The following is a 461,373-nucleotide window of genomic DNA, read 5'->3' on the forward strand; positions in this document are numbered from 1 at the left end:
TAGCCTGCTTGCCCAGTCGTTGGGCAAAGGGTTACTGGTGGTTGCCCCCTGGCTTATGAAAACACTTTCTGTGGTCGGCACACTGGCGATGTTTTTGGTGGGAGGCGGCATTGTGGTACACGGAATATCGCCGCTGCATCATGCGATTGAACATTTTGCTCAGCAGCAAAGTACATTGATTTCGCTAATGCTTCCGACCCTGCTTAACCTGGTGCTCGGCTTTATCATCGGTGGGATTGTCGTTTTGCTGGTGAAAGCGGTCGCCAGAGTGCGCGGAGTTTCGCACTAATTGTTACAGGACTGATTACGCAAAACGCCTCCTTGTCATCTAAGGTGTAAAGGTTTCTCTTGATACAGGAGGCAGGTATGGTCTTTTCTGTCAGTGAGGAAGTCACCTCTAAAGAAGGTGGCCCACGTATGATCGTTACCGGGTATGCCAGCGGAATGGTGGAGTGTCGCTGGTACGACGGCTTTGGCGTTAAACGGGAAGCATTCCGTGAAGATGAACTGGTGGTGCCTGGAGAGCGAAGACTGCTCTCCCAGGATGCCTGAACATTTGGCTCGACCGTAACCTGGTGATCTCTCACCCATTAGTTATATTTATCATTCCGGTGAGAATTATTTACTTGTCAGGCAAAAAAATTGCAGATAAGGTTTGGTTCACATCAGATTTTCTGGTGTAACGAATTTACAAGTGCTTCTTGCATAAGCAAGCTTGATCCCGACCCGATAAGGGCCGGGATTTTTTTCGCCCTCAGTCAGCGATTGATCTCCGACACGCTAAAGTCATGGATATCAAGCTCGAACGCATCGGCCAGTTCATGCCATGTATGGTAATCACGCCCGTCAACGCTGACGCGCTCTGGGTCATCCTGGCTGCGATGAATTTCACTCTCGCAAATTTCGTTGATTGCCTTTAGCAGCGCGTCGACATCGACGCTGACTTCACGTTTGGCCGTATCGCTGTACTCTTTCGCGGTTTTCATCCTCATACCTCTCAACCGTTAAGGATACCGGGGGAGCGTACCCAAACATCAGATACGCACAACTTAAGTATAGACCGTCGATAAAACCCGCAATCGCGCGTGCACAGCGCTGCCAGAAAAAGGAATTTGTTCTACACTGGCACAAAGCCACAGGAGGAAAACTATGAAGGTGAATGATCGGGTTACAGTCAAAACGGACGGCGGTCCTCGTCGACCGGGCGTGGTACTGGCAATCGAAGAGTTTAGTGAAGGCACCATGTACCTGGTTTCGCTGGAAGACTACCCGCTCGGTATCTGGTTCTTTAATGAATCAGGTCATCAGGATGGTATCTTTGTGGAAAAAGTGGAGTGAGATGAGTTTCGCTGTTTGATTCTGACTGGTGGAGTCGCCACCAGTCAGAACGTTTTAGCGCATATTCACAAAGATACCATTGGTGACGTTATCCGTAAGCCTTACAACGTGATAGATAACTTGCTTATTATGCGTTTTAATCTTTCGTTTTATATTCCCCTTATGGGATGACACCGTCTTGGCTTTGATATTCATTTGATCTGATATCTGTATTGTTCCCTGACCCTCCATCCACATACGCAGCATGCTGGATTCGGTTCGACTTAATGATAATGTCGGCAGATTCACATCAATAGCAATATCTACTTCCTTTTTCAGAATATCGCCAAGTAGTTTATCCAGTGAGTCAGGTTTAATCGATTTAGAACTAATCAATAAATTTTTTCTGACGAGTAGATATTCATCAAAATGCACGTTGGCAATTGCCATAAACACAATAAATAATGTGCTGGGATGCTGATTAATGATTTGCTTTATTTGCTGGCTATTAGCAGGATCGTGGATAAAGCAGTCCTCATTAATAAACACCACAGCGGGTTGTTGAGAGACACAGGCGAGACTGAGTTCATCAACGTTGGAAATGTTGTTGATTTCCCTTTTTTTCACTCCCCGACTTACCAGATATCCGGTTAACCCTAGTCGGGTGTAACTGCATAAATCCATAATAATCGTTGACATGGCATACCCTCACTCAATGCGTAACGATAATTCCCCTTACCTGATTATTTCATCACAACTAAACGGAATAATAACGACCCAAGATGACGCTTTCGCTGTTTTTCAGGCGAATTTACTATCCCGTAAAGTTGCGTATAATTTGCCAGGAAACATCTTAAAGTAAAGTGAATGTTGCGTTATGTGAGTGAGGCAAAAACAAATAAGCCGCGACAGAGATATCCTGGTGGATGTTGTCACTTTTTAAATTTAGGACAATCCTTAGTAAAACAGGATAAAAAATAAGGGTTATTATTTTCCAGGCATTTCGCTGACGATATCGGCCAGTAAATTAAAAATTTCACTGAATAATCGTTCGCAGAATGGCGCAATTAATGGCATTAGCGCCGCCATTAGTGAAATACCTACGGTCAGAGTGAGAGGAAAGCCGATGACGAAAACCGACAGCTGTGGTGCCATGCGATTTAACAAACCAAGTGCAAGGTTCAGCGTGAGCAGCAGCGTCATTACCGGCAGGGCCAGCATTAGCCCGTTGAGGAAAATCAGGCTGCCCGCCCGTGCCAGCGCGAGAAACGCATTGCTGTTCACCGGATTGCCGCCGATGGGCAGAGTATGAAAAGTATCTACCAGCAGCGAAATCAGCCATAAATGGCCGTTAAAGGTGAGGAACAGCAGCATGGCGAGCATGTCGATCAGTCGTGCCAGAACCGGCATATTCAGACGGCTACCGGGATCGAAGAACGTCGCGAAGGAAAGGCCCATTTGCAGGCCAATTAATTCCCCGGCGGTACGTACTGCGGCAAACGCAAACTGCATGGTGAAGCCTAATGCGATACCGATCAGGATTTGTTGCATTGCCTGCCAAAGCGCGCCAACAGAAAAGATGGGGACGTCAACGGCGGGAATCGATGGGGCGATAACGACGGTAATCATCAACCCCAGCCCCAGCTTTACCCGTTTGGGGATGGCTCGTTCACTGAGGATGGGGGCCGTTGAGATGAGCGCCAGTATGCGCAACAAAGGCCAGAAGTATAAATTCAGCCAGTGGAGCCACTCAACGCTGGACACCTGCAACATAACGTTGTCTACCCGATGATATAGGGGATATTGCTGAACAGCGTACGCACGTAGTCGAGCAGCAGGTTAAGCATCCACGGGCCAGCAACAATGATGGCAATAAACACCGCGACAATTTTGGGGATGAAGGACAGCGTCATTTCGTTAATCTGGGTCGCCGCCTGCAGAATACTGATGATAAGACCCGTGATGAGAGCGACCAACAGCAAAGGCGCGGCAAGGGCCAGGGCGACTTTCATCGCCTCTGTGCCCATCATCATGACCGATTCAGGAGTCATTTCGTGCCCCTAACTGTAAAAGCTTTGTGCCAGCGAGCCGACAAGTAGCTGCCAACCGTCTACCAACACAAACAGCATCAGCTTGAACGGCAACGCGATTGTGGCGGGCGGGACCATCATCATCCCGAGCGCCATCAACACGCTGGCGATCACCAGGTCGATAATCAGAAACGGAATAAAAATGGTAAAGCCTATCTGGAATGCTGTTTTCAGCTCACTGGTGACATAAGCGGGCAGCAAAATTCGCATCGGCACGGCTTCTGGTCCCTGTAACGGACCGCTGTTTGCTAAGCGCGCGAAGAGTGCCAGATCGGCTTCACGGGTCTGGCGCAACATAAACTCACGCAGCGGCTGGGCGCCTTTCTCCATGGCTTCCTGCATGGAGATCTTCTCTTCGCTGAACGGTTGGTATGCGTCAACGTAGATTTTATCGATCACCGGCGACATGATGAAAAAGGTCAAAAAGAGCGCCAGGCCCAGGAGCACCTGGTTAGGTGGTGCTGAGGGGGTACCCAGCGCATTTCGCAGTAGACCAAAAACGATGATGATGCGGGTGAAGCTGGTCATCATCAGCAAAATTGCAGGCAGGAACGTCAGCGAGGTGATGAACACCAGCGTCTGCACGGGTAACGTCCAGTTTTGTCCGCCGCCCGGCAAAGGCTGACTGACCAGACCCGGGAGTTGGGCGAGGGCAACGGGGCTGAAAAGCCACAAGCCTGCCAGCGTAAGGGATAACAAACGGCGCATCAGGATCTCCCAGGACGCTTCAGCAAACTCTTCATCATGGCCTGGAAATCCGCAGGGGAGGCCGTTTTTTCTTCTGCATCGGCAGGTGCCGGGGGCAGGGTGTGCAGGACGTTAATCTGCGAGGCTGTGACGCCTAGTACCAGACGGGCATCTTCGACCTCGACAATCACCACGCGCTCACGTGGACCCAGTGAGGTGCTGGCCGTAACTTTTAGCCCGCGCGTACCGGCACTTTTAGGGGCAAACCCCAGACGTTTAATGACCCAGGCCGCCGCCAGGATCAAGACGATGATCCCGAGCAGCGCGCCGCTTACCTGCACCAGCGGTGAGCCGGGAACGGCGGCGGGTTGAGAAACGGTAGCCTGGGTATTCATGATTAACGGCTCAGACGGCGCATACGTTCAGACGGGGTGATAATGTCAGTGATACGCACACCGTATTTGTCCGCAACTACGACGACTTCGCCCTGGGCAATCAGATAACCGTTGATCAGAATATCCAGCGGTTCGCCTGCCAGACCATCCAGTGCGACAACCGAACCCTGCGTCAGACGCAGCAGCTCTTTGATGGTCATGCGGGTACGGCCCAGTTCGACGGTCAGCTTGACCGGAATGTCCATGATCAGGTCGATGTCCTGCAAAGCACCGCTGACGTCGCCGCCACCTAACTGCTGGAATACCGCATCGGCCGCACTTTTGGTGGGCGTGGTTTTTTGCTCGTTTAACGCGTCAGCCCACAGATCGTCCAATGCGCCAGTGTTCTCATCGGACGGATTATTCATATCACTCATTTGGGCTGTTCCTCATTCAGCGAATTCAAAATCGGGTTTATCAGATGTTCTACGCGTAACGCATACTGACCGTTTACGGTGCCATACTGGCTGGTCAGCACAGGCACGCCGTCCACATGAGCAATAATGCGGTCGGGTTTTTCAATCGGCAGTACATCGCCGGGTTTCAGTTTTAAAATCTGGGATAGCCGCAGCGGGATATCGGCAAAGTTTGCCACCAGCTCCAGCTCAGAATGCTGAACCTGACGCACCAGATTATTGCGCCAGTTCTGATCTTCATTACGTGAGTTTTCCAGCGGCGGATTCACCAGCAGCTCACGCAACGGTTCAATCATGCTGAATGGCAGACAGATGTTAAATTCACCGGTCAGGTTGCCAATTTCAACGTGGAACGGGGTATTCACCACGATGTCGTTCGGAGAGGTAGTGATATTGGTAAATTTCACCTGCATCTCAGAACGGACGTATTCCACTTCCAGCGGGTTGATGGCCTTCCATGCGTCGCTGTAGCTTTCCAGCGCCAACTTCAACATGCGGTTGATAACGCGCTGTTCCGTGTGCGTAAATTCGCGACCTTCGACTTTCGTCGGGAAACGACCGTCACCGCCAAACAGGTTGTCTACGGCGATAAATACCAGACTCGGTGAGAACACCACCAGACCCGTACCGCGCAGCGGCTTCAGGTGGATTAAGTTCAGGTTGGTCGGAACCGGTAAGTTGCGCGCAAATTCATGGTATGGCTGGATACGGATCGCACCCACGGTAATATCCGGGCTACGGCGCAACAGGTTAAATAACCCCATACGGAACTGGCGCGCAAAGCGTTCGTTAATGATCTCCAGCGCCTGTAAACGCTCACGTACCACGCGACGCTGAGTGTTGGGATCATAAGGACGAATATCGCTTTCTTTTGCGATACCTGAAATGGGTTCGTCTTTGGTTTCGCTATCGCCGTTGAGCAATGCGTCGATTTCAGCCTGAGAAAGAATACTGTCGCCCATGTCTTTACCGCAGAATAAAAGCTGTATAAAGAACGTCGGTGACAACCTGTTTCGGCTGCCCAACAACGAGCGGAGTCGCCAGCGTCTCTTTGATGGCGGTAATCAGCTGTTGCTTACCTTCCTCGGTGGCGAGTGTGGCTGCATTCTGACGAGAGAACAGCAGTAGCAAGCGGCTGCGCACTTCCGGCAGATATTCGTTAAGACGTGAACGTGTCGCCTCATCTTTCATGCGCAGCGTGATACCGATATACAGCACACGATCTGCATCACCCAGATTGACGGTAAAGGTATCCAACGCAAAGAATACCGGGGCTGGCGGTGGAGGCGGTTCCGCTTTGACGCTGGCGGACGGCTGCTGCTGCATGCGCCAGTAGCTATAACCCGCAGTTGCGCAGGCGGCGAGGGTAATTAATACCAGCAGAGGGATCCAAATAGCGCGTTTACTTTTTTTGTTAATCGCGGAGTCAGTCATCAGATACGGGCTTCCTGTTTCGGTACAGCTTATGGGCTGATTATCCCGTGTCCTGTCCACGACAAAGCGTGGAAAAGACGCGGATAATCATGCTACCTCTGGCGTTAGGCGAAGATGTCTACTGCGCCATCGCCGCGGGCAGCGGCTTGCAGCGAGGCTGGGGTTGCCAGTATTGCGTCATCTTCAGCGGCAAAAATGTCTTGTCCTTGAGCGCGACCAGCCTGCTGTTGCTGCCCGGAAGACTGCTGATGGCCAGCGAAGCTTTCACTGCTGATGTTGCTTTGCCCCAGTTGAATGCCGCTTTCAGCCAACTGCGTACGCAGCATCGGTAATGCGGCTTCCAGTGCGGCGCGCACGTGACTGTGCGGTGAAACCATTTGTAACTGTGCGAGGTTGTCGTCCAGCTTGAGGGAAATATGTACCTGACCCAGGTCCTGCGGATGCAGACGCAGCTCTGCGCTTTGCTGGCCCTGACGCGTGAATAATGTGACGTGCTGGCTCAGTGATTGCTGCCATTCATGGCTACCTAACGGAGCGCTTAACACTGGCGCGGCCGTCGGTAACGGTTGTGCGTGTGTTTGTGGACCACTTAGCGGGGCCGCAGTCATGCCAATGCTGGTCGGTGACGGGGTGCTGTCGATTTCAGCTCTGGCGTTCGCCGCCGCCGTCAGCGGGGTTAGTGCTGTATTGTTTGCCTGATTAGCACCACCGCCAGCAAGTGTGACATCCGCTTTGCCTTTTTTGGCATCACCCGGCAGCAATTCGTCTGCATTATCAGTCGTCGCGCCGTGTGCAGCGCCACGTGACAACGCCGAAAGCGTGGCATCAACCGGGGCTGGTGCGCTGTCGACGGCAGGCGTAGCCAGCGGTTGTCCTGGTAGCATGGCGAACAATGCGCTCAGGTTGGCGAGATCGTCATCACTCAGCGTGGTGTTTTTTTCGTCCTGTTGAGCAACTTTGCCCAGCGTCGTCAGGGCATTAGCTTTCAGTGAAGGTGTGAGAGCAGACAATAGTTGCTGAGCGTCTGTCATGTCGGCAAGAGAAGACTCGGTTTGTAGCTCTTGTTGCGCCAACAGATCGGTTAATTTGACCGACTGTGCGGCATCGCCATTTTTTTGCAGTAATCCTTTCTGCAGCTTACTGCTGGCCGCCTGTAAGTCGGCAAGCGACAGCGGAGCGTCTTTACCCTGCGCGTCGCCCGCACCTAATGCGCCAGCCAGCAGCGCTAAAAAATCCTCGGGTGAATCTACCGCTTTGCCTGACTGAAGACCTGCGGCTACGTCGGTGTCGGTGGTAATCAGTTGGGGTAAAGTAATCATTCGGGTTTCCTCATAGCTGCGCGCTGAGCAAATTCATCCATTTTTTTCTGGTCCAGACGGTTTTCGGCCAGTAACGCCGCCGAGGTTTGTCTGTCCTGCAACGTCTGCCACGCCTGTAATCGTTGTTTTTTGTCGCGCCAACTGTTCAAAGCCATGTCCACTTTTTGCGTCCACTGATTGAGCTGTTGGCGGTGTTGCTCAATCGCTTTTTCCAGCGTCTGAATAAATTGCTGGTAGTTAATCCAGCGATTGCTGGTAATACCCTGGCCCATATCGGTATTCAGATTGTTGCGATACTCATGCTGATAATCGATCAGCATTTTTAACTGTTCTTCTGCCTGCTGACAGCCACGACGCATCTCTCCTAATAAGACAGCGGCGTCATCTACCTCTTTTTCAGCCAGGTCTTTCAGTGTTGCTAACGCACCATGTTGTGCCATGACCTATGCTCTCCTGCTTAATCACACACCAGGGAAAATCAGTTCTAAAGCTTGTAGAGAATCTTCCCAGTCAGCCCGTTCAAAGATGCCTTGCTGTAAAAACGCTTCCAGCTGTGGCCATAAGGCGATGGCTTTATCCAGCATTGGATCGCTGCCTTTGGCATACGCCCCCACGCTAACCAGATCGCGGTTACGCTGGAAGCTGGACAGCAACTGTTTAAAGTTGCGCACCCGTGCGTAATGTTTTTCACTAATGAGCGCGGTCATGGCGCGGCTGATCGAGGCTTCAATATCGATGGCCGGATAGTGACCCGCCTCGGCCAGATGACGTGACAGCACAATGTGGCCGTCCAGAATTGCGCGCGCGGAATCGGCAATCGGGTCCTGCTGGTCGTCACCCTCGGTCAGTACCGTATAAAAAGCGGTGACTGAACCGCCGCCGTGAATACCGTTCCCGGCACGTTCAACCAGCGCCGGTAATTTGGCGAATACTGACGGCGGATAACCTTTAGTCGCCGGCGGCTCGCCGATCGCCAGGGCTATCTCACGTTGCGCCATCGCATAGCGGGTGAGGGAATCCATAATCAGCAATACGTGCTGTCCGCGATCGCGGAAATCTTCGGCGATGCGCGTGGCGTAGGCCGCGCCTTGCATACGTAACAGCGGCGAGACGTCCGCCGGAGCGGCAATCACTACCGAGCGTGCGCGACCGTCAGCGCCGAGAATATTTTCAATAAAATCTTTAACTTCGCGGCCACGCTCGCCAATCAGGCCCACGACGATGACGTCGGCCTGGGTATAACGCGCCATCATGCCGAGCAGGACGCTTTTACCGACGCCGGAACCTGCGAAAAGCCCCATACGCTGGCCGCGACCTACGGTTAACAACGCGTTGATGGGGCGTACACCGGTATCCAGGACGTGTTCAATTGCGGTACGTTGCAGCGGGTTAAACGGCGGTGTAATCAGCGCGCCGGTTTCGGTGGTATCCGGGGCGGGCAGTCCGTCGAGCGGTTTGCCGCTGCCGTCCAGCACACGCCCCAGCAGAGCAGGGCCAAGCGGTAATTGCTTCCCGCTTTGCAGACCTTCTCCGGCAATGTTCTTCGCGTACACGCGCGCGCCGGGCAGAACGCCTTCGACCTCTTCGAGCGGCATCAGAAACAGACGTTGACCGTTAAAGCCTACGACTTCGCTTTCAACTTCCTGGGTTTCGTTGCCATCCTGGCGTTCAATGACGCAGGTGGCACCCAGCGGTAGCTGTAACCCCGTGGCTTCCAGCACCAGCCCGGTTGCGCGGGTCAGGCGACCGTAACGACGCACCGCAGGCAACAGAGACATTTTCTCTTCGAAGTTGTCCAGCGTATTGAGCCAGCGAGTCAGGCGAGTGGTCATTACACGACTCCCGGCGCTGCCAGACGGCAGAGTTCTTGCCAGCGTGTGGCGACGCTGGCATCCAGATCGCCTTCGTCGGCTGAAACTTTACATCCGCCGTGATGCAGCGTGGGATCGCCGCGCAGCCGCCAGCCGTGCAGGCTGAGAGTGGCACCGAGCATCTCCTCAACACGCTGGAGATCGTCCGGATGTACGCGCAACTGTGGCTTACCGCTAAACAGCGGTTCCTGTTGCAATAACTGTTGGATCTGCTTAATCAGCGCAGCGTTATCCACGATAGGCGTCTGACCAATCACCTGACGCGCAGCTTCCAGCGCCATTTGCATCAGGCGCGAGGCAATGACGCTGTCCAGTGCGTCCAGCGTATTCTGAAACTCGCTCACCAGCTGCTGCATACGGGCATGAATCGGCGCATGCTGCGCACGCGCCTGGTTCTGGCCTTGCTCCAGCCCCTGGCTCAGACCTTCCTGATAGCCTTGTTCATGACCCTTTTGTCGACCTTCCGCCAGCCCCGCGTTATACCCTTGCTCATGGGCCTGCATTTGCAGCTGTGCGAGCTGTTGTTCAAGCTGTTGCTCTGCTGAAAGCTCGGGTTCTTCCGTCTCTTCGGACAGCGGCGTTTCGCTGTGGTCAGCCAGCACGAACTCTGCCATCGGTGGGGCGAGATCGTCCGGAGTCCAGACTTTCCACGGCAGTTCGTTAGACATAGGTATCCTCGCCGCTGCCGATCACCATCTCGCCGGTTTCCGCCAGACGACGCACAATAAGCAGAATCGCTTTCTGTTCGTTTTCCACCTGCGACAAGCGCACCGGACCGCGGTTGGCAAGGTCGTCGCGCAGAATATCGGCAGCACGTTGCGACATGTTGCGCAGGAACTTCTCGCGTAGCGGCTGTTCGGCACCTTTCAGCGCAATCAGCAGCGATTCGGAATCCACTTCCTGCAGCAGGCGCTGGATACTGCGATCGTCGACGTCCACCAGGTTTTCGAACAGGAACATCTCGTCGATAATTTTCTGCGCCAGTTCGCCGTCGAATTCGCGCACGGCGGTGATAACCGCTTCTTCCTGCTGGGTTTTCATCAGGTTGATAATTTCTGCCGCCGTTCTCACGCCGCCCATTTTGCTGCGCTTGAGGTTCTGGCCATCGAGCAGACCGTTCAGTACCTCGGTCAGTTCTGCCAGCGCGGCAGGCTGTACGCCGCCGAAGGTGGCGATACGCAGCATCACGTCGTGACGTAAACGCTCGTCGAACAGCGCCAGAATATCGGCGGCCTGGCCCCGTTTGAGGTGCACCAGAATGGTGGCGATAATCTGCGGATGCTCGTCGCGGATAAGGTCGGCGGCGCTTTGCGGCTCCATAAAGTTGAGCGTTTCAATGCCGCTGGTGGTATCGCGGGTTTCCAGAATATCTTCCAGCAGGCTGGAGGCGCGTTCCTCGCCCAGCGCTTTCACCAGCACAGAGCGCAGATATTCGTTGGCATTGATATTCAGCGCGGCAAACTGTTCTGCTTCTTGCTCAAATTCGGCCAGCACTTCAGTCAACTGTTTGTTGGAGATCTGGCGTACGTTCGCCATCGCTGTACTCAGCGCCTGAACTTCGCGCGTGGAAAGGTGTTTAAACACCTCTGCCGCGCGATCTTCGCCAATGGTCATCAGCAGGATGACGCTTTTATCGGTACCGGTAAGGGCATTACTCATGATCGTTACTCATCCACTGGCGAATGACCAGCGCCACGACGCGCGGATCGTTATCTGACATTTCACGAATACGCTGGCTCATCACTTCTGCACCCAGACGCTGATTCGTACGACGCTGCTGGGTCTGTTCGTCTTTGCTGAGGCGAACTTCTACCGCTTCTTCGGTTTCCTGACGGATCCGCGTTTGTTCTTGAACCGCTTTTGCTTCTTCGCTGCGGCGAACCAACTGCGGGCGAACAGCTTTGCGCCACAGGATCCAGGCAACTAGCAGAACCAGTAACCAACGGCCTGCGGTCATCAACTGATCAATAAAGAACGGCTGTTTCCAGAACGGCAGCTCGCCAATGGAATCGTCGGTCGCCGTGAACGGAGAGTTCACCACGTTCAGGGTATCGCCACGTTTATCGGAGAAGCCCATCGCTTCGCGGGTCAGGTCCTCAATCTGTTTCATCTGATCGGCGGTTAACGGCAGTGGTTTGCCGTCCGGCAACGTTTTATAGTTGACCACCACAGCCACCGATAGACGCTGCACATCGCCGACGTTCATTTTGGTGTGGCGAATGGTACGGTCGACTTCATAGTTGCTGGTTTCATTGCGCTGCGTACTGCGTGGACCGGCATTATTGCTGTTATTTGCCGTCTGCGTGGTTTGCGCATTTTGCTGATTAGCCGGTGGGTTGGCGATTGGCGCGGTATTCGCCGGTGCTGGTTGATTGGACAACGCGCCCGGTACGCCGCCTGGCGCTCCGCTTCCGATCTGCTCGCTGACGTTTAACTGACGTGAACGTAGCACGGCCTGGGAATCATCACCGTTTGGACGGTACTGTTCTTCGGTTTGCTCTTTATTAGCAAAATCCAGCTGCGCGGTGACCTGCGCATGTACGTTACCGTTGCCGACAATCGGCGACAGGATCGACTCGATACGACGTTGAACGCGGCCTTCGACATCGCTGGCGTATTTCAACTGCGCATCGTTAAGATCGCGGCTGCTGGTGTTTGACTGAGTTAACAGATGACCCGCCTGGTCGACCAGCGTAACGTTGCCCGGCGGTAACCCGGCGACAGCGCTGGAAACCAGATGCGTAACTGCACTGATCTGACCTTCATCCAGTGCGCGCCCCGGCTCAAGGTTAACGGTCACGGAGGCCGAAGGCGCTTTTTGCTCACGCACAAACAGCGACGGTTTCGGCATTGCCAGATGCACGCGGGCGCGTTTTACCGGTCCCAGCGTTTCAATGGTACGGGCTAATTCACCTTCCAGCGCACGCTGGTAGTTGACCTGCTCGCTAAACTGGCTGATACCAAACTTTTCCTGATCCAACAGTTCAAAACCAACGGCGCCGCCTTTCGGCAGGCCTTGCTGCGCCAGACGTAAGCGCAGTTCGTGGACTTTATCGGCAGGAACTTCGATAGCACCGCTTCCCTCAGTAAAACGATAGGGAACGTTCATCTGCGTCAGTTGGGTGACAATCGCGCCACCATCCTGATCGGAAAGATTGCTGAACAGCGTGCGATAGTCAGGCGCTTTGGCCCACAGGACCATCGCCACGATGATAGCGATGGCAGCGGCTCCCGCCACAATCAAAGGGATTCTGGGATTCGCGCGCAGGCGGTTTAACCACTCGAGAGGTTTAAGCTGGGTTGCAGTCGATGCTGTCGCACTCATCTCGCACCTCGTGGCTTATCGTGGACGGCGTTTTTTGCAAAGTGGAACAAGACTCACTCCCGGGTCAGCAAACTCGAAAAATTGACGGTCTCATTATTTGCGGTTTCGAATTTTTCTATGCGTTAAAAACCGTGGTTTTTTATCGTTATTTAACGCCTTTATCTTATTGACTAACTGGTAATCTCAGCTACGTAAAAAATCATCCAGGGGATCAGAATGTCGGCAATACAGGGGATTGAAGGGGTCATCAGCCAGTTACAGGCCACGGCGATGTCAGCAAAAATGCAGGATATGCAGCCACAACCGACCGTGAGTTTTGCCGGACAACTGCATGCGGCGTTAGACAGAATCAGCGATGTGCAAACCGCGTCCCGTACGCAGGCTGAGAAATTTACCCTGGGTGAGCCGGGTATTGCGTTAAATGATGTGATGACCGATATGCAAAAAGCGTCGGTATCGATGCAGATGGGTATTCAGGTGCGTAACAAACTGGTGTCGGCGTATCAGGAAGTCATGTCGATGCAAGTGTAGGGACAACGTGCAGAGAATGTTTGCCGGATAAGCGCAGTGCCATCCGGCAACCAGTTACTTCTGAATCAAATAGCGGATCGTTGGACCATCCTGCTGAATATCCAGCACCGTATAGCCGTGATTACGCGCATCCAGTGGAATATTGTTGATTGACTGCGGGCAATCGCTCACCACTTCCAGAATTTCACCTTTCTTCAATTGCGGCATCGCTTCCAGCGTGGCTACAGCCGGGTACGGACACGGTTCGCCGACCATATCGAGGCGATAATCAGGCACGATATTTTTCATACAGACTCCTTGGCAGGCGTCAGCCCTGCGCGACGGAAGAAACGTTTTTCCCAGCCGATAATCAGCATCAGCGCGGCAAACAACAGCAGATAGGTCACCAGCAGACCGCCGAGCGGACCGAAGGTGTTGAGCAGATTCACTTTGTCCCAGCTGGTGGCAAGCGCGGGAGCAAAATCATCCCAGTAGTAGGCCAGAATGGTCGAGCCAATAACGTTGCCCAGACCAACCCACCAGTAATGCACCTGGCCTTCAACGGCGCGGTACATCCAGCCGGTTTCACATCCGCCCGCTAAAACGATGCCAAAGCCGAACAGCAAGCCACCAATCACCGCATTCGGACCCGCCCACATGATTTTAGGCTCGACGCCCAGTTGCACGTAGCTAAAAATACCGATGGCGCTGACCGCCATCCCGAAGATGATCGCTTTTGCCATGTGGGTGCGACCGGAAATCCACAGGTCGCGGAAGGCGGATGTGAAGCAGATTTGCGCCCGTTCAATCAGCAGACCGAACCCAACGCCGAACAGCATCGCCAGACCGAGCTTGGGTTTATCCATCGCCGTGAGTAGCGCCCAGCCGATCATGCCGATAAACACCAGCATGCCCAGGCGGAAACGGCGACGGGCCTGATCCGGCTTTTGCGTTAACGGCGAAGCGGCGGAGACTTTTTGCATTTTGACCGGAATACGGAACATTGGCAGCAATGTAAAGCGTGCGCCAAACCAGGAGCCAATAGCCGTGGCTAGCGCAAAAAACCAGGCGTGTAGTGAGAACTGCGGAATGCCGGTGAAGAATGCGGCCAGGTTACAGCCCATTGCCAGCCGTGCGCCGAATCCGGCGATTGCCCCGCCGACTATCGCCTGCATAATGCGCACCCGACTGCGCGGCATGCGTAACTTGACGTTGTTGGCCCACAGTGCGGCAGCAAAGCAGCCGCCGAACATACCGAGGATCATCATGCCGTCGATGCGGGTCAGGGGTGAGCCTTCGAGATGGATCAGCTTGTAGTATCCCCACTCTTCGGCGTGCACGCCAAACAGTTGCAGGATTTGACCACCCCAGCGGGTGAATTCACCGGTAACGGCCCAGAAGGTTCCCGTAATGCCGAAATAGTAAGTGGAGAGAATACCCGCTGCGATGACCGCAGGGGCGGGGGCCCAAAATTTAATTAACCAGGCCTGTTTGAAGTGTTGCCATGACATGCGTTGTGCCTCTGAACTCAGAAGGTATGTAACAAGAAGTGTGGATACTACACCGTTCAGAATTTTTGACTATGAGTAATAAGAGGTAATACCGTCTGGATCAATCTTTCTCAACGCTGCCGAAAGGCTGGCGAGATCAGGCCTTTAATGCCACAATCCCATTTTCTTCGCATGCAGGATGAATGATGAAAAAATTAGCAATCGTTGGTGTATTTCTGGCGCTTACCGGATGCGCCGAAGTAGAAAATTATAACGACGTGGTGAAAACGCCAGCGCCAGCCGGTCTGGAAGGATACTGGCAGTCAAAAGGTCCGCAACGCAGCCTGGTGAGTCCGGAAGCGATTGCCAGCCTGGTGATAACGAAAGAGGGCGATACGCTGGATTGTCGCCAGTGGCAGCGGGTGATCGCGCTGCCGGGGAAACTGACGATGCTCTCTGGCGATCTCACCAACGTGACGGTGAAACGCGAGCTGTACGAGATCGAGCGCGAAGGCAATACGCTGGAATATGACGGTATGACGCTGCAGCGGGTGGATCGCCCGACGCAGGAATGTGCTGACGTGTTAAAGAAAACGCCGCTGGCGACACCGCTGCCATAAGCCGTACGCCCCGGTAACCATCGGTCACCGGGGTTGAGCTTTACAAAACGTCTTCAATCACCCACACGCTGACGCTCCCGCCGTTACAGAAAAACGTCGCTTCGCCGTTTTCATCGGTGACCACGCTTTCTTCACGATTTCCCAGATAGTCGCGCCAGGTTTTATTGCCATAATTGGCGCCGAGATTGATGGTCTTTTTCCCGTCATCGCCGTTTGACAACACCACCACACAGCCGGGATCCTCGTCCGTGCCGCTGCGGCTAAAAGCGATACAGTTAGGATGATCGAAAAAGAGCGTCTGTACCCCATGCGCGAAGCGCTGGCGTGCGAGGATCAGTTCATCGAGCTGTTCAATGATCGGCATGTCGATAGGATAGGTTTCGCCATCGCCACCGGTGTCTTCGTAATGCGCTCCGTAGAGGTCAGGGTAAAACACCGACGGTACGCCGTTTTCGCGTAACAGGATTAGCGCATAGGCCAGCGGCTTAAACCACGGTTCGACGGGGGCTTCGAGTGCCTGCAAGGGTTGGGTGTCGTGATTGGCCACCAGCGTGACGGCATGAAACGGATCGGCCTCCACCAGAGTGTCGGTGAAAATCTGGCTCATGTCGTAATCGCGGCCCTGACGGGAGGCCTCGTGGAATTTCATCTGCAAAGGGGCGTCGAACAGCATGGTTTTCCCCTCCACCTGATTAATGTAGGTTTGCAGTTTATCGACTTCATGGGACCAGTATTCCGCCACAATAAACAGCGGCTTGGGCGCAACCTCTTGCACGTGCTCAATCCACTCTTTATAAAACCATGCCGGAATATGTTTCACGGCATCTAAACGAAAGCCGTCGCACTGGGTTTGCTCCATTACCCAACGCGCCCAGTATTTGAGCTCCTCAGTCACCGCGTGATTGCGAAAATCGATGTTTTCGCCCATCAGATAATCAAAATTACCCAACTCATCATCAACCTGATCGTTCCAGCCTTCGCCCGTGTAATCGTTAACGATTTTGAAAATGCCGTCTTCGGTAGGATTCTCGATATGGTCAATGCCGCTGAAGCATTTAAAGTCCCAAATGAATTGCGAATACTGGCCAGCGCGGGCAGGGAAGGTATAGCGCGTCCAGCCTTCGCACTCGACAATCTCATCATCTATTTGCGTGCGATCTTCGGCGTTAACGCGCTGGACGCGGATCTTTTCTTTCTCATCTGCGCCCATTTTGTGGTTAACCACCACGTCGAGCAGCACGGCAATATCATTGTGCTTAAGCGCGTCTATCGCCGCCAGCAGCTGGTTTTTATCGCCGTATTTGGTGGCGACGGTTCCCTTTTGGTCGAATTCGCCCAGATCAAACAGATCGTAGGAGTCATAGCCAACGGAATAGCCGCCGGACGCGCCTTTATAGGCGGGGGGCAGCCATACCATATTGATGCCGATATCATTGAGTCCACCTGCGCGTTCGGCAAGTTCGGGCCAGAGTTGACCGCCATCAGGGTAATACCAGTGGAAGTACTGCAATAACGTGGGATTTTTCATCTTCCGTGCTCCAGAAGTCGTTTGGCCGACCTCTGGAGTATGGAAGATAATTCAGACGAGACGGGAAATTATTGTGGCGAGGTGGGGGCGTCGGGTACCAGCAGCATGCCGGAAAGACGACCATAAGCGTTATTCAGCGTCTTTTGGCGTGTCGACTGGCCGATGAGGTTGCTGAGCTCATCCAGGCGCTGCTGCAACAACGTTTTGAGCAGTTGTTCGTTATCCAGCGTTTGCTTAATATACCCGGCCACTAAGTCCTGAATACTTCGCGTAATGCCCGGTGGAGTTTGCTCTTCCATGACCACTTCAATACTTTGCAGATAGGTAACTTCCTGTTCCAGTAAAAGGTCCCATTCACCGCGCTGCGCCAGTTCCAGCAGCGAGTGACTGAGTAGCGCGATGCGCTGCCAACGGTTGATAAACTCCACGGCTGAGGTCATTAACGAGACTCCTGGGACGACGCTTTCGGTGAGATCTGTTTCCAGGCATCTGCAATGTTGCCGAGTAACCCTTCGACTTCTTCAATGGCCTGACAATCATTACGCAAGTTAGCTTGCAGTAAACGGCGAATCATATAGTCATACAGCGCAGACAGGTTGGTGGCGATTTCACCGCCATTTTCCTGATCCAGGCCTGCTTTCAGACCATTGTCGATAATGTTAATGGCTTTGCTTAAGGCCTCACCTTTGGCGACGATATCACCCTGCTGCATAAACAGGCGAGCGCGCACCAGGGCGCTGTTCGCGCCATCAAACAACATTTCAATCAGCTGATGCGGACTGGCGCTCATCACGGCGCTTTCCACACTGACCTGTGCATAGGCTTTGGTACCGCTCGCGGTATACATGCTTACCTCGTGTTATCAGGATTTATTCATCGCTGTAAATTGTTGGCCCAGATAGGTACTGGTGTTATTCAGCTTGCTCATCATGCTATCGAGCTGGGTAAACTGCGCCGTATAGCGCGCAACCATGTCATCAATGCTGGCGCTAACTGACAGATACTGTTTGGTCAGTTTTTTCAGCGTGGCGTTAATGCTGTCTTGCGCATTGTCGATAATGCCGTCATCAGCGAGATAGCTTTTTACTTCAGCGGCAATTTTGGTGGTGATGCCGGTTTCTTTGCCGTCGCCTGCCAGCAGTTCGCGAACAGAGGCGGTGTTTTCGTCCAGCGCTTTTTTCAGTTTGGTATCATCGATGGACATCTTGCCGGTTTTGCCATCTTGTTTGATGCCAATTTCATTCAGGGTCTTAAAGGCACCTTCGCTACCGGAGTTAGCAAACTGCGCGCGAATACCGGTCTGAATGGTTCTTACCACGCTATCCCCGACCAGCGCGCCGTTATCTTTATCCTGACCTTCAGCCCCGGCATCAACCGCTTTATACTTGGTCAGCGTATTGAAGGTATCAATTAGCGAGTTATAAGCATCCACCCAGCCTTTAATTGCTTCTGTCGCTTTGTCATTGCTTTTGGTCACGGTCACGCGCGCATCAGTGACTTTCTTGGTCAATTCCAGCGTGACGCCCTGCGGCGCATCGGTGACTTTGTTGCTTTGACGTTCAATATCGATACCGTTCATCGTGAGCTTGGAGTTTTGGGCCTGAACCAGCTCGGTCATTTTTCCAGTACCGGTCTTACTGTCGTAGGCCAGCAGATCGTTCAGCTTACTGTCGCCGTCAACGGAGATAGTCATCTTACTGTCCATACCTTCTGCTGCAGTCAGCACCAGTTTGAACTCGCCATCTTTCACCTTGACGATACTGGCGGAGATACCGCTGTCGGTATCGTTAATTGCCTTGCTGATATCATCCAGCGTGGTCTTATCTTGCGAGAGTTTAATCTCCAGCGGCTCTTTCCGACCCGGCTGTTCAATTATAATAGTACGAGTACCAGAACCATCACCCAGAGCTTCTTTACTTGAGCCAACCGTTGCAGTACTTAAAGATTGTGCCTGCGCCAGTTGCGTGACGCTGATGGTATAAATACCCGGTGCTGCACCAGCTTCAGTAGTGACTTTCAGGTCTTCGGTGCTGCTGGTGACATTACTGCTTCTGAACAGCTCCGGTTTATTTAACGCGGTATTGGCCGTCTGGAATTTTTCCAGCGCACTCTTAAGCGTACCGTAGGCCGTCAGGCGGGCGGTATTATCGGTCTGTTGCTGAGTAATTGGATTTAAACGTTTTTTCTCAGCAATAGTCAGGTTGTTTAGCAACGTGTCCAGTGGTAAGCCTGAGCCTACGCCTAATGATGTAAATGAAGCCATGCCCGATTCCTTGTGATTGCAAACAATTGTTATGCGGGTTATCGGCAATTTGCGCGCAAAGTTTAATGATAGTTTTGTGAAAATAATGCGTGGAATAGTGGTGCATATAGAGGGTATTTCGCGGGCTAAGAAAAAAAACGACGGAAACTAAAAATTTTCTAAAGTTCGAATTTAAGGTGCCGATACATGGGTTACGGTCAGAAACCGTGGGCAACAGCCCAATAACATCGAGTTGTAATTGATAAGGAAAAGATCATGGCACAAGTCATCAATACAAACAGCCTGTCGCTGTTGACCCAAAACAACCTGAACAAATCTCAGTCCGCTCTGGGCTCCGCTATCGAGCGTCTGTCCTCTGGTCTGCGTATCAACAGCGCGAAAGACGATGCTGCTGGTCAGGCGATTGCAAACCGTTTCACCGCTAACATCAAAGGTCTGACTCAGGCTTCCCGTAACGCCAACGACGGTATCTCTGTTGCCCAGACCACGGAAGGCGCGCTGTCTGAAATCAACAACAACCTGCAGCGTGTGCGTGAACTGTCCGTTCAGGCCGCTAACGGTTCTAACTCTAGTTCTGACCTGACTTCAATCCAGGATGAAATTAATCAGCGCCTGGCAGAAATCAACCGTGTATCCGAGCAGACCGACTTCAACGGTAAAAAAGTTCTGAACCAGGACGGTCAGTTGACTATTCAGGTCGGTGCAAAAGATGGTGAAACCATCACTATCGATCTGAAAAAAATCAACAGCACCACTTTAGGCTTGGATGGTCTTGATGTTTCCAATGTGGCGACATCTATTAAAGATGGCGCTACTGTTCAGGGTAAAGTAACAATTACTGGTAAGATTCAGGATACTGTAGGTGGTGCTGCTGTTACAGGTGCTACGCTGGAGAAAAAAGGTAGCGATTACTTTGTTAAGGATGGTGCTGACTACTATAAAGCTACAGTTGATGAGAAGGCAGGTACAGTTTCATATGCTAAAGATGCCGCACACAAACTTGGTGCCGCACCAACTGGCACAACTGCTGTAACTGAAATCGGTAAAGACTATAAGGCCAATGCTGGCACCGGTAACTCATTAATCTCCTTCAAAGATGCAGCAGGTGACACTCAATATGCAGTAAGAGATGCTAATGGTGCCTTTAAAGCAGCAAAATTTGATGCTACTTCTGGCGAAGTGACAGCTGACACTGCAGCAGCAACAAATATCCCTGCGAATCTTTCGGTTGATCCGCTGAAGAAAATTGACGATGCGCTGTCTGATGTTGATAAGTTCCGTAGCTCCCTGGGTGCGGTGCAGAACCGTTTTGAATCTGCAGTGACCAACCTGGGTAACACCGTTAACAACCTGTCTTCTGCCCGTAGCCGTATCGAAGACTCCGACTACGCGACCGAAGTGTCTAACATGTCTCGTGCACAGATCCTGCAGCAGGCGGGTACTTCTGTACTGGCGCAGGCTAACCAGACCACGCAAAACGTCCTCTCTTTACTGCGTTAATCCATCGATTGGGTTACTTAGTAGTCAGAGAAAATAAAGGCAGCGAAAGCTGCCTTTTTTCTATACTGGAGTCTGAATAATGCAAGAAATTACCGTTACCGAACCGGCTTTTGTTAAAGCCTTCCAATGCTCTGGAACGCAATGTCGCGATCATTGCTGTAAAAGTTGGAATATACATCTGGATAAATCAACGGTGAATAAATATCTCTCCAGTAAAGATGACTACATTAAGAAAATTGCTAAAGAAAATATTATTATTCTTAAAAAGGATATTACGAACTGGGGGACGATTAAACTTGCGGATGACACAGGAAACTGTCCTTATCTGACTGAAGACAGTCTGTGTCAGGTACAGAAAACGATGGGTGCTAAGGCATTAAGTACGACATGTAAAACATTCCCGCGTAGTGAGCGTATCTACAAAAACGATGTCAGAAAAGCATTAAATCTGTCGTGTCCGGAAGTCGCCAGTTTAGTACTGACCGACCCCAATGCGATGGTTCTGAATGAGAGCAGTAAAATTGTGCCTAATGCTTTTACTGCACCGGTCTTTTCGCAACAGCAAAAGCTACTTAATCTTTTCTGTCTGAGCCTGGTGGAGCAGGCAGGACGTGATGTGGATATGGGTCTATATGCGTTGATTAAACTTACTTTATGCGTTAAGAAGTTTAATCAGATTGATAATGTGGCGCTGGCTGAAGTTGAGCAAATTTATCACGCGATTATGACTCAGATGCAGTCAGGTGAAATGCGAGAGGGGCTGTCGAAATTTTCTGCTGACAACAATGTTAAAGTCAATTTAGTGCTCTTGCTTCAGGATTATTTCCGCAGTCTTCCGGTAAGCCGCGCCAATGGTGTACTTAACTATTATATCCAGTGTCTTTTGAGAACATTGACCCTTGAAGAAAATCACTCTGTGGGTGAGGGAGTTGCTAAACTTGAGGCTACATGGCAGAAGGTTTACGAACAACGGGATGAGGCTGGATTCGATCTTAAAAATTTCATTTTGTATAAAATTTGGGAAAACAACTTTCCCAATCAAAAGAACGTAGACCCGCTTCGTACGTTATATATGATAAGTGTCGAATACTATTTCATCAAAATGCTGATTGCTGCAAGTGCCTTCGAAAGAACATACCTAGAGAAGGAGGACGCCATCAATATCGTCTACAGCTTCCATTCGTTAAGTCAGCATAACCCTACCGTACATGAGAATTTTCAAAAGCATATCGAGACCGTGCGCACAGGGGATGACCTGTCGATGATTCATCTCTTGACATAATTTTAACGGGGATGCGTGAAAACGCATCCCTCGCAAGCTAACCATTTGATTTATGTTTGATTATTTCTGATGCGAAATAACGCCATCAGCTACATAAGTGAAATAACCCTTCTTTTATAGCCTTATTCCTCCGATAGAACCCCCTGCAGAAACGGATAATCATGCCGATAACTCATTTAACGCAGGGCTGTTTATCGTGAATTCACTGTATACCGCTGAAGGTGTAATGGATAAACACTCGCTGTGGCAGCGTTATGTACCGTTGGTGCGTCACGAAGCATTGCGCCTTCAGGTGCGTTTGCCGGCGAGCGTAGAACTGGATGACCTGCTACAAGCGGGCGGCATCGGGTTATTGAATGCCGTTGACCGATATGACGCTTTGCAAGGAACGGCATTTACCACTTACGCAGTGCAGCGTATTCGTGGAGCAATGCTGGACGAACTACGTAGCCGGGATTGGGTGCCGCGTAGCGTTCGGCGCAATGCTCGCGAAGTGGCACAGGCGATGGGACAACTGGAGCAGGAATTAGGGCGCAACGCGACGGAAACCGAAGTGGCGGAGCGTCTGGCTATTCCTGTGCAAGAGTATCGTCAGATGTTGCTCGATACCAATAACAGCCAACTCTTCTCTTATGACGAGTGGCGGGAAGAGCATGGCGATAGTATCGAGCTGGTGACGGAAGAACATCAGCAGGAAAACCCGTTACAACAGCTACTTGAGGGTAACCTCCGCCAGCGCGTGATGGATGCGATCGAGGCGTTGCCGGAGCGCGAAAAGCTGGTGTTAACGCTGTACTACCAGGAAGAGCTGAATCTGAAAGAGATTGGCGCGGTACTGGAGGTCGGGGAGTCACGGGTTAGCCAGTTGCACAGTCAGGCCATCAAACGTCTACGCACTAAGCTGGGTAAGCTATAGGGGTACATCATTACCCCTGAACAATGCCGCATTACGAATTGACTACCAGGAGTTCTCATGACGGTGCAGCAATCAAAAAGACGGCCTCTAAGCCGCTACCTCAAAGATTTCAAACACAGCCAGACGCATTGCGCCCATTGCTTTAAGTTGCTCGACCGGATCACGCTGGTTCGTCGTGGGCAAATTGTGAATAAAATCGCCATCGCCCGCCTGGACACTTTGTTAGATGAAGCCGAGTGGGAGCAGGAGAAAAAAGAGTGGGTGGCGCTGTGTCGTTTTTGCGGTGATTTGCATTGCAAAGAGCAGAGCGACTTTTTCGACATTATTGGATTTAAACAATTTTTGTTTGAGCAAACCGAAATGAGTCACGGCACGGTACGTGAATACGTTGTCCGTCTGCGTCGCCTCGGGAATCATCTGACCGAACAAAATATCTCTCACGATCTGCTGCAGGAAGGGTTCCTCGACGAAAACCTTGCCCCGTGGCTGCCGGAAACCAGCACCAACAATTACCGCATCGCCTTGCGTAAGTATGAGCAGTTCAAAGCCCATACCCATATGGGACATATGCAGAAATCCTCCTGGACAGCCAGTTCTGATATATATTAAAAACGAATAAGGTGTAACAGAGTCGTGTTTGTGGAACACAGCAAACGCTTTACACTGTAGTCATAAATGATAGTCACTAATGACAATATTCGGGGTAACTATGAAATTAGCACTTCTGGGACGTCAGGCTCTGATGGGTGTAATGGCTGTTGCACTTGTCGCCGGAATGAGCGTAAAGACTTATGCAGATGAAGGTCTGTTAAATAAAGTTAAAGAGCGCGGCACGCTGCTGGTGGGCCTGGAAGGGACCTATCCCCCGTTTAGTTTTCAGGGCGATGACGGCAAGCTGACCGGTTTCGAAGTGGAGTTCGCTGAGGAACTGGCCAAGCACCTTGGGGTGAAAGCTAACCTGAAGCCGACCAAGTGGGACGGTATGCTGGCCTCTCTTGATTCTAAGCGCATTGATGTGGTCATCAACCAGGTGACCATTTCTGACGAACGTAAGAAAAAATACGATTTCTCTACCCCGTATACGGTTTCTGGTATTCAGGCGCTGGTGAAAAAAGGCAATGAAGGCGTTATTAAGACCGCTGCCGATCTGAAAGGTAAAAAAGTCGGCGTTGGTCTGGGCACCAACTATGAAGAGTGGCTGCGCCAGAACGTGCAGGGCGTGGATATTCGTACCTATGATGATGACCCGACCAAATACCAGGATCTGCGTGTAGGCCGTATCGACGCCATTCTGGTTGACCGTCTGGCAGCGCTGGATCTGGTCAAGAAAACCAAGGATACGCTGGCTGTAACCGGAGAAGCATTCTCCCGCCAGGAGTCCGGCGTGGCACTGCGCAAAGGCAATGAAGATCTGCTGAAAGCGGTTGATGCGGCCATTGCTGAAATGCAGAAAGACGGTACGCTGAAAGCGCTGTCTGAAAAATGGTTTGGAGCGGATGTGACGAAATAATCGGCATCCGATGAAAAAAGGCGCCTTTAACAGCGCCTTTTTTTATTTAATCGCGCCTGAGCGTGCATAATAAAAAGAACATCACAACAACGAATACCGGAGGCTGTATGCCGCTGCATAACTTAACGCGCTTTCCACGTCTGGAATTTATTGGCGCGCCAACGCCGCTCGAATATCTTCCACGCTTATCCGACTATCTCGGGCGCGATATTTTCATCAAACGCGATGACGTCACGCCGATGGCTATGGGCGGCAATAAGCTGCGTAAGCTGGAATTCCTGGCCGCAGACGCACTTCGTGAAGGTGCTGATACGCTGATAACCGCGGGTGCCATCCAGTCTAACCATGTTCGCCAGACGGCGGCGGTAGCGGCTAAGCTTGGCCTGCACTGCGTGGCGCTGTTGGAAAATCCGATTGGCACTACTGCGGAAAACTATCTCACCAACGGCAACCGTCTGCTGCTGGACCTGTTTAATACGCAAATCGAAATGTGCGATGCGCTGACCGACCCGAATGCGCAGCTTCAGGAACTGGCGACGCGCATTGAAGCACAGGGCTTCCGCCCGTATGTGATCCCCGTTGGCGGTTCTAACGTGTTGGGCGCATTGGGTTATGTGGAAAGCGCGCTGGAAATCGCCCAGCAGTGTGAAGGGGCCGTTGCGCTTTCTTCCGTAGTAGTGGCATCGGGCAGCGCGGGAACGCACGCCGGGCTGGCCGTGGGCCTGGAACAACTGATGCCAGACGTCGAGCTTATCGGCGTGACCGTCTCGCGTAGCGTCGCCGATCAAAAGCCCAAAGTAGTAACGTTACAGCAGGATATTGCCCGTGAACTGGAACTGACGGCCTCGGCGGATATCCTGTTATGGGATGATTATTATGCGCCGGGCTACGGTACGCCAAACGAAGAGGGCATGGAGGCGGTAAAACTGCTGGCGCGCCTTGAAGGCATTTTGTTGGATCCGGTGTATACCGGTAAGGCGATGGCGGGTTTGATTGACGGTATCAGCCAGAAACGCTTCAAAGACGAAGGCCCAATCCTCTTTATTCATACCGGTGGGGCACCTGCACTGTTTGCCTACCATCCTCACGTGTAACAACCAGGTCGAAAAACGCTAATGCATGAAAGTATCCAACTGGTAATTGATTCTCTGCCGTATCTGCTCAAAGGCGCGGTTTTTACGCTGCAACTGAGTATCGGCGGGATGTTTTTTGGCCTCGTGCTGGGGTTTATCCTGGCGTTGATGCGTCTGTCGCCGCTGTTGCCTGTGCGCTGGCTGGCGCGTTTTTATATCTCTATTTTTCGTGGAACACCGCTAATTGCCCAGCTGTTTATGATCTATTACGGTCTGCCGCAGTTTGGTATTGAGCTTGATCCCATCCCGGCGGCGATGATTGGCTTGTCGCTGAATACGGCGGCCTACGCTGCGGAAACCCTGCGTGCGGCAATCTCTTCCATCGATAAAGGGCAGTGGGAGGCAGGCGCCAGTATTGGTATGACGCGCTGGCAGACCATGCGCCGGGCAATCCTGCCGCAGGCTGCGCGCGTTGCGTTGCCGCCGCTGAGCAACAGCTTTATCAGTCTGGTGAAAGATACCTCTTTGGCCGCCACTATTCAGGTACCGGAACTGTTCCGTCAGGCGCAGCTGATTACCTCGCGTACGCTGGAAGTCTTTACGATGTATCTGGCGGCCTCGTTGATTTACTGGGTGATGGCGACGGTACTTTCTGCACTGCAAAACTATTTTGAAGAACAACTGAACCGCCAGGAGAGAGAGCCGAAATGAGTGCTATCGAAGTCAGAAACCTGGTCAAAAAATTTCATGGGCAAACGGTGCTGCATGGGATCGATCTTGACGTCAAACCTGGTGAAGTAGTAGCGATTATTGGGCCGAGCGGATCGGGCAAAACCACGCTGCTGCGTAGCATTAATTTGTTGGAGCAACCGGAGGCGGGCACTATTAAAGTGGGTGAGATTACCATTGATACCGCGCGTTCGTTGACTCAGCAGAAAGGGCTGATTCGTCAGTTACGTCAGCACGTCGGTTTTGTGTTCCAGAACTTTAATTTGTTCCCGCATCGGACGGTGCTGGAAAACATTATTGAAGGGCCGGTGATAGTCAAAGGTGAACCAAAAGCTGAAGCGACAGCTCGTGCGCGTGAATTGCTGGCGAAAGTCGGGTTGGCGGGCAAAGAAACCAGCTATCCGCGGCGTTTATCGGGCGGACAGCAGCAGCGCGTAGCGATTGCCCGAGCGCTGGCGATGCGACCTGAGGTTATTCTTTTTGATGAACCGACCTCCGCACTTGATCCTGAACTGGTTGGCGAGGTACTTAATACCATCCGCCAGTTGGCGCAGGAAAAACGCACCATGGTAATTGTGACGCATGAAATGAGCTTTGCTCGCGATGTTGCCGATAGAGCGATATTTATGGATCAAGGACGGATAGTGGAGCAGGGACCCGCAAAATCCTTATTCACGCATCCGCAGCAGCCGCGTACCCGCCAGTTTCTTGAGAAGTTTTTGATGCAATAAATAGTGCATATAGCACTCGTCGGAATTGTTTCTGGCGAGTGCTGTTCGCATAACTATTTATAATTATTGCTTTATTATTAATGCTTGAATCTGTTACTTCCTTCCACTGCTGAGTAATACTCAAGTAATTCTTCATTTGTCCGATAATTTGCATATATAAAATACATTTATGTGTTAGCTTGTTTCATATGTTTGGATGATTATCAATCTCAGGGGCATTACCACTTAGTATGCAGGATCATGATTTCTTCACTTGGCGACGGAGCATGCTGTTACGCTTTCAGGAAATGGCGACGGCAGAGGATGTCTATACGGAATTACAACAACAGACGCAGCACTTAGAGTTCGATTTTTACGCGCTCTGTGTTCGTCATCCGGTACCTTTTACCCGACCTAAAACGTCTCTTCATACGACCTATCCCAAAGCATGGGTGGCGCATTATCAGTCCGAAAATTATTTCGCCATTGATCCGGTGCTGAAACCTGAAAACTTCAGTCAGGGGCATTTACCCTGGAACGATACTCTGTTTCGCGATGCGCAACCTTTGTGGGACGCCGCACGCAATCACGGTTTACGCAAAGGGATGACGCAATGCTTAATGTTGCCTAATCGGGCGTTGGGTTTTTTATCGGTATCGCGTGCAAGTATCCGTAACAGTCGCCTTGCGAGCGATGAAGTGGAGCTCAGGATGCAGCTTCTGGTACGGGAAAGCCTGTCTGTACTGACGCGGCTGGAAGATGACATGGTTATGGCGCCAGAAATGCGCTTTAGCAAGCGGGAAAAGGAAATATTGAAATGGACGGCGGAGGGGAAGACCTCTTCAGAGATAGCCATCATTCTGTCGATTTCTGAAAATACCGTGAACTTCCATCAGAAGAATATGCAAAAGAAATTCAATGCACCAAACAAAACGCAGATAGCCTGTTATGCCGCGGCAACCGGGCTTATCTGAGTAAATTATCGTTCTGAGTGTCAGACGCAAAACCGGCTGAGAGCATTGCTATCAGCCGGTTTCTTTTTACTGGCGGTAAGCTTGTTTAATTTGCTTAACCGTGTTGGAAAATACCGCCGCCTGTGATTGATCTTCAATCAGCGCGAGCTGTTTTTCCATTTTAAGAATCACGCGGCCTGCATCGGCTTGACCCATTGCCTGCAGCATCAGCGTTAACATGGCTTTCAGGCAGGTGACTTCGTTGGCCAGTTCCTGGTTATTCTCAGCAGTGGAAAAGTCAGGCGTACTCATTTATTTTCCTCGTTATGTTTCAATGAAAAAGTGCGATGTCAAATCTTAAGGCGGCGGAGTATACCATAAGCGAGGCTAAAAATATCTGTGGTTGTTTTTTGCGCGGACCAATGTTGTGGACATTAAAATAAACAACATGTTGCAGTGCATATATTTTCTCCACATGTTGTTTATTTCGAGTATTTTCCTCGTTAATTATTGTTACAACTTTGACTGCCTATTTTGCATTCAGCGGGGGAATATGAATTTTTTGTCACTATTCTGAAACAGCTATGCAGATATAACCGTGGCAGAAGGCTGTCAGGACTGAAAGTTTCCACTCGTCGTACAATCTAATTTCCAAAAACGAGAGCAAAATCGAAAGTCGGGCGTTTTTTACATTTCAAAGTTGAGATAAAACCCGTTAACATAGGGCCGATTAACTATCGGTAGCGTTATCCCTATTCTGGAGATATTCCTTTGATCAACGTTTTTCTTGTTGATGACCACGAACTGGTGCGCGCAGGGATACGACGCATTCTGGAAGATATAAAAGGCATAAAAGTTGTCGGCGAAGCGTGCTGCGGTGAAGATGCGGTAAAATGGTGCCGCTCAAATTCCGTTGACGTTGTGCTGATGGATATGAATATGCCCGGTATTGGCGGTCTGGAAGCAACCCGCAAAATTGCGCGTTCCACGGCAGACATTAAAGTGATCATGCTGACGGTACACACCGAAAACCCATTACCTGCAAAAGTTATGCAGGCAGGGGCCGCAGGGTATCTCAGCAAAGGCGCCGCCCCCAGGAAGTAGTGAGTGCGATTCGTTCGGTTTTTTCCGGGCAGCGTTATATTGCCTCCGATATCGCTCAGCAAATGGCGCTCAGCCAGATTGAGCCTGAGAAAACGGAAACCCCGTTTGCCAGTTTGTCTGAACGCGAGTTGCAGATTATGCTGATGATCACCAAAGGTCAGAAGGTCAATGAGATCTCAGAACAGCTGAATCTTAGTCCTAAAACGGTGAACAGCTATCGCTATCGAATGTTCAGTAAATTAAACATTCACGGCGATGTAGAGCTGACTCACCTGGCAATTCGCCATGGCCTGTGTAATGCGGAGACATTAACAAGCCAGTGACCGAGTTTGATGCCAAAGCGTTCCTGAAAACCGTGACCAGTCAGCCCGGCGTCTATCGTATGTATGATACCGCCGGGACGGTTATCTATGTCGGGAAAGCGAAAGACCTGAAAAAAAGGCTTTCCAGCTACTTCCGTAGTAATCTTGCGTCACGCAAGACCGAAGCGCTGGTCGCGCAAATCCAGCAGATTGATGTTACGGTAACGCACACTGAAACCGAAGCGTTATTGCTTGAGCACAACTACATCAAGCTGTATCAGCCGCGCTATAACGTATTGTTGCGCGATGATAAATCCTACCCTTTTATATTCCTTAGTGGTGATACCCACCCGCGTCTGGCGATGCATCGCGGGGCAAAGCATGCCAAAGGCGAGTACTTTGGACCGTTCCCTAACGGTTATGCGGTGCGTGAAACGCTGGCGCTGTTGCAGAAAATATTCCCTATCCGCCAGTGCGAAAACAGCGTTTATCGCAACCGTTCTCGGCCTTGTCTGCAGTATCAGATTGGCCGCTGTCTCGGTCCGTGTGTCGCGGGTCTGGTGAGTGAGGAAGAGTATGCTCAGCAGGTCGAGTATGTTCGTCTGTTCTTGTCCGGAAAAGACGATCAGGTATTAACGCAGCTAATCGCCCGCATGGAAAAGGCCAGCCAAAATCTCGAATTTGAAGAGGCTGCGCGTATTCGTGACCAAATTCAGGCCGTACGCCGCGTGACAGAAAAACAGTTTGTCTCTAATACCGGAGACGATCTGGACGTCATTGGCGTGGCGTTTGACGCCGGTATGGCCTGTGTGCACGTTCTGTTTATTCGCCAGGGTAAAGTGCTGGGCAGCCGCAGCTATTTCCCGAAAGTACCCGGTGGCACGGAACTCGGCGAGGTCGTCGAAACCTTTGTCGGGCAGTTTTATCTGCAGGGGAGCCAGATGCGTACCTTACCCGGGGAGATCCTGCTCGATTTTAATCTTAGCGATAAAACCCTGCTGGCAGACTCTCTGTCTGAACTGGCCGGCAGGAAGATTAACGTGCAGACGAAACCGCGAGGGGATCGCGCACGTTATCTCAAGCTGGCGCGGACCAACGCGGCAGTGGCGCTCACCACGAAACTTTCTCAGCAGTCGACGATTACGCAACGTCTGACGGCGCTGGCATCGGTGTTGAAGTTACCTGCAGTGAAGCGTATGGAATGCTTCGACATCAGCCATACGATGGGTGAACAGACGGTAGCCTCCTGCGTGGTCTTTGATGCCAATGGCCCGCTGCGCGCAGAATATCGCCGTTACAACATTACCGGCATTACGCCGGGTGATGATTATGCGGCGATGAATCAGGTTTTGCGTCGGCGTTATGGTAAGGCGATTGAAGAAAGTAAGATTCCGGACGTCATATTGATCGACGGCGGTAAAGGTCAGTTAGGGCAGGCGAAAGCCGTTTTTGCTGAGCTGGATGTTCCCTGGGACAAACAGCACCCACTCTTGCTGGGGGTGGCAAAAGGGGCCGATCGTAAAGCAGGGCTGGAAACGCTGTTCTTTGAGCCGGAAGGTGAGGGCTTTAGCCTGCCGCCGGATTCGCCTGCATTGCACGTTATCCAGCATATCCGCGATGAATCTCACGATCATGCGATTAGCGGGCATCGTAAAAAGCGGGCGAAAGTGAAAAGCACCAGCACGCTTGAGACCATCGAAGGTGTCGGGCCAAAGCGTCGCCAGATGTTGTTGAAATATATGGGAGGTTTGCAAGGCCTTCGTAACGCAAGTATCGAAGAAATTGCAAAAGTGCCGGGTATTTCGCAAGCTCTGGCAGAAAAGATCTTCTACTCGTTGAAACATTAGGCCCTCTGTAGCAACATAGGGGTAATTTCACTGACAACAGATAGTTATCCGTCATATGCAATTTAATATCCCTACGTTGCTCACGCTGTTTCGCGTCATCCTGATCCCATTCTTTGTATTGGCTTTTTACCTGCCATTCACCTGGGCTCCCTTTGTTTGTGCGCTGATCTTCTGTATCGCAGCGGTCACTGACTGGTTTGACGGTTTTCTGGCGCGCCGCTGGAACCAAAGCACGCGTTTTGGCGCCTTCCTCGATCCGGTCGCTGATAAGGTGCTGGTGGCAATCGCGATGGTCCTGGTGACAGAGCATTACCACAGCTGGTGGGTGACGCTTCCTGCCGCAACAATGATTGCGCGTGAAATTATCATCTCTGCACTGCGTGAATGGATGGCCGAACTGGGTAAACGCAGCAGCGTAGCCGTATCCTGGATCGGTAAAGTGAAAACCACTTCGCAAATGGCTGCTCTGGCCTGGCTGCTGTGGCGTCCAAATATCTGGGTAGAGTATGCTGGGATCGCACTTTTCTTCGTCGCCGCGATACTGACTTTGTGGTCAATGTTCCAGTATTTGAGCGCTGCACGTGGAGATTTGCTTGATCAGTGATCGTTTCGACGCAAATTTCAGCAAACGATCGTCAGTGGTGAAAAATATCGTTGACTCATTGCGTCAGGTAAGTAGAATGCAACGCATCGAACGGCAGCACTGATTGCCAGACGATAACAAAATCAAGTGATTAACAAAATTACTTGGTGATGCGGGAATAGCTCAGTTGGTAGAGCACGACCTTGCCAAGGTCGGGGTCGCGAGTTCGAGTCTCGTTTCCCGCTCCAAATTTAAGACATCGGCAATAGCGGATGTCGGCTGTAAAGCCAGAAGATTTCGGCGCGTTAGCAAAGCGGTTATGTAGCGGATTGCAAATCCGTCTAGTCCGGTTCGACTCCGGAACGCGCCTCCAATTTCTTCCCGAGCCCGGATGGTGGAATCGGTAGACACAAGGGATTTAAAATCCCTCGGCGTTCGCGCTGTGTGGGTTCAAGTCCCACTCCGGGTACCATGGGAAAGAACAGAATAATCAAAGCAATAAGCAGTGTCGTGAAACCACCTACGGGTGGTTTTTTTGTGCATGTTTTTTACAAGCATAGATACCTTGCGTCAAGCAACCTGCCAGAAACGTAAACTGCTCTCTATATACTCACTATTGCTAATCAATCTATCGCCGAATCGGCGCGTTAAACATAAAGCCCCCTCGGGCAGGGTTGTTGATAAACCCATCGCGGGCGGGATTATAGTTGTGATCCTGGAAACCATTCATCAGGATGGGATCGCCAAAGCCATCCTGTATTGCCAGCTGTCTGTGGATTCGGTTTCGTGCCCTGAACGTGAAAGCGAAATCATCCGTCCCGCCAATAATGATCACGCCATTACCAGCTCGAAGTGCCGCGCTCAACTCTTGCTCTCTGACGGCCTGGTTTTGTAACGCGCTGGCTGTGGCAGATGATGACGCCAGCAGCAGTAATATGAGAACGGCGCATGAAAATACCGATGGCAGTTTCATGATTAATACCTATAAAACGAATGGCTATTAAAGTATAGCTTTATGTTGTCATCTTAACTGAAAAGGAAACCAATAATTTAAACCTGCTATCCATACTGTGTTTAAAAGTCCGGAAGAGTAGTGCTGCGCAGTTAAGAACTATAATAAAAACAGCCAACAGATGATTACTTCATTTTGCTGGCAATGCTGGTTCAGGGGGCTGCTATGAGCATTTCATCTTTTCCGATAGTTATGTTTGCAGCATTGCTTACCCTTAGTGGTGCAGCATATTCGGTGGAAAAAGAGGATATCTTTTCGCAGAATGCCAGGGCTACGGATCCCATCGCATTTTCTCAACAGTCATTTAATAACCTGACGTCTTATCAGGTTATGATGCGCTCCTCGTCGCCATCCGATGAAAGCAAAATTATTCGCTATAGCTTTCAAAAGCCTGGGTATGTGCGAATGGATTTTACCCAACCGCATTCAGGTGCGGTGCTTATCTTTAATCCTGTCAGCGGTAAAGTGACGTTATGGCCATTTGGTGCGGGTACGTTGCCCATTTTGCACCTGTCACCTACTAATTCATTGATCCAGGATGAGCGCGGTCATCGGGTGGATCGCTCTGATATCGGCGTGTTGTTGGGCAATATTCGTCATCTGCAACGCGAAGGGATAACAACCACAGTTGGTAATGAAAACCTTGCAGGACGGGCGACGACGCGCGTATCTGTGGTTGGGCCAGGAACAATGGCGGTTGATGGTGTTCACCGCTATGACGTCTGGCTGGATAATTATCACGGACTCCCTGCCAAAGTGATCAGCTATGCGCCAGATGGGCAGCGATTAGAAACCGTGCTTCTGGATGCTATGGTCATTAACATCCGTTTTCCCGCCAATTTCTTCTCGCCTTGAGGGAGTCTGTATTATGGCTAACTATCGGTTTTCCACCGTCTGGCGGGTTGAGGCTTCAATTCAGGAGGTATGGGATGTTTTTTCTCATCCCGATCAGTGGCCGGAATGGTGGGAAAGTCTGGAACGCATTGTTGAGATTAAAAAAGGTGATATACAGGGCATTGGGGCGCTGCATCGTTATACCTGGAAAGGAGCGCTTCCTTATCGCTTAACCTTTGACATCAACGTGTTGAATATTCTGCCCTGCTCGCTGCTTGAGGGGCAAGCCAGCGGGGCGGTTGAAGGGCGAGGCGTGTGGTCTTTTTCTGCAAGTGGTGCAGAAACTATCGTCAGATATGACTGGAATGTTCGCACCACGATTCGCTGGATGAATTACCTGGCTCCGCTGGCGGCACCTGTTTTTCGCTGGAATCACGATATGGTTATGCGCGAAGGGGCCAGAGGGTTAGCCCGTAAGCTGGCAACGAATGTCTATATTTTCTGAACTCGCCCTCACTGCTGTACTTTTTGCCTGCCTATGGCTTACTATCTGTCGCGCAGTTTCTTATTTCATTCACAGTTAACAGGTCTGTTATTGATGAATAACCTCCATCGGCTCACCTTTTTATGTCAGCGTCTGTCTGCTGTGATGATCGCATACGGTTTTTGCCTTCTTAGCCGTAGCCCAACTCTTACAACATGGACAGACAGCAATGCAACGTCGACAATTTCTCAAAAATAGCGTTCTCCTTTCCGCCGCCGGTTTAGTCGGTCCTGCGGTTATTAGCCAGACGGTTCACGCCGCTGAACCATCCGTTGCACCAGTCGCGCGTCGGCGCTTTGTGTTATCCCAGACGTATAAACTTAACCCTCCTAAGGGGTCGAGCGGCGTGGTAAAACTGTGGATCCCGCTTCCGGTAGATACCGCGTTTCAACAAATGACGGCGCTTGCCTTTAGCGGAAACTATAAGCAGGCGTACGTTACCACTAATAATACTTATGGCGCGAAAACGCTGTTTGCCACCTGGCCTGACTCGCAGGGCAAACTGTTGATTAACGTTGATATCGACATTGAAACCGCCGACTGGGAACCGCTGAAGCAGGACGCGCTGAAAACCTGGCAAGCGCCGGAGCAGATTATTTATCCGCTGGATGTAAAACCGTACCTGCTGCCGACGACACATACCCCAGTTGATGGGCAGGTTCTGGAAACCGCGCGTAAAATCACCGGTAATGAGCAGGATCCGCTGAAAAAAGCGCGCCTGATTTACGAATGGGTGAGTAGCCATATGGAGCGCGATAACGACGTCATTGGCTGCGGAACGGGGGATGTGGCGGAGATCTTAAAAAGCGGTAAGCTCAAAGGAAAATGCACCGACATGAGCTCCGTTTTTGTGGCTCTGGCGCGGGCCAGCGGCATTCCGGCGCGCGAACTGTTTGGCATCCGTCTGGGCAAAGCCAATAAGCTCGAACGTTACTCGAAAAGCGCTTTTGGCAAAGCAGACAGTGCAGGCGTCGCCGATGTGAGCGGCGGGCAACATTGCCGAGCCGAATTCTATCTGGCCGGTTACGGCTGGTTACCGTGCGATCCTGCTGATGTGACCAAAATGCGTCTGGCAGAGAAAAAGTCGCATCAGGATGCCGATGTCCAGGCGGTAAACACTTACCTGTTTGGTAACTGGGAAATGAACTGGGTTGGATTTAACTACGGGCGTGATTTCGAGCTGTACCCAGCAACGGAACAGGGAGCCATGAACAACTTTGGCTATCCTTACGCTGAAGTCGATGGTGACCCGATCAATTTCTATGATCCTAAAGCGTTCTCGTACAGCTATGTCGCCACAGAACAACGCTAAAGGGGCGGGACTCACCCTGTTGACGGCCGCTGCGGCTGCTGTCACCGCGGGCTTATGCTGCGTTGGACCGCTGCTCTATCTGTTGTTTGGTATTTCGGCGGCGAGCTTTGCTGTTTTCACCCAGTTTGAGTTTTTGCGAATTCCCCTGATGCTGGTGTCATTGGGCTTATTACTGCGCGTCTTCTGGCGGCTCTATTTTTCCAGGCGGCTGTGGTGCTCCGGGTGGTTAGCTCTGAAGCAAGCGCGCGTTCTCTACTGGTGCGCGTTGGCGTTGATTTTGCCGGTGCTATTTTATCCAACGCTCGTTGCCTGGTTTTATGAGGTATTTGAATGAAAATCTTCACATTAGTTGCATGTTTGTTGCTGCCGCTGTGGGCTCTGGCGGCCAATCAAAAAGTGGTGCTGGATATACAAAATATGACCTGCTCGCTGTGCGTTATTTCGGTCAATCAGGCGCTACGTGAAACCGATGGTGTGATTAAAGCAAAATCCTCCCTAAAAACCCGACAAGCAGAAGCGATTGTGCCAGAAGGTTTCCCAACCGATACGTTACTTAACGCGGTAGCGAAAACGGGCTATACCGCAACGCTCAACCGTATTGAACAACAGTAAACCACCTTCGGGTGGTTTTATTGTGTTTTCCCGGTATGATGCCCGGCGGCTTAGTGTTCTCTTTTGTGCGTTAACTTCCGGAATTCCCCTCGTTTCCTGTTAACCTGAACAGGCGGCAGCTATATGCCGCATATGCCCATTTTTATCTGTTATCCCTCCAGCCATGTAGGATGATTACAGGCAAGATTTTTTGACTAAGGAAAAGCGTTATGAAAACGGGACCATTAAACGAGAGCGAACTGGAATGGCTGGATGATGTACTGACTAAGTACAATACAGACAAGGCTATTCTGGATGTGTCAGAACTGGATGGTTTGCTGACGGCGGTGCTGAGTTCACCGTATGAAATTGAACCAGAGCAGTGGCTGGTCGCAATTTGGGGCGGCGCGCAGTATGTCCCTCGCTGGTCCTCCGAAAAAGAAATGACGCGTTTCATGAACCTGGCGTTTCAACATATGGCGGATACGGCCGATCGTCTGGATGAATATCCTGAGCAGTTTGAGCCGTTATTTGGTTTGCGTGAAATTGACGAGCATGAACTGACCATCGTTGAAGAGTGGTGCTTTGGTTATATGCGCGGCGTCGCACTGTCAGACTGGTCCGCGTTACCGGACACGTTAAAACCAGCACTTGAAGCTATTGCGCTGCACGGTACGGAAGAGAACTTTGCGGTGGTTGAGAAACTAACGCCGGAAGCGTTTGAAGAGAGCGTCGATGCTATCCGCCTGGCTGCGCTGGACCTGCACGCTTACTGGATGGCGCATCCTCAGGAAACGCCGGTCAAAGTACCGGTGAAAGTGGATGCCAAAGTAGGGCGCAATGATCCTTGCCCATGTGGCAGCGGCAAGAAATATAAGCAGTGCTGTTTGCATTAACAGAAAGGGGCGAAAGCCCCTTTGTTTTAACCCACTTCTGGTAGTAATCCTGCTGCAATAGAAAACTGTACTGCTATCACCACAATGCCGCACAAAAATACCAGCGCCAGCGCCGGAGCACCGCCTGCTACGCGGTAGTTGGCCTGCGGATTATGTTTTCTGCTCTGCCAGGCCAGCATCGAGGGAATGAGCAGCGCCAGCACCGCCAGGGCAACGCCCGCATATCCTAATGCCATGACAAAACCACGCGGATAGAACAGCGCGAATGCCAGCGGCGGCAGGAATGTCACCGCGCCGGTTTGCATTCTTCCCGCTACGGTATTGCGGCGCTGGAAGAGGTCGGCCAGGTAGTCAAATAATCCCAATGCAACGCCGAGGAAAGAGGTTGCCAGCGCGAGGTCGGCGAACAGATGCACCGCCAGTTCGACGTGCGGCGAAGCCACGACTTCACGCAATGCCTGCAATAAGCCGTTTAAGCCTGCGTGGTTGGCTAATAGCCCCATGAACGTTGTCGAGTTAATGCTACCAAGCGTCGCCAGTTGCCAGAAGATATAGGCGACCAGAGGAATAGCGCTACCCGTAATAAACACCCAACGCAGTTTACGGATGTTACCGTTCATATAGCTGACGATACTGGGAACACTGCCGTGAAAACCGAACGAGGTGAAGATGACCGGGATTGCGGAGAGCGCCAGCCCCTGTTGCAGCGGCAGCGTAAGCAGGTTCACTTTATGAATATGCGGCATTAACAGAGCCAGCATCGCCACCAGGAAGATTATCTTGGCACTGAATAGCAGACGGTTGAACAGATCGACCAGCGAGGTCCCAACACAAACCACGCCACCGGCAACAAAGGTGAACAGCAGTACGCCTGTTGTCGGGGAAATATTTGTTCCGGTCCAGTCGCTGATGCTGGAGGCCAGCAGTTCACCTGCACCACTGATGTACGCCGCCGTCAGAGCATACATTAAAAACATCATGCTAAAGCCCGTTACCCATTGTCCGTAACGACCAAGATAACGTTTTGCCAGCGTACCCAGCCCGGTGTCTGCCGGGACATGTTGATACACTTCAAGCAGCAACAGCGCGGTGTAGCACATCAACGCCCAAAGACTGACTAACAATACCAGCGTGACGCTAAACCCCACGCCTGCCGCAGCCAGCGGCATTGCCAACATACCGGCACCAATCGTGGTTCCCGCCACGATAAAAATACTACCCAGGGTTCTGTTTTTCACGCTTTCCTCTGTCCCAGAGATAATCAATGGTTATATCTGCGGCGCAGATTAAGGCAAAACGCTATTTTCGTCAAATCACCGTTACAATGACTGTACATTAATGTTTACGACGTTTTGGCCATTAAGATGTATAACAAATGACATTTATCTGCTGATAAACCTGCGTTAGCGCAAAGCGACGATGTGCGGTTCACATTAGGCTACGGACTTTATTAAGGAGGTAATATGGAATCTATTCACGGTCACGAAGTGCTTAACATGATGATTGAATCTGGTGAGCAGTATTCAAATGCCAGCCTTGAAGCGGCGATTACGGCACGTTTCGGCGAGCAGGCGCGTTTTCACACTTGTTCTGCGGCGGATATGACGGCAGGCGAGTTGGTGGCGTTTTTAGCGGCGAAGGGAAAGTTTATTGCAAAAGAAGACGGCTTCTCTACGCACGAAAGCAAGATCTGCCGTCACTGATTTCAAGGGGTAATGATGGCGGGTTGCCTTCATTACCCTAAAATATTAATTCTGTGTATCAAGCGTAGCCAGTTCTTTGTCGATGAAATAAAGACCTTCGCCGCTTTTTCCTGCCAGCGACAGCTTATCAATAACAGATTTAAATAATTTCTCTTCTTCATGCTGCTCGGCAACATACCATTGCAGGAAATTAAAGGTTGGATAATCCTGGTGGGTCATTGCCGCGTGTGCCAGCTCATTAATTTTCTGGGTGATCAGCTGCTCGTGTTCGTAAGTAACACGGAACAGTTCGTCCAGAGACGCATATTCAGCAAAGGGTGAAGAAACGGTATTAATACGCGGTAAGCTGCCGGTATCGGTCAGGTAGTCGAACAGACGCTGCATGTGCGTCATCTCTTCCTGGGCGTGACGGCGCAAAAACGCGGCGGCACCTTCGAAGCTGTGATAGCTGCACCACGCGCTCATCTGTTGGTAGAGCAGAGATGAATATAATTCAAGGTTCATTTGCTCATTCAGTTGGTCGATCATTTCTGTTTTCAGCATGGTTCTGCTCCACAAACGTTATTATATATTGACGTGGCGCCACTATAATTTGTTATTTAATTATTTGCAAAAGGTAAAATAATAAATTTATTTATTAAAAATGCGAATGGGAATAAAACGCATTAACGATATTAAACGGAGGATATAAATAATAAAGTGGTAAAAGACCAGCAAAAATGAGCTGGTCGGAAATATTAATAATTGAAAGAAGGCGATTGGGGCACCGCGACACCATGACACTGCCAGGCGAGTGTAATTTTGGTATTTAAGCACAGAGAGCCTGCATACACGCTACAGGTTGACACCGGCTGGCCAAACGCTTCTGCGCTGGCATAGCCCAGGCGCTGACACTCTTTGGTGGCTGTCCCCTGGGTAACGTAGTCATCGGTACGTGCTGTTTGTAACATGGCCTGATTATAAGTCAGGCGAACCACACCAGTGATGGCGCTGGCTTCGCTGACCTGTGCCTGTTTTGTAATTGTGCATCCTGTCAGCATGAGCGGCAAAAGCGCTAGGATAATGGTCTTCATGAGATCGCTCTGAAAGTTCGAAGATACACTATCATGGCATACAGAGACCCTCATCAATGGCTTGAATAGCCCGAAGATCACCTGCGATTAATCACAACGAGGTCATTTGTTTGAGGTAATTCTGAACTGTTCAGACAGGAATGTGAGCGTAACTTTGTTTTTTAAAACTAAATTTCATTAAATTTGAAAGTACGATTGCAAAATAGTAATGTGGCTGAATGTTATGACTTTCAGCGGGCTACCGCAGCGCATTCAGGAGAGTACAGAATGAAAATTGCATTGATGATGGAAAACAGCCAGGCAAGCAAAAACGCCATCATCCATAACGAGCTTAAGGCCGTTGCGGATGAGAAAGGTTTTCCGGTCTATAACGTTGGGATGAGCGACGAAAATGATCATCATCTGACCTACATCCATTTAGGCATTATGGCCAGCATCCTGCTTAATTCCAAAGCTGTAGACTTTGTTGTTACAGGTTGCGGTACGGGCCAGGGGGCAATGATGTCACTGAATATCCATCCGGGTGTGGTGTGTGGTTATTGCCTTGATCCTGCAGATGCGTTCTTGTTCTCTCAGATCAACAACGGCAACGCGCTTTCTCTGGCATTCGCCAAAGGTTTTGGCTGGGGTGCTGAGCTGAATGTGCGCTATATGTTTGAAAAAGCGTTCACCGGGCGTAACGGTGAAGGCTACCCACCGGAGCGTAAAGAGCCGCAGGTGCGTAACGCCGGTATTCTGAATCAGGTGAAAGCGGCTGTGGTAAAAGAAAATTATCTGGACACGCTGCGCGCGATCGATCCTGAACTGGTGAAAACCGCTGTATCAGGCCCGCGCTTCCAGCAGTGCTTCTTTGAAAACTGCCAGGACAAAGCAATCGAAGCGTTTGTACGCGAGGTGATTGGCTAAATCCTGTTGGCCCGGCGGTGTTCACCCTCCGGGCTACCTGTTCCTGTTCGATACTGCGCTTCCTGCATCACGGGTGAGCCGCAGCGTATCTACCATACCTACCAGACAAATAATGGCAATAGCGACAAAGGCCAGCCGGAAACTGATCCCCGGAATATTGCCCAATGCCAGCCTTTCGCTGACCACATCACCAATGCGGATGCCAATAGCGGCTAAAGAAATGCCCAATCCCACTGCTAATTGTGTCGCCGTACTGAACAGCGTATTAGCGTAGCTCATTTGTGCAGCGGGGACGTCCGCGAAGGCAAGCGTGCTGACGCCGGTAAACTGAATTGAGCGGAACACACCGCCCAGATACAACACCAGCAAAATAACCCACACGGGGGTCTGCGGCGTAATTAATGCACAGGCCAGCAACGCCAGAACGTTAAGCGCACCGTTAATCAACAGCAGTTTCTTAAAGCCCAGCCAGCGTATCAACGGTGTGGTGGCAGGTTTAATCGTCAGATTGCCGACAAATACCGCCAGTACCAGCGAACCCGCGTGAAAAGCGTTCATGCCAAAACCTACCTGAAACATTAACGGCAGCAGAAACGGCACGGCGCTGATAGAGGCACGAAACAGCGATCCGCCATACATGGTGACGCGAAAAGTAGGGACGTTCATGGCATCAAGGCGAATCATTGGCCAGGCGGTGCGACGAAAATGATGCAGGGCAAACAGAAAGGTCAATGTTCCTAGCGCCAAAAGTCCGGCGGTCAGCCAGCCCTGAGGCTGTTGGGTTCCCAGTAACTCCATGGCATACACCAGGCTCACCATCGCAACAGAGGTTGCGATAAATCCCGTTATATCAAATGGGCGGCGCTCGTCGTCATGAATATCCGGGATAAAACGTAGCGCCAGCGCAATCGCCAGTATTCCGAGCGGTACATTAATGAAGAAGATCCAGCGCCAGTTGGCATAGCTGGTAATGAATCCGCCAAGGGGAGGGCCAATGATGGGCGCGACTAACGCGGGCCAGGTCAGGGTCGCAATAGCGGTGATCAACTGATGTTTCGGCGTGGTTCGTAATACCGCGAGTCGGCCAACCGGAACCATTAGCGCACCACCTACACCCTGTAAGATTCGCATGGCGACAAAGCTCTCAAGGCTTTCGGACAAACCGCATAAAACCGAGGCGAAAGTAAATATCGCCAGTGCAAGGGTAAACACCTTTCGGGCGCCGAAGCGATCCGCAATCCAGCCGCTTGCGGGGATCAGTACCGCGAGGGTGATCAGATAGGCGCTGATACCTATGTTCAGGTCAACTGCCTGCACGCCAAAACTTTTCGCCATGTCGGGCAGTGCGGTGGCAATCACCGTGCCGTCAATAAACTCCATAAAGAAAGCCCCGGCAACAAGTAATGCAGCCGGGGATAGACCGCGTTTGTTCTCAACCGCTAAATGTTCACTCATGTTGTGCTTGCCATCTCAAAAGAAACTGACTGGAACTATTTTTATTTTCAGCGCATTCGGAAGGCATGCGCGGCTATCGTTTCGTTCGTTGAATGGGTACTATGACGACCTTTCTATAAGGAGCTCACTATGTCCCAAACACTGAATGCCGATCAGGAACTGCTCTCGGACGTTGTTGCCTGTCAGCTGGTTATCAAGCAGATTCTGGATGTTCTTGATGTTATTGCCCCAGTAGAAGTTCGGGAGAAAATGTCCAGCCAGCTGAAAAGCATCGACTTTTCCAGCCATCCTGCAGGTGCCGATCCGGTCACTATGCGCGCAATACAAAAAGCGGTTGCCTTGATCGAGTTGAAATTCACGCCGCAGAATGAATCTCACTAAAATAAACCGTTGTTTCAGGTTTTAGAAAGGTTTTTTTGCGCCTCGCAGAATGAGAGGCGTGGGCGTAGAGAAAATTAAGCACCAGCCGGATAAGGTGCGTCGCATCGTTATCCGGCATTAACACGATGAAAATTGAAGATTAGTGATGTTGATAGTTCACGACGTTCAGCAGGTGCTTATCGGTTTGCGCCATGCACAGTCCCGCACGTTTAGCGCTGCGGACTTCATCAAGAATCGTCTGTAACAGCACGCCATCCTGCTGCTGCTCTTTTTCCAGATCGTGAAGAAAATCAATGGTTGTTGCATCATTCAAGGCTTCTGCTTCATTGGTTAAGCGTGATAGCTTGCTGTAACGCTGTTGGTATTCATCCAGCGTTTTCTGAAACAGTTCTTCAAGGGAAGTTAGTTCATCACCTGGAACATCGATAGCCTTGACGATAGGGTTAGCCCCGGCACTTTTCATAAAATTAAACATACGCATCATTTGAGTCACGTTACCTTGCGCCTGGGTGCGTAGAAAGGTTGCGGTGCCAGTCAGGCTGTGTTCGTAGCACCATTCACTGAGATGCAGGTAAAGATTCGATGCGTAGAACTCGAGGTTCATTTGCGTGTTGAGTTTATGAACAATTCCAACTGCAGCCATATCAATATCCTTATTTCCAGAAAGGGGGATGTACGTTACTAACGTCAGTGCAACGGGCTGCCGCTACACGTCACCTCTACGTACAATTAAAACTGTTAGCAGAATAAATCCGTTCCGCCGGTCCTTTAGTGATCACGAATTATATTCGCTCCCGATCGAGATTCAGCATAACTCCAGTCCCGACATAAGAAAATCCTTAAATCTGCGTATTTATGATTTTTTACATATTGTCATAGCAATATTAGTGATTTTTCCGCTTGTGCATATAAATGCTGTGAATATAACGGATTGATATTTATAGAATTAAATTGAAATATTGATAATGAAATGATGTTTCATATCACGAAATGGAATTTCACAATCAGGTATTGTCTGTCGCCAGATGATTATCTGGTCTTCGGATGAAGAAATTTCACCATTGACCCGCGTCTGTGAACGCTATCTGCTGGCTAATTTTTTTGCGCCAGATCAGTTTTGTGGAAATTAATAAAGTTAAGCGCCTGAATGATTCGACATTTATTGTTTGGTGTATTTGGAAAAATCGAGGAGTGTGTATGAAAAAGGTTGCCGTGCTACTGGCACCTGGTTTTGAAGAGGCGGAAGCCATTGTTACCATTGATATTCTGCGCCGCCTGCAGATCGAAGTTGAAACACTGGCCTGCGCCGAGTCCCGTGCGGTGGTGAGCTACCATGACGTGCCGATGGTGATGGACAGCACGCTGGCTGCGCGTCAGACGGATCTTTATGATGCCGTTGTGTTACCCGGCGGGCCGCAGGGCAGCGTTAACCTTGCCGCCAGTGAGGCTGTCATCCAGTTTATCGCTCGCCATGACGAGGCGGGAAAACTCATTTGCCCGGTGTGTTCTGCGGCGGCGCGCGTGCTGGGCGGCAACGGCCTGCTGAAGGGGCGTCGCTACGTGTGTTCGGGAGATCTGTGGCAAAACGTCGCGGATGGAGAATATATTGATGCGCCGGTTGTTGAAGATGGCAACCTTATTAGCGGCAAAGGGTTAGGGCATATTTTCGATTTTGCTTTCACGCTTTCAGCGCGTCTGCTGGAAGATGACATTCCGGTTCGCGATCACGCTGACCACATTTATTACAGATGGTAATCATTGTGCTCCCGAATGCTTCGGTATTCGGGAACAAGGATTCGTTGGCTGATGTTATGGACTAATCTGCTACCCCTCTTTTTTCCCGTCGACAAAACCGCGTTTTTTTATGTCATTTCCCGCTGAATTTATGTACGCAATTACTGTAATTCTGTGGTGTGATGCCGCTCTCTTATGGAGAATCAATTTCCCGCTAAAAATACTCTCAGCACTGGCATTGATCTTATCAATAAAAGGTAATGCCTTGTTTTACGTCCGAATTACAAAAAATCGTCTGATTTTACCCTACATAAAAGAACGTTAAAGCTGGAGTTAACCATGCACAAATTCACTAAAGCGCTGGCTGCCATCGGTCTGGCGGCCATTATGTCACAATCCGCTATCGCTGAATCCATGAAGCTCGGTTTCTTGGTCAAACAGCCGGAAGAACCGTGGTTCCAGACTGAATGGAAATTTGCCGATAAAGCCGGTAAAGACCTTGGTTTTGAGGTGATTAAAATTGCCGTTCCGGATGGTGAGAAAACCCTTAACGCCATCGACAGCCTGGCTGCAAGTGGAGCAAAAGGGTTTGTGATTTGCACGCCAGATCCAAAACTGGGGCCAGCCATTATGGCTAAGGCACGTGGCTACGATATGAAAGTCATTGCCGTCGACGACCAGTTTGCCAACGCTAAAGGTAAGCCGATGGATACCGTGCCGCTGGTGATGATGGCGGCAACCAAAATTGGTGAGCGCCAGGGCCAGGAGCTGTACAAAGAGATGCAAAAACGCGGTTGGGATGTGAAATCCACCGCCGTAATGGCCATTACCGCCAACGAACTGGATACCGCACGTCGTCGTACTTCTGGTTCAATGGAAGCGCTTAAAGCCGCAGGCTTCCCGGAAAAACAGATTTACCAGGTCCCAACAAAATCGAATGACATCCCCGGCGCATTTGACGCCGCCAACTCCATGCTGGTTCAGCATCCTGAAGTCAAAAACTGGCTGATTGTCGGCATGAACGACAACACCGTGCTGGGTGGCGTACGTGCGACCGAGGGGCAGGGCTTCAAAGCACCAAACGTGATTGGTATCGGAATCAACGGCGTTGACGCGGTGAGCGAACTGTCAAAAGGCGAAGCGACCGGGTTCTACGGTTCACTGCTGCCAAGCCCGGACGTGCACGGCTACAAATCCAGTGAAATGCTCTACAACTGGGTAACGAAAGGTGCAGAGCCACCGGCATTCACTGAAGTGACAGATGTGGTGCTGATTACCCGCGATAACTTCAAAGAAGAGCTGGCGAAGAAAGGCTTAGGCGGTAAGTAACAGAAGTGCTGCGATGTTGTAGGCCGGATTAGGCGAAGCCGCCTTCCGGCGCAATGCCCGGTGGCGCTGTGCTTACCGGGCCTACGTCCGGCGGTTTTCCTGGCCGGTAAAATCCTGACTCACGGAGACGTTATGCAACAGTCTACCCCGTATCTCTCATTTCGCGGCATTGGCAAAACGTTCCCGGGCGTTAAGGCGCTGACGGATATCAGTTTCGACTGCTATGCCGGACAGGTGCATGCGCTGATGGGCGAAAATGGCGCCGGGAAATCAACACTCTTAAAAATTCTCAGCGGTAACTATGCGCCAACAACGGGATCTCTGACGATCCGCGGACAGGAAGTTTCGTTCGCGGATACCACTGCCGCACTCAACGCCGGTGTCGCCATTATTTATCAGGAACTGCATCTCGTCCCGGAAATGACCGTTGCCGAGAATATTTACTTAGGGCAGTTACCGCACAAAGGCGGGATTGTGAACCGCTCGCTGCTGAACTATGAAGCAGGAATCCAGTTGAAGCATCTGGGGATGGATATCGATCCCGATACCCCACTGAAATACCTCTCCATTGGCCAGTGGCAGATGGTGGAGATTGCAAAAGCGCTGGCGCGAAACGCCAAAATTATCGCCTTTGATGAACCAACCAGCTCCCTGTCGGCTCGCGAGATTGAGAATCTGTTTCGCGTCATCCGTGAGCTGCGCAACGAAGGACGCATCATTCTGTACGTTTCGCACCGTATGGAGGAGATTTTTGCTCTCAGCGATGCCATCACCGTGTTTAAAGATGGTCATTACGTCAAAACGTTCACGGACATGCAGCAGGTCGATCACGATGCGCTGGTGCAGGCGATGGTCGGGCGCGACCTCGGGGATATCTATGGCTGGAAATCCAGACCGTATGGCACAGAGCGTCTGCGGCTGCATGAAGTCAAAGCTCCAGGCGTGCGTACGCCAATCAGCTTATCCGTGCGAAGCGGTGAAATTGTCGGGCTGTTTGGCCTGGTGGGGGCCGGACGTAGCGAATTAATGAAAGGGCTGTTCGGCGGTACGCGTATCACGGCGGGCCAGGTTTTTATTGATGAACAGCCTATCGATATCCGTAAACCAAGCCATGCCATTGAAGCGGGGATGATGCTGTGCCCGGAGGATCGCAAAGCTGAAGGGATCATTCCGGTCCATTCAGTGCGCAACAACATCAACATTAGTGCACGGCGTAAGCATGTTCTGGGGGGATGCGTGATCAACAACGGCTGGGAAGAGACCAATGCCGATCACCATATTCGTTCACTCAACATCAAAACGCCGGGTGCAGAGCAACTGATCATGAACCTCTCCGGCGGTAATCAACAGAAGGCTATTCTCGGTCGTTGGTTATCGGAAGAGATGAAAGTGATTTTGTTGGATGAGCCTACACGCGGCATTGATGTGGGCGCCAAACATGAAATTTACAACGTGATTTATGCCCTCGCAGCGCGCGGTGTGGCCGTGTTGTTTGCTTCCAGTGACCTGCCAGAAGTGCTCGGTGTCGCCGACCGTATAGTGGTGATGAGAGAAGGCGAAATTGCCGGTGAGTTACTTCATGAACAGGCGGATGAGCGCCAGGCGTTGAGCCTTGCTATGCCTAAAGTCAGCCAGGCTGTAGCCTGAATAAGGAGAGTATGATGTCTTCCGTTTCTACATCGGGTTCTGGCGCAACGAAGTCGGCGCTAAATCTGGGCCGCATTTGGGACCAATACGGCATGCTGGTGGTGTTCGCCGTGCTGTTCCTGGTTTGTTCCCTCTTTGTGCCAAACTTTGCGACTTTCATCAACATGAAGGGGTTAGGGCTGGCGGTATCAATGTCGGGTATGGTTGCCTGCGGGATGCTGTTTTGCCTGGCATCCGGTGATTTCGACCTGTCTGTCGCGTCTGTAATTGCCTGTGCTGGTGTTACCACTGCCGTAGTCATTAACATGACCGAAAGTCTGTGGATTGGTGTGGCTGCCGGGCTGTTGCTCGGTATTCTGTGTGGTCTGGTGAATGGGTTCGTGATTGCGCGGTTAAAAATTAACGCCCTGATCACTACTCTTGCGACAATGCAGATTGTACGTGGTCTGGCCTATATTATCTCCGACGGTAAGGCAGTCGGGATTGAAGACGAGCGTTTCTTCACACTCGGCTATGCTAACTGGTTTGGTCTGCCGGCGCCTATTTGGATCACGGTCGTTTGTTTCATTGTCTTTGGCTTACTGCTGAACAAAACCACGTTTGGGCGTAATACGCTGGCCATTGGGGGCAATGAAGAGGCGGCGCGCCTGGCTGGGGTTCCGGTTGTTCGTACCAAGATTATTATCTTTATTCTTTCCGGTCTGGTATCCGCTATTGCCGGGATTATCCTAGCATCGCGTATGACCAGCGGCCAGCCAATGACCTCAATCGGTTATGAGTTGATCGTGATTTCAGCCTGCGTGTTAGGGGGCGTTTCGCTTAAAGGCGGCATCGGAAAAATCTCATATGTGGTGGCCGGGGTCTTGATCCTGGGGACGGTTGAGAATGCGATGAACCTGCTGAATATCTCTCCGTTCGCGCAGTATGTGGTTCGTGGCCTCATCCTGCTGGCGGCGGTGATCTTCGACCGTTATAAGCAAAAAGCGAAGCGTACCGTTTGATGATTTAAACCCCAACTTTTTAGTCTAGCTTCTGCCCGTCGCCAGCCGCTACCCGGCTGGCGATTGTTTTTTCAAATGGCGAGCATGGTCACACTGTCTATACTTATATCCGTCATACATCATCTATACGCCGCGATCCGCGTGGCGTTCTGACCATGATGAGGAGGATAACCGGGTGACAGCATCACTGACTTTACCCCCTGAACAATCTGCAAACTGTGCTTACTTTTTTGATCTCGATGGGACACTTGCTGAGATTAAACCTTTTCCCGACCAGGTCGTTGTCCCTAAGACAATCCTGCAATGTCTACATCAGTTAGCGACGCAGAATGCGGATGCGCTGGCATTGATTTCAGGGCGCTCAATGGTTGAGCTTGACGCACTCACTACTCCGTTTCGTTTTCCGCTTGCCGGAGTACATGGGGCAGAACGCCGTGACATCAATGGTCAAACGCACATAGTAAACCTGCCTGAAGGTATCGAACGTGAAGCCGGGGCGTTATTACACGCAGCGTTGGTGATGTTACCGGGGGCAACACTTGAAACCAAAGGCATGGCCTTCGCGTTGCATTATCGCCAGGCACCCGAACACGAAGCGGCGCTGGTTACCCTGGCTGAACGCATCACGCGCAAATGGCCGCAGCTTGCTCTGCAGCACGGAAAATGTGTCGTGGAAATAAAGCCTAAGGGCAGTAATAAAGGCGACGCGATAGCTGCATTTATGCAGGAAGCGCCTTTTGCTGGCCGGATCCCTGTGTTTTTCGGTGATGATCTGACAGATGAAACAGGGTTTGCTGTAGTTAACCGCGCTGGCGGTATTTCTGTAAAGGTAGGGAGCGGGCCGACGCAGGCAACATGGCGTCTGGATGGTGTCAGGGATGTCTGGCACTGGCTGGAGAAAAATAACTCTTCGCAGCAAGAACCGAAAGCAACGAATAACAGAAGAGGTGGCTATGAGTCGTTTAGTCGTAGTATCTAATCGTATCGCCTCACCAGATGACAAAGGGAGCGCGGGTGGGCTCGCGGTCGGTGTACTGGGCGCGTTAAAAGCTGCTGGTGGTTTATGGTTTGGCTGGAGTGGTGATACAGGTAATGAGGATAAACCGTTAAAAAAGGTCACCCGTGGCAATATCACCTGGGCCTCGTTTAATTTGAGTGAGCAAGATTACGAAGAGTATTACTGCCAGTTTTCAAATGCGGTTTTATGGCCCGCGTTTCACTATCGACTGGATTTAGTTCAGTTTCAGCGCTCTGCCTGGGAAGGCTACCAACGGGTTAATGCCTTACTGGTAGATAAACTTCTGCCGTTGCTTGGCGATGACGACATTATTTGGGTTCATGATTACCATCTGTTGCCGTTTGCCTGCGAGTTACGTAAGCGTGGCGTGCGTAATCGCATCGGTTTTTTCCTGCATATTCCTTTTCCGACGCCGGAAATTTTTAATGCGCTCCCGCCGCATCTGGCGCTACTTGAGCAAATGTGTGATTTTGATTTGCTTGGTTTCCAGACCGAAAACGATCGCCAGGCTTTTCTGGACTGTCTCGCAGCCCAGACTCGGGTGACCACGCATAAAGATAAGCAGCACCTGGCATGGGGAAAAGCGTTTCGTACTCAGGTTTATCCCATCGGTATTGAACCGGATGAGATTGCACGACAGGCGTCCGGTCCGCTGCCGCCAAAACTGGCACAGCTAAAAGCGGAGCTTAAAAATGTGCAGAATATTTTCTCCGTGGAGCGTCTGGATTACTCCAAAGGCTTGCCGGAGCGCTTTCAGGCCTATGAGGCCTTACTGGAACATTATCCGCAGCACCACGGTAAAATTCGCTATACGCAGATAGCACCGACCTCGCGCGAAGAGGTGCAGGCCTATCAGGATATTCGCCACCAACTGGAAACAGAGGCAGGGCGAATCAACGGCAAATATGGGCAACTGGGCTGGACGCCCCTTTACTATCTGAACCAGTATTTTGATCGTAAATTGCTGATGAAGATCTTCCGCTACTCTGATGTAGGGTTGGTGACCCCGTTGCGCGATGGTATGAACCTGGTGGCGAAAGAGTTTGTGGCCGCACAGGATCCTGCTAACCCTGGCGTGCTGGTTTTATCGCAATTTGCCGGGGCGGCGAACGAGCTAACCTCCGCGCTTATTGTTAATCCTTATGACCGGGATGAAGTGGCTGGCGCATTAAACCAGGCGCTGACGATGCCACTTACCGAACGTATCTCGCGCCACGCGGAAATGCTTGAGACTATCGTTAAAAACGATATCGACAACTGGCAGGCGACGTTCATTTGCGATCTTAAAACAGTCACGCCGCGTCGGAGTCAATGCCAACTGCCAGACAATATCTCTTCCTGTTCTAAACTCGCATGAAGTCGTGGCACTGTGGATTAATCTCCAGCTAGCGGAACCAGAAGAACGTCCACCTGGCTGGTATGAATCACGCTTTTCGCTGAACAGGAAGCGCGCGAAAAAAAACTGTGGTTATGGTTGCCGTAAATGACCAGATCAATGGCGTGTTTGCGGCACACATCCAGGATATGTTCATTCAGAGCCCCATAGGTAATAAAGGTATGCTCAATGGGGTATTCTGCTTCTTTGCTAAGTTTGTCGATAAAATCCTGAGTCTCTTCCTGCATCACTTCACGCAGGTCTTCCAGCATGGGGGCAGCAAACTGGTTATACAGTTCGGGGTCTGAGACCAGCGTAATCAGGCTAATTCGGGCGTTGACAGGGCGAGCGATAGAAACCGCCTTGTCTAACAACTGCTGACTTTCAGGGGTGGCGGCAACAGCAACAAGAATGTGCGAATAGCTCATAACTCGCTCCTTTTTTTCAAGAATTATGAGAGGGCTTTTCAGCTTTACTCAGCTTACCCCATACTGCAACGTTTCCCGCCTCGATAGTGTGAATGTCATCATGATTATTCATTAATTATTCTTATAAATAGAATAATCGATTCATATTAGTTGCAGATATGTTCAGGTTACTTAAGTGAAACCCACCGCTAATGAAAACAATGTGTTAATAAAAATTAAACATATATTAACATTTGCAAGGTCGTCACATCGCGGTATTAATTAATCACTCTAAATATTTAACTTATTGTTTCTAAAGAATTTAATTAAAAAAGTTTTTTGAGTTAAATATGTGATCCAGCTCGCTATTTCACGGCGTGATATTAACGGATGTGAACAAAATACTATTCGGTTTTATTGCAAGAATATTCGTACATCAGGAATTGAAATAGATGATTGCGGATTAAAAAATAAGCAAAGTAAAAGCTGCGCTGATGGATTTATGTTAAGTGTTTGGCTGGTTTATGTGATCTTGATCACATATTCTTTAAATTCGCAGCATACCTCCGTTGTATGTGTAACTGACGGCGGGTAGAGTTGCGTCGAATTAGGAAAAATCTTAGACATTTGTAAGAATTGATGTGAGCTTGTAAGGGACGCTGCCTTCTTAAAAGGGAATGTTTAGACAACGCGTAAGTGTCGTCACGCTGCTATGTATTTGACCTTTTGCTTTTTTTTACCGGGCCTTCCCGGCGACATCACGGGGTGCGGTTTTACCGCATGAAAACAATGTTGGTTATTATGGATGCAAATAATGCATACATCCGAGTTGCTGAAACACATCTATGACATCAATTTGTCATATTTATTGCTTGCACAGCGTTTGATCGTTCAGGACAAAGCATCTGCGATGTTTCGCCTTGGTATCAGCGAGGAAATGGCGGACACGTTGGCAACATTAACACTTCCTCAAATGGTCAAACTGGCCGAAACAAACCAACTGGTATGTCATTTCCGTTTCGACGATCACCAGACTGTTACTCGCCTGACGCAAGACTCCCGCGTTGACGATCTTCAGCAAATTCATACTGGTATCATGCTTTCAACACGCCTGTTAAGCGACATCGATGATGCAGCACGTAAGAAAAGGGCTTGATGATGAGCGAAAAAAGCATTGTTCAGGAAGCGCGTGATATCCAGTTAGCAATGGAATTAATCACATTGGGCGCCCGTTTGCAAATGCTGGAAAGCGAAACGCAATTAAGCCGTGGTCGATTAATCAAGCTGTACAAAGAATTACGCGGTAGTCCTCCGCCAAAAGGGATGCTCCCGTTTTCCACCGACTGGTTTATGACGTGGGAACAAAATATTCATGCGTCGATGTTTTGCAATGCATGGCAATTCCTGCTCAAAACGGGTCTCTGTAGCGGCGTGGATGCCGTGATCAAGGCGTATCGGTTATATCTTGAGCAGTGTCCGCAGCCTGAAGAAGGGCCATTGTTGGCGTTAACCCGCGCGTGGACGCTGGTGCGATTTGTCGACAGCGGATTGCTGGAGTTGTCCCAATGCAATTGCTGCGGTGGGAATTTTGTCACCCACGCACACCAACCCGCAGGCAGCTTTGCCTGTAGTTTATGCCAACCGCCATCACGGGCCGTAAAAAGACGTAAACTTTCCCAGAATGCTGCCGATATTATTCCACAACTGCTGGATGAACAGATCGAACAGGCTGTTTAACTGATATGGTGTGGATGAACACTCCAGCAGCGGTAAGCGATTACCGCTGCTTTTTTTTGTCCTGACCTTACGTTAATTGCCCGACTGCGCATCCTGTCATAGTCAATTGCGAAAGGATGATGTCGTGCTTATCTTATTAGGTTACCTGGTTGTTATTGGTACAGTTTTCGGCGGTTACATGATGACCGGCGGACACCTTGGGGCACTCTATCAGCCGGCTGAGCTGGTGATTATCGGTGGTGCGGGTATTGGGGCATTCATCGTCGGCAATAACGGGAAAGCCATCAAAGGGACGATGAAAGCGATCCCGTTGCTTTTCCGTCGTTCGAAATACACCAAAGCGATGTATATGGATCTGCTGGCGCTCTTGTATCGCCTGATGGCTAAGTCACGTCAACAGGGCATGTTCTCGCTTGAGCGCGACATCGAAAACCCAAAAGAAAGTGAAATCTTCGCCAGCTATCCGCGCATTCTTGCGGATGCTGTAATGCTTGATTTTATTGTCGATTATCTGCGCCTGATCATCAGCGGCAACATGAATACGTTTGAAATTGAAGCGCTGATGGACGAAGAAATTGAGACTCATGAGAGTGAGGCTGAAGTCCCGGCGAATAGTCTGGCGATGGTCGGCGACTCACTACCGGCATTCGGGATCGTCGCGGCCGTTATGGGTGTTGTGCATGCGCTGGCTTCTGCCGATCGCCCGGCAGCAGAGCTGGGTGCGTTGATTGCGCATGCGATGGTGGGAACATTCCTTGGTATTTTGCTGGCCTATGGATTTATTTCTCCGCTTGCCAGCGTTCTGCGCCAGAAAAGCGCTGAAACAACCAAAATGATGCAGTGCGTGAAGATAACGCTGCTCTCCAATCTGAATGGTTACGCGCCGCCGATTGCCGTTGAATTTGGTCGTAAGACATTGTACTCCAGCGAACGTCCTTCGTTTATCGAACTGGAAGAACATGTTCGTGCGGTGAGAAATCCAACTGCGCAACAGACGACCGAGGACGCATGAAAAATCAGGCCCATCCCATTATCGTTGTAAAGCGACGCAAACATAAGAATCACGGTGGTGGGGCGCATGGCTCGTGGAAAATCGCCTACGCCGATTTTATGACCGCGATGATGGCCTTCTTTCTGGTGATGTGGCTCATTTCTATTTCCAGCCCTAAAGAATTGATCCAGATTGCCGAATATTTCCGTACACCGCTGGCCACCGCAGTGACCGGGGGAAATCGTATTTCGAATAGCCAAAGCCCGATTCCAGGCGGCGGGGATGATTACACCCAGCAGCAGGGCGAGGTGAACAAGCAGCCGAATATTGATGACCTGAGAAAACGTATGGAACAGAGCCGCTTGAGCAAACTTCGCGGCGATCTCGATCAACTGATTGAATCCGATCCCAAACTGCGAGCGCTGCGTCCGCATTTAAAGATTGATTTGGTTCAGGAAGGGCTGCGGATACAGATTATCGACAGTCAGAATCGCCCGATGTTTAAGACCGGTAGCGCTGACGTTGAGCCGTATATGCGCGATATCCTGCGCGCGATTGCACCAGTGCTCAACGGGATCCCTAACCGGATCAGCCTTTCCGGTCACACGGATGATTACCCTTACGCGAATGGTGAGAAAGGGTACAGCAACTGGGAATTGTCTGCCGATCGCGCAAATGCATCGCGTCGCGAGCTGGTTAGCGGCGGTCTGGATGATGGAAAAGTATTACGTGTGGTAGGTATGGCCGCCACGATGCGTCTGAGCGATCGCGGTCCTGAAGACGCTATCAACCGCCGTATTAGCCTGCTGGTTCTCAATAAGCAGGCAGAAGAGGCCATTTTGCATGAAAACGCTGAAAGCCAGAATGAGCCGGTAAGTGTCTTACAACGGCCAGCGGAACTCTCGCCGGTAAGCGTTCCCACATCGCCACCAGCCAATCCGAGGTGATAGCGTGAGCATGGATATTAGCGATTTTTATCAGACATTTTTTGATGAAGCTGACGAACTGTTGGCTGATATGGAGCAACACCTGCTTGATTTGGTTCCTGAAGCCCCGGATTCCGAACAGCTGAATGCCATTTTTCGTGCAGCGCACTCGATTAAAGGCGGGGCGGGCACCTTCGGCTTTACCATTTTGCAGGAAACGACCCATCTGATGGAAAACCTGCTGGATGAAGCGCGGCGTGGCGAGATGCAGCTCAATGCCGACATTATCAACCTGTTTTTGGAAACGAAAGATATTATGCAGGAACAGCTCGACGCCTATAAAAGCTCAGTGGAGCCTGATGCCGACAGTTTTGAGTACATCTGCCAGGCGTTACGGCAGTTAGCGCTCGAAGCGAAAGGTGAAACCGCACCGGCAGTTGTTAACTCAGCAAAACTTAGCGTTGTTGACAGCGCCGCGATGCAGGAAGAGGCGGTTGCAAAGCCTGAACCCGTCAGTGAAGAGAGCAAAAAACGCATTACTCTCTCGCGTCTGAAAGCCAGCGAAGTGGATTTACTGGAAGAAGAACTGGGGAATCTGGCGACCTTAACCGATGTGGTAAAAGGAAGCGACACGTTATCAGCAACGCTTGATGGCAACCTGGCAGAAGATGACATCATCGCGGTGCTTTGCTTTGTCATTGAAGCTGACCAAATTGAATTTGAAACCGTCAGCGCAGCGCCTGTGGCAGCTGAAGCTGAAGAGGTGGCTGTTGTCACTGAGCCGCAGCCGGTTGCTGTGGCACCTGCGGTGAAGGCTACCGCCAGTGAAGCACCACATAGCCGCGCGGAACGTGAAAAACCCGCCCGCGCCAGCGAGTCGACCAGTATCCGCGTAGCGGTAGAAAAGGTTGATCAGCTTATTAACCTGGTCGGTGAGTTGGTGATCACCCAGTCGATGCTGGCCCAGCGCTCTAACGAACTGGATCCTGTCAATCATGGCGATCTCATCACCAGTATGGGTCAGTTACAACGTAACGCCCGCGATTTGCAAGAGTCGGTGATGTCGATTCGTATGATGCCAATGGAGTACGTGTTCAGCCGTTTCCCTCGTCTGGTGCGCGATCTGGCTGGTAAGCTGGGTAAACAGGTCGAGCTGACGCAGGTAGGTAGTTCAACCGAACTCGATAAGAGCCTGATTGAACGCATCATCGATCCGTTGACGCACCTGGTGCGTAACAGCCTCGACCATGGTATCGAACTGCCGGAAAAACGCCTTGAATCCGGCAAAAGCCCAATCGGCAATCTGACGCTTTCCGCGGAGCATCAGGGCGGGAATATTTGTATTGAAGTGACCGATGATGGCGCTGGCCTGAACCGCGAACGTATCCTGGCTAAAGCTATCTCTCAGGGCATGCCGATCCACGAAAACATGAGCGATGACGAAGTGGGTATGTTGATCTTCGCGCCAGGCTTTTCGACCGCCGAACAGGTGACGGATGTTTCCGGACGCGGCGTGGGTATGGATGTGGTGAAGCGAAATATCCAGGAGATGGGCGGTCATGTTGAGATCCAGTCTAAACAGGGACAGGGGACCACTATTCGCATTCTGCTGCCGCTGACGCTGGCGATCCTCGACGGGATGTCCGTGCGTGTGGCCGATGAGGTCTTCATTCTGCCACTGAATGCCGTTATGGAATCGCTGCAACCGCGCGAAGAAGATCTCCATCCGCTGGCCGGAGGAGAGCGCGTTCTGGAAGTGCGTGGCGAATATTTACCACTGGTTGAGTTGTGGAAAGTCTTTGAGGTTGAAGGCGCTAAAACTGAAGCGACTCAGGGCATAGTGGTCATTTTACAAAGTGCAGGGCGTCGCTATGCGCTGCTGGTGGATCAGTTAATTGGTCAACACCAGGTGGTGGTCAAAAACCTGGAAAGCAACTACCGCAAAGTACCAGGTATTTCTGCTGCAACGATCCTCGGCGACGGCAGCGTCGCGCTGATTGTCGATGTCTCTGCATTGCAGGGGTTAAACCGCGAACAACGTGTGGCGATCACAGCCGCCTGATTGAGTGAGAAGGGAATAATATGACCGGTATGAGTAATGTAACTAAACTGGCCGGCGAACCGTCAGGTCAGGAATTCCTCGTGTTTACGCTGGGGGATGAAGAGTACGGTATCGATATCCTGAAAGTGCAGGAAATCCGTGGTTATGATCAGGTGACGCGCATCGCTAACACGCCTGCGTTTATCAAAGGCGTCACAAACCTACGTGGTGTGATTGTGCCTATCGTCGACCTGCGCGTGAAATTTAGCCAGAGCGATGTGGATTACAATGAAAACACCGTGGTGATTGTGCTTAATCTGGGTCAGCGGGTGGTTGGAATTGTGGTAGATGGCGTCTCGGATGTGCTGTCGCTGACAACGGATCAAATCCGTCCGGCACCGGAGTTTGCGGTCACGCTGTCGACGGAATATTTGACGGGATTGGGTGCGCTGGGTGACCGGATGCTGATTCTGGTCAACATTGAGAAACTGCTGAACAGCGAAGAAATGGCGCTGCTGGATATTGCCGCTTCCCACGTCGCATAATCGCCATAACTCATCCGGCCTACAATGATTGCTGTTGCAGGCCGGATTAGCGTAACGCATCCGGCAGATTTCCCTCTTACGCTTCCCGCTCAACCAGCTCCGGTTCTTCTTCCAGTAAACCTTCATCCTGCGCCAGCATCGCCGTTGCAATCCCGTTACCTAATACGTTGATTGCTGAACGTCCCATATCCAGGAAGTGGTCAATTCCCATCAGCAACAGGATCCCGGCGACCGGAATGTTAAAGCTCGGGATGGTTGCAGCCAGCACTACCAGTGCTGAACGCGGCACACCGGCAATCCCTTTGGACGCCAGCATCAGCGTCAGCATCAGGACGGTGATTTCTGCGAAGGAGAGGTGAATATTATAGGCCTGCGCGATAAACATGGAGGCAAATGAACAATAGACCATGGAACCGACCAGGTTAAACGAATAACCGATAGGCAGCACGAATGACACGATGTTGGGTGAGCAGCCAAATTTAGTTAATTGCTCCAGCGTTTTCGGATAAGCGGCTTCGGAACTGCTGGTGGTGAAGGCGACCAGAACCGGGTCTTTCAGCATGCTTACCAGGCGAAATACCTCTTTTTTCAGCATGACATAACCCACAGCCAGCAGAACCAGGCAGGTCAGCAAAATCGCTACATAGTAGCCGCCGATAAACGACGCATAGTTAAGCAGGATCCCCAGCCCCTGGGTGGAGATGACGGAAGATATGGCGGCAAAAATAGCCAGCGGTGCAACGTACATCACGTAGCCGGTCACTTTGAGCATAATATGGGAAACCACATCCAGCGCCGCAACCAGTGGGGCGTTGAATTTCTCACCAAGCGATGCGCCACCAATACCGAAGAACATTGAGAACACCACAATTTGCAGGATCTCATTGTTAGCCATCGCTTCGGCGATGCTGGTTGGAATGGTATGCGTCAGAAAACCTTTCAGGCTCATGCCGCCTACGGCCAGGCCGGTGTCGGTGGCTTCCAGCGGGATCGCCAGGTTCAGCCCGCTGCCGGGTTGCTCAAGGGAAACCACAAACAGACCGACCAGGATAGACAATATAGAAGAGCTGATAAACCAGATCATCGCTTTGCCGCCCACGCGACCGATGGTGGACGTTTCTCCCAGGCGCATAATACCAACGGTCAGGGTGCTGAATACTAAAGGTGCGATCACCATTTTAATCAGGCGTAAAAAGATGTCGGTAAGAAGCGTAATGTTATCGGCCCAGGCGGTCACAACGCCGGGGGAGGCATAAGAGTGGATCACCGCACCCGACAGGATCCCTGCCAGCATGAAGATCACGATAAACAACGTGAGTTTGTTTGCATTTGCCACTAAAAAGCCCTCAGTAAGGATTTAACATTTATTGATTGGTTACTCATTTTTTATACTTATTAAGTGGTAACGAGGTATTCATCATATAAATTGGATTAAAGCGTAAACGGATACAACTTTTTTTAATTTTTTATCCATTTTGTTGTGGTATTTACGATGCGTATGTGTGATCTCAATCACATAAAAATGCGTATTTCGGCCATTCTGACTGTGCTCACCGATGAAAATAAATGTTATTTACATGATAATTATGGTGTTTTTATGTGAATGATTTGTGGTTGCTGCACACCCGTTTTATCTTCCCCTCGCCAGGCTTCACATCCCTTCAGGATTTCCTTTTTGCAAACGTAAAGTTATCTCAGCGAATGCCGATAACGTTGATAACTCGTTTTCAGGAAGGTGCCTTATGTTTAACCGTATCCGCGTTGTCACAATGCTGATGATGGTGCTGGGGGTTTTCGCACTGCTACAGCTTGTTTCCGGTGGTCTGTTGTTTTCTTCATTGCAGCAGAATCAGCAAAGTTTTGTTATTTCTAACGATCTTCGACAGCAGCAAAGTGAACTCACCTCAACATGGGATCTGATGCTGCAGACACGAATCAATTTAAGCCGTTCTTCTGCGCGCATGATGATGGATGCGTCTAACCAGCAAAGCAGCGCCAAAAACGATCTGCTGAAGAATGCGAAAGCATCGCTGGCGCAGGCTGAAACGCATTACGCAAAATTTAAAAACATCACACCGTTGCCGGAAATGGCAGAAGCCAGCGGCAACGTTGAGGAAAAATATCAGCAGTACCATGCGGCCCTGGCAGAACTGGTTCAGTTTCTGGAAAGCGGCAATATGGACGCCTACTTCGCGCAGCCTACGCAGGGAATGCAAAACGCGCTCGGCGAGGCGCTGGGCAAGTACGCCAGCGTTAGCGAAAAGCTTTACGTCCAGGCATTTGATCAAAGCGCGCGGGATTACCATTTCGCCCAATGGCAGCTCGGCGTGCTGGCCGTTGTGCTGGTGCTGATTCTGGTGGTGGTCTGGTATGGCATCCGTCATACCCTGCTTAATCCTCTGTCCCGTGTCATTGCCCATATCCGGGAAATCGCCAGCGGTAACCTGACCGCAACTCTCGCCGTTAGTGGCCGTAACGAAATCGGCGAGTTGGCCAGTACGGTTGATCATATGCAGCGCTCGCTGACGGAAACCGTCACTCTGGTGCGTGAAGGCTCTGATGCGATTTATTCCGGTACCAGCGAAATTGCCAGCGGAAACACTGACCTTTCATCTCGTACGGAACAGCAGGCGTCTGCACTGGAAGAGACCGCAGCCAGCATGGAACAGCTGACCGCAACCGTGAAGCAAAACGCGGACAACGCGCGTCAGGCCTCGCAACTGGCGAAAAGCGCGTCCGATACCGCGCAGCATGGTGGCAAAGTGGTTGATAGCGTGGTGAACACCATGCACGAAATCGCCGATAGCTCGAAGAAAATCGCCGACATCATCAGCGTCATCGATGGCATTGCCTTTCAGACCAACATTCTCGCACTGAACGCGGCGGTTGAAGCAGCGCGTGCCGGTGAGCAAGGCCGCGGCTTTGCCGTGGTAGCGGGTGAAGTGCGTAATCTGGCAAGCCGCAGTGCGCAGGCGGCGAAAGAGATTAAGGCATTGATTGAAGATTCCGTTTCCCGGGTTGATACCGGCTCCGTACTGGTAGAAAGCGCCGGCGAAACAATGAACGACATCGTCAATGCCGTAACGCGGGTGACCGACATTATGGGCGAGATTGCCTCGGCATCTGACGAGCAAAGCCGGGGGATTGATCAGGTTGCGCTCGCGGTCTCTGAAATGGATCGCGTTACGCAGCAGAACGCCTCTTTGGTACAGGAGTCAGCTGCCGCAGCGGCCGCTCTTGAAGAACAGGCCAGTCGCTTAACGCAGTCGGTGTCGACTTTCCGTCTTGCGTCACGTCCGGCCTCGACAAAACCACGCGATACACGATTACCTGCAGCCCCGAGCGCATCCTATCCGCGCCAGAACATTGAACAAGATACGAATTGGGAAACATTTTGACTGATAGTTAAACCGCGGCCAGTGCCGCCCGATGGGAGCGTTGATGTTTAATCGTATTCGAATTTCGACCACGCTGTTTTTGATTTTAATCCTCTGCGGTGTTTTGCAGATTGGCAGTAATGGCTTGTCCTTCTGGGCATTTCGGGACGGTTTTCAGAACCTGAATCAGGTCGAACGGAGTAATCAGCAACGCGCTGCGCTGGCCCAAACCCGCGCTGTGTTATTACAGGCCAGTACGGCCCTTAATAAGGCAGGGACGCTGACCGCTCTGAGCTATCCGCCAGAGGACATCAAAACGCTGATGACCCTCGCGCGCGATAGCCTGGCGCAGTCTGAGTTGATGTTTAAACGCTTTATGGCGACGTCGGATTCGACGGAGCAAGGGAAGGCGCTGTTTGGCGCAACGGAGAATAGTTTCAGCCAGTGGCACAGCGCTCTCGCGCATCAGGCCACCTGGCTTGAAAATAATCAGTTGTCAGATTTTCTGACCGCGCCGGTGCAGGCGGCTCAAGATGCTTTTGATGCGAATGTGAATGCGTGGCAGAGCAACATCGACAGCGTGTTGCAAACGGCGGGAGAGCAGAGTCAGCGCAATTACCATATGTCGGGGGTGATTTTCGCCACCATGGTGGTACTGGCGGCACTGCTCACCAGCGGTGCGCTGTTCTGGTCGCGCAAGATGATCGTTCAGCCGCTGGCGATTATTGGCAGCCATTTCGACAGTATTGCCGCGGGGAACCTGGCACGACCGGTAGCGGTTTATGGGCGCAATGAGATCTCGGCCATTTTTGCCAGCCTGCAGAAGATGCAAAAGGCGTTACGCGAAACGGTAAGTGACGTTCGTCAGGGCAGCTCAGCCATGCATAGCGGTATTTCAGAAATTGCGATGGGCAATAACGATTTATCTTCGCGAACCGAACAGCAAGCGGCCGCGCTGGCACAAACGGCGGCCAGCATGGAGCAACTGACCGCCACCGTCGGCCAGAACGCTGATAACGCACGCCAGGCGTCAGGAATCGCCAAAAGTGCGGCAGACACAGCGCATAAAGGTGGCGAGCAGACGTCCCGGGTCGCCAGCACTATGCATGAGATTTCTGCCAGCTCGCAGAAAATCGGCGACATCATCGGCGTGATTGACAGCATTGCCTTCCAGACCAATATCCTGGCGTTGAATGCCGCGGTAGAGGCCGCCAGGGCGGGGGAGCAAGGGCGTGGTTTTGCCGTCGTCGCTGGTGAGGTGCGCAATCTGGCAAGCCGTAGCGCACAGGCGGCGAAAGAAATTAAGGGACTGATTGAGGAATCTGTCACCCGGGTGCATCAGGGCTCGCAGCTGGTGGATATGGCGTCGCGCACTATGACGGAAATAGTCAGTTCGGTGACCCGGGTTAACGACATCATGGGCGAGATTGCCTCGGCATCCGATGAACAGCGCAGAGGCATTGAGCAGGTGGCGCAGGCCGTCAGCCAGATGGACTCCGTGACGCAGCAAAACGCCGGTCTGGTGGAAGAAGCCGCATCCGCCGCCGGACAACTTGCCACGCAGGCCGATCATCTTTCTGCTTGTGTCGCATTTTTTAAACTTGAAGAGCAAACCGTAGCAAAACAAGAGTTGGCGCAGCCTCAGGTTGCGCCCGTTGTATCCTGAATGTGATTGAGAAGGCGCTATGACATCATCTCTGCCCTCCGGGCAAACGTCATTATTGTTACAGATGACACAGCGCCTCGCGCTGTCTGACGCGCATTTTCGTCGGATATGTCAATTAATCTACCAGCGTGCGGGGATCGTACTGGCCGACCATAAGCGGGACATGGTTTATAACCGCCTGGTTCGTCGTCTGCGTACCCTGGGGCTGGATGACTTTGGTCGCTATCTCAGCATGCTGGAAGCTAACCAGAACAGTGCTGAGTGGCAGGCTTTTATTAACTCCCTGACTACCAACCTGACCGCGTTTTTTCGCGAAGGGCATCATTTTCCGGTGCTGTCAGATCACGCTCGTCGGCGCAGCGGTGAATACCGCGTCTGGAGCGCGGCGGCGTCAACCGGAGAAGAACCCTACAGCATTGCGATTACGCTTGCCGATACCTTAGGTATGGCACCGGGCCGCTGGCGCGTTTTTGCCAGCGACATTGATACCGAAGTACTGGAAAAGGCCAGAAACGGCATTTACCGCCTCGATGAGCTAAAGACGCTGTCACCCCAGCAGTTGCAGCGTTATTTCATGCGCGGCACCGGGCCGCATGAAGGACTGGTACGCGTTAGGCAGGAACTGGCAGGTCATGTTGAATTTTCCAGCGTGAACTTACTGGATAAGCAGTACAACGTGCCCGGACCGTTCGACGCCATATTTTGTCGTAACGTGATGATCTATTTCGATAAAACGACACAACAGGACATTTTGCACCGTTTTGTTCCACTTCTTAAACCTGACGGGCTGCTGTTTGCAGGTCATTCAGAAAACTTTAGCAACCTTGTGCGCGAGTTTAGCCTGCGTGGACAGACCGTGTATGCGCATGCGCCAGGTAAGGATAAAGCATGAGTAAAATCAGGGTGTTGTCGGTAGATGATTCTGCATTGATGCGTCAAATCATGACCGAAATTATTAACAGTCACAGTGATATGGAAATGGTGGCGACGGCGCCGGATCCGTTGGTCGCCCGGGATTTAATCAAAAAATACAATCCCGACGTCCTGACGCTGGACGTGGAAATGCCGCGCATGGACGGCCTCGACTTCCTGGAGAAGTTGATGCGCCTGCGTCCAATGCCTGTGGTGATGGTTTCTTCACTGACCGGTAAAGGTTCAGAGGTCACGCTGCGGGCCTTGGAACTGGGGGCGATTGATTTTGTCACCAAACCGCAACTGGGGATCCGCGAAGGGATGCTGGCGTATAGCGAGATGATTGCCGAAAAGATCCGCACCGCATCGCGCGCAAAACTGGCGGCCCATAAGCCCATGGCGGCACCGACGACCTTGAAAGCAGGGCCGTTACTCAGTTCGGAAAAGCTGCTGGTGATTGGGGCGTCAACCGGAGGAACAGAGGCAATTCGCCATGTACTCCAGCCATTGCCGCTTTCAAGCCCCGGTATTCTTATTACCCAGCATATGCCACCAGGGTTTACCCGTTCGTTCGCCGAACGTCTGAACAAACTGTGCCAGATAACCGTGAAAGAGGCAGAAGACGGAGAGCGCGTACTCCCGGGGCATGCGTATATCGCGCCGGGCGACAAGCATATGGAACTGGCGCGCAGTGGCGCGAACTATCAAATCAAAATTCATGACGGTCCGCCGGTTAATCGGCATCGGCCCTCAGTGGATGTGCTGTTCCATTCGGTGGCGAAACATGCGGGGCGCAATGCCGTCGGGGTGATCCTGACCGGTATGGGCAACGATGGCGCAGCCGGAATGTTAGCGATGAATCAGGCGGGAGCCTGGACCATTGCGCAAAACGAAGCAAGTTGTGTGGTGTTCGGCATGCCGCGCGAGGCCATCAATATGGGTGGCGTAAGCGAAGTGGTCGATCTTAGCCAGGTGAGCCAGCAAATGCTGGTGAAAATTAGTGCCGGACAGGCAATACGTATTTGAATCAGGAGTTTATTTTTATGGCGGATAAAGAGCTTAAGTTTTTGGTTGTGGATGACTTTTCCACCATGCGTCGCATCGTGCGTAACCTGCTTAAAGAGCTGGGATTCAACAATGTTGAAGAGGCTGAAGACGGCGTGGATGCGCTGAACAAGCTGCAGGCTGGGGGATTCGGTTTTGTTATTTCTGACTGGAACATGCCGAACATGGATGGACTGGAACTGCTGAAAACCATCCGTGCCGATGGCGGGATGGCTTCTCTGCCGGTGCTGATGGTCACGGCAGAAGCGAAAAAAGAGAACATCATTGCGGCAGCACAGGCAGGTGCCAGTGGCTATGTCGTGAAACCGTTCACGGCGGCGACGCTGGAAGAAAAACTGAATAAAATCTTTGAGAAACTGGGCATGTGAGGGTGTGATGATGATGCAACCACAAATTAAACCTGCTGACGAACACTCTGCAGGGGACATCATCGCGCGCATCGGCAGTTTGACCCGAATGCTGCGCGACAGCCTGCGTGAACTGGGGCTGGATCAGGCCATTGCCGAAGCGGCAGAAGCGATTCCTGATGCCCGCGATCGTCTCGATTATGTTGTACAGATGACCGCGCAGGCGGCAGAGCGCGCGCTAAACAGCGTAGAAGCTTCGCAGCCGCATCAGGACGCGATGGAAAAAGGGGCCAAAGACCTGACTAAACGCTGGGATGAATGGTTCGAAAATCCGATCGAACTGTCCGATGCTCGTGAACTGGTCACCGATACCCGTCAGTTCCTTGGTGATGTGCCTGGACATACCAGCTTTACCAATGCCCAGTTGCTGGACATCATGATGGCGCAGGATTTCCAGGATCTCACCGGTCAGGTCATCAAGCGCATGATGGATGTTATCCAGGAAATTGAACGTCAGCTGCTGATGGTTCTGTTGGAAAACATTCCGGAACAGGGCGCTCGTCCAAAACGTGAAAACGAAAGCTTGCTTAACGGCCCGCAGGTTGACGCCTCGAAAGCCGGTGTAGTGGCAAGTCAGGATCAGGTTGACGACCTGCTGGATAGCCTCGGGTTCTGATGCGTATTTGCCGGATGTGAGGCGTGGGCCTCTCATCCGGCTTACGCGCAATTCTGCTTAAAGCCATAAATCCCGTCTTTTTTACCGCTTACTCTTCCCATTGCTGGATAGCTGTTCTGGCATCATTCTCGCCTATATCTCTATCCAGGGTCTGATGCGTGGCAGAAGAAAGCGACGACGACAAAACAGAAGCCCCCACACCCCACCGACTTGAAAAAGCGCGGGAAGAAGGGCAGATCCCCCGATCCAAAGAGCTAACCTCACTGCTTATTTTGCTGGTGGGTGTGTGCATTATCTGGATTGGTGGGGAGTCGCTTGCCCGTAGGCTGGCTGGCATGCTGTCGGCCGGATTACGTTTTGACCACAGTATGGTCAACGACCCGAATCTGATCCTCAGCCAAATCATCCTGCTGATTAAAGACGCGATGATTGCGCTGTTGCCGTTGATTACCGGCGTCGTTCTGGTGGCTTTAATTTCCCCGGTGATGCTTGGTGGCTTGATTTTCAGCGGTAAATCCCTGCAACCCAAATTCTCCAAGCTGAATCCGCTGCCGGGCATTAAGCGCATGTTTTCCGCGCAAACCGGCGCAGAACTGCTCAAAGCAATACTGAAGTCCACGTTGGTGGGAAGCGTGGCCGGATTTTATCTCTGGCATAACTGGCCGGCGATGATGCGTCTGATGGCGGAGTCACCGATTACGGCGATGGGAAACGCCCTGGATTTAGTCGGTATGTGTGCACTACTGGTGGTGCTTGGCGTTATTCCGATGGTGGGGTTCGACGTCTTTTTCCAGATCTATAGCCATGTGAAAAAACTGCGTATGTCGCGTCAGGATATCCGCGATGAATTTAAGCAAAGCGAAGGTGACCCGCACGTTAAGGGCAAAATTCGTCAAATGCAGCGCGCGGCCGCTCAGCGTCGCATGATGGCGGATGTGCCGAAAGCAGACGTTATTGTCACTAACCCTACGCACTACTCAGTGGCGTTGAAGTATGACGAGAACAAAATGAGTGCGCCGAAAGTTGTTGCGAAAGGGGCCGGGCTGGTTGCGTTGCGCATTCGTGAAATTGGCGCAGAGCACCGTGTCCCGACATTAGAAGCACCACCACTGGCGCGTGCGCTCTATCGCCATGCTGAGATTGGTCAGCAAATACCGGGGCAATTATACGCCGCCGTTGCCGAAGTACTGGCATGGGTATGGCAGCTAAAACGCTGGCGTCTGGCTGGCGGCAAACGCCCACCACAACCTGAAAACCTTCCGGTGCCTGAAGCACTGGATTTCATGAACGAGAAGAATACTGATGGCTAATCTGGTCGCGATGCTGCGTCTGCCCAGCAACCTGAAATCCACGCAATGGCAAATACTTGCCGGACCGATCCTCATCCTGCTGATTCTGTCGATGATGGTGCTGCCGCTGCCGGCTTTCGTCCTCGATTTGCTGTTTACATTTAACATTGCGCTGTCGATCATGGTGCTGCTGGTGGCGATGTTCACCCAGCGTACGCTGGAGTTTGCCGCATTCCCGACGATTTTGCTGTTTACCACATTATTACGTCTGGCCCTGAACGTCGCGTCGACCCGTATCATTTTGATGGAAGGACACACCGGCGCGGCGGCGGCGGGGAAGGTGGTTGAAGCCTTCGGCCACTTCCTGGTGGGCGGTAACTTCGCGATCGGCATCGTGGTCTTCGTGATTCTCGTCATCATTAACTTTATGGTAATCACCAAAGGTGCAGGGCGTATCGCCGAGGTTGGCGCGCGCTTCGTGCTGGATGGCATGCCCGGCAAGCAGATGGCGATTGATGCGGATTTGAATGCCGGTCTGATTGGCGAAGATGAAGCTAAAAAACGACGCTCGGAAGTGACCCAGGAAGCGGATTTTTACGGCTCAATGGACGGTGCGAGTAAATTCGTCCGTGGAGATGCCATCGCTGGTATTTTGATCATGGTAATCAACGTGGTCGGCGGTCTGTTAGTTGGGGTGTTGCAGCATGGTATGAGCATGGGCAGCGCTGCGGAAAGTTATACCCTGCTGACCATCGGTGACGGGCTGGTGGCACAAATTCCTGCGCTGGTTATCTCTACCGCGGCGGGTGTTATCGTGACCCGCGTGAGTACCGACCAGGACGTAGGCGAACAGATGGTGACCCAACTGTTTAGCAACCCCAGCGTCATGTTGCTCAGTGCGGCGGTACTTGGGCTTTTGGGTCTGGTTCCGGGCATGCCTAACCTGGTGTTTCTGATGTTTACTGCCGCATTGTTGGCTCTGGCATGGTGGATGCGCGGTCGTGAGCAAAAAGCGCCAGATGAACCGCAGCCGGTGAAAATGCCGGAAAACAACTCCGTGGTGGAAGCCACATGGAACGACGTGCAGCTGGAAGATTCGCTGGGCATGGAGGTTGGTTACCGCCTGATCCCAATGGTGGATTTTCAGCAGGATGGCGAGTTACTGGGGCGAATTCGCAGTATTCGTAAGAAATTTGCCCAGGATATGGGCTTCCTGCCGCCGGTGGTACACATTCGAGACAATATGGATCTGCAGCCGGCCCGCTATAGAATTTTGATGAAAGGGGTAGAAATTGGCAGCGGTGACGCCTATCCGGGACGCTGGCTGGCCATTAACCCGGGTACTGCCGCCGGGTCGCTGCCGGGTGAGAAAACGGTCGATCCGGCGTTCGGACTGGACGCTATCTGGATTGAAAGCGCATTGAAGGAACAGGCGCAGATTCAGGGCTTTACGGTGGTTGAAGCCAGTACTGTTGTTGCTACACATCTAAACCATCTGATTGGACAGTTCGCCGCTGAGCTGTTTGGCCGTCAGGAAGCGCAGCAGTTACTGGATCGAGTGTCGCAGGAGATGCCAAAGCTGACGGAAGATCTGGTGCCGGGCGTTGTGACGCTCACTACGCTGCATAAAGTGCTGCAGAACTTACTGGACGAGAAAGTACCGATTCGCGATATGCGCACCATCCTTGAAACGCTGGCGGAACATGCGCCGCTGCAAAACGATCCGCATGAGCTTACCGCGGTAGTCCGTGTTGCGTTAGGACGCGCCATCACTCAGCAGTGGTTCCCGGGTAACGAAGAGGTTCAGGTTATCGGTCTTGATACTCCGCTCGAGCGTTTGCTGCTGCAAGCGCTGCAGGGAGGCGGCGGCCTGGAGCCTGGGCTTGCAGACCGACTGCTGGCCCAGACTCAGGAAGCGCTGTCCCGGCAGGAAATGTTGGGCGCGCCGCCGGTCTTGCTGGTTAATCACGCGTTACGTCCGTTACTGGCGCGGTTTTTACGCCGCAGCATCCCGCAGTTGGTGGTGTTATCGAATATGGAGCTTTCCGATAACCGCCATATCCGCATGACGGCGACCATTGGAGGTAAATAATGCGTAAGTTACTGTGGTTGTTGTTTTTTCCTCTGGTGGCGCAGGCCACCGGAGAAGGGGCCTGGCAGGCAAGTGGCATGGGGATCACCTTAAATCACCGTGGCCAGTCAGCCTCGTCTGATCCTTTGGTTCCCAGCCAGCCGGTCTCAGGCTTGATGACGCTGGTGGCCTGGCGCTATGAGCTGAATGGCCCCACGCCCGCAGGTTTGCGGGTGCGTTTATGTTCTCAGTCCCGTTGTGTCGAGCTGGACGGGCAAAGTGGGACCACCAACGGGTTCAATAACGTTCCGGCCATTGAACCGATGCATTTTGTCTGGGAGGTCCCCGGCGGTGGTCGCCTGATCCCCGCGTTACGCATTCAGAGCAATCAGGTGATTGTGAACTACCGTTAACCCCCTCCGTCATTCAGACCAGCAGTTGAAACTGCTGGTTGTTTCAACATTACAGCCTCTCATTCAATTAAATAGAAACGTCGTTTTATAAAATAAGTGACGTACGTTGCCGGACTCTTTGTATTGTTGCCATTTCACGAATCCTTCTGGCAGAAATAGAAAGGTTTCACTTCCTGTTAGCTTTTACTGTGACCCTATAAGGATGCCCATTGTCAAAGCGAGGATTGCGGGGCCTCCCAAATAAAGCTGCTGCGCCGTAACAGGGGCAGGTCACAGCATTGAATCCGACATTGACAGAGGTTTAGTAAATGATTGTTTACCCGGTTAAACATAGCCCGTTATTGCGCCAGCCAGAACATTTTATTGCCAGGGATGAATTAAAAACGCTGATCAAAAAGGTGACGCATAACCTGGTCAATATTCATGACGAAACCGGTGAGTTCTTACTGCGTCTGGACGATGGACGCGTAATTGATACTAAAGGCTGGGCGGGATGGGAGTGGACACACGGCGTCGGCCTGTACGGGATGTATCAGTACTATCTGCAAACCGGCGATGAAACGATGCGCGATATCATCGATAGCTGGTTTGCCGATCGCTTTGCTGAAGGTGCAACCACTAAAAACGTGAACACCATGGCGCCATTTTTAACGTTGGCGTATCGCTATGAAGAGACGCGTAATCCAGCGTATCTGCCGTGGCTCGACAGCTGGGCTGAGTGGGCAATGCATGAGATGCCGCGTACCGAATTTGGTGGTATGCAACACATCACGCTGGCGGAAGAAAACCATCAACAGATGTGGGATGACACGCTGATGATGACGGTTTTACCGCTGGCGAAGATTGGCAAGCTACTCAATCGCCCGGACTACATCGAAGAGGCAACGTATCAGTTCCTGCTGCACGTGCAAAACCTGATGGATAAAGAAACGGGGCTGTGGTTCCACGGCTGGAGCTATGAAGGAAATCATAACTTTGCTAATGCCCGCTGGGCGCGTGGCAACAGTTGGTTAACTATCGTGATCCCGGACTTCCTCGAATTACTTGATTTACCGGAAAACAATGCTGTTCACCGCTATCTGGTACAGGTCCTGAACGCGCAAATCGCGGCGCTGGCGAAATGCCAGGATGAAAGTGGGTTGTGGCATACCTTGCTGGACGACCCGCAGTCGTATCTGGAAGCATCGGCAACTGCCGGATTTGCCTATGGGATCCTCAAAGCAGTACGTAAACGCTATGTTGGGCAAGAGTATGCGCCGGTAGCCGAAAAAGCCATTCGCGGCATTGTGCAGCATATTTCACCGGAAGGTGAACTGCTGCACACCTCGTTTGGTACCGGGATGGGACACAATCTTGATTTCTACCGCAACATCCCTCGGACCTCCATGCCTTACGGACAGGCGATGGCGATGCTGTGCCTTACCGAATACTTGCGAAAGTATTTTTGATATCGGTATTCGATGGCGATACCGCTATCGGACCTGATTGTTCAGTCGTCACTGTTTGTACCGTGTTGTCCTGCGGGGCAAACAGATGATCCATGATCTGACGCATAACCGGCGCGGCGGTGACACCATCGCTGCCGCCGTTTTCCAGAATTAACGCCACCGCGACCTTCGGGTTCTTATAGGGTGCAAATGCGGTATAGAACACGTGGTCGCGCAAGCGGACAGGGATCATCTTCGCATTGTAGGTCTGATTTTCTTTCAGGCTAAAGACCTGCGAGGTGCCGCTTTTTGCCGCAATGCCGTATGGCGCGGTGTGAAAGAACTTATAACCTGTACCATTTGGTTCATTCGCCATGCCGAACATCGCCTGACGCACCAGTCCCCAGTAGGGCGATGAGGCTGAGGCGATTTGTGACGGTGCTTCTGGAGCCTGATACGGCGTGATGGTTTTGCCGCTCTCTTCATCGAGCAGCAGGTGAGGGACGATAACCTTGCCGTTGTTAATCAGTGCGACCATGGCTTTTACCATCTGGATAGGTGTGGCAATCCAGTAGCCCTGACCGATGCCAACTGAAATAGTGTCCCCCTGATACCAGGCTTTTTTGTGCACTTTTTGCTTCCATTCGCGGCTCGGGAGCAGGCCGTTATACTCCTCATCAAGATCGATGCCGGTCGGTTTACCATAACCAAACTGGCTGAGCATGCTGTTAATCCGGTCGATCCCCATCATATACGCCACCTGATAGAAGAACGTATCGGCAGACTCTTCTATCGCTTTGGTGACATCCAGCATACCGTGGCCCGTTTTTTTCCAGTCACGGTAATGTCGCTCGGTGCCGGGTAGCGTCCAGGTAGGGGCGCCGAAGAAACTGGTCTGCGGCGTGATCACACCGTTCAGTAATGCCGACATCGCCATATACGGTTTGACCGTTGAAGCGGGAGGGTACAATCCTTGCGTGACGCGATTGATTAATGGCAGGTCTTTATCCTGGAGTAACTTGTTATAGTCCTGATAGCTGATGCCTTTGACAAACGGATTAGGGTCATAGCTGGGGTTTGAGACCATCGCCAGTACGGAACCGTCGTGTGGATCTTCAACCAAAACGGCGGCACGCTGGCCAGTCAACAAGCTCTCAATGTATTGCTGTAAATGTAAATCCAGCGTCAGATGGATATCTTTTCCGGCAACGGGCGGCACATCTTTGATCAGGCGTACGATGCGTCCGTGGTTATCTACTTCCACCTCCTGATAACCGGTTTTTCCATGCAGTTCGTTTTCGTAATAGCGCTCAATACCTTGCTTACCGATGTTGTGATCGGCGGCGTAGTTCTCCGCCAGACCCTTTTGATCCAGTGCTTTCAGGTCGTTGTCATTGATTTTTGAAACATAACCCAGGACATGCGCCAGCGCCGCGCCATAGGGATACTGGCGGTCTTCGTAACTATTGATGTTGACGCCGCTAAAATGAAACTGGTTTACCGAAAAACGGGCGATTTCGACATCGGTTAGCGCATTTTTTAGCACCACAGGACGATAGCGGCTGCTGGCTTTCAGCTCATGGCGAAACTGGTCTATGTCATCAGGTGTGAGGTCAACGATCGGCGTGAGCTGCTGGAGTAACGCATTCATATCGCTGATTTTATACGGCGTAACGGAAATATCGTACCAGGTAACGTTGCGCACCAGCGGGATGCCGTTGCGATCGTAAATCATGCCACGCGTTGGGGCGACGGGCAGCATTTTGATGTCGTTTGCATTCGACCGGGTGGTGTAATACTGGTGCTGGCAGATTTGTAAGTTATACAGATTGTAAATCAGGATGCCAAAACAGATGACTACCAGGCCAAAGGCCACCAATACACGCCGCTGGAAGAGCTTTTCTTCCGCCTCAAAATCTCTGAATGTCATTGACCCGTACCCGATTAATTCGCCGCCTAATGATACGGAGGCTTAGACGGGATGACAGGCAAAAGATGTTCCATATCTCTAGGGAAATGTGTCATTCCTTGTGGGTTGTTACAAATTACAGTGAACGTAGCGCCTGATGGTGCTTTGCTGATCAGGCCTACGAGGGCGGTCATTCGGGGAAATAAAAAAGCCCGCGACATAGCGCGGGCTTTCACATTATTTGAAGTGATTACATACGTTCTACGGTTTCGATACCCAGCGTATCCAGACCCAGCTTCAGGGTTTTCGCCGTCAGCTGCGCCAGCTTCAGGCGGCTGTTACGAATCTCTTCGTTTTCAGCGCTGAGAATAGGGCAGTGCTCGTAGAAGCCGGAGAACAGACCAGCAACGTCGTACAGGTAAGCACACATCACGTGTGGCGTACCTTCACGCGCAACGACGGTCAGCGTTTCTTCAAACTGCAGCAGACGCGCCGCCAGTTGAGCCTCGCGATCTTCGCTGATAACGACCTGCGCATTTGCCAGCGCGCTTTCGTCGATATCTGCTTTACGGAACACGGACAGTACGCGGGTATAAGCGTACTGCATATATGGCGCGGTGTTACCTTCGAACGCCAGCATGTTGTCCCAGTCGAAGATGTAGTCGGTGGTACGGTTTTTGGACAGATCCGCGTATTTCACTGCGCCGATACCGACCGCATTTGCCAGTTTTTCCAGTTCGTCGGCAGGCATGTCCGGGTTCTTCTCCGCGACCAGACGACGTGCGCGCTCCAGCGCTTCATCCAGCAGATCGGCCAGTTTAACCGTGCCGCCCGCACGGGTTTTGAACGGTTTACCGTCTTTGCCCAGCATCATACCGAACATGTGGTGTTCCAGCGGCACTGAATCCGGCACATAACCAGCTTTACGTACGATGGTCCAGGCCTGCATTAAGTGCTGATGCTGGCGAGAGTCGATGTAATAAAGTACGCGATCGGCATGCAGGGTTTCGTAACGATACTTGGCGCAGGCGATGTCGGTTGTGGTGTAGAGATAGCCGCCATCTTTCTTCTGAATGATAACGCCCATCGGTTCGCCTTCCTTGTTCTTATACTCATCAAGGAATACGACGGTAGCGCCTTCGCTTTCAACAGCCAGGCCTTTCGCCTTCAGATCGGCGACGATGCCAGGCAGCATCGGGTTGTACAGGCTCTCGCCCATGACGTCGTCACGGGTCAGGGTAACGTTGAGGCGATCGTAGGTTAACTGGTTCTGCGACATGGTAATGTCGACCAGTTTGCGCCACATCTCGCGGAAGTATTCGTCACCGCCTTGCAGTTTCACGACATAACTACGGGCGCGTTCAGCGAAGGCTTCATCTTCGTCGTAATGTTTTTTCGCATCACGGTAGAAACCTTCCAGGTCAGCCAGCGCCATCTCTCCGGCATTTTCCTGCTGCTGTTTTTCCAGCCATGCGATGAGCATACCGAACTGAGTACCCCAGTCGCCGACGTGGTTAGCGCGAATAACGTTGTGACCGAGGAACTCCAGCGTACGCACCGCCGCGTCACCGATGATGGTGGAACGCAGGTGACCAACGTGCATCTCTTTCGCTACGTTAGGCGCGGAGTAGTCAACCACGACGGTTTGTTTAGCCGGTTGAGTGACGCCCAGACGATCGGAAGCCAGCGCCTGCTGAACGTGCTGCGCCAGAAATACCGGATCGAGAAAAATATTGATAAAGCCCGGGCCTGCAATTTCAACTTTGCTGGCAATCCCGTTGAGATCCAGATGAGTCAGCACCTGCTCAGCCAGTTGTCGCGGCGCCATACCCAGTTTTTTAGCGACAGCCATCATGCCGTTAGCTTGATAGTCGCCGAACTGTACTTTTGCTGACTGACGAACCTGCGGTTCGCAATCTGCAGGCGCGCCTGCAGCAATCATGGCCTGACTGACTTTTTCTGAGAGAAGAGCCTGAATATTCACCGGAATACCTTACATTTATGAAGCGGCCTAAAATTCACCGCACCAGTTTAAGAATTTAGGGCGGGAGTATACTGCAAATGCCCGTTGCCGTCAGCATTGTGTGTACCGCCAGTAGCCTGAAATATAAACAATGCAATGGCGTAAATTTATTCATGATGTGTTCGGAGAAAACAGCGGTTGGATGGCGCAGCGCAACAGAGTAAATTAGCGACTTTGAACATGGATATGAGCTTTTAATATGGCGAACTGGCAAACCGTTGCAGAACTACAGGATATTTCTGCAGATTTACCGCATTTCACGCAGGCATTAACGGAACTTTCTACCCGCCTTGGGCTGGATATCACAGGCCTGGAAGCCGATCACATTTCCTTGCGTTGCCATCAAAATACCACCGCAGAGCGCTGGCGTCGTGGGTTTGAACAGTGCGGTGAATTGTTGTCAGAAAACATTATCAACGGCAGACCTATTTGTCTTTTTAAACTGCATGAGCCGGTTTGTGTGCAACATTGGCAATTTTCCATCGTCGAACTGCCGTGGCCGGGCGAAAAACGCTACCCACATGAAGGCTGGGAACATATTGAAATTGTTCTGCCGGGAGAGGCGGAAACGCTGAATGCGCGAGCGCTGGCGCTGCTTTCCGATCACGGTCTGAGTCAACCGGGCATTTTTGTGAAAACCAGCTCGCCAAAAGGAGAGCGTGAGCGTTTACCGAATCCGACGCTGGCGGTTAGCGATGGTAGCGTGACGATAAAATTCCATCCGTGGTCGATTGAAACCATTGTGGCAAGCGAACGTCAGGAGTGAACATGGCTATTCTGGAAATCTGCTGTTACAGCATGGAGTGCGCGCGCACGGCGCAGCAAAACGGCGCGGATCGTATTGAACTATGCTCGGCACCCAAAGAAGGGGGCTTAACGCCGTCACTGGGCGTCTTGCGTTCCGTTCGCCAGCACATTTCGATTCCCGTCAATCCCCTTATTCGCCCACGTGGAGGCGACTTTTGCTACACCGAAGGTGAATTTGCTGCAATGCTGGATGATATTGCGATGGTCAGGGAACTGGGATTCTCAGGGCTGGTGACCGGCATTTTAGATGTGGATGGCAATGTCGATATGCCGCGCATGGAGAAAATAATGATTGCCGCCGGTTCGCTGCAAGTCACTTTTCATCGGGCCTTTGATATGTGTGCTAACCCACTCAATGCGCTTAAAAAATTAGCTGATTTGGGCATTACCAGAGTACTCACTTCAGGGCAAAAATCAGATGCGGCGCAAGGTTTAACAAAAATAATGGAACTTATTGCGCAGCCCGGTGCTCCAATCATTATGGCCGGAGCGGGGGTTCGCGCCTCGAATTTGTCCCTGTTCCTTGATGCTGGAGTGCAGGAAGTCCACAGTTCTGCCGGAGTATGGCTGGCTTCACCAATGCGTTATCGCAATTCGGGGTTGTCGATGTCTTCGGATGCGCAGGCGGATGAGTATTCGCGCTATGCGGTAGACGGGACGGCGGTTGCTGAAATGAAAGCAATCATTGCACACCATCAGGCCAACTGATTTTACCGTTGCATCATGTCGCCCAATATGATGCTTGCTCGTACCAGGCCCCTGCAATTTCAACAGGGGCCTTTTTTTCTCCTTCATATTTCAAGCCGCAGCAGCGTTGGCCGCCTCGCGCACCCCGGTCACGTAGTTATCTACGCTCCCGGGGATTTGCTGCGTTGCCACCTTGCTGCAACTTGAACTATTTTGGAGAAACGGTGCTATACGTAACGGTCATTCGGCAATCTATTACGGCTTACGCGCAATCAATACTGCACGTAATGGGGCGGGGTAGCCTTCCACCGTTTTGCTGTGGTCGTTCGGATCGAGGAAGTCGGCCAGCGACTCGGTTACCATCCACTCGGTGCGGCGTTGCTCTTCGGTGGTGGTGACGCAGACATCGGCGATGCGCACATCAACAAAACCGCATTTTTCCAGCCAGTTTTTTAAAGCCAACGCAGATGGAATAAAGTAGACGTTACGCATTTGCGCGTAGCGATCGCCCGGCACCAGAACGGTATTTTCATCACCTTCGACGACCAGCGTTTCCAGCACCAGCTCGCCATCTTTAACCAACTGATCCTTCAACTGCCACAGATGTTCCAGCGGCGATCGGCGGTGATAAAGCACGCCCATGGAGAACACGGTGTCAAAGGCGTTTAGCGCTGGAAGTTGCTCAATACCCAGCGGCAGCAGGTGAGCACGCTGGTCATTGCCCAGCAGTTTACGTACCGCCTCAAACTGGCACAGAAACAGTTGCGTAGGATCGATCCCAACCGCCAGATGCGCTCCAGCGCCAATCATGCGCCACATGTGATAACCACTGCCACAGCCAACATCAAGAATGGTACGGCCGGTGAGATCAGACAAGTGCGGCAGAACGCGATCCCACTTCCAGTCGGAACGCCATTCGGTATCGATGTTGACGCCGTACAGCGAGTACGGTCCTTTACGCCATGGCATCAGGTTACGCATCAGGGTGTCGATACGTTTAAGCTGGCCTTCGCTGAGCGGTTCTTTACTTTCTGCGGTAACGCTGTGTAGTAAATCCAGACGATGCGGCGTCAGCTCGGGCAGAAACTCGACGGCGTTTGACCATTGTTTAAATAAACCATGCTGATCGCGCTGCCAGGCAGCGATTTGCGCCGGAAGCGTTTCCAGCCAATGGGACAGATGATTTTTGGCAATCAACTGATAAAAGTTACCAAAATCGATCATGCGCCAACCTCAGCTTTCAACGCCACCAGAGAGCCAAAATTGAAGCACTGGAACCACAATTCGCTGTGCTCAAAGCCAGCCTGATGCAGTCGCGCTTTGTGCGTTTCTACCGAGTCGGTCAGCATCACGTTTTCCAGCATGCTGCGTTTCTGACTAATTTCCAGTTCGCTGTAGCCATTGGCCCGTTTGAAGTCGTGGTGCATGTTGAACAGCAGCTCGCCAACGTTAGCGTCTTCGAAACTGAATTTTTCAGACAGCACCAGCGCGCCGCCGGGATTCAACCCTTGATAAATCTTATCCAACAATGCCTGGCGCTCAGGTGGCTCAAGGAATTGCAGGGTAAAATTCAGCACCACCATCGAGGCGTTTTCGATAGTAATGTTGCGAATATCGCCTTCGACAACCTCAACCGGGGTCGGTGCCTTATAGGCATCAATATGACGACGGCAGCGCTCAACCATCGCCGGGGAGTTATCGACGGCAATAATTTTGCAATTCTCGTGATGAATATTGCGACGCACCGAGAGCGTCGCCGCGCCCAGAGAACAGCCCAGATCGTAGACCTGCGTGTTGGGTTGTACGAAACGTTCGGCCAACATGCCAATCATAGATATGATATTGGAATAGCCAGGAACGGAACGCTGGATCATATCCGGGAAGACTTCAGCTACCCGTTCATCAAAGGTCCAGTCACCCAGACTGGCGATAGGCGCAGAAAAAAGCGTGTCGCGGTGAGACATAACGTAAAAATCCGGGAAAAATAAAGTGGCGTATTGTGCGCTAATGCAGGGAGAAAACCAACTCCCAGGGCATATACCAAAGATTCGCCAGCACCATTAGCAACAGCGAACACCAGGTTGCGCTCATGCCTGAACGGCGCCAGCGGAAAAGCCGGTGGTGGAATCCGTAATAATGCATCAGTCGTCCGGCAATCAACATCAGCCCGCAAATATGCACCATCCACGTCTCTGCGCCGTTCATTTCCATAAATAACAGCAGCACTAACGCGACGGGAATATATTCCACCGCATTACCGTGAATACGGATAGCGCTTTGCAGTTCACTAAAACCTCCATCGCCATAGGCAACGCGATATTGCATGCGCAGGCGAACGACGTCAAAGGAGAACTTTATTAACAATAACGCACCCAATACGGCATAAAGCGCGCTTACCATACAAACTCCCTTTTAAAATGGCTGCTGGCACTGACTATGATAGGTGGCATTTTCAGAAAAGAGAAGATTGCTGTGGAATAGAGGGTGCTGATCCGATCTCTGGCAGGGCGCTGCGTAAATCTGCCCATAGCGTATCAACAAGCTCCGGGGCCTGCGCGATGTCCGGCGTATGCAAAAACAGATACGGCGTCGTGGTGCGTTGCCATAGCGACAGCTTGGTCAGCCAGACGGCAAAAAGATCGCTGTTTTGTGCCATATTATCGCTACCGATAAAGCGTACCATCGGATGGTTTGCCGTCACTACCGCATGCACCGGAACCTTCGGTTTCTTGCGCTGCGCGTCACGTATTGCTTCAGTATGCGGGATTGCGGCATGCACCGGGCGGCTGTCCAGAATCACCCGGTTTACTCCACGCTCGTGTAAACCGCGATTAAATAGCTGCTCGGCTTCGCCTTTGGCAAAAAAGTCTGGATGGCGAACTTCCACACCATAGGTAAAGGATTTCGGGAGCGTATCGAGAAACTGCCACAGGGCAGGCAGATCGCGTGGGCCAAAAGTCGCAGGTAATTGCAGCCAGTATTGTCCAATGCGCGATTCCAGCGGCGACATGCGCGTAAAAAATTCCTGTACCAGGTCATCACAATTACGCAGCGCAGCCTGATGCGAAATGGTCGCCGGAAATTTAAAACAAAATCGAAACGCATCGGTGGTCTGTGCCTGCCAGCGGGCAACAATATCGGATTTAGGCAGCGCATACAGCGTGGTATTGCCCTCCACGCAGTTAAAGTGGCGGGCATACTCTTCAAGGCTGGTGATCCCCAGACGCACCCATTTTGGATGCGACCACTGGGGTAAACCGATATAAATCATAGCGCTTGCAGAATCTCCTCCACGCTGCGAACGCGCGCAATGCGCGGGAAAATGTGGGTCATGCTGGCCTGGTGTTGCTCAGCACTGGCGGCGCTACAGGCATCCTCTGCAATGATAAGACTGAAACCCAGCTCCCACGCATTTCGCGCCGTTGACTCCACGCCAATGTTTGTGGAAATGCCGCACAGGACGATGGTATCGATGCCCCGACGACGCAGCTGTAGCTCCAGATCGGTGCCGTAGAACGCGCCCCACTGGCGCTTGGTGACTTCGAGATCGCTGGCGCATTTCCCCAGAGCTGCCGGGTAATCCCACCAGTTTTCAGGCAACGCTTTAGCCGGAGTTTGCGCATCAACCGGTTGTTTCAGCGCTTCGGCGTAATCGTCAGACCAGCCGACGCGCACCATTACCACCGGGGAACCGTGGGCACGGAATTTTTCCGCCAACTGCGCGGCGCGGGTAACCACATCATGTGCCGTATGAGGGCCGCCAGCGAAAGGCAGGATCCCTTCCTGTAAATCAATTACGACAAGGGCGGTTGTTTTAGCGTTCAATTCCAGCATGGTCACTCCAGTAATAAAAGAAATCCGTTACACCTTAATCGCGAATCAGTGTGAAAGGGGCGACAATTTTTGTTATTTTTTGTGAGATTACGCAATGCCCGTCGAGGAAACAGGCGTACAGTCAGTACCGGACTTATCGTGCGGCAGAATTTCCAGTATAATAGCCGCCTTTTTTCATTCAGTTGTGACATTCAGCTAAAGCTGCGACTTCGTCATCTGCGAGACAGGTGACAATCCGCCTGCGGCAAAGTTAAGGGATATCTCATGCGTACAGAATATTGCGGACAGCTACGTCTGTCCCACGAGGGGCAGCAGGTGACTCTGTGTGGTTGGGTCAACCGTCGTCGTGATCTTGGTAGCCTGATCTTTATCGATATGCGCGACCGCGAAGGTATCGTGCAGGTATTTTTCGATCCGGACCGTGCGGACGCGTTAAAGCTGGCCTCCGAACTGCGTAATGAGTTCTGCATCCAGGTTACGGGCACCGTGCGTGCGCGTGACGCGAAAAACGTCAACGCCGATATGGCGACGGGCGAAATTGAAGTGCTGGCCTCCGATCTGACCATCATCAACCGTTCAGACTCGCTGCCGTTGGACTCTAACCACGTCAACACCGAAGAAGCGCGACTGAAGTATCGCTATTTAGATCTGCGTCGCCCTGAAATGGCGCAGCGCCTGAAAACGCGTGCCAAAATCACCAGCCTGGTGCGTCGTTTTATGGACGACCACGGCTTCCTCGACATCGAAACACCGATGCTGACCAAAGCGACGCCGGAAGGCGCGCGCGATTACCTGGTACCTTCTCGCGTACATAAAGGTAAATTCTACGCGCTGCCGCAATCACCTCAGTTGTTTAAACAGCTGCTGATGATGTCTGGCTTTGACCGCTACTATCAGATTGTTAAATGCTTCCGTGATGAAGACTTACGTGCTGACCGTCAGCCTGAATTTACCCAGATCGACGTTGAGACTTCCTTCATGACCGCACCGCAGGTGCGTGAAGTGATGGAAGCGCTGGTGCGTAACCTGTGGCTGGAAGTGAAAGGTGTCGATCTGGGTGATTTCCCGATCATGACCTTTGCCGAAGCTGAGCGTCGTTACGGTTCCGATAAACCAGACCTGCGTAACCCGATGGAGCTGGTTGACGTTGCCGATCTGGTGAAAGACGTTGAGTTCGCAGTGTTCTCTGGTCCGGCAAACGATGCGAAAGGCCGCGTAGCTGCTCTGCGTGTACCGGGCGGTGCTGCGCTGAGCCGTAAGCAGATCGACGATTACGGTAACTTTATCAAGATTTACGGCGCGAAAGGCCTGGCTTACATCAAAGTCACCGAACGTGCGAAAGGTCTGGAAGGTATTACCAGCCCAGTTGCTAAGTTCCTGAACGCAGAAATTGTGGAAGCGATTCTGGCACGTACCGGTGCACAAGACGGCGACATGATTTTCTTCGGTGCCGACAACAAGAAAGTGGTTGCCGACGCGATGGGCGCGCTGCGTCTGAAACTGGGTAAAGACCTGAACATCACCGACGAAGCCAAATGGGCGCCGCTGTGGGTTATCGACTTCCCAATGTTTGAAGACGATGGTGAAGGCGGCCTGACCGCAATGCACCACCCGTTTACCGCGCCGAAAGATATGACGGCCGCTGAGCTGAAAGCAGCGCCGGAAGACGCGGTTGCTAACGCGTACGATATGGTCATCAACGGCTACGAAGTAGGCGGCGGTTCCGTGCGTATTCACAACGGCGACATGCAGCAAACTGTATTCGGTATTCTGGGCATTAATGAGCAAGAACAGCGTGAGAAATTCGGCTTCCTGCTGGATGCGCTAAAATATGGTACACCGCCGCATGCGGGCCTGGCGTTTGGTCTGGACCGTCTGACTATGTTGTTGACCGGTACTGACAACATTCGTGACGTTATTGCTTTCCCGAAAACCACGGCTGCAGCGTGTCTGATGACTGAAGCGCCAAGCTTTGCCAACGCAGCTGCGCTGGCGGAACTGAGCATTCAGGTTGTTAAGAAGGCCGAGAATAACTGATATGACATATAAACAGCCTGTCTCGGTGTTAGTCGTGATTTATGCAAAGGACACCGGGAGAGTGCTGATGTTACAGCGACGCGACGATCCTGATTTCTGGCAGTCGGTCACCGGCAGCCTTGAAGAAGGTGAAACCGCGTCGCAAGCCGCTATGCGCGAAGTAAAGGAAGAGGTCGCCATTGATGTTGCATCTGAGCAACTGACCTTAATTGACTGTCAGCGCACGGTGGAGTTTGAGATTTTTAGCCATTTACGTCATCGCTATGCACCGGGAATTGAACGTAATACTGAATCCTGGTTTTGCTTGGCACTTCCCTCAGAACGAGAGATCGTGTTCACCGAACATCTGACCTATCGTTGGGTTAATGCGGTTGAAGCCGCCCAATTAACCAAGTCGTGGAGTAACCGGCAGGCGATTGAAGAGTTTGTAATTAACGTCGCCTGAAAAGGCGCGCTTTTTGGAGATATTATTTATGGCAGGTCATAGTAAATGGGCCAACACCAGACACCGTAAAGCAGCGCAGGATGCTAAACGCGGTAAAATTTTCACCAAAATAATTCGTGAGCTGGTGACGGCGGCTAAACTGGGCGGCGGCGATCCGGATGCTAACCCGCGTCTGCGTGCAGCGGTTGATAAAGCGCTGGCTAACAACATGACCCGTGACACCCTGAACCGTGCAATCGCGCGCGGTGTGGGTGGTGATGAAGATTCCAACATGGAAACCATCATCTATGAAGGTTACGGTCCTGGCGGTACAGCCGTTATGATTGAATGTCTGTCTGACAACCGTAACCGTACCGTTGCGGAAGTGCGTCACGCGTTCACGAAAACGGGTGGTAACCTCGGTACCGACGGTTCCGTGGCTTATCTGTTCAGCAAAAAAGGCGTGATCTCCTTTGAACAGGGCGACGAAGACGCCATCATGGAAGCGGCGCTGGAAGCAGGTGCTGAAGACGTTGTGACCTTCGACGACGGCGCAATTGACGTTTACACCGCGTGGGAAGAGATGGGCAAAGTGCGTGACGCGCTGGAAGCGGCTGGTCTGAAAGCGGATGCAGCTGAAGTGTCTATGATCCCATCCACCAAAGCGGATATGGATGCAGAAACAGCGCCGAAGCTGATGCGTCTGATCGATATGCTGGAAGACTGCGACGACGTGCAGGAAGTTTACCACAACGGTGAAATCTCCGATGAGGTTGCTGCCACCTTAGAATGATGTGGTTAAGCCATAAAATAACAGGAGATGCGTGATGTCTATTATTCTCGGCATTGACCCGGGGTCTCGCATCACCGGTTATGGCGTTATTCGTCAGGTCGGCAGGCAACTGACCTACCTCGGCAGCGGCTGCATTCGCACCAAAGTCGACGATCTTCCGTCACGTCTGAAGTTGATTTACGCGGGCGTGACGGAAATCATCACCCAGTTTCAGCCGGACTATTTTGCCATTGAGCAGGTTTTTATGGCGAAGAACGCCGACTCGGCGCTAAAGCTGGGACAGGCTCGCGGCGTGGCAATCGTTGCGGCGACCAATCAGGATCTACCGGTCTTTGAATACGCGGCCCGCCAGGTAAAACAGACCGTGGTGGGGATCGGTAGCGCGGAAAAAAGCCAGGTCCAGCATATGGTACGCACGCTGCTAAAACTCCCGGCGAATCCGCAAGCAGATGCCGCGGATGCACTGGCGATTGCCATTACCCACTGCCATGTCAGTCAGAACGCCATGCAAATGAGCGAGTCGAGGCTGAATTTGGCGCGAGGTCGGTTACGTTAGTGACAAATGAGGCTGGATATCTATCCAGCCTTTTTTTATGATAGCGCATTACCTTTTAGCCCTTAACGCAGGAGCGTCACGTGATAGGCAGACTCAGAGGCATCATTATTGAAAAACAACCCCCGTTGGTCCTTCTGGAAACGGGCGGGGTAGGCTATGAAGTGCATATGCCGATGACCTGTTTCTACGAGTTGCCGGAAGCCGGGCAAGAAGCGATTATTTTCACCCATTTTGTGGTGCGAGAAGATGCTCAGCTATTGTATGGCTTTAACAACAAGCAAGAGCGCACGCTGTTTAAAGAGTTAATCAAAACCAATGGCGTGGGGCCGAAGCTGGCGCTGGCGATCCTCTCCGGTATGTCTGCTCAGCAGTTCGTTAATGCCGTAGAGCGCGAAGAGCTGGGCGCGCTGGTGAAATTACCGGGTATTGGTAAGAAAACCGCAGAACGCCTGATTGTAGAAATGAAAGACCGCTTTAAAGGTTTGCATGGTGATCTCTTTACACCTGCAGCGGATCTGGTCCTGACGTCTCCGGCAAGCCCGACAACTGACGACGCCGAGCAGGAAGCGGTTGCTGCGCTGGTGGCGTTGGGCTATAAACCACAGGAAGCCAGCCGCATGGTGAGCAAAATTGCCCGCCTTGATGCCAGCAGTGAAACCCTGATTCGTGAAGCGCTTCGCGCGGCATTGTGAGGTAACGGATGATTGAAGCAGATCGCCTGATTTCGGCTGTCAGCACTACCCCTGAAGATCTGGTGGATCGTGCGATTCGCCCAAAATTGCTGGAAGAGTATATTGGCCAGCCTCAGGTTCGTTCGCAAATGGAGATTTTTATCCAGGCGGCGAAGCTGCGCGGTGATGCTCTCGATCACCTGCTGATTTTCGGTCCTCCTGGTCTTGGTAAAACTACGCTTGCCAATATTGTCGCCAATGAAATGGGCGTTAATCTGCGCACCACGTCCGGTCCGGTACTGGAAAAAGCGGGTGATCTGGCGGCAATGCTTACCAACCTTGAACCCCACGATGTGCTGTTTATCGATGAAATTCATCGTCTGTCACCGGTGGTGGAAGAGGTGCTGTATCCGGCGATGGAAGATTATCAGCTGGATATCATGATTGGTGAAGGACCGGCTGCCCGTTCGATTAAGATCGATCTGCCGCCGTTTACGCTAATCGGGGCGACGACGCGCGCCGGGTCGTTAACCTCTCCGCTGCGTGACCGTTTTGGTATTGTGCAGCGCCTGGAATTCTATCAGGTGGCTGACCTGCAGCACATTGTAGGACGCAGTGCGCGTTTTATGGGCCTGGAAATGAGCGATGAAGGCGCGCTGGAAGTGGCACGCCGCGCCCGCGGTACGCCGCGTATCGCCAACCGTTTATTACGCCGGGTACGCGATTTCGCTGAAGTGAAGCATGACGGCACGATTTCGGCTGATATTGCCGCCCAGGCGCTGGATATGCTCAATGTGGATGCGGAAGGATTCGATTATATGGACCGTAAGCTGCTGCTGGCGGTTATCGATAAATTCTTTGGCGGGCCGGTAGGACTGGATAACCTGGCAGCGGCGATTGGGGAAGAGCGTGAAACCATTGAGGACGTGCTGGAGCCGTATCTGATTCAGCAAGGTTTTCTACAACGTACGCCGCGTGGACGTATGGCAACCGTGCGCGCCTGGAACCATTTTGGCATTACACCGCCACAGATGCCTTAATGCCTGATGTCGCGACGCTCATCAGGCCTGGGCGATTTTGTAGGCCCGGTAAGCGCAGCGCCACCGGGCAACGCATGCTTAGCTCGCTTGCTTTTTCATCATGCTGAAAATAAACAGCAGCGCGGCGCACAGCACCACGGAAGGACCTGCCGGGGTGTCATAGAAGGCCGAGAAGGTCAGCCCGCCTGTAACCGCTATCATTCCCACTCCAACGGCAACCCCAGCCATCTGCTCCGGCGTACGGGCAAAGCGACGGGCGGTCGCCGCAGGGATGATAAGCAGTGAGGTGATAATCAGCGCCCCGACAAACTTCATCGCCACGCCAATCGTTAACGCCGTAACCAGCATCAGCAGCAGCTTCACGCGTTGCAGCTTCACGCCATCGACAAATGCCAGATCCGGACTGATGGTCATCGACAGCAGGTTACGCCACTGCCAGAACAGAATCGCCAGAACAATAACCACGCCGATGGCGATGGAGATAAGATCTTCTGGCGTCACGGCGAGCAAATCACCAAACAGGTAAGCCATCAGATCCACACGGATGTTGGACATCAGGCTGACAACAACCAGCCCCAATGACAATGCGCTGTGCGCCATAATACCCAGCAAGGTATCGATCGCAAGGTGAGGGCGCTTCTCCAGCCATACCAGACCGCCAGCCAGCAACAGGGTGACGGCGATAACCGCATAGAAAGGGTTTACGTCCAGCAGCAGGCCAAAGGCGACCCCCAGCAGCGAAGCGTGGGCCAGCGTATCACCGAAATAAGACATTCGACGCCAGACTACAAACGAGCCGAGTGGGCCAGCGGCACAGGCCAGCATGATCCCAGCTAACCAGCCGGGTAATAACAATTCAATCATGAGTGACCATTTCCCCGGCGTAAGACGATACGACCCTGTAAATCGTGGCGGTGATTGTGATTATGACGGTAAATTCCGAGTTGTTCGGCGCCGCGTTGCCCGAACATTGAGATGAATTCCGGGTGCATAGAAACCACTTCCGGCGCACCGGAACAGCAAATATGATGGTTCAGGCACAGTACCTCATCGGTTTTGGCCATCACCAGATGCAGGTCATGGGAAACCATCAGCACGGCGCAATCCAGTTCACGTCGCAACTGGTCGATAAGGTCGTACAGTGCGACCTGCCCATTGACATCCACGCCCTGGGTTGGTTCATCGAGCACCAGTAGCTGAGGTTTATTCAATAAAGCACGGGCCAACAGGACGCGTTGTGTTTCCCCGCCAGAGAGCTTTTGCATCGGTGCATCCATCAGATGCCCGGCTTGAACGCGCTTCAGTGCCGGAAGGATATCCTCTTTTTTGGTACCGGGACGTAAGCGCATAAACCGACTTACCGTCAGTGGCAGCGTAGTATCGAGGTACAGTTTTTGCGGTACATAGCCAATCCGCAATTGACCATTACGCTTGATTACTCCCTCATCAGCCGCTACCAGCCCTAATACAACGCGCACCAGCGTAGACTTCCCGGCGCCATTTGGGCCGAGAAGCGTTAAAATTTTACCGGGTCGAAGTTCAAGCGATACGTCAGACAGGACGCGGCGTTGACCATAAGAGACCGAGACATTTTCCAGTGAAACCAAAGTCGTCATATCAATTTTAGTCTTGCAGAAGTTATAGAATGTTATAATATCACATTTCTTACATTCATTACGATGATTGGTCGCATTATGTTACATAAAAATACGCTTCTTTTCGCAGCATTATCCGCTGCTCTTTGGGGTAGTGCAACACAGGCAGCAAATGCCGCTGTGGTGGCCTCACTCAAGCCGCTGGGGTTTATTGCTTCAGCCATTGCAGACGGGGTAACAGACACTGAGGTTCTCCTGCCTGACGGGGCTTCCGAACATGACTATTCACTGCGTCCATCAGACGTAAAACGCTTACAGGGCGCGGACTTAGTTGTTTGGATTGGACCTGAGATGGAAGCGTTTATGGAAAAGTCAGTCAAGAATATTCCTAACGCGAAACAGGTAACGATTGCGCAGCTCAATGACGTGAAACCGTTACTCATGAAAGGTGCCGATGACGACGATGACGATCATGGACACAATGATGCTGGCGGTGAAAAAAGTGACGAGCATCACCATCATGGCGATTACAACATGCATCTTTGGCTTTCCCCAGAGATAGCGCGGGCCTCAGCGGTTGCAATCCATGAAAAATTAGTGGAACTTATGCCGCAAAGTCGAGCCAAACTTGACGCCAACCTGAAGGATTTTGAGGCACAATTAGCCGCAACCGATAAGCAGGTAGGTAACGAGCTCGCACCGCTCAAGGGAAAAGGTTATTTCGTTTTTCATGACGCCTATGGCTACTACGAAAAACACTACGGACTAACACCGCTTGGTCACTTTACCGTGAACCCTGAGATTCAACCTGGTGCGCAGCGTTTACATGAAATAAGAACACAGTTGGTTGAGCAAAAAGCAACCTGCGTTTTTGCTGAGCCACAGTTCAGGCCAGCGGTCGTTGAAGCCGTCGCGAGAGGGACATCCGTTCGAATGGGAACGTTGGATCCGCTCGGAACGAATATCAAACTGGGTAAAACAAGCTATTCAGCGTTTTTGAACCAATTAGCCAACCAGTATGCGAGCTGCCTGAAAGGAGATTAATGAGGAAGTGAATACGTGCAACAGATAGCCCGCTCTGTCGCTCTGGCATTTAATAATCTGCCGCGACCCCATCGCGTTATGCTGGGGTCGCTTACCGTACTGACATTGGCCGTCGCCGTCTGGCGGCCTTATGTTTACCATCCCGATTCTGCACCCATCGTTAAAACTATCGAGCTGGAAAAAAGCGAGATTCGTTCACTGTTGCCTGAGGCCAGTGAACCTATCGATCAGGCCGCGCAGGAAGACGAAGCCATTCCGCAGGATGAACTGGATGACAAAACGTCTGGTGAAGCCGGCGTGCATGAGTATGTCGTCTCCACAGGCGATACGCTGAGCAGTATTCTGAATCAGTACGGCATCGATATGGGCGACATCAGTCAGCTCGCTGCTTCCGATAAAGAACTACGCAATCTGAAAATTGGTCAGCAGTTATCCTGGACCTTAAGCGCGGAAGGTGACCTGCAGCGTCTGACCTGGGAAGTGTCCCGCCGTGAAACCCGCACTTACGATCGCACTGCGACAGGTTTCAAAATGAGCAGCGAAATGCAGCAGGGCGATTGGGTTAACAGCCGTATCAAAGGCACGGTGGGCGGAAGCTTCGTCGCCAGCGCCAAAGAGGCCGGACTGACCAGCTCTGAAATCAGCGCAGTGATTAAGGCCATGCAGTGGCAGATGGATTTCCGCAAACTGAAAAAAGGCGATGAGTTCTCAGTGCTGATGTCTCGCGAAATGCTGGACGGTAAGCGCGAGCAAAGCCAGCTGCTGGGCGTGCGTTTACGTTCTGAAGGCAAAGACTATTACGCCATCCGTGCTGAAGACGGTAAGTTCTATGACCGTAACGGTACCGGGCTGGCGAAAGGCTTCATGCGTTTCCCGACGGCGAAACAGTTCCGCATCTCCTCGAACTTTAACCCGCGTCGCCTGAATCCGGTGACTGGACGCGTAGCGCCGCACAAAGGTGTCGACTTTGCGATGCCGCAGGGGACGCCGGTACTGTCGGTAGGCGATGGTGAAGTGGTTGTAGCGAAGCGTAGCGGCGCTGCCGGATACTATGTTGCGGTTCGTCATGGTCGTACCTACACCACCCGTTATATGCACCTGCGTAAGCTATTGGTGAAACCAGGTCAAAAAGTGAAACGTGGCGATCGTATCGCGCTGTCAGGTAACACCGGGCGTTCAACAGGTCCGCATCTGCACTACGAAGTGTGGATCAACCAGCAGGCCGTGAACCCTCTGACTGCGAAACTGCCGCGTACAGAAGGTCTGACCGGCTCGGATCGCACCGATTATCTGGCGCAGGTGAAAGAAGTTATGCCTCAGCTACGTTTTGATTAATTAGCACACTGATAAAGCCGGTACGCGATGCGTGCCGGCTTTTTTATTTTGTACGGCGCACGGTGCGCCGCTACACTATCAGCAGATTTACTTTTCGCGGCACCAGACACTGGAAGAGCATGGAAACGAAAAAAAAGAATATTGAGTATATCCCTGAGTTTGATAAATCATTTCGCCATCCGCGCTACTGGGGCGCCTGGCTGGGTGTAGCGGCGATAGCTGGGATTGCGTTAACGCCAGCGTCATTTCGCGATCCTATTCTGGCAAAGCTCGGACGGATGGTTGGACGCTTGGGAAAAAGCTCACGTCGCAGAGCGCTGATCAATTTATCCCTTTGTTTTCCTGAACGCAGCGAAGCTGAGCGCGAAGCCATTGTTGATGAGATGTTCGCGACCGCCCCTCAGGCGATGGTCATGATGGCGGAACTCGCCCTGCGCGGGCCGGAGAAAATTCAGAATCGGGTTGACTGGCAGGGTCTTGAAATCATCGAAGAGATGCGTCGCAACGATGAAAAAGTGATTTTTCTTGTTCCTCATGGCTGGGGCGTAGATATCCCGGCGATGCTGATGGCTTCCCAGGGACAGAAAATGGCAGCAATGTTCCACAATCAGGGAAACCCGGTATTTGATTACGTCTGGAACACGGTACGCCGTCGTTTCGGAGGTCGATTACATGCGCGTAATGATGGCATCAAACCGTTTATTCAGTCTGTACGTCAGGGATATTGGGGATACTACCTCCCGGATCAGGACCACGGGCCTGAGCACAGCGAGTTTGTCGATTTTTTTGCTACCTATAAAGCAACGTTACCGGCAATTGGTCGCTTGATGAAGGTCTGCCACGCGCGTGTAGTGCCGCTGTTTCCGGTGTATGACGGTAAAACTCACCGCCTTACGATTAAGGTCCGTCCTCCGATGGATGACATCCTGACAGCGGATGACCACACCATTGCCAGACGAATGAACGAAGAGGTGGAGATTTTTGTCACGCCTCATGTCGAACAATACACCTGGATACTGAAACTGCTTAAGACGCGTAAACCCGGCGAGATTGAGCCCTATAAGCGCAAAGATCTCTATCCGAAGAAATAAAAAAAAGCCTCTCAAACGAGAGGCTTTTTTACATCAAACTCTGGTGTTACTCGACGGTCAGGATACGCGTGGTGTTAGTTGAGCCAATGGTGCTCATCACATCGCCCTGTGTCACGATCACCAGATCGCCGGAAACCAGATAGCCTTTATCGCGCAGCAGGTTCACTGCTTCATTGGCGGCAACGACGCCATCTGTTTCGCTGTCAAAGTGAACCGGGGTGACACCGCGATACAGAGAGGTCAGATTCAGCGTACGTTCATGACGAGACATCGCGAAAATTGGCAGACCGGAACTGATACGAGAAGTCATCAGCGCAGTACGACCAGACTCCGTCATAGCGATGATAGCGGTGACCCCTTTCAGGTGGTTAGCAGCGTACATCGCTGACATCGCAATCGCTTCTTCAACGTTATCAAACTGCACGTCAAGGCGGTGTTTAGAGACGTTGATGCTTGGGATCTTCTCTGCACCCAGGCAAACGCGCGCCATTGCCGCGACGGTTTCCGCCGGGTACTGACCTGCTGCTGTTTCGGCAGAGAGCATTACGGCATCGGTGCCGTCGAGGACGGCGTTAGCCACGTCCATCACTTCCGCACGAGTCGGCATTGGGTTGGTGATCATCGACTCCATCATCTGTGTGGCGGTGATGACCGCACGGTTCAGCTGACGCGCACGGCGAATCAACGCTTTCTGAATACCTACCAGCTCAGGGTCACCGATTTCAACACCCAGGTCGCCACGGGCTACCATCACTACGTCAGAAGCCAGGATGATGTCATCCATCGCATTCTGGTCGCAGACGGCTTCTGCACGTTCTACCTTGGCGACAATTTTCGCATCGCAACCGGCGTCGCGCGCCAGACGGCGGGCATAGTTTAGATCTTCGCCGCAGCGCGGGAAGGAGACAGCCAAATAGTCAACGCTGATTTGCGCAGCGGTAATGATGTCGGCTTTGTCTTTTTCGGTCAGGGCTTCAGCAGAGAGACCGCCGCCCAGTTTGTTGATGCCCTTGTTATTGGACAGCGGGCCACCGACAGTGACTTCGGTGAAAACTTTCATGCCCTGAACTTCCAGCACTTTAAGCTGTACGCGACCGTCGTCGAGCAGCAGGATATCGCCAGGCACGACGTCTGCAGGCAGTCCCTTATAATCAATACCGACTTTTTCTTTGTCGCCTTCGCCTTTACCGAGGTTGGCGTCTAACAGGAACTTGTCGCCAACATTAAGAAAAACTTTACCTTCTTTAAAGGTAGATACGCGGATTTTAGGTCCCTGCAGGTCACCCAAAATAGCTACATGACGTCCCAGTTTTGCGGCAATTTCACGGACCTTATCCGCCCGCAGTTTGTGATCTTCTGGAGAGCCGTGGGAAAAGTTCATACGTACGACGTTCGCACCCGCGGCGATAATCTTCTCAAGGTTGTTATCGCGGTCAGTTGCCGGGCCTAACGTGGTAACGATTTTGGTTCTGCGAAGCCTTCTGGACATGTAATACTCCGTTGACTGAAACAACTAGGTGTTGCGTGAACATTAATCCGGCCGTTCTCAAACATTAACGGTAAAATGAACGACCCGGATGATAAAAGGGTAGAACATTGTTATTGCTTTTAGCGGTCATCACTCTTGATGAGTAATTCTTTATCAAAACGCGATTCCTTGAGCGCTTCCTTGACACGCTTCAAGTTATCTCTAAATTTTGCCCCTCGGCGCAAAGTAAATCCTGTAGCCAGCACATCTATCACGGTCAGTTGAGCAAGTCGAGAGACCATGGGCATATAAATGTCAGTATCTTCCGGTACATCGAGGGTAATAGCCAGCGTGGCTTCACGCGCCAGTGGCGTGCCGGGAGAGGTGAGGGCGATAACCATAGCGTCGTTTTCCCTTGCTAACTGCGCCAGTTCAACCAGACTTTTGGTTCTTCCAGTATGAGAAATAAGCACAATGACGTCGTCGTCGCTACAATTCATACAACTCATCCGTTGCAGGACAATGTCGTCGGAATAGATTACCGGTACGTTAAAGCGGAAAAATTTGTTCATCGCGTCGTGTGCGACCGCGGCGGAAGAACCTAAACCAAAGAAGGCGATTTTCTTCGCCTGGGTTAACAAATCTACCGCCCGGTTTACCGCCGCGTTATCCAGCGACTGACGAACGTGGTCAAGGCTTGCCATCGCCGATTCGAAGATTTTCCCCGTATAAGATTCTACGCTGTCATCCTCATCCACATTGCGATTAACATAAGGGGTACCATTTGCCAGACTTTGTGCCAGATGCAGTTTAAAATCAGGGAAGCCGCGCGTATCCATGCTACGACAGAAACGGTTCACCGTCGGTTCGCTGACGTTGGCTTCTACAGCAAGCGCAGCGATGCTTGAGTGAATTGCCCGCTCGGGAGAGGCAAGAATAATGTCGGCGACTTTACGCTCTGACTTGCTCAAATGTTCCAGTTTTAACTGGATTTTTTCCAGCATATTCATGATGTAGGTAGACTCATGGGTCATGGGCAAAAACGATTTCAACGATAAGGGGAAATCGAGTGGTAACTCTGGTAGATAGTACCCCTGCTAGTGCAGCAACGGGGCAAAATGGACAAAATAGTTGTTGTTTTTTTTCATTACATGATCGGAGTCGGATTTTCATACTTCTTCATGGGTACGAAAAAGACGACTTTTTTATCCATTTTGATGGGTTATACGCCAATAAAGCGGCTGTTCGCGGTAACAGCACGGCTGGATAAGCGTTTACGGTTTCCGGATTCACGTAAAAGCAGTACAGTGCACTGTAATAAAATTACAACCAGTGTCTGGCAAAAGCACCAGGCACTTAATTGAGGAGAATGACATGGCGGTAACGCAAACAGCCCAGGCATGTGATCTGGTCATTTTCGGCGCGAAGGGCGACCTGGCGCGACGGAAATTGCTGCCTTCCCTGTATCAACTGGAAAAGGCCGGCCAGATTAACCCGGATACCCGCATCATTGGGGTTGGGCGTGCCGACTGGGACAAAGCAGCCTATACCAAGGTTGTGCGCGAAGCGCTCGAAACCTTCATGAAAGAAAAAATTGATGAAAGTTTGTGGGAAACCCTCAGCGGTCGTCTTGAGTTTTGTAACCTGGACGTCAACGACACCGCCGCGTTTAAGCGTCTGGGCAAAATGCTGGATCAAAAATCGCGTACCACCATCAACTATTTCGCAATGCCGCCGAGCACCTTTGGCGCGATCTGCAAAGGTCTGGGTGAAGCAAAGCTGAATGCTAAGCCTGCCCGCGTGGTGATGGAAAAACCGCTGGGCACGTCACTGGCTACATCCCGTGAAATCAACGATCAGGTTGGCGAGTATTTCGAAGAGTGCCAGGTTTACCGCATCGACCACTATCTCGGCAAAGAGACGGTACTGAACCTGTTGGCACTGCGTTTTGCCAACTCCCTGTTTGTGAATAACTGGGATAACCGCACTATCGACCACGTAGAAATTACCGTGGCGGAAGAAGTGGGCATTGAAGGGCGCTGGGGCTACTTTGACCAGGCCGGTCAAATGCGCGACATGATCCAGAACCACCTGCTGCAGATCCTGTGCATGATCGCGATGTCTCCGCCGTCCGATCTGAGCGCAGACAGCATCCGTGATGAAAAAGTGAAAGTACTGAAATCACTGCGTCGTATCGATCGTTCGAACGTACGTGAAAAGACAGTTCGTGGTCAGTACACCGCCGGTTTTGCCCAGGGCAAAAAAGTTCCGGGATACCTGGAAGAAGAAGGCGCGAACAAGAGCAGCAACACGGAAACGTTTGTGGCGATCCGTGTGGATATCGATAACTGGCGCTGGGCGGGCGTACCGTTCTACCTGCGTACCGGTAAGCGTTTACCGACCAAGTGCTCTGAAGTGGTGGTTTACTTCAAAACGCCTGAGCTGAATCTGTTCAGAGAGTCCTGGCAGGATCTACCGCAGAACAAGCTGACCATCCGTTTGCAGCCTGATGAAGGTGTCGATATCCAGGTACTGAACAAAGTGCCGGGTCTGGATCACAAGCATAATCTGCAAATTACCAAGCTTGATCTGAGCTATTCAGAAACCTTCAACCAGACGCACCTTGCCGACGCCTACGAGCGCCTGCTGCTTGAAACGATGCGCGGCATTCAGGCGCTGTTTGTGCGCCGTGATGAAGTTGAAGAAGCATGGAAGTGGGTCGACTCCATTACCGAAGCCTGGGCGATGGACAACGACGCGCCGAAGCCGTATCAGGCAGGCACCTGGGGACCGGTTGCTTCTGTGGCCATGATTACCCGTGATGGTCGTTCCTGGAACGAATTCGAGTAAAATATCATCTAGCCCATAGGTGTTATTTTACCGGTAACATGATCTAACACAGATTGTAGAATAATTTTTGCACTTTTAAGCTCCGCGTGGATTCACCCGCGGGGCTTTTTTTATTACACTGCCTGAAACGATTTTGCCCCTGAGCTACGGCTAACAAGCGATTCAGCTGCTTTTAACCCAACTGAAACACATTGTTGATCCAACGCTCTGACAGATAAATTTTAGGAGCCTCTATGAATCCGAATTTGTTACGCGTAACAAAACGTATTGTCGAACGTTCTCGCGACACGCGTTCCGCCTACCTTGCCCGTATTGAACAAGCGAAATCGACTACCGTTCATCGTTCACAGCTGGCGTGCGGTAACCTGGCGCATGGTTTTGCTGCCTGCCAGCCGGATGACAAGGCCTCGCTGAAAAGCATGCTGCGTAACAATATCGCGATCATTACCTCCTATAACGACATGCTTTCCGCGCATCAGCCGTACGAACATTATCCGGACATCATTCGTAAAGCGCTGCATGAAGCCAATGCGGTAGGCCAGGTCGCTGGCGGTGTTCCTGCGATGTGCGACGGTGTGACCCAGGGACAGGATGGGATGGAGCTTTCGTTGCTGAGTCGCGAAGTGATTGCGATGTCGGCTGCTGTCGGCCTCTCACACAATATGTTCGACGGCGCGTTATTCCTTGGCGTGTGCGACAAAATTGTCCCGGGTCTGGTGATGGCGGCACTGTCATTTGGTCATCTGCCTTCGATCTTTATTCCCTCCGGCCCGATGGCGAGCGGTCTGGCGAACAAAGAAAAAGTGCGTATCCGTCAGCTGTATGCTGAAGGCAAAGTCGATCGCATGGCGCTGCTTGAATCCGAAGCGGCGTCTTATCACGCACCGGGGACCTGTACGTTCTATGGCACCGCAAACACCAACCAGATGGTGGTGGAGTTTATGGGGATGCAACTGCCAGGGTCCTCATTCGTACACCCGGATGCCCCGCTGCGCGAAGCGTTGACCGCCGCGGCTGCTCGTCAGGTAACGCGTCTGACCGGCAACGGCAATGAATGGATGCCGATCGGTAAAATGATCGATGAAAAAGTAGTGGTGAACGGTATTGTCGCGCTGCTGGCGACCGGGGGGTCAACCAACCATACAATGCACCTGGTTGCGGTGGCGCGTGCAGCCGGGATTCTGATTAACTGGGACGACTTCTCCGATCTGTCCGATATCGTGCCGTTGATGGCGCGTCTGTATCCGAATGGTCCGGCAGATATTAACCACTTCCAGGCAGCGGGTGGCGTGCCGGTGTTAATGCGCGAACTGCTGAACGCGGGTCTGCTGCATGAAGATGTGAACACCGTTGCCGGGTTTGGTTTGTCTCGTTACACCATGGAACCCTGGCTCAACGATGGTGAGCTGGACTGGCGTGAAGGGGCGGCGAAGTCGCTGGACAGCAATGTGATTGCTACCATCGATCAGCCATTCTCCCACCACGGCGGTACCAAAGTGCTGAGCGGTAACCTCGGACGTGCTGTGATGAAAACGTCGGCGGTTCCGGTAGAAAATCAGGTAATTGAAGCGCCCGCGGTTGTTTTTGAAAGTCAGCATGATGTATTGCCGGCCTTCGATGCGGGACTGCTCGACCGTGATTGCGTAGTCGTTGTGCGCCATCAGGGACCAAAAGCAAACGGAATGCCAGAATTACATAAACTCATGCCGCCACTTGGTGTATTATTGGACCGTTGTTTCAAAATTGCGTTAGTTACCGATGGACGACTTTCAGGTGCTTCAGGTAAAGTGCCTTCAGCAATCCATGTAACCCCAGAAGCCTATGATGGCGGGCTACTGGCAAAAGTACGCGATGGCGACATCATTCGTGTGAATGGACAGACAGGTGAATTGACGCTGCTGGTTGATGAAGAGGAACTTGCTTCTCGTCAGCCTCACATTCCTGACCTCAGCGCATCGCGCGTGGGCACAGGCCGTGAAATGTTCAGCGCGTTGCGTGAAAAGCTGTCCGGTGCGGAACAGGGCGCAACCTGTATCACTTTTTAAGACTTATTTTGTAATCAGGCGAGAGAAAACTCTGATGAAAAACTGGAAGACAAGTGCAGAAGCAATCCTGACCACTGGCCCGGTTGTACCGGTTATCGTGGTTAATAAACTGGAACACGCAGTGCCGATGGCAAAAGCGCTGGTTGCAGGCGGCGTGCGCGTTCTGGAAGTGACCTTACGTACCGCATGTGCGATGGATGCCATTCGCGCGATCGCCAAAGAAGTTCCAGACGCTATCGTTGGCGCAGGTACTGTACTGAATCCACAACAGCTGGCTGAAGTGACCGAAGCCGGTGCACAGTTTGCTATCAGCCCGGGCCTGACCGAGCCGCTGCTGAAAGCCGCAACGGAAGGCACTATTCCGCTGATCCCTGGTATCAGCACCGTGTCTGAACTGATGCTGGGTATGGACTACGGTTTGAAAGAGTTCAAATTCTTCCCTGCTGAAGCAAATGGTGGTACCAAAGCGCTGCAGGCAATTGCGGGTCCGTTCTCTCAGGTGCGTTTCTGCCCAACCGGCGGTATCTCTCCGGCGAACTACCGTGACTACCTGGCACTGAAAAGCGTGCTGTGCATCGGTGGTTCCTGGCTGGTTCCGGCGGATGCGCTGGAAGCGGGTGATTACGATCGTATTACCAAGCTGGCTCGTGAAGCAGTAGAAGGCGCGAAGCAGTAAGCCGTTAATGCGTAAACCGTAGGTCGGATACGGCGTCAATGCTTTATCCGGCCTACGGGTCTGGTTTTTATCCTGCGACTTTCACCTGTGCGGCTGCGTCTTTTGCGCGTATCACCGCATCTTCAATGCTCTGCGCTGTGGCCAGCACAACGCCCAGACGACGGCTCCCGTCGATTTCCGGCTTGCCAAAGAAACGCACTTGCATACCCGCACCTACAGCGGCTTGCACGTTATCAAACGTGATATTCTGGCTGGTAAGTTGCGGCAGAATAACGGCGGAAGCAGAAGGTCCATACTGGCGGATTTCGCCAACGGGCAGACCGAGAAATGCACGTACGTGCAGGGCAAACTCAGACAGATCCTGCGAAATTAAGGTCACCATACCCGTGTCGTGAGGGCGAGGGGAGACTTCGCTGAAAATCACCTCATCACCGCAGACAAACAGCTCCACGCCAAACAGTCCGTGACCGCCCAGCGCCAGTACCACCTTGCGGGCAATCTCCTGCGCGCGCGCCAGCGCCAGGTCACTCATCTGCTGCGGCTGCCAGGACTCGCGATAATCGCCATCTTCCTGGCGATGACCTACCGGCGCGCAGAAATGCACACCATCAACGGCGCTGACGGTTAGCAGGGTGATTTCAAAATCAAAATTCACTACGCCTTCGACGATAACGCGTCCGGCGCCTGCCCGGCCTCCCTGTTGAGCATAGTTCCACGCCTCGGTGAGCTGATCGGCTGAACGGATAAAGCTCTGCCCCTTCCCGGAGGAACTCATTACCGGCTTCACAATGCAGGGATAGCCGATTTCGGCAACGGCCTCACGAAATCGTGTTTCGGTGTCTGCAAAACGGAAAGATGATGTGGGTAAAGACAATTCTTCGGCTGCGAGGCGACGGATTCCTTCCCGGTTCATGGTCAGTTGGGTCGCTCGTGCGCAAGGCACAACGTGTTGACCTTCCTGTTCCAGTTTGATCAGCATATCCGTGGCAATCGCCTCTATTTCCGGCACGATGTAATGTGGTTTTTCACGTTCGACAAGCTGGCGTAATGCCTCGCCATCCAGCATGTTAATTACGTAGGAGCGATGGGCAACGTGCATGGCTGGCGCGTCGGGGTAACGATCCACGGCAATGACTTCCACACCCAGGCGTTGGCATTCAATCGCCACTTCTTTACCCAGTTCACCTGAACCTAATAACATCACTCGCGTTGCTGCGGGACGCAGCGCTGTGCCTAATAACGTCATAAATTAATCCCCTGTTTTATCTGGGCGCAGTATATACGAAAACGTTTGCGTCTGTCTTTATTACCAGGTTGATTTCAGGGCTTAAAAAGAATATACTGTACATAAATACAGGTAATTTAAGAGGCTGCAAAAATGGCGGTTGAAGTTAAATACGTAGTCATTCGGGAAGGTGAGGAAAAAATGTCGTTTACCAGCAAAAAGGAAGCCGATGCGTATGACAAAATGCTGGATACAGCAGATCTGCTCGACACATGGCTGGAGCAATCGCCGGTAGCGCTCGAAGACGAGCAGCGTGAAGCTCTTTCCCTGTGGCTGGCTGAGCAAAAAGATGTGCTGAGCGCCATTCTGAAAAACGGCAAGCTGCCTTCGCCACAGGCTGTCGAAAACGATGCACACACTGAGGATGATACTCAGGCTGCCTGAAACGACTTGCGCTCCTGACGTTTTGTACCATGCTTTTCCCTGAATCATTGTGCAATCTCTGACGTTATTTCACGTTGCCGCAGGCAACCTGAAGGACGAAGGGGAGATTAAGGAGAAAAGAATGTATAAAAAAAGAGCGTTATTGAGCCTGCTGTTATTGTCTGCCAGCGTATCGGTATTTGCGGCAAATATGGAAAGCAAGAATGTTCAGTTCCCCAAGTGCGAAGGACTGGATGCTGACGGTATTGCGGCAAGCGTGAAACGTGACTATCAGCAAAATCGCATCGCGCGCTGGGCTGACGATCAAAAACTCGTCGGGCAAGCCGACCCTGTCGCCTGGGTCAACACGCCCGATATTACGGGCAAAGACGGGAAATGGTCAGTTCCCCTGACGGTTCGCGGTAAAAGCGCGGATATTCACTATCAGGTAAAAGTCGACTGCAAGGCCGGAACGGCGGAGTATAAGCCGCAATAACGAAGGTATTTGCACATCTTTTGATGACCTGAACACTTCCTGACATCCCCTCGGGTACGCTTTGATGATTATTCGTCTGTACTTGAGGGGCAAAATGGCTAACTGGCTAAATCAACTACAATCTCTTCTTGGGCAAAAAGGATCCTCCGCGTCATCTTCTGGCGAACAAGGGCTGAGTAAACTTCTGGTTCCGGGCGCGTTAGGCGGTCTGGCAGGATTACTGGTTGCCAACAAATCTTCACGTAAATTACTGAGTAAATACGGCACCAGCGCGCTTCTGGTGGGCGGCGGTGCGGTTGCCGGTACCGTGTTATGGAACAAATACAAAGATAAAGTTCGCGCTGCGCATCAGGATGAGCCGCAGTTCGGTGTACAAAGCTCACCGCTGGATGAGCGAACTGAACGTCTGATCCTGGCGCTGGTTTTTGCGGCGAAAAGCGACGGTCATATTGATGCTAAAGAACGAGCGGCCATTGAGCAGCAGCTTCGTGAAGCGGGCGTGGAAGAGCAGGGGCGCGTTCTGATTGAACGAGCCATTGAACAACCGTTAGATCCCCAGCGCCTGGCGCAAGGGATCCGCAACGAAGAAGAAGCGCTAGAAATTTACTTCCTGAGCTGTGCGGCGATTGATATCGACCACTTTATGGAGCGTAGCTATCTCAATGCGCTGGGCGATGCGTTGAAGATCCCGCAGGATGTTCGTGAAGGTATTGAACAGGATCTCAAAGAACAAAAACAGGCTTTACCGGGTTAATTACTTACCGCTAAGGTGCATGTTTCGCTTGCATCATTGCTGTCTTTTGCCACCCTTATAGGATGTTTAAGCAAAAGAACAATGACATGCTACCAAAAGCTTCTCGTATTCCCCACGCCATGACGCAGCATGGCGATACTCGTGTTGATAATTATTACTGGCTGCGAGATGACACCCGCTCGCAGCCAGAAGTGCTGGATTATCTGCAACAAGAAAATGCGTATGGCCGCCAGGTTATGGCCTCGCAGCAGGCTTTGCAGGAGCGCGTCCTGAAAGAGATTATCGACCGTATCCCGCCTCAGGATGCTTCCGCCCCCTATGTGAAGAATGGTTATCGCTACCGGCATATTTATGAACCGGGGTGCGAATATGCTATTTATCAGCGTCAGTCTGCCCTCAGTGAAGAGTGGGATGATTGGGATACTCTGTTGGATGGGAACCAGCGCGCGGCACACAGCGAGTTTTATACGCTGGGAGGACTAGCGATATCTCCGGATAACACCATCATGGCGCTGGCGGAAGATTATCTCTCTCGCCGGCAATATGGCGTGCGTTTTCGCAACCTGCAAAGCGGCAACTGGTATCCGGAAGTGCTGGAAAACGTCGAAGCGGATCTGGTCTGGGCGAATGATTCTCAGACTTTCTATTACGTGCGCAAGCACGAAACAACGTTATTGCCGTATCAGGTGTGGCGACATACGGTCGGCTCGCCATCGTCACTGGATGAGCTGGTGTATGAAGAAGCCGATGATATGTTTTATGTCAGCCTGCATAAAACCACCTCGCTACATTATGTGGTTATTCATATCGCCAGCGCGACCACCAGTGAGGTTTTACTGCTTGACGCAGAACTGGCGGATGCCGAACCGTTGGTCTTTTTAGCGAGACGCAAAGACCATGAATACAGTCTCGATCACTATCAACACAATTTTTATCTGCGCTCCAACCGTCAGGGGAAAAATTTTGGCCTGTACCGTACCCGCGTTCGTGATGAGCAAGCCTGGGAGACGCTGATCCCTGCGCGCGACAACGTGATGCTCGAGGGCTTTACGCTATTCACTGACTGGCTGGTGGTAGAAGAGCGTCAGCGGGGCTTAACCAGCCTACGACAGATTAATCGTAAAACGCGCGAAGTGGTCGGGATCGCCTTTGACGATCCGGCTTATGTGACCTGGCTTGCCTATAATCCAGAGCCGGAGACATCGCGTCTGCGCTATGGCTATTCCTCCATGACCACCCCGGACACGTTGTTTGAACTGGATATGGACACCGGGGAACGTCGTGTGCTTAAGCAGACGGAGGTCCCCGGATTTGATGCGGCGAATTACCGTAGCGAACACCTATGGATAACTGCGCGTGATGGCACCGAGGTTCCGGTTTCGCTGGTTTATCATCAAAAGTATTTTCTGAAAGGAAAAAATCCGTTACTGGTTTATGGCTATGGATCATATGGCGCCAGCATGGATGCCGATTTCAGCAGCAGCCGTTTGAGCTTACTGGATCGTGGCTTTGTTTATGCTATTGCCCATGTGCGTGGTGGTGGTGAATTAGGACAACAGTGGTACGAGGACGGTAAGTTTCTGCACAAGAAAAATACTTTTAATGATTACCTCGACGTCTGTGATGCGTTGCTAAAAATGGGCTATGGCGCGCCTGAGTTATGTTATGGCATGGGCGGAAGCGCCGGAGGCATGTTAATGGGCGTCGCCATTAATGAACGCCCGGAACGCTTCCATGGTGTTATTGCTCAGGTGCCGTTTGTCGATGTGGTAACCACAATGCTCGATGAATCAATTCCCCTGACGACCGGTGAGTTTGAAGAGTGGGGTAATCCGCAGGACGAAGAGTATTACACCTATATGAAAAGCTACAGCCCGTATGACAATGTTACAGCACAGGATTATCCGCATCTGCTGGTTACGACGGGATTACACGACTCCCAGGTGCAATACTGGGAACCGGCAAAATGGGTGGCAAAACTGCGTGAGCTGAAAACAGACGATCGTTTGCTGCTACTTTGCACGGATATGGATTCCGGACACGGCGGTAAATCCGGGCGTTTTAAATCTTACGAAGGCGTGGCCCTTGAGTACGCTTTTTTGATTGGACTGGCGCAGGGAACGCTGCCTGCTCAGGCGTGATCCAAATAGTGTTTTAGCGTTAATCGCAGTTCCGGGCTCATATTGTCAAGGTTATTAAATAACCAGCGCAGATAGCCCGGATCCCGTTCAGCTACTTCTGATACCGGTTTTCCGCGGTACTTACCAAAAGTGAAAGTAGTGAGTAACGCGGGACGGCCGGTAATATCGACCATTTGATCGGCTGTCCAGCCTGACGTCTGCATGATGTCGATCAGCAGTGCCGCAGTGATGTAGCAATCGTACAGGGCGCGGTGATGGTGGAGACCCGCTGGCGTCTGGACGCTCAGCTTGCGCGATTTATATAGCGCCATGTTGCTGTATTTGATCCCCGGCCACAACCGACGGGAAAGCTTCATGGTGCAAATCCATTCCCCGGGCATATCGGGCAATACGCGGCGGTCAAAGCTGGCATTGTGCGCAACGTACCATTCGCTGCCGTAATACTGCGGGATGACGTCTTCAATCCATGGCTTATCGGCCACCATTGCTTCAGTAATGCGATGGATAGCCATCGCCTGTGGGCTGATGGGGCGGTCGGGGCGTACCAGGTGGCTCATGGGGTTGACTATTTTTCCATCAACCACGTCGACAGAAGCAATTTCAACAATGCCTCCCTGTAGACCACAGGTTTCTGTATCTATTATGCGCAACATGCCATGCTCCTGATCCAAAACGACTAGCGTAATGGAATGATATCACCTTGCCAACCCCGTGGCGTGCGTTGGCCGGTTAACAGTAACGAACCGCTGTCTGCGCGAACAATCAATCGACCTCGTTCATCCCATAACGCACTGCTACCCCGCGCATTGGCCATTAATACCGCGATGGCGAATTTATGTGAGAAACTTTGTAGACGAGATGTAGAGGAGAGCAGTTCCGGTTCACTGACTGACTGGCAGCTGGTGAACAGCGAATAAGCCGGGTCGATATCAATGCCTTCCGGTTGGCTATCTACAACGCTGATGGCATTTCGCTGTCTGGCAATACAAGCCCCGTGGCTCTGATGGAAGGTTAATGGCGAAGTCATCCAGGGAGAGAAAAGCGCAATGCCTTTCACGAACTGGTTGTTATGTTCTACCGGTAGTCCCGCAATTATCGTCATGCGATAAGTCGCGGCGGCATGTGCGAGAGGTTCTAACAGCGCTTCATCGGGTGGGGCAGGAAGCGCGTCATTCTCATCAACACAACCCAGCAATGAGAGGGAAGGGAAGACCAGCAATTCACATTGGCATTGAGCTGCCGCATGAATGAATTGCAGGTGATGCGCGACATGTTCGGTAACTGAGGTGTGAAGAGGTTCGTATTGTGCTGCTGCGATTTTCCAGTATGACATAATGATTTCCTTTTCATAGTGTCTACAACCATCCTTAATATGTGGATTAAGAATATGCTTATACTGTAGCAGGCGTCATGTAAGGAATCGTAACGTAATATAAGTTTTATTTAACTTTAGGCTCGTATGGTAAACGTGAAAGCGAAACGGATGCCAGGCGGTGCGCGATGAGTCTTTCGCGGAACCAGTCGCGTAAATGCTCTGGCTGTTCGCGTTCAACAACTTCTGCAACAACGGGCATATTGTATCGCTCCTTAAATGCCACTCCAGCCGCAGCCAGATCGACATTGACCTTATCCATTTCCGCTTGCTCAAGTTTGGCCAGATTGATGTTCATGGGCTTCTCCTTTTCTCTGTCTTTCGGCGCGCAAAGTTACTAAGAGTGTGCGTTAATGGCAAGACAGAAATGATGATTCTCGACTCGACCATTGTAGAAGGTTATTCTCTACAGGTTAGACATAACAAAAAGGAATAGTTGAAATGGCTTCATCTGCATCTATGCTTCGCAACGCGCTCATCGTACTCGCCAGCGTTCTGGCAACACCTGCGGCATTGGCGCATGCCCACCTCACAAAACAAAGTCCGGCGGCTAACGCTGAAGTGGCGGCATCTCCTCAGGCGTTGACGCTGAATTTTTCTGAAGGCGTAGAGCCGGGATTCAGCGGTGCAACGCTGACCGGTCCTAACAAAGAACAGATCAAAACGGGCAAGGCATCGCGCAGTGAGCAGGACAAAACGCAGCTGATTGTTCCGCTTGATCAAACGCTTGAAGCAGGAAAATATACGGTCGACTGGCACGTTGTCTCCGTGGATGGTCACAAGACGAAGGGGCAATATACCTTTAGCGTGAAATAACCAATGCTGGCATTTACCTGGGTTGCACTACGGTTTATCCATTTTACCGCTTTGATGCTGGTGTTTGGCTGTGCGCTTTACGGCGCATGGCTGGCCCCCGTTTCGGTTCGTCGTTTAATGATGCGTCGTTTTTTACGTCTGCAACGGCATGCTGCAACGTGGAGCTTTATCAGCGCGACGCTGATGCTGGCGATTCAGGGTGGGTTAATGGGCTCAGGCTGGAGGGATGTTGTCTCTCCAGATGTTTGGCTCGCCGTGTTGCAAACGCAATTTGGCGGCGTCTGGTTATGGCAGATTATCCTCGCGTTGGTCACGCTGGTGGTGACCATCATGGTTCCGCGCAGTATGCCGCGACTGCTGTTAATGCTGACAATTGCGCAGTTTATTTTGCTGGCTGGCGTCGGACATGCGACGCTGCACAGCGGTATCCCTGGCGCAATCCAGCAGGTTAACCACGCCTTACATTTGGTATGCGCTGCCGCCTGGTTCGGCGGTTTGCTGCCCGTACTTTACTGTATGCGAATGGCGCAAGGTCGCTGGCGGGAACAGGCCATCAGTACCATGATGCGCTTCTCACGCTATGGGCATCTTTTCGTTATCGGTGTTTTACTAACCGGTATTATGAATGCGCTGTTTATTGTCGGTTTTTTTGTTCCCTGGCACATGGCTTACGGGCGACTGCTTTTGTTAAAAGGTGCCCTGGTCATGTTAATGGTGGCGATTGCGCTGGTGAATCGGTATGTTCTGGTACCACGCATGCGGCAGGATAACCGCGGCATGACTCTCTATTTTATTTGGATGACCAAGCTGGAATGGGGTATAGGAGCCGTTGTGCTGGCGATTGTCAGCTTGTTTGCAACCCTTGAACCTTTCTGATTGATGGACTGGCGAAACGCATGAAAAAAATCATTATCTCTTTATTACTCCTGGCAAGTACCGGAACCGCGCTGGCTGCGCCGCAGGTCATTACCGTCAGCCGTTTTGAGGTTGGCAAAGATAAGTGGGCGTTTAATCGGGAAGAGGTGATGCTGACCTGCCGTCCAGGTAACGCGCTGTATGTCATCAATCCCAGTACGCTGGTGCAATACCCGTTGAATGATGTCGCCAGACAGCAGGTGGAGAGCGGAAAAGTCACGGCAAAGCCGATCGAGATTATCCAGATCGATGATCCTGCGAAACCGGGCGAAAAAATGAGCCTGGCACCGTTTGTAGAGCGTGCAGAAAAGCTCTGCTAATTGCCAGATGTAGCGCTCTGATTTCCAATAAAAAACCGCAAGCATCTCGCAGGAGAACTTGCGGTTTTTGCGTTTGGATGCGTAACAAACGTCCTTTTTTTCCGGCCACTTTAGTCGCGGACTGGAAAACCTGGCGCTGTCATCTATTCTTAAATGGCAGGGTAACTTAGCCTGCATTAATGCCAACTTTTAGCGCACGGCTCTCTCCCAAGAGCCATTTCCCTGGACCGAATACAGGAATCGTATTCGGTCTCTTTTTATGTGGCGAATGCGATGCCATCCAGGGCAAAACACGGCGTATTGCATGCTGCATTCTCCATAAACCATACCATACTCCTGCCCACGATCGTCCAGGCTTTTTTACCAACATTGCTAAAATTATAATCAGGTACCCTTGTACTCTGGAGGCGACATGGGACGACCTGGCAATATCTATCAACGAATCGACGGTACGCAGTGGCGTCACGTCTGGGTGGTTGGGGATATCCACGGATGCTTCTCGATGCTGATGGCTAAGCTGCGCCAGTACCGTTTTGATCCCTGGCAGGATTTGCTGGTTTCAGTGGGGGATGTTATTGACCGTGGACCAGACAGTTTGCGTTGTCTGAAACTACTGCGTAAACACTGGATTGTCGCGGTCAGGGGGAATCATGAACAGATGGCGCTGGACGCGCTGGCGACGGGGGATCAATTCATGTGGTTTATGAATGGTGGCTCGTGGTTCGAGCAGGCGGAGCAACCGGCAGCGAAATTTGCTCTTGAAGCGTGTTGGCAGTTACCCTGGATACTGGAGCTGCATTGTCAGAACGGTATACACGTTATTGCTCATGCCGATTACCCGGATGATGATTATCAGTGGCTAAAAGAGATCGATTTACAGCGCGTGCTGTGGGACCGTTCGAGGCTGATGCGCAACGGTTGTGGGATTCACGGCGCGGATCACTTCTGGTTTGGCCACACGCCGTTGCGCCATCGGCTGGATCGCGAGAATCTACACTATATTGATACCGGTGCTGTATTCGGCGGCGAGTTAACGCTGGTACAACTGCAATAATCAAAAATCGCTGTATTCCTGGGCCGGATGCCAGAAACTGTCGATGTAGTCGTCCGCAGGTAAACATCCGCCGTTACGAATACGTTGATCGTCCATCGATATCAGGCACTGCTGCTCAGTTTTGTAGACATCAACCACGATATCTTCACAACCGCCATCCAGATAGCACACAAAAAGAACCAGCGTGAACATTCCATCCTCAAATGGTAAAGCCATACCTGTAGTGTAGAAGATGTTGATAGATGAGGGAAATTAACCAAGAAATAACCCGTCTGGCGACGGGTTCTTTTTGAATCAGGCAAGGCGCATGATCCAGGCATCTGACTTACGATCGTAGTGTTCGCGAAATAGTACTGAATGTTCTCCGTTCAACAGGGCCGGGACGCTGGTGTCGGCATCCCAGGCATCCAGTTGCATACATAAATCCGGATCGGATTTACACGGAATGGTTAACGTTCGGTCCCCCGGCGATTCGCCATGTAACTCGGCGTCGTCGATTTCAAAAGCGCCAATGCGCACACTGGTTTTCATCATCGTGCTCTCCGTTAATTTGCTGGTTGTGGTACGACCAGTTAGGGCGTCCATTTTTCAGCGTAGTCAACGTTAGCAAAAGCGCCAGTAAAAACGTGCGTTATCCCGTAAAGAGTTTGCCATCCCGGACAAGATCGCGCGGGTAGCTATTCTTCAGTCGCGATCCAATGCGTTTTGCCAGACCGATCGGCTGATGCTGGAACGTAACCAGTACGTCATCAGTCGTCGGTGCGGTTTGCGGGTAAACATCTCTACCGCGATACCACTCTTCCGCTTCGGCAAGGGTCAGTTCGAATGCATGGCTGTGGTTCGGGTCGGCGAGGGCGATAACGGCCTCATGCTGCCAGCGATACCCTTTATTGTGGGTTTCGGCCAGTTTGATCCCAAGTCGAGAAAAGCGAACCTTGCCAATCAGAGGTTCAATTTCAGTTGGGAACAGCCAGATCTCTTTATCGCGCTGCCACAGGCGCAAATTATCTTCCCACTGCAGTCCACAAGCGCTCGCGGCTTGCGTGACAAGCGCAGACTCGCGCCCTTTAAGCGGGCTAAACGGGAAGTTACCGACTTTGTACTTCGGCGCAGGTAGTGCAGGGATTGCAGCTATTTTGCGCAAACGCGCAACGAAGAAACCTTCGCAATCGTAAATCTGCGGGAATACATGCAGGAATCCTTCCGGCGTCAGGGCGCGTTCGGCCTGCGGAAATAAATCGCCCAGAGGTAAAAACTCGACGGCATCAGGGTAGGTCTCAATCAACCACTGCATGATATTTTCATTTTCGTCACGATTAAGCGTACAGGTCGAGTAAACCAATGTGCCACCGGGACGCAGGGCGTGGAAGGCGCTGTCGAGTAATTCGCGCTGGGTCGCGGCAATTTCCAGATTACTTTCTACAGACCAGTTTTTTAGCGCATCGGGGTCTTTACGCACCACACCTTCACCGGAACACGGTGCGTCGAGCAATATGGCATCAAATGACTCCGGCAACGCAGCGCCAAATACGCGTCCGTCAAAATGGGTCAGGGCGACGTTGGCTATCCCGCAACGGCTGATATTGGCATGCAGGACTTTGACGCGACTGGCAGAAAACTCATTCGCCAGAATGGCGCCTCGATTATTCATTTTTGCGGCAATTTGCGTGGTTTTGGAGCCGGGGGCTGCCGCAACATCCATTACGCGTTCCGGGGTATTGCCTTCGGCGAACAGTGCTGCGACTGGCAGCATTGAACTGGCTTCCTGAATATAAAACAGGCCACTTAAATGTTCTGCGGTGCTGCCGAGCGGCACTGACTCTTCATCATCGCGCTCGATCCAAAAGCCTTCAGCACACCAGGGAACCGGAGTGAGAGACCAGTTGTAAGGTGCTGTCAGCGCGAGGAAATCGGCAACGGAGATTTTCAGCGTATTGACGCGAATGCTGCGGCGCAACGGGCGCTGACAGGCAGCGAGAAATTCATCGAATGAGAGCGTGGAAGGCATTGCTTCACGCATTTGAGTCAGAAAGGCGTCGGGAAAATAAGCCACTTGGTACCACCGGCAAAAAAACAGGTGCGCAGTGTAGCATAAGTGCTCCGGCGCGAGTACGCCGGAGCAAGTGGAGAGGTTAACGTGGCAGGGCGGTTCCCCATTCACGCCACTCTTTAGGTTCACTTTCCAGCAACAGGAAGTGTTTACCTGCCTGCGCTTTCGGAGCCAACGGTGTACCCGGTGGAGTCGCGAAGGCGATGCCGCCGCGGATGAACTGATTGAAGGTACCGGTCTTCACGACACCGCCGGTCAGGCCGAAGTCGAGATTGTAGCCGGATGCCAGCCAGAACACGGAGTTGTTGCGTACCAGATGCTGATAGCGTTGGCTAATGCGCATGGCAACCATCACACGATCGGAAAGCGAGCCCAGCGTCAGCCCGGTGACGGTCCCCACTTCAATACCTCTGAACAAAACCGGGGTTCCGATATTCAGCGAACCTGCTTCTGGTGCTTCAACCACAATACTCAGACCATCGAGGTAACGAGAGTCGGTAATGGTGGCTTCCTGCAGCTCAAAATCACGGCGCGGATTACCGCGTCCTGGTTCAACGTTGATATACGGCTGCAGGATTGTATCCAGATGCTCCACGCCCGCGGCTGAGATTTGCGGGGTGATCACGGAGAAACGGGTACCGCTTCGCGCGAAGGTCTGCACGTATTCCGGGTACAGAACCGCTTTTGCCTGAACTTCGTTACGGGCGGTGATCAGCTCAAGCGTCTGGATCTGTCCGATATCGATGCCCAGGTAGCGAATCGGCATGCCTGCAGCGAGTTTACCGGCATCGAACGCATGCAGCGTTATCTGGCCGCCGACCGCACGCGCGGCGGTTTCCGAAGCATACAGAATACGCTTGTCACCTTTACGTTGGCTGGCGCTGGCACCGCTTAAATTATCGAAGCTAATCGCCCCTTTAAGCGCGCGTGAAAGGGGAGATGCCTGTACGGTTAATCCGCTGCCGTTAAGCTGAACTTTTGCTCCGCCTTCGGCCCAGAACACGCTGTTGCTGGTCAACAGGTTGCGATATTCCGGTTTGATATGCAGATCGATATCAAACGCATCGGCGCGAGGACGAACGCTAATCACTTCACCGACCTCGAATTTGCGGTAAAGCACCACCGAACCGGCCTGCACATCAGGTAGCGTTTCGGCGCTCAGGCTGACCGTAGTGGTTGGCAGATCGCTCAGGCTGTTTTCAATCGCTTTCTCCAGGTTAGCGTAAAGCGGGTAGCTTTTTTTCATTTCACCCTTAGTACCGGGCAAAATACGAATGCCGCCGCTGAGCCACTCACTGGCGCTGGCGCCAAGGAACTCCACGCCATCAAGTCCGACTTTGACATCCACGCGGCTGTTCACCACGAACTTACTGTCACCCTGCACCAGGTCACGATGCTGTGGTTCAACAGCAACGGTAAATGAGACGCCTTTGCTGGAAAGCGTACGCTCAATCACCTGACCGACCTGTACGCCGTGAAGAATTAGCGGCTGGCCAGCATCAATACCGTAACTCTCCGGCGCGGTCAGCGTAAACGTCATGACGCCTGGGTCGTGTAACAACGACTTCTCAGCGGGAATAACGACAAACTGGTTACGCGGCTCGCCTTCGCCAGGTACTAGCTCGAAAGTTTTACCTGTTAGCAGCGAACTAAGATTCACATCGCTTAACGATAATTTAGGGCTGTGTAACTCAATTCGTGTGTTGTCACGCAGCAGCGTTACGACGCTGGGATCGACCGTCATTTCGCCGGTGACTTTACCGCCTGGGTTTAAATCCAGTTTTGTGAGCTGACCGACTTCTAATCCTTGATACATCAGCGATGTTGAGCCTGCTTTGAGTCCATCTCCGCTGGGTAAATCAAGCTTGACGATTACTCCACGCTGGCTGTGCGCGAGATCCTGATATAGACCAAACGTGTCGTCTGCCGCAGCAGGTTTTGAGTCTTCGGGTGAATCAAAAGCAATGGCACCGTTGACCAGCGCCGCCAGACTCTCCAGTTTTACCTTCGCACCGCTAAGGCTGACATCCGCATTTACACCGGAGACGTTCCAGAAGCGGCTGCCTTTTTTCACCAGATTGGTGAAGCGACGTTCAATCAATACATCGATGGTTACGCCCTGATGGTTCGGGTTGATGGTGTAGTCATAGACCCTGCCCACCGGAATCTTACGGAAATAAACCAGTGAACCGCTATTAAGCGATCCGAGATCAGGGGCGCGCAGATGCAGCATTAAATCGCCATTATCCAGACGATACTTGGGCTGGGTGTCGAGGGCGACGAAATGATCCTCGGCCTCGCCAGTACCGGGCATCATGCCGATATAGTTGCCGCCAACCAACGCATCCAGACCAGAAACCCCAGCCAGCGACGCCTTCGGCGTGACCAGCCAGAACTGGGTATCTTTGCGCAGAGCATCTTTCATGCTCGATTTGATGCTGACGCGGACTTCAATTTTGCGCAGATCTTTGCTGAGGTTGATATCCTGTACCGTGCCCACTTCAACGCCCTGATAGCGAACGGGAGTACGGCCTGGCACAATGCCGTCCGCAGACATAAAGTCAATGGTCACGGTATTGCCGCGATCTTCATAGCTTCCCCAGATAAGCCATCCTGCAATCATCAGCGCGATGAACGGCAGCAGCCAGAACGGGGAGATACGGCGTTTTGTTTTAATCTGCGCTTCAGTCTGCGAAGCGGGCGTTTCCTGACTCATGTGCATCCCAAAGTAAGCGGCTGTCCAGCCATTCCACAGCAAGAATAGTCAATATTACCGCTGCGCCGAAATAAAACGCAGCCGGTCCCATAGTAAAAGCAAGTATCTGATCGCGATTTATCAGCGACATGGTTAACGCGATAACAAAGAGATCGAGCATTGACCAGCGGCCAATCCAGGTCACCATACGCAGTAGTTTTATACGGGTGCGCAACCCTTGTTCACAATTAAAGTGGATGCTGAATAGCAACGTAAACATCACAATCACTTTGGTGAATGGCACTAATATACTGGCGATAAACACGATCGCCGCTACGCCGACATTACTGTTTGCCAAAGACATTATGCCTGACAGGATTGTGTCTTCCTGTCGGCCGCCGTTGACATAAATTATCGAGATGGGCAGCAGGTTAGCGGGCAAAAGCAGGACAATCGAGGCCAGCAGTGCCGCCCAACACTTTTGGATACTTTGATTTCTGCGCCAGCGCAACGGGATATGGCAGCGAGGGCAGCGACCGCGGGCATCCGGATAACCTGTAAAATGGCAGCCGAGGCAGACGCGGAGCTTTTCATCGGGCCGACGAGCCGGTCTTTGCGGGTAGAAACGGTCCCAAAGCTGCTCAACGTTAAGATGTGACAGCGTCAAAATACTGAGGATCACCAGCGCAATAAAAGCAAACAGCCCCACGCCAGGCTGCAAAAAAGCATAGTCCTGAACCTTGATTGATGCGACGCCGATACCCACCAGGTAAATATCGAGCATCACCCACTCTTTGAGCCTTTCCAGCATCAGCAGCACCGGGCGCAGGTTCATCCCGAGAATATTACCAAACCACAGATAAGCGATTGAGGTCACGAGAATTAGTGGCGCACCAGCGACGCAAAAAAGCACGAAGGAGGCGGTGAGGGGATCACCTTGTCGGGTCATTTGCCAGATGCCTTGCATCACATTGGCATCAATGCGCACACCTAATAAATAGATGTGCAGGAGTGGCTCTCCCCAGGCAAAGGGCATCAGCAGCAACATGGTGAAAGCCATTGCCGCCAGTCGCGTTAACGACCAGTCGCGTCCGTCACGAATTTTTGCCTGGCAGCGTGGGCAAAAGGCACTTTGGTGCGAACGCATTTTAGGCAAGCTAAATATCAGGTCACATTCAGGGCAGCGATGATAATGTGCACGAGGTAGTGCCTCACCGATGGACCTGATGGCTATTTTTTTAGTTGGCGTGATGCGTGGTGTCGTTAAGGCCATGTATCGCGAATCAAATTGTTGAAGTAATGTTATCTTAACTCATGACGGGAATGATCTTGAGCATTAACGCATTTAATGTTTATTTTAGTAGGCTGCAGTTTTAAGTAAGACAACTAAGTGATTATATAATGAACAAAATAGAGCTATACACGGATCTGAACCGTGATTTTCAGGCATTGATGGCAGGTGAAACCAGTTTTCTGGCAACGCTGGCGAATACCAGCGCATTGTTGTACGAGCGTCTTGCAGAAGTGAATTGGGCCGGTTTTTACCTGCTTGAGGACGATACGCTGGTGCTTGGTCCCTTCCAGGGCAAAATTGCCTGCGTGCGGATCCCGGTAGGGCGCGGTGTGTGCGGTACCGCAGTGGCGCAGAACCAGGTTCAGCGTATTGAGGACGTACATGCTTTTGATGGGCACATCGCCTGTGATGCCGCCAGCAACGCTGAAATCGTCCTGCCGATCGCTGTCGACAATCAGATAATCGGCGTGCTGGATATTGATAGCACGGCATTTGGCCGCTTTACTGAAGAAGATGAACAAGGTCTGCGTACGCTTGTGGCACAGCTTGAAACCGTGCTTGCAACGACGGATTACAAAAAATTCTTTGCGCGCGTCGCAGGATAATCAACGGATAACGTAGCAATTACTGATGACGTCATTATAATGTCGCCTGTTCATGCCTGCGCTTGTTGGCTACGTCCGTTGTAATCAGGAAATTTCATGGAAAATCAACCTAAGTTGAATAGCAGTAAAGAAGTCATCGCGTTTCTGGCCGAACGCTTCCCGCAGTGTTTTAGTGCGGAAGGCGAAGCGCGCCCACTGAAAATTGGCATTTTTCAGGATCTGGTAGAGCGTGTTGAGGGTGAAATGAACCTCAGCAAGACGCAGCTCCGTTCTGCCTTACGTCTCTATACTTCAAGCTGGCGCTATCTGTATGGCGTTAAATTGGGTGCAACGCGTGTTGATCTCGACGGCAACCCTTGTGGTGAGCTGGATGAACAACATGTTGAACATGCTCGCAAACAGCTGGAAGAAGCTAAAGCCCGTGTTCAGGCGCAACGCGCAGAGCAACAGGCGAAAAAACGCGAAGCGGCCGCTGCCGCCGGTGAAAAAGAAGACGCCCCGCGTCGCGAGCGTAAGCCGCGTCCTGCACCGCGTCGTAAAGAAGGTGCTGAGCGTAAACCTCGCGCTGAAAAACCAGCAGCAAAAGCACCGCGTGCTCCTCGCGAAGAACAGCATACCCCGGTATCTGATATTTCAGTACTGACGGTAGGGCAGTCTCTGAAGGTGAAAGCAGGAAATAATGCGATGGATGCCACCGTATTAGAAATCACCAAAGATGGCGTCCGTGTACAGCTGAATTCGGGTATGTCTTTGATTGTACGCGCAGAACACCTGGTGTTCTGAAACGGAGGCCAGGCCTGGCATGAACACTTTTTTTAGGCTTACTGCGTTAGCTGGTCTGCTTGCATTAGCAGGCCAGGCACTTGCTGTGGAAGACATCACGCGTGCCGATCAAATCCCCGTTTTAAAGGAAGAAACCCAGCATGCGACGGTAAGCGAACGTGTGACGTCGCGTTTTACGCGATCACACTATCGCCAGTTCGATCTGGATCAGGCGTTTTCGGCAAAAATTTTTGACCGCTATTTGAATTTGCTCGACTACAGCCACAACGTGCTGCTGGCGAGCGATATCGAACAGTATGCAAAAAAGAAAACGGTCCTCGGCGATGAACTGCGCACCGGCAAGCTGGATGTCTTTTACGATCTCTATAATCTGGCGCAAAAACGCCGATTTGAACGTTATCAGTACGCATTAAGCGTACTGGCACGTCCAATGGATTTCACCGGTAACGACACCTTTAACCTCGACCGAAGTAAAGCGCCGTGGCCGAAGAGCGAAGCAGAGCTTAATGCGCTGTGGGACGGCAAGGTTAAATTTGACGAACTCAGCCTGAAGCTGACCGGTAAAACCGATGCGGAAATCCGCGAAACGCTGACGCGCCGCTACAAATTTGCGATTCGCCGTCTGGCGCAGACCAACAGCGAAGATGTGTTCTCACTGGCGATGACAGCGTTCGCCCGTGAAATCGACCCGCATACTAACTATCTCTCTCCGCGCAATACCGAGCAGTTCAATACTGAAATGAGCTTGTCTTTGGAAGGTATTGGCGCGGTTCTGCAGATGGATGATGACTACACCGTCATTAACTCCATGGTGGCAGGTGGTCCGGCAGCCAAGAGCAAAGCGATCAGTGTTGGCGATCGTATTGTCGGCGTCGGGCAGACGGGCAAGGGCATGGTCGATGTGATTGGCTGGCGTCTGGATGATGTCGTAGCACTGATCAAAGGACCTAAAGGCAGCAAGGTGCGCCTTGAAATTCTGCCTGCCGGTAAAGGTACCAAGACGCGCACCGTGACGCTAACGCGTGAACGTATCCGTCTCGAAGACCGTGCCGTTAAAATGTCCGTGAAAACCGTTGGCAAAGAAAAAGTCGGCGTACTGGATATTCCTGGTTTCTATGTTGGCCTGACTGATGATGTCAAAGTCCAGCTGCAGAAACTGGAAAAACAGAACGTCAGCAGCATCATCATCGATCTGCGTACCAACGGCGGTGGAGCACTGACTGAAGCGGTTTCGCTTTCCGGTCTGTTCATTCCATCCGGCCCGGTGGTTCAGGTTCGTGACAATAACGGTAAAGTGCGTGAAGACAGCGATACCGACGGCGTTGTGTACTACAAAGGCCCGCTGGTGGTATTGGTCGATCGCTTCAGCGCCTCAGCATCAGAGATTTTCGCTGCGGCAATGCAGGATTATGGCCGAGCGCTGATCGTTGGTGAACCAACCTTCGGTAAAGGCACTGTTCAGCAGTATCGCTCCCTGAACCGTATTTACGATCAGATGCTGCGTCCGGAATGGCCAGCGCTGGGTTCTGTTCAGTACACGATCCAGAAATTCTACCGCGTAAACGGTGGCAGCACGCAGCGTAAGGGTGTTACGCCAGATATCATCATGCCGACAGGTAATGAAGAAACTGAAACCGGCGAGAAGTTTGAAGATAACGCGCTGCCGTGGGACAGCATTGATGCGGCGACCTACACCAAGTCAGATAATCTGACGCCGTTCGGACCTGAATTGCTGAAAGAGCACAATACACGTATTGCGAACGATCCTGAGTTCCAGTACATCATGAAGGACATTGCGCGTTTCAATGCGATGAAGGATAAGCGCAACATCGCTTCTCTGAATTACGCTCAGCGTGAAAAAGAGAATAACGAAGATGACGCAATGCGCCTGGCGCGTATTAACGATCGGTTCAAGCGTGAAGGCAAACCGCTGCTGAAGAAACTGGACGATCTACCGAAGGATTACCAGGAACCGGATCCATACCTGGATGAAACGGTAAAAATCGCGCTCGACCTGGCGCATCTTGAAAAAGAAAAGCCAGCGGAACAGCCCGCAACCAGTCAATAACCTCGAACAGGCACAAGAAATTGTGCCTGTTTTTTTAACAAGTGCATGAAGACGTCAGTCTGATACGATAAAATGTAAAGTTGTGTCTTTCTGGTGACTTAGCACCTATGGATGCTTGAAAATAGTCATAAGACCCATACGATATGGGTAATCGCATAGTGCGTTTTGTTAAATTGAGGTTAAAAGAAAATTATGATGCGAATCGCGCTCTTCCTGCTGACGAACCTGGCTGTGATGGTCGTTTTCGGGCTGGTATTGAGCCTGACAGGGATTCAGTCAAGCAGCGTTCAAGGCTTGTTGATCATGGCACTGCTGTTTGGTTTTGGTGGTTCCTTCATTTCGCTGCTGATGTCCAAATGGATGGCGTTAAAGTCCGTTGGCGGGGAAGTGATCGAACAGCCTCGCAATGAAAGAGAACGCTGGCTGATGAATACAGTCGCGAATCAGGCCCGCCAGGCCGGGATCGCTATGCCGCAGGTTGCAATCTACCATGCGCCAGATATTAACGCGTTTGCTACCGGTGCGCGCCGGGATGCCTCGCTGGTGGCTGTAAGTACTGGCCTGTTGCAAAACATGAGTCCGGATGAAGCCGAAGCGGTTATCGCGCATGAGATCAGCCACATTGCTAATGGCGATATGGTTACCATGACGTTAATTCAGGGTGTGGTGAACACTTTCGTTATCTTTATCTCACGTATTCTGGCGCAGATTGCCGCTGGGTTTATGGGCGGCAACCGCGATGAGGGAGAGGGTAGCAACGGTAACCCATTAATCTACTTTGCGGTAGCGACGGTACTGGAGCTGGTATTTGGTATTCTGGCGAGCATTATTACGATGTGGTTCTCACGTCATCGTGAATTCCATGCGGATGCAGGCTCAGCGAAACTGGTGGGTCGTGAAAAAATGATCGCCGCGCTACAGCGCCTGAAAACCAGCTATGAGCCGCAGGAAGCGACCAGCATGATGGCGTTCTGCATCAACGGTAAATCCAAATCGTTGAGTGAGCTGTTTATGACTCACCCGCCGTTGGACAAACGTATTGAAGCGCTGCGCAGCGGTGAATACCTGAAATAATTGGCAGCAGACTTAAAATAAAAAGCGCGTCGACAGACGCGCTTTTTTTATGCCTGAACTCGCGGTTGTGTGATACGTAAGCCACTCACGATTGCGGCTAGCGAAGCCAGAATACCCGCTGTTATCAGCGAAACGTGTGTTCCGCTGTCGCCAAACTGATTTAGCATCAGCGCAACCAGTGCGGCCCCGGTACTCTGGCCCAGTAAACGCGCCGTTCCAAGCATACCGCTCGCGCCTCCGCTACGATCACGCGGCGCGGAGGTGATGATGGTGTGATTATTCGGTGACTGGAACAAGCCAAAACCCGCACCGCACAAAATCATTGGCCAGATGATATTAAAATCAGAAGGTGATGCGGGCAGCAACACCAGCGAAAACAGCCCACACGCCATTACTGCCATGCCCAGCGCGCCCAGCAGACCCGCATGAACACGTTCAATCAAATATCCCGCCAGTGGGGCCATCACCATGGTTGCCAGCGGCCACGGCGTCAGCAGCAGGCCCGTTTCAACCTCGCTGCGCCCGAGAACCGTTTGCATGAAAAAGGGCAGGGAAACCATCGCCAGCATCTGTGCGCTGAATGAACAGATTGAAGTACAAATAGAGAGTGAAAACAGCGGAATGCGTAGCAGATCAACCGGTAATAACGGTACTGGCAATGCGAGTTGGCGGCGGATAAAGAAAAACCCTACAACAAGAAGACCCACAAGTTCAGCACCAATCAGTTTTAGCGACTGTCCCTGTGCAAATCCGCTGAGTGCCGTGATTAACAAACCGAATGTTAAGGCGTTCATCACTGCGCTGGGCAGATCGAAGCGCGGTTTATTGCCACGTGATGAATTGGGTGGCAAAAAACGCATAGCCAGTAGCAGGGCGATGATCCCCAGTGGAACGTTAATCAGGAATAGCCATTTCCACGAGGCAATAGAAAGAATAGCCGCCGCAATAGTCGGACCCGCTGCCGAGGATACAGCCACGATAAAGGAGTTAATACCCATTCCGCGGCCAAGCTGGCGCTGAGGATAAATGAGTCGGATCAATGCCGTATTAACGCTCATCAGCGCCGCGCCGCCAAACCCCTGAGCCACGCGCGCTAACGTCAGCATATGCAGCGAGTCTGACAAGGCACAAAATAGCGACGCCAACAGAAACACGACCAGACCACACTTATAAATGCGTCGGTAGCCAAACATATCACCTAAAAAAGAGAGCGATAACAGCGAAACAACGATCGCAATTTGGTAGGCGTTCACAATCCAGATTGAGCTGGCGGGTGAGGCCTGAAGATCGGTGGCGATAGTGGGGAGGGCAACGTTCGCTATTGCGCCGTCGAGTACTGCCATAGAGATGCCAATAACAATGGTTAAAATTGCGCCGTATCGCTGAGGCAATGGCAGACCATCGGTCTGAGTTTTTTCCATAGGAAGTTAATATTGTCGGAATTTATGATGAGAATAATAATTTTAGCATTGATATTCAGGCGTTAGGTCGCAGATTTGTAACTAAGTAAGCAAAGAGCGATTGCGAGGGCTGATACGTGAAATTATAATAAAAACCGGTTCTGATTTTTATAAAACACTCGAAAGGGGTGATAAATGGCAATCGCAGATCTGGATAAACAACCTGATTCTGTATCTTCCGTGCTGAAGGTTTTTGGCATCCTGCAGGCGCTGGGTGAAGAGCGCGAAATTGGTATTACCGAGTTGTCGCAACGCGTCATGATGTCGAAAAGCACCGTTTATCGCTTTTTGCAGACCATGAAAACGCTAGGCTATGTGGCACAAGAAGGGGAGTCTGAGAAATACTCACTGACCCTGAAACTATTCGAGCTGGGTGCTCGCGCGTTACAAAACGTCGATCTTATCCGTAGCGCTGATATTCAGATGCGCGAACTTTCGCGCCTGACCAAAGAGACAGTACACCTTGGCGCACTGGATGAAGACAGCATCGTCTACATTCATAAAATCGACTCCATGTACAATCTGCGCATGTATTCTCGCGTAGGTCGCCGTAATCCACTGTACAGCACGGCTATCGGTAAAGTTCTGCTGGCATGGCGTGACCGCGATGAAGTGAAGCAAATTCTGGATGGTATTGAGTACAAACGCAGTACCGACCGTACTATTACCAATACTGATGAATTGCTGGTACTGCTGGATAAAGTCCGTGAGCAGGGCTACGGTGAAGACAACGAAGAACAGGAAGAAGGTCTGCGCTGCATCGGTGTGCCGGTGTTTGACCGTTTCGGTGTGGTGATTGCAGGCTTGAGTATTTCATTCCCGACGCTGCGTTTCTCAGAGGAACGTTTGCACGAGTATGTGGCGATGCTGCATACGGCTGCGCGTAAAATTTCAGAACAAATGGGTTATAACGACTATCCGTTCTAATCTGGCGTAATAGCGTCAACTTAAAAACCCCAGGTATTTTTGTATCTGGGGTTTTTTATGAACAGTCATAACGTTAGTTGATGCAAATAACGTAGCGTATGTATTGTTGCTATATTAACCGTTATCAATAATGACCGTACTTTTTCTTAACAAGGGACAATCCGACAGGCCAATGATACCGCTGTTTGTGTGGACGTATTGTGCGGTGCTGGTTCCGCGGGCGGTCAGATATTGGCATTGCAAGCCCAGACCCGCTGCATTCTCCTTACTTCCAATCAAAATTCCGTAGCCGCTCAGTAATAAACCGATCCAAACCAGAGCTAACAACACAATAGCGCGGATTATCAGACGCATTACAACCTCTTATCTTTTCTCGTTATTATTAGATTAGCCTGTACATGGGATGAAACAAGTGAATCATTCCTAAAAAGATTGAATGCCGATACAGTTAACGCTGGGTTTAGGTAACGCATGATAATTTATAGGCATAAGATGTAGATTCGAAGAGTGGAGCTGGAGTGAAAAAAATTCGCTGGGTAGTGCTGATAGTTGTCGTGCTGGTATGCATACTGATGTGGGCGCAAGTGTTCAACATCATGTGCGATCAGGATGTACAATTTTTCAGCGGTATTTGTGCCATCAATAAATTTATTCCCTGGTAAGCGCATTTTTGCCACAGTTGATTACCTTCTTGTGCGGCAGTGGTAAACTACGCTGTCTACATTGAGGTGGTGAAATGAACGAAGTTTTGAATTCTGGCGCGTTGGGTTTGGCGTCTTTGGCTGTATCGGTGGTGATTCTGGTTGTCGGGCTTGTACTGTGGTTTTTCGTTAATCGGGCAAGTTCGCGTACTAATGAGCAGATTGAGCTGCTTGAAGCATTGTTAGATCAGCAAAAAAGACAGAACGCATTGCTCCGTCGCCTTTGCGAAGCTAACGAACCTGAAAAAGCAGCAGAGCCTGCTGCGGTCACAGCGAAGGATGAAGATGATGACATCATCCGCCTGGTAGCTGAGCGGTAAAAACGGTATGACAGGGTGAGGATCTGTTGCTTTTGTTCTCAGATGTTTCATCCTGTCACCAACGTGCCAGATTATTTTCTTCTGTACATGTCGTGTAATTAGCACTCTGATACGCGTGTAAACTCAGTATTTTCAGATGCTCCAACCAATTAATATCTTATCCCCGGTCTGATATAAATATAATATCCCATACGATAAAAATATGATTATGTCATTTTTGTGATAGCGATCGTTTTATTAACAGCGAAACGTTTCTCTTACTTTTTTTGTGCATTGTCATCATTCTTTCATTATTTAGGTGCAAAAGCAGAAGGCGGATCTCATTTTTACGCTTGTGACATTTTATGCATTACTAAGCATAAAAAATGATATCCGGCACACCCTGTAACAGCTAATCTGGAACAACCGAAGCTATTGAGCTATGGTAGAAATGTCCCGGCTATGGTGCAAGCCAGACGGGGGATGGGGCGAGCGGCGGGAATATAACACTACTCGGTGTGGCGCATAACTGTGCAGTTGCTGTTTGATGAACGACGGGATTTGTGCGACCGATCGAGACACGTTTAAAAATGGCTTGCCATTATTAACGTTGTATGTGATAACACGTTTTGGGTTAAACGAGGTACAGTTCTGTTTATGTGTGGCATTTTCAGTAAAGAAGTCCTGAGTAAACACGTTGACGTTGAATACCGCTTCTCTGCCGAACCTTATATTAGTGCCTCAAGCAGTAATGTCTCAGTTTTATCTATGTTATGCCTGCGGGCGAAGAAAATACTCTAAGGAATTTTGCAAATGGCAAAGATTAAAGGTCAAGTTAAGTGGTTCAACGAGTCTAAAGGTTTTGGTTTCATTACTCCGGCTGATGGCAGCAAAGACGTGTTCGTACACTTCTCCGCTATCCAGGGTAACGGCTTCAAAACTCTGGCTGAAGGCCAGAACGTTGAGTTCGAAATTCAGGACGGCCAGAAAGGTCCGGCTGCTGTTAACGTAACAGCTATCTGATCGACACCACTGATTTGAAGCGCATATGCGCAACCATCTCAGATATAAAGCCTCGCCTATGCGGGGCTTTTTAATTCAAAATACGTCTAAATATTTCTAAATGCCCTTCCATTAGCGCTTTGTTGCAAAGACGTGATGTTCGTAGCATAGTTTTCCCCGCTTTCTTACGACATTTCTCGTTAAATCAGACACCTGAAAAACTATCTTGCTGGAGACCAGGTGAAAAAGAAAAACGACGGCGACGCGCGCAATTTTACTCCCGTACGTTTTGCCCTGCTTTGTGTGGCAATATTATTGAGTCTGGGATTGCTGCTGGGTCGGGTTGCGTGGCTGCAAATTGTCACGCCGACGAGTCTGGTGAAACAGGAAGACATGCGTTCGTTACGTGAGGTAACTATTGCCTCGCCGCGCGGGATGATTACCGACAGAGAAGGGCGACCGCTGGCGGTAAGTGTTCCGGTTAACGCCGTATGGGCCGATCCTAAGACCATCATCAGCAAGGGAGGCGTGGGTTACAACGAACGCTGGCAGGCTCTGGCAAGGACTCTGCATTTATCACTGAGTACGCTGGCGGAACGCGTTAACAGTAATCCTGGCGGACGTTTTATTTATCTGGCACGACAAATTTCCCCTCAGCAGGCTGAGTGGGTCGATGATCTTAATCTCCCGGGCATCAACCTGCGCGAGGAATCCCGCCGGTTCTATCCCGCAGGCCACGTAGCGGCGAATCTCATTGGTTTTACCAACATTGATGGACAAGGCATTGAAGGGCTGGAAAAGAGCTTTAATAACCAGCTGATGGGTAAACCTGGCTCCCGTCTGGTACGTAAAGACAAATTTGGCCATGTCATCGAAAATATCACCGAAGTTACGCCTGTACCTGCACACGAATTACAGCTCAGCATCGACGAGCGTCTGCAGACGGTCACCGAAGATGCGTTGGACAATGCCGTTACGTGGAATAAAGCAGAATCAGGAGCCGCAGTGCTGGTCAACATTGCTACCGGTGAAATACTGTCCATGGCGAGCTTTCCTGACTTCAACCCCAATAATCGTGATGGCGCGGTACTGGATGATTTTCGTAACCGTGCAATTAGCGATACGTTTGAACCCGGTTCAACCGTTAAACCGCTGGTGATCATGACTGCACTCCAGCAGGGGATAGTACAACCCGACAGCGTGATTGATACCCATCCTTTTTACCTTGATGGACATCGCATTCGCGATGTCGGGTTTTACCCGGAACTGTCGCTTACCGGGATTTTACAGAAATCGAGCGATACCGGCGTGTCGCACCTTTCATTGGCTATGCCTGTCCAAAAATTGCTGGATACCTATAAAAGCTTTGGTTTTGGCGATCCAACCGGACTGGGATTAACCGGTGAAAGCAGCGGTTTGATGCCTCAGCGCCGCTACTGGAGCGATTTGGATCGCGCGACCTTTGCATTTGGTTATGGGTTAATGGTAACGCCGCTGCAGTTGGCGCACGTATATGCAACCATTGGTAGTTTTGGTATCTATCGGCCCCTTTCGATTACCCGTATTGACCCGCCGGTAATCGGTACCAGAGTGATGCCGGAGGCGCTGGTTCACCAGGTTGAACATATGATGGAAAGCGTTGCGTTACCCGGTGGTGGGGGAACTAAAGCCGCGGTCAGGGATTATCGCGTGGCGGTTAAAACAGGAACGGCAAAGAAAATTGGTGATGACGGTAAGTATGTCGATAAATACGTGGCCTACACGGCAGGCGTTGCGCCAGCGAGCGACCCGAAATTTGCACTGGTGGTCGTCATCAATAATCCGCAAAACGGTGCTTATTATGGTGGGGCTGTCTCTGCGCCTGTCTTCAGCCAGATAATGGGTGATGTCCTGCGTCTGGAGAACGTTAAACCGGATGGTATGCCTGCTGACTCCGATCATCTGCTGGTGATGCACGGCAGCAACGTATCCTCGCCGTCGTTGTAAGTTATTTTCCCAGGGCGCAATTCGCGTTACACTTGCGCCCTTAAGTCACCTGCCGGAGTTGTCATGTCGTTTTCCTGTCCTCTTTGCCACCAGCCTCTTACTCAAGCGAATAACAGTTTTGTCTGCCCCGGGCGGCACCAGTTTGACGTGGCGAAAGAAGGGTATGTCAACTTACTGCCGGTTCAGCATAAACGATCGCGCGATCCGGGTGACAGCGCTGAGATGATGCAGGCGCGACGGGCATTTCTTGATGCCGGGCACTATCAACCGTTGCGTGATGCGATTGTGAATGTGCTGAAAGAGAAGTCGACTTCAGAAGATGCAGCGATCCTGGATATTGGCTGTGGGGAAGGGTATTACACCCATGCGTTTGCCGACGCCCTGACGGGTTGTACAACCTTTGGTCTTGACGTCTCCAAAGTGGCAATTAAAGCTGCAGCCAGACGCTATCCGCAGGTGACCTTTTGCGTTGCCTCCAGTCATCGTCTGCCGTTCGCAGATGAGTCAATGGATGCCATCATCAGGATCTACGCGCCCTGTAAAGCGCAAGAGCTGGCACGCGTGGTTAAACCGGGGGGATGGGTTATCACCGCCACGCCGGGACCGCGTCATTTAATGGAACTGAAAGGGCTTATTTATGATGAGGTGCGTTTGCATGCGCCGCACACAGAGCAACTGGACGGTTTTGTTCTGCAACAGAGTATTGCGCTGGGGTATCAGATGCAGCTTCAGGGCAGCGAGGCCGTTGCGTTACTGCAAATGACGCCGTTCGCCTGGCGGGCAAAGCCGGAGGTGTGGGAAACGTTAGCGGAGAAAAAGACGTTTGACTGCCAGACCGACTTTAGTATTCATGTCTGGCAGCGTCTGAATTAACCGTGGAAGTGTGCCCAGAGGATCTGGGCACCGATACCAATCAGCACCACCCCACCCAAAATTTCTGCTCGTTTGCCCAGCATCGGGCCAATGAAACGACCAATCATCATGCCGAGCGTGGACATAATCAATGTGGCGCAGCCGATGGCCAGCGCAGTGGCAATAATATTGACCTGCAGGAAAGCCAGACCCACCCCGACGGCCATTGCGTCGAGACTGGTGGCAATGGCGGTGGTAACCAGCAGCCAGAAACCATGACGGCGCTGCGGTTCTTCATCCTCATCACCGTTATCGCGAAAACCTTCGATTATCATTCGCCCGCCTAAAAAGATCAGCAGAATGAAGGCGATCCAATGATTCCACTCCAGCACGAATTTGCTGGCCAACATACCCATGCCCCAGCCAATCAGCGGCGTAAGCGTTTCAACTGCGCCGAATATCAGACCTGTGCGCAATGCTTCAGAAAATTTGGGTTTATGCAGGGTGGCACCTTTGCCAATTGATGCAGCGAAAGCATCCATCGACATGCCGAAAGCGAGAAGAACGGTAGCGGTGAGATTCATAACAGCGTCCTGACCGGGGTATCCATAAAACACATCACTGCCCCCAGTAACCATGCATACAGGCCGGAATCACTGTAAATACAGCGCCATTCAGATATGCATTGCAGTTGATGTGCCTATGGTCTCGCCTGACTGAACCTGTAAATTCAGTCCGTACGCGCCACGTTTTTCAACGAGTATGTTGACGCGTACATTTCCGGAGTCTGGAAATCGGCTACTCCCCAACGACGGGCGCAACCTTAACATATTTTGAGAATATAAAACAAGAAACGCAGAAATAATATTTGACTTCTAATTGAAAACGATTTTCATTTAGATTTATTTATAAAGAAAACGTTAAAATAAATAACATTGTGGACAGTTAAATATAGCCTTGGCTATGTTTGTTTTTATACTGATATATAAAAAACATAGTTCAGGCTATATTTGTAACCTATTGATTTGAAATTAAAAGTTTATATATCTTCTCAAGATCGTCTATATTTCGTACGCGGATCAACAATCTTCGATGTTCTAATTGCATCACTAATACACCGTCTTCAGATAAATTCATCTCTTTAATGCGGTTATATTCAATCCAGACGTTGGCGAAGAAAAAACCTTTCTGCTTGAAGATGATTTTTGGCGTACGGATCCAGAACAGATACAACCCCATCAATACCAGTGCACATAATAACCATGTGGTAAATTGCGCGCCGTGGCTGGTGATGTTGTTGTAGATAAGAATAGCTACCAAGCCAAGGAAGATAACGCTGTCAACTCTGCTGCGGGGAAGCAGGGAGACAGTAAGCAGAGTAGGGCCATTACGGCGGGGCATGATGAACTGATCGTAAATGGCATACGCCAGCAGCGAAAAGATAAATAGAACCAGCACCAGGTCCGTGATAGTCATGAATCCTCAACCCTCTAAATAGAAAAACCGGGGGCAAGCCCCCGGTGATGTACAACAGTCTTACAGGCCGAGCAGTCCGACAGCGTAGCCCGCGATACCGATGACGAAGAAGCCAACGATGATCCACAGCGGGTTCACTTTCTTACGCAGCAGCCACATACAGGCGAATGTCAGCAGCAGAGGAACCAGACCCGGCATCAGCTGGTCAAGGATAGTCTGCACGGTGGTAACACGAGTCTGACCATCCTGACCGGTGATAGTGGAAACCACCAGCGGGATGTTTACGTGCGTCCACTTGTTAACCAATGCCCCCATGACAAACAGGCCGAGGATTGACGCCCCCTCGGTCAGTTTCTGCAGGAAGCCGCCGCCCATATCTTTAACGATATCGACACCTTTACGGTAGCCATATGCCACACCGTAGTAGCGGGTTGCCAGACGAACCAGGTTAAACAGGATGAAGAACAGCAGTGGCCCCAGCAGGCTGCCGCTCATCGCGATACCTGCGCCGAGTGCGGCGAAGACCGGACGTACGGTGCCCCAGAAGATCGGGTCACCGACGCCTGCCAGCGGACCCATCAGACCAACTTTGATACCGTTGATGGCACCATCGTCAATCTCTGCGCCGTTTGCACGCTGTTCTTCCATTGCCAGCGTAACGCCCAGTACTGGAGCCGCTACGTACGGATGGGTGTTAAAGAATTCCAGGTGACGCTTAATCGCTTGCTTACGTGCATCGTTGTTTTCCGGGTACAAGCGGCGGATAGCCGGTACCATGGAGAAACAGAAACCCAGCGCCTGCATACGTTCGAAGTTCCATGAACCCTGAAACAGGTTAGAACGAATGAACACGCCACGAATGTCACTCGGAGTGAGTTTTTTCTCGGTGGTAGTTTTAGTCATATCAACCATTTCGCTCACCTGCTAGTCCAGTTCGTTATCGAGATCGTTATTGCCAGCCGCCGCAGCAGGTGCACCGGCTACGCGGTTATATTTCGGGCTCAGCTGAATGTAGAGGATGGCCATGACTGCGCCAATCACACCCAGAGCAACCAGGTTGAAGTTAGTAAATGCCGCGGTGACGAAGCCGAGGTAGAAGAATGGCATCAGATAGCCTGCGCGCATCATGTTGATGACCATCGCATAACCAACCACTACGATCATACCGCCTGCGATGTTCAGACCACCGGTTACGACTTCCGGAATGGCGTTAAGCATGCTCTGAACTTCACTGGTACCAACAGAAATCGCTACGATTACCGCCGGGATAGCGATACGCATAGCCTGCAGGAACAGCGAGGATACGTGCAGCCAGGAGAGCGCAGTCAGGTTACCGTTTTCGGCTGCCTTATCCGCTGCGTGCTGGAATGCTACGGTGATTGTACGAACGATAATGGTCAGTACCTGGCCTGCTGCTGCCAGTGGGATAGCCAGCGCGATACCGGCACCAATGCTTTGATGACCCGCGATAACCAGAACGGTAGAGATAATTGAGGCCAGTGCGGCATCTGGTGCAACCGCAGCACCGATGTTCATCCAGCCCAGGGCGATCATTTCCAGGGTACCACCGATGATAATACCGGTTTTCATATCCCCAAGAACGGCACCAATCAGCGTACAGGCCACCAACGGACGGTGGAACTGAAATTCATCGAGTACCGACTCCATACCCGCGATACATGCGACGATGAACACCAGCACAATCTGAAGAGTGGTAATCTCCATTGTACTTCTCCTATTGCTATACAGACTTAAGTGTGAAAACTAAGTAAATGCCAGGGAATTATTTCACCTTGGCAATCAAATCCATCATTTTCAGTTTCTGATCGGTAGAAACCTTACGGGCCTCAAGCTCAATACCGCGTTCGTTGAGTTTCTTGAAGGCTTCGATGTCTTTGTCATCGACAGAAATTGCGTTGTTTACCTGCGTTTTACCCTGACGGAAAGCCATACCGCCAATGTTCACGGAGGTAATTTTCACACCACCTTCAACGATACGTTCTACGTCGGTTGGGTTGGTGAACAACAGCATCACACGCTCACCTGCATATTTCGGGTTGTTGTAGACGCGGATCATTTTCGCGACATCAACCACATGCGCCGTCACACCCGGAGGTGCTACCTGAGTCAGCAGCGTTTTACGCACGGTATCGGCGGCAACTTCATCACTGACGACGATAATGCGCGTTACGTTGGTTTCTTTGGTCCAGCGAGTTGCCACCTGACCATGGATTAAGCGGTCATCAATACGCGCCAGGCCGATCTGCATATAATCGTTCGGACCCATCGGTTTCGCGGGGGTTGCTGCTTTCGGTGCCGCGACGGGGGCAGGAGCGGCTTTTTCCACCGGTTTTGCTTTCAGCGCTTTCACGCCTTCGCTACCGGTTTCAACGGCCAGTGCCACTAACTCATCAAAGCTTGGGTTGTCATCACGCGCCATGAAGGTCTCAACCAGCATGGGAATGTTCACACCGGCGATTACTTCGTAATGCTCTTTATCGACGACAATGCGGCTCGCAGCGTTAAACGGGCTGCCTCCCCATGTGTCAACGAGAAACAGCACGCCTTTACTGGTATCGAGTTTTGCCAACTGAGCGTTGTACTTTTCGATCAGCGTTTCAGCATTTTCGCCTGGAACGAAATCGATCCAGCCGACGTTTTCCTGCTCGCCTAACAGCATCTCTGCCGTCTTAAGTAACTGCTCTGCAGCCCAACCATGTGTGCCTATTACAATAGCAATGGTCACTTGCTACCTCCTTTATTATCGTTAACACATCAACGTGAAGATGTATTTGAATCGTCGTCCGCAATCGAATCGATTCAGATAAGGGTTACAAAGAAAAACCTATGATTTTCGTGAATTATTTTAGATATCGAAAAAAATATTTTATGTGATGAAGATCCGTAATTTAACTTCCGATAAAAAGAAATTTCGAAGGGTAAAATATCTCCGAAACAACTTATTGCAAAGGAAGGTAAATCTTTGCTAAAAACAGCTTCTCTCTGTTATGTTTAGCATCTGTTTAATTACTCAGGAGTATAGGGCAGTAGCCCACCATATGGATCGTCACCGACGTCATTTCACCTTCAGGCCGTATCAAGCCTGTCAGATTGGCACTTTTTGCCACAAATTTTCTCTGCATATCGCTTTAACGCCTGAGATCCTCAGCGCGCAGTTTGGTCATTCCTTAAGCAGGAGCTTGTCATGGAATTATTAATGGACCCGCAGATTTGGGTGGGTTTGCTCACGCTTGTCGTTCTCGAAATTGTTCTGGGTATTGATAACCTGGTCTTCATTGCGATCCTGGCTGATAAGCTGCCGCCGAAACAGCGTGATAAAGCGCGTTTAATCGGTTTGTCACTGGCACTGATTATGCGTCTGGGCTTGTTGTCCGTGATTTCGTGGATGGTGACGCTGACAAAGCCGCTGTTCACGGTAATGGACTATGCGTTCTCGGGGCGCGATTTGATTATGCTGCTGGGGGGTATCTTCCTCTTGTTCAAGGCTACGACAGAGCTGCATGAGCGACTGGAAAACCGTGAACATGATACCGGGCAGACGAAAGGGTATGCGAGCTTTTGGGTTGTCGTAACGCAGATTGTCATCCTCGATGCGGTGTTCTCGCTGGATGCCGTGATTACGGCGGTCGGCATGGTCAACCATCTGCCAGTGATGATGGCGGCAGTAGTGATTGCCATGGCCGTGATGCTGCTGGCCTCTAAGCCGCTGACACGATTTGTGAACCAACACCCGACGGTGGTGGTGCTGTGTCTGAGCTTCCTGTTGATGATTGGTCTGAGCCTGGTTGCCGAAGGGTTTGGCTTCCATATTCCGAAAGGTTATCTGTATGCGGCGATTGGTTTCTCGATCATCATCGAGTTGTTTAACCAGATTGCCCGTCGTAACTTTATTCGCCACCAGTCGACGCTGCCGCTGCGTGCACGTACTGCCGATGCAATCCTGCGTCTGATGGGCGGTAAACGCCAGGCCAGCGTGCAGATGGAATCCGATAACCCGGTGCCGGTTCCTGTCCCGGAAGGCGCGTTTGTGGAAGAAGAACGCTATATGATCAACGGCGTCCTCTCCCTGGCGTCGCGTTCGTTACGCGGCATTATGACGCCTCGTGGTGAAATCAGCTGGGTTGATGCCGACCTGAGCGTGGCAGAAATTCGCGAGCAGTTGCTCTCTTCACCTCACAGCCTGTTCCCGGTGTGTCGTGGCGAACTGGATGAAATCATCGGTATCGTGCGTGCTAAAGAGCTGCTGGTGGCGCTGGAAGACGGTGTGGATGTGGCGGCGATTGCCTCTGCTTCTCCGGCTATTGTTGTTCCGGAGACGCTGGACCCGATCAATCTGTTAGGCGTACTGCGTCGTGCCCGCGGTAGCTTCGTTATCGTCACTAACGAGTTTGGCGTAGTACAGGGTCTGGTCACGCCGCTGGACGTATTAGAAGCCATTGCCGGTGAATTCCCGGATGCCGATGAAACACCTGAAATTATTGCTGATGCAGGTGGTTGGTTGGTCAAAGGCGGTACCGATCTGCATGCGTTGCAACAGGCGCTGGACGTGGATACGTTAGTGAATGAAGACGAAGACATCGCCACGGTGGCAGGTTTAGTCATTGCGGCTAACGGCCATATTCCACGTGTCGGTGATGTTATCGAGGTTGCACCGCTGAGCATTACGATTGTCGAAGCGAATGACTATCGTGTGGATTTAGTTCGCATTGTTAAAGAACAACCCGCTCACGACGAAGACGAGTAATCGGGTTTAGCGAAACGGCATGACGGGCATACTGTGTCGCCCGTTATGTCGGGTGGGCGGCGGCGTGCTGCCCGCCAGCCATTTTGGGAAATCACGCAGCGGCATTGGCTTTGCGTACAAAAAACCTTGCAACAAATGTACGCCGTGTCGGCGCAAATGCTGAGCCTGCGCCTGGGTTTCAACGCCTTCCGCCACCAGTTCTATATTCAATTTTTTCCCCAAAGCGATAATGATGTCTGTGACGGTTGAGTTCACGGCGTCTGTTCCTATGGCCGAAGTAAATGATTTATCGATCTTCAGCACATCCGGGCGGAGTTTTTCCAGCCAGGAGAGCGAGCTATTGCCGGTGCCGAAATCATCAATTGCCAGTTTTACGCCGAGACGATTTAATTCGCGTACGACCCGATAATCCACATCCAGTAACGCATCGCGTTCGGTCAGTTCGATAACCAACTGCTGGATTGGGTGCTGGCTGAACCAGTACTGATTAAGATCTTTTAGCAGCGTGCCGTTACGAAAATGGCTGGCGGCGACATTAATCCCAATATGAAACTGACTGCTCATCGGGAAAACGTGTCTTTGCTGAATGGTTTCTGCGATGACATGACGGGTTAGCGGCACAATCAGGTTGTGCTCCTCAGCGATGGGAATAAACACTTCCGGAGAGATCCAACCCTGGCGTGGGTTATTCCAGCGTAGAAGAATCTCCACGCCCATGCATTGCTGGGTTTGCGCATTAAGCAGCGGCTGGCAAAACAGCTCGAATTCCCGAGCAGCAAGGGCCAGATTAATCTCCCAGGAAAAACTCATTCTGCTGGCAGTCGCCAGCCATGCCAGGTAACCCACTAATAAACTTAGGATCACCGCCAGCGGCAGCTGTGTTGGCAGATGTTTAATCGCCAGTTCACTGGGACCGGGGCCGGTGACGCTAATGGTAAACGGGAAATGTTGAGATGACAGCTGGTAGCGTTTTTCATCATTTAGCTTAGGCAGAGTATCGACCACACCTTGATCATACAGTAGATGCCGATTACCAACGGTTAAGCTGGCATCGGTGATCTGCGGCGGCTGGGGTTCAAGCAACATAGACGACAATAAATCAATATTGACGATTTCCAGCACGCCATCTTCACCATCGGCAGAGGATGGATACCATTGCGTCAGAATCGGGCTGCCTTTAATCAGCGAATGGTCAGTAGACAGCAGCAGTTGCGGTTCCCGGCTGGGTAATTCGGGCTGTAGTTGACGAATGGGGACATTGCGATACCCAAAAATGCTGGAGCAATAGAGGATCCCGCTTTGAATCAGATTAATAGAACGCACCGTTTGCAGTCTTGCGGCATGTTTGCTTAACGGTAAACGTGCCACTGAGCAGGGGAGGCCAATTAACGGCAGCAATACATCACGTCCGGTCTGCAAGGGTAAAAGTACGTCATCCAGTTCTTCTACAGCATGGTTGGCAAAGGTGACGATATTTCGGTGATTTAAATTACGCTCCGAAATAAATCGAACAGTTAATGTGAGGATGAGCGTCAGTAGTGCACATACTGTGCAAACGATTAAGCGATTCCGGCGATAATTTTTAATGATCCGTTGTGCTGTTTGCATGCGGGCCGCCCGATAAGCCGTTGGTCACAGAAGCCAACAGCAACAGAGCAAGTGTAGTGGGGAAAATTACAGTAGACGAGGGAGAGGGGGCAAATTCGCCCATCCGTCGCAGATGGGCGAAAATTAAGTATTAGTCACATTGAACTTTGATTGCCAGGCCACCGCGTGACGTTTCGCGGTATTTGGCGTTCATGTCTTTACCTGTTTCGTACATGGTCTCAATGACTTTATCCAGCGAGACGCGCGGCGCGCTGGTACGGCGCATTGCCATACGCGCAGCGTTGATCGCCTTCACTGAAGCAATGGCGTTACGCTCAATGCACGGAACCTGTACCTGACCGGCAACCGGATCGCAGGTTAAGCCGAGGTTATGTTCCATGCCGATTTCGGCAGCAACACACACCTGCTCAGGGCTCGCGCCCAACAGTTCAGCCAGACCAGCGGCAGCCATGGAGCAGGCTACGCCCACTTCACCCTGACAACCTACTTCTGCACCAGAGATTGAGGCGTTCATTTTGTACAACGCGCCAATTGCACCGGCCGCCAGGAAATAGCGGGTATAGATATCGGGGCTGACGGACTCGATGAAATGATCGTAATAGGCCAATACCGCAGGCACGATACCGCAGGCACCGTTGGTTGGCGCTGTCACCACGCGACCGCCCGCGGCGTTTTCTTCGTTAACGGCCAGCGCGAACATGTTCACCCAGTCGATCACGTTCATCGGATCGTTGGACAGCTTATCGCTGGAAACCAGCATACGACGCAGAGCTGAAGCACGACGAGGAACGCGCAGCGGACCCGGCAACACGCCTTCGGTGTTCATACCACGATCGATACAGGCCTGCATGGTTTGCCAGACGTGGCCAAAGTACTCTTCAATCTCTTTTTTGCTGTGCAGAGCAAGTTCGTTCTGCATCGCCATGCCAGAGAGAGACAGGCCGGTGCTGTTGCAGTACTCCAGCATTTCAGTCGCGGATTTGAACGGATAAGGCACGCTGACCTCGCCCGCGGCATCCTGACCAAAATGTTCTTCATCAACGATGAATCCACCGCCGATTGAGTAGTAGGTTTTGCTATAAATGACGGTTTCGCCATTGTACGCATGGATCTGCATTCCGTTTTCATGCAGCGGCAGGTTGCCGTTGTGAAAACGCATCCCGTCATTCTGCGGGAAATCCACTTCGTGCTGACCTTGCGCAAGCAGCAGGCGTCCACGCGTTTCTACGTCGCGGATAAATCCGGGGATGCTATCAATATCCACGGTAGCAGGCTCATTGCCCGCCAGACCCATAATAATGGCGATATCGGTGTGGTGACCTTTACCCGTGAGCGACAGTGAACCATACACGTCGACGGCGACACGAGTAACGCTGTCCAGTAATCCTTTTTCGACCAGGTCATCGACGAACTGTTTACCCGCCTTCATAGGCCCTACGGTATGGGAAGATGAGGGACCAATCCCCACCTTAAACATGTCGAATAGACTAATCACGATAATACTCCTACAGGGCGACTGGGCTTTCCAGTAACGATGTTATAACTGCGCATAGTGTAAGAGGGAACGCGGCGATCGGCTTAACTATTCACATGAATTAAACTAATAGATAACCGCGGTTTTACTAATGTTGTGACCTGAGTTTCAAGTTGTCTATGGCGCGCGTAAAGATAAGTATAGTCAGGGCTTGACGCCAATTTGCAGCGCCAGCTCACGAATTATTCCGGCAGTCATTCCCCAGACGAAATATTGCTCATACCAGGAAAGCCATACGCGATGTGAATCGCCACGACGGTAAATATCCAACGGGTGGTAACGACCTAAATGCAGGGCCTGGGCCAGCGGCATTTCGAACACTGCTGAAACTTCATCTTCACTGGCGCGATACGGCAGATTAGGCGGGATAATGCCTACCACTGGGGTGACCTGGAAACCGGTCACGCTGTCGACCGGCGGCAGAACGCCGATCACTTCTACGCATGAAGGTGGGATCGCCACCTCCTCCTGTGCCTCGCGAAGGGCGGCGGCAATTAACGAGGCATCACTGCTATCCACCGCCCCACCGGGGAAGGCGACCTGTCCGGCGTGCTTGCGCAGGTGAACGGAACGTTGGGTTAACAACAATCCCGGCTGTGGACGACGCACGACGGGGATCAGTACGGCGGCCTGGCGCTGGTTTAACGCGGCATGATTGACCTGCGGGCGCAGGAGTTGAAAGCGCGATAAAAAATCATCAAGCGTCAGGCTGCTGTATTCCACGTCTCAGTTCTCCAGTTGGTGCAAAATACGATTCACTTTATCAAATGTTTCCTGATACTCAGCGTCTTCCTGACTGTCCGCCACTATGCCGCCGCCAGCGGAACAATAAATTTGTCCGTTTGTGGCTGTCAGCGTGCGAATGGTGATGCTGGTATCCATATTGCCGCAGAAACTCAGATAACCGATGCTGCCACACCAGGCATTACGTCTTTGTGGCTCCAGTTCGTCAATAATTTCCATCGCCCGCACTTTCGGCGCACCGGTAATAGAGCCGCCGGGGAAGGCTGCGCGTAGCAGATCGGTGGCGTGTAATGACTCTGGCAGACGTGCGGTAATGGTGCTGACCAAATGATGAACGGCAGGGAACGGTTCGACGACAAACAGCTCCGGAACCTGTACTGACCCCGGTACGGCAACGCGGCCAATATCATTACGCATCAAATCGACGATCATCAGGTTCTCCGCACGATCCTTCGGCGAATTCGCCAGCCGCCGGGCCTGCTCACGATCGGCATCGGCATCTTCAAGCCTGGGCAACGTACCTTTAATAGGACGCGTCTGGATATGCTGGTTCTCCAGCAGAATAAAACGTTCCGGCGAAAGACTGAGGATAACGCCTTCCTCAAGACGAATAAACGCGCTGAACGGGGCGCGGTTAGCGTGATTGAGTTTGACAAATGCCTGCCACTCATCCCCCTCGTAATGCGCTTGAAAACGCTGCGCGAGGTTGACCTGGTAACAATCGCCGCTGTGCAGATAGCCCTGTACCTGGCGGAATTTTTCGCCATACCGGGCGCGGCTCATATTGGACTGCCACGCCGAGGTCAATGTAAACGGCTCACGCGTTGGCGGTTGTTGCGCGTCGAGCCATTTCAGGCGAGCCTCGACATCGGTATGGCTGAGCAGCGATACGGTCTGCAACTTGTGGTCAACAATCAGCGCCCAGTCGTAAATGCCAACGGCCATATCCGGTAGCGTAATATCGCGCTCAGCAATAGTGGGCAGAGATTCAAAGCGTCGGCCAAGGTCGTAGCCAAACAGACCTAACGCGCCGCCCTGAAACGGCAGATCCGGGTGATACTCGGGGTGAATCTTGTGTGCAGCTAGCGCGGAATGTAATACCGTCATTGGATCATCAAGCGAGCGCGTGATTGCGTGCCCGTCCTGCACTACGGTCTCTTCAGCACGTGTAACCAACGTGGTGACGGGATCCGCCACCAGAATATCAAAGCGGTTATGCGGATGGTCGGCTTGACCCGAATGCAGCAGCATCGCCCAGGGCAGATGGCTTAATGTCGAAAAATAGCGTTCAGCGGCGTCCTGACGCCAGGGTAATGTGATTACTGCGGGAGATAACGTCTTCATCAGTCCTGACTCGTTGCTACTCTACTGGCTAACTGCCCGGTAGCATGAAATAATTAGCGCAGACAATTTAGCAGGAGTTAACAATGTTTGCAGGTTTACCTTCACTCAGTCATGAGCAGCAGCAAAAAGCGGTAGAGCGTATTCAGGAGCTGATGTCGCAGGGGATGAGCAGCGGACAAGCCATTGCTCTGGTTGCTGAAGAGTTACGCGCCAGTCATACCGGCGAGCGGATCGTGGCGCGTTTTGAAGATGAAGACGAATAACGCCGCTTAAACTGCAGCGATTATCTTAATCTCAACTTTGTATTTCGTGTTCATCAATCCGGCCTGAACGGTACAACGTACCGGCGCGTGGCCAGCAACGACCCACGCGTCCCAGGCTTTGTTCATGGCGGCAAAATCGTTTTTGTCTGCCAAAAATAGGGTGGCATCAAGAATACGTGACTTGTTGCTGCCTTGTTTTTCCAGCACCGCATCAATTTGCGCCAGCGTATTTGCCGTCTGCTCAAAGGCGTCTGCATCCAGATTTTCCGGCACGCCGGTGTAATACAGCGTGTTGTTGTGGATTACCACGTCGGACCAACGCGCTTCGGCATCAATGCGCACAATCGTCATAAATCATTCCTCGTTTACGTTTTTTCATAATAGCTTTGGGTTGCGCCAAGACTGCCATAATGTTGTGCCCACGTCACCTCTTCAACTGGCGAAAGACCCGCTGGCCTGACATAATCCCTGTTCAAATGAACAGGGGGCAGTGTGACGGACGATTTTGCAGCAGACGGTCAGTTGGCTAAAGCGATACCGGGTTTTAAACCGCGAGAACCACAGCGGCAGATGGCCATCGCCGTCAGTCATGCCATCGAAAAATCACAACCGCTGGTGGTAGAAGCCGGAACCGGAACGGGTAAAACCTACGCTTATCTTGCCCCAGCGCTGCGTGCCGGAAAGAAGGTCATTGTCTCCACTGGCTCGAAGGCGTTACAGGATCAGCTATACAGCCGCGACCTCCCGACCGTCGCTAAGGCACTGAAGTTCACCGGTAAACTGGCGCTGCTGAAAGGGCGTTCAAACTATCTGTGCCTTGAGCGTCTTGAACAGCAGGCGCTGGCGGGTGGCGACTTGCCGGTACAAACGTTAAGCGACGTCATTCTGCTGCGCTCCTGGTCAAATCAAACCCTTGATGGGGACATCAGCACCTGCGTCAGCGTGGCGGAAGACTCTCAGGCCTGGCCGCTGGTGACCAGCACTAATGACAACTGTCTGGGCAGCGACTGCCCGCTGTATAAAGAGTGTTTTGTCGTTAAAGCGCGTAAAAAAGCGATGGATGCGGATGTCGTCGTGGTTAACCATCATCTGTTTCTCGCCGATATGGTGGTAAAAGAGAGCGGGTTTGGCGAACTGATCCCGGAAGCTGATGTGATGATCTTCGATGAAGCGCATCAGTTACCGGATATCGCCAGCCAGTACTTTGGTCAATCGCTCTCCAGTCGCCAGCTGTTAGACCTGGCGAAAGACATCACCATTGCCTATCGCACCGAGCTGAAAGACACTCAGCAGCTGCAAAAGTGCGCCGATCGCCTTGCACAAAGCGCTCAGGACTTCCGCTTGCAGCTTGGTGAGCCGGGCTATCGCGGAAACCTGCGGGAACTGCTGGTCGACCAGCGCGTACAGCGCGCGTTTTTGCTGCTCGATGACACGCTGGAGCTGTGTTATGACGTGGCGAAGCTGTCCCTCGGGCGTTCGGCGTTGCTGGATGCCGCGTTTGAGCGCGCCACGCTTTATCGTGCGCGTCTGAAGCGCCTGAAAGAGATCAACCAGCCAGGCTTCAGCTACTGGTATGAATGCACCTCCCGCCATTTCACCCTCGCGCTGACACCGCTTACGGTGGCGGATAAATTCAAAGAGGTGATGGAACAAAAGCCGGGCTGCTGGATTTTTACTTCCGCGACGCTGTCGGTAAACGACGATCTTCATCATTTCACCGCACGACTGGGTATTGAAGATGCCCAGTCGATGCTGCTGCCAAGCCCATTTGATTACACGCGCCAGGCGCTGCTGTGCGTGCCGCGTAATCTCCCGCAAACCAACCAGCCGGGGGCTGCGCGCCAGTTAGCATCCATGCTGCGACCTATTATCGAAGCGAACAACGGTCGCTGTTTTATGCTGTGCACTTCGCACGCGATGATGCGCGATCTGGCGGAGCAATTCCGCGCTACCATGACGCTTCCCGTACTGCTGCAGGGCGAAACCAGCAAAGGACAACTGCTACAGCAGTTTGTCAGCGCAGGTAATGCGCTACTGGTTGCCACCAGCAGCTTCTGGGAGGGCGTGGACGTGCGCGGCGATACGCTGTCGCTGGTGATAATCGATAAACTGCCATTTACCTCGCCGGACGACCCGCTGTTAAAAGCCCGAATGGAGGATTGTCGACTGCGCGGCGGCGAACCGTTTGAAGACGTCCAGTTGCCGGATGCGGTAATCACCCTGAAGCAGGGGGTAGGGCGTCTGATACGTGATGCTGACGATCGCGGCGTGCTGGTGATTTGCGACAATCGTCTGGTTATGCGGCCATACGGCGCCACCTTCCTGGCGAGTCTTCCTCCTGCGCCGCGGACGCGTGACATCGCTCGCGCGGTTCGCTTTCTTGCCATACCAACGACTGAGTAATTTGTTACGGAGTGTGGTAAGATGCGCGCCAAATTTATTGATCTGATCACAAACACCCATGCGAATTCTGGCTATCGATACCGCCACAGAGGCGTGCTCTGTTGCCCTGTGGAATGACGGTACTATCAAGGCTCACTTTGAGCTTTGCCCACGAGAACACACCCAACGAATTTTACCGATGGTTCAGGAAATCCTGGCCGCTGGCGATCTCACGTTAACCGATATCGAGGCCCTGGCGTTTGGTCGCGGTCCCGGCAGTTTCACCGGCGTGCGTATCGGTATTGGCATTGCTCAGGGGCTGGCGTTAGGCGCAAACTTACCGATGATCGGCGTCTCCACCCTGGCTACCATGGCGCAGGGCGCCTGGCGTAAGTCGGGCGCGACTCGCGTACTGGCGGCGATTGACGCGCGAATGGGCGAAGTCTACTGGGCCGAATACCAGCGTGATGACAACGGTAACTGGCACGGTGAAGAAACCGAAGCGGTGTTAACCCCCGAGCAGGTACATGAGCGTTTATTGCAGCTGTCTGGCGACTGGGTGACGGTCGGGACGGGCTGGCCGGCATGGCCTGAGCTTGGTAAAGACAGCGGGCTGACGCTCAGCGATGGTGACGTGCTGCTTCCAGCGGCTGAAGACATGCTGCCCGTCGCCACGCAAATGCTGGCTGCGGGTGAGACCGTAGCGGTCGAACACGCTGAACCGGTTTATTTACGTAACACCGTGGCGTGGAAGAAACTTCCCGGTAAAGAATGAATCTTAGTAGTAGAACCCCGGCTAAGACGTACAGTCGTCAGTGCACAGCATTGTGAACAGGCCGGGGCAGAAGCTAAGAAAAGGGAGTCACAATATGGCGGTGCAAAAGCAGTTATTGAAAGGTGTGTTGGCGGGGGCCTTAGCGTTAATGCTTAGCGGCTGCGTCACCATCCCGGATGCGATTAAAGGTTCGAGCCCGATGCCGCAGCAGGATCTGGTGCGGGTGATGAATGCGCCGCAGCTGTATGTCGGACAGGAAGCGCGTTTCGGCGGCAAAGTGGTGGATATTCAGAACCAGCAGGGAAAATCCCGTCTGGAAATTGCCACCGTTCCGCTCGATAGCGGTGCACGCCCCGTGCTGGGTGAAGCCTCTCGTGGGCGGATATATGCTGATGTAAATGGCTTCCTTGACCCGGTGGACTTTCGCGGGCAACTGGTCACCGTCGTCGGCCCGATAAGCGGTACAGTGGACGGAAAAATCGGTAATACGCCGTATAAATTCATGCTGATGCAGGTAACTGGTTATAAACGCTGGCATATTACTCAGCAGATTGTCATGCCACCTCAGCCTATCGACCCCTGGTTCTACGGTGCGCGTGGCTGGCCTTACGGTGGCTACGGCGGATGGGGCTGGTACAATCCCGGCCCGGCACAGGTTCAGACCATAGTAACAGAGTAACTCTTTGTTTTATTGGTAAAAGAAACAGCGGCTCGTCCGCTGTTTCTGCATTAACGTGGATATAAGAAAAATAAATAGTGACGTGCTTCGCAACCTTGTCGTTGTGTAATAAACAAACTGGTACGCTGAGTTAATATTATGTTAACAGTTTGTTTATTGCCTGGGGTTGTGATGACGACGAATACGCATTTTAGAGGTGATGTATTGAAAAAGGTTTGGCTTAACCGTTATCCCGCTGGTGTTCCTGCGGAGATCAATCCTGACCGTTATCAATCCCTGGTGGAACTCTTTGAACACTCAGTAAGACGCTATGCCGATCAGCCCGCGTTTGTAAACATGGGGGAGGTGATGACCTTCCGCAAGCTTGAAGAGCGTAGCCGTGCGTTTGCCGCTTATTTACAACAGGGGCTCGGGCTGAAAAAGGGCGATCGCGTCGCGCTGATGATGCCGAATCTGCTGCAATATCCGGTCGCACTGTTTGGGATTTTACGTGCCGGCATGATCGTCGTGAATGTGAACCCGTTGTATACGCCTCGCGAGCTGGAACATCAGCTCAACGATAGCGGCGCGTCGGCGATTGTCATCGTGTCCAACTTTGCCCACACGCTGGAAAAAGTGGTCGACAAAACGTCGGTGCAACACGTGATCCTGACGCGTATGGGCGATCAGCTGTCGACCGCCAAAGGAACGCTGGTTAACTTTGTCGTGAAGTACATCAAGCGCCTGGTGCCGAAGTATCACCTGCCGGATGCCATCTCGTTTCGCAGTGCGCTGCAAAACGGCTATCGCATGCAGTATGTGAAACCCGAAGTGGTGTCGGAAGATCTGGCGTTCCTGCAATATACCGGCGGGACAACCGGCGTGGCGAAAGGCGCGATGCTCACGCACCGCAACATGCTGGCTAACCTGGAGCAGGTTAACGCCACCTACGGCCCGTTGCTGCATCCGGGCAAAGAACTGGTGGTAACGGCTCTACCGCTGTATCACATTTTTGCGCTGACGATGAACTGCCTGCTGTTTATTGAGCTGGGTGGTCAAAACCTGCTGATTACTAACCCGCGTGATATCCCAGGACTGGTCAAAGAACTGGCGAAGTATCCGTTTACCGCGATGACCGGCGTCAATACGCTGTTTAACGCGCTGCTGAATAACAAAGAGTTTCAGCAACTGGACTTCTCGTCACTGCACCTTTCAGCAGGTGGCGGAATGCCGGTTCAACAGGCAGTGGCTGAGCGCTGGGTGAAGCTGACAGGGCAGTATCTTCTGGAAGGTTATGGCCTGACGGAGTGCGCGCCGCTGGTGAGTGTTAACCCTCACGATATTGACTACCACAGCGGAAGTATCGGTTTACCGGTTCCCTCCACTGAGGTCAAGCTGGTGGACGACGACGACAACGAAGTGCCGCCGGGAGAACCGGGTGAGCTGTGTGTGAAAGGTCCACAGGTGATGCTGGGCTACTGGCAGCGACCGGACGCCACTGACGAAATCATCAAAGACGGCTGGCTGCACACCGGCGATATTGCGGTGATGGATGATGAAGGCTTCCTGCGTATTGTCGATCGTAAGAAGGACATGATCCTGGTATCCGGCTTTAACGTCTATCCGAACGAAATTGAAGACGTGGTTATGCAACACCCTGGCGTGCAGGAAGTGGCTGCGGTTGGGGTTCCGTCCGGCAGCAGCGGTGAAGCGGTGAAAATTTTCGTAGTGAAGAAAGATGCCTCGTTAACCGATGAAGCGCTGGTCACTTTCTGTCGTCGTCACCTGACGGGCTATAAAGTACCAAAGCTGGTGGAGTTTCGCGATGAGTTGCCGAAATCTAACGTTGGTAAAATTTTGCGACGAGAATTACGTGACGAAGCGCGTGCCAAAGTGGACAATAAAGGCTGAGCGTTAAGTCAGCCAGTAGAAAACGCCGGGAAATCCGGCGTTTTTTTTGGCGCAAACCTAAGAGAGCACGATTTGAATTATCAAATGATCACCACGGACGACGCGTTGGCCACGCTGTGCGAAGCCGTCCGTGAATTTCCGGCGATAGCCCTGGATACAGAATTTGTTCGCACGCGTACCTATTATCCGCAGTTGGGGCTGATCCAGCTGTTTGATGGCAAACACGTTGCTCTGATTGATCCGCAGGGGATCACCGACTGGTCGCCGCTGCGCGATATTCTGCGTGATACTGCCATCACCAAATTCCTGCATGCAGGTAGCGAAGATCTGGAAGTGTTTCTCAACGCTTTTGGCGAACTGCCGCAGCCGTTGATTGATACACAAATTCTGGCTGCTTTTTGCGGTCGTCCGCTGTCGTGGGGGTTTGCCGCGATGGTGGAAGAGTTTACGGGGGTGGCGCTGGACAAAAGCGAATCCCGCACCGACTGGCTGGCCAGACCGCTGACCGAGCGTCAGTGTGAGTACGCGGCGGCTGATGTCTGGTATCTATTACCGATCACCACAAAACTGATGGTTGAAACTGAAACCAGCGGCTGGCTGCCAGCCGCACTGGACGAATGTCGCTTAATGCAGCAGCGTCGCAAGGAAGTTCTGGCGCCTGAAGACGCATGGCGCGACATCACCAACGCCTGGCAACTGCGTACCCGTCAGTTGGCCTGCCTGCAACTGCTTGCCGACTGGCGACTGCGTAAAGCGCGTGAGCGCGATCTGGCAGTGAACTTTGTGGTGCGTGAAGAACACCTGTGGTCGGTCGCTCGTTATATGCCAGGGAGTCTGGGTGAACTGGACAGCCTCGGCCTTTCCGGTAGTGAAATTCGCTTCCACGGCAAAACGCTGATTTCTCTGGTAGAAAAAGCGCAGGCTTTACCGGAAGAATCACTGCCACAGCCGCTGCTGAATTTGATGGATATGCCTGGATACCGCAAAGCGTTTAAAGCCATTAAGGCGCTGGTTGCCGAGGTGAGTACTGAGCATAATCTTAGCGTCGAACTGCTGGCTTCACGCCGTCAAATCAACCAGCTACTCAACTGGCACTGGAAATTAAAGCCGCAGCAGACCCTGCCGGAGTTGGTTTCCGGTTGGCGTGGCGAACTGATGTCCGATCGTCTCAACGCGCTGCTGCAGGAATATCCGCAGTAAGTCACCAGGCTCGCCGGGTTGCGCCATTGCTAACCCGGCCTGCGCAACGCTACAAATCAAGCACCAGGCGCTTACCTTTGGCGCGTGAGCAGCAAATAAGCATGCTTTGCTGGCTGGCTTTTTCGTCGTCGCTGAAATACTGATCGCGGTGATCCGCTTCCCCTTCAAGAATCGTCGTTTCACAGGTGCCGCAAACACCTTCCCGGCACAGGCACTCAACGCGCGCGGCTTTGTTATTTTCGATAACCTGCAAAATGGTCATCTCTTCCGGGACCACAAACTCGCGTCCGGAACGCGCCAGAACCAGGGTAAAGGCATCACCGCTTTTATCTTCCAGCGCAAATTGTTCGAAATGTAGCGTATTGCTGTCCAGTCTATGGAGGGAAGCCGCTTCTCTGACGGCATCGTTGAGCACTGCTGGCCCGCAGGTGTAAATATGTGTGCCGGGTTCGACATCGGCCAGCAGGCGAGATAAATCAAGGCGGGTTCCTGCGCTTGACAGATGCAGATGAATACGATCAACGCTGGGGTGCTGCAGGAGTTCGTCATAAAACGCGCAGTTGTCCTGACTGGGAGAGCAATAATGCAGTTGCCATTGCGCCTTAGAATGTTCCAGCTCCGGGATATGCGATAAAAACGGTGTGATGCCGATACCTCCAGCAATCAACAGATGTTGTTGTGCCTGAGGGGCGAGGGCGAACAGATTGTTTGGTGTGGAGATCGTGAGCGTGTCGCCGGGTTTCACGTTTTGATGCAGATATCGTGAGCCGCCTTTGGATGCTTCCTCCAGTCGTACGGCGATTTGCCAGGCGCTCGTATCAAAGGGGGAACTCATCAGCGAGTAAGCATTGCTGTACAGATTCTCGCCATCGCGCATCTGCACGATAATATGGCTGCCACCCTGAAACGCGGGCAACGGCTCGCCTGATGTCGCCGTTAAAGTAAAGCGTTTTACCTGCGCGGTAATCGTCTCAATCCGGCTGACCCGGACTTCTTGCATTTGATAATCAGACATTGCGGCACTCCCTAAAAAATCTGTCCGGCGCGGCTTAACGATGCGCCGGAACCTGTCGTTACAGCCTCTGGTTATTCCTGAAACACCTGCGCGACCAGATTATGGAAATGGGCAATGCCATGTTCGGAGATACCGCTGCCGCTGGTGTCGGCCATAATGCGGCCCTGACCGCGATACCCGCGCGATTTCAACCCTTTTTGGACGCTTTCAACCAGACGTAAATCTTCAGGGCGGAAGACGTTGCGATACCATTCGATCAGTTGTTTCTGCTCTTCGGTCAGTTCTTCGTTGGTGAAGTAGATGTCATAGTTTTGCAGCGTAGTTTCTGCATCCACTGGAAATTCGTAGATAACGGTCATCATGCCTTTGATTGGCGTAACGTTGAGCATGGTGCACGGCCACAGCCAGAAACCGTGGAAGGCGGCATCAACACCCTCTTCGAACTTAAATGACTGCTCTGACGGTTTGGCGAAACCGTATTGTAGCGTCCAGTTGCCGTGCATAGTATGCCAGTAACGATCAACCTGAACCGAGTCGGAAAAACCAGGGTGAGCCGGGCCGCAGTGGTAGCACTCCAGATAGTTATCGACAATATTCTTCCAGTTGGCTGGAGTTCGGGTCGTAAAGCGCGCCGCCAGCTTCAGGTCATGCACATCAGGGCAGGCTTCGATAACTTTGTCTGCAAGACCTGGGAGTTGTTCTTCTACGCTGCCCGCGTTCGGATCCATGTTGATAAACACGAATCCGGCATATTCTTCCAGCCGTACCGGGGTGAGATGTGCTTTCTCACTGTCGAAGTTGGCAACGTTTTCGCAGTTACGTGCATGCGCCAGGTTACCGTCAAGCTTGAATGCCCAGGCGTGGTAAGGGCAGGTAATCACATTTTTCGCTTTCCCTTCGCCGCTCAACAGCTGATGACCACGATGCGGGCAAACGTTGTAGAACGCGCGCAGCACGTTATCGCGACCACGTACCAGCACGATGTTCTCGCCAATCACTTCCCGGGTTACATAGTCATTGGGTTTCGCCAGTTCGCTACTGTGGGCGACGCAAATCCAGCTCTTAGCGAACACTTTCTCCTGCTCGTGCTCGAAGGCCTGATGGTCGGTATAGAACCGGGCAGGGATAGTCCAGGCGTCCTGCGGGTTGGCACAGAAATTTTGCGGCAGAATAAACTCAGGGCTCAGATTGCTCATTGGAATACCTTTAATTTGTGAGTAAGAGGATTTTTTACTGGCGCTTAATTGTCGCCTTTGAGTAATGTCCCGGCCGGTGGTGCGACGGGGACGTCCACTGGCGTTTCGGGGAGATGACCTTCAATTTGATGTGCAGGAACGTGGGCATAGTCCTGCCGTACCCAGCGAAGAAAACCGCCAACCTTCACCAACAGAATGGCGAGGAAGGGAAGTGCGGTCAGAACCACCGTGGTCTTCATGGTTTCCAGGGACGCGCCGGTGAACAAAATTGATAATGGGATCAGGGTGATGACCACGCACCAGAACAGACGTAAGCTACGCTGCGGATCTTCCCCTTCCTGCAGGTTACGCGTGCTGGTGGCCGCCATGGTGTAGGCGACGGCATCCATATGCGAGGCGAGAAAAATAATCATGATCGCCAGATACGCCACCAGGAACAGTTTCCCGGCAGGCAACGACATCAACACTTGCTGTACGGCTGTTTCGCCGCCTAACGTGGCCATAACCTGCGGTACGTCGATCACACCGTTCACAAATTGGTGAATGGAGTAGCTTTCCATCACGCCAAAGAAGAACCAGCAGCCAACGGTACTACCCAGGATTAACGCCCAGATAACCTCTTTGATTTTGCGACCACGGGATACGCGAGTGACAAACATTGCCACGCCAGGGGTGTAGGAGATCCACCACAGCCAATAGAACACCGTCCAGTTGCGGGTGAACTCACCGTTGCCGAGCGGGTCGGTGAACAGACTCATCTGCAAAAAGTTTTGTGTCGTCAGACCGATGGCGTTAATGATGTTGTTGGTGATGAACTCGGTCGGGCCGACAATCAGCACCAACAGCGGCAGTAAAAACGCCCCCCAGCCGACCATTTTGCTCAGACGTTGCAAGCCGTTGTTGATGCCAATCCAGGAGCTCAGACAGAAAATGCCGCCAGAGAACAGGATAACAAACGCCTGTACGGTGAAGTTATCCGGTAAACCTGTGAGAGCAGATAAACCACGGGTAAAGGTGGCGGCGGTGACAACCAGAGAGATGGTTAACGCGCCAACTGTGGCGATCAGGAACATCAAATCAACCAGCCGGCCCCAGACGCCCTGCGGATGCACGCCGGTGATAGCGGCGATTATTCCGGACAGGCTCAGCCCTTTGTTTTTCCGCACATGAAAGTGGTAGGCCATGGTTAATGAAGCCAGCGTATAGGTCGCCCAGGCGCTGATTCCCCAATGGAAAAAAGAGTAGGGTAAGCTGTATTCCAGCGCTTTTTGCGAGTGCGGAGCGATATTCAGACCCGGGGTCTGGTAATAATAGGCCCACTCAGCAACGCCCCAGTAGAGCGTGGAGGAACCTAGTCCGGCACAAATAAACATAAACAGCCAGGACAGCGTGCTGTATTCCGCTTTTCCTTCTCCCAGACGAATGTTGCCGTATTTGCTGGTGGCCAGCCAGACGACCAGACCCATCGCCATCAGAACGAGGATCTGCACGGCGGAACCCAGCATCCGGGTAACGCCGTTAAAAAGGGTATTTGCGACTTGTGCAGACTGCTGAGGGAAGAGACTAAGTGTGGCGGCGATGAAAAGAATAGCCACCAGACTGATGGCTATCAGCGGCATGTCTTTTTTCTTAACGTTGCTCAACATGGGATCTCCTGGGCACAGTTGCCCGCGTATGGCATTAGCCTGTCGTTGTTATCATGCTGTAGGGAATCAGTGATTTTGTATTTAACAATTTTATTATTTGTTCTTTACATGAATTAAACAATTACTCGATGCGTGAAGCAATAAAACACAGAACGGAAATAATAAAAGGTGAATTGGCGCAGGTTATTGGTGCCATAAAAAGCATAAAAAAGCCGCGTCAGTGACGCGGCTCATATTCCGTGGTTTGACCTCTAACGCAATGCCCGAGAGATGGCCTCACCAACCTGTTGCGTGGTGGCAGTGCCTTTCATATCCGGTGTTTTCGGGCCGCTGGCAATAACCTGCTCAATTGCCGCCAGAATACCGTCGTGGGCGGCTTTATAGTTAGCATCACCGTTGCCAAGGAAGTCGAGCATCATGGCGCCAGCCCAGATAGTCGCTATAGGGTTGGCGAGGTTCTTGCCGTAGATATCGGGGGCCGAACCGTGTACTGGCTCGAACAGAGACGGGAAGGTACGTTCCGGGTTTAAGTTGGCTGAAGGCGCAATGCCAATCGTTCCGGTACAGGCTGGACCGAGATCGGAGAGGATGTCGCCAAACAGGTTGGAGGCAACCACCACGTCAAAACGCTCCGGCTGCATCACAAAGCGGGCGCAGAGTATATCAATATGCTGTTTATCCCAACGGATCTCGGGATAGTTAGCCGCCATTGCTTCCACGCGCTCGTCCCAGTACGGCATGCTGATGGCCAGTCCGTTGGATTTGGTCGCCGAGGTCAGGGTTTTGCGCGGGCGATTTTGTGCCAGCTCGAAAGCGTAACGCAATATACGATCGACGCCGCGACGGGTGAAGACCGACTCCTGGATAACCACTTCGTGTTCTGTACCTTCGCTTACGCGTCCGCCGAGTGAAGAGTATTCTCCCTCGGTGTTCTCGCGCACCACATAGAAATCAATGTCTCCTGGCTGCTTGCCTGCCAGCGGGCAAGGTACGCCTGGAAACAGGCGTACCGGACGCAGGTTGACATACTGGTCAAATTCGCGGCGAAACTTAAGCAGCGAGCCCCATAATGAGATGTGGTCCGGCACGGTGTCCGGCCAGCCAACGGCACCAAAATAGATAGCATCGAAGGATTGTAACTGCTCATGCCAGTCATCCGGCATCATCTTTCCGTGATGGGCGTAGTACTCGCAGCTGGCCCATTCCATTTGCTCAAAGCTGAGTGACAACCCCCAACGCTCGGCGGCTGCCTGCAACACCTGAATGCCTTCAGGCAGGACTTCTTTACCAATGCCATCTCCGGGGATAGCGGCAATACGACAGGTTTTCTTCATAGCAGCTCTCACTTGTACGCCATCAAAATTGACTTTCCCCGTATCCTATAATTGACTGATTAATAGTTAATCCCCCTAACTGGTGAAACATAAAACACAGATCATGAATAATCTGCCGCTGCTAAATGATTTACGCGTCTTTATGCTGGTTGCCCGTCGTGCGGGATTTGCCGCCGTTGCCGAAGAGCTGGGCGTATCTCCGGCTTTTATCAGTAAGCGCGTTGCCCTGTTGGAGCAAACGCTGAACGTGGTGCTGTTGCACCGAACAACGCGGCGCGTAACCATCACGGAAGAGGGGGAGCGGATCTACGAATGGGCACAGCGGATCCTGCAGGATGTCGATCAGATGATGGACGAGCTGTCCGATGCCAGGCAGATCCCGCAGGGGATGCTACGAATTATCAGTAGCTTTGGTTTTGGCCGCCGGGTGGTCGCTCCGGCGCTGTCTGCGCTGGCAAAAGAGTACCCGCAGTTAGAACTGAGGTTCGATGTTGAAGACCGTCTGGTCGATATGGTCAATGAGGGCGTCGATCTCGATATTCGTATCGGGGATGATATCGCGCCGAACCTGATTGCCCGCAAGCTGGCGACTAACTATCGTATTCTGTGCGCCTCGCCGGAATTTGTGGCGCGGCATGGAGTGCCGAAACAACTGAACGATCTTTCTACTTTCCCCTGCCTGGTTATTAAAGAACGTGACCATCCGTTTGGTATCTGGCAAATGCGTAATAAAGAGGGCGCACACTCAATAAAGGTTACGGGGCCGCTGTCGTCTAACCATGGCGAAGTGGTACATCAATGGTGTCTGGATGGGCAGGGAATTGCTTTGCGTTCGTGGTGGGACGTTTGCGACAACATTGCCAGCGGACATCTGGTGCATATATTGCCTGAGTATTATCAACCCGCCAATATATGGGCGGTTTATGTCTCCCGGCTGGCGACGTCGGCAAAAATCCGTATTACGGTTGAGTATTTACGCCGCTATTTTGCCGAAAACTACCCAAAGTTTACTTTGGAATAAATGCTCGATAGGTTAGTCAGAGACAGAAAATAAAAAAGGCAGAATAATCTGCCTTTTTCGTAACCATGATTTAGCGACAAAAGAGCTTATTTAGACTCTTCTGCTTCAGGTAATGTCACGTTAAGTTCGAGGATCGAAATATCGCCGTCTTTTTGTTCAAGTTGTACCGTGACCATTTCGGGATCAATTTGTACATACTTACAGATAACGTCGAGAATATCCTTACGCAGCTGCGGTAAATAATGTGGCTCGGCGTCACTACGACGACGTTCCGCAACAATAATCTGCAGTCGCTCTTTAGCGATGTTCGCTGTGCTCTTTTTCCGCGAGAGAAAAAAATCCAGTAATGCCATAACTTATCCTCCGAACAGGCGTTTGAGGAAACCTTTCTTCTCTTCTTCAATGAAGCGGAAAGGACGTTCTTCTCCCAACAGACGGTCTACGGTATCAGCATAGGCTTTACCGGCATCAGCATTGATGTCGAGAATAACCGGCTCACCCTGGTTAGACGCGCGCAGGACTGACTGATCTTCAGGAATCACGCCAACCAGCTTGATTCGCAGAATTTCCAGTACGTCTTCCATGCTCAGCATGTCACCTTTATTAACGCGGCCAGGGTTGTAGCGCGTCAGCAACAAATGCTCTTTAATCGGATCTTCACCGTTTTCCGCGCGACGAGATTTCGACGCCAGAATACCCAGTATACGGTCAGAGTCACGTACAGAGGAGACTTCCGGGTTGGTGGTAATAATCGCTTCATCGGCAAAATACAGGGCCATCAGCGCACCGGTTTCAATACCCGCCGGAGAGTCGCAGACGATGAAGTCGAATTCCATCGTTTTCAGATCGTCCAGAACTTTCGCGACGCCTTCACGCGTCAGCGCGTCTTTATCGCGAGTTTGTGAGGCCGGAAGAATAAAGAGATTTTCGGTACGCTTATCTTTGATTAGCGCCTGATTTAACGACGCATCGCCCTGAATAACGTTGACGAAGTCGTAAACGACGCGGCGTTCACAACCCATAATCAGATCAAGATTACGCAGGCCGATATCAAAATCAATAACGACAGTTTTCTTTCCCTTCTGGGCCAAACCTGTAGCGATGGCCGCGCTGGAGGTGGTTTTGCCAACGCCCCCTTTACCCGAAGTAACAACAATAATGCGTGCCATAGAAATTCCTTGTTAAAAAGGGATCAATTCAACGGTTGAACTGTCAAAGCGTTCTCTGCTAATTGCAGACGTGCCGCTTTGCCATAAAATTCTGCTGGGATTTTATCACTCAGCCAATAAACACCTGCGATAGACACCAGTTCTGCCGTCAGATGGGTACAAAAAATTTGCGCTTCCCGGTCACCGCTTGCGCCTGCCAACGCACGGCCTCTCATCATTCCATAAACATGAATATTGCCATCAGCGATAAGCTCTGCGCCTGCACTGACGTGGCTTGTAACAATCAGATCACATTGTGGTGCATAAATGCGCTGACCGGAACGAACCGGCACATTTATTAATCGTGTTTTTGTGATGGGAGTAACGTTTTGTGGCGGAGCGACGGGAGCCGGGGCCTCAACGGGCGCAGGACGAATAGCTTTTTCTTTACCTTCAGTCAGTAAAGGAAGACCCATTTCGTCGATTTCAGCCTTGAGTCTGGCGTCTTTGCATCCGCTAACGCCGATAATGCGCAATCCGGTAGACGCGACAACCTTCTGCAGCGCTGACCAGTTTACCGGGCTTTCAAGACCACTCACGTTAACCACTACGGGAGCATGTTTTAAAAAAGCAGGTGCCTGCGCGATTTTGTCTTCCAACGCCTGACGAATAACCTCGGGTTCTGCTTCATGTAAATGAACCACTGATAAGGTGAAGCTACTGCCTTTAAGCTCGATTGGCGTGTTTGACATCCTGGCCTTACTCAATTTGCTATTTATCATCCCCAGCGCGGGGTGATATTCCGAAGACTATAAGGCATGTTATAGTCAGTATTATATTGAGGCAAGCCACCATTCCGTGAATTCAGAGTAAAAGATATGTTTTGTGTGATCTACCGAAGCAGTAAACGTGACCAGACCTATTTATATGTCGAAAAAAAAGACGATTTCTCGCGAGTTCCTGAAGAACTGATGAAAGGATTTGGTCAGCCGACGCTGGCAATGATGTTGCCGCTTGATGGCCGTAAAAAGCTGGTTAATGCCGATCTGGAAAAAGTAAAACAGGCACTCACCGAGCAGGGCTATTATTTACAAATACCACCGCCGCCAGAAGATTTACTTAAACAGCATCTGGCTGCGACGAAACAAAATACACCAGACGATAAACGTTAAACTGCATCCGGCAGCAGCACGCCCCATCGATGCAGTACCTGAAATTGATAACTACGTTAGGGGAAAGTAATGTATCAACATCATAACTGGCATGGTGCTCTGCTGGATTATCCGGTGAGTAAGGTGGTTTGCGTAGGGAGTAACTATGCTAATCATATTAAAGAGATGGGCGGAAGTACCCCGGAAGAACCGGTGCTGTTTATTAAACCGGAAACCGCGCTGTGCGATTTACGCCAGCCGCTGGTGATCCCATCTGATATGGGTTCGGTTCACCATGAAGTTGAGCTGGCTGTTTTGATTGGCGCGACCCTACGTCAGGCGACGGAAGAACATGTGCGCAAAGCCATCGCGGGCTATGGCGTCGCGTTGGATCTGACCCTGCGTGATATTCAGGGCAAAATGAAGAAGGCGGGGCAGCCGTGGGAAAAAGCGAAGGGCTTTGATAACTCTTGCCCGCTGTCAGGGTTTATTCCGGTGGCGGAATTTAATGGTGATCCTCAGGATACGATGCTCGGGTTAACGGTTAACGGTGAGCAGCGCCAGCACGGCACCACGGCGGATATGATCCATCACATCGTTCCTTTGATTGCCTACATGAGTCGTTTCTTTACCCTCAAAGCGGGCGATGTTGTGTTGACGGGGACGCCAGCAGGAGTTGGGCCGTTAAACAGCGGTGATGAGCTGGCTATCAGTTTTCATGGTCAAACGCTGACGACACGCGTGCTGTAATCTCTTCTTGCCGCCTTTTCGGGCGGCAAAACTTGCATCAGCGTGCCAGACTGGTTATAAGGTGCAGCTTTATTGCAATAGCGGATACCCTGATGAGCGACATACCTTTCTGGCAAAGTAAAACCCTGGATGAAATGACCGATGCCGAGTGGGAGTCATTATGTGACGGGTGTGGTCAATGCTGCCTGCATAAGCTGATGGATGAAGATACCGACGAAATCTATTTTACTAACGTCGCGTGTAAGCAGCTCAATATCAAAACCTGTCAGTGCCGTAATTACGAACGCCGATTCGAGTACGAGCCTGACTGTATCAAACTGACGCGCGATAATCTGCCCACCTTTGAATGGCTGCCGATGACCTGTGCGTATCGTCTGCTAGCGGAAGGTAAAGGGCTGCCGGAGTGGCATCCACTGCTGACGGGATCAAAAGCGGCGATGCACGGTGAACGTATTTCAGTACGTCATATTGCGGTGAAAGAATCGGAAGTGCGTGACTGGCAGGATCATATTCTGAACAAACCTTCATGGGCGGACTAAACCGCCCATCGATTAGCAGGCGTTTAGGCTTAAGACTTTTTCGCCTGATACATCTCATCGCCATGGTTGTCATCTTCAACCCAGAAATTGATGTTGAATTGGGCGTCGTCGCTTAATTCAACGCGATGCCAGTACTGCGGCGGACTGGTCGCAAACTGACCGGCATTAATCACCACTTTTACTTCAGGCTCTTTTGCGTCTTCATTGGCAAAGCCGTAATACGTTACCGTACCTTCCATCACGCAAAGCTGGCCAAAAACGCCTGCAGCAGTGTTATGGTGAGAAAGAAGTGCTGCCGGGACGTTGTCTTTCGTGAAGAAGGGAGTAGAGCGTTTAACTTTCCAGTTTGCCGGGATGCGTAAATGGGACATAAGACATCTCCTTGGTGTGGCATCTATAAGATGCATTTAATATACATCTTATAGATGCCAGCAGGCAATGAATTTAAGGCAAAAAAAACGCTCCCGAAGGAGCGTCTCTGTTAGCGACCGAAGAGGTCACGTTTTTTCGGTTTGAACGGCTGTGCTATCACTACCAGCACGGCGACCACCAGGTAGGCGGCGAAGATCCCCAACAGCCACTGCGGCATTTCCAGGGTTAAAAAAGACCACTGGCGCTCAGCACAGTCACCGGACGCTAAAAACACCTGCGGCAGCCATTTGTCCAGCGGCAGCCAGCTTGGGAAGCGTGCGGCAAAATCACAGGTCATAAACGGGGATGGGTGCAGCTGAATCATGGTGTGCTCATACGCTAACTGAAGTCCGCGCCAGGCACTGTAAATCCAGATTATCATCGCCACATAGCGCAGCGGTGTTTTTGGTGCGATAGCACCCACCAGCCCTGCACCCATCACGCCAAATAATGCGCTACGTTCGTAAATACACAACACGCAAGGTTTTAGCAGCATGACGTGCTGGAACCACAGCGCGACGAGCTCCAGCGCAAAGGCGGTTAACGCCAACAATAACCATGCTCCACGACCTCGGGAGCACTGGTTTAAAAATCGCAACATAATCATTTCCCTGCAACATGCGTAGAGACCGCAGTTTAAACCAATTCACTTTATGCGCCACTAGCGGGAATTGAAAATTTGCGTAATCGGATATTTATCATGCAAAAAGTCAAACCGGGCAGTGATTTGCCCGGTTAATTGTTATGAAAGTGTAGCTAACCAGCCCGTTTGGGTCATCCACTCGGTCACCGGAACTAGCGTGAACTCGACGCAAAGCAGGCCGACGAGCGTCAGGACGAGAGTATAAGGCAGGGCCATCCACACCATGCGACCATAAGAGAGGCGAATCAACGGCGCCAGTGCAGAGGTCAGCAGGAACAGGAATGCAGCCTGGCCGTTTGGCGTGGCCACCGAAGGCAGGTTGGTCCCGGTATTGATCGCCACCGCCAACAGCTCAAATTGGTTAAGGCTGATGGTCCCATGTTCCATCGCGGCTTTGGCTTCATTGATATAAATCGTACCAACAAAAACGTTATCAGAGATCGAAGACAGCAGGCCGTTGAAGAGATAAAACAGCGTCAGTTGTGCATGTTCAGACGACTGCAACACAAACTGAATAATCGGTGAAAAGAGTTGTTGATCGATAATCACCGCGACAATAGAGAAGAACACGGTCAGCAGCGCGGTGAAGGGTAGCGACTCGGTAAAGGCCTTACCTATCGCATGTTCGTCGGTTACGCCGGTCAACGAGGTTGCCAGAATGATGACCGACAAACCGATCAATCCGACTTCTGCCAGATGCAGGGCCAAAGCAACGACCAGCCAGACGCCAATAATCGCCTGGACAATCAGTTTGATTTTGTCCTGGCGGGTACGTTGTTGGCGGCTCTGATCGTCAAACTGTTGCAGGACATCACGGACGGTCTCCGGCAGCGTTTCGCCATAGCCAAACCAGCGCAATTTCTCGACCAGTACACAGGTTAACAGGCCGCAAATCAGTACCGGGACGGTAACTGGCGACATGCGCAGGAAGAAGTCGCCAAAATGCCAGCCAGCCGCTTTGGCGATAATAAGGTTTTGTGGTTCGCCCACCATGGTCATCACGCCGCCTAACGCCGTACCGACCCCCGCGTGCATCATCAGGCTACGCAGAAAACCGCGGAACTGCTCAAGAACGACTTTATTGTGCTGATCGATATGGCTGTCATCAAGCATGTTGTTGTCTTCCGCGCGAGAAGAAGCAACGCGATGGTAGATACCATAAAACCCGACCGCAACGCTGATTACCACGGCAACGACGGTCAACGCATCGAGGAACGCAGAGAGGAAAGCGGCTGCAACACAAAAAGACAGTGACAGCAGCGTCTTGGAGCGAATAGTGAGCAGCAGACGAGTGAAAATAAACAGTAATAGCTGCTTCATAAAGTAGATGCCTGCCACCATAAACATCAGCAGCAATAACACCTCAAGGTTTGCGGCAACCTCTTCACGCACATGCGTGGCGCTGGTCATACCAATAATGACAGCTTCAATAGCCAACAGCCCGCCTGGCAGCAGTGGGTAACATTTTAACGCCATCGCCAGCGTGAAAATGAACTCGGCCACCAGCAACCAGCCGGCGATAAAAGGGTTGATGAAAAAAATAATCGGGTTAACGACTAAGAAGACAAGCAGTGCAAGTTTGTACCAGTCTGGTGATTGACCTAAAAAATTGCGCCACATAGCGCGGCCCCATGATAGCTCCATGGTGATTTCCCTACCTTTAAAAATGAAATCATGTTTTTATGTTTGACCGCAAAGCTTAGCGGGAGGAGGGGGCACAGGCAAGCTATTCACGAGACTGGTAAGGTTGGCTGTGCTGTAGCGTTATTAGGAAAATGAAGCCTTGATCCACTTTTTCTTCATTGCGTCAGCTATCAGCTAAGATACCCATCTGGTATGATGTGTGTAACTATGTTTTGCTGTGTAATGGAATTTTTACTATGGTCATTAAGGCGCAAAGCCCGGCTGGGTTCGCGGAAGAGTACATCATTGAAAGTATCTGGAATAACCGCTTCCCACCTGGCACTATTTTGCCCGCTGAACGTGAACTCTCCGAACTTATTGGGGTGACACGTACCACGCTACGCGAAGTATTGCAGCGGTTGGCGCGAGATGGCTGGTTGACCATTCAACACGGCAAACCGACGAAGGTGAATAACTTCTGGGAAACCTCCGGGCTGAATATTCTTGAAACGCTGGCGCGTCTCGATCACGAGAGTGTCCCGCAGTTGATTGATAATCTGCTGTCCGTGCGTACCAATATTTCGACGATCTTTGTTCGCACTGCGTTTCGCCAGCATCCTGATAAAGCACAGGAGGTTCTGGCGACGGCAAATCAGGTGGCCGACCACGCTGACGCATTTGCCGATCTGGACTATAACATTTTCCGCGGCCTGGCATTTGCCTCCGGCAATCCGATTTACGGTTTGATCCTCAACGGTATGAAAGGATTATATACCCGCATTGGTCGTCATTATTTTGCCAATCCGGAAGCGCGCGCGCTGGCGCTGAGCTTCTACCGTAAACTGTCAGAACTCTGCGAGCAGGGCGCTCATGAGCAGGTGTATGAAACGGTGCGTCGCTATGGTCACGACAGTGGCGAAATTTGGCATCGCATGCAAAAGAGCCTGCCGGGCGATTTGGCGATTCAGGGCCGTTAATTGCTCAAAGCCGGATGGCGACGCCAAAGCGTCTTATCCGGCCTACAATGTGTGCACTTCGTAGGCCGGTTTAGGTGTTTACACCGCCTCCGGTAATAAGATTTACAGACCGTTCATCCTTGGCGGGCAACGCTCCAACAGCTCCACGCTGCCATCTTCATTCTGTTGCTCCAGCATCACGTCAAAACCCCAAAGCCGGTGTACGTGCTTGAGCACTTCTTTGCGTCCTTTATCCAGCGGTGCGCGGTTATGCGGAATATAGCGTAAGGTGAGCGAACGATCGCCACGCAGATCGACATTCCAGATTTGAATATTCGGCTCCAGGTTGCTGAGGTTGTATTGCGACGACAACCTGTTGCGGATCTCACGATATCCTTCCTCGTTATGAATCGCAGAAATCTCCAGATAGTTGTGACGATCGTCATCCAGCACGGTGAACAGACGGAAATCACGCATCACCTTTGGCGACAGGAACTGGCTGATAAAGCTCTCATCTTTGAAATCGCGCATCGCAAAATGCAGGGTTTCCAGCCAGTCAGAACCCGCTATGTCCGGGAACCAGTATTTGTCCTCCTCGGTCGGCGACTGACAAATACGTTTGATATCCTGGAACATGGCAAATCCCAGAGCGTACGGGTTTATCCCGCTATACCACGGGCTGTTGTAGGGCGGCTGAAATACCACATTGGTATGGCTATGCAGAAACTCCAGCATAAACCGTTCGGTGACTTTACCTTCATCATAAAGGTGGTTCAGGATGGTGTAATGCCAGAAAGTGGCCCAGCCCTCGTTCATCACCTGCGTCTGTTTCTGCGGATAAAAATACTGGCTGACCTTGCGTACAATGCGTAGGACTTCGCGTTGCCAGGACTCCAGCAGCGGGGCGTTCTTCTCCATGAAGTACAGCAGGTTCTCCTGTGGCTCAGAGGGATAACGCCGGGCTTCCGCCACGGTTTTCTCTTCCTCTTTCTTCGGCAGCGTGCGCCACAACATATTCACCTGGCTTTGCAGATACTCTTCACGGCTTTTCTGACGGGCTTTCTCTTCCTGTAGGGAGATTTTTTGCGGGCGTTTGTAACGGTCAACGCCGTAGTTCATCAGCGCATGGCAGGAGTCGAGCAGCTTTTCGACTTCATCCACGCCGTAACGCTCTTCACACTGGGTAATATAGTTTCGCGCGAAGATCAGGTAATCGACAATGGAACTGGCATCCGTCCAGCTTCGGAACAGGTAGTTGTTTTTGAAAAAGGAGTTGTGTCCGTAGCAGGCATGCGCCATCACCAGCGCCTGCATGGTGATGGTGTTCTCCTCCATCAGATACGCGATACACGGATTGGAGTTGATAACAATCTCATAGGCCAGCCCCTGCTGACCATGTTTATACAAGCGCTCGGTTTCAATAAACTTTTTACCAAACGACCAGTGAGGATAGTTGATCGGCATCCCGACGCTGGAATAAGCATCCATCATCTGTTCGGAGGTGATCACCTCGATTTGGTGCGGGTAGGTATCCAGTCTGTAGAGTTTCGCCACGCGGTCTATCTCTGCCAGATAGACATCCAGCAGATCAAACGTCCAGTCGGGTCCATCGCTTAACCGTGTGCTGTCCTTGTTCATGGAATCAATCGTAGCCATTCGCGCACCCTCATTGTTGGCGGCACTCTCTGTCTGGAGTACCTCATGTCAAGCATAGATCATGGTGTTAAAAAACGTGCTGCGGCAGAAATTTTTTCTTTGCGATTTCACGTTAGCGAGGCGTCGAAAAATGGCATGGCCGCAAAATTTTATGCTGGATAAAAATAACGCACAGCAGGAGATGCCAAAGCGGAGAGTCCCCAGCTATCACCGCTATATGTGAGGTAAGTCACCATAAAAAAGCCATATGTTGAATAATATTTTCAACTGAGTTATCAAGATGTAATTAGATGATTGTTCTTTTACTGTTAACGGAGTGGCTATGCGAGTTGTCATACTGGGAAGTGGTGTCGTTGGCGTGACCAGCGCCTGGTACTTAAGTCAGGCTGGACACGATGTCACCGTCATTGATCGTGAGCCCGGTCCGGCACTGGAAACCAGTGCGGCGAACGCGGGGCAAATCTCTCCAGGTTATGCAGCACCATGGGCGGCACCAGGCGTACCGCTAAAAGCAATTAAGTGGATGTTTCAGCGGCACGCTCCGCTGGCCGTCCGTCTTGACGGAACCCAGTTCCAGTTGAAATGGATGTGGCAGATGCTGCGCAACTGCGACACCAGCCACTACATGGAAAACAAAGGACGCATGGTGCGACTGGCGGAATACAGCCGTGATTGCCTGAAAGCGCTGCGCGCCTCTACCGGTATCGAGTACGAAGGGCGCCAGGGCGGAACCCTGCAACTTTTCCGTACCGCTCAACAGTATGAGAACGCTACCCGCGACATCGCCGTGCTAGAAGATGCGGGCGTACCATATCAACTGCTGGAAGCAAACCGTTTGGCGGAAGTCGAACCCGCACTGGCGGAAGTGGCCCATAAACTGACCGGTGGTTTGCGTTTACCGAATGATGAAACCGGCGACTGCCAGCTGTTTACCCAGCGTCTGGCGCAGATGGCGGAGCAGGCAGGCGTTAAGTTTCGCTTTAATACCCCGGTCGATAAGCTGCTGAGCGATGGTGAGCAGATTTATGGCGTCCAGTGCGGCGAAGAGATAGTTAAAGCCGATGCCTATGTGATGGCGTTTGGTTCGTACTCCACGGCAATGCTGAAAGGGATCGTTGATATCCCGGTCTATCCGCTCAAAGGCTATTCGTTGACCATTCCGGTGGCGCAAGACGACGGTGCGCCGGTTTCTACTATCCTTGATGAAACCTACAAAATCGCTATTACCCGCTTTGACAATCGTATTCGCGTTGGCGGCATGGCGGAGATTGTCGGCTTTAATACAGAACTGCTACAACCTCGTCGTGAAACGCTGGAAATGGTCGTACGCGATCTCTTCCCGCGCGGCGGTCATGTGGAGCAGGCAACCTTCTGGACTGGACTGCGTCCGATGACGCCGGACGGAACGCCGGTGGTGGGGCGCACCCGCTTTAAGAATCTGCTGCTCAATACCGGCCACGGCACGCTGGGTTGGACCATGGCCTGCGGCTCCGGTCAGCTACTGAGCGATATCCTTTCTGGCCGCACGCCAGCCATACCTTATGACGATCTGAGCGTGGCGCGTTACAGTCCGGGGTTTACCCCCTCTCGTCCACGGCACTTACATGGCGCACATAACTGATAAGGACGTGAGATGACCCGCCCGATACTGGCCAGCATTGACCTGCAGGCGTTGAAACAAAATCTGACCATTACCCGCCAGGCCGCGCCGGACGCCCGCGTCTGGTCGGTGGTGAAAGCCAATGCGTATGGACACGGTATTGAACGCGTCTGGAATGCGCTGGGCACAACCGATGGTTTTGCCATGCTCAATCTTGAAGAGGCGATAACCCTACGCGAGCGCGGATGGAAAGGTCCGATACTCATGCTGGAGGGTTTTTTCCACGCCGAAGACCTGACGGTATATGACAATTATCGACTCACCACCTGTGTACACAGTAACTGGCAGCTAAAAGCATTGCAGAATGCGCGCCTGAAGGCGCCGCTCGATGTTTACCTGAAGGTGAACAGTGGTATGAACCGCCTTGGTTTTTTACCGGAAAGAGTTCCCACGGTCTGGCAACAGCTGCGGGCGATGCCCAACGTCGGTGAAATGACGCTGATGTCCCATTTTGCCGATGCAGAGCACCCGGAAGGTATCCAGGAGGCTATGACACGTATTGCGCAGGCAACTGAAGGGCTGGAGTGCAGACGATCGCTGTCGAATTCGGCAGCCACGCTGTGGCACCCCGAAGCGCATTATGACTGGGTTCGTCCGGGCATTATTTTGTATGGTGCGTCGCCTTCAGGACAATGGCGGGACATCGCTAACACCGGCCTGAAGCCAGTGATGACGCTGAGCAGTGAGATCATCGGCATACAAACGCTGAAAGCTGGCGATCGGGTGGGCTACGGTGGACGCTACACTGCCAGCGGCGAGCAGCGCATTGGCATTGTAGCGACCGGCTATGCAGACGGTTATCCACGCCATGCGCCAAGTGGTACTCCGGTGCTGGTGGACGGTGTACGTACCGGGACGGTGGGGACAGTCTCAATGGATATGTTGGCGGTAGATCTGACACCATGCCCGCAGGCAGGGATCGGGACGCCGGTAGAGCTGTGGGGCAAAGAGATTAAAATTGACGATGTGGCCACCGCCGCAGGTACGGTAGGCTACGAGTTAATGTGTTCTCTGGCGCTGCGCGTGCCAGTTGTGACGGTGTAACTTTATATAGCATTGCCTGATGCTGCTGCGTTTATCAGGCCTCCAGAGTCAGTGCATTTTGTAGGCCGGGTAAGGCGCAGCCGCCACCCGGCAAAACATCCGCTTTACTCATCCTCATCTTCAGCAACGCGAACACCGACCTTCAGCACCGCATTATCTTCCTTCTCGGCTACGGTCCAGATCATGCCAGCGAATTCCACCTGGTCACCGACGACCGGCGCGGCACCAAGCAGATGCTGGACAATTTCACCCAACGTTTGCTGCTTATCACGATACTCGGTGCCATCTTCCAGGCCATAAATCAGCGCCACATCGGCATATTTTGCGCTGGCTTCAAGAATAAAATCACCGAAGAAGCGCTGGTCTAACGACACAGGTGGCGACTGGCTGAACAGCTTGCCAAGAGCCGGGAGATCGCGCTCGCGGCCAATAACACACAATACGTCGCCTTCGCGCAGACGTGTGCTGCCGGAGGGGTGAAACAGCACGTTGTCACGAAACAGGGCGGCTATTCGCGTTTCTTCCGGCATATGCAGGTCGCGCAATGCGGCTCCTACGCACCACTTATCGGCGCTGAGCTGATAAACAAACTGCTCCCACGGGTTATCCGGATGAATATCCAGGCCAATGCGCGACACGGGCCAGCCGACGGGAGGGACCACCACTTTGGCTTTCTTAGCGGCCCAAGAAAGTGAGGTTCCCTGAAACAGCAACGAGATCAGTACCACGAAGAACGCGACGTTAAAGAACAGGCGCGCGTTCTCCAGACCCGCCATCATTGGGAAGACGGCGAGGATGATGGGTACCGCACCGCGCAGACCCACCCAACTGATGAAAATGCGTTCGCGCAGATTGAAGCCGCGAAACGGCAGCAGTCCGGCGAAAACCGAAAGTGGGCGGGCAATGAAAATCATCCACGCAGACAAAATCAGCGCAGGAACCACGATAGGCAGCAGGTCGGACGGCGTAACCAGCAGTCCGAGCACCAGGAACATGGCGATTTGCGCCAGCCAGGCCAGACCGTCGAAGTTTTGCAGAATGCCAAACCGGTTGCGAATAGGGCGATTACCCAGCAAGAAACCACACAGATAAACTGCCAGAATACCGCTGCCTTCCAGCGCAGTGGTCAGGGCAAAAATCAGGATCCCACCGCTTAACGCCAATAGCGGATACAGTCCGGCAGGCAGAGAAATGCGGTTAATCATCTGCTGGAGCATATATCCACCGCCCAGACCGATAACGATGCCTAAGCCAAACTGCTGGATAATGTGCACCGCGAACATCCAGCTTAAACCGGTTTCGTGGTTTTGGATCATGGCGATGAGCGTGATGGTCAAAAACACGGCCATCGGGTCATTACTGCCGGATTCAATTTCCAGCGTAGAGCCAACGCGTTCGTTAAGCCCCTTACCGCCAAGCAGGGAAAAGACCGCCGCGGCGTCGGTTGAACCAACAATCGCGCCAATCAGGAGTCCTTCAATAAGATCCAGATGAAACAGCCACGCGGCCATCATGCCGGTGAGTCCGGAAGTAATCAGCACACCGACCGTCGCCAACGATAGCGCCGGGCCTAACGCAACGCGAAAAGAGCTGGCCTGGGTGCGCATCCCGCCGTCGAGCAGGATAACTGCCAGTGCCAGGTTACTCACCATGTAGGCGAATGGATAGTTATCGAAAGGTATGCCGCCTATACCATCTACGCCCGCTAACATACCGATAGCGAGAAATATCACCAGGATAGGGATACCGAGGCGTGATGAGAATGAACTGAGTAAGATACTGCAGGTGACGAGAACGGAACCCAAAATAAAAAGGCTAATAATTGCTGCGGCATCCAACGTTCGGTTACTCCTGAATTACGCTGTTTCGTATTAATAAACCCTACCATAATAACGACAGAAACAGCGTTTTGCTTAGCCCCATTAGCCGCTTTTTTTACGATTTTAGTACCGGATGCCCACTTAAGGTGAGCTGAGTGCCGTTTTTATCATTTTTCAGCACCGCATTGGCTCCCAAAGGCAGGGTGACAGTGCGTTGTTCATGGCCAAAATCGAGGCCGCAGATCAACGGTACTGACAATCTGGCGCGCAGAAAATCACAAACTGAATCAAGATTGTAACCGGCATCGTAATCATTGGGTGCGCTACCGCTAAAACTGCCGAGAATAATGGCGTTTTGCTGGGCCAGTATTCCGGCGTGGTACAGCTGCAGCAGCATGCGCTCGACACGGAATGGATGCTCGTTAATGTCTTCCAGCACCAAAATGCCGTTTTTGATGGCCGGCATCCACGGTGTACCCATCAGCGAAATGATCATCGCCAGATTTCCGCCCCACAGTGTACCTTCAGTTGCGCACTGCGGACCGTCACCCTGCCATTCGAGGGTAAATTGGGCATTACGCAAAGCCTGCCAGAAATGGTGCTCGGTGAATGCGTTCATTTCTTCGGCGCCGAAGTTCGCCGCCAGCATCGGGCCGCTGAAGCTAATCACATTCCCCTGTGTCAGCAGACCACACTGGATCGCCGTAAAATCGCTGTGTCCGCACAGCAGTAGCGGATCTTGTTGCTGGCGGGCTGCCAGCCCCTGCCAGTCAATATCTTCCAGTAAACGGCTCGCGCCATAGCCGCCGCGTACCGCCATCACAACGGTATCGGGGGTTTTCAGATTAACGAGCGAGTTCACATCAGCAAGCCTTTCTGCCTCTGTCCCCGCAAAACGCTGGCAGCGGCGCGCAATGACCGCTGAATTGTCGACCTGATGACCGGCCTCAATAAGACGCGCAAGCCCACGTAAGGCAGCCTGCTGATTGATACAGTAGCCCGATGGGGCAATTAAGTGAAACCGGGACATGGCATTTCCTTGCTACAACTAAAACCAAATGTATATCATGCCGCGTAGGTATGTCGTTGTCACCTCAGCGACAGGTTCCGGCTATAAGGATAGATGACGTGAAATTGAGATGGTTTGCTTTTTTGGTTGTATTACTTGCGGGCTGTAGTTCAAAACAGGATTACAAAAACCCGCCGTGGAATGCTGAAGTTCCGGTTAAACGCGCAATGCAATGGATGCCGATCAGTGAAAAAGCCGGTGCGGCCTGGGGTGTCAGTCCACAATTGATTACCGCTATTATCGCCATTGAATCAGGCGGAAATCCGAATGCGGTCAGTAAGTCCAATGCGATTGGTCTGATGCAGTTGAAAGCCTCAACTTCAGGACGCGATGTTTATCGCCGCATGGGCTGGAGTGGAGAGCCGTCGACCAGTGAGTTGAAAAACCCCGAGCGCAATATCTCGATGGGGGCCGCATACCTGAGTATTCTCGAAACCGGGCCGCTGGCCGGGATTGAAGATCCGCAGGTGATGCAGTACGCGCTGGTAGTCTCGTACGCCAACGGTGCGGGCGCACTGTTACGCACGTTCTCATCCGACAGGAAAAAAGCGATCAATAAAATCAACGACCTCAGCCCGGATGAATTTATTGAACATGTTGCGGACAATCATCCGGCGCCGCAGGCCCCGCGCTATATCTGGAAGCTTCAACAAGCGCTGGATGTGATGTAATTCAGGTGATGCTAATCGCGCACCTTGTTCGACTTTTCCCGGGCCTCGCGTTCAAGGGAAAAAATAATCCGCTGTAAGTTCCGCTCCACCGCCGGGCCGACGTTGAGAAAACGAAAGCTCAGGCGGGGAGTGGTAATGGTTTCGTTTTTCCCATCGATAACCTTGCGTTCGCTAATGGAAATAAGTTGGGCGTCAACGTGATACACCCCCCATTGCTCCATATTTAGTTCAACCTGCGAGAAGCGCATACCTTCTGCCAACCCCTCTGGTTTTGCCACTTCTAACAGCCCGCCCATGCCGCCGAGAGACAGATCGAATAAGCGAAAATGCAGAATGCTGTTGTCCGGCATTTTTGCCGTGCAGCGATAGGGAGGATGCAGCGGAGCGCCGATGCGGAAATATTCCCGACGCTGCACAAACCACAGAGAAGGCGGCAAGGATGAAATAAAGGCCGGCAGTTGCTGATACTCACCTTTTTTCAGCTGTGGCAGGGTGAATTCTACTTTGGCTCCCTGCGTTTCGGCGATAATTGAGATCTGGCTGGCCCGCTGTACGGCCCGGTTTTCATATTCCTGGCTGCCAAAATCCATGATCAGTTCATCGGGACTGACGGTCAGAATTTTGCTGATGAACTGGCCGCCTGACCAGGAGATACGCAGTGGAACCTGCTGCGACTTCAAGTCCCGAAGTACACCTAACACCGCTAACGGATTTTGCTTCAGGAACTGCTCATTGTAGTTACTCACACCTAATGACTCCTGGATGCCTGGTTTGTCGTTGGGTTATCGGCATTAATCTACGGAACTTAATACAAATGGATGAAATTTTTTACCAAACCCAATGAATTAAGTCTGAGTGATAAAAGCATGTCGCGATGGCTTGCCTATACTTTAAGTGCTGGCGCAGGAATGTCTTGCGCGTGCGTTCACTGGAAAGAGGGCCTGAAAATGGGAATTATTGCCTGGATTATTTTTGGTCTGATTGCGGGGGTTATCGCCAAACTGATTATGCCGGGGCGTGATGGCGGTGGGTTTATCCTGACCTGTATTCTCGGTATTGTCGGTGCTGTGGTCGGTGGATGGTTGGCAACGATGTTTGGTATTGGCGGCGATGTCAGCGGATTTAATCTCCATAGCTTCCTGGTGGCCGTGGTCGGCGCGATTGTTGTGCTGGGTGTCTTCCGGCTTGTACGGCGAGATTAATCGAACGGCCCCTGTGGGGGCCGTTTCTCTATGTCGCTAAGTCAGAACTGATACTCAATCCCCGCCCAGTAATTACGGCCTTCTTCGATAAATCCTTCGCTGTACACGTATTGTGTATCGAACAGGTTATTGACCGAAGCGTTGACGCTGAACCCGTGACCAATGGCGTAGTCGGCGCGTAAATGGGTAATGGCGAAACCTGCGGCTTTCTGCGAGCCGTCGCTATTGCTATAGCTCGATGAGCGGGCCTCTTCAGACAGCGTAATGCTCAGCGGATCCCACGGTTTCAGCGTCATCCATGCGGTGAGGGTTTGCGTCGGCAAATCGGTTATTTTGCCGATGTCGCTGCGTTTGACGTCCGCATGAATCAGGCCATAGCTCAGCCCAACATCCAGCATATCAAAGACTTTACCTTTAACGCCTGCATCCAGACCGGTGTAATCCACCCGGCCGCTGTTCTGATTCTGGATGGTATCGGCATCAATATTGTGTGAAAGAATCGCATCGCTGATGCGGTTGTAATAGACGCTGGCTTCGAATCCCCAGTCTTTACCAAGTGAACCATTCCAGGTCAGATCCACGCTGCGGGCGCGTTCCGGTTTAAGCTGCGGATTGACCAGCGCCACCTGGTTATAGGCCGGTTTCGAGGTGGTGTAGCGCTCTTTCAGTGTTGGGAAACGTGTTCTGTCAGAGTAGGACAGCGCTAATGTGTCTGAATTTTCAAAGTGATATTTGGTCATCATCTGCCAGTTGAAGGCCGACTGATTGTTGTCATCATAGTGGGTGACGCTACCATTTTTTTCGTGCTTCATGCCTTCCAGACTGTCGCGCCAGTCATAGCTTATTCCCGCCACGACATCGACGTTATCCGCTGCTGCCCACTGGTATTCGCTGGCAACGGACCAGGTGCGGTCTTCGTAACGGTCGTAAGACGCATTAGGTGCGCCTTTCTCGCGGTGAACATCATCCTTCCAGTTCACCGCGAAAGAGAGCTGGTCGTTTTCACGCATATCCGCAGCGAGCTGCAGACCAGCCCCATCGCTATAGTCTGAATAATGACTGTAGCTGCCTTTTTTGTTTTTCAGATCGGCAAGCGAGTTGTACATCATCAGCGTATTTTCAAAGGTATCGCGATACAGACGGCTTTTCAGGGTGAAACGATCGCCCAGATGGGTGGTGCCCTGATAGTAATAGCTCTCTTTATCGTACTGTGGCCATTGCCAGTAGCGTGATTTCTGACTGCTGGTTCCAGCGTACGGCGGGTTATCTTTTTCACCGTCCTGATTAATATAGGTCAGCACATATTCGTCATTACCACGTGGGGTAAAGCCCAGCTTCACGATGCCGCGTTTGTCATCGGCGGAGGAGTTAATCATCTTGCCGTTGCTGCCCGCAATAGGATTGTCCACGCCGTGCGGTAAGCCAAGGAAATCCTGCTTCAACTGACTGCCGCTGAGCTGGATGTAGCCGAGATCGTTGCTGGCGCCAAATGAAGCGTGCATATCGTGGGCATTGTCTTTGCTACGACTCCAGCCCTGGCGATAGCCAATGCTGCCTTCAATCGGTTTGGTGGGCTTTTGGGTGGTGATATTGATGGCGCCGCCCATCTGGTTCGGCCCTTGTAACAGCGACGAGTAGCCTTTGGAGACTTCAACCGAAGCGATATCGGAGGTCAGAAAACGGCCTAAATCGAGGTTGCCATCATAGGGGATGTATACCGGCACGCCGTCAAAATAGACGGGAACCTGACGGCTGTCAAAACCGCGGACTTTCACCTGCTGTTCATTGCGATTGCCTGACTTTTGCAGCACGACGCCGGGGACAACGCTCAGTGCCTGCGCCACGTTTTGCTTATCCAGTTGCTGCATCGTTTCCTGGCCGAGAACCGTAGTGGTTGCGGCGGAGGCCGGACTTGACCAGACGGTCATGGTTTCGCTTTCCTGCCCAGCAAAAGCGCTGTGCGCGAAAGCAAACGACAGGGCTGTGTAAAGACAACTTTTGTTGAAATTCATTATTTTTAGTCCATTTATTAATGTTATATGCCACGTGCGTCCGGGCTCAGGCTAACTTTGATATCCGCGGGCGGAGCGTAGTAAGGCGCGGAAGTGATGAAAAGTCTGATGCCACAGTCGAGATAACTCGCCAGCGAGGCGAGGGTAATGCCGCCAGTCAGCGCCAGCGTGCAATGGGGGGCCAGAGAAGGGGCCTGGCGGACAATTTCTGTTGCTTGCTCAGGGGTAAATTTGTCGAGTTGCAGGACATCGGGCGCGGCGCGTAGCGCGGCTAATGCCTCATCTGGCGTATCTGCTTCAACCACGATCTTTTTTTCTGGCGCATGGCTGCGTAAGCGCGCAATCGCACCTGACCAGTCGTTTGGGTTGGTAAGAAAATGGCGGTGATTAGCAAACAGCAGTACCGTTTCGGCGCATCCTCCGCGATGGATAATGCCTCCCGCGGCGAGTATTGCCTGAGTCGCCAACAAACGCGTGCCGGGAATGGCTTTGCGGGTGCAGGCAATCTGCCCATCAGGATAGCGTTGGCGCAGTTGGCTCAACATGCTCTCAAGATAGCCTGAAACCCCGCAGCTCCACTCCAGGACATTTTGTACCGCTTTCCAACCCTGGTGTAGCGCCGCCGCATTCCCATGTGCGCGAATCAATCGCTGTCCTGCACTTACCTGTTCACCATCGGCCACCATGTCGCTGACGGTCAGCCCTAATGAGGTGAGCATTTGTCTGGCAACGGCGGTGCCGCTAACGCATCCGCCCTGGCGATGGTAAAACGCCATAACGCCCGGCTGTGCGCCGATCCCCAACGCGCGGGTAGTCAGATCGCCGCCCTGAATATCTTCCAGCAGCAGCGCGTCGGTTTGCGCCTGCGAAAAGTAGATCATCGCAGCGCCTCCCGCGGCACGCTGTCCCACCAGATAAGCGCCCAGTCACGGCTGGCGGGGGCAATCGTGCGTGGATCCTGCTGTTGATACCAGGTTTCCAGACGTTCGACCTCGTCGGCGCTCAGTTCACCCATACTCCAGCGCACGTTTTCCAGAAAACGCGTCCAGGTGCTGTTGTCCTGCTGGCAGTTGGGTCCGCGGATAAAATCAACATGCGCGTGGATCCCCATCTGATACAGGACATTAAGCGCATAGATATAGTTGGGAAGCTCAATCACTTCGCGGCCCAGTGCACGCTGAATGGTGGGGGAAACGAAAGATGAACTGACGAGATGAGTGGTGTAAACCCGCAGTCGGGCCTGATTATTCAGTTTGGTCATCGCCTGGCGCATATCGGCAACCAGCGTAGAGCGCGAAGCGACGGCGATATCGCACTGGGGTAAATCATCCCAGTGTTCCTCCCAGGCCCGCTGCACCCACTGCACGTGACGGGCGTTCATTTGCGCAGCGCGGCGGGCAGCTACGCTAAGCATGCCCTGGCTGTAATCTACGCCGTAAATTATTGGCATCTTTTTAGCCAACGCCAGCGAAACCGTACCGGGACCGCAGCCCATATCAAACAGCGACTCCGCCCCTTTCAGGTCGATTTTTCCCAACAGCTGTAGCAGATAGCTGTCGGTTAATGAGGCGCAATTCTCTGCCATTTTTTCCGCACGCTTATCCCAGTGCTCCGGTTTTTTCTCGGTTCTGTTCGCCAGCTGTAACTGTTTACGGTAAAGATCGGCAAAATCAATGTCGTCAATGAGCATTCTTATTCCTTAGTTGTGTGAGCCAAAGAGGTGATGGGCGATTTGTGACGGTGTAACGCGATACAGCGCTGCCAGACGATCGGTGGCGAGCTGCTGTTCAGGAAGCCCCTGCGACACTGCACCGTTCGGTTCAACGCGTACCACGCTGTCGGCGATTGCCCGGGCGTGCAACGGATGATGGGTCGACATCAGCAGGGCCATACCCGAGTTTTTCAGCGTCACTAGCGTGTCGAGCAGACGGATCTGATGCCCAAAATCCAGGCTGGAAGCGGGTTCATCCAGCAACAAAAGACGCGGACGCTGCGCCAGCGCGCGGGCAATTAACACCAGTTGCCGCTCTCCGCCGCTCAGCGTGTTCCAGCGTCGGGGCGCCAGGTGAGAGATTCCCAGCATCGTCATCTGCTGGTGCGCATTTTCACGCTCTTTAGCGCCGGGAACCGCAAATGCCGCCAATTGCGGGGCCAGCCCCATCATCACCATGTCCAGCGCAGTGAAGGCAAACGCGCCGTCATGTGCCTGAGGAACCCAGGCAATAGCGGCGGCGCGTTGCCGATCGCTGAGATGATTTATGGCGACGCCATCAAGCAGAATGTCACCGTGAAGCGGCGAAAGAACGCCGAGAATGGTGCGCATCAGGGTGGTTTTTCCACTGCCGTTGGCCCCAATCAGACAACAGACGGAGCCGGGCGAAACCTGAAATGAGACATCGCGTAACACGGGCTGGTGACTGTGGTATCCCAACGACGCATGGCGGACGGTCAGAAGCGTCATGGGCGATTTCCCCGTAGCAAAAGCAGCAAAAAGAACGGTGCGCCAATAAATGCCGTCAGGATCCCCAGCGGGATTTCTGTGCTGCTCAGCGTGCGGGCAAAAGTATCGGTGAGCAGTAGCAAAATGGCGCCGATCCCCATGGAAACTGGCAGCAACTGCTGGTGGTTATTGCCACTGAGGAGTCTGCCGATGTGCGGTACAACCAGCCCAATCCAGCCGATAATGCCCGCGATGGCAACGGTACAGGCGGTGATTAACGTAGCGCAGACGATCAGTCCCAGCCGCAATCGCGAGACGTTGATCCCAAGCGATCGTGCTTCATCATCCGACAGGGTGAGCAGGTTCATGCGCCAGCGCAGCAGCAATAGCGGGACGAGTCCTGCGAAGATCAGCGGTGCCGAGAACCACAGGTCGTGCAGCGTGATCGTCGATAAACCGCCAAGCAGCCAGAAGGTGATAGACGGGAGTTGGGTATACGGGTCGGCCAGCGTTTTGATGAGCGAAATTCCCGCACCGCATACCGTACCCAGCGCAATCCCGACCAGCACCAGTGTTAACACCGGGTCGTGACGCTTGACTCGCCGGGTAATCAACCAGACACCGGCGACCACGAATAAACCGCCCATGAACGCATACAGCTGAATGAACAGGATCGGTAAACCTAACAGGATTGCTAAACAGGCACCTAAACCCGCACCCGCCGCCACGCCGAGAATATCCGGCGAGACCAGCGGGTTGCGGAACATGCCCTGATAGGTGGTTCCTGCGCCCGCCAGCGCCGCGCCGAGCAGCAATGCAGCCAGTATGCGTGGCAGGCGGATTTGCCAGAAGACGATTTTGTCCTGCATTGGAACGCCATCTGCACCGGCCACGAGATTCAAAACCTGTTGTGCATCCAGGCGATACGCGCCTGATACCGCGGCGACGCTCGCGCAAAGCACCACCGCAGCAATCATCAGAAAACCGAGGGTTGATGTTTTCATCAGACTGCCACCAACCTTTGATACTGTGCGTCGCTTAGTGTGGTGTGCCAGAACAATTCACTGTAGCGCTGCATATCGGTTTTAAAGCTCGCTTCAACCTGTGGATCAAGCCAGGCGTGCAGGCGGCGTAACCCCAGTAAACGGTTGATGCCAGGAGGTGCATCCAGCCAGCCAAACGGCAGACCGCTGAGAAACAGAATGCGCCGGTCAGCAACCGCTTTGACTCCTTGCCAGACCGGATCTTCTCGTAGGAACTGCGCTGTCACCGCATCCTGCACCAGGATAATATCCGGCTGCCAGCTGAGCAGGTTTTCCATTGAGACCTGTGTGAGCCCCTGTCGTCCGGGGATGTGCGCCACATTGTGCAACCCCAGTAGTTCTGCTGCTTCGGTATGCAGAGAACCTTGTAAACCAGTCTCCAGTCCTCTGGCACCGCGCGCGGCATAAAAACGCAGATTCGCCGCGGGTGAATGCGAGAAAGCTATTGCATCATCGATAAATCGACGGGCCAGCGCGGCCTGCATTGCGGTTCGCGAGACGACGCCCAATACTTCACCGACTGCGCGAAACTGTTCTGGGGTATGGCGCAATTCGCCGTTAATCAGCAGCCAGGGAATCTGTGTTTGTGCGCTCACTTGTCTGGCCTGAGAAAGCCAGGTTTCATCGGCATTACCGCAGTCAATAACCAGGTCAGGTTTAAGCGCCAGGAGTGCTTCAAGCGAGAGCGTGCTGGCGCGCCCCGCCAGCCTGCCGAGTTTCGGCAAAGTCCGAATGTTATCGTTAAACGGGATGGCGGTCTGGCGAGAGAAATCAAAGGAGGAAAGCCCCACCAGTTTTTCCGGTGCGACGGCCAGCAGCAGCATGTCAGCAGGCGCGCCCGCGCTGACCACGCGTTGGGTCGTTTCTGGCTTCGGAGAGTCTCCAATGGCCACAGTCAGCGAGGTTTGAGCAAACGCGGGAAGATGGCGTAGCAGCAGTGCAGATGCCACGAGTTGGGCAAACATCCGTCTTGTCAGTGGCATTATTGTTATCCTGAAGGTTACAAAATCGCTATATATTTACATATACAGCGAATAAAAACATGTTCAGAATCAATTTCTCACGGATGAAAACCCCGGATACCCCATAAGGGCTAGAGGCCATAGAGACAGCTGGAAGGGGGAAATATAAGAAAGAAAAATCCGCGACGAAGCGCGGATTCAGGAAGTGAAACGGCTCAGGCTATGATGTTATGGCGTCGGTTGAGTCTGTTTTTTAGACTCGACTGGCGCAGTACTTGCCGGGGTAGGTCGCGACGCGGGTACGTTGTCACAGGGCTTTTCTTTGGCGCAAATCAAGTCGAGCATTTTCAGCGTTACGCCGTTGGTCCAGCCGAAACCATCCTGCAACGGATACTCACCACCGCCACCGCCGGTTCCAGTGGTGCTCACGTCATACTTCTCAACCAGCTTTTTCTCGCGATCGTAGGTGTGTTGAACATTGGTGAGGAATCGCCAGGTCACGTCCATGGCAACAGTATCCTGACCGTAATTCTGTAACCCGGATGCTGCGACCCACTGGAGCGGGGCCCAGCCATTGGGGGCATCCCACTGCTGGCCGCTATTCACCGACGTGGTAGCAAGGCCGCCCGGTTGCAGCAGATGTGCCTGGGTGGCCGTGGCGACTTTACTGGCGCGATCTTTTGCCGCTGCATTGACATATAGCGGGAACAGGGCGGCAGCCGTGAGCTGGTTGCGTACTTTGTGGCTTTTCAGATCGTAGTCGGCATACCAGCCTTCTTTGTCGTTCCACAGGTACTTCTCGATCCCTTTTTGTCGGGCATTAGCGAAGCCATCGTACTGCGCCGCTTTGGCATCATCACCAGCAGCCTTGCTGGCGAGGGCGATCATTTTTTCCATTTTGTACATCAGCGCATTGAGATCGACCGGAACGATGCTGGTGGTGCGCAGAGTGCCCAGCTGATTAGGATTGTCCATCCAGCGGGAACTAAAATCCCAGCCGGACGCGGCAGCTGAACGCAGGTCGCGGTAGATTTCTGTGGCCGGGCGGTTTGGGTTGCTTTTAGCGGTGGCAATATCCTCTACCCAGGACTCTGGCCGAGGCGAATCGCGCTCATCCCAGTAGCGGTTCAAAATGGTGCCGTCATCCAGTTTAACTACGCGCTTATTTTGCTGACCGGGCTGGAGTGTTTCGACGCCCTCCATCCAGTAGCTGTATTCTTTGAGCATCTGCGGGAGGTATTTTTTCAGCGCGTCATTTCCGTCGTGCTGCGCCAGCAGTTCAACCATAAAGGCAAAGAACGGCGGTTGCGAACGACTCAGGTAGTAGGTGCGGTTGCCGTTAGGAATGTGTCCCCAGGAATCAATCTCGTAAGCGAAGTTTGCCACCATGTCCGAGACCTTATCCCAGTGATTGCTCTCGGCAAGCCCCAGCATGGTGAAATAGCTGTCCCAATAATATATTTCGCGAAAACGCCCGCCAGGTACCACATACGGTTCCGGGAGCGGCAGCAGCGAATCCCATTTTTCAGCGTCGGTTGTCGAACGGGTGAGTACCGGCCACAGGCCATCGATATGTTCGCGTAATGATTGCCCGGCCGGGGGCACGTATTTCTCGCCGTCTTTCGGCAAGGTGAAATTCACTTGCACAAAATGGCGTAAGTCGAATCCGGACTGGTTTTTCTGCATCCGGTAATCGGCAAGGATCATTAATGGATCGCTGTTTGGCACCGCGTCCGCAAAGGTTTTCTGGTCAGGAAAAAGTTTGGCTGTTTGTACATCGTTAAACAGGGGGCCAAGCAGAATATCAGGCGGAGCAGGCGTAGCGGCTGGTGCGTCCTCGGCGTTGACGGTAAAAGAGGAAAGGGCAAAAAAGGTGCTTGCGAGCGTCAGTTTTATTGCAACAGAGAGCAGGCCAGGATGGCGAGTTGCTGGCGTTATCATCGGTTAATCTCCTTAGCGGCGTGCCGAAGTAGCGGCATTTACCATGAGAAAACCTTAGTTCAGGAATGACCGTTGCGCGTGATCGGCTCCCCATTTTGCGAATAAACAGACATTTCCCGACGTGAATAGAGAAGAAGCACACCCTTTGTTGGAAAGGGTGTGCTTCGGAATCAGTTTGCGCGGGTTATCCGCTGTGTGACACAGTCAATGGTCAGAGTATCGCCCATCTTGATGCTATCGAGAGCCGCGCCTTGCTGACACATCCAGCACAGACCCATTTCACGAGCGATAATCGCCGGATGCGAGGCTTCGCTGCCGTCCCGCAGGCAGATACCTTTGATGGTCTTCGGATCGAGTTGCAGTACCGTAGACGGATAAATGACATCAGCGACCAGGATAGTGGGGCGCAAGAACGCGGGAATTTGTGCGCTCTCTCCCGTCAAATGCTGCAGTGAACGGGACAGCAAATCTTCAATATCAATGTATCGCGCCTGCAGATAAGGATCATCGAGCTGTAAATACTGCTGGCTGAGATCGCTCAGCACCTGATGCCAGGCCCAGGCGGCGCTGCACTGCTTTTCGCGCATTACATCGCAGGCCATTTCAAACAGTTCAGGATCGTCCAACAGAGTATGGTGACCGGAGAAGATGGCGGCGATATCTGCGGAATATCGTTCTTCAGCAAGTGCAGTGAGTTCGCTCAGATCGTTCAGCGTACTTTGGATGGCGGTCTGTAATCGCTGTTGCTCAGCGTGGAGTGATGCGGCTGGCTGCGGGTTTACCTCGGGCGAGAACGGCGTGTGACAGAATGCCGTCCCCGTGACTTTTGAGGGAGCCTGAGTTGCCTTGTTATCAGCATTAGCGGACTCGAGCGATTCACCAAAATTCTCCGCTGCCAGCTGTTTAAATGCGGCCAGCGCATCCTCTGCCTGTTCGCCTTTGGCAATCAGGCGCAGCGTGTCATTACAGCGTACCTGCAGCAGAGCTATCTGATTCAGGCTATCAGGAACCACACACTTGCCGTTTTTCTCCAGCCACATGTCGGCGTTAAAACCAGACAACGCGGAAACCAGCCGCGAAGCCGGGCGAACGTGGATGCCGTTAGGGTTTTTCACCACAATGGCAACAGAACGGGCATCTGCATCGGGAGACAGTGCAGCAGATGCGGGTTTCGCTGCGGATGGCGAAGGTAAACCCAGTTGCTCACATTTGGCGTCGAGGGCGTTCATGGCATCACGGATGACCCGATCGATATCAGCACCCGCGGCGGCGCTAACCGTCGCGGCCAGTGTGCCTTCAACCAGTGGTGCTGCGCACAAACGCACTTTGGTGGCAATGCCAGGGTCGAGCAGTTCCAGCGCGGTTTCCGCACTCAGTAATGCACTACCGATATCCATCATCACCAGCACGTGGTCCGTATCGGCCACGGACTCGATGGCTTCCATCACCTTGATCGGATCGGTGCCAATCGGATTCTCAGGATCATCAATGCCTGCGGCAATGGCGATTTTGCAATCACCGCCCATTAACATCTGCCGGGCCAGCGCACCGACGCCTTCGCCCAGTTGGGCGCTGTGAGAAACAATAACCAGGTTTACCATCGCTTTATCCTTACTCTCTGGACGCCTGAGCTAGCATTTGCATCATAAACATGACCGACGTTGCGCCGGGATCCTGATGCCCAATACTGCGCTCACCAAGATAGCTGGCACGGCCTTTGCGAGCCTGCATGGTGATGGTGCTTTGCGCTGCGGCTTCCGCTTGCTGGCTTGCCGCTTCCAGCGCTGCCTGTACGCTTAACTTTTGCTCGCAGGACTGACGTAAGGATTCGACAACCGGTAGCCAGACGTCGCACATGGTTTTGTCGCCAGGTTCAGCCTTACCGCGGCTAATCACACCTTCTGCGCCATCACGCATCATTTGATACAGCTCTTCAAGCGTCAGGCTTTGATGAGCCTGAGTCACCTGGGCGGCGCGAATAAAAAAGGTGCCAAACAGCGGTCCACTGGCCCCGCCGACGCTTGAGAGCAGCACCATACCGGTGTTTTTCAAAATAAAGCCGATGTCTTTGTCTGCGATGGACGGCAGCTTTTCAACGACTTTGCTGAAACCACGATGCATGTTCAGACCGTGGTCGGCATCGCCGATCTCCCGGTCAAGCCCGGTGAGAAAATCACTTTCTGTGGTGAAGATCTCGCCGCAACGATAGAGCCAGTTAACAATTTGCGTTCTGTTGAGGGACATCATGAATCTCCTTATTTACCCCAGTTGAGGGCAGGGGTGTGAACCGGTGCATCCCATAAGCTCAGCGTTTCGTCATCTACCTGTAACAAGGTGATCGAGAAACCGGTCATATCCAGAGAGGTACAGTAAGAACCGATCAGGTTGCGCTCAATGACGATGCCTGCATCCTGACAACGGCTTTCCAGGCGGTTATACACGCCGAAGAGTTCAGACAACGGCGTCGCGCCGAGATTATTGACCAGCGCAATAACGCGATCGCCACTTTGTAACGCACGCTTGCTTTCTTTACCTTCCTGCCACGCGCCCTGGACGTTGTCCCAGTGGCGGAGTGTACGGCTGTAGTTACCGTTTTCCAGCAGGGTATCGAACATTTCATCAACGGTCTGATCGAGAGAGGTGAAGGGGCGACGGTCAATGCCGGGTTCCCCGTGGATACCTACGCCAAACTCCATTTCGTTATCCTGCAGCGTGAACGACGGTTGTCCAGCGGCTGGAACGGTACAGGCGCCAATGGCTATGCCAATGGAGTGGCCCTGGTTATTCAGCTTACGGCCCAACGCCGCACAGGCTTCCAGCGAATCACCGCGTTCGGCGGCCGCGCCGACCAGTTTTTCGATCAATACGGTATTCGCCACGCCACGTCGACCGGCGGTATACAAACTGTCTTTCACCGCCACGTCGTCATCCACCACCATGGTGGTGACTTTGACACCGCTTTCATGCAGCAGCTCGGTGGCGGTTTCGAAATTAAGAATGTCGCCGGTGTAATTTTTGATTATCAGCAGCACGCCTTCGCCACCGTCAATTTGCATGGCGCATTCGAACATTTTATCCGGCGTGGGTGAGGTAAAAATCTCACCTGGACAGGCGCCAGAGAGCATGCCCTGACCAATGTAGCCGCAGTGCATAGGTTCGTGTCCACTGCCGCCACCGGAAAGCAGTGCCACTTTGCCCATCACCGGCGCATCTGCGCGGGTGACATATACCGGATCCTGATGCAGTGCCAGGGACGGATACGCTTTCGCCAGTCCGGCGAGTTGTTCATTCAGTACGTCTTCAACACGGTTGATCAATTTTTTCATTATTTATGCTCCGCAGACAGTCCTGGATGGCTGCCAAATTCGGGCAGGCATCTGATGTAGGGTATCGGTTGGTTCAACGTCACGGCGACCGCTCGCTGCCGATAAGGTAATTTTGCACACGGGTACGCAAAAGAAAATTGCTGTGAAGGGCGTTTCAATACGGAACGCCATCATTTTATAACGTTCCATATTGAAACGTATTGGTGCATAAAACAGCGAAAATGAGAGATCGGGCAGTATTTAATGGGGAAAGACTACGTGCAGGATTTTGCTAAAAAAAACCACCTGCCTGGCAGGTGGTTTATGCGAGGGAAAATTATCGGTATTAGCCCGGATAAATTCCGCGATCTTTACGTGCCAGCAGAATGCGTTCGCAGGCAACAATGTAGGCTGCGGTACGCAGGGAGCAGGATTTCTCAGCTGCTTTTTCCCATACGTGCACCATTGCATCAGTCATGATTTTGTCCATGCGATTATTGATCTCTTCTTCACTCCAGAAGAAGCTTGCCATGTCCTGGACCCATTCGAAGTAGCTGACGGTTACGCCGCCTGCGTTACATACGACGTCAGGTACCACGATGATACCGCGGCTTGCCAGCATATCATCGGCATCCGGGTAAGTCGGGCCGTTAGCGCCCTCAAGTACCAGTTTGCAGGTCAGTATTTCTGCACGCTGACGGGTAATCTGTCCTTCCAGCGCGGCAGGGATCAGGATATCCATCTCCACGCTCCAGAAGGCTTCGCTGGCGATGGTTTCAGCGCCTGGGAAACCGGCAATCTGTTTGTGCTCTAACTGCCAGGCAGACAGCGCGGTCATGTCGATACCCGTGGAGTTAAACAGCGTTGCGGTGTGATCCTGAATAGCGACGACACGCGCACCCGCTGCGGCGAACAGGCGGGCGGCTTCGCTGCCGACGTTACCGAAACCTTGTACCGCCACGCGAGCGCCTTCAACTTCAATGTTCGCACGACGCGCGACTTCCAGACCGCTGACGAAAACGCCGCGACCGGTGGCTTTATCACGGCCTAACGAGCCGCCGAGGTGAATAGGTTTACCGGTGACCACACTGGTCACGGTGGTGCCGTGGTTCATGGAGTAGGTATCCATCATCCAGGCCATGACTTTTCCGTTAGTACCTACATCCGGCGCAGGAATGTCTTTCTGCGGCCCAATGATAATGCCGATTTCGCTGGTATAACGGCGGGTTAAACGCTCCAGTTCACCTTCAGAAAGTGAGAACGGATCGACGCGCACACCGCCTTTGGCTCCGCCGTACGGCAGGTTCAACGCTGCGCATTTGATGGTCATCCATGCGGACAGGGCCATCACTTCATTAAGATCAACATCAGGATGATAACGCACACCGCCTTTGCCCGGACCGCGGGAGAGGTTATGTTGCACGCGATACCCTTCAAAATGACGGATAGTGCCGTCATCCATCTGCACCGGGATATCGACAATCAGCGCGCGTTTTGGGTGGCGCAGGGTGTCCACCCAATGGGAAAGTTCGCCCAGGTAAGGGGCCACACGCTCGATTTGTTGCAGGTAGGTATTCCAGGCAGATGTGCTGCTATCTGAAGCGTAAGATAACTTATCCATGATAAACCTTAGTTATAAAAGTAATATGTTCTTAATTTGGCCGTGGTATACAGTGAATCTCACCATATAAACCTAAATTTAACATTTTTTTCATAGAACAGCCTGCCTGGCTAACACGGATTATCGGTATGAGCAGTGTGGATTTTGGCTTGGTGGTGAATGGTTATTCTTTATTTTGGCTTTCATCGCGGTTTTTTTTGCGATTTATGTAGTTTAATATGCATAACTTGTAAAAATCGCAATTTGTCAGATTTATGACGCACCTCTAAAAGTAAATAATATGATAATAAAATGTGTTTGCCTTATTGCTGTTAAGCTGGGCGTCAGTAGGTCACGGCGATGGTGACAGTATCGGCATAGTTGTCTGGCGTGTAGTTCGCGCTGGGGACGGTGGCGTAAACCGGGTAGGTAGTCGTTGTCCCGGTGCCGTTGCCCGCAACGGTATTAAGCGCAGTATTGCCCCAGATCGTACCGGAAGGACCTGGCGTCGAACTAAGCTGGTAGGGGACTTTATCCGTATTTGACCCCGTGCCTGCCATCACGCCGCTGCCTGCCGTATTGCCGTTGGAGGGTTGAAGTCCGATGGTGTAAGGGGTGTTATTAGAGCAGGCTACGCCTACGTTATTTGACGCCGTGAGATTACGACCCGTTCCGCTGGTGGGAGCAAATCTGATGTTAGTCGCGGAGGTGATATTACACTGTTTGCTGACAGCAGCTGTGACGGTGAAAGGAAACCTGGCGGCAACGGTATCACCACAGGTGGTCGGTGGGAAAAGCAATCCAGGATTAAGGGTGACAAGGGCTGTTGCCGTCGTATAGCTATCCTGATAATTTCCGGGGACGGCTGCCGTTTGTGGCGTGACGATCTGCGCCGATACCGTGAGTGAACCCGTCACTGGCGTCAGATTCAGCAGGTTAAGCTGTACCATCGGAAAAGTGGTTCCGGTCAGGTATTGGCTCCCCCAAATTTTGCTGTGTCCGGGATCCTGGTAAAGCTGGTATGCCAGCGTTCTGGCGGGGTTTCCGCTTAACGACATATTTCGCGGTGTCACCTGGCCACTGACGGCCGAGGCGCCAATATTAAAACAGAGATTGATCCCTGCCAGCACGTCACCAAGCTCTTTGGTGCAAGTGTAACTGAACGTCATTGATGACGTTGCGCCTGTCGCAGACAGTGGATTGACCGAACCTAAATTTATGGCTTGCACATTGCTCACCGAACAGGTTACCGCATGGCTAATTGCCGGACAAAAAAGTACGGCAGCGATGAGTAGCAGATGTCTTAACCTCATGAGCGCACTCCTGTTAATGTGGGCGACAAACCAGTGGACCTATTTGCACAATCCCCTTTGCTGACGCGGGATAGTCAAATTGCACGCGACAACTACCGATGTCCGTATCAACGCGCAGCGTGTTGTGCTGCTCCAGGGTGTCGAACCATGTCATTCCATCAAAGCCAACGACAGACGATAGTCCTTTTCCGTTGATGGCGTAAGCCATGCTGCCTTCAGGAATTGGCTTACCCTGATTGTCGACGAGGATAATCTGCGCAGCGCGGACGGGTGTGATGCCAAAGCTAACCAAAGTACCGGAACGATCGGCTGGCGTGGCATTCGTCTCAACGCGTGCGATCCGCATATTGGCAGGGAGATCCATCGGGTCAATACTGATCAGGTTTTTTTGATAACTGTTCAACGGGGTGACCAACAGTAGTCCCTGGTCATCGCTGCGGCCAATCAGGTTATTTTGCAATTTGACTGGAACATCAGGCACGCCGTCAGTTGAGACGACGGCAAAACCATTATTGATTTCTCTTGCTGCAAACAGGCCGCCTCCCATAGTCACCAGCGATCCGGTTGCGCCTGCATAACCGTAATGGTTATCCGGTAAACGGCTGAATCCCGCGTACGCTTTACCATAACGTCCCAGATATCCCACTTCTCCCTGGCCACTTTGCCGGGAAGCCTGCTGACTGGCAGCCAAATTCCAGCCCCAGCCGCCGTCGGCAGGGGGCGTCAGGCTGGCGTTGAGCTGGTAACCGGTTTCGTCGTTGGTACGTTGTAGGGTGCTGCTGGCGCTCAGATTGTTGTCGGTCGTGATGGTCACCATCAAATAGAGACTGCGATCGCGGTTGTCGTCAATGTTCTGGTTGAATCCGGCATTCAGTGAGATGTTGTCGGTGAGAGATTTAAACCAGCTGGCATTGGCGTAGCGCACCGCATTTTCGTGTGGATATCGAAACTGCAAATAGCTCAGGCTGACATTTCCAGCTGCTTCCAGCGAATAACCAATAACCGTGTTGCTGTTAAACGTGGGGGGCGGCTCACCGTAATGGGTGGCGACATCGCGATAATCGCCGGAAGTTGCCGTGGTACTGGTACTGAAATTAAACCGTTCGCCGGACCAACGGTAACCAAAACTGTACAAAAACCCGTTCTTTCCTGAGTCGGTACTTGCGGCAAGTGAGGTCGAAAACGTGCCGCTGCGGGTTCCTGGGATCCAGTCGTTACTGAAGCCCGCGTTAATCAGTCCATCGCTGGTTTCCGCGTGAGTCCCGGCGGTGAACGTATTGCTAAACCCGCGACGCCACGTAGCGCTCAATACTGGTGCGCTGGCATAATCAAAAGAGGAGTAACCATAATTTTCGCGTACCGTGCCTAATTCTGCCGACCAGGCGGTTAATCCTTCCCGCAGGAGTTGCTGATCGTTGTAGAACGAGAAATTTTGTACGCTCGTTCTGCCCAACGCATCTGTCATCATCACCTGACCCGTTCCCGCGCCGCTGATGTTAGGCATTGTGTTGATCTGAAAGCTACCTGCGGGGACTTCTCCGTTGTAGTACCTGACGCCGTCGACGTACAGCTCAACGTTTGACGGTAACGTCGCGGATCCCAGATATGCTGGAAGCGGGGTGGTTGGCATATAGGGCTGTAACCCAAAATCAGTGCCTATCTGAATGCCGCCGATTCGCGTCGGTCGGGACCAGATGAGTGAACTAGTCAGGGTATCGCCCACGGTTAACGCCAACATCGAATCAGGAAATGACGTACGCCAGCTGGTGTCGAGGCGCTCAACGCTGTTATCGGCATATTCCTCGGTAGAGTACTGCGTCAACTGAGTGGTGCTGAGCACGCCGGTCGCATTGAAGGCGCGAATTTCGCTGAAGGTATTGATTGCGCTTTCATCCCCCTGTTGCGTATAGATATCATAATTGAGCAGCGCCCCGCGTGATGTTGTTGCCGTTGGCGCGGTTTCGGTGGGCGAGTTAAGCTGCGTGGTCGCAAGATCGAGTGAACTGAGCGGCGCAGTAAGCGAGAGCGTTTGCAACTGAACGTTGTAGTCAATGGTTAGCTGGGGGATATCGTTCAGGCAGACGGCGTTAGTGGCGTCTGGAGCAAAGCGAAAGCCCATTTTACGCAGAGTATCTGCTCCTGCATAAAGCTTTCCATTATCGTAGCCAAAATGAACCAGCCCAACGGGATTCCCATTTAACGTGACGTCGAGATACAAATCGACTCCCGTAATCTGCGAGGCGCTATTAATAACACCATTTTCGTTCTGGTTATTATTCAGCGTTTGTGCGCAAACCATTCCCGATATTAATACTCCATTGAGAAAGCAATATTTCACCAGAAGCCAGGATCTGTTACAGATCTTGTACTGTTTTTTGGCCATTGATTGTGACTTCAACTTTCCCGCCGTAATGATTATTCCTGGCTGACGGGGAAACTATCCAGCGCATTGTTGATCCGGGTAAAACGTAGCCTAATAGTCCGGGTGTAATGACTTTTTTAGTACCGTCAGGGCTTATAAATGTTGCAGCAGATAACTGTGCATGCCCATTTCCCTGATTACTGACTTCAATAAATTTTTTGCCATCCAGCTGCTGTAATTTCCATTGCAGTTTTGCCTGCGTTTGTGCCGCTGATGTTGGTTGAATGAAAACGGGAACAGAATAATGCAGCACAAACTGAAGCTTGTTTTTTTCTACTTTTGCAGGCGGTAACTCATCTATCGATAAACGATAAGCGTCTTCGGCATGTGCCGAGGGAGGGTTTGTGCGAATAACACGAATCAACTGACGTTCTCCAGGGGCTAATGCTAACATCGGCGGGCTAATCACCAGCCCCTGAGAGGGAGAAAGTTTGTCGTCATAAGCGCTTTGACTCCAGCGAAAAACCCGAACCTGGGCATTGAGCACATTTTCACCCGCGTTACTCAGCCAGATACCATCGGCATTTTGCGTCGCTTGCAACGTTAACGTGACCGGGGCTATTTGCAGTCCGCTGGCGGTGGCAAGATTGATGCTCGCACCCATCCCTAGCAGGCATGCGCAGGCACACTGCTTTACAGGCAGTTTTACTCTCATATGGCTTCCTGAAGTTAGTAGTTAACGTTAACCGTTACCGTGTCGGCATAGTCGTCAGGAGTGAAGTTTGCGCTCGGTGCGGTGGCATAAACAGTATACGTTTGCGCCAGACCTGTACCCGTCGCCGCTACCCCATTTCCAGGTGCGGTGTCGGTGGCGGTATTCCCCCACACCGGACCTGTTGCTGACGTACGATTTAGCTGATAGGGCACTTTATCGGTATTGGTGGCAGCGTTAGCTACGGAGGACATGGCGCCAGAACCCGTTGTCGTCCCTCCATTGGCAGCCGACGGTGCCAGGCCGATAAAATAGGGCGTGGTTTTTGAGCAATTAATTGAAATAGTGTTGCTTGCACTGGTATTTGTCGCCGTGGTATTCACCGGACCAAGTGTAATATTTGAAGCCGAACCGGCAGTCACGGTACAGGCCTTTTGAATCGTCATCAGCACCTGAAATGTTCCGTTAACGGTTGCTGCATTTGCCACAGAAATAATGGAAAAGGCGCAGCAACAAAGAATTAAGCGTTTGTCTAAGACTAGAGCCATATCCTTTACCTTTTTCAAATAACCACATTTATTACTTTAGAAAAACAATAATGTGGCACAAGAAGACATAATTTAACCCTAGAATAAGTATTAGACGTACGCCAGTTGATCTAATGAATTTTACTTAGGAAAAAGGTGATGTCGTCTGCAAAAAAATAATACCAATGGGTTAGTATATTGTTTTATTTTTATGCTATGGCCGGGGTTAAGTCAGGAGGATAGAGGGCAACATATTCCTGGGTGGTACTCAAAATAACCAGCCAAAAAATGAGAGTTGTATGATTTATCTTACACGTATTACGTGTAGGTTACGGGCTGTGGAAAATGACCTTATAACCTTGTTCATTCCAGTGTTGGAGCAGTTCATTTTGTCTGCGGGTTGGCGTAATACCGGTCCAGACAAAAAGGGTTTGCCCAGGGAAAAGTTCAGGTCTTGGCGATTCAATGGGTTCAGCCAGAACGGCAATATGCCAACCAGATTGCGATAAGCGCCAGGCTTCGAGCCACAGACGGGTTCTGTCTTCAACATCCCAGGCCATCAGGAGGGCATCCTTTCCTGACTTGCGCCGCGTTTCAGACAGCAGTGTGGCAACATATTCAATCAATGCGCCATCAAGCATGCTGTTCATTATGCGGGATGTATTATGGTCAAGTATCAGCCGTTGACGTACGGGAAGATAAACGTGATCGATCAGCGCATCTACGGGGTGAACGCGACCGAGTGCAGTAATTTTGGCTCGCAGCTTCGGTGGATGCGCCATGCGAAGAATGCTCATCATCTCTTCTTGTAATTGATTCCAGTCGTCGTCAGCTTGACGGGTACTGGTTTCCAGCAATGCCTTAACTTTCCCAACAGGTATGCCATTGCTAATCCAACGTTTTATTTCTTCAATACGCTGAATATCTTCTTCATCAAAGAGTCGGTGGCCACCTTCACTGCGTTGAGGTTTGAGTAAACCGTAACGTCGTTGCCATGCCCGAAGGGTGACAGGATTTATCCCGCAACGTTCTGCGACATCCCCAATGCTGTAATAAGCCATAGTTCCCCCGGACACTCCTGATTCTCCGTCACCGATATGCGGTTCCTGTTACTTTGTACAACATGCATCAAATTGTACAAAACATACAGAGGATTCTAGCAAAATTAAGATTTACTTTACTATCACGCAGGGAGTAAATGCTGAATTTTTATGTTCAGCATGAGGGCGGTTGTTGTGATTGTTTATTTATAACAATGCGTTAGTTATTTTGACGCTGAGAAATCATTTTTCTCTGGCCATGCAACAGACGGAATACCATTCAGGCAGGCTTGTGCAAAAAGGTTACCCTGGAAGATTTCAATACCTGCGGACTCAAGCCACATCCACTCTTCAGGTTTTTCAACGCCGACTGCGGAAATCATGATTTCCAGTGAAGTGCAGCATTTTATAATTGCCTGAATGATGGCCTGTCTTGGTCCACTTTTATGCACATCCGTGATCAGCTCGCGGCTTATCTTAATTCGGTCGGGTTGAAAACGAGACAGAAGCTGAAGCCCGGCAAAACCTGCCCCAAAATGATCTATCGCCACACAGATCCCCGCAGCCTTGAGTGACTTTACGGCCTGCGCGAACGTATCAAAGCGCGATATAACTTCGCTTTCGGTAAACTCTACAATGATTTGTTCAGGCACCAGTCCGTGCGCCGCGATTTCGTTTATCAGAAAGCTGACTGCATTGGGTTTGTTTACCAGGGTCATAGGGAGCAGATTGACTGACAGCATTTTGTCGTTAAGTCCCAGCGCGCTTGCCATTGCAAAAGCAGTCTTTTTGCTCTGCAGATCCGCGGTATACAGTTCTTCAGGAGTTAAGTTGCCAAAATAAGTTGCGGGCGTTTCACCGTCTCTACCACGAATAAGTGCTTCCAGAGCAATGACGCGCTGCGACATAGGATCGATAATGGGTTGAAAAGCAAAGCTGAAATCGATATTGGACTGGAGTGTGCTTTCATCCAGGAGAGTACAAGAGTTGTCGGCAATAAAACTCCAGTAATCAGGCGCAGGTATTTCAAAATAACTCGATTTTTCCGTCGCAAGGACAAATGTGCGGAAAAACTGTAATGCCCGGTCATCATAGGTGAGCTGAAATTTTGATGTTCCCTTGTTAAGTACCGCTTGCAGGACGTCATTGCGTTCATGTTTTTGTAAATCAAATAACTCCATTCCCACCTTTCCGAATCTTCTCGCAGGCGCGTAATCACACATCAGCTCAACGATATTGTGGTGCCGTGGGTCGTTACATATACAACGATAAATCTCTTTTACCTGCTCCTCAGGTCCTTCAAGCAGTTGGAAAAAGTGGCGGCCATTAAAGAGTAAAATTCCCGTAACATCGGATCGCCGGTTTTTTAGATTTGCGGCTGTCACCATATCCTCAAGCGCTCTGAGGGGGGCGTCATCACGTAGATGGCTACGGTAAATAATGGTCGTGAGCATGGACAGTCCGGGATCAAGGGAAGGGAAGAGATATGGACAGTATCAAACAAACCATCTTATGTCCTGATTTTAATACATTATTCTAACTTTATTTTTACGAACAAAGGCCCTTAAAAAGATCGAATTCATTCGTTAAACGAAGTGGATTGTACAACTGAATTTGATTTTATGTAGTTTGATATTGATATAACTTACTGATTATATTGATTTAGCACTTTTTGATAAAAATTGATGATTCGATTTGTACACATTTTTGGTACAACTTTGCTACTGTTATAAAACTTAATATTCACCAGCATTTTGTTACAGGAGCATGACATGCAGCAGCATACCGTTCGCACTGATACTGCAAGCGCGATTTCTCGTTACTTTGCGAAGGCGCATCTGCCAACTCAACAGGAAACATTGGGAGAAATCGTCACTGAGATACTCAAGGATGGACGAAATCTGAACCGCAAATCACTTTGCACCAAGCTTCTGTGTCGTCTTGAAAAAGCATCCGGGGAGAAAGAACAGAAACATTACAATGCGTTAATTGGCCTGCTTTTTGAATAAAATAAACCCCTTACTTATAGGGGTAAGTAGTGAAGGAGTTATGAAGAAAACTGATAGTGAACGCCTGAAACATGAAATTACAGGTTTGGCTGTGCTAGAAATTTTGCGAATGCATACAGACGTTTCGTTAGCTGCAGTGATTAAGCAATTGCGACTTATGCAGGCCAGTGAAATAGATGGCACACGCAAGCAATTAATTGACAGTGTTATCAATGATTTTACAAACATCAATCCGGGGAAGATAAGTAGAAAACCGGATAAAACCAGAGATGAGAGTGCTTTCAGTGCCAGCAAAAACCCTAAATTACATTAAAGATAATCTTCCAGACTATACAAGCGAGGTTACCATGCTTCATGAAATTAATGTCCACAGTGTAATGACGGATAAAGCTTTATCAAGTTACTTCCATAATGCAGGTGAGCTATTAGCAGATGAGTCTGTGGTATTGGGACAGGCGGTAACAAATGTAATTCTGGCAGGTGATAATGTTAATAATAAAAACATCATTTTAAGCCTGATTAGTTCTCTGGAATCAACAGTTGATGTTGTCCAGGCAGATGTTATCAGAAAAACCCTGGAAATAGTGCTGCGCTACACAGCTGACGACGTCTAAAAAGTCTTCATATTAATATAATATGTACAGTACCTTTGTTATATGCTGAAAGCACTCATGCTGAGCATTTTTTTGATTAAGACTATACATAGCACCCTCTCTAGAACAATTGTGATTTTTCATTGAGGCCATAATGATGAACATCGTTCAGGAACATACTGGAAACGCAGATTTATGGATTGATGATATTTTTATCAGGCAAGGGCTAAAGAATATTCTTGCAGATATTGTTTTCGAAGATGATAAGACGCATCTGGTTTTTTTCACTGCCAATCACTTTGAGGCGGTAAAAAGGCAAAATTACGATCTGAAAACGCATCGTCTGGTACTGCTGATTGATGGTCATCTGTACAGATATCTCAATGATTTATCACTTTACAGACTGCCAATAGATGTTAGCGTTGCCACATTCAAACAATTTATTGTTGATATTACTCGTTCTGGCGGTATACACGACAATCAGTCGGAACTAAATATTTCGCTGACTGCGCGAGATAAATATATTCTAACGCAGTTAGGAGAAGGTCGAACTATTTTTGAGATATCCGCCTTGTTAAATCTACATTTGAAAACGATTTACCAGGCCAGGCAGAATCTGATCAAGAAGCTTGGTTGTTCTGGGCTGATTGATTTTCAGGGAATACTGCGAGCGAAAATATTCCGCAAATGGCTGGAACATGCCTGAGTAAATCGACAGTTCGTACTTACTTTTGGGGGATACGACAGGGCCAATGGCCCTGTCCGATATATTTTAAACTTCGCTACTCTGTCACCAGTTCATTTCCCATCTTCTGCTGATGATGTTTTTTGCTCAACGAGAAGTAGCCAAATATTAGCGTTATTACCACAATGCTGGCCATAATCAGGAAGATTTCCTGATAGCCCACTTTATCAAACAACTTACCGACAGGCAGTGACAGCACGATAATGCCAATGGAACTGGCGATATTGAAGCCAATAAGATATATCGTTGATGACAGGCGTTTATCAAAATTTGCTACGCTGAATTTAAACACTGAAATAACGAACAGTGGGACTTCCAGCGCATGAAGCATTTTAATCAAGGAGATAATATAGATATCGGTGAACAGTGCTGAACCCAGGATTCGACAGGTCATGATTGTGCCACCCAGCAGCAATGCGGATTTAGGCCCGATGCGGTTAATCAGGAATGGAACCAGCGCCATACCGACGGCTTCCATAAAGACCTGTACCGAGTTGAGGTAGCCGTATACGCGTGGTGCCAGTTCGGGATCGTCAAATAAGCTGGCGTAAAACACCGGGAACATCTGCTGATCGTAGATGCTATAGAACGACCAGGTACCGACGACAAAGATAACGAAAAACCAGAACTGCGTATCTTTAAAGATAGTGAGAAAATCCTTTCGGGTCAGCGCGTCGGGTTCAGGAGAACGCGTTTTTACAGAAGATGGGGCGGGTGAGTTGGTTTTGAACAACACGTTAATCAACAGGAATAACACCCCCATTACCGATACGCACCAGAAGTTAATGTGTGGGTTGATGCTGAAGAAGATACCGCCAACAAATGTCCCTGCGGCGTAGCCAAGCGATCCCCACAAGCGGGCGGTGCCGAATTCAAAGTTGAATTTGCGGCTCACTTTTTCGACGAAGCTTTCTACCAGACCACAACCCGCGAGGTAGCCAAGGCCAAAGAAAATGGCTCCCAGCGCCATACCAAGTTTGAAGTTGGAGGTCAGCAGCGGTTCGTAAACATAAATCAGGAACGGGCCGCTGAGCGTGATGACTATCCCCATCAGCCAGATAAGGTGTTTACGGGTGCCGAGCTTATCCTGCAGAAAACCGTAGACCAGCATAAACAGCATGCTAAAGAACTGGTTTACGGCATACAGCATTCCCAGCTCCGTTCCGGACAGGCCAAGTTTATTTTTTAGCCATATCGCATAAAAAGACCACCACAACGACCAGGCGGCAAAGAAAAAAAGCAGATACCCGGACGAGTACCGATATTTGTCATTACTGAACGGCATATTTATCTTCATGATTTTTCCAATCCAGATCAGGTCATTGTAAGGTCTTTCTGATACGACGTAACGAGTGCGCTTTATTACGGGGTAATCGTCCTCCGTAGCGACGGTTGTGACTGAATAAAGCTGCTCAGGTGTTGGTTGTCGGGAAACGCGCTTAGCGCGCCACGCCGGGTGGTCGCCAGAGCACCACAAGCGCTGGCCTGTTCGATAAGTGGAAGTAGCGTTGACGTCGATTTGGGCCAGCCTTCCTCGGCGAGTGCCGCCAGCAACCCGGCCATAAAGGCATCACCGGCGCCAGTGGTATCGATACTTTCGACGTTATAGCCGCTTAAAGTTAGCCTGCTGTTTTGCCAGAAAGCGATAGCGCCGTCGGCACCGCGGGTGACGATTTTCAGGCGTGCAGGAAAATCAACCAGACGTTCGCAGGCGCTACTGAGACAGTTGGTCTGCGTTAGCCACAGCACTTCTTCTTCCGACATCTTCAGAATGTCGCTCTGCCGGGCAAACTCGTTGACAAGGTCAAACATCTGCATCTCGTTGCTCCACATCTGCGGACGCAGATTGATGTCAAAGCTCAGAGTGCCGCCGGTCTGTCGCAATGCGGCCATAGCCTGGGCGAGGGTGGCGCGGCAGTCAGGGGCAACCAGCGCCAGCGAGCAGAAGTGCAGAATATCGGCGCCAAAGTCGGGCAGGCTCGCCGGGCTGAGAAATTGATCGGCAGACGGATAGACCAAAAACTCAAACTGCCGCTCGCCGTTGGGAGCCAGTGAAACCAGTACGGTACTGGTGTGCTGATGTGCATCAAACTCCAGACTTCCTGTATCCACCTGCGCTGTTTCCAGCGTCTGATGCAGAAAGCGACCAAAAGTGTCATTGCCCACACGGCCAATAAAACCGCTGGCGCGGCCAAGGCGAGCCACGCCGATTGCCACATTGAAGGGAGCGCCTCCCGCGCAGGCTTCAAACTGCATATTGTCGCGCGGCAATAAATCCACCACAGCGTCTCCGAGCGTCCAGATAGTCATTATTTTTCCCCAAAGCAGTAGGACGGGTGTTTATTTGGCGCTGAGCGGCCAGGCATGCCCTTGATTAAAAATGGCGTGTCCGTTCAGGCTGAATAAGGTCAGTTGGCGATCGTCCGGTTCAGGATAAATACGACTGCTAAGGGTATATTCACCGTGATTGACAAATACCTCTACCGAGGAGCTGTCGATAAATAAGCGCAGATCCAGCCGGTCACCAACTGGCAGCGGCACGCTGCGATAACCAGAGAGACCATGCTGCGGGTAGCGACGATCCAGCACCAGACGCTGTGCCTGAGCATCGACGTAGACCCGTAGTCCGCCACCCAGCGCGATACCATATTCTTCAGCACTGCTGCGGGCGATATCGATGCTCAGTTCGACTTCAATAGCGTGCGCCTGCTCCTCTACCATCAGGGTGCGATTGTGTAGTTCGCTGACCGGCCAGACATGAAGCTCACCGCGTAATAATTCCAGCTCTTTCACCGGGTTCATACGCAGCCGCTGATCGGTATCGAGCGTCACCTCGCGGGGGAGGGTAAGCATGCCCGCCCAGCCGTCGGCTTGTTCTGGTATTGGCGATTCCCACATCGACAGCCAGCCAATCACGATGCGGCGCCCATCCGGGGTGGTAAATGACTGGGGGGCGTAAAAATCATGCCCGTGATCCATCTCCTGGAAGGCGTGGGTGACGTGAAAATGGAGATTATCCTGCCATTCGCCGACCATATAGCCGCTCTGGAACAGGTTACGGTAATCGTATCCGTCTGCGGCGATGCCCTGCGGCGAGAACATGAAGACGAGCTTATCGTTGAGTGGGAAGAGGTCTGGGCACTCCCACATGTAGCCCATGCCGTCATCGGCCCTGCCGAGCGTGCTGGCAAACTGCCAGTGCTGTAGATCTTGCGAGCGATAGAGCTGCACTTCGCCCACGTCATCGACCCGGGCGCCCACCACCATGTACCAGTTGTCTCCCTCTTGCCAGACTTTCGGATCGCGAAAATGGTGTACGCCTCGCGGGGTATCCAGAATCATGCCCTGGCGTTCAAAGTGAATCCCGTCGGTGCTGGTGGCCAGGCACTGTACCTGATACAGGTTTTCCTCTTTCGCCTCGCCGTCAAACTTGTGTCCGGTGTAGATCAGGGCCAGCTTATTACCTTCAACCACCGCTGAACCGGAAAAACAGCCGTCTTTATCTTCCGGCCCTTCTGGTGCCAGTGCGATGGGTAAGTGCTCCCAGTTCACCATATCGCGGCTGCGCGCATGGCCCCAGTGCATTGGTCCCCAGACCGGCTGCCACGGATAGTGCTGATAGAACGCATGGTAGTAACCATCGAACCAGGACAGACCGTTGGGATCGTTCATCCAACCCGCTGGTGGCGCCAGGTGATAGCGTGGATACCAGCGCGGGTTTACAAGGTCTTTCTGCTGGCTTAAGGCTTCGTTGGCTTTGGAAAGTAGTGACGTCATTTGCTTGTCCCTGTAAGTGAATTGATCAAAAGATAACGTTAACATTCTCAGTTTTCTCGCAGATTTGATGGTAATATCGATGTTAATCACAAAAGTTAACGTTAACATTTTGCAGGTGTTATCGAGATCGCATTTTCAGACCCCGGCAAAGTGAACACCGGCGAAGGAGAGGGTATGGCATCTTTAAAGGATGTGGCGCAGCGGGCTAACGTCTCGTTAATGACCGTATCGCGGGCGATTAACGAGCCCGAACGGCTACGGCCTGAAACCTATAAAAAGGTGATGGAAGCGGTAGATGCTCTGGGGTATGTCTCCGATCTCTCCGCTAAAAAAATTCGTGGTGCGAAAACCACGGCTAACACGATTGGGGTGCTGGCGCTGGACACCATGACTACGCCATTTTCCGTGGAGATAACGCTCTCTATCGAAGAGACCGCGCGGGCACACGGTTGGAATAGCTTTGTGGTGAATATGTTCAGCAATGACAAGCCAGAGAAAATGGTTGATCTGCTGCTGGCGCATCGTCCGGACGGTATTATCTACACCGCGATGGGACTGCGCCAGGTACCTGTACCGGAAAAGCTGCATAAGTATCGCTGCGTGCTGGCGAACTGTGAAAGCACAAGCGGCCCTTTTCCCACCTATATTCCCGATGATGAACAAGGGCAATATCTTGGTGTGAAAGCGCTGTTGGCCGCAGGCTATCGTCGACTGCTGTGCATCCACCTACCGAAAGGAATTGTGGCGACCGATCGCCGTCGGGCGGGAATGGAGAGGGCTTGTCGTGAAGCAGGTGTCGACCCTGATGCAATGTTCCACCACTATCTTCCGCCGGGCGAGCGCCACCATATTGATGCGGCGGAGATTGCCGGGCATTACCTGAGCGGCGCGCGCCCGATGTTCGATGCGGTGGTGTGCGGTAACGACCGCGTGGCTTTTGTTATCTACCAGCTCTTGCTGGGGCGAGGGCTGCGCATTCCGCAGGACGTCGCTGTGCTGGGTTATGACAATATGGTGGGCACCGGCGAGCTATTTTTGCCGCCGCTCTCAACGGTACAGCTGCCGCACTATGAAATCGGTCGTCTTAGCGCGCTGCATCTTATCCAGGGGCTCGATCACCGGGATACCGTGCGGGTAGACAGCCCCTGGCTTCCGCGCGCCTCAATATGATTAACCTAACTGCTTCGTTTCATCAACCGGAGGGATGTGTGAATTATGTGGGGGTATCGCTAATTTGCTGGTGGATGTTACAAAACTGAAACGTGGGGGTACTGCTAAGTCACGGTTTAGCGCGCAAGGCTCAAAGTTGGGGCGCGTATTAAACTCTCGTCGTAATTTAGGGTTTCAATAAAATAACCGTTATTTATTAATGTTAACGTATCAATACATCGTAACTTACGAAACGTTTAGATTTTAGTTCGTACTTACCCATCTATCGCTCTTCTCTGCTCATTCTGCTTCTGTAACTTCAGCGGGACGCACAAGCGTCCACCACATTAACCACATGCAATAGTTCAGCTCAGTGACATCGGATTCTACGGCGGTTATAGGCTTTTACGTCCCTTTTTTAGCCTACAGATAAACCGTGAAAATTGTGATCCCGTACTCAGATAGTGCATTCCGTGGTTGCCTTTTAACCACAGACTTTTATTGTATTCTCATTGTATACAATTAAAATACAGGATGGTGAGTATGAAAGTGATTGATACCCATAACCATGTTTGGCATTGCCAGGGAGAGCATTTTGCCTGGATCACAGACGATCTGGCGGCAATTCGCCGTGATTTTCTTATTGACGATTTGCAGGCCGTATTGGCTGAAAACCACATCGAAGGCGCCATTTTAGTACAAGCCATCCCTTCAATTGAGGAGACCGAATGGCTGCTGGAAATAGCTGAGCATCACGATGAAGTAAAAGGTGTTGTGGGATGGGTGGATATAAACCGCGGGGCTGGGATCGCAGAGGATTTGCAGAGACTGCAGAGAAAATCCCGCTATCTGAAAGGGATCCGCTATATGTCTCAGGGCTTGCCTGAGAGCCATTTAGTGACCCCGCAATTTATCCAGGGGGTACGTTGCGTTGGAGAGCAGGGGCTGGTGTATGAACTGCTGGTTACGCACCAACAGCTGGAGGCGGCAAGCCAGCTTATCTCTGCTTGTCCGGAAGTGACCTTTGTTATCGAACATGCGGCAAAACCCGCAGTTCGCGACGGAGAAATTACCCGCTGGCGTGAACAGTTAATGTTGATTGGTGAGGCTTACAGCAATGTTTTTTGCAAACTATCAGGCCTGGTCACGGAAGCAGATTATGCCCGCTGGACGGGACCTGGGCAGGCGAGCCAGGAGCTTGAACCTTATTTTAGCTCGGTTTTTGCCGCATTTGGTGATGAGCGAGTGATGTATGGATCCGACTGGCCTGTTTCTCTACTGGCATTACCGTATGCCGACACTTTAGGGCTTTACCAGAACTACCTGCAATCTCACCAGGCTCTTTCCAGCGATAACTTTTTTTATCGCGTGGCAGAGAAGGTTTACTCATTAAAGTAACAGGGGGGCATTTATGGAAGTCGTTCAATATATCCTCGGATTTGGCCCGGCAGTGGTCATTCCAATGATTATGTTTTTATTTGCCGTGCTATTTGGCGCGAAACTTGCCGATGCGGCAAAAAATGCAATGACGGTAGGTATTGGGTTTCTCGGTCTTTCGTTGCTGATCGGTTTTATGGTGACATCACTTAGCAGCTCGACAGAAGCGATGGTAAAAAACCTCAATCTTCATTATGAAGTATTGGATCTGGGCTGGCCGTTAATTAGCGCCTTCAGTCTGGCTGCGCTTTCTCTGCCGATTGTTTATGCGTTATGTTTTGCCACTAATTTGTTGATGATTTCAACCAATACCACCAAAACCCTTAACGTTGATTTTTGGAATTACTGGCACTTTGTATTTGCCGGAATCATCGTTGAACAGGTGACGGGTTCATTTTGGATGGGGATTTTTGCAAGTTGGATCACATTTATTATTACGCTAAAAATCGCCGATTACATTGCCCCACATGTGCAGAAATTCTGTGACACGCCAAACGTGACCATTACTCAGGCGGAGATCGTCGCATGGGCCCCGCTGGCATTTTTAATGGACCGTGTAATTGATCGCATTCCGTTGATTAACAAAATTGACCTTAATCTCAGCAAAATTGAAGCCAAACTAGGGTTTTTTGGTAGTCCGTTAGCGATGGGGGCCATTCTGGGGGTGATCATCGGTATGCTTGGCGCGCTACCGTTCAGTGATATTATTAAGAGTGGAATGAATTTTGCTGCGGTCATGGTGTTATTACCGACGATGGCGGGAGTGCTGGTCAGTGGTCTGGTACCGATTACTGAAATTGCTTCTGAATGGGTAAAGAAACGTTTTCCTACAAAGTCACTTTATTTTGGTATCAGCGGTGAAATTGCTTTTAAAAATCCTGCGGTATTGTCTGTAGGTATTTTGATGGTGCCACTCACGATCCTGATTAGTACTATTTTGCCTTTTAATACCATGATGCCATTCGCCGATATTCCTTATCTGCCGATATTTGTTGTCTTTGGCACGGTTGCATGCAACGGAAACATGTTCCGTGGATTAATTAATGGCATTGTCATCGTGTGTGGGATCCTGTGGTTTGGTTCGGATCTCGCTGTAGTGTCGCAGGCTTTGGCCGAAAAGGCACAACTGAATGTGCCAAAAGAGATGATGGCCTCATCAATCGATGGTGGCTCACACGCTATATCTTATATCTTCTACAAAATGTTCGAGCTGTTAAAAGGAATGAATCCTGCGCTCTTGTGTCTTTTTTCTATCGTAGTGACCGGGATTATTATTTATGTGCTGAAGTTGATTTTTAATATTAATAATAAATCAACAGCAGCGACCTCATTAACTGCAAACAAAGTTGACTAAGAATACTGATAAACATCAGGGGAATATTATGATCACTCAGAATAAAATTAAAAGTGTAGGGCTTAGTGTACCTTCTTTAACCTTCGGCGCAGCCAGCCTGGCTAATTTATTCAGAACGCTGAGCAATAACGAAGCCATGGACATTGTTGATAAGGCAATTCAGGTTGGCTGGCGCTACTTTGATACTGCACCACATTATGGCAGCGGACTTTCTGAACTGCGTTTAGGTCTGGGATTACGTGGACTGGAGCGTAGCGAATATGTTTTGTCCACCAAGGTTGGTCGCCTGCTGCAATCCCGGAAACAAGAGCCAGGCCTTGAAGCAGGGGAATTTTTTTATGATGAGAACCCTTTTAACCGACAGGCTGATTACTCCTATGAGGGCATCATGCGCTCATACGAAAACTCTATCCAGCGGCTGGGAACCCGTTATATCGACATTCTCTATGTACACGATCTCGGCACTTATACCTACGGCAATACGGAACTGGAACGCCAACATTTTAAAACCTTCTGCGAGTCAGGGCAGAAGGCTTTAGAAGAGCTAAAGCGCAATGGTGATATCAAAGCCTGGGGCGCAGGCGCGAATGAAGAGGCAATCCTGATGGAGGTGATGGATAACGCTGCCCCGGATATCTTAATGCTCGCCAACCGCTACAACCTGCTGGAAACAGACCGCCAGGCGTTCTTTGCCAAATGTGAAAGCAACAATGTTTCGGTGGCTGTTGCTGCACCTTTCGCTACCGGAGTTTTAGTCGCGAAAGATAAATCGAAGGCGTTGTATGAATACGGTTCCGCGCCAGCGCAGGTTATTGAAAAAGTAAATGCGATAGAAGCGCTATGTGCAAAACATGCCGTGCCGATTGGTGCTGCGGCGCTGCAATTCCCATTAAGAAACCAAAATGTGGTCACCGTAACCTGCGGCGTTCAATCCGTAGAACAAGCGTTGACTAATTTTGCCTGGGCTAACTGGGATATTCCGCAGGAATTGTGGGATGAACTGGCCAGCATTGGTATTCAGTAAGCATCATTTGTAACTTTGCGAAAAAATTAACAGATATTGAGGATGTAATGAAAATAGTTAAAGCCGAAATCTTTATGGTTGATTTGAAACCTAAAGTAAAACGTGTCGATGCGATTCAGTCTTTTGTCTCACAAGAGACGCCGATTATTCGTTTAACAACATCGAGTGGAGAAATTGGTGAAGGCTATACCTACACAATTGGCACCGGCGGCTCATCTGTGGTTGCGCTGTTACGAGATCACCTGTTACCGAAATTGATTGGTCAGGATGCGACGATGATTGAGGGCATCTGGGAATCATTGCTGTTCTCAACTCATGCGACCTCGGTTGGCGCCATTACGTCTCTGGCATTGGCAGCCATTGATACCGCATTATGGGATTTGAAGTGTAAGCGCATGAATTTGCCGCTGTATAAAGTCGCAGGTGGTGCGAAGTCGCGCATGAAGTTATACACCACCGAAGGGGGCTGGCTGCATTTAAGCACTCAGGAATTAGTTGATGATGCGCTGGCTGTTAAGGCGCAGGGATTCTGCGGTTCTAAAATCAAAATTGGTTCTGAAAGTCCGGTGCGTGATATCGAGCGTTTGACTGCTGTACGTGAAGCGGTGGGTGATGAGTACGTGATCATGACTGATTGCAACCAGGCGTTTAAATTCTCGGAAGCCAAACAGCGAGCAGCGTTGTTGGAGCATATTAATCTTTCATGGATTGAAGAGCCGTTTCTGGCACATGATGTTGATTCTCATCAAAAATTGTGTGAGTCAACCACCATTCCTGTCGCGGTGGGTGAGTCCATTTATTCTATCCAGCACTTCAAAGAGTATTTACAGAATAATGCCGCAGATATTATTCAGGTTGATGTGGCTCGTATTGGTGGTATTACACCATGGCTTAAAGTTGCACATATGGCGGAATGCTTTAATAAAATTGTCTGTCCGCATTTCTTGATGGAATTACATATATCATTATGTTGCGCCATTACTAATAGCCGTTGGTTGGAATATATTCCACAGCTCGATAGTGTTACTCTGAATAAGGTGAATATTCGCGAGGGATATGCTTTCCCACCAGAAGAACCTGGTTTGGGTATTCAGTGGGACTGGCAGAAAATACAGGCTGATACTGTTGTTTACCATGTCATTGAATAAAACAATTTTTATTTTCTCAGGAATATATTATGTCTGAAAATCATGCTCAATTTCACGGTGCATGGTGCCCATCAATTACGCCTTTTGATCAACAAGGAAATATTGATTTATCGGCACTGCAGCAGCATTTGCGACGTTTGGAAGAGGCTGGGACTCATGTCGTATTGCTAATGGGAAGTATTGGGGAGTTCACCGCATTAACGCTGGATGAACGACTGATGCTTATCCGTGAGGCACGGAAAATGTCATCGCTGCCGCTGGTGGCAAATATCTCAGCTACCTGTATGGCGGATATGATACGTCTGGCAGAAGAGGCCTGGCATTGCGGGTATCAAGCAGTGATGATTCTACCTCACTACTATTTTCAACAAACGCCGGCCCAACTATTGGCATACTACCGCGATCTGGGGCAGCGCCTGAATGGAAAATGGTTCGCATACAACTTTCCTGCCCGAACTGGATGCGATCTGGACGCGGTACTGGTAGCGCAATTAGCGGCAGAATTTCCCAATTTTGTGGGTGTTAAAGATACTGTTGATTGTCTCTCTCATACTCGCGCAATTATTCAGTCAGTCGCGTCCGTTAGAGACGATTTTGTTGTTCTGTCCGGTTATGATGAATATCTTATCCCAAATCTTCTGGCGGGTGGCGCGGGAGTTATTTCAGGATTAAATAATATTTGTCCCGAACTTTTTGTGCAGGCAATTAAAGCCTGGGATGAAAATGATCTTACCCAGCTTACTGGCATACAGCGTGAGATAAGCCGACTTTCTGCTATTTATAATATTGGTAATGATTTTGTTACTACAATTAAAACCGCGGTGGCTCATAAGTTTCAGTATTCTGGAGAGAAATCAAGAAGCTTTGCGGGGGAACTAACTCGTCAGGAATCGCAACAGATTGACATAATGTTCAGTATCCAATAATCAAAAATCAATAACAGCACACATTATGCCACGGCAATGCTGTATTGCTGTTATATCTCTCTGTTATAAGGTATAGAATATGTCTTATAGAATGATATTAAATGAAACCTCATATTTTGGCGTGGGTTCAATTAACGCTATCGTTGATGAAGTTAAAAAGCGAGGTTTTAAAAAAGCGCTGGTAGTTACTGACCACGATCTTATCCAGTTTAATGTAGCGACCAAGGTACTTGATATTCTTGATAGCGCAGGGTTGCCTTACCAAATTTTTGATAAGGTCATACCTAACCCTACGATTGACGTCGTGCAGCAAGGTGTTGAGGCATTTCGTCAGGCGGGGGCAGATTACCTGGTCGCTATTGGTGGCGGTTCACCGCAGGATACGTGCAAAGCGGTAGGGATAATCATTAACAACCCTGAGTTTGCCGATGTCCGCAGCCTCGAAGGTGGGGCTGACACTAAAAATGCCGCTGTACCGATGATTGCCATTCCAACGACCGCGGGTACGGCAGCTGAGGTGACTATTAACTATGTGATTACCGATGTAGAGAACCGACGTAAGTTCGTTTGCTATGATCCTCATGCTATTCCGGTCGTTGCCATTATTGATGCTGACATGATGGCCAGCATGCCGCCCAGTTTAAAAGCGGCAACCGGTGTTGACGCGCTGACTCATGCAATCGAAGGATATATTACGAAAGGGGCATGGGAATTAACCGATACGCTTCATTTAAAGGCGATTGAGATGATAGGGCGTTCGCTACGCGGTTCGATACAGGGAGTCGCCCATGACGCTGAAGGCATGGCGGTGGGGCAGTATATTGCCGGGATGGGCTTTTCTAATGTCGGATTGGGCCTGGTGCATGGGATGGCCCATCCTCTGGGAGCATTCTATGGTACGCCACACGGCGTCGCCAATGCAGTGCTATTGCCGCATATCATGGCATACAACGCCGAGTTTACAGGAGACAAATATCGCCAAATTGCACAGGCTTTGGGCAATACTCAGGCCATGGTGATGCCGATCGAAGAGGCGCGTCAGGCGGCCGTTGAAGCCGTGGCACAGCTTAACCGCGACGTAAATATTCCCGCCCGACTGCGCGATATCGGCATGAAATATGAAGATATCGATGCTCTGGCAGCTGCGGCAATGGCGGACGTCTGTACAGGTGGAAACCCTCGAGATACTTGTATTGAAGAGATTAAGGCGTTGTACCGACAACTCTACTAATTTTTAACTTTCCACATGACCGGTAGAAATACCGGTCATGTTATATGCATAGCCTATTTAAAGCTGGAGAACAGGCGGTTGTAGGAGTTGTTGACGTGATGGGCAATGGCTTCACGGGTTTGTTCTATATCGCGGGCAATAATACCGGCGCAAATTTTCAAATGTTCTTTGGATGAATCAATAATTGAATCATTTTTCATTTTGTCTGAACGCAGCATGCGTAACCGGTCATACATGAAGGTCAGCGTTTTAGTCACAATAGCGTTGTGGCAATCGGATAGCATTTGTTCATGTAGCTCGTTATCAGCTTCGAGTAATAAAGACACATTCGAATCATGAAAACCGACTTCAATTTTATCTTTAATTGTCTGGTAGCGTTGCGGGTCCTGGTTCTCCCATGACAAATTCAATACCATAATTTCAATGTCTTTTCGGATCTGGAAAATATCACGTATTTCACTGAGCGTAATGGGTTTAATGGTTTTCGTTTTATTTTTGGAAGGCTCAATCCAGCCTTCAGTCATCAGGCGAAACAAAGCTTCGCGCAGCGGCGTACGGCTGACATTAAGTTCCTGACATAGCTCATTTTCTGAGATAGCCCCCACCAACTCATTGGCGATGATTTTGGCCTTCAATTGATGATATGTTTTTTCGCTGATGTTCATAGTCTGGCTTTAATGAGGGTCATAATCATGTTTAATGAGATACAAATTAGCCCCTTGTCACTATGAAATCAATGGGTAAGCCCGGTTGTACAACGAATTAGCTCGTGTTTCAACGACTCAGTCAGCAGCACTAACAGCTGCCAGCGCGTCCACATCCTTCTGCAGATGATGTTTTTTTACTCAGCGTGAAGAAACCAAATACCGGCGTTCATACCACGATACTGGCCATCATTAAGAAACTCTCCTGACAATCCACCTTTGCAAACTCAACGTTGAATTTGGCTTAGTGGAAGAGATAGCCGTTAGCCAGTTTGATGAGGATGTATGCAGGTGGTCTTTTGGCCGCCATGTCTCTGGCATTTACTCCTGATGAGGAGCGCTTTTTGTCCCTAAAAATTGTCCAATGCGACTAATGCTCAAATAAATTGTCGATTTCTCTAAAAAAAATGATCAGCGTGCCGATACACTGACAGGATATGTCAGCATTTTATATATAATTCATGTCAGGAAAACAGAAAAGTAGGTGCTTATGGCTGATTCAGCAAGGAGTTGCTCAGCAGAACGTTTAGTCGATATCCTAATAGAGCTGCAAACTTGTGGCGTTGTGAATCGCTATCAGTTGATGAAGAAATTTAATATCACTGAACGAACGGTCTATCGTGATCTTAATATGCTTTCCTCCTTTATTGAGGGGTGTGGTGGAGGAGAGTATCGATTAATACCGATTCGCGCGCAGAATAATAGCGCCTATGCCCTTCATGACCCACTGGCAAAGCTGCTGGACGCCGACGCGGTTTTTCCTGATAGAGATGAGGATTTTTGGCTTAGCTTAGAAAAACGAGCGGTAGAACAGCATGTTAGAGTTCAGCTTGGTCGCCCTGAACATTCAGTCAGAAATGATTTGCGAAAGTATTTTAACTTATTAGAAAAAGCGATTCAGAAAAACAGTGTCTGTCATATTTTATATAAAGACAAAACGCGCACCGTTCACCCTTATAAATTAGTTAACCAGAAAAATATTTGGTATCTGCTGGCGACCGAGGACGGAAAGCTAAAGTCTTTTTCGTTAAGTAAAATTCGATGGTTGGATATCCGGAAAGAGCATTTTACGGTCGATACCCCCACACTGTCATTAATTGATGAGCATCGCGATCCATGGGTAAGTGAAGAGACGTTTGAGGTGCGGGTGCGTATTAAACACAGCATTGCTGGCTACTTCGCAAGACGAGATTTACTGCCTCAGCAAGAATTAGTGCGTGAAGAGAATGATGGCGTGACTTTGCTTTGCAAGGCAGCACATCAGAATCAAATTATTCCATTAATTCTATTCTGGTTACCGAATATAGAAATTCTGGAACCGGAATGGTTGAAAAAAACGGTCATCAGCATACTGCATAACTACATCACTGGCGATCGCGACTCAATTCCTGTTCTGGAATGTGATGCGTAGCGGGTAACAACGACTTATTGCACAGGAGATTTTTATTTATGGCATTACCTTTCATTATTCTGGGCGTCGCGGCAGCGGCAACGGCGTTTGGTGGCAAAAAAGCTTATGATGGCTACCAGAAAAAATCAGAAGCCGACGATGTTTTAGATCGCGCGCAGCGTCGCTTTGATAAGCATAAAGAGAGCTTTGACCAGGCGAATGAAACAACGTCGAAAAAACTGGCCGAGTTGGGTGAAAAAGAACTGAAGATCGGTAAAGATTTCAATGAATTTAAAACGATTGCCGACGATCTGTTGGCGCGTATGGCTAAGGATGGGCATAAAGATCTTCGTCTGAAGGTACCGCAGCACAACATCAATAAAATTCAGAGTCTGGCGATTTCCGCCACGGAATACCTGACGACGGTCGTCGGTGCCGGGGTGTCCGGTGCTGCCGCTGGTTTTGCCGTGTACAGCGGTGTGATGGCATTTGCCGCAGCGTCTACCGGTACGCCGATTGCCGCCCTGTCTGGTGCGGCGGCGTATAACGCCACAATGGCGGCTATTGGCGGCGGTTCTCTGGCCGCAGGCGGCTGGGGAATGGCGGGCGGTGCGATGGTACTTGGCGGCGCGGTAGTGGCTCCGTTGATTGCTATCGCAGGCTGGGCTTACGACAGCCATGCCGAAAAGGCGCTTAACAATGCTTATCAAAGCTCCCGTGAAGTGACTGCTGCGGTGGAAAAAATGAATGCGGCTGAAGCGCAGCTGACGAAGGTGCAGCAGTATGTAAATAGCATTTATGAATCAATAACCCGTATGCATAGCGTCTTTGTTCAACACTACTTTGAACCGCTGAAAGCGATGCATGCCATCATTGTTGAGCGTCATGAGAAGAATATAACCACTGAGATTAGTGAGTCGGAAGAGATCATGGCTATTATCGACCATGGTTATGAATTAGCCGCCATCATGACCGACGTGATCACCACGCCGCTGTTCAAGCCGGTGACGCAGGAAAACGGTGAAGCTGTTATCGAAGACGGCGTGATCCAACTGCAGACCGACAGCAACGGTATGAACCTGCTGAACAAAGAGATTCTGGACGAAAAACTGGCGGTTTCTGCTTCTGAGTTTGACGCATTTTCTTCTCGTATTTAATCGACGCGCCGGGCGAATCTGCCCGGCATTGCTATGGGCGAGCACAATGAACACAGCCAGGTTTGACTGGGGTGAAGAGTTACATCAGACGGTGGTTAAGAGTCTGACCACCTCTTTTGGGTTGGATTTTCTCTTTCTGGAGGATAAACACGGCGGCGATGTGAATACCATTCATAACGCTCGCGAGGGAGTGTATGCCACCGACGCCGAGCGTCAACGGTACGAGCAACGTGAAGGGTATGATTCTCATCATTACCATAGCCACGAAAACTACATTGCCACCAACCGGGCGGGAAAAAAGGCGCACGAGGCCGGTACGTTGACCGATACCTACACCGGTGAGAAATTTGCGGCTAATGATAAAAAGAACCTCGACCATATTATTGCCGCCCATGAAATTCACAACGATCCAGGGCGTATCCTTGCCGAATGCGATGGTGCCGATCTGGCTAATGATTCATCAAATCTGACCTTCACGAATGAGTCGCTGAATAAGGCGAAGAAGGCGAAAACGATGGATGCCTTCGTGCAAACGCTACAAGAACAGCATGCTGTGACCACGCAGGAAATTGCCCGTTTACGCAGCCAGCCAATGCTTTCCGAGCAAGAGCAAAAACAGCTGAATAAGCTGGAAAATAAAGCCGCCGCCGATTTTGAACGGATGAAAGAGGCCGACAAAAAGGCGCGGGCAAAATACAACAGTACGATCAATCAGGAATATTACACCAGCAGTAAGTTTGCGAAGAATGTTGCCACCGCCACAATGAACAATGCGTTTCGCATGGGAACGCGGCAGATGTTGGGGCTGATTCTGGCAGAGACCTGGTTTGAGTTCCGCGCGCGTATTCCCGTGATGTTTGAGAAGCATCGTCATTCATTCGATGCCGGAGACTTCCTGCAAGATGCGGGGGAGGCATTACGCGCAGTCTGGCAGCGAGTGCAGGGTAAATTCAGCACTTTCCTGACGTCCTTTAAAGACGGTGCCATCGGTGGCGTGCTCTCCAGCATTACAACGACGCTGTTCAATATCTTCTTTACGACTAAGAAGATGATGGTGCGCCTGATTCGTGAGATGTGGAACAATTTGGTACAGGCCTTTAAAGTTATGGTCTTTAACCCTGAAGGGTTAGCGCCGGGGCAGCTCGCTAAAGCGGTAAGCAAGCTGGTGGCTGCGGGTGTGGCCGTGGCTGCTGGTGTGGTGGTTAACGAAGCTTTAGCCAAGATGCTCGTCTTTCCTTTTGGTCCGGAACTGGCCGCTTTCTGTGGTGCGCTGGCGACAGGTATTCTGACGCTGGTAATGAACTACTTCCTGGAACACAGCGCATTGATGAAAAAGGTCTGGGCGTTTCTGGATACGTTTAAAGATAAGTATCAGAAAGCACTAGAGTATTATCAGCAGGTGAATGCTGAACTCGATCGTTATCTACTGGAGCTTTCGGCGTTAGAGTTTGCTATTGACTCGTCAGCGTTATCGCGTTTCTCGCTGCATCTTAACGCGGTGAACAGTGAAATTGAGCGTGGTTTGTTGCTGCGTGCAGAGGTTGAGCGCCGAAATATTGCGCTACCGTTTGAAGCAGGGAATACCCGCTCTGTGCGTAGCTGGTTAAGTAAGCTATGACGCTAACGCCCGCGTTTCCCTGTAACCAGTGTGGCGCTTGTTGTCGCCACGTCGATCGCGCCAGTGAAACGCAATTTCTTGATCGCGGTGACGGCATTTGTCGTCACTATCAGATGGAGACAAAGCTGTGCGCGATTTATGAAACACGTCCGCTTATTTGCCAGGTAGAAAAGCAGTATCAGCTTAACTACCAACAGCAATATAGCTGGCAGGAGTTTATTACGCTTAATCGTGAAGCGTGTTTAATTCTGGAGAAACTGTAGGGCGGTGTGCTTAACGAAGGGGTCAGCGTCAATATGTACTCATTTTGGAGTTGGCTCGCTTTCGTAATGCGAAGGTCGTAGGTTCTACTCTTATTATCCCATTAGAATAAAAAAGTTACATTTTTAACCTGCGTGTAATTCTACTGTTTTCTCTCCTGCGTACTTACTGGTGTGCTTATTTAGCATGTCATAGCTGAGTGTCATGTTCCCGTTCTCAAATAAATTCAGACCCTACAAACTATTCCCTTCATAGGCTACTAAGAAGCCAATCCAACAGAAGTATCTAACTGAAAACTCATTGCGTTTACATGAAAGTGGTCAAATGCTTGATATACCTCATTGGACGTCCCATGATCTGTGCCGCCCTGTACGGACAGGGCTATCTCGTTTGCAATGTCCAAACGAGGTAGCTGAGGCTATATTGGGGCATATGCGTGGCGGCGTTGAAGGTATTAGGATTTACTGACACATAAAAGTGATGGTGAAAAAATGTTGCCTATCAGATATGCATTTTGAAGTTTTGATACATGCATTCGTTTCTCTGGTTCAGAGCTATCGTAGATGGCTTTAGTAAAAAAATCATCAGGCATTGTGTCAGCTGATTTCTTTCTCAGTCGTGCTTCAGAAAGCCTTACGGTGCCAGAATCTAGCATCACGTATTCAAACGCAATGGTACGCTGGACGCTACTTTTCCCAACGCCATGCTCTCCTGTTTCCGTAACGACACCAGAAAAATCAACCTCACCGGATCCGTCTTTATAAATCTGAACGTATACACTGCCATTGAATTTCACCCCATGAGGTAATTCTGGCATCGAGATCGTCGATACACAGTTGATGCTTATCCCATTATTGGGTGCCCAGTCAGCGATTCCTGTCGCGCGAACAGCAATTGCTGAAACAAACGCAATTGCTGAGACGCTTATCAGTGTTTTTTTCTTATTAATTTTCATGGATATAGATATCCTTGCAACCTGCAAATTTAGTTTGTTCTTTGTTATTCCAGGTGCAGCGGGACAAAAATACGCGTCCTTTTTCACCGTAGGTGTATAGATCGTCAGGCTGGAAGAAGTAGGTCGCACCCTGAATGCACGGAAGGTAAGTGTTTGTTAACAATCTGGCTTTTTCGAGTTTGACGGACATCATTTCTGGGGAGTTGTTATAAAAAGTATACACAGGGCACTGATCAATCTTACCGAGTTTCCAAGTCTTTATAGCTGAAATCATATCAGAAGCACCATTTTGTAATGGGTAAAAGGCTATAACCAGTGAACTCAGCAACAAAGTCATTACCAAAATCCAGATTTTTGCCGATACTTGCGTTTTTTTTATTTGCACCGATGCCTTAACATTTAATGAATTGATTTCACGGTAGTTATCAGTCTCTCTGATAGATATAGAGTCATCAGGAACCAAGAAGCCCACCCGGGGTATAGTCTGAATGACTTCCTGATTACAGCCGAGATCGTGGAGTCCTCTTCGTATAAATGAAATGTACTGGCTCAGAGAGTTATTCGAGGCCTGAAACCCATTCTTATCCCAAACATTAACTAAAAGATCCTCACGGGAAACGACCTTGCCTCGTTGCTCAAGCAGGAACGAAAAAATACGATTCGCCGTGATGGAAAGTACAACCGAATTTTCGGGTGATGAAAGACTGGCAAGGACACCATCATCAGTTCTGAATGTTACTTCGTTGTAAATTTGGTAAAGCATATGTGTATTCATCTGCATATGATTGTTCCTCTCTATTTTAGCTGATATTTCACGTTTTGACATTGTGCTCTATCACGCATACGCATTTTGCAGTTAGATATTTTATAAAACTATTTCTTCTATTGCTTTATCAGAATATCTACCTATATGACATGACATTACTTCTATAGATTCCTGGGTAAGGTGTTGTTGTATTATTATTTTCGTCTCAAACCCTCCCAGTAACGAGGCTCTTCGTGAAGGTTCTGTCAATTAATTTTGAGAACATCATGAAGGGCATTATCAGGATTTACTCATGATGGATAGGCAAACATTCATGGTCATCACGCATGATACTTTTCTTCGTCAGTCTATTTTCGCTTTAATGAAACAAATTTGTTGTGAAAATAGAATATGTTTCATTGATGTCGATTCATTTAACTCGCTTGGAGAACTGAATGACACCCTATATCACTTTTCCAAAGAGGATGAAATTCGAACGATTTTGATCTCTCGCGGGTTATGGATCTCTAAGGTTATCTCATCCCAAATTGATTTATCTGTGTATGATGATTTAAACAAATGGCGACACCTTATAACGATAGCTAAACTAAAATCGGTGAGTAATGTAATTGAAAAAATTGAATTCTTCAAGGACTTCAAAGGAATGAGCCAATGTGAAGTTAAAACAATTCAATCACTAAAACTTTCAGAGAGTATTTTCTTGGCTGCAAAAAAATCAGGCGTAAGTTATAAAAACTTTTTGAGAAGTACACTCGCTATAGCAAAGAGGTATAATCTTAAAAACACCGCCAACCTGCACTTCTTTGTTTACAGGTTTAATAAATAGGATTACTCTCAAAAAAGTTTTTCCAGGGTGGTAATCCCCCCTGGAGCTTTTTAATCATGAAGCTATTAGTTAACGACATGCTGAAAATATATATCGATAATATGTACTCACCAGAATGTATACTTCCGCTAACCAATAAAATGTCGTGTAACACCATTTAAAATTCAGCACGATAATCTTTAAAGATTTATTTTTATAGATGATGTATCTATAAATAACGCATTATTCATTATATATACCCTGGAAGAGGGGCGGCAAGTAAAATCACTCACGAAACGCCTGAGCTAAAAATCAGGCACTGATAATTTTGGCCCAAATTCACCTGTGAAGTAATCGCGAAAGAAAATGGGCTGTTAAAAGCGAGTGAGATGATGAACAAAGTATTTAAGGTTATCTGGAGCGTAGCCCGCTCGTGTGCCGTTGTTGTTTCCGAACTGGCACGTGGAAACGTACAATCAAGCAGTTCTTCGCTTATTACGGAAGAACAATACAGCGCAGAATTCCAGAATGCATATGTTTTTCGAATGGCACCTGTCGCTTTATTAATGCTTGCACTTTTTCCAGCGAAATCACAGGCAACAGATTATGTAGTAGACTCCATGACCCCACAAGATGCCATAGAGATAACAGTGAGTGGACGGGATAATACATTGTCAGGTAGCTTTTCGAATGTTTCGTATGGTAATAGTGGTTACACCAATATGACTCTGGGTGAGGCTTATGATAAAGGTCTTCTAGGTACTAATAGTGAGTATGTTAAGAATAACAACATATTTAACATCGGCTCGCAAAGCAAAGTAATTGACTTTATAGATCCAGTTACCGGGAATACGACATCAATAGCGGTCTACGATAATGATGCGATGGTCATTAACTCTCTCGCCGACTTTAATGTTACGATTTCAAATGCCGTGGGTGCTAACGGCCAGTATATAGATCGTAATCTATACAACGTTAATAGTGGAGCCACTCTTGATGTCAATGTTGGAAGTCAGGATGTCAACTGGATTAATGATAGGGAAAACTTATTTAGCGCTGTTTTCAAAAGTTCAAATACGAGTAGCATAAATAAAGCATCAGTTTTTAATGTTTCCAGTGAGTCTGGTGACAAAGCAGAGCTTAATTACCATTCTAAAACAATAGCCCAGTTAGGTAATGATTACAACAATCACAGTGGTGGCACGGCTATTGCGTACCCAGTGATTGACGAATTTACAGGTGAGTTCACCAGCAAACTTGGGCCACAAAATGTGACAAATGTGGAGGAGTTTAAAGCTTACAACGCTGCGTTAATCGCAGCGATTGAAAAAGGTGAGCTCTCAATGACCAGTGCAGAGTACAACGCTGAACTGAATTTGGCGCGAACTACCGGGTCTATCCCTATTTATGCGAATGAGGATGGGATTGCGTCTGATGATGCAGTTAGAGGAACGGTTAATCGTGATACCGTCTCCTACATCCACGGAACCGGCAAAGATGCCGTTATTAACATTGATAAAGACGCTAATCTGCAACTTTTTTGGTCTGATGCATCGCTGGTTAACCTGGAAAATGGTGCAACCTTAATCAATGAGGGCACACTAGGGTCGAATAACAATACGCTTCGTGGGGCCTATGTCGTCGCCGTTCACAGTGGTTCTGTATTTGAGAACAACGGGGTTGTTGATGCAGGGACTAACCCTGACATGGCTGAAAAATTGGGTTCGAGCGCAGCATTAGTCGCAGCAGGCCAGCACACGGCTATCCTGGCAAACGGCACATCCACTGTTAATAACAATGCCGCTGGCGTGATTAACCTGGCAACGAGCTCTTCTCAATACAGTAATAAAGGTGTCCTACTCTCTTCGTCTGCGGTGCTGACAAATGATGGCACGATCAATGTCGCATCAACAGCGCAGACGAGTACCACTGGCACACCGGTCACAACAGGTGTTGAGGCCGGCCAGCAATCAACATTCAACCATAACGGCATGTTGTACATTGGCCGGGAGGCTCAACGTGAGGGTTCGGATGCGACTAACGACCTTCGTATTTCGGGAGACTCCATCGGTGTTCTGTTATCAGGCAGTGCGACGTATAACGGAGATGCGGCCTCAAAAATCGTAATAGGTTCTCAGACAACGAACGCAACAGCCATCGTTGTTAAAAATACCGCGACGTTGAATCAAAATGGCACGATAGAGATCAATGGCGAACTGCCTGGCGAATCCTCGATTGCCAACGTGGGGCTCAACGTAAAATCAGGTACCAGTGAAAACCGGGTCGTGAACAAAGGCATTATCAATCAGAACGGGCAAAACAGTATCGGTATTGATGTGGAAGCCGGTGGGAAAATCACGCACGCTGGTGTCATTAACGTCAACTCCGGTGTTGATGAGGGTACGCATTACGCTAACTACGGTATCCGGGCAAGCGGTGAGGATGCCCTCGCGGTAGTATCAGGCGAAGTCAATCTCAATGGCGATTATGCCATCGGTGTGCAGGCGCGTGATAAAGGCACTATCACCCTGGTGGATAACGGAACGGTCACTTTCAATGACGGGAGTCACCAGACAGGGTATTACATCTACGGTTCTGGAGCGTCAATTATCGATAATTCCACGAGTAATCAGACGGTTTCGACGACAGATTCGACGCTTTATCGCGTCGATGGCGGCGCTGCGTTTGATGGCTCCAACACCAATATGTCACAAATGAATGCAACGGGTGATAACTCCACCATTATCCTTACGACGGACGCAGGCAGCAGTTTTAACTCCGGCAAGCTGGCGTTAAGCATTATAGGCGAAGGCTCAACTGGTGTTCGCATTGAAGGCGGCGCGACGGGGACAATCACGGCGGATGCCGATATTGTTAAAGTCGCCGGTAAGGGCACAACGGCGGGCGTTGTTGACGGAAACTACTATGCCCTGGACGGCGAAGTCGTAGAAGCCAAAAAAGGTGAGTCGGTATTAACCAGCTATGCCACCCTTGAAACGGCCAACACCGCTGACGGTGCTTTCGGCTATATCGCCCGCAATGGCGGTACGCTAAATCACAAAGGTACCATTGACTTTGATCAGCCTGACAGTACCGGGGTGCTGATTTCCGGCGGTACGCTGAACAATGACGGCGATATTCAGGTGAATGGCGTGGCGGTCAATATTCAGGGCGCAGATTCCGTGGTGAACAATATCGCGACAGTTTCTGCCACCGATGGCACCGCGGCGTATCTGGTCGGGAGCGACGCAACGCTTAACCTGACCGGTGAAGGGCAAACTACCGCTGACGGCACGGCGCACGCCATTCTGTTGGCAAGCGGGGCGAAAGGGCTGGTCGTTGATGGCGCAACCATCACGATGGCCGCGGGCGGCAGCGGTAACGCCATTGAAAACCAGGCCAACCTTGCCGGTATTCAACTCAAAGAGACCCACATTACCGTCGGAAACGGCGTTGGTGTGCATACCGGGGCTTCCATGGATCGGATCAACTCTGGCACCATCAACGTCACTGGCAGCGGCACAGGTATCCTGTTTGAAAACATTGATGGTTCGCAAACCAATCAGACTCTGGATATGTCCGATTCGCGCGACCTGGTCATCAACGTCCAGCAGGCGAGCGGCAAAGGGATCGTCACCAATTCGTCCGCAGACCTGAAAACCGGTGCCAGCGTGAACGTGCTGGACCGCGATGGTGCAGAAGCGCTGGTCGTCGGCGGGACCACGAAAAATATTGAACAGTCGGGCGAGCTGACGTCGGTTTCCACCTCGCATGCGGTGGTCGATGCAGATAACGGCTCACTGGAAAGTTTCCTTAATAAAGGGGTGATCCGCGCGCTGGATGCTTCGCAAAAAGCGTTGGAAATCGTCAAAGGTAAGGGTATTGCCTTTACCAATGCCGCGGAAGCCAGCATCACTGGGATGGTGAATTTACTGAGTGGTGACAACACCATCACGCTGGAGTCCGGCAGTACGGCAACGGATATCACCACCGGTAACGGCAGCGATCTCTTCTTGCTGAAAGACATCAAGGCGACGGAAACCTCGCTCTTCACCAGCCTGAATGGTGGAGAAGGTGAAGACACGCTCCGGTTGCAGAACGCACAGTACACTCTGAACAGTGCCGACGCCATTACCGGCATGGAGCATATCGATCTGACCAGCAACTCCGTGTTTACCGTCAATAACGTCGACTTCGTCCTGGGTGACGCAAAAGATGATGCAGCGAATACGGGTTACAGCATTGATACGAACAGTACGCTGCAACTGAACGCGACCGGCGATATGGCGTTCAACAGCCACCTCTCGGGAACCGGGACCGTGTCTGTGGATGCGTCCGGCAAGGCGTTTGATTTTACCGCCAACAATGCCGCAGACGGTTTCCAGGGCACGCTTGCGCTGCAAAACAGCACCTTTGAACTGGCCGGGTTAAATACTCAGGCCCTGGCTAAAGCGACGCTGAGCGCGGGTGAAGGCAGCCTCACGCATGTCGGCAAGGGCGAACAGAATATCGGTGGGCTGGCGTTTAACGGCGGCACGGTGAGCTTCGACGGTGTTACACCGGGCAAAACGCAAGCGGATGGTACGATCCATGCGGGTGAAATGGATCTGAGTGGTCGCGGGACCGTTCAGGTGGATACCGGCAGCGTCAGCAATGATCGTCCACAGGCGGATACGACGCTCTCCCTGCTTGAGCAGGACGACGCACAGGAGTTGATCAAACTGGCCACCTCTGACTCCGCTGTGCAGGGTGGCGCGGGCAACCTGACGTTAACCGACAAAGACGGCAACGTCATCAGCGATGGCGTGGTGGCCGACATCGAGCAGAATGATGAAGTGGTGGCCAAAGGCACTTATGACTACCGCCTGACCGGTGGAGAAAACGACGACGGGTTGTATATCAGCTACGGGCTGACGCAGGTTGAACTGCTAGCGTCCGGCAGTAACGCGCTGGTGCTGGATGCCAACGATAAAACAGGTAATGCCGCTGACCTCAGCGCCCGCGTCACTGGCACCGGCGACCTGGCATTCGACAGCGCCAAAGGCCAGACCGTGTCACTTTCCAATATGGATAACGACTACACCGGCATCACCGATGTGCGTAGCGGCAACCTGCTGATGAATAACAACGACGTGCTGGGGCAGACCAGCGAACTGCGTCTGGCATCTGACACTGGTTTTGATATGAACGGCTACAGCCAGACGGTCGGTAAACTGACGGCCGCTGTCGATTCTTTGCTGAATATCCATGGTGGCAGCCTGACGATTGCGGATGGCGGTGAGGCGAACGGCACCTTAACAGGTAGCGGCGCGCTCAACCTGAACGGAGGAACGCTGACTGTCACGGGTGAAAACAGCACTATGACCGCGAAAACCACGATTGCCGAAGGGGCCACGGCGTTGCTGAACTCTACACTGGGCCTCGGTACTGGTGACATCGTGGCGGCCGGTACGCTGGCGTTAAGTAATGCCGCAGGCGTGCTGTACAACGCCATCAGCGATAACGGCAGTGTCGAACTGACCGACAGCGATGTGGTGCTGGCCGGTAACAACAGCGAGTTTACCGGAACCTTTGACATTGATGGTGGATCGCAGCTTACCGCGTCCGTGGCTGAACATCTGGGCGATGCGGCGGTGAAAAACGCCGGTTCCCTGGTGCTCAACAGCGCCAGTAGCTGGGAGCTGAACAACAGCATTACCGGCGCAGGCAGTGTCACCAAACTCGGCAGCGGCACCATCACCGTGGGCGACAATGCCGCGTGGACCGGTAGCACACACATTGAGCAGGGCGGACTGCAACTGGGCAGCGAGAGCGCTTCAGTGGTGCTGAGCAGCACGCAGGTCACTATCGCAGATCAGGGGAAATTATCCGGGTTCGGCGGCGTGACGGGTGATATCGACAACGCCGGTCTGCTTCAGGTTGGCACCGCTGAAAGCACAGGCACTCACACCTTTACGGTGGGTGGAAACGTCACTAACAGCGGCACGATGGCTACCGGGGTTTCCGGGAAGCAGGCCGGAAACCAGCTGGTGATTAAGGGTAACTATGCGGGTAACGACGGGCTGCTTTCGCTTAACACCGCGCTCGGCGACGATAAATCCGTCACCGATAAGCTGGTGGTGGAAGGCGATACCTCCGGCAACACGTATGTCACGGTGACAAACGCCGGGGGCAAAGGGGCGGCGACCATCAACGGTATTGAAGTTATTACCGTTGAGGGGGCGTCCGACGGTGATTTCACCCAGAAAGGCCGTATTGTTGCCGGGGCGTATGACTACACCCTGAACCGCGGTACCGGTGAAAACAGCAGTAACTGGTATCTGAACAGCAGCAAAACGGACCCGGGCACGGATCCGGGTGATAAAGAAACGCCGGATCTGCGTCCGGAAGGCGGCAGCTACACCGCAAACCTGGCGGCGGCTAACACCCTGTTTGTGACCCGTCTGCACGATCGCCTGGGTGAAACACAGTTCATCGACGCGTTAACCGGCGAGCAAAAAGTCACCAGCATGTGGATGCGTCACGTGGGCGGCCACAACAACTGGCGTGATGGCAGCGGGCAGCTCAAAACGCAGAGCAACCGTTACGCCGTTCAACTGGGCGGTGATGTGGCGCAGTGGAGCCAGAGTGGTCTTGACCGCTGGCATCTTGGTCTGATGGCCGGTTACGGCAACGACCACAGCAATACCCACACGTCACGTACGCAGTATGGTTCGAAAGGGTCTGTGAACGGCTATTCCGCCGGGGTTTACTCAACCTGGTATGCCAACGACGAGACGCACAGCGGGCTGTATGTCGATACCTGGGCACAGTACAACTGGTTTAACAACAGCGTGAAGGGTGAAGGTCTGCAGGGCGAATCCTATAAATCGAAAGGGGTGAACGCCTCGGTGGAAACCGGCTACACCTGGAAAATGGGGGAATACCAGACGCGTGAAGGTTCGACCAACGAATGGTATATCCAGCCGCAGGCACAGGCCGTGTGGATGGGCGTGAAAGCCGACGATCACCGTGAAAGCAACGGCACCCGCATCACCAGCAGCGGTGACGGTAATGTGCAAACGCGTCTTGGTGTGAAAACCTGGATCAAAGGCCACAGCCAGCTCGATAACGGTAAAGCGCGTGAGTTCCAGCCGTTTGCCGAAGTTAATTGGCTGCACAATACCCGTGATTTCAGCACCCGGATGGACGGCGTTAACGTCAGCCAGGCCGGAACGAAAAACCTAGGTGAGGTGAAAGTGGGTGTCGAAGGGCAGGTCAGCCCACGTTTCAACCTGTGGGGCAATGTCGGCGTGCAGGTGGGTGATAAAGGCTATAATGACAGTGCGGCAATGATCGGCGCGAAATGGAACTTCTGATAATCGTCTCCTGACCTTTTTGCCAGGCAACCAGTGGTTTGCCTGGCAATCCTGCTGGTTGGACTGACCCCACGCTCGTAGACAAATTCTTTCCTCACGACGGGGCCTGTTCAATAAGTTGAGACATTATGAAATGAAAAATCCACGCAATTGCGTGGATTTTATAGGTTTTGTGATTTTCATGAGATTCGTTGCAACCTCATGAGATAACAAATTTTATTTAGACGTTGAACAGGAAGTTCATGATATCGCCATCTTTGACGATATAGTCCTTACCTTCGGCACGCATTTTCCCAGCTTCTTTCGCACCTTGCTCACCTTTATAGGTGATGAAATCTTCAAACGCGATGGTTTGTGCGCGGATAAAGCCTTTCTCGAAGTCGGTATGGATTTTACCGGCTGCCTGCGGAGCCGTGGCACCGACAGGAATGGTCCATGCACGGACTTCTTTCACGCCAGCAGTGAAGTAGGTCTGCAGGTTCAGCAATTCGTAGCCAGCACGGATAACGCGGTTCAGGCCCGGCTCTTCCAGACCCATTTCAGCCATGAATTCTTCACGGTCAGCATCATCGAGTTCTGCGATGTCAGCTTCAACGGCTGCGCAAACGGCAACCACAACAGAACCTTCGGCAGCCGCGATTTCGCGCACTTTATCGAGGTACGGGTTATTTTCAAAACCGTCTTCGTTGACGTTGGCGATGTACATTGTTGGCTTCAGCGTCAGGAAGCTCAGGTATTTGATGGCCGCTTTGTCTTCGTCAGTCAGCGTTTTCAGCGCGCGCAGCATGCCAGCGTTTTCCAGCTGTGGCAGGCATTTTTCCAGCGCAGCCAGTTCTGCTTTAGCGTCTTTGTCGCCGCCTTTGGCCTTCTTCTGCACGCGATGGATAGCGCGCTCACAGGTGTCGAGGTCGGACAACGCCAGCTCGGTATTGATAACTTCAATGTCATCAGCCGGATCCACTTTGTTATTAACGTGGATGATGTTGTCGTTTTCAAAGCAACGCACCACGTGGCCGATAGCTTCGGTTTCACGGATGTTGGTCAGGAATTGGTTACCCAGACCTTCACCTTTGGACGCGCCTTTTACCAGACCGGCGATGTCGACGAATTCCATCGTTGTTGGCAGGATACGCTGCGGTTTGACGATTTCGGCCAGCTGATCCAGACGCGGATCGGGCATCGGGACAACACCGGTGTTCGGCTCGATAGTACAGAACGGGAAGTTTGCCGCTTCAATACCCGCTTTTGTGAGCGCGTTGAACAGGGTGGATTTGCCTACGTTTGGCAAACCGACGATACCGCATTTGAATCCCATGTTTAAATCACCTTAATCTTTTGATATTCAACCTGTTATGGAAAACAGATTGTAGAAATGTAAATAACTTTGCCTATTATACACAGCACGCGAGAAAAATGCCGCACATCGCTGCTTATTGCGCTTTAAAGGTGTGTAACCGGCTCGTCGCTTTGGTCAGGCCGTCTTTGAACAATATCTCGGTACAACGTGCCGCTTCGTCAATTGCTTCATCAATTAACTTCTGTTCTGAAACAGGCGGTTTGCCTAAAACAAATCCGACAACTTTGTTTTTATCGCCCGGATGGCCAATTCCAACGCGTAAACGATGAAAGTTGGGGTTATTACCTAACTTGCTAATGATGTCTTTCAGGCCATTATGTCCGCCATGACCGCCGCCAAGCTTAAATTTGGCCACGCCAGGGGGCAGGTCTAACTCATCGTGTGCGACCAAAATTTCATCGGGGTTAATACGATAAAAACTGGCCATCGCACCGACAGCCTTGCCGCTCAGATTCATAAATGTGGTTGGCACCAGCAGACGGACGTCTTCACCTTCAAGCGTAACTCTGGAGGTGTAGCCGAAGAATTTCGGCTCATCGCGCAGGGGAGCGCGTAATCTTTCTGCCAGCAGATCGACATACCATGCGCCTGCATTGTGTCGCGTTGCCGCATACTCTGCGCCGGGGTTCGCCAGGCCGACAATCAATTTAATCGCCACGTGTTTTGTCCTGAGTGTTTCGATAAACGACGTGTAGTTTACTGTCTGACGCTGCTGTTGACAAAAAACTGCGTGCTTATCGCCAAAAGCTGAATAATTGCACAAATGGACTATTAGAAAATGAGTGTGTTCAGTGGCTTATTTGTAAAGTTTTGTTGCATGAGTGTTTGTAATTGTGATCGCTCCCGCACTTGCGAACGGCAGTGTTGTCTATACTTTACACATAAGGATTAGGGGTATTCCCTGTAACAACCCAAAGTTCCGGAGGTGACACATGAAACGCAAAAACGCTTCGTTACTCGGTAACGTGCTCATGGCTTTAGGGTTGGTGGTGATGGTGGGTGGTGTTGGTTACTCTATTTTAAACCAACTGCCGCAATTTAATCTGCCACAGTTTTTCGCACATGGTGCCGTGCTCAGTATTTTTGTTGGTGGAGTCCTCTGGTTGGCCGGTGCCAGAGTGGGGGGGCACGAACAAATCAGCGATCGTTACTGGTGGGTGCGCCACTATGACAAACGCTGCCGTCGCGGTGATACCAATCATCGGCATAACTAAATAGCTCTCCCAACTCGGAGTGCAGTTGTTTGAACACAAAGTCCTGGTTTAAAAACCAGGGCTCTGCTTGTTCGTCAGTACTGGATTAAACGACTTCTACCTTTGGTGGCATACTACAAAGAAGCGTTATTCGAATAACCGATAATGTAACGCTTTGATCGCGCTGTCTGCATTGTCAGCCGGCAACAGGATACTCAGGTTGTCGTTTGACGCCCCATGGCAAATCATTCGTACCGTATGCTCTTCAAGCCAGGCAAAAACGTCTTTGCAAACTCCCGCAGCCTGTGTGAGTTGATTCCCCACCAAAGTGACCAGCGCCAGCCCGGTTTCCACTTCCACACGACAGTGGGAGGACAAGGCGGTAAACAATGCGGTGGTCAGCACATGGTCTTCACCTGAGGTTGCATGAGTGGCGTCCAGCGCCAGCGCAATACTATTCTCTGAGGTTGTAACCAAATCCACCGTGACCGCATGGCGAGCTAAAATGGCGAAGGACTGCGCCAGGAAAGAACAGGAAGGTTGCGCCTCCAGGCTGTGTAACCGCAACAGCGTCTGTTTACGACGCACGGCGAGCGCACGATAGCGAGGTGGATTATCGGTGGTGTTGTGCACCAGCGTACCTCCGGCGGCAGTATCCTTACTTGAGCCAACAAAGACCGGAATGCTTTTACGCATTGCCGGGAGCAGTGTCGCCGGGTGGAGGACCTTCGCACCGTAGGCGGCCATATCGCTGGCCTCGGAAAATGATATATGGTCGATTCGTTTGGCCCGCGGCGCAATGCGTGGGTCGGTGGTGTAGATCCCTGCGACGTCGGTCCAGATGTCAACGCGTGTGGCGTGAAGCGCCTCACCGAGAAGCGTAGCCGTGTAATCACTACCGCCGCGTCCAAGCGTTGTGGTGTGCCCTGCGGCATCACGCCCGATAAATCCCTGAGTCACCATAATCGCTTGCTCAAGACGAGGGCGCAGGTGAATCTCCACCTGGTGGTGCAGTGTGCCAAGCTCAGGTTCGGCACAGCCGAAGTTCGAGTTAGTACGCATCACGCTGCGGGCGTCAAACCACCCGGCCTCGGCATGCCGTTCACGTAAGACTTCAGTAAACAGTAGCGAGGACATCAGCTCGCCATGGCTGACTAACTCATCGCTTAACGCATCAGACGGCGAAACCATCGCCGTTTGTGCAAGTCGACGTATATTGTTTAGAAGATTATCGATTTCCGTGCTGATAACGGACGGCTGCTTCAGGCGGGAAATAATGTTGTATTGGATGGCGCGTAAAGTCTCAATCTTATCTAATTGTTGATGTGTTTCCAGACCTTCAGAAAGCTCAACCAGTAAGTTTGTCACGCCTGCTGAAGCAGACAAAACGACTAAACGGACATCTTGATCAGCAAGGACAATGCTGGCGCTGCGGTTCATCGCATCAAAATCAGCGACGCTGGTGCCGCCAAATTTGGCAACGACGGATGGTGGATAAATGCGAGTCATAACAATCTCATATCAGGGCGCCATAAAAGTATGGCTAGAAAATTTTCATTCTCGGCATAAGGGAACGAAGTTCGCCTTACGAAATGTCCGCCCGCGAACATTTCTGCTGACAACCCAGGGAATACCTGTTGTCGATAACGCGTGTCGCCTGTACGCGTTATCGGGTGCTGCGCATTAATTTTATCTACATAGCCTGCAAATAAGCGCGCCATACTAAGTGATTTATATTTAGGGATCGACTTTTTTATTCGATTTATCGACAAATAAGTGAAAAATCATGGCATCACAAGATATCGCGAGCATCATTAATGGTAAAAACGTGTAAAAAAATAATAAAAACACGAAAATTCCATGGTTTTTATTAGATTGTCTGCGTTGCAATTAGCTGCAACATTGTTAATTAAATAGATATATTTCTTTAGGATTTAGTAATGGTAAGTAGTTGTTACGCTTTGAATTTAAAGGGGAAAGTTGTTATTTTCAATGCCGAAAAATAAATGATTGAGTCCTAAGCTAAAACAACATATATTAGCCGCGCTTTTTTACAGGTAATCCTTATAACCATTTATTCAATCAGGCGTTAATCTACACCTGGTTGTAGGAGTGATATGATGACGGATAAAGTCCGTATTGATACTTTAAGTGCTAATTCATTACCACAGAGCAATGATACCTTTTTAGCAAGACAGGCTGAGTTTGAATCTAATGTCCGCAGCTATCCACGTAAACTGCCATTAGCGATCGCTAAAGCGCAGGGCGTCTGGATTACTGATGTAGAAAATAATCAATATCTTGATTGCCTGGCAGGTGCCGGAACCCTGGCGCTTGGTCATAACCATCCTGAAGTGCTGCAGAGCATTCAAAGTGTCATCACAAGCGGCTTACCGTTACATACGCTTGACCTTACCACGCCGTTAAAAGATGAATTCTCATCATATTTACTTTCTTTATTACCGGGTCAGGGCAAAGAATATTGTCTGCAGTTCACCGGTCCGTCCGGCGCAGATGCTGTTGAAGCGGCACTGAAGCTGGCGAAGAAAGTCACCGGCCGTTCCAGCATCATCAGTTTCTCCGGTGGCTACCACGGGATGACCCACGGTGCGCTGTCCGTGACCGGCAACCTGTCGCCGAAAGAAGCGGTCAGCAACATGATGGCGGAAGTGCAGTTTATGCCGTATCCGCATCAATACCGTTGTCCGCTGGGTATCGGCGGCGACGCTGGCGTTAAAGCATTAACCTACTACTTCGAAAACCTGATCAACGACGTTGAAAGCGGCGTGCGTAAACCGGCAGCCGTGATCCTCGAAGCGGTGCAGGGTGAAGGTGGCGTGAATCCGGCTCCGGTCGAGTGGCTGCAGCGCATTCGTAAAGTGACGCAGGAGCACGGCATTCTGCTGATCATCGATGAAGTTCAGGCGGGCTTTGCACGTACCGGTAAACTGTTCGCCTTCGAACACGCCGGTATTGAGCCAGATATCATCGTGATGTCCAAAGCGGTTGGTGGCGGTCTGCCACTGGCGGTGCTGGGCATTAAAAAGCAGTTCGATGCGTGGGCTCCGGGCCACCACACTGGTACTTTCCGCGGCAACCAGTTGGCGATGGCGACCGGTCTGACAACGCTGAAGATCCTCAAAGACGACAAGATTGCCGATAAAGTTGCTGCCCAGGGCGAGTGGCTGAAAGGCAAACTGGCTGACCTGCAGAAACGCTACCCGGTTATCGGCCAGGTGCGCGGTTTGGGGCTGATGATCGGCCTGGAAATCGTGAAGCCGAACGAAGCGCAGGATCACATGGGCTGCTACCCGGCCGATGGCGAGCTGTCCGCGTTGCTGCAGAAAAAATGCTTCGAAAATGGGCTGATTCTGGAGCGTGGTGGCCGCAACGGATGCGTGCTGCGCCTGCTGCCGTCACTGCTGATCACCAACGCTGAGCTGGAAATCTTCCTCGATAAATTCGAAAACGCCCTGCTGGGCGCTGGCGTGAAGCCGGTTTAAACGGAGTTGGATCGAATGTCAGACGTAAACCCGATTCTGTCCGGCTCGGCGCAAAGCATTGCAGCTTATCAGGACGCTATCGAGCAGAGTACGCAAGCGGTCGTTGAATGGTTGAAGCAGCCTGAGATGTATCAGGGTAAAACCGTTGAGCAACTGCGTGAACGTATCAACCTGAATTTTACGTCTCAGGGCCTGGGCAACCAGGCCGCTATTGAGCGTGCGGTTGAATACTTTCTCAAAGACAGCTTGTTGGTTCACCATGCGCAGTGCGTGGCGCATCTGCACTGCCCGAGCCTGGTGATTAGCCAGGCGGCGGAAGTGCTGATCAACGCCACCAACCAGAGTATGGACTCCTGGGACCAGAGCCCGTCGGCCACCATCATTGAGATCAAGCTGATCGAGTGGTTGCGTGAGCAGGTTGGATACCCGGCAGGCGATGCGGGCGTATTCACCAGCGGCGGTACGCAGAGTAACCTGATGGGCCTGATGCTGGCGCGTGATGCTTTCTTCGCTCGCCAGGGGCACTCCATTCAGCAGGATGGTCTGACCGGTGATCTGAGTAAAATCAAAGTGTTCTGCTCTGAAAGCGCGCACTTCTCCGTGCAGAAGAACATGGCGCTGATGGGGCTGGGCTACCGTTCCGTCACCCAGGTGAAGACCGATGCGTTTTCACGCATGGATCTGGCTGACCTGAAAGACAAGCTGGCCCAGGCGAAAGCCAACGGTGAGCAGGTGATGGCAATCGTCGCCACTGCCGGTACTACCGATGCGGGCGCAATCGATCCGTTAGCGGATATTGCAGCGCTGGCTGCAGAACATCAGATCTGGATGCACGTGGATGCGGCATGGGGAGGGGCGTTACTGCTTTCTGATAAGTACCGTGACTTCCTGAACGGCCTTGAACTGGCAGATTCCGTGACGCTGGATTTCCACAAGCAGTTCTTCCAGACCATCAGTTGCGGTGCGTTCCTGTTAAAAGATGCGCGCCACTACGAGCTGATGCGTTACCAGGCGGCGTACCTGAACTCTGATTTCGATGAAGAGGCTGGCGTACCAAACCTGGTATCGAAGTCGCTGCAGACCACGCGTCGTTTCGATGCGCTGAAGCTGTGGATGGGCCTCGAAGCGCTGGGCAAAAAGCAGTATGCCGAGATCATTGATAACGGTGTGACGCTGGCGCGTGATGTTGCTGAGTTTGTCAAAACCCAGCCGCATCTTGAACTGGTGATGGAGCCGCAGCTGGCAAGCGTGCTGTTCCGCTTCCGCCCGCAAAGTGACGATATGGCGTTTGTCGCGCTGCTGAACCAGCGTATTGGCGACGTTCTTCTGGCTTCAGGTCGCGCCAACGTCGGCGTGACCGAAGCAGATGGTGTCACCTGCCTGAAGCTAACGCTGCTCAATCCGACGGTATGTCTGGAGGATGTTAAAGTCCTGCTGGCAAGCGTGAAGGCAACGGCTGAGCAACTGCTGAACGCGTAAGCAATAAGCTTGTTATAAAAATGGCTCCCACATACGGGAGCCATTTTTTTGTCTGTCATTTGTAATCCGGCGGCGTTTCGCCTGGCCGGGCTACACGTCAGCGGATATCTGCTAGCGCAGCATCTTTATTCGGGAAGAACGTCAGGCGCCCGGCAATCGGCTGAATGCCCGCGCGCGCCATGGTACGTAGCGGCTGGAATTCCAGATTACTGATGCGTAATTCACAACCTTCCGGCAGACGTTTTACAAAGCGCTGGAAAGCGTCCAGACCACCGGCATCCAGTACCGGGACCGCATCCCACTTCAAGACTACGATGCGTTTACCTTCAATACGCGACTCGAGATCGGTAAATAATCCTTCCGCCGCGGCAAAGAACAGCGGACCAATAACGCGCAGCACCAGTACATCGTCCGGTACGTCTACGTTGACCGGCGCCAGGCGAGTCATGCGCGCAATACGACGCATAAACAGCAGAGAGGCGAGAACGATACCGACGCTGATGGCAATAACCATGTCGAACAGTACCGTCAGCGACATACACATCAGCATGACAATGATGTCGTCTTTCGGTGCATGGCGCAGCAAATCCACCACTTTATGCGCTTCACTCATGTTCCATGCCACCATCAGCAGCAGGGCGGCCATGGCGGAAAGCGGTAACCAGGAAAGCAGCGGTGCAAGTACCAGCAGGGCGAGGATCACCAGAATCGCGTGGATAACCGCAGAGATTGGCGAGGTCGCCCCGGCGCGGACGTTTGCCGCAGAGCGGGCAATTGCCGCTGTGGCGGTGATACCGCCAAAGAACGGTGCCACGATGTTACCCAGCCCCTGGCCAATCAACTCGCTGTTAGCTTTATGTTTGGTGCCGGTCATTCCATCGAGTACGACGGCGCACAGCAGAGATTCAATTGCCCCCAGCATCGCCATCGAGAAGGCTGCCGGTAACAGCGCCTGTAACGAGCTCCAGCTCAGGGTAAAGTTTGACTCCGGCATATTCCACGGCAGGACCAGCTGCGGCAGCAACTGCGGGATACCATTACCCTGTGAGCCGTCAGCCAGAATGTAGTGGAACTGAGAACCAATGGTGGCGACATGGCCGCCGGTCAGGTTCACGATACCCATTACCGCGCAGCCTGCCAGCAGTGCGGGAAGGTGACCCGGCAGTCGGATCCCCAGGCGCGGCCAGAAAATCAGGATCCCCAGCGTCACTACGCCAATGGCGGCATCGCCAACGTTGATGGTCGGCAAGGCCATAAATAGCGCGCCGACCTTCTGCAGATAGTGCTCCGGGACATGGGCCATCTGCAGGCCAAGAAAATCTTTAATCTGCATGGTACCGATGGTGATACCAATACCCGATGTAAAACCTAACGTTACCGACACGGGGATATATTCAATCAGGCGGCCAAAACGAGCGAGGCCGAAAAGGATCAGGAATATCCCGGACATGAGCGTGGCAACCAGCAGGCCTGCCAGCCCAAACTGTTGCGACACCGGATACAGAATCACCACGAAGGCGGCGGTTGGGCCAGATACGCTAAAGCGCGATCCCCCGGTAAGGGCGATAACAATCCCAGCGACGGCTGAGGTATACAGGCCGTACTGCGGCGCAACGCCACTGCCTATTGCCAGGGCCATTGCCAGCGGAATGGCGATGATCCCAACGGTTATCCCGGCGATCAGGTCACGGGTAAAGCGAGAGGCAGTATATTTTTCTTTCCAACAAGCGTCGATGAGGGCGCGGAAAGGCATCACATGTGAGGAAAATAATCTGTTCACAATAATGTTTCATCCATGAGCGCATCATCTGTCAACTAAATGGCAGGTGAAGGAGGCATAAGTCATACAAATAAGTATTGCAGATAAAAAAACCCGCCGCAGCGGGTTTTTGAGCCGGGCTCGATTAATGCTCGAACATAGCAGAGATGGATTCTTCGTTGCTGATACGGCGAATCGCTTCGGCCAGCATACCCGACAGGGTCAATGTACGCACGTTTGGCAGCGCTTTGATTTCGTCAGTCAGTGGAATAGTGTCACAGACAACGACTTCATCAATCACTGAGTTGCGCAGGTTGTTTGCCGCATTACCTGAGAAGATCGGGTGAGTGGCGTAAGCAAATACGCGTTTAGCACCACGTTCTTTCAGTGCTTCTGCTGCTTTGCACAGCGTACCGCCGGTATCGATCATGTCATCAACCAGAACACAGTCACGACCTGCAACGTCACCAATAATGTGCATCACCTGAGAAACGTTCGCACGCGGGCGACGTTTGTCGATGATAGCCATGTCGGTATCGTTCAGCAGTTTAGCGATAGCGCGGGCACGCACGACGCCACCGATATCCGGAGAAACCACAATCGGGTTGTCCAGGTTCAGCTGCAGCATGTCTTCTAACAGGATCGGGCTACCGAATACGTTATCAACCGGTACGTCAAAGAAGCCCTGGATCTGTTCAGCATGCAGGTCAACGGTGAGGACGCGGTCAACGCCAACGCTGGACAGGAAATCAGCGACGACTTTAGCGGTAATCGGTACACGAGCGGAACGTACGCGACGATCCTGACGTGCATAGCCGAAGTAAGGAATAACGGCGGTGATACGGCCTGCGGAAGCACGGCGCAGCGCATCAACCATAACGACCAATTCCATCAGGTTGTCGTTAGTAGGGGCACAAGTGGACTGGATGATGAAAATATCACCACCGCGTACATTTTCATTAATTTGTACGCTGACTTCGCCGTCGCTAAAGCGACCTACAGCGGCGTCGCCGAGTGAAGTGTACAGGCGGTTGGCAATACGTTGTGCTAGTTCCGGGGTGGCGTTACCAGCAAAAAGCTTCATATCAGGCACGAGAAGAACCTCAGGCATGCGTCCATTGGTGGAAAGAATCTGCCGAAAACTGTGCGGGCCAGGCAGTATCCTCTCCATGCGGTGTATTAAAGAGCGCGATGCAACGTCTGGAACAGGGTGACGTTGTCACCGCAACTCAGCTTGCCCGGCTTACTCGTTGTCCTTCGCGTTTCATTTGCGCTGGCATCAATTCCTCACACCAGTTACATACTGAAGTTGTATGCACCTGGCGATTCGTCATTTCGCCATCTTCCTGAAATCCGAAGGATTTAGAGTAACGCTCTGTGCAATGGGGAGAGGTTGACGCCTTTCGCCACAAAGCCTTTGAGCCATTCCGGGGCTTGCTCAAGCACCTGGCGAGCACGAGACTCAGTGTCAAATTCAGCAAAGACACAAGCCCCTGTACCAGTCAGGCGCGACGGCGCGTATTCTAACAGCCAGGAAAGCGCCGCATCAACCTCGCGAAAACGTTTTCTTGCGATAACCTCGCAATCATTGCCGAATTCACATTTTAGTAACGTTTTTATTGACCTTTTTGGCGTGTTGCGCGGGAGGTCGGGATCGTTAAAAATCACCGGTGTCGGAATACTGACTCCCGGATGAGCAACCAGATACCACTTTTCCTCAGGCTCGACCGGTGTCAGAATTTCTCCTACGCCTTCGGCAAAAGCCGCATGGCCGCGCACGAATACGGGAACATCCGCCCCCAGCGTTAAGCCGAGTGCCGCCAGTTCATCAACCGAAAGTCCGCACTGCCAGAGATGATTCAGCGCTACCAGAACGGTTGCCGCATTAGACGAACCTCCGCCAAGACCGCCGCCCATCGGCAGGCGTTTGTCGATACTGATGTCCGCACCGCTCCCTTTGGGAAGGCGATTGCTTTCAGATGCCGCTTTCATCAGCAAACGTGCCGCACGGACGATCAGATTGTCTTCATGCGCAACGCCTTCCACTGGGGTTAACAGGTGAATTTCGCCGTCGCTACGCGGCGTAATATCTATCGTGTCGCCATAATCAAGAAACTGAAATAAGGTCTGCAGCGTGTGGTAACCGTCCGCACGCTGTCCGGTGATGTATAAAAACAAATTCAGTTTTGCCGGAGAGGGCCAATGGGTCATCATTTCACAATCCAGTTATCCATTTTCAGCTTAATACGCTGGGAGCCGTCGGACAGCTCCATGTTTGCTGGCATCGCTGGCTGGGTTTTGCTGTCGTAGGCGCTATAGACCACTTTCCAGTTTTTACCGTCTTTGCTGTAGTTCACTTCACTCAGACGATATTGGTCGTCAAGCTTATAATCGGTGGCGTCACCTGGCAGTCCAAGGATCCACTGGCGCAGGCTGTTTAATGGGATAGGCATGCCGGTCAGTTTGCCGATCATCTCTTCAGCGTCGTCGGCGGTGTAATGCTTGCCTTTGTTATCGACCAGTTCGACGTTGCCAGGCTGCGCATTAAGTTCCAGTTCCGTGCTGCCCAGTGGGTTGGTCAGCAGGAGACGATAGCGATCCTGACCGGTTTGCTGCCAGAAAAAGCGGGCATACACTTTCTGTTGATCGGAAATATAGGCAAACGCACCACGCGTCTGATACTGGTTCAGGGTGCGAACTTCCTGTTGGTGCTGGCGCCACTGCGGAGAATCGGGGCTTTTACCGGGACCTTTAGGCGCGTTGAGCGTACAGGCAGTAAGAACCAGGGCCGCCAGCGGCAGCAGGCGAATCAGGCGAAAATCAGGCAGGGTCATAATGATGACAAATCCTTGAGATACGTTGCAGTTATAACTCTTAATGCTAGCGCCGCCATCAGACATCGTCTACGTTCAAGTTATCTTAAATCGCTTAAATTTGTGCACTAAGCTATTACTCCAAAAGGGGTCAGTCTCTTTTATTGACCGCACGCATCCTGTATGATGCACCCAGTCTAACCTTATCAACGCTGGTACTATTCCCGCACACATGACCCTTTTAGCGCTTGGTATTAACCATAAAACGGCACCTGTATCGCTGCGAGAACGCGTAACGTTTTCGCCGGATACGCTCGATCAGGCGCTGGACAGCCTGCTCGCGCAGCCGATGGTGCAGGGCGGGGTAGTGCTGTCGACGTGTAACCGCACGGAGCTGTATCTCAGCGTTGAAGAGCAGGATAACCTGCAAGAAGCGCTGGTTCGCTGGCTGTGTGAATACCATAACCTCAATGAAGAAGATCTGCGCAACAGCTTGTACTGGCACCAGGACAACGACGCGGTCAGTCATTTGATGCGTGTTGCCAGCGGTCTGGATTCACTGGTGCTCGGTGAACCGCAAATTCTGGGGCAGGTGAAAAAAGCGTTTGCGGATTCGCAAAAAGGTCACCTGAACGCCAGTGCGCTGGAACGCATGTTCCAGAAATCATTTTCTGTCGCAAAACGTGTACGTACAGAAACTGACATCGGCGCCAGCGCCGTGTCGGTGGCGTTTGCCGCCTGTACCCTGGCGCGGCAGATATTTGAATCGCTCTCCACGGTAACCGTGCTGTTAGTCGGTGCGGGCGAAACCATTGAGCTGGTTGCGCGACATCTGCGCGAGCACAAAGTGAAGAAGATGATCATCGCCAACCGCACTCGCGAGCGTGCGCAGGTGCTGGCGGATGAAGTCGGCGCCGAGGTGATTTCACTGAGTGATATAGACGCGCGTTTACAGGATGCCGATATCATTATCAGTTCTACCGCCAGTCCGCTGCCGATTATCGGCAAAGGAATGGTGGAACGTGCGCTTAAAAACCGCCGCAATCAGCCTATGTTGCTGGTGGATATCGCCGTACCGCGCGATGTCGAGCCGGAAGTGGGTAAATTGTCTAACGCCTATCTGTACAGCGTTGATGACCTGCAAAGCATCATTTCGCATAACCTGGCCCAGCGCAAAGCGGCGGCGGTGGAAGCCGAAACGATAGTGGAGCAGGAAGCCAGCGAGTTTATGGCCTGGCTACGCGCCCAGGGCGCAAGCGACACTATCCGCGAGTATCGCAGTCAGTCAGAACAGATCCGTGATGAACTGACCGCCAAAGCGTTGGCCGCTCTTCAACAGGGCGGTGATGCGCAAGCCATTATGCAGGATCTGGCCTGGAAACTGACCAATCGCCTGATTCATGCACCAACCAAATCACTTCAACAGGCCGCCCGTGACGGGGATAGTGAACGCCTGAATATTCTGCGCGACAGCCTCGGGCTGGAGTAGCAGCACACCAATCTTATTTTTTACAGGGTGCATTTACGCCTATGAAGCCTTCTATCGTTGCCAAACTGGAAGCCCTGCATGAACGCCATGAAGAAGTTCAGGCGCTGCTCGGTGATGCGGGTACTATCGCAGACCAGGATCGCTTTCGTGCGCTGTCGCGCGAATATGCGCAATTAAGCGATGTATCTCGCTGTTTTACGGACTGGCAACAGGTTCAGGAAGATATCGAGACGGCTCAGATGATGCTCGACGATCCTGAAATGCGTGAAATGGCGCAGGATGAACTGCGCGAAGCAAAAGAGAAATGTGAGCAGCTGGAACAGCATCTGCAGGTCCTGCTATTACCTAAAGATCCCGATGACGAACGTAACGCCTTCCTCGAAGTGCGCGCGGGAACCGGTGGTGATGAAGCGGCGCTGTTTGCCGGCGATCTGTTCCGCATGTACAGCCGTTACGCAGAATCGCGTCGCTGGCGGGTTGAGATCATGAGCGCCAGCGAAGGCGAGCATGGCGGGTTTAAAGAAGTCATTGCCAAGATTAGCGGCGAAGGCGTTTACGGGCGACTGAAGTTTGAGTCTGGCGGCCATCGCGTGCAGCGCGTACCTGCGACGGAATCGCAGGGGCGTATTCATACCTCTGCCTGTACGGTCGCGGTTATGCCGGAACTGCCGGATGCCGAACTGCCGGACATCAACCCGGCCGATCTGCGTATTGACACCTTCCGTTCATCAGGCGCGGGCGGTCAGCACGTTAACACCACCGACTCCGCAATCCGTATTACCCACTTACCGACCGGTATCGTAGTGGAATGCCAGGACGAACGTTCACAGCATAAAAACAAAGCCAAAGCGATGTCGGTGCTGGGGGCGCGAATTCGTGCGGCCGAAGTGGCAAGACGTCAACAGGCGGAAGCCTCTGAGCGTCGCAACCTGTTGGGCAGTGGCGATCGCAGCGATCGTAACCGTACCTATAACTTCCCGCAGGGGCGTGTGACCGATCACCGCATTAACCTGACGCTCTACCGTCTGGATGAAGCGATGGAAGGCAAACTGGATATGCTCATTGAGCCGATTGTCCAGGAATACCAGGCCGACCAACTGGCGGCGTTGTCCGAGCAGGATTAATGGATTATCAGCACTGGCTGCGTGAAGCGATTAGCCAATTACAGGCAAGCGAAAGCCCGCGGCGTGACGCCGAGATTTTACTCGAGTTCGTTACTGGCAAAGGGCGCACCTTTATTCTGGCTTTCGGCGAAACGGAGTTAACCGAGGCGCAGCGTCAACAGCTTGATACGCTACTGGAGCGGCGTCAGCGGGGAGAGCCGGTGGCACACTTAACCGGCGTGCGTGAGTTCTGGTCGCTGCCGCTATTTGTGTCTCCAGCTACGCTTATTCCGCGTCCGGATACCGAGTGTCTGGTGGAGCAGGCGCTGGCTCGCCTGCCGGCCTCAGCGTGTCGTATTCTTGATTTGGGAACCGGCACGGGTGCCATTGCGTTGGCGCTGGCAACCGAGCGTCCGGATTGTGCAGTGACTGCCGTAGACCGCATGCCCGATGCCGTGGCACTGGCCATTCGCAACAAGCAGCAACTGGGCATCGACAATGTTTGCGTGCTGCAAAGTAACTGGTTCAGTGCATTGCAGGGACAGCAGTTTGACATGATTGTCAGCAATCCGCCGTATATCGACGAACAGGATCCGCACCTGGCGCAAGGCGACGTTCGCTTTGAACCGCTGTCGGCGCTGGTGGCGGGCGATCAGGGGCTGGCGGATATCGTGCATATCATCGACCAGTCTCAGCGCATGTTAACGCCCGGCGGCTATCTGTTGCTGGAACATGGTTGGCAGCAGGGCGAGGCCGTCCGTGATGCCTTTACTCGTGCGGGTTACCTGGCGGTTGAAACCTGTCGTGACTATGGCGGCAACGAGCGAATTACGCTTGGACGCATCCCATCATGAGTACCTTCGGTGTGTTACTCAACGTCCATCTCATCAGCATTGCGCTTTCGGTTGGTTTGCTGACGCTGCGATTTTGGTGGCGTTACACCGACTCGTGCCTTGCCTGCGCGCGCTGGACGCGCATCGTGCCGCCGGTTGTCGATACCGTTTTATTACTCAGCGGCGTAGCGTTAATGGTTAAAGCGCACATCCTGCCATTCACTGAGCACGGGACATGGCTGACTGAAAAGCTGTTTGGGGTTATCATTTACATCGTTTTGGGTTTTATTGCGCTCGATTATCGTCGGGCGCGCAGTCAGCAGGCGCGATTAATCGCTTTTCCGCTGGCGCTGGTGGTGCTGTACATCATCATTAAACTCGCCACCACAAAAATACCGTTACTGGGGTAAGCATGAGGTCGTTAGCTGATTTCGAATTTAATAAAGCGCCATTGTGTGATGGGATGATCCTGGCGTCGGAGTCTATCCGTCTGGATTTTCCAACACAAACTGTCTATGACGAACTGGAACGTCTGGTCAGTCTGGCGCAAGAAGAAATTAGCCAGCTCCTGTCTCAGGATGAGCAACTGGAAAAACTGCTGGCACTTTTTTACGGCGAATGGGGTTTTACGGATACCCACGGCGTCTATCGTCTTTCTGATGCACTATGGCTTGATCAGGTACTGAAAAATCGTCAGGGCAGCGCCGTATCCCTGGGTGCGATCTTATTGTGGATTGCCAACCGACTGGAGCTGCCACTGGTGCCGGTGATTTTCCCGACACAACTCATCCTGCGTATTGAATCGCTCGATGGCGAAATGTGGCTAATCAATCCGTTCAATGGCGAAACGTTAAATGAGCACACGCTGGAAGTGTGGCTGAAGGGGAATATCAGCCCGGTCGCGGAGCTGTTTAACGAAGACCTGGATGAGGCGGATAATGCAGAAGTAATTCGTAAACTGCTCGACACGCTGAAATCATCGCTGATGGAAGAGCGGCAAATGGAGCTGGCGCTGCGTGCCAGCGAAGCATTATTACAGTTTAATCCTGAAGATCCGTATGAAATACGCGATCGTGGATTAATTTACGCGCAGCTGGAGTGTGAACATGTTGCGCTGACCGATTTAAGTTATTTCGTTGAACAGTGTCCGGAAGACCCGATCAGCGAAATGATTCGTGCGCAGATTAATACTATTTCGCACAAGCAAATTGTATTGCATTGATTAATGACACTTTACCTACCGTTTAAGGCGATCCTATGAAACAAAAAGTGGTTAGCATTGGCGACATCAACGTGGCAAATGACCTGCCGTTCGTGCTGTTTGGCGGAATGAACGTGCTGGAATCCCGCGATCTGGCGATGCGCATTTGTGAGCACTACGTAACCGTTACTCAAAAGCTGGGTATCCCTTACGTGTTCAAAGCCTCCTTTGATAAAGCCAACCGTTCTTCCATCCACTCTTACCGTGGACCGGGCCTTGAAGAAGGGATGAAAATCTTCCAGGAACTGAAGCAGACTTTTGGCGTAAAAGTGATCACCGACGTTCACGAAGCCAGCCAGGCTCAGCCTGTTGCTGACGTGGTGGATGTGATTCAGCTGCCGGCCTTCCTCGCTCGTCAGACCGATCTGGTGGAAGCGATGGCGAAAACCGGTGCCGTTATCAACGTGAAAAAACCGCAGTTCGTAAGCCCGGGCCAGATGGGCAATATCGTGGATAAATTCCATGAAGGCGGCAACGACAAAGTAATTCTTTGCGACCGTGGCGCGAACTTTGGTTATGACAACCTGGTTGTGGATATGCTGGGCTTCAGCGTGATGAAGAAAGTTTCTGGCAACTCGCCGGTGATTTTTGACGTTACCCATGCGCTGCAATGCCGTGACCCGTTTGGCGCAGCCAGCGGCGGTCGTCGTGCGCAGGTTACCGAACTGGCGCGCGCAGGTATGGCGGTAGGTCTGGCCGGTCTGTTTATTGAAGCGCATCCTGATCCAGTCAATGCGAAATGCGACGGTCCATCCGCGCTGCCGCTGGCGAAACTGGAACAGTTCCTGACTCAGATTAAAGCGATTGATGACCTGGTTAAAAGCTTCGACGAGCTGGATACTGAGAACTAAGAAAGTGTTGCAGTCCGGAGAGATATCTCTTCGGACTGCTGTTTGAGAAAAGTGTTAAGGGTGGGCGTCAGGCGCCAAACGCACCATCAATTGTATGCATTGCCCCCGTCACAAATCCAGCCTCAGGGCCTGCAAGCCAGGCAACCATTCCCGCAACTTCCTCTGGACGGCCATGTCGTTTTAGCGCCATAAAACTGTGCATCACCTCTTTCAGTGGGCCATCTTCCGGGTTGGCATCGGTATCAATAGGACCCGGTTGAACCACGTTTACCGTAATGCCCCGCGATCCAAAATCACGTGCCAGCCCCCGGGCCAGCCCTTGCAGTGCTGATTTGCTCACCGCATAAGAGGCCAGGCCAGCAAGAGGCATACGGTCGCCATTCACAGAACCAATAATGATAATGCGTCCGCCGTCAGGCATCTGTCGTGCCGCTTCCACGGCCGCATAGTATGGGGAGTGAATGTTAATCCGGAACAGGCGCTCCACGTCATCCGGATCCTGCTCCAGCGCATCACCAAACAGAATAATGCCTGCATTAACTACCAGCACGTCCAGCGGGCCGCTTTCGCGTACCCGGTTGATGACGGCGTTACGATCGGCGCTATCGGTTTGCGCTGTCTGGGTACCCGTCTCATCAGCAAGCGCTTTGGCAGCGTCAGGGGAGCCTGAATAGGTAAAGGTAACCGATGCGCCATCCGCGGCAAAACGGCGCACGATAGCCGCGCCAATCCCACGACTGCCGCCAAGAACCAGAACTGACTTGCCGTTAAAAGAAGACATGAGGTACTCCTTGAACAATTATGTAGTGATCGATATATAATAGGTGCACAGTTTTCTGTCAATGGATTTGTAATGAGCACTACAAAATGCACTCGTGCACCTGGACGCCCACGTAATTTTGATCCAGAAATGGCCGTTGCCAAAGTACAACCCTTGTTTCACGCACATGGTTATGACGCCGTTAGCGTGGCGGATGTCACCGCGGCGTTGTCGATCAAGCCCCCCAGTTTCTATGCTGCTTTTGGGAACAAAATCGGTCTTTATAAACGTGTTCTTGACCGCTACGTACAAACTGAGGCGATCCCTTTTGATGACATTCTTCGCCCCGACAAACCCGTTTCTGCATGTCTTACCGATCTGCTTGAAGAGGCGGCGCGACGTTATGCCGCAGATCCGCATGCGCCGGGATGTTTGGTCCTGGAGGGCACGCACAGTAACGATCCGCAGGCGCGGAAGGTCGCGCGGAATTTCTACTCGGCTGCCGAACAAAAAATTCACGACTTTATCGCACAGCGGCATCCTAAAGAGGCTGACAGCCTGACTGATTACGTCAGTACCACAATGCTTGGCCTGTCGGGAAAAGCGCGTTGCGGGCATTCGTTCGAACGTCTGCTAGCCAGCGCGCGAATCGCCAGCGTAGCGGTGCGGCATCAGCTTTCCAGATGATCATCACAAGATAAGGTAGATAAATATGATGGGGAAAATGGGAACTTAATCAGGCGGTGCCTCATATCAACCCGCATCAAAGCAGGGGGTTATCGTTGTAGGTGGTACGGATGCGACGCGGATTGGCGTTGCAGGAGTATGGCATGCCATTGAATATCATGTAACAGGTAAAGCGCTCGACGGTTCGGTACGTCATGATACGCGCCAGTTAAGCCGAGAAGATGCTTTAAAAATGTATACCCTCAATGCCGCCTGGATAGCTTTTGCAGAACAGCAGAGGGGAAGTTTGCAGGCAGGTAAGCTCGCCGATTTTGCGGTGCTTAATCAGGATATTATGGCTATTCCGGCAGACAAATTGCACCAAACGGAGTCGTTATTAACGTTTGTCGATGGTCAACAGGTTTATCCGGAGCTGTGAGCGGTAAAAGAAAACGGCCCTGAGAAGGGCCGTGGGTTCTATCAGAAAGACTAATCAGGCAAATATCGTCATCAGATAGGCGATAAACAGCGCCAGATGCGCCGCACCGTTAAGCACGTTGGTGCGTCCGGTGGAGAAAGAGATGTGACACAGTACCAGTGATGAAACCATCACAATCATCTCTGGTGCGCCCAGCGCAAAGACCAAATCATTCCCGGTTGCCCATGCGATCAGGGTCACTACCGGAACGGTCAGTGAAATGGTGGCTAATACTGAACCGAAGAACAAATTCATCGCCCGCTGTACCTGATTACTCAGAACCGCTTTCAGCGCACCTAGCCCTTCAGGGGAGAGGATCAGCAATGCGACCAGGAAACCGGTAAAGGCGACCGGCGCATTCAGTTCAGTCAGCAATGTTTCCAGCGGGCTGGCGTTCATTTTGGTCACGGCAATAACAGCGATCAGATGAATGATAAGCCAGGCGGCATGCCACATATTGCTGTGGGCTGACGGTTTACCGTGATGCGGATCGTCGTCGTCACCCTCGTCTTCATGCTCATAAATGAACAGGCTCTGATGCGTTTTAGTTTGTATCAGCAAAAATACGCCGTACATCGCCGCAGAAATTAATGCCACTAATAGCGCCTGGGCGGTAGTGAAATTTGCACCCGGTAAAGCCATCGGGAACACCAGTACAATAATGGCCAGCGGAAACAGGGCGATTAAATACTGCTTAATACCAAACAGATTCATATACTGAGTGGCAAATTTACGGCCACCTAACAGTAATGAAAAACCGACCAGGCCGCCGGTTACGATCATAATGATTGAATATAGCGTATCGCGCATGAGCGTAGGCGCTGCATCGCCGGTCGCCATTAATGCGGAGATTAAGCTGACTTCAAGAATAACAACGGACAGGCTGAGGATCAGCGACCCGTAGGGTTCGCCAAGTCGATGTGCTAATACATCAGCATGACGGACAACGCTGAATGCGCTGCTTAATATACCAATAAGGGCCAGCGCATTAATACCGATGACCACTGGTAGTGACTGACTGCTCCCCCAGAAGAACAGTACTACCAGCGCCAAAATCGGGAAGACGAGAGAGGTCTCCTTGTGGCGGGTTTTTACCGCCTCATGTACGTGTGTCATTGAACTAATTCTCCATCTCTGCAGGTATTTATAATTATAAAAGTATTAAAGAATGTAAAAAATAACAGAACTTTCGGTATTTCCGATCTGATTTTACGTAATTTTACGGCATGGACCATTTTTTGCATCCGAGCGAATGAAATTGCATATCTTGTTTAGAGAATATTTAAATAACAGCACATTAGATTTTAGCGTCCACAAAAATTGATGAGCGTACTGATACAAATGATAGTGCAGGACGTACCACCCCGAGAGGATATAAAGTGCCGTTGACACTTTGTTCCCTTGCAAGCGAGCGGTGAATTGCCTATCGTCCAGTTATTGGTTTCAAAATGAGCAGCGAAAAAGCCCGGAAGGCGTCAAAAAAGTTGTCGCAGGGAAGCAGCAGTGGCGGAGGTGTAAGGTGTTAACGCGTGATTTTTTATTGAATGCCGACTGTAAGACGGCATTTGGTGCTATTGAAGAATCACTACTCTGGTCAGCGGAACAACGGGCAGCCTCACTGGCCGCCACGCTTGCATGCCGACCAGATGATGGACCGGTGTGGATCTTCGGTTATGGATCGTTGATGTGGAACCCGGCCTTAGAGTTTGAAGAGTCCTGTACCGGGACGTTAGTCGGCTGGCACCGTGCATTTTGTCTGCGCCTGACGGCGGGGCGAGGAACGGCGTGTCAACCAGGACGTATGCTGGCCCTGAAAGAGGGCGGACGCACCACCGGTGTGGCCTACCGTTTGCCGGACGCGTCGCTGGAACAAGAGCTTTCTCTGCTGTGGAAGCGTGAAATGATCACCGGATGCTATCTACCAACCTGGTGCCAGTTGACGTTGGATGACGGTCGGGCGGTAAACGCGCTGGTCTTTATTATGGATCCGCGTCATCCGCTGTTTGAGTCAGATACGCGCGCGCAGGTGATTGCGCCGCTTATCGCCGCGGCGAGCGGACCTTTAGGCACCAATGCCCAGTATCTGTTCTCACTGGAACAAGAGCTGGTCAAGTTGGGGATGCAGGATGATTGTCTTAACGATCTGGTGATCACGGTCAAACGATTGTTGGGAGAGAACCTGCCGGAAGGTGTTATGCGTCCAGGATTTGCCTAATATCGCCCGATGTTGTATGCCCGATAAGCCAGGTGCTTATCGGGCGTTTAACGCTTAGGCTGCAATAAAACTTATCGAATGCTCGAGCGACTGGCTATGGCTGTCGATCAGCACATTCCAGACGCCGGTATACGGTACGGTTAACCATGCGTTATCACGATCCTGCACGCTTAAGATGTCGGACTGCGTGTCTTTGACGTGATTTTTCTCGCTCATCAGGTGGATGTGGCAGCGCTCAGAACAGCGCACTACCACCGTATCACCACCAAATAACTTTAAACTCGCCTTCACTAATGCCATTTTTCACCCCGTTCTTGAAAACAACGTACTTTCTGTCGAAAGTGCTGCGTGATGTTGTTCACATTTCACTCATTGCATAACACCAAAGGGGGAGCAACAGGATGCTGATTTTGATCAAAAAATGGCATAACGATTAAACAAAAGTGACAAAATACCTCAAAAGGGTTGAAAGGGCGTGCTAACGTTCAACGAAACCGCGCCCATCTACGATTAAATTCGGAAATTATCGACACTTTCAGTGAGCTTGCCTGAAGCGGTGTATCAGAAGGTTAATACTTTATCTGCAGCCAGCGTCCATTGAGCCAGTTCTACCAGCGTGCCGACGGCTACTCCGTCAATTAACGGCAGCGTCGTGATCCCGCGGCCATCGGTGCAGGTTTTACACAGTTTGACCGGCACATTTTGCGCCGTCAGGATCTCCAGCATTTGCTGAATATTGTATCCTTCTGCAGGTTTCTGACCTCGTAATCCCGCGGTTACCGCGTCCGACATTAAAAACAGACGCAGGTCCAGATCCGCTTCCTGTTCGCGCAGGGCGATGGCCAGACGCAGGCTGTTAAATAACGATTCGCTTCCATAGGCTGCACCGTTCGCGACGATCACTATCTTTTGCATTATTACTCCTGTTGTCAGATGGAAGGGATAATTCCTGGCGTGTATGTTACTCCCTGTTCCTGATGTGGGAAAGAAAGCATGGTTGCAGGAGTGGGTACCTCTAATTATCCATGTCAGAAAATCCCGAAAACGGGGATAAAGGCTGCAATTAACAGCCGAAGACGTTATGGTTTAGGTTAAGTGTGTCTAATTAATTGATGTAAGAAACAACTGACGATTTGAGCCGTAATATTTATTTTTCTCTCGCTGTATTCTCACTCTTGCCATTGGCAGGCGGTATTGCCAACGCACGGACATCTTTTATTCACCAGGCTGAAAACCCTTTCGATAACAATAGTGATGGCTTGCCCGATCTCGGTATGGCGCCGGAGTCGCGGGCAGGCGAAAAGCACTTTGCCGAAATGGTCAAAGCGTTTGGTGAAGCCAGCATGACCGATAACGGGCTTGATACGGGTGAACAGGCGAGGCAGTTCGCGTTTGGTCAGGTGCGTGACACGGTCAGCGAACAGGTTAATCAGCAACTGGAATCCTGGCTCTCTCCCTGGGGAAACGCCAGCGTTGGATTGCAGGTGGATAACGAAGGCAGCTTTACCGGAAGTCGGGGAAGTTGGTTTATCCCATGGCAGGACAATCAACGATATTTAACCTGGAGCCAGTTGGGGCTGACGCAACAAGACGAAGGTTTAGTCAGCAATGCGGGGATTGGGCAGCGCTGGGTACGCGACGGCTGGTTTCTGGGTTACAACACCTTTTATGACAACCTGTTGGATGAAAATCTGCCCCGGGGAGGCCTTGGCGCCGAGGCGTGGGGCGAATACTTGCGCTTATCCGCTAACTATTACCAACCGTTGTCCTCCTGGCAGGAGCGTTCCACAACCCAGGAACAACGGATGGCCCGCGGCTACGACCTGACTGCGCAAATGCGCATGCCGTTCTATCAACACCTCAATACCAGCGTCAGCGTGGAACAGTATTTTGGCGACCGGGTGGATTTGTTTCATTCCGGAACCGGGTACCACAATCCTGTGGCGGTGAATCTGGGATTGAGCTATACGCCGGTGCCGTTGATTACCGTGACGGCACAACATAAGCAGGGCGAAAGCGGAGTCAGCCAGAATAACCTCGGCTTAACGCTGAATTACCGCTTTGGCGTACCGCTAAAAAAACAGCTGATGGTCAGCGAGGTGGCAAACAGCCGATCGCTGCGCGGCAGTCGTTATGACGATCCGCAGCGTAACAATCTGCCGACGCTGGAATATCGCCAGCGTAAAACATTGTCGGTATTTTTGGCCACGCCGCCCTGGGATCTCAAGTCTGGTGAGACGGTGGCGCTGAAGCTGCAGGTGCGTAGTTTGCATGGGATCCGCCATTTGACCTGGCAGGGTGGTACCCAGGCGTTGAGTTTAACGGCGGGTAGCGATAACCGAAGCGCGCAAGGCTGGACGATTATTATGCCGAAGTGGGACAGCAGCGAAGGCGCGACAAACCGCTGGCGGTTGTCTGTGGTGGTAGAAGATGAGCAGGGTCAGCGTGTCTCTTCCAATGAGATCACGCTATCACTGACCGAACCGTTTATTACCGTTTCGGAAAATGATCCTCGTTAGCAATGAAGCATCAACGCGTTATCAGAAAATGCGTTCCTGATGTACCCATACCGCGGCTTCGACGCGTGATTTGAGCTTCATTTTCTTCAACATATGCTTCACATGGACTTTTACCGTACTTTCAGTGATGTCCAGACGACGGGCGATCATCTTGTTCGGCAGCCCCTGGGCAATGAGCTTGAGAATGTCGCGCTCACGCGGTGTCAGTTGGGTGACATCACGGTCCGACGTTGCACGATTAGCACGCAGGCTGGCGGCCAGAACCGGCGTTAAGGCTTCACTCAGCACCATTTCACCGGCCGCTGACTGCTGTAAGGCTTTGAGTAAATCTTCAGGCTCCATATCTTTCAGCAGATAACCATCAGCGCCGCGTTTCAGTGCGGTAACTACGTCTTCTTCATGATTGGATACGCTAAACACAACGATACGGCCCGACAGTGACTTTTCACGCAGCTTATCGAGAGTTTCCAGACCGTTCATGCCGGGCATGTTGAGATCAAGCAGGATCAGATCGGGATCAAGGGATTCAGCCAGCTCGATACCCTGCTCACCATTGCTGGCTTCGCCGACAACGGTAATATCGGGCGCCATGCTGACAAGCTGTTTTACACCGGTTCGCAGCATCGGATGATCGTCGATCAACAGGATGGTTGCCGGTTCCAGATTACTCATGGGTATCTCCTTGGACTTCTGTGAAGTTTGTTTCGGGAATAAAAGTGACAGCAACTTCAGTACCGCCCGTCTCGCGACGGCGTACGCGGCAATCGCCGCGCAAGCTCTGCGCACGATCGCGCATTATAATCATGCCGTAGTGGTTACTGCGTTCGGCGTTTTCCGGTACGCCGCAGCCGTTATCTTGCACTGTTAGTTTGACCTGCTTGCCATTTTGCACCACCGTCACGACCACTTCATTGGCCTGAGAGTGTTTAAGTGCATTACTCAGGGCTTCGCGCGCAATTTGTAGCAGGTGAATCGCCTGATGCGAAGGGACCAGGCGTGGCGGTAGCTGATAATCCAGCTTAACCGTAAATCCAAAACGGGCGCTGTACTCCTGACAGCTGGCTTCCAGCGCCGGCCGTAATCCAGGTTCCGTGAGCTGTAAACGGAAGGTGGTTAACAGCTCACGCAGTTGTGCCCATGAAGCATTCAGCTCGTTACGAATCTGGCTGAGCAACTCGCGACAGTTATCTGAAAGCGCATCGCCCTGCATCTGCAAACAGCTAACCTGCATCTTCATACAAGAGAGCGATTGTGCAATAGAATCATGAAGTTCGCGTGCAATGGTGGCACGCTCTTCCATCACGATCAACTGCTGCTGACGCTCCTGATGTCTGTCGAGCGCGAGCGTTGCGGTCAGTTGCTCAACCAGGGTATCAACCAGCTGTTGCTGATCGTGGCTGAGATGGCGTCCGTTCGGCAAGGTAGCGAGCAGAATACCATACTGGGTATGCGCATCGGTCAGCCGCCATTTCAATGTGATCCCGCCGTCAATCGCGGGCAGCGTTCCGCGAGGACACAGATGGCAACCTTTTTCATCACAGCTGGCATTGGACTGACAGGTAAATTCCTGATGATTGTCTTCATCTTCCAGGTCGTAAACCCGGAGTTCAATATCATGCAGCAAGGTCAAATTTTGCAGACCGTTCAGTACCGGAGAGAGGCGTTCGCACAACGGCACCTGAGAGTGCAGGCGGCGGTTGGCTTGCCACAGAAAAGAAAGGATCTGATTTTTGTGCTCCAGTCCCGCCGTTTTTTCCTGCACCCGCTGTTCCAGCACGGCATAACTTTCGGCCAGTTCTTCCGACATATTATTCAGTGCCGAGCCCAGAGCGGCCATCTCATTACGCCCGCTGATACGCGCGCGTTGGGTAAAATCACGTTGGCTGACGGCTCGCGCCATCGCCAGCAGCTGCTTCCACGGCTCTAACAGGCGCACGCGCAGCCAGATAATGGTGAAAACCAGCAGCAATGCCATAAATATGGCCATCAGGCGATGCAGCAGGACGACGCGTTCAATGCGTAATTCGGTGGTATGGTCAAAGGCGGTAACCAGCTTATCCAGACCGCCTACAAAGCGCGTTACATCCTGCGCTACCGCATCAGGCGTTTGCGCATGCGCAAGCCCCGGCGCCAGTTCAGTGTGCCAGTAATCCTGTAGTGCTTTTAACTGCGCCTGTTGTCCGTCTCGCTTTGCGGCACGCGTCAACTCCGGGCTAAATGCCGTTTTCTCCATTTCATCCAGAAGCGGTTGATCGCTAGCGTCCAGCGGTACGGCTGCCAGCAGGCGATAACTCTGCATGCGCAGCGATCCCGCTTTGTTGATTGCATGGGCGCTACCCTGAACGCCCTGAACCAGCCAGCCGGAGACAGCCATACCCGCCACGCCGATGGCTGTGGACAATAAAACAATCAGCGCCACCTGGTTGACCAGCGTAAGCGGGGAGAGACAACGTTTAAACATGGTGACTTGTTCCTTCGGGTTTTCGTCGAACAGAAAACCTTATTGAATGACGATTCTGCTGCAGGCAGTGGCGTTATTCTCGGCGATACACTGGAGTATACCCATACCTCAAACGGGCTACCTCTTAATTGCCAGTGGAGGGAGAGATCCCGGGCGAGGGGGAGTAGGGGACGACAGAAGCGTGAAAAACCACATCTTTTTTACCGAAGTTATGTACTCATTTAGGGTAATGATAAATTTTAGGCATGAATAATGACACCTTTTCCTTTGATTTATATCAACTTACCTCCAGCTGTAAACCCTAATGTTGCAGGCATCGAAACAAGTATCAGAGGTGTCTATGAGTCACTCATCTGCCCCGGAAAGGGCATCTGGAGCTGTAATTACCGAATGGCGGCCGGAAGATCCCGCCTTCTGGCAGCAGCGTGGTCAACGAATCGCCAGCCGTAACCTGTGGATTTCCGTCCCTTGCTTGCTGCTGGCGTTTTGCGTGTGGATGTTATTTAGCGCCGTGGCGGTGAACTTACCGAAAGTCGGATTTGATTTCACCACTGAACAGCTGTTCATGCTGACGGCATTACCTTCGGTGTCCGGCGCGCTGCTGCGTGTTCCGTACTCCTTTATGGTTCCCCTGTTTGGTGGACGTCGCTGGACGGCGTTTAGCACCGGTATCCTGATCATTCCTTGCGTATGGTTAGGTTTTGCGGTGCAGGATACCTCCACGCCGTTTAGTACCTTTATTATTATCTCTCTGTTGTGCGGTTTCGCCGGTGCGAACTTTGCGTCCAGCATGGCAAACATCAGTTTCTTCTTTCCAAAACAGAAACAGGGTGGTGCGCTGGGTCTGAACGGTGGCCTGGGCAACATGGGCGTCAGCGTGATGCAGTTGGTTGCGCCGCTGGTGGTTTCACTGTCAATCTTTGCCGCATTTGGTAGCCACGGGGTTGAACAACCGGATGGTACGCAGCTGTATCTGGCAAACGCCGCATGGATTTGGGTACCGTTCCTTGCGGTGTTAACGCTGGCTGCATGGTTTGGTATGAATGAACTGGCAACCTCAAAAGCGTCGCTGAAAGAGCAATTGCCGGTGCTGAAACGTGGGCATCTGTGGATTATGAGCCTGCTGTATCTGGCAACCTTCGGTTCATTCATCGGTTTCTCTGCCGGTTTTGCCATGTTGTCAAAAACGCAGTTTCCTGAGGTACAGATCCTGCATTACGCCTTCTTTGGACCGTTGATTGGCGCGTTGGCTCGTTCAGCGGGTGGCGCAATCTCTGACCGTCTGGGTGGAACCCGTGTAACGCTGGTGAACTTTGTGCTGATGGCTATTTTCAGTGCCTTACTGTTCCTGACGCTGCCATCAAACGGCGTTGGCGGCAACTTTATCGCCTTCTTCGCGGTGTTCCTGGCATTGTTCCTGACGGCTGGTCTGGGGAGTGGTTCAACCTTCCAGATGATCTCCGTTATCTTCCGCAAGCTGACGATGGACAGAGTGAAAGCTGAAGGCGGTTCAGAAGAGAAAGCAATGCGCGAAGCAGCAACCGACACCGCGGCAGCGTTGGGTTTTATCTCAGCCATTGGTGCGATTGGCGGCTTCTTTATCCCGAAAGCATTTGGTACGTCTCTGGCGTTAACCGGTTCGCCGGTCGATGCGATGAAAGTCTTTCTGATCTTCTATGTCGCTTGTGTGGTCATCACTTGGGCGGTATACGGACGTCATTCTAAAAAGTAAAAAAGTAGTAGCAGTTGATTATCCATTGCGCGGTGTTAGACCGCGCTTTTTTTTGCTCTAAATTAGTTACAACATACTTATATGTGAGCTCATGACGAAAGTCTGCGAAAACGGTGCTGGTAATATGCCTGGCAGGGGGGATACCCCTTAATACCCACTTATAAAGAATTTAACATTTGTATGATAAGTGAATTATTTAAAATCCTTTAAATTCAGAATATTACGTTAAAAAACAATATCCCACTTTGGGGGTATGTAAAAACCAACCTTCATTTTTCATCCCTGCATGCCTTGATCGTTATCAATTCTCACGCCCTTTCAGAGCGTTACCTTCGCTCTCAATCAAGCAATGTCGATTTATCAGAGAGCCGTCAGGCTCCTACAGGAGAAAACCGATGAGTAAATTCCTGGACCGGTTTCGCTACTTCAAGCAGAAGGGCGAAACCTTTGCCGATGGGCATGGCCAGCTTCTCAATACCAACAGGGACTGGGAGGACGGATACCGCCAGCGTTGGCAGCATGACAAAATCGTGCGTTCAACCCACGGGGTAAACTGCACGGGCTCATGCAGCTGGAAAATCTATGTGAAAAATGGTCTGGTGACCTGGGAGACCCAGCAAACTGACTACCCACGCACGCGTCCAGATATGCCTAACCACGAGCCTCGCGGCTGCCCACGTGGTGCAAGCTATTCCTGGTATCTCTACAGCGCTAACCGTCTGAAATACCCGCTGATGCGCAAACGTCTGATGAAGATGTGGCGTGAAGCAAAAAGACTGCACAGCGATCCGGTAGACGCATGGGCATCCATCATCGAAGACGCCGACAAAGCAAAAAGCTTCAAACAAGCGCGTGGTCGTGGTGGGTTTGTTCGTTCTTCCTGGCAGGAAGTGAATGAACTGATTGCTGCATCTAACGTTTACACCATCAAAACCTATGGCCCTGACCGCGTTGCAGGCTTCTCTCCGATCCCGGCGATGTCGATGGTTTCTTATGCTTCCGGCGCACGCTATATGTCGCTGATTGGCGGTACCTGCCTGAGCTTCTACGACTGGTACTGTGACCTGCCGCCGGCTTCCCCGCAAACCTGGGGCGAGCAAACCGACGTACCGGAATCTGCCGACTGGTATAACTCCAGCTACATTCTTGCATGGGGCTCTAACGTACCGCAGACCCGTACTCCGGATGCACACTTCTTTACTGAAGTTCGCTATAAAGGCACCAAAACGGTAGCGATTACTCCGGACTACGCAGAAATCGCCAAACTTTGCGACCTGTGGCTGGCACCGAAGCAGGGAACCGATGCTGCGATGGCAATGGCGATGGGCCATGTCATGCTGCGCGAGTTCCACCTCGATAACCCGAGCCAGTACTTCACCGACTACGTTCGTCGTTATACCGACATGCCAATGCTGGTGATGCTCGAAGAGCGTGACGGCTACTATGCTGCTGGTCGTATGCTGCGTGCAGCGGATCTGGTCGACTCTCTGGGCCAGGAAAATAACCCAGAATGGAAAACCGTCGCTATCAACAGCAACGGCGAAATGGTTGCGCCAAACGGTTCAATTGGTTTCCGTTGGGGCGAAAAGGGCAAATGGAACCTTGAGCAACGCGACGGTACGTCCGGTGATGAAACCGAACTGCAGCTCAGCCTGCTGGGTAGCCAGGACGATATCGCTGAAGTGGGCTTCCCGTACTTTGGCGGCGAAGGTACCGAGCACTTCAGTAAAGTAGAGCTGGAAAATATTCTGCTGCACAAACTGCCGGTTAAACGCCTGCAGTTGGCTGATGGCTCTACCGCGCTGGTGACCACCGTTTACGACCTGACCATGGCTAACTATGGCCTGGAACGTGGTCTGAACGACGAAAACTGCGCGACCAGCTACGATGACGTGAAAGCGTACACGCCGGCATGGGCAGAAAAAATCACTGGCGTATCACGTTCTCAGATCGTGCGCATTGCCCGTGAATTTGCGGATAACGCCGATAAAACACACGGTCGTTCGATGATCATCGTCGGTGCGGGCCTGAACCACTGGTACCACCTCGATATGAACTATCGTGGCCTGATCAATATGCTGGTGTTCTGCGGTTGTATCGGTCAGAGCGGCGGCGGTTGGGCCCACTACGTCGGCCAGGAAAAACTGCGTCCGCAAACCGGCTGGCAGCCGCTGGCGTTTGCTCTTGACTGGCAGCGTCCGCCTCGTCATATGAACAGCACTTCCTACTTCTATAACCACTCCAGCCAATGGCGCTATGAGACGGTTACTGCGCAGGAACTGCTTTCCCCGATGGCAGACAAATCCCGTTACAGCGGTCATTTGATTGATTTTAACGTTCGCGCTGAACGTATGGGCTGGTTGCCATCTGCGCCGCAGTTAGGGACTAACCCACTGCGTATCGCCGAAGAAGCGCAGAAAGCAGGTATGACGCCGGTGGATTACACCGTTAAATCCCTGAAAGAAGGTTCTATTCGTTTTGCGGCAGAGCAGCCGGAAAACGGTAAAAACCATCCGCGCAACCTGTTTATCTGGCGTTCTAACCTGCTCGGTTCTTCCGGTAAAGGCCACGAGTACATGCTGAAGTATCTGCTGGGTACTGAACATGGTATTCAGGGCAAAGATCTCGGCCAGCAGAGCGGCGTGAAGCCTGAAGAAGTGGAATGGCAGGATAACGGCCTGGACGGCAAACTGGATCTGGTTGTCACGCTGGACTTCCGTCTGTCGAGCACCTGTCTGTATTCCGACATCGTGCTGCCGACCGCAACATGGTATGAAAAAGACGATATGAATACCTCGGACATGCATCCGTTTATTCATCCTCTGTCTGCGGCGGTTGACCCGGCCTGGGAATCGAAGAGCGACTGGGAAATCTACAAAGCCATCGCCAAGAAATTCTCTGAAGTTTGCGTGGGTCATCTCGGTAAAGAAACCGACGTCGTTACGCTGCCAATTCAGCACGACTCTGCCGCAGAACTGGCACAACCGCTGGACGTGAAGGACTGGAAAAAAGGTGAATGTGACCTGATTCCTGGTGTTACCGCACCGCACATCATGACCGTTGAGCGTGATTATCCGGCAACCTACGAGCGTTTCACCTCCATCGGCCCGCTGATGGAAAAAATCGGTAACGGCGGTAAAGGGATTGCCTGGAATACCCAGAGCGAAATGGATCTGCTGCGTAAGCTCAATTACACCAAGGCTGAAGGTCCGGCAAAAGGCCAGCCTTGGCTTAATACCGCAATTGATGCAGCCGAGATGATCCTGACGCTGGCGCCGGAAACTAACGGTCAGGTAGCCGTTAAAGCCTGGGCTGCGCTGAGTGAATTTACCGGTCGTGACCATACGCATCTGGCGCTGAATAAAGAAGACGAAAAAATTCGCTTCCGCGATATTCAGGCGCAGCCGCGCAAAATTATCTCCAGCCCGACCTGGTCAGGACTGGAAGATGAACACGTGTCTTATAACGCCGGCTATACCAACGTTCACGAGCTGATCCCATGGCGTACACTGTCTGGTCGCCAGCAGTTGTATCAGGATCATCAGTGGATGCGTGACTTTGGTGAAAGCCTGCTGGTTTACCGTCCGCCAATCGACACCCGTTCGGTGAAAGCGGTGATCGGCGAGAAATCTAACGGTAACCCGGAAAAAGCGCTCAACTTCCTGACGCCGCACCAGAAATGGGGTATCCACTCCACTTACAGCGACAACTTGCTGATGCTGACGCTGTCACGCGGTGGCCCGATTGTGTGGATGAGCGAAGTCGATGCGAAGGATCTGGGAATCGAAGATAACGACTGGATCGAAGTCTTCAACAGCAACGGTGCGCTGACGGCACGTGCAGTTGTCAGCCAGCGTGTACCGGCCGGGATGACCATGATGTACCACGCGCAGGAACGTATCGTAAACCTGCCGGGTTCAGAAATCACCCAGCAGCGCGGTGGGATCCACAACTCGGTGACCCGTATTACGCCGAAACCGACCCATATGATCGGCGGCTATGCGCAGCTGGCCTACGGCTTTAACTACTACGGCACCGTCGGTTCAAACCGTGATGAGTTCGTAGTTGTACGTAAGATGAAGAACATTAACTGGTTGGATGGCGAAGGCAATGACCAGGTACAGGAGAGCGTAAAATGAAAATTCGTTCACAAGTCGGCATGGTGCTGAATCTCGATAAGTGCATCGGCTGCCACACCTGTTCAGTGACCTGTAAAAACGTCTGGACCAGCCGTGAAGGTATGGAGTACGCCTGGTTCAACAACGTCGAAAGTAAGCCTGGCGTTGGCTTCCCGAACGACTGGGAAAACCAGGAAAAATGGAAGGGCGGTTGGATCCGTAAAATCAACGGCAAACTGCAGCCGCGCATGGGTAACAAAGCGCTGCTGTTGGGTAAAATCTTTGCTAACCCGCATCTGCCGGGCATGGATGATTACTACGAGCCGTTTGATTTTGACTACCAGACGCTGCATAACGCCCCGGCAGACAGCAAAGCGCAGCCGATTGCTCGTCCACGCTCGCTCATCACCGGTCAGCGAATGGACAAAATCACCAGCGGTCCGAACTGGGAAGAAATTCTCGGCGGCGAGTTTGAAAAACGCGCCAAAGACCAGAACTTCGAAAACATGCAGAAGGCGATGTACGGTCAGTTCGAAAACACCTTCATGATGTACCTGCCGCGTCTGTGTGAGCACTGCCTTAATCCGGCGTGTGTGGCGACCTGTCCGAGCGGCGCTATCTACAAGCGTGAAGAAGATGGCATCGTGCTGATCGACCAGGACAAGTGCCGCGGCTGGCGTATGTGTATCACCGGCTGCCCGTACAAGAAGATCTACTTCAACTGGAAGAGCGGGAAATCTGAGAAGTGCATTTTCTGCTACCCGCGTATCGAAGCTGGTCAGCCGACCGTTTGCTCCGAAACCTGTGTAGGTCGTATCCGTTACCTCGGCGTACTGCTGTATGACGCAGATGCGATCGAAAGCGCGGCCAGCACCGAGCACGAGAAAGATCTGTACCAACGTCAGCTGGACGTGTTCCTCGATCCGAACGATCCGGCTGTTATTGAACAGGCGCTGAAAGATGGTATTCCGCTGAGCGTCATTGATGCCGCACAGCAGTCTCCGGTTTACAAAATGGCGATGGACTGGAAGCTGGCGCTGCCGCTGCATCCGGAATACCGCACACTGCCGATGGTCTGGTACGTGCCGCCATTGTCACCGATTCAGTCTGCCGCCGACGCGGGCGAGCTGGGCAGCAACGGTATTCTGCCGGATGTTGACAGCCTGCGTATTCCGGTTCAGTACCTGGCGAACCTGCTGACCGCTGGCGACACCCAGCCGGTACTGTTGGCCCTGAAACGTATGCTGGCGATGCGTCACTACAAACGTGCGGAAACAGTTGACGGTAAAGTTGATACCCGTGCGCTGGAAGAGGTGGGCTTAAGCGAAGCACAGGCACAGGAAATGTATCGTTACCTGGCAATCGCGAACTACGAAGATCGTTTCGTGGTACCGAGCAGCCATCGTGAACTGGCGCGTGACGCGTTCCCGGAGAAAAGCGGTTGTGGCTTTACCTTCGGCGACGGTTGCCACGGTTCTGATACTAAATTCAATCTGTTCAACAGCCGCCGCATCGACGCTGTCGATGTGACCAGCAAAACGGAGCCGCACCAATGATTGAACTCGTCATTGTTTCGCGTCTGCTCGAGTACCCGGATGCTGCCTTGTGGCAGCATCAGCAGGAACTTTTCGATGCACTCGCGTCATCTGAGAACCTGGATAAAGAGGATGCCCAGACTCTGGGCGTTTTCCTGCGCGATCTAACCGCGCAGGACATGCTGGATGTGCAGGCCGCCTACAGCGAACTGTTTGACCGTGGCCGCGCGACATCGCTGCTGCTGTTTGAACATGTTCACGGTGAATCCCGCGATCGCGGTCAGGCTATGGTTGACCTGATGGCACAGTATGAGCAGCACGGTTTGCAGCTCGACAGCCGCGAACTTCCCGATCATCTGCCGCTGTATCTGGAATATCTTGCGCAACTGCCGAAAAGCGAAGCGCTAGGTGGCTTACAGGATATTGCGCCGATTCTGGCGCTGCTCAGCGCTCGTTTGCAACAGCGCGAAAGCCGTTATGCGGTGCTGTTCGATCTGCTGTTAAAACTGGCGAATACCGTTATCGACAGCGATAAAGTGGCTGAAAAAATTGCGGATGAAGCCCGTGACGATACTCCACAAGCGCTGGATGCGGTCTGGGAAGAAGAGCAGGTAAAATTCTTCGCCGATCAGGGGTGTGGCGAGTCGGAAATCTCCGCTCACCAGCGTCGTTTTGCCGGGGCCGTTGCGCCGCAGTATCTGAATATCACCACCGGAGGACAGCAATAATGCACTTCCTGAATACGTTCTTCTTTGACATCTATCCGTACATCGCGGGTTCTGTCTTTCTGATCGGCAGCTGGCTGCGTTATGACTATGGGCAATATACATGGCGTGCGGCTTCCAGTCAGATGCTGGATCGCAAAGGGATGAACCTGGCGTCAAACCTGTTTCACATCGGGATCCTGGGTATCTTTGCTGGGCACTTCCTTGGCATGTTGACACCGCACTGGATGTATGAAGCCTGGCTACCGCTTGAAGTGAAACAAAAGATGGCAATGTTTGCGGGCGGTGCCAGTGGCCTGATGTGTCTGATTGGTGGTGTACTGCTGCTGAAACGTCGTCTGTTCAGCCCACGCGTGCGGGCCACCACCACCGGAGCGGATATTCTGATCCTCTCACTGCTGGTGATCCAGTGTGCGCTGGGCCTGCTGACCATTCCGTTTTCCGCCCAGCATATGGACGGTAGCGAGATGATGAAGCTGGTGAACTGGGCGCAGACAGTGGTGACCTTCCAGGGCGGAGCGTCTCAATATCTGGATGGTGTTGCGTTCATTTTCCGTATGCACCTGGTGCTGGGTATGACGCTGTTCCTGTTGTTCCCATTCTCTCGTCTGGTACACATCTGGAGCGTCCCGGTCGAATATCTGACCCGCAAATACCAGATTGTTCGCGCGCGTCACTAATCGTATATTTGAGAATGACAAAACCCTGCTTCGGCGGGGTTTTTTTATGCCTGTTTGCCGGATGGCGGCGCAAGCGCCTTATCCGGCCTACGAAGGTATCAGCGAGCGCTGTAGGCCTGATAAGTGCAGCGCATCAGACAAATAGCGGGCACGTATCGAGTTAGTAGGCCAGATAAGTGCAGCGCATCAGACGAATAGCGGGCACATGTCGAGTTAGTAGGCCTGATAAGCATAGCGCATCAGGCAAATAAAAGGCATTGCTGAGGAATTGAGTGTGTTGCTTTATGAAGTGATGGTGGTGGGGGAAGGATTACTCAGCGCTACGCGCTTCGCCCTTCGGGTCGTTGCCTGCGGCAACGCTTTCTCGCTACGCTCGAATCGAACCTTAGTCGAAGCTTCTCATCCTTCCCACATGGGCAGAATATGGGGCATTAGAGATTGATTTGCTGTTGGTGCTTTATGAAGTGATGGTGGTGGGGGAAGGATTACTCAGCGCTACGCGCTTCGCCCTTCGGGTCGTTGCCTGTGGCAACGCTTTCTCGCTACGCTCGAATCGAACCTTAGTCGAAGCTTCTCATCCTTCCCGCATGGGCAGAATATGGGGCATTAGAGATTGATTTGCTGTTGGTGCTTTATGAAGTGATGGTGGTGGGGGAAGGATTCGAACCTTCGAAGTCGATGACGGCAGATTTACAGTCTGCTCCCTTTGGCCGCTCGGGAACCCCACCAGGGGTAATTCAAATTGTAGGCAGTGCTAGAAGATGGTGGTGGGGGAAGGATTCGAACCTTCGAAGTCGATGACGGCAGATTTACAGTCTGCTCCCTTTGGCCGCTCGGGAACCCCACCACAGGGTAAATTCATTATGCTGCTTGCATTCTATAGCGGGAAGGATTATTCGGAGCTAAAGCTCCTCACCCTTCGGGCCGTTGCCTGCGGCAACGTTCTCTCACTATCGCTCGAGTCGAACCTTGAAGTCGATGACGGCAGATTTGCAGTCAGCTCCCTTATGATCGCTCGGGAACCCCACCACGGGGTAATGCTAATTACTGGCCTGCTTCCGTTGGAAGCGGGGCGCATCATATCAAATGATGCGCCCCTGTAAAGCATTCCGTTGATAAAAAAGAACTGGTTGCCTGATTTTTACACGTAAAGATGTAAAGGTAACCAATTAACTTATCAATCGATTACAGAATAATCGTTCGGTTACCGTAAACAAAGACGCGTTGAGCCAGAACCTGATACAGCGCACGGCTTAATACATTTTTTTCAACGTCGCGACCCGCGCGCATCATATCTTCGGCGGTGTAGGTGTGATCAACATGGATCACGTCCTGCATAATGATTGGGCCTTCATCGAGGTTATCATTCACGTAGTGGGCCGTCGCGCCGATGATCTTCACGCCGCGCTCATAAGCCTGATGGTATGGACGAGCACCAATGAATGCTGGCAGGAATGAATGGTGAATATTGATAATCTTATTCGGGAAGCGTGAAACAAATGTCGGGGTCAGAACGCGCATGTATTTAGCCAGCACGACATAGTCCGGCTGGTGGGCGTCGATAGCATCAGCCATTTTCTCATCATGTTCGTCACGTGTTAAACCTTCATGGCTCACCAGCTCAAACGGAATATCAAACCGTTCAACCAGAGGACGCAAGGTCTCGTGATTGCCGATCACCGCGGCGATTTCAACATCCAGCCCGCCATAATTGGCCTTCATTAATAAATCGCCCAAGCAATGCGCTTCCTTGGTGACCAAAATGACGATGCGGCGGCGGCCTGCTGGGGTTAATTCACGAATCGAGCCTTCAGGTAAGGCGCTGTCCAGATCGGCAAGCAGCGTGACGTCGTTAAAAATGCCCTCCAGTTCGGTGCGCATAAAAAAGCGTCCGGTACGGTGGTCCACAAACTCATTGTTCTGCACGATGTTCAGTTCATGCTTGTAACAGATATTTGTAATGCGCGCGATCAGACCTTTTTGGTCCGGGCAAATAGTACGCAGCACTTTTCGTTGTAATGAATGCATTTGCAGCGGTGATCCTGTTGAGAATGTTTGCAAAATTGATACTGTCGGGCGTTGATTAGCCGCAGCACTTTTTAAATTTTTTACCTGAGCCACAAGGGCAGGTATCGTTTCGTCCAATTTGAGGGCGTGTACCGTCAATATAGTACCACTGACCGTTTTCTTTTAAAAAACGAGAGCGCTCGATAATTGCACCTGTTTTACCTTGTTCAGAAAACCGTGCGACAAAACTGACGTAGCCGATATTTTCTGTGTCTGCCGTCTCTTGTTCAAAAACGGTCAGTCCAAGCCATTCGGTATGAGTAAATCCTGCGATAATGTCGTCGCGAAACTCGGCCGCATGACAATCCGGATGCCAGGTCCTGATAAGGTAATCTGCGTCTTTCATCACAAAAGCACAGTAACGAGAACGCATGAGGTGTGACGGCGTAGGTGCTACTTGCGCGCCGGACACATAACGGTAGCAACATAGGCTATACTCGACAGCGCTACCACAGGGACAAAGCTGAGACACAAAGTACTCCCTGGAATATAAAAACGGCGTAAAAACGCCAGAGTGGCACTATGTTAACTGAGCGGTAGCGATGTTGCTACGTCTGCAAGCCAGGGGAAGTTTGTACGTATAATGAGAAAAATAAAAATTGGGCTGGCGCTAGGTTCCGGCGCGGCGCGAGGTTGGTCGCATATTGGCGTTATCAAAGCCCTTAAGCATATGGGTATTGATGTTGATATCGTGGCAGGGTGCTCCATCGGTTCGTTGGTTGGCGCTGCCTACGCCTGCAATAAGCTGCCTGCTCTCGAAAAGTGGGTCTGTTCTTTCAGCTATTGGGATGTTTTACGGTTGATGGATCTCTCGTGGCGCAGGGGAGGTTTACTTCGCGGTGAACGGGTATTCAATCAGTACCGTAATGTGATGCCGGTAGAAGCAATTGAGCAATGTACTCGCCGTTTCGCAACAGTGGCTACCAATCTGAGTACGGGTCGGGAACTTTGGTTCACCGAAGGTGATTTACATCTGGCTGTCCGGGCCTCCTGCAGTATTCCTGGCTTGATGTCACCTGTGGCGCACAATGGTTACTGGCTGGTCGATGGTGCGGTGGTGAATCCTGTCCCTGTCTCCCTGACTCGCGCGTTGGGGGCCGATATTGTTATAGCGGTCGACCTGCAACACGATGCACATCTCATGCAACAAGATTTACTCTCCTTCAACGTCAATAGCGATGCCGAATCGGGTGATGATGCTGACGAACTCTCATGGCATGCCCGTCTGAAAGAACGCTTGAGCAACATTACGGCCAGGCGTGCAGTAACTGCGCCCACGGCGATGGAGATTATGACGACGTCTATTCAGGTTCTGGAAAACCGACTGAAACGTAACCGCATGGCCGGTGACCCTCCAGATATTCTGATTCAGCCGTTTTGTCCACAAATATCCACGCTGGATTTTCACCGCGCCAGTGCGGCAATTGCTGCCGGGCAGTTAGCGGTCGAGAAGAAAATGGATGAGCTTCTACCCCTGGTGAAAACCAACGTCTAACGCATTTTTTATCAACACTTAAGCTAATTCTGACAGGCGTGAGTGGCAATAGCATGCCACTATTTATTAAAGCCAGTCAGGGGGGAGAATATGACGCAGCCATTGGTCGGAAAACAGATTCTTATCGTTGAGGATGAGCCGGTATTTCGCTCACTCATGGACTCATGGTTTTCCTCTTTGGGAGCGACAACGGCGGTAGCTGGTGACGGACTTGAAGCACTGGACTTGCTTGGGCATTTTAAACCTGACCTGATGATCTGCGACCTGGCTATGCCAAGAATGAACGGTCTCAAACTGGTTGAGTATTTACGTAATCGTGGCGATCAGACCCCGATACTGGTGATTTCTGCGACGGAAAACATGTCCGACATAGCCAAAGCGTTACGACTCGGTGTGGATGACGTCCTGTTGAAGCCGGTGAAAGACCTTAATCGCTTGCGAGAAACCGTCTTTGCCTGTCTTTATCCCAATATGTTTAATTCACGCGTGGAAGAAGAAGAGCGGCTATTTCGCGACTGGGATGCGATGGTGGACGATCCTGCCGCCGCCGCGAAGCTGCTAAAAGAATTACAGCCTCCAGTGGCGCAAGTGATTTCGCACTGTCGCATTAACTATCGGCAATTGGTGGCAGCCGACCAACCGGGGCTGGTGCTGGATATTGCGCCGCTGTCGGATCATGACCTTGCATTCTATTGCCTTGATGTGACGCGGGCAGGGGATAATGGCGTGCTGGCTGCATTATTACTGCGAGCGCTATTTAATGGTTTACTGCAGGAGCAACTGACACAACAAAATCAACGGTTGCCGGAGTTGGGTACGTTATTGAAACAGGTAAATCATTTGTTGCGGCAAGCCAATTTACCAGGGCAGTTTCCCTTGCTGGTGGGGTATTACCACAGCGGATTAAAAAATCTGATTCTGGTATCGGCAGGGCTGAATGCGACATTAAATACAGGTTCCCACCAAGTGCAAATCAGCAATGGCGTTCCGCTGGGTACCTTAGGTAATACGTATCTTAATCAGCTGAGCCAACATTGTGAGTCATGGCAATGCCAAATTTGGGGGGCGGGAGGTCGCCTGCGCTTGATGTTGTCTGCGGAATGAACAATTGAGAGGCGTGCAAATGAAATTGGTTCACCCTCCCCATGCTGTGAGTGCTACTATCGGCGCCAGTTTTATTCGTATTTATCTTAATTATACCGACGCGCGTCCTTTTCAGACCAGAAGCTTGTCGCTGTACTGATATACTCGGATGCGATACAGAATGATGAACACGTTCAATACATGAACAGTCCAGGAGAGTTTTAAATGGCTGCCCTTAATTCAAAAGTCAAAAAAGCCGTTATCCCGGTTGCGGGATTAGGAACCAGGATGTTACCGGCTACGAAAGCAATCCCGAAAGAGATGCTACCGTTGGTTGATAAGCCATTAATTCAGTACGTCGTAAACGAATGTATTGCTGCGGGCATCACTGAAATTGTACTTGTAACTCACTCGTCTAAAAATTCCATTGAAAACCACTTTGATACCAGCTTTGAACTTGAAGCGATGCTGGAAAAACGTGTAAAACGCCAGCTTCTGGAAGAAGTGCAATCTATTTGCCCGCCACATGTGACTATTATGCAGGTGCGTCAGGGGCTGGCTAAAGGTCTGGGCCACGCGGTATTGTGCGCACACCCTGTGGTTGGCGATGAACCGGTAGCTGTAATCCTGCCGGACGTAATTCTTGACGAATACGAATCTGATTTATCCCGCGACAACCTTGCCGAAATGATTCATCGTTTTGATGAAACAGGTAGCAGCCAGATTATGGTTGAACCGGTAGAAGATGTTACGGCTTATGGCGTTGTTGATTGTAAAGGCGTTGAATTATCCCCGGGCGAAAGCGTTCCGATGGTTGGCGTGGTTGAAAAACCAAAAGCTGATGTTGCGCCTTCTAATCTGGCCGTTGTGGGTCGTTACGTTCTTAGTGCCGATATCTGGCCTCTGCTGGCTAAAACCCCTCCGGGAGCGGGTGATGAAATTCAGCTGACAGATGCTATCGATATGCTGATTGAAAAAGAGACGGTTGAAGCTTATCACATGAAGGGCAAAAGCCATGACTGTGGTAATAAACTGGGCTATATGCAGGCGTTCGTTGAATATGGTATTCGCCATAATACTCTCGGCGCCGAATTTAAAGCCTGGCTGGAAGACGAGATGGGTATTAAGAAGTAACCTTCTGGTATTATCTGGTCAGAACGGCGCTGTATTAACAGTGCCGTTTTTTTATACCTAATCCGGGTAGGGTTGAGCGAAGTACCGGTAAAAAAAATCCCGCCAGTGGCGGGATTTTAAGCAAACTATTTCTGAATTATTCCTTGATCAGGAAATCGTCCAGTTGTTTACCTTGTTCTTCCATCGCTTTTTTGATCACTGCCGGTGTACGACCCTGGCCAGTCCAGGTTTTAGTTTCACCGTTTTCGTCAACATAGCTATATTTAGCCGGACGTGCAGCGCGTTTAGCTTTGGTGCCAGATTTAACAGCAGCCATGCTATTCAGCAATTCGTTCGGATCAATGCCGTCAGCGATCAGCATTTCACGATATTGTTGCAGTTTACGAGTACGTTCTTCAACTTCAGCAGCAGCAGCGCTTTCTTCTTCGCGACGCTCGCTAACTACAACTTCTAATTTTTCCAGCATTTCTTCAAGCGTTTCCAGAGTGCATTCTCTTGCCTGCGCACGAAGAGTACGGATGTTGTTCAGAATTTTAAGTGCTTCGCTCATTGTAGTAATCTCAAACTTATATTGGGGTGGTTTGTTGAGCTAATAATAGAGCGATAAATTCAGTTGTGCAATAGCCAGGAATGTAAGGAATTCAAAATTGCGCTTTATTTAGTATCAGAATTAATTCTCCTGTCTTAAATTCCCCATGATGTTGGGCATAAAAAAGGCTTATTGGCGAGGGGGCTTCTCAGCGGCTGAGAGTAAAAATTCAAGATTCAGGTCACATTTTATGGTGTACAAATAGTATCTCTTTGCAGTGATTTCAACCTTTTGTATTAGTTTTGCTTACGTGAATTCGCTAATACATGGCGACAGTGGGTAGATTCAATAACAATATGGGAAGGGTTTCTTTATTGCCGTATGATGATAAGTGACATTGATAAATTTCATGAGCACTATTTGTGAAAGAGTGTGTATATACGCGTCCGAGCACAGGCTGTTTGGTCGATGGTTGTATGCTCTTTCACTATCCGTTACTTAAATTCAGGCGGCACTGTGCGAGCTTGCCCGCTCATTTATACGCCTTTGCGACCAACGCTACACCGACATGTTCGTGAAATATGATACAATCCAGCCCATATTTATTTCCCCGGGTGAGGGCCTTCGGTCAATGGCACAACTATATTTTTACTATTCTGCAATGAACGCAGGTAAGTCGACTGCATTGTTGCAATCTTCGTACAATTATCAGGAACGTGGGATGCGTGCCGTTGTATATACAGCGGAAATTGATGACCGTTTTGGTGCTGGAAAAGTAAGTTCACGTATAGGTCTGTCGTCACCTGCAAAATTGTTTAACCAAAATTCATCATTGTTCGAAGAGATTCGCGCCGAGAATGCGCAGCAAAGAATTCACTGTGTACTGGTCGATGAGTCTCAGTTTCTGACCCGACAACAGGTTTATGAATTATCTGAAGTTGTCGATCAACTGGATATTCCTGTTTTGTGTTACGGCTTACGCACTGATTTTCGTGGTGAGTTATTTGGTGGCAGCGAATACCTGCTTGCGTGGTCAGATAAACTGGTTGAATTAAAGACCATTTGTTTCTGTGGCCGTAAGGCCAGCATGGTATTACGCCTTGATCAGGCTGGAAGACCTTATAACGAGGGCGAGCAGGTGGTTATCGGCGGGAATGAACGCTATGTGTCGGTATGTCGTAAACACTACAAACAAGCGCAGTCTGAGGGCTCTCTGACGGCGATACAAGAACGACACAGCCACGATTAACCCTGTACGCTTCTGAGCGCTTATAAACACAGGGTAGGCCGGAACCTTCGTCAATGTTCTCTACCCTGTCAGACTCTCTTCTGCGGCTAGTCTCACATCTTCCTGAATACATCTCCTACACTGCCATTCTATTCACATGGTTAAATTGTGTACTCCCCGATTTTCATAACACAAGACGAAAAAAACGGCCCCAATTGGGACCGTTTATGATGAAACTAAAACTTATCTGAGCAAATTAAGCGGATTTCTTCGCTTTCTTTTCTGCTTTCGGTGCAGCTACTGCTTCAGTCTTAGCGGCGGTCTGACCTTCGCTATACTCACGACCGTAGTAGGTATCCAGCAGGATCTGTTTCAGTTCAGAAATCAGCGGGTAACGTGGGTTAGCACCAGTACACTGGTCGTCAAACGCATCTTCAGACAGTTTGTCCACGTGTGCCAGGAAGTCAGCTTCCTGAACGCCAGCTTCACGGATAGACTTAGGAATACCCAGTTCAGCTTTGATTTCTTCCAGCCAGCCCAGCAGTTTCTGGATTTTCGCGGCAGTACGGTCACCCGGTGCGCTCAGACCCAGATGGTCTGCGATTTCAGCGTAGCGACGGCGTGCCTGCGGACGGTCGTACTGGCTGAATGCAGTCTGTTTAGTCGGGTTGTCGTTCGCGTTATAACGAATAACGTTGCTGATCAGCAGGGCGTTCGCCAGACCGTGAGGAATGTGGAACTGAGAACCCAGTTTGTGCGCCATTGAGTGACATACACCCAGGAAGGCGTTAGCAAACGCGATACCGGCGATAGTTGCTGCACTGTGTACACGCTCACGCGCTACCGGGTTCTTAGAACCTTCATGGTAAGACGCTGGCAGGTTTTCTTTCAGCAATTTCAACGCTTGCAGAGCCTGACCGTCAGAGAACTCAGACGCCAGTACTGAAACGTAAGCTTCCAGAGCGTGAGTGACCGCATCCAGACCACCGAACGCACACAGTGACTTCGGCATATCCATAACCAGGTTGGCGTCAACAATCGCCATATCCGGAGTCAGCGCATAGTCTGCCAGCGGGTATTTCTGCCCAGTTGCATCGTCGGTAACGACCGCAAACGGAGTCACTTCAGAACCGGTACCGGAAGTGGTGGTAACTGCAACCATCTTCGCTTTTACGCCCATTTTCGGGAACTTGTAGATACGTTTACGGATGTCCATAAAGCGCAGTGCCAGTTCTTCGAAGTGAGTTTCCGGGTGCTCGTACATAACCCACATGATTTTCGCGGCGTCCATCGGGGAACCACCACCCAGTGCGATGATTACGTCTGGTTTGAAGGAGTTAGCCAGCTCAGCACCTTTGCGAACAACGGTCAAAGTCGGGTCAGCTTCAACTTCAAAGAACACTTCGGTTTCAACGCCAGCAGCTTTCAGAACGGAGGTGATCTGGTCTGCATAACCGTTGTTGAACAGGAAGCGGTCGGTCACGATCAGCGCACGTTTGTGACCATCGGTAATCACTTCATCCAGTGCGATTGGCAGAGAGCCACGACGGAAGTAGATAGATTTCGGAAGTTTGTGCCACAACATGTTTTCAGCTCGCTTAGCAACGGTTTTCTTGTTGATCAGGTGCTTAGGACCAACGTTTTCAGAGATGGAGTTACCACCCCAGGAACCACAACCCAGAGTCAGGGAAGGTGCGAGTTTGAAGTTGTACAGGTCACCGATACCACCCTGAGAAGCCGGGGTGTTGATCAGGATACGTGCGGTTTTCATCATCTGGCCGAAGTAAGCAACACGTTCTGGCTGGTTGTCCTGGTCAGTGTACAGGCAAGAAGTATGACCGATACCGCCCATCGCAACCAGTTTTTCAGCTTTAATGACTGCGTCTTCGAAGTCCTTCGCACGGTACATTGCCAGCGTCGGAGACAGTTTTTCGTGAGCAAACGGTTCGCTTTCGTCGACAACCTTCACTTCACCGATCAGAATCTTAGTGGTTTCTGGTACGGAGAAGCCTGCCAGTTCAGCAATCTTGTATGCCGGCTGACCAACGATAGCTGCGTTCAGCGCGCCATTTTTCAGGATAACGTCCTGAACAGCTTTCAACTCTTTGCCCTGCAGCATGTAGCCGCCGTGAGTTGCAAAACGCTCACGTACAGCATCATATACAGAGTCAACCACGACGACAGACTGCTCAGAAGCACAGATTACGCCGTTATCGAAGGTTTTAGACATCAGAACAGATGCAACAGCACGTTTGATATCAGCGGTTTCGTCGATAACAACAGGGGTGTTACCTGCGCCTACGCCGATAGCCGGTTTACCGGAGCTGTATGCCGCTTTAACCATGCCTGGACCACCGGTCGCAAGGATCAGGTTGATGTCCGGGTGGTGCATCAACGCGTTAGACAGTTCAACGGAAGGTTGATCGATCCAGCCGATCAGATCTTTCGGTGCGCCAGCAGCGATTGCTGCTTGCAGAACGATGTCAGCTGCTTTGTTAGTTGCATCTTTTGCGCGCGGATGCGGAGAGAAGATGATGGCGTTACGGGTCTTCAGGCTGATCAGTGATTTGAAGATTGCAGTAGAAGTCGGGTTAGTGGTTGGAACGATACCGCAGATGATACCAATCGGTTCAGCAATGGTAATGGTACCAAAAGTGTCGTCTTCAGACAGCACACCACAGGTTTTTTCATCTTTGTAAGCGTTGTAAATGTATTCAGAAGCGAAGTGGTTTTTAATCACTTTATCTTCGACAATACCCATGCCGGATTCGGCAACGGCCATTTTCGCGAGAGGAATTCGAGCGTCTGCGGCAGCCAGAGCGGCGGCACGGAAGATTTTGTCAACCTGTTCTTGAGTGAAACTGGCATATTCACGCTGGGCTTTTTTTACGCGCTCTACAAGTGCGTTAAGTTCAGCGACATTAGTAACAGCCATGATGCTCTCCTGATAATGTTAAACTTTTTTAGTAAATCATCTGCTCGATACGAGAGTATAGACAGACCGACGAAAATTTGTGTAATGGTTTGAAAATCAAACGGTTAATTAACGTCCACTTTACTTTGATTTACTAAAAGAGCTTATACGCTAGCGCCAGTTAACTCTAACGCGTTACCTCCAGGTGGCGTAAGAAAGATTACTCACTTCTGAGTAGTAATTGCGTGATCTGGATCAAAAATTCGCAAAGCTGACACCTTTCAGCAGGCCCTTTTAGCGTTTCTCGTTAAGTGTTAATAAATTGACGTAATGAATGCTAATAACATTAGCATATTTAATACATATTAATAACACTGAGTATTGGTAGCGTATTTACATTGATATACGAAGATAGAAGGTGAAGTATGCTGACAAAAGGCGTATCTTCAGCGCGGATTTTATCAATTTTTATGACTCATTTTATCCGGCTAACGCTTCGGAGCTAACCGTGATCCAAACGCTATTTGATTTTCCTGTCTATTTTAAATTTTTCATTGGGTTATTTGCGTTGGTCAACCCGGTAGGGATCATCCCCGTCTTTATCAGTATGACCAGCTATCAAACTGCCGCAGCACGAAACAAAACCAACCTCACGGCAAACCTATCAGTCGCAATCATCCTGTGGACTTCGCTGTTTCTTGGTGATGGTATTCTGCAACTCTTCGGCATCTCAATTGACTCGTTCAGGATCGCTGGCGGCATTCTGGTTGTGACTATCGCGATGTCAATGATTAGCGGAAAACTAGGGGAAGATAAACAAAACAAACAGGAAAAATCAGAAACCGCAATCCGTGAAAGTATCGGCGTTGTGCCGTTGGCATTGCCGTTGATGGCGGGGCCGGGGGCGATAAGCTCAACTATTGTTTGGGGTACGCGATATCATAGTGCGATTAACCTGTTTGGCTTTTTTGTAGCGATTGCGTTGTTTGCCCTGTGCTGCTGGGGGCTGTTCCGCATGGCACCATGGTTAGTGCGCCTGTTGGGCCAAACCGGTATCAACGTCATTACGCGTATTATGGGGCTGCTGTTAATGGCTTTGGGTATCGAATTTATCGTTACAGGCATCAAATCCATTTTCCCTGGTTTGCTGGCCTGAAACCTCTCTTCTGTGCAAACGGAGTCGTGTCCGGCTCCGTTTCCTTTCATTATCAGTAAAACTTCTCACTAAAGTTGAAAATCAGCAGAGCAATAATAAAAAATGCTGATGATTAACTCTCCTGTTAGCCATTGATTCTAAAGATATAACACGTCCCAGTACGCCCGGCGAAGACCGATACTGCTGTTATTTTATTAACATCATACTCTGGGGCTTGCTGAAGGATTATCGAAATGTTATTAGTTATTTCAGCCTTTATTTCAGATGAATGTGCTAATTAATAACCAATTGTTAAATTTATGTGCATTTTGACATGACGTTGACTTAGGACAGGATGGTTAACACTATGGTCGACATAATGCATTGATTTTTGTGAACTTCCCATAATAAATCTTCATTCGTAAGACTTTTTAAGTGAGATTTATTTCCAATAAAAGAGAATTGGTTAACAAATTTGTAAAATGTATTGGCGGTTAAGAAACGCATTTGATACTTTCCGGCCAAGTATTATGCAGAAGAATTCACGTTGATGAGAATCATTTGCAGTTAGTTTCTCTCAACAGGGTAATAGCGTGTTTCCGGCAGGGGAGGCACGTAGAGAATCGACGCAAGGCGGTCATACGAATCGCCAAAATAAATAAAGTCGGTGATAGCAAGCAGTAAAACAATAAACCACCTGACGGCAGAAAATCTCCGGTGCCGTACAGGGATCCTAACAGGATTAACAGTCTGGTTAAAAAACCAGCCATAATAATGAGGGAGTACAACACAATGACTAACATCACTAAAAAAAGTTTAGTAGCTGCGGGGATCTTAACTGCGCTAGTCGCAGGAAATGTTGCCACGGCGGCAGTAGTGCCAGCGGGTGTGCAGCTTGCTGAAAAGCAGACTCTGGTGCGTAATAACGGTTCGGAAGTGCAATCACTCGATCCCCATAAAATCGAAGGTGTACCTGAATCCAACATTAACCGTGACCTGTTTGAAGGTTTATTAATCAGTGATGTCGATGGCAAACCATCGCCTGGCGTGGCTGAAAAATGGGAAAATAAAGATTTTAAAGTCTGGACATTCCATCTGCGTAAAGATGCTAAATGGTCTGACGGCACGCCTGTTACTGCGCAAGATTTCGTGTATAGCTGGCAACGTTTGGCTAATCCAAATACTGCATCACCGTATGCCAGTTATTTGCAGTACGGTCATATTGTCAACATTGATGATATTATCGCCGGTAAAAAACCGGTCACCGATTTGGGCGTAAAAGCTCTCGACGATCATACTTTTGAAGTTACCCTCAGCGAACCCGTTCCTTATTTCTACAAACTGCTTGTGCACTCTTCCGTTTCACCGGTTCCCAGAGCGGCTGTTGAAAAATTTGGCGAGAAGTGGACCCAGCCCGCTAACATCGTTACTAACGGTGCGTATAAACTGAAAGACTGGGTTGTGAACGAGCGCATTGTGCTTGAGCGTAATACCAACTATTGGGACAACGCCAAAACGGTTATTAACCAGGTAACCTACCTGCCTATTTCTTCTGAAGTGACTGACGTAAACCGCTATCGCAGCGGTGAAATCGACATGACCTATAACAACATGCCGATTGAGTTATTCCAGAAACTGAAAAAAGAGATCCCGAACGAAGTCCACGTTGACCCGTATCTGTGCACCTATTATTACGAAATCAACAACCAGAAAGCACCGTTCAACGATGTTCGTGTTCGTACCGCCCTGAAGCTGGCGTTGGATCGTGACATTATCGTCAATAAAGTGAAAAACCAGGGTGACCTGCCAGCATATAGCTTTACTCCTCCATACACCGATGGTGCGAAACTGGTTGAGCCAGAGTGGTTCAAGTGGTCTCAGGAAAAACGTAATGAAGAAGCGAAGAAACTGCTGGCTGAGGCCGGATATACCGCTGAGAAACCGCTGACCTTTGATCTGCTGTATAACACCTCAGACCTGCATAAGAAGCTGGCTATTGCCGCGGCATCTATCTGGAAGAAAAATCTGGGTGCTAATGTGAAGCTGGAAAACCAGGAATGGAAAACGTTCCTCGATACGCGCCATCAGGGCAACTATGATGTTTCACGTGCGGGCTGGTGTGCGGACTATAACGAACCGACGTCCTTCCTGAATATGGTGCTGTCCGACAGCTCCAATAATACCGTCCACTATAAGAGCCCGGCATTTGATAAGCTGATTGCGGATACGCTGAAAGTGACGGACGAAGCGCAGCGCAGCGAACTGTATTCGAAAGCGGAACAGCAGCTGGATAAAGATTCTGCGATTGTACCGGTTTATTACTATGTTAACGCCCGCCTGGTGAAACCATGGGTTGGCGGATACTCCGGTAAAGACCCGATGGATAATATCCACGTTAAAGACTTGTATATTATCAAGCATTAATGGCAAGACGTGGGGCAATCATGTTGCCCCACAGTGTCTTTTTCTTCGAACTATAAATACCTCTTTAGACAAAGAGAGGTATACCCTAAATAATTCACGTTGCAGGAAGGCGGCAACGCAGCGAATCACCAGGAGCTTACTTAAGTAAGCGACTGGCGTGAGCGAGTAAAGCTAACACACTTGCAGCTTGAAGTATGACGGGTATAAAGGCACACGCCAGAAGGTACGGGCAATGTTAAAATTTATATTACGTCGCTGTCTGGAAGCGATTCCGACGCTGTTTATTCTTATTACGATTTCATTCTTTATGATGCGCCTTGCGCCCGGAAGCCCATTCACCGGGGAACGCGCGTTACCGCCAGAGGTGCTGGCGAATATTGAAGCGAAATATCACCTTAACGATCCCATCTCGACACAGTACTTCAGCTATCTGAAACAGCTGGCGCACGGCGATTTTGGACCATCCTTTAAATATAAAGACTACACGGTTAACGACCTCGTTGCCTCGAGCTTCCCGGTTTCTGCGAAGCTGGGTGCGGCAGCCTTTATTCTGGCGGTGCTCGTCGGTGTTAGCGCCGGAGTGATAGCCGCGCTGAAGCAAAATACACGTTGGGACTATACGGTGATGGGGGTGGCAATGACCGGGGTGGTTATCCCCAGTTTCGTGGTCGCTCCCTTATTGGTCATGATATTTGCCATAACCTTGAAATGGCTACCCGGCGGGGGCTGGAACGGCGGGGCGCTGAAATTTATGATCCTGCCGATGGTGGCCTTGTCACTGGCCTACATCGCCAGTATCGCCCGTATTACTCGCGGTTCGATGATTGAAGTACTGCACTCTAACTTTATTCGTACCGCGCGCGCTAAAGGGCTGCCGATGCGGCGGATTATTTTCCGCCATGCGTTGAAACCTGCGCTGTTGCCAGTGTTGTCCTATATGGGACCGGCATTTGTCGGCATTATCACCGGTTCGATGGTTATTGAAACCATTTATGGTTTGCCGGGTATTGGCCAGTTGTTCGTCAATGGGGCGTTAAACCGCGACTATTCGCTGGTTCTTAGCCTGACCATACTGGTGGGTACGCTGACCATCGTGTTTAACGCGATTGTCGATGTGCTGTATGCCGTTATCGACCCGAAAATTCGTTACTGATACTGGAGCTCGCTATGATGTTAAGTAAGAAAAACAGCGAGGCGCTGGAGAATTTCAGTGAAAAGCTGGAGGTCGAAGGCCGCAGCCTGTGGCAGGACGCGCGTCGACGCTTTATGCATAACCGCGCGGCGGTAGCAAGCCTGGTGGTGCTGGTGATTATTGCGCTATTTGTGACGCTGGCGCCAATGCTGTCGCAGTTTACCTACTTTGATACCGACTGGGGAATGATGTCCAGCGCGCCGGATATGGAGTCCGGGCACTATTTCGGTACTGACTCGTCGGGACGCGACCTGCTGGTGCGTGTGGCGATTGGCGGGCGCATTTCGCTGATGGTCGGCATTGCCGCGGCGCTGGTCGCGGTGGTTGTTGGTACGCTGTACGGCTCTCTGTCGGGCTATCTCGGCGGTAAAATCGACTCGGTGATGATGCGTCTGCTGGAAATCCTCAACTCCTTCCCGTTCATGTTCTTCGTGATTCTGCTAGTGACCTTCTTTGGACAAAATATCCTGCTGATTTTTGTCGCTATCGGAATGGTCTCCTGGCTGGATATGGCGCGTATCGTGCGTGGACAAACGCTGAGCCTGAAGCGCAAAGAGTTTATTGAAGCGGCGCAAGTCGGCGGGGTGTCTACCGTGCGTATCGTTATCCGCCATATTGTGCCGAACGTGCTGGGTGTGGTGGTGGTTTACGCTTCATTGCTGGTGCCTAGCATGATCCTATTTGAATCCTTCCTGAGCTTTTTGGGACTAGGTACGCAGGAACCGTTAAGTAGCTGGGGCGCGTTGCTCAGTGATGGTGCCAACTCTATGGAAGTCTCACCATGGCTGCTGCTGTTCCCGGCAGGTTTCCTGGTGGTCACTTTGTTCTGTTTTAACTTTATTGGCGATGGCCTGCGTGATGCCCTCGACCCGAAAGACCGTTAAGGAGTGCAGCCATGAGCGTAATTGAAACCTCAACCGCGCCGCTCGCGCAACAACAGGCTAACGCACTGCTGAACGTAAAAGATTTGCGTGTGACGTTTGCGACCCCCGACGGCGATGTAACTGCAGTCAACGATTTAAACTTTTCTCTGCGAGCCGGAGAAACGTTGGGTATTGTCGGTGAATCCGGTTCGGGTAAATCGCAGACGGCCTTTGCCCTGATGGGGCTGCTGGCGGCGAATGGTCGTATCGGGGGCTCCGCAACGTTCAACGGGCGTGAAATTCTGAATTTACCGGAACGTGAGCTGAACAAACTGCGCGCCGAGCAAATCTCGATGATTTTCCAGGACCCGATGACGTCTCTCAACCCGTACATGCGGGTCGGGGAGCAGTTGATGGAAGTTCTGATGCTGCATAAAGGCATGAGAAAAGCGGAAGCTTTTGAAGAGTCGGTCAGAATGCTGGATGCGGTGAAAATGCCGGAAGCGCGTAAGCGTATGAAAATGTATCCTCATGAATTCTCTGGTGGTATGCGTCAGCGCGTAATGATCGCCATGGCGCTGCTGTGCAGGCCCAAATTACTGATTGCCGATGAACCAACCACTGCGCTTGATGTGACGGTACAGGCGCAAATTATGACGCTGCTGAATGAATTGAAAAGTGAATTCAACACCGCGATTATCATGATCACCCACGATCTGGGGGTTGTTGCCGGTATTTGCGATAAAGTCCTGGTGATGTATGCCGGACGTACTATGGAATACGGCAGTGCGCGGGATGTCTTTTATAAACCCGTTCATCCGTATTCGATTGGTTTGCTAAATGCCGTACCTCGTCTGGATGCCGAAGGGGAAGAGATGCTCACTATCCCTGGCAACCCACCGAACTTACTGCGTCTACCAAAAGGTTGTCCATTCCAGCCGCGTTGCCCGCATGCGATGGAAATCTGTAGCAGTGCTCCGCCACTGGAGGAATTTAGCCCAGGCCGTCTACGTGCCTGCTTTAAGCCGGTGGAGGAACTGGTATGAATACGGTGACCGAACAACGTAAAGTGCTCCTTGAGATTGCCGACCTTAAAGTCCATTTCGATATTAAAGATGGCAAACAGTGGTTCTGGCAACCGTCTAAAACCCTGAAGGCGGTTGATGGCGTAACCCTGCGACTGTATGAGGGCGAAACCCTGGGCGTGGTTGGTGAATCAGGCTGCGGGAAATCGACCTTTGCCCGTGCGATTATTGGCCTGGTGAAGGCCACCGATGGAAAGGTTGCCTGGCTGGGTAAAGATTTACTGGGCATGAAACCCGATGAGTGGCGGGAAGTGCGCAGCGATATCCAGATGATTTTCCAGGATCCGCTGGCATCGTTAAACCCGCGCATGACCATTGGTGAAATCATTGCCGAACCGCTGCGAACTTATCATCCGAATCTTCCTGGTCAGGAAGTCCGCGACCGTGTGAAGGCGATGATGATGAAGGTTGGATTACTGCCCAACCTGATTAACCGCTACCCACATGAGTTTTCCGGTGGCCAGTGTCAGCGTATCGGTATTGCCCGCGCGCTGATCCTCGAACCGAAGTTAATTATCTGCGATGAACCAGTTTCGGCGCTGGACGTGTCAATCCAGGCCCAGGTGGTTAACCTGCTGCAACAGCTTCAGCGCGAAATGGGATTATCGCTAATCTTCATTGCCCACGACCTCGCGGTGGTTAAACATATCTCCGACCGTGTGCTGGTTATGTATCTCGGACATGCGGTGGAATTAGGGACTTATGACGAGGTGTACCATAACCCGCTGCATCCTTATACCAAAGCGCTGATGTCTGCGGTGCCGATCCCCGATCCGGATCAGGAAAGGAACAAGGTTATCCAGTTGTTGGAAGGCGAATTACCGTCCCCGATTAATCCTCCTTCCGGTTGCGTGTTCCGTACGCGATGTCCGATTGCTGGACCGGAATGCGCAAAAACGCGCCCGGTTCTGGAAGGAAGTTTCCGACATGCAGTTTCCTGCCTGAAAGTAGACCCGCTATAATCCTGAGGGCTGACAAAGGTCAGCCCTTTTTTTGGTGAGGTATCTGTGCCAGGTTTAGTCTCTTCTGTCCGCCGTGCGCTCTATCGCAAATTATTTGATTTAAACACCCGTTCAGGGCGTCGCTTTGAAGGTATGTGTGCGCTATTTGCCTTGCTCAGCGTTATCGTCATCTTCATTGAGTCCGGAGTAGGGACGCAATACCATTTAACCTTTGAGGAATGGCGCGTTTTTGTCTGGCTGGAGATCTTTATTACTCTGGTCTTCACCCTCGAATATCTTCTGCGCTTATGTTGCTGGGCTAACCCTGCTAAATATGTGTTCAGCTTCTGGGGGATAATTGACCTTGCCACCATTCTGCCTCTGTATGTGATGTGGCTATGGCCGGAAATCAGTCTGAGCTATGTTTTCGCCTGGCGAGCGATGCGTGTCCTGCGCGTCCTGCGTATTCTCAAGCTGCTGCGCTTTATGCCTTCTCTACGGGTGTTCTGGAATGCGTTAAAAAGCGCCCGACATCAGCTGATGCTGTTCTATTCCTTTATCGCCATCCTGATGGTGGTTTTTGGCGCGATGATGTATCTGATTGAAGGGCCAAAATATGGGTTTACTACGCTGAATGCGTCGGTGTATTGGGCGATTGTTACTGTAACCACCGTCGGCTATGGTGATATCACGCCGCACACACCGTTGGGGCGCATGGTGGCGTCTGTGCTTATCCTGATTGGTTACTCGGTGATTGCAATACCGACGGGATTGATTACCACGCACATGAGCAGTGCGTTCCAGCAGCGCGGGCACCAACGAAAATGTCCGCAGTGCCAGCAGGCGCAGCACGAACATAGTGCGCAATTTTGTAACCGCTGTGGAAGTAAACTGCCGGGTTAAAAATGTAAAAAGCTGCGAGAGCAGCTTTTTTGTTTGATTATTCGCGCCAGAGAATATGGCAGAGCTTATGATCTTTTTCGCGACATAATAAAACGCGCGCGAAAATATCGTTAATCTCGCCGTCTTCTGTATCTGCCAGACCAATCACCACCTCGGCAAAGAAGTCAGGGTTCAGGTCAAAATCAACATGCTCCTGCCAGTCTTCTGCCGGATCGAACAACTCGGCACCGCCACGCTCTTCAAACTGCAAATTGAACAGAATAATGTCGGCTGGATCCAGATTGTCCGCAGCCAGTTCGAGAAAAATGTCATAAGCCTGCTCAAGCGTTTCGTCTTCGGTCAGGCGATTGTTCAAATCCATATCCATAATGACTACCTGTTTACTGTCTGATGGGCACGTTTTACAGCAACGGACTAAAGAAGTAAAACAGTCGCTCTGCTATCCGCTGCCAGAGTGGTCGTTTTACCCACAAACGGGCATCAAGCAGGCGGGAACGCGAAATATAATCATCCTGTACTGCCGCGAGATCGCCACCGAATCCGGCATCATCAATGACCAGCGTGATTTCAAAATTGAGCCACAGACTGCGCATATCCAGGTTAACCGTACCGACCAGGCTCAGCTCGCCATCGACCAGTACGCTCTTGGTGTGCAGCAAGCCACCTTCGAACTGATAAATTTTAACGCCAGCCGCCAGCAGCTCGGTGAAAAAGGCCCGGCTTGCCCAGCCAACCAGCAGGGAGTCATTTTTACGTGGAAGAATGATACTGACGTCAACCCCACGCTGCGCTGCCGTGCAGATCGCGTGCAACAGATCGTCGCTGGGGACGAAGTAGGGGGTGGTCATAATTAAATATTCACGCGCTGAATAAGCAGCGGTTAGCAGCGCCTGATGAATCAAATCTTCAGGGAAACCAGGACCCGAGGCGATAGTGTGAATGGTGTGACCGCTGGCCTGCTCAAACGGCATGATATTGACGTCCGGTGGCGGAGGTAAAATGCGCTTTCCGGTCTCAATTTCCCAGTCGCAGGAATAGACAATGCCCATAGCAGTAGCGACAGGGCCTTCCATTCTGGCCATTAAATCAACCCATTGCCCGACGCCCGCATCTTGTTTAAAGAAACGCGGGTCGACCATGTTCATGCTGCCGGTATAAGCAATGTAGTTATCGATCATGATCATTTTGCGGTGCTGACGCAGGTCCATACGGCGTAAAAATACACGCATCAGGTTCACCTTCAGCGCTTCTACAACCTCGATACCTGCGTTACGCATCATCGCCGCCCAAGGGCTGCGGAAAAACGCCACGCTGCCGGCGGAGTCCAACATCAGGCGACAGTGAATGCCACGCCTCGCGGCAGCCATTAACGACTCGGCTACCTGATCGGCCATACCGCCTGGCTGCCATATGTAGAACACCATTTCGATGTTGTGGCGCGCCAGCTGAATATCACGGATCAGCGCCTGCATCACGTCATCTGAACTGGTGAGCAACTGCAGCTGGTTTCCCTTTACGCCAGCTATACCCTGACGACGCTCGCACAGTTTAAATAACGAAGAGGCGACGCTGCTGTTTTCCTGGGCAAAAATATGCTTGCAGGCCTTGAGGTCGTTCAGCCATTTGGCGGTTGAAGGCCACATCGCCCGGGCGCGTTCGGCACGTCGCTTACCCAGGTGAAGTTCACCAAAGGACAGATAAGCAATAATTCCTACCAATGGCAGAATGTAGATGATCAACAGCCAGGCCATTGCGGAGGGCACTGCGCGTCGCTTCATCAGAATGCGTAACGTTACGCCAGCAATGAGTACCCAGTAACCCAGAATGACCAGCCAACTCACCACGGTGTAGAAGGTTGTCATAAATTTAAAAATCCTTTTGAAAGCGTATTGTTAAGAGTTTACGCATCAGGATTAATCTGGCAAATAAAAACACGGGAAAACCACTGGTCTGCATTCGGTCTGGCGTTATAATGGCCGCTCAGTGACTGGAAGAGTAGTTAACATGAAGCGTAGTAGAACGGAAGTGGGACGCTGGCGGATGCTGCGTCAGGCTAGCCGCCGTAAAGCACGTTGGCTTGAAGGACAATCGCGTCGTAATATGCGTATCCATACCATCAGGAAGTGCGTTCTCAACCACCAGCGTAACTCGTTGTTGTTTGCGATCCACAGCATCTGATCCCAAAAGGGCACCGCTGGCGGTGCCCAATGTCTGTTTTCCCGTATTGATTCTTAAATACTTTCCTGCCGTCATTATTGTTTTTGGTCCAGGTAAGAGATAACCATTTCATTATTTATATTATTGTCATCTTTCAGGTGCCGTATCTACTCGAAAAGAAGAATGCTGGTGACAAGAAAATATGTTTTTATTTCAGTGAGAACTGATACATTTTAACGATTAAACTACGAGACAGTATGATGGCATTCGACAAAATTAAAGCCGATACCCACCGTGAATTTGGTTATTTCTCATGGAGTAAACTAATAATTGGTACAGTAATTAGCAGAACATTCCGTATCATTGTGATGATGCGTTTATGCCAATACTGTGCGGTTTCGCGCACACCGCTGCGTATCATGCTCTATCCATTTAAGATCTTGCATCGGTGTGCTGCTCACATGTGCTCGATGGATTTTCCATCGAGCACACAGGTTGGTGCCGGGTTGGCTATCACTCATGGCTGGGGGATAGTGATATCGCCGAGTGCAAGAATTGGAAAGAACGTTACCTTATTTCATGGTGTAACTATCGGTCAGCGAGATACTATTCAGGGAGCAGGAACCCGCATCACGGGTTACCCCATTATTGAAGATGAAGTTTGGATTGGTCCAAATGCTGTCATCGTCGGCGGGGTTATCATTGGGCAAGGGAGTAAAATTGCTGCCGGGGCGTTTGTGACCGAAAGTATCCCGCCTTTTTCTATCGTTGTTGGTAATCCTGGTGTGATTGTTAAAACCGGGTGCATCCCAGACGTAATGAATAAAGCACCGTTGTTTCAAGAAAGAACTGTTGAAAAAACGGCAGCGTAAATTTCTCGCTGATTATACTTTTCTTTTTATTATCAATACGATGATTCTACATTCTGGGGCTAGTGGTTCATAATAGTGTGGTCAGGTATTACCCGTTATCCTATTCTGTTAGTTTATTGTCTTTTGAGGGAGGTCATTATGTGTACAAATCTTTTTGACAACGCTCGTCGCTACACTGACGAGAAAAAGTAACAACTAAAGCCGCTATCTGCGGCTTTTTTACTTGAGTGAATATTAGTATCCGAATGGATATGATCCCCATGTTTCTGGTCAAGCGTCAAAGTTGCAGGGCGTTAGTTGCCTCGGTATGTTCTGCTTGTTTAAATGCGCGTTGAAACATGGGGAGTAAAAGCGTACTGCCAAATGCACTTAGGTGGTTACTGTCTGAGTAAAGTGGACGTCCACCAGCATCTCCCCAACACCGCCCATCCTTGCAAAGATAGGGTAACGGATTGAGAATATTGACCCCGCAGCGCAGGGCCGCCTCATCTTGTGCTGCCCAAATGGCTGTTTGTCGCTGGTAATATTCATCGAGAGAAATAGATACTGTACTGTCTGACTGACCAAACATCAGTGCCCTGGCCATTGTATTAGGCACATCGACTGCCATTTCAGGAATAGGGCGGACCAGAAATACCCTCTGACTATTCTCTATGGAACACAGAGTTTTTACGAGTTGCTGGCTAAACTGCTGTGTTAAATTCTGATTGGGGTGTTCATTCGGTGTATCAAAAAATCCCATAGGAATATAAAAAAAATCGTCCTTTTCATTTTGTCCCAGGATAGCGAGGCTGCTTCTGTTGGCGATAAAGACGAGTTTATTTTTATATTCATTATTTAGTAAATTAATAGCTCGATCATTAAAAAGTTTACAGTCATCATTAATATCCTCTCTTCGTTTCATGCCTAACACTGTCGGACAGCTCGCATAGGTCATCTCAACAACCGCACCGGGTGCAGCCTCTGCGACAGCTGAAACCAGCATGCTTGCATGACTGTCTCCCAGGACAATGGCCGTTAACTCTCCTTTGCCATATCTGCACATAGGAGACTCGCTTCCTTTACCCGGCGCGAGCAGACATTTTTCAAATCGGACTGCGTAATCAAGTTTCGGGATCATCGCTAATTCAATTGCCGGGTTAATTCTGCCATCGACTTGCTGATAACGAGCCCCTGCGGCCATTCCACCAGTGCTCAAAATTAACAGTAATAGTACCCAGCTCTGTTTGCGTGCAGGGGTTAGCGCAAGCTGTTTGCGTGTCGGAATCTCTACGAGCAATAAAGAGATCTTTCCCAATAGCACACTCATTACAATGCCAGTAGCAATCCACCAGGGATTGTGATGTTTGTCGGCATAACTAAGCAGCACCGCAAGCGGCCAGTGCCACAGATAAATTGAATAAGAACTGGCACCTATCTGGCGAAAAATTGCCGTAGATGTAAATAATGATCGCTGGCGATTAGCCGCAAGAACCAGCACGGTCCCCAGCACAGGGACCACGGCATAACTTCCCGGCCATGGTCGTGTCGCATCCAGGAGTGTGACTGACAGGGCAATTAAAATAAAACCCACCAACTCTAGTATCCGGGCTGGGCGTTGCGACATAGAATGCCGACGAGTTAGCAACCATACACCTCCTCCAGCTAATAATTCCCAAATGCGGGTGGGGAGTAGATAAAACGCACTACCTGGGAGTCGAGGGCTCACGTAAATTGATAGAGCTAATGACAGTACGCCTGCGGCGATAAGTGCAAACTTAACACCCTGCCGGCCAAACCAGCGCCAGAGTAAAATGCAGCCAACAGGCAACAAAATGTAAAATTGCCACTCCACCGAAAGAGACCATGTGTGCAGCAACCTGTTTTCTCTGGAAGTGATATCGAAATAACCCGCTTCACGCCAAAACTTGAGATTGGAAACAAAAGTAAGCGCTGTGATCGCATTGATTGCCAGCACATAATAATCAGCGGTGGGCAACCAAAACCAACCCAAGAAAAGTAACGTGCTACATAATGCAATTAAGGCAGGAATAATTCGTCTGGCACGTGCCAGATAGAAACTCCATAATGAAAAATTGCCACGTTCAAGGCCGTTCACGATGATGGCGGTCATCAGGAAACCTGATATAACAAAAAAAACATCAACGCCGATAAAGCCACCGCTAAATCCGGGTACGCCAAAGTGATAAAATACGACCGCTAACACAGCCCATGCTCGCAGGCCATTGATATCATGGCGGAATGCTTTAGGAGAGGGAGAGGCGGGACGGAACGAATCAAAAGCCATAATTGACTAAAATCCCGTATATCGTGACAACGCAGCCTGTCTGCATTGTGACAAATTAATCTCGACAGATAATAAAATACACTGAGGTTGAGTAAGAAACAATCAATGACACGCTAATAAACGGTCGTAGCTACCTTTTATAAGGGTTCTTATCATTGCTTTGATATGCTGAATTAATGCATAGATACGAGAAGTGAGGGCGTTTAGACTAATGTGCACCTAAATGCGCCCTCAATGGCTATGTATTTTGCTTACTGTTCAGTATTTTTATAAATGAAAATGGCTTTTTTTTTGTCAAAATACTTTCTTGTAAGGTTTTACTGAAACCTGCGCATAAACGCCCGCCGCAACATACGGATCGGCTTCTGCCCACGCCTGTGCCGCCTCCAAAGATTCAAATTCGGCAATCACCGTCGAGCCGGTAAAACCCGCCGCACCGGGATCGTTACTATCGACCGCTGGCATGGGGCCTGCCGTGAGCAAACGACCTTCGTCATGAAGGAGTTGCAGGCGAGCCAGATGAGCAGGGCGCACGGAAAGACGTTTTTCGAGAGAGTCTGCGATATCTTGAGCGTAAATAACATACAGCACGGGTAGAGCTCCTTGAACGGTAAAAGTCGTTAATAACGTTATTGGAAAGGCCTAACAACTGCAACGGAAAGATAACTGATATGTTAAGGCCATACTCTGAAAGTGGTTTTTATCATAAAATCGCGTTTTAAATGTCAGTTAGCCCCACGGGCTTATTGAATATGATTGCTATTTGCATTTAAAATCAGGGTCTGGTTTTTTTACTGAAACGATTATGACTTCAATGACCCTTGATTTACCTCGTCGCTTTCCCTGGCCAACGTTACTGTCTGTCGGCATTCATGGTGCCATAGTGGCTGGTTTGCTGTATACCTCGGTACATCAGGTTATTGAACTACCTGCGCCAGCGCAGCCGATCTCTGTCACGATGGTCGCGCCTGCCGATCTCGAACCGCCTCAGGCCGTTCAGCCGCCGCCGGAACCCGTTGTTGAGCCTGAACCGGAACCTGAACCGATTCCAGAGCCACCAAAAGAGGCGCCGGTGGTGATTGAAAAACCGAAGCCCAAGCCTAAACCGAAGCCAAAACCGGTGAAAAAGGTGGAAGAGCAACCGAAACGCGATGTTAAACCAGCAGAACCGCGCCCGGCCTCCCCACTGGAAAATACGGCACCTACTCGCACAATGACCAATACCGCGCCGGCAACTACCAGCAAACCGGTGGTCAGTGCGCCATCGGGTCCACGTGCTTTAAGCCGTAATCAGCCTCAGTATCCGGCGCGAGCTCAGGCGCTGCGCATTGAAGGCCGGGTAAAGGTCAAATTTAACGTAACGCCGGATGGCCGGGTTGAAAATGTGGAGATCCTGTCTGCACAGCCTGCCAATATGTTTGAGCGTGAAGTGAAAAATGCGATGCGTAGATGGCGTTATGAAGCAGGCAAACCCGGTTCCGGGCTTGTGGTGAATATTGTTTTCAAATTAAACGGCACAACGCAGATCGAGTAAGCATCAGGCCGTCCGGCAATGATCAAGAGTGATGATTGCCGGATAGCAGTACTGACGTGTGCTATCAGACCAACGTGGGAATTGGACGCGGTTTCCCGTCTTTATCAACGGCAACGTAGATAAACAGAGCTTCGGTGGCCTTATAGCGCTGCCCAATAGGTTCAGAAGCGACCTTCTTCACCCAAACTTCAATATTGATGCTGATCGAGGTTGTCCCGCGTTTCACACAGCGCGCATAGCAACACACCACATCACCTACGGCGACCGGGCGCAAAAAGCTCATCCCTTCCACTCGCACCGTTACCACACGACCATGTGCGATCTCTTTGGCCTGAATCGCGCCACCTATATCCATTTGTGACATCAGCCAGCCGCCAAAAATATCACCGTTCGCGTTGGTATCGGCAGGCATGGCCAGAGTACGTAAAACCAGTTCACCCTGGGGAGTGTTATTCGTTGTTGTCATTGTAGAACCGACTATAGAGAAAGATTACAGGCGCGATGCTACTAGAATTTGTGCGTTGAGAACAGAGGTGATGCGGCGTGCAGAGCAGATGTAAGTCAGGTTGTCAGCACAATGGAACGCGAGGGGATAAAAATTCGCCAGATCCGCAGATCTGGCGAGCATGAATTATGATTTATCTTCTTGCGGCAGATGACGGTAAATATAGACCCCACTCAGCAGCGTAAAGAATAAAGTCAGGGCGGTCAGACCGAACACCTTGAAGTTGACCCAAATGTTCTGCGGTAGCCAAAATGCAATATAGATATTCGCCAGACCACACAGGATGAAAAATACGGCCCATGCTAAATTAAGTTTCGACCACACTGACTGCGGTAGGGTCAGCTCTTTACCTAACATGCGTTGAATCAGCGGCTTTTTCATCACCCACTGGCTAACCAGCAGAGCACCAGCAAACAGCCCGTAAATCACCGTTACTTTCCACTTAATGAATTCATCGTTGTGGAAAAAAATAGTCAGGCCACCAAATACGGCCACCAGGACAAAGGTGATTAACGCCATCTTCTCGACCTTGCGATAGCGAACCCAGCTGTAAATCAACACTACAGCCGTCGCGACAATCAGCGCCGAGGTCGCCGCATAGATGTCGTAAAGCTTATAAAAAGCAAAAAAGACAACCAGCGGTAAAAAATCAAGAAACTGCTTCATTCTTCGATTCCGTCATCAAAAGCACCGGGAACAAGCCCGGAATGCGTTCAGGGTTTATTGGCGAATCAGCATGTACAGGCGGAACAAATAGATCAGCAACACGGCGGAGATCATATTGCTCAGCGTATTCGCCAATACCGCGCCTACATTCGGCGTAAGTACTGCAAAACTTGGCGCAAAAAGCAACAGCAGCGTTTTTGCCAGCAACCAACCGATCACTGCCGGCGCAACCAGTCGCATATTGGACCACGCCAGACGCATACTGTTGCGCATCGCGGCAAAGACACCCATTTTGTCCTGTACCAACATCACCGGTGCGAGTGCCAGCAGGATCGCCAGCAGAATACCGGGAACAACAACCAGCATAATACCGATTTGCACCAGCAGAGTAGTCAGAAAAATCAGAATAAACAGCTTCGGTAACACTGGCGCACTGGCGCCGATGGCACGTAACGCACTGACGCGATGACCTGCTGAAATCAGCTGAATCATCAGGATGACCCCCCCGGCGAGGATGGCATTACCAATCAGACCGGAAAACGTCGACGCTGCGGATGCGCGTAGCAAAATTTGCTGTTGCTCCGGGGTCATGTTTTGCACCAGATCGAACAGCCCCACGCTGCTGGTTAACTGATCGCCTTCACTGAGTTGCGCAATTTGTGCGTCAGTGGGGGAAAAGGCATGCCCTAACACCACTGTGATAAACGCGCACAACAACGATACCAGCAAGATGGTAATGAATTGATTACGGAAAAAGTTTCCCGTGTCACGGTAAACGGATTTCGCCGTGATAGACATGCACTCTCCTTGAGTTTTGCAGGTGTTCATTTGCGGGCAATTGTACCCTGGATAACTCTACAGTGGCAGCATCGCGCGATGTATGGAAAAGCATATCTTTGTAAAGCTGCAGTAATTTTTGGCTATGACTTCAGCGTCGTGCATGAACGCTGTTTGTTATCTGCGCATCACGCGCAGATATCCATCAACCATCAGCAATGAGCTGGAGGTACTTGCACATTGAAAATATATCAAAATTGATCTGAATTAATTTAACCAGGATTTTGAATGCAAGTTCTAACTTAATCTGGATCAATAAATGTTAAATTATCAAAGTCAATGTGATCCATGTTAGATCACTTATTACTCCAATGTGGGTATATTCGTTCCGCTTTTATAACCATAACGATGGAGCGGACATGAAAAAATTAACAGTTGCAGCATTGGCTTTAACAACTCTTCTCTCTGGTAACGCATTTGCGCATGAAGCTGGAGAGTTCTTTATTCGTGCAGGTTCAGCCACCGTCAGGCCGACGGAAGGTGCAGGTGGTACGCTGGGCAGCTTAGGTGGCTTTGATGTCAGCAATAACACGCAGCTGGGTCTGACATTTACCTACATGGCAACCGACAATATCGGTGTTGAATTACTGGCAGCTACGCCGTTCCGCCATAAAATCGGCACTGCTGCAACGGGTGATATTGCCACCGTACATCATTTACCGCCGACGTTAATGGCGCAGTGGTACTTCGGTGACTCCAGCAGTAAACTGCGTCCGTACGTAGGTGTTGGGGTGAACTACACGACCTTCTTCGATGAAGGCTTTAACGATAACGGCAAAAAAACGGGGTTATCGGACCTGAGCCTGAAAGATTCCTGGGGTGCAGCAGGGCAAGTCGGTATGGACTATCTGATTAACCGCGACTGGCTGATTAACATGTCGGTCTGGTACATGGATATCGATACCACCGCAAGCTATAAAATGGGTGGCGTCCAGCAGCGAGACAGTGTACGCCTCGATCCGTGGGTGTTTATGTTCTCTGCGGGTTATCGTTTCTGATATTTACTGTAAAACACTTCTGCAAAACTGGTCGTCAAATGGCCAGTTTTTTTCCATTCTTTTCCTCGTGTATCGTTGTCTTGATCGGCCATTATTTTGCTCATCTGGCCTGACAAAATTTGTGTGTCGAAACCTCGCTATAAGCAGTGCAGCAGCAACTTTAATAGTAGAAGTGTTTGTCTGGAATATCACTTTTGTTTCTCTTCACTTATGCATTATTGCTGCGGACCATTTATTAAGAACAAAAAAGAACCAGAGGATAATTTATCAATAATGTTAAATATTGATAAAATTAAAGTAACATATAGTAAAATTCTAATATTTTTATTTTTAATAGACGAGGATTTATACGTCATGATATAATGTAATGCTAGGTTATTTACCTGTCGGCTATGTAAATGAATTTTTGAGGAGATCATTCCAGTGGGACGTAAGTGGGCAAATATTGTTGCTAAAAAAACAGCTAAAGACGGTGCAACGTCTAATGTATATGCAAAATTCGGTGTCGAAATTTATGCTGCTGCTAAACAAGGCGAACCAGACCCAGAATTAAATACATCTTTAAAATTCGTTATTGAACGTGCTAAACAAGCGCAGGTTCCAAAACACGTTATTGATAAAGCCATTGATAAAGCCAAAGGCGGCAGTGATGAAACGTTCGTGCAAGGGCGTTATGAAGGCTTTGGTCCCAGTGGCTCACTGATTATCGCTGAAACATTGACTTCAAATGTTAACCGTACGATTGCTAATGTCCGCTCAATTTTTAATAAAAAAGGCGGGAATATCGGAGCGGCTGGTTCTGTCAGCTATATGTTTGACAATACCGGAGTGATTGTTTTTGAAGGGACAGACCCTGACCACATTTTTGAAATTTTGCTTAATGCTGAAGTAGATGTTCGTGATGTAACCGAAGAAGAAGGAAACATCGTTATTTATACAGAATCTACAGATCTTCACAAAGGCATTGCAGCTTTAAAAGCCGCAGGGATTACTGAATTCTCTACCACAGAATTAGAGATGATTGCTCAATCAGAAATTGAACTTTCACCAGAAGATTTAGAAGTCTTCGCAGGGCTTGTTGATGCCCTTGAAGATGACGATGATGTTCAAAAAGTATATCATAACGTTGCAAATCTCTAATGATAGATTAAAAGAATCTGTCAATATGGCAGATTTTTTTAACTCATAAAGTTGTTATGGATAAGAATGTCTGGCCAGGTATGGCAATTCTAAAAAACAGATAAAAACCACTATCTTAAAAAATGTAATAATTAAAACCTCTGGTCTTAACTTCTTAGGTACGCAATAAACGTTATACGTCCAATATGCCCCGCGATATCCTGCATCCACTCAGCGCCGCTATGAACAATTGAGATGTTAACTCCATCATTCCAGATAATCCTGGTGTAAGCACAACGTGAGTTTCTCACTCATCACTGTCCCGACATTATCAGTGAAGCTTTACATCAGAAATTATGGTCCGCTTCACGCTCAGAGTAGTCTAACGATTGACAGTCTCAGACAGTATGGAAACAATGAGTGCATTATTATTACAAACTCGGATATTCTCCATCGTCATCAACTAAAAATATCTGATCTTCGCCAGAGATTTGCACGGAGCTGTCTGTTACCGTTTTCAGACAATATCCTTACTTAGACCCATCGTTTAAACAATCCCATCCTACCTTTCTCCCCTTTGATGTCGTGCTACTCTTTAAGCAAAACAATTTTGAGGATATTGCTGATGATGTTGACCCGCCATCTGCTACAGCAAAAAATCGCACTTCTGGAACCGTTCTCCGAAGATCAAACGGCAGCGTTTGCCGTAAGTGCTGCACGTGAGTTATTGCTTTACATGGATAAAATTGAGGCGCTGGAGAAACTTATTGCGACTCCAGTTACACTACCTTATTGCAGCGCCAGTCCGGTTTGTGAGATTGAGGCGGGCTATGCCGCAGGCGTAAACGACTGCCGCGAGGCCATTCGACGGGCAGGGTATCCTATTGAAGGTGATGATTAGTTTGCGTTTATGTTAACAATTATGTGCTTTTATTGTATAAAACTGTAACCTAAGCGCGCGGCTGCGGGCTACATCAACTTACCTGTATCGGGGTGGCGAACATTCTCTATCAACGTACAACGCTGTTATGCAACAACATAAACGGGTAACCGATTTGGCAATACTGTTAACTATCAGGGTGGACTCGTGAAGATTGTGCAGGATAAGCTCAGAAACAGGCAGGCACTGCTGGTATCAGGGCTCATTACGTTGATATTTACGTCGTTGTTTCTGTTTATTATTTATGAACAGCGAATGGCCGCTGCCAGCGAAGGTGTTAACCGCCTGCAAGCGCGCATGATGGACATTTTTAACGACAACGAGCTGATCGCCGATGCGATTGGCGAGCGCTACCACCATATCAAAACGGGTGATCAATGCGGAGATATTTCACAATTCGCCCCCCGGGATGAGAATGAATGGGGAATTAACGCCGACCCAAAGCGGCTGCATTCGGCAACGGGGACAATGGTTGCTCAGCAAACCAGCCACAACGCGCTGTGTATGTATACGGCGGCGGAGTTTATTCGCGGTATGGTCAATGAGCTAAACCCGGGCAGTTTTGATGCACATCGTTATATTATCGCCAAAAACTCAGATTATTTTTACTGGTTTATGGCTTCCGATTCGCGCAATTTCAGTTTCTCTAATTCTGAAATGGCGCGGGATATCACGCAATTTTTCTATCCCCCCGTCGATTTCTATACCCGACTGCTGCAGAAAAACGTCAAAAATAAAGCCCTCAGCTCAACGAATTTCTATACCGATAAAATTACCGGTGAGAAAGCTTACAGCGTGGTGAGTTATATCTACGATCTGTCTGGCAAAGAGATATCAGACCAAATCGTGGCTTATCTGGTCTATGACCATTCAAAGTCCGAATTGCAGGAAGCGTTAGCCCAGGCATTTGACTACCAAATTCCACCAGAATTGAACGTAGAATTGGTGAATTTGACCAACAATGAGAGTCTCTGTTTATCCGGTAAATGTACCGGTCAATCCCGCTTTATGGTGCGCAATTTTTCAGAGAAATATGCGCTGCACTATTCGCTTTCATTAGGCCGTTTTATGACGCGCGACACGCATGCAGGTATCGTGATTCTGCTGGCGCCGTTTTTCTTCATCATGATCAGCTTCTCGTTAAAATCATGGCTGAACGAAAGTGACCTCAAGGTTTATATTGATACCCTGACCGGTTGTTTTAACCGCCGAATTCTCGACATCATCAAGCGTCGGGATTTATCACACTGCTCGGTGGTGCTACTTGACTGTAATAAGTTCAAGGCCGTCAATGACACCTGGGGCCACGCGGCAGGCGATCGTGCGCTGCAAATTATCGCCAACAGGATGCTGTCAAACACCCGCACCAGTCACGATATTGTGATTCGTACCGGCGGGGATGAGTTTATGATCCTGCTGTTTCGATCGCAGGCAACTGACGCTATAGCAATCGCGCAACGTATTAGTGGGCAGGTGACCAGCCATGTGTTTGTGGTGGATGGCCATACCGTGCCATTGTCAGTATCGTGGGGGATTGCAGAGGTGAATGGTGAACTTGATGTGGCCATTCAGAATGCGGATAGCGCTATGTATAGAATGAAGCACACGAAAGAAGGATAAAACCGCCAGAAATTTCTGGCGGTTGATTTAGCTTATTGGTGGGTGGCGGCTTTCATCGTGCTGACAAACGCTTTCAGCTCAGCCAGCATCTGTTCCGGTGCCGCAACATTTTTCTCAATGATTTTCACAATTGCCGAGCCGGAAATTGCACCGGCAGCACCGGCTTCAATAGCACCAGCGACCTGTTCAGGCGCAGAAATACCAAAGCCCTGTAAAGAAGGTGGCGCACCATATTCTTTCAGCTTTTCAACCAGATGATGCAGCGGTAATGCTGCACGATTTTCGGCACCGGTTACACCTGCACGTGAAAGTAGATAAGTGTAGCCACGACCATAAGAGGCAATCTGGCGTAGCAGTTCTTCATCAGCGTTCGGCGGGCAGATGAAAATCGGCGCGATGTTGTGGCGGAGCGCTGCGGTTCTGAATGGTGCAGACTCTTCAACGGGAACATCGGCCACTAATACAGAATCCACACCCACTTTCTCACAATGGGCGTAAAATTCATCAATGCCCTTACTGAAGACCAGGTTGGCATACATCAGCAACCCAATGGGAATCGTCGGATGCTTCTGGCGAATCAGCGCCAGCATTTCAAAGCATTGCGACGGTGTAACGCCGGCGGCAAACGCACGCAGGGTGGCTTCCTGAATAGTTGGGCCATCTGCCAGCGGATCGGAGAACGGAATGCCGAGCTCAAGCGCGTCGGCACCGGCTTCAATCAGCGTATAAATGATTTTCAGTGACTGCTCAACAGACGGATCGCCCAGGGTTACGAAGGGGACAAAAGCGCCTTCTTTGCGGTCCTTCAGCTGTGCAAACAGGTTTTCGTAACGTTCCATCAGATTTCCCCTCGCGCTTTCAAAATATCGTGTACGGTGAAAATGTCTTTGTCGCCGCGACCGGAGAGATTAACCACCAGCAACTGCTCTTTTTCTGGATTCTCACGCATCATTTTCAACGCGTGCGCCAGGGCATGGGAGGACTCCAGTGCCGGGATAATTCCCTCGTGCAGACACAGCGTTTTGAAGGCTTCCAGTGCTTCATCATCGGTGATTGAAACATAATCGGCGCGACCAATGCTGTTCAGGTATGCATGCTGTGGCCCGACCGATGGGAAGTCCAGCCCTGCAGAAATAGAGTAAGACTCTTCAATCTGTCCTTCTTCAGTCTGCATCATTGGGGACTTCATGCCGAAGTATATCCCGACACGACCATGCTTCAACGGCGCGCCGTGTTCTCCAGACTCAATCCCGTGACCGCCTGGCTCTACGCCAATCAGACCGACGCTGGTTTCATTAATAAAATCGGCGAACATCCCGATGGCGTTAGAACCGCCGCCCACGCAGGCGATAACGGCGTCCGGCAGACGGCCTTCTTTTTCCAGAATCTGCGCCTTGGTTTCTTCACCGATCATGCGCTGGAACTCACGCACAATGGTCGGGAAGGGGTGAGGACCAGCCGCCGTACCGAGCATGTAGTGCGCGGTATCGTAGCTGCCAGACCAGTCGCGAAGCGCTTCGTTACAGGCATCTTTCAGCGTCGCGGAACCGCTGTGAACGGGGATAACTTCAGCGCCCATCAAACGCATACGGAAAACGTTAGGCGACTGACGTTCAACATCTTTCGCGCCCATATAAATACGGCATTTCAACCCCAGCAGTGCGCTGGCGAGAGCAGATGCAACACCGTGCTGACCCGCACCTGTTTCGGCGATGATTTCCGTTTTACCCATGCGCTTCGCCAGCAACGCCTGACCCAGCACCTGGTTGGTTTTGTGCGCGCCGCCGTGCAGTAAATCTTCACGCTTGAGATACAGCGTCGTATTGGTGCCTTGAGTAATGTTCTGGCACTTGGTCAGTGCGGTTGGGCGACCCGCATAGTTTTTCAGCAGATCTGTAAACTGCGCCTGAAATTCAGGATCCTTTTGCGCGCTGACAAAAGCTTCTTCCAGCTGGCGCAGGGCAGGCATCAGAATCTGTGGCACATACATACCGCCAAATTCACCAAAGTACGGATTGAGTAATGTTGTCATGTCCTTTTCCTTAATATGCGCGCAGCGTCTGAAAGACCGAAGCCAGAAGATGTGCATCTTTGATGCCCGGCTGTGACTCTACGCCAGAATTGAAATCGAGACCGGCACAGCCGGTTTTTGCCGCGTCAACGCAGTTATCTGCGCCGAGTCCGCCAGCCAGTAAAACGTTATCCAGCGATTGTCCGCCTAAAAGTGACCAGTCGAAGCGTTGACCGCTGCCGCCCTGGCCGTTGTCGAAGACGTATTTATCGACATGCTGATAATCACGGGCTGGCAACGTCTCGCTGACGCTGAGTGCCTTCCAGATTTGCACCTGTGCGGGCAGTAAGTCGCGCAGGGCGTCAACATAGGACTGGTCTTCGTTACCGTGCAGTTGCACGGCAGTTAGTCCCAGCTCCGCCGCTGTTGCGCTCACGTCGGCAATATCTGAGTTGCGAAACACCCCGACGTATTGCAGCGGCGCGCCGGTCATGGCCTCTCGCGCCTGTGCTACGTTGACCGCGCGCGGTGATGTGGGGACAAAAATCAAGCCGCCGTAAATGGCGCCCGCTTCGTATGCCGCATTTGCATCCTGAGCCCGGGTTAAACCGCAGACTTTATTCTCGCCGAGCAGTACGCGACGCACGGCGGTATGCAGATCGTCATGCGACATCAGCGCAGAGCCAATCAGAAAACCGTTGGCGAAGTGGCTGAGCTCGCGCACCTGACCGTAAGTATTGATGCCGGACTCGCTGATGACGGTCACACCGTGACCCAGACGCGGTGCCAGTTGACGAGTGCGATTCAGATCAATCGACAGGTCGCGTAAATCACGGTTGTTGATACCAACGACTTTGGCGCCCAGTGCGATAGCACGCTCCAGCTCTTCTTCGTTACTGACTTCGGTCAGTACGCCCATTTTTAGGCTGTGGGCGACGGCGGCGAGTTGACGATATTGCTCATCATCGAGCACCGACAGCATCAGCAAACAGGCGTCCGCCTGGTAGAAACGCGCCAGGTAAATCTGGTAAGGATCGATAATAAAGTCCTTGCACAGAATCGGCTGCGGTGCGATGCGGCTGACGATAGGCAGGAAATCAAAGCTCCCCTGGAAATACTTCTCATCGGTCAGTACGGAGATCGCGGAAGCATAATGTTTATAGATGCTCGCAATCTGTGCCGGATCGAAGTCATCACGGATCACGCCTTTTGATGGAGATGCTTTTTTGCATTCCAGAATAAAGGCGGTGCGTGCACCTTGCAGCGCATCGTAGAAATCACGTGAGCCAGGCTGAACATCATTTTGAAAGCTGGCCAGCGGTTGTTGCTGTTTGCGGGCCTCTACCCAAATCGCCTTGTCTGCGACAATTTTCGCTAAAACGGTTTGCATCATTTACCCTCTTGCTGCCAGTGCAGTGACGCGGTCATAGGCCGCACCGCTACGCAGTACATTAATCACGGTTTGCGCATTGGCTTTTAAATCTTCTTCACCGTGCAGGCGCATTAACATGGCGACATTCGCGGCAACAGCAGCTTCATGAGCGGCTTCACCTTTACCTTGTAACAAGCGACTAAGAATGTCACGGTTTTCTTCCGGCGTGCCGCCAGCCAGCTGTTCCTGGTGGTAAGGCGTCAAACCAAAGTCTTCTGCCGTCAGTTGATAACTCTTGATTTCCCCATCGTGCAGCTCTGCCACAATGGTCGGCGCATGCAGCGAAACTTCGTCCATGCCACCACTGTGCACCACGGCTGCTCGTTGATATCCCAGCACGCGCAGCGTTTCAGCAATCGGTAGCACCAGTTCCGGGCTGTAAACGCCGATCAGCGCCAGCGGCGGATGCGCCGGGTTAATCAACGGGCCGAGCACGTTAAACAGCGTGCGGGTTTTCAACTGCTGGCGTACCGGCATGGCATGGCGAAAACCGGTGTGATATTTCGGCGCAAACAGGAAGCACACCCCGAGGTCGTCTAGCGCCTGACGGGATTTATCAGCGTTCATATCCAGATTGATGCCAAATGCCGCTAACAGATCCGAAGAGCCAGACTTGCTGGAGACACTGCGGTTGCCGTGTTTGGCAACTTTCAGTCCGCAAGCCGCCGCAACAAAGGCGCTGGCGGTAGAAATATTGATGCTGTTGCTGCCGTCGCCGCCGGTACCGACAATATCGGCAAACAGATAATCAGGGCGCGGGAACGGGGCGGCGTTTTCCAGCAGCGCGGTTGCCGCACCGGCAATTTCATTCGGGTGTTCGCCACGAATTTTCATGCTCACCAGCGCCGCAGCCAGTTGTTCCGGCTTCAGTTCACCGCGAACGACTGCGGAAAACAGCTGGTGACTTTCCTGCTGGGACAGCGTCTGGGCCTGATACAGTTTCTCCAGAATGGGTTGCAGCGTATTGGTTTGTTCAAGCTTCTGTTGCGCCCAGGCCAGCGCTTGTTCCAGCAAACGCGCGCCCTGGGTGGTCAGAATTGATTCCGGATGGAACTGGAAGCCGCAGACGCGATCGGTATCGTGACGTACCGCCATCACCATGCCGTTAAAGTGGGCGTTAATGGTCAATCCAGCAGGTACGTTGCTGCCAACCAGCGAATGATAGCGTGCCACCGGCAGCGGATTCGCCAGACCAGAAAACATCGCCTGACCGTCGTGTTCAATGCTGGACGCTTTGCCGTGAAGGATCTCTCCGGCCTGACCCACATATCCACCATAGGCTTCAACAATGGCCTGGTGTCCCAGACAAATGCCGATGATTGGCAGCTTGCCGCGCAAACGGGTTAACAGCTCCGGCATGCAACCTGCCTCGCTTGGCGCGCCTGGTCCTGGAGAAAGCATCAGCACCGGATTTTTCATGGTTGCTAAGCGGTCAATCAACGTCTGGGCCGGAATATGGTTGCGGTAAATCACCACATTGTGACCATTAGTACGCAGCTGATCCGCCAGGTTATAGGTAAAAGAATCGATGTTATCAAGCAGCAGAATGTCAGCCATTAGAAGGTCTCCTGTGCGTGGTGCGCGGTAGCGATAGCACGCAGAACCGCGCGTGCTTTATTACGGGTTTCATCGGCTTCAGACTGCGGTACAGAATCCAGAACAATCCCGGCACCGGCTTGTACGGTGGCAATACCGTCTTCCACGAGGGCGGAGCGAATGACAATACAGGTATCCAGATCGCCATGCGCCGTGAAGTAACCTACCGCACCGCCGTAGCTGCCACGGCGACGACCCTCGGCCTCGGCGATAAGCTGCATGGCGCGAACTTTTGGCGCTCCGCTTAACGTGCCCATATTCATACAGGCGCGGTAAGCGTGCAGCACATCCAGATCGCTACGCAATTCGCCGACCACGCGCGAAACCAGGTGCATAACGAAGGAGTAACGATCGACTTTGGTGAGGTCAGCCACATAGCGGCTGCCAGGCGTACAGATGCGCGCCAGGTCGTTACGCGCAAGGTCAACCAGCATCAGGTGCTCAGAAAGCTCTTTATGGTCGGTACGCATCTCCAGCTCGATACGGCTGTCGAGATCGCGATCAAGCGAACCGTCCGCACGACGACCGCGCGGGCGAGTACCAGCAATCGGGTAGATCTCAATCTGGCGGCTGGTGGCATCGTATTTCAGCGAGCTTTCCGGGGAGGCGCCAAACAGCGTGAACTCGTTGTCTTGCATGAAAAACATGTATGGGCTGGGGTTACTTTTCTTCAGCACATAGTAGGCCGCCAGCGGAGATGGGCAGGGCAGCGAGAAACGGCGGGATGGCACCACCTGGAAAATTTCGCCCGCGCGAATCGCTTTTTGCATGCCACGAACTACGGCGCCAAACTCTTCATCGCTCTGATTGCACTCGCAGCGCATCTGCGGGACTTCAGTGACCGGCAACGGCGGCGCAGGCTCGGTAAGCTGCTGGCTCAATTGCGCCAGACGAGCATTAAGACGCTGTTTTTCCGCATCATTGGGGGTAAAAATACTGGCCTGAATACGGGTGCTTTTTTTCTGGTGGTCGATAACCATCAGCGTTTCTGCCAGATAGAAGCAGTAGTCAGGGCAACGGTTGCCCGCTTCAAGCTGAGGTAAATCTTCAAAACCGGCAACCAGATCGTAAGAAAACAGACCGCCGAAGAACATCGCTTCACGTTCTTGCGCTGGAACATTAACCAGCTCCTGCAATAAACGGAATGCATCAAATACGGACAGGGAGCATAAGCGGGCGTCTTCATCGAGCAGTGGGCTGACGGCAGGGAATCGCAGATGACGACCATTCGGCTGTTGTTCGTTCTCAACGCCAGCGGGCAGGGCAGCATCCAGCAGCGACAGCAGCGATGCGCCGTTTGCGGACAATGCCTGAATAGTGACAGTGTCACCGAGAGCGGTAATGCGTAATGCGCTGTCGACCAGCAGCAGGCTCTTCAGATCGTCTTTGCTGTCGATATCTGCAGATTCCAGCAGCAGTGTTGCTGGACGTGCGCCACACACTTGATGAAACAGCGCCGTCGGATTCTCACGGTAGGCGGCATCGCAGGCAAGCAGTTCGAGTGTCGGTTTTTGAGTTTGCATCGTTATTCTCATTAATTTTGTTCAAAAAAAAGCCCGCTCATTTGGCGGGCCGGGTATCTGGTTGCATATTGCAGACGTAAGACACTGCCCGAAATCAGGAAGTGCGCCACCAACCGTGCAGAACAAATGTTGCTTTCATCTCAGATACCTTCTTCATGTGAACTTGCGTACTAGTTAACTAGTTCGATGGAATAAAGTCAACACCTGATTTCAGTATATTTGTCGAAACCGCTATGATGGGCGTGATACGACATTTATTGAAACGGGAGCCGCCTTGAGCGACACGAATTACGCAGTGATTTATGACCTGCACAGTCATACTACAGCCTCCGATGGGCGATTAACGCCAGAAGCCTTAGTACACCGTGCGGTAGAGATGCGAGTCGGTACACTGGCGATCACCGATCATGACACCACGGCCGGCATTGCGGCGGCAAGAGAAGAAATTTCACGTTCAGGTTTAGCCTTAAATTTGATCCCTGGCGTCGAGATATCAACGGTCTGGGAAAACCATGAGATCCATATAGTGGGTCTGAACATTGATATCGCCCATCCCATGATGTGTGAGTTTCTGGCGCAACAAACGGAACGTCGTCAGCAGCGTGCACGCCTGATTGCTGAACGACTCGACAAAGCGCATATCCCCGGCGCGTGGGAAGGGGCGTTACGCCTGGCTGATGGCGGGGCGGTTACGCGGGGCCATTTTGCACGTTTCCTGATGGAATGCGGAAAAGCCACAACCATGGCGGATGTCTTTAAAAAATATCTTGCCCGTGGGAAAACCGGTTACGTTCCGCCACAGTGGTGTACAATAGAACAAGCTATTGATGTCATTCATCATTCTGGCGGTAAGGCTGTTCTGGCTCATCCTGGGCGGTACGATCTTAGCGCTAAGTGGCTGAAAAGACTGGTTGCACATTTTGCTGAACATCGCGGCGACGCGATGGAAGTAGCACAGTGCCAGCAGTCTCCCAATGAACGCACCCATCTGGCGACGCTTGCGCGTTCGCATCAACTGTGGGCATCGCAAGGGTCTGATTTTCATCTACCCTGCCCATGGATTGAGTTGGGCCGTAAACTTTGGTTGCCCGCAGGCGTAGAAGGCGTCTGGCAACTTTGGGAGCAGCCCGAGATCACAGAGAGGAAAGTATGAGCCAGTTTTTTTATATTCATCCCGAAAACCCGCAGCAGCGACTGATCAATCAGGCCGTTGAAATCGTGCGTAAAGGTGGGGTGATCGTCTATCCAACCGATTCCGGCTATGCGTTGGGCTGCAAAATTGAAGATAAAGGTGCCATGGAGCGCATTTGCCGCATCCGTCACCTGCCGGACGGGCACAACTTTACGCTGATGTGTCGTGACCTGTCCGAACTGTCGACCTATTCGTTTGTCGACAACGTGGCATTCCGTTTAATTAAAAACAACACGCCGGGTAACTACACCTTCATCCTGAAAGGGACGAAAGAAGTTCCGCGCCGTTTGTTGCAGGAAAAACGTAAGACCATCGGCCTGCGTGTGCCATCGAATCCGATTGCGCTGGCGCTGCTGGAAGCACTGGGCGAGCCGATGCTCTCTACATCGCTGATGCTGCCGGGCAGTGAATTTACTGAGTCAGACCCGGAAGAGATCAAAGACCGACTGGAAAAACTGGTGGATTTGATTATTCACGGTGGCTATCTCGGTCAGCAGCCGACCACGGTCATCGATTTAACCGACGATTCCCCGGTGGTGTTGCGTGAAGGCGTCGGCGACGTTAAACCTTTCTTATAAGGGCGCGAACCGCTATACTACGCGGCCTTAAAATGGCGCTGACTGGCGCCGTTGATTCTCCTGTTCGACGCCTGTGAAGGCGACATCTAAAGGAAGCTCTATGAGCGAAAAGTTACAAAAAGTGCTGGCGCGCGCTGGCCACGGTTCTCGCCGTGAAATCGAATCTATTATTGCCGCGGGTCGCGTGAGCGTTGATGGCAAAATTGCCACGCTCGGCGATCGCGTTGAAGTCACTCCGGGTCTGAAAATCCGTATCGACGGTCATCTGATTTCGGTTAAAGAGTCTGCAGAGCAAATCTGCCGCGTTCTGGCCTATTACAAACCAGAGGGTGAACTGTGTACCCGCAACGACCCGGAAGGTCGTCCGACCGTGTTCGATCGTTTGCCAAAACTGCGTGATGCTCGCTGGATTGCCGTAGGGCGTCTGGACGTGAATACCTGCGGTTTACTGCTGTTTACCACCGATGGTGAACTGGCTAACCGTCTGATGCACCCAAGCCGTGAAGTTGAACGTGAATATGCGGTACGTGTGTTTGGTCAGGTTGATGATGCAAAACTGCGCGATCTGAGTCGTGGCGTACAGCTGGAAGATGGTCCGGCGGCATTTAAAACGATCAAGTTCAGCGGTGGTGAAGGGATCAACCAGTGGTATAACGTCACGCTGACCGAAGGGCGTAACCGTGAAGTCCGTCGCCTGTGGGAAGCTGTAGGTGTACAGGTAAGCCGTCTTATTCGTGTTCGTTACGGTGATATCCCGCTGCCGAAAGGCCTGCCGCGTGGTGGCTGGACCGAGCTTGACCTCGCGCAGACCAACTATCTGCGTGAACTGGTGGAACTGAAGCCGGAAACGACCTCTAAAGTTGCCGTCGAGAAAGATCGTCGTCGCATGAAGGCAAATCAGATCCGTCGTGCGGTGAAGCGCCACTCACAGGTCGGTAGCAGCCGTCGTCCGGGTGGTCGTAGCAACAACGGTTAATTATGAGTAGGCCTGATAAGCAAAGCGCCATCAGGCGTTAGCGTGGAGCCGGATGCGGCGCAAGCGCCTTATCCGGCCTACTGTCAGTAATCAATCCCTATCTGGGCCTTCACGCCCGCTTCAAACGCATGCTTGACCGGGCGCAGCTCGCTGACCGTATCCGCTAACTCCAGAATATCGCGATGACATCCACGGCCGGTGATAATCACCGTTTGATGGGCAGGGCGCGCGTTTAGGGCAGTGATGACCTCTTCAAGCGGCAGATAGTCGTATGCCACCATATAGGTCAGCTCGTCCAGCACCACCATATCCAGTTTATCGTCGGCCAGCATCCGCTTACCGTGTTCCCACACGGCCATACAGGCCGCGGTGTCGGACTCACGGTTTTGCGTTTCCCAGGTAAATCCTGTCGCCATAACCTGAAACTCTACGTCGTGGGGTTCAAGTAAGTTACGTTCTCCGTTTGGCCACGTACCTTTAATAAATTGTACGACGCCGACTTTTTTACCGTGGCCCACCGCGCGCGTGGCGGTACCGAATGCGGCGGTGGTTTTACCCTTACCATTTCCGGTGAATACGATGATGATCCCGCGCTCGTCCGTAGCGGCGGCAACGCGTGCGTCAACCCGATCTTTTACGCGCTGTTGACGTTGCTGATAGCGTTCTTCACTCATTGGGCAATTCCTGGTTTACGGCCCGGCTGGGCGTCAAAAGTCATACCGGTTTTACGGCGGCTGTCATCGCCCATCAGCCACAGGTAGAGCGGCATAATATCGGCGGGAGTTTTCAATTTTTGTGGATCTTCCGTGGGGAATGCGCTGGCTCGCATGCCAGTTCGTGTTCCACCAGGATTGATACAGTTTACGCGCAGATGACGGTTTTGATACTCATCAGCCAGAACCTGCATCATCCCTTCGGTAGCAAATTTTGATGTGGCATACGCCCCCCAATTGGCGCGTCCCTGGCGGCCGACGCTGGAAGAGGTAAAGACCAGCGATCCGGCATCGGATTTGAGTAACAACGGCAGCAATGCCTGAGTCAACATAAAAGTGGCATTCACATTTACCTGCATCACATCCTGCCAGACCTGCGGGTTTTGTTCACTCATTGGGCAAATATCGCCGAGTAATCCGGCGTTATGCAGTACGCCATCCAGACGTGAGAAATGTGTGGCAATGCGCTGTGCAAGCTGGTGACATTCTTCAGAGGTACAGGTCAGTAAATCCAGTGTAAACCACTGTGGTTGTGTTCCGTTTTCATCGGCGATAGTGCGGGCAACCTGATGCAGTTTTTCTTCGTTACGCCCAAGCAGGATAACGGTCGCGCCATAGCGTGCATAGGTCTGCGCGGCTTCGCGTCCGATACCATCGCTGGCACCGGTGACAAGAATAATGCGGCCCTGTAAAAGGTCTTGTTTAGGTTGGTAATGCACGGCTACTCCTCGGCGACGCCCTGGCCATCTCGTTCGCAATAACTTTTGGGCTTTATGCCTTAAACCCTGTTCTTTTTCAATCAGCCAAAGGCAATAACACCGCAAAATGAACGCTTTGTCATGCTTTTTACTGATTCAGCACTGGATGTATGAAGCAAGACGAGGTGACACGCCTGTTGTACACTGAGCGGAAGTCGCGTTGTTTAACCAAGGTGGGTCTCGTGGAATTGTTGTCTGAATATGGGCTGTTTTTGGCAAAAATTGTCACTGTCGTGGTGGCTATTGCAGTGGTGGTGATGCTGATCGTAAACGCGACACAACGCAAACGTCAGCGTGGGGAATTGCGGGTTATTAACCTCAGCGATCAATATAAAGAGATGAAGGAAGACCTGTCGCTGGCCTTATTGGATGGGCATCAGCAAAAATTCTGGCATAAGGCGCAGAAAAAGAAACAGAAGCTGGAGGCGAAGGCCGCCAAGGCAAAAGCGAAACTGGGTGACAGTACGTCATCAGATAAACCCCGTGTATGGGTGCTTGATTTTAAAGGCAGTATGGATGCCCACGAGGTCAGCGCATTACGCGAAGAGGTGACGGCGGTGCTGGCGGTTGTTAAACCTCAGGATCAGGTGGTGGTTCGTCTGGAAAGCCCGGGCGGTGTGGTACATGGTTATGGCCTGGCTGCGTCCCAGTTACAACGCCTGCGCGATAAGCAGATCCCACTGACCGTCACGGTAGATAAAGTCGCTGCGAGCGGCGGATATATGATGGCCTGCGTGGCAGATAAAATTGTTTCGGCGCCGTTTGCTATCGTCGGCTCAATTGGCGTGGTGGCGCAGATCCCGAACTTTAACCGCTTCCTGAAAGGGAAAGATATTGATATCGAACTGCACACCGCCGGACAGTACAAGCGTACGTTGACGCTGCTTGGCGAGAACACGGAAGAAGGGCGGCAGAAATTCCGTGAAGATCTGAACGAAACACATCATTTGTTTAAAGATTTTGTCCATCGTATGCGCCCGACTCTGGACATTGAGCAGGTTGCCACGGGTGAACACTGGTTTGGTCAACAGGCGCTGGCAAATGGGCTGGTGGATGAGATCAATACCAGCGATGAGGTGATCCTCGGGCTGATGGAGGGTCGTGAAGTGTTGAACGTTCGCTATCTGCAGCGTAAAAAGCTGATGGATCGTTTTACCGGTAGTGCGGCGGAGAGCGCCGATCGTTTGCTGATGCGCTGGTGGCAGCGGGGGCAGAAGCCACTGATGTAAAATTGTCATTGCCGGATAGCGATGCTCACATATCCTATCCGGCCTACAAATAGGCATCAATGTAGGCTGGATAAGGCGTTGCCGCCATCCGGCAAATTATTTCTCGAGTTAATCGATCAAGTGATACTTTTCAGAAAGTACGTGCGCCAGGTGTTTAAACATATTAAACACAGCCGTACTTTTGGGCGTTGGTAGCCCTTGCTCGTCTAAAAAGTAATCTCCGCTGAAAACCAGCACGCCGTTTCGCTGCGTAACGCCGGTGGCGACAATCCCCGCCAGCGTGTCCTCATGCTCACGAATGATTTTGTTGGCTTCAATCAGCAGTGTTTCGCGATCGATGGGTTGAGTGTCTTTATGCATGATTTACTCCTTAAACAAGGACATTAGTCTACGCTGAGCCCGCCTTATGGGCAAATATTCCCTGACATAAATGAAGGTTTTACGACAGTGTTACAACTGGCGAGATTTGTTTTTGCATGCTAATAAAGTTGCGTAACGCATTTTATCAGGTACAGTGTGACGCTTTCGTCAATCTGGCAACAGATTTGCTTGACATTCGACCAATACTTCGTCGTGCTAGAGCGTTTGTGAGAAAAAAAGCCTGTTAACTCAGTTACATGAGAGTTACATTACAAGCGCGAAACAGTTTAAGGGGTTGATATCCGCCGACGCAGAGACCATATCGATGTCTCGTCGCCAGTGGAAGGTGAATCAACGTGCGACGCATTCTGGAAGAATCAAATTAGGTAAAGGTGAATATGGGTAAAGCTCTTGTCATCGTTGAGTCCCCGGCAAAAGCCAAAACGATCAACAAGTATCTGGGTAATGACTACGTGGTGAAATCCAGCGTCGGTCATATCCGTGATTTGCCGACCAGTGGCTCAGCAACTAAAAAGAGCGCCGACTCAACCTCCACCAAAACGGCTAAAAAGCCCAAAAAGGATGAACGTGGCGCTCTCGTCAACCGTATGGGTGTTGACCCGTGGCACAACTGGGATGCGCGCTATGAAGTGCTGCCTGGTAAAGAGAAAGTTGTTTCTGAACTGAAGCAACTGGCTGAAAAAGCCGACCACATCTATCTCGCAACCGACCTTGACCGCGAAGGGGAAGCCATTGCATGGCACCTGCGGGAAGTCATCGGTGGCGACGACACCCGCTACAGCCGCGTGGTGTTTAACGAAATTACCAAAAATGCTATTCGCCAGGCGTTTGAAAAACCGGGCGAGTTGAACATCGATCGTGTTAATGCGCAACAGGCGCGCCGCTTTATGGACCGTGTTGTGGGCTATATGGTGTCGCCACTGCTGTGGAAAAAAATTGCGCGTGGTCTGTCTGCCGGTCGCGTACAGTCTGTGGCTGTGCGTCTGGTGGTTGAGCGTGAACGCGAAATCAAAGCATTTGTTCCAGAAGAGTTCTGGGAAATTGATGCTAACACGACCACGCCGGGCGGTGACGCGTTGCCGCTTGAGGTGACGCATCAAAATGATAAACCGTTCCGTCCTGTAAATCGGGAACAAACGCTTGCCGCGGTTAGCCTGTTGGAAAAAGCGCGCTATAGCGTCCTGGAACGTGAAGATAAACCGACCAGCAGCAAGCCGAGCGCACCGTTCATTACCTCCACGCTACAGCAGGCTGCGAGCACGCGTCTGGGCTTTGGTGTGAAGAAAACCATGATGATGGCGCAGCGCTTGTATGAAGCGGGTTACATCACTTACATGCGTACTGACTCAACCAACCTGAGCCAGGATGCTGTCACCATGGTTCGCGATTACATCAGTGATAATTTTGGCAAAAAATATTTGCCGGAGAGCGCGAACCAGTACGCCAGCAAAGAGAACTCGCAGGAAGCACACGAAGCTATCCGTCCTTCCGATGTCGCCGTACTGGCGGAGTCGCTGAAAGATATGGAAGCCGATGCGCAAAAACTGTATCAGCTGATCTGGCGCCAGTTTGTTGCTTGTCAGATGACGCCAGCGAAATATGACTCTACCACCCTGACCGTGGGTGCGGGTGATTTCCGTCTGAAAGCGCGTGGTCGTATTCTGCGCTTCGATGGTTGGACCAAAGTGATGCCAGCGCTGCGTAAGGGCGATGAAGATCGCATCTTACCGGCGGTGGACAAAGGCGATACCTTGACGCTTATCGAGCTGACACCTGCGCAGCATTTCACCAAGCCGCCTGCGCGCTTCAGTGAAGCTTCGCTGGTTAAAGAGCTTGAAAAGCGTGGCATTGGTCGTCCATCCACCTATGCGTCGATCATCTCTACGATTCAGGATCGCGGTTATGTTCGCGTTGAAAACCGTCGCTTCTACGCTGAAAAAATGGGTGAAATCGTCACCGATCGTCTGGAAGAAAACTTCCGCGAGCTGATGAACTACGATTTTACCGCGCAGATGGAAGACAGCCTCGACCAGGTGGCGAATCACGAAGCCGAATGGAAGGGCGTACTCGACAACTTCTTCACTGATTTTACTCAGCAGTTAGATAAAGCCGAGAAAGATCCTGAAGAAGGCGGTATGCGTCCGAACCAGATGGTGCTGACCAGCATTGATTGCCCGACCTGCGGACGCAAGATGGGTATTCGTACCGCCAGTACCGGCGTTTTCCTTGGTTGCTCCGGCTACGCACTTTCCCCGAAAGAGCGTTGCAAAACCACCATTAACCTGGTGCCGGAAAACGAAGTATTGAACGTGCTGGAAGGCGATGACGCTGAAACGAACGCATTGCGCGCCAAACGCCGCTGCCAGAAGTGCGGTACGGCAATGGACAGTTATCTCATCGATCCTAAGCGTAAATTGCATGTGTGTGGTAATAACCCAACCTGCGACGGCTACGAGATCGAAGAGGGTGAATTCCGTATCAAGGGTTATGACGGTCCTATCGTAGAGTGCGAAAAATGTGGTTCTGAGATGCACCTGAAAATGGGACGTTTCGGCAAGTACATGGCGTGTACTAACGACGAGTGTAAAAACACCCGTAAGATCCTGCGTAACGGTGAAGTTGCTCCGCCGAAAGAAGATCCGGTTCCGCTGCCGGAACTGCCGTGTGAAAAATCTGACGCGTATTTCGTGTTACGTGATGGTGCTGCAGGTATCTTCCTGGCGGCCAATACGTTCCCGAAATCACGTGAGACTCGTGCGCCGTTGGTGGAAGAGTTGTACCGCTTCCGCGATCGCCTGCCGGAAAAACTGCGTTATCTGGCAGATGCGCCGCAAACAGACCCGGATGGTAACAAGTCTATGGTTCGTTTCAGCCGTAAAACCAAGCAGCAATACGTTGCCGCTGAGAAAGACGGTAAGGCGACTGGCTGGTCCGCGTTCTTCGTTGACGGTAAATGGGTAGAAGGGAAGAAATAACAGCGTTACGGCTGAATTTCTCCTCAAAGGGTCGCGTAAGCGGCCCTTTTTGTTTCTGGCATATTATTTTTTGTCATACCTATACAGCGTACATATAAATGATATAGTGGTTATAGTTAACAGACTTTTTATTATTAAATCGTATTAGCAGCGCCCACGAGCCTGCACTGAAACGATGATTTGATGGCGCGAATCGGGATGGCATAACATGAAATTACAGCAGCTTCGCTACATTGTTGAGGTGGTGAACCACAACCTTAATGTCTCCTCAACGGCGGAAGGGCTTTATACCTCTCAGCCCGGTATCAGTAAGCAAGTTCGTATGCTGGAAGATGAACTTGGCATCCAGATTTTCGCCCGTAGCGGTAAGCATCTGACCCAGGTTACGCCTGCGGGGCAGGAAGTTATCCGTATTGCGCGCGAAGTACTGTCTAAGGTAGATGCTATTAAGTCCGTTGCTGGCGAACATACCTGGCCGGATAAAGGCTCGCTGTATATCGCCACCACGCACACCCAGGCACGTTACGCTTTGCCGAACGTGATTAAAGGTTTTATTGAGCGATATCCTCGTGTTTCATTGCATATGCATCAGGGATCGCCGACGCAAATTGCCGAAGCCGTCTCGAAAGGGAATGCGGATTTTGCCATCGCGACGGAAGCCCTGCATCTGTATGACGATCTGGTGATGTTACCTTGTTACCACTGGAACCGTTCGATTGTCGTCACGCCGGATCATCCGTTGGCGGGAAAATCCTCGGTTTCTATTGAGGAACTGGCACAGTATCCACTGGTGACCTACACCTTTGGATTTACCGGGCGTTCGGAGCTGGACACCGCGTTTAACCGTGCGGGTCTGGAGCCGCGTATTGTTTTTACCGCGACCGATGCCGATGTTATTAAAACCTATGTCCGTCTGGGTCTCGGCGTGGGTGTAATTGCCAGTATGGCGGTTGATCCTGTTTCCGATCCTGACCTGGTACGTGTGGATGCGCACGATATCTTCAGCCATAGCACCACCAAAATTGGTTTTCGTCGCAGCACCTTCTTACGTAGTTACATGTATGATTTCATTCAACGTTTCGCGCCGCATCTGACGCGTGATGTGGTGGACACGGCGGTGGCGCTGCGTTCCAACGATGATATTGAAGCCATGTTTAAAGATATTAAATTGCCTGAGAAATAATAACGGTTGTTACCTCGTCGGTATCTGTAAGCATAAAGTGATACCGACGGGGGAGTCTGAATTCATTATTTCTCCTCCTATATATTAACCATATATTATTTATGGAAAAAGTTCTCTAAAGTAGTTTCAAATTAGTCAGCTTGCCAAAAATCACGCTCAAATATTCATAATTGATCAAACAATTGATTTATTTATCAGATCGAGTCCGAAAATTAACTGGCTTTTTTTTGCCTTTTTTATTAGGATTCCTCCTATCTGATGATTAATTGTACCAATTGTTTGGTGCCTAAATGATAAGTGATTTCGATAGTATGAGGTTAGCGATGCCTTCAGGAAACCAGCCTGCACGCCGGGATCCCGCGATGAAACGTAAAGCCTGGTTCGCCGTGTTTCTTGGCTCTGCGATATTCTGGATTATTGTCGCACTCGTGGCCTGGAACGTGTGGGGGTAAGTATGTCCGCACCGGAGCAGCACTCTACCGTGACGCCAGCGTCTCATGACCATGAGCAAGAGAGCAAAACCGTCGCCGAGAAGGAGCCAAAGATACCCGAATCCTGGAATCTTTCTCCTGAACAACGGGCGTTTATTGATCTGTTAACCGGTGATGATGAACAGAAACAATAATTCGTACGTATTTTATAATAATAACGATTACCTCGTGGCCTTAAATATCGAATTGTTTATCCCATGTATTCACCATCAGCCACCTAATCAACGTATTATCGATTGCGCTATTGCCTGCTGAATATTCATCCTATTAATCTACACGGCTAGACCTTCTTCCCTACCATTGACCTCACTTCGCGCTTTTGTATCGCGCGCTACTTTTATCAATTTGAGTTGTTATCAAAGCGTTACATTTTGTTTGTGTTATCTTTAATACTAACCCTGAGGAAATCAGGGGATCCAACCCTGTCATTTAAGGAGGAGCTATGTCGTCGACCCTACGAGAAGCCAGTAAGGACACATTGCAGGTTAAAGATAAAACCTACCGCTACTACAGTTTACCTCTGGCCGCTAAATCACTGGGTGATATCACCCTACTACCCAAATCGCTGAAAGTGTTACTGGAAAACCTTATTCGTTGGCAGGATGGTAATTCCGTAACCGAAGATGATATTCATGCGCTCGCGCATTGGCTGAAGACTGCCCATGCCGATCGTGAAATTGCCTATCGACCCGCTCGTGTTCTGATGCAGGATTTTACCGGCGTGCCGGCGGTGGTCGATCTGGCCGCTATGCGCGAAGCGGTGAAACGTTTGGGCGGAGATACAGCAAAAGTGAATCCGCTTTCGCCAGTGGACCTTGTCATTGACCACTCGGTAACGGTGGACCGTTTTGGTGATGATGATGCTTTCGAAGAAAACGTACGCCTGGAAATGGAACGTAACCATGAGCGTTATGTGTTCCTGAAATGGGGACAGCAGGCATTTAGTCGCTTCAGCGTTGTGCCACCGGGAACGGGGATTTGCCACCAGGTTAACCTTGAATACCTCGGCAAAGCCGTCTGGAGCGAGTTACAGGACGGTGAGTGGGTGGCTTACCCTGACACGTTGGTCGGAACCGATTCCCATACGACAATGATTAATGGTCTCGGTGTGCTGGGATGGGGCGTTGGGGGCATTGAGGCCGAAGCAGCAATGCTGGGTCAACCCGTCTCTATGCTTATCCCGGATGTTGTGGGCTTTAAACTGGTGGGCAAGCTGCGGGAAGGTATCACCGCGACTGACCTGGTTCTGACCGTCACCCAGATGCTGCGTAAGCACGGCGTGGTCGGTAAATTTGTTGAATTCTACGGTGATGGCCTGGACACCTTACCGCTGGCCGACCGGGCAACAATTGCGAATATGTCACCGGAATACGGCGCAACCTGCGGTTTCTTCCCGATCGATAGCATCACTCTTGAATATATGCGTCTGAGTGGGCGCAGTGAGGAGCAGGTTGAGCTGGTCAGCGCCTATGCCAAAGCGCAGGGAATGTGGCGTAATCCTGGGGATGAACCCGTATTTACCAGTTCACTGGAGCTGGATATGGGCAGTGTAGAAGCTAGCCTTGCCGGACCGAAGCGTCCGCAGGATCGGGTGGCACTGGCTGATGTCCCGAAAGCGTTTTCGGCGAGTAATGAACTCGAAGTGAACAGCTCGCTGAAAGATCGCCAGCCAGTGGACTATACAATGAACGGTCACCAGTACCAGCTGCCGGATGGTGCTGTGGTTATTGCAGCGATCACTTCCTGTACCAACACCTCTAACCCAAGCGTATTGATGGCGGCGGGGCTGCTGGCGAAAAAAGCTGTGACGCTTGGTCTGAAACGTCAGCCGTGGGTGAAAGCCTCGCTGGCGCCAGGATCGAAGGTGGTGTCTGATTATCTGGCGCAGGCAGGGTTCACGCCATACCTTGATGAGCTGGGATTTAACCTTGTAGGTTATGGCTGTACCACCTGTATCGGTAACTCGGGTCCGTTACCCGATCCTATCGAGACAGCTATCAAAAAAGGCGACCTCACCGTTGGTGCTGTGCTTTCCGGCAACCGAAACTTTGAGGGGCGTATCCATCCGCTCGTGAAGACCAACTGGTTGGCGTCTCCGCCGCTGGTGGTGGCCTATGCGCTGGCGGGGAATATGAATATCAATCTGACGAAAGATCCGTTAGGGCATGACAGAAAGGGCGATCCCGTATATCTGAAAGATATCTGGCCGACGGCTCAGGAAATTGCCCGTGCCGTGGAGCAGGTCTCTACCGCCATGTTCCATAAAGAGTATGCTGAAGTGTTTGAAGGCACGCCGGAATGGAAAGCAATCCAGGTAGATCGGGCTGATACCTATGGCTGGCAGTCTGACTCAACCTATATCCGCTTGTCGCCGTTCTTTGATGGTATGCAGGCGACGCCGGATCCGGTCCAGGACATTCACGGCGCGCGTATCCTTGCAATGCTTGGAGATTCCGTCACCACTGACCATATTTCTCCTGCAGGTAGTATTAAGCCGGACAGCCCGGCGGGGCGTTATCTGCAAAGCCACGGCGTAGAGCGTAAAGATTTTAACTCCTACGGTTCGCGGCGCGGGAATCATGAAGTAATGATGCGCGGTACCTTTGCCAATATTCGTATTCGCAATGAGATGGTACCTGGCGTGGAAGGTGGGATGACGCGTCATTTGCCGGGAACTGAGGTAGTGGCTATCTATGATGCGGCTATGCAATATCAACAGGAGAATATTCCCCTGGCTGTTATTGCCGGGAAAGAGTATGGCTCTGGCTCCAGTCGCGACTGGGCGGCAAAAGGCCCGCGCTTGCTGGGGGTTCGCGTGGTTATCGCTGAATCCTTTGAGCGAATTCACCGTTCTAACCTGATTGGTATGGGGATTTTGCCGCTGGAATTCCCACAGGGCGTCACGCGTAAAACGCTGGGACTAACCGGTGAGGAAACGATCGATATTACGGATCTGCAAAACATCAAACCGGGTGCAACAGTGCCGGTGAGTATGGTTCGCTCAGATGGACGTAAAGAAGTTGTTTTATGCCGCTGCCGTATCGATACCGCGACGGAGCTAACGTACTACCAAAACGATGGCATTCTGCACTACGTGATTCGTAATATGTTGAGCTAGAATGTAAAAAGCCTGCGAGAGCAGGCTTTTTTATCGACGGTAACAACTATTACTTGCCCAGCAAATGTCCCATCTTGGCGGCTTTGGTGTCCAGGTAATGTTCATTGTTCGGGTTACGACCCACAATCAGCGGCACGCGTTCAACAATGTTGATTCCCGCTTCGGTCAGAATTTCCACTTTTTTCGGGTTATTGGTCAGCAAACGAACTTCGTCCACACCAAGCAGCTTGAACATATCCGCACACAGCGTGAAATCACGCTCATCTGCCGCAAAGCCCAACTGATGGTTAGCTTCAACGGTATCATAACCCTGGTCCTGCAACGCGTAGGCGCGGATTTTATTGAGCAGGCCGATATTGCGTCCTTCCTGACGATGATAAAGCAGGATACCGCGCCCTTCTTCAGCAATATGGGTGAGAGCCGCTTCGAGCTGGAAACCGCAATCGCAACGCAGGCTAAACAATGCATCGCCAGTCAGACATTCGGAGTGGACACGCGCCAGGACAGGCGTTTGGCCAGTGATATCGCCAAAAACCAGTGCGACGTGATCGTGTCCGGTTGCCAGTTCTTCAAATCCCACCATCAGGAAATCACCCCAGGGGGTTGGCAGTTTGGCTTCTGCCACACGTTTAAGCTGCATGTAATTCTCCAGATTATGCTGGCACTGTCGTGCCGTCGCCTGTTGGCTTCTGTTCTATATTGCACTATTTTGCCATAAGGCAACGATGTTCACCTAATCGCGACAACGGATTCGCTTTTGGAATGGCACAAAATTGTCAATTTCCCCGGCATGCGCTTTTTTCAGTTATGATTGTGAGACTTATCGACGAAAGGAGAGGCAATGCTGTCAATTGCAAAGCGCACTGCGGTCGGGGCCGGGCTGCTACTTATTATGCCGGTTGCCGTATGGGTATCGGGCTGGAGCTGGCAGCCGGGACATAACGTTTGGTGGCTAAAATCTCTGTACTGGATAACGGAAACGGTGACCCAGCCGTGGGGTATTATCACTCACGTTGTTCTCTGTGCATGGTTTCTGTGGTGTCTGCGTTTTCGTCTGAAAGCTGCGGTAATGCTGTTTGCGATCCTGGCTGCGGCAATTTTAGTCGGTCAGGGCGTGAAGTCCTGGGTTAAAGACAGGGTGCAGGAACCTCGGCCCTTTGTCGTTTGGCTGGAAAAAACGCACCATATTCCGGTTGATGAGTTCTACACTTTAAAACGTAAAGATCGTGGTCACTTAGTTAAAGAGCAATTGACCGAACAACAGGATATTCCGACGTTTCTACGTAAGCACTGGCAAAAAGAAACAGGGTTTGCCTTTCCGTCAGGGCATACGATGTTTGCCGCCAGTTGGGCTTTACTTGCAGTAGGACTGTTATGGCCACGCCGACGTACGCTGACGATTGTGTTTTTACTTATCTGGGCTACGGGTGTTATGGGGAGTCGCTTGCTATTAGGCATGCACTGGCCCCGTGATTTGGTCGTTGCAACGCTGATTTCATGGTTGCTGGTAACACTGGCGACATGGCTTGCGCAGCGGGTATGCGGACCATTAACGCCGCCTGTGCAGGAAGAAAAAGAAATCGCTCAGCGTGAACAAGAAAGTTAGCCATGATTGATTTTTCGAATTTTGCCCTTAAATCAGAAAGGGGAAAGCGCTTTTCCGTTTCGCACTCGTTGTGAAAATGGTAATTTAAAGGGCTCAACGCGGTAAGTTGTACACGATTTATTCGCTCAAACCACATAACGGGAAGTAATGTGAAATATTTACTCATTTTCTTACTGGTGTTGGCGATTTTTGTTATTTCGGTGACATTAGGTGCGCAAAACGATCAACAGGTTACGTTTAATTACCTGCTGGCTCAGGGCGAGTATCGTATCTCTACGCTGCTTGCTGTATTGTTTGCCGCAGGTTTCGCGATTGGTTGGTTAATTTGCGGCCTTTTCTGGCTGAAGGTTCGTGTGTCTCTTGCGCGCGCCGAACGTAAAATCAAACGACTGGAAAACCAGCTTACGCCTGCGACCGACGTTGCGGTTTCTGCCGATTCGTCGGTTGTGAAGGAATAATTATTTATGTTGGAGTTGTTGTTTCTGCTTTTGCCTGTAGCCGCTGCCTATGGGTGGTATATGGGTCGCAGAAGTGCGCAACAAACCAAGCAGGATGAAGCTAACCGTCTTTCCCGTGACTATGTCGCCGGGGTTAACTTCCTCCTGAGCAACCAACAAGACAAAGCGGTGGATCTGTTCCTCGATATGCTAAAAGAGGATACGGGCACCGTTGAGGCTCATCTCACCCTCGGAAACCTGTTTCGCTCGCGCGGTGAAGTCGACCGTGCAATCCGCATCCATCAAACGTTAATGGAAAGTGCTTCGCTGACCTACGAGCAGCGTTTGTTGGCCGTACAACAGCTGGGGCGCGACTACATGGCCGCAGGTCTGTACGACCGCGCGGAAGACATGTTTAATCAGCTTACCGATGAAACAGATTTTCGCGTCGGTGCATTACAGCAACTGCTGCAAATTTATCAGGCGACCAGCGAATGGCAGAAAGCGATTGATGTTGCAGAACGCCTGGTGAAGCTCGGTAAAGATAAACAACGTATCGAGATAGCTCACTTCTACTGCGAACTGGCCTTACAGCAGATGGGCAGCGACGATATGGATCGCGCCATGACGCTGTTGAAAAAAGGGGCTGCGGCAGACAAAAACAGTGCACGGGTTTCCATCATGATGGGCCGTGTGTACATGGTGAAAGGCGATTACGCGAAGGCCGTTGAAAGTCTGCAACGCGTGATTTCTCAGGATAAAGAACTGGTCAGCGAAACGCTGGAAATGCTGCAAAGCTGCTACCAGCATCTGGGGAAAAACGATGAGTGGGCCGAGTTTTTACGTCGGGCCGTTGAGGAGAATACTGGCGCCGCCGCAGAGCTGATGCTGGCCGATATTCTTGAAGCGCGTGAGGGGACTGATACCGCTCAGGTTTATATTACCCGCCAGCTACAACGCCATCCTACGATGCGCGTATTCCACAAGTTGATGGATTACCATCTTAACGAAGCAGAAGAAGGGCGCGCGAAAGAGAGCCTGATGGTTCTGCGTGATATGGTCGGGGAGCAGGTGCGCAGCAAGCCTCGGTATCGTTGCCAGAAGTGCGGATTTACCGCATATACACTGTATTGGCACTGTCCATCCTGTCGCTCATGGTCAACCATTAAGCCTATTCGCGGACTTGATGGGCTGTAATTTTTAAAAAAACTTCACTTTAGTTACAACATACTAATGATGTGTAACCAATCCATCCTCAACCTCCGTTGCCAAATTCGCCTGGCAGAAATGTAATCGCGCCTGTTAATTTTCTATTGCCGCAGGTAGAATGCACGCCGTTTACCCATTTTGCGCCGCCGATGGCGCCCATCCTCAGGAAGGTCTGGTCATGACGTTTACTGCTTCATCTTTTTCTCGTGCTGTTACTGATTCTCCTGTCGTTGTCGCTCTCGATTATTCCAATCGTGATAAAGCATTAGCTTTTGTCGACAGAATTGATCCTCGTGATTGCCGTTTGAAAGTGGGCAAAGAGATGTTCACGCTTTTTGGACCTCAGTTGGTTCGCGATTTACAACAGCGTGGCTTTGACGTTTTTCTTGATTTGAAATTTCATGATATTCCCAATACTACCGCGCATGCCGTTGCGGCGGCGGCTGAGCTTGGCGTGTGGATGGTTAACGTTCATGCTTCAGGTGGGGCGCGTATGATGACCGCCGCACGTGAAGCCCTGGTGCCTTTTGGCAAGGATGCGCCGCTGCTGATTGCAGTAACAGTTCTGACCAGTATGGAAGCCAGCGATCTTGCCGACCTTGGCGTGACGTTGTCACCTGCGGAGCATGCGGAAAGGCTGGCGCGTTTAACCCAACATTGTGGTTTGGATGGCGTCGTATGCTCCGCGCAGGAAGCAGTGCGATTCAAGCAGGCATTTGGCCAGGCATTTAAACTGGTTACGCCGGGTATTCGCCCTGAAGGTAGCGAGGCAGGCGACCAGCGTCGCATTATGACGCCGAAACAGGCACAGTCAGCTGGCGTGGATTATATGGTTATTGGTCGTCCGGTCACACAGTCGGCAGATCCGGCTCAGACGCTGAAGATGATCAATGCCTCCCTGAAACGAGGTGCGTAAATGAACGACTCAAATTCTCGTCTGGTCTACTCAACTGACACCGGGCGTATTGATGAACCGAAAGCCGTCCCAGAGCGTCCCAAAGGCGACGGCATTGTCCGTATCCAGCGACAGACCAGTGGCCGCAAAGGTAAGGGCGTGTGCCTGATTACTGGAATAGATCAGGACGATGCTGAACTGACCAAATTAGCTGCGGAACTGAAGAAAAAATGTGGTTGCGGCGGGGCAGTGAAGGATGGCGTGATTGAGATACAGGGTGATAAACGCGACCTGATTAAATCGCTGCTGGAAGCCAAAGGAATGAAAGTTAAATTGGCTGGCGGTTAATAAAAAAAGCCACGGAATTTTTCCGTGGCTTTTTAATAATACAGACCTGAAAAAGTAAACGTATTATTATATCGAGCCGTTTAACCGTAAATTATTTACCCACCTGGTGGCCAATAATACCACCTACTGCAGCACCACCCAGCGTGCCCAGCGTGCTGCCGTCAGTCAGGACTGCACCACCGATTGCACCAGCACCAGCACCAATTGCGGTGTTACGGTCACGTTTGGACCAGTTAGAGCAGGCACTCAGCGACATTGCCAGAGTAATTGCCAAAATGGCAGCGGTCATTTTTTTGCTCGTTACTAACATAATACTTTCTCCTGAATTATTGATTCACGGAATCCAGTGTTCTTTAAGAATAGCGCTAAATTTAGGCTAACGAAGATATTTCCGTGAAACCGTTTAGCGAAGGCATGACAAACACTATCCTGAGATTGGAGGTTCGTTCCTGTTATATCGCTAACATTAATTTTACGACTTAATCCTGTTAACGACAGGTAAAAAGTCTTAATTGGACTGTCAGATAACTCTCAGAGAGGAGATGATTTGCCGACTGACAAATCATCTGCTGAAGATTTTATGCGTTCGCATCAATGATATTGACGGTTAATCCTGAATGCTCGAGTTGCATTTGTACGCTGGCGCTGAGTCTGGAATCCGTGACTACGCGGCTGAATCGCTCTAATGGACCCAGCGTGTAAGGGTGAATGGCTTCGAATTTTGAGCTGTCAGTAAGCACAATAACTTCTGCACCTTTTTCCAGCACCGCGTTAACCACATCAGAACGCATCATGTCGCGTCCGGTGAAGCCGGTGTCAGCCTGCCAGCCATCAATGCCGATAAAGGCCTTGCTGAAGTGTACCTGCTGGATAAACTGGCGAGTTAAGGGCCCCACCATGCTTTCGCTTTTTTTCTGATAGATCCCGCCAAGGAGAATCACTTCGCAGGGGGTTTCTTTCAGCAGATGGGCTATATAACTGCTGACGGTAATGATGGTGACATCTTTTTGCTCCGCCAGAGTTCTGGCCAAGAGCGCATTGCTGCTGCCGTTTTCAATGAATACGGACTCGCCAGGGCTTACCAAAGATGCGGCAAATTCGGCCAGTTCACGCTTCAGCGTAAAATTAGTCATCATGCGCGTTTCCACATCATCACTGTTCAATGAAACGGCAAAACCGTGCGCACGGCGTAAATAACTCTGTTTTTCCAGTGTGTTCAGATCCTGTCGAATCGTCACTTCTGAGACACCGGTGATTTTTGCCAGTTCGGCAACGCTCATCTGACCTTTATCAGTCACCATCTGCAAAATAGATTGTTGTCGGGAATTCATAATATTAATTTTATTGCGATATCGTATCGGAAATTAAACGGAAACTGCTTCATACGCAGTTTGCTTATAGCAGCGACATTAAAGGGTTAATGTCATCAGATCTCCCAGGGAGCCTTGTGCTTTTTGGGCAAAGACTCGGCATCTTCTTTGGCCGTGTCTAGCAGCTCAGCCTTCAGAATTTCGAGATTGTGGATGGCTGAGTGGTAATCACCTGCAACGAGGATATCCAGCACGGTATCAATGCGTTCGGCCAGACGCTGAGCGTCGATATCAGACATGGTTATCATCCTAATAGCAATAGAGTTTGAATTTCATGATGCAGAATTTCATGGCAAAAGAGAAGGGAAAAATAGTATTAACTATCAATGATAGAAGAATATTATATATTCTGTGATTACATGCAGATAGGATCGTTACGTAATGTCCATTTATGGCTATTAATGACGTTTGATCCCACAGCATTAGCGCGTTTTTTTATTCAGATGTCGTCGATACCAACGTTCAAATGCAGCCGCTGGCATTGGTTTGGCAAACAAAAAACCCTGACGCTCGTTGACACCATTTTTGGTTAAAAACGCATCCTCTTTCGCGCTTTCAACACCTTCGGCGATGACCTGCAGATTGAGTGCCTGTGCGACCGCAACAATGGCACGTACCAGCGACTGCGAAATAGGTTGTTTGTGTACATCCCTGACAAAGGTCTGATCCAGTTTAATTGCATCAAGCGGGAAGCGGGCCAGTTGAGACAGTGACGAATATCCAGTACCAAAATCATCCAAATGGATTTGCGCCCCCAACTGGCTAAACTGCTGAATGACGGACAGTGCCAACTGCTCATTTTCAATCAAACTGCTTTCCGTTAACTCGACATCAATGGGGCAATATTCAAAGTCGAGTTCATGAAGCACCTGTTTGAGATCGGTAAATAGCGTCTGATCGGCGAGCTGGCGGGCAGAAACGTTTACCGCCACGCGCAGATTGATTCCCTTGGCGCGCCATTTTGCGACCTGACGCACAACGTCCAGAATAACCCAGCGACCCAGCGGAACAATAAGCCCTGATTCTTCGGCGTAGGAGATAAATTCCAGTGGTGGAATGAGGCCGCGTTCCGGAGACTGCCAGCGTACCAGCGCCTCCAGGCTGCGCACTTCGCCTCGCCAGGTTATCTTTGGCTGATAATGGATAACCAGTTGATCGTTTTCCAGCGCCTTGCGCAGGTTAGTATCCAGCCACAGGTATTCAAATACCCGCTGATTCATTTCCGGAGAGAAAACACAAAACTGTCCGCGGCCGCCTTCTTTCGCGGTGTACATGGCCGTATCGGCGTTACGAATGACGCTCTCGCAGTCCTGACCATGCTGTGGAGCGAGGGAAATACCAATAGAGCAGCCTGTATAGACTTCAATCAGGCCAATGCGAAAGGGTTGACGCAGGCGTGTCAGAATGCGTGATGCGGTAGCTTCCAGAGTGCTCTGGGACGTTTCGGTGGCAAGGACGATAAATTCATCACCGCCAAACCGAGCCAATAGCTGGTTATCGTCAAGACAACTGAGAATTGCCAGCGACACGCTCTGCAACAGCTGATCGCCAAACATATGCCCGTAGGCATCGTTCACCTTTTTGAAGTTATCCAGATCGAGATATACAATCCCAACCTGAGTATCACCTGCGTTCTCAATCGCATCGCTTATCAGCTCATGAATGGCGTTGCGGTTCGGTAATCCGGTGATGGAGTCGGTATTAGCCAACATCCGCAGGCGTTCCTGCGCGCGGCGTTCTTCAGTGATATCGGTGCCGGAACAGATCAGAAATATTTCGTTCTTGCCGCTACCGTTATGTACAAACTTATTGCGAAAAAGAAACAGGCGCTGACCTTTGCAGGTCTTCACCCAACGTTCGACCTCATACGAGTTGCCTTCGCGAAAAAAGACCTCGATGTTGCGTCTGGAGGCTGCGGCTTCACGTCGACTCATAAACAGTGTGAATACGCTTTGGCCAATAACTTCACGTTCTCTGAGTCCGGTGTACTCTTCGCACAGACGGTTAAAACGCTGAATGTTGCCCATGCGGTCAAGAATGACAATAACGGAATTGGCTTCTGAAACCACCTGTTCGGCAAAAGAGAGGCCTTGAGCCAGGTCGCGTGCGACGGAAGGGGTGTCATCCCAGGCTGATGCGCTGCCGGCCCATTCGCGCTTATTGATTTTCCGCCCGACCAAATGTACCGGAATATCGTCATCTTCAATGGGTAACGTCATCAACAGGCTTGACGTAATTACCGTCATCTCGCGAATGCGGTCGGCCTGCTCGGGTGATAATTCGATGGTCTGCTCAGCGTCTGCTGTTTCGTCAATAGAGAAATGCAGGATGTTGCAATCCTCTGACAAACGCCAGTAGGGGTTATGAGTGCCCACATAGCTATACAACGTAACCAGCTCCCGGACGTCTTTCATGATGTGTACTATCCCGTTTAAAGCGCATAAAGCCTCAAAAGTAAGGGTAGCCATGATTCATTCAGGGTGATTATGGCTGAACGTATTGTTTTATTTATATATTTATATGTAATCCAGAATCCATAAAAAGCAAAGCCAGCGGAACTGAAAAATAGTAAAAAAAATTTTTGACTGGATAAGAGAAGTGTAGTGTGTGGTTGAAATATGGTCGGTAAAAAAGAAAACGACCTTTCAAAAAAGAGAAAGGTCGTTGGATTTGTCAGTTTACGCTGCTGGACGCGCGATAACGCTACGGGTTTCCATGCGAACTTCGGCGATAGTTACGTCAATCACATCAGTGACTTTGTAAACCACTTCACCTTTGATTTGTACGGTACCACTTTCCTGGCTGCAGACCAGTTCGTCACGCACGGCGTGCAGGAAGGGGGCAGGAATAAAGGCAACAGCGCCATTATCAACCAAACGTACGCGCATGCCGCCGCGGCTGACGTCGATGATCTCGGCCGCAAAGCGGGTGTCGGTTCCGGCTTTATCACTCAGGAAACGGGCGTATAGCCAGTCACCCACGTCACGCTCAGCCATCCGGTTCAGGCGACGACGTTCTGCCATCTGCACGGTGGTATCATCCTGAGGTCGGGCGACGGTTTCGCCTTTGATGACGGCCTTAAGCAGACGATGGTTGATCATATCGCCGTACTTACGGATTGGGGAAGTCCAGGTGGCATATGCCTCCAGACCCAACCCAAAGTGTGGACCTGGCTCAATACTAATTTCAGCGTAAGACTGGAAGCGGCGAATTCGGCTGTCGAGGAAACCGGAAGGCTGTGCATCCAGTTCGCGGCGCAGTTTGCAGAAACCTTCCAGTGTCAGTACTTCTTCGGCATCGACGTGCATACCGTGGGTTTTCAGCAGCGCGGCCAGAGCGTCGGCGTTGGCCGGGTCGAATCCCATATGGACGTTATAAATACCGAAGCCCAGTTTGTCGCGAAGCACACGGGCGGCGCAAATATTTGCCGCAATCATGGATTCTTCCACGATACGGTTTGCGATGCGGCGTGGCTCAGCGACGATGTCCAGTACTTCACCTTTTTCACCGAGAACGAAACGGTAATCCGGGCGATCTTTAAAGACCAGCGCGTGGTTATGACGCCACTCTCCTCGGCTCAGGCAAATACGATGCAGCAGACGGATTTGTTCCGCAATCGCGTCGTTTTCTGGTTGCCACTCGCCAGTACCTTCCAGCCAGTCGGAAACATTGTCATAGGCCAGCTTCGCTTTAGACTCGATGGTTGCGGCGAAGAAGGTGATGTTGTCTTCAAGCGTGCCATCGGCGGTAATGCTCATCCGACAAGCTAAAACCGGGCGCACTTCGTTCGCGCGCAGAGAGCAGAGATCGTCAGACAATTCACGTGGTAACATCGGGATATTGAACCCCGGTAAATAATTGGTGAACGCGCGAATTTTAGCCGTTTTATCCAGCTTGCTGCCTTCTGCAATCCAGGCTGTTGGGTCGGCAATGGCGACGGTTAATTGTAGCGTGCCGTCAGCTTGTTCTTCAGCATACAGCGCATCGTCCATATCTTCGGTGCTGGCGCTGTCGATGGTGACGAAATTGAGGGCGGTTAAATCTTCACGAACCAGGCCTTCGTCCAGCATTTCGGTTGCTACACCGTCTGGTGCTTCTTTTTCCAGATTATGGCGTGCCAGTGTGACCCACCACGGGACAAAGTGGTCATCAGCAAAAGTGATAAATTGGGTTAACTCGGCGTAGAAGGTGCGATCGCCTTTCAGCGGATGACGGCGCATTTCTGCAACAGCCCAGTCGCCTTCTTTAAATTCATGTTCAACGCCGCGGGCTGCACGACAAGGAATAGCATCTTTCAGTAACGGATGATCCGGCACAATGGACAGACGGTCATTTTTGCCCTGAACTTTACCCACGAAGCGCGTCAGGAAGGGTTCGATCAGTTCTTCCGGCTCAGCAGACTCACGGTCTTTTTCTGTATGGATAACCGCAACAATACGGTCGCCATGCATCACTTTTTTCATCTGCGGCGGTGGAATGAAATAGCTTTTTTGTGCATCGACTTCCAGGAAGCCAAAGCCTTTTTCCGTGGCTTTTACCACCCCTTCAGCACGTGGCGTCTGGGAATGTAGTTGCTGTTTAAGCTGCGCTAGCAGCGGGTTGTCCTGAAGCATAATTGTCTATTTTCGTGGCTAAAAGAGCGGCTGACAGTTTTACGCGATTCTGCCAGTTGCAGCAAGCGCTCTTTCAGTAAGTGGATCGGTTAATCAGTGTCGCCCAGCGCGATTTTCAAGCGATTCAACCATCCGCACAATCCACTCCAGGCTAGCAGGTTAATGGCCTGCTCTGAAGAGATTCCCTGATCGAACAAAGGCGTTAACAGTGCGGTGCTAAAGCGGTCGGGCGCCCGGGTCAGCCATTGTACCGCCTGTAGGGTGACGCGCTCAACCGGATGTCGTTGTTCCCACCGTTGTAATTCACGTTCATCCTGACGAAGAACGGTAATGGCCTCGGTTAATTCATGAGCTGAATACGCATGTTCATTAAAACAGGCCACGCTACCATTAATCCGCGAAGTCATCAGCGCCGCCAATGAAAATGCCTGTACCGGTATCCCGCTACGTTGCGTGCTGGAAATGAGCGCCCCGAGTAAATCCAAAATGACGGGGGAATGTATCAGTAATGGCAGTAACGCTTGCAGTTCCTCGGGGTAACGTCTGTCTATCGACTCATCATGATTAAGATGTTTTTCTATTGGGAATGGCGCAGCACGCCAGGTAGCGTTTGCTGCACTAAATGGCGAGGCGTGAGCGAATTGTTGTATATCGAGACCCGGAATTCGGCGCACCGGATGTCCACACCAGGCCTGAAACAGGGCCACGATACGGGCCTGAAAACCGACGAATCCGATAATTTGATTCATCAGAATGCTATCGCTGGTGGTTAGCCCGACAGCATCCAGATGCTGGCGATCGCGCGCGCCTATCACGGCAGGAGAGCTGGCAAGTTGACGAGCATATTGGGTGATTTGCGCCAGTCGATGGTTACTTTCCCGCGAGGAGTCCGGCCCAGGAAGCGGTGTTAGACGCGCGGCATAGTGATTACATAATCGCTGGACGCCATATACCTGAGCGACGGTTAACGCCGTACTCATCCGTTCATAGGCGCTGAATGTGTGCATCTGACTCAGGTTTACGTGGATCGGGAAGAGGATCTGTGCAAGTTTACGGGCAGGGATTAACCAGGATTGAAAAGGTAAAAGGGCGTCATCAGATATCGCCAGATCCAGTAAAAAGCAGTCGTCGACATGAGCGGCTTCCGGCACCAGCGGCAGAACATCTTGTGGATACATGCTGGATTGCGTCTCATGATACCAGTGGCTTTTGCCTTCAATTCGGCGTTGTTCCATGGGCGGTCCTTGGTCTAAAAAGTGGCGACCCGGACACGTCGTCATACCACTACGCCGGATCGTTTGCGCTGCAATATCCTGACGTAAGCAGAAGAGGGGATGAAAGATTGTTACGTGATAATAAATATCAGAAAAGCATATATGGGACAGGGTAGAGGGGAATTAAAAACGAGCATCATGGGCGACAGTGGGCCGCCCAGAAAGATTGGAAGATTATTTCAGTTCTAGTTCATTCATTGCAGCGATGCTGAAACCACCGTCAACGTGTACGACTTCACCAGAGATACCGGCAGAAAGATCGGAACACAGGAATGCCGCAGAGTTGCCCACATCTTCAATGGTAACAGTGCGGCGAATCGGCGTAACAGCTTCGCAATGGGCCAGCATTTTACGGAAATCTTTGATACCGGAAGCGGCGAGGGTGCGGATTGGACCTGCGGAAATTGCGTTTACGCGTACGCCTTCAGGCCCCATTGCGTTAGCCATATAACGGACGTTTGCTTCCAATGAGGCTTTCGCCAGGCCCATCACGTTATAGTTAGGGATTGCACGCTCTGCGCCCAGATAGGACAACGTCAATAGCGCAGAGCCAGGGTTTAGCATAGAACGACATGCTTTTGCCATCGCCACAAAGCTATAAGCGCTAATGTCATGCGCAATTTTAAATCCTTCGCGGGTAACTGCATTCACATAATCACCATCCAGTTGGTCAGCAGGTGCGAAGCCGATGGAGTGTACGAAACCGTCGAATTTCGGCCAGGCTTTGCTCAGTTCAGCAAACATGGCGTCAATGCTGGCATCTTCAGCTACATCACACTGCAAAACAATGTTGGAGCCTAATTGCGCTGCAAATTCTTCCACACGACCTTTCAGCTTGTCGTTCTGGTAGGTGAACGCCAGTTCGGCACCTTCACGATGCATCGCCTGAGCGATTCCCCATGCGATAGACAATTTACTGGCAAGGCCTGTCACCAGAATGCGCTTACCTGATAAAAAACCCATGGCTTTAATCCTTTTGGTTAACACTTATCTTTTATCAATCAATGAGTTATGATTGACGCATCAAACACACTCGAAATTGGCCTGAAATTATATCCCACGCTTTTTCCCTGGAGAATGGTTATCCGCCTCACGTGACCTGTCACGTTATTACATGTGAGGAGTATATCATCCCCCTCCGCTTATGCTTCGTTCAGGCATCTAACGTCGGTGAATCAGAGAAAATACGAGGTTTCAAAGGCATTGAAATGGTATTATTTCATTGCTAGCTGATGTTAATAAACATAGCAAGGTAGGAACTTTCTTAAAACATAAAACATGACAATATTCAGCTTGTTATGATATATTGTTTTTATCGATCAATATCGATTCATTGATCGATATTATTGATTGATTGTGATTAGAAGTGCATTATCAGGATGTTATGATCAATTGGAGTGGTCTTATGCACTATCATTTCATCGCGGAACCGATGAGAGACACAACAGATAAATTACTGGGTGTAGAGATTAACGCCCGGTTTACTTCAGATACGGTTCACCCGTTGCATCCAGATTTCATCATTTCAGCGTGGGATAGCGAACAAAAGCGTAATTTCCTGCTCGAGCAAATTCGACTAATTGCCGAAAAGCGTGACTGGTTTGAGCGCAACAGCCTTATTTGCACCCTGAACCTCATTGACGAAATGGCACTGCTGGCGATTGGTGATCCAGCCATCAAGTCGGCCTTACATGCTCTACCATTTATTGCACTGGAACTTTCAGAACGTTTTCTGTCGAATACCGTGTGCCTGAATAATCTGCTGATTAATTCACTTCGCGACGGCCCAAACGCATTGTGGTTGGGCGATCTTGGCTCCGGCAGCGTAGGGGCCAGTCCGCTGGTTTGCGGTCATTTTGACGTTGTGAAACTGGATCGCGGTTTCTTCCTGGAACAGGTAGAAAAACCGATGTTCCCGGTGCTGATCAAAAATATCAGGGAATATTGCGACCGTGTTGTGGTGAAGGGAGTAGAAACAGTACGACTTATTGACGAGGCCAGTACCGCAGGTGTCTGGGCAATGCAAGGTGGTGCCCTTTACCCGTCAGTCGCGTTTACCGAAGTTGATACGCTGCTCTTACCCACGTTGTGTCACTGATGACAGATTGCCCCCCGGTTGAGGAGGGCAGCCGTTTGCTAACGATCTTTTCGCCAGGCATCAGCGGTGAGCGCTTCGCCGAAATGACCTGCAATCAGGCGGCGGGTAAGCTCATGAAGCGGGGACGCCAGAACATCCGCTGTACTGCCGCGTTCTACCACTTCGCCCTGATGCATGACTAATACCTGATCGCTGATGTGCTTCATCATGCCAATATGTTGGGTCACATAGATATACGAAATCCCCTGTTTTTCCTGCAATTCCAGCATCAGATTGATGAGCTGTGAACGCATCGACATGTCCAGAGAGGCCAGGGCTTCGTCGGCGATAATGACTTTGGGGCGTAAAATGAGCGCACGGGCAAGGCCCAGACGCTGTTTTTGCCCTGGGGCCAACATATGTGGGTAATAGCTTACGTGATCGGGCAGCAGCCCGACCATGCGCATGGTCTCCACGATCTGTTTACGACGCTGCTCAGGCTCGAGGTCGGTATTCAGACGTAGCGGAAAATCGAGGATCTGCGAGATACGTTGCCGCGGATTAAGCGATGTTGACGGATCCTGGAAAATCATACGGATCCGCTGACTACGAAATGAATAATCGCCATATTTTAACGGATGATCGTCAATCAGCAGCTCACCGCTGGTGGGTTCAATCATACCCGCCAACATTTTTGCCAGCGTAGATTTCCCCGAACCGTTTTCACCAATGACGGCGAGCGTCTGACGTTCACGCAGGGTGAAACTCAGGGGCTTAACGGCCTCAACGGTCTGGCGGCGAAATAAACCTGTCCGGTAGCGAAAGGTTTTGCTCAGATTACGAACTTCGAGCAGGGTTTCTACCATCTCACTCTCTCTCCATGTTCAGCGGGAAATGACAGGCGTAGAGATGATTCTTTGCTCCGGTCAGTCTTGGGGTTTCAATACATTCGCGTTGTGCATAAGGGCAGCGTGGCCCCAGACGACAGCCGATGGGTAATTGTTCCAGCAATGGAATAGCTCCTGGCATGGTATTCAGGCGGCTTTTGTGCGGCATTGCGCTACCAAAATCAGGAATAGCGCGAATCAACGCTTGAGTGTAAGGATGATGAGGAATGGTCACCAAATCTTTACTTGGCGCGGTTTCGACCGTTTGCCCGCAGTACATCACGTTGATTTTGTCAGCCCACTGGCTGAGCATTTGCAGGTCATGGCTTATCAACAAAATGGTGGTATTGCTGTTTTGATTCAGACGGGTTAGCAGACGGAAAATTTGCGCCTGGGTGGTTGGCTCCATCGCGTTCGTTGGTTCATCGGCAATCAGCAAACGCGGCTGATTCGCTAATGCGATAGCGATCATGACCTTCTGGCATTCGCCATCGGTCAGCTCATATGGAAAGCTGCGCATGGCGTCTTTATGGTCTTTTATCCCGACGCGGTGCAAGAGTTCAATCGCACGGCGTTTGCGCCAACCGATGCGCTGCCACCAGCGACCTTTGTAGGTCCATGCCGGAATATTTTGCATCAGTTGACGTCCGATACGCTCGGACGGATCGAGACATGACTGCGGCTCCTGAAAGATCATGGAGACGTTATGACCGACCAGTTTGCGTCGTTCACGCGCCGAAAGGCGTAGCAGATCGATATCATCAAAACGCATACGGTCTGCGGTTACGCGCCAGTTATCTTTAGCAACCCCGCAAATGGCCTTAGCGATCAGACTTTTGCCTGATCCAGATTCACCGACCAGCCCGCGGATTTCACCCTCATTCAAGGTCATGCTGACACGATCAACAGCCTTAACCCAGTCGTCACCGGTTCTGAATTCAATGGTCAGGTTGCGGATATCCAGTAATGGCATTACTCCACCCCCGCAATAATTGCGCGGCGCACGCCGTCACCCAGTAGGTTAACCAGCAACACGCTTATCATAATTGCCGCGCCTGGCAGCATCACCGTCCACGGTGCGACATAAATCAGCTCCAGCGCGTCGCCGAGCATGGCTCCCCATTCCGGGGACGGCAGCTGTGCGCCAAGGTCGAGAAAACCCAGCGCGGCGATATCCAGAATCGCCATCGACAGTGCGCGGGTGATTTCAGTAATAAGGCCAGCGGTAATATTGGGCAGAACGGCGAACCACAGAATATTCAGTGTGGTTGCACCGTCCAGGCGAGCGGCAATGACGTACTCTTTCTCCAGCTCGTCATGCACCATGCTGTAAACGGAGCGCACCATGCGCGGCAGCAGCGCCAGCCAGACGGCAAACATGGCGTGTGTCAGATGCGGCCCGGCAAAGGCCACCACAATAATCGCCAGCAGCAGAGAAGGGATCGACAGCAGGGTGTCCAGAATGTGGTTCAGCACCGCAGAGCGCAAGCCGTGCGTCGCACCGGCAACTACACCCAATACCAGACCACACAGCGTGGCGGCAAGAGTAACGACAAACGCGCCGCCAACGGTCGGGGCCGCACCGCTGAGCAGACGACTTAAAACGTCACGTCCCAGATCGTCAGTCCCGAGGAAGAATGAGACTTCGCCATAGCGCGACCATGACGGCGGTAAAAGCTGATAGCCGAGAAATTGCTGATCGATGCCGTAAGGGGCAAACCAACCACCAAAAATACACAGAATAGCCAGTCCCGCACAGCCGTACAGGCCGATCATCGCAGTCGCATCGCCATAGAAATTGCGCCATGCGGTGCGCAACGTACCTGGCGGGCGTTTTTCGCTGTAGACGCTATCGTAAGGCATACCATTCCTTATGTTTCAGAGGGTTAGCCATAGCACCCAAAATATCAGAGATGACGTTAACGATAATAACCAGTGAGCCAATCACCATCACGCCCGCTGAAATCGCCGCGTAATCCTGCTGGCGAATCGCGTTAATCAGCCAACGACCAAGACCTGGCCAGCTAAAGACCATCTCGGTGATCATCGCCAATGTCAGCATGGTGGAAAACTGTAAGCCCAGACGCGGGATCACCGGCGGAAGGGCATTGTGCAGGACGTGACGACGCAGAATCGTTAATCGTGACAGACCGCGCGTGGCCGCCGCTTTGACGTAGTTCTGGTCAAAGACCTCAATGGTGCTGATACGCATCAGGCGGATAACTTCTGTGGTGGGCGCAACGGAGAGCGTCAGCACCGGGAGCACCATATGACGGATAGCGCTGACCAGCATTTCATCGCGCCAGGGCGAGTCGGAGATCCACGCATCAATAATGGCAAAACCGGTAACAGGTTTCACCTCGTAGAGAAGATCAAAACGCCCGGAAACGGGTAACCAGCCGAGGGTCAGTGAGAAGAGCAATGTCAGCAGCAGCGCCAGCCAAAAAACGGGGATAGAAAACCCCATCAGAGCCAATGCGCTGATGCAGCGGTCCTGCCATTTGTTCCGCGTGATACCGGCCAGCATACCAACGGGGATCCCAACCATTAGTGAAAAACCAAAGGCAAGAATGCACAGCTCCATTGTGGCCGGGAACACCTCTTTCAGCTGCTCTGAGATCAACTGACCGTTGATACTGGATACGCCGAAATCCCAGTGAATGAGACCATTGAACCAGAATACCCATGCGTTCCACAGCGATGCACCCTGTAACGGCGCATGAGGCGTGAAGTAGCTCAGGCTGAAGCCAATAAAGGTCAGGAAGAACAGGGTTACCAGTAGCAATAAAAATCGACGCAAGGTGAAGATAATCATGGTTTTTTCACCTCATCTTTCTTTTCCCTGGACACGCCGGCAAAAGAGGCATTACCGAATGGACTGAGCACCAACCCTTTGATGTCGTAGCGGTAAGCCTGTAGACGCAGTGAAGAGGCCAGTGGCAGGATCGGTAACTCTTGGGCAAGAATATTTTGCGCTTCGTCATAGGCATCAATTCGCGATGAAAGCTGCTGCGAAGAGAGAGCCTTGCGCAGAATGCTGTCAAACTGCGGATTACACCAGTGGGCAAAGTTGGTCTGTGAATTGATGGCGGCACAGCTGAGCAACGGCCGGAAAAAACTGTCAGGATCGTTACTGTCCGTCGCCCAGCCGGATAACGTCAGATCATGGTTCATATCCATTAATCTCGCCTCCTGAAAACGACCTTCTACCGGGATGATCTTCACTTTCACACCCACCTGAGCCATATCTGCCTGAATCAGCTCGGCGGTTTTCAGCGGACTGGGGTTCCAGGCCTGAGAGCTGGTAGGGACCCAAAGTTGTAACGTCAGATTCTCCAGCCCCAGCGCTTTTAGCTGCTCGCGCGATTTTGCCGGGTTGTATTCTGTAATTTTAGCTTCGTTATCATAAGCCCACGAGGCGCGAGGCAAAATAGATGCCGCGGTTTCTGCCGTCCCGTAGTAGATAGACTGCATTAAGCGCTGGTTGTTGATCGCTAGCGCCAGCGCATGCCGCACGGCAGGGTTATTCAACGGCGGTTTATTGGTGTTGAACGCCAGATAGGCAATGTTCATCCCCGGGCGCAGCGTCAGACGCAGGCGAGGGTCATCACGCAATATGCTGAGCTGGCTGGCGGCAGGCCAGGCAAGGACGTCGCACTCGCCAGTGAGTAATTTAGATAATCGTCCGGTTCCACCAGAGCCGAGATCCACTACGACCTGCGGCATCAGGGGGGTACCACGCCAGAATTTTTCATGTCGCTGCAACCGAATATATTGGCCGGCACGATTCTCCGAAAGCTGGTACGGGCCTGTGCCGACGGGTTGTCTGTCGAGCAACTCCTGGCGATCCTGTTTTGCCAGATTAGCGGCATATTCCGCCGACATTACGGAGGCATAGTGTGTGGCAAGGTGCCACATAAAGGAGGCATCCGGTTGCGTTAAGCGGAATTCAACGGTGTTGTTGTCCAGTTTGCGCACGCTTTGGACGTTATCGGCAAACTGCAGGCTGTCGAAGTAGGGGAAACTGCTGCCGTTCACATTGTGCCACGGATGGTGGCGATCAAAGATGCGCTGGAAGGTAAACACCACATCGTCTGCATTTAGTTTGCGGGTGGGGGTGAACCAGGCAGTCTTCTGAAACTGAACGTCACGACGCAGATGGAAGCGGTAGGTTGCGCCGTTATCCAGCACCTCCCAGCTTTCAGCCAGCTCAGGCACCAGCCGATAGGTGTAAGGATCTACATCAAGCAGTCGGTCATACAATTGGGCCGCTAACGTGTCGACGATGAGACCGCTGCTCGTTTTTTGTGGGTTGAACGTATTGACTTGCCCGCTGACGCAATAGACAAACCCACTGTCACGGATATCAGCGTGCGGAGCTTGCTCAGGCGCAGCAGCAGCCTGACCACTCAGAAATCCAGCCATCACGATCAGAGATGATAAAACCAGGCGCATAATTTTAATGGATTATATAAAGAGGCTATCTTACTAATACTTAATGACATTTGCCATTACCGTTTGTTTTTGGGAGTAACAGGCTCGATAAGCTCGAGTTCAACACCGCGACATGGTCAAAATTCATACCTGCTATCCACTTTGAATCTACTCTGTTAACTATCTTAGCATTTTCATGGCCCATCTGACTTGCTATAAACGTGGGGGCGTACCTGTCGTTGTTTACTGATTGATATCAGTGTGTGCTCGGAAGATGGAGTATGGCATCGATAACGAAGTGTGGAGCGAGCATTTAGAGTGTCACTATCAATGCTGAACTATAATCATTCAGGAAGTAGTACACGTTATGTGAGTTGTAATAGCTAAAGTATCTATAATTATTTCAATATGTTAATTCCATTTTTTCTTCATGGCATCTTAATCTTCTCACCCATTTATGGTGATGATTTCCATTGGTTATTAAATGCATTTTGGCTTTGATCCTGGTTATGAACGGTTTTCTGTTGCCATATAACTTCTAATGGAATGAATTGTATGAATAAATTACTGAGCCTTGTTGTTTCACTTGCCCTATTGCCTGGAGCCGTTTTTGCAGCGTCGACTCCAGACTGTGTGAAGGTGAATAAAGCGCAAATCGAAGCGCTATTTGATAAGTGGAACGAGTCATTGAAAACAGGTAACGCGCAGACGGTATCTGAAAATTATCTTAGCGATGCGGTATTGCTGCCTACTGTATCCAATAAAGCGCGTTTAACAGACGCTGAACGTGTTGATTATTTCGAGCATTTTCTTGCGAAAAAGCCGACAGGGAAAATTGACATGCGTACCATTCGCCTGGGGTGTAATAAGGCGATAGACACCGGTACCTACACATTTACCTTCGCGGACAAATCAACGGTTTCAGCCCGCTACACATTCACTTATGCATGGGACGGTAAAGAGTGGAAAATTTCCACACACCACTCTTCAGCGATGCCTGAGGGGTAAAAAACAGTGCAGGGGGCGGAATATTCACCGCTCCCTGAAGACTAGCCAATAATCGCGATGCCAAGACGTTCCATGAGCAACGATGCCTGGTAGTTGTCCAACTTAACGCCTTGTAAATCAACCCCCCGAATATCTAAGTCACCCAACTCCGAATTGGTCAGATCGCAATGTGTGAAGTTTGCTGCTCGCCAGTCGAAAGTCGAAAACTCACCGCCGGAGAGATCTGAACCACTGAACGTCGCGCCCAGTACCTGGGTACCCATCCAACGGTTTTCCCACAGCTCACACTTTTCCAGCACGACTTTCGAAAAATTGGCGTAGCTTAGATTTGTGTTAGTGATATATGCACTACAAAACCAGGTGCGAGTAGTGATCATATTCATAAAGCTTGCGCCGCGGAAATCTGCGCCTTGCGCACGACAGTGGCGAATTTCAATGCCAAGCGCACTGGCATTGCGAAAATCCGCCATGGATAAATCACAGCTTTTAAAAATGGCATCTTTCAGCATCGCACGACTAAAATTGCACCCTTTCTGGCTTTCACGATCATAGAACTGACAGCCGATAAATTCAGTGCCGCTCAGGTCGGCACCTGAAAAATCACAGTTAAAAAATGTACTATTTTCAATTTTCTCACCGGTGAAACGGTTTCTGTCAATTTTTTCGCCAACGAGTGCCAGAGCCATATTTGTACCTGTTTTTTTATACAGTAATGGCGTCATGGTAAACCCTGATGAGGTTATGCGTCAAATCCGCCAATATGACATCTGCAAATGTGCGTTAAATCTGGTGTTTTTTCAGCAAAGCGCGAAGCTGATGGTAAGTCAGACCCAGTAATTCAGCGGCTTTTTTCTGGTTAAATTTTGCCTGCTGTAAGCTGGTTTGTAGAAAGTCTTTCTCTTGCTGCTGCTGGAATTCACGCAGATCCAGCGGTAAACCTACAGACATCGGTTTAGTTTCCGGCGCCTGCGGCTGAGTAGTGTGGCGGCGGAAGGGGTCAATGATTATCTCATCCAGCGGGTAATCACTGGTTCCATGCCGGTAAACGGATCGCTCCACGACGTTTTTCAGTTCACGAATATTGCCCGGCCAACGGTAGTGGAGGAGAGTTTCTCTGGCCTCGGCACTAAAACCCGGAAACAGAGGTAATCCGATCTCGCGGCACATCTGAATGGCAAAATGTTCGGCCATTAACATAATGTCACTTTGACGCTCGCGTAACGGTGGGAGTTGCACCACGTCAAAGGCCAGGCGATCCAGCAGGTCCGCGCGGAAAGTGCCTTCGCTGACCATGCGAGGTAAGTCGGCATTGGTCGCACAAACAAGTCGTACGTTAACTTGCAACGGCTGGCTGCCACCAACGCGCTCCAGCTCGCCATATTCAATAACCCGCAGTAATTTTTCCTGTACCAACATCGGGGCGGTTGCCAGTTCATCGAGAAACAGCGTACCGCCGTCGGCGCGTTCGAAACGTCCTGGATGGCGTTTTTGCGCGCCGGTAAAGGCACCCGCTTCGTGACCAAACAGTTCGGAATCAAGCAAATTTTCGTTTAGAGCCGCGCAGTTAAGCGAAATAAACGGGCCTTGCCAGCGGGTGGAGAGGTAGTGCAGGCGGTTGGCAATAAGTTCTTTCCCGGTCCCGCGCTCACCTATAACCAGTACAGGTTTATCCAGCGGTGCCAGATGAGAAACCTGCTCCAGCACTTCAATAAAGCTGTTCGCTTCACCCAGAAGATTATCTTTGTATCCAGCCATGATGAAATTCACCATTTGTTAGTGTTATTCACCAATTTACGCTAATTAGCCTGGCAGGTAAAATTATATTATTACAATAAAATCAATTATATAAAAAGTTGGCACGCCAAGTGCATTACGAAAACAGCAGGGCATAGCCCGATATCAGAACAGTAAGTGAGGATTACATTATGGGTATTTTTTCTCGTTTTGCCGACATCGTGAACGCCAACATTAATGCGTTGCTGGAAAAGGCTGAAGATCCGCAGAAACTGGTGCGGTTGATGATCCAGGAAATGGAAGACACGCTGGTTGAGGTACGTTCTAACTCAGCGCGTGCGCTGGCAGAAAAGAAACAATTATCTCGCCGTATCGAACAGGCCAGTGCCCAACAGGCAGAGTGGCAGGAAAAAGCAGAACTTGCGCTGCGTAAAGAGAAAGAAGATTTGGCGCGTTCTGCGTTAATTGAAAAGCAGAAACTGACCGATTTAATTGCCTCTCTGGAGCATGAGGTGACGCTGGTTGACGATACGCTGGCGCGTATGAAAAAAGAGATCGGTGAGCTGGAAAATAAACTCAGTGAAACCCGTGCTCGTCAGCAGGCGTTGATGCTGCGTCATCAGGCAGCGAGTTCTTCGCGTGATGTTCGTCGTCAACTGGACAGCGGTAAACTCGATGAAGCGATGGCGCGCTTTGAATCTTTCGAGCGTCGTATCGATCAGATGGAAGCCGAGGCTGAAAGCCATAACTTCGGTAAACAGAAGTCTCTGGATCAGCAATTTGCTGACCTGAAAGCAGATGATGAAATCAGCGAGCAGCTGGCGCAACTTAAAGCCAAAATGCAGCAAGACAAGCAATAATAACATCTGGCGGCGCCCGAACGCGCCGCCGCTCATCACCTGTAAGGAGTACTCATGAGCGCGCTATTTCTGGCTATCCCGTTAACCATCTTTGTGTTGTTCGTTTTACCGATTTGGCTCTGGCTGCATTACAGCAACCGTTCCAGCCGTGGCGAACTGTCGCAAAGTGAACAGCAACGCCTGGTTGAACTCAACGATGACGCACAGCGGATGCGCGAGCGCATTCAGGCGCTGGAAGACATTCTTGATGCTGAACATCCAAACTGGAGGGACCGCTAATGGGAGGCGTTAACCTGAACAAAAAACTGTGGCGTATTCCGCAGCAGGGCATGGTGAAGGGGGTTTGCGCTGGGATTGCGCATTATCTCGATGTGCCTGTGAAGCTGGTACGGATCCTGGTGGTGTTGTCAGTCTTTTTTGGCCTGGCCTTTTTCACCTTCGTTGCCTACATCGTGCTGACCTTTGTGTTGGACCCGATGCCGGACAATGTGGTTTCCGGCGAGCAGCAGCCATCAAGCGGTGAGCTGTTGGATGCCGTCGATCGCGAGCTGGCTGCTAGTGAAAAGCGTTTACGTGAAATGGAACGTTATGTGACGTCCGATACTTTTTCCTTACGTAGTCGCTTCCGTCAATTGTGAGGACAGAAATGAACAATCGCTGGCAACGTGCCGGGCAAAGGGTTAAGCCGGGCTTTAAAATAGCAGGTAAGCTGGTGCTTCTGACCGCGCTGCGCTACGGCCCGGCGGGTGTAGCAGGGTGGGCGGTGAAGTCCGTCGCCCGACGCCCGCTAAAAATGCTGCTGGCGTTGGTTCTGGAACCGGTGTTGAGTCGGGCTGCGGCAAAATTGTCGAAACGCTATTCAGGTAATCAACCCTGATATTTGAATCAGCAAAAGCAAGCAACAATTAATCAACATTCCCTCAGTTAATTTGCGGCAGCTTACAAATATAATTTGGGGGCTGTCAGAATTCTTTTGGGTCGTTACCACGGGTATTGAGGGTGAACTAAAAAATCTATTTCGCAGGGCATTAATACCCAGGTTTTATATCAGGAAGTCGGTCAGCAATATTTTCTTAAGAACTGGCGTATAGTGTAGAGGTAAATCCAACTATCGTCAGGAAGATATTATGTTGAAAAAAGGTGTATTAGCGTTGGCTCTGGTCATCGGCATGCCGGTTTACGCAGCCGAACACTGGATCGATGTTCGCGTTCCTGAACAGTACCAACAGCAGCATATTCAGGGGGCCGTCAATATTCCGTTAAAAGAGATGAAGGCACGTATTGCAGCTGAAGTTCCTGATAAGAACGACACTGTGAAGCTGTACTGCAACTCCGGGCGTCAATCGGGACAAGCGAAGGATATGTTGACTGAAATGGGCTATACGCAGGTGACGAATGAAGGTGGCATCAACCAGATCTCGCTTCCTAAAGTAGAGAATAAATAAGCCGTACGCAGTTCTTCTGCTCCTGGCGGTAAGAATAATGCCGCCAGGTACCGCCCAGGTAGTTGATAAGTAAGAATTGACCCCTATCATTACTTCCTGTTTGTTATAATTTCTTCGGTTCCTCAGCAAAACGGGATGGCGATGAAGCGACTTAAAAATGAACTCAATTCGCTGGTTAATCGCGGCGTAGACCGGCATTTACGCCTGGCTGTCACCGGACTTAGCCGCAGCGGTAAGACGGCGTTTATCACTGCGATGGTAAACCAGTTACTCAATATTCATGCCGGTGCGCGTCTGCCGTTGCTCAGCTGCGTGCGCGAAGAGCGTTTGCTCGGCGTAAAACGGGTTCCTCAACGCGATTTTGGCATTCCGCGCTTTACCTATGATGAGGGACTGGCGCAACTGTACGGCTCTCCGCCAACCTGGCCGACCCCTACGCGCGGCGTGAGTGAAATACGTCTGGCGCTGCGCTATAAATCCAATGACTCTTTACTGCGCCACTTTAAAGACACCTCCACGCTGTACCTGGAGATCGTCGATTATCCGGGGGAGTGGCTGCTCGATTTACCGATGCTTGCCCAGGATTATCTGAGCTGGTCGCGGCAAATGACCGGATTATTGCAGGGGCAGCGGGGCGAATGGTCGGCAAAATGGCGGCAGTTATGCCAGGGGCTGGATCCGTTGGCGCCTGCTGATGAAAACCGTCTGGCGGAAATTGCTGCCGCCTGGACGGAGTATCTGCATCAGTGTAAACAGCAGGGCCTGCATTTTATTCAACCGGGCCGTTTTGTCCTGCCCGGGGATATGGCGGGCGCGCCTGCGCTGCAATTCTTCCCGTGGCCGGATGTCGATGCCTGGGGGGAATCAAAGCTGGCGCAGGCTGACAAACACACCAACGCGGGCATGTTGCGCGAAAGATTCAATTATTACTGCGAAAAGGTCGTCAAAGGGTTTTATAAGAATCACTTCCTGCGCTTTGACCGCCAGATTGTGCTGGTCGATTGCCTGCAGCCGCTCAACAGCGGGCCACAGGCGTTCAACGACATGCGCCTGGCGCTTACCCAGTTGATGCAAAGCTTCCATTACGGGCAGCGTACGCTGTTTCGTCGGCTATTTTCTCCGGTGATCGACAAGCTGCTGTTTGCCGCCACCAAAGCCGACCACGTCACGGTCGATCAGCACGCCAATATGGTGTCGTTATTGCAGCAACTGATCCAGGACGCATGGCAAAACGCGGCGTTCGAAGGTATCAGCATGGATTGTCTGGGGCTGGCATCGGTGCAGGCAACCACCAGCGGCTTGATCGACGTGAAAGGTGAAAAGATCCCGGCGCTGCGTGGTAATCGTCTGAGCGATGGCGAACCGCTAACCGTTTATCCGGGGGAAGTGCCCGCGCGACTGCCAGGACAGGCGTTCTGGGACAGCCAGGGCTTTCAGTTTGAGGCGTTTCGCCCGCAGGTTATGGATGTCGATAAACCCTTACCGCATATCCGCCTTGATGCCGCGCTGGAGTTTTTAATAGGAGATAAATTGCGATGAGCGAGCCGTTAAAACCGCGTATCGATTTCTCAGGTCCGCTGGACGTGGAACAAAACACGGCGTTTAAAGCGCAGCAAATGTTCAATGAGACGGAGGCGCAGACTTTTTCTCCAGCGAAAGTGGATGAACCCCTGGAAGACGAAGGTCAGGCGGAGGCCGTCATTGATGCGGCCTTACGCCCCAAACGCAGTCTGTGGCGCAAGATGGTGATGGGCGGGCTGGCGCTGTTTGGCGTAAGCGTTGTTGCTCAGGGTGTGCAGTGGACCATGAACGCCTGGCAGACTCAGGACTGGGTCGCGCTGGGAGGATGTGCCGCAGGCGCATTGATTATCGGCGCAGGTGTCGGATCGGTGGCGACCGAGTGGCGCAGATTGTGGCGATTGCGTCAGCGCGCGCACGAACGTGATGAAGCGCGAGACTTGCTCCACAGCCATGGAACCGGAAAAGGTCGTGCATTTTGTGAAAAACTGGCGCAGCAGGCTGGTATCGATCAGTCGCATCCGGCTCTACAGCGTTGGTATGCCTCAATTCATGAAACGCAGAACGATCGCGAAGTGGTCAGCCTGTATGCCCATCTTGTGCAGCCGGTACTGGATGCGCAAGCCCGGCGTGAGATCAGTCGTTCAGCGGCAGAGTCCACGCTGATGATTGCAGTCAGTCCGTTGGCGCTGGTGGATATGGCGTTTATCGCCTGGCGAAATCTGCGGCTGATTAATCGCATTGCATCGCTGTATGGCATTGAACTTGGTTATTACAGCCGTCTGCGCTTGTTCCGCCTGGTGCTGCTGAATATCGCTTTTGCCGGGGCCAGTGAGCTGGTGCGGGAAGTAGGGATGGACTGGATGTCGCAGGATTTAGCCGCCCGCTTATCAACGCGTGCCGCACAGGGCATTGGCGCGGGGTTATTAACGGCGCGTCTGGGCATTAAAGCTATGGAACTTTGCCGACCGCTGCCGTGGATCGATGATGATAAGCCACGACTGGGCGATTTTCGCCGTCAACTGATTGGTCAGGTGAAAGAGACGTTACAAAAGAACAAATCTCCGCGCGAAAGTTAGCTATAAAACAGGCGCCGATCGTATAACTTTACGCCCCGGCGCCTAATTTTCCAGCGCGCTGTCAATATTTGTTGACAGAGTTCTTCCTGCAAACCAAATACTGTCTTATCATTTAACACATAATCCCTTGTCCAGGTGAAGGTTCCTATGCGTTTGGAAGTCTTTTGTGAAGACCGTCTTGGTCTGACCCGCGAATTGCTCGATTTACTGGTGCTGAGAAGCATTGATTTACGCGGTATCGAGATTGACCCCATCGGGCGAATTTACCTTAATTTTGCGGAGCTGGAGTTCACCAACTTCAGCAGTCTGATGGCTGAAATCCGCCGTATTTCAGGGGTTACGGATGTGCGTACCGTACCCTGGATGCCTTCCGAACGTGAACATCTGGCGCTGAGTGCTCTGCTTGAAGCGTTGCCAGAACCGGTCCTTTCTCTTGATATGAAAAGCAAAGTTGAGATGGCGAACCCTGCGAGCTGTCAACTTTTTGCGCACACCCAGGAGCGGATGCGCAACCATACCGCAGCCCAGTTAATCAATGGGTTTAACTTCCAGCGCTGGCTGGAAAGCAATCCGCAGGATTCCCATAGCGAACATGTCGTGATTAACGGGCAGAATTTCCTGATGGAAATTACGCCTGTCCATTTGCAGGGCGAAAATCAGGAGCAGATGCTGACCGGCGCGGTGGTGATGTTGCGCTCCACCATTCGAATGGGACGTCAGTTGCAAAATATGACTACGCAGGATCTCAGCGCGTTTAGCCAGATTATTGCCGTCAGCGCCAAAATGAAACACGTGGTGGAACAGGCGCGCAAGCTGGCGACGCTGAGCGCGCCGCTGCTGATTACTGGTAATACCGGCACCGGCAAAGATCTCTTTGCTCACGCCTGCCATCTGGCAAGCCCACGTGCGTCGAAACCGTATCTGGCGCTGAACTGCGCGTCAATCCCTGAAGATGCGGTTGAAAGCGAGCTGTTTGGCCATGCGCCGGAAGGTAAAAAAGGGTTCTTTGAGCAGGCGAATGGCGGTTCGGTTCTGTTAGATGAAATTGGCGAAATGTCGCCGCGTATGCAGACCAAATTGCTGCGTTTTCTCAATGACGGTACGTTCCGTCGCGTGGGAGAAGATCACGAAGTTCATGTTGATGTCCGTGTGATTTGCGCGACGCAAAAGAACCTTGTGGAGCTGGTGCAGAAAGGACTTTTCCGTGAAGACCTCTATTATCGTCTGAATGTACTGACGTTAAACCTGCCGCCGCTGCGCGATTGCCCACAAGATATTATGCCGCTCACCGAACTGTTCGTGGCGCGTTTTGCCGATGAGCAGGGCGTGCCGCGTCCGAAGCTGTCCGCCGATCTCAGCACGGTGTTAACCCGTTACGGTTGGCCGGGCAACGTGCGTCAGCTTAAAAACGCTATCTACCGGGCGTTGACCCAGCTTGAAGGCTATGAGCTACGGCCGCAGGATATTTTACTGCCGGATTATGATGCGGCAACGGTTGCGGTCGGAGAAGAGGTGATGGAAGGGTCGCTGGATGAAATTACCAGCCGCTTTGAACGCTCCGTGCTGACGCAGCTGTATATGAATTATCCCAGCACGCGCAAGCTGGCCAAGCGCCTCGGCGTTTCGCATACCGCGATTGCCAATAAATTGCGCGAGTACGGCCTGAGCCAACAGAAAAAAAGCGAAGAGTAATGCCGTAAATGAAAATGCCTCCATCCGGAGGCATTTTTGTATGCAAACGCAGCTTACGCTTTCAGTACGTCCAGCGCCGCTGTGTAGTCTGGTTCGTTGGTGATTTCATTGACCAGTTGGCTGAAGACGACGTTGTCATTTTCATCGATAACAACTACGGCACGTGCGGCCAGACCTTTCAACGGGCCTTCAGCGATTTCAACACCGTAGTTTTTCAGGAATTCTGCGTTGCGCAGGGTGGACAGCGTGATAACGTTGCTCAGACCTTCCGCGCCGCAAAAACGAGAGTGGGCGAATGGCAGGTCGGCCGAAATACACAGTACGACGGTATTGTCGATTTCTGTCGCCAGTTGGTTAAACTTACGTACCGATGCCGCGCAAACGCCAGTATCGATGCTTGGGAAAATATTCAGCACTTTGCGCTTGCCTGCAAACTGGCCCAGCGTAACGTCAGACAGGTCTTTAGCCACAAGGGTAAAAGCCTGAGCTTTGCTTCCAGCCTGAGGAATGGAGCCGGCAACTGCAACCGGGTTGCCCTGGAAATGAACGGTTTGTGACATGGTTATCTTCCTGTTTACATATAGTTAACGTCGAGGCTAGTTTATGCCATCAACAGTTAACACGGCAAACGCTATTTGCGGATATCCGCTTCAGGGACTGCATTAAGGAAAACAAATGAGAACAGTTAAGGTATATGAGGAAGCCTGGCCGCTGCACACTCCCTTTGTCATCGCCCGTGGGAGCAGGACCGAAGCGCATGTGGTTGTCGTCGAATTGACAGAAAATGGCGTCACAGGTATTGGCGAGTGCACACCGTACCCACGCTACGGTGAAAGCGATGCCTCTGTTCTGGCGCAAATTATGAGCATTGCGCCACAGCTGGAAAACGGACTTACGCGTGAAGAGCTGCAAAAGCTGCTGCCAGCAGGGGCTGCGCGAAATGCCGTAGACTGCGCGTTGTGGGATCTGAGTGCGCGTCAACAGCAGAAGTCGCTGGCGGAATTGGTGGGAAGTGAACTGGCGGAAGTGGTGACGACGGCGCAAACAGTGGTGATTGGCTCGCCGGAACAAATGGCTGCGAGCGCGGCTGCGCTGTGGGGAAATGGCGCAAAACTGCTGAAAGTTAAACTGGATGCTCGCTTGATTAGTGAGCGGATGGTTGCCATTCGTGCGGCTGTTCCTGACGCTACGATTATTGTCGACGCCAATGAATCCTGGCGGGCAGAAGGCCTTGCGGCACGCTGTCAGCTGTTGGCTGATTTAGGGGTGGCAATGCTGGAGCAGCCGCTGCCGGCTCAGGATGATGCCGCGCTGGAGAATTTTGTGCATCCGCTGCCCATCTGCGCAGATGAAAGTTGCCACACTCGCAGTAGCCTGAAAGCGCTGCACGGACGCTATGAAATGGTCAATATCAAACTGGACAAAACAGGCGGTCTGACGGAGGCACTGGCGCTGGCAACGGAAGCCCGCGAGCAGGGATTTGCGCTGATGCTGGGCTGCATGCTGTGTACCTCCCGGGCTATCGGTGCGGCGTTACCGCTTACGCCGCAGGTTAACTTTGCCGATCTTGATGGCCCTACCTGGCTTGCCAGCGATGCGGAGCCAGCCCTGCATTTTACGACCGGGCAGCTCCATCTCTAGGGTGCCAGCGCAGCAGATTGGACATGGCCAGCAGGTATTTTTCGCTCGCTTCATCCGATGAAATGGGCGGAAATTCGGCGGTTATGCAGTGTAAATTCAGGTCTGCGCACCAGCTCCCAAAAGAGCCGGGCGTTTCATAACCTACGCTGGTGACCAGAGGCAATTCAAACGACTGTGCCAGCCACGAACCCAGCTCGCTGCTTCTGGGATCTTCAATACAGGCCAGTGGATCGTGAAAAGAGACTACCCAGGCGGGATGAATTCGGTGAATAAGCTGACACAACGCCTGGGTTTCTGGTTCTGAACCCGGACTTTCGCCGGTCAACAACACCACATCACGCTCTTCTGCGCTACTGTTCCAGCGGTACACCGTTTCGCCCGCTTTCCAGTTTGCGGCGGGAAAGTTACGGTTCAGATCGACGCCGTTCGCATTTGCGCGCAGTCCAAGCTGGCAACCGTCAGGGTTTACGGCCAGCACTACATGGTGGCGACGCAGAGAAGGGTTAAGCGTACGCAATGCGCAGGAAAGGGTAACGACCGAGGAGTTTTCGTCGCCGTGCGTTCCCGCCAGTATCAGACCGCTTTCACGATCGGCTGCCAGTGCAGGAAACCAGATTAGCGGTGCGCCTAACAATGAACGTCCGTAATGTTCGGTTCCAGGTGGGAATGCGCCGCGCTCGGCACGGGGACGGGTAACGGTCATAGTCATCTCTGAATGCTTGGATTGTTACTCGCAGTGTTGTGCAAAATGTATGGATAATCAAATCGTTTTCACACACTTATCTTTTCAGGTGTAATATCACTTTCTTGTCGGAAGTTAATTGCATTTCCTGCTGGCGATACAAATAATTACACATTCACTTAGTAGCCGGAATTGAGGGTATCTTATGCAGCATTCTGTTTCAGTAACCTGTTGTGCGTTGTTGGTTAGCAGCATTTCTTTATCCTGGGCTGCTGATGTTCCCAGCGGAACGGTACTGGCAGAGAAACAAGAACTGGTGCGTCATATAAAAGACGAACCGGCGTCGCTTGATCCGGCAAAAGCCGTCGGGCTGCCTGAAATTCAGGTAATTCGTGATCTATTTGAAGGGCTGGTCAACCAGAATGAGAAGGGTGAGATCGTGCCTGGCGTCGCTACCCAATGGAAGAGTAACGATAACCGCATCTGGACGTTTACGCTGCGTGACAATGCGCAATGGGCGGATGGTACGCCGGTAACGGCGCAGGATTTTGTCTATAGCTGGCAGCGTCTGGTTGATCCAAAAACGCTGTCGCCGTTTGCCTGGTTTGCTGCGCTGGCGGGTATTAATAATGCTCAGGCTATTATCGATGGCAAAGCCACGCCTGATAAACTTGGCGTTAGTGCTGTCGATGCACGGACATTGAAAGTTCAACTGGATAAACCGCTGCCCTGGTTTGCCAATCTGACAGCGAGTTTTGCATTCTATCCGGTACAAAAAGCTAACGTTGAGAGCGGCAAAGAGTGGACCAAACCAGGCAATCTTATTGGTAACGGCGCCTATGTGCTCAAAGATCGCGTCGTGAACGAAAAACTGGAAGTGGTACCAAACACACATTATTGGGACAACGCCAAAACAGTGTTACAAAAAGTCACCTTCCTGCCGATCAACCAGGAATCAGCTGCGACCAAGCGCTATCTTGCTGGTGATATTGATATCACGGAATCCTTCCCGAAAAATATGTACCAGAAACTGTTGAAGGATATCCCGGGTCAGGTTTACACCCCGCCGCAGCTTGGTACTTATTATTATGCTTTCAATACCCAGAAGGGACCGACCGCCGATTCACGCGTGCGGCTGGCACTCAGCATGACTATCGATCGTCGTCTGATGGCGGAGAAGGTATTGGGTACAGGTGAGAAGCCGGCATGGCATTTTACGCCGGATGTAACGGCAGGATTTGTGCCGGAACCTTCACCGTTTGAGCAAATGAGTCAGGAAGAACTGAACGCGCAGGCAAAAACGCTGCTGCGTGCGGCGGGCTATGGCCCACAGAAACCGCTTAAACTGACGCTGCTGTACAACACCTCAGAAAATCATCAGAAGATTGCTATCGCAGTGGCTTCTATGTGGAAGAAGAACCTCGGTGTTGACGTGAAACTGCAGAACCAGGAGTGGAAAACGTATATCGACAGCCGTAATACCGGTAATTTTGATGTGATCCGCGCCTCATGGGTGGGTGACTACAATGAGCCTTCTACGTTCTTGTCGCTATTAACATCGACCCATACAGGCAATATCTCCCGCTTTAATGATCCGGCGTACGACAAAGTGTTGACCCAGGCAACTCTGGAGAATACAGAGAAAGCGCGCAATGCCGATTATAACGCCGCGGAGAAAATTCTGATGGAACAGGCACCTATTGCACCGATTTATCAGTATACCAACGGGCGTTTAATTAAACCGTGGCTGAAAGGGTATCCGATTACTAACCCTGAAGATGTCGCATACAGCCGCACAATGTATATCGTTAAGCACTAACAGAGATAATGGCTGGTGTGATTTTGCACCAGCCATTTTATGTTTCCGGCGGCTGATGCTCCCGGCAAATCAGCAATGAATCTTCTTCACTCAATCTCTCTTTCGTCAGATTACAAAATCCCTGACCATCAATTTTTTGGTGGAAGCGACAGCTATGGCAAAGTCCAAAGCCAGGCACATTGTTGGTCCTCTGGATCCCGCGTAACAGTTCTAACAGCAGCTCTCTGAGCACGATCGCCCGTTCACCCATTGCCGATTCACCCTCCACTAAAAACGTTGGCGGGAGCAGGGCGTCCAGTAAGGTATTGGCCGACTCACTTAAGTGTAGATGGACGCTACGTTTATCACGGTCATCCGGCTTGCGAACAATCAACCCTTTGTTTTCCAAAAGCTTCAGCGATTGTGACACGGTACCTTTGGTGAGACCGAGGTAGTCTGTCACGCCAAGCGGCGTATTGGAATAACGGTTGCAACGGGCCAGATACATTAACGCGCTAAGTTGTACCGGCTGGAGATCCGCCAGTAATGGATGTTGGCGAAACCACATCCTTGTCAGGCTGGAAAGCCGGTCAAGTACATCGAAAAGTGACATGTCGGGCATAACAAATCCTCCTCGGCATATAGTATCGATTAAAAACTATATTGACAAAGGATAAAAGCAGCGTAGCATGAATTATAGTATCGAATCGATACTATAATTTAAAGGAGATGTATCATGACTAAAGCTCGTTTCTATCATGCAGGTTGCCCGGTTTGTGTTTCCGCAGAACAGACACTTCTGCAGCATTTGTCTGCAGATGTTGAAATCGATGTGGTTCATCTGGGAGAGCAACCTGATCGGGTTGCTGAGGCTGAAGTGGCTGGCGTGAAATCTGTTCCGGCGCTGGTGATTGACGGCAATGTGCTGCATATTAATTTCGGCGCTCCCATTGAAGCGTTGAAATAGCTGGATAGTTCGGGAAGTTGCGTTGGCGATTTCCCGAATATACAAGACTTTGGGGAAGGTAGCATGATGAAAACGACCGAAGAGTATCACCCGATAGATTGCGATCTTCATGATTATCTGGAAATCGCCTGCATGTACCACTATTGGTTGCGCATTGAACTAACGGATGGCACATGTTTTGATGCTAAAGCGCTGACGACGTGTACCACCGTGGAAAAAGAAGAATTTCTGGTCGTGGGGCAATCTGAAAACCAGCAAAAAATCCGTCTGGATTATCTGTCAGCGATCATCGCGCTGACGCCAGGAGCGACGTTTAGCACAGTAAATTTTCAGCGGGCCTACCGCGGTTAGACGGTATAAATTCGAATGTCGTGCGCCTGGAACGCTGTGGCGTACTCTTTGCTGATGTTGTCCTCTACAACAATCACATCGATATTGCTGCTTTCGGTAACGACATATCGGGCGACGGCTGGGATTTTTTCAGCCGTTAGCGCGACGATAGTTTCATTACATTGTTTAATCACCGCTTTTTTGAATTCACAATCCGCATAATCAAATCCCGTTAAGCCGGATTCAGGCGACATCGCGCAGCCGCCAATAAATCCCTGATCGAATAAAATGTCCTGCACTTGTGCGATGGCGGAAGCTCCCACGCACCCACCTGAAGATCTCTGCACCACGCCACCCAGCATAATGACTTCAAACAGCTGTTTTTTTAGCAAAACGGCGGCAATCTCCGGTGAATTTGTCACCACGGTTAACGCCAGTTCGGCGGGCAGAGCTTCTGCCATTGCCAGATTGGTGCTACCCGTGTCGATAAAAATACAGCTTCCAGATTTGACCAGTCGGGCACATCTCTGCGCGATGTTGCTCTTTTTGGCTACATTAATACTCTTGCGTACGTCGATGTCTTCGGATTCAGGGAGTGTAATGACCGCGCCACCATAGACTTTTTTACACACGCCATCTTTGCTCAATTCATGCAAATCACGACGAATTGTGTGTTCAGAAACACCTAATCGGTTAGCAAGTTCAGAACAAATGACCCTGCCGTTTTCTTGCAGGATCTGAAAGATAAGCGCCTGGCGCTGTTCCGGGAATGCGGCGTAATCGAGCATGGATACTCCAGGTGAAATAAACATCGAGCAATAGAGTGCATGATCGTGCATTATGATTAACGATGTCAACATCCCTTACAGGGGCCGTACTATTCTGGATACAACGGGAAGAGGTTCGCTATGAAGATTGCGCATATGGCGTTATGGACACAGGATCTCGAGCAGCAAGCTCGCTTCTGGGTCTCGTTTTTTGACGGCAAGATCAACGAGAAATACCGCAGTAAAACCAATCCTGGGTTTGAATCTTATTTTGTCAAAATTGGCGAGGAAATTGCGATTGAGTTAATGACCAAACCGGGTCTTATCGGGCAGCAACCTGACAATAATCGTTGCGGATGGGTACACCTCGCCATTTCTGTTGGCGGCAATGAAAATGTTGATGCCATTGCAATGCAAGCGCAGGGACAGGGGATATTAGTCTCAGGTCCGCGCACTACTGGCGATGGTTATTACGAAGCGGTGATAAAAGATCCTGACGGCAATTTAATCGAGATTGTGGCGTAAGTCTTCAATCAGTTACCTGCAAATAAAGAGTACCTGCTGCTGATTATTAATGAGTACAGCTCATAAGTTTGTCCTTCTTTTCCTCTCTAATCACCGACACGTCGAGTCTCTATAATTTTACTGTTTTCAGCCCCCGGTGGTGCAATGTTGCCACCATTTGGAGAGTCGAATATGCAATACCAACTGGATGCCAGACAACAGGCAATCATTCCCATTGCGGCATTCACTGCCACAGGACAGATGGAAAAGCTGGACGTCGCGCTCAACGCCGGACTGGATGCGGGACTCACGCTCAATGAAGTAAAAGAGATCCTGCTACAGCTCTACGCATACTGCGGTTTCCCTCGCAGCCTGAACGGTCTGTCCTGCTTTATGTCGGTGGTGAAAACTCGAAGCGAGAAAGGGCTTTCAGACGACGAAGGTAGAACGGCCACGCCGCCACCTGCAGACTGGAACAGTGTTCAGGCTGGGAGCCTAACTCAGACGCAACTGGTTGGACAGCCTGTAAGCGGTCCGCTGTTTGACTTTGCACCCGCTATTGATGTCTGGCTTAAAGCACATCTGTTTGGCGATACTTTTCAGCGAGATGTACTTGACTGGCAGGACCGTGAATGGGTGACCGTTTCGGCGCTGGCCGTTCTGGGCGGCGTTAACAGCCAGTTGAAAAGCCATTTTGCGATATGCCTTAACATCGGGATCCTCCCTGAGCAACTCAGTGAGTTTATTACGATACTCGAACAGCACTGTGGAGCCGGGATTGGGGAAAATGCCCGTACGGTTCTTGATGAATGTCTGGTATGAACACCGCGGACATTATCCATACTGGAGTCACTATGAACGAACAATTTGATGGTAACAGCGTCTTTCCACGTGGAGAGAAAAATGAAGCGTATGCGAAGTATTTCACTGGCGACAGCTATCTGACCATGCTCTCCATGGAAGGCGTGGTAATTGGCAATGTCGCATTTGAACCGGGTTGTCGTAACTTCTGGCATGTTCATCATGAGGGTGGACAAATATTGCTGGTGACCGGTGGCAGAGGCTGGTATCAGGAGTGGAATAAACCGGCACGTGAGCTGAAAACCGGCGATGTCGTGCACATTCCGGCGGGAATGAAACACTGGCACGGCGCCGCGCGTGATAGTTGGTTTGCCCATATCGCCGTGGAAATCCCGGCCCCTGGCGCGTCGAACGAATGGCTGGAACCGGTTAGCGACGCTGAGTACAACCTGCTGCCCTGAACTATGCTGGTTCTGGTAACACCTAATCCCTGAGGAGATCTCAATGGTCATGAATGTGAAGGGTTATGCTGCTCTGGCGGTGAAAGAAGATTTAGTCCCCCATAATTTTGTTCGTCGCGATCCGCGTGAAGATGATGTGGTTATCGATATTTTATACAGCGGTGTATGCCACTCGGATATTCACAACGCCTACAACGATTGGGGCGGTGCTAAATATCCGATGGTACCAGGGCATGAGATCATTGGCCGCGTGGTGCATGTTGGTAAGTCGGTAACACAATTCAAAGTGGGCGATCTCGCAGGGGTCGGCTGCATGGTTGATTCGTGTCAACACTGTAGCGCCTGCGAGCAGGGGCTAGAGCAGTATTGCGAAGAAGGTAACACGCTAACGTATAACGATATCGACCGTCATGACGGTCTGCCTACTTTCGGCGGCTATTCTGACAAAATTGTCGTTACCGAAAAGTTTGTGGTGAAGGTCCCTGAAGGGATCGATTTACGCGGTGCGGCGCCGCTGCTTTGCGCCGGGATCACAACATGGTCGCCTCTGCGCCACTGGCAGGTAGGCGAGGGCAGTAAAGTCGCGGTTGTCGGTCTGGGTGGACTCGGGCATATGGCAATCAAACTTGCTAATGCGCTGGGCGCGGAAGTTACGCTGTTTACGCGTTCACCGGGCAAAGAAGCTGATGCCAGACGTTTGGGTGCCAGTCACGTTGTGCTTTCCACTGACAGTGAACAGATGAAAGCGACAGCGAATCAGTTTGATCTGATTATCGATACTGTGCCCTACGTTCATGACCTGAACCCTTATATCCCAACCCTGGCGCTAAGCGGTACGCTGGTGCTGGTCGGTTATCTTGGTGCGTTGGATCCGTTTCTGAATACGGTTCCCCTGATCCTTGGGCGTAGGTCTGTGGCGGGTTCAGTTATCGGCGGCATTGCTGAAACGCAGGAGATGATGGATTTTTGCGGTCAGCATGGTATTACCGCCGATGTCGAAGTGATCGATATTCAGGATATTAATCGTGCCTGGCAGCGGATGTTGAAAAGCGATGTGAAATACCGCTTTGTAATTGATATTTCCTCATTGAAATAAGTACAAAAAAGACGCGGATTTCCGCGTCTTTTCTTTTGTTAGTGTGTCGATGGCGATGCTTCAGGATTGTCCATATACAGCGTCTGGCTGGGGAACGCAAAGTCGGCGCCGTTTGTCTGGACTATCGTGATAATCTTTAAATAAACGTCTTGCTGTACCGCGAGCCATTCCTTCCAGACGGTGGTTTTCGTGAAGCAATACACCATGATATTCAACGATGAATCGGCAAATTCATTAAAATAGACCAACAGAGTTTGTTTCTGGTCTATTCCAGGATGGTTTTGCAGCATTTCTCTGACCGACTCGACAACGGCACCGACTTTATCGGCATCCTCATATCGTAACCCGATCACCGTTTTAATTCGCCGGTTGGTCATGCGCCCTGGGTTTTCTACGCTGATGGAGGAGAAAATCGAGTTTGGCACATACAACGGACGATGGTCGAAGGTGTTTATTTTAGTCATTCGCCAGCCAATTTCTGCTACCGTGCCTTCAATATTGCGGTCCGGGGAGCGGATCCAATCGCCTATGCTAAACGGTCTGTCGAAATAGAGCATAATGCCTGAGAAAAAGTTGCTCAGAATATCTTTCCCCGCCATACCCACTGCGATACCGCCAATACCGCCAAAGGTTAACAGGCCGGATAAGCTCATACCGAAGTGTTCGCCATACAGTAAAATGATGGCAACCACGATGGTAATCTTGATGATACGCGACAGGATCCTCGCGCTGGTGATATCTCTGCCTTTATTAATCTGCGTCTTTTCAAACTGATTAATCACCAGAAAAAGTTTGATGGTCAGGATCAACGCAATCAACGAGGTGCAGATAAAGTCGACCACGCTGGGGGAGATAAATTTCAGGCTGTAACTTTCGATAACGTTATTAGCAATGCTGCCAAACGTCCCAATGATAATGGCATAGACAAAAAATTGTGCGGCATGAAATATGAATCCTTTGCAGCGACGCTCTCCACGATGATACCAGACGCTCATCAGGACCAGCGCGGCACAGCAGCTAAGAATTACCGTCAAATTAAACGCATTATTCATAAACAGTTCAGCGATCATGATTCTTCCTGGCAACTCCGTGTTAGCTAAATATCATCTGATATCCTAATCCCCAGATATTTTACTCAGTTAAGGCGGTCAGATCATTAATCAAAAGGAGAGATAAATAATGCAATCAGCGCTATTTTCAGCGAAATAACGCTGACGTCAACCCTGTATGCGGTTTATGTAGCAGACAGTCAGTTGATGTCATGGTATTGTTAGCGCAAAGTAACAAGGTTTTCATCTGCAAAAGGACAATACTATGATCATGGCTAAGCTGAAAACAGCGAAGGGACGGAAGTTTCTGTTGTGCCTGCTTGGAGTGTTTATTATCGCAGCGTCGGTCGTGACGCGAGCGACGATCGGTGGCGTTATTGAACAGTATGACATTCCGCTATCCGACTGGACCGCTTCAATGTACGCCATTCAATCTGCAATGATTTGTGTCTACAGCATGGTGTTTACGATTCTGTTGGCTATCCCGCTAGGTATCTATTTCCTCGGTGGTGAGGAGCAACACTAGGCGTTTAAAATGCCGGATGATATCGCCATCCGGCATTTCATTGAGTGGTTAATCGTCTTCTTCGTCGTCCAGTTCAACTGGCGTTTGATATTCATCCGGCTTGATGACCAGCAGGTCACAGCGTAGATGATCGATAACCTGTTCCGCGGTATTACCAAGAAACGCAGCAGAAATACCGGTACGTCCGACGGTCCCCAATACCACAATACCCGCCTGCAAGTGCTCGGCTAAATCAGGAATGACCTCTTCAGGTAAGCCTTTTTCAACGTGCGTCACTTTCTCATCAATACTGAATTTCTGGCGTAGCGCCTTCATGGCCAGCAGATGCTGTCCACGGATTGCGTCGTTATAAACGCTGGGATCAAATTCAGGCAGTTCAATCGCGATGTTGATTGGTGTGACAGGGTAGGCGCCAACCAGATGCACTTCGGTATGGTTAACCTGTTCTGCAAGCTGTAGCGTCTCTTTGACCAGTTTTTCATTGAGCGCGTTGTGATAAGCCTCTTCACTGGCGAGGTTTACGGCAACCAGTGCTTTACCCCCTTCAGGCCATGGCTGGTCTTTCACCATCCATACCGGACTTGGACATTTACGCAATAAATGCCAGTCGGTTGGCGTAAATATTACGGCTTCGAGGCGGTCGTGTTGGTGCGCCATCTTGAGGACCAGATCATGCCTGGCACTGATGACTTCCTGGATGATGGCTTCAAAGGGTCGGTTATGCCAGACCACTTTAATCTCCAGAGGGATCCCTGCTTCGATGTAGTATTTCGCTTGTTCACGTATCCATGCAGTTCGCTGGCTGATGACCCCCTGACGCATTGCCGTACGCTCATCAGGCGACAGCAGGGTAGTCATCTCATAGGAAAAGTCATAGATCGGCAAAAAGGCTTTAATTTTGCCACCAATCCGTTGATGCAAATAAACAGCTCGCCGTAATGCTGGTTGATCGTCCTGGTTAGGGTCGATGACGACCAGCATATTTTTATACATAGCCATACAGGGTCTCCTTACAACTGTCATCGCAGTTTGTAACTAAAAGAGTAACCCAATAATGTAGATTGAAACAGGGAATAACCTCCTGCCAGATCAATAAATCGGGAAAATTTAGCGATTTGACAGAAGGATAACAGAGAGGCTTGCGGAAAGATTACGCAACGTTACGCGTGTGGCCGGCAAGAACTGCCAGCGCGTCGCTGTTCTCAATAGTGATATATTTGCCTTTCACCGCCAGCATGCCGCTTTTCTGGAAACGACCCAGCAGGCGGCTGATGGTTTCAACCGTCAGACCGAGATAGTTACCGATGTCGCCACGGGTCATGGTCAGGCGGAATTCACGAGGCGAGAACCCACGCTGGGCGAAGCGACGAGACAGATTGTAGATAAAGGCCGCCAGGCGCTCTTCAGCGTTTTTCTTCGACAGCAACAGGATCATATCCTGGTCGCCTTTGATTTCGCCACTCATCAGACGCATCATCTGCTGACGCAGGTTCGGCATCTTACCGGACAGGTCATCAAGGGTTTCGAAAGGAATTTCGCATACCATTGAGGTTTCCAACGCCTGAGCAAAGCTCGGGTGATGGCCGCTGCCAATGGCGTCAAAACCTACCAGGTCACCCGCCAGATGGAAACCGGTAATTTGCTCATCGCCTTGTTCGGTAATGGTATAGCTTTTTATCGTTCCGGAGCGGATAGCGTAGAGTGATTTAAGCTCATCACCTGCTTTAAAGAGCGTCTGCCCTTTTTGGATAGGCTTTTTGCGCTCGATGATGTTATCGAGCTGGTCAAGCTCATGCTCGTTAAGTGTGAACGGGATGCAAAGCTGGCTGATGCTGCAATCCTGGCAATGGATAGCACAACCGCCAGACTGAATGCGCCGTATAATTCGCTTTTCCGGGATCATAGGTCTGCTCAAGCCGTAATTGATATTTGTCAATTTTAACATCTTTTTGGTGAGCACGTAAGCCTGAGCTACTCCCAATAGAGAATAATTCAGGCATAACTGGAGCGAATGTTTTTATCTGCTTGATTAACCACACTTAATTTGGTGTCGCATTATGCGGAAGTGTGATGAATAAGGCATTAATTGCCTGGAATCTAGAGTAGCAAATAACCTTCGTGGCGCAATAACCACTCTTTTCGTTGTACACCGCCGGCATATCCGGTCATGGTGCCGTTACGTCCAATGACGCGATGACAGGGAACCACAATGCTTACTGGATTGGAGCCATTAGCAGCGCCGACGGCTCTTGCAGCGCCGGGGCGCCCCAACTGTTCGGCCAACTGACCATAATGCATGACCTGCCCGCAGGGGATAGTGCGTAATGCTTGCCAGACTTCACGCTGGAAAGGCGTCCCAGCGGTTGCCGTTTCCAGCGTGTCAATGATGCTGAGGTTTCCGGCAAAATACTCAGAGAGTTTGTCGCTTAATCCACCAGGATTTTTGGCGGTAATGCGCTGATAACCTTCTGTACGGTAATGAATATCAAGCAATTGTTCCATGCGATCGCTGTGCTGATCCCATTCCACTGCGCGCAGGCGAAATTGCTCATCACAAATAACCCACAGCGGGCCCAGCGGCGTGTCGATGGTGTCTTCCAGTAAGTTAAGCATCCGTTTCTCTCATTACAGCATTCAGGCGAGCCTACACATTATCACGGCAGTGACCGTCGCAGCTATACCCCTAAAAACGGATATCAACTTGTCGTGAGTAGATCGGTTCAGCGCGGAGGATCCGGTTAATTATTGGAAATAATCGTAAACCGTTACCGGTACAGTTGTCGGTATAATAGTGCGCGGTTATGATAATGCCCGTCGCAATACGCTGGAGGATGAAACATGAACCTTGATGATGCATCGCTGTTTCTTGACGCAATGGGGGATGTTCAACCGCTGAAACACCATGCCGATGTGCACTGGCAGCCCATGCGCAATCTTCGCACTCCGGCGCGTATCGATACGCTACAACTGGATAATTTTCTCTCGACGGGATTTCTCGATATTGTCCCGTTGAATGTGCCGCTCGAGTTTCGTCGCGAAGGTTTACAGAACGGCGTGACCGACAAGCTGCGAAACGGAAAATACCCGCAGCAGGCGAGCCTTAATCTTATTCGCCAACCTGTTGAAACATGTCGCCAGATGCTCTTTAGCTTTATTCTGCAGGCGCAGCAGGAAGGGTTGCGTAACGTGCTGGTGATACACGGCAAGGGACGTGACGATAACTCCCATGCCAATATTGTTCGCAGCTACGTGGCGCGCTGGTTGACGGAATTTGACGACGTGCAAGCATACTGCGCCGCACTGCCGCATCACGGCGGCAGCGGGGCATGTTATGTGGCATTGCGTAAAACCGCACAGGCAAAACAGGACAACTGGGAGCGTCACGCTAAACGTAGTCGCTGAACGACGTAAACATCAGGCGGCCAGCACTCTGTTCCTGCCTTCGTTCTTGGCTTTGTACAACGCGTCGTCAACGCGTTTGAATAACTCATCGATGCTTTCGTTTGTTTCGTGCCGAGCTACGCCAATGCTGACGGTAAAGCGGGGAAGGCCCGGGAGAGTCACTTTGGCCACCGTCGCCCGTATCACTTCTGCGAGATTGAGGGCAATATCTAACGAGGTTCGCGGCAGCAGCAGCACAAATTCTTCACCTCCCCAGCGAAAAATCAGATCATCCTTTCTTGCACAGGATTCAAGTGTGCGTGCCAGAGCGCAAAGTACCTCATCACCTTTTAAATGACCAAAAAGATCGTTAATGCTTTTAAAGCGATCGGTGTCGATCAACAGCAGGCTGTAATCCTGTGTCAATGACATCGCGTGGGTCTGTTCCGGCTCGGTTACCTGATAAAAATGTCGGCGGTTAAGCAATCCCGTTAAGGCGTCACGCAGGGCCGCACGCTCAAGCTCCTGTTCCAGCCGTTTTTGCTCGGTAATATCATGAATAATGCACAGCATGAGCTTATTACCGTAGATTTCGATTGGCCCGGCGTAGGTTTGTACGTGACGGGATGTGCCGTCTGCCAGTTTATGCACAAAATGCAAAGGTTTATGGCCACCGGGAAGATGGGCGATTTCATGCATCACCGGGAGTATATGACGGCCCAGCGTATTGATTTCCCATGTATGTTTCTGGCACATCGTATCATGGCTATAGCCATAAAAATTTAGCGCACTGAGATTTGCATCAACGATAAGCCCATCACGGGACGGATCGATAAGCAACATTGGGGCCGAGTTAGTCTGGAAAAAACGCGCGTAAAATCCCTGTTTTTTTCGCTGATAATTCGCTGAACGGCTCGCTTTCAGACCTTGCGAAGTCGGTGTTTCAATGCCTTCGAAAAGAATAACGTCACCTGATTCCGGCAGAGAGCGGATGGAGAGGCGGCTGGCCATCGCGACGTCTTCACCTTCGCGGCAAACCGTAAGGATTTCTACAATGTCGTGATGATTTCTCAAATCGCTGAGATACATGGTTAAATCATTCTGGGCATGAGTTGAAAATATGCCCTTGCGGAGTAGAGAAAAGCAGGGGGCCTGCATCAGTTCCCGTGCAACGGTATTAGCGAACACCAGTTCTTCGGTATGCGGCGAAACAATCCACACCGGCAGGGTTAATAAATCCAGTGAATGCAGCTCGGTTGTGCTCATCGATAATCCCGTTATCTTTATCTGCTGTGTTGCCCGTTTAATGGCATCTGTTTTTTATATTACAGTCTCATAATGTTATTGATTGTTGAGGAGACAAAGACTGTACGATTCGCTGCTGCTTAATGTTACTTTCCGTTGGAATCAATTCATGGATCTGATGCGCAGGCAACGGTTTTGCAAACAAGAAACCTTGCAGCACGCCACATCCCATCTGGGTCAGGAGTATTTCCTGCTCCTGGGTCTCTATTCCTTCAGCCACTACTTGCATATTCATGGAGTGGGCTATGTCAATAATAGTAGACACAATCTTTGTATTTTTGCTGTTCTCGCTGATATCTTTAACAAATACTCTGTCAATTTTTAATTCCCGTGCCGGAAGAGACTTCAACATCAATATATTTGAATAACCGGTACCGAAATCATCAATAGAAACGGTGATCCCTAAAGCTGAAAATGCATTTAAAACTTCAGCGCTACGTTTTAAATTTTTAAGTGCTGTACTTTCAGTCAATTCCAGCGTGAGATATGCAGGTGATAGTTGATATTGTGCAAGGGCGCTGCAAACCACATCAACGATGTCATGTTGTTCAAACTGGGAAGGGGAAAGATTAACGGCGAGGGTCCATTCCGCATGGCCTTGTAACTTCCATTGATGTAACTGCTGGCATGCCTGCTGAATAACCCATTTCCCGACCGGAATGATAAGGCCTGTCTCTTCCAGCGCAGGCAGAAACTCAGCAGGTAACAGCATGCCGCGTTCCGGGTGATGCCAGCGTAATAATGCTTCAAAACCGGTCAGGGAATGATCTCCGGCGGTGTATTTGGGTTGATACCAAAGCTCAAATTGATCGTGTTCCAGTGCTTGTGACAATTCCTGTAAAAATGTCGGCGGTGTATCGGCGATAGCTTCCATTTCCGGGCTATAAATAGCCCAACCGTTTCTGCCAGCCTGTTTGACATGATACATCGCCATATCAGCCTTTACTTTTAACTCATGCAACGTGGAACCATGCTCAGGATAAATACTGCTTCCCGCACTTAACGAAACCCGAATGGTGTACCCAAACAGCGTGAAAGGATCACCAATCGCAGCCGCAATCCGGGTCAGCAGAGCGGTGATATCCTCTTTATTACAGTCAGGAACCAGAAGAATAAACTCATCTCCCCCCAGCCTCGCCAGCGTCATGGTGTCATCAAGGCAGCTGTAGATTCGCTGCGTACTGGCGATCAGCAACTGATCGCCGATGTGATGTCCCCAGGTATCGTTAACGACTTTGAAGCGATCGAGATCGATGAATACCAGAGCAAATTGATGCTGATGCAGTTTGGAATGCTGCAGACAGGCCTGTAAGCAGGCATCTATCTGTGTGCGATTGGCAAGTCCGGTAAGTGCGTCGAAGTGGACCTGATGCTCAAGCTGGCAGTTAAGTTGATGTAAGTTGTCAGCCAGTCGGGAGGTACGCAGTTGCGAATCCACCATCGACACCACCAGCATGATACCCAAAATAACCAGCGTGACGGCGCAGACCCAGACAGAGAGTTCCAGTGTGCTGAGTCCATTGTGTATCGTGTGTCCAAAATGGGTGAATGTTGCCGCTCCCATCCCGGTGTAATGCATAGAGGCAATCGCCAGCGCCATAATAAGGGCGGCGACAAGCCGATTGATCAGGGCTCGACGGGTATTTTGGCGTAAATGAAACGCCAGCCACAAACCTACACCAGATGCAACGATGGCAATCATCACTGAGAGCAGTATCAGCGAATGACTCCATAGGATGGCAACATGCTCAATGATGGCATACATGCCAACGTAGTGCATGGTGACGACACCGGCGCTTAATATTCCTGTGGCTACGACTAATCGTTTTGTTGAAAGCGTATTACCGGAAATGGCGATATTAATAGCGAGAGTTGCAGAAATGAGCGCAATAAAGAAAGAAAATGCCGTGAGCGAAAAATGGTAATTGATCGGCATACTCATTTTCATGGCCAGCATACCGATAAAATGCATTGACCATATCCCCATCCCTAGCGTAGCCCCGCCAGACAGGCGCCAGAAGGTTGATTCACGTCGATTGGAGATTGCCACCTTGCCCGCACTATCGAGAGCAATAAAAGAGGCAATAAACGCGACAACAAAGGAAATCCCAATCAATACAGGGTCCCACGACACGTTCAACATCATACTACCTATCGAAAAAAAGCCGTGGTAATAAATCTAGCAGGTTTTGTCCAGTTAACATGATAAAACCGGGAATGTTCTTATGTTTTTACACTGGTATTAGAGGAAACAGGAAGATAGTGAAAATAACGAGCCATTACTTATATAAACATTCACCAAATTTATAGTTCTGTGTGTTTTATGCTCTCCATGTGCTTGTCATCACAATAACCTGATGACTGGCGCCATCACAGCCATTTGATGGAATAAAACACTGAGCTAACAGGAATAAAGGGTGTAATTTCTTGCCTTAAGTAAAAGGATTGCAGGTTCTCATTGAAAGTTCAGCTTTCGTCGCAGAGCAATGGCATTCTGCATTGCAGGTGCTATAAAAAATAATATCTACATAATTTCTTAGTGCACAGGACTAAAATGTTAAATGATATTAGCGTCAGAACCTTTATTATTTTATTTCTGCTCATTTCGGCAGTTGCTCTCAATATTGTTGAGATGATTTTCTCGGCCGCGCCGGAAATTATAATTGGTACAAATGTGGTAATCGTTATTTCTATATTATGCTTATGGTGGTATATGACGAAATACCTGGTCATGCCGATCAATACGGTAAAAAGGAGCATTGAGGAAGTGACGTCTGGGAATCTGGCGATCAGTATCCCTGAGTTTGGTAATAATTGTGCGGGTAGACTAATACCGGGCATCAATAGTTTATCGAGTAATATTTCAACACTCGTTAATGAGATCAGAACATCTTCACAAACGGCGATGGCGCTCTCTGAACAGCTTGCGGAACGCAGCGCCGAGCTTTCAGTGAAAACGGAACAACAATCCGGAGCATTGATGCAGACGGCTGCTAATATGGATGAAATAGCCGTTAATACGCGAAATAATGCTGACAACACGCAGATCGCCAGCGTCCAGGCAACAGTTGCCACGCAATGTGCCATTCAGGGTGGCGAATTAATGGTGCAGGTTGCGACAAATATGCGTTCAATCACCGAATGTGCACAGCAGATGACGGAAATTATTACGCTAATTGATGGTATCGCATTCCAGACAAATATTCTGGCATTGAATGCTGCCGTGGAAGCGGCGAGGGCCGGTGAACATGGCAAAGGTTTTTCCGTGGTGGCCGGTGAGGTCAGAATGCTTGCACACCGTAGTGCGGATGCTGCTAAGAATATTAAGCAGCTGATTGCGCAAACCCATCAAAATGTTCAGCAAGGTGCAGCTATTGTGCGTGAAGCAGAAAAAAATATGCATGATATTGTCGGTGGTGCCGGTCAATTAAACCAACTGATGGGCGAGATATTAACCACTACACAGGAGCAGGAGAAAGGAATTATCAGAATTACTCATGCACTGGCCGAACTGGAGAATGTAACCCAAAGTAATGCCATTATGGTTGATGAGCTTTCTGATTCCTCGGGTATCCTGAAAAACCAGGTGATTGATCTCCAGTCGCGAACACATAAATTTCGCTTAAGTAACGCTCTTGAGTCAGCGAGATGGCAGCGGGCTTAACTGGGCATCTCGATGCAAGCGTCGCAATCGTCGGCGCTTTTTGTATTATCAGATATTTTTATGAATCATTTCAGCACAATGGGACAATGAGATATTGCTTAACATATTCTGACAGCTAGACTAACGAAAAAAGCTGAATGTTTGTGGAGGCGCTGTGGAAGCCATTAAGGGAACGGATGTTAATGTGCCGGATGCCGTGTTTGCCTGGCTGTTGGATGGCCGGGGTGGGGTGAAACCCTTGGAAGATAACGATGTTATCGATAGTCAGCATCCCTGCTGGCTACATCTTAATTATACCCATCCTGAAAGCGCCCAATGGTTGGCGACAACACCTCTTCTTCCCAACAATGTGCGTGATGCGCTGGCAGGCGAAAGTACACGCCCGCGCGTCAGTAGAGTCGGGGAAGGTACGCTGATTACACTGCGCTGTATTAACGGCAGCACCGACGAGCGTCCTGACCAACTTGTAGCGATGCGTTTATATATGGATGAACGTCTGATTGTCTCAACCCGCCAGCGCAAAGTGCTGGCGCTGGATGATGTGGTCAGCGATCTCCAGGAAGGGACGGGACCGGCTGATTGTGGCAGTTGGCTGGTGGATGTTTGTGATGCGCTAACCGACCATGCCAGCGAATTTATCGAACAGCTGCACGACAAGATTATTGATCTGGAAGATAACCTGCTCGATCAGCAGATCCCACCGCGTGGTTTTTTGGCTTTACTGCGTAAGCAGCTAATTGTGATGCGCCGTTATATGGCTCCTCAGAGAGATGTTTATGCGCGTCTGGCGAGTGAACGTTTACCCTGGATGACCGACGACCATCGGAGACGGATGCAGGATATCGCTGACAGGCTGGGGAGAGGGCTGGATGAAATAGACGCCTGTATTGCCCGGACCGGTATTATGGCGGATGAAATTGCGCAGGTGATGCAGGAGTCTCTGGCTCGCCGAACGTATACAATGTCATTGATGGCAATGGTTTTTCTTCCCAGCACATTTTTAACTGGGCTTTTCGGCGTTAACCTCGGCGGTATCCCCGGCGGTGGTTGGCAGTTTGGTTTCTCACTTTTTTGTATTCTGTTAGTGGTCCTGATTGGTGGTGTTACTTTATGGTTGCACCGTAGTAAATGGTTGTAACAACAACGTTTTTTAGTGGCTTTTGCGCATGAAAACGTCCTGATTTTTGAGCGAAGTCAATAAACCATCTACCTATTCGGGGCAATATCTCTCTCGCAGGTGAATGCAACGTCAAGCGATGGGCGTTGCGCTCCATATTGTCTTACTTCCTTTTTTGAATTACTGCATAGCACAATTGATTCGTACGACGCCGACTTAGATTAGTCGGCTTTTTTTTGCCTGCAGGAAATCAGCGTCTACCCTAAAAGAGTCAACCTGAATGACTGGAGGGGTATATGACCTGTCTGATTGCAACGTCGAACACTGATTCGCTACCGACCGATCCGGTTCCCATTCCCGACCCCATACCTCGTCCGCAGCCCATGCCGGATCCGCCGCCGGATGAAGAACCGATTAAATTGTCGCATCACGGGCACAGATCTGCGAGGATACGCGCCTGCTGAATGTGAGTTTTTACCGCGAGATTAAATTGTGACCGCTTTTTCAACCCTGAATGTTTTACCTGCTGCTCAACTCGAGAATCTTAACGAGCTGGGCTATCTTGAAATGACGCCTGTTCAGGCTGCTGCGTTACCGGCAATCCTGGCGGGTAAAGATGTTCGCGTGCAGGCTAAAACCGGCAGTGGCAAAACGGCTGCTTTTGGTCTTGGGCTATTACAGCATATTGATGCCGCGCTGTTTCAGACGCAGTCTCTGGTACTGTGCCCAACGCGCGAGCTTGCCGACCAGGTGGCGGGTGAACTGCGTCGTTTAGCGCGCTTCCTGCCAAACACCAAGATCTTAACGCTGTGCGGTGGGCAACCTTTTGGCGCACAGCGTGACTCCCTGCAACATGCGCCACATATTATTGTTGCCACACCGGGTCGTTTACTTGACCACCTGCAAAAAGGCACCGTTTCTCTGGATGCCCTGAATACGCTGGTTATGGATGAAGCCGACCGCATGCTGGATATGGGCTTTAGCGATGCGATTGATGATGTCATTCGCTTTGCGCCTGCGTCACGTCAGACTTTGCTGTTTTCCGCAACCTGGCCGGAAGCCATTGCTGCTATCAGTGGCCGGGTACAGCAAAATCCATTAACGATTGAAATTGATACGGTCGATGCGTTACCGGCGATTGAACAGCAGTTTTTCGAAACCTCCAGCCACGGAAAAATTCCGCTGCTGCAAAAGCTACTCAGCCAGCATCAACCCGCATCGTGCGTGGTTTTTTGTAACACCAAAAAAGATTGTCAGGCCGTTTGTGATGCACTGAATGCGGCAGGGCAAAGCGCACTGTCATTACATGGCGACCTGGAACAGCGCGATCGCGATCAGACGCTGGTTCGTTTTGCCAACGGTAGCGCGCGCGTCCTGGTCGCAACCGATGTGGCCGCACGTGGCCTGGATATCAAATTACTTGAGCTGGTAGTTAACTTCGAACTGGCGTGGGATCCGGAAGTCCACGTCCATCGTATCGGACGTACCGCGCGTGCCGGCAACAGCGGTCTGGCGATTAGCTTCTGTGCGCCGGAAGAAGCGCAGCGTGCCAACATTCTTTCTGAAATGCTGCAACTGAAGCTGAACTGGCTAACTGCGCCAGCTAACGGCTCAATCCTGCCGCTGGAAGCAGAGATGGCGACATTATGCATTGATGGTGGTAAAAAAGCGAAAATGCGCCCTGGTGATGTTCTGGGGGCTCTGACCGGTGATATTGGTCTGGATGGCGCTGATATCGGCAAAATTGCCGTTCATCCGGCACACGTCTATGTCGCCGTTCGCCAGAACATAGCGCATAAGGCGTGGAAGCAATTACAAAACGGTAAGATTAAAGGCAAGACTTGCCGGGTCCGGTTATTGAAATAACTACCCGTTGGGGCGCCTGATGGCGCTCCGCTTATCAGGCCTACAGGCGCTTATGCGCGTTGTAGGCCTGACAGACGCTTACTTCACTTCCACCACGTTCAGGCGTAACTCATCCAGTTGAGCATCATCTTCTTCTGGCTGCCAGCCCGCAGGCTGCAGCGGGATCTCTTCACGATCGAACGCTAAATCCCCGCCGTCCACAACCTCTGAACCGTGCTTAATGCCTTTAAAATCGAACAGATTGATATCGCTCAGATGTGAAGGTACAACGTTTTGCATCGCACTGAACATGGTTTCAATGCGGCCTGGATAGCGTTTGTCCCAGTCACGCAACATATCAGCAATGACCTGACGCTGTAGGTTAGGCTGTGAGCCGCACAGATTGCACGGAATAATCGGGAAACCTTTCGCTTCGGAGAAACGCTCGATATCTTTCTCACGGCAGTAAGCCAGCGGGCGGATCACGATGTGCTTACCGTCATCACTCATCAGCTTCGGCGGCATGCCTTTCATTTTCCCACCGTAGAACATGTTTAAAAACAGCGTTTGCAGGATGTCGTCGCGATGGTGGCCGAGCGCAATCTTGGTGGCTCCTAATTCGGTTGCCGTACGGTACAGAATGCCGCGACGCAGGCGAGAGCAGAGCGAGCAGGTCGTTTTGCCTTCAGGGATTTTGTCTTTGACGATCCCGTAAGTGTTTTCTTCGACAATCTTGTACTCAACGCCCAGCTGTTCCAGATACTCTGGCAGAATGTGCTCCGGGAAACCGGGTTGTTTTTGATCGAGGTTAACCGCAACTAAGGAAAAACTGATCGGGGCGCTTTGTTGCAAATTACGCAGGATCTCCAGCATGGTATAGCTGTCTTTTCCGCCGGAAAGGCACACCATAATGCGATCGCCGTCTTCGATCATATTGAAATCGGCAATGGCTTCGCCCACGTTACGACGCAGACGTTTTTGCAGTTTGTTCAGGTTGTATTGTTCTTTCTTTGTAACTTGTTGATTATCTTGCATTCTTACCGTTCTCAAAAACCAAAAGGGGCATGTAATGGGCAAACTTCAATCACAGGGCTAGTTGGTTATTCAACATTGCAACCCGATCGTCATTCATTTCTTCAATCCATGTACTGTAGACGTCGTACACTATTTGCGCGTTTTCATGCCCCATCTGATTAGCTATAAATGATGGGTTCGCTCCAGCCGATTACAGCCAGCAGGCAAAAGTATGCCGCGTATGGTACGGATTACGGCGACGAATACCAGCACGTTTTACAGCTGCGTTCTATCTGGCACCGATGCTACTCATAGAGTAGTAAGATTTTTGCTCTCCGTGACCAGACCAGAATAAACTGTGAACCGAACGATTGAATAAAGGTACATGGTCCCGGACAGGAAGCAATTAATCAGCTGAAAGCAGATATTGAAGCGCTGAAGAAAATTGTGGAGCAGTTCACCGCCAGATAATTCAGTTCTGAACTATCAACGAGCAATGTCAGGGAGCGAAAAACGCAGGGTGTGGCGAACTGCCGCAACCATGCCGTATGCAAGAGCATGGCTGCGGCCAACCGGCAAACATCCGATAGTGCGAGTATTGAATGATTGCCAGTCACAGCGGATGGTTCTTAAGCAATATGACGGTTCAAGGCGTTTAATCTGAAACCAGCCACATATCAGCCTCTTCAAACATTTCCTGCACAGTTCGGCTTATCTGTTCTTTCTCATGCTTGCTGGCGTCAGTATTGATCGCCGGCAGTGTCATCATCGGTTTAACCCGAACATCAGCATCGGGGAAGATCCGGTGAACCCTCTTAGTTAACTCGCCCAGAATGATATCTTTTGCACCGGGCAGACCATCAAAATTCCTTTTATCATAAACGAGTTCCACGAACATTGCTTATCGCTCTTTTAGCTGGATGTATATACAGTATTTATACTCTGTTTTTATCCGGGTTTCAAGAGAGGGCGTAATGATGTCACGACATAGCGATACTGAAATGGCCTTGTATGCTTCGATCAGGAATCGTGGGGAAAATGAGGGAGAAACAAAAAGCCCGCAGCGATGTGCGGGCCAGACAGCTTAGCGGACTACCAGTACCGAACACTCCGCGTGACGCACTACAGCCGCGGCGTTAGAGCCCAGCAGGTAGGTGGTGATGTCAGGTCGGTGTGAGGCAATAATGACCATATCGGCCGGTAATTTTTTGGCGATCTCCAGAATCTTATCTTTCGGCGCACCTTCTGCGACATGAACGTGCACTCTGTCCGTTGGGATATTGAACTTCTTGATAATCTCTTCCAGTTGAGATTTCGCTTCGGCTTTCAGATCGTCCATGGCCGGTAACTCTGCCGAGTAGGCCAGTCCCAGGGAAGCGTAATAGGGCAAGGACGGAATAACGGTCAAAAAATGAACCTGCGCATCGTCGATCTTTGCTTCTGCTTCAACATGGGCAATAACGCGTTGAGTTAATTCTGAGTCTGAAATATCGATGGGTACAAGAATCGTTCTGTTCATAAAACCTCCTGTTTAAGTATCCACGTAAAGCTTACCGCGTAATGGCACTTTATGTACAATGACAACGATCACATTTTGGCATCACTTTATTTTGATTTCAGGAAATTTTCCTTTTATTACCCCATCGTAAAATCGGCCTTTAGAGACCACGATCAGGAAATCACGAAAAATACGGGCAGGGACCTGCTGATATTGCAGGGTAGCCAACTGGTGAAAGCGAATTTCTAGCGTGCAAGAGGATTCGTCATAGCCGACGGATGCAATACGGGATGATTTTACAGGATGATGATTCATTGCAGGTATCCTCTACTACAGACCTTAATGCAAGATATCATCTATCAGAGATGTGTTTTAACGCAACAGATATAATGTTTTGAATGAGATAAAACAGAGTTACACAGAAAATAAGGATGGCCCGCCGTTGCCAGCGGGCTGACGAACTTAGAACTGGTAAACCAGGCCTACAGCAACTACGTCATCAGTAGAGATGTTTTTGCTGGTGTAGAAGCTATCGTCTTCATCCAGCAGGTTGATTTTGTAATCAACGTAGGTAGACATGTTTTTGTTGAAGTAGTAAGTCGCACCGATGTCTGCGTATTTAACCAGATCTTTGTCGCCGTCAGATCCGTTAGCGCCCAGATCCTGACCTTTAGACATCAGGAAGGAAACGGACGGACGCAGACCAAAGTCGAACTGGTACTGTGCAGTTACTTCGAAGTTCTGAGTTTTGTTGGCTACGCCGCTATCACCGTATGGAGTCATGTTGCGAGTTTCTGCATACATGGTTGCCAGATAGATGTTGTTCGCGTCGTATTTCATACCGACAGTCCAGGAATCAGCTTTGTCACCGCCAGCAACGTCGCCACCCGCAGTGGTCTGCTCGTTAGTACGGTCAGACGTGGTGTAAGCCGCACCGAAGCTTACGCCCATACCCAGATCGTAGGTAGAGGAGAGACCGAAGCCGTCACCGTTAGAGTTCTGAACGTTACGGCCAGTACCATTGCCGGTACCTTCCTGGTTGTATTCGTCGCTTTTCTGCTCGTTCGCACCCTGGTACTGCAGCGCGAAGTTCAGACCGTTCACCATACCGAAGAAGTCGGTGTTGCGGTAGGTTGCAACACCGTTTGCACGGCCGGTCATGAAGTTGTCGGCTTTGGTGTAAGAGTCGCCACCGAATTCTGGCAGCATATCGGTCCAACCTTCTACGTCGTACATAACGCCGTAGTTACGACCGTAGTCGAATGAACCGTAGTCGCCGAATTTCAGACCTGCAAAGGCCAGACGAGTAAAGTTGTTGCTGCGGTTGCTTTCAGTAGTGTTGGCATTTACCTGATATTCCCACTGGCCATAGCCGGTGAGCATATCGTTAATCTGAGTTTCGCCTTTGAAGCCGCCACGGAAATAAGTCTGATCGCCATCATTGCTGGCATCGTCAGAGAAGTAACGCAGACCATCAATTTTTCCGTAGAGATCTAATTTGTTGCCGTCTTTATTATAAACTTCTGCAGCGTGAGCAGCGCCTGCAGCCAGCAGGGCAGGAATTACGAGAGCCAGTACTTTTCTGTTCATTGAAATAATCCTTTAGTTTTTTTATTAACCTGTGACTACCCATGTAGGGAGTAAAAGCATGCTAAAGGAGAAGTTCCGTAAAGAGATAAATATGAATTGTTACGTCTTAAGTAAAACCTTAAACAAATAATTCTACGGAAATAGTGATAGTTGACATGAATGAGTTAATGAAAATATATATAAAATAAAAATTATACAATTGAATTTTGTTGGGCTATTCTGCGCGTGTTATATGCCTTTATTGTCACGTTTTATTTTTCGTTGGTATATTGATGACACTTATTAATTAGCCAGCGAATAAATTGACAAGCCCGAACAACTGTTCGGGCTTTTTTTTTGGTTCCGGGCTAATACTGAGAAAAACGTATTATTCGGTACCGCTCTTTTCCGCTTTGCCTGCCAGTTGGGCCAGGAAGTCGTAGCGTTTTTGCAAATCAGCCGTCGCATCCTTCCACAGCTGTTCTGCAACTTCTGGCTGTTGGGCGTTCAGGCGGCGGAAACGCTGCTCGTTAAGCAATGTTTCGGCCAGCGCATCTGACGGTGGGCGCGAGTCGAGCGCCAGCGGCAGCTTACCTTCGTCTGCTCGGCGTGGGTCAAAGCGGTACAGCGGCCAGAATCCGGTAGCCGTGAGTTGACGCATCTGATCGTGGCTTAGCGCGAGATCATAGCCATGCTCCTCACATGGGCTATACGCGATAATCAGCGACGGGCCGGGGTAGGATTCAGCTTCCTGGATAGCTTTGACCGTCTGATTCAACTGGGCGCCCAGAGAAATCTGTGCGACATAAACATGCCCGTACATCATCATGCTGACGCCAAGATCTTTGCGAGCCTTGCGCTTGCCATGCTCACCAAACTTGGTAACCGCCCCAAGCGGTGTGGCTTTCGACGCTTGTCCACCCGTGTTGGAGTAACACTGGGTATCCAGCACCAGAATATTGACGTTCTCGGTCAGACTCAGGACGTGATCCAGTCCGCCAAAACCAATATCATAAGCCCAGCCGTCGCCGCCAATCAGCCAGATGGACTTCTCGACCAGCGCGTCGGCATCGGTTAACAGTTGCTGTGCACCTTCGACATCTTTCAGATGCTGGCGCAGCGCAGCAACTTGCTCACGGCGTACTTCTGGCGTCGCTTCAGCATGCAGGGCGTCATTCAGTTCAGACGGAATATTATCCGCAAACTGCTCCAGCAAACGCATGACGCGCACACGGTGTTGATCCACCGTCAGGCGGAAGCCCAGACCAAACTCGGCGTTATCTTCGAACAGAGAGTTTGCCCACGCAGGTCCACGACCATTGACATCGGTCGTATACGGCGTTGAAGGGAGGTTACCGCCATAAATCGATGAACAGCCGGTCGCGTTAGCGATCAGCATGCGGTCGCCATACAGCTGCGTAAGCAGTTTGATATACGGTGTTTCACCACAACCAGAACAGGCGCCGGAATATTCAAACAGCGGAGTGATTAACTGCGAGGTACGGATATCAATGCGTTCAAGCTTGCTGCGGTCGATCTCCGGCAGATTGAGGAAGAAGTCATAGTTAACTTTTTCTTCTTCAACATGCTCAAGGCGCGACATCATATTGATGGCCTTGATTTCCGGGTTTTGGCGATCTTTTGCCGGGCAAACTTCGACACACAGATTACAGCCAGTGCAATCCTCTGGTGCAACCTGCAGTACATACTTCTGACCGCGCATATCGCGTGATTTCACATCCAAAGAATGCAGACTAGCAGGGGCGTTTTCCATCGCTTCAGGTGAAACCACTTTGGCGCGGATTGCCGAGTGCGGGCAAGCGGCAACGCAGTGGTTACACTGGGTACACAGTTCTTCCTTCCAGATGGGGATCTCTTCGGCGATATTGCGTTTTTCCCAACGCGTGGTGCCCATTGGCCAGGTACCGTCTGGCGGCAGCGCGGATACGGGGAGGGCATCACCCAGACCGGCGAGCATTGCCGCGGTGACGGTTTTCACGAAATCAGGTGCGGCATCAGAAACCACCGGTGGGCGGTTTGCGCTGTGCGGATCAACCGGCTGGAGTGCTACTTCGGCGACGGATTCGCGCGCCAGGGCCAGAGCCTGCCAGTTACGTTCAACCAGGTCCTGTCCTTTACTGCTGTAACTTTTCGCAATCGCCCCCTGCAATTCAGCCAACGCGCTGTCGCCGGGTAAGATTTGCGTCAAATGGAAGAAGGCCATTTGCATAACGGTGTTAATACGCGCTGCCAGACCGCATTCGCGGGCGATTTTGGCCGCATTAATCACGTAGAAATGGGCTTTCTTCTGATTCAGTACCGCCTGAACTTCCTGTGGCAGACGACCCCAGACTTCATCCACACTGTATGGCGTATTAAGCAGGAAGATACCGCCTGGTTTCAGGCGCTCGGCCATCTGATACTTATCGATAAATTGCAGCTGGTGACAGCCAACAAAATCGGCTTGTGAAACCAGATACGCTGATCGAATAGGCTGCTCGCTAACGCGCAGGTGGGAGACTGTCAGACCGCCTGCTTTTTTCGAGTCGTAGACGAAATAACCTTGCGCATACCATGGCGTCGAGTTACCAATAATTTTGATATTGTTTTTGGTGGCTGACACGCTACCGTCGCTGCCCAGCCCGTAAAACAGCGCTTCGAGCTTAGCCGTACCGGGCAGGGTGTTTTCCGGTAACGGTAGCGACAAGTTGGTGACATCATCATAGATACCGACCGTAAAGCGAGGTTTCGGCTTCGCGCTGCTCAGCTCATTAAAGACTGCCATCACGCAGTCTGGACCGAACTCTTTGGAAGAAAGGCCATAACGTCCGCCAATCACGCGCGGTAGCGTTTCTCGCTCGCCACAGTTAAAGGCTTCTGCTAACGCGGTCATTACGTCCAGATACAACGGTTCTGCCTGTGCGCCGGGTTCTTTGGTGCGATCCAGGACGGCGATGCTGCGTACGGTTTCCGGCAGCGCGCGCAGTAAATGTCTGGCAGAGAATGGACGGAACAGACGCACTTTCAGAACGCCAACTTTCTCGCCACGTGCCAGCAGATCTTCAACGACTTCTTCGCAGGTTCCAATCGCCGAGCCCATTAAGATAATGACGCGCTCAGCCTGAGGATGGCCGTAATATTCAAATGGCTGGTACTGGCGACCTGTCGCTGCGGCGAAATCGTTCATCGCCTGTTCTACATGATCGTAAACCGCGTTGTACCACGGGTTTGTTGCCTCGCGTGACTGGAAATAGGTGTCCGGGTTCGCAGACGTACCGCGAATAACCGGATGCTCAGGATTAAGCGCCCGAGCGCGATGAGCATCGATTTCCGCCTGCGGCATCAGTCCGAGGATCGTGTCGTCGGCCAGTGGCACAATTTTATTGATTTCATGGGATGTACGGAAACCATCAAAGAAATGAATAAACGGAACCCGGCTTTTCAGGGTGGCTATTTGCGAAATCAGCGCAAAGTCCTGTGCTTCCTGAACGCTGCTGGCACACAGCATCGCACATCCTGTCTGGCGCACCGCCATCACGTCGGAATGATCGCCAAAGATCGATAATGCGTGAGTTGCAATTGTACGAGCCGCAACGTGCAGTACAAACGGGGTCAACTGACCGGCCAGTTTGTACAGCGTTGGGATCATCAGCAACAGGCCCTGCGATGAGGTAAACGACGTAGAGAGCGCACCGGTCTGCAACGCGCCATGAACGGTTGCGATCGCGCCACCTTCTGACTGCATTTCTACGACGCGAGGGGTATCCCCCCACACGTTCTTAAGCCCGTTCCCGGCCCAGGCATCTGCCTGTTCAGCCATCGTCGAACTGGGCGTAATCGGGTAGATGGCGATAACCTCGCTGGTACGAAATGCGACTGAAGCAACCGCACCATTACCGTCAATTGTGATCATACTGACACCCTTACATTGCGCAAAAAGAGGGACACGCGTAACAGCGGCGAGTCCTGTAGTTATCTTTCTATTTTAGCAAAAGCGCTAAAGACAGATTTTCGCTTTTGTGTCCCTGGAATAAACAGAATGAATGGTTTGATCAAAGGAGCAGGCAAAAAATTGCCAGAAAATGTAAACAGTACGCATAAATGCGTATTTTGCCTCTCGACGGCGGTGTTTCCGCTGCCTATTATTTATGGCTGTGTCGTTTGGTTAATATTCAGAGGGGAGTAAGATGCGCGCAGCGTTTTGGGTAGGATGTGCCGCGTTATTATTATCGGCTTGTAGCAGCGAACCTGTTCAGCAGGCAACCGCCGCGCATGTCGCACCGGGCATGAAGGCAGCAATGTCCAGTTCAGGAGAAGCTAATTGCGCCATGATTGGCGGTTCGCTCTCTGTTGCTCGTCAACTGGATGGTTCTGCTATCGGGATGTGTGCGCTACCCAACGGCAAACGCTGTAGTGAGCAGTCGCTTGCCGCTGGAAGTTGTGGGAGCTATTAAGCCACCACGTTTCCTACATTAAATCCGCGAGTTTATACGTCAGCGTTTGTTCTGCTGTCGCCAGCGTTAACTGGTCAGCAGTCAGATCGACCTGTGCGCCTTGCTTAAACATTTCGCTGACGATCCCGTCGAGCGCGTTAAGCTGTGGATCGGCGCACATCATACGCGTCATCGCCATATCTTTTACCTTCAACTCACCGTCGGACAGCTTGCCCTGACCGCGGAATTGATTACACATCTTTCCTGATACCGTCATGTTTTCGCCAAAACTTAACTCAGGTGGGTTGTTGGTGGTGGTGACGGCTTTACCATTCACGCTTTGCAAAACGAAGCGGTGATGCTGCAACTGTTCGCGATTGACGGAAACTTTTCCATTGCTCACACAGCCAGCCATCAGCATGCTGAGCGCAATCAACGTGACAACTTTCTTCATTAAATTTCTCTACGTTTGTGACGGGAATACATTCAATATAATAATGATACTGACTGTTTTATCATCGGTGATTATCTGAAAATGCTCCCCTGACGCCAGGGGAGCACAGGAATTAGAAGAGGGCGTTTGGACAGGTCTCGCCTTTGGAGATTTGGGCCAGATTCTGTAGCGTAGTCTCAGAAATACTGGTCAACGCTTCAGCTGTCAGGAACGCCTGATGTCCGGTGAACAACACGTTATGACAGGCTGACAGACGACGGAACACATCATCCTGAATGACGTCATTGGATTTATCTTCAAAGAACAGATCGCGTTCGTTCTCATACACGTCCATACCCAGAGAACCAATTTTCTGGTTTTTCAGCGCATCGATAGCGGCTTGTGAGTCGATCAATGCACCACGACTGGTGTTAATGACCATCACGCCGTTTTTCATCTGTTCAAAGGCTTCGTGATTGAGCAGATGATAATTCTCCGGTGTTAACGGGCAGTGCAGAGAGATGACATCTGACTCGGCAAACAGCGTTTTAAGATCGACATATTCAACGCCTAGCTCCAGCGCAGCAGCGCTCGGGTAAGGATCGAACGCCAGCAGACGCATACCAAAACCTTTCAGGATCCGCAGTGCAGCAATACCGATTTTACCGGTACCGATCACCCCAGCGGTTTTGCCATACATAGTAAAACCGGTCAGCCCCTCAAGAGAGAAATTGGCATCACGGGTACGCTGGTAGGCGCGGTGAATTCGGCGATTCAGCGTCATCATCATGCCAATCGCATGCTCAGCGACGGCCTCTGGTGAATAAGCTGGAACACGAACCACCTGCAGACCCAGCTCTTTTGCTGCGTCGAGATCGACGTTATTGAACCCGGCACAACGCAGCGCAATGTATTTCACGCCATGCTTTTTCAGTTCTTCCAGAACGGGGCGGCTGCCATCGTCGTTGACGAAAATGCACACAGCTTCACAGCCATGGGCGGTTTTCGCTGTTTTTTCCGTCAACAGAAAGTCAAAGAATTCAAGTTCAAAACCAAAAGCCTCGTTAACCTGCTGCAGATACTTCTTGTCGTACTGTTTTGTACTATAGATGGCGAGTTTCATAAGACTTTCTCCAGTGATTTTGACGTCACATTAATCCAATTCAAATTATTTTACAAAATCTAAAAAGTTATTGATAGTCATAGGCGTAATGAATAATTTCAGCGTATCTGTTGTTAGTGTGGGCAGGTTACACAATTTCAACAACTGGATATTTTTCTATCCAACTCAACACCTGAATATCGCGGCAGGTAAAAAGCCAGCCGAATCACATCCGGACAGCTACGCTTATACAGGTAGCAATTATCGGGAGGGGTTATGCTGACTCACTCTGAAGCAAAACGATGGGCCACCCTAATGCTCAAGGCGGCATTATGCGATGGTATGAAACCTGATGAGATTTCCCGGCAGGTACATCTGGTCTGCGATCATCATGGTAGGGAGTGCCTCGAAGAACTCATTGAGGAAATTCTGATAGAAGCAGGTCGTATCGGACCTAAACATAGCGATGGACAACTTAGGCCTCATTGAGTCTGAATCTTAATATCCCAGACGGCACGTGTAACAGCGTGCCTAGAAATCGGTTATCTATCCTTAATGTGGGCATATCCAGTTAAACATGCCACAATACAGGCCTAAACCGGCTTAAATTTTTGCTAAATCAGGATATTAACTACCCATGAAGGGTAAATATAAAGCCGTTCTGGCACTCCTCTTATTATTGATTCTCGTGCCGCTGACGCTAGTGATGACGCTTGGCCTGTGGGTGCCTACGTTGGTGGGTATCTGGTTACCCGTTGGAACACGCATCGCGCTGGATGAGAGCCCGCGGCTGACACGGCATGGGTTGCATATACCTGAACTCCGCTATCTGGTTGAAGATTGCCCGCTAGCACGCATCACTCAGGCGGATCTGTCTCACCCCAGCCGCTGGGCGCTGAATGTCGGGACCATTGAGTTGGATTCAGCTTGCCTGGCCAAATTGCCGCAGGCAGAGCCGTCGCCAGCAGCGCCTAAAACGCTGGCTGAATGGCAGTCAATGCTGCCCAATACCTGGATTAACATCGACAAACTTATTCTTTCTCCATGGCAGGAATGGCAGGGAAAACTGTCACTCTCGCTCACTCCCGCTACTCAACAGCTGCGTTACCAGGGTGAAAAAGTTAAATTTCAGGGGCGTTTGCACGGGCAAAACCTCACGGTAACGGAGCTGGATGTTGTGGCATTTGAAGGCCAGCCGCCGGTAAAACTGGTTGGTGAATTTACTATGCCACTGGTGCCCGATGGACTACCGGTAAGCGGTCATGCGGTTGCGACGTTAAGTCTGCCGCAAGAGCCTACGCTTGTGGACGCCGAACTGGAGTGGCAAGAAAACAGCGGACAACTGATCGTCATGGCGCGTGATAATGCCGATCCGCTGCTTGACCTTCCGTGGGAAATAACACGTCAGCAACTGACCATCAGCGACGGACGCTGGAACTGGCCTTATCAGGGATTCCCCTTAAGCGGGCGGTTGGGCATAAAAGTTGAAAACTGGCAGGCCGGACTGGAAAACGCGGTGGTGAGCGGGCGTCTGAACGTTCTGACGCATGGCGACGCCGGTAAAGGAAATGCCGTATTAACGCTGGGGCCGGGTAAGCTTGGCATGGATAGTAGCGAGATGCCGCTACAGTTGACCGGTGAAGCGAAACAGGGCGATCTGATCTTCTACGCGAAATTACCCGCCAGACTCACTGGAAGTCTGAACGATCCGCAATTGGCTTTTGAGCCAGGAGCGCTGCTGCGCTCACGTGGGAGGGTGATTGATTCGCTGGATATTGACGAGATTCGCTGGCCGCTGGCAGGCGTAAAAGTCACGCAACGTGGTGTGGATGGGCGTCTGCAGGCTATTTTACGTGCGCATGAAAACCAGATGGGGGGCTTTGAACTGCATCTGGATGGCCTGGCAAATGATTTTCTTCCTGATGCCGGCCGTTGGCAGTGGCGATATTGGGGGGAAGGCAGCTTTACGCCGATGCATGCCCGTTGGGACGTAGCGGGTAAGGGAGAATGGCATGACAACACCCTGAAGCTATTTGATCTTTCTACCGGATTTGATCATCTGCAATACGGCACGATGAAGGTGGAAAATCCGCGTCTGGTGATGGACGAACCGATAGTTTGGGTGCGGGATGCAACCAAACCGAGATTTAGCGGCGCGCTGTCGCTGGACGCAGGAAACACCACCTTCACCGGGGGAAGCGTGTTACCACCATCGACGCTGAAGTTCAGCGTGGAAGGTAGCGATCCGACAATTTTCCAGTTCAAAGGCCAGCTTCACGCGGGGGCGATTGGGCCCGTACAGCTGAATGGTCGTTGGGACGGTATCCGTCTGCGCGGACAGGCATGGTGGCCAAAACAATCGCTTACCGTATTCCAACCTCTGGTTCCACCTGACTGGAAAATGAAGCTACGTGAAGGTGATCTGTATGCGCAGGTCGCGTTTTCGGCAGCCCCGGAGCAGGGCTTTGAAGCAGGCGGTCATGGGGTGTTAAAAGGCGGTAGCGCCTGGATGCCCGATAACCAAATCAACGGTGTCGATTTTGTATTGCCTTTCCGGTTCAGTGAAGGCGCATGGCAACTGGGTACGCGTGGACCTATTTCACTGCGTATTGCGGAAGTGGTGAATCAGGTGACGGTGAAGAATATCGCCGCCGATTTGCAGGGGGCGTACCCCTGGAGTGAAAACAACCCGTTACTGTTGAGCGATGTCAGTGCCGACCTGCTGGGTGGCAAAATCATCATGCAGCAACTGCGGATGCCGCAGCACGACCCGGCCTTATTGCGGGTGCAAAATATCTCTTCCAGCGAGCTTATCAGTGCGGTTAACCCCAAACAGTTCGCCATGTCTGGCCCGGTCAGTGGTGCGTTGCCATTATGGCTGGATAACGAAAAATGGATCATTAAAGACGGCTGGTTGACTAATCCAGGGCCGATGACGTTGCGTATTGATAAGGACACAGCGGATGCGGTCGTCAAAGATAACATGGCGGCGGGGGCGGCCATTAACTGGCTGCGTTATATGGAAATAAGCCATTCGTGGACGAAAATAAATCTGGATAACCTCGGTGTCTTAACCATGCAGTCAACCGTGACTGGCAATAGTCGGGTAGATGGCAAAGTAGGTACGGTTAATTTGAATTATACCCACGAGGAAAACGTCTTTACGCTATGGCGCAGTTTGCGTTTTGGCGACAATTTACAGGCATGGCTTGAACAAAATGCAGCGCTGCCGGAAACCCATTGCCCGGAAGGCAAGGAATGTGAGGAACAACAATGAAAACGATAGCTGCCATGCTGGGTCTGCTGACTTCATCTCTGCTGGTAGGATGTACTCCCAGAATCGAAGTGGCTGCGCCAAAAGAGCCCATCACCATTAATATGAACGTCAAAATTGAGCATGAGATCCATATCAAAGTTGATAAAGACGTCGAAAGTTTATTGAAATCGCGCAGCGATTTGTTCTGAGGTCATGATGAGAAAACAGTTTGCAGTGGCGCTGGTCGTCCTAAGTTTACTCAGCAGCAATACGTGGGCATTGACCCTGAATGAAGCCAGAACTCAGGGGCGAGTAGGGGAAACGCTCAATGGCTATCTGGTTGCATTGAAAACCGATGCCGAAACGCAGGCGCTGGTGAGTGAGATTAATAAAGCGCGCAACGCCAGCTATCAGCAACTGGCTGAGAGCAATAATATTCCGCCAGATGAAGTGGCAAAAATGGCCGGGCAAAAGCTGGTTGCTCGTGCTAAACCGGGAGAGTATGTGCAGGGTATTAATGGTAAGTGGTTGAGAAAAGAGTAAATCGCTTTTTCACACAGCCAGAGTGACACGACGCTGGATTATTCATCGACATCGCAATAGTTGCCACACGGCATAAAATGGATGCTGATATAGTCCAACACCGGTCGCGTCGTAGGGTGAAATCATGTGGCTTCTCAAGTGGTATGTCTGGAATCGTTGGGTATTCAAGCTGTTAAGCCGGGATGTCGCGGAGCCTGAACAATTTTTGCTTCATTGCTGGGAAGAGAATCTGGCGAAATGCAGGGATTATGCAACCATCTGGCGTGATATTAATCGCATTCACGGCAAACAGATACAGATGCAGGGAAAGAAGTAAGTGTGGAGAAACCCTCCCACCGGATGGTGAGAGGGGGAATTATCAGGCAGCTACCACGCTGTCGATAGCGGCTTTCGCATCGGACTGTGCTTTAGACGCCACTTCCGGGCCGTAAGCAATACCTTCAGCGAAGACGACATTCACGTCGGTGATGCCGATAAAGCCCAGGAATACGTTCAGGTACGGCGTGATCAGGTCGGTTGGTGTGTCTTTATGGATACCACCACGGCTGGTCAGCACCACCGCGCGTTTACCTGTCACCAGACCTTCCGGGCCTTTCTCGGTATAACGGAAAGTCACACCTGCACGGGCAATCAGGTCAAAGTAGTTTTTCAGCTGCGTTGGGATGTTGAAGTTGTACATCGGCGCGGCGATAACAATCACATCATGCGCTTTCAGCTCAGCAATCAGCTCATCGGACAGCGCCAACGCTTCTTGCTGACGCGGCGTCAGCGGTGTATCGCTCGGGCGCATCGCACCCACCAGTTCGCCATCCAGTACCGGTACAGGATTTGCAGCCAGGTCGCGGACAGTGATTTCATCAGCAGAGTGCTTTTCACGCCACTGTTCAACAAAATAATCAGACAACTGACCAGACTGAGAGTACCCTGCCAGAATACTGGATTTAAGAACTAATACCTTGCTCATGGGTGTTTCCTTTTATGTGTTTGAAGGGGTAGTGCCCCGTTGCTTGTTGACACTTTATTCACAATCCTGTCGCAGTGATAGCGCAATATATCGAATCCTATGTTCGAAATTATTGAACAACACATGAAAAGCGCCGATGTGGTACTCTATACCCATCATCTAAAAGAGATTTAACCCGGCAGAGCACTGCCTTTTAACGCTATGACAGAACAACAAAAATTAACCTTCAACATGTTGCAGCAACAGCTGGGCTCACTGATGCTGCGTGACAGACAGCGTTTTGCCCGCCGCCTGCACGGTGTGAAGAAGGTTAAAAATCCTGATGCACAACAGGCCATTTACCAGGAGATGGCGAAAGAGATTGAGCTGGCAGCCGGTAAAGTTGTGCTGCGTGAAGCGGCGCGTCCGGAAATTAGCTACCCGGAAAACCTGCCCGTCAGCCAGAAAAAACAGGATATTCTGGAGGCTATTCGCGACCATCAGGTGGTGATTGTCGCCGGTGAGACCGGTTCGGGGAAAACCACCCAGTTACCCAAAATATGTATGGAACTGGGGCGCGGGGTAAAAGGGCTGATAGGCCATACCCAGCCGCGTCGTCTGGCGGCGCGCACCGTGGCGAACCGTATTGCGGAAGAGCTGCAGACCGAACCGGGCGGCTGTATCGGTTATAAGGTACGTTTCAGCGATCATGTCAGTGATAACACCATGGTCAAGCTGATGACGGACGGTATCCTGCTGGCAGAAATCCAACAGGATCGGCTGCTAATGCAGTACGACACCATCATCATCGATGAAGCGCATGAACGCAGTCTGAATATCGATTTTCTGCTCGGCTATTTGAAAGAACTTCTACCGCGTCGCCCGGATCTAAAAATTATCATCACTTCGGCGACCATCGATCCTGAACGTTTTTCAAAGCATTTCAATAACGCGCCGATTATCGAAGTCTCCGGCCGAACGTATCCGGTGGAAGTGCGCTATCGTCCAATTGTTGAAGATGCAGATGACACTGAGCGTGACCAACTGCAGGCAATTTTTGATGCCGTAGATGAACTGGGGCGTGAAGGGCCTGGCGACATTCTGATCTTCATGAGCGGCGAACGTGAAATTCGCGATACCGCCGATGCGCTGAATAAGCTGGATTTGCGCCATACCGAAGTGCTACCGCTGTATGCGCGTCTTTCAAACAGCGAACAGAACCGCGTGTTCCAGTCGCACAGCGGTCGCCGTATCGTGCTGGCGACCAACGTGGCGGAAACGTCGCTGACCGTTCCGGGAATCAAATACGTAATTGACCCGGGCACCGCGCGTATCAGCCGTTACAGTTACCGCACCAAAGTTCAGCGCTTGCCGATTGAACCGGTGTCGCAGGCCTCTGCTAACCAGCGTAAAGGTCGCTGCGGTCGTGTTTCGGAAGGGATCTGTATTCGTCTGTATTCCGAAGACGATTTCCTGTCGCGCCCGGAGTTTACCGACCCGGAGATCCTGCGTACCAACCTGGCATCCGTTATTTTGCAGATGACCGCGTTGGGGCTGGGCGATATCGCGGCGTTCCCGTTTGTTGAAGCGCCGGATAAGCGCAATATTCAGGACGGTGTACGCCTGCTCGAAGAGCTGGGGGCGATAACCACCGACGAACAGGCAACCGCATACAAGTTAACGCCGTTGGGCCGTCAGCTGTCGCAACTTCCGGTGGACCCACGGCTGGCGCGAATGGTGCTGGAAGCACAAAAACATGGTTGTGTGCGCGAAGCGATGATCATCACCTCAGCGCTGTCCATTCAGGATCCGCGCGAGCGCCCGATGGACAAGCAGCAAGCTTCCGACGAGAAGCACCGCCGCTTCCATGACAAAGAGTCTGATTTTCTTGCATTTGTGAACCTGTGGAACTATCTCGGCGAGCAGCAAAAAGCGCTGTCGTCAAACCAGTTCCGTCGCCAGTGCAAACTTGATTTTCTGAACTACCTGCGCGTGCGTGAGTGGCAGGATATCTACACGCAACTGCGCCAGGTGGTGAAAGAGCTGGGTATTCCGGTCAACAGCGAACCTGCTGAATATCGGGAGATCCACGTCGCGTTGCTGACCGGTTTACTGTCGCACATCGGGATGAAAGATACCGATAAGCAGGAGTTTACCGGGGCGCGTAACGCTCGCTTCTCGATCTTCCCGGGGTCAGGTTTATTCAAAAAACCGCCGAAGTGGACGATGGTCGCGGAGCTGGTGGAAACCAGCCGCCTGTGGGGACGTATTGCCGCGCGTATCGATCCCGAATGGGTGGAACCGGTAGCCCAGCATCTGATCAAACGTTCATACAGTGAATCGCACTGGGAACGCGCGCAGGGTGCTGTGATGGCGACAGAAAAAGTCACCGTCTACGGCTTACCGATTGTTGCGGCCCGTAAGGTGAATTACAGCCAGATCGATCCCGCGTTGTCGCGTGAACTGTTCATTCGTCATGCGCTGGTGGAAGGCGACTGGCAAACGCGCCATGCGTTTTTCCGTGACAATCTGAAGTTACGGGCTGAAGTGGAAGAGTTAGAGCACAAATCACGCCGTCGCGACATTCTGGTCGATGATGAGACGCTGTTTGAGTTTTACGACCAACGCATCAGCCATGACGTGGTTTCTGCTCGTCACTTTGATAGCTGGTGGAAAAAGGTCAGCCGTGAAACGCCGGATCTGCTCAACTTTGAAAAGAGCATGCTTATCAAAGAGGGTGCGGAGAAAATCAGTAAGCTGGATTATCCGAACTTCTGGCATCAGGGTAACCTTAAGCTGCGCCTGAGCTACCAGTTCGAACCTGGAGCCGATGCGGACGGTGTGACCGTACATATTCCACTCCCGCTGCTTAATCAGATCGAAGAGAGCGGTTTTGAATGGCAAATCCCGGGGCTGCGCCGCGAACTGGTGATCGCCCTGATTAAGTCGTTGCCAAAACCGGTACGACGCAACTTTGTGCCCGCGCCGAACTATGCGGAAGCGTTTTTAGGCCGCGTCACACCGCTGGAACTGCCGCTGCTGGACTCGCTGGAGCGTGAACTGCGCCGAATGACCGGCGTTACCGTTGACCGTGAAGACTGGCACTGGGATCAGGTGCCCGATCACCTAAAAATCACCTTCCGGGTGGTGGATGATAAAAATAAGAAGCTACAGGAAGGACGTTCGCTGCAAGATTTGAAGGATGCGCTGAAGGGTAAAGTTCAGGAAACATTGTCTGCGGTGGCTGATGACGGCATCGAACAGAGCGGGTTGCACATCTGGAGCTTCGGTCAACTTCCGGAAAGTTACGAACAAAAACGCGGTAACTATAAGGTGAAAGCGTGGCCGGCGCTGGTCGATGAGCGTGACAGCGTTGCCATCAAACTGTTTGATAATCCGTTGGAACAACAGCAGGCGATGTGGTGCGGTTTACGCCGCCTGTTGCTGCTGAATATTCCTTCGCCAATCAAATATTTGCATGAGAAGCTGCCCAATAAAGCCAAGCTGGGGCTGTACTTTAACCCATACGGTAAAGTTCTGGATTTGATTGACGACTGTATCTCCTGCGGTGTGGATCAGTTAATTGACGCCAACGGTGGCCCGGTGTGGACTGAAGAAGGCTTTACCGCGCTGCATGAGAAAGTGCGGGCTGAACTGAACGATACGGTGGTGGAGATTGCGAAGCAGGTCGAACAGATCCTGACCGCAGTGTTTAATATCAATAAACGTCTGAAAGGGCGCGTGGATATGACCATGGCGCTGGGTCTCGCGGATATCAAATCGCAAATGGGCGGACTGGTGTATCGCGGGTTTGTTACCGGCAATGGTTTCAAACGCTTGGGCGATACGTTGCGTTATTTGCAGGCTATTGAAAAACGTCTGGAAAAACTGGCTATCGACCCGCACCGTGACCGTGCACAGATGCTGAAAGTGGACAGTGTGCAGCAGGCCTGGCAGCAGTGGTTCAATAAACTGCCTCCCGCGCGCCGTCAAGATGCCGATGTCAAAGAGATCCGCTGGATGATAGAAGAGCTGCGCGTCAGCTATTTTGCCCAGCAGTTTGGTACGCCGTATCCGATATCCGATAAACGTATTCTGCAGGCGATGGAGCAGATTTCGGGATAAATCGGTACAGGGCCGTAGGCCGGATGAAGCGTAGCCGCCATCCGGCATCTGTACCCGGTAAAGATAAACACCAGGAGTCATCAATATGAGTCAGTTTCCGACACTTTCCGCAACCACCCTTGCGGCTATCAATACCGTAGGGCGATGGCTGGCGCAGAATGATTTTACGGGGAATATCACCGTTCAGTCAGATTGCGTGATTCTGGCAGGAAACGCGGTTATTCCTACCATCGACGCCGCCTGTCGGATCGCGAAAGAGCAACAGGTTCCCTTGCTGATTAGCGGTGGTATCGGTCATTCCACGCGCTTTCTGTATGATGCGATTGCCCAGCATCCGCGTTATAGCATCATTCGTACTACCGGACGCGCGGAAGCGGCGATCCTTGCCGATATTGCTCACCAGTTCTGGCAAATTCCGGGTGAGAAAATTTGGGTGGAAGATCAGTCGACAAACTGCGGTGAGAATGCCCGGTTTAGCTGTGCATTACTGAATCAGGCGGCAGAAAGTATTCATACCGTCATTGTGGTGCAGGATCCCACGATGCAACGCCGCACAATGGCCACGTTTCAGCGCGTCACCCGCGATGAACCGCATGCGCCGCGCTGGTTGAGTTTCCCTGGTTTCATCCCTGAACTGGCCCAACAGCACAACGGCGTGGATTTTGTGCCCGCCGCAGAAGGTCTGTGGCCGGTAGAACGCTATCTTTCTCTCATTACCGGTGAACTTCCGCGTCTGCGTGATGATGCAACCGGCTACGGGCCCTGTGGACACGATTTTATCGTACATGTTGATATACCCCAGGACGTCGAGCAAGCCTGGCTGCAGCTAAAAAATGATACCGCGCTGACCGACTTACTGGAGAGCCGTTCTCTGTAATTCTTGCTGCCCGTTTGTCGGCGTTTTACGGTAAACGGGCAGAAATCCCACCTGGTTTTTCTCTTTATTCTTACTTTTCCAGACGCTTTTATGAAGCAGTTCACAGAACCGCCACTCCAGCGATAATGCGTCATGCATGATTGATATTAATTAACAATAGTTTTACTTGTTAAAAACAAATTAGTCACAGGAGAGCCGCATGTCAGTACCCGTACAACATCCTATGTATATCGATGGGCAGTTTGTGACCTGGCACGATGACGCCTGGATTGATGTCGTCAATCCGGCCACGGAAGAGATTATCTCGCGTATTCCCGATGGGCGTGCCGAAGATGCGCGTAAAGCGATCGATGCCGCGGATCGCGCTCAGCCGCAATGGGAAGCGTTGCCTGCCATTGAACGGGCAAACTGGTTACGCAAAATTTCTGCAGGTATCCGCCAGCGAGCCGATGAAATCAGCGCGTTGATTGTGGCGGAAGGTGGAAAAATTCAACAACTGGCTGACGTTGAAGTCGCGTTTACCGCCGACTATATCGATTACATGGCGGAGTGGGCGCGTCGCTATGAAGGCGAGATCCTGCAAAGCGATCGTCCGGGTGAGAATATCCTGCTGTTTAAGCGTGCACTGGGCGTGACGACGGGCATTCTGCCGTGGAACTTCCCGTTTTTCCTGATTGCCCGCAAACTGGCTCCCGCCTTGCTGACGGGAAATACCATTGTCGTTAAGCCGAGTGAATTCACACCGAATAACGCCATCGCCTTTGCCAAAATTGTTGATGACATTGGTTTACCGCGCGGGGTCTTTAACCTGGTGCTGGGACGCGGTGAAACGGTCGGGCAGGAGCTGGCCGGAAACCCGAAGGTCGCCATGGTGAGCATGACCGGTAGCGTCGGTGCGGGTGAGAAAATTATGGCCGCAGCGGCCAAAAACATCACCAAAGTTTGTCTGGAGTTGGGTGGCAAGGCCCCGGCTATCGTGATGGACGATGCTGACCTTGAGCTGGCGGTGAAGGCTATTGTTGACTCGCGGGTGATCAATACCGGACAGGTATGCAACTGTGCCGAGCGCGTATACGTTCAGAAAGGTATCTATGACCAGTTCGTTAATCGTCTGGGTGAGGCGATGAAAGCCGTGCAGTTTGGCAATCCGGCCGAACGCAATGACATTGCGATGGGGCCGTTGATTAATGCCGCTGCGCTGGCGCGTGTAGAGCAAAAAGTCGAGCGAGCGGTGCAGGAAGGCGCCCGTGTGGTGCTGGGGGGTAAAGCCGTTGCTGGTAAAGGTTATTACTATCCGCCGACGTTACTGTTAGACGTGCGCCAGGATATGGCGATTATGCACGAGGAGACGTTTGGTCCGGTGCTGCCGGTGGTGGCATTTGATACGCTGGAACAGGCGCTGACAATGGCCAATGACAGCGACTACGGACTGACCTCATCGATCTATACGCAGAATCTGAATACGGCAATGAAGGCGATTAAGGGGCTGAAGTTTGGCGAAACCTATATTAATCGCGAAAACTTCGAGGCGATGCAGGGCTTCCACGCTGGCTGGCGCAAGTCCGGGATTGGCGGGGCAGATGGTAAACACGGTCTGAATGAATACCTGCAAACACAGGTAGTGTATTTGCAGTCTTAAGTTTTTCGCCGGGTGAACCTGTACGCCACCCGGCGCAATTCTCACACTTTGGTGGCGATCCAGTTCATCATCATTTCCGGCCAGATGGCCAGCGGTAACCCTTGCGCATCGCGAATACCAAACCCGTGCTTACCGCGTTCAAACAGATGCATTTCGACCGGAACGCCCAGCCCACGTAGCGCATTAAAGAAAACCAGGCTGTTTTCTACTTTCACCGCCGGATCGTCGATGGCGTGTAGCAGGAATGTCGGCGGTGTCGTGTTATCCACTCGCTCTTCCAGAGAATAGTGGCGCAGATCTTCCTTTTCTGGCGTAGCGCCAACCAGCTCAAGACGAGAGCCCGGGTGACCGATGTCTTCGCGCAGAGTAATCACCGGGTAGACCAACGCCATGAACGCAGGACGCGTTGGTTGCTCGTCTATGCTATCAATCGGTGTATAAACCGGTTCGACAAACCGGGTTCCCAGGCTGGCGGCCACGTGACCACCGGAAGAAAAGCCCAACACACCGATACGATCAGGGTTAATTTTCCATTCATGGGCGTTGGCGCGAATGTAGCGCATGGCGCGCTGGGCATCGGCCAGCGGCGCGTTTGCACCTTCCTCATGGCCATCACCCGGCATGCGGTAGGTCATCACAAACAGGGTATAACCGCGGGCGTTAAAGAATGGTGCCAGTACGCTGCCTTCTTTATCCATCACCACGCGACGGTAAGAACCTCCCGGTGTAACAAGGATCCCTACGCCGTTAGGTTTTTCGGGGGCATAAACGGTAATTTCCGGGGCGCGTATACCGGTGACAGCACGATCATACTGAGATGTTCCTGTATGTCGGGGTTCTGGCGTAAAGACCGCATCGCTGTTTTTTGCTCCGGGGGCTTCACTCTGCGGCCAGAATGAGACGGCGGTTGCGTGGGCAACGGCTTGCTCCATCATGTTTTCTAATGTTTCACGACTCAGTGCTTCCATTACTATGCTCCCTCAGTGGCAAAGGTTAGCTATAGCACAGTCAGTGAATTGAAAACGGGGAGAGACTCACAACGTATTGAATTCGCGGGAAATGAAAGAGGGCGGAGGGGGACCTCCGCCGGAAGATCAGAGCTTGATGAACTTATCCAGCGTACGAATAAGCTGGGTGACAAAACCGTATTCGTTATCGTACCAGGCGACGGTTTTTACCAGTTGCAGATCGCCCACTTCGGTAATTTCGGTTTGCGTTGCATCAAATACCGAACCGAAATGCGAGCCAATGACATCGGACGAGACAATTTCCTCGTCGGTATAACCAAATGATTCATTATTTTGCGTGGCTTTTTTCAGCGCGTTGTTGACCTCTTCAGCAGTGACTTTTTTCCCCAATATCGATACCAGTTCCGTGACAGATCCTGTTTTCACCGGAACACGCTGGGCATGGCCTTTTAATTTTCCGCTCAACGCCGGAATAACCAGACCAATGGCCTTGGCGGCACCAGTGGTATGGGGAATGATGTTCTCTGCTGCTGCCCGTGAGGCGCGCAGATCTTTCCCACGTGGACCATCAACCAGCGACTGCGTTCCCGTGTAGGCGTGGATGGTGGTCATAGTGCCAAGCTGAATACCGAAGCTATCGTGCAGCGCTTTCGCCATCGGTGCCAGGCAGTTGGTGGTGCACGATGCGACCGAGATAATCCGATCGTTCGCATCCATTGTGTCGTCGTTGACGTTAAAGACAATGGTCTTCATGTCGCCAGCCGGGGCGGATATCAGCACTTTTTTGGCACCTGCATCCAGGTGCGCGTTGGCTTTTTCTGTCGAGGTATAAAAACCGGTGCATTCGATGATTATCTCAGCGCCAGTGGTTTTCCACGGGATATTTTTGGCCTCTTTTTCTGCGTAGACTGCAATTTTTTTACCGTCGACAATCAGCGCATCTTCGGTAAAGTCGATGCTCCAGGGAAACGGGCCGTAGTTTGAATCGTGCTTTAACAGATAGGCGAGAATTTTGGGCGAGGTGAGGTCATTAATGGCCACAACCTCCACGTTGCTTTTGACTTCCAGTAGCCGACGCAATACCAGACGACCGATACGACCAAAACCGTTAATGCCAATTTTACTCATGGTTTTCTCCTGTCAGGATGAGGCGGTACGACATATTTTCCTTACCAGGCTTAGTCCAGACAGGCATCCTCGGCAATAGCGGTTCTTGCGGTTAAGCGTAAGCGACTGAAAATGGGTGAACAAAAGTTAATGAATTTTTAACAAAAGCCCGTTATGTTGACGCATTATTGTTTTTATTCAGGAAGTGTTATGGGGAATAAGTATTCTGGCCTGCAAATCGGTATTCACTGGCTGGTCTTTTTGTTAGTTATTGTGGCCTATAGCGCCATGGAGTTTCGCGGATTTTTCCCGCGCAGCTATCGTCCCTTATTCAACATGGTGCACGTATCCTGTGGTATCACGATATTAACGCTGATGGTGGCGCGTCTGCTGGTCAGGCTGAAATATCCGGCGCCGCCGATTGTGCCAAAACCAAAGCCAATGATGACCGGCATGGCGCATCTGGGGCATCTGGTTATCTATCTGTTGTTTATTGTGCTGCCTATTATTGGGCTGGTGATGATGTACAACCGGGGTAATCCGTGGATTGCATTCGGCATCGTTATGCCGTATGCGGCAGAGGCTAACTTTGATTTAGTGGATATGCTGAAGTCCTGGCACGTGACGCTGGCAAACCTGGGTTATTTTGTTATTGGTCTGCATGCCGTTGCCGCCCTGATGCATCACTATTTCTGGAAGGATAATACGCTATTGCGCATGATGCCGCGTAAACGCTCCTGAGGTAACGCCCCGCAAATGCGGGGCATTTTTTTAGCCGATTAATTTTCGCAGGATGGTGCTTTTCGTACGCTTTGAACCTGGGAGACGCGTTTTTTCAGGCTGACGATAGCCAGCGCAACAACAATCAGCACAATACCGCAACCTTCAACAACGCCAGGCTCTTCACCCAGCAACCACCAGGAAAACAGAACGCCACAGACAGGTACCGCCAGCGTACTTAAGCTGGCAATACTGGCTGGTAAGTTACGCAACACAAACAGCCATAAACTCCATGCCAGCGCCGTCGCCAGCACGGCGCTATAAGCTAATGCCCAGAAAACGACAGGTTGCCAGTCTGGATCTCGCTGTGGAACCAGCCAGGCCACCAGGCTCATCACCAGCGCGGCATACAGCATCTGCCATGCGGTCAGCGCTAACAGATCGATATTCGGATGGCGGGTATACATTCGCTTGGCGACAATCGCGCTGGCCCCCCAACTGATCCCAGAAAGGATCGCCAGTAGCGCGCTCTGCATTGAGGCAAAGTTCAGTTGCCATGGCTGTAAAACCAGCAATAATCCCGCAGCTGCCACGGCAATGGCGAAATACTGTAAACGCCGCATGCGTTCACCGAGGAAAATGGCGGCCATAATCACCACCCAGAATGGCATGGTATAACTCAGTATGGCTACTTTACCTGCGCCGCCGCTGACTAGCGCCCATTGTGATAATCCAACCATGCCGCATGTTTGTAGTAAGGCGATCGCTAACGTATAGCCGAAAGGTGTCGGGCGCATTCCTCGGCCACGCAGTAACAGAACGATGAATAACAATAATGCGCCAAAAGAACAGCGTAGTGCGGTGAAGTCGAACGCGCCGATGTAGTGCGTGACCTGTTTCATCGCGATCCAGCTGTAGCTCCAGATGAGCGTTAAGGTGATGAGGCCGCCAATGGCCAGCGGATGACTTTTCCCTGCGGTGGTCATAATGTGTCCGTTTTAATGATTTTAGTACGCCACTATACGCGCTTTCAGGGCGCCGTAGTCGTTATCATTCCGGCTGAGTACATGTCGCGAAAATTTGTACTTTCTTCTGTGGAATAAAACCGAAAATTATTTTTCCAGATAGCATAAACGCTTACCGGCAAGATGGTTAAACAACGCTCAGTTCGCCACGTCTGTCACTTGATCACTGTCCTCATTAAAACTACTGTATATAAATACAGTTGCATGAGAGGCAGATTATTATGTTGTTTTTCCAGCCAGTAGAACACCCCGAAATCAAACAATTCCCGCTATTTAGCGATCTCGTGCCCTGCGGTTTTCCTTCTCCGGCGCAGGATTACGTTGAGAAACGTATCGATCTTAACGACCTGTTGGTGCAGCATCCCAGCGCAACCTATTTTGTTAAATCGTCTGGCGACTCCATGATGGGGGCAGGGATCGGTGCTGGCGACTTGCTGGTAGTCGACAGTGCCAGAAAAGCGGCCCACGGAGACATTGTGATTGCTGCTATTGAAGGCGAATTCACCGTTAAGCGCCTGCAATTGCATCCGGTGGTGATGCTGAAGCCAGAGAACAGCGCCTACGCGCCGATCATGATCGGCAGCGAGGACACACTGGATATATTTGGTGTGGTGACATTTATCATTAAATCCGCGGGCTGATTATGTTTGCACTGGTGGATGTTAATTCGTTTTATGCCAGTTGTGAATCGGCATTCCGACCGGACCTGAAAGGTAAACCCGTTGTTGTTCTTTCAAATAATGATGGTTGTGTCATTGCCAGCAGCGCGGAAGCGAAGGCGCTTGGCGTCAATATGGGAGCACCATACTTCAAACAGAAAGATCTGTTCAGGCGCTGCGGCGTGTTCTGCTTTAGTTCGAACTACGAGCTGTATGCGGATATGAGCAGCAGGGTAATGTCGATTCTGGAGGAGCTGTCTCCGCGCGTGGAAATGTACAGTATCGATGAAGCCTTTTGTGATTTAACCGGCGTGCGAAACTGCAGGGATCTTACAGATTTTGGTCGTGAAATCAGAGAAACCATTTTACAGAAAACACGCCTCACGGTTGGGGTCGGTATCGCCCAGACCAAAACCCTGGCCAAGCTGGCGAACCATGCTGCCAAAAAGTGGCAGGAACAGACTGACGGGGTGGTGGATCTCTCGAATATTGAGCGTCAGCGTAAGCTGATGGCTGCGCTCCCGGTTGATGAAGTCTGGGGTGTCGGACGCCGTATCAGTAAAAAACTGGACGCTATGGGCATTAAAACGGTCTGCGATCTAGCGGATACCGATATTCGCTTTATCCGCAAACATTTCAACGTTGTGCTTGAGCGCACTGTGCGGGAATTGCGCGGTGAACCGTGCCTGGCGTTGGAAGAGTTTGCGCCAGTTAAGCAGGAGATCATTTGTTCAAGATCGTTTGGTGAAAAACTCACGGATTACAATGCGATGAGAGAGGCTATTTGTACCTATGCTGCACGTGCTGCGGAAAAATTACGCAGAGAGCACCAGTTCTGCCGGTTTATCTCTACGTTTATCAAAACCAGCCCATTTTCCCTGAATGAACCGTATTACGGTAACAGCGCATCGATAAAACTGCTGACACCAACCCAGGATAGTCGGGAAATTATAAGGGCGGCCACACGTAGCTTGGACGCAATATGGCGGGAGGGGCTGCGTTATCAAAAAGCAGGGGTCATGCTGGGCGATTTTTTTAGTTCTGGCGTTGCGCAGTTGAATCTGTTTGATGACAACGCCCCACGGCATAACAGCGATAAGCTGATGGCCGTTCTGGATACACTCAATGCTGAAAAGGGTAAAGGAACACTCTATTTTGCCGGACAAGGTATACAACAACCGTGGGCAATGAAGCGAGATATGCTTTCACCGCGTTATACAACGAGATATAGCGATTTACTGCGGGTGGGATAGTCATTGTTATCGTAAATAAGCGTCCAGAGCGATTATAAAACTGTCCAGAAATAAATAAAAAAACGATTATCAGCCTTCATTAAAAATCTTATTGTAGCGCCGACTAACAGATAACTAACTGACAAACGGCAAGTCTATAATAGGAAATTTATGAAAAAGACGCTTATTACACTCATTATTGCAAATGCGCTGACCGCGACTACGGCATTTGCCGCAGCGGATGCGGGAACCTGGTATGCTGGTGGGAAATTTGGTTGGTCACATTACTTTGATACCAGCGCAAGCCAGCAAACGGGGGCCAATGGTAATAAATATGGTGATGTTGGTTTTGATAGCGATAACGTCGGTGGCGGGGTATTTACAGGCTACCAGATTACTCCATGGCTGGCAGTTGAAGGCGGCTATGATTATTTAGGTAATATGCAATTCAACGGTAAAAATGGCGCATCTGGTTCTCAAATGAAAAGCCAGGGTCTGCAATTATCGCTGAAAGCAAGTTATGGTTTGACTGATGATTGGGATCTCTACGGTCGTGCAGGGGCAATGGGATATCGCGCGGAGTCAGATATTAAAGGCAATAACCGCTTTGATACTGGTGTGCGTCCGGTTGTGGCTGTTGGTACGGAATATGCCTTTAACAAGAACTGGGCTGGTCGCGTGGAATATCAATGGGTGAGCAATGTGGGTAATGAAAACCAGATTGGCGTATCAAGTGATGTTAGTTCCGTTACCGCTGGGTTGTCATATCGTTTTGGCCAGCATGACGACGCGGAGGTTACGCCTGCACCGGCAGTTGCCGCAACTCCTGCGCCTGAACCTCAGCGTTTTAACTTAAAATCTGATGTGATGTTTGGTTATGATTCAGCAGCATTAACCCCAGAAGGGAAAGCGGCGATTGCGCAGTTATACCGAAATCCCGGTCTGCAACCGGCCAAAGACAAAGCGACCGTTGTTATTGGCTATAGCGATCGCACCGGAGCCGCAGATTATAACCAGCAACTGTCAGCCCAGCGCGCGCAGGCTGTTGCCGATGAATTAGTCGCGTTAGGCATGCCAGCTGCAAATATTACTGCACAAGGACACGGTTCGAGTGATTCTGTCACGGGATCCAGTTGTGATGGGCAGACCGGACAGCAGCTGATTAATTGCCTTGCTCCAGATCGCCATGTCGTTGTTGAGATCACTGATAAGCACTAAATCGGTGTACAAAAGCCCTCCTCATTATTGAATGGGGAGGGCTTTTTTATTCGCACAGTGAACTATCATTAACTGTGACAAATTAAAGGTGTTAGAGCGTAATTATGTTCATAGAATCCTTAGTTTCGAGAGCTAAAAGTAGATTATGGCGTTATTTTCTGCCACGGTTTACTCTGAAAAATCATGTGGATGATCAAGTATATAATTACTATGGTGTTTATTTTTCGGATGTAAAACAAGAAAAATATCAGCTTGTGAGCCTAAGAGGCAAAAATGTTGTGCTTGAAAAATGGCATGCTGAGCAGCACGCCTATATGGAGAAAATAAACCTTCCACTCAATGATATTGAAAAAATGAATGTTGAGATTATTCATTGGAGAAAGCAAGGTCCGTTAAGGTTTGATTCGATTTTTCTTTTTGCAATAAATTATTTTACACGTATTGCTTATGCAAAAAATGCTCTGACGAGAGCAAAAAGCAATCTCTTTTCTTCATTCGCCAGTAACAAGGCGTTGAGTGGACTTGATCGTATAATGTTGCTACAGATGCTGGTGAACGAATATGTACATCAATCGCCAGAGAAAACTCACACTGGAGTAACATGTGATGAGGTTATTGATCTATTGTACGGGACGCTTTGGTATAAACATATCAAGAATGAAGATTTCAGGAGGAAGGTCTTTCTACTGCTCCAGTCACTTGTAATTACAGAGGATGTCAGATTTAGTGATGAAAAATATTATATACAAGGCAAGGCTATTTCAACAATTGTTTCATGGGAATCTGAAGATAAACGGGAAAAGCAGCAGATCAGGATCCAGAAAAATATTAGTCGTTTGATGCTTGTGATTACCGCGTCCACATTGATGATCACCCTGGCAATACTGGCTCAGGCAGGTCTTATTAATCTACATAATCTTTGGGTGCATCTGACACAGTTAAAGCCAATCAGGGTGTTGTTCAAATTAATATGATAAAACACAATTTTTTTAGTCCTGGCAGGAATACAAACTTGAGATGTTGCGTTTCGCTGCTGCCGTACTCCTTGAAATGCTGAATAATATCCGTTCCCTCGCGATGGCCTGTGATGAGGTATTGATAAATCTGCTGCGGTGAACCATAAATTAGTAATCCTGGTTGCCCTGGGCGTTATCGTTCGAGTTTTTATTGGGGGGGAAATTCCGTGAATGTTGTGGTGACGTCCTGATCGGGGCAGTGATCATGATGTTTGCAGCAGTTCACCTCCCAAACGTAACGTTCACTATCCCGCAAGTTGGCGAGGTCACATTTACACACAATGAGATCGTGTTTGTGTTGGGTATGCTCGGTTATAAGGGGTTGAAGGAAGTTATCTTCGGGGTATTAAAAAACGGTTTGGTATCGATTTGCGCAAGCTTATAGCGCAACGAAAAAAAAATTAAGGGGAATGAAGCCCGTACGAATTAACGGGCTTTACATAGATTACTTTAGACTGATGTTCGGCAAGATATCCTGTCTGGCTACAGATTGAACTTTCCAGGCCCCGCCTTCCTGCACCATACAGTCGATAACGGTATGTGCTTTATTCGTTCCAAACGACACATAAACTTGCATACACACGGGATCATAATCTGACGACACAATCTTGATCTGCCGCCAGTCTTCACTATAATCTTGGGCTTTGATAAACATATCAGAGTCCGGTACGTCTTCGGTATTGGGGTCAGCCGCATTAGATTTTTTCAATGCGGCAATCGTGCTGGTAGTGACGTAAGGTTTAAGTCCAGCGTAATCCGTTAAAGGATTTTTCTCTTTTAACAATTGTGCAATATACCAGTGATTAAATTTCAATGCTGCTGCCTCTGGGCCAGTAGGGGAAACAGTCGCGAACGCGGAAGTGCAGATTAGTAGGCTGGTAAATATTAATAATTTCATATCAATTGTGCCTGAATAATTGATAAGACGGTGCCGCAGATGCCCAATTATTGCCAGGGTACATGCTGTTTTGTTTATAATCTGAATACCAGGTGCCATCACCGCCGTAAATGCAAGCATGTCCCGCCGGATGGCCAGCGATCGGTTGTATTACAGCAACATCGCCTTTCATTGGGGCGCCATAAACAGCTCGAAAGCCTGCTGCACGTAGGTTAAACGCCATATCTTTTGCATAGTTTGTATTGATGAGTCTAGCGCCGCCAGCGCGTACGGCATTAGAGACAAAATGAGCGCATCTATGTTGACTGGCACTTCCTGCGTGATTTCGTGCGTAATTAACGGCAGCATCTTTATTCCAGCTCATAACGTTTCCTTGTATTAATAAAAAATCCCACAATAAAACATTACGCTTTAAATTTAATTGTTTTTGTAAGTTATCATTAAGTGATATTAATCATCATCAAGAATAAATATGAAGTTAATTAAGTCATAAAACATGGAATTATATATTTAGGTAATGAAAAAAGGGGGGGCGGAGTCGAAGTGGTTAACGAAGGTCCGTCGTTAAATTAGCGAGCGTGAAATAAAAGGGGCGCAGCACAACCTTCGGATGAAAGAAATTTTTGTGTCTAATCGGGTGGTGAACAGATTGAGTATCGTATTGGTAATTTCGTACAGCCAGGGCGACAGCTTAACCTTATGGCAGATGTACTGAAGAGAATTTCAATATTTTGGAAATGATATTAGACACTAATCATCAACCAATTAGCTAAACAGTTATACATCAAAATCAGCCGCCCTCGGGCATTTTTTTATTGCCAGTAATCAGCACCCAGCTCCATCGCAGCGTAGTGACTATTAGAAGGTGGTTGACCGCCGCCAGCGGGAACTGGCGACAGTCATTCATACCCACATAGCGCTATGGATATAAACCGGGGGTCCGTTTGCCTGCGCAGGCGATAGTAAACGGGTGTCCGCATATATCCGATAACAGCTTAATCTAAGCTACTGATATTAAATAAGTCTTATATTTTACAATGAAATAACAAATCTGATAGTATACCCCCCTATAGTATCTGGAGGGCGTATGCCGCATTCACCTGAAGACAAGAAACGCATTCTCACCCGTGTACGCCGTATTCGCGGTCAAGTTGATGCGCTTGAGCGTGCACTGGAATCTGGCGAACCGTGTCTGGCAATCCTGCAGCAAATTGCCGCCGTGCGCGGTGCATCCAATGGCCTGATGGGCGAAATGGTTGAGATCCATCTGAAAGACGAGCTGGTCAGCGGAGAAACAACGCCAGACCAGCGTGCCGTGCGCATGGCTGAAATCGGCCATCTTCTGCGTGCTTATCTAAAATAACATCATCACCTCGCAATAATGGGAAGAGACAAATGAAATCACGTGCAGCAGTTGCATTCGGCCCCGGCCAACCGTTAAAAATTGTCGAAATCGACGTCGCACCGCCAAAGAAAGGTGAAGTGCTGGTTAAAATTACCCATACCGGCGTGTGCCACACCGACGCCTTTACGCTCTCTGGCGACGATCCGGAAGGCGTATTCCCGGCGGTACTTGGCCATGAAGGTGGCGGCATTGTGGTTGAAGTAGGCGAAGGCGTCACCAGTCTGAAGCCGGGCGATCATGTGATCCCGCTGTACACCGCAGAGTGCGGCGAGTGTAAGTTCTGTAAATCGGGTAAAACCAACTTGTGCCAGGCCGTACGTGCGACCCAGGGCAAAGGTCTGATGCCGGATGGCACAACGCGCTTCTCGTATAACGGTGAGCCGATTTATCATTATATGGGCACCAGCACCTTCAGCGAATACACCGTTTGCGCGGAGATCTCTCTGGCGAAGGTTAACCCGCAGGCCCCGCTGGACAAAGTGTGTCTGCTGGGTTGTGGCGTGACCACCGGTATCGGAGCAGTCCATAACACCGCAAAAGTGAAAGAAGGCGACACCGTCGCCGTATTTGGTCTGGGCGGTATTGGTCTGGCGGTAATTCAGGGCGCGGTGCAGGCGAAAGCCGGGCGTATTCTGGCCGTTGATACCAATCCGGAAAAATTTAAGCTGGCAGGTGAAATGGGCGCGACCGATTTCATCAACCCGAAGGATTACGACAAACCGATTCAGGATGTGATCGTTGAGCTGACCGACGGCGGCGTGGATTTTAGCTTTGAATGTATCGGCAACGTTAACGTGATGCGCGCGGCACTGGAATGTTGCCATAAAGGATGGGGCGAAAGCATCATCATTGGCGTGGCGGGAGCAGGGCAAGAGATCAAAACGCGTCCGTTCCAGTTGGTTACCGGGCGTGTCTGGCGCGGTTCCGCGTTTGGCGGTGTGAAAGGGCGTACTCAGCTTCCTGGCATGGTTGAAGAAGCAATGAGCGGGAAAATTCAGTTGGATCCCTTTATTACCCACCGTTTACCGCTGGAGCAGATTAACGAAGCGTTCGATTTAATGCACCAGGGTAAGTCCATCCGTACCGTTATCCACTTTGGCGATAACTGATTCATTGGCCAGCGGATTTAACCGCTGGCACTTTCCTGAATTTTTTAGAATTATGTTGTGAAAGTGTGACGAATCCGGCGCTTTTCACGGTAAGTAAACTTCCCGGATTGCCGATGACTATCTAACGGGCGTGTTTTCACGCATAAACCCTACAAGAGAGTCGACGGTCATGGACAACACTACATCGATGCAAGCCCAGCATAAACTGGGCTTTCTGCATCAAATCCGGCTGGTTCCGCTGTTTTCCTCCATTCTCGGTGGCATTCTCCTGCTGTTCGCCCTAAGTTCTGGGCTGGCAAGCTATTTTCTTATGCAGGCCGATCGCGATCAGCGCGACGTGACCGATGAGATTCAGGTCAGGATGGGGTTATCTAACAGCTCTAACCACTTACGCACCGCGCGTATCAACATGATCCACGCAGGCGCGGCGAGCCGTATCGCCGAAATGGATGATATGAAGGCGAATATCGCCGAGGCAGAAAAACGTATTAAGCAGTCGCAGGACGGTTTCAATGCTTATATGTCACGTGCGGTAAAAACGTCTGCTGATGAAGCGCTAGATGCTGAACTGAGCGCCAGCTTCAAAGCCTATACCGACGGTTTACAGCCCATGTTGAAGTACGCCAGAAACGGTATGTTTGAAGCCATTATCAACCATGAAAACGAACATGCCAGAGCGCTGGATACTGCTTACAACAAGGTATTGTTGAAAGCGATCGACATCCGTACCGCAAGGGCGAACCAGTTAAGCGAACAGGCGCATCAGCGTACACAACTCGGCATGGCTTTTATGCTGGGCGCATTTGTCCTGGCGCTGGCGCTGACCGTAATGACGTTCATTGTTCTGCGCCGCACGGTCATTCACCCTCTGCTACGCGCGGCCAAGCGTATTGAGCAAATTTCCGCGGGCGATCTGACGATGCAAGATGAACCGACCGGGCGTAGCGAAATTGGCCGTCTGAGCCGTCACCTACAGACAATGCAACGATCGTTGGGGAAAACGGTGGGTACGGTACGTCAGGGTGCGGAAGAAATATACCGCGGTACCAGTGAGATTTCGGCGGGTAATACCGATTTGTCTTCACGTACTGAACAACAGGCCGCAGCGATTGAACAAACGGCAGCCAGCATGGAAGAGCTGACCGCCACGGTGAAGCAAAACGCCGACAATGCGCATCACGCAAGCAAACTGGCGGAAGATGCTTCCGGTAAGGCCAGCCGGGGCGGTCAGATGGTTTCTGGCGTGGTGAAAACCATGGGTAATATCTCAACGAGTTCGAAGAAAATCTCCGAAATCACAGCCGTGATTAATAGCATTGCTTTCCAGACCAATATCCTGGCGCTGAACGCGGCGGTTGAGGCGGCGCGGGCAGGGGAGCAGGGGCGTGGATTTGCCGTGGTCGCCAGTGAAGTCCGTACGTTGGCAAGCCGCAGCGCTCAGGCGGCAAAAGAGATTGAAGGATTGATCAGCGAATCGGTCCGACTGATTGACCAGGGCTCCGGAGAAGTCGTCGCGGCGGGCAATACGATGACGGATATTGTCGACGCGGTAAAACGCGTGACCGATATCATGCTGGAAATTGCGGCGGCCTCTGATGAGCAGAGCCGGGGTATCGTACAGGTGAGCCAGGCGATATCAGAAATGGATAAGGTTACGCAGCAAAATGCCTCGCTGGTTGAAGAAGCATCGGCTGCGGCGGCCTCTCTCGAAGAGCAGGCGGCGCGCTTAACGGAAGCCGTAGGTACATTTCGCTTAACGGGAACGAGTGCAATTAAACGCCCTCCCGTAAGCACTACGCCTGACCAATCGCGTCCGCAGACGGCAACGGCCAGTGGCGATAACTGGGAAACGTTTTAACAATAAATTATGGGACCTGATGGTCCCTTAATATTTGGCATCAAAACGGTACGGTTTTGCGTATTGCGGCGATAAGGATCTGCGCGGCCTGAGAGAGTTGCACATCGACACGGGTAAGAATACCGATGGGTTCACCCGCACCGTGGGTAGGTATCGGCAACGACACCAGCGTCGCCTGGCGTAAATCCTCTCTAACCGCACCTGAAGGGACAAACCACACATAGTCGTAATCAACCGTCAGCTGGCGGGAAAGCGATGCTGACAGCGTTTCAATGCAGCCTGGCGGCATTTTACAACCCTGACTTTGCAACAATGCTTCTGCGTGCTGGCGAGGCGCGGTTCCTTTTGGCGAAACCACCACCGGCCACTCCATTACCCGACTTAACGTGATAGTTTCCTGCAACAGCGGATGGTTAGGGCGCACGACCAGTTTAAGTGATTCCAGAAACAACAATTCATAATTCAGACCGACCATCAATTCCGGATCGGCCATGCGACCAATGCCAAGATCGATTTCCCCGGATTTTAAACCTGCCAGAATCATCGGATTGCTCATGGTGGCGACCTGTAGCGTGGTCTCCATTTGCTGCTTGTGGAAAGGACCAATTACCGCAGGCAGAATGCCCAGTGCCGCGGTGGGTAAGGCCCCGATCCGTACGACATCAGTCTGCGACTCTTCGCGCTGATTTAACGCTTGTCCGGCGGTGTTGAGCGCATCCAGCACTCTTACCGCGTGGGTAAGAAACTGTTCTCCGGGCAGCGTTAACTGCGCGCCAAGGCGGCCACGCTCAAAGAGCCGGGTACCGGTCAGTTGCTCCAGTTCATTTAGCGTTTTGGAGAGAGCCGGTTGGCTCAGGTTAAGGGTCTCAGCCGCGCGCCCCAACGTTCCCTGCTGTGCAACGGCGACAAAAGTATGAAGGTGGCGCAAGCGAATGCGCTGATTGAACAGAACATTTTTTTCCATAAGCGATGTTAAAAACAGAGCCGTATCGGTGACAAGTAAAGTTGTTTGTTTTTGATAACCTGATAGCAAAATATTATTAACATTTATCATGTTTTACTTACAACTGATTTATTTTGCTTATGTTTTGTACAGCATTGCTGGGTGGTGGGATCATGGAAGGGAGTGTGGCCAGTCGTTATACTTTGGTGATTGTTTACTTTTGAACGATTTCTCTTCACAAGGCACTGATGAATGATACATGTAATAGGGCACCTTAATCCCGATAGCGATGCCATCTGCACCGCCGCAATGACGGCGCGTTGGCTTAGTTTACGTGGCCAGCAGGCGACGGCATGGCGTTTGGGCGAGCCTAACCGCGAAACGCAGTTTATCTTTGAGCATGCGGGGCTGACGATGCCTGAACGGTTGACGTTTGAACTGACCGATCGTGATGTCTGGCTGGTCGATTTCACCGAGCCGGCCCAGGGACCGGAATCGTTAACAGAAAGTAACGTGGTGGGAATTATCGATCATCACCGACTTGGTGGGTTAGTCACCCGTCTGCCACCGGAAGTGTGGGTGAAGCCCGTCGGTAGTAGCGCAACCCTGCTGTGGCAACTGATGACGGAAGATGAACGCAGCCAGTTATCTTCCGCTGAGGCTGTTTTACTGCTCGGCGCTGTATTGAGTGACACTGTCACGCTACGTTCACCAACGACCACCTCTGACGATCGCCAGGCGGTTGATGCGCTGGCCCAAAAAACCGGAGTGGATCTTGACGCTTTCAGTCGTGACCTGCTGTCAGCTAAAACCAGCGTGGAAGGGATGAACGCCCGCGAACTTTTGCAGAAAGACATTAAAACCTTCACCATCCATGGACATTCAGTCTGTGTCGCGCAGCTTGAACTGTATGCGCTGCAACAGGTGGATGCGGTGCTGGACGATCTCCGTCAGGAAATGGCGCGCTATGCAGAAGAAAAGAACGCTGCGTTAGTCGTGCTGATGCTCACTGACATCAATCTGGGTGACACCAGCCTATGGTTTGCTGGATCAGAACTTTCAGACATCCCGCAGCCTTGCAAGGTCGAAGGTATGCTTAGCCGTAAAAAACAGATGCTGCCCTGGCTGGAAAGTCATTTGAAACCACGCCAGTAGGTACTGTTCATCTTTTGTATGGGTGGGAAGTTTACGCGGGGTCACACTTTGTAAATTCTTCCCACCGGAGTCAGCGGCGTTTTCTACACTCCAGGTAATATTCACTGGAGGCATGACATTATGGCGAACACCATCACGGCAGATGAGATTCGGGAACAATTTTCGCAGGCAATGTCAGCAATGTACCAGCAGGAAGTCCCGCAGTACGGCACGTTGCTGGAACTTGTCGCTGATGTGAATCTGGCGGTACTGGAAAATAATCCGACGCTGCATGAAAAACTGGCGAATGCGGATGAACTGGCCCGGCTAAACGTTGAGCGTCATGGTGCCATTCGAGTGGGTACCGCGCAGGAGCTTTCTACGCTGCGCCGGATGTTTGCCGTTATGGGCATGTATCCGGTGAGTTATTACGATCTCTCCCAGGCGGGCGTCCCTGTACATTCCACAGCCTTTCGTCCCATCGACGATGCCTCGCTATCGCGCAACCCGTTTCGGGTATTCACCTCGTTATTACGGCTCGAACTAATCGAAAACGCCGCGCTGCGGCAAAAAGCCGCTGAGATCCTCGCGAAACGCGATATTTTCACTCGCCGTTGCCACGAACTGCTGGATGAATTTGATGCGCAGGGCAGTTTTACATCTGAACAGGCGCAAGAATTTGTGCATGAAGCGCTGGAAACATTCCGCTGGCATCAGCATGCCACGGTCGATGAAGCGACCTATCACGCATTACACAACGAACACCGGCTGATTGCTGATGTGGTGTGCTTCCCCGGTTGTCATATCAACCATCTGACACCGCGAACGCTGGATATTGACCGGGTGCAGTCGATGATGCCGGAATGCGGCATTGAACCGAAAATACTGATTGAAGGGCCGCCGCGCCGCGAGGTGCCCATTTTATTGCGTCAGACCAGTTTCAAAGCGCTGGAAGAACCGGTGTTGTTTGCCGGTGAAATGCGCGGCACTCACACGGCACGTTTTGGTGAGATCGAACAGCGCGGCGTGGCCCTGACGCCGAAAGGTAGGGCGTTGTACGACGAATTGCTGAATAAAGCGGGAACGGGGAAAGACAATCTGACGCACCAGCTACATCTTCAGGAGGTGTTTAAAGCCTTCCCGGACAGCGAATTCCTGCTGCGCCAGCAGGGGCTAGCCTGGTTCCGCTATCGTCTGACGCCATCGGGTGAAGCGCATCGGCAGGCGATTCGCCCTGATGACGATCCGCAGCCGCTTATTGAACGGGGCTGGCTGGTTGCGCAACCCATCACCTACGAAGATTTTTTACCGGTGAGCGCCGCAGGAATTTTCCAGTCCAATTTGGGCAATGAAACACAAGCTCGCAGCCACGGAAATTCCAGCCGCGACGCGTTTGAACAGGCGCTGGGTTGCGCGGTTTATGATGAGTTTGCGCTGTATCAGGAGGCTCAAGAACGAAGTAAACGTCGGTGTGGCTTACTTTAATGGAATTTACATGGGATTCGGTCTGTTCCCATCGACATAAAATATTTTCGATTTTGTACAGATAATCGGCGACCAACAATTGGATTATTAATGAATTTTGTCTAGAGTGAGCGGTCAGAAATGTGCACTCTCATGCCGCAGATTTTGACCGGCGCGGGACCATTTACACGACCAGAAGGACTCACTTTCAGGCATGAATCGCAGACGATTTATTAAAGGTTCAATGGCAATGGCCGCCGTGTGCGGAACCAGTGGTATTGCATCACTCTTTTCCCGCGCCGCCTTTGCGGCAGAGTCTGACATTGCAGACGGAAAAACCGTACGTTTTGATTTTTCCGTTCTGCAATCGATGGCCCATGACTTAGCACAGAAACCCTGGGGCGGCGCACCACGCGCGTTACCGGACACGCTGGCGAAACTGACGCCGCAGGCCTACAACAGCATTCAATATGACGCAGAGCAGTCTCTGTGGAACAATGTTGAAAATCGTCAGCTTGATGCGCAGTTCTTCCACGTGGGAATGGGCTTCCGTCGTCGTGTACGCATGTTCTCGGTTGATGGTAGTACGCATATGGCGCGTGAAATTCACTTCCGTCCGGAACTGTTTAAATACAACGACGCGGGTGTGGATACCAAACAATTGGAAGGGCAGACTGACCTCGGATTCGCTGGATTCCGCGTGTTTAAAGCGCCAGAACTGGCCCGCCGCGATGTCGTTTCTTTCCTGGGCGCCAGCTATTTCCGCGCCGTGGATGACACCTATCAGTACGGTTTATCGGCCCGTGGTCTGGCGGTAGATACCTACACCGACAGCAAAGAAGAGTTTCCTGATTTCACCTCTTTCTGGTTCGAAACGGTCAAACCGGGCGCAACCTCCTTTACCGTGTATGCGCTTCTCGACAGCCCAAGCGTAACCGGCGCATTCAAGTTCGTGATCCACTGCGAGAAAACGCAGGTGATTATGGATGTACAAAACCACATCTATGCGCGCAAAGACATCAAGCAGCTCGGCATTGCGCCGATGACCAGCATGTTCAGCTGCGGCAACAACGAGCGTCGGATGTGCGACACTATTCACCCGCAAATCCATGACTCCGATCGTCTGGCGATGTGGCGGGGCAATGGCGAGTGGATCTGCCGTCCGCTGAATAACCCGCAAAAGCTGCAGTTCAACGCCTATACCGATAACAACCCGAAAGGGTTTGGCTTGCTGCAACTCGATCGCGACTTCTCCCATTATCAGGACATCATGGGCTGGTATAACAAGCGCCCAAGCCTGTGGGTCGAACCGCGCAACCAGTGGGGCAAGGGGACCATCGGTCTGATGGAGATCCCGACGACCGGCGAAACGCTGGATAACGTTGTCTGCTTCTGGCAGCCGGACAAGAAGATCAAAGCTGGCGATGAGCTGGAATTCAAATATCGCCTGTACTGGAGCGCTCAGCCGCCGGTGCGTTCACCGCTGGCTCGCGTGATGGCGACCCGGACAGGCATGGGCGGTTTCCCGGAAGGATGGGCACCGGGCGAGCATTACCCAGAAAAATGGGCGCGTCGTTTTGCCGTTGACTTCGTTGGTGGCGATCTAAAAGCGGCTGCGCCGAAAGGCATTGAACCGGTGATTACGCTCTCCAGCGGTGAAGCGAAACAGATTGAGATCCTCTACGTGGAGCCTATCGACGGTTATCGCATTCAGTTTGACTGGTATCCGACCTCTGACTCAACCGATCCGGTAGATATGCGTATGTTCCTGCGTTGCCAGGGTGACGCCATCAGCGAAACCTGGCTGTATCAGTACTTCCCGCCAGCGCCGGATAAACGTCAGTACGTTGACGACCGCGAGATGCGTTAATCATGCCCTTTACGGCTCTCCTGATGGGGAGCCGTATCTGCAATCATCCTCATAACGACTCTGTACACTATTTACTCGATCCTGTTCGCATTTTTCTGTATGGCAAATGGGTACTCTGTGGGTGTGTATTTCTTATACACGTTCTTGTCCACTAACAGGGAGAAAGTATGTTTCCAGAATACAGAGACCTTATTTCCCGACTGAAATCCGAGAACCCTCGCTTTCTGTCCTTATTCGAAAAACACAACAGCCTTGATCATGAGATCTCCAGACTGGAAGGTTCGGATGGTCGGGGGTATAGTTTGGACATTGTTCGTCTTAAGAAACAGAAACTCCACCTGAAGGAAGATCTGCTCAAAATATTGCAAAAAGAGAGTGTCAGTGAGAGCTAAGTAGAACGGCGCTTGCTGTGTAAAAGGGCTTCCTGCGAGAAACGGAAGCCCTTCCTGTTTTTAGGTGTTAATCGACCATCACGCGTTTGTTCGTCGCCCCCCAGAGGATCGACATTTCAGTGAACAACGCGCCGCTAATTTCTTCGACTTCTTCTGCACTAACCTGCGCATTTCCCTGTTTACCGAACAGCACCACTTCATCACCGGATGCAACCTGCGGCAAATCGGTTACATCGACGATCACGGTATTCATGGATGTTTTACCCAGTACCGGAACCCGCTGGCCGCGGATCAGCACGTGCCCCGCATTACTGAACACACGCCGATAACCATCGGCATAACCTGTCGGGATATTGGCCAGAACGGAATCACGTTTAAGGGTATAGGTTCTGTCATACCCGACGGTGTTTCCTTTGGGGTAATGGTTTACCGACGCGATGGCAGATTTAAACGTCATGACGCGTTTGTATTCGGTGCTGGCGATGGTATCGCCATAGAAAATACCGCCAACACGCACCATGTCGAGCCAGGATTCTGGAACGGTCAGGGTAGCGAACGTATTCGCGACATGCAGGGTGACATCTTCGCGCTTAAGCCCGGTAATTTTCAGTACCTGGGCTGATTGCGTATTGAAACGGGCCAGATCGCGTTTTACCACTGCCGCATCTTCTTCCGGGAAATGCGACATGATGCCGACAATTTTCAGGCCGGGTAATGCGGAAATAGCGCGTGCTTCTTCCAGACCTGCAGCGGTACTGACTTCCAGACCGTTACGCGACATACCGCCAGAGTTCAGCGCCAGATGGATACGAATAGTTTTACCTTTCTCTTGAGCGATTGCACTTAGACGCTTAGCCATATCCAGATTACCAATAAGCTCTTCGGTATCGAAATCCGCCGCCTGGCGCATCTCTTTTTCCGTCGCGTTACGCACGCGCATGAGCTGCGGTGTATAGCCTGACTGGCGAACGGTACTAATCTCCTCGTTGCTGGCGATGCCAATACATTGCACGCCGTTTTGCATCATCACCGGTGTTACCAGTGAGAGATCGTGGCCATACGCGTCGCCTTTAAGAATGGCGCACATCCGGGTTTTATCTCCCAGCAGTTGCTGAACTTTATGAATGTTATATTCCAGCGCGCTACGGGAAATTTCCAGCGTGGTATTATCCACGACCTGTTGCTTATTGACGGCAAAGGGAACGGGGCCCGCTTGTGTGGTGGAAACAGGTTGGTGACAGGCGGTAATCAGTAAAAGCGGAATAAGTGCTAAACGACCCAAAGGTGCTGCCATGCTTGCTCCTTAGCAATAGAATGAAAGTGTTATTGTCATCATTACGGTCTATCCATGAGGGGATACCCGGATCACCAGAGTAACGGGTTCCACGCCAGAGATTCTTTCTAAGTGATTGCTGTTACAGCATAAAAATAAGACATCCTCGGTGCTAAACAGAGTAATATCGGCTACTGCCAGTCAGAAATGCCCCGTTTACGATCGCAAAGGAGATAAACATGCCAGAAATAATTATCGTTAGTGACGCGCTGGAACTGCGGGCGGTAGAAGAACACCACGTCACCCCTCTGCATCAGTTGGTGCTTAAAAATAAAACCTGGCTCCAACAGTCACTGAACTGGCCGCAGTTTGTCGAATCTGAGGACGACACGCGTAAGAACGTGCAGGGGAATATGATGTTGCACCAGCGCGGCTACGCCAAAATGTTCCTTATTTTCGAACAAGGGGAGGTGGCTGGCGTTATCTCGTTTAACCAGATAGAGCCGCTGAACAAAGCCGCTTATATTGGTTATTGGCTGGATGAAGAGCACCAGGGCAAAGGCATTCTGTCTCAGGCGCTACAGGCGATGATTCATCATTATGCGCAGCGCCAGGAGATTCGCCGCTTCGTGATTAAATGTCGTGTAGATAACGTCAGAAGCAACCAGGTTGCACTGCGCAATGGCTTCCGACTGGAAGGATGTATGCAACAGGCGGAGTTCCTTAATGGCGATTACCATGACGTGAATCTCTACGCCCGCATCATTGATGGCTCTTCAGAATAAACCGGCGATAGGGGTGCGCGTGATACGTTGTTCGCCGTTGATCACTTTTGGCCCGCGCAGATGGATTTCATCGCCATCAAAGGCTTCAACTTGGGCCTGATCGGTTATCTCAATATGATGCTCGATCAGCACTTCACCCAGAATACAGGCATAGCCTTCAATCAGGATGTGACCGTCAAGCTGGAGCGGTCCGCCACGTAATTGCGCATGCCCCCCAACCAGCACGTGGTGTTTCAGCACGCAGTTACCTTCAACCACCGCGTGTTCCGCCACCTGCGAACTGTAGCGCAGGGTAGGAATGGCGTCTTCATCCGTTCCGGCGATGACGCGTGCATGCCCATAGACTTTGGCGCAATCGCAGATCCAGACATTATTCTCTTCGTTGCCTTCTATCCGTGCAAAATCAAAAACTTCAGCCCGATGTTCTATAAAGGCATAATTGATCATCGCATCGCCATAGATTTGCGCCTGATGCACCACGCGTGAATTGCTGACTGCCGCCCGCTCGTAAATTTGCAGGAGCTGGTCGCTTTCACGGGTTAACCCCCTGGCTGCAATGATTTCAGAGTCACACACAATGCGTGCATCACCGCAGATGAGGCACTCACCGCGAACAACAGAATCCTGAATAGTGACGTTGTCACGTATTTGCGCGTTATGGCTGATTTCTGCTCGGTCAATCCAGACGGCATCACCAATCTGCGCACCGTCTCTAACCACGCTTGCCTGTGTAATACGGGCGTCTCCGGTTATCGTCGCGCCGGAAAAAGCGAGCGCATTCTCATCGTATATCCAGCAATTACCGCTTTGCGACAGAACGCTTTCATCATCAATCCAGCCACCGAGCGTACCGGATCTAACATCATTAAAATCAATGAGTGCGATGATTTGGCGTAGTAATACACTTTTTTTATTGCCATTATCCTGGTAACTAAAGGAGCGAGATTCATCGCTCAGACGGTATTTGGTCATAGCTCATTTCCATGTTGCGCACCTTAGTTAAACGTAGCAAAGTTTTCTGCACTGGCTAAACCGGCAGATATTCCATAAAATGTATTTCAAATATACTTTAAAAAATAAACAAAATGAGTAAGAACAAACAGAGTGAACGGGTCCTCAATCTTCCGGCCGGTTATTTTGGCATGGTACTGGGTACAATTGGGATGGGATTTGCGTGGCGTTACGCCAGCCAGGTGTGGCCGGTGAGCCACTGGATTGGTGATGGCTTAGTCATCCTTGCGATGGTCATCTGGGGATTGCTGACGCTGGCATTTGTGAATCGCTTACTACGTTTTCCGCACAGCGTACTGGCGGAGATTCGTCATCCGGTGATGAGCAGTTTTGTCAGTCTGTTTCCAGCAACAACGATGCTGGTCGCGATTGGTTTTGTACCGTGGTATCGACCGCTGGCGTTAGGATTGTTCAGCATTGGTGTGGTGATACAGCTCTCATACGCCGCCTGGCAAACGGCAGGGCTGTGGCGTGGGGAGCATCCGGAAGAGGCCACCACGCCGGGTCTGTATCTGCCGACCGTTGCCAATAACTTTATCAGCGCCATGGCCTGTGGTGCACTTGGGTTCAACGATGCCGGGTTGGTGTTTTTGGGCGCCGGGGTATTTTCCTGGCTTAGCCTGGAGCCGGTGATTCTGCAGCGTTTACGTAGCTGCGGTGAACTACCGACGGTTTTACGTACTTCACTTGGTATACAGTTGGCACCCGCGCTGGTCGCCTGTAGTGCCTGGCTTAGCGTCAACGGCGGCGAGGGGGATACGTTAGCTAAAATGCTATTTGGTTATGGTCTGCTGCAACTTCTGTTCATGCTACGCCTTATGCCGTGGTATTTGTCACAGCCATTTAATGCGTCATTCTGGAGCTTCTCGTTTGGCGTGTCTGCGTTGGCGACAACGGGATTGCATCTTGGGCACGGCAGTGAATCAGGATTTTTTCATACTCTGTCTATCCCACTGTTTATTTTTACCAATTTTATCATTGCATTATTACTGATACGTACGTTTGCATTGCTGATGCAGGGGAAACTGCTCATCCGCACGGAGCGTGCTGCATTACTGAAATCTGAGGATAAATAATGACCCTTTGCGACGAAAACTACTTTACTGAAAAATATGATTTAACCCGTACGCATTCCGATGTCGTTGAAGCGGCAAAAGTGGTTGCACCAGGTAAAACGTTAGATCTGGGCTGCGGTAACGGCCGAAACAGCCTGTACCTGGCGGCAAACGGCTATGACGTTACTGCATGGGATAAAAACCCCATGAGCATCGCTAACCTTGAGCGCATCAAAGCGGCTGAGGGGCTGACCAACCTGAACGCGAAGGTCGCTGACCTTAATGCGTTACGTTTTGAGGGGGAATACGATTTTATTCTATCTACCGTTGTGTTGATGTTCCTTGAAGCCAAAACAATCCCTGGCCTTATTGAGAATATGCAACGTTGTACTAAACCGGGTGGATACAACTTAATCGTCGCGGCGATGGATACCGAAGATTTTCCGTGCACCGTTGGTTTTCCGTTTGCGTTTAAATCTGGAGAATTACGTCGTTATTACAGCGGGTGGGATCTGCTGAAATATAACGAAGACGTAGGTGAACTTCATCGTACAGATGAAAACGGTAATCGAATTAAACTGCGCTTTGCCACAATGCTGGCACGTAAAACTGCTTGATTCTCCCGTCTGGGTTAACTCTTTCTACGTTCAGCGTTTTTTCGTGCTGAACGTAGAAATAAAAATGTGCGTTACTTTCCAATTTTAATGTATCTGAACATTTTTAGTGCATCCAAAATGATTCTGTTTTGCTATTCTTTTTTTGCATCATTGCGAAAACTAAAGGGATCGTTTCATGCGTACTCAAACTTTATTTAAAGTTGCAGTGCTTACTGGCTTGTTGGCATTATCCGGCTGTGCGTCAAAAGTGACCGAACCGGAGAAATATTCTGGGTTTTTAAAAAATTATTCTGATCTGAAGGAAACAAAATCAGCATCGGGACAAACGGTACTCCGTTGGGTTGATCCGAGCTACAACGAATCCAAATATGACAACATCGTGTATAACCCGGTAACGTATTATCCGGTTCCTAAACCTACTACACAGGTAGGGCAGCAGGTTCTTGATCAATTACTGACCTATACCAATACGAAGTTGAAAACGGCGATCGGTCAGCGTAAACCTCTGGTTACAACCCCAGGGCCACGTAGCCTGATTTTCCGCGGAGCGATTACCGGTGTTGCGACCAGCAAAGAAGGACTGCAGTTCTATGAAGTGGTCCCGGTTGCACTGCTGGTTGCGGGAACGCAAATGGCGACGGGTCACCGTACCATGGATACCAACCTCTATTTCGAGGGTGAGTTGATTGATGCAGCGACCAATAAACCGGTGATTAAAGTTGTACGTAAGGGTGAAGGTAAAGACCTGAACAACGAAAGCACGCCGATGGCGTTCGAAACGTTGAAGAAAGTTGTTGATGACATGGCGACCGATGCCTCCATGTTTGATGTGAACAAAAAACCACAATAAAAATGATGAACGCACCATCTCAGGATGGTGCGTTTTTTTATGCCACACGACGACGATAGAGTAGTTTACCCATCAGCGCTTCCGGTCGGGCAAACATCACCAGATTTCCCAGTAAGATCAACACCAATCCGGCAATTGCATTAACTTGCCAGATGTATCCTTCATACAATGTTGACAGCGTCAGCGCCACCAGCGGGAACAGCAGCGTGCTGTATGCCGCCTTACTGGGACCAATGCGACCTACCAGCGTGAAATAAGCGCCAAAGGCAATCACTGAGCCGAAAATAGCAAGATATAACAGCGCGCTAAGATAGCTGAATGTCCACTGTGGCGTGAAGTTGTCGCCGCGCACCAGCGCAATGGCCGCGATCAGCAATGTGCCGTACAGCATGGCCCAGCTGTTGGTCGTTAACACTTCTAACCCTTTTTTCTGGTGACGCAGACTGATCATATTACCCAGTGAGAAGCCGAAGGTTCCCAGAGCGCTCAAACCGATGCCCAGTAACAGTGAATGATTAAACCCGCTGTTGAGCAAATCCTGCCAGAACAGAGTCACGATGCCCGTCAGTCCCAGACCCGCTGCAATATAGAAGCGCAGCGGTGGTTTTTGACCAAAAAAGATGAAGCTATTGACTGCATTGAACAGGACGGCCATTGAGAAAATCACCGACTCCAGGCCGGTATTAATCCACGCCGCAGCCGTATAAAAACACCAGAAGTTAAAGCAAAAAACGCATCCGCCCTGTAACAGACAAAACAGATGATCGCGACCAGACAGTTTGCGTAATTTACCGCTTAGCAACAGGATCACTATCATCACCGAGCTGGCAACGGCGAAGCGCCAAAAGATAGAAACCGGTGCAGAAACCGGACCTTGCTGCAAATAAATCGCAATCCATGTCGTTCCCCAAATAACCACCACCAGGCAGTACAACAGTGCGTTCATACGACTCTCTCTTTATGCTTTCAGACTTACACTGTGTCACGACGGAATGCAGGAGACTTTCATCGGCTTGCGGTGGACTTGCAAAATCTTGCGCTTTTTTTAGCGTAATAGTGAAAAGGCAGCTGTTAACGATATGTAGCTGATATAGACTGAAAGCCTGCTAACTTATTTTGAATGTGATGGTATGTCTCAGCCCTACGGTGCCTTTGAAAACTTGCGCAAACATAATGCCGTGCTGCATGAATCGGTTGCGTTACATTCAGGGATCCAACTGGCGGCCTGGTCGAACAAACGCGATACCATCACCCAGTATTGCGATCATCATACGCTCAGTTTATACATCGCAGATGGTTACGAGAGTTACCACAAGACGGCGGGAGGCTGGAAGAATGGCGGGGGACCAGACCGTTTTTGCCTGATGCCGAAGGAGAGTGAGTCCAGTTGGGATATTCGTGACGATCTTTCCTTTGTTCATCTCTATTGTACAGACGCCCATTTGCGCGAAGTGGGTGAAAAAGTCTGGGACAAAAGCCCCTATAGTTTCACGCTGGACGAGCATACGTTTGGCAGTGACCCGGGGATCACGGCGGTTTACCGTCAGTTTTTGCTTGGTAATGACTGGCAGCAACCGGCCAATCACCTCACGCTTAGCGCAGCATCTTCACTACTGTTAACGCATCTGATCCAGCATTACAGCAATGTGCAATGGCGACTTCCCGTTGTCACCGGAGGGCTTGCGCCTGCCACATTGCGCAACGTGCTGGCCTATATTGAAGCACATCTGGCGTATCCCATAACGTTGAGCGATCTGGCAGGTGAAGCAGCGCTAAGTGAATTCCATTTTGCCAGAATGTTTCGCCAGTCGATGAATATGGCGCCTCATCAGTACGTCATGCAACGCCGTATGGCGCTGGCGCAGCAACTGGTCTGTTGTTCATCACGCAGCCTGTCGGATATTGCAATGGCCTGTGGGTTCAGTTCGGCGAGCCATTTCAGTAACCGGTTTAAACAAGTGACGGGTAAAACGCCAACGCAGTTACGCGCGGCGAAATAACGTCAACACTGAGTAGCAGATACCGCCGACGACCAGCCCCCAGAATGCAGACCCAATGCCAAATACCGTCAGACCACTGGCCGTAACCAGAAAAGTCACAATGGCCGCGTCGCGTTCTGCTTCATTATGTAAGGCTTGAAATAAACTACCGCTAATCGTGCCGAGTAATGCCAGACCAGCAAGCATCTGGATCCAGCTTACGGGCAGGGCTGCCATCAGTCCTGTGACCGAACCGCCAAACACCCCAGCCAGAATGTAAAAGACACCCGCTGCGGCTGCGGCGAGCCAGCGTCGATTTACATCTGGATGGGCTTCGGGGCTTTGGCAAATTGCGGCGGTTATGGCGGCGATGCAGATGGAATAGACGCCAAACGGCGAAAATAGCAGTGCCAACAGACCCGTAAAAACAATCAGGGGTGAAACGGGTAACGAATATCCAGATGCTTTCATGGTCGCAATACCGGGGGCATTTTGCGAAGCCATAGTGACCAGAAACAGCGGTAGCGCAATACTGATACTGTGGGCTAATGAAAAGTGTGGTGCAATAAACGCTGGCAACACCGGTGACAGATTAACACTATCGGTGACAATGTCACCTTTAACCAGGGCGATGGCTATACCTACCAACATTGCTGCGATAACGGCATACCGTGGGGCGATTACTTTTAGTACCAACCACGCCAGCAGCATGCTGCCGCACAAGATAAGCTCACTGTTCAGGCTATTGAACGCCTGCAAACCAAAACGCAGCAAGATCCCGGCCAGCATGGCCGATGCCAGCGAGTGGGGAATAATTTTCATCAGGCGGGCAAACAGCCCGGTTATACCGCACAGCACAATCAATGCATTAGCTACGATAAAAACACCGATAGCATCCTGAATCGATACCCCTTGCAGGCCCGTCACCAGCAGCGCGGCACCGGGCGTTGACCATGCGGTAAGTACAGGGGCGCGATACCACAATGTCAGCGCCAGCGTACTGACCCCCATTGCTAGCCCCAGTGCGGTCATCCAGCCTGCGATTTGTCCGGTCGTCGCACCTGCGGCGAGCGCCGCTTGCCAGATAATGGCCGCTGAACTGGCGTAGCCGACCAGGACCGCCACAAAACCCGACAAAACTGTAGGCAGGGGGATGGAAAATGTGCGCATAGCAACTCCGCGTGCGTTATAACGGTCAGTTACTGTAACACTGTGCGTTATAGCGTACAAGTGCTAAGCTGTAGCCCTGAGAAAGGAGAGCGACGAAGGAGAAAAATGGACAACTTAACCCACTATTTGGCCACAACGCTCAAGACGCTACGTCACCAGCGTGAATGGAGCCTTTCGCGTCTGGCGGAGGAAACTGGCGTGTCAAAAGCGATGCTGGGGCAGATTGAGCGCAACGAATCCAGTCCAACGGTGGCAACATTGTGGAAAATAGCCACCGGACTGAACGTCCCGTTTTCAACGTTTATTTCACCACCAGAGTCAGACGGCACGCTAACATTCGATCCCCAGCAGCAGGCGATGGTCGTCACACCGTTGTTCCCGTGGGATCCGCAACTGTGCTTCGATCATTTTTCGATACTGCTGGCACCCGGCGCGCTCAGTGAATCTACTCCGCATGAAACCGGCGTAATTGAGCACGTGGTGGTGATTAGTGGTCTGCTGGATATGTGTATTGAGGGGCAGTGGCGCACCTTTAAATCCGGTGAGGGTGTCCGTTTCGCCGGAGATACGGCACATAGTTACCGTAACAGTAGCGAGCAAACGGTTCATTTTCATTCGCTGATCCATTACCCACGCGGTTAATCGGGAAAACTATTCCGAAACGCCGCGCTTGTGACTACAATAACCGCCATTTTTACCGCTTGTGGATGGTAACAACTGTATGCGCCAGCAGCCTCATCACCTTGAATTGTTAAGCCCGGCTCGGGATACCGCCATTGCGCGCGAAGCCATTTTGCACGGCGCAGACGCCGTTTACATTGGTGGACCAGGTTTTGGCGCGCGTCATAACGCCAGTAATAGCCTGAAAGATATAGCCGAATTAGTGCCTTTTGCCCATCGTTACGGGGCAAAAATCTTTGTGACGCTAAACACGATCTTGCATGATGATGAGCTGGAGCCCGCACAACGGTTAATTACCGATCTGTATCAGACCGGCGTTGATGCCCTGATTGTGCAGGATATGGGGATTCTTGAACTGGATATTCCCCCGATTGAACTGCACGCCAGCACCCAGTGCGATATTCGCAGCGTTGAGAAGGCGAAATTTCTATCCGATGTGGGATTCACCCAGATTGTGCTGGCGCGCGAACTGAGCCTTGAGCAGATTAGCGCTATCCATCAGGCTACTGATGCGAGCATTGAGTTTTTCATTCACGGTGCGCTGTGCGTTGCCTATTCAGGGCAGTGTTATATTTCACATGCGCAAACCGGACGCAGCGCTAACCGCGGCGACTGTTCCCAGGCTTGCCGTCTGCCGTATACCCTGAAAGACGATCAGGGACGCGTGGTGTCCTATGAAAAACATCTGTTGTCGATGAAAGATAACGATCAGACCGCCAACCTGGGCGCGTTGATTGACGCAGGTGTGCGTTCCTTCAAAATTGAAGGGCGCTATAAGGACATGAGTTATGTGAAGAATATTACCGCGCATTATCGCCAGATGCTCGACGCCATTATTGAAGAGCGCGGCGATCTGGCCCGTTCATCAGCGGGACGTACCGAACATTTCTTTACTCCATCCACAGAGAAAACCTTCCATCGCGGCAGTACCGATTATTTTGTGAATGCCCGTAAAGGGGATATTGGCGCATTCGACTCACCAAAGTTTATCGGTTTGCCGGTCGGCGAAGTCCTGAAGGTGGCGAAAGATCATCTCGATGTTGAGGTGACTGAACCGCTGGCAAACGGGGATGGCCTGAACGTGTTAATCAAACGTGAGGTTGTTGGATTTCGCGCCAACACCGTGGAAAAAACGGGGAACAATCGTTATCGGGTATGGCCGAATGAAATGCCTGCCGACCTGCACAAAGTGCGTCCGCATCATCCGCTGAATCGCAACCTCGATCATAACTGGCAGCAAGCGTTAACAAAAACTTCCAGCGAACGCCGTGTTGCGATCGATATTGAGCTCGGCGGCTGGCAGGAGCAGCTGATTCTGACGCTCACCAGTGAAGAGGGCGTGAGTATCACCCATACGTTGGACGGCCAGTTTGAGGAAGCGAACAATGCGGAAAAAGCGTTGAGTAACCTACAGGACGGACTGGCAAAACTTGGTCAGACGATGTACTACGCCCGTAATATTCAGGTGAATCTGCCGGGCGCACTGTTTGTGCCAAACGGTCAACTAAATCAGTTCCGGCGTGAAGCCGTTGATATGCTGGATGCAGCGCGCTTGCAAAGCTATCAGCGCGGTAGCCGCAAACCGGTATCTCAGCCAGCGCCGGTTTATCCACAAACGCACTTGAGTTTCCTGGCTAACGTCTACAACCAAAAAGCGCGTGAGTTTTATCACCGTTATGGCGTTCAGTTGATTGATGCAGCCTATGAAGCACATGAAGAAAAGGGCGAAGTGCCGGTGATGATCACCAAACATTGCCTGCGTTTCGCCTTTAACCTGTGTCCGAAACAGGCGAAAGGTAACATCAAAAGCTGGAAAGCAACACCGATGCAACTGGTTAACGGCGATGAAGTCCTGACGCTGAAATTTGATTGCCGACCGTGCGAAATGCACGTAATCGGCAAGATGAAGCACCACATTCTGAAGATGCCGTTGCCGGGCAGCGTCGTGGCTTCGGTCAGTCCAGAAGAACTGATGAAGACACTGCCGAAGCGCAAAGGTTAATCGTTAGCTCAGATGTGTGTCGGGTTTGCGTGATTTTTGCCAGTGATGGTGTTCACGAAGATCGGCGGCGGATTCTTCCGCCGTCACTCGAAGTTCATCGCTGTCGGCCGTGTGTCGTAGTAAATGATCGGCATCCTGCACCTGAAGATATTCATGTCCCTGATTAGTAGCGAAAAGTTGACCGGAAAAAAGCGCGCTGGCCAGCAATAACACCGTTAACCCTTTCTTAAACATCATGCACCCTCTGGTACGTTAGCTGCGGAATTGGCGATAATTTCGCCCGGTGACTATTCAATATTTTAATCGGGTTAATGACAATCTCTGTTTTGCCATTTCGATGTTTTTTACATTTTTGTTTAGTCGATGTTGGGATTTGTAACACCCGGGCAGTGCAGCGCGCTGACCGGGTGTTATCAGGGCGAGATTCAGGACTTAAATCCGGCGGCCGTCATCAGGAGACGAAAGAACATGCCAACGGCGGCCAGGGCCAGCACGCTGCCGCCCCAGAGGATCACCAGCCACATCAGGCGTTTCCAGATTGTTTGTTGCATCAATGATACCCCTCACCATGTTGAACTTTGCCGCGGAAAACGTAGTAGCTCCAGAAGGTGTACACCAGGATTATCGGGATAATCAGCAGTGCGCCAACCAACATAAAGCCCTGACTTTGTGCCGGAGCCGCCGCCTGCCAGAGCGTAATAGACGGTGGAATGATATGTGGCCAGATACTGATCCCCAGCCCGCTAAACCCGAGAAAAATCAGCCCCAGCGTTAATACAAAAGGCAGCGTATGGCAATTATGTTGCCCCAGCGAACGCCACAGCCAGAGACTGATAAGCGCAACCAGCAGCGGAACCGGCATCAGGAACCAAAGGTTGGGCAGGCTAAACCAACGCTCGGCAATCGCGCTATGTGCCAGTGGTGTCCACAGGCTGATAATGGCAATCACAACCAACATTGCCAGCAGCAGTTTTTTGGCCACACTGCGCATTTTATCCTGCAACGGATTTTCGCTTTTCATCACCAGCCATGTCGCCCCCAGCAGGGCGTAAGCCACGACCAGACCAACGCCGCAGAACAACGTGAACGGGGTCAACCAGTCGAAAGGACCGCCGCTGTAGCTGCGTCCGGTAACGGAAAACCCGTTGAGTACGGCACCCACCACGACACCTTGCGTGAATGTTGCGAGGATTGAACCGCCGATAAAGGCTTTATCCCAGAATGGTCGGTGAGCCGGTGTGGCTTTGAAGCGAAACTCGAACGCGACGCCGCGAAAAATTAGGCCGATTAGCATCAGGGTCAACGGGATGGTCAGCGCATCGACAATCACCGCATAGGCCAGGGGGAAAGCGCCGAATAATCCTGCGCCGCCCAACACCAGCCAGGTTTCATTGCCGTCCCATACCGGGGCGACGCTGTTGACCATAACATCGCGGTCGTCAGAGTCCTGAATCGCTGGGAATAAAATGCCAATCCCGAGATCAAAACCGTCCATCACGATATACATCAGCGTGGCGAAGACGATAATCACAAACCAGATAACTGATAAATCGATACCCATTAGCGATGTGCCTCCGGTTGAGAATCGAGGACGGCGGCTGAAAGCGGCCGGGCAGGCGTGCCTGTTGGCGGAATGGTCGGGTCATCTTCCTGTGGCCCTTTACGGATCAGGCGGATCATGTAGCTGTAACCCACGCCAAACACTGAGCTGTACACCACAAAGAAGGACAGCAGGCTGATGCTCATATGTAAATCGCCATGTGCAGAAACCGCATCCGCCGTACGTTGCAGACCGTAAACCACCCACGGCTGACGGCCAACTTCAGTGGTCACCCAACCGGCAAGGATGGCAATCAGACCGGAAGGACCCATCCACAAGGCAAAGCGCAGAAAAGGGCGCGAGGTGTATAAACGCTGCTTAAAGCGCAGCCACAGGGCAAACGCGCCCAACAGGATCATCAGCATGCCTAGCCCGGCCATTATGCGAAACGACCAGAACACCATAGTGGAGTTGGGCCTGTCTTCTTTAGGAAACTCTTTTAGGGCCGGGACCTGTTTGTCCAGACTATGGGTCAGGATCAGACTGCCCAGCGCCGGGATTTCCAGCCCATAGCGGGTGCGTTCCTGCTCCATATCCGGCCAGCCGAACAGCAGCAGCGGAGTCGGTTCACCGGGGCGATTTTCCCAGTGTCCTTCAATCGCAGCAATTTTTGCCGGCTGATGCTTCAGCGTATTCAAACCGTGCATATCGCCAATCAAGGCCTGCAGTGGAGCGACGATTAATGTCATCCACAGCGCCATCGAAAACATCGCTCGAATTGCTGGTGTGTTATTCCCGCGCAGCAAATGCCATGCCCCCGAGGCAGCAACAAACAACGCGCTGCTCAGGAAGGCGGCAACCGACATATGCAGCAGACGATAGGGGAATGAGGGATTGAAAATAACGGCGAACCAGTCGACGGGAACGACCTGGCCGTTAACTATTTCATAGCCTTGCGGTGTCTGCATCCAGCTGTTGGAGGCGAGGATCCAGAAGGTTGAAATAATGGTACCCAGTGCGACCATGCAGGTGGCAAAGAAATGAAGTCCTGGACCAACCCGATTCCAGCCAAACAACATCACCCCAAGGAAACCAGCTTCGAGGAAGAAGGCGGTTAATACTTCATAGGTCAGCAACGGCCCAGTGATACTCCCGGCGAACTCGGAAAAACCACTCCAGTTGGTGCCGAACTGATAAGCCATCACCAGCCCGGAAACTACACCCATACCAAAATTTACGGCGAATATTTTCGACCAGAAATGGTAAAGCGATCGCCAGGTGGGATTTTTCGTTTTTAGCCATAGCCCTTCCAGCACAGCCAGATAACTGGCGAGCCCGATAGTAATAGCCGGAAAGATGATGTGAAAGGATACCGTAAACGCGAACTGGATCCTTGCCAGGTGAAACGCGTCAAGACCGAACATGCTTAACTCCGCAGGCAAAATTGATTTAGCGCAATTCTAAGTCTGAGGAGCAATGGAAGGCAGAAACAGAACAGTTCTTTTTAACCATAACAGTTGCACAATTGCTATAGCTTTCACAAAAGATGGAGTCTTCAATATTGATGCCTTGATTAGTTCAAACATTGAATTGGCACTTTGTTATATTCGCCGAAAATTATTCATTGGAACAATAAAATGAGCGGAATCGACTTTGTCGTTTTGTGGGTTGACTCAAGTGATTTAGCCTGGCAGGCGAGTTTTGCCAAGCATAAAGCGGCGGGTTGCCATGCTGAGGGGGCTATGCATCCGGCGCGTTTCAGAGATATGGGTATTTTTAATTATTGGTTCAGGTGTGTGGAAAAATATGCGCCATGGGTAAGAAAGATACATTTAGTTACATGCGGACAGATTCCCGCATGGCTTAATGTGAATCATAAAAAGTTAAACATTGTTTTTCATGAACAGTTTATCGAAAACAAGTACTTGCCTACGTTTAACTCTAATGCGATAGAGCTTAATCTTCATAAGATAAATGATTTGAGCGACAAATTTGTCTTGTTTAATGATGATATGTTCATTACGGCACCGCTGGCTGAAGATTTCTACTTCGATAATGGAAATCCAAATGACTTTTTGATTTTAAAGAAAAACCCTCCAACCAACAAAGATAATCTCATCATGGCCTCATCAGATTTTCTCAACATCAGCATATTAAATAGCCACTTTAGCAAGCGTGCGATGATGCAGGAAAATAAGAATAAATATTACAGCATGTGTTATAAAAGACGGCTACTGAAAAATTTCGCTAACCGAAAAGAAAAGTTTTTCGAAGGGTTTTATAGTCGACACATTCCGCAACCATTTTTGAAAAGTACGTTCAATGAGATATGGCAGGTGGAAGAACAGTTGCTGAGGGAAACAGTCAGTAAGAAATTCCGCGAGCCTTTGTGCTTAACGCAATACTTATTCCGATATTGGCAGTTGGCGAATGGGAAATTTAACCCTAAAAACCCTATAAAGAGAGGTAAGTATTTCAATTTATCCTCTAAAAGCATAAACGATGCTATCAAAACACTAACCGATGGAACTGCTCAAACCTGTTTTAATGACACCGAGATACTCAACGATTTTGATGCGGTGACCGACAAATTGCGCACAGCATTTGAAAATGTGTTTAGTGAAAAGTCAGGATATGAGATTTAAGACAATAACAGTTTAGGTTTCACTTGGCAGGCTGCAACTTCGGCATTGAAACAAAACTATTCATAACAGTTAGTAAAAATGTAGAGATTATGTAAACTGATATACATGATGGTGGTTACCTGAACGGATTTTCAGAATGAAAAAGTACCAGCGACTGGCAGAGCAAATTCGCGATCAAATTGCGTCTGGCGTATGGCAGCCAGGCGATCGCTTGCCATCCTTGCGTGAGCAGGTGGTCAGCAGCGGAATGAGTTTTATGACCGTCGGACACGCATACCAGTTGCTGGAAAGCCAGGGGCGAATTATTGCCCGACCGCAGTCTGGTTATTATGTCGCCGCGCGCCCCGAACGTGAACTTGCTGCGCCGCAGGTGCAGGTCATGCGCGATGAAGCGGTGGATATCAATACCTACATTTTTGATATGTTGCAGGCCAGCCGGGATGCGTCAGTGATGCCCTTTGCCTCCGCATTCCCCGACCCGCGTCTGTTTCCACTTCAGCAGTTGAACCGCTCGTTGGCGCAGGTGAGTAAAACTGCCACCGCCATGAGCGTGATTGAAAACCTGCCGCCGGGGAATGCTGAGCTGCGTCATGCCATTGCCCGTCGCTATGCTCAACAGGGGATGACCATTTCACCGGACGAAATCGTCATCACCACCGGCGCGATGGAAGCCCTCAACCTGAGCCTGCAAGCAGTCACCGAACCGGGTGATTGGGTAATTGTCGAAAACCCCTGTTTTTACGGGGCGTTGCAGGCCCTGGAGCGATTACGTCTGAAGGCGCTTTCGATTGCCACCGACGTAAAAGAGGGGATCGATCTCACCGCGCTGGAGCAGGCGTTGCAGGAGTACCCGGTAAAAGCTTGCTGGCTAATGACAAACAGCCAAAATCCACTGGGTTTTACGCTCAGCGCAGAGAAAAAGGTGCGTCTGGTTGCCTTGCTGGAAAAATACCACGTAATACTGATTGAAGATGATGTTTACAGCGAGCTGTACTTTGGCCGCGAAAAACCGTTGCCCGCCAAAGCCTGGGATCGCGCCGACAGCGTTCTGCATTGTTCGTCCTTCTCGAAGTGTCTGGTACCAGGATTTCGTATTGGCTGGGTGGCAGCAGGGAAACATGCCCGGCGTATTCAGCGACTTCAGCTAATGAGCACCTTATCTACCAGTTCGCCCATGCAGCTTGCCCTTGTTGATTATCTTTCAACCCGGCGCTATGACGCGCATTTACGGCGCTTGCGTCGGCAACTGGCGGAACGTAAACAACAGGCCTGGCAAACGCTGCTGCGTCATCTTCCGGCGGAAGTCAAAATTCACCACAACGACAGCGGTTATTTTCTGTGGCTGGAGCTGCCGGAACCGCTTGATGCCGGTGTGCTCAGTACCCATGCGCTGGCACACCACATCAGTATTGCGCCGGGGAAAATGTTCTCGACCTCGGGAAGCTGGACACGTTTTTTTCGTTTTAATACTGCATGGCACTGGGGAGATCGCGAAGAGCAGGCCGTAAAACAGCTTGGTAAATTAATTCGTGAAATGATGAAATAAACCATAACGCGCTATTCAATATAAATGAATAGCGTGTTCTTATTTTCGAAATAGTGAATGCTGAACCACGGTATTATTTATATCGGGTGCGTCCATACAAAATATCAATAGTTATTACTATTGCCACCTCTGCGTCTAACCCCTTGTCTATACTCCAGAAGATTACCCCCAGGTCAGAGTCTGTAGCGTAATGAGCGTTAGCTCACAACCTGATTAAATTTCCTTGCGCCAGCAGGAACGCTTACAACACCCCGACTATTTTTAGAAAAGGACATATATTTACGGCAAGGCTGCCGCTCAATATTTTTTAGACAGGAGTAAGACGTTATGAGCAAGCAGTTTGCCCTCAGTAGCCTGTGCGCACTCAGTATGACGCTGATGACTGCGCAGGCAGCCGAACCCCCCACATCATTAGATAAACCGGAAGGCCGCCTGGATATTATTGCCTGGCCGGGTTATATCGAACGTGGGCAAACCGATAAGCAATATGACTGGGTCTCACAGTTTGAGAAAGATACCGGCTGCGCGGTTAATGTAAAAACGGCAGCCACATCTGATGAAATGGTCAGCCTGATGGCAAAAGGCGGCTACGACCTGGTTACCGCTTCTGGTGATGCCTCACTGCGCCTGATTATGGGAAAACGCGTTCAGCCAATTAATACCGCGCTGATCCCTAACTGGAAAACCATCGATCCACGCGTGGTAAAAGGCGAATGGTTTAACGTTGGCGGAAAAGTGTACGGCACACCGTACCAGTGGGGACCAAACCTGCTGATGTATAACACCAAAATTTTCCCAACGCCGCCGGATAGCTGGAGCGTGGTGTTTGTTGAGCAAAAACTTGAGGATGGGAAAAGCAATAAAGGGCGCGTTCAGGCCTACGATGGCCCGATCTATATTGCCGATGCCGCGTTATTCGTTAAAGCCACTCAGCCGCAGTTGGGTATTACCGATCCCTATCAGCTCACTGAAAAACAGTATCAGGCGGTGATCAAAGTCCTGAGCGATCAGCACGCGCTGATCCATCGCTATTGGCACGATACCACCGTGCAAATGAGCGATTTCAAAAACGAAGGCGTGGTGGCGTCAAGCGCCTGGCCTTATCAGGCTAACGCCTTGAAAGGCGAAGGTCAGCCAATTGCCACGGTTTTCCCAAAAGAAGGGGTTACCGGATGGGCTGATACCACCATGCTGCACAGTGAAGCGAAACACCCGGTTTGTGCTTACAAATGGATGAACTGGTCATTAACCCCGAAAGTACAGGGCGACGTAGCGGCCTGGTTTGGTTCTCTGCCAGTGGTACCTGAAGGTTGTAAAGCCAGCCCTCTGTTGGGTGAAAAGGGTTGTGAAACCAACGGCTATAGCTACTTTGACAAAATTGCCTTCTGGAAAACGCCGATTGCCGAAGGTGGAAAATTCGTTCCTTACAGTCGCTGGACGCAGGATTACATCGCCATTATGGGCGGTCGTTAATTCCACTGGGGGTTTTATGACGTACGCAGTGGAGTTTCATAACGTCTCGCGTTTGTATGGGGATGTTCGTGCAGTTGATGGGGTAAGTATTGCGATTAACGACGGTGAGTTTTTCTCTATGCTGGGGCCATCCGGCTCCGGCAAAACCACCTGTCTGCGCCTGATTGCCGGGTTTGAGCAACTGTCAGGCGGCGCAATTACCATTTTTGGTAAGCAGGCCAGCGAATTGCCGCCCTGGGAACGGGACGTCAATACGGTATTTCAGGATTACGCGTTGTTCCCGCACATGTCGATTCTCGACAACGTCGCCTACGGGCTGATGGTCAAAGGCATCGATAAAAAACAGCGCCACGCGAAAGCACGTGAAGCGCTGGATAAGGTCGCACTCGGTTTTGTGCATGAGCGTAAACCGTCGCAGCTTTCCGGTGGGCAACGTCAGCGCGTGGCGATTGCCAGGGCGCTGGTCAATGAGCCGCGCGTCCTGCTGTTGGATGAGCCGCTCGGGGCATTGGATCTTAAATTGCGTGAACAGATGCAGCTGGAACTGAAAAAATTACAGCAATCTCTTGGCATCACGTTCATTTTTGTTACTCACGATCAGGGTGAAGCCCTGTCGATGTCCGATCGTGTGGCGGTGTTTAATAACGGTCGCATTGAACAGGTAGATTCTCCGCGTGAACTGTATATGCGTCCACGTACGCCGTTTGTGGCAAGTTTCGTCGGGACGTCCAATGTCTTCGATGCGACGATGTCGGCGAACGTTTGTGGGCTACAGGGGATGTTCTCCCTGCGTCCGGAACACATTCGCTTGAATGATACCGGAGGAGAAGTTCAGGCCCGGGGGGTTATTCAGGCGGTGCAGTATCAGGGGGCGGCGACGCGGTTTGAGCTAAAACTCGCCGGAGGGGAAAAATTGCTGGTTAGCCAGGCGAACCTGACGGGAGAAATGCTACCGTCAACGTTGTCGCCAGGTCAGCAGGTGATGGCATCCTGGTCACGCGACGTGATGGTACCGCTGGTTGAGGAGAGGTGAATGGCTATGAACGTCTTACATTCGCCTCCACAGTCGACCAACCTGAACCGGATCTCAGGTTACTTCTGGCGTAATCCGGGGCTGGGGTTATTTTTGCTGCTCCTCGGACCGCTGATGTGGTTTGGCATCGTCTACTTTGGCTCATTACTGACGCTGTTGTGGCAAGGTTTTTATACCTTCGACGATTTCACCATGTCGGTCACACCAGACCTGACGCTGGCGAATTTGCAGGCGCTGTTTAATCCCGCTAACTACGACATCATTTTGCGCACTCTGACGATGGCGGTAGCAGTCACCATCGCCAGCGCGATTCTGGCGTTTCCGATGGCGTGGTATATGGCTCGCTATACCAGCGGCAAAATGAAGGCTTTTTTTTACATTGCCGTAATGTTGCCAATGTGGGCCAGCTACATCGTTAAAGCCTATGCGTGGACGCTGCTGTTGGCTAAAGACGGCGTGGCGCAGTGGTTTTTAACCCACCTTGGGCTGGAGCCGTTGCTGCTTTCGTTCCTGACATTGCCTGCGGTAGGCGGCAATACGCTGTCGACTTCAGGGTTAGGGCGTTTCCTGGTGTTCGTCTATATCTGGCTGCCGTTTATGATCCTGCCGGTACAGGCCGCGCTGGAGAGACTTCCGCCGTCGCTGTTACAGGCTTCTGCTGATTTGGGCGCGCGTCCGCGTCAAACCTTCCGCTATGTGGTGCTTCCATTGGCGATACCGGGCATTGCAGCGGGTTCAATCTTTACCTTCTCTCTGACGTTGGGTGACTTTATTGTGCCGCAACTGGTGGGACCGCCGGGCTATTTCATCGGCAACATGGTGTATTCACAACAAGGGGCGATCGGCAATATGCCGATGGCGGCGGCATTTACTCTGGTGCCGATTGTGTTAATCGCACTGTATCTGGCGTTCGTGAAGCGTCTGGGAGCTTTCGATGCACTCTGAACGCGCACCCTGGCTACTCAAACTGGCGGCATGGGGCGGGGTTATTTTCCTGCACTTTCCCATCCTCATCATCGCCACCTATGCTTTTAATACTGAGGAGGCTGCTTTTAGTTTTCCACCCCAGGGATTAACGCTGAAGTGGTTTAGCGTTGCTGCGCAGCGTAGCGATATTCTGGAGTCTGTGACGTTGTCACTTAAGATCGCTGCGTTGTCGACAGCTATTGCCCTTGTTCTGGGGACGCTGGCCGCGGCCGCGCTGTGGCGTAGGGACTTTTTTGGCAAAAGTGCAATATCGCTGTTGCTACTGTTGCCGATCGCGCTGCCGGGCATTATTACCGGCCTTGCGCTGTTGACCGCGTTTAAAACCATCAACCTGGAACCGGGTTTTCTCACGATCGTGGTGGGCCATGCGACATTTTGCGTGGTGGTGGTGTTTAACAACGTTGTGGCGCGTTTTCGCCGTACCTCATGGAGTCTGGTCGAAGCGTCTATGGATCTTGGCGCCAATGGCTGGCAAACCTTTCGTTATGTCGTGCTGCCAAACCTGGCATCGGCACTTCTGGCGGGGGGGATGCTGGCGTTTGCCTTGTCGTTTGATGAAATCATCGTGACAACGTTCACCGCCGGACATGAAAGAACACTTCCTCTGTGGCTGCTCAATCAATTGGGCCGTCCACGGGATGTGCCGGTCACCAACGTTGTGGCATTGCTGGTAATGCTGGTGACAACACTGCCAATTTTAGGGGCCTGGTGGCTAACGCGTGAAGGCGACACTCTCGCCGGAAACGGTAAATAAACGACGATATGGGAAATTGCTATGCAACATCAATTACTGATTAATGGCGAGCTGGTCAACGGTGAAGGTGAAAAGCAGCCAGTCTATAACCCTGCCACTGGTGAACTCATTCTGGAGATTGCTGAGGCGTCAGCCATGCAGGTTGATGCCGCTGTACGAGCGGCAGACGCCGCGTTTGCCACCTGGGGACAAACCACGCCGAAAGTCCGCTCTGAACTGCTGCTGAAACTGGCGGATGCTATTGCTGATAACGCGCAAACCTTCGCTGAGCTGGAATCACTTAACTGCGGTAAACCGCTGCACTGTGTTCTCAACGATGAAATTCCCGCTATTGTCGATGTTTTCCGTTTCTTCGCCGGTGCGGCGCGTACCCTGCAAGGACAGGCGGCCGGTGAATATCTGGAAGGGCATACCTCGATGATTCGCCGTGATCCGCTGGGTGTGGTGGCTTCTATTGCGCCGTGGAACTATCCGCTGATGATGGCGGCGTGGAAGCTGGCTCCAGCGTTGGCGGCGGGGAACTGCGTGGTGATTAAACCGTCAGAAATTACTCCGCTGACAGCGCTTAAATTAGCCGAATTCGCCAAAGACATTTATCCGACTGGCGTGATTAACGTGCTGTTTGGTCGCGGTAAAACGGTGGGCGATCCACTGACCGGTCATGAAAAAGTGCGTATGGTTTCGCTGACCGGCTCCATTGCAACCGGCGAACACATTATTCAGCACACCGCGCCGTCAATTAAGCGTACGCATATGGAACTGGGCGGAAAAGCTCCGGTGATCATTTTTGATGATGCCGATCTAGATGCAGTGGTGAGTGGCGTGCGGACCTTTGGTTATTACAACGCCGGGCAAGACTGTACCGCCGCTTGCCGAATTTATGCCCAGAAAGGCATTTATGATGCACTGGTCGAGAAACTTGGCGCCGCCGTTGCCAGCCTGAAAATCGGTCCGCCGAATGATGAATCGACCGAGCTGGGACCAGTGAGCTCGCAGGCACATCTCGATCGCGTGACTAAAGCGGTCGATGAGGCTAAAGCGTTGGGCCATATTAAGGTCATCACCGGCGGTAAAAAAGTGGATGGTTCAGGCTACTATTTTGCCCCGACGCTGCTTGCTGGGGCGAAGCAGGACGATGCCATCGTACAGCGGGAAGTTTTCGGTCCGGTGGTCAGCGTGACCGTATTTGATGATGAAGATCAGGTGCTGGCATGGGCCAACGATTCGAAATACGGCCTGGCATCCTCCGTCTGGACCCGGGATGTTGGGCGAGCGCATCGCTTTAGCGCTCGCCTGCAATATGGTTGTACCTGGGTCAATACCCATTTCACGCTGGTTAGCGAGATGCCGCACGGTGGGCAAAAACAGTCTGGCTATGGAAAGGATATGTCGGTTTATGGGCTGGAGGATTACACGGTTATTCGCCATGTTATGATCAAGCATGAGTAATATCTTAAGCGCGATCGGCGAATGGGGCACGGATAGCTAAATATTGGCATACGTGTGTCTATACTATTCGCGCCACTGGCCTCGTCGCCATCGGACGGCGGTAAGTTGGAAATATCCGCGAGGTCAGGCTAATTGATACAACAAAGCCCCAGCATATAGCCGGGGCTTTGTGCTTTCAGGATCGCCATCGGGTTTATCTGCGGCCCTGGCTGCAAAGCCAGGCGAGTAGGGCACAGACGCTCAGAACCAGCCCCAGTTGCTGCACCATGCCTGCTAAACCCAGCATCATCCCAAGTAACAGGTAATAGCTTAATCCGAACAAAGCACCTGCGGCACCGGCCTGTTCACGGTAGTGACGCAGCGCCTGACTCAGCACATTGGGAATGGCGATACCATAGGCAATCACCACGCCGAACACCGGAATCAGGATCCACGCGGAGTGCTGTAAACACCACGCGACGAGACCTGACAACGCTGCCAGCACACAGGCATAACGTACAAGTCGCTCCGGCGTCAGACCTGTCGTTAACAGTCTTCGGTTCAGCAGGCTACCTGACAGAGAAGCAAACGCAAGTAGCAACCCCGTCCAGCCAAAGGCTCTGGAGCTCCATCCTAATTGCCCAAAAAGAAACGGTGCCAGGCTGTAATAGCTAAACAGCATGGTGTTCAGCAGGGCAACCAGCATGGCGTTTTTCCGCAACTCACTGTCCCGCATCATGCGGGAAAATAGCGCGGCAAGCTTCGGGCTGAGCGTATGTTCGGGCCGGGTTTCTGGCAGCATGGTCGCTGTCAGTATTAGCAGTAGCAACGCCAACAGCACAAGGGCAACAAAGACACCGGTATGGCCGTACAGACTCACTAACCAACCTCCGCTTAGCAGGCCAAAAACCGGACTCAATGCCAGCGCGGCCCCCATCACGGAAAAGACGCGGGATAGCGCAGTTGATTCATAACTGTCCCTTAGCATGGTCTGTACCACGACCGACCCCGCAGCCGCACCGACGGCGGAGATCATCCGTGCCAGCAGCAAAACGCTGAAGTCGGTGGCAACAACGGCCAATACGCAACCTGTTCCATAGCAGATAAGCCCTGCCAACATCGCCCAACGTCGTCCGATGCAGTCACTTAGCCAACCCCACATCGCTACGCCGACGGCAAAGGCAACAAAATAAACGGAGAGTGTTTGAGCCGCGCGCTCACTGCTTACGTGAAAAGAGGTAGCGATACCCGGCAATGCCGGGCTGTAAATGGTTTCCACCAATTGTGGAAACATAATCAGTAGCGTAAGAAGCCACAGCGGTGGGCGACGAAGTGTGTTCATAGCAATATCCAGAGAGACAGAAAACAGGCGGGCATTATTGCTGAAAGGGATATGTCGTATTACCATTATCAGGACTTTAAATATCAAATATCAGACAGATAATGAAAATTGCCCCTGATGATGCTTTTGATGCGGATAGTTTTGATAAACCGGTAATCGGTATTGCTGCCGATATGGGCGTACATGATTCCGGGCGGCATAGTCATCTTCGTCATCAGCTACTTTTTTCGGCAGCGGGAAGTATTACGATTGAACTGGAGCAGGCCCTGTGTCTGCTACCGCCACGCCGTGCGGTTTGGATCCCGGCAGGCACGGTACATCGCGCCATAATGCGTGGTGTGATGGCTTATCGCTCTTTGTATTTTTCAACCACATTGCCGTTATCTGAGTTACCGCTGCAGATAGTCGAAGTTAATCCGCTGTTTTTTGAAGTGATAGAACGTATGGCCTTCTGGCCATGGGAAATGCCTGCCGCACAGCAGTCCAGCCTCATTACCGTTTTTTGTGAGGAAATGCGTGCCGCCCGCAGTGAAAACTGGACATTGCAGTATCCCTCAGATCCGCGGCTTAACGTGTGGCTCAAGGGATTACGCATGGGGGAATTGCCACCACGACTGAATCAATTGTCCCGACAGGTTGGGGCATGCGAGAGGACGATCAGCCGAATATTTATCAGGGATACCGGGATGAATTATCAGGACTGGCGGCAGCAATTTAGGCTGTTAAAAGCCATGGAGATGTTGGCTGACGGAGGCCATATCAGCCAGGTCGCGCAATATCTGGAGTTTGTCAGCGACAGTGCTTTTATTGCGTTCTTCCATCAACATACCGGCACAACACCTGGCCGATATTCGGGCAATATAATGCCGCAGAAGGATTAGGGGTATTACATATTAAGGATAATTTACCCAGTAATAGCAGAGTGGGAAGATTGTTTACTGATGGCAGAGAGAAGATCCTCTCTGCCAGCGGACGCTGCAATTAATCAAGAAGAGTTACATCAAGCAAACCAGCCGAACCTTGCGGATATCAGACTGAAAAGTCCTACAGCAGCAAATATATTTATCAGCACCACAGTTTTACTGGAAACATTCATTTTTGCCACCTTTCGTTTTAACCCTTATGGGTATAGTACGGCTTATAACTATCCGCAATAGTACGAATTCTGAACATAATGAAAATGGGTTGTTTTACAGCCGTTTTTCTTAAATTAATTAATAAAACTTGATGTGAGTCATGAAAAAGAGCATATTGCGCGCGATTTTCCCTTCTGGCCAGGATGCCTTAAATGTCCCTATACCAAAAAATGTTGGTTTTTTATGCGGTGATGGCCGTCATCACGGCAATCATCACCTGGTTTCTTTCCCGCGATAAAAAGCGGATCCGCTTTCTTAGCGCGGTATTAGTCGGGGCGACCTGGCCGATGAGTTTTCCCGTTGCGCTGATGTTTTCTCTTTTCTGATGACGGCGTATACGCCGTTTCAGGAGAAAAGCAGGGCATCTAATCGTTTTTTGTCGGTTTCAGAGACATCCTGTGGGTGCTGATATCCCGCATTCTCATTCGCACGGGTGTACAAGGCAACCAGCCAGTCGTAAACGTAACGGCTTGCACCATGCGAGGGTTGTTCATCCAGCTTCGTCAGGCGTAGCATCGGCGATTGCTTCGGCGCGCTAAAAATAGCCGATCCTTTTTGGATCCTGCTGGCAGGGCGCTGTTCCTCAGCAACGTCGGCAAATCCAAGCCAGGTAATAAAATCACCAATATCGGCGTGTAACTGCGCGGCACAGACGTTTTCTCGCTGCATAATGCGCTGTAAGCGTTGTGGCATCTCCAGGCGATAGCTGGTGGTGACGAGAATGTTGGCAACCAGCCTTAACGTACGGGGATCGAGTCGTAAACGGCGGGCATTATTTTCATCGCGACACCACTGGCGCACGTGGTTAATCCACATTTTGTGTGCCTGATATCCGGTCTCCTGACTTTCCGGCGAGTGTAGTGTGTCACGCACTTCGGCAAACAGGTCAATCTCTTCATTAAATAAACCGCTTACCTGCTCCTCGCGTGGTTGCTGAATACGCAGCAGCGACTCAAAAATGCGCATCGGCGGGAGCAAACCATCCAGCAGTTCGCCATGTTTTGCCGCTTGCGCCTGTAACTGGCGGATCACCGACTCGTGGCTATCCGATTCAGCTTGAGCGGGATTAATCCAGCTTATCAGCGTTTCGCGGATGCGCTGTTGATGCTGCTCGCGTAGAGAAGTCAACCTGGCCTGGCGCTGCTGTGGTGAGGTTGCCTGAGTCAGCCATTCGACAAGACGTTGTAAGCTATGTTTATCCAGCGCCTGCAACGTACCCCAATGCAGCCCGGGCTTGCCCATCAATTGCTGCACGGATTCATCAAGGTTTTGCTGGGTACTAAAACGCGCATCCTGCGGGGTAATGGCCCAAACCACGCCCGGTAATGCGGCATCATGAACAGGTTGGGTATCGTTGACCCAGCCCAACAGCTTGCGGGTGATGGCGGGCGTCTGGGCGCGGGCAGAGACCGCGTTGCAGATTAAGAGCACATCCGGTTGCAGGTGCTGGCGATAATGTTCCAGCATCCAGCCTAATTTTGCCTGCCACAGTGGATGAGGATGAGCATCCGGGGCGAGGGGGATATCGAGCAGATCGACATTCTCCAGCACCGCGTCTTCAACCGTCAGGACCAACTCGCGCGTGAGCAGCGCCAGTGACGACAAAGAAAGACTGACCGCATTGAGCAACTGATGATTTTCAATCGGATGAACCACCACATCGCTTTGCGCCTCATTATTGCTGGTCAATGCCACCTGGGTCAGGAAACTTTCGGCCGGTAAACCAAAATGATCAACCAGCAGACTCAGCGGGGCCGCTAATTCTTGCGCGTGTCCGGTTTGTTGCAACGTGTGCGCCAGCGCCAGCCACTGCTGCGTCAGCTCTGGTTGTTCTCCCCACAGTAACGCCCAGGCGTTTGCCCGGGTAGTCAGGTCAAGTGCGGGCAGCAACGTGGCAAACTGATACCATAGTGCATCGTCAATTTGCTGCTGGTTTGCCGGTACGCAGGAGCGCCAGAAACGACCAATTGCCGCAACATCATGTGCGGTAATGCCCGGCACCGGGTGACGCTGACGCAGCGTTTGCCATTTTTCCAGGCGCGCCTCAATAATCGATTTCTCGACCTGTCGGTTGCCCGGGAGCGCGCTGAACTGGGCGATAAATAGCTGTACCAGTTCGGCTTCACTGAGTAATCGCAGACGCAACGGCCATTCGCTATCATGCGGATTTTCATCGCGCGTAAAGCGGATCGCCATATTGGTTGGTGCATGGCCCGGATTAATATGCGAGAAATAATCAAAGCTGCGATCCGGGGTAACAATATTCACTTTGCCAGTGGCATTGCAGCACAATGCCGCCAGCAGATGTGCTTTTGCCGATTGTGAGTGTCCGTATAACCCTATACATCCTTGCGATGAAAAGGTCTCCTTCAACGCAGATTCACTCACTGCGGCTAGCGTAAGCTGTGCCAGCAGGGCATCCGCTTCATCATCAAGACGCGCCGCACGTTGACGGGTATCTACCACCCACTCGATGGCGGCCTGCGCGGTATTTAACATCTTACTCATTTTAGGTACACGCTCCCGCTATCAATCCAGTAATGGCTTCCGCTATGGCGACGGTCTGCCAGCGTATTCAGTTTTAACGTTAAGGCATTGGCGGCAACGGGGGTGCCATCCTGTAACCAGGCATCACTCAGGATGAAGAATTCCGGGCCACTTTCTTTGCTGCCGCCGCGTAGCTGCAGCCGAACATTCAACACGCCATCTCCGGCGATAGTTTTTGCCAGTTCGGCAGAGTTTATGCTGAGCGTATACAGCGGCGTGGCAGGCCAGCGGCTGTTTGCCAGTTGCCGAAATCCTAACGTCACGTTGCCACGTAACGGGAAATGCAACCGGGCATCCAGCTTCGCCCCAGGTTTATCAAGATCAATATCGTGATACCAGATGTTCTCATCGCGCAGGGTATTGACCGTATTATCCAGCACACCGAGAAAGCGTACGGTCGAGTAAGCGCCGATATCGGCAGCTTTAAAGTTAAAACGTGGCAAACGCAAATCCAGCGCCAGGCTGCACAGCATAGCGCCTACTGCTGCGGTCGATTTGGGATTACCAATTCGCCCTTGCTGGCTGAACGGATACCACTCATGCACGCGGTAGTTATCCATCCAGATCATACGGTTAACCGGAACAGGTTGCAGATGGCGGATCAACGCCTGTACACCGGGTAAACAGGCGGGTCTGCCTGTTACTAATAAAATATCGCAGCGATAGTGTGAAATGGCCTCACAAACCGCGTGCAGTGGGGAAGTCAGGGTAAATTGCCCCGCCAATAGTGCTTCTTGTAACTGCCTGAACTGTACCTGTAACGGCACGCTCAGAACATCAAACGCTGGCGACCCTGCTGGCAACGCATGATCGATAGCCTGTTGGATGTAGTTCATCACGTTGCGCGTGGGTTGTTGACTCAGGAGTTCCCCAAAGGTGGCATGTAGTCCGGCGACCGGATCGTTAATATCGCTTTGTTCCCAGGCAGAGAGGACCGCATGACCAAGCGGCATAAAGAGCTGCAATGCCGTTTGTTGACGCAGAATTGCTTGAGTATCGATGCGCCCGGAATCGCCAAATAGCGTGGCCAGCAATGCGGCGGCGTCGGTCACGCCAGCCTGTTGTAAGCGGGTTTGCAGTGCAGGCAACACGCAGCGCTGAATCACGTCCAGCAGCATGTCATCGCCCGCAACTTTAAAACCTTCACGGAACAGCAGATGCGGGGTAATTTTGACGTTCGCGCCAACGCCGTCATCAAGCTGGTAATGAACGACGGCCATATCCGTTGTCCCGCCGCCAATGTCGATCGATGCCACGCGCAGTGCACGGCCTTTAGTCTCACCAGGCTCCGGCAAACGGTCTGTGCGGGCAAGGGCGTTAAAGAACGATTCGGTGTGGCCATCGTAGTGTGAGATAGCCTCGTTATACAGCCACACCAGTTGCCCGCAACTGGCTTCATCCCATTCCATCTGAATTTCAGGTACGGGAACCACACTTTTTTCCTGCTGCTTACGGGTGGTGAAGTCTTCATCCTGCGGGTGCCAGCCCATCGCTTTCCAGACCAGGGCAATAGCTTCAAACATGCGCAGGCGGAAAATCTCGCGCTCCTGTTTGGGCATCGCCGACGGTAGGGTCAGGATCAGCGTCCGCAACTGACGAGGAGACGCCGGGAATCCGAGGCGCAAACGCGTCGCTACGCTGTTAATTTGCCCCAGCGCCTGGGCCAGTATTTCGCACAGCATATGCGTCATCAGCGTGCTGCGGCTGTATTGTGGTGAGAACACTGGTAGACGATCGTCCTGCGGCAGGCTGAACAGCGGTTGCCCGTCATCGTTCATCAGGTTCATCAGCGGGAAGGCGGTAGCCAGCGGTTCGCGCTGGGTTTTGCCATTCATCTGGCTAAAGCGCCAGTCATGTAACACCGGCGTTTCATCCCACAGATAGCGGCGCGGGCTTGAGATCCCACTGTTGCCCTCGGTGCCCATACGCTGCATCGCCAGCTTACGGGCTTCATCACCCACACGCACAATCGACGGCCAGATAAAGGCGTCATCACGTCCGCTCTCAACGGAAAAGTGCTGCTTACCAAAGCGCGCTTCGGAAAACTCCAGCCGACTGGTGAATAGCGGATCGTTGAGGAACTGCGGCTCGCTTAACGAACGGACCTGCAATTCAGCGGTCTGACGCAGCCCGTCATTGGCATCCCCGTGATCTTCAATCAGGACACCACAGGTATGGGTATTACCGATATCCAAAATAAGATCGACGGGAATGGCGGGGGTGCTAAGGGTGTGCGTAACCAGTTTCACTTCCGGGACGGAAAGCTGCTCACCTAACAGGGTCAGCACATTCAGCCAGTGCGCCTGGTATTCAAAGTTACGCAGCGCCTGCTGGATCTCTTGTTCTGAGCGGTTCTCATGTTGGGTGACATGGTGCATAAAAGATTCGCGCAACCAGCCGTCAATCCAGGTCTGGTCAAGGAAATCAGCAATTTCGTTGTCATGCCAGGCCAGCGCAAACCGTGTACCGTTAAGCAGATCATTTTCGTTGGGGGTTAACGCCGCAGGGGCATTTTCAGTAAGCTGGCTGTCCAGCGCTACGGTAACACGGTGGGTGTTGCCCGCGCTGTCCGGCTGCGGCAGCTTTCGCACCTGCACGCGTGCCCAGTTATCCGGGCCTTCAACAAACGTACGCGGCGGGTTAAAGCGCAAAAACGGCAGCGGCAGCCAGACGCCGTCGAGCACGTCCAGCGAATAGTGCAGCGTCTGAGTACTTTCCGGCTTCACCACTTCGGGTTGCGCGCCGATACTGCCCGGTAGGGTATAGCGTCCTGACGTCAGATCGAAGTCTAGTCTCAGTAGCGGACCGTTTGCCGTTTTGCGCACAAAGCGTCCATGGTGCGCAGATTCCTGCGGCGTGAGGCCGAAATCCAGAAATTGCACACCGCTATTGGCGATGAGCGTCACGCTCTGTTTGTAATCACACAGATTCACCAACATAAAATCAGGCACCTATCTTTTTGATCGTCAGAGGGATTTCCGCGTGATCGTCATAACGCGCGGTACAGGCGGCGACGTCATTGGTTCCCGCTTTGCAGGTAATTTCAGGCATCGGATAACGTGAACCGTCGGTACAACGGGCATTGCCGCGACTCTTAATCATTAATTCACCCGACTGGTGCAAACCAGAGAAAATCTCGGCACGACAAACAATGTTGTCACCATGAACCACGCGCGCAGTGCCTTTATTGGCCTGGATCTGATAGCGCAGCGACGGCGCTTTGCCGCTCACCGGATCTTTAACATCGACTATGACGCGCCAGTTACCGTTGAGAAAACGCGTCGTTCCTGCCTTCATCTGGTTGGCATCCATCACCAGCGCATCTTTTGGAATTGCGGCGATCACCACCGGTCCTTCGACAGGTTTCTCTTTCTTCGCAGTTGGGGTCACTTCAGCACGATGCAGGGGCAGTGCAAATGTCAGTGCTGGCAGCGGTGCCATATCAACCTTAGCGACTTCAATAGCGGTTACTGCGGGTACGGGCTGGGTGGTCTGTTGCTTCCACAGCAGCGGCCCAACGATGGCTGCAATAATCACTGCGGCAACGGGGAGGCTCCACAGCGGCAGGCGGCGTATGGGCTTCTCCTGTACCGGCGACGCAGTGACTTCAGGTTCGTTAACAATAACCGGGGGTTGAGGTTCAGGTTCAGGTTCAGCCGATTTTGGCTGATCAACGACCGGCGTCAGTAAGGGGACATCGGCCTCGGCAAAGGTAATTTCCGGTGCGATTTCTTCTTCCTGTTCTGGCTCTGCTACGGTAACCACAGGAGGAACATCGGCAATGCGCAGGCAGTCGAGCACATCGTCGCGGGGATTTTCATTCAGATTGACGAAGCCCCAGAATGTAATAACGGGTTTACCATCAACCAGAAACACGTGATTTTCACCGGGAAACTGGATGGCTTTTTCGAGCAGTGAGCCAAACAGCTGTAGGGAGGTTTTCCCCGATTGCAGGCTTTTACGGCTCAGGGTCGCCGCATTTTCCAGCATGCTACCCAGATAGCGCAGCGCACGAAAACGTGCTTCTTCATCAGCGGCTTTCCACGCCACGGCTTTCCCTTCTATCGGGGAATACCAGTCAACCCGATCGCCGTTGTCGTTAATTTGTGGGATCGCCAGACAATCCACCATCGCCTGCTGTTTACGCAGACGAAGCGTTTCACGAATTTGCAATGCTGAATCAAACACGGCCTGACCACCGCCGCCCACGGCCTGATAGTCATCCAAATTGCCGCTGCGCAAGAGAGTTTTTGCCACGTTGTTACCCCTTAGACTTCTTCACGTATCTACTTTACGTTTTATAAAAACGAGCAAACGGCGAAAGAGAGGCAAAAAGGGGCTAATTTTCATGGCATAGAGTGCCGGGAAAAATCTTGACGTTTTGAAAAAGACTTAAGGGAAATTAATTCGCTTGGAGTGATGAATTATTCAGCGAAATAAACCGGATTAGAATAACCTGATAGTGATTTGTTATTGGTCAGTTTTTGTCAGCTATGCTCTGATATCCCTGTTAATAATAAAATAAGAAGGCTTATAACCATGATTGCAAGGAAAACGTTACTCGCGCTGGCTCTCAGCGCCGTCTTACCGTCAGGCGCTGCGTTCGCGGCCAATACTGACACCATCATCTATTGCTCTGAAGCATCTCCGGAGTCATTTAACCCGCAAATCGCCAGTTCAGGTCCTTCATTTGTGGCCAGTTCACAGGTGCTCTACAACCGACTCATCAACTTTGATCCAGTAAAGAATACCCCGATACCGTCTCTGGCAACGGACTGGACGATTTCCCCGGACGGTAAGACTTATACGTTTACCCTGCGTCAGGGCGTGAAATTCAACAGTAATAAATTCTTTAAACCGACCCGCGACTTCAACGCAGATGACGTGATTTTCTCGGTATTACGGCAGAAAGATGCCGATCATCCGTATCACAAGGTTTCTCAGGGAAGCTACGAATACTTTAACGATGTTGGTCTGGATAAACTGATTAAAGAAGTGAAGAAGCTCGATGATTATCACGTTCAGTTTGTCCTCAATGAACCTAATGCTGCGTTTCTTGCCGACTGGGGTATGGATTTTGCCTCTATCCTTTCTGCGGAATATGCCGACGCGATGCTGAAAAAAGGCACCCCGGAAAACGTCGATAACTGGCCGATTGGCACCGGGCCTTACGTGTTGCAACAGTACAAGCAGGACTCGCAAATCCGCTATCTTGCCAACCCGAACTACTGGGATGGCGCCGTTCCAACGAAGCACCTGATCTTCTCAATCACGCCAAACGTCCAGACGCGGCTGGCAAAACTGCAAACCAATGAGTGCCAGATAATCCCGGCACCAGCCCCCGTACAGTTTGACGAGATTAAAAAGAATAAAGATTTGACGCTGCATGCGGTTGAAGCGCTGAACGTCGGATATCTGGCGTTTAATACCGAGAAAAAACCGTTTGATAACGTACTGGTGCGTCAGGCGCTAAACTACGCGACCGATAAAAAGGCCATTATTAACGCCGTCTTTTTAGGTTCCGGTACGGTGGCGAAATCGCCGATTCCGCCGAATATGATGGGCTTCAATAAAGATCTGCAGGATTACACTTACGACCCGCAAAAGGCGAAAGATCTGCTGAAGCAGGCGGGGCTGGAAAACGGCTTTGAAGCGACGCTGTGGTCAATGCCGGTTCAGCGCCCTTACAACCCGAACTCCCGACGGATTGCTGAGATGATCCAGAGCGACTGGGCAAAGGTGGGCGTGAAGGCGAAAATTGTGTCGTACGAGTGGGGGGAATATCTCTCCGGAATGCGTAAAGGTGAGCATGACACCGCATTGTTTGGCTGGATGTCAGACAACGGCGATCCGGATAACTTCGCCGATGTGCTGCTGGGCTGCGACAGCATAAAAACCGGATCTAACGCCGCGCGCTGGTGCGATAAAGAGTATAATTCGTTGGTTCAAAAGGCGAAGCTGGTGAGTAAACCGGAAGAGCGCGCCGCGCTTTACCAGCAATCGCAAGAGATTTTCTACCAGCAGGCTCCGTGGATAGCCCTGGCAAACGGTAAAACGTTCTACGCTACGCGCAGCAACGTCAGCGGATACAGCGTCAGCCTGATGGGCAGTGATTTTTCAAAAGCAAAATTAAATTAATGAGTTAAGGAGAGGTTATGTCGCATCTGGATGAGGTCAGCGCACGTGTTGATGCCGCCATTGAAGAGAGCGTCATTACGCATATGAATGAATTGCTGATTGAGCTCAGCGATGATGTCGCGTTGAGCCGGGAAGACCGCTATACCCAGCAACAGCGTTTGCGTACGGCTATCGCACATCATGGCCGTCAGCATAAAGAAGATATGGAAGCCCGTCGCGAACAGTTGACCAAAGGCGGCACAATCCTCTGATATTTCACTTATCCGACCTACAGGCATGTTCTGTAGGTCTGATAAGCGAAGCGCCATCAGGCAATTAAAATGAACGTCTCGCCACCAGCCACGCCCCGATGACCAACAGCACCGCGCCACAGACCGGACCTACCAGCGCCCGCAGCGGCACGCCGTGACTACGTAGAATATCCAGCACCAGCCCGCCGATTAACTGGCTAGCCACCAGCACCGCGATAGTGGTAGCGGCCCCCACATTTTGGTACCCACTGATACTGGCAAAAACAAAGAACGATCCAAGCAATCCGGGGATGAGCGTCCACCAGCGCACGCTGGAAACCAGTTCTCCAAATCCCGCAGCTCCTTGCTTAAACCACAGTATGCTGACAAACAGCACGATCCCGACCAGCGAGTTAAGCAACATGGCGATTAGGATCGTCGAGGACGTCTGGGTGATGCGTACCATCAAGGTATTTTGCACCACCAGACCAATACCTGCGGCAATCAGAAAGGAGAGGGTCAGCGTCTGGTTCATCTACGGGCATCCGGATCGCGGCGATCGTCTAGCTGTAACTGCATGAAGGTCAGATCCAGCCAACGGCCAAATTTGGTTCCAACCTGCGGCATTTGCGCGGTGGTTTTAAAACCCAGCAAGCTGTGCAGATGCAGTGATGCCTGATTCTGAGACTCAATACCTGCAACCATCACATGCTTGCCGCATGCGCGGGCTTCGTCTATCAGTCTGCTGAGCAGTGCCCGTCCTAGCCCTTTTCCCTGATGTTCAGGATGAACATACACCGAATGTTCAACGGTATGACGGAAGCCATCAAAGTTACGCCAGTCGCCAAAGGAGGCGTATCCCGTAACCACGCCATTCTCTTCACTCACCAGCACCGGATACCCCATCAATTGGCGGGCTTCATACCAGGAAATACGGTTTTCGGCATCGACCGTTTGATCGTTCCAGATAGCCGCCGTATGCAGTACCGCATGGTTGTAGATTTCTGCAATGGCGGCGCAGTCTTCTTTGCTGGCAAATCGAATTGACATGTTGAACCTCAGGGGTTGTTCACTATAGTATTACAATATGAATACTATTGAAGACAGCATAAATCAACGGATCAGTGCAAGAATTCGCATTGAGCGGGAATCTCGCGGTTGGTCACTCACGGAACTTGCCGAGCGCGCGGGTGTGTCGCGGGCCATGATCCATAAAATAGAGCGCGGCGAGAGTAGTCCAACGGCTATGCTGCTGGGCAGGCTTTCCGGCGCGTTTGGCATCAGCATGTCTACCCTGATTGCGCGGGCTGAAATGCAGGAGGGCAAGCTACTGCGCTTCGTCGATCAGCCTGTTTGGCACGATCCACAAAGTCACTATCTGCGCCGCCATGTTTCACCACGCAGCGATCTGCCTATCGATCTGGTGCAGATCGAATTACCCGCCGGAAGTGATATCCCGATGCCAGCCTCTTCCTATGTGCAGGCCAGACAACTTATCTGGTTACAGCAGGGAGAATTAGTCTTTGTCGAAGGGGACGTACGCCATGAAATGCAGGCAGGTGATTGCCTGGAACTTGGCCCGCCGAATGACTGTCGGTTTATCAATGAAACCGCGCAACCCTGCGTTTACCTGGTTGTGCGGTTAAACCACATCGTCAGCTAAATAGCAGGAACGGGCTGCTACTATTGATGGATTCATGCCAAAAGCAGAGGAGCACATCATGGGTCAACAGACTAATCGTAACCGTCGTTGGGTACTGGCTTCCCGTCCACATGGCGCGCCAGTCCCAGAGAACTTCCGTCTTGAAGAAGATGAAGTCGCAACACCGGGCGAAGGCCAGATGTTGTTGCGCACCGTTTATCTTTCCCTTGATCCCTACATGCGTGGCCGCATGAGCGATGAGCCATCTTACTCACCACCAGTAGAGATTGGTGGTGTTATGGTAGGGGGTACCGTAAGTCGCGTGGTGTCATCCCACCATCCGGACTACCAGCCAGGCGAATGGGTATTGAGCTACAGCGGTTGGCAGGACTATGACATCTCCGACGGTAACGGGCTGGTGAAGCTTGGCGATCATCCCGAGCATCCCTCCTGGGCGCTGGGTGTTATGGGTATGCCGGGGTTTACCGCTTATATGGGCCTGCTGGATATCGGTCAGCCAAAAGCGGGGGAAACGCTGGTGGTAGCTGCCGCAACCGGGCCGGTTGGCGCAACGGTCGGGCAGATCGGTAAGCTTAAGGGTTGTCGGGTGATCGGTGTGGCGGGTGGGGCAGAGAAATGCCGACATGCCACCGAGGTATTGGGTTTTGATGTTTGTCTCGATCACCACGCACAAGATTTTGCGCAACAACTGGCAAAAGCCTGTCCGCAGGGTATTGATATTTATTACGAAAACGTCGGAGGAAAAGTATTTGATGCTGTCCTGCCGTTACTCAACACCTCAGCGCGGATCCCGCTTTGTGGCCTGGTCAGCGGTTATAACGCAACGTCGCTTCCGGCCGGACCTGACAGATTACCGCTGTTAATGGCAACGCTGCTGAAAAAGCGTATCCGCATGCAGGGTTTTATCATTGGTCAGGATTATGGACACCGTATTCATGAGTTTCAGCGGGAGATGGGGCGCTGGGTTAAAGAGGGCAAAATCCACTACCGCGAGCAGGTGACCGACGGTCTGGAAAATGCGCCACAAACCTTTATCGGTCTGCTGACCGGCAAAAACTTCGGCAAGGTAGTGATTCGTCTTGCTGAGGATTGATGCGTAAAGGTGGAAGACGGTGAATGCCTGTAACCAGGCCTGCTTCGTACAAAATGTAGGCCTGGTAAAATGCCAATGTCGTTATCTGGTATTCATGGAGAAAATAAGAAGGTTACTACCCGAAAGCGAATAAACACTCCACATTGAGATAAATAATGATTACTATTCTCATTCTTAAAAAGGCAAAACCATGATTTTGCTCATTGAAGCTATGTGAAGCAGTAACAAACGAATTTATCAAAGGGAGTCGTCATGTCTTTACGTCATCTGTTTTCGCCGCGTCTGCGTGGTTCTTTACTGTTAGGTTCACTGCTCGTTGCATCATCTTTTACTACGCAGGCTGCAGAAGAACTGCTGCGCAAAGCCGTCGGCAAAGGCGCCTATGAAATGGCGTACAGCCAGCAAGAGAACGCGCTGTGGCTGGCGACCTCACAGAGCCGCAAACTGGATACCGGCGGGGTGGTTTATCGTCTTGACCCGGTCACCCTCGAAGTGACCCAGGTGATTCATAACGATCTCAAACCATTTGGTGCCACCATCAACAACGCCACGCAAACGCTGTGGTTCGGCAACACGGTAAACAGCGCGGTTACGGCGATGGATGCCAAAACCGGTGCGGTGAAAGGACGTCTGGTGCTGGATGCGCGTAAGCGTTCTGAAGACGTTCGCCCGCTGCAGCCGCGTGAGCTGGTCGCCGATGATGCCACCAACACGGTATACATTAGCGGTATTGGTAAAGAGAGTGTGATTTGGGTGGTGGACGGTGAGACGATCAAGCTGAAGGACACCATCCAGAATACCGGCAAAATGAGCACCGCTCTGGCTGTCGACAGCAAGGCTAAACGCCTGTACACCGCCAATGCCGACGGTGAATTCATTACCATTGACACCGCCACTAACAAAATTCTCAGCCGCAAAAAACTGCTGGATGACGGGAAAGAGCATTTCTTTATCAACCTGAGCCTGGACACAGCGGGCAACCGCGCATTTGTCACCGACTCTAAAGCGGCGGAAGTGCTGGTAATCGATACCCGTAATGGCAATGTACTGGCAAAAGTCGCCGCGCCGGAATCCCTGGCCGTGTTGTTCAATCCAACGCGTAATGAAGCCTACGTGACTCATCGCCAGGCCGGTAAAGTGAGTGTGATCGACGCGAAAAGCTATAAAGTCGTCAAAACATTCGAGACCCCAACGTTCCCGAATAGCCTGGCGCTCTCCGCCGATGGTAAAACCCTGTACGTCAGCGTGAAACAGAAATCTACCCGCGAGCAGGAAGCCACCCAGCCGGACGATGTTATTCGTATTGCGCTATAAAACATCCGGAGGGGGAAACCCCTCCTGTCATTTCTCTAAACCCCACGATACGCCTCGTTACACCCCGCCAGTAGCCCGAGCCACTTCAGGGACTTACACTACGCCCTCAACGGCTAACTGAATAACACGGGAATACCATGAAAAAGCCATTTATCTGTCTTTGTGCAGGCGTAATGCTGTTTACCCTTGCAGGATGTACCACCGATTACGTCATGACGACCAAAAGCGGACAAACCATCACCACCCAGGGTAAGCCAAAACTGGATAAAGATACGGGAATGACCAGCTATACCGATCAGGATGGAAATGCGCGGGAAATTAACAGCAACGATGTAGCGCAGTTGATTGAAGCGAACTAAAAATGAAGGCCTGAAGGGTTAACCAGTCAGGCCTTCAGCCATTACGGCGCGGTGCGGTGGATTTCCGCGACGCGTTTACGCACGCCGAACCACCCTGCAACCAGCAGGATGGCAATCAACGGTAATGACGCGATGGTGTAGGTGCCGTTTGGATAGTCAAACGCCATCAGCACTAGCACGCTCAGCAGGAACAGTAGGGTTAGCCACGAGGTAAACGGAGCGCCCGGTAGTTTAAAACTGACGTCTGCCGTTTTACCTTCTTTTATGGCCCGGCGCAGACGCATCTGACAGACCATGATAAAGCCCCACGACGCAATAATGCCCAACGACGCGAAGTTCAACACGATCTCAAACACCTGCGACGGTACCAGATAGTTCAGAAATACCCCGACGACATAGACGACCAACGTGGCGAGGATCCCAGCCCAGGGTACCTGTTGACGGCTCATTTTAGCCATGAATTTAGGTGCCGATCCGCCCATCGACATGGAACGTAAAATACGCCCGGTGCAGTACAGCCCAGAGTTAAGGCTGGAAAGCGCCGCGGTGAGCACCACAATATTCATGATACTGCCGATATATGGCACGCCCAGTTTGGAGAAGAAGGTAACAAACGGGCTTTGCCCCGCCTGATAGGCATTCCACGGTAGTAACAGAACCAGCAGCACGACAGAACCCACATAGAACAGACCAATACGCCAGATAACGCTATTGATCGCTTTTGGCACCATGGTTTGCGGATCTTTGCATTCTCCAGCAGCGGTGCCCACCAGTTCAATGGAGGCAAACGCAAAAACTACCCCCTGAACCAGTACCAGCGCTGGAAGCAGACCATGTGGGAAGAACCCACCGTTGTCGGTGATCAGGTGAAAACCGGTGGCGTTACCATCCAGCGGCTTTCCAGTGCCTAAAAAGACGGTACCCACCACCAGGAAAATCACAATCGCCAGCACTTTGACCAGCGCAAACCAAAACTCCATCTCCGCGAACCACTTCACGCCGATCATGTTCATGGTGCCGACAATGGCCAGCGCGCCGAGAGCGAACACCCACTGCGGTACATCACCAAATGCGCCCCAGTAATGCATATACAACGCCACCGCGGTGATATCGACAATGCCGGTCATCGCCCAGTTGATGAAGTACATCCAGCCAGCCACATAGGCGGCTTTCTCACCTAAAAATTCGCGAGCATAGGAGACAAAGCTGCCGCTGGAAGGGCGATGTAAAACCAGTTCACCAAGCGCACGCAGTATAAAGAACGAAAAAATACCGCACACCAGATAAACCAGCGCCAAAGCAGGACCCGCCATTTGCAAGCGTGCGCCAGCCCCTAAAAACAACCCGGTACCGATTGCGCCGCCAATGGCGATCATTTGTACCTGTCGATTACCCATCGCTTTGTGATACCCCTCTTCGTGGGCATTCAACCAGCGTCGTTTCGCCGCATGTTGTTCCGCGGCTTGCGTGTTGTTTGTGTTCATTACTTTTCCTGTTGACCTGACAAAAATACAAAATCCTTTTTGCCGCACCTGCTGCGGCGAAAACAGCCTTACCCTTCATTGTGTTACGGGGGAAAACTGCCGGCCGAGCATCCTACATTCAATTGTTCGGTTCCGCAAAGCCCCGATAACAAGAATTCAGCATTTTTGTACAGCCAGCACTGGCGCGGTGTGGCCTCGATTCAGCCAATAAAAGAGAAGGGCGTAAATACGTGGAGAGGTGTGCGCTTATCGAGACATTCACCCGATAAGCGCCGTAAGGTTATGCTGATACGCCAAAGACCTGAACGGCCTGCTGTAAGCGCGATGAACGTTGAGTCAGATCGGCGGTAGCATCGGTGACACGCTCCACCATCTCGGCGTTATTGTGTGTCATGGTGCCAACGCGTGAAATCGAATCGTTAATCAGATCCAGCGCCTGGGTTTGCTCACGCGTCGCCAGACTAATATCTTTGATCATCATCGACATCTGCAGGACATCGCCAATCATCCCTGTGAGATGCGTTTCCGTTTGCTCCACCATTTTGACGCCGCTGTTAACGTTAGCGACATTCTTCTCAATCAGCTGTTTGATCTCTTTTGCTGCCGACGCCGAATGCTGCGCCAGATTACGGACCTCTGCCGCTACAACGGCAAAACCACGCCCGGACTCCCCGGCCCGCGCGGCTTCAACCGCGGCATTGAGCGCCAGAATATTAGTCTGGAAAGCAATACTGTCGATAACGCCGATGATGTCGACTATCTGCCCGTTGTCACGCGATATCGCCTGCATCATGGCGATAGTTTGTTTCATAATATCGCCGCCTTCTGCCGCATTGGCGCTGGTTTTATCGGCCATGGTCATAGTATGAGCCGCAGTCTCAGCAGTTTGCTGTACCGCGCTACCAATTTCTTCAATGGCGGCAGCGGTTTGTTGCAGGTCGGCGGAGGTTTCTTCTGAACGCTTGTGCAGCGCCGTACCTTCTTTTGATACCCGCTGACTGATGGCGCGAATACCGGATATTTGCGTACTGACATCATCGACCAGGGAATTCAGATTAAGCCCGGACTGATTAACCAGACGCATCAGCATTCCGATCTCATCCACCCGATTTAAATGACAGTTATCAGGTTTTCTCCCGGATACCACTTTCTTCATTTGCGTCAGTAGCGTATTAACTGGCTGACAAATTTGATACTTAAGGTAAATAGCAAGCATCAGAAATAAGAACAATAACCCTCCCGCCTGAATAAATGGATTAACAGGAGCGAAGAGAAATAGCACAGCGAGCAGGGCGATTACCCCTAAAGAATAATTGACGCGCTGGCTAATGCTCAGCCATTTAAACATTGATGCCCATGACAATATTCCGCGACGAATGATAATGCCTTTAAAAAGACGAAACCCTTTAAGCTGCTGATTATTAATTTTTTGATATAAGCTTTCGCTTTGAGTTATTTCATCGCGCGAAGGAACGGTACGCACCGAGATGTAGCCGGTGAGTTTTTCATTGTGCCAGACTGGCGTAACGTTGGCGCGAACCCAGTAATGGTCGCCATTCTGCCGACGGTTTTTCACCATCCCCGTCCAGCTGTCTCCCTGCTGTAGCGTGTACCACATATCGGCGAACGCCGCGGGAGGCATATCGGGATGGCGAATAATATTATGTGGTTCGCCCATTAACTGGTGTTCGTTAAATCCGCTGGCATCAATAAACGCGGAGTTGGCGTAGGTAATATGACTTTGTTTATCCGTCGTAGAAAGCAGCGTCGCTTTATCGTTAAGTGCGTGCTCAATTTGTGTAACGGGCATGTTACTTTTCATAGAGGTCCCATGGTGCTATGTATAATCCATACAAAAATCCCCGCAATAAAATCGGGGGATATTAAAATCTGTTTTAAACCGTTTTAATAAGAACGTTGCATTCTCTACTAATCATCAATTCTGTGGAAGTAGTTAAAATAAAAATTCCTATGTAAATCATTCATCCTGTGTCATAAAAGTGAAACAATTAATACAAGCGCATAACGTGACAAGTCGTTTAAACTGACTTAACGTAAATCGCGTTAAAAAACCTTTTCGTAAAAAGAAAACTGGCATGAAATGATTTTGATGCTATTACCGTGATGCCAACGACCCTATTATATTTTGTAGGCTATTAATTGCGGGTGTTTTTCTGTTTAGCGTTACAACCAGTACTGGGCGATCCAAATTTTAACCCTGGCAGCGACAGGGGCTGTTATCTACTTTTTAGCTGAGTAAATGTGAATTAAATGTTTCAGTATGGCTATTTGATAAATTAATAATAAAGACATGTTAACAAACATAGGCTCGTAACATGTCATATCGCCTGAGTATTCTGGATAAAAGCCCCATCGGTGAAGGTGAAACTGCCGCAACCGCGCTTTCCCGTACGTTGCGCCTGGCGCAACTGGCAGAAGAGTGGGGGTACCATCGTTTCTGGATCGCGGAACACCATAATACGGCACAGCTGGCCAGCCCATCGCCGGAGCTGGTGATCGCCTGGATCCTCGGGCAAACCCAGCATATCCGCGTAGGTTCCGGCGGCGTAATGCTGCAACATTACAGCCCGTACAAAGTGGCGGAAAACTTCAATCTTCTGGCATCGCTGGCTCCTGGACGTGTTGATCTCGGCGTAGGGAAAGCCCCTGGCGGCTTACCGCTGTCGACCCAGGCGTTACAGCATGGGCTGCATCAGGAAGAAAAAGGCAGTTTTGCCGACCAGCTTTCTTTGCTTAACGATTGGCTGGCGCTGAGCGGAACGGAAAGCGGGGAAACGGTATTCCCGACGCCAATTCCACCGATACCACCGGAAAAGTTTGTACTGGGAGCCAGTGTACAAAGCGCGCAGTTAGCAGCGCAATCCGACTGGAATTTCATCTTCGCAGCGCACCTCAATGGTGACAAAGCGTTATTGCATGACGTTTTGTCCTTCTGGCAGACCCACAGTGCACGCCCGACGATAGTCGCCGTCCAGGTGATTGTGGCTGACAGTTACGACACCGCTGCGCAACTGGCGGAAAACGTACAAATCTGGGGCGTGGAGCTGGAAGATGGTCAACGTGTCACGGTAGCCAGCGAAGAACAGGCGCTGGCGTTTGCCGCTCAGTCTGGCAGCCCACCACGCAAAATCGCGCGTCGTGAGCAGGCGTTGCTACACGGCACCGCTCAGGAGGTGATGGCAAAGCTGAATGCTCTGCATACGCAATTTGGCATTGACGAGTTCATTATCGACACGCCAGTGGCGCAAGGGCATGCGCGTCTGACATCGCTGCGTTTGTTAGCGCAAGCCCATAACGCCGTGGAGGTGCTCTGATGACTCTCGGCTCAACGCTTATCGACTGGCGTCGTGAACTACATCAGCATCCGGAGCTTTCCCTGCAGGAGGAAGCAACCACGGCGCGCATTCACGCCTGGTTGCACGCTGCGGACGTCGACATTCTGCCGTTCGAGCTGAAAACCGGTCTGGTCGTGGAAATTGGTCAGGGAGAAGATGTCATCGCGCTGCGGGCGGATATCGACGCGCTACCGATAGAAGAAAGCGCCGACGTTCCGTTTCGCTCCCTCACGCCGGGCGTGATGCATGCCTGCGGGCATGACGTCCATACCAGCGTCATGCTTGGTGCAGCACTGCTGCTAAAACAGCAGGAAATAACCTTACCGGGGCGAGTACGTATTTTGTTTCAGCCAGCTGAAGAGAGTTTCGGCGGCGCAAAAACGTTGATCCGCGCCGGTGCGCTGCAAAACGTAGCGGCTATTTTCGGTATGCACAATGAGCCCGGTTTGCCGGTGGGCGAATTTGCCACACGCGGCGGCGCATTTTATGCCAATGTCGACCGCTTCGTACTGCGCATTAATGGCAAGGGTGCACATGCGGCGCGTCCGCATGAAGGTAAAGATGCCATCCTGCTCGCCAGCCAGTTGGTAACGGTGCTGCAAAGCGTTGCCAGCCGCGACATAAACACGCTGGATTCTGTGGTGCTCAGCGTGACCCGTATTCAGGGGGGAAACACATGGAACGTACTGCCGGAGTCCGTTGAGCTGGAAGGGACACTCAGAACGCACCGAACCCAGGTACAGCAGCAGGTTAAGGCTCGGGTTAATGACATTGCCGCCGGATTTGCCCACGCCTTTGGCGCACAAATCGACGTAATCTGGCATGCGGGACCAACCGCGTTGGTAAATGATGATCGTTGGGCCGATATTGCCACCGCGGTGGCGAAACAGTCAGGCTATACCACCCACCATGCCGACCTGCATATGGGCGGAGAGGATTTTGCCGTCTACCTGCAAAATACACCTGGCGCATTTGTCAGTATTGGCAGCGCCAGTGAATACGGATTACATCACCCGGGATTCAATCCGGACGAGCGTTTAATTGAACCTGCCGCGCATTACTTTGCACAGTTAGCAAAAACGGCATTTGCACACCTTTAAGTTTACCTGTTGGGTAGGGGTTATTATGGCTGAAAATCGGAAACTACGGCTCGGCACTATTCTACATGGCGCATCGGGAAATATGTCCGCATGGCGCCATCCGGCGGCTCAGGCTGATGCCAGTATTAATTTTGATTTTGTCAAAGAGACGGCGCTTATTGCGGAAAAAGGGAAGCTGGATTTTATTTTTGTCGCCGATGGTCTGTATATTAATGAAAAATCAATCCCGCACTTTTTAAATCGTTTTGAGCCGCTGACAGTATTATCCGCTTTGGCCAGTATCACCACGAATCTGGGGCTGGTTGGCACGGTGTCCACATCATACAGCGAGCCGTTTACGACCGCACGGCAGTTCGCTAGCCTGGACCATCTCAGCAAGGGGCGCGCGGGTTGGAACGTGGTGACGTCGCCTCTGGAAGGATCGGCAAAAAACTATTCTCGCGCTCAGCATCCAGAGCATGCCCAGCGTTATCGTATTGCCGATGAATATTTACAGGTAGTGAAAGGGCTGTGGGATTCCTGGGAAGATGATGCTTTTACCCGTAATAAAACAAGTGGGGAATTTTTTAATCCGCAAAAACTGCATACGCTTAATCATCATGGAGATTATTTCCAGGTTGCCGGGCCCTTAAATATTGGGCGTACACCACAAGGTCGTCCGATTATATTTCAGGCGGGCGCTTCAGCAGATGGTAAAAAATTAGCGGCGCAGCATGCTGATGCCATTTTTACCCATCAGGAGTCGCTGGCAGAGGCTAAAGCTTTCTATCAGGATGTAAAAAGCCAGCTGGAAGTCGCCGGACGACATCCCGAACAACTGCATATATTCCAGGGCGTCAGCGTTATTGTTGGCGACAGCGCAGAAGACGTTGAGCAGCAGTATCAGACTACCGCTGCGCTGGTCTCCGTTACTGACGCGCTGAACTATCTTGGCCGCTACTTTGAACATCATGATTTTGCCCAATATCCGCTGGACGCACCGTTCCCGGATCTGGGCTCTCTCGGACAAAACAGCTTTCGCAGTACGACTGATGAGATCAAACGCAACGCACGCGAGCGTGGTTTAACACTTCGTCAGGTTGCTCTGGAAGCGGCCAGTCCACGTCCACGTTTCAGCGGCACGCCACAACAGGTTGCCGACGGCCTGCAGCAGTGGTTCGACGAAAAAGCCGCAGACGGTTTTATCATCCAGGGCGGAACGCCGGATACCTTCCCGCGTTTTGTCGAACAGGTTGTCCCCGTGCTTCAGGCGCGCGGCCTGTTCCGCCATGAATATCCCGGTACGACCCTGCGCGCAAGCCTGGGATTAGCGACACCTGCAAATCAATTCACACAATAAGAGAAAAACGCTATGCAGAAAAAATCAGTGTTTCTCGCGCTGTCACTGGCTTTAAGCGCGACCGTTTGGGCAAATGAGGTGACGATTAACGGCACCGGCGTAAGTCTGGAAGCCAATAAAGCGCCGATCAATACAGCTAAGAATCCGCAGGCGATTGCGCAGTTGCCCGCAAACCTGCACCTGGCCGTACCGGGTAAATTCACCGTGGCGATTGCCGGGCTCAGCCAGCCGCCGCTGACCGTCTTTGCCGATGACAATAAAACGCTGATCGGCAGCGAGGCGGATATCGCGCGTCTGGTGGCTGACAGTTTGGGGCTGGAACTCAACGTTGTACCTACGTCATGGGAAGACTGGCCGCTGGGCGTCACTTCCGGCAAATACGATGCCGCGATCAGCAATATTACCGTCACCAAAGCACGCAAAGAAAAATTCGATTTCGCGACGTATCGGAAGGACTCTCTTGGCTTTTATGTCAAAACCGGTAGCAAGCTGAAGAAAATCGAGCAGGCGGAAGATATCGCAGGACTACGCATTATCGTCGGTTCGGGGACTAATCAGGAAGCCATTCTGTTGGCCTGGAACGATGAGAACGTGAAGAAAGGGTTACAGCCGTTTACGCCGGTATATACCAAAGATGATGCCGCGCAAACCCTGGCCCTACAGTCAGGCCGCGCCGATGCCTACTTCGGTCCTAATGTAATCGGCGCGTGGAAAGCTGCACTCAACGGTAAAACGCAATTAGTGGGTAGCGTTGATGGCGGTTGGCCAAAAGCGGCACATATCGCTGTGACGCTGAAAAAAGACAGCGGTCTGGTTCTGCCGGTACAAACCGCCCTCAACGGCGTGATTGGCAACGGCGACTATGACAAGGTGCTGAATCGCTGGGGAGAAGGGGTGGAACGCATTCCACAATCTGAAATCAACCCGGCCGGTTTAGGCGACTAAGGAGGTCATCGTGAGCGATCAATTTCGCGTGCTCTCACCGGAAGCCAGCGAGCTGCAGCCCATTTTGAACGGTCTGTTCGGTGAATATGCCGCCCGCTATGGCGATTACTTTTCTCGCGACGCTGAAGTGGAACTGACCGAATGGTATCTGGCGCCGCAGGGACTTTTTGTGGTACTGGAGCGCCGCGGCGAAATTATCGCCACCGGGGCTTACAAACCTTACGACAAGGACACCGCCGAGATTAAGCGTATCTGGACAAAAAGCAGCCTGCGTCAGCAGGGGCTGGCGGCGCGGGTGGTGCAGGAACTGGAACGTAGAGCGCTGCTCGCAGGCTACAGCCGGATTTATCTGACCACGGGATTTCGCCAGCCGGAGGCCGTCAGACTTTATTTAAGCCAGGGCTACGATCCGCAATTTGATACGACGCGCGATCCCGAAGAGTACAGCCTGCCGCCGTTTGATGGACGACTGCGCTTTACCAAACTGCTGACTATTGCCGGTCAGGCCAGAATCGCCTGAGGAGAGAAAATGAAAACGACAGATAGCATTAGAGTCGTACCGGCACGTTATCCCATGCGTACCGTAGGCGCGGTCATTGCCTTATTTGCCCTTGCGGTAATTCTCCAGTCCGTGGCGTTTAATCCGCGCTGGGAATGGAGCGTGTTTGCCCGCTGGTTCTTTGATCCGGTTATCTTGTCCGGCCTCGGGCAAACGCTGTTACTGACGCTGATCGGGACGCTGTTGAGTATTGTCATCGGCGGTCTGCTGGCGTTGGCGCGGCTTTCATCTTCCTGGCTGTTGAACGGTCTGGCATGGGGATACATCTGGCTGTTTCGTTCGTTACCGCTGATTGTGGTGCTGATCGTTTTGTACAACTTCTCCTATCTGTACGACACGTTGACGATTGGTATTCCGTTCACTCCCATTCAGTGGGGAAGTTTTGAGACCATCAATGTACTCGGTCAGTTTTCCACTGCGGTGGTTGGCCTGACGCTGGTGCAAAGCGCCTATACCGCTGAAATTATTCGGGGTGGATTTTTAGGGGTCGATCACGGTCAGTACGAGGCAGCGGCAGCACTGGGCTTACCAGCAGGGCGACGTACGCTGCGGATTATTCTGCCGCAGGCGCTGCGCACCATTTTGCCTGCTGGATTCAATGAAATCATCAGCCTGGCGAAAGGGACGGCGATGGTATATGTGCTGGCAATGCCGGAGCTGTTCTACACCATCCAGATGATATATAACCGCACGCAGGAAGTGATCCCGCTGCTGATGGTGGGTGCGGTATGGTATCTGGTGATCACCAGCGTCCTGTCGTTAATTCAGCACCTGGTTGAACGTGCGTTGGCACGCAGCGAACGACGTTCAGCGATCAACACAACCCGGGTGAGGCGTGCAGAAAAACGCAGTCGTCAACGTCCACAGCAGGAGGCCGTCCATGTCCCGCTCGCCTGAAGGCCATATTTCTATTACCGGCGTTAGCAAATACTTTGGTCGCCACAAAGCGCTGGATAATGTGTCGCTGGAGATCCCTCCCGGTACGGTAACGGTTATTCTTGGCCCGTCCGGTTCAGGGAAATCCACACTCCTGCGGGCCATCAACCATCTGGAACGCGTCGATGAGGGGTTTATTCAAATCGATGGCGATTACATTGGCTATCGTCGGCAGGGAGACAAGCTGTATGAGCTGAAAGAGGCGGAAATTTTGCGCCAGCGCGTTAACGTCGGCTATGTGTTCCAGAACTTTAATCTGTTCCCGCACTTAACGGTTCTGGAGAATCTGATTGAAGCGCCCATTGCGCACGGACTGGCAACGCGTAAAACCGCCACCGAGCGGGCATTAACTCTGCTTGATGCAGTAGGGTTACGGAATAAAGCCGATGCCTGGTCGCGTCACTTATCCGGAGGTCAGCAGCAGCGTATCGCTATTGCCCGTGCGCTGGCGTTAAATCCGCGCGTCATGCTGTTTGATGAGCCTACATCTGCACTGGATCCTGAACTGGTCGGTGAAGTACTGGATGTCATTAAAGCGCTGGCGAAGTCGGGAACCACGCTGGTTGTGGTAACGCATGAGATTGGCTTCGCCCGGGAAGTGGCGGATCAGGTGGTGTTTATGGTCGATGGCAAAATCATCGAGCAGGGCAGCAGCGAGCAAGTGCTGAATCATCCAAGCCACACGCGCACTCAGCAGTTTTTGTCGAAAGTGCTTTGAGACACAATGCGGCACAAGGCTGTGCCGCACAGAGGTTACAGAGTGACGACGATTTTGCCTACCTGGCCGTTGGCTTCCATGTATTGATGTGCTTCGACGATATCATCAAAGGCAAAGGTTTTATCAATCAGCGGCTTGAGCTGGCCAGACTGCAATCCTTCAAAGATAAACCGTTTCGCCCGCGCAAGTTTTTCTGCGTCCGTGGTGATTTCGAAAATCTCATAGCCGCGGAAGGTCAGATGGCGACCAAGTATCTCAATGACCGGGATAGAAAGGTCACGTGAATCAAGCGAACCATACTGGAAAAAGATCCCACCGGCTGGCATCACTTGGGCAATTTTTGCCACCGCTGGGCCACCGACCGGATCGAACACCACGCGGGTTCCTTTGCCCTCAGTAATCCGCTGAATCTCGGTCACCAGATCCTGCTCCTGGCTTGCAATAACCTCTGCCGCGCCCCGTTGCAGCAACTGATCACGTTTCTCACTGGTCCGTGTCATCGCAATCGGTTTTGCTCCCCGCATGTTAGCAATCTGAATTGCCGCCAGTCCGACGCTGCTGGAAGCAGCATTGATCAGCACGTTATCACCGGGCTTAATATCCGCATATTCAACCAGCGCACCGAAAGCGGTCACATACATCATCCAGCTGGCAGCAGCCTCGGTAAAGCTCAGGTTTTGTGGATGCTTTACGACCGCGTGAGCGGGGGCATTAACGACTTCACCATACATTCCATATTGATGAAAGCTGAATGCCGGGATGACGCTAACGTAATCGCCAGGTGCAAACTCACGTACGTTGTCTCCCACTGATTCAATGACTCCGGAAGCTTCATAACCCAATCGCGCCGGGAAATTAGGTTGGTAAATATACTGTCCGGTGCGGTACATAACTTCCGCACGGTTGATACCAATAGCCCGCACGCGGATCTGAACCTCATTTGCATCAGGCGCGGGAACCTGCATCTCCTGAATCTTCAGGACTTCAGCGCCACCAATTTGATTAAAAACTACGACCTTAGACATAGCAGACCTCAGTAAATTGTTCTGTATTGGGTCTGCACAATTTAACGACTCAGATGAGAGTGAAAAACCGTTGTTGCGGAACTTCACTATTACTTATTTTGTAATAATCCCTGAAGTCGCGGTTTTTGTTGGCTAAAAAGTTCGCATAACCAGTCAATGAATACCCGAACCCGAGGGGCGAGATGACGTCTGTCCGGGTAAAGCACCGAAACTGGTTTTGATTCTCCGGTATAATCGGCCAGCACCTCAACAAGCTGGCCTGACTGAAGATAGGGCGCAAGGACAGCATGAACGCCACGTATAATGCCGAGTCCAGATAAGCAGCCGGTCAACAGAATATCGGAGTTATCAACGCTTATCCGCCCTGCGGGGGTGAACGATTCGGTTTTACCTCTGTTGACGAAGGTCCATTCCAGCGCTTCGCGATGACGCTCGCTAAAAAAGTTAAGCGCCTGGTGTCGGGATAAATCCTCTGGTACCTGCGGCACCCCCTGTTTTTGCAGATAATCCGGTGAAGCACAGGTCACCATTTTGACCTCACCAAGCCGCCTGGAGATCAAGGTCGAATCTTGTAGCTCGCCAATACGGATCATGCAGTCGATGCCTTCGGCAAGCATATCGATTCTACGGTCGGTGGAGGTGAGTACCATCTCGATGTCAGGATATCGCGACTGGAAATCTTTCAGCGCAGGAACTAACACGGAGTGCGCCAGCGACAGAGGTGCATTAACCCTGAGTTTTCCGCGCGGCGGGCGGGCAGGTGAAAAAGAAGCCATGATGTCATCAACGTCACTGAGCAGGATTTTTGTGCGTTGGTAAAAGGCATCACCTTCTTCTGTCAGACTCACTTTACGAGTCGTGCGGTTAAGCAACTTTGCCCCCAGATCGTCTTCAAGATGTTGGATAGCTTTGGTCACCGCAGGGCGGTGCAGGTGTAACACATCTGCGGCTCTGGCAAATCCACCTTGCTCAACAACCTGTACAAAAATGTTCATGTATTCAAACATACTGGAACGCATTGCTTATTCTCTCCCGGTATTCGACCATTGTTATTATGAAAGTAATAATCATGTCTGCATAGGTTGCCGAATGCTGCTCTACACTTAGGGTTTTAACGTTGGGGGTTGCAGCATGATTAAGGTCTATGGGGTACCGGGCTGGGGATCGGCCATCAGTGAAGTGATGCTCACACTGGCGGAGATCCCTTACAGCTTTATTGATGTGGACGGTTTTGACAGCGATGGTCCTTCGCGGGAGTTGCTTAAAACAATGAATCCACTATGCCAGGTGCCCACGCTGGTACTGGAAAATGGCAGCGTGTTGACGGAAACGGCGGCGATCGCGCTGATGATCCTCGATCGTCGCCCCGAACTTTCACCACCCGTTGGACACGCCGAACGCCAGCAGTTTCAGCGTCTGCTGATATGGTTGGTGGCAAATGTCTATCCCACGTTTACCTATGCCGATTATCCTGACCGATGGGTACCGGACGCCCCGGCGCAGTTGAAAAAGAACTGCATTGAGTACCGTAAATCCCTCTATATGTGGCTGAACAACCAGCTAAGCGCCGAGCCGTACGCATTTGGGGATCAGCTAACACTGCTAGACATTTACATTGCCGTTATGCGCACCTGGGGACCAGGGCATGACTGGTTTCAGGACAACACGCCGAATATTAGCGCCATCGCCGATGCAGTTTGTCAGCATCCGAGGCTGCGTACCGTACTGAAAAGCAATAAGATTATTTGAGTAAAAAACGCTGTTCCGCAGGAGTGCAAATCCCGGAACAGCGGGCGAACTATCGCCATAAGTTTTAAATTACGCGACAGAAGGGGTCAGCGTAATACGATCCAATGGACCCACGATAAACAGATAAGAAATCAAGCCAATCAGCCCCATCGAACCGACGTACAGAATGGCGTAATCAAAAGACTGGGTATTCGCCAGAATGATGCCGATCACCAGTGGCGTGATGATACTGGCCATATTGCCGCACATATTGAAAACGCCACCTGCAATACCGAGCACTTCTTTTGGCGAGGTATCGCTAAGTACGCACCATCCCAGATTGCCAAAACCTTTGGCGAAAAACGCCAGACTCATCGCCGTGATCACCACAAATTCTGACGAGGTGTAGTTGGCGATAACGATGACGCAGGAAAGCAGCATTCCGCAGATAACCGGCAGCTTACGGGCAATCGTCAGGCTGTAGCCGCGCTTTAAAAGCCAGTCGGAGAAAACACCGCCTAATAATCCACCGATAAAACCGGCAATGGCAGGGATACTGGCGACAAACCCCACTTTGAGGATCGACATGCCTTTCGCCTGATACAGATAAGTAGGGAACCAGGTCAGGAAGAACCAGGTAATGGATGTCACGCAGAACTGTCCGATATATACGCCAATCATCATGCGGTTGACGCAGACGCTTTTAATTTGCGCAAAGGTAATCTTCTGTGGTTCTTTTTTATTACCCAGCGACGGTTCACCACCGCCTTCCCGAATATAGTCAATTTCCTGCTGGTTCACCTTTGGATGATGCATAGGGTCTCTTACTTTGACCAACCAGAAGATGCCAAGAATAACGCCTATTGCCCCAATGTAATAAAACACAAAGTGCCAACTGAGATTATGCAAAATAATCGTCATTAGCGGCGTAATAATCCCTAACGAGATATATTGCGCGGCCTGATAGACAGAGGTAACAAAGCCCCGTTCGTTATTAGGAAACCACTGCACGCTTAATCGGCTATTGGCCGGAAAGGCCGGAGCTTCAATCGCACCCATCAGTAATCGTAAGATAATCAATACGACAAGCGGGCTGGCGTACAGATAAATGGTGCCCTGAAACATAGTCACCAGCGACCAGCCAATCAGTGCGCAGCCGTATACCAGACGCGAGCCATAGCGATCCAGCAGCCAGCCGCCGGGTAGTTGCATAATGACATAAGAAATACCGAAGGCAGAAAAGGCCAGCCCCATTGCTTCAGGATCAAAACCTAATTCTTTGCTCATAATCGGCGCCACGACGGATAACGTCGCGCGATCGGCGTAATTAAATACGGTCGCAAGAAACAGAAATATCAGAATGCCGTAACGCACTTTTGTACGCTTTATTATTGTGTTCATCACCCACTCCTTTCATAAGGTTGAGAGCGTTTTTGTAGGGGAGGATGGCGGGTATTGCTTACCCGCCAAATTAATTAAGGACGTTTGCCAAACTCGCAGGTTAATTGCGTCCAGCGGCGCGCCTGCTCGCTGATGCTGAAGCCCAGACCGTGACGATCGGAAACCCACATCCGGCCATCGCGCAGCTCAAGTTGTTCGTTAAATAACGGGTTCAGCCATTCGAAATGCTCCAGCCATGGTTCAAGCGGATAAGCGGCGGACAGATGCAGGTGAACTTCCATAGCGAAGTGCGGAGCCAGTTTGCGACCATGTTTAGCCGCCAGGTCCATAATTTTCAGGAACGGTGAAATCCCTCCCACACGCGGTGCATCGGGCTGCACAAAATCGCTGGCATTGCCGAGGATCAGCTGTTCATGTTCGCGGAAGCTGGTCAGCATTTCACCGGTGGCAATCGGGGTATCAAGCGCGGCGGCCAGTTGGGCGTGACCTTCAACATCGTAGGCGTCCAGCGGCTCTTCAATCCAGATTAGATTGAACTGCTCCATTTTACGTCCCATACGGATGGCGGTTTCCCGATCCCACTGCTGATTGGCATCGACCATTAGCGGGAAGTCATCCCCCAGCGCTTCACGCACCGCGGTCAAGCGGCGAATATCCTCGGCGCAGTTTGGCTGACCAACCTTGAGTTTGATACCACCAATGCCGTTTTCACGGGAAATAACCACGTTTTTTAGCACCTGATCCAGCGGCGTATGCAGGAATCCGCCGGAGGTGTTGTAGCACTGCACGGAGTCCCGATGCGCGCCAAGCAGTTTTGCCAGCGGCAATCCTGCACGTTTGGCCTTCATATCCCATAAAGCGATATCGATAGGGGAGATGGCCTGTACCGCCATGCCACTGCGTCCCACGGAAGCGCCCGCCCACAGCAGCTTGGTGTAGATCTTGTCAATATCGTTTGGATCTTCGCCTAACAGGTTATCGGCAATTTCTTTGGCATGCGCATAGATTCCCTGGCCGCCAGCCCGCTTGGAGTAACTAAATCCCACGCCTTCAAACCCGTCGCGGCTGCGGATCTCGGCGATGATTATGGCGACTTCAGTTAGCGGTTTCTGGCGACCGGTGAGCACTTTGGCATCGCTCACGGGTGTTGCCAGAGGAAGGAAAGCCAGAGACAGTTTTACCCATTCAATACGGTCACCGGTTTCTGCTGCGGTTTTAGCGTTAGCCGATTTGGCATAGGTCACGGCATCGGAATTGGCACTTAAAGACATATTGTTCTCTCCTGGTGATAACAAATGATTGCGCTATCATTTTTAATGTTAGCGCAATTACTGTGCCAGCGAATTGACTGCGATTTGAACAATTGCTCACAAATTCAGAGAGAGAAGGGTGGTAAATTATAAACGACGTCACATTCCAGTACTTTATGGAGAAATGCACAAATCATTGTGATTGCGCTATCATTGTGAGTGGCGATAATTAACTAAGCTGCTGTTTTCCCTGCGTTATCACTGAGCAACGCTGGCAATAGCCAAAATCATGATGAATAATGCCAGGATAAATCAGCGATTTTTGACAAGGGCATCGACAGTGAAAAATCCCAAACCACCGCGCGCTCCCACGCTGGAAGATGTTGCCCGTACCGCGGGATTGTCACCCATGACGGTGAGCAGGGCGTTGAATACCCCGCAACTGGTGCGCCCGAAAACGGTTGAAAAAGTGATGCAGGCGGTGCGCGCCACCGGCTATATTCCCAACGCACTGGCTGGGGGACTGGCGTCGCGTCGCAGCAAGCTTATCGCCGTGGTTATTCCGCAAATTAACAACAATATGTTTGTCGATACCATCCAGTCATTAAGTGATGAACTGGCAGAACGCGGATACCACATTTTGCTCTGCGTGTCGGGTTATACGCCGCAAACAGAGGCGGAGCTGGTGGCGACGCTGCTTTCTCGTCGCCCGGATGGTGTAGTACTCACCGGTATTCATCATACCGCTGAGCTGAAAAAAGTGATTCTTAATGCGGCCATCCCGGTCGTGGAAATCTGGGATTTAACCCCAACACCCATCGATATGCTGGTCGGTTTTTCGCATGAAAAGGTCGGGCAAGCGGTGGCAGACTATCTGCTGAATAAAGGCTATCGACGTCCGGGGTTGTTATGGACTGCCGATCGCCGGGCAGGCCAGCGTAAACAAGGACTGTGCGATGCGTTGAGTCGTCATGGTATTGCGGCTGACGCACAGGTGGACGTCCCGCTACCGGCCTCTCTGGCATTGGGACGCACTGGATTAACGCAGCTATTGGCGGAGCGCGAGTTTGATGTCATTGTCTGTAGCTCTGATACGCTAGCCCAGGGGGCGATCATGGAGGCCGAAAGTCGCGGTATACGCGTGCCGCAAGAGTTGGCGGTAATCGGTTTTGGCGATCTGGATTTTGCTGCCAGCAATCGGCCCGCCATCACCACCGTCAGCGTCGACAGACGGGCCATCGGGCAACGTGCTGCCTCACTGCTTGCCGATCGTATCGAACAAATTCCGCGTGAAGACGATATTATTGATGTCGGTTTTCATCTGGTAGAACGAGAGTCCGCATAAGTTACCTGCAACCCAAAACAATAAGGAATCTGCTATGCCGCACGTTGATATTAAATGTTTTCCTCGCTCTCTTACCGACGAACAGAAAACCGCCCTGGCGGCGGATATTACCGAGGTTATTATTCGTCATTTGCAAAGCAAAGACAGTTCAGTCAGCGTGGCGCTCAATGAAGTTGAGCCAGAGGCGTGGCAGGCCGTGTGGGATAAGGAAATTGTGCCGCAGATGGCGAGATTAATTAAAAAACCTGGCTACAGTATGTAAGAAAAAACGGGCGGATTTCCGCCCGTTTTCGTTGTGCTTATGGCGTAACGATGTTGAACCAGAATTCGAATTTATCCATATAGCCGAGCATGGCATCAAGCTTGGCGCCGTCACCGGTTATCTTCACGTCACCGCTGTCTTGTGCCTGTTTCAGCGTCACTTCCTTGAGGATGATTTTGTTCAGCGTATCGCGATTAAGCGTGATCGTAGCATCGGCATCTTTCGCTTCGGCATTGGCGGTATGGTTCAGGACGCCATTCTCCAGCTCAAGCTTATATTTACCGCCATCACTGCCAAGATCGATGTTAAACACTGACTTCGCATCACCCGCTTTTTGTCCGTTAATATGCACTGCCAGATAATCGAAGAACATTTCCGGCGTCATAGCACGAACGGTATCCGGGCTGGCGGTATTCGGGGTTGGGCCTTTGACCACGCCGTTACGCAGCTCTTGCGCGCCGGTCAGGTAGAAGTTACGCCACGGGCCGGATTCAGCCTGATAACCCAGTTGCTCAAGCGCATCTGCTTCCAGATTACGTGCGGCCTGGTTATTTGGATCGGCAAACACGACTTTGCTTACCACCTGTGCCACCCAGCGGTAGTTGCCCTGGTCATAGTCTGCTTTTGCTTTCTGCAAAATGGCGTCCGCACCACCCATGTAGTCGACAAATTTCTTCGCAGACTCTTCCGGCGGCAGCTCATCCAGCGTTGCCGGGTTGCCGTCAAACCAGCCGAGATAGAGCACATAGGTCGCTTTTACGTCATGGCTCACTGAGCCATAGTAACCGCGGTTAGCCCAGGTATGTGCCAGTGAGTCCGGCAGCTTAAAGTTGGCAGCGATTTCATCGCGGGTCAGACCTTCGTTAGCCATGCGTAGCGTCTGGTCGTTGATGTAACGATACAGATCGCGCTGACTTTTCAGCAGGCTGACCACCTTGTCATTACCCCAGGTTGGCCAGTGGTGCTGCGCCATCAGCACCTCGGCTTTATCACCCCAGCGCACAATCGCTTCGTTGATGTATTTGGACCACGGCAGCGGCTCACGAATTTTGGCTCCGCGCAGGGAGTAGGTGTTGTGCAGGGTGTGGGTAACATCTTCTGCGGATTCAATCAGTTTCTTCTCTTCGATGTACCACAGCATTTCCGATGGTGCTTCGGAACCCGGAGCCAGCATGAAGTCATAGGTCAGGCCATCGATGACCTCTTTTTGTCCATCTTTCTCAATGATATTTGTTGGCGCAATCAGGGTAACGGTTCCCGCGGAGGTCGTGGTTCCCAGTCCCGCGCCGACCTGGCCTTTGGCATCAGGTTTGAGTAGGTTGCCGTACATGTAGCTCGCGCGGCGGCTCATGACGTTACCGGCCATGATATTCTCAGCGACCGCGGCTTCCATAAAGCCGGCTGGCGCATAAACTTTCACGTTGCCCGCTTTAACGTCGGCTTCATCGACAACGCCGCGTACGCCGCCGTAATGGTCAACGTGGCTGTGGGTATAAATCACCGCAACAACTGGTTTTTTACCGCGGTTTTTAAAGTAAAGATCCATCCCGACTTTGGCCGTTTCTGCCGAGACCAGCGGGTCAACAACGGTGATGCCTTCTTTACCTTCAATAATGGTCATGTTTGACAGATCGAGGTTACGAATCTGGTAAACGCCATCCGTTACTTCAAACAGCCCGCTGATGTTGATCAACTGAGATTGACGCCACAGGCTCGGGTTTACCGTATCCGGGGCTTTATCGCCTTCTTTGATGAACGCGTACTGCTGCGGATTCCAGATAACATTTCCCTGCTCGCCCTTGATCACGTCCTGCGGGAGTGGGGCGATAAAGCCTTTATGGGCGTCGGTAAAGTCGGTGTTATCGGAGAAGGGCAGTTGATTGTAAAGCGCGTTGTTGGCTTGTTGCGTGGCGGCTGTAGCGTCTTTGGGGGCTTCAGCGGCCATAAGGGGAACAGAAAACGATGTGAGTAACCCAGCAAGTATAAAACTTTGTGCGATTCTATTAAGTTGCATCGTAAAACCTCTCTGACACTTCAAAAGTACAGTTGGGGATGCTGCTTTGACGGATAGCGTTTCGATTAGGTATTTGAGTTAGTGCAAGATTAACTATAATTCACATGAATGATTAGGCAAGGAAGGCAGAGTAATTTATCTAACTGGTTTTTCAGAAGTTTTAAGAAAACAGTTGCGGATGACAGAGCAGAACTGCCATCCGTTAGCATACTATCATTCACCTGCGATAATGCGTTTCCCGCTGGAGATAAACGTTCCGGCCCCAAGGTGATGCAGAGTATTGAGCTTGCCATCATCAAACTGCCAGCGTCCTTCCACGAAGGCTCGCTCATCAGCAGCAGCGGAGACCACTTCCCCAAACAGAGTGTCATATTTTTCCTGTGCCGCCGTGGCTGGCAACAGGCGACACTCCATCCAGGCCAGACATTTCGCTTCTATCAGCGGTAAACCTAGCACGGGTCCTTGCACCACGGGAATGCCGTAACAGTTGAATTTATCCTCCACGCGACCGGAAACGCTGCCTACGGCCCAGGTCCAGTTGACGGCGGCGATACCCGGAATAACGATGCCGAATTTACCGCTACGTTCAATGAGATCCCGCGACCAGGCGGTCTTATCAACAACAATTGCTACCCGCGGCGGCTCAAATTCCACGGGCATTGACCATGCCGCAGCCATCACATTTCGCCGCTCGGTATGCTCATCCCGGCTGGTTATCAATATCGTTGGGCCATGATTGAGTAGCCGGCTGGCATGTTTTAATTCGATCGGACGAAAATGGCTCATGGATGCTCCTTGGCTGAGAGATAACACACCACAATAAACATAGATATTAACGGTATTAGCGATTTTGTCGCCTCACAGGAATTAACAACGCACAAAATCGACAGCGTAAAACGAAAAATACGTTATAAGTACTGCATTAATCGAACAGGAACTCCGTATGACGCCTTTTTTAACCGCTTATTTTGCCCGTATTTGCTGGTCAGGTTCGGCCAACGTCAACCTTGAAACCTTGCAAGCGCTACATCTACTGCACAACAGCGCAATTCCCTTTGAAAACCTGGATGTATTACTGCCAAGAGAGATGCAGCTTGACGATTTGTCGCTGGAAGAGAAGCTGGTAACGGCGCGTCGTGGCGGTTATTGCTTTGAACAGAACGGCGTGTTTGAGCGCGCGTTACGCGAAATCGGTTTTAACGTACGTAGCCTTCTCGGTCGCGTGGTACTGGCAAATCCGTCAAGCCTGCCGCCGCGCACGCATCGTCTGTTGCTGGTTGAATTGCAGGGAGAGCAGTGGATCGCCGACGTTGGTTTCGGCGGGCAAACGCTGACAGCACCAATTCGTCTGCTGGCTAACACTGAGCAGAAGACGCCACACGGCGAATATCGGCTGATTCAGGAAGGTGAAGATTGGATCCTCCAGTTCCGTCATCACGAACACTGGCAGTCAATGTATCGTTTCGATCTGGTCGTGCAGCATCAGAGCGATTATCTGATGGGCAACTTCTGGTCCGCACACTGGCCGCAATCACATTTTCGCCATCATCTGCTGATGTGCCGTCATCTGCCCGACGGCGGGAAATTAACGTTAACCAATTTTCACTTTACCCATTATCAGGATGGACATGCGGTAGAGCAGATTAATTTGCCTGACGTCGCCAGTTTGTATGCGTTGTTGCAAGAACGATTTGGACTGGGTGTGGATGACGTGAAGCATGGATTTACCGAAGATGAGCTGGCGACGGTCATGGCGGCGTTTGATACGCATCCGGAGGCGGGGAAATAGGGGCATCGGAAGTCATGCCGGATACGGCGTCATCGCCTTATCCGGCCTTCGGGAACAATTAAAAATCTATCGCCCATTCTGCGTGAAACAGGATCACCGCCGAACCGGTAATGGTGACTTTTTCCGGCTGGTTTTCACGGATAGTCACCGTCACATCAACAATCCCGTCGCGCCCGAGCGCACGGCCCTGATGCCCCTGAACTCGTAACGTTTTCCCATCATGCGCCATCAGCCCATGGTGGACCAGCCACGCGCCCATTGGACCGTTGGCATTGCCGGTAACCGGGTCTTCCACAATACCAATAGCAGGTGAAAACATGCGGCCATCAGTGGCGTTTTCGCCCTCGCGGATTTGAAAAGGGAAAAAGCCGTTACAGCCAATTTGCTGGCTGATGGCGGTCAAAGCCGGTAAATCAGGGGAAAGGGCGTCAAGGTCCACCTCGGGTTTCAGTGGAATCATCACTTTCGAATGTCCGGTCGTGGCAACCTGAATGGGTAAGCCTGCCAGCATATCGTCTTCGCTCAGGTGCAGCGCATCGAGAATCGCAGTACGAACAGCGCCCTCCAGCGGAGGTTCAAAACCCGGTTCACCTTGCTCAAGGCTCATGCGATAGTCATTCCCGGTAGCGTCAATATCCACCCGATGACGTCCGGCCAGCGAGGTTTGCCAGACCATGCAGTTGCCCAGACCCAGCACCTTGGCCCGCACATAATGCGCGGCGACGGTAGCATGCCCACAGATAGGAACTTCGACCGTCGGGGTGAAATAGCGGATGCGAACATCGCTGTCGTCACTGGTCAGCAGAAATGCGGTTTCTGAATGACGCAGCTCGCGAGCGATGAGCTGCATCTGCGCGTCACTCAGCCCATCAGCATGTAAAACCACACCTGCTGAGTTGCCGCGAAAAGGGACCGGGGTAAAGGCATCGACGTGGTAAACCTGTGGTTTCATTAGCGTTCTCCCTGAAATGGAGAAGCATCATAACGTACAAAAAGCGGGATAGCGATGCAGGCCCGGTAAGCGCAAGCGCTACCGGGCATCAGAGTTCAATTATCGGCGGGAACGCACTATCTGATAGCGGCGAGTGAAGTACTCAAACGGCGCACTCCATACGTGGACCAGACGGGTGAACGGGAATAGCAGGAAGATAGTCATCCCCAGAACCAGGTGCACACGGAAAATCAACGCCACACCATCCAGATGTGCAGATGCGCCGCCCTGGAAAGTCACCACTGACTGCGCCCAACCAACCAGTTTCAGCATTTCACTGCCGTCAGGATGCTGTGCGGAGAACGGGATGGTGGTTAAGCCGAGGATACACTGAATCAGCAGAACGCAAAGGATCAGAATATCAGCGGTGGAAGACGTTGCACGAATGCGCGGGTTGGTCAGACGCCGCACCAGCAAACCTGCGCCACCAACCAGCGTCAGTACGCCACAAAGCCCACCGGCAATCATCGCCATCTGTTGTTTCACCGCAATCGGCAGGAACCAGGCATACATCCAGTGCGGCGTTAGCATGCCGAACAGGTGACCGAAAAAGATCCCCAGAATGCCGATGTGGAACAGGTTTGACCACAGCACCATGCCGCGTTTGTCCAGCATCTGGCTGGAAGAGGCGCGCCAGGTGTATTGCCCGTAGTCATAGCGTAGCCAACTGCCGAGGATAAACACCGTACCGCACAGGTACGGGTAGATATCGTAAAAAAAGACGTTCAGGTACTGTATCATTTCGGGCCTCCCGCGCTGACGTCGACATACTGCGGCGCCACGTCCTGGCTAAAGCGTCGTTGATAGTTTTGTAACGGTGAACTGTCGCAGGCGGTGGCGTTATCCTCGATAAACTTCACCTGTTCCTCTTCCCACACCGCATCCAACGCCTGACGGGTATCATCGCGGGTTTCAGCACCAACCTGCTTAGTGACACTGTCACTTGAAAGAGGGCTTCCGGCAAGCAGCAGCAGGGCATCAAACAACTGATACCACGTCGTATCGCGCTGTTTTAAACGACCGCCAAGCAGCGCCAGAATGGGGGCAACGTTCTGCAGTCCTTCTTTGGCCTGGGCCTCCGGCAACACGCTCAAATACTCCAGATACAACGGCAGATGATCCGGTAGTTCGCGGCAGTCGAGCTGTAGCCCGACCTTTTCATACTGCGCCAGCAGATCAACCATCGCCTGACCCCGGTCACGGGACTCGGCGTGCACGTGCTCAAACAGCAGCAGAGAGGTGGCCCGGCCCCGGTCAAAGATTTCGCACCATTCCGCTTGTTTATCCAGCAGTGGCGCATTGAGCAACCCCTGGCTAAATTCGGTAAGCATGGGGGCATCGCTGGCCACAAGCGCCAGCGCGTCGTCTTTACACTCCCACAGCAGCTCGTCGGGATATTCCATCAGCAGGCCGATAACCTTCAGGATTTGCATTATTCACCCTCCGCTTTATCGCGCACTTCGGTGATGTCGATGGCATCAATACGGCTACTGTTAAACAGGTTGAATTTGGTATCTGAGCCATGGCAGCCGTCACCGAAAGTAAATCCGCAGCCGTTTTTCTCCGGGAAGGCATCGCGCGCCATTTCACGGTGGCTGGTCGGGATCACAAAGCGGTCCTCATAGTTGGCGATGGCCAGATAGCGATACATCTCTTCAACCTGCTCAACGGTCAAACCTACTTCCTCAATCGCGCGGGTGTCCGTCACGCCTTCCACTGTTTGCGCACGCATATAGTGGCGCATGGCCATCATACGTTTCAGCGCGCGCAGCACCGGACCGGTATCACCCGCACTGAGCATGTTGGCGAGGTACTGAACCGGAATTCGCAGCGACTCAACCGCCGGCAAAATGTTGCCATTGTGCGGCAGTCCGCCCGCGTCGGCGACCGACTGAATCGGTGACAATGGCGGTACATACCAGACCATCGGCAGGGTGCGATATTCCGGGTGCAGCGGCAGCGCCAGTTTCCAGTCCATCGCCATTTTGTAGACTGGCGAACGTTGGGCCGCTTCGATGACGTTGTGCGGAATACCTTGTTTTAACGCCTCTTCAATGACCGCCGGATCGTGCGGATTGAGGAACACATCGCACTGACGCTCATAGAGATCGGTTTCATGCTCGGTGCTGGCCGCTTCTTCGATGCGGTCGGCGTCGTACAGCAATACGCCGAGATAACGGATACGTCCAACGCAGGTTTCCGAACATACCGTCGGCTGGCCGGACTCAATACGCGGATAGCAGAAAATGCACTTCTCTGACTTACCGCTCTTCCAGTTAAAATAGATTTTCTTGTACGGACAGCCGCTGATGCACAAGCGCCAGCCGCGACATTTGTCCTGGTCGATCAGCACAATGCCGTCTTCTTCACGCTTATAGATAGCACCGCTTGGGCAGGTGGCGACACAGCTTGGATTCAGGCAGTGCTCGCACAGGCGCGGTAAATACATCATGAAGGTGTTTTCGAACTGGCCGTACATCTCCTTTTGCATCTTCTCGAAGTTACGGTCGCGGGCACGTTTTGAAAATTCACCGCCAAGCAGTTCTTCCCAGTTTGGACCCCAGATAATCTTGTCCATCCGTTTACCATCGATCAGCGAACGTGGGCGTGCGGTGGGCTGATTCTTGCTTTCCGGCGCGCTATGCAGATGCTGATAATCGTAGGTAAACGGTTCATAGTAGTCGTCAATTTGCGGGATCACCGGGTTGGCGAAAATTTTGGTGATTACGCCCATCTTGCCGCCCAGACGCGGTCTTATTTTGCCGTTAACATCGCGAACCCAGCCGCCTTGCCACTCTTCCTGATCTTCCCAGTTCTTCGGATAACCAATCCCCGGTTTAGTCTCGACGTTGTTAAACCACGCGTATTCCATCCCTTCACGTCCGGTCCAGACGTTTTTGCAGGTAACGGAGCAGGTGTGGCAGCCGATGCACTTATCCAGATTAAGAACCATGCCTACCTGTGAGCGTATTTTCATTTTTTCGCCTCCTGTACCTGATCGCGACCTTCATCATCCAGCCAGTTAATATTTTTCATTTTTCTAATCATGATGAACTCATCGCGGTTAGAGCCGACCGTACCGTAATAGTTGAAGCTGTATGCCAGCTGCGCATAGCCACCTATCATGTGCGTGGGTTTCGGGCAGACGCGGGTCACCGAGTTATGGATCCCGCCGCGCATCCCGGTCACCTCTGAGCCAGGGATATTCATGATTCGCTCCTGAGCGTGATACATCATGGTCATTCCCGGTGGCACGCGTTGACTCACCACTGCACGCGCGGTGAGCGCACCGTTGGCGTTGAAGGCTTCAATCCAGTCGTTATCCTCAATGCCCAGCTCTTTGGCATCGGTTTCACTGATCCAGACAATCGGTCCGCCGCGCGACAGCGTCAGCATCAGCAGGTTTTCGCTATAGGTGGAATGGATCCCCCATTTCTGGTGCGGCGTCAGGAAGTTGAGCGCTTTTTCCGGGAAGCCGTTAGGCGGAACCTCGCGCATTTCACTGACGCTGCGGGTATCGATAGGTGGACGATACGCCACCAGACTTTCACCGAACGCTCGCATCCACGCATGATCCTGATACAGCTGCTGGCGACCGGACAGAGTACGCCATGGGATCAGCTCGTGGACGTTGGTATAGCCTGCGTTATAGGAAACATGTTCACTTTCCAACCCGGACCAGGTGGGGCTGGAGATGATTTTGCGCGGCTGCGCCTGGATATCGCGAAAACGGATCTTTTCGTCTTCTTTGTTCAACGCCAGATGCGTATGGTCGCGTCCGGTCATCGCCCCCAGCGCTTCCCAGGCTTTCACCGCCACCTGACCGTTTGTTTCCGGTGCCAGGGCGAGGATCACCTCAGAGGCATCCAGCGCGGTGTCAATCAGCGGGCGTCCTTTTGCCGGGCCTTCGCGCTTGGTGTAGTTCAGCTTGCCGAGGAAATCGACTTCCGCCTGGGTATTCCACGCAATGCCTTTCCCGCCGTTACCGAGTTTGTCCATGAGCGGGCCAAGTGAAGTAAAGCGTTCGTAGGTGGCGGGGTAGTCACGCTCCACAACGGCGATATTCGGTGCCGTTTTGCCCGGGAGGAGATCGCATTCGCCTTTGCGCCAGTCCTGAATGTCAAACGGCTGCGCCAGCTCTGCCGGAGAGTCGTGTTGCAGCGGTTGCAATACCACATCCGTTTCTTGTCCAAGGTGTCCGACGCAAACCTCAGAAAATACTTTGGCGATGCCTTTATAAATTTCCCAGTCGCTCTTCGATTCCCATGCCGGGTCGACCGCCGCAGACAACGGGTGAATAAACGGATGCATATCCGAGGTATTCATATCGTCTTTTTCATACCAGGTAGCGGTTGGCAGAACGATATCGGAGAACAAACAGGTACTGGACATACGGAAATCGAGCGTGACCAGCAGATCGAGCTTGCCCTCTATCGCCGCTGACTGCCATTCAACCTCTTCAGGTTTAATACCCTCGCTTGAACCGAGCGCTTCCCCCTGGATCCCGCTTTCGGTACCCAGCAAATATTTGAGCATGTATTCATGCCCTTTACCGGAGGAGCCGAGCAGGTTAGAGCGCCAGACGAAGAGGTTGCGCGGATGGTTTTTGCCGTTATCTGGCTGTTCGCAGGCAAAACGAATATCACCTGACTTCAGCGCCTGTGCGGTGTATTGCGCAGGAGATAGCCCTGCTTGTTCGGCTTTTGCTTTAACAGTCAAAGGGTTGAGGTTAAGCTGCGGCGCAGACGGCAGCCAGCCCATCCTTTCAGCCCGCACGTTAAAGTCAATCAAATGTCCGCTAAACTTCGACGCATCGGCCAGTGGAGAGAGGAGTTCCTGCGCGGTAAGTTTTTCATAACGCCACTGGCTGGAATGGTTGTAGAAAAACGAAGTGCTGTTCATCTGACGCGGTGGTCGGTTCCAGTCCAGCGCAAAGGCCAGCGGCAACCAACCGGTTTGCGGACGCAGTTTCTCCTGACCCACATAGTGCGCCCAGCCGCCGCCGCTTTGTCCCACACAGCCACAGAACACGAGGATATTAATCATGCCACGGTAGTTCATATCCATGTGATACCAGTGGTTGACGCCAGCCCCGAGAATGATCATCGAACGGCCATGCGTTTTGTGCGCCGTATCGGCAAACTCACGGGCGATCTGTTCGATATGACGGCGTGGCACACCGGTAATTTGCTCGCCCCAGGCCGGGGTGTAGGCTTTCACTTCGCTGTAATCTTGCGCGCTATGAACGTCATCCAGACCACGATCGAGGCCATAATTCGCCAGCACCAGATCATAGACGCTCACCACCGGGCAACGGCTACCGTCAGCGAGGGTAAGATGTTTTACCGGTAGTTGACGGATCAGCACCGGTTCTTGTTTTACACTGCGAAAATGTGGGTTTTCGTTGCCGCCAAAATAGGGGAATGCCACGCCGGTTACTTCATCATGCTGACCAAGCAGCGAAAGAGAAAGTTCAGTTTCAGCGCCAGCCGCCAGTGGTTCCAGGTTCCATTTGCCTTTTTCCCCCCAGCGAAAACCGATAGATCCGTTCGGGACAACCAGTTCGCCAGCGCTGTTAAAGGCTACCGTTTTCCACTCCGGATTGTTGCTTTCACCCAGGCCATCGACAAGGTCTGAAGCACGCATCATGCGTCCAGGCACGTAGCTGCCATCTTCGCGGGCATCCAGTAAAACCAGCATCGGCATGTCGGTATAGCGACGACAGTAATTGAGGAAATAATCGCTGGGATTGTCGAGGTGGAACTCTTTCAGGATGACGTGGCCCATCGCCATTGCCAGCGCGCTG

441 protein-coding genes, 5 tRNA genes, 3 other RNA genes, 5 pseudogenes, 1 riboswitch and 1 other annotated feature (2 of these 456 running past the window's edge) are annotated in these 461,373 nt (G+C 51.2%); of the genes and pseudogenes, 246 read left to right on the top strand and 208 right to left on the bottom strand.

The window, feature by feature from the left end:
- Together OGY04_RS03720 and OGY04_RS03725 are read left to right on the top strand one after the other, a co-directional pair.
- Positions 1 to 289, top strand: the final stretch of a protein-coding gene (locus tag OGY04_RS03720) for a DUF808 domain-containing protein (RefSeq protein WP_100272212.1). It extends 623 nt beyond the left edge of the window; 289 of the gene's 912 nt are visible here — the last part of the coding sequence; the start codon falls outside the window, past its left edge; it ends in the stop codon at positions 287 to 289.
- A 77-nt stretch (positions 290 to 366) separates the two neighbouring features.
- Positions 367 to 552, top strand: a complete 186-nt coding sequence (locus OGY04_RS03725; protein WP_286584795.1) for a YodC family protein — start codon at positions 367 to 369, stop codon at positions 550 to 552.
- Positions 553 to 758: 206 nt separating this feature from the next.
- On the opposite strand, the gene yodD is transcribed toward OGY04_RS03725, so the two are convergent.
- Positions 759 to 986, bottom strand: a complete 228-nt coding sequence (gene yodD / locus OGY04_RS03730; RefSeq protein WP_003030417.1) for a YodD family peroxide/acid resistance protein — start codon at positions 984 to 986, stop codon at positions 759 to 761.
- Positions 987 to 1,149: 163 nt separating this feature from the next.
- Between yodD and dsrB the strand changes: the two genes are divergently transcribed.
- Complete coding sequence (gene dsrB, locus OGY04_RS03735) at positions 1,150 to 1,338, top strand: protein DsrB (RefSeq protein WP_003030419.1); 189 nt, start codon at positions 1,150 to 1,152, stop codon at positions 1,336 to 1,338.
- Positions 1,339 to 1,392: 54 nt separating this feature from the next.
- Here dsrB and rcsA read toward each other — a convergent pair whose 3' ends face one another.
- The 14 genes and pseudogenes from rcsA to fliF form a co-directional block, all read right to left on the bottom strand.
- Positions 1,393 to 2,016 carry a transcriptional regulator RcsA gene (rcsA, locus tag OGY04_RS03740; protein ID WP_003030421.1) on the bottom strand — a complete coding sequence of 208 codons (624 nt, stop codon included), beginning with the start codon at positions 2,014 to 2,016 and terminating at the stop codon, positions 1,393 to 1,395.
- A 233-nt stretch (positions 2,017 to 2,249) separates the two neighbouring features.
- Positions 2,250 to 3,090 (bottom strand): annotated as a pseudogene (gene fliR, locus OGY04_RS03745) (flagellar biosynthetic protein FliR).
- An 8-nt stretch (positions 3,091 to 3,098) separates the two neighbouring features.
- On the bottom strand, positions 3,099 to 3,368 hold the full coding sequence (gene fliQ, locus OGY04_RS03750) for a flagellar biosynthesis protein FliQ (protein ID WP_008785117.1): 270 nt from the start codon (positions 3,366 to 3,368) through the stop codon (positions 3,099 to 3,101).
- Positions 3,369 to 3,377: 9 nt separating this feature from the next.
- Complete coding sequence (gene fliP, locus OGY04_RS03755; protein WP_003834056.1) at positions 3,378 to 4,115, bottom strand: flagellar type III secretion system pore protein FliP; 738 nt, start codon at positions 4,113 to 4,115, stop codon at positions 3,378 to 3,380.
- Entirely contained in the window at positions 4,115 to 4,492 is a 378-nt protein-coding gene (gene fliO, locus OGY04_RS03760; RefSeq protein ID WP_103014243.1) for a flagellar biosynthetic protein FliO, read from the bottom strand. The genes fliP and fliO overlap by 1 nt, the downstream gene beginning before the upstream one ends.
- On the bottom strand, positions 4,492 to 4,905 hold the full coding sequence (gene fliN / locus OGY04_RS03765) for a flagellar motor switch protein FliN (RefSeq protein ID WP_003030433.1): 414 nt from the start codon (positions 4,903 to 4,905) through the stop codon (positions 4,492 to 4,494). Before fliN ends, fliO begins: the two co-directional genes overlap by 1 nt.
- The gene (gene fliM / locus OGY04_RS03770) at positions 4,902 to 5,906 is read right to left on the bottom strand and encodes a flagellar motor switch protein FliM (RefSeq protein WP_003030434.1); all 1,005 of its coding nucleotides are present in this window, start codon (positions 5,904 to 5,906) and stop codon (positions 4,902 to 4,904) included. The genes fliN and fliM overlap by 4 nt, the downstream gene beginning before the upstream one ends.
- A gap of 4 nt (positions 5,907 to 5,910) precedes the next feature.
- Positions 5,911 to 6,378, bottom strand: a complete 468-nt coding sequence (fliL, locus tag OGY04_RS03775) for a flagellar basal body-associated protein FliL (protein WP_003834054.1) — start codon at positions 6,376 to 6,378, stop codon at positions 5,911 to 5,913.
- A gap of 104 nt (positions 6,379 to 6,482) precedes the next feature.
- Positions 6,483 to 7,697: a flagellar hook length control protein FliK gene (gene fliK / locus OGY04_RS03780; RefSeq protein ID WP_286584798.1), complete on the bottom strand. Its 1,215-nt coding sequence runs from the start codon at positions 7,695 to 7,697 to the stop codon at positions 6,483 to 6,485.
- Positions 7,694 to 8,137: a flagellar export protein FliJ gene (gene fliJ / locus OGY04_RS03785; RefSeq protein ID WP_003834052.1), complete on the bottom strand. Its 444-nt coding sequence runs from the start codon at positions 8,135 to 8,137 to the stop codon at positions 7,694 to 7,696. The genes fliK and fliJ overlap by 4 nt, the downstream gene beginning before the upstream one ends.
- Before the next feature lie 21 nt (positions 8,138 to 8,158).
- On the bottom strand, positions 8,159 to 9,529 hold the full coding sequence (gene fliI / locus OGY04_RS03790; RefSeq protein WP_003030440.1) for a flagellar protein export ATPase FliI: 1,371 nt from the start codon (positions 9,527 to 9,529) through the stop codon (positions 8,159 to 8,161).
- A complete protein-coding gene (gene fliH / locus OGY04_RS03795; RefSeq protein ID WP_003834049.1) occupies positions 9,529 to 10,236 on the bottom strand; it encodes a flagellar assembly protein FliH in 708 nt (235 codons plus the stop codon). Before fliH ends, fliI begins: the two co-directional genes overlap by 1 nt.
- Complete coding sequence (fliG, locus tag OGY04_RS03800) at positions 10,229 to 11,227, bottom strand: flagellar motor switch protein FliG (RefSeq protein ID WP_003030443.1); 999 nt, start codon at positions 11,225 to 11,227, stop codon at positions 10,229 to 10,231. The genes fliH and fliG overlap by 8 nt, the downstream gene beginning before the upstream one ends.
- The gene (gene fliF, locus OGY04_RS03805) at positions 11,220 to 12,893 is read right to left on the bottom strand and encodes a flagellar basal-body MS-ring/collar protein FliF (protein ID WP_286584800.1); all 1,674 of its coding nucleotides are present in this window, start codon (positions 12,891 to 12,893) and stop codon (positions 11,220 to 11,222) included. The genes fliG and fliF overlap by 8 nt, the downstream gene beginning before the upstream one ends.
- Positions 12,894 to 13,109: 216 nt before the next feature.
- Here fliF and fliE point away from each other — a divergent pair, with 216 nt between their 5' ends.
- Complete coding sequence (gene fliE, locus OGY04_RS03810) at positions 13,110 to 13,424, top strand: flagellar hook-basal body complex protein FliE (protein ID WP_003030448.1); 315 nt, start codon at positions 13,110 to 13,112, stop codon at positions 13,422 to 13,424.
- Between the two features lie 54 nt (positions 13,425 to 13,478).
- Here the strand turns inward: fliE and yedF are convergent, their stop codons facing one another.
- Together yedF and yedE are read right to left on the bottom strand one after the other, a co-directional pair.
- The gene (gene yedF / locus OGY04_RS03815; RefSeq protein ID WP_000790504.1) at positions 13,479 to 13,712 is read right to left on the bottom strand and encodes a sulfurtransferase-like selenium metabolism protein YedF; all 234 of its coding nucleotides are present in this window, start codon (positions 13,710 to 13,712) and stop codon (positions 13,479 to 13,481) included.
- On the bottom strand, positions 13,709 to 14,914 hold the full coding sequence (gene yedE / locus OGY04_RS03820) for a selenium metabolism membrane protein YedE/FdhT (protein WP_204192098.1): 1,206 nt from the start codon (positions 14,912 to 14,914) through the stop codon (positions 13,709 to 13,711). The genes yedF and yedE overlap by 4 nt, the downstream gene beginning before the upstream one ends.
- A 185-nt stretch (positions 14,915 to 15,099) precedes the next feature.
- Here yedE and yedD point away from each other — a divergent pair, with 185 nt between their 5' ends.
- The gene (yedD, locus tag OGY04_RS03825) at positions 15,100 to 15,513 is read left to right on the top strand and encodes a lipoprotein YedD (RefSeq protein ID WP_008785103.1); all 414 of its coding nucleotides are present in this window, start codon (positions 15,100 to 15,102) and stop codon (positions 15,511 to 15,513) included.
- A 40-nt stretch (positions 15,514 to 15,553) separates the two neighbouring features.
- Here the strand turns inward: yedD and amyA are convergent, their stop codons facing one another.
- The 4 genes from amyA to fliD all read right to left on the bottom strand — a co-directional run bounded on the left by amyA (position 15,554) and on the right by fliD (position 19,304).
- Complete coding sequence (gene amyA, locus OGY04_RS03830; protein ID WP_286584801.1) at positions 15,554 to 17,041, bottom strand: alpha-amylase; 1,488 nt, start codon at positions 17,039 to 17,041, stop codon at positions 15,554 to 15,556.
- 68 nt (positions 17,042 to 17,109) lie between these two features.
- Positions 17,110 to 17,481 carry a flagella biosynthesis regulatory protein FliT gene (gene fliT / locus OGY04_RS03835; protein ID WP_008785101.1) on the bottom strand — a complete coding sequence of 124 codons (372 nt, stop codon included), beginning with the start codon at positions 17,479 to 17,481 and terminating at the stop codon, positions 17,110 to 17,112.
- Positions 17,481 to 17,888, bottom strand: a complete 408-nt coding sequence (fliS, locus tag OGY04_RS03840) for a flagellar export chaperone FliS (protein ID WP_286584803.1) — start codon at positions 17,886 to 17,888, stop codon at positions 17,481 to 17,483. Before fliS ends, fliT begins: the two co-directional genes overlap by 1 nt.
- Before the next feature lie 15 nt (positions 17,889 to 17,903).
- On the bottom strand, positions 17,904 to 19,304 hold the full coding sequence (fliD, locus tag OGY04_RS03845) for a flagellar filament capping protein FliD (RefSeq protein WP_286584804.1): 1,401 nt from the start codon (positions 19,302 to 19,304) through the stop codon (positions 17,904 to 17,906).
- A 255-nt stretch (positions 19,305 to 19,559) separates the two neighbouring features.
- Between fliD and OGY04_RS03850 the strand changes: the two genes are divergently transcribed.
- The 9 genes from OGY04_RS03850 (at position 19,560) to sdiA (ending at position 27,998) form a co-directional block, all read left to right on the top strand.
- Entirely contained in the window at positions 19,560 to 20,804 is a 1,245-nt protein-coding gene (locus OGY04_RS03850; RefSeq protein ID WP_286584806.1) for a FliC/FljB family flagellin, read from the top strand.
- Between the two features lie 79 nt (positions 20,805 to 20,883).
- A complete protein-coding gene (gene fliB, locus OGY04_RS03855) occupies positions 20,884 to 22,086 on the top strand; it encodes a flagellin lysine-N-methylase (protein WP_286584807.1) in 1,203 nt (400 codons plus the stop codon).
- A gap of 196 nt (positions 22,087 to 22,282) precedes the next feature.
- Positions 22,283 to 23,002 (top strand): RNA polymerase sigma factor FliA, encoded by a 720-nt coding sequence (gene fliA / locus OGY04_RS03860; RefSeq protein WP_016153479.1) that lies wholly within the window; start codon positions 22,283 to 22,285, stop codon positions 23,000 to 23,002.
- Positions 23,003 to 23,059: 57 nt separating this feature from the next.
- Positions 23,060 to 23,611, top strand: a complete 552-nt coding sequence (gene fliZ, locus OGY04_RS03865) for a flagella biosynthesis regulatory protein FliZ (protein ID WP_003030467.1) — start codon at positions 23,060 to 23,062, stop codon at positions 23,609 to 23,611.
- 100 nt (positions 23,612 to 23,711) lie between these two features.
- Positions 23,712 to 24,512 (top strand): cystine ABC transporter substrate-binding protein, encoded by an 801-nt coding sequence (gene tcyJ / locus OGY04_RS03870; protein ID WP_003030469.1) that lies wholly within the window; start codon positions 23,712 to 23,714, stop codon positions 24,510 to 24,512.
- 107 nt (positions 24,513 to 24,619) lie between these two features.
- Positions 24,620 to 25,606 carry a D-cysteine desulfhydrase gene (gene dcyD, locus OGY04_RS03875; protein ID WP_286584809.1) on the top strand — a complete coding sequence of 329 codons (987 nt, stop codon included), beginning with the start codon at positions 24,620 to 24,622 and terminating at the stop codon, positions 25,604 to 25,606.
- A 21-nt stretch (positions 25,607 to 25,627) separates the two neighbouring features.
- A complete protein-coding gene (gene tcyL, locus OGY04_RS03880) occupies positions 25,628 to 26,296 on the top strand; it encodes a cystine ABC transporter permease (protein WP_003030474.1) in 669 nt (222 codons plus the stop codon).
- Positions 26,293 to 27,045: an L-cystine ABC transporter ATP-binding protein TcyN gene (tcyN, locus tag OGY04_RS03885; protein ID WP_003030477.1), complete on the top strand. Its 753-nt coding sequence runs from the start codon at positions 26,293 to 26,295 to the stop codon at positions 27,043 to 27,045. Before tcyL ends, tcyN begins: the two co-directional genes overlap by 4 nt.
- A 230-nt stretch (positions 27,046 to 27,275) precedes the next feature.
- Positions 27,276 to 27,998, top strand: a complete 723-nt coding sequence (gene sdiA, locus OGY04_RS03890) for a quorum-sensing transcriptional regulator SdiA (RefSeq protein ID WP_008785095.1) — start codon at positions 27,276 to 27,278, stop codon at positions 27,996 to 27,998.
- 66 nt (positions 27,999 to 28,064) lie between these two features.
- On the opposite strand, the gene OGY04_RS03895 is transcribed toward sdiA, so the two are convergent.
- Positions 28,065 to 28,289 carry a DUF2594 family protein gene (locus OGY04_RS03895; RefSeq protein WP_003030482.1) on the bottom strand — a complete coding sequence of 75 codons (225 nt, stop codon included), beginning with the start codon at positions 28,287 to 28,289 and terminating at the stop codon, positions 28,065 to 28,067.
- A gap of 19 nt (positions 28,290 to 28,308) precedes the next feature.
- Complete coding sequence (locus OGY04_RS23185) at positions 28,309 to 28,452, bottom strand: hypothetical protein (RefSeq protein ID WP_418219448.1); 144 nt, start codon at positions 28,450 to 28,452, stop codon at positions 28,309 to 28,311.
- Between the two features lie 296 nt (positions 28,453 to 28,748).
- Between OGY04_RS23185 and uvrY the strand changes: the two are divergent.
- The 6 genes and pseudogenes from uvrY (at position 28,749) to OGY04_RS03925 (ending at position 32,285) form a co-directional block, all read left to right on the top strand.
- Positions 28,749 to 29,404 (top strand): annotated as a pseudogene (gene uvrY / locus OGY04_RS03900) (UvrY/SirA/GacA family response regulator transcription factor).
- Entirely contained in the window at positions 29,401 to 31,230 is a 1,830-nt protein-coding gene (gene uvrC, locus OGY04_RS03905; protein WP_079934683.1) for an excinuclease ABC subunit UvrC, read from the top strand. Before uvrY ends, uvrC begins: the two are co-directional and overlap by 4 nt.
- 55 nt (positions 31,231 to 31,285) lie before the next feature.
- Complete coding sequence (gene pgsA, locus OGY04_RS03910) at positions 31,286 to 31,834, top strand: CDP-diacylglycerol--glycerol-3-phosphate 3-phosphatidyltransferase (RefSeq protein WP_003030490.1); 549 nt, start codon at positions 31,286 to 31,288, stop codon at positions 31,832 to 31,834.
- Between the two features lie 151 nt (positions 31,835 to 31,985).
- Positions 31,986 to 32,061: transfer RNA gene (locus OGY04_RS03915), tRNA-Gly, on the top strand.
- Positions 32,062 to 32,112: 51 nt separating this feature from the next.
- A tRNA-Cys gene (locus OGY04_RS03920) sits at positions 32,113 to 32,186 on the top strand.
- A gap of 12 nt (positions 32,187 to 32,198) precedes the next feature.
- Positions 32,199 to 32,285: transfer RNA gene (locus tag OGY04_RS03925), tRNA-Leu, on the top strand.
- Between the two features lie 156 nt (positions 32,286 to 32,441).
- On the opposite strand, the gene OGY04_RS03930 is transcribed toward OGY04_RS03925, so the two are convergent.
- A complete protein-coding gene (locus tag OGY04_RS03930) occupies positions 32,442 to 32,786 on the bottom strand; it encodes a hypothetical protein (protein ID WP_125362630.1) in 345 nt (114 codons plus the stop codon).
- Positions 32,787 to 32,990: 204 nt separating this feature from the next.
- Between OGY04_RS03930 and OGY04_RS03935 the strand changes: the two genes are divergently transcribed.
- From OGY04_RS03935 to OGY04_RS03960, 6 genes are all read left to right on the top strand, one after another.
- Positions 32,991 to 33,680: a LolA family protein gene (locus OGY04_RS03935; protein ID WP_286584810.1), complete on the top strand. Its 690-nt coding sequence runs from the start codon at positions 32,991 to 32,993 to the stop codon at positions 33,678 to 33,680.
- A gap of 13 nt (positions 33,681 to 33,693) precedes the next feature.
- The gene (locus OGY04_RS03940) at positions 33,694 to 34,164 is read left to right on the top strand and encodes an SRPBCC family protein (RefSeq protein ID WP_003833916.1); all 471 of its coding nucleotides are present in this window, start codon (positions 33,694 to 33,696) and stop codon (positions 34,162 to 34,164) included.
- Between the two features lie 208 nt (positions 34,165 to 34,372).
- The gene (locus tag OGY04_RS03945; protein ID WP_286584812.1) at positions 34,373 to 35,515 is read left to right on the top strand and encodes a transglutaminase-like domain-containing protein; all 1,143 of its coding nucleotides are present in this window, start codon (positions 34,373 to 34,375) and stop codon (positions 35,513 to 35,515) included.
- Entirely contained in the window at positions 35,493 to 35,849 is a 357-nt protein-coding gene (locus OGY04_RS03950) for a mercuric transporter MerT family protein (protein WP_008785085.1), read from the top strand. The genes OGY04_RS03945 and OGY04_RS03950 overlap by 23 nt, the downstream gene beginning before the upstream one ends.
- Complete coding sequence (locus OGY04_RS03955; protein WP_286584814.1) at positions 35,846 to 36,127, top strand: heavy-metal-associated domain-containing protein; 282 nt, start codon at positions 35,846 to 35,848, stop codon at positions 36,125 to 36,127. The genes OGY04_RS03950 and OGY04_RS03955 overlap by 4 nt, the downstream gene beginning before the upstream one ends.
- Before the next feature lie 209 nt (positions 36,128 to 36,336).
- Positions 36,337 to 37,002 carry a YecA/YgfB family protein gene (locus OGY04_RS03960; protein ID WP_003034581.1) on the top strand — a complete coding sequence of 222 codons (666 nt, stop codon included), beginning with the start codon at positions 36,337 to 36,339 and terminating at the stop codon, positions 37,000 to 37,002.
- 26 nt (positions 37,003 to 37,028) lie between these two features.
- On the opposite strand, the gene tyrP is transcribed toward OGY04_RS03960, so the two are convergent.
- Positions 37,029 to 38,240 (bottom strand): tyrosine transporter TyrP, encoded by a 1,212-nt coding sequence (gene tyrP, locus OGY04_RS03965; protein ID WP_003833907.1) that lies wholly within the window; start codon positions 38,238 to 38,240, stop codon positions 37,029 to 37,031.
- A gap of 225 nt (positions 38,241 to 38,465) precedes the next feature.
- Here tyrP and OGY04_RS03970 point away from each other — a divergent pair, with 225 nt between their 5' ends.
- Positions 38,466 to 38,705, top strand: coding sequence for a YecH family metal-binding protein (locus tag OGY04_RS03970; protein ID WP_003034586.1), 240 nt, complete (start codon positions 38,466 to 38,468; stop codon positions 38,703 to 38,705).
- Between the two features lie 45 nt (positions 38,706 to 38,750).
- Here the strand turns inward: OGY04_RS03970 and ftnA are convergent, their stop codons facing one another.
- Together ftnA and yecR are read right to left on the bottom strand one after the other, a co-directional pair.
- Complete coding sequence (gene ftnA / locus OGY04_RS03975; protein ID WP_003034588.1) at positions 38,751 to 39,248, bottom strand: non-heme ferritin; 498 nt, start codon at positions 39,246 to 39,248, stop codon at positions 38,751 to 38,753.
- A 194-nt stretch (positions 39,249 to 39,442) separates the two neighbouring features.
- Positions 39,443 to 39,778 (bottom strand): YecR family lipoprotein, encoded by a 336-nt coding sequence (gene yecR, locus OGY04_RS03980; RefSeq protein WP_048235188.1) that lies wholly within the window; start codon positions 39,776 to 39,778, stop codon positions 39,443 to 39,445.
- Between the two features lie 267 nt (positions 39,779 to 40,045).
- Here yecR and OGY04_RS03985 point away from each other — a divergent pair, with 267 nt between their 5' ends.
- Positions 40,046 to 40,684, top strand: a complete 639-nt coding sequence (locus OGY04_RS03985) for an RpiB/LacA/LacB family sugar-phosphate isomerase (RefSeq protein WP_003034591.1) — start codon at positions 40,046 to 40,048, stop codon at positions 40,682 to 40,684.
- A gap of 33 nt (positions 40,685 to 40,717) precedes the next feature.
- Here OGY04_RS03985 and OGY04_RS03990 read toward each other — a convergent pair whose 3' ends face one another.
- Positions 40,718 to 42,139: an MFS transporter gene (locus OGY04_RS03990; RefSeq protein ID WP_286584815.1), complete on the bottom strand. Its 1,422-nt coding sequence runs from the start codon at positions 42,137 to 42,139 to the stop codon at positions 40,718 to 40,720.
- 129 nt (positions 42,140 to 42,268) lie between these two features.
- On the opposite strand from OGY04_RS03990, the gene OGY04_RS03995 reads away from it, so the two are divergent.
- Complete coding sequence (locus tag OGY04_RS03995; protein ID WP_003034595.1) at positions 42,269 to 42,520, top strand: DUF2766 family protein; 252 nt, start codon at positions 42,269 to 42,271, stop codon at positions 42,518 to 42,520.
- Between the two features lie 139 nt (positions 42,521 to 42,659).
- Here OGY04_RS03995 and OGY04_RS04000 read toward each other — a convergent pair whose 3' ends face one another.
- A complete protein-coding gene (locus OGY04_RS04000; RefSeq protein ID WP_003034597.1) occupies positions 42,660 to 43,163 on the bottom strand; it encodes a non-heme ferritin-like protein in 504 nt (167 codons plus the stop codon).
- A gap of 554 nt (positions 43,164 to 43,717) precedes the next feature.
- Here OGY04_RS04000 and OGY04_RS04005 point away from each other — a divergent pair.
- The 6 genes from OGY04_RS04005 (at position 43,718) to otsA (ending at position 50,606) form a co-directional block, all read left to right on the top strand.
- Complete coding sequence (locus OGY04_RS04005; RefSeq protein ID WP_286584817.1) at positions 43,718 to 44,275, top strand: DJ-1/PfpI family protein; 558 nt, start codon at positions 43,718 to 43,720, stop codon at positions 44,273 to 44,275.
- A 318-nt stretch (positions 44,276 to 44,593) separates the two neighbouring features.
- Entirely contained in the window at positions 44,594 to 45,583 is a 990-nt protein-coding gene (locus tag OGY04_RS04010; protein WP_003833897.1) for an arabinose ABC transporter substrate-binding protein, read from the top strand.
- A 132-nt stretch (positions 45,584 to 45,715) separates the two neighbouring features.
- On the top strand, positions 45,716 to 47,230 hold the full coding sequence (araG, locus tag OGY04_RS04015) for an arabinose ABC transporter ATP-binding protein AraG (RefSeq protein WP_003839135.1): 1,515 nt from the start codon (positions 45,716 to 45,718) through the stop codon (positions 47,228 to 47,230).
- A 14-nt stretch (positions 47,231 to 47,244) separates the two neighbouring features.
- Positions 47,245 to 48,231, top strand: a complete 987-nt coding sequence (gene araH / locus OGY04_RS04020) for an L-arabinose ABC transporter permease AraH (RefSeq protein WP_008785075.1) — start codon at positions 47,245 to 47,247, stop codon at positions 48,229 to 48,231.
- A 175-nt stretch (positions 48,232 to 48,406) separates the two neighbouring features.
- On the top strand, positions 48,407 to 49,210 hold the full coding sequence (gene otsB, locus OGY04_RS04025; RefSeq protein ID WP_008785074.1) for a trehalose-phosphatase: 804 nt from the start codon (positions 48,407 to 48,409) through the stop codon (positions 49,208 to 49,210).
- A complete protein-coding gene (otsA, locus tag OGY04_RS04030; RefSeq protein ID WP_032943805.1) occupies positions 49,185 to 50,606 on the top strand; it encodes an alpha,alpha-trehalose-phosphate synthase in 1,422 nt (473 codons plus the stop codon). Before otsB ends, otsA begins: the two co-directional genes overlap by 26 nt.
- 17 nt (positions 50,607 to 50,623) lie before the next feature.
- On the opposite strand, the gene uspC is transcribed toward otsA, so the two are convergent.
- A complete protein-coding gene (gene uspC, locus OGY04_RS04035; RefSeq protein WP_032943802.1) occupies positions 50,624 to 51,052 on the bottom strand; it encodes a universal stress protein UspC in 429 nt (142 codons plus the stop codon).
- 793 nt (positions 51,053 to 51,845) lie between these two features.
- Here uspC and flhD point away from each other — a divergent pair.
- From flhD to cheW, 6 genes are all read left to right on the top strand, one after another.
- A complete protein-coding gene (gene flhD / locus OGY04_RS04040) occupies positions 51,846 to 52,187 on the top strand; it encodes a flagellar transcriptional regulator FlhD (RefSeq protein ID WP_003034622.1) in 342 nt (113 codons plus the stop codon).
- On the top strand, positions 52,184 to 52,768 hold the full coding sequence (flhC, locus tag OGY04_RS04045; RefSeq protein WP_286584818.1) for a flagellar transcriptional regulator FlhC: 585 nt from the start codon (positions 52,184 to 52,186) through the stop codon (positions 52,766 to 52,768). Before flhD ends, flhC begins: the two co-directional genes overlap by 4 nt.
- A 124-nt stretch (positions 52,769 to 52,892) precedes the next feature.
- Positions 52,893 to 53,780, top strand: coding sequence for a flagellar motor stator protein MotA (gene motA / locus OGY04_RS04050; RefSeq protein ID WP_003034628.1), 888 nt, complete (start codon positions 52,893 to 52,895; stop codon positions 53,778 to 53,780).
- A complete protein-coding gene (gene motB, locus OGY04_RS04055) occupies positions 53,777 to 54,706 on the top strand; it encodes a flagellar motor protein MotB (protein WP_286584820.1) in 930 nt (309 codons plus the stop codon). Before motA ends, motB begins: the two co-directional genes overlap by 4 nt.
- A gap of 4 nt (positions 54,707 to 54,710) precedes the next feature.
- Positions 54,711 to 56,747, top strand: coding sequence for a chemotaxis protein CheA (cheA, locus tag OGY04_RS04060; protein WP_286584822.1), 2,037 nt, complete (start codon positions 54,711 to 54,713; stop codon positions 56,745 to 56,747).
- Positions 56,748 to 56,767: 20 nt separating this feature from the next.
- Positions 56,768 to 57,271 carry a chemotaxis protein CheW gene (gene cheW, locus OGY04_RS04065; protein ID WP_003034638.1) on the top strand — a complete coding sequence of 168 codons (504 nt, stop codon included), beginning with the start codon at positions 56,768 to 56,770 and terminating at the stop codon, positions 57,269 to 57,271.
- A gap of 76 nt (positions 57,272 to 57,347) precedes the next feature.
- Here cheW and OGY04_RS04070 read toward each other — a convergent pair whose 3' ends face one another.
- Positions 57,348 to 58,607: a dicarboxylate/amino acid:cation symporter gene (locus OGY04_RS04070; RefSeq protein WP_003833882.1), complete on the bottom strand. Its 1,260-nt coding sequence runs from the start codon at positions 58,605 to 58,607 to the stop codon at positions 57,348 to 57,350.
- Positions 58,608 to 59,013: 406 nt separating this feature from the next.
- On the opposite strand from OGY04_RS04070, the gene tar reads away from it, so the two are divergent.
- The 10 genes from tar to bglB all read left to right on the top strand — a co-directional run bounded on the left by tar (position 59,014) and on the right by bglB (position 70,535).
- A complete protein-coding gene (gene tar / locus OGY04_RS04075; RefSeq protein WP_286584824.1) occupies positions 59,014 to 60,669 on the top strand; it encodes a methyl-accepting chemotaxis protein II in 1,656 nt (551 codons plus the stop codon).
- Between the two features lie 43 nt (positions 60,670 to 60,712).
- Positions 60,713 to 62,314 carry a methyl-accepting chemotaxis protein IV gene (gene tap / locus OGY04_RS04080; RefSeq protein ID WP_071446161.1) on the top strand — a complete coding sequence of 534 codons (1,602 nt, stop codon included), beginning with the start codon at positions 60,713 to 60,715 and terminating at the stop codon, positions 62,312 to 62,314.
- Between the two features lie 19 nt (positions 62,315 to 62,333).
- On the top strand, positions 62,334 to 63,206 hold the full coding sequence (gene cheR / locus OGY04_RS04085; RefSeq protein ID WP_032943796.1) for a protein-glutamate O-methyltransferase CheR: 873 nt from the start codon (positions 62,334 to 62,336) through the stop codon (positions 63,204 to 63,206).
- Complete coding sequence (locus OGY04_RS04090; protein WP_003833872.1) at positions 63,203 to 64,252, top strand: protein-glutamate methylesterase/protein-glutamine glutaminase; 1,050 nt, start codon at positions 63,203 to 63,205, stop codon at positions 64,250 to 64,252. The genes cheR and OGY04_RS04090 overlap by 4 nt, the downstream gene beginning before the upstream one ends.
- 17 nt (positions 64,253 to 64,269) lie before the next feature.
- On the top strand, positions 64,270 to 64,659 hold the full coding sequence (cheY, locus tag OGY04_RS04095; protein ID WP_003034656.1) for a chemotaxis response regulator CheY: 390 nt from the start codon (positions 64,270 to 64,272) through the stop codon (positions 64,657 to 64,659).
- A 10-nt stretch (positions 64,660 to 64,669) separates the two neighbouring features.
- Positions 64,670 to 65,314: a protein phosphatase CheZ gene (gene cheZ / locus OGY04_RS04100; protein ID WP_003034659.1), complete on the top strand. Its 645-nt coding sequence runs from the start codon at positions 64,670 to 64,672 to the stop codon at positions 65,312 to 65,314.
- Between the two features lie 158 nt (positions 65,315 to 65,472).
- Positions 65,473 to 66,624 (top strand): flagellar biosynthesis protein FlhB, encoded by a 1,152-nt coding sequence (flhB, locus tag OGY04_RS04105; protein WP_003833866.1) that lies wholly within the window; start codon positions 65,473 to 65,475, stop codon positions 66,622 to 66,624.
- The gene (gene flhA, locus OGY04_RS04110; protein ID WP_003833865.1) at positions 66,617 to 68,695 is read left to right on the top strand and encodes a flagellar biosynthesis protein FlhA; all 2,079 of its coding nucleotides are present in this window, start codon (positions 66,617 to 66,619) and stop codon (positions 68,693 to 68,695) included. Before flhB ends, flhA begins: the two co-directional genes overlap by 8 nt.
- The gene (flhE, locus tag OGY04_RS04115; protein ID WP_149607411.1) at positions 68,695 to 69,087 is read left to right on the top strand and encodes a flagellar protein FlhE; all 393 of its coding nucleotides are present in this window, start codon (positions 68,695 to 68,697) and stop codon (positions 69,085 to 69,087) included. The genes flhA and flhE overlap by 1 nt, the downstream gene beginning before the upstream one ends.
- Before the next feature lie 308 nt (positions 69,088 to 69,395).
- Positions 69,396 to 70,535 carry a beta-galactosidase BglB gene (bglB, locus tag OGY04_RS04120; RefSeq protein ID WP_008785063.1) on the top strand — a complete coding sequence of 380 codons (1,140 nt, stop codon included), beginning with the start codon at positions 69,396 to 69,398 and terminating at the stop codon, positions 70,533 to 70,535.
- On the opposite strand, the gene mrdA2 is transcribed toward bglB, so the two are convergent.
- A complete protein-coding gene (mrdA2, locus tag OGY04_RS04125) occupies positions 70,507 to 72,444 on the bottom strand; it encodes a peptidoglycan DD-transpeptidase MrdA2 (RefSeq protein ID WP_153752789.1) in 1,938 nt (645 codons plus the stop codon). The two genes, bglB and mrdA2, sit on opposite strands and share 29 nt — an antisense overlap.
- A 229-nt stretch (positions 72,445 to 72,673) precedes the next feature.
- Positions 72,674 to 74,407, bottom strand: a complete 1,734-nt coding sequence (gene argS / locus OGY04_RS04130) for an arginine--tRNA ligase (protein WP_008785061.1) — start codon at positions 74,405 to 74,407, stop codon at positions 72,674 to 72,676.
- A gap of 238 nt (positions 74,408 to 74,645) precedes the next feature.
- Between argS and OGY04_RS04135 the strand changes: the two genes are divergently transcribed.
- Complete coding sequence (locus OGY04_RS04135; RefSeq protein WP_003833855.1) at positions 74,646 to 75,212, top strand: VOC family protein; 567 nt, start codon at positions 74,646 to 74,648, stop codon at positions 75,210 to 75,212.
- Positions 75,213 to 75,214: 2 nt separating this feature from the next.
- Complete coding sequence (gene cutC, locus OGY04_RS04140; RefSeq protein WP_286584826.1) at positions 75,215 to 75,961, top strand: copper homeostasis protein CutC; 747 nt, start codon at positions 75,215 to 75,217, stop codon at positions 75,959 to 75,961.
- 234 nt (positions 75,962 to 76,195) lie between these two features.
- Here the strand turns inward: cutC and cmoB are convergent, their stop codons facing one another.
- The 5 genes from cmoB to OGY04_RS04165 are packed head-to-tail and all read right to left on the bottom strand — an operon-like array spanning position 76,196 to position 79,774.
- Positions 76,196 to 77,164, bottom strand: a complete 969-nt coding sequence (cmoB, locus tag OGY04_RS04145) for a tRNA 5-methoxyuridine(34)/uridine 5-oxyacetic acid(34) synthase CmoB (RefSeq protein ID WP_003833851.1) — start codon at positions 77,162 to 77,164, stop codon at positions 76,196 to 76,198.
- On the bottom strand, positions 77,161 to 77,904 hold the full coding sequence (cmoA, locus tag OGY04_RS04150; RefSeq protein WP_008785057.1) for a carboxy-S-adenosyl-L-methionine synthase CmoA: 744 nt from the start codon (positions 77,902 to 77,904) through the stop codon (positions 77,161 to 77,163). The genes cmoB and cmoA overlap by 4 nt, the downstream gene beginning before the upstream one ends.
- Positions 77,905 to 77,944: 40 nt before the next feature.
- Positions 77,945 to 78,340, bottom strand: a complete 396-nt coding sequence (locus OGY04_RS04155; protein WP_003833847.1) for an MAPEG family protein — start codon at positions 78,338 to 78,340, stop codon at positions 77,945 to 77,947.
- A gap of 52 nt (positions 78,341 to 78,392) precedes the next feature.
- Positions 78,393 to 79,211 carry a DUF72 domain-containing protein gene (locus OGY04_RS04160; protein ID WP_195994738.1) on the bottom strand — a complete coding sequence of 273 codons (819 nt, stop codon included), beginning with the start codon at positions 79,209 to 79,211 and terminating at the stop codon, positions 78,393 to 78,395.
- Positions 79,208 to 79,774: a hydrolase gene (locus OGY04_RS04165; protein ID WP_111465441.1), complete on the bottom strand. Its 567-nt coding sequence runs from the start codon at positions 79,772 to 79,774 to the stop codon at positions 79,208 to 79,210. Before OGY04_RS04165 ends, OGY04_RS04160 begins: the two co-directional genes overlap by 4 nt.
- 264 nt (positions 79,775 to 80,038) lie before the next feature.
- Here OGY04_RS04165 and aspS point away from each other — a divergent pair, with 264 nt between their 5' ends.
- The 6 genes from aspS (at position 80,039) to ruvB (ending at position 85,295) form a co-directional block, all read left to right on the top strand.
- Complete coding sequence (gene aspS / locus OGY04_RS04170) at positions 80,039 to 81,811, top strand: aspartate--tRNA ligase (RefSeq protein ID WP_003833841.1); 1,773 nt, start codon at positions 80,039 to 80,041, stop codon at positions 81,809 to 81,811.
- A gap of 1 nt (position 81,812) precedes the next feature.
- Entirely contained in the window at positions 81,813 to 82,256 is a 444-nt protein-coding gene (gene nudB / locus OGY04_RS04175; protein ID WP_003034863.1) for a dihydroneopterin triphosphate diphosphatase, read from the top strand.
- 28 nt (positions 82,257 to 82,284) lie between these two features.
- Positions 82,285 to 83,028: a YebC/PmpR family DNA-binding transcriptional regulator gene (locus OGY04_RS04180; protein WP_003833836.1), complete on the top strand. Its 744-nt coding sequence runs from the start codon at positions 82,285 to 82,287 to the stop codon at positions 83,026 to 83,028.
- A gap of 34 nt (positions 83,029 to 83,062) precedes the next feature.
- Positions 83,063 to 83,584, top strand: coding sequence for a crossover junction endodeoxyribonuclease RuvC (ruvC, locus tag OGY04_RS04185; protein ID WP_003034867.1), 522 nt, complete (start codon positions 83,063 to 83,065; stop codon positions 83,582 to 83,584).
- A gap of 80 nt (positions 83,585 to 83,664) precedes the next feature.
- Positions 83,665 to 84,276 carry a Holliday junction branch migration protein RuvA gene (gene ruvA, locus OGY04_RS04190; protein ID WP_286584827.1) on the top strand — a complete coding sequence of 204 codons (612 nt, stop codon included), beginning with the start codon at positions 83,665 to 83,667 and terminating at the stop codon, positions 84,274 to 84,276.
- 8 nt (positions 84,277 to 84,284) lie between these two features.
- Positions 84,285 to 85,295: a Holliday junction branch migration DNA helicase RuvB gene (gene ruvB, locus OGY04_RS04195; protein ID WP_003034872.1), complete on the top strand. Its 1,011-nt coding sequence runs from the start codon at positions 84,285 to 84,287 to the stop codon at positions 85,293 to 85,295.
- Between the two features lie 78 nt (positions 85,296 to 85,373).
- Here ruvB and znuB read toward each other — a convergent pair whose 3' ends face one another.
- The gene (znuB, locus tag OGY04_RS04200; RefSeq protein WP_003034874.1) at positions 85,374 to 86,159 is read right to left on the bottom strand and encodes a zinc ABC transporter permease subunit ZnuB; all 786 of its coding nucleotides are present in this window, start codon (positions 86,157 to 86,159) and stop codon (positions 85,374 to 85,376) included.
- Positions 86,156 to 86,911, bottom strand: a complete 756-nt coding sequence (znuC, locus tag OGY04_RS04205; RefSeq protein WP_003833829.1) for a zinc ABC transporter ATP-binding protein ZnuC — start codon at positions 86,909 to 86,911, stop codon at positions 86,156 to 86,158. Before znuC ends, znuB begins: the two co-directional genes overlap by 4 nt.
- Before the next feature lie 78 nt (positions 86,912 to 86,989).
- On the opposite strand from znuC, the gene znuA reads away from it, so the two are divergent.
- The 3 genes from znuA (at position 86,990) to lpxM (ending at position 90,360) form a co-directional block, all read left to right on the top strand.
- Entirely contained in the window at positions 86,990 to 87,934 is a 945-nt protein-coding gene (znuA, locus tag OGY04_RS04210; protein ID WP_048225779.1) for a zinc ABC transporter substrate-binding protein ZnuA, read from the top strand.
- 15 nt (positions 87,935 to 87,949) lie between these two features.
- Positions 87,950 to 89,269, top strand: a complete 1,320-nt coding sequence (gene mepM / locus OGY04_RS04215; protein WP_003833825.1) for a murein DD-endopeptidase MepM — start codon at positions 87,950 to 87,952, stop codon at positions 89,267 to 89,269.
- Between the two features lie 119 nt (positions 89,270 to 89,388).
- Positions 89,389 to 90,360: a lauroyl-Kdo(2)-lipid IV(A) myristoyltransferase gene (gene lpxM, locus OGY04_RS04220; protein WP_071446178.1), complete on the top strand. Its 972-nt coding sequence runs from the start codon at positions 89,389 to 89,391 to the stop codon at positions 90,358 to 90,360.
- 46 nt (positions 90,361 to 90,406) lie between these two features.
- Here lpxM and pyk read toward each other — a convergent pair whose 3' ends face one another.
- The gene (gene pyk, locus OGY04_RS04225; RefSeq protein ID WP_003034890.1) at positions 90,407 to 91,849 is read right to left on the bottom strand and encodes a pyruvate kinase; all 1,443 of its coding nucleotides are present in this window, start codon (positions 91,847 to 91,849) and stop codon (positions 90,407 to 90,409) included.
- 119 nt (positions 91,850 to 91,968) lie between these two features.
- On the bottom strand, positions 91,969 to 92,838 hold the full coding sequence (locus tag OGY04_RS04230; protein WP_003034893.1) for a MurR/RpiR family transcriptional regulator: 870 nt from the start codon (positions 92,836 to 92,838) through the stop codon (positions 91,969 to 91,971).
- 364 nt (positions 92,839 to 93,202) lie between these two features.
- Here OGY04_RS04230 and zwf point away from each other — a divergent pair, with 364 nt between their 5' ends.
- The 3 genes from zwf (at position 93,203) to kdgA (ending at position 97,399) form a co-directional block, all read left to right on the top strand.
- The gene (zwf, locus tag OGY04_RS04235) at positions 93,203 to 94,678 is read left to right on the top strand and encodes a glucose-6-phosphate dehydrogenase (protein ID WP_003833817.1); all 1,476 of its coding nucleotides are present in this window, start codon (positions 93,203 to 93,205) and stop codon (positions 94,676 to 94,678) included.
- A gap of 233 nt (positions 94,679 to 94,911) precedes the next feature.
- On the top strand, positions 94,912 to 96,723 hold the full coding sequence (edd, locus tag OGY04_RS04240; RefSeq protein WP_286584828.1) for a phosphogluconate dehydratase: 1,812 nt from the start codon (positions 94,912 to 94,914) through the stop codon (positions 96,721 to 96,723).
- Positions 96,724 to 96,757: 34 nt separating this feature from the next.
- A complete protein-coding gene (kdgA, locus tag OGY04_RS04245; protein WP_003034901.1) occupies positions 96,758 to 97,399 on the top strand; it encodes a bifunctional 4-hydroxy-2-oxoglutarate aldolase/2-dehydro-3-deoxy-phosphogluconate aldolase in 642 nt (213 codons plus the stop codon).
- A 67-nt stretch (positions 97,400 to 97,466) separates the two neighbouring features.
- Here the strand turns inward: kdgA and purT are convergent, their stop codons facing one another.
- Positions 97,467 to 98,645 (bottom strand): formate-dependent phosphoribosylglycinamide formyltransferase, encoded by a 1,179-nt coding sequence (gene purT, locus OGY04_RS04250; protein WP_079934737.1) that lies wholly within the window; start codon positions 98,643 to 98,645, stop codon positions 97,467 to 97,469.
- A 132-nt stretch (positions 98,646 to 98,777) separates the two neighbouring features.
- On the opposite strand from purT, the gene yebG reads away from it, so the two are divergent.
- The 4 genes from yebG (at position 98,778) to ptrB (ending at position 102,438) form a co-directional block, all read left to right on the top strand.
- Positions 98,778 to 99,068, top strand: coding sequence for a DNA damage-inducible protein YebG (gene yebG / locus OGY04_RS04255; RefSeq protein WP_032943780.1), 291 nt, complete (start codon positions 98,778 to 98,780; stop codon positions 99,066 to 99,068).
- Between the two features lie 121 nt (positions 99,069 to 99,189).
- Positions 99,190 to 99,543, top strand: a complete 354-nt coding sequence (gene yebF, locus OGY04_RS04260) for a protein YebF (RefSeq protein WP_284884162.1) — start codon at positions 99,190 to 99,192, stop codon at positions 99,541 to 99,543.
- Positions 99,544 to 99,637: 94 nt separating this feature from the next.
- The gene (locus OGY04_RS04265) at positions 99,638 to 100,297 is read left to right on the top strand and encodes a tellurite resistance TerB family protein (protein ID WP_079939893.1); all 660 of its coding nucleotides are present in this window, start codon (positions 99,638 to 99,640) and stop codon (positions 100,295 to 100,297) included.
- An 86-nt stretch (positions 100,298 to 100,383) separates the two neighbouring features.
- Complete coding sequence (ptrB, locus tag OGY04_RS04270) at positions 100,384 to 102,438, top strand: oligopeptidase B (RefSeq protein ID WP_286584832.1); 2,055 nt, start codon at positions 100,384 to 100,386, stop codon at positions 102,436 to 102,438.
- On the opposite strand, the gene exoX is transcribed toward ptrB, so the two are convergent.
- The 3 genes from exoX to OGY04_RS04285 form a co-directional block, all read right to left on the bottom strand.
- A complete protein-coding gene (exoX, locus tag OGY04_RS04275; RefSeq protein ID WP_003833802.1) occupies positions 102,429 to 103,091 on the bottom strand; it encodes an exodeoxyribonuclease X in 663 nt (220 codons plus the stop codon). The two genes, ptrB and exoX, sit on opposite strands and share 10 nt — an antisense overlap.
- A gap of 23 nt (positions 103,092 to 103,114) precedes the next feature.
- Positions 103,115 to 103,771: a carbon-nitrogen hydrolase family protein gene (locus OGY04_RS04280; protein ID WP_286584834.1), complete on the bottom strand. Its 657-nt coding sequence runs from the start codon at positions 103,769 to 103,771 to the stop codon at positions 103,115 to 103,117.
- 106 nt (positions 103,772 to 103,877) lie between these two features.
- Complete coding sequence (locus OGY04_RS04285) at positions 103,878 to 104,108, bottom strand: DNA polymerase III subunit theta (RefSeq protein ID WP_003034925.1); 231 nt, start codon at positions 104,106 to 104,108, stop codon at positions 103,878 to 103,880.
- A gap of 143 nt (positions 104,109 to 104,251) precedes the next feature.
- Here OGY04_RS04285 and yobA point away from each other — a divergent pair, with 143 nt between their 5' ends.
- From yobA to pphA, 4 genes are all read left to right on the top strand, one after another.
- Positions 104,252 to 104,626 (top strand): CopC domain-containing protein YobA, encoded by a 375-nt coding sequence (yobA, locus tag OGY04_RS04290; RefSeq protein ID WP_003833799.1) that lies wholly within the window; start codon positions 104,252 to 104,254, stop codon positions 104,624 to 104,626.
- A gap of 3 nt (positions 104,627 to 104,629) precedes the next feature.
- Positions 104,630 to 105,502, top strand: coding sequence for a copper homeostasis membrane protein CopD (gene copD, locus OGY04_RS04295; protein WP_286584836.1), 873 nt, complete (start codon positions 104,630 to 104,632; stop codon positions 105,500 to 105,502).
- Positions 105,503 to 105,522: 20 nt separating this feature from the next.
- Complete coding sequence (locus OGY04_RS04300; protein ID WP_048235206.1) at positions 105,523 to 105,861, top strand: YebY family protein; 339 nt, start codon at positions 105,523 to 105,525, stop codon at positions 105,859 to 105,861.
- 412 nt (positions 105,862 to 106,273) lie between these two features.
- Positions 106,274 to 106,915 (top strand): protein-serine/threonine phosphatase, encoded by a 642-nt coding sequence (pphA, locus tag OGY04_RS04305; RefSeq protein WP_286584837.1) that lies wholly within the window; start codon positions 106,274 to 106,276, stop codon positions 106,913 to 106,915.
- On the opposite strand, the gene OGY04_RS04310 is transcribed toward pphA, so the two are convergent.
- The 5 genes from OGY04_RS04310 to yebS all read right to left on the bottom strand — a co-directional run bounded on the left by OGY04_RS04310 (position 106,916) and on the right by yebS (position 112,933).
- Positions 106,916 to 107,107, bottom strand: coding sequence for a YdfD/YebW family protein (locus OGY04_RS04310; protein ID WP_003034941.1), 192 nt, complete (start codon positions 107,105 to 107,107; stop codon positions 106,916 to 106,918).
- 102 nt (positions 107,108 to 107,209) lie between these two features.
- A complete protein-coding gene (locus OGY04_RS04315) occupies positions 107,210 to 107,446 on the bottom strand; it encodes a YebV family protein (protein ID WP_029139506.1) in 237 nt (78 codons plus the stop codon).
- A 100-nt stretch (positions 107,447 to 107,546) separates the two neighbouring features.
- Positions 107,547 to 108,968 carry a 16S rRNA (cytosine(1407)-C(5))-methyltransferase RsmF gene (rsmF, locus tag OGY04_RS04320; RefSeq protein WP_075551255.1) on the bottom strand — a complete coding sequence of 474 codons (1,422 nt, stop codon included), beginning with the start codon at positions 108,966 to 108,968 and terminating at the stop codon, positions 107,547 to 107,549.
- A 79-nt stretch (positions 108,969 to 109,047) separates the two neighbouring features.
- Positions 109,048 to 111,681: a PqiB family protein gene (locus tag OGY04_RS04325; RefSeq protein ID WP_063940870.1), complete on the bottom strand. Its 2,634-nt coding sequence runs from the start codon at positions 111,679 to 111,681 to the stop codon at positions 109,048 to 109,050.
- The gene (yebS, locus tag OGY04_RS04330) at positions 111,650 to 112,933 is read right to left on the bottom strand and encodes a membrane integrity lipid transport subunit YebS (protein WP_048216185.1); all 1,284 of its coding nucleotides are present in this window, start codon (positions 112,931 to 112,933) and stop codon (positions 111,650 to 111,652) included. Before yebS ends, OGY04_RS04325 begins: the two co-directional genes overlap by 32 nt.
- Positions 112,934 to 113,061: 128 nt before the next feature.
- Between yebS and msrC the strand changes: the two genes are divergently transcribed.
- The 4 genes from msrC (at position 113,062) to htpX (ending at position 117,484) form a co-directional block, all read left to right on the top strand.
- Positions 113,062 to 113,559: a free L-methionine (R)-S-oxide reductase MsrC gene (msrC, locus tag OGY04_RS04335; RefSeq protein WP_003833782.1), complete on the top strand. Its 498-nt coding sequence runs from the start codon at positions 113,062 to 113,064 to the stop codon at positions 113,557 to 113,559.
- A 96-nt stretch (positions 113,560 to 113,655) separates the two neighbouring features.
- A complete protein-coding gene (proQ, locus tag OGY04_RS04340) occupies positions 113,656 to 114,342 on the top strand; it encodes an RNA chaperone ProQ (protein ID WP_003833781.1) in 687 nt (228 codons plus the stop codon).
- Between the two features lie 19 nt (positions 114,343 to 114,361).
- Positions 114,362 to 116,410 (top strand): carboxy terminal-processing peptidase, encoded by a 2,049-nt coding sequence (gene prc / locus OGY04_RS04345; RefSeq protein WP_284880963.1) that lies wholly within the window; start codon positions 114,362 to 114,364, stop codon positions 116,408 to 116,410.
- Between the two features lie 192 nt (positions 116,411 to 116,602).
- Positions 116,603 to 117,484 carry a protease HtpX gene (gene htpX / locus OGY04_RS04350; RefSeq protein ID WP_003034964.1) on the top strand — a complete coding sequence of 294 codons (882 nt, stop codon included), beginning with the start codon at positions 116,603 to 116,605 and terminating at the stop codon, positions 117,482 to 117,484.
- 47 nt (positions 117,485 to 117,531) lie between these two features.
- On the opposite strand, the gene OGY04_RS04355 is transcribed toward htpX, so the two are convergent.
- A complete protein-coding gene (locus OGY04_RS04355) occupies positions 117,532 to 118,905 on the bottom strand; it encodes an MFS transporter (RefSeq protein WP_148361872.1) in 1,374 nt (457 codons plus the stop codon).
- Between the two features lie 174 nt (positions 118,906 to 119,079).
- Here OGY04_RS04355 and kdgR point away from each other — a divergent pair, with 174 nt between their 5' ends.
- On the top strand, positions 119,080 to 119,871 hold the full coding sequence (gene kdgR, locus OGY04_RS04360) for a DNA-binding transcriptional regulator KdgR (protein ID WP_003833778.1): 792 nt from the start codon (positions 119,080 to 119,082) through the stop codon (positions 119,869 to 119,871).
- Between the two features lie 114 nt (positions 119,872 to 119,985).
- Here kdgR and OGY04_RS04365 read toward each other — a convergent pair whose 3' ends face one another.
- Entirely contained in the window at positions 119,986 to 120,225 is a 240-nt protein-coding gene (locus OGY04_RS04365) for a YobH family protein (RefSeq protein WP_003034975.1), read from the bottom strand.
- Positions 120,226 to 120,389: 164 nt separating this feature from the next.
- On the opposite strand from OGY04_RS04365, the gene mgrB reads away from it, so the two are divergent.
- From mgrB to rlmA, 6 genes are all read left to right on the top strand, one after another.
- Positions 120,390 to 120,533, top strand: coding sequence for a PhoP/PhoQ regulatory lipoprotein MgrB (gene mgrB, locus OGY04_RS04370; protein ID WP_003034977.1), 144 nt, complete (start codon positions 120,390 to 120,392; stop codon positions 120,531 to 120,533).
- 74 nt (positions 120,534 to 120,607) lie between these two features.
- Positions 120,608 to 120,892, top strand: coding sequence for a YebO family protein (locus OGY04_RS04375; RefSeq protein WP_048216188.1), 285 nt, complete (start codon positions 120,608 to 120,610; stop codon positions 120,890 to 120,892).
- A 636-nt stretch (positions 120,893 to 121,528) separates the two neighbouring features.
- Complete coding sequence (locus OGY04_RS04380) at positions 121,529 to 121,672, top strand: DUF2627 domain-containing protein (protein ID WP_003034983.1); 144 nt, start codon at positions 121,529 to 121,531, stop codon at positions 121,670 to 121,672.
- 12 nt (positions 121,673 to 121,684) lie between these two features.
- Positions 121,685 to 121,894 carry a transcription antiterminator/RNA stability regulator CspE gene (gene cspE, locus OGY04_RS04385; protein WP_001062678.1) on the top strand — a complete coding sequence of 70 codons (210 nt, stop codon included), beginning with the start codon at positions 121,685 to 121,687 and terminating at the stop codon, positions 121,892 to 121,894.
- A gap of 219 nt (positions 121,895 to 122,113) precedes the next feature.
- Positions 122,114 to 123,859, top strand: coding sequence for a peptidoglycan DD-transpeptidase FtsI2/PBP3(PARA) (gene ftsI2, locus OGY04_RS04390; protein ID WP_003833773.1), 1,746 nt, complete (start codon positions 122,114 to 122,116; stop codon positions 123,857 to 123,859).
- A 63-nt stretch (positions 123,860 to 123,922) separates the two neighbouring features.
- Positions 123,923 to 124,732 (top strand): 23S rRNA (guanine(745)-N(1))-methyltransferase, encoded by an 810-nt coding sequence (gene rlmA / locus OGY04_RS04395; protein ID WP_008785031.1) that lies wholly within the window; start codon positions 123,923 to 123,925, stop codon positions 124,730 to 124,732.
- On the opposite strand, the gene mntP is transcribed toward rlmA, so the two are convergent.
- The 5 genes from mntP to manX all read right to left on the bottom strand — a co-directional run bounded on the left by mntP (position 124,729) and on the right by manX (position 128,933).
- A complete protein-coding gene (gene mntP / locus OGY04_RS04400; RefSeq protein WP_020996621.1) occupies positions 124,729 to 125,295 on the bottom strand; it encodes a manganese efflux pump MntP in 567 nt (188 codons plus the stop codon). The two genes, rlmA and mntP, sit on opposite strands and share 4 nt — an antisense overlap.
- Before the next feature lie 130 nt (positions 125,296 to 125,425).
- A riboswitch (yybP-ykoY riboswitch) is annotated at positions 125,426 to 125,530 on the bottom strand.
- Between the two features lie 198 nt (positions 125,531 to 125,728).
- Positions 125,729 to 126,187 carry a DUF986 family protein gene (locus OGY04_RS04405; protein ID WP_032943762.1) on the bottom strand — a complete coding sequence of 153 codons (459 nt, stop codon included), beginning with the start codon at positions 126,185 to 126,187 and terminating at the stop codon, positions 125,729 to 125,731.
- Between the two features lie 60 nt (positions 126,188 to 126,247).
- Complete coding sequence (locus OGY04_RS04410; RefSeq protein ID WP_003833769.1) at positions 126,248 to 127,099, bottom strand: PTS mannose transporter subunit IID; 852 nt, start codon at positions 127,097 to 127,099, stop codon at positions 126,248 to 126,250.
- Between the two features lie 12 nt (positions 127,100 to 127,111).
- Complete coding sequence (locus OGY04_RS04415) at positions 127,112 to 127,912, bottom strand: PTS mannose/fructose/sorbose transporter subunit IIC (RefSeq protein WP_003021004.1); 801 nt, start codon at positions 127,910 to 127,912, stop codon at positions 127,112 to 127,114.
- 58 nt (positions 127,913 to 127,970) lie between these two features.
- Entirely contained in the window at positions 127,971 to 128,933 is a 963-nt protein-coding gene (manX, locus tag OGY04_RS04420) for a PTS mannose transporter subunit IIAB (RefSeq protein WP_003833768.1), read from the bottom strand.
- A gap of 313 nt (positions 128,934 to 129,246) precedes the next feature.
- Between manX and OGY04_RS23190 the strand changes: the two genes are divergently transcribed.
- Both OGY04_RS23190 and yoaE read left to right on the top strand, forming a co-directional pair.
- Positions 129,247 to 129,405: a protein YoaL gene (locus OGY04_RS23190; protein ID WP_370766360.1), complete on the top strand. Its 159-nt coding sequence runs from the start codon at positions 129,247 to 129,249 to the stop codon at positions 129,403 to 129,405.
- Positions 129,393 to 130,952, top strand: a complete 1,560-nt coding sequence (gene yoaE / locus OGY04_RS04425) for a CNNM family cation transport protein YoaE (RefSeq protein ID WP_008785026.1) — start codon at positions 129,393 to 129,395, stop codon at positions 130,950 to 130,952. Before OGY04_RS23190 ends, yoaE begins: the two co-directional genes overlap by 13 nt.
- A gap of 6 nt (positions 130,953 to 130,958) precedes the next feature.
- On the opposite strand, the gene pdeD is transcribed toward yoaE, so the two are convergent.
- The 4 genes from pdeD to pabB all read right to left on the bottom strand — a co-directional run bounded on the left by pdeD (position 130,959) and on the right by pabB (position 136,182).
- On the bottom strand, positions 130,959 to 132,560 hold the full coding sequence (gene pdeD, locus OGY04_RS04430; protein WP_008785025.1) for a cyclic di-3',5'-guanosine monophosphate phosphodiesterase PdeD: 1,602 nt from the start codon (positions 132,558 to 132,560) through the stop codon (positions 130,959 to 130,961).
- 130 nt (positions 132,561 to 132,690) lie between these two features.
- Entirely contained in the window at positions 132,691 to 134,055 is a 1,365-nt protein-coding gene (sdaA, locus tag OGY04_RS04435; protein ID WP_003833765.1) for an L-serine ammonia-lyase, read from the bottom strand.
- A 183-nt stretch (positions 134,056 to 134,238) separates the two neighbouring features.
- Positions 134,239 to 134,817 (bottom strand): CoA pyrophosphatase, encoded by a 579-nt coding sequence (locus tag OGY04_RS04440; protein ID WP_003020991.1) that lies wholly within the window; start codon positions 134,815 to 134,817, stop codon positions 134,239 to 134,241.
- A gap of 3 nt (positions 134,818 to 134,820) precedes the next feature.
- Positions 134,821 to 136,182, bottom strand: a complete 1,362-nt coding sequence (gene pabB, locus OGY04_RS04445) for an aminodeoxychorismate synthase component 1 (RefSeq protein WP_032943759.1) — start codon at positions 136,180 to 136,182, stop codon at positions 134,821 to 134,823.
- 83 nt (positions 136,183 to 136,265) lie between these two features.
- Between pabB and OGY04_RS04450 the strand changes: the two genes are divergently transcribed.
- Positions 136,266 to 136,445 (top strand): YoaH family protein, encoded by a 180-nt coding sequence (locus tag OGY04_RS04450; RefSeq protein ID WP_003020986.1) that lies wholly within the window; start codon positions 136,266 to 136,268, stop codon positions 136,443 to 136,445.
- A 6-nt stretch (positions 136,446 to 136,451) separates the two neighbouring features.
- Here OGY04_RS04450 and OGY04_RS04455 read toward each other — a convergent pair whose 3' ends face one another.
- The gene (locus OGY04_RS04455) at positions 136,452 to 136,796 is read right to left on the bottom strand and encodes a RidA family protein (RefSeq protein WP_032943758.1); all 345 of its coding nucleotides are present in this window, start codon (positions 136,794 to 136,796) and stop codon (positions 136,452 to 136,454) included.
- A 141-nt stretch (positions 136,797 to 136,937) separates the two neighbouring features.
- Here OGY04_RS04455 and yoaA point away from each other — a divergent pair, with 141 nt between their 5' ends.
- The 5 genes from yoaA (at position 136,938) to rnd (ending at position 143,371) form a co-directional block, all read left to right on the top strand.
- Positions 136,938 to 138,848, top strand: a complete 1,911-nt coding sequence (gene yoaA / locus OGY04_RS04460; RefSeq protein WP_286584839.1) for a DNA repair helicase YoaA — start codon at positions 136,938 to 136,940, stop codon at positions 138,846 to 138,848.
- Between the two features lie 58 nt (positions 138,849 to 138,906).
- Complete coding sequence (gene tsaB / locus OGY04_RS04465) at positions 138,907 to 139,602, top strand: tRNA (adenosine(37)-N6)-threonylcarbamoyltransferase complex dimerization subunit type 1 TsaB (RefSeq protein WP_286584840.1); 696 nt, start codon at positions 138,907 to 138,909, stop codon at positions 139,600 to 139,602.
- Between the two features lie 94 nt (positions 139,603 to 139,696).
- Complete coding sequence (locus OGY04_RS04470; protein WP_003020975.1) at positions 139,697 to 140,281, top strand: Slp family lipoprotein; 585 nt, start codon at positions 139,697 to 139,699, stop codon at positions 140,279 to 140,281.
- Positions 140,282 to 140,485: 204 nt separating this feature from the next.
- On the top strand, positions 140,486 to 142,171 hold the full coding sequence (fadD, locus tag OGY04_RS04475; protein ID WP_122973804.1) for a long-chain-fatty-acid--CoA ligase FadD: 1,686 nt from the start codon (positions 140,486 to 140,488) through the stop codon (positions 142,169 to 142,171).
- Positions 142,172 to 142,255: 84 nt separating this feature from the next.
- On the top strand, positions 142,256 to 143,371 hold the full coding sequence (gene rnd, locus OGY04_RS04480) for a ribonuclease D (protein WP_286584841.1): 1,116 nt from the start codon (positions 142,256 to 142,258) through the stop codon (positions 143,369 to 143,371).
- Positions 143,372 to 143,420: 49 nt separating this feature from the next.
- Here rnd and OGY04_RS04485 read toward each other — a convergent pair whose 3' ends face one another.
- From OGY04_RS04485 to OGY04_RS04500, 4 genes are all read right to left on the bottom strand, one after another.
- On the bottom strand, positions 143,421 to 144,386 hold the full coding sequence (locus tag OGY04_RS04485; RefSeq protein ID WP_219988039.1) for a PDR/VanB family oxidoreductase: 966 nt from the start codon (positions 144,384 to 144,386) through the stop codon (positions 143,421 to 143,423).
- Positions 144,387 to 144,457: 71 nt separating this feature from the next.
- The gene (gene yeaW / locus OGY04_RS04490; protein WP_003833746.1) at positions 144,458 to 145,582 is read right to left on the bottom strand and encodes a carnitine monooxygenase, oxygenase subunit YeaW; all 1,125 of its coding nucleotides are present in this window, start codon (positions 145,580 to 145,582) and stop codon (positions 144,458 to 144,460) included.
- A 44-nt stretch (positions 145,583 to 145,626) separates the two neighbouring features.
- Positions 145,627 to 147,228 (bottom strand): BCCT family transporter, encoded by a 1,602-nt coding sequence (locus OGY04_RS04495; protein ID WP_008785019.1) that lies wholly within the window; start codon positions 147,226 to 147,228, stop codon positions 145,627 to 145,629.
- A 251-nt stretch (positions 147,229 to 147,479) separates the two neighbouring features.
- The gene (locus OGY04_RS04500) at positions 147,480 to 148,562 is read right to left on the bottom strand and encodes a tartrate dehydrogenase (RefSeq protein WP_286584844.1); all 1,083 of its coding nucleotides are present in this window, start codon (positions 148,560 to 148,562) and stop codon (positions 147,480 to 147,482) included.
- A 103-nt stretch (positions 148,563 to 148,665) separates the two neighbouring features.
- On the opposite strand from OGY04_RS04500, the gene OGY04_RS04505 reads away from it, so the two are divergent.
- Entirely contained in the window at positions 148,666 to 149,583 is a 918-nt protein-coding gene (locus OGY04_RS04505; protein WP_020996618.1) for a LysR family transcriptional regulator, read from the top strand.
- An 86-nt stretch (positions 149,584 to 149,669) separates the two neighbouring features.
- Here OGY04_RS04505 and minE read toward each other — a convergent pair whose 3' ends face one another.
- Genes minE through minC form a run of 3 tightly spaced genes read right to left on the bottom strand, consistent with a single transcriptional unit; the run spans position 149,670 to position 151,483 of the window.
- The gene (gene minE / locus OGY04_RS04510) at positions 149,670 to 149,936 is read right to left on the bottom strand and encodes a cell division topological specificity factor MinE (RefSeq protein WP_003833739.1); all 267 of its coding nucleotides are present in this window, start codon (positions 149,934 to 149,936) and stop codon (positions 149,670 to 149,672) included.
- A gap of 3 nt (positions 149,937 to 149,939) precedes the next feature.
- On the bottom strand, positions 149,940 to 150,752 hold the full coding sequence (minD, locus tag OGY04_RS04515) for a septum site-determining protein MinD (protein ID WP_003020956.1): 813 nt from the start codon (positions 150,750 to 150,752) through the stop codon (positions 149,940 to 149,942).
- 23 nt (positions 150,753 to 150,775) lie between these two features.
- Positions 150,776 to 151,483 carry a septum site-determining protein MinC gene (minC, locus tag OGY04_RS04520; RefSeq protein ID WP_003833736.1) on the bottom strand — a complete coding sequence of 236 codons (708 nt, stop codon included), beginning with the start codon at positions 151,481 to 151,483 and terminating at the stop codon, positions 150,776 to 150,778.
- A 126-nt stretch (positions 151,484 to 151,609) separates the two neighbouring features.
- Between minC and OGY04_RS04525 the strand changes: the two genes are divergently transcribed.
- The 3 genes from OGY04_RS04525 (at position 151,610) to ycgN (ending at position 153,171) form a co-directional block, all read left to right on the top strand.
- A complete protein-coding gene (locus OGY04_RS04525) occupies positions 151,610 to 151,903 on the top strand; it encodes a YcgL domain-containing protein (protein ID WP_003833735.1) in 294 nt (97 codons plus the stop codon).
- 69 nt (positions 151,904 to 151,972) lie between these two features.
- A complete protein-coding gene (locus tag OGY04_RS04530) occupies positions 151,973 to 152,632 on the top strand; it encodes a fumarylacetoacetate hydrolase family protein (protein ID WP_048235224.1) in 660 nt (219 codons plus the stop codon).
- Positions 152,633 to 152,724: 92 nt separating this feature from the next.
- A complete protein-coding gene (gene ycgN, locus OGY04_RS04535) occupies positions 152,725 to 153,171 on the top strand; it encodes a cysteine cluster protein YcgN (RefSeq protein WP_003020944.1) in 447 nt (148 codons plus the stop codon).
- A 29-nt stretch (positions 153,172 to 153,200) separates the two neighbouring features.
- Here the strand turns inward: ycgN and OGY04_RS04540 are convergent, their stop codons facing one another.
- The 3 genes from OGY04_RS04540 to nhaB all read right to left on the bottom strand — a co-directional run bounded on the left by OGY04_RS04540 (position 153,201) and on the right by nhaB (position 155,869).
- Positions 153,201 to 153,542, bottom strand: a complete 342-nt coding sequence (locus OGY04_RS04540; RefSeq protein WP_003020940.1) for a TehB family protein — start codon at positions 153,540 to 153,542, stop codon at positions 153,201 to 153,203.
- A 110-nt stretch (positions 153,543 to 153,652) separates the two neighbouring features.
- Positions 153,653 to 154,183 carry a disulfide bond formation protein DsbB gene (gene dsbB, locus OGY04_RS04545; RefSeq protein WP_003844060.1) on the bottom strand — a complete coding sequence of 177 codons (531 nt, stop codon included), beginning with the start codon at positions 154,181 to 154,183 and terminating at the stop codon, positions 153,653 to 153,655.
- A gap of 141 nt (positions 154,184 to 154,324) precedes the next feature.
- The gene (gene nhaB / locus OGY04_RS04550) at positions 154,325 to 155,869 is read right to left on the bottom strand and encodes a Na(+)/H(+) antiporter NhaB (RefSeq protein WP_008785014.1); all 1,545 of its coding nucleotides are present in this window, start codon (positions 155,867 to 155,869) and stop codon (positions 154,325 to 154,327) included.
- 236 nt (positions 155,870 to 156,105) lie between these two features.
- Here nhaB and fadR point away from each other — a divergent pair, with 236 nt between their 5' ends.
- A complete protein-coding gene (fadR, locus tag OGY04_RS04555; protein WP_003833559.1) occupies positions 156,106 to 156,825 on the top strand; it encodes a fatty acid metabolism transcriptional regulator FadR in 720 nt (239 codons plus the stop codon).
- 102 nt (positions 156,826 to 156,927) lie between these two features.
- Here fadR and OGY04_RS04560 read toward each other — a convergent pair whose 3' ends face one another.
- Positions 156,928 to 158,460 (bottom strand): SpoVR family protein, encoded by a 1,533-nt coding sequence (locus OGY04_RS04560; RefSeq protein WP_003833557.1) that lies wholly within the window; start codon positions 158,458 to 158,460, stop codon positions 156,928 to 156,930.
- A 322-nt stretch (positions 158,461 to 158,782) separates the two neighbouring features.
- Here OGY04_RS04560 and OGY04_RS04565 point away from each other — a divergent pair, with 322 nt between their 5' ends.
- Both OGY04_RS04565 and dadX read left to right on the top strand, forming a co-directional pair.
- Positions 158,783 to 160,081, top strand: a complete 1,299-nt coding sequence (locus OGY04_RS04565) for a D-amino acid dehydrogenase (protein ID WP_003833553.1) — start codon at positions 158,783 to 158,785, stop codon at positions 160,079 to 160,081.
- Between the two features lie 12 nt (positions 160,082 to 160,093).
- Positions 160,094 to 161,164: a catabolic alanine racemase DadX gene (dadX, locus tag OGY04_RS04570; protein WP_048235226.1), complete on the top strand. Its 1,071-nt coding sequence runs from the start codon at positions 160,094 to 160,096 to the stop codon at positions 161,162 to 161,164.
- Between the two features lie 104 nt (positions 161,165 to 161,268).
- Here dadX and OGY04_RS04575 read toward each other — a convergent pair whose 3' ends face one another.
- Both OGY04_RS04575 and ldcA read right to left on the bottom strand, forming a co-directional pair.
- Positions 161,269 to 163,002 carry a potassium/proton antiporter gene (locus tag OGY04_RS04575; RefSeq protein ID WP_008785011.1) on the bottom strand — a complete coding sequence of 578 codons (1,734 nt, stop codon included), beginning with the start codon at positions 163,000 to 163,002 and terminating at the stop codon, positions 161,269 to 161,271.
- Between the two features lie 97 nt (positions 163,003 to 163,099).
- A complete protein-coding gene (gene ldcA / locus OGY04_RS04580) occupies positions 163,100 to 164,014 on the bottom strand; it encodes a muramoyltetrapeptide carboxypeptidase (protein ID WP_048235227.1) in 915 nt (304 codons plus the stop codon).
- 98 nt (positions 164,015 to 164,112) lie between these two features.
- On the opposite strand from ldcA, the gene emtA reads away from it, so the two are divergent.
- Positions 164,113 to 164,724, top strand: a complete 612-nt coding sequence (gene emtA / locus OGY04_RS04585; RefSeq protein ID WP_016153365.1) for a membrane-bound lytic murein transglycosylase EmtA — start codon at positions 164,113 to 164,115, stop codon at positions 164,722 to 164,724.
- Positions 164,725 to 164,735: 11 nt separating this feature from the next.
- Here emtA and ycgR read toward each other — a convergent pair whose 3' ends face one another.
- Positions 164,736 to 165,470: a flagellar brake protein YcgR gene (gene ycgR, locus OGY04_RS04590; RefSeq protein WP_286584845.1), complete on the bottom strand. Its 735-nt coding sequence runs from the start codon at positions 165,468 to 165,470 to the stop codon at positions 164,736 to 164,738.
- A gap of 201 nt (positions 165,471 to 165,671) precedes the next feature.
- On the opposite strand from ycgR, the gene OGY04_RS04595 reads away from it, so the two are divergent.
- Entirely contained in the window at positions 165,672 to 165,926 is a 255-nt protein-coding gene (locus tag OGY04_RS04595; RefSeq protein WP_048212573.1) for a GlsB/YeaQ/YmgE family stress response membrane protein, read from the top strand.
- Between the two features lie 41 nt (positions 165,927 to 165,967).
- Here the strand turns inward: OGY04_RS04595 and OGY04_RS04600 are convergent, their stop codons facing one another.
- The 17 genes from OGY04_RS04600 to OGY04_RS04680 form a co-directional block, all read right to left on the bottom strand.
- The gene (locus tag OGY04_RS04600) at positions 165,968 to 167,938 is read right to left on the bottom strand and encodes a TonB-dependent receptor plug domain-containing protein (RefSeq protein WP_079934748.1); all 1,971 of its coding nucleotides are present in this window, start codon (positions 167,936 to 167,938) and stop codon (positions 165,968 to 165,970) included.
- A gap of 23 nt (positions 167,939 to 167,961) precedes the next feature.
- On the bottom strand, positions 167,962 to 168,819 hold the full coding sequence (modD, locus tag OGY04_RS04605) for a ModD protein (protein WP_079934749.1): 858 nt from the start codon (positions 168,817 to 168,819) through the stop codon (positions 167,962 to 167,964).
- Positions 168,816 to 169,628 carry a class I SAM-dependent methyltransferase gene (locus tag OGY04_RS04610; protein ID WP_032943738.1) on the bottom strand — a complete coding sequence of 271 codons (813 nt, stop codon included), beginning with the start codon at positions 169,626 to 169,628 and terminating at the stop codon, positions 168,816 to 168,818. The genes modD and OGY04_RS04610 overlap by 4 nt, the downstream gene beginning before the upstream one ends.
- Positions 169,629 to 169,637: 9 nt before the next feature.
- Entirely contained in the window at positions 169,638 to 170,399 is a 762-nt protein-coding gene (locus tag OGY04_RS04615; RefSeq protein WP_079934750.1) for an ABC transporter ATP-binding protein, read from the bottom strand.
- Positions 170,396 to 171,355 (bottom strand): FecCD family ABC transporter permease, encoded by a 960-nt coding sequence (locus OGY04_RS04620; RefSeq protein ID WP_410734475.1) that lies wholly within the window; start codon positions 171,353 to 171,355, stop codon positions 170,396 to 170,398. Before OGY04_RS04620 ends, OGY04_RS04615 begins: the two co-directional genes overlap by 4 nt.
- A gap of 26 nt (positions 171,356 to 171,381) precedes the next feature.
- Positions 171,382 to 172,404: an ABC transporter substrate-binding protein gene (locus tag OGY04_RS04625; RefSeq protein WP_079934752.1), complete on the bottom strand. Its 1,023-nt coding sequence runs from the start codon at positions 172,402 to 172,404 to the stop codon at positions 171,382 to 171,384.
- A gap of 207 nt (positions 172,405 to 172,611) precedes the next feature.
- Entirely contained in the window at positions 172,612 to 174,324 is a 1,713-nt protein-coding gene (locus OGY04_RS04630; RefSeq protein WP_071446215.1) for an alpha,alpha-trehalase, read from the bottom strand.
- Positions 174,325 to 174,494: 170 nt separating this feature from the next.
- A complete protein-coding gene (dhaM, locus tag OGY04_RS04635) occupies positions 174,495 to 175,925 on the bottom strand; it encodes a dihydroxyacetone kinase phosphoryl donor subunit DhaM (protein ID WP_286584849.1) in 1,431 nt (476 codons plus the stop codon).
- 10 nt (positions 175,926 to 175,935) lie between these two features.
- On the bottom strand, positions 175,936 to 176,568 hold the full coding sequence (dhaL, locus tag OGY04_RS04640) for a dihydroxyacetone kinase subunit DhaL (RefSeq protein WP_020996617.1): 633 nt from the start codon (positions 176,566 to 176,568) through the stop codon (positions 175,936 to 175,938).
- Between the two features lie 11 nt (positions 176,569 to 176,579).
- Positions 176,580 to 177,650, bottom strand: coding sequence for a dihydroxyacetone kinase subunit DhaK (gene dhaK / locus OGY04_RS04645; RefSeq protein ID WP_003833521.1), 1,071 nt, complete (start codon positions 177,648 to 177,650; stop codon positions 176,580 to 176,582).
- 325 nt (positions 177,651 to 177,975) lie between these two features.
- Positions 177,976 to 179,250, bottom strand: a complete 1,275-nt coding sequence (locus tag OGY04_RS04650) for a Glu/Leu/Phe/Val family dehydrogenase (protein WP_032943729.1) — start codon at positions 179,248 to 179,250, stop codon at positions 177,976 to 177,978.
- Positions 179,251 to 179,573: 323 nt separating this feature from the next.
- A complete protein-coding gene (locus tag OGY04_RS04655) occupies positions 179,574 to 180,542 on the bottom strand; it encodes a Csu type fimbrial protein (RefSeq protein WP_286584851.1) in 969 nt (322 codons plus the stop codon).
- Positions 180,543 to 180,555: 13 nt separating this feature from the next.
- Positions 180,556 to 182,841: a fimbria/pilus outer membrane usher protein gene (locus OGY04_RS04660; RefSeq protein WP_286584853.1), complete on the bottom strand. Its 2,286-nt coding sequence runs from the start codon at positions 182,839 to 182,841 to the stop codon at positions 180,556 to 180,558.
- Between the two features lie 55 nt (positions 182,842 to 182,896).
- Entirely contained in the window at positions 182,897 to 183,619 is a 723-nt protein-coding gene (locus OGY04_RS04665) for a fimbrial biogenesis chaperone (RefSeq protein WP_048216217.1), read from the bottom strand.
- A 14-nt stretch (positions 183,620 to 183,633) separates the two neighbouring features.
- Positions 183,634 to 184,164 carry a Csu type fimbrial protein gene (locus tag OGY04_RS04670; protein ID WP_003833507.1) on the bottom strand — a complete coding sequence of 177 codons (531 nt, stop codon included), beginning with the start codon at positions 184,162 to 184,164 and terminating at the stop codon, positions 183,634 to 183,636.
- 308 nt (positions 184,165 to 184,472) lie between these two features.
- Positions 184,473 to 185,204 (bottom strand): MerR family transcriptional regulator, encoded by a 732-nt coding sequence (locus tag OGY04_RS04675; protein ID WP_008784993.1) that lies wholly within the window; start codon positions 185,202 to 185,204, stop codon positions 184,473 to 184,475.
- A gap of 203 nt (positions 185,205 to 185,407) precedes the next feature.
- On the bottom strand, positions 185,408 to 186,637 hold the full coding sequence (locus OGY04_RS04680) for a diguanylate phosphodiesterase (protein WP_286584855.1): 1,230 nt from the start codon (positions 186,635 to 186,637) through the stop codon (positions 185,408 to 185,410).
- A gap of 318 nt (positions 186,638 to 186,955) precedes the next feature.
- On the opposite strand from OGY04_RS04680, the gene ycgZ reads away from it, so the two are divergent.
- From ycgZ to OGY04_RS04700, 4 genes are all read left to right on the top strand, one after another.
- On the top strand, positions 186,956 to 187,192 hold the full coding sequence (gene ycgZ / locus OGY04_RS04685) for a regulatory protein YcgZ (protein WP_003833500.1): 237 nt from the start codon (positions 186,956 to 186,958) through the stop codon (positions 187,190 to 187,192).
- Between the two features lie 40 nt (positions 187,193 to 187,232).
- A complete protein-coding gene (locus OGY04_RS04690) occupies positions 187,233 to 187,505 on the top strand; it encodes a hypothetical protein (protein WP_008784991.1) in 273 nt (90 codons plus the stop codon).
- Between the two features lie 34 nt (positions 187,506 to 187,539).
- Positions 187,540 to 187,806, top strand: coding sequence for a biofilm development regulator YmgB/AriR family protein (locus OGY04_RS04695; RefSeq protein WP_008784990.1), 267 nt, complete (start codon positions 187,540 to 187,542; stop codon positions 187,804 to 187,806).
- A 133-nt stretch (positions 187,807 to 187,939) separates the two neighbouring features.
- On the top strand, positions 187,940 to 188,491 hold the full coding sequence (locus OGY04_RS04700; RefSeq protein ID WP_198802385.1) for a LuxR C-terminal-related transcriptional regulator: 552 nt from the start codon (positions 187,940 to 187,942) through the stop codon (positions 188,489 to 188,491).
- A 76-nt stretch (positions 188,492 to 188,567) separates the two neighbouring features.
- On the opposite strand, the gene OGY04_RS04705 is transcribed toward OGY04_RS04700, so the two are convergent.
- From OGY04_RS04705 to OGY04_RS04715, 3 genes are all read right to left on the bottom strand, one after another.
- On the bottom strand, positions 188,568 to 189,827 hold the full coding sequence (locus OGY04_RS04705) for an MFS transporter (protein WP_071446227.1): 1,260 nt from the start codon (positions 189,825 to 189,827) through the stop codon (positions 188,568 to 188,570).
- A gap of 65 nt (positions 189,828 to 189,892) precedes the next feature.
- Complete coding sequence (locus OGY04_RS04710) at positions 189,893 to 190,840, bottom strand: PfkB family carbohydrate kinase (RefSeq protein WP_286584857.1); 948 nt, start codon at positions 190,838 to 190,840, stop codon at positions 189,893 to 189,895.
- 30 nt (positions 190,841 to 190,870) lie between these two features.
- Positions 190,871 to 192,307 carry a glycoside hydrolase family 32 protein gene (locus OGY04_RS04715; protein ID WP_286584859.1) on the bottom strand — a complete coding sequence of 479 codons (1,437 nt, stop codon included), beginning with the start codon at positions 192,305 to 192,307 and terminating at the stop codon, positions 190,871 to 190,873.
- A 174-nt stretch (positions 192,308 to 192,481) separates the two neighbouring features.
- Between OGY04_RS04715 and OGY04_RS04720 the strand changes: the two genes are divergently transcribed.
- From OGY04_RS04720 to fucO, 7 genes are all read left to right on the top strand, one after another.
- Positions 192,482 to 193,477, top strand: a complete 996-nt coding sequence (locus OGY04_RS04720) for a LacI family DNA-binding transcriptional regulator (RefSeq protein WP_048216224.1) — start codon at positions 192,482 to 192,484, stop codon at positions 193,475 to 193,477.
- Between the two features lie 522 nt (positions 193,478 to 193,999).
- Positions 194,000 to 194,854 carry an amidohydrolase family protein gene (locus OGY04_RS04725; protein ID WP_103014332.1) on the top strand — a complete coding sequence of 285 codons (855 nt, stop codon included), beginning with the start codon at positions 194,000 to 194,002 and terminating at the stop codon, positions 194,852 to 194,854.
- Positions 194,855 to 194,867: 13 nt separating this feature from the next.
- Positions 194,868 to 196,247 (top strand): PTS transporter subunit IIC, encoded by a 1,380-nt coding sequence (locus OGY04_RS04730; protein WP_053071042.1) that lies wholly within the window; start codon positions 194,868 to 194,870, stop codon positions 196,245 to 196,247.
- Positions 196,248 to 196,275: 28 nt separating this feature from the next.
- Positions 196,276 to 197,271 carry an aldo/keto reductase gene (locus tag OGY04_RS04735; RefSeq protein ID WP_286584861.1) on the top strand — a complete coding sequence of 332 codons (996 nt, stop codon included), beginning with the start codon at positions 196,276 to 196,278 and terminating at the stop codon, positions 197,269 to 197,271.
- 47 nt (positions 197,272 to 197,318) lie between these two features.
- The gene (locus OGY04_RS04740) at positions 197,319 to 198,419 is read left to right on the top strand and encodes a mandelate racemase/muconate lactonizing enzyme family protein (protein WP_048216226.1); all 1,101 of its coding nucleotides are present in this window, start codon (positions 197,319 to 197,321) and stop codon (positions 198,417 to 198,419) included.
- Positions 198,420 to 198,448: 29 nt separating this feature from the next.
- Positions 198,449 to 199,345, top strand: a complete 897-nt coding sequence (locus tag OGY04_RS04745; RefSeq protein WP_079934767.1) for a dihydrodipicolinate synthase family protein — start codon at positions 198,449 to 198,451, stop codon at positions 199,343 to 199,345.
- A 79-nt stretch (positions 199,346 to 199,424) separates the two neighbouring features.
- Positions 199,425 to 200,576, top strand: a complete 1,152-nt coding sequence (fucO, locus tag OGY04_RS04750) for a lactaldehyde reductase (RefSeq protein WP_079934768.1) — start codon at positions 199,425 to 199,427, stop codon at positions 200,574 to 200,576.
- 53 nt (positions 200,577 to 200,629) lie between these two features.
- Here fucO and OGY04_RS04755 read toward each other — a convergent pair whose 3' ends face one another.
- Complete coding sequence (locus OGY04_RS04755) at positions 200,630 to 201,241, bottom strand: GntR family transcriptional regulator (protein ID WP_048216229.1); 612 nt, start codon at positions 201,239 to 201,241, stop codon at positions 200,630 to 200,632.
- Positions 201,242 to 201,770: 529 nt separating this feature from the next.
- Here OGY04_RS04755 and OGY04_RS04760 point away from each other — a divergent pair.
- From OGY04_RS04760 to OGY04_RS23195, 5 genes and pseudogenes are all read left to right on the top strand, one after another.
- Positions 201,771 to 202,691, top strand: coding sequence for a helix-turn-helix transcriptional regulator (locus tag OGY04_RS04760; RefSeq protein WP_286584864.1), 921 nt, complete (start codon positions 201,771 to 201,773; stop codon positions 202,689 to 202,691).
- A gap of 38 nt (positions 202,692 to 202,729) precedes the next feature.
- Positions 202,730 to 203,827 carry a chemotaxis protein gene (locus OGY04_RS04765; RefSeq protein ID WP_286584865.1) on the top strand — a complete coding sequence of 366 codons (1,098 nt, stop codon included), beginning with the start codon at positions 202,730 to 202,732 and terminating at the stop codon, positions 203,825 to 203,827.
- 46 nt (positions 203,828 to 203,873) lie between these two features.
- Positions 203,874 to 205,445 (top strand): cobalamin adenosyltransferase, encoded by a 1,572-nt coding sequence (locus tag OGY04_RS04770; RefSeq protein WP_286584866.1) that lies wholly within the window; start codon positions 203,874 to 203,876, stop codon positions 205,443 to 205,445.
- A complete protein-coding gene (locus OGY04_RS04775) occupies positions 205,442 to 205,708 on the top strand; it encodes a YkgJ family cysteine cluster protein (RefSeq protein ID WP_048224059.1) in 267 nt (88 codons plus the stop codon). The genes OGY04_RS04770 and OGY04_RS04775 overlap by 4 nt, the downstream gene beginning before the upstream one ends.
- Before the next feature lie 253 nt (positions 205,709 to 205,961).
- A pseudogene (locus tag OGY04_RS23195) lies at positions 205,962 to 206,162 on the top strand (tyrosine-type recombinase/integrase); the annotation flags it as partial.
- On the opposite strand, the gene OGY04_RS04780 reads toward OGY04_RS23195, so the two are convergent.
- A complete protein-coding gene (locus OGY04_RS04780) occupies positions 206,161 to 206,661 on the bottom strand; it encodes a FidL-like protein (RefSeq protein ID WP_048216234.1) in 501 nt (166 codons plus the stop codon). The pseudogene OGY04_RS23195 and the gene OGY04_RS04780 sit on opposite strands and share 2 nt — an antisense overlap.
- The gene (locus tag OGY04_RS04785; RefSeq protein ID WP_231504598.1) at positions 206,651 to 207,442 is read right to left on the bottom strand and encodes a winged helix-turn-helix domain-containing protein; all 792 of its coding nucleotides are present in this window, start codon (positions 207,440 to 207,442) and stop codon (positions 206,651 to 206,653) included. The genes OGY04_RS04780 and OGY04_RS04785 overlap by 11 nt, the downstream gene beginning before the upstream one ends.
- Before the next feature lie 277 nt (positions 207,443 to 207,719).
- Between OGY04_RS04785 and OGY04_RS04790 the strand changes: the two genes are divergently transcribed.
- Positions 207,720 to 208,253: a hypothetical protein gene (locus OGY04_RS04790; RefSeq protein ID WP_048216235.1), complete on the top strand. Its 534-nt coding sequence runs from the start codon at positions 207,720 to 207,722 to the stop codon at positions 208,251 to 208,253.
- A 371-nt stretch (positions 208,254 to 208,624) separates the two neighbouring features.
- On the top strand, positions 208,625 to 215,590 hold the full coding sequence (locus OGY04_RS04795) for an autotransporter outer membrane beta-barrel domain-containing protein (protein ID WP_286585156.1): 6,966 nt from the start codon (positions 208,625 to 208,627) through the stop codon (positions 215,588 to 215,590).
- A gap of 220 nt (positions 215,591 to 215,810) precedes the next feature.
- Here the strand turns inward: OGY04_RS04795 and ychF are convergent, their stop codons facing one another.
- Together ychF and pth are read right to left on the bottom strand one after the other, a co-directional pair.
- Positions 215,811 to 216,905, bottom strand: a complete 1,095-nt coding sequence (gene ychF, locus OGY04_RS04800; RefSeq protein WP_003020818.1) for a redox-regulated ATPase YchF — start codon at positions 216,903 to 216,905, stop codon at positions 215,811 to 215,813.
- Between the two features lie 115 nt (positions 216,906 to 217,020).
- Positions 217,021 to 217,605: an aminoacyl-tRNA hydrolase gene (pth, locus tag OGY04_RS04805; protein WP_003020814.1), complete on the bottom strand. Its 585-nt coding sequence runs from the start codon at positions 217,603 to 217,605 to the stop codon at positions 217,021 to 217,023.
- A gap of 274 nt (positions 217,606 to 217,879) precedes the next feature.
- On the opposite strand from pth, the gene ychH reads away from it, so the two are divergent.
- Positions 217,880 to 218,161 (top strand): stress-induced protein YchH, encoded by a 282-nt coding sequence (gene ychH, locus OGY04_RS04810; RefSeq protein ID WP_003833480.1) that lies wholly within the window; start codon positions 217,880 to 217,882, stop codon positions 218,159 to 218,161.
- A 126-nt stretch (positions 218,162 to 218,287) separates the two neighbouring features.
- Here the strand turns inward: ychH and lysC are convergent, their stop codons facing one another.
- A complete protein-coding gene (gene lysC, locus OGY04_RS04815) occupies positions 218,288 to 219,649 on the bottom strand; it encodes a lysine-sensitive aspartokinase 3 (RefSeq protein ID WP_286584868.1) in 1,362 nt (453 codons plus the stop codon).
- Positions 219,650 to 220,257: 608 nt separating this feature from the next.
- Here lysC and OGY04_RS04820 point away from each other — a divergent pair.
- Both OGY04_RS04820 and OGY04_RS04825 read left to right on the top strand, forming a co-directional pair.
- Complete coding sequence (locus OGY04_RS04820) at positions 220,258 to 221,643, top strand: diaminobutyrate--2-oxoglutarate transaminase (protein ID WP_008784983.1); 1,386 nt, start codon at positions 220,258 to 220,260, stop codon at positions 221,641 to 221,643.
- Positions 221,644 to 221,658: 15 nt separating this feature from the next.
- On the top strand, positions 221,659 to 223,122 hold the full coding sequence (locus OGY04_RS04825) for a pyridoxal phosphate-dependent decarboxylase family protein (RefSeq protein ID WP_502872397.1): 1,464 nt from the start codon (positions 221,659 to 221,661) through the stop codon (positions 223,120 to 223,122).
- Positions 223,123 to 223,219: 97 nt separating this feature from the next.
- Here OGY04_RS04825 and dauA read toward each other — a convergent pair whose 3' ends face one another.
- From dauA to lolB, 4 genes are all read right to left on the bottom strand, one after another.
- On the bottom strand, positions 223,220 to 224,902 hold the full coding sequence (dauA, locus tag OGY04_RS04830; RefSeq protein WP_008784981.1) for a C4-dicarboxylic acid transporter DauA: 1,683 nt from the start codon (positions 224,900 to 224,902) through the stop codon (positions 223,220 to 223,222).
- A 124-nt stretch (positions 224,903 to 225,026) separates the two neighbouring features.
- Positions 225,027 to 225,974 carry a ribose-phosphate diphosphokinase gene (prs, locus tag OGY04_RS04835; protein ID WP_001518537.1) on the bottom strand — a complete coding sequence of 316 codons (948 nt, stop codon included), beginning with the start codon at positions 225,972 to 225,974 and terminating at the stop codon, positions 225,027 to 225,029.
- Positions 225,975 to 226,243: 269 nt separating this feature from the next.
- Positions 226,244 to 227,095 (bottom strand): 4-(cytidine 5'-diphospho)-2-C-methyl-D-erythritol kinase, encoded by an 852-nt coding sequence (gene ispE, locus OGY04_RS04840; RefSeq protein WP_103285319.1) that lies wholly within the window; start codon positions 227,093 to 227,095, stop codon positions 226,244 to 226,246.
- Complete coding sequence (lolB, locus tag OGY04_RS04845; RefSeq protein WP_286584871.1) at positions 227,092 to 227,715, bottom strand: lipoprotein insertase outer membrane protein LolB; 624 nt, start codon at positions 227,713 to 227,715, stop codon at positions 227,092 to 227,094. The genes ispE and lolB overlap by 4 nt, the downstream gene beginning before the upstream one ends.
- A 211-nt stretch (positions 227,716 to 227,926) precedes the next feature.
- Here lolB and hemA point away from each other — a divergent pair, with 211 nt between their 5' ends.
- Genes hemA through kdsA form a run of 6 tightly spaced genes read left to right on the top strand, consistent with a single transcriptional unit; the run spans position 227,927 to position 233,231 of the window.
- Positions 227,927 to 229,183: a glutamyl-tRNA reductase gene (gene hemA, locus OGY04_RS04850; protein WP_003833420.1), complete on the top strand. Its 1,257-nt coding sequence runs from the start codon at positions 227,927 to 227,929 to the stop codon at positions 229,181 to 229,183.
- 41 nt (positions 229,184 to 229,224) lie between these two features.
- The gene (prfA, locus tag OGY04_RS04855; RefSeq protein WP_003020786.1) at positions 229,225 to 230,307 is read left to right on the top strand and encodes a peptide chain release factor 1; all 1,083 of its coding nucleotides are present in this window, start codon (positions 229,225 to 229,227) and stop codon (positions 230,305 to 230,307) included.
- A complete protein-coding gene (gene prmC, locus OGY04_RS04860; RefSeq protein WP_048216241.1) occupies positions 230,307 to 231,140 on the top strand; it encodes a peptide chain release factor N(5)-glutamine methyltransferase in 834 nt (277 codons plus the stop codon). The genes prfA and prmC overlap by 1 nt, the downstream gene beginning before the upstream one ends.
- Positions 231,137 to 231,529, top strand: coding sequence for an invasion regulator SirB2 (sirB2, locus tag OGY04_RS04865; RefSeq protein ID WP_048224049.1), 393 nt, complete (start codon positions 231,137 to 231,139; stop codon positions 231,527 to 231,529). Before prmC ends, sirB2 begins: the two co-directional genes overlap by 4 nt.
- Before the next feature lie 2 nt (positions 231,530 to 231,531).
- Complete coding sequence (gene sirB1, locus OGY04_RS04870; RefSeq protein ID WP_003020775.1) at positions 231,532 to 232,341, top strand: invasion regulator SirB1; 810 nt, start codon at positions 231,532 to 231,534, stop codon at positions 232,339 to 232,341.
- Between the two features lie 35 nt (positions 232,342 to 232,376).
- Positions 232,377 to 233,231 (top strand): 3-deoxy-8-phosphooctulonate synthase, encoded by an 855-nt coding sequence (kdsA, locus tag OGY04_RS04875; protein WP_136391949.1) that lies wholly within the window; start codon positions 232,377 to 232,379, stop codon positions 233,229 to 233,231.
- A 67-nt stretch (positions 233,232 to 233,298) separates the two neighbouring features.
- On the opposite strand, the gene bdcA is transcribed toward kdsA, so the two are convergent.
- Positions 233,299 to 234,012 carry an SDR family oxidoreductase gene (gene bdcA / locus OGY04_RS04880; protein WP_153687307.1) on the bottom strand — a complete coding sequence of 238 codons (714 nt, stop codon included), beginning with the start codon at positions 234,010 to 234,012 and terminating at the stop codon, positions 233,299 to 233,301.
- 72 nt (positions 234,013 to 234,084) lie between these two features.
- Between bdcA and OGY04_RS04885 the strand changes: the two genes are divergently transcribed.
- Both OGY04_RS04885 and OGY04_RS04890 read left to right on the top strand, forming a co-directional pair.
- A complete protein-coding gene (locus OGY04_RS04885; protein WP_111465483.1) occupies positions 234,085 to 234,678 on the top strand; it encodes a TetR/AcrR family transcriptional regulator in 594 nt (197 codons plus the stop codon).
- Between the two features lie 121 nt (positions 234,679 to 234,799).
- Positions 234,800 to 235,096 carry an amidohydrolase family protein gene (locus OGY04_RS04890; protein WP_234102818.1) on the top strand — a complete coding sequence of 99 codons (297 nt, stop codon included), beginning with the start codon at positions 234,800 to 234,802 and terminating at the stop codon, positions 235,094 to 235,096.
- Between the two features lie 54 nt (positions 235,097 to 235,150).
- Here the strand turns inward: OGY04_RS04890 and chaA are convergent, their stop codons facing one another.
- Positions 235,151 to 236,251, bottom strand: coding sequence for a sodium-potassium/proton antiporter ChaA (chaA, locus tag OGY04_RS04895; RefSeq protein WP_003833407.1), 1,101 nt, complete (start codon positions 236,249 to 236,251; stop codon positions 235,151 to 235,153).
- 403 nt (positions 236,252 to 236,654) lie between these two features.
- Between chaA and OGY04_RS04900 the strand changes: the two genes are divergently transcribed.
- Entirely contained in the window at positions 236,655 to 237,350 is a 696-nt protein-coding gene (locus OGY04_RS04900; protein WP_048235257.1) for a gamma-glutamylcyclotransferase, read from the top strand.
- Between the two features lie 54 nt (positions 237,351 to 237,404).
- Here OGY04_RS04900 and OGY04_RS04905 read toward each other — a convergent pair whose 3' ends face one another.
- Together OGY04_RS04905 and OGY04_RS04910 are read right to left on the bottom strand one after the other, a co-directional pair.
- Positions 237,405 to 237,650, bottom strand: coding sequence for a DUF1883 domain-containing protein (locus OGY04_RS04905; RefSeq protein WP_038641131.1), 246 nt, complete (start codon positions 237,648 to 237,650; stop codon positions 237,405 to 237,407).
- 261 nt (positions 237,651 to 237,911) lie between these two features.
- Positions 237,912 to 238,265: a DsrE/DsrF/TusD sulfur relay family protein gene (locus tag OGY04_RS04910; RefSeq protein WP_003833402.1), complete on the bottom strand. Its 354-nt coding sequence runs from the start codon at positions 238,263 to 238,265 to the stop codon at positions 237,912 to 237,914.
- A 218-nt stretch (positions 238,266 to 238,483) separates the two neighbouring features.
- Between OGY04_RS04910 and OGY04_RS04915 the strand changes: the two genes are divergently transcribed.
- A complete protein-coding gene (locus OGY04_RS04915) occupies positions 238,484 to 239,869 on the top strand; it encodes a YchO/YchP family invasin (RefSeq protein WP_286584873.1) in 1,386 nt (461 codons plus the stop codon).
- 21 nt (positions 239,870 to 239,890) lie between these two features.
- On the opposite strand, the gene narL is transcribed toward OGY04_RS04915, so the two are convergent.
- Positions 239,891 to 240,541, bottom strand: a complete 651-nt coding sequence (gene narL / locus OGY04_RS04920; protein ID WP_003833392.1) for a two-component system response regulator NarL — start codon at positions 240,539 to 240,541, stop codon at positions 239,891 to 239,893.
- Positions 240,534 to 242,330, bottom strand: coding sequence for a nitrate/nitrite two-component system sensor histidine kinase NarX (narX, locus tag OGY04_RS04925; RefSeq protein ID WP_003833391.1), 1,797 nt, complete (start codon positions 242,328 to 242,330; stop codon positions 240,534 to 240,536). Before narX ends, narL begins: the two co-directional genes overlap by 8 nt.
- Positions 242,331 to 242,670: 340 nt before the next feature.
- Between narX and OGY04_RS04930 the strand changes: the two genes are divergently transcribed.
- The 5 genes from OGY04_RS04930 (at position 242,671) to narI (OGY04_RS04950) (ending at position 251,120) form a co-directional block, all read left to right on the top strand.
- Positions 242,671 to 244,062, top strand: a complete 1,392-nt coding sequence (locus OGY04_RS04930) for a NarK family nitrate/nitrite MFS transporter (protein WP_003833390.1) — start codon at positions 242,671 to 242,673, stop codon at positions 244,060 to 244,062.
- A 395-nt stretch (positions 244,063 to 244,457) separates the two neighbouring features.
- Positions 244,458 to 248,201, top strand: coding sequence for a nitrate reductase subunit alpha (locus OGY04_RS04935; protein WP_008784960.1), 3,744 nt, complete (start codon positions 244,458 to 244,460; stop codon positions 248,199 to 248,201).
- Entirely contained in the window at positions 248,198 to 249,736 is a 1,539-nt protein-coding gene (narH, locus tag OGY04_RS04940) for a nitrate reductase subunit beta (RefSeq protein ID WP_003833388.1), read from the top strand. Before OGY04_RS04935 ends, narH (OGY04_RS04940) begins: the two co-directional genes overlap by 4 nt.
- Positions 249,733 to 250,443, top strand: coding sequence for a nitrate reductase molybdenum cofactor assembly chaperone (gene narJ, locus OGY04_RS04945; RefSeq protein ID WP_008784959.1), 711 nt, complete (start codon positions 249,733 to 249,735; stop codon positions 250,441 to 250,443). The genes narH (OGY04_RS04940) and narJ overlap by 4 nt, the downstream gene beginning before the upstream one ends.
- Positions 250,443 to 251,120: a respiratory nitrate reductase subunit gamma gene (gene narI, locus OGY04_RS04950; protein WP_003833386.1), complete on the top strand. Its 678-nt coding sequence runs from the start codon at positions 250,443 to 250,445 to the stop codon at positions 251,118 to 251,120. The genes narJ and narI (OGY04_RS04950) overlap by 1 nt, the downstream gene beginning before the upstream one ends.
- A gap of 293 nt (positions 251,121 to 251,413) precedes the next feature.
- Here narI (OGY04_RS04950) and OGY04_RS04955 read toward each other — a convergent pair.
- From OGY04_RS04955 to OGY04_RS04985, 7 genes are all read right to left on the bottom strand, one after another.
- Positions 251,414 to 251,544, bottom strand: a non-coding RNA gene (locus OGY04_RS04955) — RtT sRNA.
- A gap of 44 nt (positions 251,545 to 251,588) precedes the next feature.
- A non-coding RNA gene (locus OGY04_RS04960) (RtT sRNA) lies at positions 251,589 to 251,719 on the bottom strand.
- A gap of 44 nt (positions 251,720 to 251,763) precedes the next feature.
- Positions 251,764 to 251,848, bottom strand: a tRNA-Tyr gene (locus tag OGY04_RS04965).
- 34 nt (positions 251,849 to 251,882) lie between these two features.
- Positions 251,883 to 251,967, bottom strand: a tRNA-Tyr gene (locus tag OGY04_RS04970).
- A 28-nt stretch (positions 251,968 to 251,995) separates the two neighbouring features.
- Positions 251,996 to 252,137: non-coding RNA, RtT sRNA (locus OGY04_RS04975), on the bottom strand.
- 168 nt (positions 252,138 to 252,305) lie between these two features.
- The gene (purU, locus tag OGY04_RS04980; protein WP_048224038.1) at positions 252,306 to 253,148 is read right to left on the bottom strand and encodes a formyltetrahydrofolate deformylase; all 843 of its coding nucleotides are present in this window, start codon (positions 253,146 to 253,148) and stop codon (positions 252,306 to 252,308) included.
- 55 nt (positions 253,149 to 253,203) lie between these two features.
- Entirely contained in the window at positions 253,204 to 253,659 is a 456-nt protein-coding gene (locus tag OGY04_RS04985; protein ID WP_008784957.1) for a YchJ family protein, read from the bottom strand.
- Between the two features lie 111 nt (positions 253,660 to 253,770).
- Between OGY04_RS04985 and rssA the strand changes: the two genes are divergently transcribed.
- The 3 genes from rssA to galU all read left to right on the top strand — a co-directional run bounded on the left by rssA (position 253,771) and on the right by galU (position 256,899).
- Entirely contained in the window at positions 253,771 to 254,682 is a 912-nt protein-coding gene (gene rssA, locus OGY04_RS04990; RefSeq protein WP_008784956.1) for a patatin-like phospholipase RssA, read from the top strand.
- A 90-nt stretch (positions 254,683 to 254,772) separates the two neighbouring features.
- Entirely contained in the window at positions 254,773 to 255,786 is a 1,014-nt protein-coding gene (rssB, locus tag OGY04_RS04995) for a two-component system response regulator RssB (protein ID WP_286584875.1), read from the top strand.
- Between the two features lie 204 nt (positions 255,787 to 255,990).
- Positions 255,991 to 256,899, top strand: a complete 909-nt coding sequence (gene galU, locus OGY04_RS05000) for a UTP--glucose-1-phosphate uridylyltransferase GalU (protein WP_003020727.1) — start codon at positions 255,991 to 255,993, stop codon at positions 256,897 to 256,899.
- A gap of 136 nt (positions 256,900 to 257,035) precedes the next feature.
- On the opposite strand, the gene hns is transcribed toward galU, so the two are convergent.
- Positions 257,036 to 257,449, bottom strand: a complete 414-nt coding sequence (gene hns, locus OGY04_RS05005) for a histone-like nucleoid-structuring protein H-NS (RefSeq protein WP_003020723.1) — start codon at positions 257,447 to 257,449, stop codon at positions 257,036 to 257,038.
- 610 nt (positions 257,450 to 258,059) lie between these two features.
- Here hns and tdk point away from each other — a divergent pair.
- On the top strand, positions 258,060 to 258,677 hold the full coding sequence (gene tdk, locus OGY04_RS05010; protein ID WP_008784954.1) for a thymidine kinase: 618 nt from the start codon (positions 258,060 to 258,062) through the stop codon (positions 258,675 to 258,677).
- 235 nt (positions 258,678 to 258,912) lie between these two features.
- Here the strand turns inward: tdk and adhE are convergent, their stop codons facing one another.
- Entirely contained in the window at positions 258,913 to 261,591 is a 2,679-nt protein-coding gene (gene adhE, locus OGY04_RS05015; protein WP_008784953.1) for a bifunctional acetaldehyde-CoA/alcohol dehydrogenase, read from the bottom strand.
- A gap of 487 nt (positions 261,592 to 262,078) precedes the next feature.
- Between adhE and ychE the strand changes: the two genes are divergently transcribed.
- From ychE to OGY04_RS05050, 7 genes are all read left to right on the top strand, one after another.
- Positions 262,079 to 262,726 carry an NAAT family transporter YchE gene (gene ychE / locus OGY04_RS05020; RefSeq protein ID WP_003020714.1) on the top strand — a complete coding sequence of 216 codons (648 nt, stop codon included), beginning with the start codon at positions 262,079 to 262,081 and terminating at the stop codon, positions 262,724 to 262,726.
- 771 nt (positions 262,727 to 263,497) lie between these two features.
- Positions 263,498 to 265,129: an oligopeptide ABC transporter substrate-binding protein OppA gene (oppA, locus tag OGY04_RS05025; RefSeq protein ID WP_048216252.1), complete on the top strand. Its 1,632-nt coding sequence runs from the start codon at positions 263,498 to 263,500 to the stop codon at positions 265,127 to 265,129.
- 232 nt (positions 265,130 to 265,361) lie between these two features.
- Positions 265,362 to 266,282 carry an oligopeptide ABC transporter permease OppB gene (gene oppB / locus OGY04_RS05030; RefSeq protein WP_003020708.1) on the top strand — a complete coding sequence of 307 codons (921 nt, stop codon included), beginning with the start codon at positions 265,362 to 265,364 and terminating at the stop codon, positions 266,280 to 266,282.
- 14 nt (positions 266,283 to 266,296) lie between these two features.
- Positions 266,297 to 267,205, top strand: a complete 909-nt coding sequence (gene oppC, locus OGY04_RS05035) for an oligopeptide ABC transporter permease OppC (RefSeq protein WP_008784950.1) — start codon at positions 266,297 to 266,299, stop codon at positions 267,203 to 267,205.
- Positions 267,206 to 267,216: 11 nt separating this feature from the next.
- Positions 267,217 to 268,230: a murein tripeptide/oligopeptide ABC transporter ATP-binding protein OppD gene (oppD, locus tag OGY04_RS05040; RefSeq protein WP_286584877.1), complete on the top strand. Its 1,014-nt coding sequence runs from the start codon at positions 267,217 to 267,219 to the stop codon at positions 268,228 to 268,230.
- Complete coding sequence (gene oppF, locus OGY04_RS05045; protein ID WP_008784949.1) at positions 268,227 to 269,231, top strand: murein tripeptide/oligopeptide ABC transporter ATP-binding protein OppF; 1,005 nt, start codon at positions 268,227 to 268,229, stop codon at positions 269,229 to 269,231. The genes oppD and oppF overlap by 4 nt, the downstream gene beginning before the upstream one ends.
- Before the next feature lie 45 nt (positions 269,232 to 269,276).
- Positions 269,277 to 270,113, top strand: coding sequence for an ion transporter (locus tag OGY04_RS05050; RefSeq protein WP_003833361.1), 837 nt, complete (start codon positions 269,277 to 269,279; stop codon positions 270,111 to 270,113).
- A gap of 37 nt (positions 270,114 to 270,150) precedes the next feature.
- Here the strand turns inward: OGY04_RS05050 and OGY04_RS05055 are convergent, their stop codons facing one another.
- Together OGY04_RS05055 and cls are read right to left on the bottom strand one after the other, a co-directional pair.
- The gene (locus OGY04_RS05055) at positions 270,151 to 270,480 is read right to left on the bottom strand and encodes an HI1450 family dsDNA-mimic protein (protein WP_003020691.1); all 330 of its coding nucleotides are present in this window, start codon (positions 270,478 to 270,480) and stop codon (positions 270,151 to 270,153) included.
- 34 nt (positions 270,481 to 270,514) lie between these two features.
- Positions 270,515 to 271,975, bottom strand: coding sequence for a cardiolipin synthase (gene cls, locus OGY04_RS05060; protein WP_003020687.1), 1,461 nt, complete (start codon positions 271,973 to 271,975; stop codon positions 270,515 to 270,517).
- 142 nt (positions 271,976 to 272,117) lie between these two features.
- Here cls and OGY04_RS05065 point away from each other — a divergent pair, with 142 nt between their 5' ends.
- Together OGY04_RS05065 and OGY04_RS05070 are read left to right on the top strand one after the other, a co-directional pair.
- Positions 272,118 to 272,291, top strand: coding sequence for a YciY family protein (locus OGY04_RS05065; protein WP_122984013.1), 174 nt, complete (start codon positions 272,118 to 272,120; stop codon positions 272,289 to 272,291).
- A gap of 236 nt (positions 272,292 to 272,527) precedes the next feature.
- Positions 272,528 to 273,142, top strand: coding sequence for a serine acetyltransferase (locus OGY04_RS05070; protein ID WP_048235262.1), 615 nt, complete (start codon positions 272,528 to 272,530; stop codon positions 273,140 to 273,142).
- A gap of 277 nt (positions 273,143 to 273,419) precedes the next feature.
- Here the strand turns inward: OGY04_RS05070 and OGY04_RS05075 are convergent, their stop codons facing one another.
- On the bottom strand, positions 273,420 to 275,429 hold the full coding sequence (locus tag OGY04_RS05075) for an acyltransferase family protein (RefSeq protein WP_286584879.1): 2,010 nt from the start codon (positions 275,427 to 275,429) through the stop codon (positions 273,420 to 273,422).
- A gap of 294 nt (positions 275,430 to 275,723) precedes the next feature.
- Entirely contained in the window at positions 275,724 to 276,020 is a 297-nt protein-coding gene (locus OGY04_RS05080) for a YciI family protein (protein WP_003020675.1), read from the bottom strand.
- A gap of 214 nt (positions 276,021 to 276,234) precedes the next feature.
- On the opposite strand from OGY04_RS05080, the gene tonB reads away from it, so the two are divergent.
- A complete protein-coding gene (gene tonB, locus OGY04_RS05085) occupies positions 276,235 to 276,963 on the top strand; it encodes a TonB system transport protein TonB (protein WP_168978222.1) in 729 nt (242 codons plus the stop codon).
- 64 nt (positions 276,964 to 277,027) lie between these two features.
- Here tonB and yciA read toward each other — a convergent pair whose 3' ends face one another.
- The 4 genes and pseudogenes from yciA to OGY04_RS05105 form a co-directional block, all read right to left on the bottom strand.
- The gene (yciA, locus tag OGY04_RS05090) at positions 277,028 to 277,429 is read right to left on the bottom strand and encodes an acyl-CoA thioester hydrolase YciA (protein WP_008784945.1); all 402 of its coding nucleotides are present in this window, start codon (positions 277,427 to 277,429) and stop codon (positions 277,028 to 277,030) included.
- Positions 277,430 to 277,594: 165 nt separating this feature from the next.
- Complete coding sequence (locus OGY04_RS05095) at positions 277,595 to 278,134, bottom strand: septation protein A (protein WP_048235264.1); 540 nt, start codon at positions 278,132 to 278,134, stop codon at positions 277,595 to 277,597.
- Between the two features lie 54 nt (positions 278,135 to 278,188).
- Positions 278,189 to 278,932, bottom strand: a complete 744-nt coding sequence (locus OGY04_RS05100) for a YciC family protein (RefSeq protein ID WP_003020663.1) — start codon at positions 278,930 to 278,932, stop codon at positions 278,189 to 278,191.
- Between the two features lie 28 nt (positions 278,933 to 278,960).
- Positions 278,961 to 279,038 (bottom strand): annotated as a pseudogene (locus OGY04_RS05105) (YkgJ family cysteine cluster protein); the annotation flags it as partial.
- A gap of 292 nt (positions 279,039 to 279,330) precedes the next feature.
- Here OGY04_RS05105 and ompW point away from each other — a divergent pair.
- From ompW to OGY04_RS05125, 4 genes are all read left to right on the top strand, one after another.
- Positions 279,331 to 279,969, top strand: coding sequence for an outer membrane protein OmpW (gene ompW, locus OGY04_RS05110; RefSeq protein WP_071446265.1), 639 nt, complete (start codon positions 279,331 to 279,333; stop codon positions 279,967 to 279,969).
- A 423-nt stretch (positions 279,970 to 280,392) separates the two neighbouring features.
- Positions 280,393 to 281,109, top strand: a complete 717-nt coding sequence (locus OGY04_RS05115) for a YebC/PmpR family DNA-binding transcriptional regulator (protein ID WP_003020658.1) — start codon at positions 280,393 to 280,395, stop codon at positions 281,107 to 281,109.
- Positions 281,110 to 281,713: 604 nt separating this feature from the next.
- Positions 281,714 to 281,989 (top strand): hypothetical protein, encoded by a 276-nt coding sequence (locus tag OGY04_RS05120; RefSeq protein WP_103285304.1) that lies wholly within the window; start codon positions 281,714 to 281,716, stop codon positions 281,987 to 281,989.
- A 186-nt stretch (positions 281,990 to 282,175) separates the two neighbouring features.
- Complete coding sequence (locus OGY04_RS05125; RefSeq protein ID WP_213752781.1) at positions 282,176 to 283,648, top strand: GGDEF domain-containing protein; 1,473 nt, start codon at positions 282,176 to 282,178, stop codon at positions 283,646 to 283,648.
- Between the two features lie 32 nt (positions 283,649 to 283,680).
- Here the strand turns inward: OGY04_RS05125 and trpA are convergent, their stop codons facing one another.
- From trpA to trpL, 6 genes are all read right to left on the bottom strand, one after another.
- Entirely contained in the window at positions 283,681 to 284,487 is an 807-nt protein-coding gene (gene trpA / locus OGY04_RS05130; protein ID WP_286584884.1) for a tryptophan synthase subunit alpha, read from the bottom strand.
- Complete coding sequence (trpB, locus tag OGY04_RS05135) at positions 284,487 to 285,680, bottom strand: tryptophan synthase subunit beta (RefSeq protein WP_003020645.1); 1,194 nt, start codon at positions 285,678 to 285,680, stop codon at positions 284,487 to 284,489. Before trpB ends, trpA begins: the two co-directional genes overlap by 1 nt.
- Positions 285,681 to 285,690: 10 nt before the next feature.
- Positions 285,691 to 287,049: a bifunctional indole-3-glycerol-phosphate synthase TrpC/phosphoribosylanthranilate isomerase TrpF gene (gene trpCF / locus OGY04_RS05140; RefSeq protein WP_502872410.1), complete on the bottom strand. Its 1,359-nt coding sequence runs from the start codon at positions 287,047 to 287,049 to the stop codon at positions 285,691 to 285,693.
- A 3-nt stretch (positions 287,050 to 287,052) separates the two neighbouring features.
- Positions 287,053 to 288,648 carry a bifunctional anthranilate synthase glutamate amidotransferase component TrpG/anthranilate phosphoribosyltransferase TrpD gene (gene trpD, locus OGY04_RS05145; RefSeq protein ID WP_286584887.1) on the bottom strand — a complete coding sequence of 532 codons (1,596 nt, stop codon included), beginning with the start codon at positions 288,646 to 288,648 and terminating at the stop codon, positions 287,053 to 287,055.
- Positions 288,648 to 290,210, bottom strand: coding sequence for an anthranilate synthase component 1 (locus OGY04_RS05150; protein WP_100272383.1), 1,563 nt, complete (start codon positions 290,208 to 290,210; stop codon positions 288,648 to 288,650). Before OGY04_RS05150 ends, trpD begins: the two co-directional genes overlap by 1 nt.
- 23 nt (positions 290,211 to 290,233) lie before the next feature.
- Positions 290,234 to 290,328: a sequence feature (Trp leader region), on the bottom strand.
- On the bottom strand, positions 290,305 to 290,349 hold the full coding sequence (gene trpL, locus OGY04_RS05155; RefSeq protein ID WP_012905981.1) for a trp operon leader peptide: 45 nt from the start codon (positions 290,347 to 290,349) through the stop codon (positions 290,305 to 290,307). Its footprint overlaps the feature before it by 24 nt.
- Positions 290,350 to 290,484: 135 nt before the next feature.
- Here trpL and rnm point away from each other — a divergent pair, with 135 nt between their 5' ends.
- The 3 genes from rnm to rluB all read left to right on the top strand — a co-directional run bounded on the left by rnm (position 290,485) and on the right by rluB (position 292,956).
- A complete protein-coding gene (gene rnm / locus OGY04_RS05160) occupies positions 290,485 to 291,363 on the top strand; it encodes an RNase RNM (RefSeq protein ID WP_008784938.1) in 879 nt (292 codons plus the stop codon).
- The gene (locus OGY04_RS05165) at positions 291,360 to 291,980 is read left to right on the top strand and encodes an L-threonylcarbamoyladenylate synthase (protein ID WP_003833336.1); all 621 of its coding nucleotides are present in this window, start codon (positions 291,360 to 291,362) and stop codon (positions 291,978 to 291,980) included. The genes rnm and OGY04_RS05165 overlap by 4 nt, the downstream gene beginning before the upstream one ends.
- Positions 291,981 to 292,080: 100 nt before the next feature.
- Positions 292,081 to 292,956 (top strand): 23S rRNA pseudouridine(2605) synthase RluB, encoded by an 876-nt coding sequence (gene rluB / locus OGY04_RS05170; RefSeq protein ID WP_003020625.1) that lies wholly within the window; start codon positions 292,081 to 292,083, stop codon positions 292,954 to 292,956.
- An 83-nt stretch (positions 292,957 to 293,039) separates the two neighbouring features.
- On the opposite strand, the gene cobO is transcribed toward rluB, so the two are convergent.
- The gene (cobO, locus tag OGY04_RS05175) at positions 293,040 to 293,630 is read right to left on the bottom strand and encodes a cob(I)yrinic acid a,c-diamide adenosyltransferase (protein ID WP_167819988.1); all 591 of its coding nucleotides are present in this window, start codon (positions 293,628 to 293,630) and stop codon (positions 293,040 to 293,042) included.
- On the bottom strand, positions 293,627 to 294,388 hold the full coding sequence (locus OGY04_RS05180) for a YciK family oxidoreductase (protein ID WP_286584889.1): 762 nt from the start codon (positions 294,386 to 294,388) through the stop codon (positions 293,627 to 293,629). Before OGY04_RS05180 ends, cobO begins: the two co-directional genes overlap by 4 nt.
- A gap of 221 nt (positions 294,389 to 294,609) precedes the next feature.
- On the opposite strand from OGY04_RS05180, the gene sohB reads away from it, so the two are divergent.
- Positions 294,610 to 295,656: a protease SohB gene (gene sohB, locus OGY04_RS05185; RefSeq protein WP_032934465.1), complete on the top strand. Its 1,047-nt coding sequence runs from the start codon at positions 294,610 to 294,612 to the stop codon at positions 295,654 to 295,656.
- Between the two features lie 108 nt (positions 295,657 to 295,764).
- Here sohB and OGY04_RS05190 read toward each other — a convergent pair whose 3' ends face one another.
- Complete coding sequence (locus OGY04_RS05190; RefSeq protein ID WP_003020616.1) at positions 295,765 to 296,016, bottom strand: YciN family protein; 252 nt, start codon at positions 296,014 to 296,016, stop codon at positions 295,765 to 295,767.
- A gap of 398 nt (positions 296,017 to 296,414) precedes the next feature.
- Between OGY04_RS05190 and topA the strand changes: the two genes are divergently transcribed.
- From topA to acnA, 5 genes are all read left to right on the top strand, one after another.
- The gene (topA, locus tag OGY04_RS05195; protein ID WP_003833325.1) at positions 296,415 to 299,012 is read left to right on the top strand and encodes a type I DNA topoisomerase; all 2,598 of its coding nucleotides are present in this window, start codon (positions 296,415 to 296,417) and stop codon (positions 299,010 to 299,012) included.
- Positions 299,013 to 299,220: 208 nt separating this feature from the next.
- The gene (gene cysB / locus OGY04_RS05200) at positions 299,221 to 300,195 is read left to right on the top strand and encodes an HTH-type transcriptional regulator CysB (RefSeq protein ID WP_003020610.1); all 975 of its coding nucleotides are present in this window, start codon (positions 299,221 to 299,223) and stop codon (positions 300,193 to 300,195) included.
- Between the two features lie 311 nt (positions 300,196 to 300,506).
- Positions 300,507 to 300,647, top strand: coding sequence for a YmiA family putative membrane protein (locus OGY04_RS05205; RefSeq protein WP_213732144.1), 141 nt, complete (start codon positions 300,507 to 300,509; stop codon positions 300,645 to 300,647).
- A 2-nt stretch (positions 300,648 to 300,649) separates the two neighbouring features.
- Positions 300,650 to 300,820, top strand: coding sequence for a YciX family protein (locus OGY04_RS05210; RefSeq protein ID WP_165755481.1), 171 nt, complete (start codon positions 300,650 to 300,652; stop codon positions 300,818 to 300,820).
- A gap of 308 nt (positions 300,821 to 301,128) precedes the next feature.
- Positions 301,129 to 303,804 (top strand): aconitate hydratase AcnA, encoded by a 2,676-nt coding sequence (acnA, locus tag OGY04_RS05215; protein ID WP_286584890.1) that lies wholly within the window; start codon positions 301,129 to 301,131, stop codon positions 303,802 to 303,804.
- Between the two features lie 49 nt (positions 303,805 to 303,853).
- Here the strand turns inward: acnA and ribA are convergent, their stop codons facing one another.
- Positions 303,854 to 304,444 (bottom strand): GTP cyclohydrolase II, encoded by a 591-nt coding sequence (ribA, locus tag OGY04_RS05220; RefSeq protein WP_003020601.1) that lies wholly within the window; start codon positions 304,442 to 304,444, stop codon positions 303,854 to 303,856.
- A 201-nt stretch (positions 304,445 to 304,645) separates the two neighbouring features.
- Between ribA and pgpB the strand changes: the two genes are divergently transcribed.
- The 5 genes from pgpB (at position 304,646) to yciH (ending at position 308,299) form a co-directional block, all read left to right on the top strand.
- A complete protein-coding gene (gene pgpB, locus OGY04_RS05225; protein WP_286584892.1) occupies positions 304,646 to 305,410 on the top strand; it encodes a phosphatidylglycerophosphatase B in 765 nt (254 codons plus the stop codon).
- Between the two features lie 149 nt (positions 305,411 to 305,559).
- Positions 305,560 to 305,868, top strand: coding sequence for a LapA family protein (locus tag OGY04_RS05230; protein WP_003020595.1), 309 nt, complete (start codon positions 305,560 to 305,562; stop codon positions 305,866 to 305,868).
- 6 nt (positions 305,869 to 305,874) lie between these two features.
- Complete coding sequence (lapB, locus tag OGY04_RS05235) at positions 305,875 to 307,044, top strand: lipopolysaccharide assembly protein LapB (RefSeq protein WP_008784929.1); 1,170 nt, start codon at positions 305,875 to 305,877, stop codon at positions 307,042 to 307,044.
- A gap of 190 nt (positions 307,045 to 307,234) precedes the next feature.
- Positions 307,235 to 307,972, top strand: a complete 738-nt coding sequence (gene pyrF / locus OGY04_RS05240; RefSeq protein ID WP_286585157.1) for an orotidine-5'-phosphate decarboxylase — start codon at positions 307,235 to 307,237, stop codon at positions 307,970 to 307,972.
- Positions 307,973 to 308,299 carry a stress response translation initiation inhibitor YciH gene (yciH, locus tag OGY04_RS05245; protein ID WP_003833315.1) on the top strand — a complete coding sequence of 109 codons (327 nt, stop codon included), beginning with the start codon at positions 307,973 to 307,975 and terminating at the stop codon, positions 308,297 to 308,299.
- A 91-nt stretch (positions 308,300 to 308,390) separates the two neighbouring features.
- On the opposite strand, the gene osmB is transcribed toward yciH, so the two are convergent.
- From osmB to fabI, 7 genes are all read right to left on the bottom strand, one after another.
- Positions 308,391 to 308,609, bottom strand: coding sequence for an osmotically-inducible lipoprotein OsmB (osmB, locus tag OGY04_RS05250; RefSeq protein ID WP_003020583.1), 219 nt, complete (start codon positions 308,607 to 308,609; stop codon positions 308,391 to 308,393).
- Between the two features lie 268 nt (positions 308,610 to 308,877).
- Positions 308,878 to 309,630, bottom strand: a complete 753-nt coding sequence (yciT, locus tag OGY04_RS05255; protein ID WP_032943602.1) for a DNA-binding transcriptional regulator YciT — start codon at positions 309,628 to 309,630, stop codon at positions 308,878 to 308,880.
- A gap of 95 nt (positions 309,631 to 309,725) precedes the next feature.
- A complete protein-coding gene (locus tag OGY04_RS05260) occupies positions 309,726 to 309,908 on the bottom strand; it encodes a YciZ family protein (protein WP_003833313.1) in 183 nt (60 codons plus the stop codon).
- Between the two features lie 183 nt (positions 309,909 to 310,091).
- Positions 310,092 to 312,083 carry a cyclic di-GMP phosphodiesterase gene (gene pdeR / locus OGY04_RS05265; RefSeq protein ID WP_008784927.1) on the bottom strand — a complete coding sequence of 664 codons (1,992 nt, stop codon included), beginning with the start codon at positions 312,081 to 312,083 and terminating at the stop codon, positions 310,092 to 310,094.
- A gap of 264 nt (positions 312,084 to 312,347) precedes the next feature.
- A complete protein-coding gene (locus OGY04_RS05270; RefSeq protein ID WP_286584895.1) occupies positions 312,348 to 314,282 on the bottom strand; it encodes an exoribonuclease II in 1,935 nt (644 codons plus the stop codon).
- Between the two features lie 89 nt (positions 314,283 to 314,371).
- The gene (locus tag OGY04_RS05275) at positions 314,372 to 315,517 is read right to left on the bottom strand and encodes a CMD domain-containing protein (protein ID WP_286584896.1); all 1,146 of its coding nucleotides are present in this window, start codon (positions 315,515 to 315,517) and stop codon (positions 314,372 to 314,374) included.
- A gap of 213 nt (positions 315,518 to 315,730) precedes the next feature.
- A complete protein-coding gene (gene fabI / locus OGY04_RS05280) occupies positions 315,731 to 316,519 on the bottom strand; it encodes an enoyl-ACP reductase FabI (protein WP_020996373.1) in 789 nt (262 codons plus the stop codon).
- A gap of 442 nt (positions 316,520 to 316,961) precedes the next feature.
- On the opposite strand from fabI, the gene OGY04_RS05285 reads away from it, so the two are divergent.
- A complete protein-coding gene (locus OGY04_RS05285; protein ID WP_103285290.1) occupies positions 316,962 to 317,654 on the top strand; it encodes an EAL domain-containing protein in 693 nt (230 codons plus the stop codon).
- Between the two features lie 38 nt (positions 317,655 to 317,692).
- On the opposite strand, the gene sapF is transcribed toward OGY04_RS05285, so the two are convergent.
- The 5 genes from sapF to sapA are packed head-to-tail and all read right to left on the bottom strand — an operon-like array spanning position 317,693 to position 322,975.
- Positions 317,693 to 318,499 (bottom strand): peptide ABC transporter ATP-binding protein SapF, encoded by an 807-nt coding sequence (gene sapF / locus OGY04_RS05290; protein WP_003020558.1) that lies wholly within the window; start codon positions 318,497 to 318,499, stop codon positions 317,693 to 317,695.
- 1 nt (position 318,500) lies between these two features.
- A complete protein-coding gene (gene sapD / locus OGY04_RS05295) occupies positions 318,501 to 319,493 on the bottom strand; it encodes a peptide ABC transporter ATP-binding protein SapD (protein WP_003020556.1) in 993 nt (330 codons plus the stop codon).
- A complete protein-coding gene (sapC, locus tag OGY04_RS05300) occupies positions 319,493 to 320,383 on the bottom strand; it encodes a peptide ABC transporter permease SapC (RefSeq protein WP_003833291.1) in 891 nt (296 codons plus the stop codon). The genes sapD and sapC overlap by 1 nt, the downstream gene beginning before the upstream one ends.
- The gene (sapB, locus tag OGY04_RS05305) at positions 320,370 to 321,335 is read right to left on the bottom strand and encodes a peptide ABC transporter permease SapB (protein WP_286584900.1); all 966 of its coding nucleotides are present in this window, start codon (positions 321,333 to 321,335) and stop codon (positions 320,370 to 320,372) included. The genes sapC and sapB overlap by 14 nt, the downstream gene beginning before the upstream one ends.
- Positions 321,332 to 322,975: an ABC transporter substrate-binding protein SapA gene (gene sapA, locus OGY04_RS05310; RefSeq protein ID WP_032943594.1), complete on the bottom strand. Its 1,644-nt coding sequence runs from the start codon at positions 322,973 to 322,975 to the stop codon at positions 321,332 to 321,334. Before sapA ends, sapB begins: the two co-directional genes overlap by 4 nt.
- 534 nt (positions 322,976 to 323,509) lie before the next feature.
- Here sapA and OGY04_RS05315 point away from each other — a divergent pair.
- The gene (locus OGY04_RS05315) at positions 323,510 to 323,962 is read left to right on the top strand and encodes an SgcJ/EcaC family oxidoreductase (RefSeq protein WP_003833285.1); all 453 of its coding nucleotides are present in this window, start codon (positions 323,510 to 323,512) and stop codon (positions 323,960 to 323,962) included.
- Between the two features lie 41 nt (positions 323,963 to 324,003).
- On the opposite strand, the gene OGY04_RS05320 is transcribed toward OGY04_RS05315, so the two are convergent.
- On the bottom strand, positions 324,004 to 324,648 hold the full coding sequence (locus OGY04_RS05320) for a quinolone resistance pentapeptide repeat protein QnrB16 (RefSeq protein ID WP_063865802.1): 645 nt from the start codon (positions 324,646 to 324,648) through the stop codon (positions 324,004 to 324,006).
- 94 nt (positions 324,649 to 324,742) lie between these two features.
- Positions 324,743 to 325,732, bottom strand: a complete 990-nt coding sequence (gene pspF, locus OGY04_RS05325; RefSeq protein ID WP_161495982.1) for a phage shock protein operon transcriptional activator — start codon at positions 325,730 to 325,732, stop codon at positions 324,743 to 324,745.
- 155 nt (positions 325,733 to 325,887) lie between these two features.
- On the opposite strand from pspF, the gene pspA reads away from it, so the two are divergent.
- The 8 genes from pspA to tyrR all read left to right on the top strand — a co-directional run bounded on the left by pspA (position 325,888) and on the right by tyrR (position 332,290).
- Positions 325,888 to 326,556 (top strand): phage shock protein PspA, encoded by a 669-nt coding sequence (gene pspA, locus OGY04_RS05330; protein ID WP_003020532.1) that lies wholly within the window; start codon positions 325,888 to 325,890, stop codon positions 326,554 to 326,556.
- 54 nt (positions 326,557 to 326,610) lie between these two features.
- Positions 326,611 to 326,835, top strand: a complete 225-nt coding sequence (gene pspB / locus OGY04_RS05335) for an envelope stress response membrane protein PspB (protein WP_003020509.1) — start codon at positions 326,611 to 326,613, stop codon at positions 326,833 to 326,835.
- Positions 326,835 to 327,194 carry an envelope stress response membrane protein PspC gene (gene pspC, locus OGY04_RS05340; RefSeq protein WP_003020497.1) on the top strand — a complete coding sequence of 120 codons (360 nt, stop codon included), beginning with the start codon at positions 326,835 to 326,837 and terminating at the stop codon, positions 327,192 to 327,194. Before pspB ends, pspC begins: the two co-directional genes overlap by 1 nt.
- Before the next feature lie 8 nt (positions 327,195 to 327,202).
- Positions 327,203 to 327,433, top strand: a complete 231-nt coding sequence (gene pspD, locus OGY04_RS05345) for a phage shock protein PspD (RefSeq protein ID WP_003833267.1) — start codon at positions 327,203 to 327,205, stop codon at positions 327,431 to 327,433.
- Positions 327,434 to 327,683: 250 nt separating this feature from the next.
- Positions 327,684 to 328,001, top strand: a complete 318-nt coding sequence (gene pspE, locus OGY04_RS05350) for a thiosulfate sulfurtransferase PspE (protein ID WP_008784913.1) — start codon at positions 327,684 to 327,686, stop codon at positions 327,999 to 328,001.
- Positions 328,002 to 328,142: 141 nt separating this feature from the next.
- Positions 328,143 to 329,540 carry a YcjX family GTP-binding protein gene (locus OGY04_RS05355; RefSeq protein ID WP_003833262.1) on the top strand — a complete coding sequence of 466 codons (1,398 nt, stop codon included), beginning with the start codon at positions 328,143 to 328,145 and terminating at the stop codon, positions 329,538 to 329,540.
- Positions 329,537 to 330,598: a YcjF family protein gene (locus tag OGY04_RS05360; protein WP_032943592.1), complete on the top strand. Its 1,062-nt coding sequence runs from the start codon at positions 329,537 to 329,539 to the stop codon at positions 330,596 to 330,598. Before OGY04_RS05355 ends, OGY04_RS05360 begins: the two co-directional genes overlap by 4 nt.
- 147 nt (positions 330,599 to 330,745) lie before the next feature.
- Positions 330,746 to 332,290, top strand: a complete 1,545-nt coding sequence (gene tyrR, locus OGY04_RS05365) for a transcriptional regulator TyrR (protein ID WP_008784910.1) — start codon at positions 330,746 to 330,748, stop codon at positions 332,288 to 332,290.
- Between the two features lie 53 nt (positions 332,291 to 332,343).
- Here the strand turns inward: tyrR and tpx are convergent, their stop codons facing one another.
- Positions 332,344 to 332,850 (bottom strand): thiol peroxidase, encoded by a 507-nt coding sequence (tpx, locus tag OGY04_RS05370; protein ID WP_003020437.1) that lies wholly within the window; start codon positions 332,848 to 332,850, stop codon positions 332,344 to 332,346.
- Positions 332,851 to 332,965: 115 nt separating this feature from the next.
- Here tpx and ycjG point away from each other — a divergent pair, with 115 nt between their 5' ends.
- Complete coding sequence (gene ycjG, locus OGY04_RS05375; protein WP_008784909.1) at positions 332,966 to 333,931, top strand: L-Ala-D/L-Glu epimerase; 966 nt, start codon at positions 332,966 to 332,968, stop codon at positions 333,929 to 333,931.
- Here the strand turns inward: ycjG and mpaA are convergent.
- Positions 333,906 to 334,634, bottom strand: coding sequence for a murein tripeptide amidase MpaA (gene mpaA, locus OGY04_RS05380; RefSeq protein ID WP_060682138.1), 729 nt, complete (start codon positions 334,632 to 334,634; stop codon positions 333,906 to 333,908). The genes ycjG and mpaA overlap by 26 nt on opposite strands.
- A 184-nt stretch (positions 334,635 to 334,818) precedes the next feature.
- On the opposite strand from mpaA, the gene mppA reads away from it, so the two are divergent.
- Entirely contained in the window at positions 334,819 to 336,432 is a 1,614-nt protein-coding gene (gene mppA, locus OGY04_RS05385; RefSeq protein WP_008784907.1) for a murein tripeptide ABC transporter substrate-binding protein MppA, read from the top strand.
- 37 nt (positions 336,433 to 336,469) lie between these two features.
- On the opposite strand, the gene OGY04_RS05390 is transcribed toward mppA, so the two are convergent.
- The gene (locus tag OGY04_RS05390) at positions 336,470 to 337,033 is read right to left on the bottom strand and encodes a MarR family winged helix-turn-helix transcriptional regulator (RefSeq protein WP_008784906.1); all 564 of its coding nucleotides are present in this window, start codon (positions 337,031 to 337,033) and stop codon (positions 336,470 to 336,472) included.
- A 114-nt stretch (positions 337,034 to 337,147) separates the two neighbouring features.
- On the opposite strand from OGY04_RS05390, the gene OGY04_RS05395 reads away from it, so the two are divergent.
- Both OGY04_RS05395 and OGY04_RS05400 read left to right on the top strand, forming a co-directional pair.
- On the top strand, positions 337,148 to 337,378 hold the full coding sequence (locus OGY04_RS05395) for a glutaredoxin family protein (RefSeq protein WP_008784905.1): 231 nt from the start codon (positions 337,148 to 337,150) through the stop codon (positions 337,376 to 337,378).
- Between the two features lie 66 nt (positions 337,379 to 337,444).
- Positions 337,445 to 337,729 (top strand): Rho-binding antiterminator, encoded by a 285-nt coding sequence (locus tag OGY04_RS05400; protein ID WP_153753978.1) that lies wholly within the window; start codon positions 337,445 to 337,447, stop codon positions 337,727 to 337,729.
- Here the strand turns inward: OGY04_RS05400 and OGY04_RS05405 are convergent.
- Positions 337,726 to 338,496 carry a DeoR/GlpR family DNA-binding transcription regulator gene (locus OGY04_RS05405; protein WP_286584903.1) on the bottom strand — a complete coding sequence of 257 codons (771 nt, stop codon included), beginning with the start codon at positions 338,494 to 338,496 and terminating at the stop codon, positions 337,726 to 337,728. The genes OGY04_RS05400 and OGY04_RS05405 overlap by 4 nt on opposite strands.
- A gap of 120 nt (positions 338,497 to 338,616) precedes the next feature.
- Here OGY04_RS05405 and OGY04_RS05410 point away from each other — a divergent pair, with 120 nt between their 5' ends.
- The 4 genes from OGY04_RS05410 (at position 338,617) to OGY04_RS05425 (ending at position 341,337) form a co-directional block, all read left to right on the top strand.
- Entirely contained in the window at positions 338,617 to 339,000 is a 384-nt protein-coding gene (locus tag OGY04_RS05410) for a VOC family protein (protein WP_048235289.1), read from the top strand.
- Between the two features lie 171 nt (positions 339,001 to 339,171).
- Complete coding sequence (locus tag OGY04_RS05415) at positions 339,172 to 339,801, top strand: carboxymuconolactone decarboxylase family protein (RefSeq protein WP_502872411.1); 630 nt, start codon at positions 339,172 to 339,174, stop codon at positions 339,799 to 339,801.
- A 32-nt stretch (positions 339,802 to 339,833) separates the two neighbouring features.
- Positions 339,834 to 340,241 (top strand): cupin domain-containing protein, encoded by a 408-nt coding sequence (locus tag OGY04_RS05420; RefSeq protein WP_020996378.1) that lies wholly within the window; start codon positions 339,834 to 339,836, stop codon positions 340,239 to 340,241.
- A gap of 43 nt (positions 340,242 to 340,284) precedes the next feature.
- Positions 340,285 to 341,337 (top strand): NAD(P)-dependent alcohol dehydrogenase, encoded by a 1,053-nt coding sequence (locus OGY04_RS05425; protein ID WP_286584907.1) that lies wholly within the window; start codon positions 340,285 to 340,287, stop codon positions 341,335 to 341,337.
- 38 nt (positions 341,338 to 341,375) lie between these two features.
- Here OGY04_RS05425 and OGY04_RS05430 read toward each other — a convergent pair whose 3' ends face one another.
- Positions 341,376 to 342,407 carry a mechanosensitive ion channel family protein gene (locus OGY04_RS05430; RefSeq protein WP_219988312.1) on the bottom strand — a complete coding sequence of 344 codons (1,032 nt, stop codon included), beginning with the start codon at positions 342,405 to 342,407 and terminating at the stop codon, positions 341,376 to 341,378.
- 244 nt (positions 342,408 to 342,651) lie between these two features.
- Between OGY04_RS05430 and OGY04_RS05435 the strand changes: the two genes are divergently transcribed.
- Positions 342,652 to 342,912, top strand: coding sequence for a DUF2534 family protein (locus tag OGY04_RS05435; RefSeq protein WP_003020403.1), 261 nt, complete (start codon positions 342,652 to 342,654; stop codon positions 342,910 to 342,912).
- A 48-nt stretch (positions 342,913 to 342,960) separates the two neighbouring features.
- Here the strand turns inward: OGY04_RS05435 and uspE are convergent, their stop codons facing one another.
- From uspE to ogt, 3 genes are all read right to left on the bottom strand, one after another.
- Positions 342,961 to 343,911: a universal stress protein UspE gene (gene uspE / locus OGY04_RS05440; RefSeq protein WP_003833229.1), complete on the bottom strand. Its 951-nt coding sequence runs from the start codon at positions 343,909 to 343,911 to the stop codon at positions 342,961 to 342,963.
- 151 nt (positions 343,912 to 344,062) lie between these two features.
- Positions 344,063 to 344,815, bottom strand: coding sequence for a fumarate/nitrate reduction transcriptional regulator Fnr (gene fnr / locus OGY04_RS05445; RefSeq protein ID WP_003020397.1), 753 nt, complete (start codon positions 344,813 to 344,815; stop codon positions 344,063 to 344,065).
- 194 nt (positions 344,816 to 345,009) lie between these two features.
- Entirely contained in the window at positions 345,010 to 345,525 is a 516-nt protein-coding gene (ogt, locus tag OGY04_RS05450) for a methylated-DNA--[protein]-cysteine S-methyltransferase (RefSeq protein ID WP_008784895.1), read from the bottom strand.
- A 225-nt stretch (positions 345,526 to 345,750) separates the two neighbouring features.
- Here ogt and smrA point away from each other — a divergent pair, with 225 nt between their 5' ends.
- Positions 345,751 to 346,314 (top strand): DNA endonuclease SmrA, encoded by a 564-nt coding sequence (gene smrA, locus OGY04_RS05455; RefSeq protein ID WP_008784894.1) that lies wholly within the window; start codon positions 345,751 to 345,753, stop codon positions 346,312 to 346,314.
- Positions 346,315 to 346,326: 12 nt separating this feature from the next.
- Here the strand turns inward: smrA and OGY04_RS05460 are convergent, their stop codons facing one another.
- Entirely contained in the window at positions 346,327 to 347,559 is a 1,233-nt protein-coding gene (locus OGY04_RS05460; RefSeq protein WP_008784893.1) for a GGDEF domain-containing protein, read from the bottom strand.
- Between the two features lie 67 nt (positions 347,560 to 347,626).
- Entirely contained in the window at positions 347,627 to 349,741 is a 2,115-nt protein-coding gene (locus OGY04_RS05465) for a putative bifunctional diguanylate cyclase/phosphodiesterase (protein WP_286585158.1), read from the bottom strand.
- 411 nt (positions 349,742 to 350,152) lie between these two features.
- Between OGY04_RS05465 and OGY04_RS05470 the strand changes: the two genes are divergently transcribed.
- The 4 genes from OGY04_RS05470 (at position 350,153) to dbpA (ending at position 354,245) form a co-directional block, all read left to right on the top strand.
- Entirely contained in the window at positions 350,153 to 351,262 is a 1,110-nt protein-coding gene (locus tag OGY04_RS05470; protein WP_286584911.1) for a methyl-accepting chemotaxis protein, read from the top strand.
- Positions 351,263 to 351,416: 154 nt separating this feature from the next.
- Positions 351,417 to 352,400 (top strand): zinc transporter ZntB, encoded by a 984-nt coding sequence (gene zntB / locus OGY04_RS05475; RefSeq protein WP_032943570.1) that lies wholly within the window; start codon positions 351,417 to 351,419, stop codon positions 352,398 to 352,400.
- A 275-nt stretch (positions 352,401 to 352,675) separates the two neighbouring features.
- A complete protein-coding gene (gene ynaL, locus OGY04_RS05480; protein WP_095533097.1) occupies positions 352,676 to 352,843 on the top strand; it encodes a proline-rich small protein YnaL in 168 nt (55 codons plus the stop codon).
- Positions 352,844 to 352,871: 28 nt separating this feature from the next.
- A complete protein-coding gene (gene dbpA, locus OGY04_RS05485; RefSeq protein ID WP_286584913.1) occupies positions 352,872 to 354,245 on the top strand; it encodes an ATP-dependent RNA helicase DbpA in 1,374 nt (457 codons plus the stop codon).
- 78 nt (positions 354,246 to 354,323) lie between these two features.
- On the opposite strand, the gene ttcA is transcribed toward dbpA, so the two are convergent.
- From ttcA to nifJ, 7 genes and pseudogenes are all read right to left on the bottom strand, one after another.
- Positions 354,324 to 355,259 (bottom strand): tRNA 2-thiocytidine(32) synthetase TtcA, encoded by a 936-nt coding sequence (gene ttcA, locus OGY04_RS05490; RefSeq protein ID WP_032943567.1) that lies wholly within the window; start codon positions 355,257 to 355,259, stop codon positions 354,324 to 354,326.
- A gap of 49 nt (positions 355,260 to 355,308) precedes the next feature.
- Positions 355,309 to 355,578 (bottom strand): annotated as a pseudogene (locus tag OGY04_RS05495) (tyrosine-type recombinase/integrase); the annotation flags it as partial.
- 315 nt (positions 355,579 to 355,893) lie between these two features.
- Positions 355,894 to 356,136 carry a DinI family protein gene (locus OGY04_RS05500; protein WP_003840850.1) on the bottom strand — a complete coding sequence of 81 codons (243 nt, stop codon included), beginning with the start codon at positions 356,134 to 356,136 and terminating at the stop codon, positions 355,894 to 355,896.
- Between the two features lie 186 nt (positions 356,137 to 356,322).
- Complete coding sequence (uspF, locus tag OGY04_RS05505; protein WP_003833207.1) at positions 356,323 to 356,757, bottom strand: universal stress protein UspF; 435 nt, start codon at positions 356,755 to 356,757, stop codon at positions 356,323 to 356,325.
- Positions 356,758 to 356,838: 81 nt separating this feature from the next.
- Positions 356,839 to 357,051: a KTSC domain-containing protein gene (locus tag OGY04_RS05510; protein ID WP_003833205.1), complete on the bottom strand. Its 213-nt coding sequence runs from the start codon at positions 357,049 to 357,051 to the stop codon at positions 356,839 to 356,841.
- Positions 357,052 to 357,198: 147 nt separating this feature from the next.
- Positions 357,199 to 358,326 (bottom strand): porin OmpC, encoded by a 1,128-nt coding sequence (gene ompC / locus OGY04_RS05515; RefSeq protein ID WP_149607272.1) that lies wholly within the window; start codon positions 358,324 to 358,326, stop codon positions 357,199 to 357,201.
- Positions 358,327 to 358,693: 367 nt separating this feature from the next.
- Positions 358,694 to 362,218, bottom strand: coding sequence for a pyruvate:ferredoxin (flavodoxin) oxidoreductase (gene nifJ / locus OGY04_RS05520; RefSeq protein WP_103015383.1), 3,525 nt, complete (start codon positions 362,216 to 362,218; stop codon positions 358,694 to 358,696).
- Between the two features lie 274 nt (positions 362,219 to 362,492).
- Here nifJ and OGY04_RS05525 point away from each other — a divergent pair, with 274 nt between their 5' ends.
- The gene (locus tag OGY04_RS05525; RefSeq protein WP_003833199.1) at positions 362,493 to 362,759 is read left to right on the top strand and encodes a putative hemolysin; all 267 of its coding nucleotides are present in this window, start codon (positions 362,493 to 362,495) and stop codon (positions 362,757 to 362,759) included.
- Positions 362,760 to 362,772: 13 nt separating this feature from the next.
- Here OGY04_RS05525 and hslJ read toward each other — a convergent pair whose 3' ends face one another.
- Positions 362,773 to 363,192, bottom strand: a complete 420-nt coding sequence (gene hslJ / locus OGY04_RS05530) for a heat shock protein HslJ (protein ID WP_057069038.1) — start codon at positions 363,190 to 363,192, stop codon at positions 362,773 to 362,775.
- Between the two features lie 112 nt (positions 363,193 to 363,304).
- Positions 363,305 to 364,294, bottom strand: a complete 990-nt coding sequence (locus OGY04_RS05535) for a 2-hydroxyacid dehydrogenase (RefSeq protein ID WP_003833196.1) — start codon at positions 364,292 to 364,294, stop codon at positions 363,305 to 363,307.
- Positions 364,295 to 364,910: 616 nt separating this feature from the next.
- Here OGY04_RS05535 and OGY04_RS05540 point away from each other — a divergent pair.
- The 4 genes from OGY04_RS05540 to OGY04_RS05555 all read left to right on the top strand — a co-directional run bounded on the left by OGY04_RS05540 (position 364,911) and on the right by OGY04_RS05555 (position 368,388).
- The gene (locus tag OGY04_RS05540) at positions 364,911 to 367,550 is read left to right on the top strand and encodes a YdbH family protein (protein WP_286584915.1); all 2,640 of its coding nucleotides are present in this window, start codon (positions 364,911 to 364,913) and stop codon (positions 367,548 to 367,550) included.
- Positions 367,547 to 367,738 carry a YnbE family lipoprotein gene (locus tag OGY04_RS05545; RefSeq protein ID WP_008784882.1) on the top strand — a complete coding sequence of 64 codons (192 nt, stop codon included), beginning with the start codon at positions 367,547 to 367,549 and terminating at the stop codon, positions 367,736 to 367,738. Before OGY04_RS05540 ends, OGY04_RS05545 begins: the two co-directional genes overlap by 4 nt.
- A 7-nt stretch (positions 367,739 to 367,745) precedes the next feature.
- Complete coding sequence (locus tag OGY04_RS05550; RefSeq protein WP_111465513.1) at positions 367,746 to 368,072, top strand: YdbL family probable chaperone protein; 327 nt, start codon at positions 367,746 to 367,748, stop codon at positions 368,070 to 368,072.
- 124 nt (positions 368,073 to 368,196) lie between these two features.
- Complete coding sequence (locus OGY04_RS05555; protein WP_008784880.1) at positions 368,197 to 368,388, top strand: hypothetical protein; 192 nt, start codon at positions 368,197 to 368,199, stop codon at positions 368,386 to 368,388.
- 42 nt (positions 368,389 to 368,430) lie between these two features.
- On the opposite strand, the gene azoR is transcribed toward OGY04_RS05555, so the two are convergent.
- A complete protein-coding gene (gene azoR / locus OGY04_RS05560; RefSeq protein WP_003020341.1) occupies positions 368,431 to 369,036 on the bottom strand; it encodes an FMN-dependent NADH-azoreductase in 606 nt (201 codons plus the stop codon).
- A gap of 201 nt (positions 369,037 to 369,237) precedes the next feature.
- Here azoR and hrpA point away from each other — a divergent pair, with 201 nt between their 5' ends.
- The 3 genes from hrpA (at position 369,238) to aldA (ending at position 375,656) form a co-directional block, all read left to right on the top strand.
- Positions 369,238 to 373,140 (top strand): ATP-dependent RNA helicase HrpA, encoded by a 3,903-nt coding sequence (gene hrpA / locus OGY04_RS05565; RefSeq protein WP_286584916.1) that lies wholly within the window; start codon positions 369,238 to 369,240, stop codon positions 373,138 to 373,140.
- Positions 373,141 to 373,225: 85 nt separating this feature from the next.
- The gene (locus OGY04_RS05570; protein WP_008784874.1) at positions 373,226 to 374,017 is read left to right on the top strand and encodes a YdcF family protein; all 792 of its coding nucleotides are present in this window, start codon (positions 373,226 to 373,228) and stop codon (positions 374,015 to 374,017) included.
- Positions 374,018 to 374,216: 199 nt separating this feature from the next.
- Complete coding sequence (gene aldA, locus OGY04_RS05575) at positions 374,217 to 375,656, top strand: aldehyde dehydrogenase (RefSeq protein WP_060682156.1); 1,440 nt, start codon at positions 374,217 to 374,219, stop codon at positions 375,654 to 375,656.
- Positions 375,657 to 375,697: 41 nt separating this feature from the next.
- On the opposite strand, the gene OGY04_RS05580 is transcribed toward aldA, so the two are convergent.
- Positions 375,698 to 376,624, bottom strand: coding sequence for an alpha/beta hydrolase (locus OGY04_RS05580; protein ID WP_286584917.1), 927 nt, complete (start codon positions 376,622 to 376,624; stop codon positions 375,698 to 375,700).
- Between the two features lie 126 nt (positions 376,625 to 376,750).
- Positions 376,751 to 377,752 carry a type I glyceraldehyde-3-phosphate dehydrogenase gene (gene gap / locus OGY04_RS05585; RefSeq protein ID WP_008784871.1) on the bottom strand — a complete coding sequence of 334 codons (1,002 nt, stop codon included), beginning with the start codon at positions 377,750 to 377,752 and terminating at the stop codon, positions 376,751 to 376,753.
- Between the two features lie 189 nt (positions 377,753 to 377,941).
- Between gap and cybB the strand changes: the two genes are divergently transcribed.
- On the top strand, positions 377,942 to 378,472 hold the full coding sequence (cybB, locus tag OGY04_RS05590) for a cytochrome b561 (protein ID WP_258736558.1): 531 nt from the start codon (positions 377,942 to 377,944) through the stop codon (positions 378,470 to 378,472).
- A gap of 38 nt (positions 378,473 to 378,510) precedes the next feature.
- Here the strand turns inward: cybB and OGY04_RS05595 are convergent, their stop codons facing one another.
- Positions 378,511 to 379,437, bottom strand: a complete 927-nt coding sequence (locus OGY04_RS05595; RefSeq protein ID WP_079934082.1) for a DMT family transporter — start codon at positions 379,435 to 379,437, stop codon at positions 378,511 to 378,513.
- 260 nt (positions 379,438 to 379,697) lie between these two features.
- Between OGY04_RS05595 and OGY04_RS05600 the strand changes: the two genes are divergently transcribed.
- The 4 genes from OGY04_RS05600 (at position 379,698) to OGY04_RS05615 (ending at position 383,559) form a co-directional block, all read left to right on the top strand.
- Positions 379,698 to 380,117, top strand: coding sequence for a translesion error-prone DNA polymerase V autoproteolytic subunit (locus OGY04_RS05600; protein ID WP_128611620.1), 420 nt, complete (start codon positions 379,698 to 379,700; stop codon positions 380,115 to 380,117).
- Between the two features lie 2 nt (positions 380,118 to 380,119).
- A complete protein-coding gene (locus OGY04_RS05605; protein WP_048214134.1) occupies positions 380,120 to 381,388 on the top strand; it encodes a Y-family DNA polymerase in 1,269 nt (422 codons plus the stop codon).
- Between the two features lie 150 nt (positions 381,389 to 381,538).
- Positions 381,539 to 382,585 carry a porin OmpA gene (gene ompA / locus OGY04_RS05610; protein ID WP_234096139.1) on the top strand — a complete coding sequence of 349 codons (1,047 nt, stop codon included), beginning with the start codon at positions 381,539 to 381,541 and terminating at the stop codon, positions 382,583 to 382,585.
- 185 nt (positions 382,586 to 382,770) lie between these two features.
- The gene (locus tag OGY04_RS05615; RefSeq protein WP_137377961.1) at positions 382,771 to 383,559 is read left to right on the top strand and encodes a hypothetical protein; all 789 of its coding nucleotides are present in this window, start codon (positions 382,771 to 382,773) and stop codon (positions 383,557 to 383,559) included.
- A 487-nt stretch (positions 383,560 to 384,046) separates the two neighbouring features.
- On the opposite strand, the gene OGY04_RS05620 is transcribed toward OGY04_RS05615, so the two are convergent.
- Together OGY04_RS05620 and OGY04_RS05625 are read right to left on the bottom strand one after the other, a co-directional pair.
- A complete protein-coding gene (locus OGY04_RS05620; protein ID WP_057068233.1) occupies positions 384,047 to 384,499 on the bottom strand; it encodes a DUF3828 domain-containing protein in 453 nt (150 codons plus the stop codon).
- A 1-nt stretch (position 384,500) separates the two neighbouring features.
- Entirely contained in the window at positions 384,501 to 384,863 is a 363-nt protein-coding gene (locus OGY04_RS05625; RefSeq protein WP_103285263.1) for a CHAP domain-containing protein, read from the bottom strand.
- Positions 384,864 to 385,586: 723 nt separating this feature from the next.
- Between OGY04_RS05625 and OGY04_RS05630 the strand changes: the two genes are divergently transcribed.
- The 3 genes from OGY04_RS05630 (at position 385,587) to OGY04_RS05640 (ending at position 388,871) form a co-directional block, all read left to right on the top strand.
- Positions 385,587 to 385,862 (top strand): metal/formaldehyde-sensitive transcriptional repressor, encoded by a 276-nt coding sequence (locus OGY04_RS05630; protein ID WP_003833178.1) that lies wholly within the window; start codon positions 385,587 to 385,589, stop codon positions 385,860 to 385,862.
- Positions 385,863 to 385,894: 32 nt separating this feature from the next.
- Positions 385,895 to 387,013 carry an S-(hydroxymethyl)glutathione dehydrogenase/class III alcohol dehydrogenase gene (locus OGY04_RS05635; protein WP_008784862.1) on the top strand — a complete coding sequence of 373 codons (1,119 nt, stop codon included), beginning with the start codon at positions 385,895 to 385,897 and terminating at the stop codon, positions 387,011 to 387,013.
- A 169-nt stretch (positions 387,014 to 387,182) separates the two neighbouring features.
- Positions 387,183 to 388,871 carry a methyl-accepting chemotaxis protein gene (locus tag OGY04_RS05640; protein WP_250672177.1) on the top strand — a complete coding sequence of 563 codons (1,689 nt, stop codon included), beginning with the start codon at positions 387,183 to 387,185 and terminating at the stop codon, positions 388,869 to 388,871.
- Between the two features lie 40 nt (positions 388,872 to 388,911).
- Here OGY04_RS05640 and pcaQ read toward each other — a convergent pair whose 3' ends face one another.
- Positions 388,912 to 389,835: a pca operon transcription factor PcaQ gene (gene pcaQ, locus OGY04_RS05645; protein WP_003020288.1), complete on the bottom strand. Its 924-nt coding sequence runs from the start codon at positions 389,833 to 389,835 to the stop codon at positions 388,912 to 388,914.
- A gap of 231 nt (positions 389,836 to 390,066) precedes the next feature.
- On the opposite strand from pcaQ, the gene OGY04_RS05650 reads away from it, so the two are divergent.
- From OGY04_RS05650 to OGY04_RS05665, 4 genes are all read left to right on the top strand, one after another.
- The gene (locus OGY04_RS05650; protein WP_284878773.1) at positions 390,067 to 390,969 is read left to right on the top strand and encodes a manganese-dependent inorganic pyrophosphatase; all 903 of its coding nucleotides are present in this window, start codon (positions 390,067 to 390,069) and stop codon (positions 390,967 to 390,969) included.
- Positions 390,970 to 391,089: 120 nt separating this feature from the next.
- Positions 391,090 to 392,433, top strand: coding sequence for a 2-oxoadipate dioxygenase/decarboxylase HglS (gene hglS / locus OGY04_RS05655; protein ID WP_008784859.1), 1,344 nt, complete (start codon positions 391,090 to 391,092; stop codon positions 392,431 to 392,433).
- A gap of 193 nt (positions 392,434 to 392,626) precedes the next feature.
- Positions 392,627 to 394,282, top strand: a complete 1,656-nt coding sequence (locus OGY04_RS05660) for a glucan biosynthesis protein D (RefSeq protein WP_047411098.1) — start codon at positions 392,627 to 392,629, stop codon at positions 394,280 to 394,282.
- 167 nt (positions 394,283 to 394,449) lie between these two features.
- Complete coding sequence (locus OGY04_RS05665; protein ID WP_003833168.1) at positions 394,450 to 394,674, top strand: HP1242/YdcH family protein; 225 nt, start codon at positions 394,450 to 394,452, stop codon at positions 394,672 to 394,674.
- Between the two features lie 67 nt (positions 394,675 to 394,741).
- Here OGY04_RS05665 and alr read toward each other — a convergent pair whose 3' ends face one another.
- Entirely contained in the window at positions 394,742 to 395,968 is a 1,227-nt protein-coding gene (alr, locus tag OGY04_RS05670; protein WP_286584920.1) for an alanine racemase, read from the bottom strand.
- 218 nt (positions 395,969 to 396,186) lie between these two features.
- Between alr and rimL the strand changes: the two genes are divergently transcribed.
- The gene (gene rimL, locus OGY04_RS05675; RefSeq protein ID WP_286584922.1) at positions 396,187 to 396,732 is read left to right on the top strand and encodes a 50S ribosomal protein L7/L12-serine acetyltransferase; all 546 of its coding nucleotides are present in this window, start codon (positions 396,187 to 396,189) and stop codon (positions 396,730 to 396,732) included.
- On the opposite strand, the gene ydcK is transcribed toward rimL, so the two are convergent.
- Entirely contained in the window at positions 396,724 to 397,704 is a 981-nt protein-coding gene (gene ydcK, locus OGY04_RS05680) for a YdcK family protein (RefSeq protein WP_286584924.1), read from the bottom strand. The two genes, rimL and ydcK, sit on opposite strands and share 9 nt — an antisense overlap.
- A 113-nt stretch (positions 397,705 to 397,817) precedes the next feature.
- Here ydcK and tehA point away from each other — a divergent pair, with 113 nt between their 5' ends.
- The 3 genes from tehA (at position 397,818) to OGY04_RS05695 (ending at position 400,265) form a co-directional block, all read left to right on the top strand.
- Complete coding sequence (gene tehA / locus OGY04_RS05685; RefSeq protein ID WP_032943536.1) at positions 397,818 to 398,819, top strand: dicarboxylate transporter/tellurite-resistance protein TehA; 1,002 nt, start codon at positions 397,818 to 397,820, stop codon at positions 398,817 to 398,819.
- Positions 398,819 to 399,415 (top strand): tellurite resistance methyltransferase TehB, encoded by a 597-nt coding sequence (tehB, locus tag OGY04_RS05690; protein WP_198802266.1) that lies wholly within the window; start codon positions 398,819 to 398,821, stop codon positions 399,413 to 399,415. Before tehA ends, tehB begins: the two co-directional genes overlap by 1 nt.
- A 175-nt stretch (positions 399,416 to 399,590) precedes the next feature.
- Complete coding sequence (locus OGY04_RS05695) at positions 399,591 to 400,265, top strand: DUF3313 domain-containing protein (protein WP_103285252.1); 675 nt, start codon at positions 399,591 to 399,593, stop codon at positions 400,263 to 400,265.
- A gap of 37 nt (positions 400,266 to 400,302) precedes the next feature.
- On the opposite strand, the gene OGY04_RS05700 is transcribed toward OGY04_RS05695, so the two are convergent.
- The gene (locus OGY04_RS05700) at positions 400,303 to 401,211 is read right to left on the bottom strand and encodes a DMT family transporter (RefSeq protein WP_032943534.1); all 909 of its coding nucleotides are present in this window, start codon (positions 401,209 to 401,211) and stop codon (positions 400,303 to 400,305) included.
- Between the two features lie 184 nt (positions 401,212 to 401,395).
- Here OGY04_RS05700 and OGY04_RS05705 point away from each other — a divergent pair, with 184 nt between their 5' ends.
- Positions 401,396 to 402,265 (top strand): AraC family transcriptional regulator, encoded by an 870-nt coding sequence (locus OGY04_RS05705; protein ID WP_048214144.1) that lies wholly within the window; start codon positions 401,396 to 401,398, stop codon positions 402,263 to 402,265.
- On the opposite strand, the gene OGY04_RS05710 is transcribed toward OGY04_RS05705, so the two are convergent.
- Positions 402,248 to 403,414 (bottom strand): benzoate/H(+) symporter BenE family transporter, encoded by a 1,167-nt coding sequence (locus OGY04_RS05710; RefSeq protein WP_286584927.1) that lies wholly within the window; start codon positions 403,412 to 403,414, stop codon positions 402,248 to 402,250. The genes OGY04_RS05705 and OGY04_RS05710 overlap by 18 nt on opposite strands.
- A 105-nt stretch (positions 403,415 to 403,519) precedes the next feature.
- On the opposite strand from OGY04_RS05710, the gene OGY04_RS05715 reads away from it, so the two are divergent.
- Complete coding sequence (locus OGY04_RS05715) at positions 403,520 to 404,056, top strand: helix-turn-helix domain-containing protein (RefSeq protein WP_071446326.1); 537 nt, start codon at positions 403,520 to 403,522, stop codon at positions 404,054 to 404,056.
- A gap of 79 nt (positions 404,057 to 404,135) precedes the next feature.
- Positions 404,136 to 406,097: a 23S rRNA 5-hydroxycytidine C2501 synthase gene (gene rlhA / locus OGY04_RS05720; protein ID WP_153687270.1), complete on the top strand. Its 1,962-nt coding sequence runs from the start codon at positions 404,136 to 404,138 to the stop codon at positions 406,095 to 406,097.
- A gap of 3 nt (positions 406,098 to 406,100) precedes the next feature.
- Here the strand turns inward: rlhA and OGY04_RS05725 are convergent, their stop codons facing one another.
- The 4 genes from OGY04_RS05725 to OGY04_RS05740 all read right to left on the bottom strand — a co-directional run bounded on the left by OGY04_RS05725 (position 406,101) and on the right by OGY04_RS05740 (position 409,061).
- Positions 406,101 to 406,331: a DUF2554 family protein gene (locus tag OGY04_RS05725; RefSeq protein WP_003020233.1), complete on the bottom strand. Its 231-nt coding sequence runs from the start codon at positions 406,329 to 406,331 to the stop codon at positions 406,101 to 406,103.
- 191 nt (positions 406,332 to 406,522) lie between these two features.
- Entirely contained in the window at positions 406,523 to 406,648 is a 126-nt protein-coding gene (locus OGY04_RS05730; protein WP_003020230.1) for a DUF2474 domain-containing protein, read from the bottom strand.
- Positions 406,648 to 407,658, bottom strand: a complete 1,011-nt coding sequence (cydB, locus tag OGY04_RS05735) for a cytochrome d ubiquinol oxidase subunit II (RefSeq protein WP_267441863.1) — start codon at positions 407,656 to 407,658, stop codon at positions 406,648 to 406,650. The genes OGY04_RS05730 and cydB overlap by 1 nt, the downstream gene beginning before the upstream one ends.
- Positions 407,658 to 409,061 carry a cytochrome ubiquinol oxidase subunit I gene (locus OGY04_RS05740; RefSeq protein ID WP_079934069.1) on the bottom strand — a complete coding sequence of 468 codons (1,404 nt, stop codon included), beginning with the start codon at positions 409,059 to 409,061 and terminating at the stop codon, positions 407,658 to 407,660. The genes cydB and OGY04_RS05740 overlap by 1 nt, the downstream gene beginning before the upstream one ends.
- Before the next feature lie 213 nt (positions 409,062 to 409,274).
- Here OGY04_RS05740 and OGY04_RS05745 point away from each other — a divergent pair, with 213 nt between their 5' ends.
- The 7 genes from OGY04_RS05745 to patD all read left to right on the top strand — a co-directional run bounded on the left by OGY04_RS05745 (position 409,275) and on the right by patD (position 417,524).
- On the top strand, positions 409,275 to 410,282 hold the full coding sequence (locus OGY04_RS05745; RefSeq protein ID WP_153687268.1) for a stealth family protein: 1,008 nt from the start codon (positions 409,275 to 409,277) through the stop codon (positions 410,280 to 410,282).
- 136 nt (positions 410,283 to 410,418) lie between these two features.
- Complete coding sequence (locus OGY04_RS05750) at positions 410,419 to 411,828, top strand: aminotransferase-like domain-containing protein (protein WP_286584929.1); 1,410 nt, start codon at positions 410,419 to 410,421, stop codon at positions 411,826 to 411,828.
- Positions 411,829 to 412,155: 327 nt separating this feature from the next.
- Complete coding sequence (gene ydcS, locus OGY04_RS05755; RefSeq protein ID WP_008784842.1) at positions 412,156 to 413,301, top strand: putative ABC transporter substrate-binding protein YdcS; 1,146 nt, start codon at positions 412,156 to 412,158, stop codon at positions 413,299 to 413,301.
- Positions 413,302 to 413,317: 16 nt separating this feature from the next.
- Complete coding sequence (locus tag OGY04_RS05760; RefSeq protein WP_048235324.1) at positions 413,318 to 414,334, top strand: ABC transporter ATP-binding protein; 1,017 nt, start codon at positions 413,318 to 413,320, stop codon at positions 414,332 to 414,334.
- Positions 414,335 to 415,279 (top strand): ABC transporter permease, encoded by a 945-nt coding sequence (locus OGY04_RS05765; protein WP_003833133.1) that lies wholly within the window; start codon positions 414,335 to 414,337, stop codon positions 415,277 to 415,279.
- Entirely contained in the window at positions 415,269 to 416,075 is an 807-nt protein-coding gene (locus tag OGY04_RS05770) for an ABC transporter permease (RefSeq protein WP_003020204.1), read from the top strand. Before OGY04_RS05765 ends, OGY04_RS05770 begins: the two co-directional genes overlap by 11 nt.
- A gap of 21 nt (positions 416,076 to 416,096) precedes the next feature.
- The gene (patD, locus tag OGY04_RS05775) at positions 416,097 to 417,524 is read left to right on the top strand and encodes an aminobutyraldehyde dehydrogenase (protein WP_286584930.1); all 1,428 of its coding nucleotides are present in this window, start codon (positions 416,097 to 416,099) and stop codon (positions 417,522 to 417,524) included.
- A gap of 193 nt (positions 417,525 to 417,717) precedes the next feature.
- Here patD and OGY04_RS05780 read toward each other — a convergent pair whose 3' ends face one another.
- Entirely contained in the window at positions 417,718 to 418,845 is a 1,128-nt protein-coding gene (locus tag OGY04_RS05780; RefSeq protein WP_286584931.1) for a multidrug effflux MFS transporter, read from the bottom strand.
- Positions 418,846 to 418,946: 101 nt separating this feature from the next.
- Here OGY04_RS05780 and OGY04_RS05785 point away from each other — a divergent pair, with 101 nt between their 5' ends.
- Positions 418,947 to 419,726 (top strand): AraC family transcriptional regulator, encoded by a 780-nt coding sequence (locus OGY04_RS05785; protein ID WP_148361944.1) that lies wholly within the window; start codon positions 418,947 to 418,949, stop codon positions 419,724 to 419,726.
- A 119-nt stretch (positions 419,727 to 419,845) separates the two neighbouring features.
- Here OGY04_RS05785 and yncL read toward each other — a convergent pair whose 3' ends face one another.
- Positions 419,846 to 419,941 (bottom strand): stress response membrane protein YncL, encoded by a 96-nt coding sequence (yncL, locus tag OGY04_RS05790; protein WP_071524268.1) that lies wholly within the window; start codon positions 419,939 to 419,941, stop codon positions 419,846 to 419,848.
- A 192-nt stretch (positions 419,942 to 420,133) separates the two neighbouring features.
- Here yncL and OGY04_RS05795 point away from each other — a divergent pair, with 192 nt between their 5' ends.
- On the top strand, positions 420,134 to 420,307 hold the full coding sequence (locus OGY04_RS05795) for a GhoT/OrtT family toxin (protein WP_003020198.1): 174 nt from the start codon (positions 420,134 to 420,136) through the stop codon (positions 420,305 to 420,307).
- A 19-nt stretch (positions 420,308 to 420,326) separates the two neighbouring features.
- On the opposite strand, the gene OGY04_RS05800 is transcribed toward OGY04_RS05795, so the two are convergent.
- From OGY04_RS05800 to OGY04_RS05810, 3 genes are read right to left on the bottom strand one after another with little or no spacing between them, the layout of a single operon-like run.
- The gene (locus OGY04_RS05800; RefSeq protein WP_286584932.1) at positions 420,327 to 422,489 is read right to left on the bottom strand and encodes a virulence factor SrfC family protein; all 2,163 of its coding nucleotides are present in this window, start codon (positions 422,487 to 422,489) and stop codon (positions 420,327 to 420,329) included.
- Positions 422,486 to 425,467: a virulence factor SrfB gene (locus tag OGY04_RS05805; RefSeq protein ID WP_286584933.1), complete on the bottom strand. Its 2,982-nt coding sequence runs from the start codon at positions 425,465 to 425,467 to the stop codon at positions 422,486 to 422,488. Before OGY04_RS05805 ends, OGY04_RS05800 begins: the two co-directional genes overlap by 4 nt.
- 4 nt (positions 425,468 to 425,471) lie before the next feature.
- On the bottom strand, positions 425,472 to 426,785 hold the full coding sequence (locus tag OGY04_RS05810) for an SrfA family protein (RefSeq protein WP_286584934.1): 1,314 nt from the start codon (positions 426,783 to 426,785) through the stop codon (positions 425,472 to 425,474).
- 282 nt (positions 426,786 to 427,067) lie between these two features.
- On the opposite strand from OGY04_RS05810, the gene OGY04_RS05815 reads away from it, so the two are divergent.
- Both OGY04_RS05815 and OGY04_RS05820 read left to right on the top strand, forming a co-directional pair.
- Entirely contained in the window at positions 427,068 to 428,666 is a 1,599-nt protein-coding gene (locus OGY04_RS05815; protein WP_286584935.1) for an ABC transporter substrate-binding protein, read from the top strand.
- A 17-nt stretch (positions 428,667 to 428,683) separates the two neighbouring features.
- Positions 428,684 to 428,917, top strand: a complete 234-nt coding sequence (locus OGY04_RS05820) for a YdcY family protein (protein ID WP_003020183.1) — start codon at positions 428,684 to 428,686, stop codon at positions 428,915 to 428,917.
- 64 nt (positions 428,918 to 428,981) lie between these two features.
- On the opposite strand, the gene OGY04_RS05825 is transcribed toward OGY04_RS05820, so the two are convergent.
- Positions 428,982 to 429,431, bottom strand: a complete 450-nt coding sequence (locus tag OGY04_RS05825) for a DMT family transporter (protein WP_048227592.1) — start codon at positions 429,429 to 429,431, stop codon at positions 428,982 to 428,984.
- The gene (locus tag OGY04_RS05830) at positions 429,428 to 429,946 is read right to left on the bottom strand and encodes a GNAT family N-acetyltransferase (RefSeq protein WP_048235335.1); all 519 of its coding nucleotides are present in this window, start codon (positions 429,944 to 429,946) and stop codon (positions 429,428 to 429,430) included. Before OGY04_RS05830 ends, OGY04_RS05825 begins: the two co-directional genes overlap by 4 nt.
- Before the next feature lie 37 nt (positions 429,947 to 429,983).
- Here OGY04_RS05830 and OGY04_RS05835 point away from each other — a divergent pair, with 37 nt between their 5' ends.
- The 4 genes from OGY04_RS05835 to OGY04_RS05850 all read left to right on the top strand — a co-directional run bounded on the left by OGY04_RS05835 (position 429,984) and on the right by OGY04_RS05850 (position 433,325).
- Positions 429,984 to 430,559 carry a helix-turn-helix domain-containing protein gene (locus OGY04_RS05835; RefSeq protein WP_286584936.1) on the top strand — a complete coding sequence of 192 codons (576 nt, stop codon included), beginning with the start codon at positions 429,984 to 429,986 and terminating at the stop codon, positions 430,557 to 430,559.
- Positions 430,560 to 430,617: 58 nt separating this feature from the next.
- Entirely contained in the window at positions 430,618 to 431,652 is a 1,035-nt protein-coding gene (gene curA, locus OGY04_RS05840; protein ID WP_048214160.1) for an NADPH-dependent curcumin/dihydrocurcumin reductase, read from the top strand.
- Between the two features lie 252 nt (positions 431,653 to 431,904).
- Entirely contained in the window at positions 431,905 to 432,966 is a 1,062-nt protein-coding gene (yncE, locus tag OGY04_RS05845) for a 7-bladed beta-propeller protein YncE (RefSeq protein WP_003833093.1), read from the top strand.
- 137 nt (positions 432,967 to 433,103) lie between these two features.
- Positions 433,104 to 433,325 carry a YgdI/YgdR family lipoprotein gene (locus OGY04_RS05850; protein WP_003020157.1) on the top strand — a complete coding sequence of 74 codons (222 nt, stop codon included), beginning with the start codon at positions 433,104 to 433,106 and terminating at the stop codon, positions 433,323 to 433,325.
- A gap of 41 nt (positions 433,326 to 433,366) precedes the next feature.
- Here OGY04_RS05850 and ansP read toward each other — a convergent pair whose 3' ends face one another.
- Together ansP and OGY04_RS05860 are read right to left on the bottom strand one after the other, a co-directional pair.
- Complete coding sequence (ansP, locus tag OGY04_RS05855; protein WP_003833088.1) at positions 433,367 to 434,809, bottom strand: L-asparagine permease; 1,443 nt, start codon at positions 434,807 to 434,809, stop codon at positions 433,367 to 433,369.
- Between the two features lie 280 nt (positions 434,810 to 435,089).
- Positions 435,090 to 436,631 carry a methyl-accepting chemotaxis protein gene (locus tag OGY04_RS05860; protein ID WP_286584937.1) on the bottom strand — a complete coding sequence of 514 codons (1,542 nt, stop codon included), beginning with the start codon at positions 436,629 to 436,631 and terminating at the stop codon, positions 435,090 to 435,092.
- A 514-nt stretch (positions 436,632 to 437,145) separates the two neighbouring features.
- On the opposite strand from OGY04_RS05860, the gene OGY04_RS05865 reads away from it, so the two are divergent.
- Genes OGY04_RS05865 through OGY04_RS05890 form a run of 7 tightly spaced genes read left to right on the top strand, consistent with a single transcriptional unit; the run spans position 437,146 to position 443,762 of the window.
- On the top strand, positions 437,146 to 438,144 hold the full coding sequence (locus OGY04_RS05865) for an MsnO8 family LLM class oxidoreductase (protein WP_032943505.1): 999 nt from the start codon (positions 437,146 to 437,148) through the stop codon (positions 438,142 to 438,144).
- Positions 438,144 to 439,265 carry an amidohydrolase gene (locus OGY04_RS05870; protein WP_032943504.1) on the top strand — a complete coding sequence of 374 codons (1,122 nt, stop codon included), beginning with the start codon at positions 438,144 to 438,146 and terminating at the stop codon, positions 439,263 to 439,265. The genes OGY04_RS05865 and OGY04_RS05870 overlap by 1 nt, the downstream gene beginning before the upstream one ends.
- A gap of 25 nt (positions 439,266 to 439,290) precedes the next feature.
- Positions 439,291 to 440,604, top strand: a complete 1,314-nt coding sequence (locus OGY04_RS23200) for an LLM class flavin-dependent oxidoreductase (RefSeq protein ID WP_502872398.1) — start codon at positions 439,291 to 439,293, stop codon at positions 440,602 to 440,604.
- A 12-nt stretch (positions 440,605 to 440,616) separates the two neighbouring features.
- Entirely contained in the window at positions 440,617 to 441,549 is a 933-nt protein-coding gene (locus OGY04_RS23205) for an ABC transporter substrate-binding protein (RefSeq protein WP_079934057.1), read from the top strand.
- A 10-nt stretch (positions 441,550 to 441,559) separates the two neighbouring features.
- On the top strand, positions 441,560 to 442,069 hold the full coding sequence (locus OGY04_RS05880) for a GNAT family N-acetyltransferase (protein ID WP_003833076.1): 510 nt from the start codon (positions 441,560 to 441,562) through the stop codon (positions 442,067 to 442,069).
- Between the two features lie 9 nt (positions 442,070 to 442,078).
- On the top strand, positions 442,079 to 443,005 hold the full coding sequence (locus OGY04_RS05885; RefSeq protein ID WP_048214165.1) for an amino acid ABC transporter permease: 927 nt from the start codon (positions 442,079 to 442,081) through the stop codon (positions 443,003 to 443,005).
- Positions 442,989 to 443,762: an amino acid ABC transporter ATP-binding protein gene (locus OGY04_RS05890; RefSeq protein WP_279850606.1), complete on the top strand. Its 774-nt coding sequence runs from the start codon at positions 442,989 to 442,991 to the stop codon at positions 443,760 to 443,762. The genes OGY04_RS05885 and OGY04_RS05890 overlap by 17 nt, the downstream gene beginning before the upstream one ends.
- Positions 443,763 to 443,797: 35 nt before the next feature.
- Here OGY04_RS05890 and OGY04_RS05895 read toward each other — a convergent pair whose 3' ends face one another.
- Positions 443,798 to 444,787: a zinc-dependent alcohol dehydrogenase family protein gene (locus OGY04_RS05895; RefSeq protein WP_284884894.1), complete on the bottom strand. Its 990-nt coding sequence runs from the start codon at positions 444,785 to 444,787 to the stop codon at positions 443,798 to 443,800.
- A gap of 89 nt (positions 444,788 to 444,876) precedes the next feature.
- Positions 444,877 to 445,806 (bottom strand): LysR family transcriptional regulator, encoded by a 930-nt coding sequence (locus tag OGY04_RS05900; RefSeq protein ID WP_020996394.1) that lies wholly within the window; start codon positions 445,804 to 445,806, stop codon positions 444,877 to 444,879.
- 112 nt (positions 445,807 to 445,918) lie between these two features.
- Here OGY04_RS05900 and OGY04_RS05905 point away from each other — a divergent pair, with 112 nt between their 5' ends.
- Positions 445,919 to 446,536: a glutathione S-transferase family protein gene (locus OGY04_RS05905; protein ID WP_126318050.1), complete on the top strand. Its 618-nt coding sequence runs from the start codon at positions 445,919 to 445,921 to the stop codon at positions 446,534 to 446,536.
- 69 nt (positions 446,537 to 446,605) lie between these two features.
- Here the strand turns inward: OGY04_RS05905 and OGY04_RS05910 are convergent, their stop codons facing one another.
- The gene (locus tag OGY04_RS05910; protein ID WP_218659242.1) at positions 446,606 to 447,916 is read right to left on the bottom strand and encodes an MFS transporter; all 1,311 of its coding nucleotides are present in this window, start codon (positions 447,914 to 447,916) and stop codon (positions 446,606 to 446,608) included.
- Positions 447,917 to 447,990: 74 nt separating this feature from the next.
- Positions 447,991 to 449,187 (bottom strand): L-talarate/galactarate dehydratase, encoded by a 1,197-nt coding sequence (locus OGY04_RS05915; protein ID WP_032943493.1) that lies wholly within the window; start codon positions 449,185 to 449,187, stop codon positions 447,991 to 447,993.
- A gap of 319 nt (positions 449,188 to 449,506) precedes the next feature.
- On the opposite strand from OGY04_RS05915, the gene OGY04_RS05920 reads away from it, so the two are divergent.
- Positions 449,507 to 450,511 (top strand): LacI family DNA-binding transcriptional regulator, encoded by a 1,005-nt coding sequence (locus tag OGY04_RS05920; protein WP_162623432.1) that lies wholly within the window; start codon positions 449,507 to 449,509, stop codon positions 450,509 to 450,511.
- 34 nt (positions 450,512 to 450,545) lie between these two features.
- The gene (gene pptA, locus OGY04_RS05925) at positions 450,546 to 450,773 is read left to right on the top strand and encodes a tautomerase PptA (RefSeq protein WP_032943490.1); all 228 of its coding nucleotides are present in this window, start codon (positions 450,546 to 450,548) and stop codon (positions 450,771 to 450,773) included.
- Between the two features lie 37 nt (positions 450,774 to 450,810).
- Here the strand turns inward: pptA and OGY04_RS05930 are convergent, their stop codons facing one another.
- Together OGY04_RS05930 and OGY04_RS05935 are read right to left on the bottom strand one after the other, a co-directional pair.
- Positions 450,811 to 452,787: an alkyl/aryl-sulfatase gene (locus tag OGY04_RS05930; RefSeq protein WP_286584938.1), complete on the bottom strand. Its 1,977-nt coding sequence runs from the start codon at positions 452,785 to 452,787 to the stop codon at positions 450,811 to 450,813.
- 213 nt (positions 452,788 to 453,000) lie between these two features.
- Complete coding sequence (locus OGY04_RS05935; protein WP_003833054.1) at positions 453,001 to 453,573, bottom strand: flavin reductase family protein; 573 nt, start codon at positions 453,571 to 453,573, stop codon at positions 453,001 to 453,003.
- Between the two features lie 157 nt (positions 453,574 to 453,730).
- Between OGY04_RS05935 and nhoA the strand changes: the two genes are divergently transcribed.
- Positions 453,731 to 454,576, top strand: coding sequence for an N-hydroxyarylamine O-acetyltransferase (gene nhoA / locus OGY04_RS05940; protein WP_286584940.1), 846 nt, complete (start codon positions 453,731 to 453,733; stop codon positions 454,574 to 454,576).
- Positions 454,577 to 454,634: 58 nt separating this feature from the next.
- On the opposite strand, the gene OGY04_RS05945 is transcribed toward nhoA, so the two are convergent.
- From OGY04_RS05945 to OGY04_RS05965, 5 genes are all read right to left on the bottom strand, one after another.
- Positions 454,635 to 455,528 (bottom strand): PhzF family isomerase, encoded by an 894-nt coding sequence (locus tag OGY04_RS05945; RefSeq protein ID WP_286584942.1) that lies wholly within the window; start codon positions 455,526 to 455,528, stop codon positions 454,635 to 454,637.
- A gap of 99 nt (positions 455,529 to 455,627) precedes the next feature.
- Positions 455,628 to 456,308 carry a respiratory nitrate reductase subunit gamma gene (narI, locus tag OGY04_RS05950; RefSeq protein ID WP_003833047.1) on the bottom strand — a complete coding sequence of 227 codons (681 nt, stop codon included), beginning with the start codon at positions 456,306 to 456,308 and terminating at the stop codon, positions 455,628 to 455,630.
- Positions 456,305 to 457,000 carry a nitrate reductase molybdenum cofactor assembly chaperone gene (narW, locus tag OGY04_RS05955; RefSeq protein ID WP_286584945.1) on the bottom strand — a complete coding sequence of 232 codons (696 nt, stop codon included), beginning with the start codon at positions 456,998 to 457,000 and terminating at the stop codon, positions 456,305 to 456,307. The genes narI (OGY04_RS05950) and narW overlap by 4 nt, the downstream gene beginning before the upstream one ends.
- Positions 457,000 to 458,544: a nitrate reductase subunit beta gene (gene narH / locus OGY04_RS05960; protein WP_008784807.1), complete on the bottom strand. Its 1,545-nt coding sequence runs from the start codon at positions 458,542 to 458,544 to the stop codon at positions 457,000 to 457,002. The genes narW and narH (OGY04_RS05960) overlap by 1 nt, the downstream gene beginning before the upstream one ends.
- Positions 458,541 to 461,373 carry the 3' portion of a nitrate reductase subunit alpha gene (locus tag OGY04_RS05965; RefSeq protein WP_060682192.1) on the bottom strand. Its footprint extends 908 nt past the window's final position, so the window shows 2,833 of its 3,741 coding nt (coding positions 909-3,741); the start codon falls outside the window, past its right edge — the gene reads right to left on this strand; the stop codon is at positions 458,541 to 458,543. Before OGY04_RS05965 ends, narH (OGY04_RS05960) begins: the two co-directional genes overlap by 4 nt.

The organism is Citrobacter sp. Cpo091 (assembly GCF_030332645.1).
Classification (GTDB): domain Bacteria; phylum Pseudomonadota; class Gammaproteobacteria; order Enterobacterales; family Enterobacteriaceae; genus Citrobacter; species Citrobacter portucalensis.

Coding starts and splice junctions, on each gene's coding strand:
- OGY04_RS04500 (WP_286584844.1), bottom strand. CDS start 148,562: ATGAAGAAAACCTGTCGTATTGCCGCTATCCCCGGAGATGGCATTGGT.
- OGY04_RS04905 (WP_038641131.1), bottom strand. CDS start 237,650: ATGGCATTAGTGAAGGCGAGTTTAAAGTTATTTGGTGGTGATACGGTG.
- ydcK (WP_286584924.1), bottom strand. CDS start 397,704: ATGACCAAATACCGTCTGAGCGATGAATCTCGCTCCTTTAGTTACCAG.
- OGY04_RS05595 (WP_079934082.1), bottom strand. CDS start 379,437: ATGACCACCGCAGGGAAAAGTCATCCGCTGGCCATTGGCGGCCTCATC.
- OGY04_RS04700 (WP_198802385.1), top strand. CDS start 187,940: ATGATGAACATCGTTCAGGAACATACTGGAAACGCAGATTTATGGATT.
- znuC (WP_003833829.1), bottom strand. CDS start 86,911: ATGACGACTTTGGTTTCACTGGAAAATGTCTCGGTCTCTTATGGTCAA.
- lolB (WP_286584871.1), bottom strand. CDS start 227,715: ATGACCCTGCCTGATTTTCGCCTGATTCGCCTGCTGCCGCTGGCGGCC.
- yedF (WP_000790504.1), bottom strand. CDS start 13,712: ATGAAAAATATCGTGCCTGATTATCGCCTCGATATGGTCGGCGAACCG.
- OGY04_RS04715 (WP_286584859.1), bottom strand. CDS start 192,307: ATGACGTCACTACTTTCCAAAGCCAACGAAGCCTTAAGCCAGCAGAAA.
- OGY04_RS05165 (WP_003833336.1), top strand. CDS start 291,360: ATGAGCCAGTTTTTTTATATTCATCCCGAAAACCCGCAGCAGCGACTG.
- narI (WP_003833047.1), bottom strand. CDS start 456,308: ATGATACAGTACCTGAACGTCTTTTTTTACGATATCTACCCGTACCTG.
- mrdA2 (WP_153752789.1), bottom strand. CDS start 72,444: ATGACATTCAGAGATTTTGAGGCGGAAGAAAAGCTCTTCCAGCGGCGT.
- OGY04_RS05100 (WP_003020663.1), bottom strand. CDS start 278,932: ATGTCTATCACGGCGAAATCCGTTTACCGTGACACGGGAAACTTTTTC.
- OGY04_RS04155 (WP_003833847.1), bottom strand. CDS start 78,340: ATGGTAAGCGCGCTTTATGCCGTATTGGGTGCGTTATTGTTAATAAAG.
- rlhA (WP_153687270.1), top strand. CDS start 404,136: ATGCGCCAGCAGCCTCATCACCTTGAATTGTTAAGCCCGGCTCGGGAT.
- yodD (WP_003030417.1), bottom strand. CDS start 986: ATGAAAACCGCGAAAGAGTACAGCGATACGGCCAAACGTGAAGTCAGC.
- aspS (WP_003833841.1), top strand. CDS start 80,039: ATGCGTACAGAATATTGCGGACAGCTACGTCTGTCCCACGAGGGGCAG.
- minD (WP_003020956.1), bottom strand. CDS start 150,752: ATGGCACGCATTATTGTTGTTACTTCGGGTAAAGGGGGCGTTGGCAAA.
- prfA (WP_003020786.1), top strand. CDS start 229,225: ATGAAGCCTTCTATCGTTGCCAAACTGGAAGCCCTGCATGAACGCCAT.
- fliG (WP_003030443.1), bottom strand. CDS start 11,227: ATGAGTAATGCCCTTACCGGTACCGATAAAAGCGTCATCCTGCTGATG.
- ychF (WP_003020818.1), bottom strand. CDS start 216,905: ATGGGATTCAAATGCGGTATCGTCGGTTTGCCAAACGTAGGCAAATCC.
- OGY04_RS04680 (WP_286584855.1), bottom strand. CDS start 186,637: ATGCTCACGACCATTATTTACCGTAGCCATCTACGTGATGACGCCCCC.
- OGY04_RS05555 (WP_008784880.1), top strand. CDS start 368,197: ATGTGGCTTCTCAAGTGGTATGTCTGGAATCGTTGGGTATTCAAGCTG.
- motB (WP_286584820.1), top strand. CDS start 53,777: ATGAAAAATCAGGCCCATCCCATTATCGTTGTAAAGCGACGCAAACAT.
- tehA (WP_032943536.1), top strand. CDS start 397,818: ATGAGTAAGAACAAACAGAGTGAACGGGTCCTCAATCTTCCGGCCGGT.
- OGY04_RS05780 (WP_286584931.1), bottom strand. CDS start 418,845: ATGAACACACTTCGTCGCCCACCGCTGTGGCTTCTTACGCTACTGATT.
- cls (WP_003020687.1), bottom strand. CDS start 271,975: ATGACAACCTTCTACACCGTGGTGAGTTGGCTGGTCATTCTGGGTTAC.
- araH (WP_008785075.1), top strand. CDS start 47,245: ATGTCTTCCGTTTCTACATCGGGTTCTGGCGCAACGAAGTCGGCGCTA.
- pabB (WP_032943759.1), bottom strand. CDS start 136,182: ATGAAGACGTTATCTCCCGCAGTAATCACATTACCCTGGCGTCAGGAC.
- nudB (WP_003034863.1), top strand. CDS start 81,813: ATGACATATAAACAGCCTGTCTCGGTGTTAGTCGTGATTTATGCAAAG.
- OGY04_RS05270 (WP_286584895.1), bottom strand. CDS start 314,282: ATGCTTCAGGACAACCCGCTGCTAGCGCAGCTTAAACAGCAACTACAT.
- exoX (WP_003833802.1), bottom strand. CDS start 103,091: ATGTTGCGCATAATAGATACAGAAACCTGTGGTCTACAGGGAGGCATT.
- lpxM (WP_071446178.1), top strand. CDS start 89,389: ATGGAAACGAAAAAAAAGAATATTGAGTATATCCCTGAGTTTGATAAA.
- OGY04_RS04315 (WP_029139506.1), bottom strand. CDS start 107,446: ATGAAAACCAGTGTGCGCATTGGCGCTTTTGAAATCGACGACGCCGAG.
- cmoB (WP_003833851.1), bottom strand. CDS start 77,164: ATGATCGATTTTGGTAACTTTTATCAGTTGATTGCCAAAAATCATCTG.
- OGY04_RS04230 (WP_003034893.1), bottom strand. CDS start 92,838: ATGAATATGCTGGAAAAAATCCAGTTAAAACTGGAACATTTGAGCAAG.
- OGY04_RS05150 (WP_100272383.1), bottom strand. CDS start 290,210: ATGCAAACTCAAAAACCGACACTCGAACTGCTTGCCTGCGATGCCGCC.
- OGY04_RS04265 (WP_079939893.1), top strand. CDS start 99,638: ATGGCTAACTGGCTAAATCAACTACAATCTCTTCTTGGGCAAAAAGGA.
- OGY04_RS05745 (WP_153687268.1), top strand. CDS start 409,275: ATGAGCGGAATCGACTTTGTCGTTTTGTGGGTTGACTCAAGTGATTTA.
- OGY04_RS04775 (WP_048224059.1), top strand. CDS start 205,442: ATGACGCTAACGCCCGCGTTTCCCTGTAACCAGTGTGGCGCTTGTTGT.
- kdsA (WP_136391949.1), top strand. CDS start 232,377: ATGAAACAAAAAGTGGTTAGCATTGGCGACATCAACGTGGCAAATGAC.
- lapB (WP_008784929.1), top strand. CDS start 305,875: ATGTTGGAGTTGTTGTTTCTGCTTTTGCCTGTAGCCGCTGCCTATGGG.
- OGY04_RS04310 (WP_003034941.1), bottom strand. CDS start 107,107: ATGTTCACGCTGGTTCTTTTTGTGTGCTATCTGGATGGCGGTTGTGAA.
- OGY04_RS03950 (WP_008785085.1), top strand. CDS start 35,493: ATGTCGCCACAGAACAACGCTAAAGGGGCGGGACTCACCCTGTTGACG.
- htpX (WP_003034964.1), top strand. CDS start 116,603: ATGATGCGAATCGCGCTCTTCCTGCTGACGAACCTGGCTGTGATGGTC.
- hrpA (WP_286584916.1), top strand. CDS start 369,238: ATGACAGAACAACAAAAATTAACCTTCAACATGTTGCAGCAACAGCTG.
- ruvB (WP_003034872.1), top strand. CDS start 84,285: ATGATTGAAGCAGATCGCCTGATTTCGGCTGTCAGCACTACCCCTGAA.
- OGY04_RS04760 (WP_286584864.1), top strand. CDS start 201,771: ATGGCTGATTCAGCAAGGAGTTGCTCAGCAGAACGTTTAGTCGATATC.
- otsA (WP_032943805.1), top strand. CDS start 49,185: ATGAGTCGTTTAGTCGTAGTATCTAATCGTATCGCCTCACCAGATGAC.
- OGY04_RS03995 (WP_003034595.1), top strand. CDS start 42,269: ATGTCCCAAACACTGAATGCCGATCAGGAACTGCTCTCGGACGTTGTT.
- yncE (WP_003833093.1), top strand. CDS start 431,905: ATGTCTTTACGTCATCTGTTTTCGCCGCGTCTGCGTGGTTCTTTACTG.
- OGY04_RS04005 (WP_286584817.1), top strand. CDS start 43,718: ATGAAAAAGGTTGCCGTGCTACTGGCACCTGGTTTTGAAGAGGCGGAA.
- OGY04_RS05625 (WP_103285263.1), bottom strand. CDS start 384,863: ATGAGCTGGAATAAAGATGCTGCCGTTAATTACGCACGAAATCACGCA.
- OGY04_RS05415 (WP_502872411.1), top strand. CDS start 339,172: ATGCAATACCAACTGGATGCCAGACAACAGGCAATCATTCCCATTGCG.
- trpB (WP_003020645.1), bottom strand. CDS start 285,680: ATGACAACATTACTCAATCCGTACTTTGGTGAATTTGGCGGTATGTAT.
- fliD (WP_286584804.1), bottom strand. CDS start 19,304: ATGGCTTCATTTACATCATTAGGCGTAGGCTCAGGCTTACCACTGGAC.
- ompC (WP_149607272.1), bottom strand. CDS start 358,326: ATGAACAGAAAAGTACTGGCTCTCGTAATTCCTGCCCTGCTGGCTGCA.
- fliH (WP_003834049.1), bottom strand. CDS start 10,236: ATGTCTAACGAACTGCCGTGGAAAGTCTGGACTCCGGACGATCTCGCC.
- ptrB (WP_286584832.1), top strand. CDS start 100,384: ATGCTACCAAAAGCTTCTCGTATTCCCCACGCCATGACGCAGCATGGC.
- OGY04_RS05410 (WP_048235289.1), top strand. CDS start 338,617: ATGAAGATTGCGCATATGGCGTTATGGACACAGGATCTCGAGCAGCAA.
- cybB (WP_258736558.1), top strand. CDS start 377,942: ATGGGGAATAAGTATTCTGGCCTGCAAATCGGTATTCACTGGCTGGTC.
- uspC (WP_032943802.1), bottom strand. CDS start 51,052: ATGAGCTATTCGCACATTCTTGTTGCTGTTGCCGCCACCCCTGAAAGT.
- OGY04_RS04280 (WP_286584834.1), bottom strand. CDS start 103,771: ATGTCATACTGGAAAATCGCAGCAGCACAATACGAACCTCTTCACACC.
- azoR (WP_003020341.1), bottom strand. CDS start 369,036: ATGAGCAAGGTATTAGTTCTTAAATCCAGTATTCTGGCAGGGTACTCT.
- OGY04_RS04485 (WP_219988039.1), bottom strand. CDS start 144,386: ATGTCTGATTATCAAATGCAAGAAGTCCGGGTCAGCCGGATTGAGACG.
- OGY04_RS05750 (WP_286584929.1), top strand. CDS start 410,419: ATGAAAAAGTACCAGCGACTGGCAGAGCAAATTCGCGATCAAATTGCG.
- cutC (WP_286584826.1), top strand. CDS start 75,215: ATGGCTATTCTGGAAATCTGCTGTTACAGCATGGAGTGCGCGCGCACG.
- OGY04_RS05695 (WP_103285252.1), top strand. CDS start 399,591: ATGCGTACTCAAACTTTATTTAAAGTTGCAGTGCTTACTGGCTTGTTG.
- ruvC (WP_003034867.1), top strand. CDS start 83,063: ATGTCTATTATTCTCGGCATTGACCCGGGGTCTCGCATCACCGGTTAT.
- OGY04_RS05120 (WP_103285304.1), top strand. CDS start 281,714: ATGATGTTGACCCGCCATCTGCTACAGCAAAAAATCGCACTTCTGGAA.
- OGY04_RS04470 (WP_003020975.1), top strand. CDS start 139,697: ATGGCGGTGCAAAAGCAGTTATTGAAAGGTGTGTTGGCGGGGGCCTTA.
- cspE (WP_001062678.1), top strand. CDS start 121,685: ATGGCAAAGATTAAAGGTCAAGTTAAGTGGTTCAACGAGTCTAAAGGT.
- nifJ (WP_103015383.1), bottom strand. CDS start 362,218: ATGATCACAATTGACGGTAATGGTGCGGTTGCTTCAGTCGCATTTCGT.
- kdgR (WP_003833778.1), top strand. CDS start 119,080: ATGGCAATCGCAGATCTGGATAAACAACCTGATTCTGTATCTTCCGTG.
- ribA (WP_003020601.1), bottom strand. CDS start 304,444: ATGCAGCTTAAACGTGTGGCAGAAGCCAAACTGCCAACCCCCTGGGGT.
- edd (WP_286584828.1), top strand. CDS start 94,912: ATGAATCCGAATTTGTTACGCGTAACAAAACGTATTGTCGAACGTTCT.
- ycgN (WP_003020944.1), top strand. CDS start 152,725: ATGAGCGACATACCTTTCTGGCAAAGTAAAACCCTGGATGAAATGACC.
- OGY04_RS05420 (WP_020996378.1), top strand. CDS start 339,834: ATGAACGAACAATTTGATGGTAACAGCGTCTTTCCACGTGGAGAGAAA.
- fucO (WP_079934768.1), top strand. CDS start 199,425: ATGTCTTATAGAATGATATTAAATGAAACCTCATATTTTGGCGTGGGT.
- mntP (WP_020996621.1), bottom strand. CDS start 125,295: ATGAATCTCACCGCTACCGTTCTTCTCGCTTTCGGCATGTCGATGGAT.
- pspC (WP_003020497.1), top strand. CDS start 326,835: ATGGGAGGCGTTAACCTGAACAAAAAACTGTGGCGTATTCCGCAGCAG.
- OGY04_RS05830 (WP_048235335.1), bottom strand. CDS start 429,946: ATGTCAATTCGATTTGCCAGCAAAGAAGACTGCGCCGCCATTGCAGAA.
- OGY04_RS04710 (WP_286584857.1), bottom strand. CDS start 190,840: ATGACTATCTGGACGCTCGGAGACGCTGTGGTGGATTTATTGCCGCGC.
- topA (WP_003833325.1), top strand. CDS start 296,415: ATGGGTAAAGCTCTTGTCATCGTTGAGTCCCCGGCAAAAGCCAAAACG.
- OGY04_RS04415 (WP_003021004.1), bottom strand. CDS start 127,912: ATGGAGATTACCACTCTTCAGATTGTGCTGGTGTTCATCGTCGCATGT.
- OGY04_RS04135 (WP_003833855.1), top strand. CDS start 74,646: ATGGCGAACTGGCAAACCGTTGCAGAACTACAGGATATTTCTGCAGAT.
- OGY04_RS04365 (WP_003034975.1), bottom strand. CDS start 120,225: ATGCGTCTGATAATCCGCGCTATTGTGTTGTTAGCTCTGGTTTGGATC.
- osmB (WP_003020583.1), bottom strand. CDS start 308,609: ATGTTAGTAACGAGCAAAAAAATGACCGCTGCCATTTTGGCAATTACT.
- OGY04_RS05850 (WP_003020157.1), top strand. CDS start 433,104: ATGAAAAAGCCATTTATCTGTCTTTGTGCAGGCGTAATGCTGTTTACC.
- OGY04_RS04405 (WP_032943762.1), bottom strand. CDS start 126,187: ATGACTATCACGGACCTGGTGCTGGTTCTATTTATCTTTTCGCTGCTG.
- OGY04_RS05405 (WP_286584903.1), bottom strand. CDS start 338,496: ATGCTCGATTACGCCGCATTCCCGGAACAGCGCCAGGCGCTTATCTTT.
- fliJ (WP_003834052.1), bottom strand. CDS start 8,137: ATGGCACAACATGGTGCGTTAGCAACACTGAAAGACCTGGCTGAAAAA.
- tap (WP_071446161.1), top strand. CDS start 60,713: ATGTTTAATCGTATTCGAATTTCGACCACGCTGTTTTTGATTTTAATC.
- fliB (WP_286584807.1), top strand. CDS start 20,884: ATGCAAGAAATTACCGTTACCGAACCGGCTTTTGTTAAAGCCTTCCAA.
- OGY04_RS04620 (WP_410734475.1), bottom strand. CDS start 171,355: ATGATTGCTGCGGTGGTGCTTTGCGCGAGCGTCGCCGCGGTATCAGGC.
- narH (WP_003833388.1), top strand. CDS start 248,198: ATGAAAATTCGTTCACAAGTCGGCATGGTGCTGAATCTCGATAAGTGC.
- OGY04_RS04820 (WP_008784983.1), top strand. CDS start 220,258: ATGATGACGGATAAAGTCCGTATTGATACTTTAAGTGCTAATTCATTA.
- pspF (WP_161495982.1), bottom strand. CDS start 325,732: ATGGTGAATTTCATCATGGCTGGATACAAAGATAATCTTCTGGGTGAA.
- yedD (WP_008785103.1), top strand. CDS start 15,100: ATGAAAAAATTAGCAATCGTTGGTGTATTTCTGGCGCTTACCGGATGC.
- fliE (WP_003030448.1), top strand. CDS start 13,110: ATGTCGGCAATACAGGGGATTGAAGGGGTCATCAGCCAGTTACAGGCC.
- OGY04_RS05540 (WP_286584915.1), top strand. CDS start 364,911: ATGAAGGGTAAATATAAAGCCGTTCTGGCACTCCTCTTATTATTGATT.
- dhaM (WP_286584849.1), bottom strand. CDS start 175,925: ATGGTAAACCTGGTTATTGTTTCTCACAGCGCCCAACTGGGCGAAGGC.
- fliK (WP_286584798.1), bottom strand. CDS start 7,697: ATGATTACTTTACCCCAACTGATTACCACCGACACCGACGTAGCCGCA.
- OGY04_RS05425 (WP_286584907.1), top strand. CDS start 340,285: ATGGTCATGAATGTGAAGGGTTATGCTGCTCTGGCGGTGAAAGAAGAT.
- tsaB (WP_286584840.1), top strand. CDS start 138,907: ATGCGAATTCTGGCTATCGATACCGCCACAGAGGCGTGCTCTGTTGCC.
- fliQ (WP_008785117.1), bottom strand. CDS start 3,368: ATGACTCCTGAATCGGTCATGATGATGGGCACAGAGGCGATGAAAGTC.
- OGY04_RS05910 (WP_218659242.1), bottom strand. CDS start 447,916: ATGAACACAATAATAAAGCGTACAAAAGTGCGTTACGGCATTCTGATA.
- ompA (WP_234096139.1), top strand. CDS start 381,539: ATGAAAAAGACGCTTATTACACTCATTATTGCAAATGCGCTGACCGCG.
- purT (WP_079934737.1), bottom strand. CDS start 98,645: ATGACGTTATTAGGCACAGCGCTGCGTCCCGCAGCAACGCGAGTGATG.
- hns (WP_003020723.1), bottom strand. CDS start 257,449: ATGAGCGAAGCACTTAAAATTCTGAACAACATCCGTACTCTTCGTGCG.
- pdeR (WP_008784927.1), bottom strand. CDS start 312,083: ATGAAAGACGTCCGGGAGCTGGTTACGTTGTATAGCTATGTGGGCACT.
- copD (WP_286584836.1), top strand. CDS start 104,630: ATGCTGGCATTTACCTGGGTTGCACTACGGTTTATCCATTTTACCGCT.
- oppB (WP_003020708.1), top strand. CDS start 265,362: ATGTTAAAATTTATATTACGTCGCTGTCTGGAAGCGATTCCGACGCTG.
- fliP (WP_003834056.1), bottom strand. CDS start 4,115: ATGCGCCGTTTGTTATCCCTTACGCTGGCAGGCTTGTGGCTTTTCAGC.
- OGY04_RS04540 (WP_003020940.1), bottom strand. CDS start 153,542: ATGTCCCATTTACGCATCCCGGCAAACTGGAAAGTTAAACGCTCTACT.
- OGY04_RS05470 (WP_286584911.1), top strand. CDS start 350,153: ATGTTAAATGATATTAGCGTCAGAACCTTTATTATTTTATTTCTGCTC.
- narH (WP_008784807.1), bottom strand. CDS start 458,544: ATGAAAATACGCTCACAGGTAGGCATGGTTCTTAATCTGGATAAGTGC.
- OGY04_RS04730 (WP_053071042.1), top strand. CDS start 194,868: ATGGAAGTCGTTCAATATATCCTCGGATTTGGCCCGGCAGTGGTCATT.
- OGY04_RS05715 (WP_071446326.1), top strand. CDS start 403,520: ATGGACAACTTAACCCACTATTTGGCCACAACGCTCAAGACGCTACGT.
- znuB (WP_003034874.1), bottom strand. CDS start 86,159: ATGATTGAATTGTTATTACCCGGCTGGTTAGCTGGGATCATGCTGGCC.
- yecR (WP_048235188.1), bottom strand. CDS start 39,778: ATGAAGACCATTATCCTAGCGCTTTTGCCGCTCATGCTGACAGGATGC.
- OGY04_RS05390 (WP_008784906.1), bottom strand. CDS start 337,033: ATGCCCGACATGTCACTTTTCGATGTACTTGACCGGCTTTCCAGCCTG.
- ydcS (WP_008784842.1), top strand. CDS start 412,156: ATGAGCAAGCAGTTTGCCCTCAGTAGCCTGTGCGCACTCAGTATGACG.
- OGY04_RS04825 (WP_502872397.1), top strand. CDS start 221,659: ATGTCAGACGTAAACCCGATTCTGTCCGGCTCGGCGCAAAGCATTGCA.
- OGY04_RS04770 (WP_286584866.1), top strand. CDS start 203,874: ATGAACACAGCCAGGTTTGACTGGGGTGAAGAGTTACATCAGACGGTG.
- OGY04_RS03970 (WP_003034586.1), top strand. CDS start 38,466: ATGGAATCTATTCACGGTCACGAAGTGCTTAACATGATGATTGAATCT.
- OGY04_RS04325 (WP_063940870.1), bottom strand. CDS start 111,681: ATGAGTCAGGAAACGCCCGCTTCGCAGACTGAAGCGCAGATTAAAACA.
- OGY04_RS04160 (WP_195994738.1), bottom strand. CDS start 79,211: ATGATTTATATCGGTTTACCCCAGTGGTCGCATCCAAAATGGGTGCGT.
- OGY04_RS04610 (WP_032943738.1), bottom strand. CDS start 169,628: ATGCTCATTGACGACATTGATTTTGCCGATCTTTACCGTAAACAGTTA.
- patD (WP_286584930.1), top strand. CDS start 416,097: ATGCAACATCAATTACTGATTAATGGCGAGCTGGTCAACGGTGAAGGT.
- OGY04_RS05620 (WP_057068233.1), bottom strand. CDS start 384,499: ATGAAATTATTAATATTTACCAGCCTACTAATCTGCACTTCCGCGTTC.
- OGY04_RS05820 (WP_003020183.1), top strand. CDS start 428,684: ATGTCGCATCTGGATGAGGTCAGCGCACGTGTTGATGCCGCCATTGAA.
- araG (WP_003839135.1), top strand. CDS start 45,716: ATGCAACAGTCTACCCCGTATCTCTCATTTCGCGGCATTGGCAAAACG.
- OGY04_RS04780 (WP_048216234.1), bottom strand. CDS start 206,661: ATGAAAATTAATAAGAAAAAAACACTGATAAGCGTCTCAGCAATTGCG.
- tehB (WP_198802266.1), top strand. CDS start 398,819: ATGACCCTTTGCGACGAAAACTACTTTACTGAAAAATATGATTTAACC.
- prc (WP_284880963.1), top strand. CDS start 114,362: ATGAACACTTTTTTTAGGCTTACTGCGTTAGCTGGTCTGCTTGCATTA.
- cydB (WP_267441863.1), bottom strand. CDS start 407,658: ATGGGTATCGATTTATCAGTTATCTGGTTTGTGATTATCGTCTTCGCC.
- sapA (WP_032943594.1), bottom strand. CDS start 322,975: ATGCGCCTGGTTTTATCATCTCTGATCGTGATGGCTGGATTTCTGAGT.
- gap (WP_008784871.1), bottom strand. CDS start 377,752: ATGAGTAAAATTGGCATTAACGGTTTTGGTCGTATCGGTCGTCTGGTA.
- fliM (WP_003030434.1), bottom strand. CDS start 5,906: ATGGGCGACAGTATTCTTTCTCAGGCTGAAATCGACGCATTGCTCAAC.
- pyk (WP_003034890.1), bottom strand. CDS start 91,849: ATGTCCAGAAGGCTTCGCAGAACCAAAATCGTTACCACGTTAGGCCCG.
- uspE (WP_003833229.1), bottom strand. CDS start 343,911: ATGGCTATGTATAAAAATATGCTGGTCGTCATCGACCCTAACCAGGAC.
- OGY04_RS05740 (WP_079934069.1), bottom strand. CDS start 409,061: ATGTTCGGTCTTGACGCGTTTCACCTGGCAAGGATCCAGTTCGCGTTT.
- narX (WP_003833391.1), bottom strand. CDS start 242,330: ATGTTTAAACGTTGTCTCTCCCCGCTTACGCTGGTCAACCAGGTGGCG.
- fliS (WP_286584803.1), bottom strand. CDS start 17,888: ATGTATACCGCGAGCGGTACCAAAGCCTATGCACAGGTCAGTGTGGAA.
- OGY04_RS04795 (WP_286585156.1), top strand. CDS start 208,625: ATGAACAAAGTATTTAAGGTTATCTGGAGCGTAGCCCGCTCGTGTGCC.
- fliF (WP_286584800.1), bottom strand. CDS start 12,893: ATGAGTGCGACAGCATCGACTGCAACCCAGCTTAAACCTCTCGAGTGG.
- OGY04_RS04530 (WP_048235224.1), top strand. CDS start 151,973: ATGTATCAACATCATAACTGGCATGGTGCTCTGCTGGATTATCCGGTG.
- OGY04_RS05805 (WP_286584933.1), bottom strand. CDS start 425,467: ATGTTGGTGAATCTGTGTGATTACAAACAGAGCGTGACGCTCATCGCC.
- flhD (WP_003034622.1), top strand. CDS start 51,846: ATGCATACATCCGAGTTGCTGAAACACATCTATGACATCAATTTGTCA.
- nhoA (WP_286584940.1), top strand. CDS start 453,731: ATGACGCCTTTTTTAACCGCTTATTTTGCCCGTATTTGCTGGTCAGGT.
- tcyN (WP_003030477.1), top strand. CDS start 26,293: ATGAGTGCTATCGAAGTCAGAAACCTGGTCAAAAAATTTCATGGGCAA.
- OGY04_RS04285 (WP_003034925.1), bottom strand. CDS start 104,108: ATGAACATCAATCTGGCCAAACTTGAGCAAGCGGAAATGGATAAGGTC.
- OGY04_RS04675 (WP_008784993.1), bottom strand. CDS start 185,204: ATGGCTTATTACAGCATTGGGGATGTCGCAGAACGTTGCGGGATAAAT.
- OGY04_RS23200 (WP_502872398.1), top strand. CDS start 439,291: ATGGCTGAAAATCGGAAACTACGGCTCGGCACTATTCTACATGGCGCA.
- OGY04_RS04090 (WP_003833872.1), top strand. CDS start 63,203: ATGAGTAAAATCAGGGTGTTGTCGGTAGATGATTCTGCATTGATGCGT.
- lysC (WP_286584868.1), bottom strand. CDS start 219,649: ATGACTCGCATTTATCCACCATCCGTCGTTGCCAAATTTGGCGGCACC.
- pyrF (WP_286585157.1), top strand. CDS start 307,235: ATGACGTTTACTGCTTCATCTTTTTCTCGTGCTGTTACTGATTCTCCT.
- OGY04_RS04690 (WP_008784991.1), top strand. CDS start 187,233: ATGAAGAAAACTGATAGTGAACGCCTGAAACATGAAATTACAGGTTTG.
- OGY04_RS04935 (WP_008784960.1), top strand. CDS start 244,458: ATGAGTAAATTCCTGGACCGGTTTCGCTACTTCAAGCAGAAGGGCGAA.
- OGY04_RS05580 (WP_286584917.1), bottom strand. CDS start 376,624: ATGGAAGCACTGAGTCGTGAAACATTAGAAAACATGATGGAGCAAGCC.
- OGY04_RS05900 (WP_020996394.1), bottom strand. CDS start 445,806: ATGCGTTCCAGTATGTTTGAATACATGAACATTTTTGTACAGGTTGTT.
- OGY04_RS05765 (WP_003833133.1), top strand. CDS start 414,335: ATGGCTATGAACGTCTTACATTCGCCTCCACAGTCGACCAACCTGAAC.
- hglS (WP_008784859.1), top strand. CDS start 391,090: ATGGCGAACACCATCACGGCAGATGAGATTCGGGAACAATTTTCGCAG.
- OGY04_RS05705 (WP_048214144.1), top strand. CDS start 401,396: ATGTCTCAGCCCTACGGTGCCTTTGAAAACTTGCGCAAACATAATGCC.
- OGY04_RS04615 (WP_079934750.1), bottom strand. CDS start 170,399: ATGACGCTTCTGACCGTCCGCCATGCGTCGTTGGGATACCACAGTCAC.
- oppA (WP_048216252.1), top strand. CDS start 263,498: ATGACTAACATCACTAAAAAAAGTTTAGTAGCTGCGGGGATCTTAACT.
- tyrR (WP_008784910.1), top strand. CDS start 330,746: ATGCGTTTGGAAGTCTTTTGTGAAGACCGTCTTGGTCTGACCCGCGAA.
- fliZ (WP_003030467.1), top strand. CDS start 23,060: ATGACGGTGCAGCAATCAAAAAGACGGCCTCTAAGCCGCTACCTCAAA.
- fliI (WP_003030440.1), bottom strand. CDS start 9,529: ATGACCACTCGCCTGACTCGCTGGCTCAATACGCTGGACAACTTCGAA.
- OGY04_RS05650 (WP_284878773.1), top strand. CDS start 390,067: ATGATACATGTAATAGGGCACCTTAATCCCGATAGCGATGCCATCTGC.
- OGY04_RS05430 (WP_219988312.1), bottom strand. CDS start 342,407: ATGATCGCTGAACTGTTTATGAATAATGCGTTTAATTTGACGGTAATT.
- modD (WP_079934749.1), bottom strand. CDS start 168,819: ATGATCTACTTTTCGCAGGCGCAAACCGACGCGCTGCTGCTGGAAGAT.
- smrA (WP_008784894.1), top strand. CDS start 345,751: ATGAACCTTGATGATGCATCGCTGTTTCTTGACGCAATGGGGGATGTT.
- galU (WP_003020727.1), top strand. CDS start 255,991: ATGGCTGCCCTTAATTCAAAAGTCAAAAAAGCCGTTATCCCGGTTGCG.
- OGY04_RS03725 (WP_286584795.1), top strand. CDS start 367: ATGGTCTTTTCTGTCAGTGAGGAAGTCACCTCTAAAGAAGGTGGCCCA.
- sapC (WP_003833291.1), bottom strand. CDS start 320,383: ATGCCTTACGATAGCGTCTACAGCGAAAAACGCCCGCCAGGTACGTTG.
- acnA (WP_286584890.1), top strand. CDS start 301,129: ATGTCGTCGACCCTACGAGAAGCCAGTAAGGACACATTGCAGGTTAAA.
- fliL (WP_003834054.1), bottom strand. CDS start 6,378: ATGACTGACTCCGCGATTAACAAAAAAAGTAAACGCGCTATTTGGATC.
- tcyL (WP_003030474.1), top strand. CDS start 25,628: ATGCATGAAAGTATCCAACTGGTAATTGATTCTCTGCCGTATCTGCTC.
- cobO (WP_167819988.1), bottom strand. CDS start 293,630: ATGAGTGAAGAACGCTATCAGCAACGTCAACAGCGCGTAAAAGATCGG.
- bdcA (WP_153687307.1), bottom strand. CDS start 234,012: ATGTCTTCTTTTAACGGCAAGTCAGTTCTGGTTCTTGGCGGCAGTCGT.
- OGY04_RS04720 (WP_048216224.1), top strand. CDS start 192,482: ATGGCATCTTTAAAGGATGTGGCGCAGCGGGCTAACGTCTCGTTAATG.
- ycjG (WP_008784909.1), top strand. CDS start 332,966: ATGAGAACAGTTAAGGTATATGAGGAAGCCTGGCCGCTGCACACTCCC.
- OGY04_RS05095 (WP_048235264.1), bottom strand. CDS start 278,134: ATGAAGCAGTTTCTTGATTTTTTACCGCTGGTTGTCTTTTTTGCTTTT.
- OGY04_RS05945 (WP_286584942.1), bottom strand. CDS start 455,528: ATGAAACCACAGGTTTACCACGTCGATGCCTTTACCCCGGTCCCTTTT.
- cheZ (WP_003034659.1), top strand. CDS start 64,670: ATGATGCAACCACAAATTAAACCTGCTGACGAACACTCTGCAGGGGAC.
- OGY04_RS04560 (WP_003833557.1), bottom strand. CDS start 158,460: ATGGCTACGATTGATTCCATGAACAAGGACAGCACACGGTTAAGCGAT.
- OGY04_RS05360 (WP_032943592.1), top strand. CDS start 329,537: ATGAGCGAGCCGTTAAAACCGCGTATCGATTTCTCAGGTCCGCTGGAC.
- OGY04_RS05320 (WP_063865802.1), bottom strand. CDS start 324,648: ATGGCTCTGGCACTCGTTGGCGAAAAAATTGACAGAAACCGTTTCACC.
- proQ (WP_003833781.1), top strand. CDS start 113,656: ATGGAAAATCAACCTAAGTTGAATAGCAGTAAAGAAGTCATCGCGTTT.
- pptA (WP_032943490.1), top strand. CDS start 450,546: ATGCCGCACGTTGATATTAAATGTTTTCCTCGCTCTCTTACCGACGAA.
- dhaK (WP_003833521.1), bottom strand. CDS start 177,650: ATGAAAAAATTGATCAACCGTGTTGAAGACGTACTGAATGAACAACTC.
- oppF (WP_008784949.1), top strand. CDS start 268,227: ATGAATACGGTGACCGAACAACGTAAAGTGCTCCTTGAGATTGCCGAC.
- OGY04_RS05285 (WP_103285290.1), top strand. CDS start 316,962: ATGCACTATCATTTCATCGCGGAACCGATGAGAGACACAACAGATAAA.
- ftnA (WP_003034588.1), bottom strand. CDS start 39,248: ATGCTGAAAACAGAAATGATCGACCAACTGAATGAGCAAATGAACCTT.
- sdiA (WP_008785095.1), top strand. CDS start 27,276: ATGCAGGATCATGATTTCTTCACTTGGCGACGGAGCATGCTGTTACGC.
- OGY04_RS03895 (WP_003030482.1), bottom strand. CDS start 28,289: ATGAGTACGCCTGACTTTTCCACTGCTGAGAATAACCAGGAACTGGCC.
- OGY04_RS05825 (WP_048227592.1), bottom strand. CDS start 429,431: ATGAACCAGACGCTGACCCTCTCCTTTCTGATTGCCGCAGGTATTGGT.
- OGY04_RS05435 (WP_003020403.1), top strand. CDS start 342,652: ATGATCATGGCTAAGCTGAAAACAGCGAAGGGACGGAAGTTTCTGTTG.
- OGY04_RS04930 (WP_003833390.1), top strand. CDS start 242,671: ATGAGTCACTCATCTGCCCCGGAAAGGGCATCTGGAGCTGTAATTACC.
- trpCF (WP_502872410.1), bottom strand. CDS start 287,049: ATGCAAACCGTTTTAGCGAAAATTGTCGCAGACAAGGCGATTTGGGTA.
- yebF (WP_284884162.1), top strand. CDS start 99,190: ATGTATAAAAAAAGAGCGTTATTGAGCCTGCTGTTATTGTCTGCCAGC.
- OGY04_RS04000 (WP_003034597.1), bottom strand. CDS start 43,163: ATGGCTGCAGTTGGAATTGTTCATAAACTCAACACGCAAATGAACCTC.
- OGY04_RS05930 (WP_286584938.1), bottom strand. CDS start 452,787: ATGCAACTTAATAGAATCGCACAAAGTTTTATACTTGCTGGGTTACTC.
- cysB (WP_003020610.1), top strand. CDS start 299,221: ATGAAATTACAGCAGCTTCGCTACATTGTTGAGGTGGTGAACCACAAC.
- fabI (WP_020996373.1), bottom strand. CDS start 316,519: ATGGGTTTTTTATCAGGTAAGCGCATTCTGGTGACAGGCCTTGCCAGT.
- OGY04_RS05400 (WP_153753978.1), top strand. CDS start 337,445: ATGAAAACGACCGAAGAGTATCACCCGATAGATTGCGATCTTCATGAT.
- OGY04_RS05260 (WP_003833313.1), bottom strand. CDS start 309,908: ATGTCTGATATCGACGCTCAGCGTCTGGCCGAACGCATTGATACCGTG.
- narI (WP_003833386.1), top strand. CDS start 250,443: ATGCACTTCCTGAATACGTTCTTCTTTGACATCTATCCGTACATCGCG.
- OGY04_RS05725 (WP_003020233.1), bottom strand. CDS start 406,331: ATGTTTAAGAAAGGGTTAACGGTGTTATTGCTGGCCAGCGCGCTTTTT.
- pspB (WP_003020509.1), top strand. CDS start 326,611: ATGAGCGCGCTATTTCTGGCTATCCCGTTAACCATCTTTGTGTTGTTC.
- ycgZ (WP_003833500.1), top strand. CDS start 186,956: ATGCAGCAGCATACCGTTCGCACTGATACTGCAAGCGCGATTTCTCGT.
- tpx (WP_003020437.1), bottom strand. CDS start 332,850: ATGTCACAAACCGTTCATTTCCAGGGCAACCCGGTTGCAGTTGCCGGC.
- dsrB (WP_003030419.1), top strand. CDS start 1,150: ATGAAGGTGAATGATCGGGTTACAGTCAAAACGGACGGCGGTCCTCGT.
- ychH (WP_003833480.1), top strand. CDS start 217,880: ATGAAACGCAAAAACGCTTCGTTACTCGGTAACGTGCTCATGGCTTTA.
- OGY04_RS05550 (WP_111465513.1), top strand. CDS start 367,746: ATGAGAAAACAGTTTGCAGTGGCGCTGGTCGTCCTAAGTTTACTCAGC.
- OGY04_RS04380 (WP_003034983.1), top strand. CDS start 121,529: ATGTGTGGCATTTTCAGTAAAGAAGTCCTGAGTAAACACGTTGACGTT.
- uspF (WP_003833207.1), bottom strand. CDS start 356,757: ATGAACAGAACGATTCTTGTACCCATCGATATTTCAGACTCAGAATTA.
- OGY04_RS05770 (WP_003020204.1), top strand. CDS start 415,269: ATGCACTCTGAACGCGCACCCTGGCTACTCAAACTGGCGGCATGGGGC.
- OGY04_RS04595 (WP_048212573.1), top strand. CDS start 165,672: ATGGGAATTATTGCCTGGATTATTTTTGGTCTGATTGCGGGGGTTATC.
- OGY04_RS04660 (WP_286584853.1), bottom strand. CDS start 182,841: ATGGTTTGCGCACAAACGCTGAATAATAACCAGAACGAAAATGGTGTT.
- OGY04_RS04630 (WP_071446215.1), bottom strand. CDS start 174,324: ATGATAACGCCAGCAACTCGCCATCCTGGCCTGCTCTCTGTTGCAATA.
- yncL (WP_071524268.1), bottom strand. CDS start 419,941: ATGAATGTTTCCAGTAAAACTGTGGTGCTGATAAATATATTTGCTGCT.
- OGY04_RS05275 (WP_286584896.1), bottom strand. CDS start 315,517: ATGGAACAACGCCGAATTGAAGGCAAAAGCCACTGGTATCATGAGACG.
- OGY04_RS05795 (WP_003020198.1), top strand. CDS start 420,134: ATGTCCCTATACCAAAAAATGTTGGTTTTTTATGCGGTGATGGCCGTC.
- OGY04_RS04375 (WP_048216188.1), top strand. CDS start 120,608: ATGAACGAAGTTTTGAATTCTGGCGCGTTGGGTTTGGCGTCTTTGGCT.
- OGY04_RS05460 (WP_008784893.1), bottom strand. CDS start 347,559: ATGAGCACAACCGAGCTGCATTCACTGGATTTATTAACCCTGCCGGTG.
- OGY04_RS04725 (WP_103014332.1), top strand. CDS start 194,000: ATGAAAGTGATTGATACCCATAACCATGTTTGGCATTGCCAGGGAGAG.
- OGY04_RS04410 (WP_003833769.1), bottom strand. CDS start 127,099: ATGGTTGATATGACTAAAACTACCACCGAGAAAAAACTCACTCCGAGT.
- OGY04_RS04165 (WP_111465441.1), bottom strand. CDS start 79,774: ATGCTGGAATTGAACGCTAAAACAACCGCCCTTGTCGTAATTGATTTA.
- pdeD (WP_008785025.1), bottom strand. CDS start 132,560: ATGCAAACAGCACAACGGATCATTAAAAATTATCGCCGGAATCGCTTA.
- OGY04_RS05760 (WP_048235324.1), top strand. CDS start 413,318: ATGACGTACGCAGTGGAGTTTCATAACGTCTCGCGTTTGTATGGGGAT.
- OGY04_RS04180 (WP_003833836.1), top strand. CDS start 82,285: ATGGCAGGTCATAGTAAATGGGCCAACACCAGACACCGTAAAGCAGCG.
- fliN (WP_003030433.1), bottom strand. CDS start 4,905: ATGAGTGATATGAATAATCCGTCCGATGAGAACACTGGCGCATTGGAC.
- OGY04_RS05570 (WP_008784874.1), top strand. CDS start 373,226: ATGAGTCAGTTTCCGACACTTTCCGCAACCACCCTTGCGGCTATCAAT.
- sapF (WP_003020558.1), bottom strand. CDS start 318,499: ATGGTAGAAACCCTGCTCGAAGTTCGTAATCTGAGCAAAACCTTTCGC.
- dadX (WP_048235226.1), top strand. CDS start 160,094: ATGACCCGCCCGATACTGGCCAGCATTGACCTGCAGGCGTTGAAACAA.
- OGY04_RS05525 (WP_003833199.1), top strand. CDS start 362,493: ATGCGCGCAGCGTTTTGGGTAGGATGTGCCGCGTTATTATTATCGGCT.
- ansP (WP_003833088.1), bottom strand. CDS start 434,809: ATGAACACAAACAACACGCAAGCCGCGGAACAACATGCGGCGAAACGA.
- OGY04_RS05510 (WP_003833205.1), bottom strand. CDS start 357,051: ATGAATCATCATCCTGTAAAATCATCCCGTATTGCATCCGTCGGCTAT.
- OGY04_RS05865 (WP_032943505.1), top strand. CDS start 437,146: ATGTCATATCGCCTGAGTATTCTGGATAAAAGCCCCATCGGTGAAGGT.
- OGY04_RS04885 (WP_111465483.1), top strand. CDS start 234,085: ATGAGCACTACAAAATGCACTCGTGCACCTGGACGCCCACGTAATTTT.
- yciA (WP_008784945.1), bottom strand. CDS start 277,429: ATGACAACAACGAATAACACTCCCCAGGGTGAACTGGTTTTACGTACT.
- OGY04_RS03850 (WP_286584806.1), top strand. CDS start 19,560: ATGGCACAAGTCATCAATACAAACAGCCTGTCGCTGTTGACCCAAAAC.
- minE (WP_003833739.1), bottom strand. CDS start 149,936: ATGGCATTACTGGATTTTTTTCTCTCGCGGAAAAAGAGCACAGCGAAC.
- curA (WP_048214160.1), top strand. CDS start 430,618: ATGGGTCAACAGACTAATCGTAACCGTCGTTGGGTACTGGCTTCCCGT.
- rssB (WP_286584875.1), top strand. CDS start 254,773: ATGACGCAGCCATTGGTCGGAAAACAGATTCTTATCGTTGAGGATGAG.
- pspA (WP_003020532.1), top strand. CDS start 325,888: ATGGGTATTTTTTCTCGTTTTGCCGACATCGTGAACGCCAACATTAAT.
- OGY04_RS05905 (WP_126318050.1), top strand. CDS start 445,919: ATGATTAAGGTCTATGGGGTACCGGGCTGGGGATCGGCCATCAGTGAA.
- trpA (WP_286584884.1), bottom strand. CDS start 284,487: ATGGAACGTTACGAAAACCTGTTTGCACAGCTGAAGGACCGCAAAGAA.
- yciT (WP_032943602.1), bottom strand. CDS start 309,630: ATGAATTCCCGACAACAATCTATTTTGCAGATGGTGACTGATAAAGGT.
- ynaL (WP_095533097.1), top strand. CDS start 352,676: ATGACCTGTCTGATTGCAACGTCGAACACTGATTCGCTACCGACCGAT.
- OGY04_RS04670 (WP_003833507.1), bottom strand. CDS start 184,164: ATGGCTCTAGTCTTAGACAAACGCTTAATTCTTTGTTGCTGCGCCTTT.
- OGY04_RS05835 (WP_286584936.1), top strand. CDS start 429,984: ATGAATACTATTGAAGACAGCATAAATCAACGGATCAGTGCAAGAATT.
- OGY04_RS04650 (WP_032943729.1), bottom strand. CDS start 179,250: ATGGATAAGTTATCTTACGCTTCAGATAGCAGCACATCTGCCTGGAAT.
- fnr (WP_003020397.1), bottom strand. CDS start 344,815: ATGATCCCGGAAAAGCGAATTATACGGCGCATTCAGTCTGGCGGTTGT.
- cheY (WP_003034656.1), top strand. CDS start 64,270: ATGGCGGATAAAGAGCTTAAGTTTTTGGTTGTGGATGACTTTTCCACC.
- OGY04_RS05055 (WP_003020691.1), bottom strand. CDS start 270,480: ATGGATATGGATTTGAACAATCGCCTGACCGAAGACGAAACGCTTGAG.
- OGY04_RS04765 (WP_286584865.1), top strand. CDS start 202,730: ATGGCATTACCTTTCATTATTCTGGGCGTCGCGGCAGCGGCAACGGCG.
- pcaQ (WP_003020288.1), bottom strand. CDS start 389,835: ATGGAAAAAAATGTTCTGTTCAATCAGCGCATTCGCTTGCGCCACCTT.
- OGY04_RS03985 (WP_003034591.1), top strand. CDS start 40,046: ATGAAAATTGCATTGATGATGGAAAACAGCCAGGCAAGCAAAAACGCC.
- purU (WP_048224038.1), bottom strand. CDS start 253,148: ATGCATTCATTACAACGAAAAGTGCTGCGTACTATTTGCCCGGACCAA.
- nhaB (WP_008785014.1), bottom strand. CDS start 155,869: ATGGAGCTATCATGGGGCCGCGCTATGTGGCGCAATTTTTTAGGTCAA.
- amyA (WP_286584801.1), bottom strand. CDS start 17,041: ATGAAAAATCCCACGTTATTGCAGTACTTCCACTGGTATTACCCTGAT.
- tonB (WP_168978222.1), top strand. CDS start 276,235: ATGACTTCAATGACCCTTGATTTACCTCGTCGCTTTCCCTGGCCAACG.
- OGY04_RS04495 (WP_008785019.1), bottom strand. CDS start 147,228: ATGTTGAGCAACGTTAAGAAAAAAGACATGCCGCTGATAGCCATCAGT.
- narJ (WP_008784959.1), top strand. CDS start 249,733: ATGATTGAACTCGTCATTGTTTCGCGTCTGCTCGAGTACCCGGATGCT.
- OGY04_RS05535 (WP_003833196.1), bottom strand. CDS start 364,294: ATGAAACTCGCCATCTATAGTACAAAACAGTACGACAAGAAGTATCTG.
- znuA (WP_048225779.1), top strand. CDS start 86,990: ATGTTACATAAAAATACGCTTCTTTTCGCAGCATTATCCGCTGCTCTT.
- oppD (WP_286584877.1), top strand. CDS start 267,217: ATGAGCGTAATTGAAACCTCAACCGCGCCGCTCGCGCAACAACAGGCT.
- OGY04_RS05205 (WP_213732144.1), top strand. CDS start 300,507: ATGAGGTTAGCGATGCCTTCAGGAAACCAGCCTGCACGCCGGGATCCC.
- OGY04_RS05785 (WP_148361944.1), top strand. CDS start 418,947: ATGAAAATTGCCCCTGATGATGCTTTTGATGCGGATAGTTTTGATAAA.
- OGY04_RS04450 (WP_003020986.1), top strand. CDS start 136,266: ATGTTTGCAGGTTTACCTTCACTCAGTCATGAGCAGCAGCAAAAAGCG.
- OGY04_RS05465 (WP_286585158.1), bottom strand. CDS start 349,741: ATGTTGAACGTGTCGTGGGACCCTGTATTGATTGGGATTTCCTTTGTT.
- hslJ (WP_057069038.1), bottom strand. CDS start 363,192: ATGAAGAAAGTTGTCACGTTGATTGCGCTCAGCATGCTGATGGCTGGC.
- OGY04_RS05070 (WP_048235262.1), top strand. CDS start 272,528: ATGATGGCATTCGACAAAATTAAAGCCGATACCCACCGTGAATTTGGT.
- OGY04_RS04525 (WP_003833735.1), top strand. CDS start 151,610: ATGTTTTGTGTGATCTACCGAAGCAGTAAACGTGACCAGACCTATTTA.
- OGY04_RS05635 (WP_008784862.1), top strand. CDS start 385,895: ATGAAATCACGTGCAGCAGTTGCATTCGGCCCCGGCCAACCGTTAAAA.
- aldA (WP_060682156.1), top strand. CDS start 374,217: ATGTCAGTACCCGTACAACATCCTATGTATATCGATGGGCAGTTTGTG.
- cheR (WP_032943796.1), top strand. CDS start 62,334: ATGACATCATCTCTGCCCTCCGGGCAAACGTCATTATTGTTACAGATG.
- OGY04_RS05600 (WP_128611620.1), top strand. CDS start 379,698: ATGTTGTTTTTCCAGCCAGTAGAACACCCCGAAATCAAACAATTCCCG.
- adhE (WP_008784953.1), bottom strand. CDS start 261,591: ATGGCTGTTACTAATGTCGCTGAACTTAACGCACTTGTAGAGCGCGTA.
- yeaW (WP_003833746.1), bottom strand. CDS start 145,582: ATGAGCAATCTGAGCCCTGAGTTTATTCTGCCGCAAAATTTCTGTGCC.
- OGY04_RS05915 (WP_032943493.1), bottom strand. CDS start 449,187: ATGTCTTTAAGTGCCAATTCCGATGCCGTGACCTATGCCAAATCGGCT.
- rssA (WP_008784956.1), top strand. CDS start 253,771: ATGAGAAAAATAAAAATTGGGCTGGCGCTAGGTTCCGGCGCGGCGCGA.
- OGY04_RS05315 (WP_003833285.1), top strand. CDS start 323,510: ATGAATAAATTACTGAGCCTTGTTGTTTCACTTGCCCTATTGCCTGGA.
- fliT (WP_008785101.1), bottom strand. CDS start 17,481: ATGACCTCAGCCGTGGAGTTTATCAACCGTTGGCAGCGCATCGCGCTA.
- OGY04_RS04790 (WP_048216235.1), top strand. CDS start 207,720: ATGATGGATAGGCAAACATTCATGGTCATCACGCATGATACTTTTCTT.
- chaA (WP_003833407.1), bottom strand. CDS start 236,251: ATGACACACGTACATGAGGCGGTAAAAACCCGCCACAAGGAGACCTCT.
- sirB1 (WP_003020775.1), top strand. CDS start 231,532: ATGAGGTCGTTAGCTGATTTCGAATTTAATAAAGCGCCATTGTGTGAT.
- yciH (WP_003833315.1), top strand. CDS start 307,973: ATGAACGACTCAAATTCTCGTCTGGTCTACTCAACTGACACCGGGCGT.
- dhaL (WP_020996617.1), bottom strand. CDS start 176,568: ATGTCCCTCAACAGAACGCAAATTGTTAACTGGCTCTATCGTTGCGGC.
- ttcA (WP_032943567.1), bottom strand. CDS start 355,259: ATGCAAGATAATCAACAAGTTACAAAGAAAGAACAATACAACCTGAAC.
- rluB (WP_003020625.1), top strand. CDS start 292,081: ATGAGCGAAAAGTTACAAAAAGTGCTGGCGCGCGCTGGCCACGGTTCT.
- OGY04_RS05730 (WP_003020230.1), bottom strand. CDS start 406,648: ATGCAACAAACAATCTGGAAACGCCTGATGTGGCTGGTGATCCTCTGG.
- OGY04_RS03930 (WP_125362630.1), bottom strand. CDS start 32,786: ATGAAACTGCCATCGGTATTTTCATGCGCCGTTCTCATATTACTGCTG.
- dcyD (WP_286584809.1), top strand. CDS start 24,620: ATGCCGCTGCATAACTTAACGCGCTTTCCACGTCTGGAATTTATTGGC.
- bglB (WP_008785063.1), top strand. CDS start 69,396: ATGATTGTTTACCCGGTTAAACATAGCCCGTTATTGCGCCAGCCAGAA.
- ogt (WP_008784895.1), bottom strand. CDS start 345,525: ATGCTTAACTTACTGGAAGACACCATCGACACGCCGCTGGGCCCGCTG.
- OGY04_RS05210 (WP_165755481.1), top strand. CDS start 300,650: ATGTCCGCACCGGAGCAGCACTCTACCGTGACGCCAGCGTCTCATGAC.
- OGY04_RS05500 (WP_003840850.1), bottom strand. CDS start 356,136: ATGTTCGTGGAACTCGTTTATGATAAAAGGAATTTTGATGGTCTGCCC.
- OGY04_RS05895 (WP_284884894.1), bottom strand. CDS start 444,787: ATGTCTAAGGTCGTAGTTTTTAATCAAATTGGTGGCGCTGAAGTCCTG.
- OGY04_RS04600 (WP_079934748.1), bottom strand. CDS start 167,938: ATGAATTTCAACAAAAGTTGTCTTTACACAGCCCTGTCGTTTGCTTTC.
- OGY04_RS23205 (WP_079934057.1), top strand. CDS start 440,617: ATGCAGAAAAAATCAGTGTTTCTCGCGCTGTCACTGGCTTTAAGCGCG.
- OGY04_RS03990 (WP_286584815.1), bottom strand. CDS start 42,139: ATGAGTGAACATTTAGCGGTTGAGAACAAACGCGGTCTATCCCCGGCT.
- OGY04_RS04505 (WP_020996618.1), top strand. CDS start 148,666: ATGAATAATCTGCCGCTGCTAAATGATTTACGCGTCTTTATGCTGGTT.
- tcyJ (WP_003030469.1), top strand. CDS start 23,712: ATGAAATTAGCACTTCTGGGACGTCAGGCTCTGATGGGTGTAATGGCT.
- OGY04_RS03945 (WP_286584812.1), top strand. CDS start 34,373: ATGCAACGTCGACAATTTCTCAAAAATAGCGTTCTCCTTTCCGCCGCC.
- OGY04_RS05885 (WP_048214165.1), top strand. CDS start 442,079: ATGAAAACGACAGATAGCATTAGAGTCGTACCGGCACGTTATCCCATG.
- rcsA (WP_003030421.1), bottom strand. CDS start 2,016: ATGTCAACGATTATTATGGATTTATGCAGTTACACCCGACTAGGGTTA.
- OGY04_RS05190 (WP_003020616.1), bottom strand. CDS start 296,016: ATGCATAAAGACACTCAACCCATCGATCGCGAAACACTGCTGATTGAA.
- oppC (WP_008784950.1), top strand. CDS start 266,297: ATGATGTTAAGTAAGAAAAACAGCGAGGCGCTGGAGAATTTCAGTGAA.
- pphA (WP_286584837.1), top strand. CDS start 106,274: ATGGGACGACCTGGCAATATCTATCAACGAATCGACGGTACGCAGTGG.
- hemA (WP_003833420.1), top strand. CDS start 227,927: ATGACCCTTTTAGCGCTTGGTATTAACCATAAAACGGCACCTGTATCG.
- yoaE (WP_008785026.1), top strand. CDS start 129,393: ATGGAATTATTAATGGACCCGCAGATTTGGGTGGGTTTGCTCACGCTT.
- cheW (WP_003034638.1), top strand. CDS start 56,768: ATGACCGGTATGAGTAATGTAACTAAACTGGCCGGCGAACCGTCAGGT.
- OGY04_RS05660 (WP_047411098.1), top strand. CDS start 392,627: ATGAATCGCAGACGATTTATTAAAGGTTCAATGGCAATGGCCGCCGTG.
- OGY04_RS04455 (WP_032943758.1), bottom strand. CDS start 136,796: ATGACGATTGTGCGCATTGATGCCGAAGCGCGTTGGTCCGACGTGGTA.
- pspE (WP_008784913.1), top strand. CDS start 327,684: ATGTTGAAAAAAGGTGTATTAGCGTTGGCTCTGGTCATCGGCATGCCG.
- yebG (WP_032943780.1), top strand. CDS start 98,778: ATGGCGGTTGAAGTTAAATACGTAGTCATTCGGGAAGGTGAGGAAAAA.
- dsbB (WP_003844060.1), bottom strand. CDS start 154,183: ATGTTGCGATTTTTAAACCAGTGCTCCCGAGGTCGTGGAGCATGGTTA.
- OGY04_RS04735 (WP_286584861.1), top strand. CDS start 196,276: ATGATCACTCAGAATAAAATTAAAAGTGTAGGGCTTAGTGTACCTTCT.
- ispE (WP_103285319.1), bottom strand. CDS start 227,095: ATGATGACCCATTGGCCCTCTCCGGCAAAACTGAATTTGTTTTTATAC.
- OGY04_RS04655 (WP_286584851.1), bottom strand. CDS start 180,542: ATGAGGTTAAGACATCTGCTACTCATCGCTGCCGTACTTTTTTGTCCG.
- rnd (WP_286584841.1), top strand. CDS start 142,256: ATGATCACCACGGACGACGCGTTGGCCACGCTGTGCGAAGCCGTCCGT.
- prmC (WP_048216241.1), top strand. CDS start 230,307: ATGGATTATCAGCACTGGCTGCGTGAAGCGATTAGCCAATTACAGGCA.
- OGY04_RS05890 (WP_279850606.1), top strand. CDS start 442,989: ATGTCCCGCTCGCCTGAAGGCCATATTTCTATTACCGGCGTTAGCAAA.
- pspD (WP_003833267.1), top strand. CDS start 327,203: ATGAACAATCGCTGGCAACGTGCCGGGCAAAGGGTTAAGCCGGGCTTT.
- pgpB (WP_286584892.1), top strand. CDS start 304,646: ATGCTGTCAATTGCAAAGCGCACTGCGGTCGGGGCCGGGCTGCTACTT.
- OGY04_RS05630 (WP_003833178.1), top strand. CDS start 385,587: ATGCCGCATTCACCTGAAGACAAGAAACGCATTCTCACCCGTGTACGC.
- OGY04_RS05075 (WP_286584879.1), bottom strand. CDS start 275,429: ATGGCTTTTGATTCGTTCCGTCCCGCCTCTCCCTCTCCTAAAGCATTC.
- fadR (WP_003833559.1), top strand. CDS start 156,106: ATGGTCATTAAGGCGCAAAGCCCGGCTGGGTTCGCGGAAGAGTACATC.
- yebS (WP_048216185.1), bottom strand. CDS start 112,933: ATGGCCTTAACGACACCACGCATCACGCCAACTAAAAAAATAGCCATC.
- OGY04_RS05860 (WP_286584937.1), bottom strand. CDS start 436,631: ATGAAAAGTAACATGCCCGTTACACAAATTGAGCACGCACTTAACGAT.
- OGY04_RS04910 (WP_003833402.1), bottom strand. CDS start 238,265: ATGCAAAAGATAGTGATCGTCGCGAACGGTGCAGCCTATGGAAGCGAA.
- OGY04_RS05640 (WP_250672177.1), top strand. CDS start 387,183: ATGGACAACACTACATCGATGCAAGCCCAGCATAAACTGGGCTTTCTG.
- rlmA (WP_008785031.1), top strand. CDS start 123,923: ATGTCGTTTTCCTGTCCTCTTTGCCACCAGCCTCTTACTCAAGCGAAT.
- OGY04_RS05815 (WP_286584935.1), top strand. CDS start 427,068: ATGATTGCAAGGAAAACGTTACTCGCGCTGGCTCTCAGCGCCGTCTTA.
- OGY04_RS05395 (WP_008784905.1), top strand. CDS start 337,148: ATGACTAAAGCTCGTTTCTATCATGCAGGTTGCCCGGTTTGTGTTTCC.
- OGY04_RS04300 (WP_048235206.1), top strand. CDS start 105,523: ATGAAAAAAATCATTATCTCTTTATTACTCCTGGCAAGTACCGGAACC.
- rimL (WP_286584922.1), top strand. CDS start 396,187: ATGCCAGAAATAATTATCGTTAGTGACGCGCTGGAACTGCGGGCGGTA.
- OGY04_RS05935 (WP_003833054.1), bottom strand. CDS start 453,573: ATGAGCCATTTTCGTCCGATCGAATTAAAACATGCCAGCCGGCTACTC.
- OGY04_RS04740 (WP_048216226.1), top strand. CDS start 197,319: ATGAAAATAGTTAAAGCCGAAATCTTTATGGTTGATTTGAAACCTAAA.
- yobA (WP_003833799.1), top strand. CDS start 104,252: ATGGCTTCATCTGCATCTATGCTTCGCAACGCGCTCATCGTACTCGCC.
- sapD (WP_003020556.1), bottom strand. CDS start 319,493: ATGCCATTACTGGATATCCGCAACCTGACCATTGAATTCAGAACCGGT.
- flhE (WP_149607411.1), top strand. CDS start 68,695: ATGCGTAAGTTACTGTGGTTGTTGTTTTTTCCTCTGGTGGCGCAGGCC.
- OGY04_RS04355 (WP_148361872.1), bottom strand. CDS start 118,905: ATGGAAAAAACTCAGACCGATGGTCTGCCATTGCCTCAGCGATACGGC.
- OGY04_RS04785 (WP_231504598.1), bottom strand. CDS start 207,442: ATGCAGATGAATACACATATGCTTTACCAAATTTACAACGAAGTAACA.
- OGY04_RS04745 (WP_079934767.1), top strand. CDS start 198,449: ATGTCTGAAAATCATGCTCAATTTCACGGTGCATGGTGCCCATCAATT.
- ldcA (WP_048235227.1), bottom strand. CDS start 164,014: ATGTCCCGGTTTCACTTAATTGCCCCATCGGGCTACTGTATCAATCAG.
- OGY04_RS04010 (WP_003833897.1), top strand. CDS start 44,594: ATGCACAAATTCACTAAAGCGCTGGCTGCCATCGGTCTGGCGGCCATT.
- tar (WP_286584824.1), top strand. CDS start 59,014: ATGTTTAACCGTATCCGCGTTGTCACAATGCTGATGATGGTGCTGGGG.
- sapB (WP_286584900.1), bottom strand. CDS start 321,335: ATGATTATCTTCACCTTGCGTCGATTTTTATTGCTACTGGTAACCCTG.
- mpaA (WP_060682138.1), bottom strand. CDS start 334,634: ATGACCGTTACCCGTCCCCGTGCCGAGCGCGGCGCATTCCCACCTGGA.
- tdk (WP_008784954.1), top strand. CDS start 258,060: ATGGCACAACTATATTTTTACTATTCTGCAATGAACGCAGGTAAGTCG.
- narW (WP_286584945.1), bottom strand. CDS start 457,000: ATGCAAATCCTGAAGGTTATCGGCCTGCTGATGGAATATCCCGACGAG.
- OGY04_RS04665 (WP_048216217.1), bottom strand. CDS start 183,619: ATGAGAGTAAAACTGCCTGTAAAGCAGTGTGCCTGCGCATGCCTGCTA.
- OGY04_RS04625 (WP_079934752.1), bottom strand. CDS start 172,404: ATGCCACTGACAAGACGGATGTTTGCCCAACTCGTGGCATCTGCACTG.
- OGY04_RS05700 (WP_032943534.1), bottom strand. CDS start 401,211: ATGAACGCACTGTTGTACTGCCTGGTGGTGGTTATTTGGGGAACGACA.
- pgsA (WP_003030490.1), top strand. CDS start 31,286: ATGCAATTTAATATCCCTACGTTGCTCACGCTGTTTCGCGTCATCCTG.
- OGY04_RS05065 (WP_122984013.1), top strand. CDS start 272,118: ATGAAGCGTAGTAGAACGGAAGTGGGACGCTGGCGGATGCTGCGTCAG.
- yedE (WP_204192098.1), bottom strand. CDS start 14,914: ATGTCATGGCAACACTTCAAACAGGCCTGGTTAATTAAATTTTGGGCC.
- ompW (WP_071446265.1), top strand. CDS start 279,331: ATGAAAAAATTAACAGTTGCAGCATTGGCTTTAACAACTCTTCTCTCT.
- cmoA (WP_008785057.1), bottom strand. CDS start 77,904: ATGTCTCACCGCGACACGCTTTTTTCTGCGCCTATCGCCAGTCTGGGT.
- mppA (WP_008784907.1), top strand. CDS start 334,819: ATGCAGCATTCTGTTTCAGTAACCTGTTGTGCGTTGTTGGTTAGCAGC.
- OGY04_RS05870 (WP_032943504.1), top strand. CDS start 438,144: ATGACTCTCGGCTCAACGCTTATCGACTGGCGTCGTGAACTACATCAG.
- OGY04_RS05710 (WP_286584927.1), bottom strand. CDS start 403,414: ATGCGCACATTTTCCATCCCCCTGCCTACAGTTTTGTCGGGTTTTGTG.
- OGY04_RS03960 (WP_003034581.1), top strand. CDS start 36,337: ATGAAAACGGGACCATTAAACGAGAGCGAACTGGAATGGCTGGATGAT.
- minC (WP_003833736.1), bottom strand. CDS start 151,483: ATGTCAAACACGCCAATCGAGCTTAAAGGCAGTAGCTTCACCTTATCA.
- OGY04_RS23190 (WP_370766360.1), top strand. CDS start 129,247: ATGGATCGTCACCGACGTCATTTCACCTTCAGGCCGTATCAAGCCTGT.
- OGY04_RS04705 (WP_071446227.1), bottom strand. CDS start 189,827: ATGAAGATAAATATGCCGTTCAGTAATGACAAATATCGGTACTCGTCC.
- msrC (WP_003833782.1), top strand. CDS start 113,062: ATGAACAAAATAGAGCTATACACGGATCTGAACCGTGATTTTCAGGCA.
- OGY04_RS04755 (WP_048216229.1), bottom strand. CDS start 201,241: ATGAACATCAGCGAAAAAACATATCATCAATTGAAGGCCAAAATCATC.
- alr (WP_286584920.1), bottom strand. CDS start 395,968: ATGGCAGCACCTTTGGGTCGTTTAGCACTTATTCCGCTTTTACTGATT.
- OGY04_RS03935 (WP_286584810.1), top strand. CDS start 32,991: ATGAGCATTTCATCTTTTCCGATAGTTATGTTTGCAGCATTGCTTACC.
- sirB2 (WP_048224049.1), top strand. CDS start 231,137: ATGAGTACCTTCGGTGTGTTACTCAACGTCCATCTCATCAGCATTGCG.
- kdgA (WP_003034901.1), top strand. CDS start 96,758: ATGAAAAACTGGAAGACAAGTGCAGAAGCAATCCTGACCACTGGCCCG.
- narL (WP_003833392.1), bottom strand. CDS start 240,541: ATGAGTAATCTGGAACCGGCAACCATCCTGTTGATCGACGATCATCCG.
- OGY04_RS05665 (WP_003833168.1), top strand. CDS start 394,450: ATGTTTCCAGAATACAGAGACCTTATTTCCCGACTGAAATCCGAGAAC.
- OGY04_RS05545 (WP_008784882.1), top strand. CDS start 367,547: ATGAAAACGATAGCTGCCATGCTGGGTCTGCTGACTTCATCTCTGCTG.
- trpD (WP_286584887.1), bottom strand. CDS start 288,648: ATGGCTGACATTCTGCTGCTTGATAACATCGATTCTTTTACCTATAAC.
- OGY04_RS05355 (WP_003833262.1), top strand. CDS start 328,143: ATGAAGCGACTTAAAAATGAACTCAATTCGCTGGTTAATCGCGGCGTA.
- OGY04_RS03955 (WP_286584814.1), top strand. CDS start 35,846: ATGAAAATCTTCACATTAGTTGCATGTTTGTTGCTGCCGCTGTGGGCT.
- OGY04_RS04565 (WP_003833553.1), top strand. CDS start 158,783: ATGCGAGTTGTCATACTGGGAAGTGGTGTCGTTGGCGTGACCAGCGCC.
- zwf (WP_003833817.1), top strand. CDS start 93,203: ATGGCGGTAACGCAAACAGCCCAGGCATGTGATCTGGTCATTTTCGGC.
- flhA (WP_003833865.1), top strand. CDS start 66,617: ATGGCTAATCTGGTCGCGATGCTGCGTCTGCCCAGCAACCTGAAATCC.
- OGY04_RS04695 (WP_008784990.1), top strand. CDS start 187,540: ATGCTTCATGAAATTAATGTCCACAGTGTAATGACGGATAAAGCTTTA.
- OGY04_RS03940 (WP_003833916.1), top strand. CDS start 33,694: ATGGCTAACTATCGGTTTTCCACCGTCTGGCGGGTTGAGGCTTCAATT.
- OGY04_RS05605 (WP_048214134.1), top strand. CDS start 380,120: ATGTTTGCACTGGTGGATGTTAATTCGTTTTATGCCAGTTGTGAATCG.
- OGY04_RS05800 (WP_286584932.1), bottom strand. CDS start 422,489: ATGAGTAAGATGTTAAATACCGCGCAGGCCGCCATCGAGTGGGTGGTA.